Genomic DNA, 369,503 nt, shown 5'->3' on the forward strand with positions numbered 1-369,503 from the left:
TGAGATTGGGAAGTGGTTCCGCAAAGGCGACCTTGACCATGCACGCGCCCGGGCTCGTTCCTGCGAGCGTGACGCTTGCCGGCCGGGACACTCCCTCATTGGCCAGATAGAGATCCCCCGCACGTAGGTGTCGTTCAGTTGACGGGTGCCGAAAACACGCGCAGCTGCTTGCCACCCGCGCTGAAGCTCATGCTGGTAAGGTCATGGAAAACGCTGGTGACCCCTACGAGAATCGAACTCGTGTTTTCGCCGTGAGAGGGCGACGTCCTAACCGCTAGACGAAGGGGCCGTGCGAGCGAAGCGGCGCATCTACGGTGAGGGCGCCTCACCGTCAAGATAGAGTGTTGAAACGGGCGCCGTTATTGGCATCTATATGCTGGCCAGCAGCATTTCCGGATCGAGCCGTTTGACGTCGGTCTGCCCGGTCAACGCCATCGCCACGGCCATTTCGTGGTGCAGCAGATCGAGCATCCGCGCTACGCCGGCGCCGCCCTGGGCCGCGAGTGCATAGGCCCATGCGCGGCCGAGCAACACGCCTTTCGCGCCAAGCGCCATTGCCCGGAGGACGTCGATCCCTGAGCGGATGCCGCCGTCCATCAACACGTCTGTGCGGCCCGCGACCGCTTTCACCACCCCTGGCAGCGCCGCGATGGTGGAGGGCGCCCCGTCGAGTTGGCGACCGCCATGATTCGAGACGATGATCGCCGAGGCGCCCGCGTCACAGGCCGCGACCGCATCCGCGGGATCGAGCACGCCCTTGATTGCCAGCTGGCCGCTCCAATGCTGGCGGATCCAGTCGAGATCGGCCCAGGTTATCGAGGGATCGAAGTTGCGCGAGACCCAGCGGGTGAATTGGGCGAGCCCGGCACCGTCGGGCATCAAGGGCGCGAAATTGCCCAGCGTGTGCGGGCCCCMGCGCAGGCCCACGTCCCATGCCCAGCCGGGATGGCTGACGATCTGGCCGAAACGGCGAAGACGCGCGCCCATTCCCTGCGAGCCGGTGAGGCTCGAACGCACGTCGCGGTAGCGCGCGCTGTGGACGATCAGGTCGACCGTCAGCACCAGCGTCTCCACCCCGAGCGCGGTGATCCGCGCGAGCATCTCCTTCAGGAAGCCGCGATCGCGGATCATATAGAGCTGGAACAGGAGGGGCTGGGTCACCCCCGACGCGACTTCCTCCATGCCGCAACAGGATGAGGCCGAGAGAATGAAAGGGACGCCGGCGCTCTCTGCGGCGCGCGCCGCCTGAACCTCCCCGCGCCTGGCGTACATGCCCGCAAGTCCGATCGGTGCGAGCGCGACTGGCAGAGCGGCGGGGCGACCGAACAGGGTAGTGGAAAGGTCAATCTGCGATACGTTGCGCATCACCTGCTGGCGGAGCTTCAGCCGCTGCAGATCCGCCACATTGGCCCGCATCGTCGATTCCGAATAGGAACCGCCATCGATATAGTCGAACAGGAACGACGGCAGCCGTGCCTTCGCCAGGAGGCGGAAATCATCGATGCAGGCCGGTGTCACGCACGCATCCTGCCACGTCCCTAACGGCTTGTCGCGGTCGCTATCGCGCCGGGTCGGCTGTCGAGCTTAAGCGTTGCCGCCTCGTCGCGGGTCAGGGCCTTGCCGTCGAAGCGATAGACCTCGATGTCGCGCGGCATCGCGCATTGGAGCAGCACTGTCTTTGCATCGCTGCTGAAGATCGCGCCCTGGCACCAGCCGCCGCTATGCGCCTCCGCAACCGGGGTAAGCGTCGTGCCCTTGACGCTATAGAGCTTGAGCAGGCCGAATTCACTATAACCAGGCGACCCAGGCGCTGCGGCCGAGCCGTTGGCGATCACCACAGCCATATATTTCCCGTCGGCCGATAGCGTGAGATGCTCGGGGGTGAGGCCGACATCGATAGCCGTGACGGCTTGAGTCTTGAGGTCGACGGCAGTGACCGTGCCGATGCGTGGCCCAGTCGTCTTCAGCGCATCAGCCGGTTGCTCGCGCCCGCCGAGATTGGTGTTGTAGGCAAAGCGTCCGTCCGGGCTGTAGGCGACGCCATAAGGCTGCACGCCAGTCTTTACGCTGCCGTCGATCGTCACGGCCTTGCCGGCAACCGAAAGCCCGATGAGCTGGCCCGAGCCTTGCGCGACCGCGAGCGCTGTCTTGCCCGAGGGCGCGAAATCGACATCGGTCGGGCGGCTTTTGGCCGGGAGCTGGACCTTGCCTTCAGCGGTAAGATGCTTGCCGGAGATCGAGAAGACCGAGATCACATCGTCACCCGTGCTGGCGACAAGCGCGAGGGTGCCGGCGCGGTTGATCGTGACCCCGCTCGCACCGGGCCCGGCCTGGATGGTCTGGATGAGCCTGGGCGCTTTTGGATCGCGGAGGTCGATCACTGAAAGCGTGTCGTTGAGTTCGAGTTCACCCGCGGCATTCAGCCGCTGCGCCGCCGTCACCAGCGCGAAACTGCCATCCCGCGCGACCGCGACCGAAGCGGGCGGACCGATCATGCTCGCTGGCGCGTGGACCGTGCCGATCACCTTGGGCGCGTGGCTACGCAGGTCGATGGCCGAGATGGTATCCGGTGTGCGGGTCGTCGCCGCCTCGCCGGGGCGAAGCTGTTTGCCGTCATTGGCGGAGACGGCGATCTGGGCTGGGGCGGATATCGGGATCAGCGCCGCAATGGTGGCGAGCAACATGGTGCGCTTCATTGCGGCTTCTCCTATCAATGGGCCTTCGAAACCCTATAGGATATAGCATGTCACGGGCGGCTGGCCCGCGCAACAAGGCTCTGTGTTCGGCTTCCGGTGCGCCGCAAGCAGCCCTCCGTATTATTACCTAGGTACATACCCCGCATTGGCCGAACTGCCCGATTGGCGCACATTACTGGCTTGGGAGTTGCCATGAAAGCCTCGTCTCGGAAGACCGCCAGCGCCTTTAGCGAAGAGTTTGGCGCGGGTGACGGCCCAAGCGATGATCACCGGAACAAGACGCGTCTTTGCACCGTCTTCCTGTTCGCCGCCGCCGCCACCGAATCCGATGAGGGGCTTTGTCGGGTCAAGAATATCTCCGACCAGGGCATGATGGTGGTAACCGGCCTCGATGTGGCCGTTGGCGAGCAGATCGCCGTCACCTTGTCCGACGCGATCACCCTGACGGCCGAAATCATCTGGGTGGATGCCGGCCATGTCGGGCTCCATTTCAGCGACCCCATCGACAGCGCGAGCGTGCTTGAGGCGCTGGGCGAGAAAGGCTCGCGCACGCATCGGCCTCCGCGGCTGGTGATCGGCCTGGTCGGCACTGCGGCGACGCCCGACGGTATTCAACCCATTCGCGCGCTCGACATTTCGCGGAACGGAATGAAGATCGCGTACAGCGGAACCCTTGAGCCCGGGACACGGATCAAGGTGGTGCTTGAAAACGGGCTCGAGCAGCGCGGTGTGGTCAAGTGGTCGATGAACCAGGTTGCGGGACTGCGCTTCCTCCACCCCATTGCCCAGGAGATGGTGGCGAGCGTCGCCGAATTGAACGCCGTCGGGCGGATCGCCGGGCAGGATGCCCGCCTTGCCGGGCAGGACTCCTATCTTCCCCGCCGGCGTTCAACGACGACAGAAAATCCCGCCCGGTTGTAGCAGACCCGGACTGAAGCCGTCCCCGGGGGGCTGCTACGCAGCCGCCCGCCGCCGCTCCGCCATCTCGACATTGAGCATCTCGGCCAGCAGGAACGCCATTTCCAGGCTCTGCCCCGCATTCAACCGCGGATCGCAATGCGTGTGGTAGCGATCGGCCAGCGACTGCTCGGTCACGTCGACCGCACCCCCGGTGCATTCGGTCACATTCTGTCCGGTCATCTCGGCATGGATGCCACCCGCGATCGAACCCTCTGCACGGTGCACGGCGAAGAACCCGCGCACCTCGGCCAGGATGCGGTCGAACGGCCGCGTCTTGTAGCCATTGGCGGCCTTGATGACGTTGCCGTGCATCGGATCGCAGCTCCACACGACCGGATGGCCCTCGCGCAACACCGCGCGAACGAGCTTGGGCAGGCCCGCTTCGATCTTGTCATGGCCGTAGCGGGTGATCAGCGTCATCCGGCCGGGCTGGCGTGCCGGGTTGAGCGTGTCGAGCATGCGCAGCAGCGCATCGGGCTCGAGGCTCGGCCCGCATTTCATGCCGATCGGGTTGCCGATACCGCGCAGGAACTCGACATGCGCCGATCCCTCGAAGCGCGTGCGATCGCCGATCCACAGGAAATGCGCGCTGGTGTCGTACCAGTCGCCGGTCAGTGAATCCTGCCGGGTCAGCGCCTCCTCGTAGCGGAGCAGCAGCGCCTCATGGCTGGTGTAAAAATTGGTCTGGCCCAGCTGTGGCACGGTCTCGGGGCTGATCCCGCACGCGGCCATGAATTCGAGCGCCTCGCCGATCCGGTCGGCTGTCTCGGCATATTTCTTCGCCCAGGGGCTGCGGCCCATATAATCATGGGTCCAGCGATGGACCTGGGCGAGGTTGGCGTAACCGCCGCTGGCAAAGGCGCGCAGCAGGTTGAGCGTCGCCGCCGACTGGCTGTACGCGCGGATCATCCGCTGCGGATCTGGCGCGCGACCAGCCGCGGTGAAATCGATATCGTTGACGATATCGCCGCGATAAGCGGGGAGCTCGACGCCGCCCTGAACCTCGGTATCGGCTGAGCGCGGCTTGGCGAACTGGCCGGCCATGCGCCCGAGCTTCACGACCGGCAGCTTCGACGCGTAGGTCAGCACGACCGCCATCTGCAGGATGACGCGGAAGGTGTCGCGGATATTGTTGGCGCTATGCTCAGCAAAGCTCTCGGCGCAATCGCCGCCCTGGAGCAGGAAGGCCTTGCCCTCGACGACCTTGGCCAGATCGGCGGTAAGATTGCGCGCTTCGCCGGCAAAGACGAGCGGGGGGAAGCTGGCGAGCGTATCCGTTGCGGCGTCAAGCGCGGCGGTGTCCGGATATTTGGGAAGCTGGCGGGCTTCCGCTTGAGTCCAGCTGTCCGGGGCCCATTTGGCGGCCATGATCATCGAGTCCAATGGTGAGTGAGGGCGGTTTCCTTGCGGGAAATCGGCTCTTTGCGCAATCAAGGAAAAGTTTCGAGGTGTGTCGAGCGGGCAGCGTAGCTCTTTCGAGGGGCGAGTCGGGGCCAATAAAGAGGGGATGTGCTGGCTGTTTCTGGCTGTTCCGACGTGAATTTTTTTGCTGGCTGTTATGTTGGAGTTTTAGCGAAGATTTGTTGCGCTATTCCAACAGCTTATGACCAGTCTGGCTGTTATCGAATAACAGCCAGCTAACAGCCAGCTAACAGCCAGCATAACAGCCAGCGGACTGGCTGTTCCGCGAACAACAGCCAGCGCCAATCAGAGTGCATTCTTCAAGCTGAGAAAGAGCGGGATGGAGCGCCCGAGGAGCACCCTGTCCGATTCCACCCTGCATGATCGGCGGCTATATTTGAATCGAGGTGAGTGCCCTTCGGTCCCGGATGGACTAAATCCAAGCAAGCGGGGCAGCTTTCGCGAAACCCTTGCTCTCCCCCGGCTTTCGCCGGGGGTGACGATCAGGCTGCGACCCAGTTGCCGTGGAAGCCAGGCGGCACGCGGTGAGGGATGCGGATGGTGGCCACGGGATCGCCAGCGAAGGCCTGCGCGTCGAGGATCACGAGGTCAGTCGTCTCGTTGGGTAGATCGACCACCAGCCCGATCAGCCAGCCCTCATCCTCCGCCGCATCCGCCGATGCGGGCACGAACACGAACTCGCCGGGATAATGTCCTTCGCCGAATTGATGCACCTCGCGCCCGCCGGTCTCGAGATCATGCTTGAGCAGGAAGGTCTCGCCGATAAAGGCGTGGCTGTGGACGGGCAGTCCCATCGCATAGGCATAGCGATAAGGTTGGCCGAAGCGGCGCTCGTCCGGGCGGGGGAATTCCTGCGGCGTGGGGTCGATCGTGCGGCGATCGACGGCGCCGGTCGCCGGATCGATCGTCCAGCGCTCCAGCCCGCGCGACGACGCGTCGGGGCCGGACAGGCTCTCGGCGAACATGGTGTCATAGACGACAGCGTCCATCACCACGCGGCCGTCGGGGAGGTCGAACGCGTTGGCGACATGGAAGATGTAGCAGGGATCGACATTGATCCAGATCGTCTCGCTGCCTTTTGCCGTGCGCGGGAGCAGCCCGATCCGCGGCTGATGATCTGCGTTCCAGCGATAAGGGAAGCTGTGGCCGCCGATCAGTGCCTTCATCGAGAAGGTGACGGGCAGGTCGAGCACCAGCACATAGCGCGGGGTGATCGCACAATCGTGGATCGAAGGGCCATGCTTCACCGCGATCGGCTCCTCGCGCACCACCAGCCCCTCTTGTGACAGGACCACGTGACGGACGGTGTCGGGGTCGGTCGCTTCATAGGCGATGGCGTGGTGTTCGCCGGTCAGCGGGTCGAGATGGGGATGAGCGGTGAAGCTGCCGACCAGCGTATCGTCGAAGGGATTATAGGTCTGCTCGTCGAGCGTGTCGGAAAGCTCGACCGGATAGCTGCCGGCCTCGACCAGCGCGAAGGTGCGGCCGGCGAGGCCAATGACATTGGTGTTGACGGTGTCGAAGCTGCCATGACGCGGCCCGGGGGCAGGCGCCTGGCCGCGCGCCTTGCCGACCTCGTTCGAGCGGATCCAGCGGTTGCGATACCAGAGCGCCTTGCCGTCCTTTACCGCCACGCCGTGGACCATGCCGTCGCCAGTGAACCAGTGATAGCCGGCGGGGTCGGGTGCGACCGGGTTGGGGCCGATGCGGAGATAGCGGCCGTCAAGCGCAGCGGGGATTGTGCCGGTGACGGGCAGATCCTCGAGCGTCAGTTCCTCGGTCATCGGCTTATGGATGCCGGTGAGAAAGGGGTGCTCGACATCATGGGGCATGCGCTGGCGGTTGAAATCGGCGACGACTTCGATGCCCTTCATCACCGTGCTGCGGATAGCGGTCTCGATCACGCTTGCCATTTCGGCCTCCAGCTCTAAGTTGACGATGTTCACATACGACTCGATGGTAACAGTGTCAACATCCGAATCCGCGCTCGAGAAAAAAAGCTATCATCACGGCGATCTGCGCGCTGCGCTGATCGAGGCTGGGCTGACCTTGCTGGAGACGCGCGCGGCGGACGACCTTGGTTTGCGCGAGGTTGCCCGGTCAGTGGGGGTGAGTCCGACCGCGATTTACCGCCACTTCCCCGACAAGCGGGCGCTGATGGTCGCGCTGGCAGCCGAGGGGCTGGCGCGGCTGGCGGTGGCGCAGCGGGCCGCATCGGAGGCGGCAGGCGGCGGGGTTGCCGGGTTCAGCGCGACCGGAGCTGCTTATGTCCGGTTCGCGCTCGCCAACCCGGCCCTGTTTCGGCTCGTCTTCGCCAATTCCGGAAAAGGGGATTTGTTGGCTGGCCAGCCCGAGGACGACGCGTTCGCATTCCTGCGCGCCAATGCCACCGCGCTGGCGAAAGAGGTGGGGGGCGATCCCCAGGTGGTTGCGCTCCAGGCCTGGGCGATTGCGCACGGGCTGGCGATGCTGATGCTCGACGGGCAGGTGCAAGTGGACGACGCGATGATCGACCATATCATCGATGCGGGTGTGATCCGGAAATAAACGGCCCCCGCGCAAGGAGACGAACATGTGGCGGCCGCCTATGCGAACTCTGCAGCCAGTCAGCGCTTGTCGCTGGCGGGGGGCGCGGCATCGAGCAGGATCGCGGCACGCAGCCCCATCAGCGATTTGGCCCCGAACCGCCGCATCAGTTTCGCACGATGAAATTCTACCGTGCGGGGGCTGAGCTTCAACATGAGCCCGACCGATTTGTTCGACCCACCCTGCAAAAGGCCGAGAACCACGTCGCGTTCGCGTTCGCTGAGCCGCTGGCTTCTACGGATGAGATCCTCGTCCCGCGCGGGCATGGTGTCAGGAATAGTGGCGCTGATCAGGATGCCAGCCTGCGTCTCAGCCGCACCGAAGCAGGAGAGGGTGGCATGAACATCGACCCCTTCGGTTGAAACCGTTGGCAGGCGGAGCCGTAGACGACCCTGCCAATGCCCGTTCGCGGCCAGCGCAGCGCGGATCACCTCCCGACCCCGGGGGCAGGCGGAGACCAGCTTGCCAAGGCGATGCGCCGGCAAGGCGTCGGTCGCCGACAGGCCGACAAGCTGGCGCGCGGCGTGATTGGCGAAGATGGGACGGAAACGCGGGTCGCAGATCACGAACGCGGTCGGAGCCTGTGTTACCGCAACCATCAGCTGGTACGATATATCCACGCCGCGATCGTTCGCAGAGGGGCGGTGATCCGGCACAATTGGTCCCAAAATTTCGAGCAAGGTTACGGCTCCGCGAACCACAGTGTTCTTGGCCGACAGAAAATTCCGCAGCCGTTACATTGATATGCGCTGGTAGTCATACGAGTGGCATAGCATCCGGGTTGCATTTATGGCGACACAAATCTGCCGGGGGGCTTGTCAGGAGATCGGTTAAATGATCGTTTCGCATCGGTCTGTTCGCGCTATTACTGTTTCCTGTCGCGCCAGAGCCAGGCTTCTCATCGGTTCCGGCCTCGGCGCGCTTGCCATCGTGGCAGCGGCGCAGCCCGCGTTCGCCAATGATGAGTGCGGCAGTGCGGCCGGCGGCAGCGTCGTCTGCACCGCAGCCAATAATCCCTATGCGAATGGCGTTACCTACATAGCGCCGCCGGCGGGTCTGAAGATCACCATTAACCCGGATGTGGCGATCAACACGAGCGGCAGCGCCCACGCGGGACTCACCGCCCTCCTGACCGGTACCCAGTCTGTTAAGGTGCATGCTGCGCCCGGCTCGACGATCATCACTGACGGCGCCGGCGCTTTCGGCGTTGTGCTCGCCACGGATAGTGGGGGCATCACTGCGACGACCTCCATCGTCAAGACCAGCGGTGCAGGTGCAACCGGGATCCGCGCCACTTCGGCAACGGGCAACATCACGCTTATTGGCGGGACGACCACCACCACCGGCGTCAACGCCGGCGGCATCAGCGCCATCACGGACAGCGGCGCGATCGACATCACGACTGGGACGGTCATCACATCCGGCGCCAACGCGGTCGGCGCGTCGGCGCGCTCCAATACGGGCAATGTGACGATCACCGTTGGCACGATCGGCACCAGCGGTGCCGGCTCGGTCGGCGCGATTGCGCGGACCGGGGGTAGCGGAGCCGCCACCATCCAGGGTGGCAATATCTCCGTAACCGGCACCGACGCGACGGGTGCGAGCGTGAAATCGGCAACCGGTGCGGCGACGGTCAATCTGGCCAGCGTCAAGACCAGGGGTGCCAACGCGGACGGCATCAACGCAACCTCGACCGGCGGGACGGCCAGCGTGACAGCCACTCGTGTCCTGACGAACGGCGACAATGCGAACGGTATCGTCGCGAGTGGGGCGCTGGGCGCAAACGTTACCTATGGCACCATTTCCACCACGGGTGCCGGCGCGACCGGCATTTTGATCCCCGCGGGCCCGGTAGTCACGGCGAAGGCGACCGTCACCGGTAGCGGCCCGATCAGCACCGCCGGCGCAAACGCCGACGCGATCAACGTCAATGCGACTGGCGCGGTCACCCTTGCGACCACCGGTACGATCGCGACCACCGGCAATAACAGCCGCGGCGTCGTTGCGAATGGCGGCGGCGCGGTGAACGTGTCGACGGCCGGCGTGACCACCGCCGGTACGACATCAGCGGGCATCGTCGCCACCAGCACCGGCAGCTCGGTCCGGGTCGTCCTCGCAGGGACCAACAGCTCGGCGACCTCGGACGGCGTGACCATTGTGGCTGCGTCGAGCGCCGTCCTGGATATCGCCGCGGGCAGTTCGCTCAACGGCGGTGCAAATGGCGCGACGATTACCTCGGGCACTGCCACCAAGGTCAACAACGCCGGTACCCTCAACGGCGCAGCTTATGCGCTGGTCGCCAATGGCGGCGCGGTGACGCTGAACAACGTCGGCACGCTCAATGGCCGGATCGCGCTCAGCGACAACGCCGATGTCGTCAACAACAGCGGTGTGTTCAACGCGACTGGAGTCAGCCTCTATGGCGCCGGCAATGACCAGTTCAACAACAGCGGCACCTATCTTGCCAATGCCGGCGCGGACTTCGGCGCGGGCGCGGACACGTTCACAAATACGGGGACTTTCCGCGTGCTCGGCACTTCCGGATCCGCCGGCACGATCACCCTTGCCGGACTCGAGGCCTATAACAATTCGGGCCTGATCGATCTGCGCAACGGCCATGTCGGTGACGTGCTCATATTGCCGGGCACCTATACCGGAACCGGGTCGGCAATGGTCGCTCTCGAGGTTAATCCCGGCGGTGCGGGCGCCAATACCGATCAGCTCCGCATCGGGGGTGCGGCTACGGGATCGACTCAAGTCACGCTGACGAGCATCGGCACCAATCCCGCCGTGCTGGGCACCAGCGCGGTGCTGGTCCAGGCTGGGGCCGGGTCGAGTGCCAATGCGTTCACGCTGGCAAATGCCAATGTCGATCAGGGCCTCATCCAGTACGGCATCGTCTACAACCCGACGACGTTCGCTTATAACCTGGTCGGCGCTCCCGGTGTCGGCGTGTACCGCACCGCGATCTTTGGTGAGGCGGTGCGCAACCTGTGGCTGCAATCCGGCGACGCCTGGACCGGCCATATGCGCGAGCTGCGCGACAATATTGCGGCGAACGGCACCGGTGGCGCAGGCGGCAGGGTCTGGGCCCAGACCCTCGGCCAGGTCGAGCAGCGGACGAGCAGCCGGACGGTGACCAATTTCGGCATCACCAGCCAGGCCGATCTCGGCTATAAGCAGGATTATTTCGGCGGCCAGATGGGCGTTGATTTCGGCGGCGGCGGCCTCGCCTACGGGATCACCGGCGGCTATCTCAATTCCAACCTGAACTTCGCCAATTCGGCCGACCGCATGAACTTCGACGACGTGAATGTGGGCGTCTATGCCAATTATTCGGCGGGCGGCTTGTTCCTCAACGCGCTCGCCAAATATGATCATTATTGGGGCAGCACCAGGAGCCTGACGGGTCGCTACAGCCGTGACCTGCAGGGCTCGGTCTATGGCGGCAAGGCTGAGATCGGCTACCGCTTCGGCACCAGCCTGTTCGTCGAGCCGGCGGCGAGCGTGTCCTATACGCATAGCGACATGGACGATTTCACCCTCGCATCAGGCAGCTTCGGCTTCGATGCGCAGGATGGCGTCCGCGGCAAGGGCGGCGCCCGGATCGGCTACGTCACCCAGATCGGTGCGGCGAAGGTCTCCCTCTATGGCGGCGGCAACTATGTCCACGAGTTCAAGGGCCAGGACCGGGTCGCCTTTGTCAGCGGCGGCCAGACAGTGCTGTTCTCGAACGACCGGATCCGCGACTATGGCGAGGGCACGCTCGGCCTGAACATCGGTTCGGCGCAGGGCAAGATCAGCGGCTTCTTCGAGGGCCGTTACGCCGATGGCGGCGATTTTGAGGGCTATGGTGGCCGCGCCGGGGTGCGCCTGCGCCTCTGATCGTTCACTACCGCAAAAGATCCTGGGCCGCCCCGCAAGGGGCGGCCCATATTATGTCCGGGCCTGGGGATACCCTCTGCTCTCCCTGCCGCTGGCAGGCGCGGGCAGCTGGCCAAAGGCGTCGCGCAGCGTTTGAGACGATCGGGAGCTCACCCCAGCCTTCCCCCGGGAGAGAAGGGGAGAAAGCCAGATCAGTAGCCGGCTTCCAGATCCACCACGTTCTTCATTTCCCGCCCGGCCAAGAACGCGTCGAGATTGTCGAGGAACAGTGCCGCTGCCCGCAGGAACATCTTGGTCTGGCTCCGGCCTGAGAGGTGCATCGAGTGGATCACATTGGGCGCGCTCCACAGCGGATGCTCTGGCGGTAGCGGCTCCGGATGCACCGTATCGAGAAAAGCGCCGGCAATGCGCCGGGCGACAAGCGCCGCGATCAGCGCGTCCTGATCGACCATATCGCCGCGCGCGATGTTGATCAGCCAGGCCGATCGCTTCATCGCCGCGATCTCGGCTTCTCCGATCATGGCTTTGGTCGCATCGGTCGAGGGGGCGGCGAGGATCACCCAGTCATGGTCGCCGAGCGTCTCCTGCCATTGATCGGGCCTGAGCGTACCGCCACGGCCCGATCGTGTAACTCCGGTCACGGTGACCCCGAACGCTTCGAGCCGCTTCCCGATCAGCTCTCCGATCGTGCCGTAGCCGATGATCAGCGCTGAGGTTTCGAACAGCTCGACCTTTCCGGGAGCATCGGTTGGCCATTCGTGGCGATCGGCGAGGCGCAGCACTTCGTCGAAGCGTTTGGCGGCGGCGAGTACGCCCATGACCGCATATTCAGCGACCGCGATCGCGTTGATCCCGGCGCCGTTGGTAACGATGACGTCATGGCGTCGGAGCGCATCAAGCGGGAAGGAATCGAGGCCGGCATAGATGGTCGAAACCCATTTGAGCTTCTCGCCGCGGCCGATCGTCTCGCCGGTCCAGCCGGGCTGCTGCTGGTCCACCCAGGCGATATCGGCATCGACCACCATCGCGTTGGCCTCATGATGATTGGCGTACCAGGCAACATCGAGCCCGGCCGGGATTCGCGGTTCGAGGAGCGGGCGGGCGAGGGCGGGGAGCACGGCTTTCATGGACAGGGTCCTAACTTCAGGGTCCTAACTTAGAGTGCGAGCTTCCAGTCCCAGCCGAGTGGATCGCCGTCCATCACCTCGACACCAGCTGCCGCGAGCTCGTCGCGAATCGCGTCCGAGCGTGCAAAGTCCTTCGCCACGCGCGCCTCGCGGCGTTCGGCCAGCCTTGCCTCGATCTCTACCGGCATGATTGCCGCGCCTGCGGGCACCAGCCGCAGCGCCTCACGCGTCAGCACCGACAGAACCAGACCAAGCACCTCGTCGAACGCGACCAGCGTCTTCAACCGCGTGGCGGGCGACAGTTTCTTGTCCGCCAGCATTTCGTCGAGCACGGGCAAGGCGCGGGGCGTGTTGAGATCGTCCGACACCGCCGCGTCGAGCGCCTCGAGATAGCGAGAGGTATCGCCAGTCTCGGTCCCGTCGTTGCGGGCGCGGAGAGCCTCGGCGGTCATCACCAGCCGCTTCAGCCGAGTCAGTGCCGCCACGAGATTCTCGCCGGAGAATTCCAACTCGCTGCGATAATGCGCGCTCAGGCACATCAGGCGATAGGCGAGCGGATGTACGCCGGCATCAAGCAGCGTCTGGAGTCGCGTGAACTCCCCGGCCGATTTGCTCATCTTGCCGCCGGCCCGCTCGACCAGGAAGTTGTTGTGCATCCAGAAATTGGCGCCGGTGTCCGCACAGCCGCAATGCGCCTGATTCTGCGCGATTTCGTTGGGATGATGGATCTCGCGGTGATCGATGCCGCCGGTATGGATGTCGAAGCTGGCGCCGAGATATTTCTGGCTCATCACCGAGCATTCGAGGTGCCAGCCGGGCGCGCCCCGGCCCCAGGGCGAATCCCATTCCATCTGGCGATTCTCGCCCGGTGGCGATGTACGCCAGATCGCGAAGTCCTGCGGATTGCGCTTGCCCGCGACCGGATCGATCCGTCCTTCGCGCTCATCGTCCGCGACGCGGGCGAGGCGGCCGTAGTCGGGGACCGTGCTCACATCGAAGTACAGGCCGCTCTCCAGCGCGTAGCAATGTTTGGGGGCGATATCGGTCGCGAAGGCTATCATCTCGGCGATATGATCGGTCGCCAGCGGGAAGCGGGAGGGCTCCCGGATGTTGAGGTCCTTCAGATTCTGTTTGAATGCCGCTGTGTAGTGTGCGGCGATATCCCAGATGCTCGTCGCACTGGCGCGCGCCGCCGCTTCCATCTTGTCGTCGCCGGCGTCAGCGTCCGAGGTGAGGTGGCCGACATCGGTGATGTTGATGATGTGGGTAAGGGAATAGCCCTTCCAGGTCAGCACCCGGCTCAGCGTGTCAGTGAAGACATAGGCGCGCAGGTTGCCGATATGGGCGTAATTATACACCGTCGGCCCGCACGAATAGACGCGCACATTGGCGGAGTCGATCGGCCGGAAGGGCTCGAGCGATCTGGTGAGGCTGTTATAGAGGGTCAGCTGGGCGTGGTGAGTCATGGTCATCAGGCGCTTAGCGATCGATATGCCTCGATGTCACTTGAAACTTGATGGCACCACTGGTAGGGGCCAGCCCCACACGGCGCGGACACTGTCTGCGACGACCAATTTCTATTGATTCGGAGTTCGGCGGGTTTATGCAAATCATCGTTCGCGACAACAATGTTGACCAGGCGCTGCGCGCCCTGAAAAAGAAGCTGCAGCGCGAGGGCGTGTATCGCGAGATGAAGCTGCGCCGTCATTACGAGAAGCCCAGCGAGAAGCGCGCCCGTGAGCGTGCCGCTGCCGTCCGCCGCGCCCGCAAGCTCGAGCGCAAGCGGCTGGAGCGCGACGGGGCGCGGTAAGACCGCGTCGGGGGCTCAGGCCCTCGTCTTGGCCCTATCTTCCCAAATCTTCGGCACCGTCAGGCGCCGCGTCAGGGTGCCCGCAAATGTCCTCGATCACCGCCGTTCCGTTGCAACCCGTCAAGCGGAGCGTGCTGGTGTATCTATGGGCGGGCATCGCGATCGCGGTGCTCGGCGCCTTTGCACTCGCCTGGATGGCGCCGCTCGATCCGGTTTCGTCGTTCCTCGCGACAAACCGCAAGGCGCCTGGGGTGATACAGACCGCCTCGGGTCTTCAATATCAGATTCTCTCACCCGGCAAAGGCGGCGTCAGCCCCACCGACACCGATGTTGCGTTGATCAACTATGAGGGCAAGCTGACCGACGGCACGACCTTCGACAAATCGCAGCAGCCCACGCCGCTCGCCATTCGCGCCGCGGACGGAAAAGGTACCCAGGGGATCGTCCCCGGCTTCTCCGAAGGGTTGAAGCTGATGACGAAGGGAGCCAAATACCGGTTCTGGATCAAGCCGAGCCTTGGCTATGGCGACAAGGTCAATGGCCCGATCCCGGCGCATTCGGTGCTGGTGTTCGATGTGGAGTTGATGGATTTCCTTTCCGAGTCGGTGATCCGCCGGATGCAGATGCAGCAGCAGCTGCAACAGCAGCAGCAAGGCGGCGCCGCTGGTAGCGGGATGCCGCCTGGCGCCGGCGGCCTGCCGCCTGGAGCAATCCCCGGTCAGTGAGTCCCCTTGCCGGGCTCCGCCACGATATTTTCCCTGACATTTCGGTCCGCCGCGCTCGCCGCGGCCCGAGGAGATAGAAGATGGCCACCATTCCCCCCGTTTCATCCAAGCCGGCAGCGCCGCGGTCGCCGCTCCTCTATATCCTGCTGGGTATCGCCATCGGGGCGCTCGCCACAGCGGCGATCGGCTGGGGCGTGATCAGATGGCAGGCTTATTCGAAGACGCCCGAATATTTCCTGTCGCACAACCGCAGCTCGGACAAGAGCGTCGTCGAGACCGCGTCCGGGCTGCAATATAAGGTGCTGACACCCGGCAAGGGTCCGAAGCCGACGGATACTGATGTCACCCTCATCAATTACGAGGGCAAGCTGACTGACGGCACGACGTTCGACAAATCGGAACAGCCGACGCCGATGCCGGTCAAGGGTGTCGTGCCGGGCTTTTCCGAGGCGCTGAAGCTGATGAACAAGGGCGCCAAATACCGGCTCTGGATCAAGCCGAGCCTTGGCTATGGCGCCAGTGCCAAGGGACCGATCCCCGCCAATTCAGTGCTGGTATTCGATGTCGAGCTGATCGATTTCATACCCGAAGCAACGCTTCGTCAGATGCAGATGCAGCAGCAGATGATGCAGCAACCGGGCGGCGCGCTGCCGCCGGGTGCAGGCGCGTCGCCGGCTGAGGTACCCAAGGGCAAGTGAGCGCACGTCCTTTGCGCGCGCGCGCACGGTGGGCGCGCCTCGCCATCATCGTCGGTGCCTCCGGCGCTTTCTGGGCCGTGCCAGCCTTGGCCGTGCAGGCCACGCCGGATCCGGCTGCCGCGTTCCTCTCGACGAATCGCACCGCTTCAGGCGTCGTCGAGACTGCGTCCGGGCTGCAATATAAGGTGCTGACGCCGGGCCAGGACGATGCAAAGCCGACCGACCAGGACATCGCGCTGGTCAATTACGAAGGCCGTCTCGTAGACGGAACCAGCTTTGACAAATCCACTCAGCCGACGCCGATGCCGGTCGCCGGTGTGGTTCCGGGCTTTGCCGAGGGCCTGAAGCTGATGGCGCGGGGCGCCAAGTATCGCTTCTGGATCAAACCCGAGCTTGGCTATGGCAGCGAAGCGAGCGGACCGATCCCTGCGAATTCAGTACTGGTGTTCGATGTCGAAATGCTCGATTTTCTGCCCGAGGCCGTCGTCCGCCAGATGATGGAGCAGCAGCAGTCCCAGACCGCCCCCAGCACGGCGGTGCCGCAACCTTAAGCCGATTGCGCCGGCGTGCTTTGCGCGCCCGACAGGCTGCATCGGCTGCACTTGCAAGGCTGCGAATCGGGGCGCAAAGCCGCGCGAACCAGGGGAAAAACCCATGTTCGACGCCGTCGATCCTATCCTGCTCGCACGCGCGCAATTCGCGTTCACCGTCAGCTTCCATTTTATCTTCCCGTCCTTCTCGATCGGGCTGGCGAGCTATCTCGCGGTGCTCGAAGCCTTGTGGCTGAAGACGGGCAAGCAGCTCTATCTCGATATCTTCCGCTTCTGGCTGAAGATCTTCGCGGTCGCCTTTGCGATGGGCGTCGTCTCCGGAATCGTCATGTCCTATCAGTTCGGCACGAACTGGGCGGTGTTCTCGGACAAGACCGGGCCGGTGATCGGGCCGTTGATGGCCTATGAGGTGCTGACCGCCTTCTTCCTCGAGGCGGGCTTTCTGGGTGTGATGCTGTTCGGGATGGAGAAGGTCGGCAAGCGGCTTCACTTTGCCGCGACCTGCCTCGTCGCGATCGGCACCTGCCTTTCCGCCTTCTGGATCCTATCCGCCAATAGCTGGATGCAGACACCGACCGGCTATGCGATCAATGCGCAGGGGCAGTTCGTCGTGGCGGGATCCTGGGCGACGGTGATCTTCAATCCCAGCTTCCCCTATCGGCTCGTCCACACGGTGATCGCTGCCTATCTGACCACCTCGCTGGTGGTCGGCGCGACCGGCGCCTGGCATCTGCTGAGGAACCGCGACGATCCGCACGCACGAAAGATCTTCTCCATGGCGATGTGGATGGCGGCACTGGTCGCGCCGGTCCAGATCTTCGCTGGCGATGCGCAGGGACTGAACACGCTCGAGCACCAGCCGGCCAAGGTGATGGCAATGGAGGGGCATTATGACAGCCATCCGCACGGCGCACCGCTGATCCTGTTCGGCATCCCCAATCCCGCCGAGAAGCGGATGGACTATGCGGTGGAGATTCCCAAAGCCTCGTCGCTGATCCTGAAGCACGATTTGAACGCGCCGCTCGCGGGACTTGATACCGTGCCCCTGGATGAGCAGCCGCCGGTCGCGATCCTGTTCTGGTCGTTCCGGATCATGGTCGGCCTTGGTCTTGCGATCTTCGGCCTGGGGCTGTGGAGCCTCCTCGCCCGGGCTCGGGGCAAGCTTTACGACTGGCGCTGGCTGCACCGGGCGGGCGTTGCGATGGGCCCGGCCGGGTTCATCGCAGTAATCGCGGGCTGGGTCACGACTGAGGTCGGGCGGCAGCCATGGACCGTATGGCATCTGCTCCGCACGACCCAGAGTGCTTCGCCGCTTGCCGCACCGGCGGTTGGAGCATCGCTGATCGCCTTTGTGTGCGTCTATTTCGCGGTATTCGGGATCGGCACCTGGTATATCCTGAAGCTGATCGGCAAGGGCGTTGAGCCGGGCGAGCCCGAGCTCGGCAATGCGCCGATCCGCACCGCCGGGATTACGCCCGGCCCCGTACAACCGGGCGGAGGGCAGGTGCCATGAGCGTCAGCCATGATCTCGCGACGATCTGGGCTTTCCTGATCGCTTTTGCGGTGTTCGCCTATGTCGTGCTCGATGGGTTCGACCTCGGCATCGGCATCATCTTCCCCGCCTTTGCGGTCGGCAAGGAACGCGATTCAGCGATGAACGCCATCGCGCCGGTGTGGGACGGCAACGAGACCTGGCTGGTGCTTGGAGGCGGCGGATTGATGGCGGCGTTTCCGCTCGCCTTTGCGATCCTGATGCCGGCCTTTTACCCGCTGGTCATCGCGATGCTGCTCGGACTCGTGTTTCGCGGCGTCGCGTTCGAGTTCCGCTGGCGCAATCCACGGCACCAGGCGTTTTGGGATTTCGCCTTCACCGCAGGATCGATCGTCGCGGCACTGGCGCAGGGAATCATCCTTGGCGCGCTACTGCAGGGAGTGAAGGTGACCGGGCGCGGCTATGGCGGCGGCTGGCTCGACTGGCTGACGCCGTTCAGCCTGTTGACCGGGGCAAGCGTGATTGCCGCCTATGCCCTGCTCGGCAGTAGCTGGTTGATCGCCAAGACCGAAGGCGAGGCACAGGAAAAGGCTTTCCGGCTGGCCCGCCGTTACGGCGTCATCACCCTGATCGCGATTGCGGCGGTCAGTGCCGCCACGCCTTTCCTCGCCCATGATTATTATACGCGCTGGCTGACAATGCCCGGCCTGCTGCTCACCGCGCCAGTGCCGGTGCTCGTCGCCATACTCGGGTTTCTCTTCTGGCGAGCGCTGGCGCGCGGGGCCGAATCGGCGCCGTTCCTGCTGACGCTGGCGCTGTTCGCGCTCTGCTTCGTCGGGCTCGGGATCAGCATGTATCCCTATATCGTGCCCGATGCGGTGACGATCTGGGATGCGGCCTCTCCAGCATCGAGCCAGGGCTTCATGCTGATCGGCGCCGGGATCATGCTGCCGCTGATCCTCGGTTATACGGGCTGGGCCTATTGGGTATTCCGCGGCAAGGTCGGCACCGCAGGTTATCATTGATGCAGGGCGACGCTGCGGGGCCGTTGTGGAAGCGGCTCGCCTGGATGGTAGCGATCTGGGCGATGAGCATCCTGGCGCTCGGGGTGGTGGCGACGATCCTGCGCTGGTGGCTGCGCGCCTGAGCTTTCGCTCGCAGGTGCCGCGTGATACCGATCCGGTCATGGGGGATCAACCGACCGGGGCCGTGGGCCGAGACGAGCATCTGGCGAGGCTCGACGTGCTTCGTTTCCCGCTGATCGTCCTGATCGTCTATCTCCACGCGACAGGCTACACCGCCAATTTCGCTAATGGCTCGAAGACGCTGGCCAATGCCGATATTGTCGAGGGCGTGCAGTCGATTACCGGCACGATCGCGCGAATTGCGGTGCCGCTTTTCTTCATGATGTCGGGCTTCCTGTTCTTCCGCGGCGCGGCCTTCTCGGCTGCGATCTATCGCGCAAAATTGCGGAGCCGGGTGAAGAGCCTGCTCATACCGTTCCTGTTCTGGAACCTTGCTCTGTTCGCCCTGGTGGCGGTCGGGCAGCACGTGCCCACGCTCGCGCCCTTCTTCAACGGCCAGAGCCTGCCGCTGACGGCAATGTCGCCGTTCCAGATGGTCGACGCGGTCATCGGCATCACCCGTTTTCCGACCGCTTATCAATTCTGGTTCATCCGCGATCTGATGATCCTCGTCATCCTGTCCCCATTGCTGTGGCTCGCGGCGCGATATGCGGGGTGGGTGGCGCTCGCGGTGCTGGCGATCGGGTGGATCTTGAATATCTGGCCGGTGCCGATTCCGGCGATCGAGCCGACGCTGTTCTTCTATCTGGGCGCTTTGATCGCGATCCGAGGACGGTCATTGTTCGCGTTGGATCGGCTTGGGTGGTGGCTTGTGCCGTTGTTTGCCGTTTTGCTCGGCGTGCACTGCGCTGAACAGCTCATATATGGGACTGACTATTCACTCCACCCGCCGATGGTGGTGGGGCTGATACTGGCGCTCAAGGCGAGTCGCTGGCTGGCCGGGCCTGATCGTTGGCGCGAGCGGCTCGTGGCGCTGGGTGGCGCTTCCTTCTTCGTTTTCGCAGTGCATGAGCCGCTCGTTACGATCGGCAAGAAGCTCGCCTTCCATTCGCTGCCGATGACGGCCGGAACAGTGCTTGCAACCTATGCGGTGCTGCCGGTGGTGGTGATCTGCCTGGCGCTGGCGGGATACTGGATGTTGCTGAAGACGGTGCCAGCTTTCCTGCGCGTCATCACCGGTGGGCGTTAGGACACCCAGATGCCCCGCGTGTCGTAGATCTTCTTGTCGGCCCGCCGCGCCACGGGCACAGCCCTGAATTCGTCATGGTCGACCAGGACGATCAACACCTCGCAACGATCCAGCGCCTCATCGAGCGACACCAGAACGGCCCCGGTTTCGCGAAACGCCATCGGCAGCGCGTCGATATGCGGTTCCACGATCATTACCTGTTCGCGATATCGTTCGGCGATCGCCGATGCGACCTTGATCGCGGGGCTCTCGCGCAGATCGTCGATATTTGCCTTGAAGGCCAGGCCGAGACAGGCGATCGACGCGCCCGGAGCCGCTGCGATCGCTGCTTCCGCCCGCGCGATGCTGTAGCCGATCTTGCCGTCATTCACTTCGCGCGCGGTTCGGATCAGCCGCGCATTGGCTGGATCGCTGTCGACGATGAACCACGGGTCGACCGCGATGCAGTGGCCACCCACACCTGGGCCGGGCTGCAGGATATTGACCCGCGGATGCCGGTTGGCGAGCGAGATCACCTTCCAGACGTCGATGTCCAGTGTGTCCGCGACCATCGACAACTCATTGGCGAAGGCAATGTTGACGTCGCGGAACGAGTTCTCGACCAGCTTGCACATTTCCGCCGTGCGCGCGTCGGTGATGACGCATTCGCCCTCGACGAAGCGCTCGTAAAACGCCTTCGCGGCCTCGGCGCAGGGCTCGGTGATGCCGCCAATGCACCGGTCATTGCTGATCAGCTCCTGCAGGATTTTCCCGGGCAGCACGCGCTCGGGGCAGTAGGCGACGGCGATGTCCGGTTTGCCGGCGCAGCGTCCGGGCCAGCTCAGGTCGGGGCGTGACGCCGCCATCTCGTCTCGCATCGTCTCGGTCGTGCCGACGGGAGCGGTCGATTCGAGGATAACGAGGTTCCCCGGGCGAAGCACCGCAGCCACCGCGCGCGCGGCGGCGCGGACAAAGCGCAGATCGGGAACATGGTCGTCCATAAACGGCGTCGGCACCGCGATGACGAAGACATCGGCGGGCTGAGGCGCGATGGCGGTGCGCAACAGGCCGGACGCGACCACGTCACGCACAAGCGCATCGAGATTCGCCTCTTCGATATGGACATCGCCACGCCCAACCGTCTCTACGATATGGGCGTTGACGTCGATGCCGAGAACCTGCGCGCCGGTCTGCGCGATCACCGCCGCAGTCGGCAATCCGATATAGCCAAGGCCGACGACGCCGACCTGAAGGGCGTTGTTATTTTGCGGCCATTTCGATGCGCCCGGCTGGGTCACGCGGCTTGCCCTCTTTTTTTCCGAAAATATGCTGGGATCGCCTTGCGGCCGACGAGGGGTCGGCGGTGTTTGGACTGAATCCGTTCCATATTTGCGCTTGTGGTACAAGCACTTCTTGCCATTCGCGAGGGTTCCTTCGAGGCTCGGGCATAGCCGGGCCAGGCTCTGCCGTATTGGATCGTTGCGCCAGTTTTGGGGTTTGACGGCTGGGGGGCTGTTCTCCACTAGGCTCACAGCGGCTACGCTTGTCGCGAACGACTATCAAGAACCGCGAGGTATTTCGTGTCGAACATGTCCGATGGCGCGATTGCGTGGCACGATGATATCGCGGAGCGTTTCGCCGGCGCCTACAAGCGCTCACCTGCCTTTCAGGACAGGCTTAAGGTCTGGTCCAGCCTGATCGAGGCGCATGTCCGGCCCGGCGATGCCGTGCTCGACATGGGGTGCGGGCCCGGGTTGTTTTCGATGCTTGCTGCGCAACGTGGCGGGCAGGTTCTCGGCATCGACGGCAGCGAGCGCATGATCGCATTATGCCGGGAGAGCGCAGCCGCGTCGGGCATAAGCAACCTCGCGTTCGACGTGGCGGATATCGCGGCGCTGGATGATCACCCGGCGCCGAGCATGGACGTGATTCTGTGCTCCAGCGTCCTCGAATATGTTCCGGATCTCGACCGGCAACTGGCGCGGTTCGCCAGGCTCCTGCGGCCCGGTGGGACGCTGATCGTCTCGATGCCCAATGCCCAATCCTTCTATCGTCGGATCGAACGACTGGCGTTCCTGCTGACGAGGCGGCCTCGCTATTATGCGCATGTTCGCAACGTTCCCAGCACGGCCGGAATGAGGACTGCATTGGCGCGGGCTGGATTTGGCGTCGAGGATACCCGCTTCTTCGCTGCGCCGCCCTTTGCGGTACCCGGTGTCGGGGCCCGCCACAGCGCCACTTTGTTCGTTATGGTGGCGCGGCGAGAAGGTTGAGATAGCAGCCTTCCCTTGGTTGACCCGCGTGGCTAGGGGCAGACCGATCCTGCCGATGCCGCGCATCGGAATCCAGATTTCACGATGAGGCAATGAGATGGAATTCAAGCGGGTACGCAAGGCTGTCTTCCCGGTCGGAGGGCTGGGAACGCGGTTCCTCCCGGCGACCAAGGCACTTCCGAAGGAAATGCTGCCGGTGGTCGATCGACCGCTCATCCAATACGCCGTCGATGAGGCGCTGGAAGCCGGGATCGAGCAGATGATCTTCGTCACCGGTCGCGGCAAGTCAGCGATCGAGGACCATTTCGACATCGCATACGAGCTCGAGACGACGATGCGCCAGCGCGGCAAATCGTTGGAAATATTGCATCAGACTCGGCTGAAGCCCGGTGCGGTCGCTTATGTGCGTCAGCAGGAGCCGATGGGGCTCGGCCATGCGGTGTGGTGCGCGCGCGATATTGTTGGCGACGAGCCGTTCGCTGTGCTGCTGGCGGACGATTTCATGGTCGGCCAGCCCGGCTGCCTCAAGCAGATGATCGAGGCGTACGAAAAAGTCGGCGGCAATATGATCTGCGCGCAGGAAGTGCCCGAGGACCAGACCCATATGTACGGCGTGATCACGCCCGGTAGCCGCGACGGAAGGCTGACCGCTGTCCATGGGCTGGTGGAGAAGCCGGCGCCGGGCACGGCGCCATCCAACCTCTCGGTGATCGGGCGCTATATCCTGCAACCCGAGGTGATGCGCGTATTGGAGACTCAGGAGAAGGGCGCAGGCGGAGAAATCCAGCTAACCGACGCGATGGCCCGTATGATCGGTACCCAGCCTTTCCACGGCCTGACCTTTGACGGGCGGCGCTACGATTGCGGCGACAAGGCCGGCTATATCCAGGCCAATCTCGCGCTTGCCCTGCAGCGGGAGGATATCGGCCCGGTCGTGCGCGCGTTCGCGGAGGAGTTGTTGCGCTGACGCGTTCTCGGGAATGTTCTGGAAAACCTATTCTATGGGGTAAGCGTGGAGCAGAGCGGGAGCAGAGCTGATTGCCGCCAGCCTCTGCTTGATCACGGGGGATGGTTTCTGGAAGCTGCTGTAAAATTGTGCCTGACTGGCAGTGATCAGTTCAAAATAGCGCTTGGCATCGTCATATTTGCTCCCGCGAAGGCTGACGCTCGCCCGTAGCGCGGCAAAATCATAGGCAGCGCAATAATCCCGAGCCCGCCAGCTGATGCCACTCGCCGCGGAGCGGTGGCACCGGGCACTATATTTCATAGCTGAGGTGAGGCCATCACCACTCCCGGCGCGCCTGAGCTTCCCGGAGGCTGCGTCGATATCTTCGGGTTGCAGTGGTGGATCCAGCGGAAACCGGCGCTCTTTCCCGATTCCTGTACGGATGAGTTCTGCGCTGACGCTCGCAATCCCGGGTTGCGTGCCTTCGTTGTCGCTCACCCCGCCCGCCATAGTCTCTTCGGCGGGTTGTAACGCGCCGCTTACCCGATCGTACGCCGCTATTGTCCCACCGCAAACGATCAGAATCCCCAAGGTCGTCGCGACGCCCGTCGTAATGCCCCCCAGCAAGGTTTTCATTCTGGACGGCATGGGCGCCGGGACAGCCAGATGATCAAGCCAATTCGACCAGACCTGCCCTGCATTTGCAGGCGATGGCGGTTCTTCGATAATATGCGCGGGCTGCCACCCTCCAACGCTTCGCCGCAATTTCCTGTCATAGGCTGCGCGCTTTTGCGGTGTTCCAAGCACTGCGAACGCTTCGCTGATCTTCGCAGCTTTCACTGCGGCAATCGTTGAATTGTCTACGTCGGGATGGAATTTTTTCAGCAAAGCACGGAACGCGGCGTGTATCACCACGTCATCACAGTCGGGTGTGACACCCAATGTTCTGTAGTGCTCCCCGATTTCCATTGGCAGCAAAATAGCAAATCCCGCGTGACCCGAAAAGGGCATGTATCCCCAAGCGCAGGATCAGTCGGTTCGGAGCATGTGGCGGAGAGTCAGCGTTGCGTAAGCGCCAATTTGTCCACCCAATAGCTTGCGGGATTGACCCGATTGCTCGACCCTCCTCGAATGAGGAGGCGCTGGCCAACGCAAGCGGCCGGCACGGTAAAATCAATGGAGAAATGCGCCCATGCGTCTTGGCGTGGGGTCGGCTGGACCGAACCGATCAGTGCTCCCGTCCCGCCGATCCCGCACAAGATGCGAAGCTCGATGACGGACTGATCGGGTTGCCCTTCGGAATAGATATTTCCGGACAATCTAAATGCGCCGGGCTCGAGGGCGAGCGCCTGCGTGGCAATATAGACATCCGGTTCGCTGAACGACGCATGCAATGCGGTACCATTGCCTGCTGGATTCGCAGCGATTTCCGCATAGCTCGAATCATGGTTGTACAATGTCCAGTTGAAGGGCGGGGGAGCATCCAGGCCGTTGAATTCGGCATCGTTGATGCGGACACTCGAGCCAGCCGGCTGTCCGAGCACTATATTTTGCCAATGGTCCAGGAGCTTGCGCGGAGTATCGGTAAGCGCGCCCCTGATGAAATAGGGGTCCAGTTCCTGAGTGGTCGCAGGGGCGCCTCTTTGGCGCAGGCCCATGAAGATACGATAGGTCGTATCGGGGTCACCGATCTTGCCCGCGTTTGTGAGATACAACCAGCGCCAGGGCGGCTTGGCGGCCAAGAGTGGCACCATCAAATCCGCGATCGGCGTGCCCTGGGCAGCCCGAATGAATCCGGACAAGAAGTCACTGCTCGGGCTCGGGCTTTGACGCAGCACAATATCGGCTTCCGACACTGCCCTGCGATAGTCCCGGTGGTCCATCGCATCCGCATACAACCATGCATGCGACTGGTAATCCCGGCGCGTAGCGCTTCCCACCAATGAGAATGCGGCGCGCGCTCGCTCATCATCGCCCTGCATCATGTCGATGATCGCCAGATCACGGAGCGCCGCCGTCTCGATCGGTGATGACCTCAAGGCCTGGCGGGCATCTGCTGCGATCGTCGTCAGCTGATTCATGTCAGTGCCGGTGTAGAGATCGCGGGTCGCGATCGCTGACAATACCGCCGCGTTGCGCGGTGCGAGTTGCCTCGCGGCATCTGGCATGGACTGGGCCAATACCAGGCCACAGGAGGTCGGCAACGTCCAACCAAATGCCAAGGCGGCAGCTGCGGCCATGACGCCGCGCATCATGGCGCCGAAGCGCATTACAGGCGCAGGGTGCGCTTCGCGCGATCGATCAACGTGGGCTGTTCCTGGCCATAGCCATAATAGGAATAGCCATATTCATACCCGCTTTGACGGGAATCGAACTTGGTAAGAACCGCACCGATCAGATGTGCGTGCACGTCCGACAAGCGTCGTAGCGCGACGCGAGCAGCCTTTGCGCGGGTCTCCTTCGCGACAATCACGAACAATGTGGACTGGACATGGCTGGATATCAGTGGAGCATCGGCCAGTCCCATCACGGGCGGGCTGTCGATCACGACATGGTCGAAATATTCGAGAAGCTTGTCGACCAGCTTTGCGAGGCGCGCAGTGGCGAGCAATTCCGAGGGGTTGGGAGGCATAGGGCCAGATGGCATGACAAACAGATTGTTGATCGGCGTCCTCTGAATGAGGCTCTCGACTTCGTCATTCCCGGCCAGGGCGTCGCTCAGGCCCTGAACATTGGGTAAGCCCAACAGCTTGTGGATCGACGGCCTGCGCATATCGGCATCGATCAGGATTGCCTTGTGGCCGAGGGTCGCGAAGTTCTGGGCGACCGCGTAGGCTGTAGTGGACTTGCCTTCCGAGGCGCGCGCGCTGGTGACGAGGAGCGCACGTGGCGCACCGGCCGGCGTTGAGAATCGCAATGCGGTCTGCACGGACAGATACGCCTCGGCGAGCCCGGATTTTCGATCTTCGAGCATCTCGAGAATACGATCAGAGCTGGGTGCGAATGGAATACTTCCCAGCAGCGGAATGCCGAGCTTCTTCTCGAGATCATGCGGCGAGATGATCGACTCGTCGAGCTGGTCGATCATGAAGGCCAACATGCCGCCCACGAGCAGACCCGCCAGCAACCCGAGCAACAGATTCGGTATCGTTTTAGGCGTGAACGGCGCCCCCGGCGGGAGCGCACGATCTACAATCGAAACGTTGTTCGTGCCGATACCGCCTGCGACCCCGATCTCCTTGTAGCGCTGAAGCAGGCCGTCATAGAGGGTACGGTTCGTGTCCGCGTCTCGTTGATAGATATTGTACTGAATACTGCGGCGCCGCAGATCAAGCACATCACCTTTGAGACCGTTGACCTGGGCCTGGAGCCGGGATTCGCGCTGCATCGCGATCTCGTAGTTGTTCCGGAGCGTGGCGATGATGTTGCCGGATTCACCATTCAATTGTTTGTCGATCTCGGCGATCTGTGCCTTGATCTGCTGCATCTGTGGATATTCCGGTTTGAACTGACTGAGATTCTTGGAATATTCGGTCTGCAACTGCGCTCTCGAGGCGCGAAGCTGCGCGACAGCGCTATCGGTAGCGCCCTGGCTGGTGGTAAGTCCGCTCCCTGCTCGCGCTCGTTCGTAAATCGCCTGTGCTGCGACGCGATCGGTCTTTGCCTGTGCAAGCGAGGCATTGATTGCCGTCAGATCGGCCGCGACCAGGGACTGGCCCGCTGCCGGGGTGGCGCCGTTCGCCCCTGCGGTGGGCGTATCCAGATTGATGATCTGCTCACGACCTGCATATTCGACGAGGTTGCGTTCGGACTCCTCCAGTTTGCGGCGCACCTGCTCAAGCCGCGCTTCGAGAAACTGGCGAGCATAAGCCGTCGCATCGTAGCGGCGCTGAAGATTCGAATCGATGAACGCATCGGCAACAGCGTTCACCACTTGCGCGGACAGGGTCTTGTCAGGGCTGTCGAACGTCAAGGTAACCAGGCTTGAAGCGCGGACCGGGGTGACCTCGAGATGCGCCATGACAATGGAGGTCGCACCCAGTTCGCGACTGAGCCGCGACGACAGCTGCTTGCGCTTGGCGCCGGTAACCGTCGACGCGCGCTTGTAATTATTCATCAGAATTTCGTTGTCGCCGAGCCGAAGCTTGCGGACGACCGTCTCGGCCAGCGCGCGGCTCTTCAACAGGCCATATTGAGTCTGGTAGAATTCCTGGTTCACTTGAGAGCCGGGCGGATCGACGTCGTTCCCATCGACGATCTTTGCCGATGCCCGATCAATCTCAATCGAGCTCGAGGCGCGGTAGAGCGGCACCGTGGTGAAGGTCAGGAACATCGCAATCATCAACGCGGCTGCGACGGCACCGATCACGATCCACCGACGGCGGAGCAGGATCTGGAGGTACTGGCTCAGCGCGCTCTCGTTCTCCTGATCCTGCAGGAACGCGTCGAGACGACGTTCGGCATCACTTTGCCGGGGGTCACGAACGAGCGCCGGCTCGTTTGGCGCCTCCTCAGTCCGAATAACAGCACGCGAAAACTCGTTCATTCCAGGATCCCAAAGAATGCAAGAATCAAAAAAAGCGGTTCAAAAGGTTCCGACTATCGCCTTAGTGGACACTGGACAGCCCGGCGGAAGGGGGTTCCTGGCATTGCCACGACGATGAGCATCGTTGCGGCGCCGCCTTCTGATGCAATCTCGCAATATGAAAATATCAAATCCAATTCGAGAACGCCGGTGTAACGATTAGGCTCCATCATATTGCGTGGCACGAAAAAATGGAAGCGTGCCCTATGCCTTCGTTCGCTGGAGCTGTTGGCCTCCGGCGCGCGCGTCCACCTTCACTCTGCGCACTTTGAGCGACGAAGCGGAGCCGCGCCGGCCCTCCCGGGGGCGCTGCGACCTATCCGTCAGGATGGCAATGCAGAGAGCAAAGACGGTTGAAAGCGCTGCCGTGCGCAAGGGGTAGTCCACAAGTGAATGAAGCAGCACGATGAGCGTGATAAGCCCCGCCGCACGCCGCAAGCGAGTATCCGCCTCGCCTCTTTCCCTGATCGCGGCGGAAGTCCAGGCAGCGAAGAACGCGCGGGCCCACCAGAGGAGAAACGCCAACAATAGGCTGCCCCCTATGAGGCCGGTCTCAATTACTATCTGAATGTAGTCATTATGAACATTATTCAAATAATCATAGTCGAAGTTAGAAATATTCTCGTAAGATCTAAATATAGTCTCGAAGCTTCCTAATCCGGAGCCGAACGGAAAATAGTCCCATATCATTTTGAAGAATACGGGCAAATTTGATATGCGAGCATTGTTCAATTTTTCTATTTCAAGATTATGATCAAACAGAACTCCGGTGAAACCAAGGATCAGCAATAGGGTCAGAATGGCGCCGACTCCTGTAAAGCTGAGCAGCTTTCCTTTGGAGCCATAAGGAAACGATCTTGTCGGCAGCATCGAAGCACCGCCCAATATCGCGGCGATCGACAAGGCGGCCCCGGCGCGCGACTTTGTCTCGAGAATGGATATCATCATTATACCGATAGCGGTCGCGGCCAATATTGCGCCCGCACGGGCAAGATGGGGCCGTTGGACAGACAGTTCGGACAAAAGGTACATTGCCACGATAATGCCAATGCACAGAAACAGCGATTGGTGGTTCGCATTCGAGAAGAATCCGACGCTCGAATCGGAATTGGTGATCGTGTAGAAATATGCGCCACCGTCGGGGCCGGTTATCACCTGGGCCAATCCAAGGATGCCGCTGAATAGCGCCAGCACCAATATTGCCGTAAGCACCATGGCACGACCTTGATTGCTGAGCCGCAAGCCGGCCAGATAGGCAGCGACCGCAGGCGCCAGCGCGGACAGCGCATTGATCGTCCGATCCGGCGTGAGGCTTAACGCATGCGATGGACGCTCGCCCAGTAAATGATAAACGCTCGCGGCATAATCACGACCGGGAAGGGCAGTCCATATCGACCATGGCAGCGGAACGATCTGAACGACCGGAACCAGCATCAGGCAAGCCAGGAGAGCTGCAGCCGTGCGATTGAATCGCCATTCGCCAAACGGCGTTCGCCAGATAAGCCAGGCGATCGAGAGAATCGCTACGAGGCGCGCGACGAGCGGAATTCCGACGTCGGTCCGCGATGCGCCTCCGAACAAAACCGCAGTCACAAGGATCAGCAGCGCAGGTATCAATGATGGCCGGCTTGGCCCTGTGGTTTCCATTTCAAGCCGCCCTTGCACGATTCGGTCCGATCCGTAGCGCTCAGCCCACAGGACACAAGCCTTGCCTGCCACATATGCAAGACACGCGTCCAGACCATGTACGGCCTTGCTTTTGATGGAATTGCAGCTACCCGAGCGCCATGAGCTTGGATCTTGTTGTCCGCCTGCTGGGGCGCAGACGCGCATGGCGTCTCGGGCGCCGACTTTACATGGCGGCGCGTGGCGAAGTGCCGAATGACATCGCTACCAATGGCGAAGCGGCTCTGATCGGCCAGTGTATTCGGGCCTTCCGATCTTCGAACCCCGAGGAGCAAGAACGCTTCATCGCGTTCGACATCGGCGCCAATCTCGGGCTCTGGAGCAAAGTGGTGCTGCGCGAGAGCGAGGCCGCGGGGGTGCGGTGCGCCGTTGAGCTGTTCGAGCCGGTAGCGGGCGCATTCGACCGATTGGTCAGCGAATTCGGCCAAATGGAGAGCGTTCGCCTTCATCAATGCGCGGTTTCCGACCATAACGGCACCGCGCAGATGCAGATCGTAGGCGAATTCGCCGGCACCAATAGCTTGTCACCGAGCATTGATCCGAAAGCGATATCGATCGAGGTGCCGGTCGAGAGATTGTCGGATATTCGGACCCGGTTGGGAATCGGCACGATTCACCTCTGCAAGATCGATGCGGAGGGCCATGACCTGGCGATCCTTGAAGGGATGCGGGATGCATTGCTCGCCGGTGCGATCGAGGTCGTTCAGTTCGAGTATAACTGGCGCTGGCTGATGAACGGATCGACTTTGCGGGCCGTGTTCGGGCTTGCGGGAGAAGTCGGATACAGGGTCGGGCGCGTGGCGCCCGACCATTTGGAGATGTACTCGGAATGGTCTTTCGAGCACGATCGGTTCTTCGAAAACAATTATGTTCTGGTGCGCGCCGATGTGCTGCCGCGACTTTCATCGCGGGAGATGCATTGGGACGTCAGTAACGTGCTCGTGGTTTGACCCCGTCAGACATTCAGGATCAACAAAGCTATCGGCAGGAACGAGGCGCCTTGGTATCGGGGCCCTCCGCAACAACTCCTGACCGCGCTGGGGCGAGATGCATTTGTGAGTAGCACAATCAAACCTGGCGGCCGACGCGTTCTGGTCCTGCTGACGGACGCCTTCGGCGGACATGGCGGCATCGCGCTATACAATCGTGACGTACTGACAGCGCTTTGCGAAGACCCTGCGATAGCTGAGGTCGTGGCTATTCCCCGCGTGGCCAAACAGCCGATCGGCGCGCTTCCGGCGAAGCTGCGGTTCGAGCTGTCGGCGACCGGAGGGGTGGGGCGCTTCATCGCGACAGCGCTGCGACACGCGATTTTCGGCGGCGGCTTTGACATCATTTATTGCGCGCATCTCAATTTGGTGCCGATTGCCCGGTTGATCGCGAAGTTGACCAATACGCCAATGGTTCTTGCGATCTACGGGATCGAGGCGTGGGAGTGTGAACGAAGTCTCGCGCGGCGATATGCGGGAAGCCCTGATCATGTCCTGTCCATCAGCAAGGTGACGCTCGACCGCTTCCGCCAGTGGCAGCCATATCCCGAAGATCGCTGCACAATCACGCCTAATGCAATCCATCTTGAGCAGTTCGGTGTCGGTCCCAAGCGCCCGGACCTGATCGAGCGGTTCGGGCTTCAGGATCGTAAGATCGTCATGACCTTTGGGAGGTTGGCGGGCCGCGAACGCTATAAGGGATTCGACAATGTCCTGGACGCGATGCCCGCACTTTTGAAAGCCTGTCCGCAAATATGCTATCTGATTTGCGGCGACGGCGATGATCGCGGCCGTCTTGCAGAGGTGGCGGTACGCCTTGGCGTAAAAGATCATGTCGTCTTCACGGGGGCCGTCGACGAAGCCGAAAAAGCCGACATCTTCAGACTCGCCGACGTGTACGCCATGCCCAGCAGCGGGGAGGGGTTTGGCTTCGTGCTGCTGGAGGCCATGGCGTGCGGGATTCCGACAATTGGTAGCACTACGGATGGAGGTAGGGAGGCGTTGCGCGACGGGCTGCTCGGGGCGCTTGTCGATCCTGCGAATCGTCAGGGCATTGTCGATGCCGTGCTGGCGGGTCTTGCGAGACAGCGCGAGGTTCCGGCGGGCCTCGACTATTTCAGTTTCCCTGCGTTTTCGGTTCGGCTCAGTGCAGCACTTCGCAGCGTGGTAGATCGACATGTAAAACCGATGCGCCGATGATACTGCAAAGGTGGTAGACGTCGCATTCCTATCACGGGCGGCGGGGCCGATCCCTGAATCCCGTTCCCACCGTCGCGGCACCTGACGAACAGGAAGCGCGCTGGCCCCGCAGTGCCGGACAGTGGGGCGCTTGCCCATCCACTCAGCTCAGAGCTCCCGCTTGCCACCGCTACCGGCGAACTGTAGCTCACCCCACGTCAGCGGAGCGTTTCAATGAAAGTCTTGTTTCGCGTGGGGCGGGAATATGTAGCCCAGGTCGTCGCGTTTGCGGCTACACTCGCGGATCGCATCCTGCTCAGCGGCCTCCTGCTCCGGATGTGGGGCGTAGATGGATTCGCCGCCTGGTCGGTTGCCCTCGCTGCTGCAGGGTTGATCGGGATGTTTGATTTTGGAATCGCCTTGAGTTTTTCCAACCGACTGGCGATGGCTGTGGCGCGACGAGAGAGACCGCTTTCGCAACATGTCCACCGTGCAGGCAACGCGCTTGCATGCGCCGGCGCGCTGGTCGGCCTGGTTTGTATCGGCGGATGGTTCGCTCTCTTCCCAGGCGCCACCGGCAATATCCCGTTCACGGGCTCCCTGTGGCTTACCATGTTCTGCCTGAGCCTGGTCGCCGCCACTAGAATGATGACGTCAATCCAGATTGCGGTTTATCGCGCTCATCAGCAATATACGCGTCAAACCATGCTCACTGCCGCTATCGACACAACGCGCGTCGTCGTTTCTGCCGCGATCGCGATGCTTGGAGGCGGCCTTGTCGAAGTTGCCGGAGCGCAGTTTGCTACGGCTTTGTTGGGTACGCTGCTATGGACTGCCTCAAGTGGCCGCCGGTTTCCGGATTACGGCTTCAGTCTGAGGACCAGGGGACTTGATCGAGCGGAGCGAAACAGCTTGCTCATCACCTCCGTCGGGAACTGGTCTCAGAGCTTACCAAACACGCTGCTGACGCTGCTTCCATTGCTTCTGATAACAGCGTCGGGATCTCCGGTGGCGGCCGTGGCCCAATTCACCCTCATGCGGACGATAGGAAATTTCGTGCGGTCGGGTCTCCAGCTGTTTGGCGTGGTGCTCGGAATTGAATCGGCGCGACGCCTTGCGATCGACGACATGGCCGGACTTAGGAATGCGTTTCGCGAAGCCAGCATTTTCATCAGCTCCCAGACAGGCGCGGCGGCAGGGTTGCTGGCCGCTTTGGCGGAGCCTTTGTTCTCCGTCTGGACTGGCAATCCGCATCTATATAGTCCGGTTATGCTTTGGCTCGCGATCGGACCACCACTTCTGATGCCTTCTCAGGGCGTGGCCGCGAATTTCCTCGCGGCCGCTAATCGACCATGGCCGATCGTGGCCGGGCGCGCAGCTCAACTTGCGTTGACTATTTGCCTTTATTTTGCGCTACCGGTAGAAGATATCGCTTTGCGATTAATGGCGGCCTTGGCAATCGGCGAGTTATTGGGGCTTGGTATTCCGGTATCCAAGGCTGTTCATAGAATTACTGGTACTAATGGAATTGATTTTCTTCTTACCTTGGCGTCTCGGGGAGGGGGGTGCGCGGTCGCCGTCTATCTGATTACGAGGATCGTCGTAGATAGCTTGCCGGCTACGGGGCTCATGTATCTTATCTTTGAGCTCGCTACTGGGGGGGTGGCGGCAAGTGCCGTCATTCTGGCTTTCGGCGTCAGTTCGCAACGCAGAACAGCCCTTTATGGAGCCGTTAGAGCACGTGTTTCGACGGCACCTTGATTGCGGCCCGGGATTGAATGATCGCGCGCTCTCGCGTCGTCTACCCGTATCGCGGCCTTCGACGTGGGGACTTTTCCATTCGTCCGCCCGACGGTCCGGGGCGGAAGCTGAACTTGCGCGACGTCTTAACGAGGTCGTCGATCCGCTGCTAGCTCGATCTTGAGTCGGTCCACCAAGCCAATGGCAAGGGCGATAGCGGTAAATGTCGGGTTCGAATGCCCGCCGGTCGGGAACACCGCCGTACCGGCGACCGAGAGATTGTCCACACCGAATAATCGTCCGTTGACGTCGACGACCCCCTCGGCTGGGGATCGCGCCATCCGGGCGGTCCCCATCGGGTGATAGGCGTCGCGCAACGCGGTGGCGGCCGCCGGTTCCGATACCCATGGCTCCAACGCCAATGTGCCGATCCCGGCAACAAGCAGGTCCCGCTCGAGGTGGCTTGCGAACCACCGTGCTGTTTGCTCCGTCGCGGCCGTTGGATGCCAACGGATACGGCTCCGGGGAATCCCCAGAGAATCCATCGCCGTCGACAATTCGACGCGATTGCCGGCTACCGGTGCCTGTTCCACATTGACCACCAGGCCGATGGTCGACCTCGGATCATAGGCACGGCGTTCGATCGCAAGTTGGTAGCCCCAGGCCAGCAGTTGGGGGAAGGCCGGGACTGCGCCCAGCGCTGCCTTGGCGATGGCGCGGGGATCGCGCGACCGCACCGCTTCCGCCCCGCGGCGCAGCACGTCCACGCCTGCACCGGCGGAGGACTGGAAATTGAAGCCGCACGAAATGTTGAGAAGCTGGTGTTCGCGCTGCGCAGCTTCCCGCAGCGACAGGCGCACCGAATATTTCCGCCTGCCGATATGAAAGAGGTTAAACAGGCGCTGTGCGGCCCGACTGTCGACCGGGACCAGCTCGCCGATCCGACCACTTGGATGGTCCATCAGATATCGCCCGATATGCGCATGACCCAGCCCGACAGGCCGCCCGCCGCGAGCCCCCGCAGCCAGCAGTAGCCGGGCCACCTCGATCGCGCCCACCGCGAGTACGAAATGGCGGGCACTGACCCGCACTTGGCGGCCATCGAGCGATCGCGCGATCAGCTGCTCCACGTGCGCGCCGTCCGGGGAAAGCGCTATGTCGGTCACTGTCGCGTGGTAGATTAGCTGGACCGGGTCCGCGCGCTCGATCGTTCGCCGGTAGACGTCGATCAGCTTCGGATTGGGCGCCCATTTCGACACATGATAGCGATAGCGATTGGCCGGGAATCGCTGCGGCAATGCGATTTTGAAGCGGTCGAAGACATCGTGATCATAGTCGCGCTGATCAACGCCGAGGAAGTCGGCGGCGCGGGCGTAGAGCGGGGGCAATACCTCCGGGTCGATGGGCCAGCCACTATCCGGCACCCAGTCACGCTTCACAAAGTCGATCGGGTCCATCGGCAGCGCCTGCCCGCCCCAGAGGTTCGATGTCCCGCCCAGCTGTCGCGCGCGTCCATCGCTGGCACCCCCGAAAGACTCGCCCTCGACATCGCTCGACTGGAGATMGTCGATCGCCGGTTCGCGCGCCGGTCCGCCCGACTCCAGAACCACCACACGCAGCTGACTTCGCATCAGTTCGCGCATCAACGCCAATCCGATGACCCCGGACCCGACGATACAGATATCGCACGAAAGTTCGCCGTCTGCGGATGCGATATCGCTGATCACGCCGGCTGCGTGGCCAGCATCTCGACGCTCATCGTCCGAAAGGCCGCGAGCGTCTCGGCGGATGTCGTCGCCTGGGTCGCCGCGGCCGCTGTCGCCAGATGTTCGACGTTGCGCGTTCCAACCAGCACCCCGCCATCGCGGTTGGCGTCGAGCGCGGCCTGGATCAGCAGGCTCGCGACAAGTTGTCCGTCCGAAAGGTCGGTGTCCAGCCTTGTCGACCACTCGTCGCGCCGGGCGGGATCCTTCGCCAGGGCGTCGATCAACGGGCGAAGCTGGCCCTGCGTCGCGAACGCGATGATCCCGCGATGGTCCGGGTTCTGCCAACGCCCGCCACCGACGACACCATGATCGCCCTGGACCACGGAATAGATCGATGGCAGGGAGTCAAGGCTTTCACCGACATAGGCAATCGGCGAACTGATCCCGAAAGCGCGGATTTTCCCCGCGTCCCGGAGCCGCGTGGCGGCGTCGATCAGATCCTCCTGCTCGGCATCCGAACGTGTTCCGTTATGCAGGAAATAGAAATCGACATGGTCGGTGTTGAGCACCGTCAGGCTCTTCTCAAGGCTCGTCCGGCAAGCATCGGGCGTGAACAGTTTCGGCACATCGGAACTGGCCGCCAGCCGCCGCCGGACGGCGCGATCGAGGATCGGAATATGCTTCAATCCTCGCTTCACGGCTGTCAGCAATCGTCGATTTCCGAACGCCATCGGGGGCGGCATGATTCCGAACTTGGTGCTGATTGTAATCTGGTCGCGCCTGCCCCGGGCGAAACGCCCGAGAATTTCTTCCGAGAAGCCGGCGCCATATGCGCGCGCAGTGTCGAAATGCGAAATGCCGAGGTCGTGTGCGGCTGCGAGCAGCGCCAGCGCATCCTGCTCGCGCGGCATTGCGGTCAACCCGACGCATCCCAGCCCGACGGCGGAAATGTTGATGTCCGTCCGCCCCAAGTTTGCCGATTTCATCCCGCTTTCTTCCGTTCCGATTGGTCGTGTATGGATGGCTCAACGGAACTCGGGGCGTCGCTCGAGTTTTTCCAGTCGCCGGAAAAATGTTCCATCTATCACTGCGCTCCTGAAGCGTGGCCGACTGGTTCTATCGAAGCCGACCTGGCGAGCCTTGGACGGATCAATGTGTCGAGTTCCGCGGCACGAGATGCGACGCTGTAACTCGGGACACATCGCGCATATGCCCGTTGGAGCATGGCGTGGCGCTGCTCCGGCTGATCGAGGTAATAGCCAATACGCTCTATCAACTGATCCTTGGTGTCGAAAACATCAATCTCGGTGCCGACATCGAAAAGGTCGCGCACCTCCGGATTGTCGACGTGGAGCATGAAACCTCGATAGGCCGGAATCTCGAAGGTGCGGGTTGAGGTCAGATCGTGCCACTTGTCCGATATCGGCTCGTCATAATGGATCGCGAGATTGATCCGGCACTGCTGGACCGTTCGGGCATAGAAGTCGCCGAAGAGTTGGTGCCCCAGCACAAAGGGTTCAAGCTTGGTGCCCTTGGCGAGCGTTGACCAACCACTCCCGACAATGTGGATCTTCCGATCCGGGAACGCCTCCGCGACCGCCAAGAGCCACTCGAACTTGTGTGCCGAGGCGTTGCCGACATAGCCGATGTCCCATCCGAATTGATCCTCACTGAGGAACGGTCCGTCGCGGTGGATGACGGCCGAATAGCCGTGCGGGATGTGTACTACGCGATCACGACCTATGAGACCGATCAAATGTTCGACCTGAAAGTTCTTGGTCGTCGCGACAAAGTCATAATCCTGAAAAAGTTCTTCACCGAAGCCCGGATGCGTGAAGCGGACATCGGGGTAAAAATTAGCACGAAACACCCCGTGATCACCAAGTGTGCGAAGGGTGGCATGGTCAATATAGCTGCCTTTGACCGTCAGCATCAGGTCGGCATCGACATCCGATACTGCTTTCAGAATGGCACGTGCATAGGAAGCCGCACTGAACCGATGGAGAAGCCTGTTGGCTATTTTCATGATCTTGAGGTGCGAGAGCAACACGTAGTGAAAAAGATCTACTTCGGCCACGTCCCAGCCGCATGCCCGCAAGCCGGCGGCGAGATCTCGCGCCGTCGCGCCGAACCAGAAATCGGAGGCGACCACCGCGCGTGGCGCGCGCCCTGTCCGTCGGTCAGCCCCGATCAATGCCTTACCTTCATCCATGGATGACTGCTTCCATAGCCTGGCGCACCCCAAGTACGCTTTGCCTCACATCACACTCGTCGAAGATTTCGCGTGACCGGCGCGACATGCGCTCCGTCGCGGCGGGGTCATCGATGATCTGCTCGATTGCCGTCGCGAGACCAGCAACGTCTCCGCACGGGAAGATAAGCGCATTCTCCCCCGGACGCGCGATGTCGGTGGGCCCCGCCGCGCCGACACGATCGCTCAGGATAAGCGGCAATCCGACACAGGCGCCTTCGGAACAGATCAGCGGATGGGGGTCGGCCTGCGAAGGGTGCACCAGGACATCGGCGGCTGCATAGAGCGAGGGAAGCCGATCGACATTCACAAAGCCGGCAAAACGCGCGAAACCGCGGCCGGAGGCTTTTGCCTGCAGCTCCTCTGCAAGCTCGCCGTTTCCTGCAAATACGGCAAAAATCCTGGACCTTCCTTTCGCCCGGAGCAGGTCGACCGCCGCGAGAAGGTCGCCAGGCCTTTTGCGCGGCGAGAGCTTGCCGACGAACAGCGCGACCTGATCCTCCTTTTCGAGCCCGAGTTCTGCGCGCGCGCTGGCTCGGAGTGCCGCCCGGTCTTTCGCCGCGGCACGGTAGACTGCCTCGTCAATCGTGAAGGGCGATCGGAAGATACGGTCCGCCCTGGCGCCATAGGCGCGATAATAGCCTTCATTCTGGTCGCCCACCGACAGAAACGCCGAACTGAGTCCGAAAATCCGCGGGACAAGGAGATACTTCAACGCGACCTTCCAGCCACCTCTTTCCTTCAGCTGCTCGCTATCCGAAATCAGCATCGCCGGAACCGCATGGCGGCGGCACCAAAGCAGCGCGCGAACCGCGTTCAATTGGGAATAGCCATAGACCAGCACTGCATCCGGTTTGAGCGCCTTTAGCCGGCCGCCTAGTTTCGGGCTGTTCATCGAAAAGAATGTCGGCTGGCGCGCGGCGTCATCGTCCAGAAATTCATGATCATAGCCGCTCAGAAGATCCATGTTCCATGAGATATGAGAGCGCATCTCGTTGTCGTAATAGGGCTTCACGCCGATGGGCGAACCGAAAATCACCCGCAGATCGATATCGGCCTCCGCCGCGAGAGCACGGTAAAAGGCAACGAAGTGCTGGATCGGATGCGATACGATAATTACTAGGCGTCGTGGGCGCATCGGTTAGTTGCCGTGTCGGTGGGTCGAGTGCAGGATAGCGCTGTAGGAGGGCGACCAGACCCGGTCGCCCGCCTTGAGAACGGTGGGATGATCGTCCCGAAACACATAGTATCCGTACTGCCCGAATCGCCCGGGAAGGTGAGCCTTGAACGAGACTCTATGAGAGAAGTATTCGGCGGTCCTGCGCGGCAGGTTCATTCCAGAATTCCCGAAAAAATAGGTTTCATCAGACATAATTGGCCTTCGCTATGTCTGCGGCGCGGAATCGCATCGCACAGAGCGCACCGCTTTCGCGAATATATTTCTCCATGTTTGTATTTTGCTCGGCTCGGCATTCTGTTTTTGCGGCGGAAGATCGGGATGCGGACGACGTCCAGTTCATGCGGTCGCACCACTTGTCGCAGCAATTCGCTTGATCAACAGCTGCGTGACCACGGGTTCAAGATTGACGTCCGACCCGTAGAGGAAGCCCAATGTCCGCATATGCAGGTCGCGCGCCGCATATCGCGCTGCGCGCACCAACCTCGTTTGGAGCCGCCTCGCCCTCGGGCGTGCGGTACCGCCATATCGTATTGTCTCGAGCGACGTGCCCGCAGCGAGCTGGTCAATCTTGGCGCGCGAGAGCGCGTTGATATGCGTCACATCCCCATGCTGCGACGCGAGGCCGAAGGGACTCTGCCCGTTGGGATACCGCAAGATGAGGTGGCCTCCGGGCTTCAGTGCGTCGCTGATCGCCCGTAACTTTGCGGCGATGACATCTGTGGTAAGATGCTCGAACACGTCAAACGCGGCGACCAGGTCAAGCGACTCGGGCGCCAGCGCGGCGCGAGCCTCGAAATCGGCCGCTATCATTTTCAAGCCGCGCGCTTCTCCTGCTCGAGCCAGTGCAGGCGTCACTTCACTCCCCATAATCTGGGCGCCCTGCGACTCTGCCCAGCCGAGAAAGGCGCCCGTGCCGAAGCCAATTTCGAATACGCTGCAATGCCTCAACGCGATCCCGCGCAACTCGAGTGTATAGTAGGCAGCCTCATCAGCACTGGGGCTGAAGTTCGCCTCCCAGCCTTTCCAGCTGTCGTAGTTTGAGAAAATCGCCTCATTTGCCATAGGTTCCATCCGGGGTCCGTTCCTGAAAAATGTGATCTTTCAAGCTTGTGGCGTTTGAGTCATTTCTGCGATCCAGCACCTCATCGCACTCGGCGCGTCAGTTTCACGAATATATTTCTCGGCACGCGCGCGCGCGCCGGACCGCCAATGACCGGCATCGCTGGCGGACATCCCGGCAGCCAAGTCGATCGTGCGGGCAATCGCGCCGATATCGTCCAGCGGGAGGTCCCATCCCGCTTGCGCGCCCGACAGGTTTTGCCAGGGTGTCTTATCGCCGATCAGCACTGGTGTCCCGGCTGCCAGCGATTCCAGGATGGCATGCCCGAAATTCTCGCTATGCGACGGCATGAACATCAGATCATATCCGGCCAGGGTGTTGACGACAGCGCCATTTTCCAGCTCTCCGCGATACGTCACGGTCACGTTCCCGGGTAATCCGGCGATGATCTGCTGGCATCGCTTCCAATAGGCAACATCACTGATTGGGCCATAAAGGTCGAATGCGACGCTTGAGTTCACGCGCGCAAGCGCCATGCACGCGGTTTCGACGCCCTTCACTGGCGAAACTCGCCCGAGAAAGGCGATTCGCAACGGTGTTCCTGGTGCGCGCGGCGCAAAGGCGGGGAGTGCCGGAATGTCGCGGAAGTTTGCGATGTGGCGGATCGGCTCGTCGGGAAACGCCGCGCGCATGTCGCTTTCCTCCGCCGGGCTCGTCGCATGCAGGCGAACGCCGCTGAGCAGTCCGGTCAGGCGCATCGCCAGGCGATAGAATCTCTTGCGCCCGGCCTTCAGCGACAGCGCCCCTTCCGAGAACTCGCCGCGCGGAGAAAGGATTGTCGGGCGTCGGGGAATTCGGCCGAGGCGCCTCGCGATCAATGCCGGTATGGTGAACTCGCGGTCGAAAAAGCCGTTCAGCATCAGGAGGTCGTGCGGCGTCTCCCTCAGGAGCCTGGCCAGCCCCTTGGCACCCACTCGCCCGACCTCGAGGTAGTGGACGCGCATGATGCCATTGTCGTGCCATTTGCCGCTTTCAGCCATCGCGCTGTCGCTGTCGAAAGGGCGGTCCCGTGCGATGACGCGAAAATCGAAGCTGTCCGAGAGCGCCGTGCAGATTGCGCGGATCGTCTGGTTCGGCCCGGACGACGCGTTGCCGGGCCAATAGGCCCCGAGCAGAATGATCACGGTTGGCCGCTGTTTCACGAGCGCTCGACGGGGCTCAGGTCTTTGATGCCGTACCGCGCGGCCAGGTGAAGCTTGAACGCCTCGATTCCATGCTGACAGATATAGAGACGCGCCTCGTCGACTTTCGCGTCGATCAACATGAAGTTCCAGAAACCCTGCATGAAATGAAACAGGAAACCCCGTCGTCCATCGAGAAAGCCGAGCCTCAGGAAATAGCGCTGAAAGAAATATAGGACACTTCTAAGATAGAGTGGGGTGCGGGCAAAAACGATATTGCGTAGGAAGCGCTTCCATTTGGCGTGGCTGTTGGTGTCGACTTGAAGCCTTTGGTCCATCGGGAACAGTGGGTGTTCAAGATTGATGAAGTCGATCATCTGGCGCGTCGTGTACCCGTTATGCTTGTCGATCCACCAGCCGATGTCCTTGAGGTTCTCGTCGACCAGATCGCCACCCGCGACGCGAACGCGCTGGCCGCGGCTGATGACGATGTGCTCGTCCATCCAGCGCTGCTCGATCTGCCCCGCATCCGTCCGCCAGATGCGGGTCAGAAGGGTTGAGTGATAGCCGCCCCAGCGGATGAATTTGCCGCGGAAGATCACCTTGAGGCGCAGAGCGCAGGCCGTGATCTCAGCCGGAAAGCCTGGCAGCTTGTCGCGAATTTCCGCGATCAGCCCGGGTTCCAGATACTCGTCGGAATCAAGGCGCATGGTCCATTCAGTGGTGATTGCGGCGCGATCCACTCCCCACTGGAATTGTGCGGCATAATTCTTCCACACATTCTGATAAACCTCGGCACCGAGCTCGCGCGCTATCTCCACGGTTCGGTCAGTCGAAAAGCTGTCGATCACCACGACCCGTTCGACCACCGGCGTGATGCGTTCGAGGCAGCGCCGGATATGCAGCTCTTCGTTGAAAGAGAGGATAATCACCGTCACGGGCAATTTGGCCGGCGCTCCGTTCATTCGGCGGATCCGATCCCGGCGATCTCGAGCGTGGCGATGCTGACGGCGGCCAACTCGTCGAGGGAGATCGGTGGCTCGCCCGTATCCCGTGCCGCGGCGAGGAAGGCCGCGATCAGGCCTGCCTGGCCCTTGTCCTGCGCTGACGATTTGGTCGTCTTCGTCTTGCCGGCCCGCGTGACCGCCAGGCTGCGAAAGTCGTGGAGCTGAATCACGACGCCGCCCGCGAAGATCTCGATCTCCTCCTTCGCTACCGAAGGATCGCCCAGCGAGCTGTAGAGGATCGTGCCGACGGATCCGTCGGCGAAGCGCAGGATCGCCGCGACCGTGTCGCTCACGCCGTCGGGGCTGCACGCCTCCACGGATACGGGGAGGGCGCCTGCCAGGAAGGTGAGCGTGTCGACGAAATGGCAGACCTCGCCGATGATCCGCCCGCCCCCTTCAGTCCCATGAACCCAGCTATCGGAGGGTATGGCGCCCGCGTTGATGCGATATTGCATCGCGAGCGGGCCGGTACGGCCGGCAAGCGCGGCTTTTGCCGCAAGAGTCATAGGCGCGAAACGACGATTGAAACCGACGGTGAGAATGCCGGGCGATTGCCGTGCGACATCGATCACTGCCGCCAACTGCGCATGATCGAGCGCCAGCGGCTTCTCGACAAAGACGTGCTTGCCGGCCTGAAGCGCCTGTATCGCCAGTGCGGCATGACTGTCGTGCCGCGTCGCGATGAAGATGCAATCGGTCGTCGCGTCCTCGAGCAGGGCGGCGGGATCAGTCGCTGCATTGGCGAAGCCGTTCGTTTCAGCGGCACTGTGCGCGGATAGTCCGGTCGAGGTGACGACGGTCGTGAAGCGTGTCTCGCCGGCTTTCTTGAGCGCTGACATCAGCACGCCGCTGGAATAATTTCCAAAACCGATAAAGCCCGATCCGCGCATTCCTGCGGGCGCCGCATGCCGCGCTGCGATAGGGATCGATCTCGCAATCGCAGGCGGCTCGTCGGCATAGACGAGCAGGATCGCCAGATAGGGCTCGTCGGTGTCCATCAGCGCATAGGCCGCCTCGGCCTCGGCGATGGGAAAACGGTGAGTGATCAGCTTTTTCGGAGTCACGCGCCCTTCGGCGACCAGTTCCAGAAAGGCGGCCATGTTGCGCTGCTCAGTCCAGCGGACATAGGCGAAGGGATAGTCATGGCCTTCCGTTTCATAGGCCGGATCGTAGCGCCCGGGCCCATAGGACATGGAAAGCCGCAGATCGAGCTCGCGCTTGTAAAAGGGCTCGCGGTCGATCGTCATGCCGACCAGCCCGACAACGACGACGCGACCCTTCATCCGGCTGATCTCGGCCGCCTGGTTCAGCGGGTCGGATGATTTCGTCGAGGCCGTCACGATCACCGCATCGGCACCTTGGCCGTCGGTAAAGCCCCGAACGGCATCCGCAAGCGAGCTGCTGACGGCATGGTCAGCGCCCATTTCGAGCGCGAGGGCCGCGCGCGCCGGATTGGGATCGAACCCGAGAACCTTGCAGCCATTGGCCTTGAGGAGCTGCACGGTGATCTGGCCGATCAGGCCGAGGCCGGAGACTACCACGCGTTCGCCGAGCGTCGGCTGGGTAACCCGCACGCCCTGCAGGGCGATCGCCCCCAGCGTGACGAAGCTCGCCGATTCGTCGTCGACGCCGTTGGGAATGCGCACCGCCAGATGTTTGGGCACAGCATTATATTCGGCATGGTTCGCCACGGCTGCACCCGCGCATGCAACCCGATCGCCGACCGCATAGCCGCCCGCCGAGGAGCCCGCCTCGGCAATGATCCCGGCCAGGCTATAGCCAAGCGGAATCGGTTTATCGAGCTTGGCGAAAACCTTCTGGATCGTGGGCAGGATGCCCTCGTTCCGCATTTTCTGCACAGTCTTGCGGACCAGATCCGGCCGGGCCATCGCCTTGCCCGCCAGCGAGCTGCGCGCCAGGTCGATGATCTGCTTCTCCGTGCCCGCGCTGATCAGCGACACGCGGCTGGCGACAAGGTTCGTCGCACTTCCCGCGCGTGGAACCGGGGCATCGATTACGCGCAGCTTGCCGCTTCGATAATTCTGTTCGACCTGCTTCATACATCCCCCGAAACAGCGTCGGTCGACGGCGTCAACTCGAGCCGGGCTTCACTGCATCGCTCAGGCAGAGTCAAGATAAGCCGCGAAGTCCGATGCATACTGCCCATGTCCGGAAACCATGACGCCTCGACCAGAGACAGCGGCGCCGACGCTGAAATCTGCAGACACGCCGCGCCCCGCCGCAAATACGCATCATTGCCCTCGATCGATACCACGCATTCGGGGTGAAGCAATAAGCTGGACGAAGCCGGGGCAGGGTGTTCCGCCGCGATCCGGTCGGACACGACTATCCGGTCGGACGTCGCTTCGAATCGCCGGCTGACGGTCGCGTGCCAGGGATGGCGGTCATAACCGTCATGCTGCCCCTCGATCACCAGGGCCTCATTGTCGAGGCACGCTTCCGATATCGTCGCGGAGGGCCTCCGGCCGCAGCGAAACGCGCCGAAGAACTCGGCCTGGTCCTCGCCGCTGATCGCAAGGCAATTGTGGCTGGCCGTGGCGCGCGACATCCGCCGGCTGGGGCCGTCGACATATTCATACACCCCCTGATCGACGATCATGCGCTCGCCACCGACCGAAATTTCGAAGCTTCCAATGTCGCCATGCGCATGCGCGGGCAAATCATCGGCGCCGATCCGGCCCATCTTCGCGATGAGGCTGTAGCCGTCGAGATGGATGCCGTAAAAACCCGCGCGGTCCAGTTCGAAGGCGCCGGCGGGCGCTCGCGGAGATGTGCCGAAAAGCCTTTCATAGGCTGCCGCGCAAAGCCCCGGCGCATAGGCCATGGTGAGGCCTGAATCATTGAATTGCGCCGGGCCTCCGTCGGGATGGGCAAGCACCAGCACTGCGTCGGCCATGCGCGCCAGCGTGGCATCGAGCCGCCCGTCCAGCGGATCCGCCCCAAGCGCATGCCGTATTTCGAGCAGGTCGGCGAAGACCTGCGCATGATAGGAAGGCGATCTTTCGAAATGAACGCCGTCGGCCAGGATCTGGTGCTCAAGCTCCTCCCGAAGCAACGTCACGCCGAGCTTCCGCCAGCGCGCCGCCTGCTCGCCGGCGAAGAAGGCGGATGCCCATAACAGCGCCTTGATGTTCTTGATGAGATGATTGCCGCCCAGATCATGCTCGAGATTGCGTTCGAGAAAGACGATCTGCTGCGCGATCGACTGGACGATCGTCGCCGGCGCCTGGTCGTGCGTGGCCAGAAATTGCATCCACACGACCACTCGTAGCGAAACCGTGTAGCTGTTCCAGCTGTCGTGCCAGAAGCCGGCACGATAGGGTGGATTGGCGGCGATCCATTGATGGATGAGGTCGGCCCCGGCCGGGTAATCGAGCCCCTCGAGATACTCCATATAATGGAGATTCATCCGCCAGAGCTGATCCTGAGCCGTTGCGGCGGGTTCGTCCCAGGCGATCTCCTCGCCATAGTCGCGCGATCGCCCCAGAAAGGTGAAGCGCCAACCGCTCGCGAGGCGTTCGATCGCGCCAGCCCGGGGCGGAAACAGCGGTTTCGGGCGCTGCTCCGCGCAGGGCGTTGTGGCATCCAGCTTCGGGGGAAGGCGCATCGCAATCTCCCGACTTGTCCGAAGGTGAAAACGGGCGAGAATGCGCCGCGGCGGAATATAGCGGGCAAACGCGATCGCGCGCAGCAATCGACCAAAGATCGAAGGGGCCGTCATATCGCGTCTCTTCAACGACATGCGTCTAGTGCGGCTCGCCTTCGCGGCGTTTCGCGAGGACGAGATCGAACTGCTCGATATAGGTTTTGGCAAGGGCGACGCGATCGAAATGGCGACGCACGAACAGAGCGCCGTTCGCCCCCATCCGCGCGGAGGCAGCGCGATCCCGAGCCAGCACGCGAACCGCCTCGGCCAGGGCAGGCGCATCTTCCGGCGTGATCGCGATGCCCGCTTCGGCTTCCGCCATCAGGACGCTGGCCTCGCCCTCCACGCCCATGACGATGGGGCGCTGCAGGGCCATGGCCTCGAACATCTTGGAGGGCAGAACGGATTTGAACGTGTCGAGCCGCTTGAGCAGGATGAGTGCCGCATCGATCGCAGACCAGATCACCGGCATCGCTGATTTCGGTTGCTGGTCGAGCATGATCACATTGGTCAATCCGCGTTGGTCGCGCAGATCGCGGATCCGCTCGCGGTCGGCGCCCGTCCCGACCATCAGAAGGGCGACATCCGGAGTGTCGCGCAATGCCTCGGCGGCTTCGAGCATCGTGTCGAGGCCGTGCGCCATGCCGTGCGTGCCGACATAGCCCGCGATGAATTTGCCTTCGAGGCCGTGGGCGGCGCGGAAGTCGGCAATCTCCTGTTCGTCGGCGAGTATGAACTGGCTGAGATCGACGCCATTCTTGATCACGGCGATCGGCTTGCCCGGCCGCGAAGGCGCGATATGGCCGACGAAACTGTCAGTGACCGAAACCACCAGGTCGGCGCGCCGATAGGCGAAGCGCTCCATGCTCTCCAGCAACCGTGTCAGCAAGCTGCGCCGCATCGCACCGACCGCGATGATGCTCTCGGGCCAGAGATCGCGAATTTCGAGGACCCAGGGGCGGTTGCGGCGCTGGAGCAGCGCGCCCGCCAGTCCGCAGAAAAACTGCGGAGAAGACGACAGCACGATGTCCGCCTTGGGCAGCCGCCACGCCTGCAGCGCCACCGACACGAGATAGGAAATGTAGCTGAGCGTCCTGAACGTAAAGCCCTGGTTCGCCGCCAGCCAGGTCCATATCCGGATGATCTCGACACCATCGATCATCTGGCGGTCGAACAGCCGGTTTCTGAAGCCGGGGTAAAGCTTTCCGTCGGGATGGTTCGGCGCGCAGGTGACGATGGTCACCTTGTGCCCGAGTGCGACCCATGCCCGGGCATGCTCGGACATGCGCGAGGCAGGGGCGTTTACCTCGGGCGGGTAATAATGGCTGAGGACAAGGATGTGCATCGACCTCGCCTAGTTCGGCTCGAACGATGCGACGAGCTGTCGCGCCCAGCGCCGCGCCTGCAGGCGATCCTCGACATGTTTGCCGCGCTCCAGCAGCCAGTCGCCAACGGGTACCGTAAAACCGGTGCGGGGGTGCTCGGTGATCGCAGCGGACACAGGCACACTCGGGGCGTTGGCAATCAGCCGCTTGCCGTCCTTGTTGCGCAAGCTTGGGAGCAGGGGGCTGATGCGCCGTAAGAGCTCGATATCGACAAAGGGAACGCGGATTTCGATCGAATGTGCCATCCCCGCCCAATCGGCATCTCGCAGGAGCTGATTGCGCATGTACAAACTCGATTCCAGGGCTGCCACACGTCCGACATCGGAGCCGGGATCTGGCGTGATTTCACGTTCCACCATCGCGGTCAGCTGCAGATCCGCCAAGCCCTTTTCCGCCGTCTCGGGGTCAAGAACGTCATCGAGTTCGCCCGGTAACAGCACTGATCGCCGCAACAGATAGCTTCCCGCCCAGCTATCGGGCAGGGTGAAGAGGCCCCGTATCTTCGGGTTTCGCCGCGTAAGCCCGGGCGAGGCCCTTTCGATCATGCGCGTCAGCATGCGGCCGATGGCAGGATTTCGCGCGAAGGGCCCGGCCCAGTGATAGGCCTGCGGCACGGTCTCGAAAGTCGAGTAGCCGGCGAACAGCTCGTCCCCGCCCATGCCTGAAAGTGCGACCTTCAGCCCAAGTTCGCGCATGGCCTTGCTGACGAACCAGGAATTGATTCCGTCGATGCTCGGCTGATCCATCGCATCGAGAATCGCCGGCAATTCCTCCTGGAATTCCGATCGCGTCACGCGGCGGATATGGTGATGGACGCCATATTGGTCCGCCGTTTTGCTGGCGCGGGGCACCTCGTTCTGGGGGGAGCCCTCCAGCTCCGGGTAGGCGAGGGTGCAGGCCGTTATGCTCTGCTGCCCGCAATCGCGCATCAAGCCGACGATCGCCGCTGAATCGGTGCCGCCGGAGAGGAACACGCCGACCGGCACATCGGCGACCAGATGGTGCCGGACGCTGTCGCGAAGCGCCTCGCGGACATCGACATCGGCGCCTGACAGGTGCCGGCCGGCCGCGATGACCGCGGCCAGGTTTTCATAGCGGCGCGGCGGATGGGCGCCGCCCGCGTCGACGATCATCGTGCTGCCCGCGGGTATCGATCGTATCGCCTCATAGAGCGTGAACGGCTCGGGCACCGATCCCATGATGTGGAAGCCGACCAGGCCGGCCGCGGAGCGCGTGTTCGGGATTGCCGGGTCGCATCGTAGCGCCTTGACCTGCGACGCGAACCGCAGGCAGCCATCGACCTCGGCATAATATAGCGGCTTTATGCCATAGGGGTCCCGGGCGAGGATCAGGCGCTTCTGCGCCCCGTCCCAGATTGCCAGCGCGAACATCCCCCGAATCCGGGCGAACATGTCGAGGCCGCAGGTCGCATAGAGCTGCAACAGGACTTCGGTGTCGCTGTCGCTCCGGAATGTGCAGCCGCGCTTTTCCAGGTTTTCCCGCAACGCGCGGAAATTATAGATCTCGCCATTATAGGTGATGATCGTCTGCCCATCGGCGCTCGCCATCGGCTGCGATCCGCGATCGGAGAGGTCGATGATCGAGAGCCTTCGATGCGCCATGCCGACCCGGTCGCCTTCGGAAAACCAGAGGCCGGCCCCGTCGGGGCCACGGCGTGTCATATGGTCTCGCATCGCCACGAGCGTGTCCCGCGGAAGGGGCAACGCGCCGGAGGCGAAAGCGAAATAACCGGCGATGCCGCACATTGTTGTTGCCTTGTGACAGAGCCGGTCGAGTCCGCAAGCGTTGGACGGCTACTTTTTTAAAGAAAGATTGTTCAGCACGGTTAGGATGACATGGCCAATGACCATGACTGCTGCCGGTCCAAGAATGTCGGGAACTAAAAAGCCATCCATCCGGATTCCCATTCTGATACCAAGTAAAACTACAAATAGCAAATGAAACGCGTCGTTATTCAAAACGGCAGTCGAGTATCCTGATATAATTGCTAATAGAAACCCTACAAACGTGGCCCCGATAACTACCGCTATCCAGCCGCCATTCCAATAAAGCTCGGGAGCTAGGCCAGGCGACGATGCTGAGGCGTCATTGTTATTAATGGAAGCATTAAAGTCTCTGGCTGAGTCTGTTATGATTGGCTTGTCGGGATAAAGAATCCTTGGTATAAATACAATTATCGCATATTTTAGAGAGTTTCCTGGCCGGCCAGCGTCGTATTGATTGATGGCAAAGGTGCCGGAATTGATGTAGCTTAGGCGCGCCCAGCCGCCTTGAATATCAGACTTGTTTTGTTCTTCCGCCCGTTCGGCGGTGTAGCTCGACAAAATACCGATGCGTTCGCTAAAAGAGGCAGGTGCGTCCGCGCCGTACGTGCCATAGAGAACGTTTCGGGCGTAAGTTACCACGGGCGCGACGGCAAAGAAGAACAGTGTAATTGCTAGGAAGCTGCCTATTAGTACAGTTATCCTAGGCTTCGCATAGATTGCGCCCATTGCAAGCATAATGAGAGGAAATATGGCAGTTGATTTGGCAAACTGAACTACCCCTACGGCGGAACTCAAAATACCCGCGGCAATAGCCAAGTATAATAATGGAGAGCTGTCGCGAATAGACGTATAAGTAAGAAGAAAGCAGCCAAGCCATGATGCCATTGCAACAAGAGCAATGGCCTGTGGGGTTGCTGTATTTATCAAGCCAAGCGCATGGGGTAACATAAGTCCATAGTCGACGATCGATCCAACTATAAGAAACAGCAATGCCATTGTTGTTGAGCCAGGTCCTGACGCTCGCGGCTGCCAGCCCAAAAAAGAATTTGCATCCTCTCGATGGCGCGAGTCAAGAATGTGTGAAAAAATTAATGTCCCAATTAAAAAGAACAAGGCAAACAGGCTTCCGACTAAGTTGAATTTAGCGACATCTTTTGGGTACGAAAAGTAGAAAGCTTCCATCATGGCTCGCGTATCTTCATTAACAAAATATGGTACGAGCGAGCCCGCTCCATAATAAGCTGCAAGAGATATGCGGGCCCAAAAAAGAGGGGTCCAAATAGAAACGACACCGCGCCTTACCATTGATACTGCGCATAACACCATATCAGCCATCAATATGGTTGGGCCTATCAAATTCATCGCGTTCATGAAGGCTCCGCCTTCGACAAGCCCAATCATATACAACAGGCTGATAAGCGCGAGGACGAATATCTCGGACATTGATGGCCGGATGATATCGCTTGCGCGGGCGGAGACCTTTACTCCCGTCCCGAACAATCTTGATACGTCATTGTGAAAGGCAACCAATCGAGCAACTCCAGATAAGCTTCGATTCTGCTAACCTACAATCGCAACTGAAACCAGTGTTGCCAGATCCCGGAGGCGAGGTGCACGCGCAGCGCGCGCGGTCCGCTTTATAAAGGTACCGTTACCAAATCTGAGACGAATTTGACGTGACCCCCAACGTTCATCCAGCCAAAACTAGAGTCCGATCATGGTTGTCGCGCGTGAGCGCAGGTGAAGCAATGGCCTGCGCGCGTGCAGGCCATTGCTTTTCGAGTTCGGCGGCGAATGCCGCCGCGGTGGCGTAGCCGAGCGACGAGTGCGGCCGCTCGACATTGTAGTAAGCGACCTAGGCGGCGATCTTCTCGCGGGCATGCGCGATGCTCGTGAACAGTGTCTCGTTGAGCAGCTCGTCGCGCATGCGACCATTGAAGCTCTCGAAATAGGCGTTCTGGGTCGGCTTTCTCGGCGCGGTGTAGTGCCATTCCACCTTGGCCTCGCCGCACCATTCGAGCACCGCGTTCGAGGTCAGTTCGGTCCCATTGTCGCTGACGATCATCCCCGGCTTGCCGCGCACCGCGATCAGACTGGTCAGTTCCCGCACGTCCCTTTTGCCCGAGATCGATGTGTCGGGGATCGCCGCCAGGCATTCGCGCGTCATATCATCGACGATGTTGAGCACCCGGAACCGCCGGCCCGTTGCCATCTGGTCGTGGATGAAGTCCAGGCTCCAGCGCTGGTTGGGCAGCGCGGGCACGGGCGCAGGTGCCCGCGCGCCAACCGCACGCTTGCGACCCCGGCGGCGCCGTACCGTCAACCCCTCCTCACGATAGAGCCGCTGCGTCTTCTTGCGGTTGATGGTGATCCCGTCACGCCGCAGCAGGACATGCAGCCGCCGATAGCCGAACCGGCGGCGCTGATGCGCAAGCTCGCGCAGCTTCTCCCGCACCGGGCCATCGTCATCGCGGCGCGACCGGTAGCGCATGCTCGTCCGATCCGCCCCGATCACCCGGCACGCCTGCCGCTCGCCCATCCCGAATACCGTCCGGAGATGCGCGACCGCTTCCCGCTTCGCGGCAGGCGTCACCATTTTTTTGTCAGCAGATCCTTCAGACCCGCATTATCCAGCATCGCATCCGCCAGCAGCCGTTTGAGCCGCGCGTTCTCGTCTTCCAGCGCGCGAAGCCGCTTCGCCTCCGATACTTCGAGGCCGCCATACTTGGCCTTCCAGTTATACTAGCGTCGCCTCGGATACACCGTGCTTGCGCGCCAGATCGGCCGTCTTCGCGCCCGCCTCCGCCTCCTTCAGCACGCCGATAATCTGCTCTTCCGTGAACCGTGATCGCTTCATCATCCGTCCCTTCTCAAGGCTCGGACTCTAATCGCTGCTGGTAGAAAATCAGGGGGTAACGTCAAATTCTCCACGCCAGAGGGGGGCAGGCTTCGGCCGTAACTCGCCGTGGCTTTTTCGTCAGGTTTTGCTTGGCGCGGGTCCGTATTTCGGGCTTTCTGCCTCATCCGTGACCGTCCTGCGGGAATGGCTGGGTGCTAGCCTGAGAAACTGCTTCTCGAACAAGTGCCAACTCAAAAAGGCTACCGCAAGACATGCGCACAACGCTGCGACATAGAAAATCAATTGGCCGCCAATAACACCTCCCGGCATATCGCGAAATCTCTCGGGTTTGATCAAAAGGTCGCGAATAGCCGCCCTTATCGGTAGGTTTGTGAGATAGAGACAATAGCTATATTTGCCGAACGTACGAAGTACCGGCAAAGACAGAAAGCGAGTCAGCCGGCTTGCGTCGTCCCGGGCGGCCCATGTGCATAGCAGCAGCCCAGCGAATGTCGCTGCCGTTGCGGGGTAGCCGAGCGTATTCATCAGTATGTTGTAAAAATAACTGGCGAAATGCTGTGGTGTGAGAAGCATACCTCCTAAGCAAAGAAAGACGGTCGCGATGAGCCCAAAGGTAAATAATCGCTTTCCGGCCCTCATTTGCCAGATTCTTTCAGGATCAGCTCTGATTAACAAAGCTATTAGAGAGCCCATTGCGAGGCCGTCTAGATGCGTTGGGGTTGAAACGTTTAAGCTGATTGGGTTGACTTGCTCGAGCGCGAGGCCAGTGCGAAGAGTAAATGTCGCTATCATCGTGCCGACGCACAGTTTTACGCGCTGATTCGGCTTCAACGCCGCCAGCAGGAACGGCCAGATAAGATAATAGTGCTCCTCAATCGCCACAGACCATGAGACGTCCATGATGCCATGCCTAAGTAGTCCCGCCTTTGCGATTGCAACGTTGGGTAGCATAAGCCAATACCAGATTTCATCTTGGCCGATCGTGCTAAATCGTGCTGATTTAGAGAATTGTATGTGGGGCAAAATGACAAAGCTAATAATCGTAACGGCAAAATATAATGGGAGAATACGGCTCGCTCGTCTCAAATAGAAATTAGAGAGCCAGCCAGGCGTTCCCTCTGAATCTACTAGAATTCCGGTAATCAAAAACCCAGACAGGACAAAAAACATTTCCACGCCAATCCATCCGACTTCCGATACCTCGACAAGTGGCGTAGCCTGATAGTAGTTAGCGACCGTGAGATGGGTGAAAAGCACGAGAAGAATTGCGATGCCACGAAACCCATCAAGAGCTGGAACACGTTCACGGGAGGGGGTAATTTCGGTCATACGGTTCGTCACTACATCCCGACGTGCTTGGTTGCTAGTCCGGCAACGGGCGGCTGAGCGTGTAGAGCCCCCCCCGTTTCAAAGTTCGTTCAGCTATGGAGTGCCAGCAAGGCGTGAATACTCCTCTCCTTGCTGAGGCGGGCGGTTGGACTCTCCGTCGGCATTGCCGATTAGGATGGTTGCGGCTGCGATAAGCCGAGGGCAATGCGGTCATCACCATTCGGGCGACTGAATCTTACGCGCGCAAATCGATCGAATAGCTGCCTTCAGGTTGAGATCGTATGTAGCCGCTGCTGGCGCTCTATCTGGCCGGTTGTGGTGGGGCAACGATGCGCTATGGGGAGGGCGCTGCAGTTTCGAGGGGCATTGTGATGCGAGATTTTGTCAGAGCACTCCATCCGGAATCGAACATAGACAATTTTTCGCGATTCGACGGAACCATTACCTTCTTCTCCTTTGTGAAAGCTGCCATGAAGCGCGTGCGGGCTCGCAAGGTGCTCGATTACGGAGCTGGCCGCGGCTCGTTCTTCTACATCAACACCGAAACCGAGGGCTCGCTCTTCAAGCGTGAATTGATGGATCTGCGGACCGAAGGCGCAGAGGTCTGGGCATGCGATATCGATGAGGTGGTCCTCACGCATCCAGCATCCGACCATCAAGTCCGCATCGAGCCTGGCAAGCCGCTCCCTTTCGAGGATGAAACATTCGATCTGATCGTCAGTGAGGTGACGTTCGAACATATCGCCGACCCGGAACCGGTGGCCGCGGAGCTTTTGCGGATATTGAAACCTGGCGGATATATCTGCGCGAGAACGCCTAACAAATATGGCTATGTGACCGTGGCTGCCCGGATTGTGCCCAATCGCAAACACAGTCAGGCCCTGCGATGGATTGCTCCCGCCAAGCATGAGATGGACATATTCCCCACCGTTTTCAAAATGAACACGGTCAGGACAATCAAGAAGCTTTTTAAGGGATGTGAAGTCTTCTGGTATCGGGAATCGGCCCAGCCATCATATTATTTCGGAAGCTCGATCATATACCGGCTGATGCTCGGCGTGCATGCGATGCTTCCCAATGTATTGGCTACATCGCTGTGCGTTTTTATCAGAAAGCCGAAATGATCCCGCAGGCTAGAAGTGTCTCAAGGTGCCTTCGTCTATTACGAGGAACGATTGCGCGAGGCGATGCGGCACAAGGTCAAGCTGCCAGATTCAGCGCATGGGGAGATCGTGGCGGAGGCCTGATCATCACCCCTCTCCCGTATCCCGGATCACCACCGATCCAGATCGCTGGTCGACGATAATATCCTCCGCATAGGGATCATGCCCGTCCTCAGTCCCAAGCCGCTCCCGCCGCTTCGCCGCCCGTTCCTGCTCATCGCGCTCGATCACGTTGAAGATCGCCAGCTGCGCCCGCTTCTGCTCATACTCAGCCGCCTGCACCATCGCCGCCCAGCGCTCCTGCGCACGCTGGTTGCCGCTCAGCGCAGCCATGCCGAGCGCGCGGAACACCGCCTGGTTCATGGAAAGACAGTGGACGGTGTCGCCCTCATGCACCTCGACCGGGCGGTAAGCTTCGTCGAGGATCATCTGCCGGGTCGGCTCGTCGGCGCCGCGCAACCGATCGCCCGGCCGGCCCGAGCGGCGTGGCCTGCCCGCCGGATTGCCTGACCGGCCTTTCTGGAACTGGTGTTTGACGGGCGGTCTGCCCGGCCCGGTGGCGAAGTCCGTGTCGTCGTTCGATTCAAACTTATACTCGGTCATGTCAGCACTCCGATGATGAAGAGCCGCATAAAAGCCGATTTCACGCTGCTGTTGAATCAAGCCACCCTGATCCGAGAAGGCCGCTCCCTGTTAATTCCAACACGCTTCCCTGTTACCTCCAACAACTCTCCCTGTTACCGAATAACAGGGAGAATTGCATTCAAGGTGCTGATCATAAAGGAGAATATCTCCAACAAATTGGCCAAAAACGGCCCGAAAAGTTTTTTCTTCCCTGTTCCTTCCCTGTTCCGGGCCGATAACAGGGAGAAACCGCCACTTTCCGGGCCTGGTTTCGCAGGGGCTCAATCGCGACCGATGCGCGAGGGCGATCCGTTATTTGCTGTCCGGCTCCGTCGACAGGTACCAGCGTTCCGAACCCTGCAAGCCCAGGGCAGTCAGCCGGCCGGTGCGGAAGGCGCCCGTATCGATCCCGATGCGGTTGTGCCGCTCGTCGACGGTTTGAGTCACGGTGTGGCCATGGACGATGATCTTGCCGAAACTGCCCTCGTAATTGAGAAAGCCGCCACGAATCCATCGCAAGTCCGAGACTTCCTGATCGTCCAGCGTGAAGCCTGGCCTCACGCCGGCATGGACAAAGGCATAGTCGCCGATTTCCACCACGTCGGAGAGCAGTTTCAGGAACTGTATATGGCTGTCGGGCGTGGCCTGCAGCGTGAGCGCACACAATTGCGCATAGTCGGCGCGCACGATGTCCGCCTCGGAAACGCCGTAGCTCAATATGGTTTCGCGCCCGCCGATGCGGACGAACATCCGCATCGCGTCGAGGTCGCCGTCGAGCGCGAGGAGGAATACCTCCTCATGATTTCCGGTCAGGACATCGACATTGCGGCTGGCCAGGCACAGCTGCCGCACGCGCTCGACCACCTTTGCCGAATCAGGGCCGCGATCGATCAGGTCGCCCAGGAACACCAGTCGGGTCGTGGCGGGACCGCGCGCGGTGCTGTCTTCGGAAATCTGGTCGAACAACTCTTCAAGCAAGTCCAACCGGCCATGAACGTCACCGATCGCGTAGACGCGCACGCCATCCGGCACTGATGCCCGAACCGGTTCTGAGGGAGACATGGAGCCTTTCCAGCGGCTCAGAAACTTCAACATCGTAAATTGCTTTGCTCAGATTGCCGGCCGGTCTGCCGCCGGATAGCTCCACGTCACCGCATTTTCGAAACGGCTTCGTTGCAGACGTGTGATACTATCACGCTCGGCGCGCAAGCAGGTTCCATCTAGCGCGCCGTATAGTCGCGATACCATTCGACGAAGCGTGGCACGCCGACATCGATGCTGGTGCGCGGCTGGAACCCAAGTGCCTGCTGGATCGCATCGATATCGGCATAGGTGGCGGGAACATCGCCCGGCTGGATCGGCTGCAGATCCCGGATGGCCGTCTTGCCGCACGCGGCCTCGATCAGGTCGATCATGTGCCCGAGCTGCTCGCTGCGATGGTTGCCGATATTGTACAGCGCATGCGGCGCCCGGCCGCCGCCCGCCTTGGCCTGTCCGTCATCAGCCGGCGGGGTGTCGAGGCAGGCGATAACGCCGGCGATGATGTCGTCGATATAGGTGAAGTCGCGCTGCATCTTCCCGTGATTGAACACCGGGATCGGCCGCCCCTCCAGGATCGCCTTGGTGAAGATCCACATCGCCATATCGGGGCGGCCCCACGGGCCATAGACGGTGAAGAAGCGCAGCCCGGTGAGCGGGATCCGGTAGAGATGAGCATAGGTCTCGCTCATCAGCTCATCGGACTTCTTGGTCGCGGCATAGAGCGAGACAGGGTGATCGACCCGGTCATCGACGCTGAAGGGCAGGTTGGTGTTGCTGCCATACACCGAGGAGGAGGAGGCATAGACCATATGCTCGACCTGCCGGTGCCGCGCGAGCTCGAGCAGGTTCAGATGACCGACGACGTTCGACTGGATATAGGCGCGGGGGTTCTCGATCGAATAGCGCACCCCGGCCTGGGCTCCGAGATGGACTATCCTGTCGAAACTCTCGCCCTCGAGCGCGGCCTCGAGCGCCTCATGGTCGGCAAAATCGACCTTCACGAATCTGAAGTCGCCGCCGGCCCGTTCGATCTCGGCGAGCCTGTCCTGCTTGAGCTGGACTGAATAATAATCGTTGAGATTGTCGATGCCGACGACACTGTCGCTGCGCGCGAGCAGCTGCCGCGCCAGGTTCATGCCGATGAAGCCGGCAACGCCGGTTACGAGAACGCGCATCAATCAGGCCTTTCGCACGGTCATAGCGACCAGCTTTTTACGGAGGTCAGGGACTCGCTGGGCACGATTCCCTTCAGATCGGCGAACAGCCCGCCTTCGGCAACCAGGCCGACCAGCCGATCGGCGCCGAGATCCTGATAGGCGCGGTGCGGCACCGCGAGCACCACCAGATCATAGCGTTTGCTCAGCGCATCGGGATCAAGCCCGACGCCATATTCATGCATCGCCTCGGCCGCGTCGGCATGCGGATCATGCACCGTGACCTGGTGGCCCAGGCTCGCAAGCCGGCCGATCAGGTCTGCGACCTTCGAGTTGCGCAGATCGGGCACATCTTCCTTGAAGGTGATGCCGAGCACGAGCGCGCTGCCTGCGCTGCCATCGACGCGGCGGTGGATCGCGTCAGCGACGAATGTTGCCATGCCGTCATTGATTCGGCGCCCGGACAGGATGACCTGCGGGTCATGGCCCAGCTGCTCGGCACGGTGGCTCAGATAATAGGGATCGACGCCGATACAGTGCCCGCCGACCAGCCCCGGCTGGAACGGCAGGAAATTCCACTTGGTGCGCGCCGCTTCGAGCACGTCCCAGACCGACAGATCCATGCCGTGGAAGATCTGGGCGATCTCGTTCATGAAGGCGATGTTGATGTCGCGCTGGGCGTTCTCGATCACCTTCGCCGCCTCGGCCGCCTTGATCGAGGCGGCGCGGAACACGCCGCCGCTGGTGATCGCGCCGTAGAGATCGGCGACAGCGTCGAGCACGTCCGGGGTCTGGCCGGACACGACCTTGGTGATCTTGTCGATCGTGTGCTCGCGGTCGCCCGGATTGATCCGCTCCGGCGAATAACCGAGGAAGAAATCGCGGCCGCAGACAAGGCCCGAGCCGCGCTCGAGCGCAGGCCCGCATATCTCCTCGGTCACGCCCGGATAGACGGTGCTTTCATACACCACGACGGGTTTGCGCGTAGCGTCGAGCAGCTTCGCCACGGTCGCCGTGGCCGACAGGACCGCGCGCAGATCGGGCTTGTTGTCGCTGTCGACCGGGGTAGGGACGGTCACGATATAGAAATCGGCTGGCGGGCATTGGCCCGCATCGTTCTGAAGCCGGAGCGTCGACGCAGCGAGCGCCTCGGGCGAGATTTCGCCGGTGCGGTCGCGGCCCCGCTCCAGTTCGGCAATCCTCCCAGGGTCGATGTCGAGGCCCCAGCAGTCGAACTGCTTTGCCAGCGCGACTGCGAGGGGAAGGCCGACATAGCCAAGGCCTATGACGACGACGGTCGGGCGGTTCGGCATCAAACCTCTCATTGCCGCCCGAAAGGGCCGATTGATCGAAGGCGAGCCTATCACCTGCAAAGTCTCAAAAGGCAACGCCGCAATGCTCTCGATGCTCGGCCTTACCCAACGAGCGGTGGCTCGACAGGGATACGAGCGACCGCCTAAACCAATCTGCCTCGTCCGTACGAACGATCAGCGGTGCGAGGCGATCAAGCGCGCCTGCGAGGAGACTATGTTGAACCTTGATCCCCTCGAAGCCGGCATGTCGATCGCGCGCGGGAGAGTGGAAGATGCCGTGCGGCACGGCATCCCGGGCATTCCCGCCGCATGAGCGCGACCCCTGATCGTACCATATTGGTGACGGGCGGGGCCGGCTTTATCGGCTCGGCGCTGTGCCGCCATCTGGTCCGCGGCGGGCGCACGCGAGTCATCAATCTCGACAAGCTCACTTATGCCGGATCGCTCGCCGCGCTCGCCGAGGTCGAGCAATCGCCACTTTACCGCTTCGTCCGCGGCGATATCGCCGACACTGTCCTGGTCGCGGCCCTGCTTGAGGACGAGGGCGTCGACGCGATCATGCACCTCGCCGCCGAAAGTCATGTCGATCGGTCGATCGCGGCGCCCGACATCTTCATTGACACCAACATCACGGGCACCTTTCGCCTGATCGAGACTGCCCTCGCATATTGGCGGTCGCTGGAGGGCGAGGCGCGGGCGCGTTTCCGCTTCCATCATGTCTCCACCGATGAGGTGTTCGGCGATCTCCCGTTCGACGACAGTCGTTTCAGCGAAGTGTCGCCCTACAAGCCGTCCTCGCCCTATGCTGCCTCCAAGGCAGCGGCTGATCATCTCGTGCGGGCATGGCATCATACCTATGGGCTGCCGGTCGTCATCTCGAACTGCAGCAACAATTACGGGCCGTACCAGAATCCGGAAAAGCTTATCCCGCTTACGATCTCGCGGGCTCTCGAGCTGCAGCCGCTCCCGGTCTATGGCACGGGGATCAATATACGCGACTGGCTGTACGTCGATGATCACGCCCGGGCGCTTGAAGCGGTGATGCGGGGCGGGGCGCCGGGTGAGAGCTACGTGATCGGCGCCCGCGCGGAACACCGCAACATCGCGGTGGTCACCGCCATCTGCGATCTGCTCGACGTTCGGCGGCCGACGGCGGACGGCTTTCCCCGCCGAAACCTGATTCGCTTCGTGGAAGACCGGCCGGGGCATGACCGCAGATACGCGATCGACCCCTCCCGAATCGAACGCGAGCTCGGCTGGCGCGCGGAAACAGGATTTGCCGAAGGGCTCGCGGCGACGATCGACTGGTATCTGGCGGGGTATGTCGCGTCGCCCGGTAGCGACTCAGCATGAGGCCGGCGGGCCGGCGCTCAATATGCCGCGCGCCCTAAGAATGAAGAGAGAGGCGCCGTAAGAAGAAGAGAGCGAACGAAAGGGCCCGGAACGAAAAAAGGGCCACGCTTTCGCGCAGCCCTTGTAACGTGCCGAAGCAGCAACCCTTACGGGCTGGCAGGCTTCGAATTGTTCTTGTCGACGGCCACATAGATGCCTGCGCCGATGGCGAGCAATGCGCCGACCAGCACGACCGTGCCAGTGCCGCCGCTGCCGCCGCCGGCACCGCCGCCGCCATTGCCGTCATCCTGAGCGAACGACTTGGGAGCCGATGCACAGGTCGAAGCAGTGACCGAGAGAACCGAGGTCGGCGCAATCGCGTAGTTGCAGCCCGGGAAGGCCACCTTCGCGTTTGCCTTGCCGCGCGTTACAATGCGGTCGCCTACGAAAAGGCTCTGACCGGCAGTTGCCGGCATCAGCTTGCCACTACGCGAAACAAAGGTGCCCTCAGTGGCAGCAGTCAGCTTACCAACAGACTGCTCAGCACCGGCAAATAGCGGTGAAGAAAGGCTCGCCATGACGATGGCGGCGGTTACCCGCGAAAATTTCATTATCAGTCTCCTCCTGAACCGCTTTGGAAGTAGGCTCACCACGGCCGATTAACCTGCAGCCCCGATTTTGTCCACCCTCAAAACGTTCGCTCCTGCACAAAGTCGCTAGAACTGATGCGGTAACACCACACCAGGCAAAAGGTTGCACGTGTCGAACACGAACATCTCATTGGCCGACTCGGTACGAAGAATAGGTTAAAGCGGAACCGAAAGATAAGGTCCGATGTATGATATTGGTACAGGCAGCGTCGGTCGCCGGAACATGCGGAACGCTGATTGGCGCGGAGCGGGCGCCGGTGCCTCGATGGGGTCTTCGACCAGCCAGGCAGACGAATCGGGCCGGATCGGTTACGATGTCCTTCACGCTTTGGCGCGAATGGTGGTGTGGCTTATGCAGGATGGCGTGACATCATGCCGTCATTGATTCGGCGCCCGCACGAGGATTATTCTCGCAGTTGCGGGAGGTGGCTGGATTTGGCCGAGCTTTTGGCACAAGGACGGGCCGGGGCAATATTGATGGGGTGGGTCGTCGGCCTTCCCGTCAGTGTGGGGTTGGCATGACAACAATATTGGGGCGATGCGTTAGAACGTAATCTCATGTTGATGCAGCGCAACCTTAACAGCCTTGTCGGCAATATGCGGTGGATATCCTCGCTGCGGGTGCAATTGCTCGTCGAGATTCTGCTCGGCGTGCTGGTTCCGCTTGCGCTTCGTTACGGCATCCACACCAGCTATGAGCACCATCATTCGGCGCCGGCCACCTTCATACTGACGATCTCCAGCGTGGTGAGCGCCATGCTGTTGTCGCGGCGGATCGGTGGTTTCCCCGGCGCCCGCACCTTCATCTACGTCCTGCCGACCTTCTCCATCGCCTTTGGTCTTGCGATCCTGACCGCGCTGGTGCTCCGCCTGGACTATAATCGCACGGTACTGATCGGCAGCTTCACTCTCAGCGTCACCGGAGCCTATGCGCTGGCTTATCTCAGTGCGCGGGGCGCGGTGCGGCGCTTTTATGTGGTCCCTGGCGGCAGGACGAGCTCGCTCTACGATGTGGATGGGGCTGAATGGCTTCCATTGATGGAGCCAGTGGTGCCCTCCGGCCGCGGCGTCATGATCGTCGCCGATCTGCACCATGATCTCGAATCGGAATGGGAACGCATGCTGGCCCGGGCCGCGATCGGCGGGATTCCGGTCTATCACGTGAAACAGATCCGCGAATTGCTGACCGGGCGCGTCCAGATCGAGCATTTGTCGGAAAACAGTTTCGGGTCGCTGTTGCCGAACCTCGCCTATCGCAAGGTCAAACGCCTGATAGACCTTGGCGGCTGCGTGCTGGTCATGCCGTTCCTGGCGGTCGCGATGGCGCTGATCGCCATCTGTATCCGCCTCGATTCTCCGGGGCCGGTGTTCTTTCGCCAGCAGCGTATGGGCTATCGCGGCCGGCCTTTCACGATGATCAAGTTCCGTTCGATGTCGGTGCGATCAGCGCCCGCGCAGGTCGATGCCCGCGTCGATGCGATCACCCAGTCGGACGACGACCGAATCACGCGCGTCGGACGCTTCATGCGCCGCACCCGGCTCGACGAACTGCCGCAGATCCTGAACATCATGGCCGGCGAGATGAGCTGGATCGGTCCCCGGCCCGAGGCGATGGACCTTTCGATCTGGTACGAAGCGGAAATACCTTTTTATTCTTATCGTCACATCGTGCGTCCGGGAATCACCGGCTGGGCTCAGGTAAACCAGGGCCATGTCGCCGACTTGGCTGAGATCAACATGAAGCTGCAATACGACTTTTTTTACGTAAAGAATTTTTCAGCGTGGCTCGATGTTCTCATCACGATGCGGACCGTAGTCGTGATGCTCAACGGATTCGGATCGAAATAATTTAACATGAGGTCACGTAATCCCGGTTCGACCGCCGCTGCACAAGGGGCTGAGCGGCGAGTCATCTTCGTCAATCGCTTCTATGCGCCGGATCAATCCGCGACGGCTCAGCTCCTGACAGATCTGGCGCAGCATCTTGCCGCCCAGGGATGGAGCGTCGAGATCATCACCAGCCGCCTGTTCTACGGCGTGGCCTCGTCGAGCATGATGGCCCGCGCGACCATCAACGGCGTGTCCGTTCGCCGCGTGTGGACGCTGAGCGGGGTCAGGCTTGGGCTGTTCGGACGCCTCCTGGCCTATCTAACCTTCTATATGAGCGCGAGTGTCGCTCTCGCGCGGCGCGCAAGGTCCGGGACGATCGTCGTCGCCAAGACCGATCCTCCCCTGATCGGGGTTCTCGCTCTGGCGATATGCCGTTTGCGGGGCGGGCGGCTCGTGAATTGGGTACAGGATCTCTATCCCGAGGTAGCCGTCCAGGCCGGTCTGCCCGTGCGCGGACCGATCAGCGCGGTCCTCAGCCATTTGCGGGATTTGTCGATGCGCCGTGCCGCGCTCAATGTGGCGATCGGACAACGGATGGCCGGAAGAATCGCGGACCGGGGCGTGGCCAGGGAGCGGATCGCGACGATCGCCAACTGGACTGATGACGAGGCGATTTTACCCTCCACGACCAACAGCCTCTCGTTACGCGAGGATTGGGGCTTGCCGCTCGACGCTTTCGTGCTCGAATATTCGGGCAATCTGGGCCGGGCGCATGAAGTCGAGACCCTGCTGGCGGCGTCTGCCTTGCTCGTCGACAGGCACGATATCTGGTTCCTGTTCGTCGGCGGCGGCCCTGCCCAGGTCGAGCTTCACCGGAGATCAATGGAAGACGGCCGGAAAAGATTCGTCTTCCAGCCCCACCAGCCTCGCACCAGACTGTCCGAAAGCCTTGCGGTCGGCGATGCCCATTGGCTTTCGCTTCGGCCCGAGTTCGAAGGCCTGATCGTGCCGAGCAAGGTCTTCGGCATCGCGGCTGCGGCGCGCCCGATCGTTGCGGTCTGTGATCTGGAAGGCGAGATTCCGTTGATGATCTCGGCAAGCGATGCAGGTATCGCAGTTGCGCCGGGCAACGCGTCCGGCCTCGCTGCCGCGATTGTCGCGCTCGCCGACGATCGGGCTGCGTGCCGGGCGATGGGCGATCGGGCGAGGATCATGCTGCAGCAGGGATTTCGGCGTTGCTCGGCGCTCGCGCAATGGGAAGAGCGGCTTGAGGAACTCGCCGCGGGCAGCTAGCGCCGCCGGACGATACAGAGGTTTCGACGTCATGTTTTCGCGTTTCACCAGACGATCACGCGCAGCGCGTACCGAGCCGCGGGTCTGGCGCGGGCCGCCCGGGGCACGCGCCTATGCCATAGGCGACGTCCATGGGCGGCTCGATCTCCTCACCCGGATGTTGGAAGAGATCGACCGCGACAAGGCGCAGAGCACGCCGGCGCGGACCTGGCTGATCCTGCTCGGTGATATCATCGACCGCGGCCCGGATTCGCGCGGCGTGATCGAATTGCTGATGAGCCTGCCGGACGATCAGCGGACGATTTTCCTGATGGGCAACCATGAGGAGATGATGCTGCGCGTGCTGGGCGGCGAGCCCGATGCGGTCCACCAATGGCTCACCTTTGGCGGCTATGAGTTTGCACAGAGCTACGGCGTTGAGGTTGGCAAACTCGCATCCCTCAGCGCGCCCGACGCGGCCGACCTGATCCGGGCGAAAATTCCGACATCGCATATCGCTTTTATAGAAGGTTTCGCGGACAGCTTCACCTTCGGAGACTATCTGTTCGTCCATGCCGGGTTGCGGCCTGGGCTCAAGCTTGCCCAGCAGGATACGCACGACCTCCGCTGGATCCGGGAGGATTTTATCGACGACGACAGCGACCATGGCTGCATGGTGGTCCATGGGCACACCATCTCGGCCGAACCGGAAGAGCTGGAGAACCGCATCGGGATCGACACCGGCGCCTATCAGAGCGGCGTGTTGACCGCAGTTCGGATCGAGGACGATCAGCGCAGGATGATCATGGTCGACGAGCGGGACCTCTGAGTCCCGGATGGACGAGTAGGGCGCAGCATTCCTGCCTGGATGCTCTGGTGTGAAGGGCTTTCTGCCTGTAGCAGCGGGATAATTGGATCAGGCAGGCCGGCTGACGCCAGGCATGGAAAAGCGCCAAGGGTTTCACACTTGGCCACAAAAAGCGGGGACATTACGGACGTGGCAAGAAGTTACAGCAGCCGCAGGCGAATCATGGTTACGGGCGGCGCGGGTTTCGTTGGATCGCATCTGATGGATCGCCTGCTCGAACGCGGCGACGAGGTGTTGTGCGTCGACAACCTCTTCACCGGTACGAAGCGCAACATCGAGCATCTGATCGGCCATCCGCGCTTCGAGTTCATGCGCCACGACGTATGCTTCCCGCTCTATGTCGAGGTCGACGAGATCTATAATCTCGCCTGTCCAGCCTCGCCCGTGCATTATCAGCATGATCCGGTGCAGACGACCAAGACCTCGGTGCACGGCGCGATCAATACGCTCGGCCTAGCCAAGCGGCTGCGCTGCAAGATCTTCCAGGCCTCGACCAGCGAGGTTTACGGGGACCCGAGCGTCCATCCCCAGACCGAGGCCTATTGGGGCAACGTCAACCCGATCGGCATCCGCTCCTGTTATGACGAGGGCAAGCGCTGCGCTGAGACCCTGTTTTTCGATTATCACCGCCAGCACGGCCTGGAGATCAAGGTCGCGCGGATCTTCAACACCTATGGCCCGCGCATGCACCCGTCGGATGGCCGGGTGGTCTCCAATTTCGTCATGCAGGCGCTGAACGGCGAGCCGATCACGCTCTATGGCGATGGCCAGCAGACCCGCTCCTTCTGTTATGTCGACGATCTGGTCGCCGGTTTCATGGCTCTCATGGATACGCCGCCCGAGGTTTCCGGCCCGATCAATCTCGGCAACCCGGTGGAATTCACCATCCGCGAACTGGCTGAGCTGGTCGTCGAGATGACCGGTTCCAAGTCCGAGCTCGTATTACGGCCGTTGCCGCAGGACGACCCGATGCAGCGCAAGCCCGATATCACGCTGGCGCGTGCGACCCTCGGTTGGGAGCCGACGATCGCGCTTCGCCAGGGGCTGGTGAAGACCATCGAATATTTCTCACAGCTTTCGGACGGCTGAGCGCCCGCGAGCACGGCAATGGCAATTCGCCGCAACAGCATCGTCAATCTGGTCGGCAATCTTGCCGGGCTGGTGCTGTTCGCCCTGCTTACGCCGTTCTATTTTCATATCATCGGCAGCGAGCGTTACGGCATCCTCGGAATCATCTGGGTGTTCCTGACCTTTTTCGCCGCATTCGATTTCGGCATGGGCGCGGCGCTGACCTACCGGATCGCGAATGAGGCGCGATCGGATATTGCGCGGCAGGCCGATTATTTCTGGACTGCAATGGCGATCAGCCTGCCGGTCGGGCTGATCGTCGGCGGCGTACTGTTCGGGCTTGTTGGCGGCGGTTTCGGCAATCTCTTCAAGCTCACTCCGGCAATCAGCGCGGAACTGCTCCACGCCGCGCTGCCGCTGCTTGCGATCGGAATCTCGACGATCCTGCTGACGACGATCAACGGGTTCCTGATCGGCCGTGAATATTTCGTGGCGAACGCTGTGCTGGGTTCGCTCGGGCCGTCACTCTCGATCCTGCTGCCGATGCTTGCTGCACTGCTGATCTCACCGTCACTCGACATATTGATCCTGGCCACGCTCGCGGGGCGAGCGATCGTGGTACTGGCCGGACTCGCCGTCTCGCAGATCATGATCCTTCGCAACGCCCGTCCGACAGTCTCGCGCCGTTCGGCTCGTGCGTTGGCCGGTTATGGGGCCTGGATGTCGGTCGGCGGCCTGTTCGAACTCGCCGTGTCGTCCGCCGATCGTTTGATGCTCGGCATGGTCGCCGGCCCCGCGGCGGTCGGCTACTATACTGTTCCGGCAAGTGTGCTTGCCCGGGTGATGATCTTCCCGACCAGCATCGCCACCGCCGCCCTGCCGCAACTCGCCAGCAGATCGGCCGAGGAGGAAATTATTCTCGCCCGCAAGGTCGTCGCGATGGTCGGGGTGCTGACACCATGTTTCGTCGCCGGTGAATTCCTCGCGGAGCCCTTTCTCCGGCTGTGGATGGGCCCTGCTTTCGCGAAGATCGCAACGCTGCCGATGCAATTGCTGCTGCCCGCCTTCTGGATGGAGGCGATGGCCGCCATCCTCTATTTCCGCCTCCTCGCGCAGGGTCGGCCGGGCACGAGCGCAGCTGTCGCCGCCGTGATCCTGCTGCCCTATTGCCTGCTGATGTATGTGCTGGTGAGCGCTTGGGGCATGCCGGGAGCCTGTGTCGCCTATATCGGGCGAAACCTGATGTTCCTGGGCGGCCGTGTCACCGTTACGCGATCCTGGCGGCTGATGGCGGTGGTCGTGGGGCCGGAAGCGCTGTCGCTCGTCGCCGCGCTCGCTATCTGCCTCCTCGCCTGGCCCGCCCAGCCGCCAATCCTTGTCGGTATTCTTGTAACCCTGGGATCGATCGCGCTCGCGCTGAAGCGGCGTCCCGCCGAATTCGACGCAATGCTGCGCGATTTCGCGCGCCCGCTCTCGACGCGCTTCACGCGCTCCGCGGCCCTTGACGCCGGGAGCCACACGGATGGCTGATGCTCTTTCCGTGCTGCTGGTCGGCTATGCCCATGGCGAAGGCGGGATCACGACGCATACCCATTGGCTCGCCCATGGCCTGGCCGAGCGCGGCCATATCGTGCGGGTCCTGTCGCCGCAGCCACCAGCCGGCCAGCCCGAAAGCCCGTGGCCTGATCGCGGCTATGCCGTCGATCATTATGAGGGCGCAGGGGATGTGCTGCGGGGATTCTCGGCGCTGGGCAAGGACCGGTTCGACGTCGCCGTCGTCGCCGGCACCGGATGGAAGGCAATGGGCGGCGTCCTCGCCAACCGCCGGATCAAACGGCGGGTGTTTTTCGAGGTGATGAGCGGCGATGCGCTTGGCCTGATCGATCCGCGCCGCTTGGTCCATGCCGGTTTCGACGGCATCGTCACCATGGGAAGCGCCATCGAAGACGTTTTTTGTCGTGATTTCCGGTGGCGCGGCCCACGCGCGATCATTCCCGCGCTGCCGAAGCCGCTCGAACTCGTTGCATCGATTCCCGGTCGCGGGATGATCGCGCCCAACGGCAAGCCCCGCGCTGCCTATTTCGGTCGGCTTGCGCTTCACAAGGGCGTCGGCTTTCTGGTCGAGCAATGGGGTCCGCTGTCGCAGCATCTCCAGTCGCTCGACATCTACGGCACCGGCGACGAGCAGGAGGCGATCACCGCGCGCATCGTCGAGCTGGGTCTCGGCGATTCCATCCGGCTGCACGGACGCTATCCCGACGAGCAAGGCTATGTCGATCTGCTGAAACAATATGATGTGATGCTCCTGCCAACGACTGGCCTCGAGGGCGCTCCACTGGTGCTGCTCGAGGGCATGGCGTGCGGGCTGCCCTTTGTGGTGAACGGGATGGGCGGCGTCTCGCATTATGCCAATGAGGACAGCCGGATCACGAGCGGCGACATCGCCGAGTTCATCCCGGCAGTCGCCGATCTCGCCGGTGAGATCGTAGCGGGGCGCGTCGATGGCTCGCGGTTGCAGCGCCACTATCATGACCATTTCTCGTACGAGGTGCTGGTCGGGCAGTGGGAGAGCTATCTGCGCACGCTGGTTCGCGGCGGCTAAAGGGCGGGTGATCGCGTCTTGCGAGACCGCGGACATTATTTGCTCGCAATCCGGGCCTGCCTGATCGAAGGAGTCGCAGCGTTCGGCCCCTGTTTCATCAGGGACGCCGGGCTAACCGGGCATGGCCAAGAGGTGATCAGGCATTGAAACAGGCGGCGGTGCTTGGGGCAGCGGGATTTGTCGGCCGTCATGCGGCGCGGGCGCTCGCCCGGGCAGGCTATAAGGTCGTCGGCATCGGCCATGGCACCTGGCTGCGCGACGAGTGGCGCCAATGGGGCCTCAGCGAATGGCATATGGCTGACGTCTCCACTGAGGCGCTGCTGACCTATGCCGGCGAACCCGAGATATTGATCCAATGTGCTGGTAGCGGTTCGGTCGCCTTTTCGATGACCCATCCCGCCCAGGATTTCCGGCGCAGCGTGGATTCGACTTTGGCGGCGCTGGATTTTGTGCGGCTGCATGCGCCCGATTGCCGGATCGTCCTTCCGTCCAGCGCGGCGGTCTATGGCACTGCCGAACAGATGCCGATCACGATCGGAGATCCGCTCCGCCCCGAATCCCCTTATGGCGCGCACAAGAAGATCGCTGAGGATCTGTGCCGTTCCTACGCCCGGACCTTTGGCGTGCGCGCTGCGATCGTGCGGCTCTTCTCGGTCTATGGCGTTGGGCTGCGCAAACAGCTTCTCTGGGATGCATGCACGAAATTGACTCAAAACGAGGCCCATTTCGCAGGAACCGGCGAAGAGCTGCGCGATTGGCTCGACGTGCAGGATGCGGCTGCGTTGCTGGTGAAGGCGGCCGAGCATGCGAATGCCGAATGCCCCATCGTCAATGGCGGCTTCGGCGAGGCGGCCAATGTCCGGACCATCGTCACGGGGCTGCGCCGCGAGCTGGGCACTGCGGCTGAACCCATCTTCTCAGGCGCGCGACGCGGCGGGGATCCGATCGGTTATGAGGCGGATATCACGGAAGCGCTCGCTTGGGGCTGGCGCCCCGAACGCACACTGGCGGACGGACTCGCTGCTTACGCCGCTTGGTTTCTCGACGAACGCGCGCCAGGGAGTTCCCGCACATGACCGATGCCCGCATCGCGCTCATCACCGGCATCAGCGGCCAGGACGGCTCCTATCTGACTGAGCTGCTGCTTGCGAAGGGCTATGTCGTCCATGGCATCGTCCGCCGGGCGAGCCTGGTCGACCGTCCCCGGCTCGACCACCTGACCGCTGATCACGAGATCTATGGCAGCCGCCTGTTCCTTCATTATGGCGATCTCGACGATGTCACCACGCTGCGCCGCCTGTTGCGCAAGATCCAGCCAGACGAATTTTATCATCTCGCCGGGCAGAGCCATGTCGGCCTGAGCTTCGAAATCCCCGAATCGACCTGCGACTTCACGGCGATGGGCACGCTCAGGATCCTCGAGATCATCCGCGATCTCGACAAGCCGCCGCGCTTCCTCAACACCGGCAGCAGCGAGATTTTCGGCACCCCGAAAACCGCGCCTCAGAACGAGCAGAGCCCGAGCGATCCGGCGACGCCGTACGGCGTGGCGAAGGCGTTCGCGGTGCAGATGACACGGGTCTATCGCGACAGCTTCGGCCTCTTTTGCTGCAACGCGATCTGCTACAATCACGAATCCCCGCGCCGGGGCCCCTCGTTCGTGACGCGGAAGATCACCAATGCCGTCGCGCGGATCGCGCTTGGCGAGCCCGAGCGGCTGACCCTGGGCAATCTCGATGGCGCGCGCGACTGGGGCTATGCACCCGAATATGTCGAGGCGATGTGGCGGATGCTGCAGGCGGAGGCGCCGGAAGATCTCGTCATCGCCACCGGTAAATTGACCACCGTGCGCGAATTTCTCGAATATGCCTTCACCAGCGTCGGGCTGGACTGGAAGGAGCATGTCGATTGCGACGATCGCTTCAAGAGGCCAGCCGACGCCACCTTGCTGGTCGGCGACCCGTCCCGCGCCAAAGCTGTCATCGGCTGGGAAGCGAAGACCGGCGCGGCCGGGCTGGCGGACATCATGGTCCGGGCCGACCTCGCACAGCTCAAGCATCAGGCTCGGGCCTGACGCCATTTGAGCTGATCCATGGCCGGTGATTCAACACCACAGCGGATCGTCGCATGGTGGCGCTGGACGGGGCGTTGATTCGCCCCCGTCCGGTTCGTTCTGTTGCGGCGAAAAGGATCGAGGATGCGCTTCCCTGTTATTTCCGACGCTTTCCCTGTTATCGCGAAATGTGTTCCCTGTTATTCCCAACACTTTCCCTGTTCCGCAATAACAGGGAAGGTGGCATATAAAATATTCAAAATAAAAGATAATTTTAATCAGTGGATGGCCAAAACAGGCAAGAAAAAAAGTTTTTCCCTGTTCTTTCCCTGTTAATCGCCAGGAACAGGGAAAATCGCTCCCGATCCAGCCTTCTCCGAACGGCGATCGCTGACGATCTTCAGGCGGATCTGGTAGAAATAAATCATCTTGAGAATGGCGTGATGGAAGCCGGCGCCGCCATCGAGAAAGCCGAGCTTCAGGATATAGGTCCCCAGGAAATAGGCCGGCGCGAACCACCAGCGCGCGAGACTGCGATATTTGGTGCGCTGGCGCGGGGTGAGGGCGGCCCAGGCKGCGTCGCCGCGCTCCTGCAGGTCGGCATAGCGCTTCGCCTCCCAGCTCGCATAGGCATCGTGCCGCGCCACATAATGCTCGATCCCGCGATAATCGAGGTGGGTGATCGGTGCGCTGATCTCCCCGACGCCCCCATTGAGCACTGGATGCTCATGGACCTCCATGTCGAGATTGCTCCAGCGCCTGTCCTCGATGCGCTCGTAAAGACCGGCGCCGACACGCAGCATGGCGAGCTTGCGCTGCGGCACGCCGTGGCGGAGGATCCGCCCCATGAAATGGTTCTCATAGTTGAGCCAGAAGCCGTCCACCGCTGCCGTCGCATCAGCCAGTATTTTCCGTACTTCAGCGACGAAGGCGTCGGTCACTCGCTCGTCGGCGTCGAGGAACAGCACCCAGGGCGTCGCCGGCGGGTCGTTCATCAGCACCCAGTTGCGCTTTTTCGGGAACTCGCCCGACCAGTCGAAATCGATCCAGCGCGCGCCGTTGCGCTCGGCGATCTCGCGCGTATCGTCGGTGCTGCGCGAATCGACCACCCACACCGCCGCGAAAGCGCCGAGACGAGCAAGGCACGCCTCGAGATTCTTGCCCTCGTTCCGCGTCGGCACCACCACAGTGATCGGCAACAAAGCAGCGGTCATCGCTGGCTTACCTGCCGCGCCGGATTGCCCGCCATGACCGCACCCGCGTCGACATTCCGCATCGCCACCGCGCGCGCACCGATCACCGCGCGCGCGCCGATCGTGACCTCGGGGCCGATAAAACAGTCAGCGCACAGCCAGGCCTCGTCGCCGATCACGATCGTCGCCCGCACCAGCGGCATGCGCGGATCGCGGAAATCATGCGTTCCGGCGCAGAGATGCGCGCCCTGGGAAATCGTCACGCGCTCACCGATCCGGATGCCTGCTAGATTGTAGAGATTGACGCCGTCGCCGATCGCCGACCAGCTGCCGATCTCGAGCTGCGAGGGTAGGAATATCCGGACAGTCGGGTAGATCTGGCAATCCGCACCTACCTTCGCGCCGAACAGCCGCAGCCACGCCGCGCGCATCCCGAAAAAGGGCCTTGGGATCGCCCGGAACACGAGCGCGCCAAGCGCCCAGGCCAGGCGCGCGCGGCGCTCGGCCGGCGTGTAATTGGCGATGCGGCGGTTGGCCTCGATGTCGAGCCTCGGGGCAGGGGGCTGTTCCGGCGTCATTGCGTGACGAAATCCGGCTTGCCGCCGCGCTCCGCGAGCCATGCGAACAGTGCGGCATGCTGGTCGGTTATCCGATCCCAGGTGAAGCTTTTCTCTACGAGCGCGCGACCGCATCGACCTGCTTCCGCAAGCGCTGTGGGCCGATCCAGCATCTCCACCAGCCTGGCGGCGAGCTCGGCCGGATCATCTTCGATCCTGAACGCCGCGCCGGCGGCAAAGCCTTCGGGGATATTGCAGGCGTCAGTCATCAACACCGGCTTCCTATAGGCCCACGCCTCGAGAACCGACATCGGCATGCCCTCGCTGCGCGAGGGGAGGATGAAGGCATCGCAGCCAGCCAGCGCCGCATCCTTCTCCTCCCCATAAATCGGGCCGGAGAACTCGATATTGGTGAGGCCACGCTCCCTGGCGAGGGTCACAAGCGGCTGCAGATGATCGCCATCGTCCCATCCGGCGATCTGCAACTGCCAGTCGTCGCGAAGCGCCGGAGACTGTCGTACCGCAATTGCCCAGGCCTCGATCAGCTCGGCAATGCCCTTTTTCGGGTGAATCCGTCCGAGAAACAGCAACGTCCTGCGGCTATTGCCCGGAGCGCGCAGGTTTTCGACGATCTCGGGAAGCGTCACCCCGTTCGGAATGATCGCGATCGGCACCTTGAGCCCGAGCGCGTCGATCGCCTCGGCCTCAGCCGCGCACAGTGCCCGGATCGTCGCTGCGGAACGGAGGTTGGCATTCTCGTAGAGCCAGCCTGCCACCCGCTTCTTGAGTGCGCCGTTCCCAAGCGCCCAGGGATCGAGCATCCCGTGCGGCGAAATCACCAGCTTGCCGCTGCGCTTCTGGTTCCACCGCGAGGCGGCATAGGAGGGATAATTCCACAGGCCGTGGAGGTGAAGCACGTCATGCGGTGCCGAAGTCAGCGTCGTTCGCATGTCCGGGGCATAAGCGAAGCGCGTCGGCCCTTTGACGGGAAAGCTGCACAGGGTTTTGACCTGCCATGAGGAACGCGCGGCTGGCAGTGCCGCGTCGTCGATCCCATAGACCGATACCTCGTGCCCGCGCTGCTGCAGCAGGTTCGCGGGCGCCTGAACAGCCTCGAACATACCGCCGGCCTCGCGGCTCAGCGATGCGGTCACGACCGCGAGGTTCATCGCCTCGCTCATCGCAGCGCCAGCCCGGCACTCACGAGCCGCATGGCAGCTCGCGCTGCCACGGAGGGGCGGGCAGGGGGAGCGGCCATCCCATAGCGTACTGCGTCGGCCATGCCCTGACCGAAACGGTCCGGCCCCCAGTCGGCGACCAGCGCACGGCTCGCATCGCGCATGGCGGTGTCGTCGCCTTGCCCCGCGATCGCGCGCATTACGGCGGCAAGCGCGTCGACATCATCGGGAGGAAAGCTATGGCCGTTAACGCCCTCGCGGACCAGAACCGGGGCACATCCGCAGCGATCCGATACGATCACCGGCAACCCGGCGGCCATTGCCTCATTCACGACCAACCCCCATTGCTCGGTTGTGCTGGCATGCACGAAGCAGCCGGCGCTGCCATAATAAGCGGGCAGCTCATGATATTGGCGAAAGCCCGGCATGTGCACATTCGCCGATAGTTCCAGCGTCGTGCGCTGCGCCTCAAGCTCGGGCCGCAGGTCGCCATCCCCCAACAGGACCAGCGGCCAGTCAGCCGGATCGTCGCCGCGCCCCTCTCGAAACCGGCCATAGGCTTCGAGCATCCGCCCAAGATTCTTCTTCTCGACGAAGCGGCACGAGGCCAGGAAATAGCGGCCGCGCGCTGTCTCGGGGAGCGGGCCCTGATCGCCAGCTGGCATTGGCGCACCCTTTGCCCGAGCTGCTTCCCGTGCGAAATAGCCATTGTCGACTGCGTTATAGCCGCGAAATATCGCCTGGGGCGCCAGGCCGAGCGCACGCATATACTCAGCCTGGCCGTCGCTGGTGCAGAGCCCGGCGGTGAAATACTCGGCGATCCGCCGTTTCACAAACTCTCGCGCCGGATTGCGCCCAAAATCCCATCCATTGCTCTCGGACATGGCGATCACCGGCACGCCGCGCGCCGCCGCCCAAGCCGCGATCGCAAGCGATGTCGCTGTCGACCAACCGGGAATCGCGACGGCGTCCGGCGAGAATGGCGAGAGCTTGCGATTGATCGCCCCGGCAAGGCCTGCGCGGCTGATGTCAGCTTCCTTGTCGAACAAAACAGCGCGACCCAGGCCCGACGGCATATCGGGCGAATCCCACCCATATTGTCCGCTCGTCGCCGCTGTTTCGACTGCAAGCACGTCCATATGACCCGCAGCTCCAGCGAGGCGCGCGACATGATAGGGACCGAAATTGTCGAAAGCGATCGCGACGCGAATATTCACCGCTCCTGAGTGATTGCTCGGCCAGTATCGCCCTTTCGCCGCTCTCGCGAGCGAAACTTTCCCGCTGCTATGGGGCGTTTCCGGAGAGGCGCGAATAACCTAGATCAACCCCCTTCACCATATGATCCATCGAAAACCGGTCAAGTACCTGAGCGCGTCCGAGCAAGGCCTGGTCCCTGATCGCGGCGGGATCCTGCGCCGCAGTTCGCACCACATCGGCGATGGCAGCGACGGAAGACAGTGCGACAAGGTGGCAGCCGGTGATGGTTTCCATGATCTCACGCCCGCCGGAAGGCGTGTCGTAACCCACCACGGCGACTCCTGACGCGATCGCCTCGAGGATCACGAGACCAAAGGGTTCACGATCGGACAGCATCGCCAGCAGATCGATCCGCGACCATATCGGCGCCATATCGTCGACAAAGCCGAGAGCCTGGACACGATCACCGAGACCTCGCGCCTCGATCGTTGCGCGTGCCTCATCCAGATCTTCGCCGTCGCCGGCGATGACGAACGCGATCCCCGCATCGTTGCGGAGCAACTCGGCCGCCGAGATGAAATCGAACAGCCCCTTCTCGCGCACCGCGCGGCCGACAAAGCCAACCGTGAAGCCATGGGCGGCTCGCGGTGCCGGGGCGGGGAGGGCGCTATAATCCAGCCCATTATGCACCACATCGAGTTGGTCGGCGCACGCCAGCCCGGCCGCGATGAACGACTCGGCAACGGATTGGGTGATCGCGAGGAAGCGGTCAGGGCGGCGGCGATAGATGAGGTTCGAAAGCCGATCGCGCAGGTTAAGATGCCGCGCGTAGACGTGGAGATGGACGATCCAGTGATTGCGAAGTCCTGCCAGGACGATCGCCGCCCAGACCGGTTCGCAATGGCTGTGGAAAATGGCGGACCCGAAACCGCGAACGATGCGGCGAAGTGCGAACATCCGCCTGAGTCTGCCGCCGGAAAGCACGATCGGCGTTATCCCAGCCGAGCGGCAATGTGCCTGAACGCGCTCGGACGGCCCAAGCAGCACGACATCAGCTACCCTCCCCGCGGCGCACTGGGCACGCGCGAGCTCGATGACGATTCGCTGCAGACCACCAAAAGGCTCGGCTGGGAGCAGATGTATAACCGGGCGGAGATCAGCCATCGGGTGCGAACTCACGCAAGGCACCGACAAAAGCGGCTGCCCAGGCCTGATCGTCATAGGTTGCGAATTCAGCGCGCGCCGAGAGCGCCATCGCGTCACGCAGCGGCCGATCGCCGACGATGCGCAGGATGGCTGCCCCCAGTGCGTCGGCATCCGCCGGCGGCACGGCAATGCCGCTTTCGCCGTCGCTGAAGTCAACACCAGCTTCGCGCGTCGCAACGATCGGAAGTCCGGCGGCCATGGCTTCGAGCACCACGCCCGCGGAGCCCTCGGCGAGCGATGGGAAGGCGAAGATATCCGCGCGCAGGAACTCCTGCCGCATCCGCTCGCGAGAGACATGGCCGAGCAGCTCGATATTCGGCCCCTGAAGCTGCCTGGCCGCCGCTTCCGATACGCCGCCTGCGAATATGAAGCGAATCTCGGGATCGAGGCGCGCGATGCGATCTGCCGCCTGTTTGAGATATTGCGGCCCCTTGCGAAGCGTGATCGCGCCGGCGAATAATACGCGTTTCGGAACGGTCCGGCTCGGTTCCGAAAAGCTCAGGCTCGATCCGTATCGAACCAGCCGGCACCTCGCCCGCGCTGAGGGGACATAACTCGCGACATCGTCGATCACGCTTTGCGAAGGGCAGAACAGCGCGTGCGAACGTTCGATCATCGCGAGGCTGACCGCGTCCAGCGCCGCCCCGGCTTCGGTCGAAAGCGGCATTTCTCCCCAATCCGGGAAGCGGATCGCCTCGCGACTTCCGATCCGGTGCGCCGACGGCATGATAAAAACATCCGACACGAAGCGTGCGCCACGGGCGGTAAGTTCGTCGAACTGCGAGCCGGCGACAAAATATTGAGAATAGATGATATCGGCTTCACGCAAATCGCGCTTGAGAAACTTCCATCGCTCCGGGCTTTGGTGCCGGAGGCGTCCCGCGACAAGTTCTCCGAGCGAGTGCCGGCGCAACGCTGACGCGGGCAGGCCTTCGGCGACACGCCGCGACAAGCGTTGCCCAGGTCCGATCCTGGCGACCAGGTTCAGCAGAGTTTGCTCCGTCGAGCCCGCGGCTACCGCGAAATCGGTATACAGGCGTTGCAGCGCATCGGCCTCTTGGAGAAAACGGGCGAGAGCGTAACCATGCCGAGCGCCCGGCTGGATCAGCAAAGCCCGCATTGGTCGTCGCTATGATATCCGCGGAGCTTAATCTTGGCCCCGGGGGCGCATCGGTCCACTGCCACTATGCCGTCCGTGCTTGCTGAAACGTCTCCAGCCTTGCGCGCTCAGCCTTCGAGACGCGCGCATAGCGGAAGGGTAGCCAGACGATGAGAAGCATGAAGGGAAGGCTGCAGACGAATTCCTGATAGCCATGGGTAAAGGCGTGCAATCCACCGCCCAGCAGCGAAACGAACAGATACTGGTCGCGGAGGCCACCCGAGATCGCAAAGCTGTATAGCCAGCCGAAAAACACGCCGAGCGAGACGAAAGCCAGCACACCAAAATACCAGAAATCCGTGAACGTGTCGGAGAAGCCGGTTCGCGTGGCGCCGTTCGCCTGGGCTCTGTTGCTCAGCGGATTTGCTTCCTCGGTCTTGATCGTCAGCGCGTTCTTGGCGTCGCGGCCGAAGAGAAAAGCGGGGAAATAGCGCGAAACCATGCCATTATAGATTCCCACGAACGGATGATAGTCGCCCAGTTCGGATGCGATCGCGATATCGGTGACCGCGCCGGTCACTTCGGCGCCTATCTTACCGCTCCTGCTCGTATATTGGCCGGTCAGGACGTCGGTAGATGTAAGCGCGCCGATCAGCGACGAGTCGTTGTCATGGACATAGCCTCGCAGATCACCGGCCTTATTCACGATAAAGCCGCCGATCAGGCAGCACGCAAGAAGAAGCGCTCTGGGCGGCACATATTTCTTCACCAGGAACAGGCCGCCGAGAATGATGACCGCGAAATCGAAAATATATTCGCGTTTCACCGAAACCAGAAGAATCGGAAGATAGATCGCGGTCGCAATCAGGAACAGAATAAGCGCGGCCCTGCTTTTCGTCCGCAGAAAGATCAGAAAACTAAGGGCAGCACCAAACACGAGACACAGGGACAGCATCGCATAGACGATGATAATGCCGGTCCACCCGGCCTCATAAACCTGGGTCGCGGCCGTGCGCTGCATCAACATATAGGAGACGGCGCCAATGATGATGAGAACAACGGTCGCCTGTGTCATGCGGCGATCGCTGTACATGAAGGCAAGTGTCGCCTGTCGCTTGGCGGCGCTCTTTTTGCCGACCATGCGCCCGATAAGATAGCCGGCGCACAGAAAGATCATGCACAACGTCATGTAAATCCAGGCTTCGGTCGGGTCGAACGCCCCCGCCAGGCCTTCCCGTTCGACTGCCCACGCCTGCGGAAGCAGCCACACGGAGAGGAGCATGCCGACAACGAACGGATATTCGAAAATCGCGCGGGGCCAGATAAACGGCACCACCCCGAGCGCGATGATCACTGTCGACAATAGGATTAGCCAGAGACTCATGAAATTCTCGATGAATGGCTGACGCCGTGATGGATGCATGCGTAGCCGTTCAACGCGGTTGGGGAAAGCCAAAGCATCGCTTGCAGAAGACGGGCCCGTCCAGCGACCATGTCAGTTCCCGGTGCCGATCAAAGGCGCGACAAACGCCGCGCGATCGTCCCAGCTTTCAAGACAGGGGCGCCGCCCATCTAGTGCCGCGGTTTTAGCAGACCGCGCCGCGCGATCGAGGTCGGCGCCGGAACGAACAACGATCACCCCGGACTGCCGCGCGACCTGGTCACAGGCATCGGTTGCAAGGATTGGCTGGCCGATCGCGAGATGGTCCCATAGCCGCATTGGAGAGCAGAAATGGTTGAAATCGCTTCGCGCGTACGGAATGACGGCGACGTCCAGGCCTGCCATCCATGCGTGGATTTCGTCATGTGGCTGGGCGCCGAACCAGTGGACTTTGGGGTTGTCGCGCAGCTGACCGATTGCGCCGGCCGTGTCCGTATCGGGCAAAACCGGGCCTATGAGCGCGAGCGATCCGACTTCGCTGGAAGCCGCTAGGCGTTCGAGAAAATCATAGTCTATCCGCTCGTTGAATCCCCCAACCACGCCAAAAACCGGGCCTTTTAAGGCTGCGAGCGGCGCCGGCTTCGCGATCTGCTCGGAGAATCGGGGCTCCGATGCATTGGGTGCCACGACGCTGGCGGCGGGATCGAGACCATATTCAGCTACGGCGCGGTCCCGTAACGGAGTGCTCACGAAGATCGAGAGCGACGCGAGGCGGCACAATTCGGCTTCCCGATCGATCGATGCAGCGCCCTCCCAGCCTGCATAACCGCGATAATCGTCCGAGCAATAGTAGACGATGCGCACCCGACCTCTAAGGCTCTGGGCGAGCGGTAAGTAATGGAACGACGTAAAAATCGCGGTGTCGATTCGCCCGCCGCGTCTCCTGGCGAGGGCCTCAGTCCGCCATCGCAAGATCGGCATGCCAATCGCGGACGTCCTGCTCGCCCAGCCCGGCGGAAGCGGGATTGAGATGTCGTCGTCACTTTGGGCGCCACCTCTCGCCCCGAGCGTGCGCGGCGCGACCAGCAGCGTTTCGGGGAAGTGGCGACGTAAAGCTTCGCCGAATTTTCGACGCCAGATCGTGTTAACGTCGAATTGGGCGATCATCGCACGCCTCTGGCGTTCACGATGCCGGGATGAAGGGCGGTGCGGCGCGTTTTGTCGGTCAATCTATACCGCAAGTGTCGTCACTCAGCCTTGAGATGCCGGCCACCGGTTGACGCTACTTCTTCTTCCACCTTCACCACGCGCGTCGTCATCAGCGCAAGCCCGACGGCTAGGATAACGGCGATCATGGTGGTCCGCGCGGGGTAGTCGACGGCGCTGTGAGCCAAAATGGCCGCAGTCGCGACGACTGCCGCACGATCCAGGCGCCGCGGTGCACGCGCAAACCAGATTGTTACTGCCTGGCGGCACCACCACAACAGCAGGCCCATGACCAGCAGGATGCCGGGGAGCCCACCTTCAAGCGCAAGCTCCAGATAATCGGAATGCGAATGATTGGCGAAAACATTGCTTATCTGCGCCGGGTTCTCAAACAGCTTGAAAGCCGGAACGAAGCTTCCAAAGCCGCTGCCGAGCGGGAAGAAGTAGCTCGCCGCTTTTGCCGCGACGGCATACATCACTGGCCGCGACAACTGGACCTCGCCGATTGAGCCCTTCGAATCCAGCGCGTTCGGACCGACGATCAACGCCGCGGCCAGCGCCGCCACCACTATGACGGCAATCCCCACGGCAATGTAGCGCGCAGGTCCCAAGGATCGCGGGCGGGCGACGACCCAGCTGGCGGCAACGACCGGAAGCGCCAGGATGAAGGCCGCGTAGGAATCGGAGATGGCGATGCCCATCAGGAGCATGGCCGTCATGGCGATAAGGAGCAGTTCACGCCCTCTGCCTTGTCGGGGGCGACCTGCTTCTCCGCTCGCGAGCGAAGCTACGAAGGGGATCGCGCAGAGCATCAGCGTGGCCTGATGGTTCGCATTTGCCATCAGGCCGACCGCCATGCCGAGATTGGTGGTCTGGTAAAGATAGAGCGGTGAATTCTGTCCACCGAGCAATTGCCCGACCCCAAACATCAGCGACGCCAGTGCCACAAGCGGGATTACCCAGCGCAGTCCGCTTGAGTCCTCAGGCGGGCGGACCAGGATCAGGCCGCCGATCGCCAGGGGAGGCAGCAGTGAGGCGAGGTGCCGGATCGTTCCGTCCACGCTCAGGGTGAGCGGGAGCCAGGGAAGCGGCACGCCGGCAATTTGCAGCCGGTGCTCGAGCAGGTCCCTGCCCGGCGCAAGCGTCCATAGCGACGGTGGCAGCGGGATGAGCTGGACGGCGCACCAGGCGATCCAGCATGCGACGATCGCGATCAGGATATTCGCAGAGCGCGAGAGTGAGGCGATACCAAGCCGCGTTATGACATAGCCCAGCACCAGGCTCGCGATCAGTTGTGAGGCGATATTCGCCATGAAGCCACCGCTGCTCGATCCGCCGAGCAGCATGAAGACCGTCATGACGCCCGCGATCACCGCGGCCCAAGGGGAAACGGTGGCGTTGCCAGGCAGCGGGCGTCGCCGCCCGGAGGATGATTTGGTCGTCATGATGTCACCGGCTCGATATGGATCGAGTCGATCCCCGCATCAGCGGTACGAGGGAATTCGCCCGGAGTGCCAGTGAGCGCGAGCTGTTGCGCCTCGCAACCGGAAGTCGGTATTTGGAAGATCGAGCTATATTTCTGCCGCGCGTCGGAGAGCTTGAGCAATCGTGTCGTGACGACTGGGTCGCCGCCGCGCGCGCAGGTTATCACCCAGGCCAACTGGCTATACTCGTCCCGGCCAGAAGCGACCACCGATAATCTGTAACGTCCGGGTGACAACAGGATGGTCTGCTGTGCGAGCGTCGCCGGCGCAGCGCCGAGATAGGAAGCGGTCAGGCCTTTCGGCGCCCGAAATTCGGCGGATCCATCCGGGCTGTTCAGCAACTGCCAGTTGAAGGGGGCGGGGCCGGCAAGGTTGGCGAATTCCGTGTCGTAAATCGCGCCAACCTGTTTCAGCGACGTTTCTGGCAGGAAATTGATCCAGGCCAGATAAGCGCGCTCATATTCGTGGTTCTTGAGGAGCGATTGCAGCAGCGCACTCTGTTCGAAAAGCGCCGAGGACTTCGCGGAATTCTGCGCCGTAAGCCGGAAGATGGCATCAGGCGGCGTGCCCTGCTGGTTGAGCGCGTAGAGGAAATCCTCGCGCCAGCCGGGGTTCGTCGCGAGCATCTTCGTGACTGCGGGGTGGCTGGCGGGATCGCGCACAATAGCCGCCATGGCCGCGACGGTCTGCGCACGTCGCAGGGGGATCACGCTTATCAGCCGGTCGAGAAGCGCGACTGCTGCCGGATAGTCGCGGTGGCGGAGAGCGCGATCGATCAGCCACAGGCGCGGGCGGAGCGACCGGCCATCGCTGCGTAACGCCAGTTCCATAAGTCCACGGGCGCGAGGCGCGTCTCCCTTGGATTCGGCCACGAGCGCCAGATATGCCTGCGCGTCCGGGTTTAGCGGCATGCGGCTGAGGACAAGCGTCGCCATGGCGGTGTCGTGCAGCGGGATCGACGCGCCCTTTTCAGGCGCGAGATCAGACGCCAGTCGCTGGCGCATCGCCGCGGTGCTGCCTCTTGCGAGGTCGCGCAAGCCATTGGGATGAGCCTCGCTGACAGAGGCGTTCAACGCGCCCGTCAAAACCAAGGTCATTCCTGCGAGCGCGGTCGTCGCCCCCAGAAGATTGAAGCCGATCTTCCTGAACATGCCCGCTTCAGTCGCCGACATGGCGCCTATGACAGCAGTTCGATGCGGCGCCGCTTGTCCTTCTCATTGTCTCCACCGTCGGCGCCATACCCATAGCCGTACCCATAGCCATAGCCATAGCCACCGAATTTCGGCGTGAACTTGGTAAGCAGCACACCCATGACCCGGGCGCCCGACGACCGCAGCTGGCGGATTGAGTTGAGCGCTGCGGGCCGCCGGATCGCGCCGGATTCTATGACGATGACGGTGCCGTCACAGGCTGCGCCAAGCAGGGGAGCGTCGGCGAGGCCGAGGATCGGGGGGCCGTCGACGAAGATCACGTCGAAGCGCTCCCGAACGATCGCGAGCAGTCGCGGCAGGTTCGCGCTGGCCAATAGCTCGGCCGGGTTGGGCGGGATCGGGCCGCTCGGCAACAGCCACAGGTTGGTGACGTTGGTCGACAGGATCTTCGGATCGTTGAGATTGCCCCCGGCGAGCAAGCCGGACAGGCCGGCAACGTCGCCATCCTTGGCAGTGAAGGACGGCTTGCGCATATCGCCGTCGATCAGGAGCACCTTGAGGCCGACCTTCGCGAAGCTCTGGGCAAGGCCTAGGGCTGAACTGGACTTTCCTTCGGACGGTCTTGTGCTCGTCAACAATATGACGCGCGGTGTACCCTCGGGTGCCGAGAATTGCAGCGCGGTTCGCGCGGTGAAATAAGCCTCGGATATCTTCGACCGCGACGTCGACAGCTCTTCGATAAGCGTCGTGTCCTTGTCGAGCTTCGGGATCACGCCCAGCACGCTCATCTTCAGCTTGGATTCGACATCCTCGGGAATCTTGATCGTGTCATCGATGAATTCGATCACGAAAATCACCGCGAGGCCGAGCAGCGTACTGATCAGCAACCCGATCACAAGGTTCATGCTCAGCCTCGGCTGAAACGGTGAGGGTGGCGGAACCGCGTGGTCGACGATCGATGCCTGGCTCTCGCCGATGCCGCCGGCGACGCCGATCTGCTTGTAGCGTTCGAGCAACGCACCATAAAGCGAGCGGTTGGTGTCCACATCGCGCTGCAGGATATTGTACTGGATGCTGCGGTCGCGCAGATCGAGGACCGAGCCCTTGAGCTGGTTGACCCGCGCCTTCAGCGCGTTTTCATGCGAAACCGCCGCCTGATATTCGGATCGCAAGGCCGTCGACACATTGCCACGTTCCTTGGCGATCTGGCTGTCCAGCGCGGCAATGCGGGATTGGATCTCGCGCATCTGCGGGAACTCGGGTTTGAAAACGCTGAGTTTCTCTTGATAATCGGCGGCCAGTTTTGAGCGCTCACCTTGCAAGGATTGAATCGTGCCGTTGGTCAGCGTCTCGGTTGTGGAGCCGTTTTTCAGCGCTTCCTGATAGCGCCCCTGCGCCGTCATCCGGGCATTCTGCGCGTCAGACAGCGCGCCGTTCAGTGCCCCGAGCGAGGTTGCGTCGAGGGAGGTGCTGCCACCGGATTCCCCATTGGGGCCCCCAGCGGTTTCCATCGGTATGATGCCCTGAGCGCGGGCATAAGCGACAAGCTGCCGCTCTGACGTATCGAGTGCGATTTTCGATGCTGCGATCCGCTGTTGCAGGAAATTTCGGGCATAGGCGGTCGCATCATAGCGATGCTCGAGGCCGGACTGGATGAACGCGTCCGCATAGGCGTTGGCGATCCGCGCGGCTTCGTTCCGGTCGGGGCTGACAAAGCTGATCGACATCAGACGGCTTACGCCTACCGGCGAGACGGTCAGGCCGCCGCGCAGCTTCGCCACCGCAATCTTCTCGCGGGCCTCGCGCGGCAGGGTGGCCGGCGAATAGAGCGGGTTGGACGCCAGGTTCAGGCTTCGCGCCACTTTCACGGCAAGGTCGCGGCTCTGGATCAGGCCGAACTGGGTGGCCATAGCTGCTGGATCATTGACTGAGATCGGCTCGAGCTGCGACTCCTTCATGATCTGGGTTTCTTGCCGCTTGATCTCCACGGTCGTGCTCGCACGGTACAGGGGCGTCGAGAGCAGCGTGAGGCCGGTGGCAATCACCAGACCTGCCATCATGAAACCAAGAAGCAGCCAGCGCCATTTCAATAGAATCAGCAGTATCGATCGAAGATTGAACTCCGATTCGGGCGTCTCAGCCGGTGCGGGCTGGGCGAAGGACGTCGAAAGGGCGCCCCCGGTCTGCAAGGAGGGTAGCGCCGCTGCACCGCTTCCGCGAAAGGCTTCGATCGAATCGGTCATCTAGTGGAGAAATCCATCTTGTTCGGTGTCAGTCCGAGAGGTCAGAACGGCCGGAACAGCGCAAGCAGCGGCACGGTCTGCACGATATTCTTGAAGGTACTCTTCGAAGCCGAACCGTCGACCACGATGATATCGTTGCCGAATATCTCAGCGTCCGGCATTTCGCCACGGCGAATTGATTTCAGGTCGAAGGCGGCCGCCTGGCGTTGCCCGTTGATCTGCCTGAAGACGACAACCCGATGGGGGTTGGCATCCTCGGTCGTGCCCTTGGCCATCGCGATCGCCTGGATCAGGCTCATGCGACCCTGAAGCGGATAGACGCCGGGGTTCGCGACCGATCCATCGACGGTAATCTTCGCGCTCGACGCGGACTTGACCGTGACCTGGACCTCGGGGTCGTTCATATATTTTTCGCCGAGCTTCTTCTTGATCTCGGCGGCGAGCTCAGCGGCGGTCTTGCCCACCGCCGTGAGATTGCCGATCAACGGCATTGTGACATTGCCGACAGCGTCGACCTGAAGGTCACCCGAAAGGTCGGGAACGCGATAAACGACAACACCGAGCTGATCGAGGGTGCCGATGCGATACTCGACGTCCGGACCGGCGGCGACAGGCGCATCCGGCTGGCCGAAATTCTTGACCTCATAGGGTACAGAGCCACCACGGCCGCCCGCACATGCCGTCAAAAGGACCGGAACCAGCAGGGCCACAACCATCGTGCGGAGACGATGCAAAGATGTCATTTCGAATATCCTACGCGTGGCGAATCGCGACGAATAATCGCCAACGGTCTATGGGTTACAGGCGACCCGACCTTTAACCGCACCGCTTCACCCGTCAACCCGTTCCTGAAGACTTGAAGTTGCCTTAAACATGCCCACCCCTGTCGCTGATCCGGGCATTGGCGATGTTGTCGACGAACCAGGCGTAGGTCTCTCCAACGCCATCGCTGAGCGAACGTGCCGATCGCCAGCCAAGTCCCTGTAATCTGCCGGTATCGACCAGCTTACGCATCGTCCCGTCAGGGCGCGAGGCATCGAAGACGAGGTTGCCGTCGAATCCGACGATCTCGGTGATCAACCGCGCAAGGGCGCCGATACTGACCTCTTCGCCCGACCCGATATTGACGATGTCTTCGCCGGAATAGGTGCGTGCGAGGAATACCAGTGCGTCTGCGAGATCATCGACATGGAGGAACTCGCGCAAGGGCGCGCCGCTGCCCCAGACCGTCAGGCTCGCCGCTCCGGCAAGCTTCGCCTCATGCGCCTTGCGCATCAGCGCGGGCAGAACATGGCTCGATTGCAGATCGAAATTATCGAACGGCCCGTAAAGATTGGTCGGCTGTGCCGATATGAAATCGCAGCCATATTCGCGGCGATAGGCCCGGGCGAGCATGATTCCAGCGATCTTGGCGATCGCATACCATTGGTTGGTCGGCTCCAGCGGTCCGGTCAGCAGAGCGTCCTCACGGATCGGCTGCGGCGCGTGCTTGGGATATATGCATGACGACCCGAGGAACACGAGCTTCACCGTGCCGGTACGCCGTGCGCCCTCGATGATGTTCGTCTCGATCATCAGATTATCGTAGAGGAACTGCGCGGGCAGGGCGTCGTTCGCGCCGATGCCGCCCACCTTGGCGGCGGCGAGGAAGATCAGATCGGCCGGGTTCGCCGCCATCCAGGCGAAAGTTGCACTCTGGTCGCGCAGGTCGATCCGGCTCCTGGCCGTGACGATTTCGCAATTCTCGGTCGCAAGACGGCGGACGATTGCCCGCCCGACCATGCCATGTTCGCCCGCAACCCAGATGCGCTTGCCGGCGAGCGGAAACAGGTCGTTCATCACAGGGTGCTCGGCTCGAAGGGGCTGATCATCTGGCTATAGCAGTTTTTCATAGTCGCTGATGATCTCCGCGCGGGGATAGACGCCCGCATATGTCGTCGCAATGTCGCCCGCGGCCCAATCGCCGCTATTCCATTCATCGATAAATGCGTGGACGACAGCGGCGGCGCCTGCAGCATCGTCCAGCGGGATGGAGACGCCCAACCTGCCCTTGCCCAGAATCTCGGGTATCGCACCAACCGGCGTCGCGATGAAAGGCCGGCCGCGGCTCAGGACCTCGAACGCCACCAGGCATTGCCCTTCGGAGACTGACGGGTTGATGAAGGCGTCGCAACTGTCGATCGCGGCCGCAACTGCTTCGCGCGGCACGGCGCCATGGAAAGTGACGGGCAGGCCGCGCTTCCCCGCCGCTTCGCGCAACGCCTCTTCATCCCCGCCGCTACCGAACATATGGAGTTCGATCGCGCCTGACCGCAGCGCCGCGACTATATCGAGTAGATAGAAGAGGTTCTTCTGCGCGACGAAGCGGCCGAGAAACCCGAGTCGGAAACTGCGTCCCCTGCGCGGGGCTTCGACCGGGTTCGCCGCCGCGGGCGGGGGGATATAAGGTACAAGGTCAATCGCGCCGCTGAACCCCATCTGTCGTAGATCATCCGCGAATTCGGAGCTCTGGACGAGGATGCGGTCGAGCCCCCGAACGATATCGTCGGGCATGCCGTCCGGCCACATCTCGCGGGGACGATAGGGCGTGACAAAGATGAGTTCGACCGGTGTCGGCCGCCGCGAGCGCGCGGTGCGGACGATCCGCGCGAAGATCGCCCTTGGCGGAATCTTCGCGAAGACGATCCTATCGGCATCGTTCAATCGCCTGCCGAAGCGCGCGAACAGCAGCCGGTCGGGAAGCCCGAACCGGCAACCCCATCTGAGCGGCGTTCGCAGCACCTCGGTACCGGCCTGTTCGATCCCGTGCAGGGCGGGCAGGCCGTTCGCCCAGACGAGCATCGATCGCTTCGTATCGCCGGCCGGCAAGCTCGTCAGCAGATCGAACAGAAAGGCTTCTATCCCGCCAATCGCCTCGAAGCCGCCGACATAAAAAACGGTACGCCCCATTGCGGCCGAATCAGCCCAGGCTTGCGCGGAGGGAGCCGGGGCGTTCTTCGTCGGGCCGGCGTGTCTCGGCCTCGCGGGCGACGGCCTTGATATCCTCGCGCACCATTTCCGATACGAGTTCTGCAAGCGTGGTGGTCGCTTCCCAACCGAGCAGGCGCTTGGCCTTGGCCGGATCGCCGATCAGAAGATCGACCTCGGTCGGCCGGAAATAGCGCGGATCGACCTTGACGAGCGTCTTGCCGGTCTTTGTGCAACGTCCGACCTCGTCGACCCCGTCGCCGCTCCAGTCGAGCGCGATGCCGGCTTCCGCAAAGGCGAGTTCGACGAAGGTGCGCACGGTGTTGGTCTCGCCCGTCGCGAGCACGAAATCGTCGCCCTTGTCCTGCTGCACGATGCGCCACATGCCCTCGACATAGTCGCGCGCATGGCCCCAGTCGCGCTTGGCATCGAGATTGCCCAGCCACAGCACGTCCTGCAGGCCAAGATGGTGAGCAGCAACCGCGCGCGTGATCTTGCGGGTGACGAAGGTCTCGCCGCGCAAAGGGCTCTCGTGGTTGAACAATATGCCGTTCGAGGCGTGCATACCGTAAGCTTCGCGGTAATTCACCGTGATCCAATAGGCATAGAGCTTCGCCACGCCATAAGGCGATCGCGGGTAAAAAGGTGTCGTCTCGGACTGCGGCACTTCCTGGACCAGGCCGTAAAGTTCGGATGTGGAGGCCTGGTAGAAGCGCGTCTTCTCGGCCAGGCCGAGCAGCCGCAGCGCCTCTAGCAGCCTGAGCGTGCCGATCGCATCGGCGTTCGCGGTATATTCCGCAGTATCGAAGCTGACCTGGACATGGCTCTGCGCGGCGAGGTTGTAGATCTCGTCAGGCCTCACCTCCTGCACGATCCGGATGAGGTTCGTCGAATCGGTCATGTCGCCATAATGAAGGTGCAGGCGGGCGCCCTTCTCATGCGGGTCCTGATAGAGATGATCGATTCGCGCAGTGTTGAAGGACGATGAGCGGCGCTTTACCCCATGGACCTCATAGCCTTTGGCAAGCAGCAGTTCGGCCAGATAGGCACCATCTTGCCCGGTTACACCCGTGATCAACGCGGTCTTCGTCATGCGGTGGAATTCCAGCTATCTTCTCAGGAGCGCGGAAATATTTCGCGCGCGGGATTCGCATACCAGCTTGTGTGCGCCGGTCCAGCGGGAGTCTCTCCAGTGCGCATATCATTATATTTGATGAGGCCGCCGACGCCGCAGCCACACGCTCAATTGACGGTCGCCCAACCAGGAGGTCCCGACCAGCAATATGCCCGCGATAACCAGTCCCGGCCCGCTCGATGTCGCCCGCGCCCATTCAATCATGATGGGGTAGTGGAAGATATAGAGGCCGTAGGAGATCGAGGCGAGGAAGGCGATAAATGCCTGGAGGCGAACCGGAACATCGATCGCGACCCATCGCCACGCGAGCAGTGCCGCGAGCAGGAACAGTTCCGCGGCCACGAAATGGCGAAAGGCGAGGAAGGGATAGACGCCCAGCCCCCTGTAGCCGACCCTCCACACGTCGAATGCGGTCAGTGCACAGAGCCCGAGAAGATAGGTAGCGCCGAATATCATCCCGCGCGCTGCAGTCCTGCCCTCCAGATAAGCTTGGGCGCACATCGCCCCGATCCACCATATCAGGAAATAGGCCGCGACCAGCGTCCAGTGGTTCGGGACCAGCATATAGATTGCATAGGACAGGACACAGAAAAGACCGATCGCATGATGAGTCCCGATCGGCCAGCGGGTGAGCGCCCGGGCCGCGAACGGAAAGACGAGGTAAAAAGGCATCTCGTAGGAGAGCGACCACAAAGGTCCGTTGACCAGGTAAGGATCGACGATGACACCGGGCTTTATGCTGGAAATGTCCTGCACCATCAGCAGGGTGCCGATCAGGTCCCGCCATTTGAAGGTTTCCAGGAAGGCTCCGTCGTCGAGATAGATGAGGGTGGATATCAGCATGGCCACGATCAGCGGCGGATAGATCCGCCGGAACCTGCGGAGATAATATCCTCGGGGCGGCGATAACCGATCCCGCTCATTGGCGAAGATCACGAAGCCGCTGAGCAGGAAGAAAACGATCACCGCCTCCTGCCCAAGCCCGAAGATCATGCCGATGCCGTGCTGGAGATGATGCTCGAGCGTGAGGTGATAGAGGACGACATAGATTGCCGCCGCCACGCGCGCCGCATCCAGCGCGACTGTCATGCGCTGGCCAAGCACCGGTGTTTTCATGCCGCGCTTCTGGCCGGACTCTGTCTCAGCAGCTTCGACCAGGCAAGGGCTGGGCCTTCGACGAACCGGTAAATCAACGCCGCGGCGCCGATCGAAACGCCGCCGCCGATCAGCATCATCACCGGCCATGGCAAATCGAGGCGGTGAAGCGCCGGCAGCACCGACACGATCACCAGCAGGTGGATCAGGTAGAGCGAGTAGGAGATCTTGCCGAAGAAATCGAGGACCACATTGTGGAACGATCTGAACCTGAAGGTGACGACGATCGTGACCAGGGCCGTGATGGAAATGTCGAGCGGCGCCTTGAAGAACAACGCAACCACCGAGATTGCAATCGCGCCGGCAAAGGTCGGGAATTTGACCAGTTTCTCCCAGTACAGGAAGGTCGCCATGCCGACCATGAAGGACGGCAGATAGGCGAAGATGATTTCGCGCTGCCCCATCGGCAGCCGATCCGCCGGGAAATATCCCGGTACATAAAGCCACATGCACAAGGCGCAGGCGAGGGCGATCAGCAGCGCATATTTGCGCAGGATCGGGAAGATCAGGCCGATGGTGATGTAGAACTGGAATTCAGTGCACAGCGTCCAGAACACGCTGAGCAACCAGGGCTTGTGCAGCAGCGGTGCGATATAGGCGACGTGCGCGAACACCTGAACATAATCGATATGATATGGCGTATTTTTGAGGATGCCGAGCAGGACGTTCAGCAACAATGTCAGGCCGACGACGACGAAGAAGGGCGGATCGACCCGGACAAAGCGCCGGGCGATGAACATCGGGAAATCCTGGATGCGGTATTTCGATTTCTGCAGCGAATAAGGCAGCACGAAGCCCGAGATGAAGAAGAAGATCGTCACCCCGTAATTGCCGAGGATGCCCGCCGCGACGACCATCGCGGGGGCGCCGACATAGGGGCTCGCGACCAGATGGTCGAACAACACCGTCAGCGAGGCGATCCCGCGCAGATTGTGAATCGATTCGATCCGATTGCTCGACCGCTTGGGCTTTTGAATGTCGCTTTCACGCGGCTGCGGGATCGGAATGGCGGTGGCGAGCGGATCAATGCTCGCTTCCTCCGCCTGAGTCACGACTTCACCCATCAATCCCCCGCGTCGTGTCGATAAGTTCCGGTAATACCGGCTTTCGGCTAGGGGATAGCGATGCTCAAGTCCAGCATCGGCGAGGCGAGTTTAGCTGGCGAGCCGCAGCGGTTCGGCCCGAAGCGAGATGCCGGGCTGATCCGGCCAGATGCCGCGCGTGTCATAGACCATCTTGTCCGCGCGCTCGGCAAGCGACACCGATTTGAAGATGTCGTGATCGACCAGCACCACCATGATCGGGCAAATCTCGATCGCAGTGTCGATGTCGGTAAGGCGCGCGCCAGTGCCGTCGAAGGCTGCGGGCAGCGCTTTGGTAAAGGGCTCCACCACATGCAGCCGGTCGCCGAACCGCGCGGCGAGCGCGGCGGCGACCTTGAGCGCCGGGCTCTCCCGGAAATCGTCGATATTCGCCTTGAAGGCGAGGCCAAGGCAGGCGACAGGCATGCCGGGGCAAGCGGCGATCATCGCTGTAGCGCGCTCGATCACATAATCGATCTTGGCGTCATTCACCTCGCGCGCGGTGCGGATCAGCGGCGTATTCGCAGGATCGGCATGGACGAGGAACCAGGGATCGACGGCAATGCAATGCCCGCCCACGCCTGGTCCGGGCGAGAGGATATTGACGCGCGGGTGGCGGTTGGCGAGGCGGATCACTTCCCAGACATCGACCTGCATCGTGTCCGCGACCCGGCTGAGCTCATTCGCGAAGGCTATGTTGACATCGCGAAAGGCATTCTCGGTGAGCTTGGTCATCTCGGCGGCGCGCGATGTTGTGGTGACACAGGCGCCACGAACGAAGCGGCGATAAAAGGCCTGTGCCTTTCGCGCACACCTTGAGGTGATACCGCCGACGACGCGGTCATTGTCGATCAGCTCCAAAAGGATGCGACCGGGCAGAACCCGTTCCGGGCAATAGGCGATCGCGATGTCCGGGCGCCCGCTGGTCTTGCCGGGTATCTTCAGGTCGGGGCGGAGCTGCGCGAGGAGGTCGCGGATCGTTTCGGTCGTGCCGACAGGGGAGGTGGATTCGAGGATCACCACATCGCCCGCCTTCAACACCGTCGCGACGGCAGTCGCAGCGCGCAGCACATAGCTGATATCGGGCGCGTGATCCTCGAGGAAAGGGGTCGGCACCGCGATGATGAAGACGTCCGCGGGCGCAACCACGGTCGCGGCGCGCAGCGATCCGCTTGCCACGACGTTGGAGACCAGGTCGTCGAGGCCGGTTTCCTCGATATGGATTTTGCCCGCGTTGACTGTCTCGACCACCGACGGATTCACATCGACGCCAAGGACAGTGGCGCCGGTCCGCGCGATCACGGCGGCGGTCGGAAGCCCGATATAGCCGAGGCCGATGATGACGACTTTGAGGTCTTGATCAGAAACCATCGGCGACGATCCTCGCGATACGTTGTGACGCATGGCCATCCCCGAAGGGATTATGAGCGCGAGCCATCGCCGAATAGGCTTGGTTGTCATTCAAGAGGGTTAATATTTCGGTAACGATACGATCTTTGTCAGTGCCGATCAGCTTCGCGGTACCTGCGACCACGCCTTCAGGACGTTCGGTTGTCTCGCGCATCACCAGCACGGGCTTGCCGAGGGCGGGGGCTTCCTCCTGGACGCCGCCGGAATCGGTGAGCGCAATCTCGCACATGCCCAGTGCGCGGACGAAATGCGGATAATCGAGCGGGTCGATCCTGGCGATGTTCGGCTGATCGCCAAGCAAGGCATCCATCACCGACACGACATTGGGGTTGGGGTGGACCGGGAAGAGAATGGCGGTGTCAGGACGTTCGGCGATCCGCCCCAGGGCGCGGGCGATATCGGCCATGCCGTCGCCGAAATTCTCGCGGCGATGGGTCGTGACCAGGATGATCCGCTTGCCGGCGAAGCGTTCGGCGATCGGATCGAGGCCGGCAGCGAGCGACGGATCTTCGGCGAGCCGTTCCCGCGTCGCATAAAGCGCGTCGATCACTGTGTTGCCGGTTACATGAATCGTTGCGGGAGCGATATTCTCCCGCCTCAGCGCCTCGGCTGCGGTTTCGGTGGGCGCGAAATGCTGGTCCGCGATCGGCGCGACGATGCGACGGTTCACCTCTTCGGGCCAGGGCTGGTAGATATTGCCGGAGCGCAAGCCCGCCTCGACATGGCTGACCGGGACCTTGCGATAATAAGCGGCGAGAGCGCCTACCATGGCGGTCGCGGTGTCGCCCTGGACGATGACGCGGTCCGGTTTCTCCGCGTCAAGCACATCGCCAAGGCCGGTCAGAAGCCGCGCGGTCAGGCGGTCGAGGCTCTGGCCCGGCTCCATGATATCCAGGTCGATATCCGGTGTGAGCCCGGCAATCTCCAACACCTGATCGAGCAGCCCGCGATGCTGTGCCGTCACGCAGGTGCGAACATCGATGCCGGACGTCGCGCGCAGCGCGGCGACGACCGGGAACAATTTGATCGCCTCGGGCCGGGTGCCGAACACGATCAGCACCTTGCTGCCTCTATCAACCCCCATGTCTCTCCCATCCGAAACCTACGCCGCTGTTACGGCAGCGCGCCAGTTATTGCCTAATTCTGCGACAAATATGCGATTAGCCAGTAGGCGCTACCCAGTTCAAATAATGCGCGAGCGACAGGTACCCGCACAACGCCCCTGCGGCCAGCCGTGCCGCCGCCCAGCGGGACGGCGTGAAATAGGGTTGCACCGCAAACAAGGCGAACGGGAAGGCAGCCATCAGATAACGCGACGAAAAAAGATGAGCGATCGCAGCTGCGGTCGAGGTCATACCCAGCGTAAGCAGCACCATCAGGATGAAGATCCGGTCGTCACGGCGCGCCAGGATGTTGACGGCGGACGCCACGATCACGCTCGCTCCGCCGCCGACCAGAACGACTGAAAGGGTGAGCTGGAAAAGGTGCGCGAGCGTGGGCGGCAGATGCACAGCAACGCCTGCCGCCACAGTCGCCGGCAAGCCGCCGAACGGCAAGACCGCGAGCCCGACGACCAACCCGGCGACAAGCGACCATTTCCATTTCGTCATGAAATAGGCGGGGGCCAGGATCAGGATGAGCGCTGACAGATAAGCAGAGGCAAGCGCACCATGGGCGAGATCGACGCCACCAACCCATGCGACACGGGGTGCGACAAGGCCGCCCCAGAGTAGGAAGACGGGAAGCGGAACTGCACAGGACAGTAAAGCCGCCAGCAAGGCCGGCCAGCGGAATCGTGGCTCGAATGCTGCGATCAGCAGGAAACTGCCGGCTGCGGGCAGATAAGGTTGCCGCCCCAGGATCGCTATGCCGAAACAGATTCCAGCGACCGCGAAGCCGAGCCATATACGGATCCGCGATTCCGCTTTGCCGGACATCGCCCAGGCCGAGGCCGCGAGCGAGAAGCTCGCAAAGGCGAATGCCGGCATTTCGGTGAACGCCATGCCTGCGCTCACCCAGATGATCGGCAGCGCCAGCACCATGGCGGCGCGCGCCAGGGGATCGGTCAGCCGCCATCGCCCCATCGCATAGGCGATCGCGCCGCTTGCCGTCGCCAGCAGGACGAGATTGGGAATGCGCACCGCCCGAGGCTGCAGTCCGGTAAGTGGGGACAATAGCCATTGCAGGGTCGGGTAAAGCGGGCCGGCGGGGGTGTTCAGCGGTGCGAGCAGGAATTCGCAGAAGCTGGCGCCTCTGGTGAGAAGCCACGCGCCCTCGATATAATAGCGCTCGTCATTGAGATATCGGCCAGGCGACCTTGCGACCAGGGCGATCAGCGCGAGGAAAGCGAGCGCGGCGACGACGAGAATGGGCTTGCGGCGAACGGCGCGGAACCAGGGCCCTTCGATAGTCTCGCTCACCTTGCCCCCTGGGTTCCGTCGATAGAGCCGGCACTAGCCAAGGGCGGAAGCGATGGCCAGCCAATAGGCGCCCGTTCGTGCATCTCGGCTTGAGCCGTCTTTTGTTTGCCATTGCGCGGTGTCGGTCGCTCGTCCATTCATCTAAGCGAGCATCGGCAGGATCGGGATGAAGAGTGCGTCAGTCGACCTCTGATGGCCAACAGACCCCGAAGCCGCTCCTGATCATTACGCCGGTCTATGATGACTGGGAATCTTTCGGTCATTTGCTGCGCAATATCGAAGCTGCCCTGCCGGCGGATCAATATGACGTCGAGATCATGGCGGTGGATGATTGCTCGAACGCGCCGCCTGTCGTTCCGGTGCTCTCCGGCAGCATAGCGAGTGTGACGATACTCAGGCTGACGATGAATGTCGGCCACCAGCGGGCGATCGCAATCGGTCTCGTGCATGCCGATCGCGAAGCGGGCGCCGAAACCGTGGCGATCATGGATTCGGACGGCGAGGACGTTCCTGCCGAGCTGAAGCGCATGGTCGATACGGCAGCAGCCCGGCCCGGCACGGCGGTCGTCGCGCAGCGCTTCAAACGGTCGGAGACTCTTGGTTTCCGCTTCTTCTACTGGCTCTATGTCCAGATCTTCCGTGCACTGACCGGCAACCGGATCGATTTCGGCAATTTCTCGGTTTTGACGCGCGAACATGTCGGCCGGCTCGTCCACAATGCCAATATCTGGAACAACTTCGCAGCCACGCTGATCCAGGCGAAGATCCCGATCCACCGCGTCCCGACCGCACGTGGAGCGCGTTACGCCGGGCGGTCGCATATGAAGCTGGTCAGTCTCATCACGCACGGCCTCGGCGCAATATCGGTATTCATCGACACCGTCTTCGTCCGCATCCTGCTCGCGAGCGCTGGCATCTTCGCGCTCGCGATCCTGGCGGTAATCGTCGTGATCTGCATCCGGCTCTTCACTGATCTGGCGATACCTGGATGGGCGACCAACGCGCTCGGCTTCGCTGTCCTGCTGAGCGCGCAGGCAGTGATGCTGCCGATCATGATCGTCTTCCTCCAGCTCAGTAACCGATCGTTGCTCCAGAATATTCCCGGCGATCACGCGGCGCGGCTCGTCGAGCGCCGCTACGAGCTTTATCGGCGCGCCTGACATCCCGGCGGCCGGGCTTTTTCGCCATTGACCGCGCGATCTTGATTCAACGCCGATGCGGATTGCCGCATATGAGTCCGGACGCAAGACCGCCAGGCTCCGGTTTTCGCTCTTTGAAATGACCGTCAAGATAAGGAGACCCGAAGCTTCTTCGCGTCAAAAAATCCCCACTGTGGCGCGGAAATTCCCTGTTATCGCCGAAAATTTCCCTGTTATTCGAGCGTCGAAAAAGGCAAGTCATTGATATTACTGAACAACGGCTATCGAGCGCCGAGAAAAAAAGAAAAATTTCCCTGTTAATGCGGCCGGAACAGGGAATTTGGCGAAGCAGCTATAGGCTCAATGATCCTGAGGCTGCATGGCAATCGAAGTTAGCTGCAGTGCGGGCAGCCTGGGTCCTTCGGCAAAATGATCGTGCGGAAGCGGAAGGCGAGCGCGTCGACCAGCAACAGCTTGCCCGCGCTGTCTTCGCCGAAGCCGGTGACGGCGCGCATTGCCTCGAGCGCCGCAAGGCTTCCCATCACGCCGGTCATCGCGCCGAGCACGCCGGCTTCGGCGCAGCTCGTCTCGGCGCGGTCGGGATCAGTGCCGACGAAGCAGCGATAACAGGGCTTGTCCGGCTCCCAGCCCCGGAACAGGCCGAGCTGGCCCTCGAACTGCCCCGCCGCGGCGGAAACCAGCGGGATGCGTGCGGCCAGCGCTGCGTCGGCGACAGCGAGGCGTGTCGCGAAATTGTCGGTCCCGTCGAGCACGACCTGAGCGCCTGCGATGAGCGCACCGGCATTGCCGGCGTCGATCCGTTCCCGACGCGCTTCGACGGCCACGCCCGGATTAAGTCGGGCAACAGCTCGGCTAGCACCATCGACCTTGGCAGTGCCGATGTCTTCATCGCCGAACAACGTCTGGCGCTGCAGGTTCGACAGCTCGATCAGATCATGGTCGATCACGATCAGTCTCCCGATCCCGGCCGCGGCGAGATACTGGATCGCGGGCGAACCGATCCCGCCCGCGCCGATCACCGCGACGGTGGCGCTGCGCAGTTTCGTCTGGCCCGCACCGCCGACCTCTCTCAGCACGATGTGGCGAGCGTAGCGCTCAAGCTCTGCGTCAGTCAGGCTCATCCGCCCCAATCATAGACGATGGTCGCGCGGTACCATTGATCGGCGGCACCGGCACGCGGCGGCAGGTTGGCGCGCGCGAATTTGAGGACCAGCCCAACGCTATATTGCTCGACGGTCGGGCAGGCGATCGCATGGGGCACTGCGCGGCGGACCGAACCGTCCGCCGCGACCAATGTCGCGACATCGACCTTAACCAGATAATGGCCATCGGCTGGCCTGGGTACCGAACAGCGGCCGGCGGCGATCTCGTCCGCGACGAAGCGCGCCAGCGGCGGCGTCATCTGCGGCGCGGTCAGATACGGCAGCGGCGCGAGCGCCGACCAATCAGTCGGGACTGGCGATGCCGCTGCCGCAGCCTGCAAAAGCAAAAATGCCAGCATCAGCGCCCCGTGGATCCGAACCCCCCGCTCCCGCGAGTGGTATCCTCCAGCGTTTCGACTTCGTCCAGCACCGCGCGTTGGACCGGGGCCGGAACGAGTTGGGCGATCCGGTCTCCCCTGGCGATCGCGAACGGCGCCTGGCCGTGATTGATCAGGATCACCTGCACTTCGCCGCGATAATCGCTGTCGATCGTGCCCGGCGTGTTGAGGCAGGTGACGCCGTGCTTGAGCGCGAGCCCCGAGCGCGGCCGGACCTGGACCTCATAGCCGGCAGGGATCGCGATCGCGAAGCCGGTCGGTATGGCAGCCCGGGCGCCCGGTGCGAGTGTCGCGTCAACGGCCGAGACCACGTCCATACCAGCAGCGCCCTCCGTCGCATAAGCGGGCGGTGGCAAGCCTTCGCCATGGGGAAGGCGCTTAAGCAGGATTGTGATCGGGTTGGTCATTGTCTCTCACTATCGGGCGTCTGGGAGTTGTCGAGCAGAAGGCATCAGAAGCCAAGCGCTCTTCTTCTTTTGCCGGGAAAAGGAAAGGGCGGTGGCCGGGGTCAGGCGGGCAGGGCGGCGGCGATCCGGTCGGCCAGCCGCCGGGCAACCTCGCTCTTGGGCAGCCGTTCCCAGCTCTCGACGCCGTCCGCCGTAACGATATGCACGGCATTGGCCTCGCCCCCCATCACGTCGCCCGAGACGTCATTGGCGATAATCCAGTCCACGCTCTTGCGCAGCCGCTTGGCGCTGGCATGCTCGATCACCTTCTCGGTCTCGGCGGCGAAGCCGATCAGCAGCTTCGGCCGGTCCGGGCTCTTCGCCAGCCCGGCGAGGATGTCGGGATTCTCCACCAGGTGGAGGACAGGCGGGACCACGCCCTTTTTGAGCTTCTGGCCGGCACCTTCGACCCGCCAGTCCGCCACCGCCGCGACCATGACCGCAGCGTCGGCGGGCAGTGCCCGTTCCACCGCGCTCGCCATCTCCCGCGCGGTTTCCACATCGATCCGCGTGACGCCCGGTGGCGTGGCCAGCGTCACCGGGCCCGCCACCAACGTCACCCGCGCCCCGAGCTGCGCCAGCGCGGCGGCAATCGCAAAGCCCTGCCGGCCCGAAGAGCGGTTGGCGAGATAGCGCACCGGGTCGATCGGCTCATGCGTCGGCCCCGCCGTCACGAGGACATGCTTGCCAGCCAAAGTCATGGGTCAGGCTGAAAGCTGGTGGCGGATCGCGGCGAGAATCGCCTCCGGCTCGGGTAGGCGGCCGGGGCCGAATTCGCCACAGGCCATCGGCCCCTCGTCGGGCTCGAGGATCGTCACACCGTCCCCACGCAAGGTCGCGACGTTGCGCCGGGTTGCGGCATGCTGCCACATCCGCACATTCATCGCGGGCGCTGCGAGCACTGGCTTGTCGGTCGCGAGCAGCAGCGTCGTCGCGAGGTCGTCGCAAATCCCCGCCGCCATCTTCGCGAGCAGATCGGCGGTGGCCGGCGCGATGACGATGAGGTCGGCTTCGCGGCTGAGCTGGATATGCCCCATCTCGGCTTCGTCCTTGAGATCCCAGAGCGTGGTGAACACCTGGTTCTCGGATAGCGCCGCGAGCGTCATCGGCGTGACGAAATGCGCGCCCCCTGCTGTGAGCACACAGCGCACCTCGATCCCGGCCTTGCGGCACAGGCGGATCAGTTCGCATGCCTTATATGCTGCGATACCGCCGCCGACGATGAGCAGGATCTTCATCGGCTCAACCCCTATCTCGACACTCTGGTCACTATGATCCGCCGCTTGTCGAGCGCCGCCGTGACAAGGTCACGCAGGCCGTCCGGCACAAAGGCGAGGCCGATCAGGATCGTTGGCGCGACCATCAACCCCCAATAGAAGGTGTCGGTCCGCCCGAACAGAGAGAGCAACATCCCATAGCCGGCAAAGACCGCAAGCGCGCGCAAGGCCAGCGCATCGTTCCACACCGACCAGCCGAACAGAGCGAGGCCGAGCAGCAGGGCGGCAAGCCATTGCGGCGCGAGGTTCAGCGCAGTCGAAAGAGTCATTGTCTTCACGAAGAAGCCAAAGCCGAGCATCCCGGCCCAGCCCGGCGAAGCGGGATCGATCGGGCGCACCACCTGCGCCACGGCATGCGCATGGAAGGCAATAACGATAGCGAAGACAGCGATGGTCGCGAACCAGCCGATCGCCTCGCGCCGGTGCCCCCCGGCAAGGGCGAGCACCGCCATGATGCCGACATAGAGCGCCGCGGTCTCGCGGATCAGCATTGCCATCATCCCGACCGCGACGGCTTCGATCCAGCGTTCGGGCCGGCGCAGCGCCAGCGACAAGGCGATCAGCAGCCCGGCCCAGACCTCATGGAAGCTCGCCAGCTCGGGTTGGACGAAGGCAACCATGCCTCCAGCGAGCAATGCCAAAGCGATCAGGATGGGCGGCGGGCGGGCCAGCGCCGGACGCAGCCGAACGAACCAGGCGAGCATGACGCCGACTGCGAGGGCATAGAGCAGCGCAACCGTCACCTCATGCGGCAGCGCAGCCTGCAACAGGGCGAGCGTCGGCAGGCGAAAGGTAACGAAGGGCTTGAGCGGATAATTGCCGGTGCGCAGCGCCTCAGCGGTGACCGCATAATATTCGCCGCCACCTCGCACGCCTGCGACGATCGATTCATAGAGGACCACATCGGCTTCGTCATCGGCGCGTTGGGCGGGGTCGTGGCTGACCGGAGGTGGGCCCGGGCTGGCAAGCGCGGTCAGGCTGACGGCGAGCAGGATGGCAAGCAGGGCAAGTGCCCAACAGGCGGCGGGCCGTTTCAGCGTGGCGAACCGGCTCGGCGTGGTTAGCCAGAAGGGGGCGAGGGGGCGCGCCAATTCTATCCCAATACTAGCCAGGTGGCAGCCAGCGTCACCAGCGCCGTCACCGCCGCGACCGCGACATAGCGCCAGCCACCGCCGATCCTGACGATCTCGATTTCCTTCAGCGGCGGCGCAGGCGGCGCGCCGCCCGGGGCAGGATAGCGCAGCTCGATATTGCGGATCAGCTCCGGCAACCGGGCGAGGGTGCGCAGATCAGTGATGATCCGGTCCGCCACGGCCGCTTCCGGGCCAAGCTCGGTCCTGATCCACTCGCGCACGAACGGTGCGGCTGAATCCCAGAGGTTGATATCGGGGTCGAGGCTGGTCGCCACGCCCTCGACCATCACCATCGTCTTCTGCAGCAGCAACAGATGCGGCTGGGTCTGCATGTCGAAATCGCGGGTGATGTTGAACAGGCCGTCGAGCATCATGCCGATCGACATATCCTTGACTGCAAGCCCGCGCATCGGCTCGCCGACCGCCCTGAGAGCCGTCGCGAACTCGGCGACATTGTGATGCGCCGGCACATAGCCCGCCTCGAAATGGATCTCGGCGACGCGCTTATAATTGCCGGTGATCAGCCCGTAGAGGATCTCGGCCAGCCACACCCGTGCGCGACGGTCGATCCGGCCCATGATGCCGAAATCGATTGCCGCGATGCGCCCGTCGGGCAGCGCGAACAGGTTGCCCTGATGCATATCGGCATGGAAGAACCCCTCAGCGATTGCCTGACGCAGAAAGGCATGGACCAGAGTGTCGGCCAGTTTCGGCAGATCATGCCCTGCGGCAACCAGCGCCGCACGATCCGAGATCTTGATGCCGTCGACCCAGGCAATCGTCAGCGCCCGGGTGGTGGTCCGCTGCCAGTCGATCGCCGGGACGACATAATCGGGCTGCGCCGTCATCGCCTCGGCCAGCTCGGAGGCTGAGGCTGCCTCACGCCGCAGGTCGAGCTCGCGTGCAGTCCAGCGCTTGAACGTCTCGATGACGAGGCGCGGGCGCAGGCGCGAAAGCTCGCCGCCCATCGCCTCGATCTGGGCCGCTGCCCATTGATAAGTGTCGATCGCCCGCGCGAACTCCTCCTCGACCCCGGGACGCAGCACCTTGACCGCCACGTCGCGGCCATCGGTGGTGACTGCCCGGTGGACCTGCGCGATCGACGCGGCACCGACCGGCACCGGATCAATTAACGCGAACAGGTCCTCGGGCGGACGTCCGAATGCGCGTGTCATGGCGGCGTGGATGGTTTCATACGGCAGAGGCGGCAGCGCGTCCTGGAGGCGCATCAAGTCCTTTGCCGCAACCTCGCCGACAATGTCCGGTCTGGTCGCAAGCGTCTGGCCGAGCTTGATCGCCGCCGGGCCGATCGCCTGCAGTGCATCGGCATAGGCCGGCGTCTCTGGTATGCGGGCGCCAAACCGGGCGATGCGCGCGAGGCGCTTGATCCGTGGCGGCGTGTTCACATCCCGCTCGATGCCGCGGAGCGCGCCGTGGCGCGCGAGGATGCGGCCCCATTTCAGGAGCCGCCAGAGATGCACGGCGGGCGCGGTCATCGGAGCAGGCTCAAATCTTCCAGCCGCTATGGATCGCGACAAGGCCGCCAAGCATCGGTTCGACTCGCGACTGCACGAAGCCGGCCTCGCCAATCATCGCTTCGAACCGGGCCATGTCCGKGAAGCGGCGGATCGATTCGATCAGATAACGATAGCTGTCCGCGTCCTGCGCGAGCAGCTGGCCGAGCTTGGGCACCATCTTGTGTGAATAGGCATCGTAGATTTCGGCAAAGCCCGGCCACAGCGTCGTCGAGAATTCCAGGCAGAAGAACCGCCCGCCGCGCCTGAGCACCCGGTGCGCCTCGCGCAGGGCCTTGGGAATGTCGGTAACGTTCCGGATGCCGAAGGCAATGGTATAGGCATCGAAGAAGCGGTCGGGAAAAGCGAGCGTCTCGGCATTCGCCTCCGTCCAGACCAGCCCGTCGATGCCGCGCTTCTGTGCGCGTTCCATGCCGACTTCGAGCATCTGCGGGTTGATATCGGCCACCGTCACGGCGGCGCCCGATTTGGCCAGCCGGAACGCGATGTCCCCGGTGCCGCCCGCCATGTCGAGGATCTGCTCGCCCGCGCGCGGCTTCACCCGCCGGACGAAGCGGTCCTTCCACAAGCGGTGCATGCCGCCCGACATCGCGTCGTTCATGATGTCGTAGCGTGAGGCCACGCTCGAAAAGACGCCACCGACCCGGCGGGTCTTCTCGTCCGGAGCAACCTCTTCATAGCCGAAGGAAACAGTATCGTTCATGAGGGCGCTCTAGCCGAGGGCGCGGCCATAGCAAACCGTCCACGTCGAAAGAGTATCAATGCCCGAACTTCCCGAAGTCGAAACCACGGTCAACGGCCTGCGTCCAGTGCTTGAGGGGCAGCGCATCGCGCGCGTCCAGGCGCGCCGCGCCGATCTGCGCAAAGCCATCCCGGTCGATCTCGGACAGCGCCTGACGGGCGCGATCGTGACCGGGCTTGGCCGCCGCGCCAAATATGGCCTGATCGACACCGATCGCGGCGACACCCTGATCTTCCATCTCGGCATGTCGGGACGCTGGCGAATCGATCCGTCCGAGCTGTTGCCGCACGATCATGTGATCATCGACACCGAGAAGCACCGGCTGGCGCTCAACGACCCGCGCCGATTCGGCTCGCTCGATCTCGTCGAGACCGAATCGCTCGCCGTATATCCGCCCTTTGTGGTGATGGGGCCGGAACCACTTGGGTCCGAGTTTACGCCCGGCTATCTGCTCGTTGCGCTCGCCGGACGCACCGCGTCGATCAAGGGAATGCTGCTCGACCAGCGAATCGTGGCGGGCCTCGGCAACATCTATGTCTGCGAGGCGCTCCATCTTGCCCGAATCGCCCCGGCAAAGGCTGCGGGACGGATATCGCTGCCACGTCTCGAACGGCTGGTGGAAGCGGTGCGGACAGTGCTGGCGGCGGCGATCGAGGCCGGCGGATCGACCCTGCGCGACTATGCCCGGCCCGACGGGGAACTCGGCTATTTCTCGAAGCAATGGCTCGTCTATGGCCGCGAGGGCGAGCCCTGTGACTGCGGCGGAACGGTCAAACGATATGTCGAAGGGGGGCGTTCAACCTTCTGGTGCCCGAAATGCCAGCGTTGAGCGGTTGACCGACTCACTCTTCGTGCGTAAGAGGCCCGCTTTCCGGGGCCGCGAGCTTTGCCGTTCGCGCCCTTTTCTATATCAGATCAGAGGGCTTCATGGCGAACACGCCACAGGCGAAAAAGCGAATCCGGCGTAATGCACGTCGCGCTGAAGTGAACGGCAACCGTGTTGGCCGTATCCGTACCTTCGTGAAGAAGGCCGAGGCCGCGCTGGCGTCGGGCGACAAGGACGCGGCAACCGCGGCCATGGCGCAGATGCAGCCTGAGCTGGCGCGCGGGGTCGCCAAGGGCGTGCTCCACAAGAACACCGCGTCGCGCAAGTTCGCGCGCCTCACCAAGCGCCTCACCGCACTCGCTTAACCTGCGTTAAGCGGGCAGGGACAAAAACCCGCCGGATCGTTCCGGCGGGTTTTTTGTCGTGTTCCGCATCGGCGAAAACATGGCGCACGATACGCGCGTCGTGTTTTGAGTTCTCAACCATACCCAATGCGGGAAAAGTCAGGATTCACCACGATTCGCGAGTGATTCGCGCTGAGTTTCCTGAGATAATCGTGCAATTCGAGCATATTATACGATTTTTGACGGGAATCCTTGGCTCCTTCCGAGTCAATCCCGTTTATTTCGGTTTTGTTACGGCTTGGGGTCTTGCCCGACTCGGTTTGATCTTCATAAATCGCCCCTCGCCGCGCAGACGATTCCGTCTCGCGACCTAATTGAGAGCTTCGAAGTCAGGCGGACGGGGATTCCGGCTGGGGGGAGCCTTTGTCTGTGAAGAACAAGGCGGCGCGAGGCACATGTGCCTCGGCGCTCCGGGGAAGGATTGGGTGTTGGCGGGAACGGTAACCAGAGACGCTGTAAKGCGCGATGAGGTTGCGAAGGCCTGGGGCACTGTGCGCGGTCATCTGCGCGAGTCGGCCGGCGTTCGCCTCTTCGACCAATGGCTGAAGCCGATCGAGCTGGTTGACGGTTCGGACAGTGATACCGTGCGGCTTGCGCTGCCGTCCGCCTTCATGACCAATTGGGTCCGCAACCATTATGCGGACCGCCTCTTCCAGGAATTCCGCTCGATCCTGCCCGATGTCCGCAGCGTCTCTATCGAGACTCGGGCCGCTTCGGCAAAGCCCGCGATCTTGTCGGTCGTGGCCAGTGATGCGGCGCCGGCACCGGTCGAGCCATCGGCGCGGCCGCAACTCGATCCGCGTTTCACCTTCGACCGGTTCGTGGTCGATCACAGCAACCGGGTCGCGTTCAACGCGGCGCGTGCGCTGGCCGAGCCGGGCACGCCCCGTTTCAGCCCGTTGTTCATCCACAGCGCCACCGGGCAGGGCAAGACGCATCTGATGCACGCGATCGGCGCAGCCTATCTCGAGGCATGCCCTGACGCGAACGTCATCGTGATGTCCGCCGAACGCTTCATGTTCGAGTTCGTCCAGGCGGTCCGTGCACGCGCGCAGCGCCAGAACGACCGCGACACCCATGCCTTCAAGGCCCGCCTGCGCGCGGCTGACCTGCTGATCGTCGACGATGTGCAGTTCATCGCGGGCAAGGACTCCACGCAGGAGGAATTCTTCCACACCGTCAGCGAAGTGATGGCGGCCGGCAAAAGGCTGGTGATCAGCGCTGATCGCTGCCCGCAGGGGCTTGACGGTATCGAGGCGCGGATCACGTCGCGCCTGTCGGTCGGGCTGGTCGCCGATATCAAGCTGCCCGATCTGGCGCTGCGCCGGGCGGTCCTCGATCGCAAGCTCGCCGATCAACCCGATGCCCGGGTCCCGGAGGATGTGCTCGATCTGCTCGCAACGCGGATCACCGCCAATATCCGTGATCTCGAGGGATCGCTGAACCGGCTGATCGCCTATGCGCAGCTGACCGGCGAGACGATCGACATGGACTTCGCAGTGGCGACGCTCGGCGATGTGCTGCGCGGTGCCGAGCGGCGGGTGACGATCGACGAGATCCAGCGTGCGGTGTCGGCGCATTTCGAGCTTAAGCCGATCGACCTCGTCTCGGCGCGTCGCGCTGTGGTGGTTGCGCGGCCACGTCAGATCGCGATGTATCTGGCGAAAAGGCTGACCACGCGTTCGCTGCCCGAGATCGGCCGCAAGTTCGGCGGGCGCGATCACTCGACAGTGATCCACGCGGTCCGCCGTATCGAGGAACTGCGCGACAAGGATCGCGAGATCGATGGCGCAGTAAGGACATTGCTCCGCGAGCTTGAGGGCTGACCCATTTCAACCTCCTCCCGTGAACGGGAGGAGGCTATCCGCCGTTACTTCTTCTCGGGCGCAATCGTGATCTTCACCGTCTCGCCCGAATTGCCCGGGAAGCCGGTGAACATCGCCTCGACCAGCTTCGGCACCAGATAGGGCAGGTCGTCGCTGCGCGACTGCGCCTTGGCGGTGCCTTCGAACACGCGCTGGCCGTTGTCGGTCCGGTCGATCCTCAGATCGAGTTCGCTGGTATAGACAGTGAAGCTCGTCACGCCGTCATCGTCGAACAGGAACGGATCGTAGAAGCCAAAGGCGAAGCGGCTGCGGCCATAATAGCCATAAGGGCCTCCAAAGCCGCGCGCATAGGGGCTGCCATAGCCAAAGCCGAACCCACCGCCATAGGGTGAGAGGCCAGTGCCGATTGTCTTCTCGCGGCCCTTGTCGACATCATAGCCCAGCTTCACCACAAGATCGGCATGCGCAGGGTCGGTCGCTGGGCGGTATCCAGCACTTGCCAGCTTGGCCGAGACGATCTGGGCATATTGGCCGAACTCGATCCCGCCATCGAGTTTCGGATCGCCTGCCTGGATGACGAAGCTCTGCCCGGTCGGCGGCGCGAGTTGCTGGAAGCGCGATACCTTGGCGTCGAACGGCGCCGCACAACCGCCAAGCGTCAGCAGGGCGATTGCGGCGATGGAGAGCATCTTCATGGCTTTTGCGACCTTGGTATCGAGGGGGTATCGAGGGAAAGCGCAGTGAGTTCAAGCGGTTGCAATTGTAGCGGACCCGTTATGAATAGCGCTTGAACGGGAAGGCCGCAAGCCGTCGCCCACAGCCCTCGTCAGACGTGCAATCCCACCGCGCGTTGCGCCGCAAGCAAGGTCGGCGCTGCGATCGCGCTGGCCCTTGCAGCGCCCTTCGCAAGCGCCTGGCCGATCGCCTCATGCTCGCTCTGCAACTGCGTGATCCGCTCGCGAATTGGGCCGAGGATCGCCACTGCAAGATCGGCGAGCGCCGGCTTGAACGCGCCGAAGCCCTTGCCGCCAAACTCAGCCATCACAGCGTCAGTCGAGCTTTCGGCAAGAGCCGCGTAGATCGTCACCAGATTCTTCGCCTCGGGCCGCGCGGCAAGATCCGCAAAGGTGAGGGGCAGGGGTTCGGGGTCTGTCTTTGCCCTTTTGATCTTCTGCACGATCAGATCGTCGCTATCGATCAGATTGATCCGCGACATGTCCGACGGATCGGACTTGGACATCTTCGCGCTCCCTTCGCGCAGCGACATGATGCGCGGGGCGGCCTTGGAGACGAAGGGTTCGGGCAGGGTGAAGAGCTCGACGCCGAAATCATTGTTGAACTTGGTCGCGATGTCGCGGGCAAGCTCGAGATGCTGCTTCTGGTCGTCGCCGACCGGCACGTGAGTCGCCTGATAGAGCAGCACATCGGCCGCCTGCAGCACCGGATAGGTGAACATGGCGACGCTCTGCGTCTCGCCGCTCTTGCCTGCCTTGTCCTTCCACTGAGTCATGCGGTTGAGCCAGCCCATCCGCGCGGTACCGCCGAGAATCCAGGCGAGCTCGCTATGCGCCGGCACGCGGGCCTGGTTGAACAGGATCGCACGGTCCGGATCGATGCCGCACGCCAGAAGGGCCGCCGCCATCTCGATCGAGTTGGCGGTCAGCTCGGCCGCCACCAGCGGCTGCGAGAGGGCGTGGAGATCGGCGAGGAAGAACAGGCACTCCTCGCCCGGCTTCATCGCATCCTGCATCGCGACCCATTGCCTGATCGCGCCGAGATAATTGCCGAGATGGAGATTGCCCGTGGGCTGAATGCCGGAGACGACGCGCATATTATTCTCGTTTCAGGCGGCGCGCTTGCGCCGGAGGAAGGCCAGATCGTCGCGGGTGAAAGCGCCGAGGACGAACGTCGCGATCGCATAGACCACCGTGCCGGCGGCGACCAGCACCAGCATCGCCATGGTTCGAACCTCCCAGCTTCCGTGAGTATAGGGAGTCAGCAGGCCCTGCAGCAGCCACAGGATGAAGCCCATTGCCAAGGCAGCCACAGCCAGCCGCCATGCGCGCCGGAGCAGTCGCTGGTCAGGCTCGAAATGGCCGCGCTTCCGCAAGGTGCGGTAGAGCAGGAAGGTGTTGACGGTTGAAGCAAGTGCCGTCGCCAGCGGCGGACCCATATGTCTGAGCGGCACGATGAAGGCGAGGTTGAGTATGAGGTTCACCGCCATGCTGATCATCGCATAGCGGACCGGCGTCTTGGTGTCGGAGCGAGCATAATAGCCCGGCGTCAGCACTTTCACGAGGATGTAGCTCGGCAGGCCGATCGAGAATGCGGAGAGCGCCTGGGCAGTGAAATAGGTATCCTGCGCATTGAACCTGCCATGCTCGTACAGCGCGGCGACGATCGGCGCGCCGCATAGCACCAACGCGACCGTGGCAGGCAGGGTCAGCAGCAGCGCGAGCTCCATGCCCCGATTCTGTGTCTCCATCGCGGCCTTCTCCTCGCCGGCGGCGAGTTGGCGCGAGATCAGCGGCAGCAGGACGGTGCCGAGGCCAATGCCGATCAAGCCGAGCGGCAGCTGGTTCACCCGGTCGGCCGTATAGATATAGGTCACCGATCCGTGGGCGAGGAGCGATGCGGCCAGGGCCGTCGAAATAACCAGATTGATCTGTACCGCGCCTGCGCCGGCCGCCGCGGGCCAGATCAACGCCATCAGCCGCTTCACGTCAGGGTTGAGCTGCGGCAGCCGGATGCGCAGCTTGACGCCGCTCGACCAGCAGGCCTGGGCGAGCCACAGCAGTTGCAGGACGCCCGATACGCTGACTGCGATCGCCTGGTTGCGCGCCGTCACATAGGGATCGTGGCTGTGAAAGAGCAGCAGGGCCATGATCAGCGTCAGGTTCAGCAGGATCGGCGCGGCCGCGTTCACCCAGAATTTGTGCAGCGAATTGAGGATGCCGCCGAGCAGCGACACCAGGCTGATGAACAGGAGATAGGGGAAGGTGTAGCGCGACAGTTCGACCGCGAAGGCGAACTGCTCGTTACTGACGCCGTTAAACTTGCCGGACATCAGGAATGTCACCGGCCAGGCGAAGATCTCGATGATCAGCGTCATGAAGATCAGCACCGGCAGCAGCACTGACAGCGCGTCTTCGGCAAACGCTATGCCGGCTGGCAGGCCGGGGCCGTCCTTGTCCCCGACCTTGCGGTTGAACATCGGGATGAACGCAGCTGAAAAGGCGCCTTCCGCGAACAGCGCGCGGAACATGTTGGGCAGGCGGAACGCGACCAGAAAGGCGTCCGACGCAAAGCCGGCGCCCACAAAACTGACGAACAGCGAATCGCGCACCAGCCCCAACACGCGGCTGGCAAGGGTGAGCCCGCCCACCGATCCCAGCGCGCGCGTGAGGTTCATTGATACAGTCCTTAGAAAACCGGCCGAATCAGGCCGTGCCGGTTTCCGCGGTGGTCACGCCCTGGGCTTCGGCCTGTTGCATGTAGATCGCGCCGAAATCGATCGGCTCGAGCAGCAGCGGCGAGAAGCCGCCGTCCCGCACCGCATCGGCGAGCACGCGGCGCGCGAACGGGAAGAGGAGGCGCGGCGCTTCGGCGAGCAGGAAGGGCTGGAGATGCTCGGCCGGAATGTTGCGCAGGCCGAACAGCCCGGCATAGGCGAGATCGACCAGGTACGCGACCTGGCCCTCGATCTCGGCGCGGACTTCGACGCGGAGGATCACCTCATGCACGTCCTCGCCAACCTGGCCGGTACCGATATTGAACTGGATGTCGATCTGCGGCGCCGCCTGGACCTGATAGATCGCCGGCGCATTGGGATTCTCGAACGACAGGTCCTTCACATATTGCGAAAGCAGGCCGACCGCAGGCGCCGTGTCGGCCCCATTGGGAAGGGGCTCGGTGCCCGTGATGATGCCGTCGTCCTGCTCGTCCATCGAAAGTTCATCCTCAAAGATCTAAATAATCGGCAATGCCCTGTGGCGTGCCAGCGATGGCGCGCGTAGCAGGGGGCGGCGAGCAGTTCAACGGCTCGGACATACGACCGGATTGGTGCCATTTGAATCACTGGCGCGTTACGCCTATGTAGATACCCAGCCGATATTGGAGGCAAGGTGGTTGTAGTACTTCTTCTCGCGATGCTGGCCGGATTTCTCGGCCTGCGTCTTTACATGGTCCTCGGCAAGCGGACGGGCCATGAACAACCCCTGCTGCCCAAGCCGGTCGAGGAGCGCGCGCCGCCGACGACGATGCCGCGCCCGATTGAGATCGTGCAGGAGCCGCGCGAGATCTCCAATCGCAACATCGATCCGCGGGCCGAACCCGGCCTTCGTGCGATCGTGTCCGCTGAGCCGAGCTTCGACGTTGGCCAGTTCCTCGAAGGCGCGCAGGGCGCGTATCGCATGATCCTCGAAGCCTATTGGAAGGGCGACGAGGAAGCGCTCGGCTGGCTGGTCGAGGAGGATGTGCGGGCCGCCTTTGCCGAGGCGATCGCCGCGCGGGCCACTGCCGGGCATGTGCTCGACAACCGGCTGGTGTCGATCGAGCGCGCGATCATCGCCGACGCTTCGGTCGACGGCAAGCTGGCGCGGATCACCGTGCGCTTCGACGCCGATATCGCAGCGGTCACGCGAGATGCCGAGGGCAACCTCATCGCCGGGTCGATGAGCGATGCCGAGGAGACGCACGACGTCTGGACCTTCGCGCGGACGCTGAAGAGCAGCGATCCGAACTGGAAGCTTGCCGACACCGACGAGGCGTGAAGGCGTGAAGCGGCGCGGGGGGATTGCGGCGCTCGCGCTGATGCTGAGCGCCTGTAGCGGCGGGATCGTACCGCACGCCGAGACTCCCTCGACTCGCCCGGTTGCGCCGGTTCGGAAGCCAGTTCCGGCGACGCCGATTACGCCTGTTCCCGCTACGGCGACGCCCGGGGCGGTGAATGCTGTCAAAGCCGGTGTGGCTGCTGGGCCATCTGTTCGCACGCTATCGATCTCCGCGGACCAGGCCGCTCGGGCAGTTGCGGCGTTTCGGCTTTCCTGCCCTTCGCTGATGCGCCGCGCTGACAGCTCCGGCCTGACGCGGGGCACTGACTGGCAGCCCGCCTGCGCCGCTGCCACTGATTTCAGGGGCGATGCACGAGGGTTCTTCGCGCAGTGGTTCGAGGCAGTGCAGGTCGGTGACGGCAAGGCTTTCGCGACCGGCTATTACGAGCCCGAGATCGCCGGCTCGCGCGATCGCCGCGCGGGCTATGATGTGCCCATATATGGACGGCCGGACAATCTGGTCGACGTCGATCTCGGCCTGTTCAACGCTGATCTCAAAGGCAAGAAGGTCCGCGGGCGGGTCGAGGGCACCAGCCTGGTGCCGTATCATGATCGCGCGGCGATCGATGATGGTGCGCTGAACAACCATGCCCACATCATCGCCTGGGCTGCCGATCCGGCCGAGTTCTTCTTCCTCCAGATCCAGGGATCGGGACGGCTGCGGCTTCCCGATGGTTCCGTGATGCGGGTCGGCTATGACAGCCAGAACGGGCGCGACTATACGGGTATCGGCGCGCTGATGAAGCAGCGCGGCCTGCTTGGGCCTGGGCAGACCTCCATGCAGGGCATTCTCCAGTGGCTGCATGAGCATCCTGAGGAAGGGCGCAACATCATGCACGAGGACAAGAGCTTCGTGTTCTTCCACGAGTTGGACGGGCCGCCACTTGGCGCGCTTGGCCTGGCGGTGACGCCGCGCGTGTCCGCCGCAGCCGATCCGCGGTTCGTGCCGCTTGGCGCGCCCGTCTTCCTGTCGATGGACCGCGCTGATGCGAGCGGGTTGTGGGTCGCGCAGGACACCGGTGGCGCGATCCGGGGCAGCAACCGCTTCGACACCTTCTGGGGCGCCGGGGACGAGGCGCGGGCGACTGCGGGCGGGATGGCGGCGCACGGCACTGCGTTCGTGCTGCTGCCGGTCGGCACGCTCGCCCGGCTCGCGGCTGAGAGGGCGGATGCGCCCACTAACCCCTGACGAAGCAGCGCTCTGGGCGCGGGTGATGGCGAGCGTGCGGCCGATCCGGCCTCGCGCTACGCCATCAGCGCCTCCGGTCGCGGTGGCGCCCGCGCCTGCCGCCAGAAGCCGTGTCCCGAACGTGGCGCCGGTCAAGAAGCTGCCGGCGCCACGCGCCCCAGCCTCCGCGGCGCGGCCCATTCCCGGCACCACGCTCGACGGCAGCTGGGACAAGCAATTGTCGCGCGGGCTGGTCTCGCCGGATCGCTCGATCGACCTGCACGGGCATAATCTCGCGACGGCCCATGCCTTGCTCGATTCAGCGCTCGAACGCGCGGTTCGCGACGGGGATCGGGTGATCCTGCTGGTCACCGGCAAGCCGCCGGTACCGACGAGCGAGCGACCCCATGCCCGGGGTGCGATCCGGGCCGCGGTGGGAGACTGGCTCGCGGGTTCGCGGCATGCCGGGTCGATCGCCGCGGTGCGTGGGGCGCACCCGCGGCACGGCGGGAATGGAGCGCTTTATATCGTGCTGCGCCGCACCAAGGATCATCGAAAGTCTTAACCTTTCGCTCCGTATAATGCCCGATCAGCCGGATGACATTGTCCGCGGCGGTAGGGGCTCCCGGGATCGCGATGGAAGGTGTATCGCTCAAGAGCCGCGCGATCGTGTTCGCGATGTGCGCCGGTGCGGTCGCGTTCATTCTTGCGCTTGTCGCCACCTCTAGCGGCCAGAACAGCATCACCAATGTGGCGCACGCGCTGATCCCCGCGGTGGTGTGCGCAGTGATGTGCTGGGCGGCGGCCGAGCGCTCCATCGCCGGGACGGCAGCGGCGATCGATGCCGCGATCGCGCGACTCGCGCGTGCAGCGCATGGCGATCTCGATGGGGAGATCCCGCCCGAGATTGCGGCCAATGTGCCGGAACTCGCCGCAGCGATGAACGGCCTGTTCCACCAGCTGGGCGCCAATCTGGACAGCGTCCACCGGCTGGCGATGTTCGACCCGGTCACCTCGCTTCCCAACCGCACCAACTTTCGCCGGACCTGCGAGCTGGCGCTGACCGACATGGCGCCGGGCGCGGGCGCGGCTTTGTTCTTCATCGACCTCGATCGCTTCAAGACAGTCAACGACACGATGGGGCATGCGATGGGGGACATGCTGCTCGGCATGGTCGCCAATCGCCTGCGCGCCGTGGCTGACCGGGTGAGCACCGAAGTCGGGGTGTCGCCACCGCTCATAGGACGGCTGGCCGGCGATGAGTTCACGATGTTCTTCTGGGGCGTGACCGATCCGGCCGAAGCGGCACGGATCGGACGCGGCGTATTGTTCGCGCTCAGCGAGCCGTTCGACCTGATGGGGACCAATGTCGAGATCGGCGCGTCGATCGGCATTGCGCGGCGCCCCGAGCATGGCGAGAACCTGACGGACCTCATGCGGGCAGCCGATGCCGCGATGTACCACGCCAAGGCCAATGGCCGCGGCCGTGCCGAGCATTTCACCGAGGAGCTGGCAGGCCAGATCGCCGGCCGGGTGCAGCTGGAGAGCGAGCTGCGCGAGGCGATCGAGCAGGGCGAGTTCAGGCTGGTCTTCCAGCCGCAGGTCGCGGTGTGGGGCGGCGAGATAGTGGCTGCCGAAGCGCTGATCCGCTGGTGCCATCCGCGCGACGGGATGCGGCTGCCGGGCAGCTTCATCCAGCGTGCCGAGGAGACCGGGCTGATCGTCGAGATCGGCGAGTGGGTGATCGGTACGGTCGCCGAGACGATCGCGCGCTGGGGGCGCATGGGGATCGAGCAGCGGCTCGCTATCAACATCTCGCCGCGGCAGCTCGACCATGCGAGCTTCTTCAGGCGACTGCGCGCTGCGATGCTGGCGGCCAATGCCCCGGCACGGCTGCTCGAGCTCGAGATCACCGAGACGCTCGCCATGCATTGCAGCGACGACGTGATCGAGGCGATCGCGCTGCTTCGGGCCGATGGCGCGACGATCGCGATCGACGATTTCGGGACCGGCTTCTCCAACCTCGCCCGGCTGCGCGACCTGCCGGTCGACCGGGTCAAGCTCGACCGCAGCGTGATTGAGCATATCGTCGAGAACTTCGAGGCGCGGACGATCGCACATGCCGTCGTCGGGCTGATCCACGGCATTGGCTGCGAGGCCGTGGCCGAGGGCATCGAGACCCAGGCGCAGGCCGATGTGATGCGGGTGATCGGGTGCGATGTGATGCAGGGCTATGCGATCGCGGCGCCGATGGACGAGGACGCGTTCATCGCCTGGTCGCGGCGCGAGGACAGACAACTGGCAGCGGGGTGACGCCAGGTTGCCGCCGGGACGGGGGTCCCGACGGCAGAAAGAAAGGGGCGGTTTCCAACAGGAAGCCGCCCCTTTTTTGTTGGATCGGAAAGAGCCCGGGCCGGATCAGAAGTTGAACTTCACCGTGCCGTGATAGCTCTGGTTCGCCACGTCAGTGCGCCAGATGGTGGAGTCGGCGCCGATCGAGAGCTCGACCTTGCCGGTGCTGTAGGAAAGGCCGCCGCTGATCTCGGCCCAGTCCTTGTCCTGGCCGGCGACTGCGAACAGTGCGGTCGGCCCGATGGCACCGGTGAAGTTCGCCGCGACCAGGCCGGGCTCATCGCCAAGTTCGTGGACTTCATAGGCCGAGAGATACGGCTTCACGACCTTGCCGCCGCTCAGATGGAACCCGGCACGCGTCTGGATGCTGTCATAGCTGTCGCGGTAATAGGTCAGCGCCGGTGGGCCGCCCTGCTCGTTGATATCGTCGAACATGATCGACGAGGCGCGCACCCCGACCCGCGGCCCGAATTTGAGGGCACCCAGATTGAAGTCCTGGCCGAAAATGACCTCGCCAGCGACGATCAGCGAACGATCCCTGCTGGTCAGGCTATAGTTCGTGCCGACCAGCGAGACGTTGCGGACGGTCTGCGAGTTGAAGGAACCGGCGCTGAGCATGGCTTCAGCGACAAAGCCCCTGCCGTTCTGGATCTTGCCGTACAGCGTGCCCTCATAGAGCTGGCTCTTCGCCGCATGCGAGACATAGGCGGGTGTCGCGCCGATATCGCTATAGGAGAAGGAGATGCCGACCACGCCGTGCGAGCCGGCTTCCTTCTCGACACCAGCGGCGATGAAATAGCCGTCGAACTTGTCGCGACCCGTGACCGGGAGCGCCGTCGGCATCGTTGCGCTGGTGCCGTTCAGATAGCCGCCGGCGACGAACGCGCTCATCGTCTCGGGGAGCTTGGCCGCCATCACCGTCTCGCCCGCATCGCTGCGCACTTCGGGCGTGTCGGGCATGTTCATCGTGCGATTTGCCGCCATCTCGAACGGATGGCCGATCATCGCGATCGAACCGCCGAGATTGCCGGGCTGGAGCGACTCGATATGGTCGCGGTAGAAGCGCGACATATTGTCGACCGCCACGGTGCCGAGCGCATCGCGGTTCGTCTCGGTGCGCGGCGCCCAGCTTTCGAGCGTGCCCCGGATCGTGCCCACATTCTGAAGGTCGAGCGGGCCGTAGAGGTTCCACAAGGCATTGTAATTATTGGCGCGATCGCCGTCGAGCAGCGAGGCAAAGGCGTTCTGCACCGGGGTGTTGGCGACGATGTCGGCATATTTGCCGGCATCGATCGAGACCGTCACCGCATTGGTGCCGTAGGTGAGGCGCGGGGTCAGGATCGCGCTGATCGGGAGCACATTGTTGAACTTGATGACGTTCCCCGAGCCGTCCTTGGCGAAGCCGCCCTGTGCGGTGACGATCGTGTATGTATCGCCATAGCGGATCGTGTAGCCGGTTGCCGCGCTGAACATGACGGTGCCGCCGAGGCTGGCGATGCCGTTCAGCGGAACCTGGTTCGCACCAAAGGCTGTCGTTACCACCGAGACTTTGTCCGACACGCCGTTCGCGCCGAGATCGAGCATCAGGCCGCTGCCCGACGACAGGATCAAATTGCCGGCAAAGGTGAGGGTGCCGGTGCCGCCCACCGTGCCTGGTGCGATGACGCCGGTGATGTTGTTGAAAAAGGGCGCGTTGAAGCGGCCAATGCCCTGGACGGCGCCGCTGAGCAGCAGATAATCGCCGACCGAAGTCATCACGCCGTTGTTCACGACCACGCCGTCATACTGGTTCATGTTGATCAGGCTGGTCAGCGATCCGGTCGAGGTGACCGAGAGCTTCGAGCTTGCGCCCGAGATCGTGAAGCGATCGACCGTTACCGCTGAATCGAGCGTTGTGGTGCCGGCCGCAGACAGGGTGACGTCGAAATAGCGCGCATTGGTCTGCGACGCTGCGTTGGGGCTGATGTTGTTGGGCACGAAATTGGTCGCACCCGGCAGGCCGTTGGCGAGCGTGGGCGAGGGCAGTGCCGCGGCTGCGACGTGCGCGCTGCCGTTCTGCGCCTGGAGATTCGAACTCAGGCCGGTGGCGACGCCACCCGTGCCGTCTGTTGCGGCGGGCTCGCTCGCATTGACCGGAACACCATTCACCGTCACCTGGCCGGTGACGATGTTTTCGCACACGTCGAAATAGCAAACCGAGCCGAAGCCCGGTGAGGTGTCCGCGATGCCGGTGCCCGGGGTGGTCGGCACCCCGGTCATCAGCTGGCCGTTGACGAGGACATTATAGGCTGGATCGACATTGACCGTCCAATGCGTCGGGTCAGTCCAGTTGCCGTCGCCCGCACGTGCCGAGACATAGCGATAGGGGTTGTTCGCGGCGATATAGTCCCAGAACAGATAGAGCGGCTGATAGAAGCTCGTCGTGCCATAGCTGGAGCCGGGCTGGGCGCCGTAGAAACGGTCGCCGCCCGAGAGCACCGCGATCACCAGCTTCTTGGCATAGGCGCGGTCGAGAATCAGCGGACCGCCCGAATCGCCGGGTGCGGTGATGCCCTCGTGCTTGGCTGCGTTATCGGGGAAGATATTGAAATCAAACGGGTTTGCCCGCGTTGGATCGTCAAAATCCATCATGTACAGATTCTGCGGCAATCCATCGGGTCCGCCGAACAGGAAGGTGTCCTGATCGTCGAGCGAGCCGAGCAGGCCGATATAATTTTCGGCGATGCGGCGGCGGAAATCGATTGTGCCCTGGCCGGTGTTGCCGGTGCCGTTGTCGCCATAGCCGGTGATCTCGACATGATAACCGGTGCCGGTCACCGGATTGGTCGAGGTCGGCGCGGGAAGGGCCGAGAACAGAAGCGCCCAGGTCGGGACGTTCGCCGCCGGGGTATCGAGCACGCCGAGGGCGATATCGGCCTGGAGGAAATTATTGCCCACGCCGAGCAGGGTCGACTGCGAATTATACAGGATCTGATTGATATTATACGCGTATTCGTTGATCCGCGTCAGATCCTTCGGGCCGCCGGCAACGCCGTTGAGCCAATGGCCGATCGCCGAATTTCCGGCTGCGTTGTTGTTGGCGTTGAAGAAGACGCCGATCGGCAGCTGGCCAGTGCCGGTGCCATAGGCCCAGGGATCCTGGACCGCGGTACCGTCCGGAGTCTCGTTCACGCAGTGTGCGGCGAAGAGCACGGTGCGCGGGTTGATCAGCGTGCCGGTGCACAGGCCGATAAAGCCGTTCTTCTCGTCAGTGACGATCTGGCCGACACCGGTGATGTTGTTGGTATCGATATCCGAGGTCGAGGTGCCGGGAAGCGAGATCACGACATTGGGATCGAGGCTGCCGCTCTGGGGCGAGAGGATCGAGCCCTCGGGCGCGCTCGATTGCGCGTGCGCCGTGCCGCCGATCACGAGCGACAGGGTTGCCGCCGAAGCAAGCAGCCAGTTGCGGTTGCGAAGGGAAGGCGCGCGTGTGGTCATGATCATCTGATACCCCTGGAATTTTTGGAAATTATCCAAAATCTTACTTCACCCTGAACAAGGCTATCGCGGCTCGATAATGCGCTCAAGCGATCAACCGCCAATCTGGAGCAATCTGTCGGGCGAGTGACACAATCGTGCGACACTGTGGCGAGCGTGCAACAGCTGCCGTGTCTCGCCTTTTTTGAGGTGGTTGACCTGTCGCGCATCTGCGACGGGACTCCCTCGGAGCTTAGGCGCGGCATTCTATTTCTCCCTCTCCCAGCGGGAGAGGAGTGTTGGGTGAACAGCGCCCCGCGCTGTTCAGGTCATGCCGGGGCATGACCGACCCGACACTGGGCCCGTGCGAAGCGCGGGAAGGGTGCGGGTGATCAGCAAGGGCCGTTGCCCCCTCAACCTCACCCCGCGCTGCTGCGCAGCTTGCCCCTCTCCTGAAAAGGAGAGGGGAAGAAGGGTTCCCCGCATCAATCATAAATGTCGCGGGGTATGAACGGGTTCGGCTCTCTGAGCTGACCGTAGATTTCCTCGAACTCGTCCTCCTGTCGCTGGCGCTCGGAGCGTCTATCCTCCCGCTGCCGCTCCGGCCATTCCTCGCGTGAGGGATGGACATAGGGCTGGATCGTGAGCGGCATCACCGGCTCGGCGAAGGTGAGGGCAAGCGCATCGGCATCGTCGGGCGAGGCGAGGCCGCGGGCTTTCATATGCTCCTTCTTCTCGAGCTGGATCGAGACCTGGTCGGCGGCATAGCCATATTCGACCCCGGTCAGGTCAGTGGCGAGCGTCTCCTCGTCGGGGATCGCGCCGCCTTCGAGCCAGCCGCGCATATTGGTCCACATCTCGGAGCGCTTGTTGGCGGTTTTCACCCGCATCTCGCCCGACCAGTGCGCCTCGCGGCCCTGAGCGCCGAACCAGACTTCATGGACATTGGGGACGCCGAGCTGGCGCAGCCGGTCGATCACCGCTGCCCCGATATTGCCGGCATCGACGAAGATCGCGTCAGGGCAGTGGAGCTGCGCCTGCAGCGCGACATCGCCGGCCAGCGTCATGGAATCCTGCTTGTGCCAGCGCTTCCAGGGCCGGGTGCGGGCATCGCGGCCATGGCGGATGGCGAGCGTCGAATGATCGTCGCCGAAGCGGGCGCAATCGAGGCCGAAGATGATCGGGTCGCTGATCAACGGATAGGGTGCGCGAGCTCGGGCGGCGTCGACCAGCGCTGTGCCGATGAACTGCATCGAGGAGCTCGACGGGAACTGGCCGCGCACGCGGACGCGGACGATGTCGCTGTCTTCGCCGTAGGTTTCGACGAGCTCGTCGAGATAGGCCTTGTTGGTGCCTTCGACATCGCGGCTGTCGATCTGCTTTGCGTCCCACAGGTTGCGGAAGCGGCCGAAGCATTCGCGAAACGGGCCGGTATTATGGGTGGGGTTGCCGAAGGCGAGGAAGATGATCTCGGTCTCCTCGTCGGTGAGCGCGCCTAGGGCGACTTCCCACACCTTCGACGGGATGCCTGAGGCTTCATCGAACACCAGGATGATGCGCTTGCCCTGATTGTGCAGGCCGGCAAAGGCTTCGGTGTTGGTGACCGACCAGGTGACGAGGTCGGATCGCCATGAACGATCATGTCCCGGTGTTGTGGAGACAAGCGCCGTCGCGGTCGGGCGGAACCAGTCTTTCGTCATCGACAGGTTGTGCCATTTGATGATCTCGGGGTTGGTCTTGGTGAGAAGCTGGTTCTCGGTGTTGGCGGTGACGACCACACGCGTATCCATCCCCGTATCCAGCCCCCATTTGACCAGCATCGCGATCAGCGCTGACTTGCCGATGCCGTGGCCCGACGCGCGGGCGATCCGGCACGGCGTGAAGCGCGTGGCAGGATCGGTTAGGTGCGATCCGATTGCCGCCATGACGTCACTTTGCCAGGCGCGCGGGCCGGCGAKACCRCGCAGCACGCCTTCACCCCAGGAGTAGATCAGCTTGGCATGACCAGCAGGATCGTGGGYGAAGTCCATCATGCGATCGATCACCCGCTGGCGATCTTCGAGGCTAACCTGATCGGGCACGGATGCGGGCCTTGTCGGGGACGTAGAAAGGGGCTGGCACCTTCGCCTTTGGCCGGAATGGGATCACCGGCGGCTGGTGATCCGCGACCCGGGCAAGTGCCCTTTCGATCATCTCCTTGGCGGTCGGATCGCTTCGTTCCTCCTCACGAATCCGCCATTTGCGCGGCTGGCGGACGCGGAGCCACTGCAGCGCTGCGTTGGGATCGGGGGCTAGCTGGTGTTTGTAATGGGCGTAGACCGGGTCGGGGTCGCCTGCGTGCTTGAAGACCTTGGTGCGCTCTACGCTGCAGCCCACCGCGCGGGCGTAGAGCGAGCGCTCGACACGCGCATCCGCGTGCTCCTTGCCGCAGACGACCGCCTTGGCGAACTCCTCATGGGCGTTGCGCCAGCGGTAAATGGTGCGGACGCACACCTTGAAATGCTCGGCGAGCTCTTCGTCGGTGGCGCCGAGGCGGCAGAGTTCGGCTGCCTGCTCAGCATATTCGGATTGGTAGATCATGGCAGCGGAATAGCGCGGGTGCGGCAGGGTTTGAATCAACGTCGCCGGCCGGGCTCATTGCGGAGAGCGTGTTGGGAATGTCAGGAGGGTTCTGACGTTTTCAACGAGGCGCGTGTGTGACAAAGTTATGTATTATCAGATGGTTGGACGAACTGTTGTGCGCCTAAATAGTATAGTGTCCCCGAATTAGGGCCGTCTGGCAAAGGAATCCGGCGGGCGACGGTCCGATGACTATAACGCGATCTGTCCGATGCGTCCGATGCGACCGCCTATCGCGATTCAGCCGCCTCCGAGCCGATCGATATCGCGCTCTGCCACAGAGTGCAGGCGATGTCGGGTGCCGTGGCCGTCACAAGGTGATTCACCCATGCCTTCAATAATGAAAGGCTAGCTCCGGCGATCTGGTGTGCCAGCAGGGGACTACGGTGGTCGTCGGGCAGTCGCCGGGCGGCGAGGGATTCATTCAATCTATCCACCAATGCCGCCTCGATCTTGCGGCCGGTGGTCCCATCCAGCAGACGGCATGCGGCATGGCGTTGCTGCCAGATATGCGCGACCCAATGTTGAAGCTCATTGGATGGTTGGGGCGTGAAGGGCATATCGGCGAGCGCGGCGACAAAGGGCTGGAGGTTTTCCAGTAGCAGCTCGTCCTTGCCGGAAAAGTGATAATAGAAAGTCGAGCGAGCTACATTGGCCGAGCGGATAACCGCGTCTACGCCAAAATCGCGATAGCGACGGCTGAGAGCCAGTTTGGCGAACGCCTCAAGCAGCGCGTGCCGTGCAGCGGGGTTTGGTGGCGCGGCGTCGTCGCGCCGTGCCGGCGAGCGGGTATAGGCCATGGCGGTCGATCGGACATTGGGCGCGACTTGTCCATATCGCGCCCCGCAAACGATCGGTAGCGCAACGGCGAAAGCTGGAGGACGCCGCCGCTTATGCTCGAACCGATATCGCGCAACGCCCGTATGGGTGCCATTGCCCTCGCCTTTTTCGCGCCAATCCATTTTGTCGTCAGCCTCGCGGGCGCGGAACTTGCCCCCATGGCCTTTGCCTGTTGGCTGGGCATCAGCTTTGGCATTTTGTGCCTGTGCGAGGAATTGGGAGCGGCAAAGCCGCTAAACCGAGCCGGGTTGGTTCTGTTTGGCGCGGCCTTTTGCGCGCGCTTGCTGATGACGGTGGCTACGGAGCCGACGCTTCATGTGCGGGCGGAACTGCTCTTCGCCTTTGCCACGATGGGCGCCTTGCTGCTCTGGTCGGTGGCGCTGATGCATCGACCACAGGCACCGCGCACCGTCGGCATATTGGGCAGCGCGATCGCCGGCTCGACGCTGGGGTTGATCCTGCTGGCGCATCTGATGGTGGGCACCGCGACCATCTGGGGGTTTGGCGCGCTCTTTGCTGCCCTTTCCAGCCCGGCGCGCGACACGCGCGGGGCGACGCTGACAATCAACGCGACTCTGGCGTTGTGGGGCTTGGTCACATCAGGCTTGTTGTGGAGGCACAGCCTACGGACGGCATCGTAATCGTGCTCACCTCCCCGGCTTGTCAGAATCTGCGCGCTCTGCATCGAGTGATCTGACACTGGATTGCGCCCCATGGGTGAGACACGATGATCAAGGACAGCTGTTGCTGTCAGAGCCCCTGACGCCGATCGAGTCCAACTGCTGCGCGAAGATCGACCTGATGGATATCGATTATTCGCAGAGCCTGACGCTTCCCCGCCTGATTGCAACTCCATAAGCCGCGTCAGCGCGCACGGCACTGCCGGATTTTTCGATCGGCACAGCCAGGCACCATCTCAGTAGCCGGCGGTCCAATTCGGTTTGCCGTTCGAACAGGGAGAAGTCGTTCGGATCGACAGTAAAACTAACCTGCCTGTCCCCGTTATAGGGAATAGCGACCGTGAGATTATATTTGCCGTTTCTTTTCTTGCGGGTTGGCAGAATCTTGAACAATTCAACCTTCCGCTGCACCTCGCCACTACCGAAGGTCTTGTGCGTGACGTAGAGTTTGGCCGCTTCATAAGCCCAGGCGCCGGTGAACAGGCCTCCTGGCGTAGACAGCAGGGTGAGCAGGATAACGACGAAGGCGACATTCGAGGTGATGCGTGGAGCATTCCAAAGGGCTTTCGCAAAAATCAGCAAAACAGCCACAGGGGCGAAAAAGAAGCCCATCTGCGCAGCCAGCCAGATCCGCGGGTCCGCAGCCGTAAGCAGCGTGGTCGGATTGGCGATCTCGGACATCATCATGATGGCCCCGGACACGATCAGCATCATGAAGAAATAGGCCCAGACACGTCCCTTCGCGCGGGCCTTTTCAGCCGATCGTTCCTTGCGCTCTTCCGCCAGCGCAGCTTCGCCGTCCAGGGCCTCTCCCGTCAGTGCAACGCTTCCCATACGGGCCTGTTCGAGCATTCTTGCGAGCCGAGCCATGGTGAGGTCGGACAGCGAAAGCCGATCGGGGGTGAATCGCCAGATATTGGGCGTCCGCTCTCCCGATGCCTTCACTTCGAGGCAGGTGCCTTTTCTCGTCTGGAGATTGATCTCGGCGATCTGGGACCAGGAGCATGTTCTGCGGGTTCCGTCGCGCCATAGCGTAATGCCGCCGCGGTCCCATTGGAGAGCGCGCGGCTCACGCCTGATGCGGACATTGAATCGCATCGTTCGCCAGACCAGGAAGATATAGAAAGCCCCCATAAAGGGCGCGACGATCACATTTCCGCCGTGAAATCCTGAACCCACCTCCAACCCGTAATGGGCGATGACGTAGATCGGGAGTCCGACAAGACAGATGGTGACGAAGATGAGCCAGACCAGAAGCCCTGTCCATGGTACAGCGCGATAGTTCACTACCATGTATTGAAGGCCTTAGCATCGAGGTCGCTGCCTCTTGCGTACGCTGCCTTTCTTTCCGGAGGGTGAAGACTCGCAGCCGGATCCCTCCCCAGTCCGATAGCGGGCAGTCACACCAGTTCGCGTCGGCCCTTTAGCTAATTAGTATAGTGTCCCCGAAATAGAGTGGCCGGCGCGACGATGGCTTGCGAAGGACTGGCGTTTATGTGACATTCCTCCCGGTTCTCAAGGAGATTGGCGATGTTTCGTAATGTCCTGATTCTCAGTGGCGCGGTGTTGCTGACTGGCACGGCCGCGACGGCGCAGACCTTTGGATCACATTTCTCGAACAATGGACTCTTTCCGCACACCGGTCCGACCTATCTGGGACCGACGCGGGACCTTCCACAAGAGGCGGTGCCGACCAGGCAGGCTCGCCTGACGAAATCGCAGGTGAACCTGCTGGTTCGCTGGGGCGATGTCGGCAAGTGCGTCGCCGCAAAAGACCAGGCAACGAGCCTGTCCTATATCGGCGCCAAACGCGGATCGGCGGCTGCGACCGCTGCTGCCAGGCGACTGGAGCCGGTCTTCGACTCCTGCTTTGCAGGTTCGGGAATTGCGGGAAGAGGCAATAAAGCCTTTCGTCGAGCGGCGATCGCCGACGCACTCGGCATGAAGCCGGCCTGAATAACGGGGACACTATTGGACTGCACCCCTTGAGTGAGACACGGTAATCAGGGGTGCACTCCCCGGAATTGCGATGCGACGCCCAACGGTGCGATGCGCGCTTGGTATATTGCGAAAAGCCGTCGCAACACTGGCAGCTTGGCCGGAAGGGTTTTTCATGCACAGATGGTTGTCGGCGCTGGTCGCTATTTTGCTGCTGACCACGGCACCCGCGCTGGCCGCTCCCTGCAAGACCGAGGGCAAGATCGATACGCCGATCCCGTTCCCGAAGAACGAGGCGGGCGACGTCCCGTTCGCCCGGTCGATGGTCGCGGCCATGATACCGGATATATCCGGCGCCCCGCCTTCGGTCTTGACCTGTAGTCGCTCGACGGTGAGCACTGCGCTTGGCGACTATGCGATCGGCGGCGAAACCGGCGAGGCCTTTCCACGGATTGCGTTGCGGGCCGACGGCAAGGCGGGCCCCGTGGCGTATCTGGCGGCATCTCCCGACGCTCCCGGGATATTCGCCCTCGTGGTTCGTGAGGGTTCCCTGACCACGATCAAGCGGTTCTATTCGGGGGTCCCCACCGACCAGCGACTGGCCGACGACATAGGTCCCGCGCTGACCGACAAGGCGGGTATCATGACCTTTGACGCGAAACGGAAGGCGGTCAGCTATTTATTTGCTCCGCCCGGCGGCATCCCGCCACCGGTGGAGCCCGGATCGCACCCCGGCGGAACCAGCGCCGCGGCCGGGCCGCAGATCCTGATCGCTGGCTCCGGCGACCCCCGATTGCTCGACATGGCCAGTGGTATGAGACACAAACCGTCCGGCTTTGCCTGCCCCGAGCGTTTTGACGGCTTGACGGTTTTGCTGATGAGCATCGATCCGAGGGGCGATAGCCTCTCCTGCAGCTATCGCGCCGGGACGGAGCTGCGTTTTCGGGAGGACGACCCGATCCGGTATGAGATCACCCTGATCAAGGCCGCGGGCGAAACGCCCCGCAGTGTTTTCGACGAGCTGACCGCCAGCGCGCGGACTGGCCTCCGCATCAAGGGCGATCATGCGCCGCCGCTCGCAATCGGGCCGGCCCCGGCGCCGGCCTTCGTGGCCTATTGGGATACGGAGGACGATGGGGTGCAGGGAGTCTGGGTCGGCAAGGCCGGCGGCTGGATCGTGTGGTTGCGGGCGCAGTATCCGCCGAGCGCCGCCAACGATGCGGAAGCTGGAAAGGTGGCCCAAACCCTCTTCGCCGGCGTGGGCAGGCAGGTGAGGTGAGCCAATAACGGGGACACTATACTTAATTGCGCGATGATCGGCGTCCCATTAAGAAGCGTGCATGGCCCGTCTCGCTCGCATCGTCGTTCCTGGTGTCGCCCACCATGTCATGCAGCGCGGCAACCGGCGACAACCGGTGTTCTTCGGTGACGACGATTATGCCGCCTATCGCGCCCTCGTAACCGATGCCTGCGCGGCGAAGGGCGTGCGGTGCCTCGCCTGGTGTCTGATGCCCAACCATGTCCACCTGATCCTGGTGCCGTCCGATCCCGACGGGCTGCGCGGGGCTCTGGCCGAGGCGCATCGCCGCTATTCGCGCCGGATCAATGCGGCGCACGACTGGACCGGCTATCTCTGGCAGGGCCGCTTCGCCAGCTATCCGATGGACGATGCGCATCTGCTGGCGGGGATCCGCTATGTCGAGCTGAACCCGGTCAAGGCGAAGCTTGTCGCCCAGCCTGAGGACTGGCGCTGGTCGAGCGCTGCGGCGCATGTGACGGGCAAGGCTGACGGCCTGACCGACCTTGCCGGCACCGCGGGTCTGCACCGCAACTGGCGCGCGATGCTGCGCCATGGGCTCGAGGCGGGCGATGCTTCCGCGGGCGAAGAGGCAGCGATCGAGGCGAGGATTCGGACGGGGCGGCCGCTTGGCGATGAAGGCTTTGTCGAGCGGCTGGAGGTGGCCAGTGGCCGCGGGTTGAAGCCGCTGAAGCGCGGGCCGAAGGCGAAGGCAATAGTTTAGTATAGTGTCGCCGAATTGTCCGCGCCGGTTATGCAACGGCGGGGCCTAATTTCGCGAGCAAGGCGATCGCCAGATTTCGCAGATCGCTCAGCCAGAATGCGTCCGACGCCCATGCGCGCGACATGGTCGCGCGCATCGAGAGGGCGAGTCCATTCCGCTCTAAGAAGTTCGGGGAATGAACAGATGTCGGACTTTCAGATTTATCGTAGCAGCATAAAACTTGCCAGGTTCGCATTATGGTGCTACATAAATAATGATGATCATCAGCTTCGATCAGGACAAGCGAGAGTCGAATTTGGCCAAACATGGCCTCGATCTACCAGATGGTGGGTTTGTGCTGCGAGGCGTGGTTTTCGAGCTGCCAGATGATCGACACGACTATGGTGAGGGTCGCTGGATCGCGATCGGCATGCTTCGTGCGCTGACCGTGGTGTGCGTCTTTGCTGAATATGAAGACGAGTTCCGCATGATCTCCTTGAGAAGGGCCGAGCCCCATGAGCGAAAAACCTATGAACAGCATCTCGCCAGACGATAAGGATGAGGCCCCGTCGCTGGATGAGGCGTTCTTCGATCACGCCCGGGTTCGGGTCGGCGGCAAGGTGGTGCGCGAAGCGACGGGTAGCTTCAGCCGTCGTGGCCGTCCGCCCAAAGGTACTGCCCGCAAGGTGCAGCAATCGCTTCGGCTCTCTCCTGAGGTATTGTCGTTCTTTCGAGAGACCGGCGATGGCTGGCAAACCCGCATCGACGATGTGTTGATGGAGCATGTTCGTTCCCAGGCGGCGGCACATTTTCCCCAGGGGTCGTTGACGATTTCGGCGTTGTCGATTTCTGCGTTTGATAATGGTGCCGCCATATCTCGTAAGCCCGCATTTTATGGGGGAGGCACGGGCAAGCCGCGCGTGGCGGAAGAGGGTGTTGGGTATATCGGGCCACACGACAAAGCCGGCGCAAGCGCGGCGCTCGGGAAGGGGCGCAAGCGCTCTTCCGGCTCTGGCGGTGCGGAGGGCTGAGGCGTTAGACCCGGCCCGTGTTAGGCCACGCCTTGCTTGCCTCCTTGTGCTTAGGGGCGTTCACGCATTCGCCTGCGCGATATATCCGTCCACCACTCGCTCCAGCAGCGTCAGCGGGACATTGCCGGTGCCGACAACGACATCGTCATAGGCTTTGAGGTCGTAGCGGGGGCCGAGCGCCGCCTTTGCCTTGTCGCGCAGGCGGTTGATTTCGTTATGGCCCATTTTGTAGCCACAGGCCTGGCCCGGCATGGCGCAATAGCGCTGGAGCTCCGCGGTGAGCTGGCCGAGCGGCATGCCGGTTGCCTGCTGGAACCAGGCAAGCGCCTGATCGAAGGTCCAGCGCTTGGCGTGGATGCCGGTATCGACCACCAGCCGGCAGGCGCGGAAGTTCATCGACTGGAGATAGCCGATGCGGCCGAGCGGATCCTCGTCATAGGCGCCGAGCTCGCCGGCGAGCTGTTCGGCATAGAGCGCCCAGCCTTCCGAATAGGCGTTGAAGGCGAGCAATGAGCGGATCAGCGGCAGGCGGAAGCTGTATTCGCCCTGCCAGACATGGCCGGGAATGCCCTCATGATAGCAGAGCGTGGGCAGCGAATAGCGCGGCCAGGTCGCGGTCGATTTGAGGTTGATATAGTAGATGCCGGGTTGCGACCCGTCGATCGAGCCGGGGCCGGCATAGCCGTTGGGCGCGCCGTCCTGGATCGCCGGCGGGACGCGCTTGATGATGAGATTGCCCTTCACCAAAGTGCCGAAGGCGCGGGGCAGGCGGGTGCGGATATCGGCGATGCGGCCGCCCAGATAGGCGAGCAGCTTCTCGCGGCCGGCATCGTCGTTGCTGAAGAGCAGATCGGGGCGTTTGCTGAGCGCGGTCAGGCGATCGCCGACGCTGCCCTGGGTGAGGCCCTGGGCCTTGAGCAGGGTGTCGATCTCGGCGTTGATCGCCTTGTTCTGGGCGAGGCCGAGGGCGTGGATCTCGTCGGGCGTGGCGTTGGTGGTGGTGCCGGCCTTGACCAGCCAGCCATAATATTCGTCGCCGTGGGGGCGCTGCCACAGGCCCGGGATCTCGCTTGCGCCTTTGCGGACATCTGCGAAGGCGGCGATCTGGCGATCGAGCGCTGGCGAGACTGTGTCGGTGCAGAGTTTTGCTGCGCGCTCAGCGAAGGAGGCGGGGAGGCCGGCCTTCGCGCATTTCTCGGCGAAGGTCTTCACGATCGCCCAGTCGGCGACGGGCGTGGCGCGGATGCCCTTGAGCTGGCCGGCGGTGATGTCGATGACCAGGATCGGCGGGATTGCGCCTTTGGCGGCGTCGTTGTGGATGCGGCCGGTTTCGCCGTCCAGCGCGGCCGCATAGCTTTCCAGCCGGGAGAGATAGGCGTCGGCATCGGGCGCGCCCGTTACATCATGCTTGTTCTCGAGGAGATCGGGCAGATCGGAATAGGCGCCGCCGAGCTGGGTGACGATATAGGGCGTGTTGCGATAGCTGACATTGGCATCGAGCACTGCGTTCGCGCCGACCGGCATGGTGCGCCAGCCTTGCTCGGCGAGCGCATAGGCGGTTTCGGCTGTGTCGAGATCGAGCGCGGTGGCGGGGGACAGGCCGGTGCGATCGAGCGCGCGCATCTGGGCGAGGCGGGTGGTGCAACGGGCTGCGCGGGCCTGATCGCCGGCGGCGCTGCGATCCATGAAGCGGCTGTGCAGCGCGGCGCGGGCGCCTTTGTCGATGCCGAGTGAGAGGGCATATTCGGGGGAGTCGGCGAGCAGGTCTTCGGCGAGGGTCGAGAGGAGGGTTTGGGCTTTGGTGTCGGCGGGGCTGGCGGCGGGCGCCTGTTGGGCGAGGGTCGCCCAGGCGGGGAATGCCGCGCTCAGGCCCAGCGCGCCCGCGCCGGTGAGGAGTTCGCGGCGTGTCGTGTGCATGGTGAGTCCTCTGGCTGGCATGGGATCAGCCTATCTCGCGATGGGGGTGGGGGCTAGGGGTGGGGCAAGGGGCGGCTGGGCAGGGTGGCAGTGTGCGCTGATGCGCCATTCGCGGTCATGGGGCGGGCCTAATTAGTATAGTGTCCCCGAATTAGAAGGGCGCGAAATGTCGCTCGGAAACAGAGGGTTGTGAGAGAGGCGTCAGCGAGTCGCAATCCGAATCTCACACCCTTCCGACTGGCCGTCCGATGCCCGCACTCTCGCCTGATAGGTCGGCCCAAAATCCGTATCCGGGGCCCAGAACCATATGCGCCAATATCCGTTGCGATATCTGGCGTGCCATTTGCCCTTCAGGAACATCTCGTCCTCGGGGGAACAGGCGCTTTGCCCCATCCGAATGGCTGCATCGGCATCGCGCACCGCATCGCCCGGGTGCGGCAATTGGCGTGCGCACCCGGCCAGCGATGCCGATAGCGCGAGGATCGGGAGCAGGCGCCTCAAAACCACGGCCGGAATGCCCTGCGCATCACGGGTATACATCCGATGCCCTGATCCAGCCTGAGACCGGCTTTGCGCCGTCGACGAAATCGACCTGCAGCCACTCGCCCCGCGTCGCTCGCACGCCGACGCCGTCGCCTTGCACGATATAGGCTTTGCGATGGGTCGTGCTGCCCGGGGTATCGAAGAACCAGGCCTTGTTGCTTTTCACCACGGCGATCGAGATCCAGGGATGGGGTGTCTCAAGGTCGAATTCGGCCGGCTGGTCCTTGTCGGCGAAATGGCGGACATTCCAGCAGCCGCCATGGTCGTGGAGCAGTTCCACTTTGAACTTGCCGCGGCCCTCCCGCACCAATGTGCCTTTGATCACCTCAGCGGGAGTTCCGGGAAACCAGGTTCGAATGGGCGTGTCGGGGCCGTGCAGTTTTCCGGCGAGGTAGAAGATGCAGCTGAATTGGCCGGCGCCTGTCGAGTCCTGGAAATAGCCGGTGACGATGTGCGTGGCCGGATCGACGGCGATCAGCAGGGTATCATAGTCGCCGCTGACGATCCGGGCATCCGGCGCGCCGGCCGACTGGGAGGTAGCGAGGGCGGGCGTCGCAAGGACAAGGAAAGCAGCCATCAGTTTGAGCGTGTTTCGGTTCATGCTCGCGCTCCTAGGTCATTGGGTCAGATGGTACGTCAGGCCGGTGATTGTTTGCACTTTTAGCTTGATAAGGTGGGGGCCGGGGGGCTAGGCGCACCGCCTGCAATGTGTCGGGGCGTGGCGCAGTCTGGTAGCGCACTGGTCTCGGGGTCCAGGGGTCGTAGGTTCGAATCCTATCGCCCCGACCATTGCAGCGAGAGTGCCCGGCAAATCCAAATGCCTTTTCCGGTCAGCCGGACGCGCGCTTTCAGGTCCGAGCCCCGAGCATTTCCTCCACACTCACGAATTTCTCGCGCGGCGCCCCGTCGCGGGCGCGGGCGGTTTCGGCTGCCTCGATCTTCTGCCAGTCGCGGAAGGTGACCACGTCGACGCCGCGCTCCGCCAGCAGTGCGTCGAGGCCCGGACGGCCAGCCTTGCCGCTGTCATCGGCGAGATCGGCGGCGATATGCTCGGCGATCAGGAAGCCGTCGGGGCGGTTGGTGCCGATCGTGCCGGTCGGCCCGCGCCGCGCCCAGCCGACCGCGTAGATGCCGGGGGCGATGCGGCCATCCTCATTGGCGAAGCGGCCGAGCTTCTCGTCATAGGGCACGCCCTCGATCGGCGGGGTGCGATAGCCGATGCAGCTGATGACGAGGCTGGCGGGGACGACATAGGTTTCGCCGGTGCCGGACGCGCGGCCTTCGGCATCCATGACGGTGCGTTCGACGATGACGCGCTCGGCCTTGCCCTCGCCCTCGACGCGGACGGGCATTGCGTAGAAATCGAAGGCGATGGTGATCGGTTTGGTTTCGGTGCGGGCGGCGAAATCGCGGAGGTGGCTGACCGATTTGCGCTGGCCGGGCTCGAGTGCAGCATCGTCTTCGACCGGAGGGAGGTCGGCGGGATCGACCTGCGGCGCGGCGCGAGTGAGGTGGCCGAGTTCGCCGAGCTCCTTGGGGGTCATGGCGATCTGATGCGGGCCGCGGCGGGCGAGGATGGTGATCGTCTCATGGGCTGCGCCGCGCAGGTGATCGAGGGCGTGGCCGACAATGTCCGAGCCGCTGAACTCCGCCTCGGCCTTGGCGAGGATGCGGGCGACGTCGAGCGCGACGTTGCCGGCGCCGACCACCACCGCGCCGGGGCCGTGAAGTGGGGGCGCGAGGCCGGCGAAATCGGGATGGCCGTTATACCAGCCGACGAATGCAGCCGATCCGATGACGCCGGGGAGATCGTCTCCGGGGACGCCGAGCGGGCGGTCTACGGGGGCGCCGGTGGCGAGGACGATGGCGTCATAGAGCGTGCCGAGCTCGGCGATGCTGACATGCTGGCCGACCAGGACATTGCCGACGAAGCGGACATTGTCAGTGAGCGCGACTGCCTCGTAGCGGCGCGATACGCCCTTGATCGACTGATGGTCCGGCGCGACGCCGGTGCGGATCAGGCCGTAAGGGACTGGCAGGCGATCGATGATGTCGATGCGGACATCGGCGCCGAAACTCTTCTGGCAGGCTTCGGCGGTGTAATAGCCTGCGGGGCCGGAGCCGATGATCGCAATATGCCGCAAAGCCGCTCTCCTGCTGTTTGGTGCGATGCTAGCGAACGCGCGCGGCAGGGCAAGGCTTGAGAAGAGGGGGCTGGATGAGCTGGGCTCGACCCGCTCGCCTCCCGTCTGTATCGCCGGGCAATGTCCCTGCTCGAAGCGATCGCCGTTGCGCTCGGTCTCATCAACGTCGTGCTGGTCGTGCAACGCAGCCTGTGGAATTATCCGTTCGGGATCGCGATGGTGGTGCTCTATGCGCACATCTTCTTCGGCGCGCGGCTCTACAGTGATGCGCTGCTGCAGGTCTTCTTCTTCGTGGTGCAGATCTATGGCTGGGTGCACTGGGCGCGCGTCGCGGCGCAGACCGGCGATGTCCCGGTGGTGCGGCTGAGCGTCGAAGCGCGGCTTGGCTGGGCGGTCGGGTGCGCGGTGGCGACGGCGATGTGGGGGTGGGGCATGTACCGCTTCACTGACGCTGCCTATCCGTGGTGGGACGGTGGCGTCGCGATCCTGAGCGTGGCGGCGCAGCTGCTGATGTCGCGGCGGTTCATCGAGAATTGGGTGCTGTGGATCGCGGTCGATGTGCTGGCGATCGGGCTTTATGCGGCCAAGGATCTGTGGCTGACGGCGGGGCTGTACGGCGTGTTCCTGCTGCTCTCGATCTGGGGCCTGATCGGCTGGCGCGGGGCCGAGCGGCGGATGGCGGCGGCGTGACGCGCGGCTTTCTGCTCGGCAAGTTCATGCCGCCGCATGCCGGGCACCAGCTGCTGTGCGAGGCGGCGCTGGCGCTGGTCGATGAATTGACGATCCTGGTGTGCTGGCTGCCCGATGACCCGGTGCCGGGGCCGTTGCGGCTGGCCTGGATGCGCGAGTTGTTCCCCGCTGCAAGGGTGATCGGCCATGATGCGGTGGTGCCGCAGGAGCCGGGCGAGCATGCGGAGTTCTGGGCGATCTGGCGGGGGATCGTGCAGGCGGCGCATCCCGAGCCGATCGATTTGGTGTTCGCCTCGGAGAGCTATGGCGCGCGGCTGGCGGCTGAGGTGGGCGCGCGCTGGCGGCCGATCGATCCGGGGCGGGAGGCGGCGGCGATCTCGGCGACGGAGATACGGGCCGATCCATGGGCGCATTGGCGTGCGCTGCCGCCGCCGGTGCGCGGCCATTATGCGCGGACGATCTGCCTGCACGGGCCGGAGAGCGTCGGCAAGTCGACGCTGGCGCGGCAGCTTGCCGATCATTTCGGGACGGTGCTGATGCCCGAATATGGCCGGACCTGGTGCGAGGCGTTCGGCACCGATCTCGTCATGGACGATCTGCTCGCGATCGCGCGGACTCATGTGGCGATGACGGACAGCCTGAAGCGGCGCTGCAACAGGCGGCTGATCGCCGATACCGATCCGCTGATGACCGCGGTTTGGGCTGACATGCTGTTCGGTGAGCGCCATCCCTGGTTCGATGCCTGGGACGAGCCGGCGGATCTTTATCTGCTGCTCGACATGGACTTGCCCTGGATTGACGACGGCACCCGGCTGTTCGGCGGGGCCGAGGAGCGGCGGCGCTTCTTCGAGTTGTCGCGCGCGGAGCTGGAGCGGCGCGGCGTGCGCTGGACTCTGGTCGGGGGAAGCGGGGAGGCCCGCCTCGACAGCGCGCTGGCGGCTATCGAGGCGGCCGGCCTTTAACCCTTCTTCTTGGCTTTCCAGGCCTTCACCGCGGCCATCGTGCCTTTGACATGGCCCTCGGGGCTCGGCTCGGAGAGCATGTAGATGACCTTGCCGTTGGGGGCGATCACATAAGAGGTGCGGTTGGTCCAACCGGCTTTTTGCGGCAGCGTCACGTCATAGCCGGTGATCGTGGTCGGGGTGGCGAGACCGACGGGGAATTTGTTGCGGCACTCCTGGACCGAGAACTCCTTGATCCTGTCTGCATTTCCCGCGGTCAGGCCGATCAGTGTCGCGCCGTTCTTCTTGAACTCGTCGCTTGCCTCGGCGAACTCATGCGCCTCGATCGTGCAGCCGGAAGTGAAGGCGGCGGGGAAGAAATAGAGGACGACCGGGCCTTTTTTCAGCGCCGATTTCAGCGCGAAGGTGAAGGATTTGCCGCCGACCGCTGCCTCGGTGGAGAAGTCGGGCGCCTTGGCGCCGACCGGGAGGGCGGCGTAGGCGGTGGCGGGAACAGTGAAGGCGGCGACGGCGAGCAGGGCGGCGAGGTGCTTCATCGGGTGAGTCTCCACGTAAGGGGGCTCCCGTCTCCTAGCGTGGTTGCTTCGCCTGCGCCACCAAGCAAGAGGCCCGCCGCACGGATGCGCGGCGGGCCCTTTGTCAGCGCTTATTTGGCGAGCGGGGCTGCCTCAGCCGCATTCTCGGGCAGGCCGCCGAGCTGGCCGACCAGCTTGATATAGGCGTCGAGATAGGCGAGCACGATCACCTGGCCGATCGCCGTATCCTGATAGCCACCGGCGCCGGCAGCAGCGAAAGCGCCGCCGCCGAATGCGCCTGCACCGCCGCCCCAGCTCACGTCCGACTTGCGGGCATGGCCTTCGGTCAGCGCCTCTTCCTCAGTGGTGCGGGCATTGACCACCGACAGGGTGACGTTCGCTTCCTTCTTGTTGACGTTGATGCCGCCGGCAACCGCGCCGGCCGCGCCGAGGAAGCCCCCCGCGTGACCGAGCAGCCCGCCGAGCGCGGCGCCCGCGCCGCCGCCGCCGGAATGGGCGTTTGCGGTGACGATGTCAGGCTGGAGGAAGTAATCGGCGGCCTTCACCTGGCCCTTGCCGAGGTTCGAATTATCCTGAAGCTCGCCCGAATCCGCCATGGCGCGTTCCATGTTGCGGCTGGCCATCGAGCGGCCACGGTTGACGAGGCCGAAACAGCCCGACTTCTGGACGAAGATCTTGATGATCGCCTCGGGGCTGCCGAGATTATATTCACGCCACCACTGCGTGTCGGGCTCGACGATCGCGATGGTGCCGATGCGGTGACGGCAGACCGGAATGTTGAGCTCGCCATTCTTCTGCATCTGATAGGCCGAAGATCCGCGATTCTCCTTGGCGAGGGCGGGGGTGGCGGCGACGAGCGCGCATAAAGCGGCGGCGGATAAAAACATCTTCACGAGAAACATCTCCTCCCATTGGCTCCGCAAAAAGGCGAAGCGACAGCAATCGCGATCCCGGCCTCTGCCGGTGAGCGCGGTCAGCCATACGGTGCGTGGCTGCGACCCCCGTCGGCACCGTGACATACGCTTTTACTACAGCCACGGATGCGGGGGTAGGCGATTTCCGCCATTTTCGGATGTATTCTGGGTTAGCGACGAAAATGCGACGGATGGCCCCCTCCGCATCCTGCTTCGCATCCCCCTTCGCATCTGGCGTCGCGCCTGCTAACGCGCGCCGATCATGTCGACCGATCTTTCCAGAATCCGCAACTTCTCCATCATCGCGCATATCGACCATGGCAAGTCGACTCTCGCCGATCGCCTGATCCAGGCGACCGGGGGCTTGAGCGACCGCGAAATGTCCGAGCAGGTGCTCGACAATATGGATATCGAGCGCGAGCGCGGCATCACCATCAAGGCGCAGACCGTGCGGCTGCGCTACAAGGCGAATGACGGGCTCGAATACGAGCTCAACCTGATGGACACGCCGGGCCATGTCGACTTCGCCTATGAGGTGAGCCGGAGCCTGGCCGCGTGCGAGGGCGCGCTGCTGGTGGTGGATGCGGCGCAGGGCGTCGAGGCGCAGACGCTGGCGAACGTCTATCAGTCGATCGAGCATGATCATGAGATCGTGCCGGTCATCAACAAGATCGACCTGCCTGCTGCCGACCCCGACAAGGTGAAGGCCGAGATCGAGGAGATCATCGGCCTCGATGCCTCGAACGCGGTGCTGACCTCGGCGAAATCGGGCATCGGCATCCAGGAAGTGCTGGAAGCGGTCGTCACCCGCATCCCGCCGCCCAAGGGCGATATCGACGCACCGCTGAAGGCGATGCTGATCGACAGCTGGTACGACCCTTATCTCGGCGTCGTCATCCTCGTGCGGGTGATGGCGGGCGTGCTGAAAAAGGGCCAGCAGATCAAGTTCATGCAGACCGGCACGCTCCACCTTGTGGACCGCGTCGGCTGCTTCCGGCCGAAGATCGAGCAGCTGAGCGAGCTCGCCGTCGGCGAGATCGGCTTCATCACCGCGCAGATCAAGGAAGTCGCGCAGACCCGGGTCGGCGACACGATCACCGATGCCAAGCGCCCTGCCGCCGAGCCGCTGCCGGGCTTCAAGGAAGTCCAGCCGGTCGTGTTCTGCGGGCTGTTCCCGGTCGATGCCAACGACTTCGAGAAGCTGCGCGAGAGCATTTCCAAGCTGCGGCTCAACGATGCGAGTTTCAGCTTCGAGATGGAGACCAGCGCTGCGCTCGGCTTCGGCTTCCGTTGCGGGTTCCTCGGTCTGCTGCATTTGGAGATCATTCAGGAGCGGCTGACCCGCGAATATGATCTCGACCTGATCACCACCGCGCCTTCGGTCGTCTATCAGATCGAGCTGATGCACGGCGGCGGCCATATCGAGCTGCACAACCCGGCCGACATGCCCGACCCGAGCCGGATCGCCAGCATTGCCGAGCCATGGATCGAGGCGGTGATCTATTGCCCCGACGAGTATCTCGGCTCGATCCTGAAGCTGTGCCAGGACAGGCGCGGCATCCAGAAGAACCTGACCTATGTCGGCGGGCGGGCGCAGGTGACCTATGAGCTGCCGCTCAACGAAGTGGTGTTCGATTTCTACGACCGGCTGAAGAGCATCAGCCGGGGCTATGCCAGCTTCGACTATCACCAGATCGGGTACCGCGAGGGCGACCTCGTCAAGATGGGCATCCTCGTCAACAACGAGCCGGTCGATGCGCTGAGCATGATCGTCCACCGCGGCACCGCCGAGGCTCGCGGGCGCGGCATGTGCGAGCGGCTGAAGGACCTGATCCCGCGGCATCTGTTCAAGATCCCGATCCAGGCGGCGATCGGCGGCAAGGTGATCGCGCGCGAGACGATCGCGGCGATGCGCAAGGACGTGACCGCGAAATGCTATGGCGGCGATGCGAGCCGCAAGCGCAAGCTCCTCGACAAGCAGAAAGAGGGCAAGAAGCGGATGCGGGAATATGGCTCGGTGAGCATTCCGCAGGAGGCATTCATCGCCGCGCTCCGGATGGGCGACGACGCGTGAGCATGAGGCCCGAGACCACCGAGCGGATCGCGTAAGCGATCCGGGAGCTGGGCGAGGATCAGCCGAATGCCGGCCGGCGACCGGCCGAGCTTGTCCTCGGCCGTGTCGTCCGACGACGCGGCTTTGCCGCGGCGGGGTTGATCGGCACGTCGGATTTTCGCGGGTCATGGCGCCCGAATAGCGGCGGCGGGGTGCAGGTTGAATTGAGGTGCGGTGTTGGAGATGTCATGCGGGTGCTGACATTTTTCGATGTCGGGACAATGGAAAATTATCAATGTAATCAATGGGATGTTCTAAAGATCAACGCACTGTCACCGGAATCCCGTGTATGGGGGATGAGGCCTGGAGCCCGATCCTATTAGGGCGCTCGATTTGCCTTAGCGAGACGTCGTTCATAAATTATCTGAGCGCCGCTAATTCTCAAGCGGTAGTCGAGCATCTTCTTGCTGACACCATATAGGTTTTGCCTGGGGATCTCATGCGTGAGAGGGGATTGAGATGACGGCGACCTTTACCGGAGCTCCGGTCTTCACGGCGATTGGCCTGGCCTTGTCGCTCTTCCTCGGCTTGCTTTCGCCCTCCGAGGCGGCGGCGCAGACGGCATTGCCAGATGTCACGACCATCGATCTTCCCGCGTTCACGGCGCCGGCGCCGAGCGCCGAGACCGACAAGGTGAAATTCTTCTATCTTGCCAAGGAGGGAGTGTCGTTCGCGGAGGCCTATGGCGATCTTGCCGACTGTTACCGCTTTCTCGAGGATGGACCGGCGCTGCATCTTCCGGGGTATGTGCCGTGGATCGAGGTCCCGCATCGCAAGGAGGAAAGGACAACGATCTCTGGTTCGGGCCGCCTTTTGGACGACTTGGCCCAGACGACGCTGGCGGCGGTGTTTCTTCCCATGATCGATGCCGTCATTGCGCGGAACCTCGACAATACGAAACTCCGGCGCTGCATGGCGACGCGCGGCTATCGGCGGTTTGCCGTGACGAAAGACATCTGGCTGCAGATCCACAAGGGCACGGTGCGCGACGCTCTGCTGCGGCAGGCGAAGCTCGCTTCCAGGGCGCAATCCGGCAACCAAGGGATCGCGCCATGAAACATCTCGCGCTGCTCCTTCTATCCATGTTCGCACTGGCACTGCCGGCCTTTGCGGATGACGGTACGGGCGTCATTGCCATCCATGCGGGCGCGATCGCGGTCCGCCCCGACCGCGCTTACATCCTGCTGCGCGTCGACCAGACCCAATCTAAGCTCGCACCCACTCAGCCGGTCTTCCTGCGCACGCCGACCGAGGCGGAAGCGGCGAATTACCTGGCCGCGAAGCAGGCCACGTGCCCGGGCGCTCCGCCAGCGGGCGACAAGAGTCAGAAGGAAGCGGCAAACAACGCGTCGCCGCCGATCCAGCAATGTGAGTTCGAGTACAAAGGGCCGAAGAATGTCTTTGCCGTCACCAAAGGCATGAGCTTCGAAGGCAAGGGGGACTTTCATCTCTATCTTCTGGAAATCATCCCCGGCGACTACGTCTTTTACGGATCGAGCGCCGCCACGCTCTCCGGTTCGGTTCTCGACACGTGCAATTGCCTTGGCACGGTGGGGTTCCATGCGGCACCTGGCGTGATCACTGATCTGGGGACTTTCCTGTTCGATACGGTCGAACAGAAATCCACCATCCCTGAACTTGCGGCCGAAACGGGATGGGGGAAGAGCTTTGGCAACGAAGTGATAGGGGCGGCGATACGCCCCGCGGATAAGAATATAGCCGTGCCGGCACTGGTGGCGACATTCCCCAGAAACCCGGCTGTCTATCACGCTGTCGGTTCGTATGTGGAGCCCGGCACGGAAAACATCAACCGCCTGGCGCCGATCCCCGGGGTATTGCATTATGCCAATGGTCGCGTCGTCGACGAGGCGAGTGGAAGCATCCTTCCCTAGCCGACCATATGGTAGTTGATCAGTATACCCGGCAGAAACTCCTGCGCCAGACGGCAAGGACGCCCACGCCTCAATACAAAACCCGCCTTTCTGGATTCCACAACCTCAAGCCATTCAGACGAAAGTTTTCCGCGGCGAGCCACATCCAGCGCGGAGCGGCACTCGCCGTCGCGAACACCACGACCGCGAACACCGCCACGAAAAGCTGCAATCGTTTAAAGTGCCGAATGAAGGCCGCCTTGTCAGTCACCGCCATAAACCAACGTGCCGACGTCCCCATCCCGGCCATTCCCCAAATTCGATCCCGATCGGGAGGCTTAGGGATCGCGTACTACGAGCAGAGTCAGCTACCCCGATTATCACGTCAGCTCGACTTGCGCCCGAAGCTGCGAGGCATGGGCTCTAGAGATGAAGGTTGTGACGAGGACGTCTTTGTCTCAACCGCGTTCCGCTCCGCCAAGTACCGAGCCATAATGGCGTCCGGATCGAACAGCGTATCGTCCGCCTCTGCCTCCTTCCGCCCGCGCGACAACGGTGCGGGTGGCGGAGGCGGCACAGACCGATCATTGCGCCCCCAAAAATGGCGCGCGATCTTGACGCCGGCAAAGATGAAACAAGCGAACGCCCCCAATAGGCAGAGCAAACTCGCCAAATGATAGGTCAGCGCGCCCGATGCGTTTCCGGAGACCGAATGCAGGTCGCCAACCGATTCCAAGTTACGGCTGACGTACAGGAAGGCGAAACCCATCGCGATAGGCAGAGTGGTATGATAGAAGCGAAGTCGTGCCATGCCGCCTCAATAGCGAATTTTATTAAAAACTTCCTATATCGGCCCAACAGCCAGTCGCGTGGAGCTTGCCGAAGCACGCGTCTGTCAAGACACACACGATGGCGCACGCTAAATGTCCTTCGACAGTGTCAGGATAGATGGCGTTGGCTTTGCAGAAGCCCTATGGTCCAGACCGGATGACGGTGCGAGGCCGGTGTTCCCGAATAGGCGGGAAGGCTTGCGGTGCTCTCACGCGAACCTGATCGTCTGCCATTCACGGAGATTGGCGAGGGATCGCAACGGGCGCAAGGTCCGCTTCCCACCACGCTTGGTCATTAAGGCAAATTCCAACGGCGCCTGAAACCAGCCGTTCGACTCAGATGAACGGGCGACCGCTGTTGGGCATCGGCCCGTGAGCGCTGAGCGTCCGGCATTGGGTCTTCGTTGCCGCGCAGCTGCCGGGCGGGAGCCGCCCCAGATTTTGCCGGAAAATCGGTCAACGCCAGGAGGGGCAGATAGTGGCACTGAAGAAGATGGGTACCCACCAAGTCAAGCTGCCAGCGCTGTTGGCCTCCGGGGTGGCCAGTGCCGAAGGATCTCCGCGTCCGCCGGGCAGGCGATGAAGTCGGCCGTTGTAAAATTATAGAATTTGCGCACGCGGATTCGCGCCAATTCTCCAGCAATTTGAACCGGCAAACGGACGCAATAGTCAGTAATCGACTCCGAGTGCCCTAACCAGGCAGGATCTGGAACGTGACGAGAGTCAGCGCTTTCGCGAATCGCCCTGGCTGCGAAGTGGCCGATGTGAATCTTCGGGGCGGCATTGCCCTCCCAGAACAACTCAGCACACTCCGAGTTGCCGCAAAACTTCTCTCCCGCGATGCGAAAGACGTAAGTCACCTGTCTGGCATCGCGGAAGCGCAACTGCGTTGCGATGTAGGAACCTGAATAGAGCAGCATAACCAGGCTCCAGAAGATGATGCCGGCCATGACTAGCCCCGAAAAAAGCCCCTGTAACGATGGGCCTGGTCCGGTGAGCACAATTCCAATGCACGGAACCATGGCGATGATCACTAGCCATTGGGCAAGCACGGGGGTGAGAAAGCTGCTATCGGTCAGATATTCATAGCTTGGCAGGAAAAACATCGCGAAGAACATCACGACGGCCAAGCCCATGGCCAGCAACGACAACGCACCAATGCCGAGCACCAGCAAGACCCAAAAATGCCGGATGCGTTCCGTCCAGGTGACGCGCGGCCGAAGACCCCCGAATTCGTTCACCTTGGACACCAGAACTGGATAGATGGTGCAATCGCAACTTTCAGTTAACCTGCGGGCGAGGCAGTCTTGCTCGCTGGCCGGGGCAACGAGCGGATTTATCGGGTATTCTTCGTAGATTTAGTGGTTTGACGTCGAGCCTCCTTTCCTTGAAGACAGCGTTGAGCGTTGGTTGGCTGGAATCGGGCTAGGCGACCCAGGCCCGCATTGGTTACGACAACGGGCAAAGCGGGGATCGGTAATGTTGCAGAGAACACGGGGTTGGGTCGGGCGCCATCCCAGGTGGTCGATCGCGATCGGCGTTGTCTTTGCTCTGGGGCTTTGGTGGGCGTTGCACCCCACGCCGAGGACCTATGAATATGTCACGCAGGCCGTGGACAGGGGCGAAGTCGTGCGCCGCGTCACCGCTTCAGGCAAGCTTCGCGCACTGAACACGATAAAGGTGGGTGCAGAGGTTTCGGGCCAGATCACCCGCGTCCTTGTCGACTTCAATTCTCCGGTGACCAAGGGGCAAGTGCTCGCCGAAATCGATCCAACGCGCCTTCGTGCACGCGTCCAGCAATCGCGCGCCCAAGTCGCGCTGGCACAGGCGTCATTAGCCCAAGCCGAGGCATCGATTAGCCGGGCCCATTCGGACACCGGCACTCAAGAGCGCGATTATCGCCGCCGCGCTTCGCTGGCGAAGAGCGGCTACTTATCGACTGCCGGGTTGGACACGTCTGCCAACGCATTGGCGGCTTCGCGCGCTGGCGCGCGCACCGCCGCCGCACAGGCGGCGAGCGCGCGCGCACAGATCGCGCAGGCCCAGGCAGAGCTTTCGTCGGCGGAGCTCGATCTTTCGCGTAGCACCATCATCGCGCCCGCAAGCGGGGTGGTCATTAACAAGCTCGTCGAACCCGGTACCACGGTCGCGGCAAGCTTTCAGACGCCCAATCTCTTCGAAATCGCGGCTGACACGACGCGGATGCAAGTCGAGGCATCAGTCGACGAAGCCGATATCGGTCAGGTGCGCGACGGTCAGCCTGTGCGTTTCACGGTTGACGCCTACCCCGGCGAGACCTTTGCGGCGACGGTCCGCCAGATTCGTAAGTCGGCGACTGAATTGCAGAACGTCGTCAGCTATCTCGTGATCCTCGACGTGGACAATAAGGACGGGAAGCTGCTGCCGGGCATGACGGCGAATGTCGAGATCATTACGGGTGAGCGTCCGAATGTCGTTCGCGTACCGGCGACCGCGCTCCGCTTCCGGCCGCGTGCCGCCGATCGATCGGGCGAAAAAGATCTGCCTGCCAACACGCCTGTCGTCTACATCGCCACCACAGACGAGTTCCGCCCCCAACGGCGGACCGTCACGCTCGGCCTCCAGGGCGAGGATTATGTCGAGATCGTCAACGGTATCACGCCGGGGGACAAGCTGATTATCCGCAGCAGATCGACCATCAAGAAAAAGGCATTTCAAGACGTCGACGATGCGAGTGACAATGCCAGCGGAAGCTGAACCGCCGCTCCTCGAAACGCATGACCTTGTGAAGGACTACGTCCTTGGGGGCGAAACGGTTCATGCCGTGGCAGGTGTTTCGCTCAGAATCGCCCGCGGCGAATTCGTTGCCATCATGGGGGCGTCGGGGTCCGGAAAATCCACCTTCATGAACATGATCGGTGCTCTCGACGTGCCGAGCGCAGGCCGTTTGCTGCTCGACGGCATCGACACTGCCGGGCTGTCGAGCGACCAGCTGGCCGACATTCGCAACCGGAAGATCGGTTTCGTTTTCCAGCAGTTCAATCTGCTCGCGCGCACATCGGCGACCGATAACGTCGCCGTACCGCTCATCTACGCCGGCTTGGGGGGCGCCGAGCGGCGCGCCCGCGCCGAAGCGACTCTGCGCGACATGGGCTTGGGCGACCGGTTAAGTCATACGCCGGCGAAATTGTCGGGCGGGCAGCAGCAACGTGTTGCGATCGCCCGTGCGCTGGTGACTAAGCCATTGATGTTGCTCGCCGACGAGCCAACAGGTGCGCTCGACACCAAGACGACCGAGGACATCATGGGCATTTTTCAGCGGCTCAATGACGAGGGTATTACTGTCATCGTCGTTACGCACGAACCCGACGTCGCCCAATATGCCGGCCGCAGGATTTTGTTTCGTGATGGCAAGGTGATCGAGGACGCGCCCGTCATGGATCGCAGGCGCGCGACGTGAACGTAGCGCGCGTCTTTGCAGCCTGGGGCATCAATATCGCGATCGCGTTCGTCGCGCTGCGTACCAACCTCATGCGATCAATCCTGACGACCTTAGGCGTTCTGATCGGCGTGCTTGCGGTCATCCTCGCAGTTGCGATCGGCGACGGCGCCAAGGCAAGTGTGATGAACTCGATCAACCAGTTGGGATCGAACATGGCGATCGTCTTTCCCCAGCCGGACGTTAGGGGCGGACGGCCGCCGGGCGGTCGCGGCCGCCTGACCGAGCGCGACGCGGCTTCGATCCAACGGCTCGTTCCCGGCGTCAGCGGAATGGCGCCGCAACTCCGATCAACCGTCCAGCTGGTCATCCAGGGACGGAACTCGACCACGACGGCGGTCGGCGTTACGCCCGATTATGGACGGGTCGCCAATTTCGAAATCGATACCGGCCGTTTCATCGCCGAAGCCGATGTTCGCACCGCCGCACGCGTCGTCGTGCTCGGTCCCAGCGTCGCTGCAAAGTTATTCGGCAGCTTCGACCCGCTGGGACAGGCGGTACGCATTTCTCGCGTCCAGTTCGTGGTCATCGGTGTTTTGGAGACCAAGGGATCTTCGTTCGGGAACGATAACGACGACATTGCGCTCGTTCCGATCACGACAGCGCGCCAGCGGTTTGCGACCTCAGCGGGCCAGGGACCGGACGATCTTGCGCTCTTGTTCGTAGGCTTTGAGAACGGGGTCGATCTTGCAAACGCCAAGCAGAACATCATCCGTGTGCTGCGGGCGCGAAACAATGTGCCGAAGGGTGAGATCAGCCCCTTCACCGTGAACACTACCGAGGAGTTCATGAAACAATCGAGCGTGGTAACGGCGATTTTTCAGGGCGTGCTGGTTGCAATCGCATCAATCAGCCTGCTCGTCGGTGGCATCGGGATAATGAATATCATGCTGGTGAGCGTCACCGAACGCACCCGCGAAATCGGTCTGCGCATGGCGCTCGGCGCAAAACGGAGCGACATTCGAAACCAGTTTCTTGTCGAGGCGGCCGTCCTTTGCGTAATCGGGGGCTCAATCGGACTGGCAATAGCAGCGATACTTGCCCAGGTTTTTGAAAATCTCGCTGATTTCCCCGCGCCGATTGGCGCCGGAACGGCAATCGGCGCCATCTTGTTCTCGGCATTTATCGGGCTGGCTTTCGGCAGCTATCCTGCGATCCGGGCGTCACGTCTCTCCCCGATTGAGGCGCTAAGAAGCGAGTGAGTCCAAAGCCGCTATTCGCTTCGGGCCAACGCGACAGCTTCAGCGCTGTTCCCACGAACCCGCCCGCCATCGCCCCATCGTTCCCCAAAGCGTTATAGCGGGACTCAGTGTAGACCGTAGTTTGTTCCAGCAAGGGCCGGTCGACCTTGAGCTTTATCGTGGGAGCTTTATGGCAAAGCGCTCGCACGATCTGGGAGTGCCAACCTGACCGATAAGTGGCAGCTAAGCAGGCTATTCTCCCAAGACCGGCCGTTCCGCTTGCGGCCCACTTTTGCCAGCAGACGCGACCTGAATGAACTTCTGGTTTCGGGATGCGCCAAAACCGCCGCGAATGTGCGGATATGGGCCTTCTCGCGCGGCGGGCCAGACTGCAGCGCTAGCGGAGCTCAGCATCAATTCTTCTTGATCACAGCGTCAGCCTTTTTGTCGATCTTGCTCTCTTCGGCTTTGGAGATCCGCCCCGCTTTTGCGGCTTGGCTCGCCCTCGCTTTCGCGTTCCTGGCATGGGCGGCATCTTCGATCGGGTAGGCTCTCTTGTCGGGTTCAGCGAATTTGCTCGCTGGCAGTTTGTCCCGGTCGGATTCCGATAGCTTTGCCATGTTTTCCTCCTTCAGGTCCGAAAACGTCCCGAGGCTCGACCGGTTCAGACGAGCAGACCGAAATGAATAAACATCCAAGTCCGAGAAGCGACGAAGCGCGCACGAATGGCGGTTATGGGCTTTAGCTGTCGACCCACACCGAGAGCAGACATTTCCGTGCTGACGATGCGGGTCGTTGTCGCGCAAAAGTCGACGTCCGGCAGTGGGCGTACGCGACCTAGCCTGGCCTCTTTGGCAATCCTGTCGTGTTCGGGCCGCTTATGTGGAAATTGAGCCCCATCGTCAGTGTGCCTTTGTCCCGCTGGAACTGGGGACGGACATCGACAGTTGCGTGGCTGAGCCGGCCGGCGGTCTCGCTGAGCGAGCCGACCGCGTCCTCTACCAACTTGGCGTTGTACCAATCGCCTTTCTTGAGCCCCAGATTTTCGGCCAGCTTCTTGTCGTCGAAGTCGCGGATCGTGCTGTCGATGGTGACGTCTCCGAATTTGTAGCGTGGACCTTCCTCGACCGCATAAGTGACGATGAGGTCTTGCTTGCCCGGGGTACGCTCGACGGCAGAAGCGGTTACGTGGAACTCGACATAGCCCTGGGTCATGTAAAATCGCCGCAGCTTCTGCTGATAGTGGATCAGGCGATCCTGCTCGTAGCTGATTTTCGGATCCGGCGTGGGAGACGGATATGTTTCCTCGGCCGCCATTTCGTCGCGGAGCCTGTCTTCCGAAAATACGTGGCTGCCGGTGATATTGAACTGGCGAACCTCAGAATTCTGCCGCTCCCCGGCAGAGACTGGAAGCGCCGCCTCCGTCATGCCGGCAGTGGGCGTTGAAAACGGGCTATCCGGCTGCGCCACAGCTTCACTGGTCAACAGCCCCGCCGCCAGCGGCGTCAGCAACGTAGCGGACGCCAGCGTCGCCAACGTGGATATTTTGACGCGGCTCAGTCGGTCGGCGATCGGGTTCCGGACGATCCTCTCGACGCGATCCTTCAGATTGGCGCCGGACACGCCCGCCGCGCAAGCTATCGGCGACTTCATATAGAAGCGGCACACAGCGACAATGCTATCGGCATACGCCCAGGGGTCGCCGCCTGCCGCCAGAACATCTTCGTCGCAAGCCCGCTCGCGTTCGACAACAAGCTGCCTCCCGATCCACCAGACGAGAGGATGGAACCAGAATAATGCTTCCACCACCATGTGTAGTGCTGCGGTCAGGTTATCGCGGCGGCGCCAATGCGAGAGTTCATGCGCCAGGACAAGGTCGAGCTGTTTTGGGGTGAGGTGATCGACGATACCGTTCGGCAGCATGAGGATCGGGTTGAGAAAGCCCAACAGGCCGGGCTCGAATAGCGCAGGACTCGACCGAACCTGGATCGGCGCCTCGATCTGTATCGCCGACGAAGCTTTGAGCGCGGCGCGTAACTTGAGCCCCTGCAGCGTCCAGCGAAGAAGCACCACCGCCACGCCGCAGGCCCATGCCAACCAGAGGATGGTCTCGAAGTGCCAGCCCGGCCCGGGCGTCTTGACGGCATGTGTTGGCGCGAGGAAGTCGTCCAGCATAGCCGGCCACGGGGTCATCGCTGGGTGAGCCGGAGCATTCAGGATTTTACCTGCGCCAACGATCAGCGAGAACGGCACCAGGAATTTCAGGGACGCGGTGAACCAAAGGAGGAATCGGATATGGGCACCGTTGGTACGGAAGGCCAGTGTCAACAGGCCGATCAGCCCGGCGAACAATGTCGACTGCCAAAGATGGTCGATTACAAGCTGAGTCATGTGTTCTCATCCTTCTCCGCGAGTGCGCGCAAAGCCTCTTCGGCGTCGTCGATGTCTTTCTGGGTCAGCCGTCCGCTCTCGATCATGTGTGCCATGAGCAGATTGGGCCGGCCGCCGAATATACTGAGGACTTCATCGATAAATCGCCCCTGTATCGCCGCGCGGGAAACCGTGGCCTCGAAGATATGGGCGTTGCTGATCTTCTTGGCCCGGCGCAGGGTTTTCTTTGCCTCAAGTCGATAAACCGTTGTTTGCACGGTCGTGTAGGCGGGCCGCTTCGCTTCGGGAAAAGCCTCCTGAATCTCGCGCACCGAACAGGGCCCGAGCTTCCACACTGCTTCCATGATCCGGAGTTCGAGCGAAGTCAGTTTCGGCGCTGCCACGTCAACATATCCTACTATCACTGTAGTAGGATCTACTATCTTACGATCATATGCGCAAGGGCCTCATTTTCCCAGGAGGTCGATAGTCTATGAGCACGCAGACGTCGCGCGCGGCGCGGAGCGCAGCCCGACGCCGACCGCGCCACTGGCCTAGCTCGGCGGATGCGGGTACGAAGCCGTTGATACGTGTGCCGCTGTGCTCAAGGCTAGGACGCGTTCCGCGCGCATGATTGCGATGCAGCCCATTGGTACCAACAGCCCCCGATGCCCGGAGGCTTTCCGAACGCTTACTCCGCGTCCGCTATCGCAATATCATGAGCGAGAGCCGTCGGGCTGAAAACCACCACACTCGGGCGTTCAGCGAAATCACAATGGCGCCTGGAACCAGCCGCTCGATTCAGATGAACGCACGACCGCTTTTGAGCAGGAATATCGGGCGAATGGAGGCACGCACCGGTCTACACTAGCGCCGGCCGGCGACCCGCCGAGCCAGGCGTTGGCCGTGCGCGCTATTGGATATTTGTCTGCGCATATTGTGCGAGTTGGGTCCATTCGTTCGCCGCAATATCGAGGTGCAAATCCTGGATGACGCCAGCCGGATAGCTGCCCGCCGTGGTGACCTGTTGCGCCACATTCTGATACTGGTCGAGTATCGTCACAAGCGCGGCGACGAATTGCGATGTCGCGCTGTCGACTGCGCTGGTATCGTTGGCCAGTGTACCGAAGCTGGCCTGGATGATGGCGACCGACGTGTTGAACATCGCCTTTGCGACGTTGATCTGATTGTCAGCATCGCCCTGGCCACAGTCCATGCCGTTGACGAAATTATTCTGCGTGTTGGTCACCGAATCGTTCATTGACTGCTGCATGCTGGACAGGAACGGCGACAACTCACCCTCAATCGCCGACAGCTGATTGACGAATTGCGCCACGGCAGAGATCGCGCCGGCCATTTGGTTCTGGCCGTTGCTCAGTCCCGCGGTGATGTCGGCAAACGCCGCCTGCACGGTGGCGATCTGCGCCGCCGTTGCGACGCCGCCAGCCTGCATGATCGCCGCGTTGGTGGCGAGGATCGTCGACGCCTGGGCAGCGAAATCGGAGCTGAATTGCGGCAACGTGTTCTTCAGCCAGTCCCGCGCGGGCGCGAAGGCGCTGGTGAATGCACCGGCCGCGTCGCTGACCTGTTGGACGGACTGCTGCAACGGCGGGCGGATTCCCGAAAAATCAAGATTCCAGCTCCAGTGGTACGTCTTCACACAGATGCCGATAAAGCAATCATAGTCACATGACCCACCAAGGGAAAATGGACCAAGGTTAACCGTATTGATTGTTGTCGACGTTGTAGGGATATCACTCTGCAGCTGAGCTATAGATGCCAACGCATTCTGCGCGGGAGAGCGCAATATGGTGGCAACGACGGGCTCTACCTGCAATCGCGCGCGAAAAAGCTCGATCTCCGCCTGGTCAACCGTATTGGATACATCCACAGGCGAATCCTATATATGACAATGCCGCGACATTTAACTATCGCCTCACCGGAGTCGTAATTATTAGCTAGACGGACCGGTATTGTCACTTTAGCTTTCGGCAATCAACCCAGTTTTGCGATTCGAAAGAGAAGTAATTATGACCAATATGGATGTAATTAGTCCGTCGACACTCCAGCCGCCGCTTGCCGCCTTCTGCAACACGGCCACCACACCGACAACATTCTGCCTGATGACGCAGGATTGGCTCGATCTTCAGACTTATATCGTGCGTGGCCTGCAGTTGCCGATCACCACCGGCTCGTTCAGCGACAAATACGGCACCTTCGCTGACGCGGACGAGGTGGCGAAAGTGATCGCGGCGATGCAGACCGTGCAGGCGCTGTCGACTCAGTTCGGCGATCCAACCATCATAATGGCCGAGCTGGCGAGCAATCCGGCGCTCCTCGAAAGCACAACGCCGCCGGCCGATCTCTACACCCATATCGTGTGGACGGCGTACCAGATCTACAACGCGTCGCAGACCTTCACCCAGACGCTCGGCGCGTTCATGGAGCTGCTCAATCCCGCCAATTGCGGCACCAAGACTCAGTGCGGCCAGGTCCTGGCCGAGGTGCTGACCGGGCAGGGCGGCTTGCAGTCGACGGCAGTCAGCGCGCAGGCGACGGTCAACACGCTGATCGCGCACATGGCGACGTTCAACACCGCGATGACTCCGGCCAATACCGAGATTCAGCAATATACCGCCAGCTCAAGCCAGTTCTACCAGGACGCCGTCGCCGCCGCCGGGCAGGATGCCAAGGACGTCATCTCGTTCCAGCAGGACGCCGATGCCGCCTATACAGCATGGAAGAACTATACGATCGAGGCGGTGACCGTCTCGGTCGGGCTGGTGATCATCTCTGGCGGCCTATTGTGGCCGGCAGCGGCGGTGGCGGCCGGCGTGCTCGGCCATGACGCGGTCGAGGCACGCGACAATTACAACAAATATTGCGGCGAGCGCGACGCGGCATCGGCCGACGAGAAGCTGAAACAGCAGCTGATCACTGATCTTGGCGGTCTCAACACCGCGGTCGGCAATGTCGCCACCGCCGCGACGAATTTCATCGATATGCTGGCGAAAGTCACCGCCGCATGGGTCACGATCGGCTCCGACCTCGAATTTATCGTAGCCACTTACACGCCCGAGCAACTGGCGAATTATTCCTGGGTCAACCAGGCGCTGAAGTGCGAGCAGGCGACGCAGGATTGGGCGACGATCGGCACCGCCGCCCTGGGCTATACCTCGACCTCGCTGGTGCCGTTCACCAGCCTGGCCTTTGGCACGCCAATCCCGACGAACTGACCACAATAAGGATCCCCGGTCCGGCTGCGCGGCGCCGGACCGGGGAAAGATCGTGTCCGCGCGCAATGGGAGAGATGCGATGGTCGACTGGCCCAGTCTCAATGCGCAGGCGGCGCCTTTCACCAGCCTGACCGACGGAGTCGACCCGGTCACCGGGCAGGCGACGATCGTGTTTTCAGGCTTGCAGGTCGCGCTGTCGGCGGTGCTTGCCGCCGCCGGGGGCCGCGAGGATTTCAGCATCACCATCTATGCCGACACCCTGACCGTCGACGTGCCGCTGGTGACGACGCAAGGGCTGATCATCGTCGCGCGCAGTCTTGATCTGTCCCCGCTCGGCACGGCGCCGCTCGGCGTCGCGCCTCCGGCCGGGCAGCAGGGCGCGGTGGAGCTGCTGATCGGATCGTCGGTGACCCCCGCGCCGCGCATCGCGCAGGTGCCGGCATGGAAGGACCAGCAGCCACAGGCGATCCCGCTCGGCCTTTCGCCGCTACAGGCTCTGGCGTTCACGATCACGCCGACCAGCGGGGCTACGCCGCTGGTCACGAGCGCGCCGTTGTTTGCGCAGGATCTGGTTGCGCTGCCCTGGGCGCTGGCAAGCCTGCAATCGAGCTACGCCGCCGCAGTCGCGCTGATGGACTCGACCGCCCTTGCCGATCGCGCGCTGGCGCAGGCAATGTTCAGCTGGATCGTCGGGTGCGTCGGCGTGATGGGCCTGGACGGCGCGACCATTTCGAGCGATTTCCTGGAGCTCTACAATCAGGCTGGCGCGCTGCTCGTCACGCTCAACGTCGCGCCGGGCGGCTTCTTCGTGCCGGTGCTGTCAAGCGCGATGTATGAAGGGCAGATTCAGGGCCTGATCGCCGCGCTGGCCAATTACGAGGCCGGGCTCAACACACTGGCTGTCGAAAGCGATATCGCGGCCGCCATCGCCTCGGTAAGCGGCACGCTGGCGGCGACCTCAGGCGACGAGATCGCGCCGCTCCAACTGCAGCTGAGCAATTTGCAGGGTAATGTCGCGACACTGTACAAGAACATCATCGCGCTACGATCGGCGTTCGTGCTGCAGGCCGATCAGGCCAATACCGATTATCAGTCGCTCGCCGCCGCTGTCTCGCTGATGGAGCTGGCCGATTTTCTCCAGGATACGATCAGCACGGTGATGTCGGTGATTTCGCTCGGTGTCGCGGTGGCGAAGGGGAGCGAGGGCGATGTCGGATCGGTCAAGGACGGTATGGATGCGCTGGCCGGTGGGGTGACGTCCGCTCTCGCCGTGATCAATGATCTGGCGATGACCCCGCCGGGCGGCGCGTCACTGGTGCAGCAGGCCCAGCAGTTGATGCAGATGCAGCTCGCGCTGATGACCGCGTTCGAGGCGGCCACGATCCTGTGGGCACAATCGCAGGACGGTGCCGGCGGCGATCCGCTGCCGCCCTCGCTCGCTGTTGTGGCGATCGATCCCGGCCTGGCCTGGGACAATTATGTCATCTCGGCGAATGCCGTTCTGACCTCGGTCAAGGAATCGATCGGCAGCGGCAGCAATGCCGGCGCGGCGCAGGACGCAGCCAATGTCTACGCCGCCAGCCTGCAGATCCTGGCGGGTTACGGCAAGGCGATCGACGGGAAGTTCGCCGCCTATTCGAGCCAGATGGCGCAGACGACGGTGGTGAAGGCGCAAATCGCCGCGGCGCAGAACGTCGTCGCGCTGTGGCAGGCTGAGGAAGCGCAGGCGACCAGTGACGAGCAGAAGCTCGCGATTCTGCGGACGATCCTTCAGGCGCGCGCCGATGCGTTGAAGCGCTCTATCTATGTCGCCTGGACCTATTACCGGGCGTCGTATTTCTATGTGAACCTGATCGATCCGCCGGTGGCGATCACACTGAGCATGACATCGGCGCAGATGCAGGATGCCTTTGCGAGCGTTGCGATCTGGGTGGCGCAGTTGCTGGGCACGGCGGGTGATGGCCAGCACGTCATACTGCCCAATACCAATGTCGACATCTCCTTCGACTTCCTGATCCGCCGTCCAGGCGACACGACGACGCTGGTGCCGTCGGGCAGCGATGTGGCGCTGCTGACTCCGGCGACCGATAGCAGCGACGCGATGCTGACCTGGAGCATCCCCATCGGCGATGCACAGCTCGCCGGCGTGCTACCGAACAGTGGCGATGTCGCGATCTGGATTACCGATATTGGATTCACCATTGATGGCGTGGTGGCGAATGAGAAGGGCAATGTCATCGCCTCGGTGGCAACGTCTGGCACGTATCAGAACGGCTTTGGCCCAGGCGCAGCCTATAGCTTCTTCAGCACACCGCTGATCGGCGAATACGGCTATCATTTTGCCACCGGCAAAACCTATATTCCGTGGCAAATCCCGACTGCGGTTTATATGACGCCGACGCCCTATACCCAGTGGACGATGCTGTTTGACCAAGATGGCGGCGACCCTAGCGCGGCAACGGTACTGCACATGTCGCTGACAGTGGCCTACGTCGCCCAATCCGACTGAGCCGGTATCTGGATTTGGAATCCGGAATTCCGATGGGAAGTCCGGTGACACTCCACTTAATGCTGTTCCGTCAACGGCTTGCAGAGGTGGGAAAGCACCCCAGGCCTCAGCGGCTCGCCAAAAAAAAAAGGGCCGGCCAATGGCCGACCCCTTGAGACACCGCATGCGATTGCGGATGAGGATCAGAACCGGCCGCGCAAGCCCACCATGATCTGACGGCCGGGATTGAAGTTCGAGAAGGTCGCGTTCGGGAACTGGAAGTAGCTGATCTGGCGCGCCTTGAAGATGTTCTGAACGTCCAGCGTCAGTTGCGGCAGATGCTGCGAGTCGAAGATCTTCGCCAGATCGAGCGACCCGCCGAAATCCCATTGCTGGTAATTCGCGTTGTACAGCGCCGCGTTCGGGATGCCGTTCTGGTTGAGCCCGGACGCCACATTGCCCTTGGTGAAGGTCGTCGACAGGCGCGCGGACACGCCGCCGCGCTCATAATAAGCGGTCAGGTTATAGGTCACCGGCGCGACACCGGTGGCCACGGCGGGCGCCGCACCAGAACCGGTCTGGCTGATCAGCGTGATGTTCGCGGTGAAGCCGAAGCCGTTGAGCCCGAGATAACGGCCAAGCAGGAAATCGAGCGGCTGCACCCAATTGCCCTCGAGCCCGTTGACGATCAGCGTGCCGCTGGCATTGACCTGTTGAGTCAGCACCACGGTCGCCGTGTTCGGGCCGCCGCGCGAGTCGATTGCGGCCTGCTGGGTTGGCGAGAGGTTGCCGTAGGTCACGCCGTAAGCGGCGAGGGCAGAGAAGGGCTGGGTGACGCTGCCGTTCACGGTGAAGCCGGTGACCGCCTTGCGGAAGGCCGCAATGCCGACATAGCCTTCGTGCCCGGTATAATATTCAGCGCCGAAATCGAAATTGGTCGAGAGGAAGGGGGCAAGCGACGGGTTGCCGACGCTGCCCACATCAGCCGACGGGCTCGAGAAGTTGAGGCCCGGCAGCATTGAGGAGGGGTTCGGGCGGGTCATGGTGCGCGACACCGCCGCCCGCAGCACCGTATTGCTGCCGATATGGAAGGCGGCCGAGGCGGAAGGCAGCCAGTTGCTGTACTTCGACTGGGTATAAACGAAGTTCAGGATGTTGGGATAGCAGGAGCCGTCCCGCAGATTGGCGCCGCCGCCGGGGCAGGCGGCCGGCAGCGGCCCGGCCCCGTCCGGATCCTGCGCATTGCGCGGATCCGTGAGCGAGACATAGCCGCCGATCTGCTGGTCGGTATGGACCCAGCGCAGGCCGGCGTTGAAGGTGAGCCGGTTGTCGCCGACCGGCACATCGCCATTCACCTCGCCATAGAAGCCGAGCGTCTTCTCCTCGACAAAGCCGCCCGAAGCGCCTGTGTTCGACCCGGTCGATGGCGGCGATGCCGCGTGGAAGGCGTCATAGTGGGACGCCTGTTTGAACTTGTCCCAGTCTACCGTGATGAAGCCGAGCGGGCCGGGCTGCAGATAGGACCCCAGCGCGCTGGCCGGGATCAGCGAGCCGCCATAGGTCAGCGGTTGCGATCCGGCGGAGAAGCCGGTGCCGAGCGCCGGATAGGTCGGGTAGCCGGCGCCGGGCGTCGGTGTGTTCAGGCCCTGGCAGGGCGGCTGGGTGTTCGGGCCGGGCAGGAAGATGCTCGGATTGTCGCCGCATACCGCGTTCTGCCACGCCTGGCTGTTGTCGGTCGCGGTGATCGAGCGGGAGACATCGTCCCAGGCGGCGCCGACCCTGAGGTTCAGCTTCTCGCCACCCCATTGCAGGTCGCCTCGAACGCCCTTGGTCTTGGTGGTGCGATATTCGTCCTGGATGTTCACGCGCGCGCCCGGCCAGCCGAAGCTGGCGGGGTTGTTCAGATCGACATTGGTCGCGATCTTGGGAATGCCGCCGGCGCTATTGTCGAAATTGACGGTGACGCCGGAGCTGGCCGGCGTGATGACGAGGACGCTCGGTACCTCGCGGTGGAACTTGCTCTGGGTATAGTTCGCGTTGACGTTCAGCTTCAGCTCGTCGGCAACCTTCCATTCGAAGCCGGGATTCACGCCCCAATAGGTGGTGTGTTCGATGAACGGCCGATATTCGAGGAAGAACTGAGCGTTGTAATAGGTGCCCTTGGTGACCGTGCAGCCATTGCTGCAATCGCTTTTGTCATATTGCGTGTTGATCGGAATGATCGCGCCGTTGCGGCCGACCCAGTTCATGTCGATACGCCGGAGATCGTTCGACTTCTTCGAATACATGCCGTCGACATAGGCGTGGAAGTTGTCGCCCTTGTATTCGAGGCTGCCGATCAGGCTGATCCGGTCCTTGGTGCCATATTCAGTGACCGGACGGCCGAGGCGCGGGAGCAGGCCATTGTCGATCTGGCCGATATTGGCGCCCGGATTGTGGGCGAGCAAAAAGGCGTTGTCGATCACCGTACCGGTCGCGACGCCTGGAATGCCGGCATTGGCGGGCACGGTGGAGGGGATGGTGAAGTTGCCGCCGCCGGTCGCGTTCGCGCCGGTCGCCGCGCCGAACTGGGCGGCACTCAGATTGGCGTTCGTCAGCCCCACGGTTTCATAGCCGTTGACATTGACCTGGTTGCGCACCCCGGCAAAGCCGACCAGCGCGCCGAAATTGCCCGACGTCATGCTGGCGAGCACCGAGCCGCGATAGCCCCATTTGCCGGCATTGCTGATATTGGTCATCTGGCCCGACCAGGTGACGTGCGTGCCCGGCTTGTCGAACGGCCGCGCGCTGCGCAGATTCACCGTGCCGGCGACGCCGCCTTCGAGCGTGTCGGGCACCGCGCTCTTGTTCACCGTCAGGCTGGTGAAGAGCTCGGTCGGGAACACGTCGAGATCGACTTCGCGGTTGGTGCTTTGCGCACCGTCGCGGCCGGTCGAGGCAACGGCGATCGGCGCGTTGTTGAGCAGCACGCGGGTGAAGTTGGTGCCGAGGCCGCGGATCGCGATCTGCTGGCCCTCACCGGTGATGTCGCGGCTGATCGTCACGCCGGGAACGCGGTTCAGCGATTCAGCGATGTTGGTGTCGGGGAATTTGCCGATGTCCTCGGCATAGATCGAATCCGAAAAGCCGGTCGAATTCTTCTTCGCCTGAGTCGAGCTGTTGAGGCTGGCGCGGTAGCCGGTGACGATGATGTCATCCCCGGCATCGAGCCCCTGGTTCGTTGCGGCCTGGTCCTGCGCTGCTGCCGGCGCTCCGGACGCCGGCGTCGACTGCGCCATTGCCGGGGTAGCGAACGTCATGGCGGACAATGAGGCCGCCGCGAGCAACGCGGCGCGAACGGAATTGCTGCGGTCGTAAGACATCTTGTTTCCCCTCCCATCAGGGCCTCCGCTTATCGTTCGGATGGCCGGTCGAGCGCTCCTTATGGTAGCGCTACCAAAGGATGTTATTGTGGTGTCCGATTAATGTCAAGCGTTAGTGGGAGGTCCCAGGGCGAGGCTGTTCGGTGCCATCCGGGTGAAATGGTATTGAGATTCAGATGCGTTCTGCCCTGGCGCCGGGCCGGTTTTCCGTTCCGGCTTTCAGATCGGCGGCGCGCCACTGGGTCCCGGCCATAGCCGCGACGAGGTTGTGCTCAATATGGTTTGCGTCCACCTAGCCGCAGTGAGACTGAAAGGGTCGTACCTGGTGCAGTGTTCAAGGTCCCCGATATGGTGAGAGCGCCCCGCCAGCCGCGCGGTGGACCGACTCTCCAGGATGTGGCGGACCATGCACAGGTGTCCGTCATGACTGTGTCGCGTACGATCAAGGGCGACGGGAAGGTCTCGCGCGCGACCAGGCAAAAGGTCGAGCGTGCGATGGCGGCGCTCAAATATTCGCGGCGCACCGTGCGGCGCAGGTTTCCGCCGGGCGAGGAGATCCGCGTCGTCCTGCTCTACAGCCAGCCGAGATCGTCGCATTTGTCGGGCTTCCTCATCAACAGCCTGCTCGAGGCCCGTCGTCACCATGTCCATCTCGATTTCCAGGCTTTCGAGGATGCGGTCGCGGTCGAGGAATTCGTCGAAGACCTGGTCGACACGGACACCGACGGGGTGATTCTTCTCCCGCCACTATGCGACTCTCCGGAGATGCTCGGTGCTCTCGCCGCGGCGGAGATCCAGGTGGTTGCCGTCGCGACCGGCCGTACCGAGCGCGAGACGTCCAGCGTCACCATCGACGACCTGCAGGCCGCGCGTGAGATGACCCGGCATCTGATTGCGCTGGGGCATGGCCGCATCGCCTTCATCCTCGGCGATCCGCGCCACCGCGCCACCGGGCGGCGACTGGAGGGGTATCTGCTCGCACTGGCTGAAGCCGGGATCGAACGGGATGACGATCTGATCGCGCAGGGGCTGTTCACCTATCGATCGGGACTCGATGCAGCTGAGCGAATCCTGAGCCAGAGCCGGCCGCCCACGGCCATTTTCGCGAGCAATGACGATATGGCGGCGGCGGCGGTCGCGGTCGCGCATCAGCACCGCCTCGATGTACCCGGTGATCTCTCGGTATGCGGGTTCGACGATGCCCCGCTGGCGACCACCATCTGGCCGGAACTGACGACCGTGCGCCAGCCGATGGACGACATGTCGCGCGCCTCGCTCGAGCTTCTGGTCGGCGAGATCATGGCCGGCCGGCAGATGGCCGGGCCACCAAAGCAGCTCGTCCTGGACCATGTAATCGTTCGCCGGCAGTCCGATTCAGCGCCTCGCTGGAGCGCCCGGAATCGGTGATGGGGAGATGCGGCAAGACTGCCGGCTTCGCTGATCATCGGGCTCTGCCAGTGGGGGCTCGCACCCGGGATTAGCGAGCTGCAACAGTGTTGCTGCGCTGCAACACAAACGCACAAATCATTGCGCTGCAATCACATATCAGAAAAGTTCAGATTGTTACGCCAGCGTTTCCCTGTAGAGGGCACCTCCCGCCGCCGATGGAAGCGGCCTGTTTCGTGAGGAAATTACCGTGAATACCAAGCTTCTTTTCGCCTCGGTCGCAGCTCTTGTGATCGCAACCCCTGCGATGGCGCAGGACGATTCGTCGGGCTTCAAGGGCGGCGCCCGCATCGAAGCACGCGCCGGCGTTGATGACGTCGTGCTGAAGGCCGGTGGCGGCAGCGACTCGAAGGTCGGCTTCGTCTATGGCACCGAGCTCGGCTACGACTATGCAACGAAGTCCGGTTTCGTGATCGGCGCCTATGCCGGCATCGAAGGCGCGACGACCAAGGATTGCGTCACGGGCGGCACCCAGACTGCCTGCCTCAAGGCCGGCCGCAACATCACCGTTGGCGTCCGCGCTGGTGGTATCGTTGCCGGTGGTCTGCTCTACGCCAAGGGTGGCTACACCAATGGCCGCGTGACCGCGTCCCTCGTCGACACCGCGACGTCAGCGAACAACTTCTCCGTCAGCGACAATGCTGACGGCTATCATCTCGGCGCCGGCTACGAGTTCACCGTCTCGGAGCACACCTACGCCAAGGTCGAGTATGTCTACACGCATTACAGCATCGACGGTGGGGTCGGTTCGACCACCGGCCTGGAGCGTCACCAGGGCCTGGTTGGCTTCGGTTACCGCTTCTGATCGAGCGATCGACGACAAGAGAGAGGGGCGGCAGCGATGCCGCCCCTTTTTTTTGTGTGACAGGTGGGCTTCCTTGCCCAGTGGTTCAGCGCCTTACGCGCTGCCCGACAAGAGAGCTTGAAGCGGCGGGCTGGCCGCTCGAGGCCATTCGCGGGTGAAACTCCCGCTGCTTCGGCGCCGATGCCGAGGTGTCGGTCTTGCTCTTCTCGAGGCGATAGGACCACCAGCGGAGCGCCATGCCCGCCATCGAGGCGAGCATTCCGCCGGCGAGGCAGAGCATCAGCAGCGGATTGGTCGACGCGTTCTTCCATGCCGGGATGCCGAGCATGATGACGCTCAGGGTGGAAACCAGATAGCCGCTTGTCTTGATGGTATAGGGTTCTCCCATGGTGTGGTGCTCCTGATCGCGGCTGGCCGTCGCGACTTCCATAAGAACCGCCATGCCCGCATCTCGTTCCGGGGTCGGATTAAAACTAAAGTAAATCAGTATTTTGGGGCGTAAGGCCGGTTGAGAGGTGGCGCGGCGGGTTGTTCAGCGCTGGCCGGGCGAGAGCCTCTCCGAAACGATCACATCTCCCGCAGCAGATTGAGCCCGGCCTTTGGTGGCAGGGCCAGCGCAGCCTCCAGCAGGGCGATGCGGCCCCGGCAATGGGTCTGAGACGGGGCTCCCGCGCGCAAGCTCCCGAGAAATTGCGCGCGCGACATGCCGCTGCGCTTTTCAGCATCCTCAATCACTTCGCCCGGGATCATGTAGGTGGCAGGGGCGGGTTTGCGCAGCGGGTCGCCATTGGCCTCCAATAATGTCCGGGCGACCAGCGCGTTGCGCCTTTGCATGAACGGCACCGACCACGGAATGGGCAGTCCTTCGTGCAAATACCGGGCGCAGACGCCGCCGCCGGCCTTCAGCGCGACTCTGGCCTCGTCAAGGTCAAGCTTCCGCGCCTCCGCGATCAGCCCATAATTTGCGCGCTCCAAACCGCGATTATAGCGATCGAGCAACAGGGTGCTCGTCTCCCTGACGAACGCCCTGTGGGCCTCGCCGAATTCACCGGCCAGCCGCCAGTTGGTCGCGAGCATTCCGGCAAGCACCGGGTTCTTTTCCTTCAAGGTATCGACCGTGAGCGCGTCGCCGGCGACAATGCGCAGGGCTGCGGCGATGTCATCATCGGGATTGATCAGGCCGCCGAGCCGTGGGGGCGGCGGGACACTGATCGGTCCACTCATGGTCGGCCCGCTCATGGTCAGCCCGCTAAAGGCCGGGGGATCGAGAGGAGATGGCGTGGGCGTGCTGCTGCACCGGCTCAACTGACCGACGAGGATGAATAATATCCAGGCAACGCCGAACCAGGCGTTCATGCCACCGCGGCTCGATACGGGCGGCGGGCTTTCCCACAGCGACACGCGGTACCAGTCAAACTCCTGTTCGAGTGCGGGATGGTCGCGACGCACCGTCAGGAGCAACTCGTGGATCTTCTTTTTATCGACATGGCCGCGACGGCTGAGCTCATCTGCCGGCCTGATCAGCTCCCGCCAGGCCCGGTGAAGCGGATGATCGGGCCGCTGAACCGCGGCGTGGAAGGCAAGCATGTCGTAACGGGCGACGACCGCGGCCGCCTCCGCCGGCTGATCGAACCGGCCGCGATCCGCGAGCCAGCCGAACTGTTCGAGCACGAGGTGCATGATCGGATCGGATCGCGGCGCGGAAGCGGAGACGATGCGCGCGAACCATCGCTCCGCCTCGGCATAAAAGGCGATTTCGACCATTTGCGGATCGTGCAGCAATGCTTCGGCGTGCGTTACGAGTTCGCGCCTGACGGTCTCGTCCGTCAGGGGTTCGAACCGCCCCTCCTCGCCGAACAATAGCCCCAGCAGGCCCCGGTAATGGGCATCGCGTGCCTGGGATGCGACCAGCGGCCGGCTTTCGAGCGTCGACGATATCGGGGCAGTGCCCAGCACAGGTGGAACCAGCGCGCCGCGCGCGCTCTGCAGCGGGATAAGGTGTTCCTCGCCACCGATAGGGTCGGGCGGCGCGACGTTACGGAAATTGCCGTCGGTCTCGGGCGGCGCACTCGCACTCAGATCGCCCGCTGGGGTCCCCTCGGGGAGGGTCGGCACGGCGAGGGTGAAGACCTGCTCTCCCGACGAGATGAGGAGATCGGGCGATGGAGCCGGCGCGTCGTCAGCCAACGCATCGTCAACCAGCGCGTCGTCCTTGCGCCGGGCATAGGCCAGTGCCTGCTCTCGCGCCGTGCGCAATGCCTCGAAGGCGGCGGGGTCAGCATCGGGATCGATGCGTTTCAGGGCGGCGGCATAGGCCGAACGAATCGCCGTAACCTCTTTGGTCGGATCGATGCCGAGCCGCCGCCATGCGGAATAGGGTGCACTCACAGGTAGCGCTCGCCCTCGAGTTCGTTCAGCGCCGCGGTCAGCTCCTCGCGCGCCCGGTTGATCGCGTGCGGTTCCTGCCGATCCAGCGCTCCTTCGAAGGCGATGATCCAGTGGCCGATCTGGTCGCGTCGGTCGCCGATAAAGCTCTCATAGCAGCGTGCTGCGCGCGCCATCACCGCCATATTGGCGCTGTCCTCGCGGGGATGCCGCTTGAGGTCGGCCAGCACCGCACGGCGCTCCGCAATCTGCGGCTGGTCCGGAGCGTCGTCATCATCGAACAACACCAGGTTGCGTTCCAGGCCGGAGGCGGGGACACGCACATCGACCTCGAGCAGGCCGCTGGTGTCATAGCTGAACCGGCATTCGACATGCACCTGCCCGGCCGGCGCATTCGGCACCGGCACGCGCAGGGAGCCGAGCTTCACATTGCCCCGCACCTCATGCGCCTCACCCTGATAGACGCCGAACTCCACCACCTTCTGATAATCCGTGACGGTGGTGTAATAGTTGACCCGGCTCGCCGGGATCGGCGTGTTGCGTTCGATGATCGGCGAGAAGATCCCGGTGCGACGCACGCCCCGGGCATCCATCACGCTGTGATCGACGCCGAGCGTGAAGGGGCAGACATCGGTCAGGCGGATCTCGTCGAGCGCGGCATCGCGCGCCTTCAGGCCGGCCTGCACCGCCGCACCCAGCGCAACCGCGTGATCGGGATGGACGGCCGCATCGGGGAAGCGGCTGAACATGCGCGTAATCGTGCGGCGTACGATCGGCATGCGCGTGCCACCCCCGACCAGCACGACCGAGCTGAGCGATTCCACCCTGATGTCGCTGTCGCGGAGCGACCGCAGCACCGGATCGCGCAGCCGGGAGAGCAGGGGCGCGGCCTGGGCCTCGAACTCGCTGGCGCTGACGATGGTCTTGAATTGCTGGCCGTCCCAGGTGACGGTGAAGGGGGCGGAATCGGCCTCGCTCAGGGCACGGCGGCAGCGCTCCGCGGCGGCGCGCAACAACTCGCGCAAGCTGAGCGCATCGGCCTTGGCCAGCCGGTTCTCCGGATCGATACGCGGCCGGGCGATCTCGACGATGGCCTCGTTGAAGTCCTCGCCGCCCAGGCGGTTGTCGCCGGCCGAGGCGCGCACCTCGATTACGCCGTCGAACATCTCGACGATCGAGACGTCGAACGTGCCGCCGCCGAGATCGAAGACGAGGAACGGCTCGCGTTCCTCGCGGGTCTGGATGCCATAGGCGAGGGCTGCGGCGGTCGGTTCATTCACCAGTCGCTCGACCGTCAGGCCTGCCAATTCCCCGGCACGGCGGGTCGCCTTGCGCTGGCGGTCATTGAAATAGGCCGGCACCGTGATGATCGCGCCGGTAACGGGCTCGCCGAGGAACGCCTCGGCATCGGCCTTCAGGCTGGCCAGGATCAGCGCGGACAGATCCTCCGCGCCAAAGGTTCGTTTGCCGAGCGTGATCGTCTGTTTCGTGCCCATCCAGCGCTTGAAGGCGCTTGCGGTGAGCTTCGGGTGAGTCGATTGCCGATCGCGTGCGGCCAGGCCGACGATAAGGTCTCCATTGTCGCCGATGCTGACCGCCGAGGGCGTGAGCAGATCGCCGAGCGCATTGGGGATCAGCTCCGCTTTTCCGTCGCGCCAGATGCCGACGGCGCTGTTGGTCGTCCCCAGATCAATACCGACAATCATGCTTGGCCCCCCGCGCAATGACGTGGGAATAAGGGCTTTTGTGCCAAAGCGCTACCGCATGTTCCCGGCAAAATGACGGATTGGAGGCATGCCGCGGCAACGGCTGCATGACGTATTTGTCATGAGCCTGTCCTATCCGGCCGCAGCGGACCTATGGTAGCGTTCCCGCAGCATTTGAAGGATACCGCAGCCCGCATGAGCCTCGCCCCGATTTTCTATGACGCGTCCGGACGACGGCGGCGGCGGTTTGGTTTTGCGGTGGGGGCGTTTATCGTCCTGGCCCTGCTTTCCGTGGTCGCGCTTGCGGTTTCGATCGGCGCGGTGCCGAGCCCGCCGCTGCTGCCGGTCGATGCCGAGCATCCGGCGCTCGTCAAACTGCCGCCGCCGCATGAGCCGATCCTCAGGCGAACCCGGCGCGAGATCGTGCGCACTGCCCGGCTGCTCACCGGTGCGCCGCCGCGCGGCGTGCGCGAGAATGCGCAGCTTGCGATCGGCTTCCATGCGCCATGGGACCCGTCGAGCGGCAGCTCGCTCAAGCGCAATATCGGCGAGCTCGACTGGCTGGTCCCGGGCTGGATGTCGATTACCGGACCCAACCACACCATCACGATTTTCAAGGACTCCGAAGGCAAGGCGATCATCAACCGGTCGCCGCATCGGCCGCTGCTGCTGCCGATGATATCGAATGTCATCAACGCCAATTTCGATGCGCCCGGCATGGCGACATTGCTCCATTCCCCGGCGCTCCGGCGGCAATTGCTCGACCGGCTCGAGCCGTGGCTTACCGCCAACGCTGCCGGCGGCGTGTTTTTCGATTTCGAGGAGCTGCCGTCGTCCGCCCAGGCCGACTATCGAACCTTCCTGCGCGAAGCCAAGGCGCGGTTCGGCCGGCATGGCTGGATCGTCGTGATCGCCGTACCGATCGGTGCGGAGGCGGGCTATGACGTGAAGGCCTATGCCGCGATCGTCGATCGGGTTTTCCTGATGGCCTATGACGAGCATGAGCTGGGTGGTCCGCCCGGGCCAATCGCATCGCAGCTGTGGTTCGAGCAAGCAGTGGCGACGGCGATCCGCGGCGTGCCGCGTGACAAGATCGCCGTTGCTGTCGGCAGTTACGGTTACGACTGGTTCGGCAAGAAGGGCGGCCAGTCGGTCGCGATCGACGAGGCGTGGCAGGCGGCTCGCGATTCAGGGACGGTGCCGGTGTTCGACCGCGCGAGCGGCAACAGCAGCTTCGCCTATGAGGACGGTGGCGTCCGCCATGACGTGTGGCTGCTCGATGCGGCCTCAGTCTATAATCAGATGAAGTTCCTCACCCGCGCCGGAGTGAATGGCGTGGGGCTCTGGCGGCTCGGGTCGGAGGATCCGGGCGTGTGGACGATCTTCGGGCGCTCGCACCGCACGCTGCCGCCGGCATCGGTGATCAACACGATCCCCGAAGGCACTGATGTCGATATCGAGCATTTCGGCGAGATCCTGAAGATCACGGGGGTTCCCGTTGCCGGCTTGCGCAATGCGGTTACGGGACGGAACGGGCTGATCACCGGAGTCGATTTCACCCGGCTGCCTTCACCCTATGTCGTGTCGCGATCCGGCTACAAGCCGGGGCTGGTCGCGCTGACCTTCGATGACGGCCCCGATCCGACCTGGACGCCGCGCATCCTCGACATATTGAAGCGCGAGAAGGTGCCCGCGACCTTTTTCATCGTCGGCGAGAATGCGCTGACCCAGCGATCCCTGCTCCAGCGCATGGTGCGAGAGGGGCATGAGGTTGGCAGCCATACCTACACCCATCCCAACCTGGCGGGCGCCTCGGATGCGGAGACCGCGTTCCAGCTCAACACGACTCAGCGGCTGTTCCAGGCCTTTACCGGCCGCTCGCTCCGGCTGTTCCGGGCGCCCTATTTCGGGGACGCCGAGCCGACCACGGCTGATGAAATCGAGCCGGCGCTGCAGGCGCAGAACCGCGGCTATATCTCCGTCGGGCTGCATGTCGATCCGGGCGACTGGAAGCGGCCGGGGGTGAAGGCGATCGTCGATGCGACGATTGCCGACGTCACCAATTCCGCCCCCTGTACCGACGCTTCCGACGTGCAGTGCAGCCATAATATCGTGCTGCTCCACGACGCCGGCGGCAATCGCCAGCAGACTGTCGAGGCGCTGCCGCAGATCATCGATCAGCTGCGCGCCAAGGGCTATCAGTTCGTGCCGGTGTCCGTGCTGGCGGGCATTCCGCGCGACGTCGCGATGCCGGTGATCTCGGCGAGCGACCAGGCGGCGGCCGAGACCGATCTGTTCATCTTCGGCGCGATCGGCGCGATCATCACTGCGCTTGGCTGGATCTTCCTGTTCGCGATCACCATCGGCATTGCCCGCGCCCTTATTCTCTCGGCCCTGGCACTGGTCCAGGCGCGGCGCGAGGGGCGGACGATCTTCCCGCCCATCGACCCGACACGGTTCGTGACGGTGATGATTCCGGCGTTCAACGAGGAGACGGTGATCGTCCGCGCGGTGCACGGCGTGCTTGCCAGCACCGATGTGCGGATCGAGGTGATCGTGATCGACGACGGCTCGGCCGACCGGACCAGCGCGCTGGTGCGCGAGGCCTTTGCCGACGAGCCGCGCGTGCGGCTGCTGACGCTGGAGAATGGCGGCAAGGCGCGCGCGCTCAACGAGGGGCTGAAGCTTGCGACCGGCGAGATTGTCGTCGCGCTCGATGCCGATACGCAGTTCGAGCCGGTGACGATCGCGCGGCTGGCGCGCTGGTTCGTCGATCCGTCGCTGGGCGCGGTGGCGGGCAATGCCAAGGTCGGCAACCGGGTGAACCTCGTCACCAAATGGCAGGCGCTCGAATATATCACTGCGCAGAATCTCGAGCGGCGCGCGCTGGCGCGGCTGGATGCGATGACGGTGGTACCGGGTGCGGTCGGCGCGTGGCGGCTTTCGGCGATCCAGAGCGTTGGCGGCTATCCCGACGACACGCTGGCCGAGGACCAGGACCTGACGATCGCGATCCAGCGCGCCGGGTGGCGGGTCCATTATGACCAGTACGCCATTGCCTGGACTGAATCGCCGGAGAGCTTTGCCGGCCTTGCCAAGCAGCGGTTCCGCTGGGCGTACGGCACGCTGCAATGCCTGTGGAAGCACCGCATTGTGATGATCAAGGGTCGGCCGGCCGGGCTGGCGCGGATCGGGCTGCCACAGGCGATCGTCTTCCAGATCCTGCTGGCGGCGATTTCGCCGATCATCGACACCGCGCTGATCCTGAGCTTCGTGATGACCTGGATCGCGGTGCAGGCGCATGGCTGGGCGCAGACCCAGCATGATGTCGAGCTGATGCTGGTCTATTGGCTGGTCTTCACCGCGATCGACCTGCTCGCCGCAGTCGTCGCCTTTGCGCTGGAGCGGCGCGAGAACTGGCGGCTGTTGTGGCTGCTGATCCCACAGCGCATCGGTTACCGGCAGGTAATGTATTATGTGGTGCTGAAGGCGATCGCGCAGGCGCTCAGGGGGCCGAGGGTCGGCTGGGGGAAGCTGGCGCGGACTGGGCGGGTGAAGGTTTAGGCATATTAAGCCCCTGCCCTGAAGAGCTACCAGATTCACACATTGTACAGCGCCCCTCTTCCCCTCTCCTCTTAGGAGAGGGGCAAGCTGCGCAGCAGCGCGGGGTGAGGTTGAGGGCGAGACGCTCGTACTGGTCACCCTCACCCTTCCCGTCACTTCGTGACGGGCCCCTTCCCTCTCCCGCTGGGAGAGGGAGAAGAGAAGCGCGGCGCGATGTGTGAATGCCGTAGCCTGAAGGGGAGGGGCTTAATATTGGTTAGAAGTTCAGCGTCGCGTCGAGATAGCCGAAATGCGTGTTGCCGGTCGCCGGCGCATTGGGCGCGTTGCGGAGGAAGCCGCCCTTGAACAGGGTCGCAACGCCCGCGCCGAACTGCAATCGCCTGGGCACCAGCCAATAGCGGACCCGGCCGTCGATCTGCGTGCCGACAAACGACCCTGCCGCGCCAGTGACGTCGCGCACGCCTGAGTTGGACAGGCTGTCCGTCGCGCTCGCCAGCCAGATCGGACGCGCCGCGACATAGGCGTCGAGCCGGGACGTCGGCTTGATTTCGCCCCGGACCGCGAAAGACGCCAGGTTCGATCGGGCCAGCAGGCCGTAAAGCCCCGATGGACCGAACTCGAAACTGGTCGCCCCCACCAGCGCGTCGAAGCGGCCATAAGCCGAGCGCGGGCCGTCGCCGCTCGCATAATCGCCGATCAGCGCCAGCCGTGGCGACCAGCGATGTCTGAAGGTCCAGCCGATCGCGCCATGCGCCATCCATGCCGATACCCGGTGATCGGTCACATCAGCGGGGTTGGTGCCGAGCCGCGTCGTGCCGCTCTGCCACGCGGCTTCCCCATCATAGTCGACCATGCCCGCTTTCGGCGTACGTACGAGCCGCGCGCCAATGGTCCATAAGCGTCGGTTGCGGGTCGCGAAGCCCGGCGCATCGCGTTCGACGAAGCGATAGCCATAGAGTTCGGCGGAGCCGCCCAGGACCCCCGTTTTGCTGACGAACGCGCCAAACACCTGCCGCTCGACCCGCTCGCGATCGAGGGTGGCGCGATTGTCGCGAATGCCGTCGAGGTTCTCGGGCAACCGCGTCTGCGGCATCGTCCAGAAGGCGGTGAGCTTGTCGCCGCCGGGGGATTCCCAGTCCAGACGAACCCCGGTGAAAGAGTTGACGGTGTTCCGGCTGACCGGTCGGGCGATGAGCCGGCGTGAGCCAAGGTCCATCGTGAAGCGTCCCGCCTGCAGGCTCGCCCCCGACCCGAGATCGGCCGCGACATAGGCTTGCACCGGCTCGATCGAGTCCACTTCATTGCTGCCGATCGAGCTGTTCCGCGGTTCGAAATAGGCGCGCGAATCGAGCATTTCCGCGCCGATCTTCACCGGGCCGATCGTGTAAATGGCCGAGAGGTCGAGACGAAAGAGCAGGACGGCATCGTTGGCTGCTGCGTTTGCGCGATATTGCCCGTCAATTGCTTCGGCGCGCGTGCGGAAGCTGCCACTGACGTCGAGCCTGCCGTCCTGCGCGAGCGCTGAGGAGGTGCAGCCGAGCGACGCGGCGACCGCGAGGCAGCCGATCCATCTGTTCACCTGCCCCCTCCCGACCAATGGCGTGGCGGCCGGACTAGGGTATAGGCGGTGGCTTCACCAGAGGGCTTGAGTCGATGGCACGGATGATGCGCGCGCTGGCGCTGCTATTGCTGGCTTTCACGAGCCCGGCACTGGCCGCGCCCGCGCGGGCGCCGCTGGTGCTGGCCGCGGCGAGCCTGCAGGAATCGATGACGGCCGCTGCCGATGCCTGGACCGGCAAGGGGCATCCGAAGCCGGTGATCTCGTTCGCCGCTTCCTCGGCATTGGCGCGGCAGGTCGAGGCAGGGGCTGAAGCGGATCTGTTCGTTTCGGCCGATGAGGACTGGATGGATGCGCTTGCCGCCAAAGGGCTGATCGTGCCGGCGAGCCGGGTGACGTTTCTGGACAACCGGCTGGTGGTGGTTGCGCCCGCCGGGAGCAGGGTGAGAATCCCGCTCAGGCCATGGCCACTGGCGCGGGTGCTGGGTGCGGGGCCGCTGGCGATGGCGGACACCGAGAGCGTGCCCGCCGGCAAATATGGCAAGGCGGCCCTGGTGAAGCTCGGCGTGTGGGATGCGGTGGCGCCGCATGTCGTGCGGGCTGAGAATGTGCGCGCGGCGCTGGCGCTGGTCGAGCGCGGCGCGGCGCCACTCGGGATCGTCTATGCGACGGACGCGAAGGCCTCGGCGAAGGTGCGGATTGCCGGGGTGTTTCCGGCGGAGAGTTATCCGCCGATCGCCTATCCGGTGGCGCGGCTAAAGGCTTCGACCAATCCGGAGGGGGAGGCTTTCCGGCGCTTCCTGGTGTCGCGGGAGGGCAGGGCGATCTTTGTGCGGTTCGGGTTTTCGGGGCGGTGACCCTTTCAGCCCGCCCTAGTCATGCTGGACTTGTTCCGGCATCCACCCAATCGCGAGCGCGACGCCTTGTGGAGGGGTGGACCCCGGAACAAGTCCGGGATGACGGTTGCGTGTTGGGCGGGGCGATCAATGCTCAGCGCTGACGAATGGACCATCATCCTGCTGTCGTTGAAGGTCGGCGCTGTGGCGATGGTCGTTACCCTGCCGATCGCCTTCGCGCTTGCCTGGCTGCTTGCGCGGGCGCGGTTTCCGGGGAAGTTGCTGGTCGATGCGCTGGTGCACCTGCCTTTGGTCGTGCCGCCGGTGGTGACCGGCTGGATCCTGTTGATCGCCTTCGGGCCGCGCGGGCCGATCGGCGGCTGGCTGATGAGCTGGTTCGGCGTGTCAGTGCTGTTCCGCTGGACCGGGGCGGCGATCGCGGCTGGGGTGATGGCGCTGCCGCTGATGGTCCGCGCGATGCGGCTGTCGATCGAGGCAGTCGACCGGCGGCTCGAGGGCGCCGCGCGCACGCTCGGGGCAGGGCCCGGGCGCGTGTTCTGGACGATCACCTTGCCGCTGAGCGTGCCGGGAATATTGGCAGGCGCGGTGCTGGGCTTTGCGCGATCGATCGGTGAATTCGGGGCGACCATCACCTTTGTCTCCAATGTGCCGGGGCAGACCCAGACGCTGCCGCTCGCCATCTATTCGGCGCTGCAGCAGCCGGATGGCGATGCGATGGTGTTGCGGCTTTCGGCGATCTCTGTTGGCTTGTCGCTGGCTGCGCTGGTGGCGTCCGAGCTGCTCGCGCGGCGGGCGGGGCGGGGGCTCCATGTCCTTTGACGTGATGCTCTCGAAGCGGCTCGGCGATGTCGAGATCGTCGCCGCATTTGCCGGCGGTGAGGGCGCGACGGTGCTGTTCGGGCCATCGGGGATCGGCAAGACCAGCGTGCTCAACATGGTCGCCGGTTTGCTGGCGCCGGATAGCGGGCATGTCCGTGTCGATGGGGACACGCTGTTCGATGCAGCGACGGGCGTGGATGTTGCGCCCGAACGTCGCCGCGCCGGCTATGTCTTCCAGGAGCCGCGGTTGTTCCCGCATCTGCGGGTGCGGGCCAATTTGCTCTACGGCGCTGGCGAGGGCGCGGTGCTCGACGGTGCGGCGAATGGGGCGATCGATTTCCTCGGCATCAGCCATCTGCTCGATCGCTGGCCGCGCACCTTGTCGGGCGGCGAGGCGCGCCGGGTGGCGATCGGGCGGGCGCTGCTCAGCAATCCGCGCTTTCTTCTGCTCGACGAGCCGCTCTCATCGCTCGACCGGGCGCGACGCGAGGAAGTGATGCAGGCGATCGAGCATATCCGCGACGTCCGCAAACTGCCGATCCTGATGGTGACTCACGACGCAGCGGAGGCCGAGCGGATCGGCACCAGGATCGTGGCGATGTAGGTTATGATGGGACGTGCGATAGCGGACACGCGATGTTCGTAAGCGGACACATCGGTGCGATCGGCGCTGGTCATTTGCGCGGGATATTGGCGCTGTTGCCCATTTTTGCGGATCGGGCGGAGATGGCAAAGATCCAAGTCATTGATATGTTATGGCACGAGTGTTTGGCATGGGTAATGCAGCGCTATGGTTGCGGGCCGCAATTCCGCTTGTTCCAGTATTGGAGATTTTGAGATGTCTGACCGTCCGACGCTGATCCGCCCGGCTCTCACGATTGCCTTTGCGATGCTCGCGGCGAGTGCTGTTCCCGCTTTGGCCGAAGAAAAGGCGGTGAATGGGAATGACGCCGCACAGGCGGACAGCCCGCCCGCGCGCAAATATTGCTTGTCCACAACCGTTACCGGCGAACCGATCGTGACCGGCTCCCTGCTCCCGAAGCGCGAATGCCACACCCAGGACCAGTGGGTTGCCAAGGGTGTGACCTTCAAGGCGAGGTAAGCGACGTAGGTCGGCACCAAGGCCTGGTTGAGCGCCTGAAACAGCCTGAGTTGATGCCACCATTTCCGAGCAATGCGATTGTCAAGGCGGAGGACATGGGCGAAGCTCTTGGGGGGTGGGCGATATCGCGGTGGAACAGGACGAGACCGGGACATTCATAGCACGGGTATTCGCTTGCCCGACTGATGTCGCGATCCTGATGGTAGGCCGCGGGCGGCTTCGATCCTTTGCGCGTACGGCGATGATATTGCGTTGCGGCGACTGGGTGACTCTGACTCATCTTTTGCTCGCAGGCCGAGCGCAGGCGCTGCTTTACGCTGCCGATGGGCAGGTTGTGCTGCTCCACGAATTCGAACCCGGCGATTTGTTCGGAATATTGGGTGAAGTCGATCCGATGCGCCAGGATGCGGACGTCGTGGCGGTCGACGAGGTACGGACCTTGATGTTCGAGGCCGGCGACCTCGCCATTCTTGCCCAGCAATATGGCTGTATCGGGCTCGCCTTATCGCGCATGTTGCTCCAGCGGCTGCGGCGGACGACGGAGCGCATGTATGAACGCACCGCCCTTTCCGCAGTGGGACGGGTTTATGCGGAAGTGCTGCGCCAGGCGCGAGGTCACACTGATCATACGATCAACCCGGCACCGATCATTGCCGAGCTTGCGCTTCGGGTGGCGACGACACGCGAGACTGCATCGCGCGCGATCAATGGGCTTGAACGGCGCGGTATCATCCGCCGTGACGGCGAGGGCCTGACCGTCGTCGCACCGCACCGGCTTGAAGAGATGGTGCTATAAAACCGTGCCTGCCGTCTTGAGGGCGAGAAGGCTGATCGGTTCCCCTCCCGTCGACGCGGCGAGCTCACCCACCTGTTCCGAACGGAATCGGTGGGGCGCGGCGACTGCCAGCGCTGCCGCGAAGTCTCCGGTTATGCAGGCTGTTCCCGCTGGTGCCGATGTCGCTGCGGCGTGGGCGAGGTCCGCGGACCGACCGACCGGATGAAGTCCGTGCGCAAAAGGATCTTCAACACTATCGACAATGCCATAATCACCACCGACACTGACACCCTCCTCGGCCAGCATCGTCGCCATCGTGGCAGCTCGGGCAACATCGGGATAGCCGAGGATGACCACCTGGCCGGTAAAACTCGGTGGAAATTCAGGCATCGGAAACTGGTCGAGCATGGTCTTGATCCTGCGCAGCAGGTCCGCCGTTCCGCCCTCGTGCACACTGTCCACGCGGATTGCGAGCACCGCTGCACGATGGTGGACAGCAGATCGCACTGTCTTCGATAGGACGCCGATATCATCGCGTGGCGCCGAGACGATGTGTTGCCGTCCGGCTTGTGCCCAGGCCTCACGCGATCGGGCGGAGGCGCTCTCCGGTTCCGTGTCGCCATCGGCGAGAATGAGCAATTGCACGCCCTCGCTCGCCAGAAGGCGCGCGTTGATCAGTGCAGTGCCCATCGCGATCTCATCGGCAAGCGCGATCCTCGCTTCATCCGGCGGACTCTGTGTCGGTTCCACGGTGCGCACCGTTTCAGCAGCCGCCAGCACTGAATCGAAACGGCGGCGCCATTCAGTGCCGTGCGGGTCGACCGAGACCGACGCGAATTCCTCGACCCCGCCTGGCAGGACCACATGAAGTGCCGCCCCGCGATCAATGAGTGCCTCCGCGACGATGATATCGGCCCCGGCGGCAAGCGCTCCGTAACCGAAGCCGACCCGTTCCGCCTCGAGGATCGCCGCGACCTCTTGTGAGAGGGAGGTGGGCCCTGGCTGTGCACAAAATGCCATATGGCCGCCGAAATGGAGTGAGCGCGGCGGGCGGTGCGCGTCCAGCCACGCCGGATCCCGGCCCTGCGATGCCAGGATGATCGCAAATTGGCGCAGCGTGGAGGCGTGGTCTTCCCACGCGGACGGCGCGAGCGCTATGGCCTCGGCAAGCGCGCTACGGGCCTCGTCCTCGCTGCCAAGCAGCAAGAGCGCTTCGGCGCGGGTTGCCGCGCGATAATAAGGGGTCTCCGGCTCTTCGGGATTACGGTCGATGCGCTCGAGGACTTCCGTCGCGAGCGCGCGCGATGCGGCCTCATCGCTGCCGAGTAATGACAGCGTGGCCGCGTTGATGAGAGGATAGGTGGCGTCGCCCAGCTCCGCGGCGCGACGATAGGCCTGGGCCGCTTCGGCGTAGAGGCGCCTGCGACCCTCCCCCTCGGCATGAAGCGCTCGATCCTTGAGAAGCCGTCCTTTTACGGCGAGCGCGGCCGGGTCGCGATCGAGATCGGGCGACTCCATTGCGCTATACATCGCCCAGGCGCGATCCAGTGCGCCCGCGCGTGCATGAGCGATGACCGACAGTAATTGCGGACGGCTGAAGGATGGGGCTGAGCTCATGTTAAATTTTTGCGTCGGATTGCATTGGGGCCGTTTCCAATTCGGCGAATGCAGCGCGCTGCCTGACCGAAATTTCTTTTACGATGCGAGGCGGTGAAAAGAGAATCAAACTGTGCATTCCGTCGAAAGTTACTTTGGATCGTCGATAGTTAGCGCTGCTCTCGTTCGAAGTGCTTCTCCAAGCTGAGCTGGCGCTATCAACGCCGCCATGGCTATCATCGTGACGGCCGCGAGCAGCGTGACGGCCGTCACGCGACCGACACTTCGGGATGCGGTAGGCTTGGGCGGGCGGACGCAGCCGGCGCGCGCGGGTGGCATCGCTGTGACTGTAGCTCAGAAACGCGTGGTAGCGTGCCTGCGTGTCCTTCATGCCGCTTTACCCCCGATGGCGTATCGACCTTCGCCAACGCGCATGCTGACAGAAGACAGGGAGCGCCTCAAATCGAGATGGAACCAAAAGGACTGGGCCGCACCCTCAGTGCGAGCCGTTCGCTCGCAGCTCCTGTGCCCTTGCCGATGGGCTCAGCATTGTCGGCGGCGGCCGTCTGCCTCTGGACCGCCAGCCTCTATTGGAACCTGATCAAAAAAAGCCGCCGCCCGATTGCTCGGGCGGCGGCCTTTTCGTGTCGGTCCTGAACGACTGGGATCAGCTGTTCAGATACTCGCCGGCATCCTCATCGGTGCCGTGGCCCGAAGGGGTAACCGAGGCGAGCGCGTCGTCGCCCGTGTCGTTGCGGACATCCCGGGTGAGCTCGGCGGCCCGCTCTTCAGCGGCCGAGTTCGGAGCGACGAGCGCAACTTCCGCCAGACGGCGCTGCTGGACGCGAAGCGCGGCATCGCGGCTGGAAGCCGCAACCCGGAGCCGGTTCATGCCGGCGCCGGTGCCTGCCGGGATCAGCCGGCCGACGATGACGTTTTCCTTCAGCCCGATCAGCTGGTCCTGCTTGCCCTGGACCGCCGCCTCGGTGAGGACGCGGGTGGTCTCCTGGAACGACGCCGCCGAGATGAAGCTGCGGGTCTGCAGCGACGCCTTGGTGATGCCGAGCAGGACGGGCTTGCCCTGGGCCGGGGTCTGCTTCTTGTCGATCTTCGAGTTGATGTCGTCCATCTCGTCGCGATCGACCTGCTCGCCGGCCAGCAGCGTGGTGTCGCCGCCGTCCGTGATCTCGACCTTTTGCAGCATCTGGCGAACGATCACCTCGATGTGCTTGTCGTTGATCTTCACGCCCTGGAGGCGATAGACCTCCTGGATTTCCGACACGAGATATTCAGCGAGCGGCTCGATGCCGAGCACCTCGAGAATGTCGTGCGGATCGGGCGAGCCGCCGATCAGATTGTCGCCGCGCTTGACGTAATCGCCTTCCTGGACGTCGATGACCTTCGACTTCGGCACCAGATACTCGACGACCTCGCCGCCATCCTCGGGCTGAATGCCGATCTTGCGCTTGGCCTTGTAATCCTTGCCGAACACGACACGGCCCGAGACCTTTGCGATGATCGCATTCTCCTTCGGCTTGCGCGCCTCGAACAGCTCCGCCACCCGCGGCAGACCGCCGGTGATGTCGCGGGTCTTGGCAGCCTCGCGGGAGACACGCGCCAGCACGTCGCCGCCCGAAACCTGCGCACCGTCCTCGACCGAGAGCGTTGCGCCCGGTGCGAGCATGTAGCGGCCCGCTTCGCCCGAACCGGAGTCGAGCAGGGTCAGGCGCGGACGCAGATCCTCCTTAGACTTGGTGCCGGCGCGATATTCGATGACCACGCGCTGCGAGATGCCTGTCGCTTCATCGGCCTGCTCGGTGAGCGTCTTGCCCTCGATCAGATCGACATATTTCACGATGCCGGGGTTCTCGGTGATCACCGGCATGGTGAACGGATCCCACTCCGCCATGCGGTCGCCCTTGGTGACGATATGGCCATCATCGAACAGGACATAAGCACCGTAGGGAATGCGATGCACCGCCCGCTCGCGCCCGTCCATGTCGACGATCGCGAGTTCGCCCGAACGGCTCAGCACGACGCGACGGCCGCGCTGATCCATGATGATGCGAAGATCGCGATACTCCATCGTCCCGTCGGCAACCGCCTCGAGGTTCGACTGCTCGTTGAGCTGCGCCGCGCCGCCGATGTGGAAGGTCCGCATCGTCAGCTGGGTGCCAGGCTCGCCGATCGACTGAGCGGCGATGACGCCGACAGCCTCGCCGATGTTCACCGGCGTGCCGCGGGCGAGATCGCGCCCGTAGCACTTGCCGCAGACACCGATCTTCGTCTCGCAAACCAGCGGGCTGCGGATCTTGCACGACTGGGTACCGATCGCCTCGATCCGCGTGATCATCGGCTCGTCGAGCAGGGTGCCCGACGGGATGACGACCTCGTTGGTCTTCGGATCGATGATGTCCTCGGCCGTGGTGCGGCCCAGGATACGCTCGCCGAGCGATGCGATGGTCGAGCCGCCCTGAACGATCGCGCGCATTTCAAGCGCACGCTCGGTGCCGCAATCCAGCTCGATGATGACGCAATCCTGCGACACATCGACCAGACGGCGGGTGAGGTAACCCGAGTTCGCGGTCTTCAACGCCGTATCCGCGAGACCCTTCCGGGCGCCGTGGGTGGAGTTGAAATACTCAAGGACGGTCAGGCCTTCCTTGAAGTTCGAGATGATCGGCGTTTCGATGATCTCGCCCGACGGCTTGGCCATCAGGCCGCGCATACCGGCAAGCTGCTTGATCTGCGCCTGCGAACCACGGGCACCGGAGTGGGCCATCATGTAGATCGAGTTGATCGGGGCTTCGCGGCCGTTCGGCAGCTTCTTCACCGACTTGATCTCGTCCATCATGGCGTTCGCCACCTGATCGCCGCAACGGCTCCAGGCGTCGATCACCTTGTTGTACTTCTCCTGCTGCGTGATCAGGCCGTCCTGATATTGCTGCTCGAAGTCCTTCACCAGGGCGCGGGTCTCGTCGACCAGCGGAACCTTGGCGTCCGGAATGATCATGTCGTCCTTGCCGAACGAGATGCCCGCCTTGAAGGCGTGCTTGAAGCCCAGTGCCATGATCGCGTCAGCGAACAGCACGGTCTCCTTCTGGCCGGTGTGGCGATAGACTTCGTCGATCACGTCGCCCACATCCTTCTTGGTGAGGAGGCGGTTGACGGTGTCGAACGGCACCTTCGAGCTCTTCGGGAGACACTCGCCGAGCAGCATGCGGCCCGGGGTGGTCTCGTAGCGCTTGAGGTACTGCTCGCCCTTCTCGTCGGTCTGCGGAACGCGGCTGATGATCTTGGTGTGGAGCGTCACAGCACCTGCCTCGATCGCCTGATGCACTTCCGACATGTCGGAGATCATCATGCCCTGGCCGGGCTCATCCTCCTTCATCATCGAGAGATAATAGAGACCAAGCACCATGTCCTGCGACGGCACGATGATCGGCTTGCCGTTCGCTGGCGACAGGATGTTGTTGGTCGACATCATCAGCACGCGCGCTTCCAGCTGGGCCTCGAGGCTCAGCGGGACGTGGACGGCCATCTGGTCACCATCGAAGTCGGCGTTGAAGGCCGAGCAGACCAGCGGGTGAAGCTGGATCGCCTTGCCCTCGATCAGCACGGGCTCGAACGCCTGGATGCCGAGACGGTGAAGCGTCGGCGCGCGGTTGAGCATGACCGGGTGCTCGCGAATGACTTCGTCGAGAATGTCCCAGACTTCCTTGCGCTCCTTCTCGACCCACTTCTTGGCCTGCTTCAGGGTCATGGAGAGACCCTTGGCGTCGAGGCGGGCGTAGATGAACGGCTTGAACAGCTCGAGCGCCATCTTCTTCGGCAGGCCGCACTGGTGCAGCTTGAGCTCAGGACCGGTCACGATGACCGAGCGGCCCGAATAGTCGACGCGCTTGCCGAGCAGATTCTGGCGGAAGCGGCCCTGCTTGCCCTTGAGCATGTCGGACAGCGACTTCAGCGGACGCTTGTTGGCACCGGTGATCGTGCGGCCACGGCGGCCGTTGTCGAACAGGGCGTCAACGGCTTCCTGCAGCATGCGCTTTTCGTTGCGGACGATGATGTCCGGCGCACGCAGCTCCATGAGGCGCTTGAGGCGATTGTTGCGGTTGATCACGCGGCGATACAGATCGTTCAGATCCGACGTCGCGAAGCGGCCACCGTCGAGCGGCACCAGCGGGCGCAGCTCGGGCGGGATGACCGGCACGACCTCGAGGATCATCCATTCCGGGCGGTTGCCCGAATCGATGAAGCTCTCGACGACCTTCAGCCGCTTGATGATCTTCTTGGGCTTCAGCTCGGACTTGGTGACCGCGAGCTCCTCCAGGAGCTCCTTGCGCTCGCCCTCGAGATCGAGGTCCTGAAGCATGATGCGGACCGCCTCGGCGCCGATGCCGGCCGAGAACGCGTCCTCGCCATATTCATCCTGCGCGTCGAGGAGCTCGTCCTCGGTCATCAGCTGATACTTTTCGAGCGGCGTGATGCCGGGCTCGATCACGATATAAGCTTCGAAGTACAGCACGCGCTCGAGCTGCTTGAGCTGCATGTCGAGCAACAGACCGATGCGCGACGGCAGCGACTTCAGGAACCAGATATGCGCGACCGGGGCTGCGAGCTCGATATGGCCCATCCGCTCGCGGCGGACCTTCGAGACGGTAACCTCGACGCCGCACTTCTCGCAGACGATGCCCTTGTACTTCATGCGCTTGTACTTGCCGCACAGGCACTCGTAATCCTTGATCGGACCGAAGATGCGCGCGCAGAACAGGCCGTCTCGCTCCGGCTTGAACGTGCGGTAGTTGATGGTCTCCGGTTTCTTGATCTCGCCGAAGCTCCACGAGCGGATACGGTCAGGCGACGCGATGCCGATCTGGATCTGGTCAAAGGTCTCGGCCTTGGCGACCGGATTTGCGAAGTTGGTCAGTTCGTTCATGTCTCAATTCCCTCCAGGGAAAAATTCTGTGCGGGCGGGGGAAGAGGCGCTGCCCGAAAGCAGCGCCCGATCCATCATTCCGCCGCGATCGCGACGCCGTCCGAGTCGAACTGCTCGACGCTCTTCAGCTCGACGTTCAGACCCAGCGACCGCATTTCCTTGACCAGCACGTTGAAGCTCTCGGGGATGCCGGCCTCGAACGTGTCGTCACCCTTGACGATCGCCTCATAGACCTTGGTGCGGCCGACAACGTCGTCGGACTTCACCGTCAGCATTTCCTGCAGCGTGTACGCGGCGCCATAGGCCTGGAGTGCCCAGACCTCCATCTCGCCGAAGCGCTGCCCACCGAACTGGGCCTTGCCGCCCAGCGGCTGCTGGGTGACGAGGCTGTACGGCCCGATCGAACGCGCGTGGATCTTGTCGTCCACGAGATGGTGAAGCTTGAGCATATAGATATACCCAACCGTCACCTTGCGATCGAACTGGTCGCCGGTGCGTCCGTCGAACAGGTCAGACTGACCCGAGGTGTCGAGCCCGGCGAGCGTGAGCATCGCCGAAACGTCAGCCTCACGGGCACCGTCGAACACCGGCGTCGCCATCGGCACGCCGCCCTTGAGGTTCTCGGCGAGATCGATGATCTCCTCCGCCGAGCGGGCGTCGATTTCGCCGTGATACTGCTCGCCATACACCGTCTTCAGACGATCGCGGACCACCTCTGGCATCTGACCGGCCTTGGCTTCCGGATTGGCTTCGCGCCAATCCTCGAGCGCCTGGGCGATCTGTCCGCCGAGGCCGCGAGCGGCCCAGCCGAGATGGGTCTCGAAGATCTGTCCGACGTTCATGCGCGACGGCACGCCCAGCGGGTTCAGCACGATATCGACCGGGGTGCCGTCGGCGAGGAAGGGCATGTCCTCCGCCGGCAGGATGCGGCTGATGACGCCCTTGTTGCCGTGACGGCCGGCCATCTTGTCGCCTGGCTGCAGCTTGCGCTTCACCGCGACGAAGACCTTGACCATCTTGAGCACGCCCGGCGGGAGCTCGTCGCCCCGCTCCAGCTTCTCGCGACGATCGTGGAACTTGTCGGTGATGAGCTTCACCGCATCGTCATACTGGGTCTTCACCGCTTCGAGGTCACCCTGGACCTTGTCGTCGGCGACGGCGAACTTCCACCACTCGTGGCGGTCAACGCTGTCGAGAAGGTCGGCATCGATGACGACGCCCTTCTTGAGGCCCTTCGGCGCGGCGGTTGCGGTCTGGCCGAGCAGCATCTCGCGAAGCCGCGACCAGGTCGCGCGGTTCACGATCGAGCGTTCGTCGTCCGAGTCCTTCTTCAGGCGCTCGATTTCCTCGCGCTCGATGGCCATCGCGCGCTCGTCCTTGTCGATGCCGTGGCGGTTGAACACCCGGACCTCGACGACGGTGCCGGCAACGCCTGGCGGCAGGCGGAGCGAGGTATCGCGCACGTCCGACGCCTTTTCACCGAAGATGGCGCGGAGGAGCTTTTCCTCCGGCGTCATCGGCGATTCACCCTTGGGGGTGATCTTGCCGGCCAGGATGTCGCCGGGCTCAACCTCAGCGCCGATATAGACGATGCCCGCCTCGTCGAGGTTGCGAAGTGCTTCCTCGCCGACGTTCGGAATGTCGCGGGTGATGTCTTCCGGCCCGAGCTTGGTGTCGCGCGCCATGACTTCGAATTCCTCGATATGGATCGAGGTGAAGACGTCGTCCTTCACGATACGCTCGGAGATGAGGATCGAATCCTCATAATTGTAGCCGTTCCAGGGCATGAACGCGACGAGCGAGTTGCGGCCCAGGGCCAGCTCGCCGAACTCAGTCGATGGGCCGTCAGCGATGATGTCGCCGGCACGGACCGCTTCGCCCACCTTCACCAGCGGACGCTGGTTGATGCAGGTGTTCTGGTTCGAGCGCTGGAACTTCATCAGCGTGTAGATATCGACGCCCGACTGGCCGGCCTCGACCTCGCCCGTGGCGCGAACCACGATACGGGCCGCATCGACCTGATCGACGATACCCGAGCGCTTGGCCGAGATCGCGGCGCCCGAATCGCGCGCAACGGTCTCTTCCATGCCGGTGCCGACGAACGGCGCCTCGGCGCGCACCAGCGGCACGGCCTGACGCTGCATGTTCGAGCCCATCAGCGCGCGGTTGGCGTCATCGTTTTCCAGGAACGGAATGAGCGATGCCGCGACCGAGACGAGCTGCTTGGGGCTGACGTCCATCAGCGTGATGTTGTCCGGGATCGCCATCAGGAATTCGCCTGCCTGACGCGAAGAGACGAGCTCCTCCGTGAAACCGCCCGACTTGTCGAGATCCGCGTTGGCCTGCGCAATCGTGTGCTTGGCCTCTTCCATCGCCGACAGATAGACGACGTCGTCGGTCACCTTGTGATCGATGACCTTGCGGTACGGCGTCTCGATAAAGCCGTATTTGTTGACGCGGCTGAAGCTGGCGAGCGAGTTGATCAGGCCGATGTTCGGGCCTTCCGGCGTCTCGATCGGGCAGATGCGGCCATAGTGCGTCGGGTGAACGTCGCGGACTTCGAAGCCGGCGCGCTCACGGGTGAGACCGCCCGGCCCGAGCGCCGAAACGCGACGCTTGTGCGTCACTTCGGAGAGCGGGTTGGTCTGATCCATGAACTGCGAGAGCTGCGAGGAACCGAAGAACTCGCGGACCGCGGCGACTGCTGGCTTGGCGTTGATCAGGTCGTTCGGCATCACGGTCGACACATCGACCGAGGACATGCGCTCCTTCACGGCGCGCTCCATGCGGAGCAGGCCGACGCGGTACTGGTTCTCGAGCAGCTCGCCGACCGAGCGCACGCGGCGGTTGCCGAGATTGTCGATATCGTCGATGTCGCCCTTGCCGTCCTTCAGATCGACAAGCGTCTTCACGACCGCGAGGATATCCTCGGTGCGGAGCGTGGTGACGGTGTCCTCGGCGTCGAGGTCGAGGCGCATGTTGAGCTTGACGCGACCAACGGCCGAGAGGTCGTAGCGGTCGGGATCGAAGAACAGGCCGCTGAACAGCGACTCAGCGGTCTCGAGCGTGGGCGGCTCGCCGGGGCGCATGACGCGGTAGATGTCGGACAGAGCCTGTTCGCGCTCTTCGGCCTTGTCGGCCTTGAGCGTGTTGCGGATCCACGGGCCGGTTGCGACATGATCGATGTCGAGCAGCTCGATCCGGTCGATGCCGGCCTTGTCGAGCAGTTCGAGATTCTCGCCCGACACTTCGTCGCCGGCTTCGATATAGATTTCGCCGGTGGCTTCGTTGATCAGGTCATAGGCCGAATAGCGGCCGAAGATTTCCTCGGTCGGGATCAGCAGGTCGGTGAGGCCGTCCTTGGCTGCCTTGTTGGCGGCGCGCGGGCTGATCTTCTGGCCCGACGGGAACACGACTTCGCCGGTCTTCGAATCGATGATGTCGAACATCGGCTTCTGGCCGCGCCAGTTCTCGGCCTGGAACGGGATGATCCAGCCGCCCTGGCCGCGAACGAAGGTCACGCGGTTGTAGAAGTAATTGAGGATCTCTTCCGAGGTAAGGCCGAGCGCATAGAGCAGCGCCGTGACCGGCAGCTTGCGCTTGCGATCGATACGGACGTTGACGATGTCCTTCGCGTCGAACTCGAAATCGAGCCACGAACCGCGATACGGAATGACGCGCGCCGCAAACAGGTACTTGCCCGAAGCGTGGGTCTTGCCGCGGTCATGATCGAACAGGACGCCCGGCGAACGGTGCATCTGGCTGACGATCACGCGCTCTGTGCCGTTGATGATGAAGGTGCCGTTCTGGGTCATGAGCGGCATGTCGCCCATGTAAACGTCCTGCTCCTTGATATCGAGGACCGACCGGGCCTCTGTATCGGCGTCCACCTCGAACACGATCAGGCGCAGCGTAACGCGCATCGGCGCCGCATAGGTGATGCCGCGCTGGCGGCACTCGTCGGTGTCGAACTTGGGGGGCTCGAGCTCATAGTTGACGAAGTCGAGCTCGGCGGTGCCGGCGAAATCGCGGATCGGGAAGACCGAGCGGAGAGTCTTCTCGAGACCGGACACATAGCCGATCGAGGGATCAGACCGCAGGAACTGTTCGTAGGATTCGCGCTGAACCTCGATCAGGTTCGGCATCTGCACCACTTCGTGGATGTTGCCGAACACCTTGCGGATGCGGCGCTTAAGCGTGCCGCCCTCGATTGCCTTGGTCGCCATGGAGTTTTTTGCCCTATCAGCCAGAAATCATGCCCGGAATCCACCGGGCGGGCACGCGTAAAGACGCAAAAAGCCGCGCATTCTCCTCAGCGGAAAACGGCAGCTTTGGGCGTCTTTTGAAACCACATCCTCCAATACGATCGACATGCTGCGCGACGGCACGTCATTTCCCGAAAGCTGTGGTGAGGAGCGCGATATAGGGAGCGTGTTGGAGTCTGTCAAATGGGTTGACATATTTCGATTCATCGACCGCCCGAAACGGCTGGGCGCGATTCCGTTCCGGACGCGGGCCCGATTGCGGGTTCCCTTCATTGACTCCCCGTTATGAAAAACCCCCGCACCCCAAATCGCCGCGCGTTCGCCGCGCTTGTTCCAGCCACCCTGCTGCTCGCCGCACCTGGTTTCGCGCAGGACGTTCCGGCGACCGCGCCGCCGGCGGTGCAGACAGCGCCGCCCGTGGTGGTGACCCCGCCGCCGGTCGTCCCGACCGTCACTGATGCTGCGCCCGCGACGCCCGCTCAGTCCGAACCGACGCCTACAACTGCGACGACGACCGCAACGCGGACGACGACCACGACTGCTCGCACCCGCACCACCCAGGCGGCGCGCCCGGCGCCGCGTCCGGTCCGTGCCGCTCGCGCCCCCGCACCGGCCGAGGCCGTGCCGGCTCCAACGGCAGCCGCACCTGTCGAGGCTCCGGCGGTCACGCCCGCGCCGGCAGCGCCCGCGCCCGAGGCAGCGGCACCAGCGGCGCCCGCGCCCGAAGCGGCCGCACCCGCGCCTGCGCCCGCTGCCACGACTGAGACGGCGACTGAGGCCACTCCGATCTGGCCATGGGTGCTGGGCCTGCTGATCGTGCTCGGCGCAATCGGCCTGTTCGTCGTGCGCCGCCGCCGCGCCGATGCCGATACCGAGGCCTATTATGAAGAACCCTATGTCGCGTCGCCCGAGGTTCAGCCGGAGCCGGCCCCCGCTCCCATCCGCGCCGAACCTGCGTTCGCGCCGGCCGAGGCTCCACAATTCCTGCGTGCCGCTCCGCTTGCCGAAGCCAATGAAGAGCCGGTGTATGATGTGCCCCTGCCGGTTGCAGCTGAGGAAAGCACGGTGGCTCACGCGGAAGCGGACGAGGTTGCCGAGCTGACCGCGGCTGATGCCCCGGTTGCTGACCGGCCCTGGCTCGAATTCGCGCTCCGCCCGGTGCGTGCCGGGATCAGCGCTGACGAGGCGGTGGTCGAGATCGAGCTGACCGTCGGCAATTCCGGATCGGTCAAGGCCGAGGGCGTCCGGATCTCGACCTTCCTGTTCGCGACCGAGCCGGGAAGCGAATCAGAGATGGAGCGGATGCTGATCGAGCGTGGCGACCATCACGACGATAGCGCGAACCCCATCACGATCGAGCCGGGCGAAGGTGCGCGGGTGGATGCGACGCTTGCGCTGCCCAAGGCTCAGTTGATGGAGACAACCAGCGGGGCGATCCTCCCTGTGGTCATCGCCGACGCGCGTTACATGCTGGCGGATGGCCGCGAAGGCCGCACCTCGGCGTCCTTCACCATTGGCTTGAGCGAAGAGGGAACGCCCGCAATGTCGCCATTCATGCTGGCCGAACGCGGGATGCATGACGAGGTCGAAGCGCGCCTGTACGGTCATCCCGAGCACGCGTGATCCAGGCCTGACATTGGCCATGCACATGCCGGGCCCGTTCTTTCCGCGAGGGAAGGGCGGGCCCCGTCGTATTCAGGGGGCGATTTGTCGTGCGGCCGTTCCTTGTCGTATCGCATTCAGGAATGGCACGCTAAGGCAGTCTTGTGGGGACGATAACCAAGAAAGCCGCTCGCCGGGTGCGAGCCTGTTCGATGCTGGTGCTGGGCGCGGCGATAGTGACCGCGACGGAACCAGCCTGGGGCCAGACCAGCCAGCCGACGCCGGCTCCAACGCCGGCGCCGAGCCCTGCGCTCGTCCCCGGACTCGAGCATTTCAGCTTGCAGCCGGGCGGTGCATCGCAGGTGCCGCGCCCCGCCCAGACGCCGCCAGCTGCATCCATCCCGCCGCCGGTCGTCCGCACGCTGCCGACGCCTGCCCCGACTCAGGCGCGTAATCCTCGCGCAGCTGCACCGACCCCAACACCCACACCGACGCGGGCGCCGGCTCAGACACCAACGCCGGCACCGGCGGCGCAACCACAGCCCGTGGCCCCGCCGGTGGCGCTTCCCACTGCGGTGCCGACCCCTGAGCCGAGTCCGATTCCAACGGACATGCCTACGGCCGAGTCGTTGCCGCCGGTCGTGCTGCCCCCGATCCCTGAGCCCACCAGCGAACCATCGCCGGCGGCGCCCGATCTCGATCGCGGCTATCGACTCAATGGCTGGCAGGCCTATGCGGCGATCGGCGGCGGCGCCGCGACATTGTTCCTGCTGGGCTGGCTGACCTATCTCTGGATCCGTCGACGCGAAGAAATTGCCGACGAGCCKGCGCCCGAACGGCACGCGCGCACAACATTCGATCTCGGCGCGGCGGACGCGCCCCCTGTCTTGCCTCCGCGACCGGCAGCACCAGCAGTGCCGCCTCCGGCGCCGGCATCGCCGCCTGCACCACCGCCGCAAGCGGAGCCTGTCTCCGCGGCTTATCCGGCTGAAGCGGCCCCGGCGGCGCTGGGTGTGGCTCCGGTGGCAACCCAGCAGGTCCTGGCGCGGGCGAGCCTGGATATCGAGCTGAAGGCGAAGCGCGCCGGCACCAATTTGCTCAGCGCCGCTGTCGAGTATCAGATCCTGGTCACCAATTCCGGCGAGGCCCCGGCGCGCCTGGTGACGACCGATGTCCGCATCCTGACCGCAGGTGTCCAGCAGGATGCGCTGCTTCAGGCGCTGTTTGCCGCGCCGATCGAAAAGCCCGTCACCGATCCGTTCGACATTGCGCCGGGCGCGACGGCGGCGCTCGACGGCATGGCGATGGTGCCCAGGGACGCGCTGAACGTGATGACCGTGGAGGGCAGGGCGCTATTTATCCCGGTTCTCGCGATCAACCTGCGCTATGAATGGGATGGTGGCGCCGGGCAGACCGCGAATTCGTTCGTGATCGGGATCAATCGCGGCGAGGGCGCGAAGATGGCCCCTTTCCGAGCTGACGGCCCGCCGCGCATGCACAGCGAGGTGGTTCAGCTGGCCTATACGGTTTCCGTGCGCAGCTGACCGGTTGAAGTCGGCTACCCACAAAAAAGCGGCCGATCGCAACCGGCCGCCATCGAGTAAGATTGGAATGACCGCAACCTGCCGGGGCGATCATCGCCCCGGCAGATCGGCTAAAGGTTATTTTTGAACTACCGACGTCGTCGGGAGGCCGATATTGCCAGCGTCCGGGCCGAGCCGGTTATTGGTGAACGACTGGATCGTGCCGCCGCTGTTCGTCTTCAGGCCCTGGCTATTGCCATAGATGCCCGAATTGGAAATCCGGATGGTCGCGCCGGCCAGAGCGGCGACGCCGACATTGAGATTGCCGGCGATGGTAACGCCATCGAGATTGACCGTCTCGCCAATCACTCCGCCGATCGAGTTGGCTTCGACGCCGCGCCCGACATTGTACGAGAAGTTGCTGTTGACCACGGTCACCGTGGCGCCGTCGTTGACTTCGAGCGCCATATTCGCGTCGGAGATCGTCACATTGTCCAGCATGCCGCCGATGGCGACGCCGCCGACTGAGGTGAACTGGACGCCGTTGCCGATCGTGTTGCTGATAAAGACATCCTTCATTACCAACTTCGCGCCGACGCTTGCCGCGCTGGGCTCGAAGCTGACCGCCGGGACGTTGCCGGTGCCCTGGTTGTTGATGAGGACATTCTGCATCGTCAGCGATTTGCCGCTGAGGAAGCGCACGGCATAGGTGCCGACAGTGGTGCCCGCGCCATCGATGTTGAGGTTGCGGAGGTACACCTTGATGGTGGGTGCCGTTCCACCGTTCGGATCGTTGATGATGACGCCCGAGACGCCGGAATTCAGGATCCCGCCGGCTGCCCCGCCTTCGCCCTCGGCGCAATCGAGTGTAATCGACTTGGTGATGGTGACCGAACCGAAGCCGCCTGGATCGAGGCAGTCGATCTCACCGGTGGCCGCGGTCTTCGAGATCGCGCCCTGCCAGGTCTTGCAGGGTGCGGTGCGGCTGCAGGGATTGGCATCGTCACCGACACCCGAAATCCAGGTCCGGGTCGCCTGCGCACTTGCCGGTGCGGCGAAGCACAGGCCGAAGAGCATCGCCGTCGCGGCAACGCTCAGCATCTTGATCAATCTGTTCATGGACTTAAGTCCTCCCCGTTTGAAGCATTCGAGAAATCGGGACGAAAACACCGAGAATCCGAATGCGTCTGCCAATACTGCCATCCCCGGCAGAAATCGCTCGTAACGAATCGTTCAGGACAATTCTACGTTACCAGCCACTGAAACGCGGTAGCACAAGTCTCGTATTGAGGCAGCAGATTTAGCCGGGCCCAGTGGCCAGCCCCATTCTGCAATTCTTGCCTAGTGGCGCCAGTGGTTCGTCTCATGGCTAGCATGAATCAAAAAGGGGCGACCTCTTGCGAGGCCGCCCCATTTTCTTTTTCGGATAATCCGAAGATCGAGATTACTTGATCTCGACGGTCGCGCCAGCTTCTTCAAGCTGCTTCTTGATCTTCTCGGCCTCGTCCTTCGACACGCCTTCCTTGACGGCCTTGGGAGCCGACTCGACGAGCGTCTTGGCTTCGGTCAGGCCGAGCGCGGTGATCGCACGGACTTCCTTGATGACGTTGATCTTCTTGCCACCGTCGCCGGTGAGGATCACGTCGAACTCGGTCTGTGCTTCCGCTTCCGGCGTTGCCGGGCCGGCGTTGTTGGTACCCATCTGTGCGACGGGAGCGGCGGCGGAAACGCCCCACTTGTCTTCGAGCAGCTTGGAAAGGTCGGCCGCCTCGAGGACGGTCAGGGCGCTCAGCTGGTCAACCAGCGCGTTAAGGTCTGCCATGTTCATTCTCCATATGGGGCGCATCGGCCCCGATCAGTTCAGTTCAAAAAGTCGTCGGATGCCTGAAATCAGGCAGCTTCCTTGTCCTTGTCGGCATAGGCCATGAGCACGCGTGCGAGCTGAGCCGCGGGAGCCTGGGTGACGGTCGCGAGCTTGGTTGCGGGTGCAACCAGGAGGCCCAGGATCTTGGCACGCAGTTCATCCAGCGAGGGCAGCGATGCGAGCGCCTTCACTCCTTCGACGTCGAGGACAGTCGCGCCCATCGATCCACCGACGATTTCGAACTTGTCGTTCGTCTTCGCGAAATCGACCACAACCTTGGCTGCGGCGACCGGATCGATCGAGGTGGCAAGGCCTACCGGCCCGGTGAGCAGATCGCCCAGCGAGAGATAGTCGGTGCCGTCGAGCGCGATCTTGGCAAGCTTGTTCTTCGAGACCTTATAGGTCGCGCCGGCGTCGCGCATCTTGTTCCGCAGCACAGTGGACTGTGCGACGGTGAGACCGAGATTGCGGGTGACGACCACCACGCCGACCTCGGAAAAGGTGCGGTTCAGTTCGGCGACGAGCTCGGTCTTTTGAGCACGATCCATGCCATTCTCCACGTGTCTGACCCGCTGGCCGAAGCCAGTGGGCCGGTTGAACCGGAGGCGCGACTAACCCGCGCATCCGGGTTGTCCGTCGATTGGGGCATGGGAACTGAGCGCATGAGCGAACAGCAGACCGTCGCGCCTGGGCGCGAGCGGCTAAAATTCCATTCCCCGTCTCGGTGGGAGATTAAGGCCGGAGGATTCCGGCCACCCACTGTCTCGGACGGTGACTCGTCAGACGCGAACGTCTGGCGAGCGAGGGGGCGCTGTTAGCGAGGTTGGCGGGAAAGTCAATCTCGGGCGTCAGATCGCCGGCATTATCGCGAGCAGCGCCGCGCGCAGTGCGTCGCTGTCATCGGGTGCCACCAGTGCCAGTCCGGGCTGGGGCGGCAGCCCGCATGCCGCTGTCGCGATGACTGGCAATCCCGCCGCGAGCGCTCGCAATAGGGTGTGCGGCCGATGTTCGACAAGGGCAGGGAGGACTACCCCGGCGAGTTCAGGCGGCTCCTCGTGCGGGCGGAGGAGGCGGACGTTCAGGCCGGACCAGAAACCGGGTTCTTCGTCAGCGCCGCGTTGGATCAGGAGCTCGATGTCGAGGCCCTGCATTGCCTCGCGCATGGCGTGGGCGCCTTTGCGGGCGAGGGCAGGGCCGGCGAAGAGGAATGTCCGGCCGCCTCGCTGCGCCGTGAGGGGTGTGGCAGGTTCCCAGTCCAGAAGCTCGACACGATCGGTCGGGAACAGCGCGGCCACGGCGCGGTGTGCGGTGATCAGGCCGGCTGCCGCTCCCAATGCCTCGCGCTCCGCTGTCACGATCAGATCGGGAGCGCGAAAATCGCCGAGGGTGGTGCTTTCGGGATGGCGCCCAAGGGCTTCGTCCAGCGCGCTGTGAAGTACGCTCATCGGCAGCCGGTCCATCAGAACCTCGAAGCTGCGGCCTTGCAGCGCGCCGGAGAGCCACAGATGGGGAAGAAGCGCCTGCGCGACGATCAGGTGCGTATAGTCCGGCGAGAGGCGCCGGGCATGCGCGGCGGCGAGGCGCGCATCGGCGGCGAGCAGCAGGCCCGCGCGGGGTGTTCTCGCCGGCGCTGCGCGGAGGGCAAGCGAGCGGCGGATGGCGGCGAGATCGGCGGTTTGCTCCGCGCCGAGGCGGGGCCATGCGCGGGCGCTTGCGCCGAAGCGGCGGGTGGCGAGATGGAGCCTGTCATCGGGGCCGGCACGCTTTCGGCACAAAGCTGTGAATTCCGGTGTCGCTCCATCGACCAGCCAGGCGGTTGGCGGCGCGGCGGTCTCGCTGTCCGGATTGTGGCGATGACAGGTGGCCTGTCCGCAACTCAGGCAATCATGCGCTGCCACCCCTGCGAAGAAATTCGGCTCGGGCGCGTCTGTTTGCGGGCCGTAGCCGCGGATCGTCAGCTCGAGATCGTCTGCAGTCAGGCGTGCCTCGATCCGGAACGGCCTTGGCCCGCGCATCCGGAGATCGAGATAATTCCAGAACACGGTGGCGTCGCGCCCTGCCGCGGCGCGTGAGCCGGGGACGATGCGGGTATGGCCATGGCGCTCGACGATCTCGAGCCCGGCCTGAAGCCCGGCATCGTACAGCGCATTGGAGAGCTGGCACAGCCCGCCGCCGATCGTCGCGATCATGCAGCCCTCGCGCAGCTCGCGGCCCGGGACGAAACCGCGCCGGCGGACGGGACGGCCGACCTGGCGCCAGAAGCTGAGTGTGCGACCAGCCTCGACCTCGATCCCGTCCAGGCCGCGCAAGGCAGAGCGCAGATTCTGGATCTTGCCGGCGTTGAGCAGCCGGTCCTTCTCGCCGCCCGCGCTCGTCCAGAGCGGCGTGCGAACCGTCGCCAGGATCGGCGCGTCCACCAGGTCGGCGGCGCGGGTGTGGCGCAGGGGTGCGAGGCCCGGCGTCACGTCCCGCAGGGCGCGCCGCGCGCGGAGCAGGTTCGCTTTGGCGGCGAAGACCAGCGCACTCACACGCGTCGGCACACCCGCATTGGGCAGCACCGCAGCAGTCGCGAGGCGATTGGTCACTAAAATCCTCTCATCCGAGCGCGCGAGGATTCCTGCTCAGACTGGGCGAGTCAATCACTGCACTGAATAAGCAAAAGGGCCGGAGTTTCCTCCGGCCCTCCGCATTTCTATCGATCGTGCCGAAGATCAGGCCGAAGCCACCTCGGCGGTGTCGACCTTGATGCCTGGGCCCATGGTCGAGCTGACCGCAATCTTGCGGACATATTTGCCCTTGGCACCCGCGGGCTTGGCCTTGACCAGCGCATCGACCAGCGCGTCGAAGTTCGCGCGCAGGTCTTCGGCCGGGAAGCTTGCCTTGCCGATGCCGCTATGGATGATACCGGCCTTTTCGACGCGATATTCGATCTGGCCGCCCTTGGCAGCCTTCACGGCTTCAGCAACGTTCATCGTCACGGTGCCGAGCTTCGGGTTGGGCATCATGCCCTTCGGCCCAAGGATCTTGCCGAGACGACCGACGACACCCATCATGTCCGGGGTCGCGATGCAGCGGTCGAAATTGATCGTGCCGCCCTGGACGATCTCCATCAGATCCTCAGCGCCGACAACGTCAGCACCAGCTTCACGAGCTTCGTCAGCCTTGGCGCCCTTGGCGAACACGCCGACGCGGACCGTCTTGCCGGTGCCCTTGGGCAGGGTGACGACGCCGCGGACCATCTGGTCGGCGTGGCGGGGATCGACGCCGAGGTTGACGGCGACTTCGATCGTCTCGTCGAACTTCGAGGTCGCATTGGCACGGGCCAGTGCGATCGCTTCATCGACGCCGTGCAGCTTCTCGCGGTCGATCGTCGTGGCGAGAGTCTTCGCCTTCTTGGTCAGCTTTGCCATGATCTCAGCCCTCCACCACTTCGAGGCCCATCGCGCGGGCAGAGCCTTCGATGATGCGGGTTGCCGCGTCGATATCGTTGGCGTTCAGATCCTTCATCTTGGTCTCGGCGATCTGGCTCAGGATCGAGCGCTTGATCTTGCCGGCCGAGAGCTTGCCCGGCTCCTTCGAGCCCGACTTCAGGCCAGCCGCCTTCTTGATGAGATAGGACGCCGGCGGCGTCTTGGTCTCGAACGAGAAGCTGCGATCCGCATAGACGGTGATGACGGTGGGAAGGGGCGTGCCCTTTTCCTGGTCGCCGGTCTGGGCGTTGAACGCCTTGCAGAATTCCATGATGTTCACGCCGCGTTGGCCAAGCGCCGGGCCGATCGGCGGCGACGGATTGGCGGCGCCGGCTGGCACCTGCAGCTTGATATAGCCGGTAATCTTTTTTGCCATGTTTCACTCACTCTGTAGATGGCCAGACCGCTGACGCGCCCTGGCCGGTTCAAGTTTAGCGGTGTTGACGGTGGTCCGAAGACCGCCTCCCGCGTCGTCCCGACCAAGGCCGGGACCGCTGAGTTTCAGCCACTGCGCTTTACAACGCAGCGGCCCCGGCCTCCGCCGGGGCGACGGACGAATTACTTCGCCCGTTCGACCTGTTCGAATTCCAGCTCGACCGGCGTCGCACGGCCGAAGATCGAGACCGACACCTTGACGCGGCTGCGATCGAAATCGAGCTCCTCGACGATGCCGTTGAAGCTCGCGAACGGGCCGTCGAGCACCTTCACCGAATCGCCGATCTCGTAATCGACCTTCATCTTCTGCTTCGGCGCGGCGGCTGCCTCGTCCTTCGAATTCAGCATCCGCGCAGCTTCAGTCTCGCTGATCGGCTGGGGCTTGCCCATCGATCCGAGGAAGCCGGTCACCTTTGGGGTGTTCTTCACCAGGTGATAGACGTCGTCGTTCATGTTGAGCTTTGCGAGGACGTAGCCGGGCATGAACTTGCGCTCGACCGAGACCTTCTTGCCGCGGCGGGCCTCGGTGATCGTCTCGGTCGGCACTTCGATCTGCTCGACGAGCGCGTCGAGACCCATGCGGGTAGCCTCGGCCATGATCGAGTCGCGCACCTTGCCCTCGAACCCGGAATAAGCGTGAATAATGTACCAGCGCGCCATGTGTCGTCCCAAATTCAGTTCGCGAGGCTGAGCAGCATCTTCACGATCGCCTCGAAGATCGTGTCGATCCCGAAGAAGAAGACGGCCAGCAGCGTGGTCATGATCATCACCATCACCCCGGTCATGACTGTCTCGCGCCGGGTCGGCCAGACGACCTTCTTGGTCTCCGCCTTTACCTGGTTGAAGAACTCGAGGGGTGTGGTTTTCACGCTGTTCAGCTCGCTTTTTAAACGCCGAGAGATCGAGGCATGGGACCGCTGCCCGGTCCAAAGGAACCGGCGCCGTCCAATCCTCGATTTCGGATTGACCGCGCAGATAGCGCTGGTGCGCCCGGAAAGCAAGAGAAGAGGGGGGAAAGATCGGCCCATATGCCTGCGGGCACGAAACCTCACCTGGCGTCGGGGGTGAACTGCGCGTGCTGGTGCCATTGCTGCATAACGGCCTCTATCTCGCCCGGCAGCACGTCCCCATCGGGGCAATTGATCCAGGCGGCGCTGCGCGTCTCCGGCGGCAGGGACAAATATCCGTAGGCCATGAAGATAAACGGGCCCTTGGCTATGACAATCCCGGGCTCGCGGGGCGCCGAAACTTCTTCATTTCGTGCCATTCTATAAAGAATAGACGGCGCATTCATTGCGGTTCTCGGCATTGGACATCTTCTGCGGTCAACATGCTCGCCCTGTCGCGGCATCCTGTCCTGTGGTAATGCCTTAGCGTATTTCGCATCATCGCATGATTACGTAATACCCGCCAACGCCACGCCGCTCGACTTATGGGGCGTTCTTATATGGATGGTGGCAGGGGAGCTCGGACTCGAACCGAGGGCCTTCGGTTTTGGAGACCGACGCTCTAACCAACTGAGCTACACCCCTGTGCGGTGGCGGGCTTTAGCGCGGCGCGGTCGCCCGGGCAAGACGTTAGCGGGATTGGCGAACTGAAACTGGGACGGTCGATGCAGTCGGCGGGCAGTTTACGCCGCTACCGCCTTGTTCCAGTTGCGGTTCGCGATCACGCGGGCTTCTTCGACCGGCAGGGGGCGGCCGAAATAATAGCCCTGCACCTTGGTGCAACCGAGACCCTTGACCATCAAATGCTCCTCCTCGGTCTCGACGCCTTCAGCCGTTGTCGCCATGCCGAGGCTCTGCGCGAGTGCTACGACCGCACGGATGATCGCGATCGCCTCGGGCACGCCCTTGGAGGCGCCCTGGACGAAGCTGCGATCGATCTTGATCGACGAGAAACGCGTCCGGCTGAGATAGCCGAGCGAGGAATAGCCAGTCCCGAAATCATCGAGGCTGAGGCGAACGCCGAGATCGAGGATGCGCTCCAGCACTTTCGTGGCGCCGGTGCCCTCGCGCATGAAGACGCTCTCGGTTACCTCGAGCTCGAGCCGTTCCGCGGGCAGGCCGCTATTGGCGAGCGCCGACGCGACGACCGAGACGAAGGTCGGGTTGTGGAGCTGCTCGGGGGAAACATTGACTGCGACCCGCGCGGGCGAGGTCCAGCGTGCCGCCTCGTCGCACGCCGTCCGCAGCACCCATTCGCCGATCGGTCCGATCAGCCGGGCCTCCTCGGCCAGCGGGATGAACTTCATCGGGGAGATCGGGCCGAGCTCCGGATGAGTCCAGCGCAGCAATGCCTCGAAGCCAGTGAGATCGCCCGTGTCGGCGGAGACGACAGGCTGATAATGCAGAAGCAACTCGTTGTTCTGCACGGCCTTGCGCAGTGCCATTTCTAGAACGCGGCGCTCCTCGGCATCGACATGGAGCTGCGGCTCATAGTTGCGGACGATACCGCCGCCGGTATCCTTCGCGCGACACAGCGCGAGGTCGGCCGAGCGGATCAGCATCTCAGCGGTCCGCCCGTCGCGCGGACCCGTTGCGAGACCGATGCTCGCGCCGACATAAAGCGTATGCTTGTCAATGTCATAGGGCCGCGACAGCGTTTCGATAATGGTCTGCGCAAGCTTCTCGACTCGCGCGCTATCGGATGCTTCGCGCACCACGACCGCGAACTCGTCGGCGCCCAACCGGCCGATCACTTCATTTTCGGACATCATCTGGCCGAGCCGTTCGGTAACCCGGCTGAGCAGCCGATCACCGATCTGGTGGCCGAGCGTGTCGTTGACCGCCTTGAAGCGGTCGAGGTCGACCATCATGAAGGCGCAGCGGCTGCCCCATTTCTCCGCATCGGCCATTGCCTGGGCGAGCGTCTCGTTGATCAGCAGCCGGTTGGGCAGGCCGGTCAGCGTGTCGTAGCGCGCCATCCGGCTGATCTTGTCTTCCGAGGCGCGTTGTTCAGTGACATCCGAGCCGACGCCACGGAAACCGACAAACGCACCCGTATCGTCGAACCGAGGCGTGGCGGCCATTTCCCACCAATGTTGCTCGCCATTGACCTCGACCGGGAGAAGCAGGTCGCGGAATGCAGTCCGGTCCTTCAATTTCGCCGCCAGGGTCCGCAGGCCGGGGGAGAAATTGCCGGCTTCCCAGGTCGGGCCCGCCAGCATCTGCAGGAACGGCATCCCGTTCACCTCGAGCGGATTGAGCCCCAGCGAATGCGCAAAGCGCGGCGCGGCACGAACGATGCGGCGGTTGATGTCGGTTTCCCACAGCCAGTCTGCGCTGTTGCCTTCATGGGCTTCGAACTCGCGCAGCAAGAGGCTGACCGTCTCATCGCGCTCGGCAAGCGCGATCTCGCCCGCGCGGATCACGACCAACGCCTTGCCGCGCCCGAAGCAGCTGATCATCAGCAGGGCGGTGAAAAACAGCGCGATCGCAGCCAGAAGCGGACCGCCGACGAAAAACATCATGGTCGAGAGCGCGGTTCCGAGGATGCCCAGAAAGACCAGAGTCGCAAGCGGCAATGCGGCCATCGCAACCGCCGAGGCAGTCATCAGCAGCGATACGACGATCCACAGGTTGAGCGCGGTAGTGGGGCCGGCATAGGCGCCGAAAATAAGCTCGGGCAGCGACCAGATCGCGGCGAGGGCGATGCCTTCGGCCACCGTGTCGCGGACATCGCCAACCGTCGCGGTCTGCGAGGTGCGCTGGCGCGCGGCGAGTCGGCGGAAGGTAATGGTGGCGGCGATAGCCGCGACAATCGCACCCCAACTCGCCAACAGCCAGAGCGGCGCGACCCGCTGAAGCACCAACGTTACAAGCATCGCGGCGATGACATTGGCGCCGAGCAGGAACAAGGCGAGCTGCCCGCCCGCATTGAGCTGAGCCGCTCGAATCGGGCCCCAGTCGGTCGAGTCGGCCGGATCATACAGGCCGAGCAGCGCACGCACATCAAGCCTTGGCTTGGCGAATTGGGAGGATGGTTCGGTGCTCACACAATCCGAAATAACCGCGAGGTGGTTAGCGGATGGTTAGGTTCGCGCCGATTCGAAGCATTTTTTTGAAATTTGCGCCGAAATACAGCCATGCCGGCTGGAAAAAGCCTTCACGCCGCATGAAAAATGAGGTGCCTGAACGGCGAATCGAGCTCCCGCAGCCGCCAGAATTCGACTCAGGCGGCGATATCGTAGGGCTTGATCTCGCCATTGAGATAGAGGTTTCGCGCCTTGGCGCGGCTGAGCTTGCCCGAGCTGGTGCGCGGCAGCGTGCGCGGCGGGATCAGTTCGATCACGCAGTTCATGCCGGTGACGGAGCGCACGCGCTCGCGAATTTCCTCGCGCAGCCGCACCCGTTCGGCATCGTCAGAGCTGCGGCACTGGACGAGCACGGCGGGGGTTTCCTCGCCGCCTGGCGTGGTAATCGCGAAGGCGGCGATGTCGCCCGCCTTGAAACCGGGCAGCTGCTCGACTGCCCATTCGATGTCCTGCGGCCAGTGATTGCGGCCGTTGATGATGATCATATCCTTGGCCCGGCCGACGATATAGACATAACCGTCAGACAGATATCCCATGTCGCCGGTGTCGAGCCAGCCGTCGGTCATGCAGGCAGCGGTCGCATCCGGATCGCGGAAATAACCCACCATCACTGAAGGACCCGAGCACCAGAGCTTGCCGATCGCGCGCTCGGGAAGCGGGGTGCCGTCTTCCTCGCGAATCTCGACCTTCATGTCGCGCACCGGTTTGCCGCAATTGACGAGCGCGCGGTAACGCTGCGGCCGATCGCGGCCGGCTGCGACACCGGACAGCTGAGTCTCCTCGACCAGCTCGACGCGGATGCCCTCGCCCGGCGGCATGATCGAGACCGCAAGCGTCGCCTCGGCCAGACCGTAGCTCGGCAGGAAGGCGCTCGCCTTGAAGCCCGCATCGGCAAAGGCGTCGACGAAATTCTGCATCACGTCTGGGCGGATCATATCGGCACCGTTACCGGCGACGCGCCAGCGCGACAGGTCGAACCGGTCGCTCGCCTTGGTCTGGCTCGACATGCGGCGTGCGCAGATATCGTAGCCGAAGGTTGGCGAGTAGGAGAGGGTGGTGCCCTGGTTGCGGCTGATCATGTCGAGCCAGGCGAGCGGGCGCCGCGCGAAATCTTCGGTTTTCAGGTAATCGGTCGAAACCTGGTTGGCGACTGGCGACAGGAAGCAGCCGACCAGCCCCATGTCGTGATACCAGGGCAGCCAGGAGACGCAGCGATCGCTTCCCTGCAGTTCCATGCCATGGCCATGCGCGGCGAGATTGTTGAGCAGGGCGTGATGCGTGATCGCGACGCCGTGCGGGAAGCGGGTCGATCCGCTGGAATATTGCAGATAGGCAATGTCGCTGCCCTTCGCGGCCGGCAGCGCCGTCTCGATCGCAGGGCGGGCAATCAGTTCGTCCCAGGCCACACCCTCGGTGCCGACGAGGCGCGCCGCCTCGCCTGCCATCTGGCCGAGCTCGGGCGGGTAGATCAGCATCGTCGGGTCGCAGCTGCCGAGCTGGACGCGAAGCTGCTCGATATAGGAATCGCGCCCGCCGAACGATGTCGGCAGAGGCAGCGGCACCGGCCACGCGCCCGCATAGATCACGCCGAAGAACAAAGTGGCGAACTCAGCGCTCGTCTCGGCGACCAGTGCGATGCGGTCCGCGGGCTTAACGCCGGCGGCGATCAGCCGATACGCCATCGCAAGCGCATCCGTGCGCAGTTCGGCAAAGGGATAGGGGCGAACGAGCGCACCGCGCGCATCGTGGAAATTCAGGCCCCGCGCGCCGCTTGCCGCATAATCCAGCGCGTCACCCAGGGTTTCGAAATCGGCGAAACGGCGCACGAGGCTATCCTCGGTCGCGGTCGGTGTCACCGCGGCCCCCGGGGCCAACAGCCTGTCCGATTCCAGAACATCACTCACCATCTTCTTTTTGCGCCCTTGATAACGGCCTTTCCCCAAAGACCGCTCCTTTTTCAAGCCTGCATCTCTGCCGCTTGCAAGCGTTCAAAATCCGTTCCGAGTGTGGCACAATGATGGCCATGCCTTTCGCGCCTTCTTCTGCGGGGACCAAGCGAGACCGTCGCCCTCCTCCGCCGCTCGACGCAGCGGCGCTCGATCGGCTGGCACTTCGCTATGTCGAACGCTTTGCAACGACCAGGGCGCGACTCGTTTCTTATCTCGTCCGCAAGATTCGCGAACGCGGCTGGGAAGGGGATGCAGCCGATCCGGCTGCACTTGCCGAGAAGCTCGCCGGCCTTGGTTATATTGATGATCGGGCCTTTGGCGAGGCGCGCGCGAGCGCGATGGCGCGCCGGGGTCTTGGGAAGAGGAGGGTAGCGGGGGTTTTTCACCAGGTCGGGATCGGCAGTGAAGACGCGGAGGCGCTTGCTCCCGCGATCGAGGCGCGGACGCTCGATGCAGCGCTCACCTTCGCGCGGAAGCGCCGGATCGGGCCATTTGCGAGCGTGGCACCGGATCGGCCGCAGCGCGAAAAGCAGATCGCCGCGATGATCCGGGGTGGCCATGATTTCACGCTTGCACGCCGGATTGCGTCGATGGCGCCGGGTGAGGATATCGACCAGCTCAAGTGAAAATTGGTTCAAAACGTCGCTTTTGTCCTATTCACCATGTCGTGCTAGCAATGCCCCGGGGAACTGGGGCTCGGGGGACTGGTTGTTGTGCGTAACGATCTGCAACCGGCATATGGGGGCCGGACATGGGACGAGGCTGTGCCGGAGATTGAGTCGGAGCCCGGCGCTCTGTCGCTTTCGGGCACACTGAAGTGGTTCGATGTGACGCGCGGCTTCGGCTTTCTCGTCGCTGACGATGCTGACATCGGGGATATTCTCATCCATTTCTCGGTCCTGCAGGCGCATGGGCGTCGCAGCCTGCCGGAGGGGGCGCGCGTCACTTGCCTCGCGGTCAGGCGCGAGCGCGGCATGCAGGCGAGCGAGATCCTGTCGATCGATCTGAGCAATGCCATTGAGACCGAGCCACGCGGCCGGGCGGGCAATGACCGCGGCGACCCCGGGGCGTTGATCGAGGATGCCGGACCGTTCGAGCCGGTGCGGGTCAAATGGTTCAACCGGCTGAAGGGCTATGGATTCCTGGTGCGCGACGCCGATTCCGCGGATATATTCGTCCATATGGAAACGCTGCGGCGTGCCGGTATCGTCGAGGTCGAGCCCGACCAGCCGTTGCTGGCGCGCGTCGTCGAGGGCCGCAAGGGGCCACTCGCGGTGGTGGTCGAAGAGGAAGGCTGAGTCCGGCATGATGTTCAGGAATTTCGCGGCCGCGCTCGCGCTGGCCACGGTATCGCTCAGCGCGTGCTCCGGCGGCGGCGACGCAGCTGCCTCGGCCCCGAAACAAGCGGCGCAGACGGTCCCGCTGACCATCACCAGCAGCAACGGCGCGCATGCTTTCATCGTTGAGGTGGCCAAAACTGCGGCCGAACAGGAGCGCGGGCTGATGTTCCGCACCAATATCCCGAAGGATGGCGGTATGATCTTCGCGCCCTATCCACCCGACGGCGGCGCGCCGCGCGAGGCGACCTTCTGGATGAAGAACACGCCGAGTTCGCTCGACATCATCTTTATCCGCACCGACGGGACGATTGCTCATATCGCCGAGAACGCCGTGCCTTTCTCCGAGGACAAGATTCCGTCGGGTGAACCCGTCTCGGCCGTTCTCGAGCTCAATGGCGGCCGTGCGGCTGAACTCGGCATCGCCGAGGGGGACAAGGTGACCTGGCCCGGCCAAGGCAAGAATTGATCGCATCGGAGCCTTGCCGCGATGGTGATCATGATATAATTATGATATCATGATATCGCAATCGTTGAGGTAGCAGGATGAGTCGCAAGAGCCTGGTCCGGTCGGCGTGCCGCAGTGCGGGTGGGGCTTTTGCGGCACTCACCATGCTGTCCTCCGGCGCAGCATCGGCGCAGCAAAGCGCACCGGAGGTGGCGATCGAGGCGCCTGGGCCGCAGGGGCCGCTGGCCGGTACCATGATCGAAGGCGCGGCGGGTGCGCCGGTCGTTCTTGTCATTCCGGGCTCGGGCCCGACTGACCGCAACGGGGACAATCCGCTGGGAGTCAGGGGTGGCGTCTATCGCCAGCTCGCGGTCGGGCTTGCCGCACGCGGCATCGCCAGCGTCCGGATCGACAAGCGCGGCATGTTCGGCAGCCATGGCGCTGTCGCTGACCCGAATGACGTGACGATCGCTGATTATGCCGGCGATGTCCGCAGCTGGATTGCTGCAATCCGCAAGCGCACCGGTGCCCAATGTGTTTGGGTGCTGGGGCACAGCGAGGGCGGACTGGTTGCGCTCGTCGCCGCGCAATCGGCGCCCGATATCTGCGGCCTGCTGCTCGTTGCGGCGATGGGGCGTCCGCTTGCCGATGTGATGCGTCAGCAATTCAAGGCCAATCCAGCCAACGCGCCKGTGCTGGGTCAGGCGCTCGCCGCCATCGATTCGCTCGAAGCGGGCAAGACGTTCGACCCCGCGGGCCTGCACCCAGCGCTCGCACCGATATTCGCCACCAAGGTGCAGGCCTATCTGATCGACTTCTTCCGCTACGACCCTGCAAAACTGGCGGCGGCGTATAAGGGGCCGATGCTGGTGCTGCAGGGCAATCGCGATCTGCAGGTGACGCTCGAAGACGCCTCGATCCTCAAAAATGCACATCTGTCGGCGAAGCTGGTGATCGTCCCTGGCGTCAACCATGTGCTGAAGCCGGTGGCGGGCGACACGATGGCGGCCAATTTCGCGACCTATGGCGATGCGAGCCTCGCGATCGATCCGGCTGTGGTAGACGGGGTTGCGACTGCGGTGCTGGCGGCTGGGCGCAAGTGAGCGGCCGAATTTCGCGTCACTCGATTCACGATAGTTGCCCGTCCGCCAGCCAGCTTGTAAGCGGCTCAGCATGAGCGTCCTCGGAAAAGTCTTCACCTGGTGGAACGGCGCCACCTTCGGCACCATGCTTGGCCTGCGCGGGAAGACGCGGGTGGGGTCGGATGGCCTTGGCAATGTCTATTATGAGGGCGGTACTGACCCCAATGGCATTACGCGCCGCTGGGTGATCTATTCCGGCGCCAATGATGCAAGCCGGGTCGAGCCCGAGTGGTTTGGCTGGCTTCACCACCAGGTCGACGACGTGCCCGAGCGGTCGTTGCCCGCGCCGCGCGTCTGGGAGAAACCGGCGATGCCCAACCTCACCGGCACAGCGCTCGCCTATCGCCCGCCCGGCGCGCTCGAGAAGGGCGGTCGTCGGGCCGCTGCGACGGGCGATTACGAAGCCTGGACGCCTGAAGCGTGATCCGGCGGCTGGTGGGTGGCGCGGCGATCGCGGCGCTGCTCGCGACTGCTGGCTGCGGCAAGAAGGACGAGGCGCCCGGCCCCAAGCCTACCCCGCATACCGCGCTCGATGAGGAGCCTGCTTCGTCCGATGTCGTCACGGTCGATCTGCCCGCCAGCGTCGATCCGTCGCAGGGTGCGACGCCGATGGCGCAGCGCGTCGCGGTGCTTGGCCTCCTCAACAAGCGCAACGGCATTGCCCGCGAGGTCACGCTGAAACCCGGCGAGGCGACCCGGATCGGTGACGTGATCATCCGTCTGCGCGCCTGTGAGCAGACCGCGCCCTGGGAGCAGGAACATTATACCGGCGCCTTTGTGCAGGTCGATATCGAGCAGCTCGACAAGAGCTGGAAGCGGGTGTTTTCGGGCTGGCTTTACAAGGAGCGGCCATCGCTGAACGTCGTTCAGCACCCGGTCTATGACGTATGGACCAAGAGCTGCGCGATGACCTTCCCGTCTGCCGGCCCGGATTCGGTTCCAGCCGGGGATAGCGCGGGCCATGATTCAGCGCCCCGGTCGAGCGCGAAGAAATCGCCTGACGCCGCCGCGCCGGCCGCCGTAGCGCCTGCGCCGACGACGCCGTCGACCGCGGCAGACAACAGGCCGACATAGGTCCGACGCGGGATTTCGATCGCGCCGAGCGAGGCGAGATGGGGCGTCATGAACTGGCAGTCGAGCAAAGTGAATCGACCGACCTTCAACCGCGCGACCAGCCAGGCCATTGCGATCTTCGACGCATCGCGTGCGCGGCTGACCATCGACTCGCCGAAAAAGGCGCGGCCAAGCGCAATGCCATAGAGGCCGCCTGCGAGCCGGTCGCCGTCCCAAACCTCGATCGAATGAGCGAATCCGAGGCGGTGGAGCTCGATCGAGGCGCGCTCGATCTGCGGGTTGATCCAGGTGTCGCTGCGGTCCTCTGCGGTTTCGGCGCAGAGCGCGATCACCTGTTCGAAGGCGGCGTCCGCTGTGACATGGAAGCGATCAGAGACCAGGGTCTTGCGCAGCGAGTGGGAGAGGTGGAAGCCGTCAATCGGCAGGATCGCGCGCTCATTGGGTTCGACCCAATAGACGCTGTCTGCATCGCGCGAGTCGGCCATGGGGAAGACGCCGACCGAATAGGCGCCCAGCACCAGCTGCGGGTCGAGCGGCGCGAAGCCGGCCACCTCGTCGAGCGGCCCCGTCTTCATGTGGCTCGCACCCTCACCTCGCCAGCCTGCGCTCGATCGCCTGCCAGAGCTGGGCGAAGGCCTGGCCGCCCGCCGATTTGCCGGCGAAGGCACCGACCGGCGCGCGGCGCGCGGCCATCGACTCAACGACGCTCGCCATGGGGATGACCGGCCAGTCGGGGTGGCGGGCCAGCGCCTCGGCGTGCAGCTTGCGGCGGCGATCGACCATCGAATGGACCGGGAGCACTTGCGCCCCCTTCGAGCCAAGATGGCCATCAAGATGCTTCACCACCTCGGCATAGGCGCGCTCGGACAAGGGCGAGGGAATGACGGGGACGACGATCAGATCGGCCGCGCGCATTACCTGGTCGCTGGTTTCAGTCAGGCCCGGCGGGCAATCGAGGAGGATACGGTCATAGGGGTCGCGCAGACCGGTCAGCAGCTTCTGCAGACGCTTCTTCTTGTCGAGCTCGTGGAAGAGCAGATCGAGGCCGCGCAGCGATGCGTCGGCGGCAATCAGGTCTAGGCGATCGATGGCGGTGTGGTGGACGAGCTTGGAGGGCTCGACGTCCTTGGAGAAGACTGACTGGGCCTGTTCCTTGGGCTTATGGCTGGACAGCAGGTAGCTGCTCGCCGCCTGTGGGTCGAGGTCCCAGAGCAGCGTGCGGCGGGCGGAGAGGGTGGCCGAGCACCAGGCGAGGTTGACCGCCAGCGTCGTCTTTCCGACGCCGCCCTTCAGGCTATAGATCGCGATCGTCGCCACGCTGGTTCCTTCCTGGCAAGGACGGTGCATCGTGCCGGAGTGGGCCGGGCTAGGCAACTGTTCCGGACATGAAAACGGCCGGCGGATCGCTCCGCCGGCCGTGTTGGATTTTTGGAAGAAGGGCCTCAGGCCTTGCAGGTGAGCGTGCCCTTGCCCGGTGCGGTGAGGGTGATGTTCTTCGGCGTGCCGGTGAGCGAATAGCCCTCGGCCTTCAGCGGATCGCCGGCCTTCTCGGCCGTCAGCCTGGTTGAGCTGCCGTCCTTGGCCGTCTTGACCATGGCCACCTTGTCACCTTCGAAGAAGATGACATAGACGAGGCTGTTGTCCTTGCAGCGGAAGGTGACGTCCGCCTTGATGGGAGGCGGCAGCTCCGCCATCGGGCGATTGTGCACCGCGGCCGCCTGGGGATCGTCGGCGACCGACGTAACCTCAACGGGCTTCTCTGGAGCGTTGTTGCAGGCCGAGAGCGCGAAGAGCGCGACGGCGGCGATGGGGAGGGTGCGAAGGATCATAGCAGGCCGTGCTTTGCCTACAGGGACCCCGCCGTCAAGGGGGCGAGGCCCGATCCTGTCGTCAGCCGCAACATTTTTATTGCGCCGCAACAAAATTGTCATTTTTTGCGACAGATTCAGACCCGGTCATTCATGGAATTCACTCAGCTCCGGGATGCGTCCAAAGGCGATCTTGGTGCCGACCCGATCGATTCGGCCACCATGCAGCGGGCCGACGCTGACCGCGTTGCGGCCGAAGCGTTCGTTGATGCGGTCCATCGCGCGGCTGAGCGAGAGGGTGCGGGTTTCGCGCGCGAGCGGATCGTTTGGGTCGAGCAGCGCGAAGAGCGAATCCTGCTCGCCCGCCACCGGCTCGATCTCGGCGAGGGTGACGCCGACCATGCGGATTTGAAAATCGCCTGGTCGTTTTCGCCCGGCTTCGACCAGGCGCGGATAAAGCGCTTCGAGTCCGGCCAGCACGGCGAAGCTATCCTGGGTGGCGGGCAATTTGATGCTGGCGCGCCAGGTCGATTTATCGTCCTCGAAGCGGGCGTGGAGCACCAGCAGCCGGCTGCGATAGCTTTTGCGACGCAACCGGCTGGTGGCTTTCAGCGCGAGGCGGCGGGCGGTGAGGCGGACCGGCTCGACCCCGCGCTTGCCGGGCGAGAGGACATGGCTGTGGCCGATCGAGCGGCTCTGCGTGGCTTTCTCGGGCAGGTCGACGCCGTGGAGGAGATACCAGAGCCGATCGCCATTGGTGCCGCCCCAGGCAGTGCCGGCGTCGCGCGGGCGGCGTTCGCAGAGCTGGCGGATATCGTTGATGCCGTCGCGGGCGAGGCGGCGCTCCATCTTCGCCCCGATGCCGGCGATGTCGCGCAGCGGCAGGTCGAAGAGGCGCGCCGGGAGCTGCTCGGCGGGGAGGACGACGAGGCCGTCTGGCTTCTGCATGTCCGACGCAAGCTTGGCGAGGAGGCGGTTGGGAGCGATGCCGACCGAGCTCGTCATGCACTCGCCGATATGGGCGCGGATGCCGGCCTTGATCCGGTGGGCGAGCGCGGTTGCGGCTTCCACGCTGTTCTCATTGTCGAGCAGGCGACAGGCGACTTCGTCGATCGAACAGACACGCGTGACGGGGATGTGCTTCCATATCTCGGCGATAATGGCGTCGTGGAATTCGACATATTTTTCGTGGCGGGCCGGCGTGATGATCAGATCTCGGCAGAGGCGCTTGGCTTCCCATACGGGGGTGCCGGTTGAGATGCCGTAGCGCTTGGCCTCAACCGAGGCGGCGATGGCGACGGTGGTGTCGCTGTTCACCGGCGCGACGAGGACTGGCTTGCCGCGGAGCTCAGGCTGGAGCTGTTGTTCGACGCTTGCGAAATAGCTGTTCAGATCGAGGAACAGCCAGCGCAGCGGGCGTGGGGGCAGGAGGGGTTCTGATTCCGGCACGTTGAGAACATAGCATGAACTTTAGTGTGAGGCGAGGTGGCTACTCCCCCCCCCCGCAAGCGGGAGGGGAATCACTCCAGATATTCCCGCAGAGCGTTCCAGGCAGGCTGCTTGGCCGCAGCGCCGACCGTGTGGAGCGGGCTGCTCGAGGGGAGCGGGATGAGGGCGAGGCCGGGCACGCCTGCCAGTTGCTTCGCGCCGTGGCGGAAGGCGGTGGCGCCGTTGAAGGCGACCGCGCGGAGATGGGGGAGGGTGGCGGCGAGGGCGGGGAGATCGTTGCCGATGTGATCGCGGATCGCTGCGTCGCTGCTGCCCTCGCGGCGGGCGCTGGCGACGACGTCCCACAGGCCGACATGCGCCTCCTTCAGCGCCTCGAGGCGGGCTTCATAATCGAGCGCGACGAGGTCGCGCCCGATGACGTCGGACATCAGGCGCCAGAACTGGTTCTGCGGGTGGGCGTAGTAACGCTGCGCCGCCAGCGAGCGGTCGCCGGGGAGGCTGCCGAGGACCAGCAGGCGGGTGTCGGGGGTGACGATCGGGGGGAAGGAGCGCTTCTCGGTCATGGCGGTGACAGTCTTAGTGGTGGTGGGTCGGGCGGCTAAAGGGGATTTCAGCATATAGGGGCTTCGGATTGGATCGAGGTGTTTCGCTGGCCATTCCAAACCGCAAGATCGGACGAGAAGCTTGCAGGCCTGAGCGACTAGGTGGAGCCGCCACGAAGGAAGGGACGATGACGACGGCGCTTCAGAACTATCAGGTCCGGATGCAGCGCGCGCTGGATTATATCGACGCGCATCTCGACGGTGACCTGGACCTCGAAACGGTGAGCCGAATCGCCGCCTTTTCGAAATTCCATTTCCACCGGCAGTTCATGGCGACGTTCGAGGTGTCCGTGCACCGCTATGTCCAGCTTGCCCGCATGAAGCGCGCTTCACACCGGCTGGTGCAGGGGAGTGCGCAAAGCGTCACCGATATCGCGATGGATGCCGGTTACCACACGCCGGACGCCTTCGCCCGCGCCTTTCGGCAACGGCTCGGGCAATCGCCTTCGTCGTTCCGGAAATCCCCCGATTGGGGATCGTGGCTTGCGGCCTTTGGGCCATTCGACAAAGCAAGGAGCAAGCTCATGCAGATACTCTTCGAACCTGATGACGTGACGATCCGCGATGTGCCGCCGACGCCGGTGGCGATGATCGAGCATCGCGGCGACCGCGCGACGATCCCCGCCACCAGGGAGCKGTTCCTCGCCTGGTCCAGGGCGCACGGCTTGTCGCCCGAGACAGGTCGCTCAAGCTTCATGGTGTTCCGGTCCGAACGGGAGCCAGCGAACCCGGCCGATTACAGCATGGACCTGTGCGTGGCGACCGACCAGCCGATCGAGCCGAACGACGAGCAGATGAAGGCCGGTATGATCCCCGGCGGACGCTGCGCAGTGCTGCGCTATCCCGGCAATACCAACAATCTCGAGCCCGCCGCGCTCTATCTCTATCGCGACTGGCTTCCGGCCAGCGGCGAGGAAGCCCGCGACTTCCCGATCTACTGTCAGCGCCGGCTTTCGCTCATTCCGGAGGTGTCGGCACATGAAGTGATCGTGGAGCTGTTTCTGCCGCTGAAATAGCGCCCGGGAGATCGCGCGGAAACGCCCGCGCGATCACGCCCTCGGCTACCACGGAACAAAACTTAGCCATTGACCTAAGTATCGGACTCGCGATACTTAGCTGCATGGCTAACCAAACCATGGTCCTCGACTCCGTTTTTCACGCCCTCGCTGACCCGACGCGCCGGGCCGTGATCCAGCGGCTCGGCCGGGGCGAGGCGACGGTGAGCGAACTGGCGCGGCCTTTCGACATGGCGCTGCCGTCCTTCGTCAAGCACATCTCGGTGCTGGAAAGATCGCGACTGATCAGGTCCTACAAACGAGGCCGGGTCCGGACATGCAGCCTGGAACGCGACAATTTCGCCGCGGCGGAGCGCTGGCTCGACGAGCTGCGCGCCCAATGGGCAAGCCGATACAGCAATCTCGATATCCTGCTCGCCAAACTGAATGGAGACGACAATGGCGCCTGATCTGCGATTTGAATTTGTGGCCGACAAAAGCCGGAGCACCATCACCGTGACGCGCGAATTCAATGCGCGGCGGCAGCTCGTGTGGGATTGCTACACAAAGAGCGAGCTGCTCGACCAATGGTTCGCGCCCAAGCCGTTGACGACGAAGACCAGGCACATGGATTTTCGCGAGGGCGGATATTGGCACTTCGCCATGATCACGCCCGACAACCAGGTTTTCTGGAACCGCCTGGATTACAAGACGATCACCCCAATTGATGGTTACACGGCGCGGGATGGCTTTTGCGACGAGGCCGGCGTCGTCAATCCTGACCTGCCCGGCTCGGATCAGGAGGTCAGCTTCATCGACCAGGACACGCGCACGGTGGTGACGACCGTCGTTCAATATGCTTCGGCGGAATCGCTTCAGGCTGCCGTCGACATGGGGCTCGAGGGCGGTATCGCGTCGACGCTGTCGCGCCTCGATGAGCTACTGCCGACGTTGCAGGCGGGTTAGTGGAGTGAACCGGCGTCCCTAATCCGTCATGCCGGACGTGTTCCGGCATTCGTGGATTTCAGACTGTCCGCTGTGCGCTGGTGAGTCTACAATGAGGGTCGCTGGCGCATGCAAGCGCCGGCGGCTACAACCACACAGCGATATTCTGCGGGTGGAGCAAGAATCTGGACGACGTCGCCAAAGTGCGCATGCGACCTGGCATGTATGCGGGTGAGATCCGGGATGGAACGGCCCTCCACAACCTTGTTCTCGGCACGGTTACCTTCGCCATTGCCCGAACCCGGTCGCATCCGTCGTTCAACACGAAAGTCGTCCTGCGTGCCGACGCCGCTGTAACGGTTTGCTTTGCCGGATCCGAAGAGTGGGATGAAGCTGATCTTGTCCAATTTGCCGACGCGCGCCGGAGGGCGGCGACGTCGATTATGGACTGTCTCCAGCTCGAGCCAGATGCTTTTGACGTAGCAGGGGGCGTTTATTGCGATCTGTGCGTCGTAAACGCACTCTCCGACTGGATGTGTGATCAGGCGTGGAGCGGTGCCTTGATCCAAAGCCAGATGTTCCGCGATGGCGCCTTTGAAAGCACCATAGGGGCGCCGCTATTCCCTGACGTGATCATCGATGGTCAAAGCGGGTTATCCACGACGTTTCTGCCGAACGACGCGATATTCCCATTGATCGATTTCGATGCGGCACGGCTTCGAGCATCTCTGTCCGATCTTTGCGCGCGGAATGCCGAAGCACGCGTTAGTCTCGTGGACGGCCGCCAGAGTGCCCGGTGAAAGTCCGCTTACCGGGCAACGCCCGACGACAGTTGGCGAAATTGGAAGCTGCTGCAGATCCACTTGTGGGCGCGTGTCCCTGGTCTAATCTGCGTGAGCCATGGACCGAAGGACGAGCAAATGGAGCGAGTTGGACGTGATGTGCCGCTTCCAGGCGAGATGCAGGGTCGCTGGACCGATGTGGACGACCCGGCTTCGGAGCTGATCGTCGAGGGTGGGGAGGTCACCTGTTTCGGGCAGCCGGTCGCCTATGATTACAAGATCATCGACACGGATGACGGCGCCCTGACCGTCAGCCTCAAAATCAACGATGAAGCGAACGAGGACAGCTTTCAGCGCGCCAATATTACCGAGATGGTGATCACGCCGGAGGGCGAGCTCCACGCCTATAATGTGAAATTCGCGAGCCAGTTTGAGCGGGCGGAAGACTAGGCAGACGTGAGAGCGCGCCCACGCATCACGCCTTGGGCAGACACGGCGCCCGGGCTTTGAGGAAGCGGAGGCAGTCCCACATCATGTCGTCTGTGCCGACTGCGTGGGCGACGTAGCGGACGGCGAGGGACTGGTAGTGGGGGTCGTCCAGCGGCGTGGTGGGGGAGACGTCGGCTGGGTTGGTCCAGCCGTAGATGACGCAGCTTGGCCGGTCGTAGCAATATTTGCGGAAGGCGGCCTCCGCCTTGGAGACGTCGATCTTGGGATCGATCACCACCGTGAAGACGTCCGGCGCGATGGGCTTGTAGACGAGATCGTCAGAACCGCCGGCCTTGTTGCCGCCGCTGCAGCCCGCGAGCAACAGAGCGGCGGCCAGCATTGGGGCCTGTATCCGCACCGGCATCAGACGCCGCCGAGATAATCCATCTTGCCGATCGGCACGCCCTTGTGGCGGAGCAGGGCATAGGCGGTCGTTACGTGGAAATAGAAGTTCGGCAGCACGAAGCCGATCGCATAGGAGCGGCCGGTGAATTCGAGCGTGCGGTTGGGCAGCTTGAGTTCGACCTTCGCATCCTCCTTGCCATCGATCGCCTCGCGCGGGACTGCATTGAGGAAGGCGAGCGTCTTCGCAATGCGATCCTGCAGATCGGCGAAGCTGGTTTCCTCATCGGGCATCGCGACATTCTCGATGCCGCCGATGCGCACCGCCGTGAACTTCGCCGCATCGCTGGCGCGCTGCACCTGGCTGGTGAGCGGGCCCATATCCTCGATCAGCCGCGCGTTCAGCAGCTCGGCGGGATCGATGCCCTTCTCCTCGGCATAGGCTTCGCCCTTGGCGAGGAAGGCGGACATTGCGGTGAAGCCCCGCAGGAAGACGGGGATTGTGAGATCATAGAGTTCTGTAGCCATGAGCGGGGTTTAGCGGGCGGGGGTGGGGGTGTCGATGGGGGATGGCGCGAAGGCGGTGGCAACGCACTGCTCCTTCTCCCCCTGTGGGAGAAGGAAGGAGGAGCGAAGCGACGGGAGGATGAGGGGGAGTGAGGTTCGGTGGCGTTGGCCCAAAAGAGAGTCCCCCTCACCCTTCCCGTGCTTCGCACGGGCCCCTTCCCTCTCCCACAAGGGGAGAGGGACAAGAAGAGCGGCACGGCGGACCGGAACAAGCGCGGGGTGACGGTTTAGCTTGGTCGCGAACGACTGCCCGCCTCACCCCTCAGCCCAGGCATCATAAGTGCCGAAATCCCAATCATGCCCTTCGGGATCGCGGACATTGTAGCTGCGGCCGGGATAGCCTTCATTGTCGTGCGGCTCCGTGACGATGTCGGCGCCGGCCGCCTTTGCGCGGGCAAAATGCGCGTCGGGATCGTCGATCACGCAGGCGATGCACGCGGTGACGCCGCCGGCTTCGGCTGGGGTCTTCCAGCGATACAGCTCGGTCGTTTCGCCGGGGCGGGCCGAGCTCAGCATCACCATGCTGTTGCCGAGGCGCAGCTGGGCGTGGTGGATGATCGTCGGATCCTTGTCGTCAGCGAAGACGGCATGGCGCTCGAACCCGAAGGCGGTGCAGAGGAATTCGATGGCCCCGGGCGCATCCGCGTAGCGCAGGGCGGGGATGATCGATTGCTTGGTCATGGTCTGTCTCCTTCCCGACTGCCCTTAGCGGGGGGCGTGAGGGCCGGTATTGGATCAAACGAACCTCAGGCTTCGACCAGGCCTCCGCCATCGGCGAGCGCGCGGGCGAGATAGTCGCCGGGGGTGAGGCCGGCGAATTCGCGGAACTCGCGGATCATGTGCGACTGGTCGCAATAGCCGGCATCGAAGGCGAGTCCGGCAAGGCCGGCCGCTGGGCCCTCGGCGAGCCCGGCGACGAGGCGTTCGAAGCGCAGCAGCCGCCGCCAGCAGCGCGGGCCGACACCGACCGCATCCTGGACCCGGTTCGCGAGATGCTTGCGGCTCCAGCCGATCGTGCGCGCCACCTCGGCCACATCGAGATCGGGCCGATCGCGCAGCAGCGCCAGGGCATGGCGCTGCGCACCCGCCAGCGCGGGGGCGGCGGCGAAGCGGCTGAGCAGGGCGGCATCGAGCAGCGCGATGCGGCCGGCCATATCGGGCGCGTCGAGCAGGGCGGCGCAGAGTCCGCTCGCCTCCCGCCCGAGCAGGGCATCGAGCGGCACGACCTGATCGATCAGCCGGTCCATCGGCACGCCGACCAGCCGCCGCAAACTGGCGAGCGACAGGAAGATGTGCAGACCGGCCTGCGACCCGGACGAGCGCGACAAAGCAGGCCGGAGATGCGGCCCGGCAATGAACGCCTCACCGGCCAGCAGCGCGATCTCGCGGCCATCGCCGCCGGTGATAGTGATCGGCGCGCCGAGATTGACGATCATCACGCCCTGGGCATGCGGCAGCTCGCGCCGGGTGGTGAAGCTGCCGGTGCGCTCGGCATAGTCGCTATAGCCGTCAATCAGCCCGGCCAGCAGCGGCGGCGGCGCGACATCGGCCATGCGCCAGCTGTCGATGCCATCATCATGGGCGCGAATCGAGCGGAGGCGGGATTCGAGGGCGGGCATCTGGGGATGGTAACGCTGGTGGGTGGGGGTGGGGAAGTGCCTGGGGGAGGTGCGAGTTACGTGCAGTGCCGCCGGAACCGCGGGCGCTACGGCGGCGATCTTCACCGCTAATCGCGAAACCGCAAGTTCACTGCACCAAAATACACCCGCCCCGAATGCGCTTTGCATCCAAATCCCGGCAGCGACCGTATGGTTCATGCGGTCGACTGACCGAAGGTACGATGCATGAGGGGGGCGACGATCCGGTCGCTGAGAGGCGGCGGGCGCAGAGCCAGGGTCGAACGGAAATATGGTGCGAGGCACCATGCTTCATCCTTTCTCTCCGTGTTGGTTACAGGCGCTTGAAGGGGATTACACATGAGCGATCGCGAAGAGACCGAGAGACTTGCCGAACTCAAGGGTTACGGCCTGCTCGATACGCCCAACGAACCCGAATTCGACGCGATCGTGCGCGAGGCGGCGCGGGAACTGAAGTCGCCGATCGCGCTCATCTCGCTGATCGACGAGACGCGCTCCTGGTTCAAGGCCAAGGTGGGTCTCGATGCGACGGAAACGCCGCGGTCGATCTCCTTTTGTACGCACCTGCTGCGCGGCCCGGCGGTCCTGATGGTCGAAGACCTGAGTGCTGACGCGCGCTTTGTCGAAAACCCGCTGGTCTCGAACGCGCCGAGTGCGCGGTTTTACGCGGGCGTTCCCTTGTTGACGGGGACAGGCCGGCGCATCGGCACGCTGTGCGTCGTCGATTTCAAGGCGCATCATGACGTGGGCGAGCGGGAAACGTCCGTGCTTACCGCCCTCGCTGCCAAGACCATGAAGGCAATGGATGCGCGCCGCGCACGACGGGCCCGCGCCGCGGTCTGACCATAGTATCAGATCGATGCGCAGCCGCCTGAGGCTGGCGAGTGGCAGGAAGATGTGCAGGCCGGATTGCGACCCGGACGAGCGCGACAGAGCAGATGCGGCCCGGCGATGAACCCCTCGCCGGCGCGCAGCGCGATCTCGCGGCCATCGCCGCCGGTGATAGCGATCGGCGCGCCGAGATTGACGATCATCACGCCCCGGGCATGCGGCAGCTCGCGCCGGGTGGTGAAGCTGCCGGTGCGCTCGGCATAATCGCTATAGCCGTCAATCAGCCCGGCCAGCAGCGGCGGCGGCGCGACATCGGCTATGCGCCAGCTGTCGATGCCATCATCATGGGCGCGAATCGAGCGGAGGCGGGATTCGAGGGCGGGCATCTGGGGATGGTAACGCTGGTGGGTGGGGGGGTGAGTGCAGTGTCCTGGGAATGCTCGCGGGCGACATAAGCTGCTTGACCAGTTGTCGATGTGATCGAACATCATTGTAAATGAAAATGCGAGTGCAGTAATATTCTTGTCGTGTCCGGGACTGTATTGAAAGATCCAGCGCGTTCCGGTGCAATCATATCTGTCACGTCGTTCAGATGCATGTTAGCCTGTTGTAGTCGGCGCCTTGGAGGTGCTTCAATATCGGAAACGTCGGGACGCCATTGTGAAAGGCGCCTGCGGGGCTGGGGTCGATGAGAAGTTCAAGCAGGTCTTTGTGCATTTTCGACGACAGCTGCGAGTGTGTGTGCCGCCCATCTGCGAGCAATTCCCTAATCGGCTCTTATATGCCGGCTATTCGGCAATGCGCCTCCGGAGAGCGCAGTCTCGCCTACGTGCCTCGGCAGTGTGGAGAAAATGTATACGATTAACTGGAGTAGTCTACAGAAAGATCATCTAAATGGAAGAGATAAAAAATACCGCCTTGAGTCTGTTAATTTACAGAACATTGACAATAGTCTTCCTTCTATTGGGCATTACATTCATAAGTTCCTATTATCTTCACTCTCGCGTTTCCTACGATCGTGGAATAACCAAAGGGTCCCTGTCGCCGCAGGAAGAGCCGAGATATCTTACCGATGACCGCACGACCATCGCGGTTCTACGAGAACTGGCGGAAACATCCATACGGATGCCTGCGGACGAAGAGGATTCGGCTCATACAATTCTAGGCGAAAAGCTTCCAAAACCCGCTGAAGATGATCCGGATTCTCGATCCCAAACGGTCCGATACGCGCTCGAAGGTGACGCAAGGCTTACCAAATTACTCGCAGGTGAATCCATTGACGCCGTCTGGAAGCTGGCGCCACTTATTTCATTTGAGGATCGGGAAGACTTGATCGTCTCCGCTTTCGCAAAGACTGCGGAGGGTCAGCCTGGCGTATTCAAAGTGAGTGTCGACAGTGATGATGTCGGCAGCGATGTCAGTGAGGCGGGCGATGATCCGGCCGAGGGTCGGTCGGCACTGAGAGGCTTCCTATGGTATTGCCAAAGCATGGTATTTCCAAAATTGGAGCGACTCAGCGAAGCACGCCGATATTTCGCGGCTCGCGAACTATCTAAGAACACAGCCGCTGTATTGAGTTACTTTGAAGTCGAGAACGATGCTGTCGACACGACCACGCGTCGCCGGGTCAGTGCGGTGTATCTTTCCGAGATTCTGTTCGATCGTCCGATGGACAATCTCACTAGGGCAAATGACGTCACGGCAGCAATGGCGAGCCTGGAAACTCTGATCAATCCTAACGGTCAAGATGTAAAGCATGTCGATGCGACGGTCGGACCGCCAATTTACCGCCGCCTCACGGAGTTGGCAGCAAGCATTCATACGAAAGATTTTGAAACTGCAGAAGGAAAGCCATGGCCCCCGGGGCTGATGGAACCCGAGCGCAATTTGATGTCACTATTGTTGGTTAGAGGCGCATTCTGGCGCGCCTATGATGCTTGTTACGGAGGCGACGATGACTGCCAGCGCAGGCGCGACTTGTTCCGTTCCATCTCAACGGCTCGCAATTCTGCCGAGACTAACAGGAATTTCGCTCGTGACATAGCGCACTATCTTCATGAAGAGAGCCGTTCATCATGGCCAAATTGACTGAGACGCTTCAAGCGATCATCACCAACGCGAAGGTTCAAATCGTCGCCCTCGCGGGAGCGGCAGGGACTGCCGCGACATACGTTGTGACACTTGTTTCTACTGAAAAGGGAGCTGATTCGGGAGAAACTTATGCGATCGTTTGGCGCATGTTTGGAGGCTATGTAATCGCGTTTGTGGTTTTCGTCGCAATCATTGCCAACTTTAGGTTAATCACCACGTTTGCAAGACGGTTCGTGGTAACGCTTGCCAGCGACTGGCGCGCTGCGATTTTAGCGTCCGACGGTCCAAGCAAGATCGCACTTGGGGCGGGGCTGGGCCTTTCGCTTCTCGTTGCCGCGCTCTCGCTTGTCGGGATCTGTATTGTGGCCTCTCATATTGTAGTCGAAGAGGCTCGATACTTTTCTCATCTGGCACATGAGGATTTTGTCGAACGAAGGCTTCTTCGCGCCAGGCAATTCTTTGAAACCTATCAACTCCATGATGCGGCCCGAGCCTATTCTCAAGTGCACGGTAGCAAGAAGGACGTGGCTGACGAGAGGCTCGGCCAGGTTGAACGCCGCTATCGCCTCTACCGGCTGCTGGTTGAGGTCGGCCGTGAGGATGAAGCCCGAAGACACGCGACGCCCGAAACGGCCTACCGAAAGGCTGCGGCTTATTTGCTCTACCCCTATGCGACCGAGACTGGCCTTAGCCTTTCGAACTATCTCCGTGCATACGAGGACTCACTGGCAGCACACGGGCGCTTGATCGCGCAGTGCGAGCATCCTCAAAGCGGCTACACGCGTATAGACACAGTACGGGATATCCGGGCCGTTCTCGAGCCTCCGATGGTGGTGCATATCTTGGGAAAGCCCAACCTGATGAGCTGGTACTGCGGACTGGCAAGGTCGGGAGTTATCACCCAAGCGACCATTGCGCGGCGCTGGGACGAGCCGGACATCCGTAGAATAAGCAGCCTGCGCAGACGGGCAGTGACGCATACCGTGGTTTGTCCGGAAACAGTTGGCCCTGTTCCTTCCGGTGCTGATGACGAGCCCAAGGCGCTAGGTCACAAACCGGCTAAAACCGACGTCGGATTGTCGAGCTACGCTGCCGCGCAATACCAATGCACGCTTCCGGGGAAGCGTGGCGCAGGCCATCGGAGCTTTTTGCGCCGCATGTGGCAGATGCTGGTCCCCAGTCCAGATGGCTGATCCTAGAGTTTGCCGTGCTCTGCTAGATTCACGGATCGGCCCGGAGGCGAGAATATGTTGAACAGGCGCGATGTGTTCACTGGCTGATTGGATGGCATGGGCGCCCGGTGAAGTTACGGTACCACGTGCGATAACCCCTAATTATAGCCGCAAGCCAATTACGGATCTTGCCGTGGCACGATTGCGTGCTTCGCCCGTTTGCCCTTCTGCGCATCACCCGACGTCAGCCCAATTCTCGCCTGGATGACCTAACGGAAGCTCACATAGACCCGGCCGGTTCCCCGCTCGAGTGTCGTACGACGAAATGGAAATAGGTCGTACCGGCAGTGCCCTTGGGGGGCTTAGCTGCCCGCTTGAGGCAGCTTCCGGAGTAACGCCACCAGATCGGCGAGCTCCGTCTTCGAGAGCGTCGCCAGGCTTGCCGGAGGCCGGAGGTGTTCGGCCATCACCTCTGCCTTGGTGCGAGCGCCGGCCTCAGTCAGAAAAACGAGCTTCACTCTGCGATCATCCGGGTCCGGTCGCCGCTCCGCCAGCCCCGCCCGCTCGAGGCGATCGACGATGAAGGTGGCATTGGAAGGGTCGCAGTTCCAATCACGCGCGAGCGAGCCGATCGGCCGCCCCTGGCCATCGTCCAGGTGCCACAATGCGCGCGCGTCATTGGGGGTTAGCCCCCGCGCGCCAAGCGTTCGCGCCCGGTCAGGGCCCGATTGCATCAGATAGCCGAACATCAACCGCCACGCCTCGCCGGCCAGATTATCCTCGGATGCGCTCATCGCCGGCACCCTAGTGGAGAGGGGGCGGCATCGGAACCACAATCATGGCCAGCTTCCAAAGGGGCTTGACTATGATTTAGTAACTTACAATATTGAAGCAACTAAAGTACATGGAACGGCGGTGGGGCGCGACGGCTGAGTAGAGGAGAAAGGACGATGCGTGACGATGTCGAAGCCCTTTTGCGCGATATCGCGGAGGCAGAAATCCGTGGCGACGCTTCATTGTACGAGCAGCTTTGCAATGCCGCGTTCCGGGCGGTCGGTCCGGTTGGTTTCGTGCTCGATCGGCAGCAGTGGATCGGACGGTTCCACAGCGGCAAATATGTGTGCACGCGCTATCAGCTGAGCGAAGTCTCCCTCGTGGAATCCGGCGATGTGGTGCTGGCGCTTGCTCGCGCGGACATCGAGGCGAGCTTTGAGGGCAAAGCCAACCCTGTCGCCGCGACCCGCGTGCTGCACATATTCCAACGCACCCCGCCGCATTGGCAGCTGCTTGGCGTGCAACATAGCGGCCCCCTCCAGCCATCGAAGGGTGGGGCATGATTGTGGATACGGTGTCGCGTACGATACCCCTCAATTCTGGCCGCCCAGAGAGGCTACACCGTCCGCGGTGAAAGCGGACGGTGCGCTTGCAACAGCGCCTTCAGATTGGCGCGGTTGTGCAAGAAGCTGAGCAGACGGGTGACCGCCCTCCCGACCGCACATGTACAATGTTCTGTACAGATAGGAAATGTCAGTGACCCCTCATGACATTCCCAACAGCTGCGGAGACGATGATCGCTTTCCTCCACCTGCCTCGCCTCGAGCCCTGGCTGCTACCCCCCCATGGGCATGACATAATTATCCAACGGGCACGCGCGGTTTTCCGCACGTTCCCCTCGTACCAGCCCTTCCAGCGCCCGAAATCCGCGCCGAATTATGTCACACGTCCAACATATCCGCCGCGAACGCGCACCCGCGATTCAACCCGTGCCAGAAATCGCCCATAGCGACACAAGCAAACCGTCCAAAGCGGTGCGCGCCGCTCTTTCACATGACAGGAATTCTCATCCCGATCTCGGTCGGCAGCATAGTCGGCAAGGTGCGCGTGCCCCGACGCGCCGGCTCAGCCGGCCTTTGGTGCGTCGCAATCGCCGATGCGCTTGCCGGTGACCTGGGTTTTGGTGGTCACTTCGCCGCCGGCGCGCCCGGGCATCGCCGGCATGCTCATTGTCGCCTCGCTGGTGACATCATAGCTGGTGCTGGCGAAATTGCCTGACATCGTCGCGCGCATCTCACCCCCCGGCATGCCGGGCGCGTTCTTGCAGACGAGACTGCCGCTCATCTTGCCGCCGGTCATTTCGAACTTCTCATAGGTACAGTTCTTGGAGGCGCCGAGCATGTCCTGCGGCGGTTTGGCGGCTTGTTCGGGCGTGAGACAGGTCTCGACTTTCTGGCCGGCCATCCGGTCCTTCATCGCGGTCCCCATGCCGGGCGGGAGGCCGGGGCCCTCGAGCGAGAGAATCGTGACGCTGGTCTCCCACTTGCCGGGTTGCAGCGCGACCGCCTTCTGCGTGGCCGCCGCAACATCTGCGACAGAGGCATTGTCGGCGTGGACGGTTGGCTGGGAGTTGCAGGCCGCCAGCATTGCGATGGCGGGCAGGACGATCGTCAGACGTTTCATATTCTTCTCCCTGGAACTCGATGGCGATATATCTCGATGTGCCTGTGCAATTGATAGTGCCGCCAGGGCGCCCGCTCAAATCGAATGGTGACCTGACTCTATTTCGGTTTGCCCTGCAAGACGGAGGTGGCACCAACCACGCAGCTGATAAGGACGGGATCTGGGCTGACGCCGGGTGATGCCCGGAAGGGCAAGGGGCGATGCGCGCAATCGAGCCGATAACCGGCTACCGGAAGGTCACATAAACCCGCCCGGTTCCCTGCTCCCCGCTCGGGTGCCGGACGACGTAATCGAAATAGGTCGTGCCGGTGAAGCCGTTCAGCGGAAGGACTGTGACCAGGCCGGCGAGGTACACCGTCGCCACTTTCGCGCTGTTGGCCGAGGGCACCGAAACCGACATGACCTGCGACGTCGAAGGAAAGAAGCCGATGCTGCCGGTCGGGCCATTGGCATAGACGTCATTCGAGACCAGCGACCCCGACGTTGTGTCGGCGATGATCGTCAACGGGGCGCTGGCCGACGCTGCGAAGAAGTCCGGGCCCGGAAAGAAGTTACCGGTCGTCGGGAAAGGCAGGACCTCGCGATATACCGCGGTGGCATTCAGAATATCCTGGTTGGTCACAGCCATTGCCCGGCTTGCGGCTTCGGCGCTGTTGGCGTTGAGCAGCACGACAAGCTCGAGGCGCAGATAGCCGGGCAGGCCAAGGGTGAATTGCGCGGCCGTGGCAGTGTCGCTTACCTGGACGCCGATCGCCGATGCATAGGCGTCAATCAGATGGGCGGCAGCGCTCAGGACATCGGGGCGGTAGCGGCCCGGCGCGACGTTCCTGGTCAGCAAATCCGTCATGGTCGCGTTGTCGAACAGGAACGCATTATGCGATGCCAGATAGTCGCCGACCGCGCGATAATTGGGCCCGTCCCGGAAATAGGGATCGTAATAGCCTGCCATCACAGAACTGAGACCATCGGCCGCCGTGAGGGCCCGAAGGTTCGCCGCCGCCACCCGGGCGCCTTCGCGGTGAGTCGCGTCATCGGTCGAAGCAAGCGCAACGACGGGATCGAAACTGGTCAGATCGCGATCGGTCGCCAGGGCAAAAAGGCCGGAATCGAGCCCAAGGCCGTGTTTGACCGCAGCCTGACTGCCCGCATAGTCGATCAGCGAGGTGGTCGGGGAATAGACGAGCGCGCCGCGCGGGCCGACATAGCCGAAAAGGGTCGAGCCGGCGCTCTCCACGCCAGTCACATACACATAACTCTTGTCGAAGCTCGAAATCGATCCAAACGTCCCGAAGCTGTAAACCTGGAACCCCGCAACGCTGCCACCGAAGCGACCGTCGCGCCCACAATATGCGCCGGATATCTGCGTGTCGCTCGGGAGGCGATCATGGGTGCTGTACATATAGACGAAGCACGGGCTTGCGCCTGTGCTGACGGCACGGCCGGTCGGGAGGGGCGCTGGCGTGGGGGTCGGTGTCGGCGTCGGGGTTGGAGTCGGTGTGGACGTGCCTCCGCCGGATGGCGAGCCGCCGCACGAGGCCAACAGGGCCGGAAGGCTGCAGATGGCCGCCGTGCGCATCAATGAACCAAATCGCATCAGCTTCCCCGTCCCCCGCCGCCCGTTCAGCCGGCGATGGGTGAGGTGATCGATCAAGTCAAATTAAGTCCATGAATAATCGATGTTGATTCAAGCTGGATGCGATGTGCTGCAATCATCAAAGCCGCTATGATCATCCGTCCGTCCAGCCGAGCCGGTTTCGGTGGCGCCATCGGACTCGGCGTGAGATAGAGAACGCACGAGCGCCGCGGGGATGCGGTGGCGAGTAAGGAGCCGCGCTATACCGACCGCGAGACGCTATTCCCTGAGGGCCCGCGTCGCGATCGTCGCAGCGCTGATCGGCGTGCCGCTGATCCTGGTGCTGCTGACCATCATGATCAACCGCGGGTTCGACGAGACGGCGTCGCTGCGGCGCGAGGTCGTGCGGTCCTATGAGACACGGGCCGAGCTGCAGCGGCTATTGTCCCTGCACCAGGATATCGAGACCGGGCAGCGCGGGTTCGTGATTACCGGCGATGAGCGGTTCCTCGAGCCCTATCAGGCGGCGATCGAGCGTGTGGGTCCGACGTTGACGGCGCTCGAGAGGGACCTGCCGGAGGATTCGGTGCGCCGCGGCGACCTTGTGGCGGTGCGCGTCGCGTCAGCGCAAATGCGCGGCTTTGCCGACCGCACGATCGCGCAGACCCGAAGCGGCGCGCGCGCGGATGCGCAGCGCCTGGTCGCGGGCGGCGAGGGCAGGAAGCGGATGGAGGTGCTGCGCGCGCTGATCGGCCAATTGTCCAATGAGGAGCGCGCCGAGCTCGGCCGGCGGACGGAAGCGGCCGAGGCGACGCAGATCAGGCTGCAGCGCAGCAGCGTGTTGCTTGAGACATTCCTGCTGCTGACGCTCGCGCTGGCGGCTGTGTTCATCGCGCGGATCAATGCGGCGCGCGAACTCGTGCTGCGGCGCTTTGCCGATCTTGCCACGCGGCAGGAGGCGATCTTCGAAAGTGCCAAGGACGGGATGATCGTGATGAACCCGAGCGGCGGCATCGAGAGCCTGAACCCGGCCGCGGCGAAGATGTTCGCCTATCCGGCCGAGGAGCTGTTGCGCCGGGATGTGAACATGCTGTTCGAGGTGGCGCCGGAGCGGGCTCAGGTCGAGACGTTCTTGCGGCGGCTGAAGGCAAGGCGGCTCGAAGTCGCGGGCGAGGTGCAGGAGTTTATCGGGCGACGGCGCGACGGGACTTCCTTTCCGCTGGAGGTGTCGATCAGTCCGTTCCAGCTGAATGCGGTGACCCAGTTTCTCGCCGTGACCCGCGACATCAGCGAGCGGCGCGAGATCGAGCAGATGAAGGACGAATTCGTCGCGACGGTGAGCCATGAATTGCGCACGCCGCTGACCTCGATCGCCGGCTCGCTCGGGCTGATCATGGGCGGCGCGGCGGGCGAGGTGCCGCGCAAGGCGCTGCGCCTGGTGGAGATCGCTCAGGCCAATTCATCGCGGCTGGTGCGGCTGATCAACGACATCCTCGACATCGAGAAGATCGAGGCGGGGGGGATGGAGCTGGATATCAGGCCGATCCATCTCGCAACGATCCTGACTGCGGCGCTCCATGCCAATGCGGGGTTCGCGGCGGAATATGGCGTGCATATCGAGCTCGAGCCCCCGCCCGAGGGAGCGGCGGTGCTCGCCGATGACGACCGGCTGATGCAGGTGCTGACCAATTTGCTGTCGAACGCGATCAAATTCTCGCCTCGCGGCGCGGCCGTATCGGTGTCGGTCACGCAGCTCGAGCGGCGTTTCCGGATCAGCGTGGCGGACAAGGGGCCGGGGATCGCCGACGAGTTCCGCAGCCGGATCTTCACCAGGTTCGCGCAGGCGGACAGTTCCGATACGCGGCAGAAGGGCGGCACCGGGCTTGGCCTCAGCATCGTGCGCGAGATCGTCGAGCAGCTGGGCGGATTGGTGGGGTTCGAGAGCAGCCCGGGGGAGGGCACCGTATTCCATGTCGATCTGCCCGCCGCCACGGTGCCGGCCGCGCGGGGGGCGGAGATCGCGGCGCCGGACAGGTCCGCGGAGGAGCTGCCGCGCATCCTGCACGTCGATGACGATCCGGACATGCTCCGCGTGCTGGCGAGCGTGTTCGATACCTGGGCGGTGGTCTATTCGACGCCGAGCGTTCAGGAGGCGCGATCAGCGCTGCGCTTCCACCAGTTCGACGCCGCGATCCTGGACATCGGGATGGAAGACGGATCGGGGCTCGATCTGGTGCCCGAGCTGCGGCTGCGGCGGATCGATGTGCCGATCTTCGTCTTCACCGCGCAGGAGGTCGAGCCGCACCAGCTGAAGGGAGTCGACCGCGCGCTGGTCAAGTCCCGCGCCACTCTCGACGAGCTTGCCGCCGAGGTGATGGAGGTGATCGCCAGGCGCCAGCGCGAGAGGGCCCAGCAGGAGAAGATGGCGTGACGCGCATCCTCTATGTCGATGACGAGGCGGATATCCGCGAGGTCGCCGAGCTGTCGCTCGGGCTCGATCCGGCGTTCGAGGTGCGGACCTCCTCTTCAGGGCCCGAGGCGATTGCCGAGGCGGCGGTGTGGCGGCCGGACCTGATCCTGCTCGATGTGATGATGCCGGGGATGGACGGGCCGACGGCTTTCGCCCGGTTGCGGGAGCGGGGCGACATGGCGGGGATTCCCGTGGTGTTCATCACCGCGCGCACCCATGCGCATGAGGTGGCGGCCCTTCGCGACCTTGGCGCGCGGGGCGTGATCGCCAAGCCGTTCGACCCGATGAGGCTGGCGGCGCAGGTTCGCGAGTTCCTCGCGTGACTGATTTCGAGGCGCAGATGGCGGCGGTACGCGAGCGCTTCCTTACACGCATGGCGACGGAGCAGGTGGTGATCGCGGCCGAGCTTGCCCGTGGCGGGTGGGGTGCGGTGCGCGACATCTGCCATGGGCTGTCGGGCCTTGCGGCGATGTTCGGGCTTGCCCCGATCGGCGATGCGGCGCGGGCGGTGGAGGACGCGGTGGACGATGGTGCGCCTCCGGAGACGATCCGTGCGCTGGCCGCGGTGCTGCTCGCGCTGATGAAGGACGCGGATCAGGGCCGCTGAAAGCCCTTGCGGGTCATGGCGCCCCAACCGGTTTTCTTGCGGAGGAAATGCCACCAGCCGCGCACCCGCCAGAGATTGTTAAGCTGCCGAAAGCCGAAATTCTCGGCCACCGCGACCAGGGTGAGGATCGCGAGGTCGCGGGCGCGGGGGAGGCGCTTGAGCTGGATTTCATCGAGCACCAGCGAGGCAACGCTGACGAACACGCCGAAGGTGAAGATCACCGCGATAAAGGCGAGCAGATAGTCCAGCGAGATGAGGCCGAGCAGCCAGAGCGGCGGGACGAGCGCATAGCCCGCTACCTCGACGATCGGGCCGATGACGTCGACGATCCACACCTGGCCGAAGCCGAGAAAGCCGATGCGGCCGTAGCGCGGGTTGAGGAACATGTCGCGGTGCTTGCGGTACGTCTCGAGCGAGCCGCGCTGCCAGCGGGAACGCTGGTTGCCGAGGATCTTCAGGTCCTCGGGCGCCTCGGTCCAGCTGACCGGTTCCGGGATATAGACGATGCGGTAGGGGCGCTTCTGGTCGCGAATATGGCGGTGGAGCTTGACGACAAGCTCCATATCTTCGCCCACCGTATTCTGGCTGAACCCGCCGACCTCGATCGCCGAGCGGCGGTGGAACAGGCCGAACGCGCCGGAGATGATCATCAGCGTCTGCATCTGGCTGAGCGCGAGCCGCGCCATCAGGAAGGCGCGGAGATATTCGACCGTCTGCACGAGCGCGAGGAAGTTGCGCGGAAGGCGGGCCTCGATGACGCGGCCGCCCTCGACACGGCAGCCATTGGCGATGCGGATCGTGCCGCCGACGGCGACGGTGCGGAGCGGATCCTCGATGAAAGGGCGCACCACACGCATGAGCGCGTCCGGCTCGAGCAGGGTATCGGCATCGATCACGCAGACCAAAGGCGTCCGGGCGAGGTTGATGCCGGCGTTCATCGCATCCGCCTTGCCGCCATTGACCTTGTCGATGACGAGCAGGCGGGGAAGATCGGGCGCCGCGTAGAGTCCGCGGATCGGCTGGTTCTCGACCGCGAGATCATGATAGCGCTCGACTGGGCTGAGGCGGTAATGGTCGATCAGCCGCTGCAGGGTCCCGTCCTTCGAACCGTCATTAACCACCAGCACTTCGAAATCGGGATAGTGCAGTGCGAGCAATGCCTCGACGCTTTCGATGATGCTGAGCTCTTCATTATAGGCCGGCGCGATCACCGCGATCGGCGGGGCAAGATCGCCATAGCGTTCCCACAACAGGCTGGTCGAGGTTTGGGACGGACGGCGGTGGAGCGCGTAGCCGGCAAAGAAGAGCTGGACGATATACAGCGCGATCTGGATCAGCCCGGCCACGATCACGATCCAGGTGACGATCTCAGCCGCTTGCCCGGCCCAGGGAGGGAACGGGATCATAGCGGGAGCTCGCGTTCAGCGAGCATGGCAGTCGCGGCATCGCGGGCGAGGCCCTGGCCACCAGCGGCGGCGGCGCGCAGCAGGACGAGGCCGGGCTCGCCGAGCAGGATCAGCGATTCGGCGGCGCGGAAGCGCACCCACCATTCGGGATCGCCGAGCAGCTCAGCCAGCCGGCCCGCGCTCTCGACGAGCATGATCCGCCCGGCAGCGCCCGCCGCGGCGGCACGTGCCGACATCGCTGTGCTCGACAAGCCCGCCAGAACCGCGGGGCGGGCAGCCGGATGCCCGAGCCGGCCGAGCGCGTGGAGATAGCGGGGGAGTTCCTCGGTATCCTCGGCGGCGGCCATGGCGAGCTGCGCGATCACCGGCACCAGCGAATAGTCGCCGGTTCCGGCGAGCGCTTCGATCGCGGCGAGGCGGACCTCCGCATTTTGTCCGGGGCGAGTAACGAGCGCCTTGATCTGCTCGGGCTGGCTTTCGGCGATGCGCCGAAACAGGCTGACCGTCACGAGCGATGACTGGCCCGCGCCGAGTTCGAGCTTTTCGACCAGGCTGTCGATATCCAGCACCTCGTCAGTCGCAGCCAGCGCAAGCGCTGAGGCGAGGCGGATGTTCTTGTCCGGATCGTCGAGCGATCGGTAGAGGGCGTCGCGTGTCGTCGGGTCGTCGAACTGGGCGAGGCCATGGACCGCATCGGCCCGGTCGCGGTGCGAGCCGGATCGCAGGCGCCGTTCGAGCCGTGCCGGTATACCGAGCTCGGTCGCGTTGGCGATGAAGGCAGCGCGCTCGTCGCCGCGGACAAGCTGGATCAGTTCGAGTGAGAGGTCGGTGGCCACGTCGGACGCAATCCTGGGCATCGCATCGGCTTCATGATCGCCGGCGCGGAGCAGGATCGGGGTAAGCGCGCGACGTTCGGCACTGCGTCGGATCGCGCGCCGGGCCGTGATCACCCGGGCGACGATCAGCATCATCATCACCAGGATCGCGGCTGATGCGAGCACCAGCGAGGTCTCCCAGATCAGCCGCAGGGCATTCAAAAGCGAAAGCCGAGCCCGAGCCCGACCTGAGTGCGATCCGCGCCGGTCGCGCGATCGTCATGGGCGATAGTGACACGGAGCGTTGTCCGTGGGGTCACGTCGTAGCTCACCCCGCCAAAGATGCTGCGGACGTCAACGACGATCCCTTCGTCCGTGTCGGGCGCGTCGCTATAGCCGAGGAAGAGGCGCGCGGGCGGGGCCAACTGGAGATCACCGCGGACCAGATATCCGGTGCGCCGCGTGCCCCTTTCATCGAACAGGTTGATCCAGCGCGCGGTGAGCCAGGCCCGGGCGGTGAGATATTGCTCGATCCCCGGTGTCAGCGATTGCACGTTTCCAATCGCATATTGCGCCTGGCGCCCGTCCAGGGTGAGGACGGTGGCATAGGCGCCGTCGTGCACCCGCAAGGAGCCGCCCGCGCCGATCTGCCATTTCGGGCGGAAATCGGGATCCGCTGCCGCGCCGAACGTCACATAAGCACGCGCCTTGGGCGAAAAGACATGCTCCAGCAGCGCCTCGCCATAGATGTCGGTCTTGCCGAAGCGTCGGGCATATTCGAGCCGGCCGCCAATCGTCGTCGTCTCATCGAGCCGGCGGCGGAGCTGGATCGACGCTTCCTGCCAGTCGGGCTGCGGACCGGTGAGCGCGCTGTAGCTCCCGTCGATGTCCAGCTGCCACGGCGGCGACTCCTCGGTGCGGGCGAGCTGGACGCGGAGCGCGGCGACATCAGCATTCGCTGCATCCGCCTGGTCGAGCTCGCGCAACGCAGCCGCCTGGTCGCCGCGCCTTTGCGCCACGCGAGCCAGTCCGACACGCGCATCGGTATAGCCCGGGGCAACCTCGAGCGCGGCCCGGAAGGCATGCTCGGCTTCGTCGAGTCGGCCGAGCGCCAACTGCGCCAGTCCCATCTGGACCTGAGCGTCCGAGTTGCGTGGATCCGCGGCGACCACGGGCCCAAGCAGCATCACCGCGCGCTCGGGATTTCCGTTCAACCTGGCCTCGACTCCGGCCCGATACGCATCCGCCGTGTGGTCCTGGGCTTCTGCATGGGCCGGCGCCGTGAGCAACACTATCGGAATCAGCACGACATACAGACTCAACGGGGCGCGGCCATGAGGCGGGTGAGGCGGCTCATCAGTTCCTCCGGGATGAATGGCTTCACCAGATAATCGTCCGCACCGAGCTCAAGCGCGCCAACGATGTCCCGCTCCAGCTTGCGCGCGGTGAGCATGATGACTGGAATGGTGGAGGTGGCCGCGTCCGCGCGCAGGCGTCGCAGCACCTGGTGGCCGTCAAGCACGGGCATCATCGCGTCCAGCACGATTGCGTCGGGCGTTCGCTCGGCAGCCATCGCGAGCGCCTGGCCGCCGTCTCTGGCGATCAGAACCTCGAAACCGCGTCCAGTCAGACGATAGTCGAGCAGATCGACCAGCAACTCGTCATCATCGCAAACCAATATCGTTTTGGCCGTCGTCATGCTCCTCACACGAAACAACAAGCCCCCCGCACCGGACGTACAACGATCTGCCGCGCGATCCAATGGCGTGTGTAGAGGCATCACCGTAAACGCGGGGTGAAGTACGCCAAGCCGTCAGATGGATCGGGCAAGAGGGGATCAGCCCCATTCCGCACAGCTTCACCACCCAAGGCAGAGGGTGCGCGGCGAGAGGTTATTGACTAAGTCAATAACAGCCTGAATAATCGTGGTTCGTTACGGGTGCCGGGCTGCAACGCTTCTCGCGCCCGGCGTTTCGAAAAAGGGGGCGCTGCGCGGATGTACGGGGGGATTTTTGACTTGTTCAAGAATTATCCACGGTTGCCGGCTATGAGCGGCGCATCGATTTCGAAAAACGGGGCGACGAGGAGGTTACGCGGCGGCGCGGGTGGGCAATTGCGGCGAACAGGGGACGATCAGGCATCGTCCCGTCGCCGCCAGCATTGCCTGTATTCGCGCCGATTTGCTGGAGGGGATGGATATGCGGAGCGAAGTTGAAGAGGCGATCGTGCAGTTCGAAAGGGTTTCCCACCAGATTACCCAGGTGGTGGCGACGATGTCGCTGGAGACGCGGGGCAGGTTGATCGAGTTGCGGCGTGACCATGCGGCGGCGATGGTGCGGCTGAACGATGCGGTCGCGAAGGCGTTGCGCGCTGTGTCGCATCCGGATATCAATGAGATCAGCGAGCAATTCCATCAGCATTTCAGCGAGATGCGCCGTGCGATCGCGCTGCATCAGGGCAAGTGGCCGGCCGTGCTGATAGGCGAGAATAGCCGCGCTTATGCCGAGAGCGCGCAGATTGCGGATGTGGCGAAGACGAAGGCGATGGGGTGGGTCAGGCGGGTGCTGGTGCCGATCCTTTAGGTTCGGGACGGTCGGCATTCAGCCTATGCCGGCCTGCAAATGGCGATTCCCTGCGCTTCGGTGCTCACGTGCCTGAAGCACGCTGCGCTCCGGTGCTCGGAAATCACCATTTTCGGGTCGACCTCGACTAAACGTCGAGCGGCCTCGGCGCTGGTTCATTCGCGCCCAGCATATTCCTTGACCAGATCGAACAGGAAATCTCTCCCGACATAGACTGAGCGGACTTCGTTTCTCTCGTTCAGACCGTGGGTGCCATTGCCGTCCGGGTCGCCCCAGGGGCCGGGGACGCCGTAGGTGGGGATGCCCGCCGGCGCGAGGAAGGTGGCGTCGGTGGCGCMGGTCATCATGGTGGGGATGAGCGATATGCCGGGGAAATAGCGGGCGACGAGCTTTTCGGCGGGCGCGAGGATCTTCGGGTCGAGCGGCGGGGGCACGGCGACCGGGCGGATGCGGCCGACCAGGGTTACCTTGACCTTCGGGTCGCCGATCGCTGCGATCAGGGCAGCGCGGGTGGTGTCGGCATCTTCGCCGGGGACGATGCGACAGCTGACCGTCGCCTTGGCCCGCTGCGGGAGGGCGTTCACGGCGTGGCCTGCCTCGAGCATGGTCGCGACGCAGGTGGTGCGGAGCATGGAATTATGGGTGCGATCGGCTGAGACGATCGCCTCCGCCGCGTGATCGGCGGGGTTGGCAGCGAGAGCGACCATCGCGCGACCGGCGGCGTCTTTCTGCTCGGCGCCGGCTCTTGCGAAATAGGCGCGGGTGGTGTCGTTGAAATGGACCGGGAATTTGTACGCCCGCAACTTTTCGATGGCGTCGGCGAGCTCGTAGATAGCGTTGTCGTCGATCGGGATCGAGCTGTGGCCGCCGATATTGGTGGTTTCCAACTCGAAGGCGCGGTTGGATTTCTCGCCGATCTGAATTGCCTGGCCGATGAGCTTGCCATGCCCGTCCGTGGTGCCGCCGCCGCCTTCGTTGAGGGCGAATTCGGCGGCGATGAGGTCGGGCCGGTTTTCCGCAAGCCACTGCGCGCCGTTCATGCGGGCGCCGGATTCTTCGCCGCAGGTGAGGGCGAGCTTGATCGTGCGTCTGGGTTTATAGCCTTGCTGCTTGAGGCGGATGAGGGTGTCGACCCAGATGGCGTCGAGAGCCTTCATGTCAGCAGTGCCGCGGCCGTAGAAATAGCCGCCTTCCTCGATAAACGCGTAAGGGTCGCGCTGCCAGTCCTCGCGGCGGGCGTTGACCACGTCGAGATGGCCGAGGAGGAGCATCGGCTTTGCGGTGGGCGAGGTACCGGGGAGTTGCGCGACGAGGCCGCCGTCGAGCGGGAGGTTGTCGGCCTTGAACAGAGTGAGTTGCTGGTCGGTATAGCCGGCGGCCTTGAGGCGGGTGGCCATTTTCTCGGCGGCGGCGGTGCAGCTTCCGGTGGAGACGGATGTGTCGGTCTCCACCAGCTCCTTGTAGAGGGCGCGGAAGGTGAGCTGGTCGGGGCGGGGCGGGGTTGCCGTCTGAGCCGAGGCGGGCGCAGCGGTGAGGGCGAGCGCGGTTGCGAAGGCGATGGCGAATGGTTGCATGGGCGATCCCCCGAGGCCTGGACGGTATTCTGCCGAAGGCTTGGGGGGTGGGCTGTCGGGTGTCAAACGGTCGCGGTGGAAAAGGAGCGACCGGGGCTGGACGAAATCCCCGGCCGCTCCCTGCCACGACCCCAGGAAGGGGTCGCGGATTCGATTATTCCGTGCCGATCTCGCCGCCTTGCGGCGCCGCATGCGTGCGTCCGGCTTCGGCGAGTTCAGTCAGCTTGACGAATTCCTGGCGCCAATAGCCTGACTGGTCGCCTGCCAGCCGGCGGATATCCGCATAGCCGATGTCGCCGAGGCGGGTGTCGCCGCGCAGCTTCTGGCCAAAGGCGGCGACGGCGGTGGCGAAGGCCATGTCGCCCCGGGGCAGTGCCTGGGTGGTGAGCAGGGTCGCGGCGATCGGACGTTCGATCAGGCGCGAGGTGGTGCCTTCGGGCAATTTGTAGCGAAGCCGGACTTGGGCCATTTCGCCGCTCTGGCTGCTGCCGGCGGGGACGGGGCGGGTGTTCGCGGTGAAGTGGCGATCAGGGAGCCAGCCTTTTGCGCCTGTCGGCACGACCTCGTAGATCGCGGTGACCTGATGGCCGGCGCCGATATCGCCGGCATCGACCTTGTCGTTGGCGAAATCCTGCTCGGCGAGGGCGCGGTTCTCGTATCCGATCAGGCGGTATTGGCTGACATAGGCTGGGTTGAACTCGACCTGGACCTTCACGTCCTTAGCGATGGTGAAAAGGGTCGAGGAGAGCTCTTCGCTAAGGACCTTTTTCGCCTCCATCGCGCTGTCGATATAGGCGTAATTGCCGTTGCCGAGATCGGCCATGGATTCCATCACAGCGTCGTTGAAATTGCCCTGGCCGAAGCCGAGCGTGGTGAGGGTGATGCCGTCGTCGCGTTCCTTTTCGATGAGCTGCTCGAGCTGGCGCTGATCAGTGATGCCGACGTTGAAGTCGCCGTCGGTGGCGAGCAGAATCCGGTTGATACCGCCCTTGATGAAGCTGGCGCGGGCTGTGTCGTAAGCGAGCTTGATGCCTGCGCCGCCTGCGGTCGAGCCGCCGGCGTTGAGCCGGTCCAGCGCTGCCTTGATGTCGGACGCGTCGCTGGTGGGCTCGAGCACGACGCCGGCGGCGCCAGCATAGACGACGATGCCGACCTTGTCCTGCGGCTGAAGATTGTCCGCGAGCAGCGAGAGGGCGGCTTTGACGAGCGGAAGCTTGTCGGGCTCGTTCATCGATCCGGAGACGTCGACCAGGAAGACGAGGTTGGCGGGCGGGCGCTTGGCGTAGCTCAGATCATAACCGCGCAGGCCGATGCGCAGCAATTTGGTGTCGTGGTTCCAAGGGGACTGGGCGACATCGGTGGTGACGCTGAAAGGCGCCTCGCGATCCGAGGGGAGAGGGTAATCATAGCGGAAATAATTGATCATCTCCTCGGTGCGGACCGCGTCCTTGGGCGGGAGCTGGCCCTGGTTCAGGAAGCGGCGGACATTGGCATAGGCGCCGGTGTCGACGTCCACGGCGAAGGTGGAGACGGGCGCGTCGGCGACGGCGTGGACCGGGGATATGTCGTTGGCTTTGTATTTCTCGCCCGATGGGTCGGAGGCCATGTCGCTGGCGTTGGCCGAGACTTCGAAGGAGGCGGATTCGGTGGGCTGGTTATTTGAGCTTCGTTGGCCCTTGTCGCAGCCGGAGAGGATGAGGGCGCTGATGGCGACGCACGCCAGGGCTTTCGATTGGATCGAGATTGCCTTCATTTTGACACTCCTTGCCACATTATTGCCGTATTTCTGCCGCGTTTGTGACACGCGTTTTTCAAGGTGGCAAGGGTTTTCCTATCTCATCAGGGGAGATTGGATTTTTGCGGGTTGGCGAGGGCCTACCCTGGTCTTGCATCGTGGCGCCAAGCGGCTAGCATCGGGACATGGCAACCAAGCCGATCACCACCTATGCCGCCTTCTGGCCCTTCTATCTGCGCGAGCATTCCAAGCCCGTAACGCGACGGCTGCATTATGCGGGGACGGCGCTGACCTTCCTGCTCCTCGCGATCGCGCTGACCCGGGGCGGGTGGTGGTGGGCGCTGATGCCGCTGGCCGGATATGGCTTTGCGTGGGGCGCGCATTTCGGGGTGGAGAAGAACCGGCCGGCGACCTTCACCTATCCGCTCTGGTCCCTCGCGAGCGATTACCGGATGTTCTTCCTGTGGCTGAGCGGGCGGCTGGAGCCGCATCTGCGCGCGGCCGGGGTAGCAACCTCGGCTTGACCGTGATGCAGCAGCGGTTGCTTGCCGGATCGGCGCGGACGGCTATCTAGGGGCCATGACCATCGCCCAGAACACGCTCGCGCTCATCGGCAACACCCCACTCGTCCGGCTCAAGGGGCCGAGCGAGGCAAGTGGGTGCGATATTTTCGGTAAGTGCGAATTCGCCAATCCCGGTGCCTCGGTGAAGGACCGGGCGGCGTTGTTCATCGTCGAGGATGCCGAGGCGCGAGGCGCCATCCAGCCTGGCGGGACGATCGTCGAGGGGACTGCGGGGAATACGGGCATCGGGCTGGCGCTGGTCGCCAATGCCAAGGGCTACAAGACGATCATCGTGATGCCCGAGACGCAGAGCCGGGAGAAGATGGATACGCTGCGTGCGCTCGGCGCTGAGCTGGTGCTGGTGCCGGCGGCGCCTTATTCGAACCCTGGGCATTTCGTGCACACCTCGCGGCGGATCGCCGAGGAGACGCCGAATGCGATCTGGGCAAACCAGTTCGACAATATCGCCAATCGCCGCGCGCATATCGTCGGGACAGCCGAGGAGATCTGGACCCAGATGGAGGGACGGATCGATGGATTCACCTGCTCGGTCGGCACCGGCGGCACGCTGGCCGGAGTCGGGCTGGGGCTGAAGGCGAAGGACGAGAATGTCTGCATCGCGCTGAGCGATCCTTACGGCGCGGCGCTCTACCAATATTATGCGTGCGGCGAATTGCGGGCCGAGGGCAGCTCAGTCGCTGAAGGGATCGGGCAGGGGCGGATCACCGCAAATCTGGAGGGCGCGCCGGTCGATACGCAGTTCCGCATTTCTGACAATGAGGGGATGCTATGGGTCACGCGGCTGCTGGATGAGGAGGGCTTGTGCCTTGGGCTTTCCTCGGGGATCAACGTCGCGGGCGCAGTTGCGCTCGGCAAGCAGCTCGGGCCGGGGCACCGGATCGTGACGATGCTGTGCGACACCGGATTTCGCTATCTCTCGACCCTCTACAATCGCGCCTGGCTGGAGGCGAAAGGCCTGGTCGTTCCGCCATGGCTTGATCGCGACTAGGTCTCGGCGTTCAGCAAAATTTTACCGGCAAGTTTGATGCCGTTTCCAGAGCGACGAAGCGTGCCATCGACAAGACGCTATTCATGCGTTACATTTATATCACAGACATGAAAATCATTGCACAGGATCCAGCGCAGACGTCGCAGCGGGTGAGGGTCGGGATGATCGGCCTCGCAGCGGTTCTGCTTCTCATCGGCCTCGCTGCCGCGATCTTCAGCACTGCCAGCAAGGAGCGGCCTTTCGTGGTCGCCGGCGGGGCGCGCCCGGATGTCGTCGCGAACATGGCCGCGGGCAATAACGCGCTGCCGGCCGTCGCGCCGAGCAATGAGCCGCTCGCCGAACTCGGCATCACGCCGAGCGCTGCCACGGGTGACAATGCGGCCCAGCCATCCGCTTCAAAATCCGCCAAGCCCAACTGATGCGACGTTTCCACGTTTTCGACTCGGATTCGGCCGGGAGAAGTGGGGAAATCGTGGTTCGCGAGGGGTTTCCGCGGGGATTCTGCCCCTTGTTCGCCGAGTCGTCGAGAACACAGCAAGAACGAATTGAAATGGCTGCGGAAAAATCCCCGTAGAATCGAGCTGGATACGGCTTTCGGGGATCAAATCCCCGGTTTTCCCCTTGAATCCCCGGCAATCCCGGATTAACCCTGCGGATAACAGGGTAGGACTCATTTCGCCTGAGCGAAACGACACCGGAGGGCGGCGCATAGCCGTTCTCCGGGTCGGAGAAGTCATGTCCAGCAGGGTGAACGGGTGTGACGCAAAGGGTCGACTATCAGGGAGACGGCCTTGGCCTTGTCGATGACAAGGGCAGAGTTGCCATCCCCGCGTCGCTCCGGGCGATCCTGGCCGCGAACAGCCCGCGCGCCGACGGCAAGGACGGCGGCACCGTCATCATCGGCGTGCATGAGAGCAGCAAGTGCCTGATCGCCTATGATCCCGGCTTCCTGCCGATCCTGAAGGCGCAGCTCGATGAGCGCGAGGCGAATTTCCGCCTCGAAGAAGGCGCGCGCAATCCGAGCTTCAAGCGCCAGGCCGCGCAGGGCGAGGCGGTGCCGTTCGACGGCAGCGGGCGTTTTATCATGCCCGGCTTCCCGCGCCACCACGCCAATATCGGGGCGAACGCCTTCTTCTACGGCACGTTCGACTATATCGAGATATGGGACCCCGCGACGCTGCTTGCCGACGATCGCATCCCTGAGGTCCAGAAGTCCTGCGCGCGCTATCATTGCGCGCAGAAGGGGATCGCGCTGTGAGCGATCTCGCACCCCGCACCCTCGAACCGCACACCCCCGTGCTTCTCGACGAAGTCGTCGCTGCGCTCGCAATCAGCCCTGGCGAGCGCCATGTCGATGCCACGTTCGGCGCCGGGGGATATACGCGGGCGCTGCTCTCCCTCGGCGCCCGCGTATTCGCCTTTGATCGCGACCCCGATGCGATCTCGGCGGGGCGGGCGATGGAAGAGGCTTCGGGCGGCGCGCTGACGCTCGTGCCCGCGACCTTCTCGGCGCTCGATGCCGAGCTCACGGCGCGCGATGCGGTGCCGGTCGACGGCGTGACCATGGATATCGGCGTGTCGTCGATGCAGCTCGACCAGCCGGAGCGCGGCTTCTCGTTCCAGTCGGACGGGCCGCTCGACATGCGGATGAGCCAGGAAGGCGAAAGCGCGGCCGACTTCGTCAACAATGCCGACGAAGCGCATATTGCGGATGTGCTGCACGAATATGGCGAGGAGCCCCGCGCCCGCCGTGTCGCCCGGGCGATCGTCGCGGCGCGGCCGATCACGCGGACCGGCGAGCTCGCGCATGTCGTGCGCAAGGCGCTTGGCTACAAGCCGCATGACAAGAAGGATCCGGCGACCCGGACCTTCCAGGCGATCCGCATCCATCTCAACCGCGAGCTCGGCGAACTTGCCGATGGGCTGGCGGCGGCTGAGCGGGTGCTGAAGCCCGGCGGGCGGCTCGCGGTGGTGACTTTTCACTCGCTGGAAGACCGGATGGTGAAGCGATTCCTGCGCGAGCGCAGCGGATCGATGCCGGGCGGATCACGGCATCTTCCTGAGTTGAAGGTTAACCATAAACCGAGTTTTGAAGATGTCGGACGCGCGGTGCGCGCCGACGAGGCCGAGATAGCGCGCAACCCGCGCGCCCGATCGGCCACGTTGCGAACGGCGCGGCGAACAAATGCCGCGGCGTGGACCGCGTAAAGGAGCGATGTAATGCTTGGGTATGCGTGGAAGAGTTTCGGTTGGTTCCTCGCCTTTGTGGCGGTGGCGCTTGGTTTCCTGCTGGTGCCGCTGCAGGTGGCGGCCGAGCGCAAGAAGCTCGACAAGACGGTGAGCGAGATCGCGGCCGCGCACCGCGACATTCGCGCGCTGGAAACCGAGTTCGACACGCGCGCCAATCTCGCCCAGCTCGAGAAGTGGAATGGCGACACGCTGCGCCTGACCGCACCCGCCGCGACCCAGTTCGTGGCGGATGCCGGTGCGCTCGCGTCGATGGACGTGCAGGGCGGCTCGACCGAGATGGCGTCGCTGGTCGTGCCGTCCTTGCCGGATAGCGCGGTGAAGCCTGCCGTCCCGGCGATCTCGACGGCTGCTGCAGCTACTATCCGGACGGCTGATGCCGCGCCGAGCGTGTCGGGCGCAGTGGCGCAGGTGCGCGACCGCGCGATCGCAAGCGGCAAGGAGCAGGCCGTGGCCCTGCTCGATCGCAAGCTGATGAGCGATTCCACGATCGGCGATCTGCTCGGCGGCGCGCGCGCGGAAGCGGGCGTCCACCGTTGACCGCCCTCGTCGCCCGGCCCTTGCCGCAGCGGCGGATGACCGGCCAGCGCCATGCGCTGGTCGCGACGGCGCATGTGCGCCTGATGATGCTGATGCTGATGATCGCCGCCGGCTTCTGTCTGGTGATCGGCCGGATCGCGATGCTCGGACTGCTCGCCAGCCCGGCAAGCGCTCAGGGGCCGAACTTCGGCTCGATGATACGCGGCGATATCCTCGATCGGAACGGCGAGCCGCTCGCCCGCACCATCGAGGCCTGGACGATCGGCGTCCATCCCAACCGGCTGCTCGGCGACCGGCATGAGATTGCGGAGAAGCTCGCCGCTGCGATGCCCGGGCACGACGCGGCCTATTTCTACCAGCGGCTGACATTGCCGGTGAACTTCACCTATCTCGAGCGGCACGCGTCGCCCGACCTCGTCAACCGGATCCACGCGATCGGCGAGCCGGCCCTGGTGTTCGCCCAGGAGCCCGAGCGGCTCTATCCGCAGACCACCATGGCTGCGCATGTGCTCGGCTATATCGGGCCGACCGCGAAGGATACGCGGATCATGGGTCGCGCCGGCATCGAGCGCGAATTCGACCAGCGGCTGACTGATCCCAACCAGCGCGGCATGCCGATCATGCTGTCGATCGATTCGCGCGTCCAGGCGGCGATGGAGAGCGAGCTCAGCCGCGCGATGGTCTCGTTCAAGGCCAAGGACGCGACCGGGGTGGTGCTCGACGTGAACACCGGCGAGGTGATCGCGATGGTCTCGCTGCCGGTTTATAATCCAAACAAGCTGGCCGGCACCGGCGCGGATGCGCTGCGCAACAATGTGACGCAGAGCGTGTATGAGCTTGGCTCGACCTTCAAGCCGATCACGATGGCGACGGCGATCAACAGCGGCGTCGTCACCTCGATGTCGCGGCGCTTCGATGCGACCGAGCCGCTGCACATCGGCGGTTTCACCATCCATGACGACCATGCGCAGAAGCGCTTCCTCGATATTCCCGAGACGCTGGTCCATTCGTCGAACATCGCGACTGCGCGGATTGCCGACGAGGTCGGCAAGGATCGGCTGGCGGCGATGTTCACCGCAATGGGTTTCGGCGAGCGGCCGAGCATCGAGCTGCACGAGCGTGCCGGGCCGATCTGGCCGACCTACTGGGCGCGCACGACAGTGATGACGACCGCCTATGGGCATGGCATCGCGGTGACGCCCCTCCATCTCGCCAACGCCTATGCGACGTTGGTGAATGGCGGCATCTGGCGGCCGACGACCTTGCTGAAGATCGCGCCCGGCAAGGCGCCCGCCGGACGTCGGGTCCTCTCGGAAGCGACCAGCGCGCGGATGCGGCAGCTGCTGCGGCTCGTTGTGACCCAGGGCACCGGCCGCAAGGGCGAGGCGCCGGGCTACCGTGTCGGCGGCAAGACGGGCACCGCCGAAATCGCGGGTGCAGGCGGCTATTCGAAGCGCGCCAACGTCTCGACATTCGCCGCGGCTTTCCCGATGGATGCGCCACGCTATGTGGTGGTTGCGATGCTCGATTCTCCCGTGGGCAATGCCGAATCCTTCGGCCTCACCACCGCTGCCTGGACGGCGGCGCCAGTGGTGAGCCGGGTGATTTCCCGCACCGGCGCGATGCTCGGCGTGCTGCCGAGCAACAGCCGGGACGTCGATGTCTCCGAATTGCTGCCGCTGCTGTGGCATGCGCCGGGCGAAGACTCGGCCGATCCGGAATGAAACTCGGCGCCCTGACGGGTGGTCCCGAGGAGGCGACCGTCACCGGGTTCGCGATCGACCATCGCAAGGTTGCGCCCGGTACGATCTTCGGCGCATTCGAAGGCATGCGGGTGAATGGCGAGGCCTTCATCCCCGCAGCCGTCGCCGGCGGAGCGATCGCGGTGGTGGCGCGGCCCGAGGCGCGGGTCACGGGCGCTGCGCATATCGCCGATGCCAATCCCCGCAAGCGTTTCGCCAGCCTCGCCGCGCGCTATTTCGCGCCGTTCCCGGAGACTGCGGTCGCGGTGACGGGCACCAACGGCAAGACCTCGACCGTCGAGATGACGCGTCAGCTCTGGCGCATGGCCGGGCATCACGCTGCTTCGATCGGAACGCTTGGCGTGACGACCGCTGACGACCAGGTATCGACCGGCCTGACCACGCCCGATATCGTCACCTTCCTGTCCAATGTCGCCGGGCTTGCGCGCGAAGGTGTCAGCCATGTCGCCTTCGAGGCATCGAGCCACGGGCTTTCGCAATATCGCACTGAGGGTCTGCCGGTGCGGGCGGCGGCTTTCACCAATCTCAGTCGCGACCATCTCGATTATCACGGCACGATGGAGGCCTATTTCGAGGCCAAGCAGCGGCTCTTCACCGAGGTGCTTGAAAGTGATGGCGCCGCGGTGGTCTGGGCTGACGATCCCGCCTCGGCGCGGGTGATCGAGGTGGCGCGGGCTCGGGGAATTCGGGCGATCAGCGTCGGTATGCAGGGCGAGACATTGCGGCTGATGTCGCGCGACCCGACGCTGCTCGGCCAGGGGCTGGTAATCGAGGCGGACGGCAGGACGCACAAGGTGATGCTGCCGCTGATCGGCGCCTATCAGGCAGCGAATGCGCTGACTGCCGCCGGGCTGGTGATCGCGACTGGCGGCGAAGTGGGCGCGACGCTGGCGGCGCTGGCGCGGTTGCAGCCGGTGCGCGGACGGCTCGAACGGGCGGTGATCGCGCGGACCGGAGCGCCGGTCTATGTCGATTATGCGCACACGCCGGATGCGCTCGAGGCGGCGATCGCGGCGCTGAAGCCGCATGCGGCGGGACAGCTGATCGTGGTTGTCGGCGCGGGTGGTGACCGCGATCAGGGCAAGCGCGCGGCGATGGGCTCAATTGCGGCGGCTATGGCTGACCGGGTGATCGTGACTGATGACAATCCGCGGTCTGAAGATCCGGGGGCGATCCGCGCGATGGTGATGGTAGGGGCGCCGGGGGCGGCTGAGATCGCATCGCGGCGCGATGCGATCGGGGCGGCAATTGCCGAGGCCGGGCCGCAGGATATCGTGCTGATTGCTGGCAAGGGACATGAGCAGGGGCAGATTGTCGGAGATATGGTGCTGCCGTTCGATGATGTGAGCGTTGCCCGGGAGATGGCGGCGTGAGGGGGCATTTTTTCTTGTCCCCCTCCCGCTTGCGGGAGGGGCTAGGGGAGGGCGTGTCAAAACACGCGCCCTCAGTTTGCGGACAGGCCCTCCCGCAAGCGGGAGGGGAGCTAGAAGAAATGGGAGGGGAGTCATGACGCTCTGGACCTCCGCTGAGATCGCAGCCGCCACCGGCGGCACCGCGTCCACCGATTTCACCGCCACCGGCGTCACCTTCGATTCCCGCGAAGTCGGCCCCGGCGACCTGTTCGTCGCGCTGAAGGGCGAGACAAGCGACGGGCATAAATTCCTGGATCAGAGCTCCGAGCGGGGAGCGTCGGGTGCGGTTGTCAGTGTAACGACACCGCACCCGCATGTTTTGGTCGCCGATACGATGGCGGCACTGGAAGATCTGGCGCGCGCGGCGCGGGCGCGCACACTTGCGAAGATCATCGGCGTGACCGGATCGGTGGGCAAGACGAGCACCAAGGAGGCGTTGTTCGCAGCCCTCGACCGGAGCGCGCCGGGCGCCACGCATCGATCCGTGAAGAGCTACAACAACCACACCGGCGTGCCGCTGAGCCTCGCGCGGATGCCGACCGCAACCCGCTTCGGCGTGTTCGAAATGGGGATGAACCATGCCGGCGAACTCGCCCATCTGACCACGCTGGTCCGCCCGCATGTCGCGATGGTCACCGCGATCGCGCCGGCACACACGGCCTTCTTCCCTGACGAAAGCGCGATCGCGGATGCCAAGGGCGAGATCTTTTCCGGGCTCGAGCCGGGCGGCACGGCGATCATTCCGTTCGACAGCCCCCACCGCGACCGCCTGATCGCCGCGGCCCGGCCCTATGCTGCGTACATCGTCACCTTCGGGCTCGAAGAGGGTGCTGACGTCCAGGCGATCGAGACGATGCGCAGCGCGGACGGGGGAACCTTCGTCACGGCGCGGTTCGGCGGCAAGATGGGGGACAGGGAGCTGAGCTTCACCGTCTCGCAGCCCGGCATGCACTGGGTTTCGAATGCACTCGCTTTGCTGGCGGCGGTCGACGCCGTGGGCGGCGATCTTGCGATGGCGGGGCTTGCGCTTGGCGAGTTGGGCGGGCTTGCAGGACGGGGCGCTAGGCTGGTCGTGCCGGTAGCTGGCGGCACCGCGCTGGTGATCGATGAGAGCTACAACGCCAATCCGTCATCGATGCGCGCGACGCTCGCGGTGCTGGCGGCGGAGAAGGCAATGCGCAAGCTCGCGGTGCTCGGCGAGATGCGCGAGCTGGGCGATGGCAGCGATGCCTATCACGCAGCACTTGCGGGCCCGGTGATCGAAGCCGGGGTTGAACAGGTTATCCTTGTCGGTGAAGCGATGGCCGCTCTCGCGAACGCGCTTGAGGGGAGAGTCGAATTCGTCCATGTGGCCGATGCGGCCGCGGCGCGCGATCGCCTCCTGGCGATCCTGGCACCCGGCGACGCGGTTCTCATCAAGGGATCGAACGGAGTTGGGTTGGCGAAACTGGTCGCCGGCCTGACGGACGGGATAACATAATGCTCTTTCTGATTGCCAAATATCTTGGCTTCCCGGGGTTGTTGAACCTCTTCCGATACCAGAGTTTTCGCACCGGCGCGGCGGTGGCGACGGCTTTGTTCATCGGCTTGCTGATCGGCCCGCGCTTCATCGGCTGGCTCCGGGTGCGGCAGGGCAAGGGCCAGCCGATCCGCAGCGATGGACCCCAGAGCCACCTCGCCAAGCGCGGCACGCCGACGATGGGCGGGCTGATGATCCTGACCTCGCTGATGGTTTCGATGTTGTTATGGATGGATCTCACAAACCCGTTCGTCTGGGCCTGTGCCTTTGTGACGCTCGGCTTTGGCGTGATCGGTTTTCTCGACGATTACGACAAGGTGACCAAGGCCAGCCACAAAGGCGTATCCGGCCGCGTTCGTCTGCTCGGCGAGTTTGTGATCGCTGGAATCGCGAGTGCGATCATCGTCCATCAGAACGGCACGCATCTCTATCTGCCGTTCACGACCGGAATCTCGATCGATCTCGGCTATTTCTACATTGCCTTTGCCGCCTTCACGATCGTTGCGTTCGGCAATGCGGTGAATCTGACCGACGGGCTGGATGGTCTTGCGACGATGCCGGTCATCATCGCGGCGGTCGCCTTCATGATCATCGTCTATCTTGCCGGCAACGCGAAGTTCGCTGCCTATCTCGGCATTCCGCACGTGCCGCGCGCTGGCGAGCTGGCGATCTTCTGTGGCGGGATGGTCGGGGCAGGCCTGGCGTTCCTGTGGTTCAATGCGCCGCCCGCGGCGGTGTTCATGGGCGATACCGGCAGCCTCGCGCTCGGTGGCGCGCTCGGCGCGATCGCAGTCGTCGCGCATCACGAGATCGTGCTCGGGATCATCGGCGGCCTGTTCGTGATCGAGGCGCTCTCGGTGATCATCCAGGTGTTCTTCTACAAACGCACCGGCAAGCGCGTGTTCAAGATGGCGCCGATCCACCATCATTTCGAACAGCTCGGCTGGAGCGAGCCGACAGTCGTGATCCGTTTCTGGATCATCGCGCTGGTGCTCGCACTGGCGGGCCTGTCGACCCTCAAGCTCAGGTGATCACCAGCCCGCTCTGGCGCGGCAAACGCTTCGCTGTGCTGGGGCTGGCGCGCTCCGGCGCCGCGACGGTGCGCGCGCTCGCGGCGAGCGGGGCCGAGGTGGTGGCGTGGGATTCGGATGCGGCGAAGCGGGAGGCGCTTTCTCCCTCTCCCCTTGGGGGAGAGGGTCGGGGTGAGGGGCAGCCCCAAGTGGTGTCGCCTGTGGCGGCCCCTCACCCAACCCTCTCTCCCGAGGGGAAAGGGCTATCTTTCGCCGATCCCGAAACGATCGATCTAACCGGCTTCGATGGCCTGATCGTTTCGCCCGGCGTGCCGATCAATCGCCATCCGGTTGCGGCTAAGGCCCGAGCCGCGAACGCCCCGATCATCGGCGACATCGAACTGTTCGCCCAGGCGCGCGCCTCGCTGCCGCCGCACAAGGTCGTCGGCATCACCGGCACCAATGGCAAGTCGACCACGACCGCGCTGATCTATCACATCCTCGAGACCGCCGGCCTGCCGGCGCGGCTCGGCGGCAATATCGGCAAGCCGATCCTTGGCGAGGAGCCACTCCCGGCGGGCGGCGTCTATGTGCTCGAGCTGTCGAGCTACCAGATCGACCTGACCGTCTCGCTCGATTGCGAAGTGGCGATCCTGCTCAACATCACCCCCGACCATCTCGATCGCTATGACGGATTCGAGGCCTATGCCGCCTCCAAGGCGCGGCTGTTCGCGATGCAGTCGCCTGACCATGCGGCGATCATTGGCATTGGCGACGAGGCTTCCGGGCAGATCGCGCGCAACCTGTCGGCACGGAGCGAGCATCTCACCAAGATTGCGCCCGGCGTATGCATGGATCAGTCGCGCTGGCCGAGCCTGCAGGGCCCGCACAATGCGCAGAATGCGCTCGCGGCCATCGCTGCCTGTCGGGCGCTCGGCGTCGACGAGGCGGCGATCGATCGCGGGCTCGAGAGCTTCAAGGGTCTGGCGCACCGGATGGAGCTGGTCCGCACGCGCGGCGGCGTGGCCTTCGTCAATGACAGCAAGGCGACCAATCCCGAATCCGTCGCGCCGGCGTTGGCGGCATTCCCGCGCATTCATTGGATCCTTGGCGGCGAGGCCAAGACCGATAATCTCGACGCCTGCGCTCCGCATTTCAGCCATGTCGCGCGTGCCTATACGATCGGCAAGGCCGGGCCGCGCTTTGCCGCATTCCTCAAGCCCCATATGCCGGTCGAGGAGAGCGGCGAACTTGGCGCCGCCGTGACGAGTGCCGCGGCCCAGGCTCAGCCCGGCGACACGGTTCTGCTCTCGCCGGCCTGCGCCTCGTTCGACCAGTTCCGCGATTTCGAAGATCGCGGCGATCGGTTTCGCGCCGCCGTGGAGGCGCTGGCATGAACGCGGCGCGCCCCGGCACCTTGACGCTCTGGAACCGCATGAAGGGGAAGGGCGGTCGCGGCGACCGTTCGGCGCTCGGCATGTGGTTCTGGGATATCGACCGGCTGCTGCTGCTGCTTGCCCTGCTGCTGATGGCGGTCGGGCTGATCGCGGTTGGCGCCGCTTCGCCGGCGGCAGCGGCGCGCTATTCGGGCGACAAGCATCATGTCCCGCCGCTCTTCTATCTCTGGTGGCAGCTCGCCTGGGTCGGGGTGTCGCTGCCGGTGCTGTTCATCGTCTCGATGCTCCCGATCGCGATGGCGCGACGCTTTGCGCTGATCGGTACAGCCGCCTGTGTCGTCCTGCTGATCGCCGTGCCCTTCTTCGGCGTCGAGCGGAACGGCGCGACGCGCTGGCTCAATTTCGGCGTGTCGCTGATCCAGCCTTCCGAGTTCCTGAAGCCCTTTTTCATCGTCACAACCGCCTGGCTGCTGTCGATGAAGGCGAAGGACGATGCGCTGCCGGTGGTCGTCATCACTGGCGCGATGACCGTGCTGGTCGGCGTGCTGCTGATGCTGCAGCCCGATTTCGGCCAGACCATGGTGTTCGCCGCGGTGTGGCTTGCGCTGCTGATGATCGCGGGCACCTCGCCAAAGGTGATGGCCGGGCTAATCGGCTGCGTGCCGGCGGGCGTGCTGGCGGCCTATCTCTTTTACGGCACAGCGCGGACCCGGATCGACGCCTATCTCTTCCCCAACAGCGCGGGTGCTGAGGGCGGTTCCGACCATTTCCAGACCGATGCTGCCCATGCGACGATCACGGCGGGCGGCTGGCGGGGCACCGGCCCCGGCGGCGGCTCAATGAAGTTCCGCCTGCCCGAGGGCCATACCGATTATATCTTCTCGGTGATCGGCGAGGAATTCGGGCTGGTCGCGTGCATGATCATCGCGATGCTGTTTCTCGTGGTGGTGGTGCGGGTGTTCGTGAAGCTGCTCGACGAGCAGGACGAGTTCAGGCTTTACGCGGCGGCAGGCCTCGCCACCCAGTTCGGCGTGCAGGCGATGATCAGCATGGCGGTCAATACGGGACTCGCACCGTCAAAAGGCATGACATTGCCCTTCATCAGCTATGGCGGATCGTCCATGATCGCCCTGTCGATCGGTATGGGCTTGTTGCTGGCGTTCACCCGCCGCAACCCGTTCGTGACGCGATCCCCCTATATCGCGCGATGGAGCGGCGAATGAGCAAGGCACGGCATTTCGTTCTCGCGGCGGGCGGCACCGGTGGGCATATGGTGCCGGCGGCTGCGCTCGCGGCTGAGCTGACGCGGCGCGGGCACCGTGTTGCGCTGATCAGCGACGAGCGCGGCGTGCGTTTCCCCGGCCTCTTCGAAGACGTGCAGACTCATGTGTTGCCGGCCGGCCGTTTCGCCGGCGGCCCGATCGGCTGGGCGCGCGCCGCATCGAGCATGATCAAGGCACGCTCCATGGCGGTCGAACTGTACCGCGCATTCCGGCCTTCCGCTGTGATCGGCTTTGGTGGCTATCCCGCGCTGCCCGCCTTGCTCGCTGCGTTCAACCGCAAGATCCCGACCGCAGTGCATGAGCAGAATGCAGTGCTCGGCCGGGTCAACCGGCTGGTAGCGAGCCGCGTGACCGCGATTGCGACCTCCTATGCCGAGGTCGCTCGGCTGAAGGAGAGCTATCGCGGCAAGACCCATCTGGTCGGCAACCCCGTGCGCGATGCGGTGCTGGCGCTCCGCGCCAAGCCTTATCCGCTGCTCGAGGAGGACGGCATCTTCCGCGTGCTGGTGACCGGCGGCAGCCAGGGCGCGAGTGTGCTGAGCAAGGTCGTGCCCGATGGCCTTTCGCTGCTACCGATCAGTTTCCGCCGCCGGCTCCAGGTGACTCATCAGGCGCGGATCGAGGATATCGATGCGGCGCGTGCCAAATATGCCGAGCTCTCGATCGCGGCCGATCTTGCGACCTATCTGCCCGATCTGCCCGAACAGCTTGCCTGGGCGCATCTCGTGATCGCCCGCGCGGGCGCTTCGACGCTGGCCGAGCTGACGGCTGCCGGGCGGCCGGCGATCCTGGTGCCCTTGCCATCGGCGACTGATGACCACCAGACCGCCAATGCCCGCGAGATGACCAGCGCGGGCGGGGCGCGGACGATCGAACAGCGCAACTTCACGCCGGTCGAGCTCGCCAAGCAGATGCAGAAGCTCGGCCTCGATCCGACCGCGCTGCAGAATGCCGCTGCCCGCGCGCGCAGCTGCGGTCGGCCTGAGGCGGCGCGCGACCTGGCCGATCTGGTCGAGAGCCTTGAGGATACCCACGGCGACATGCCGATCGGCGAGGCTCGACCGCTCAAGTTCGGCAATGAGGCAGCGTTCGCATGAGGGGCGTTGCAACTGATATCGGTACGATCCACTTCGTCGGCATTGGCGGCATCGGCATGTCGGGCATTGCCGAGGTGATGCACAATCTCGGCTACAAGGTTCAGGGCTCGGACGTCGGCGAAGGCTATGTCGTCGAAGGCCTGCGCAAGCTCGGCATCCAGATCCGGATCGGCCATGCCGCCGAGAATCTCGGCGACGCGGCGGTGGTGGTCACCTCGACTGCGATCAAGCGCGACAATGTCGAAGTCGATGCAGCGCATGAGCGGCGCATCCCCGTGGTGCGGCGTGCGGAGATGCTGGCCGAGCTCATGCGGCTGAAGTCGACCGTCGCGGTCGCGGGCACGCATGGCAAGACCACCACGACCTCGATGATCGCGGCGTTGCTCGATGCCGGCGGCGTCGATCCGACAGTGATCAATGGCGGCATCATCAACTCCTATGGCTCGAACGCACGCCTCGGCGCCAGCGACTGGATGGTGGTCGAGGCCGACGAGAGCGACGGCAGCTTCCTGCGGCTCGACGGGACGATCGCGGTCGTCACCAATATCGATCCCGAGCACCTCGACCATTATGGCTCGTTCGATGCGGTGAAGGACGCGTTCGTCGAGTTCGTCGAGAATGTGCCTTTCTACGGCGCGGCATTGCTGTGCCTGGATCATCCCGAAGTGCAGGGCATCATCCCGCGCGTTCGCGACCGGCGGGTAGTGACCTATGGCTTTTCGGCGCAGGCCGACGTGCGCGGCGTGAACGTCACGCCGATCCCTGGCGGCAACCGCTTCGAGGCCGTGGTGCGCAGCCGCGATGGCAGGACCCGCTCGATCGAGGGGATCGAGCTGCCGATGCCTGGACGCCACAATGTCCAGAACGCGCTCGCGGCGATCGGCGTGGCGCTCGAGCTTGGCATTGACGATGCGACGATTCAGCAGGGTTTCGCGAAGTTCGGTGGCGTGAAGCGGCGCTTCACCAAGGTGGGCGAAACTGGCGGCATCACCATCATCGACGATTACGGCCATCACCCGGTCGAGATCCGCGCGGTGCTGTCGGCTGCGCGCGAAGGCGTCGAGAACCGCGTGATCGCGGTCGTCCAGCCGCATCGCTATTCGCGGCTCGGCAATCTGATGGAGGAGTTCCAGCAGGCCTTCAACGACGCCGACATGGTGCTGGTGGCACCGGTCTATCCCGCCGGCGAAGCACCGATCGAGGGCGTCGATGCGGAAGCGCTGGTCGAGGGGCTGAAGCGGCGCGGGCATCGTTCCGCGGCGACCGTTGCCGATGCGGCGGCGCTCGCGGAGACGCTTGCAGCTGTCGCCCAGCCCGGCGACATGGTCGTGTGCCTCGGGGCAGGGGATATTACGAAATGGGCGGCGGGCCTCGCCAGTGCGATCGAGGCAGCACGATGAGCAATGTCTGTTTCGCCCTCCCGCCTTTGCACGGCACCGCCGAGCATCAGGGCAGCCTTGCCGACTTCATCTGGTTCCGCACCGGCGGGCCGGCAGAGTGGCTGGTGCGGCCGAAGGACGTGCATGACCTCTCGGTGTTCCTCGCCGGGCTCGATCCAGAGACGCCGGTGCTGCCCGTTGGCGTAGGATCGAATTTGATCGTGCGCGATGGCGGCGTGCCGGGCGTCGTGGTGCGGCTGCCCAAGGCGATGGCGAAGAGCGTGATCGAACCGGGCAACCGGGTTCGCGCCGGTGGCGCCGCGATGGGGATCAGCGTTGCCAGCGCCGCGCGCGATGCCGGGATTGCCGGGCTCGAATTCCTGCGCGGGATTCCGGGCACGGTCGGCGGCGCGGTGAAGATGAATGCGGGTGCTTATGGGCGCGATACGTCGGATATCCTGATCGAGGCGACTGTCGTGACCCGCGCGGGCGATGTCGAAATCTGGCCGGCGGCGAAGTTCGGCTACACCTATCGCCATTCGGACCTGCCGGCTGGCGCCGTGGTGGTCGAGGCGGTGTTCGAAGGCACGCCCGGTGACCCCAAGGTGATTGGCGCCGAGATGGACCGGATCGCGGCCGAACGTGAGGCGTCGCAGCCTTTGCGCTCGCGGACTGGCGGTTCAACCTTCAAGAACCCGGAAGGCGCGAAGGCCTGGGCGCTAATCGATGCCGCCGGGTGCCGCGGCCTCACCCGGGGTGACGCGCAGGTTTCGGAGAAGCACTGTAATTTTCTCCTCAATCTCGGCAGCGCGACCAGCGCCGAGATCGAGGCGCTTGGCGAGGAGGTTCGCGAGAAGGTGAAGGCGAATTCGGGGATCGAGCTTGAATGGGAAATACAGCGCGTGGGGGTGATGAAGTGAGCTTGCACGTCGCAGTCCTGATGGGCGGATGGTCCGCCGAGCGCGAAGTGTCGCTGATGTCGGGTTCCGGCGTCGCGGACGCGCTTGAGTCTCTCGGCCACCGCGTTACCCGTATCGATATGGGCCGTGACGTCGCGGCGAAGCTTGCCCAGACCGCACCCGATCTCGTGTTCAACGCGCTGCACGGCACCCCCGGCGAGGACGGCACGGTGCAGGGCATGCTCGATCTGATGGGCCTGAAATACACCCATTCGGGCATGGTCACCTCAGTGATCGCGATCGACAAGCTGCTGACCAAGCAGGCGCTGGTGCCGCACGGCATTCCCATGCCCGGCGGCCGGATCGTGAAGAGCGAGAGCCTCTATGACGGCGATCCGCTGCCGCGGCCCTATGTGCTGAAACCGGTCAATGAAGGCTCGTCGGTCGGCGTCGCGATCGTCACGGACGAAGGCAATTATGGGAACCCGATCGCGCGCGGCGTGGCGGGCCCATGGGGCGAGTTCGAGGAATTGCTCGCCGAGCCCTATATCCGCGGGCGCGAACTGACGACGGCGGTGCTCGGCGGCGAGGCGCTCGGCGTGACTGAGCTCAAGCCGAAGAGCGGCTGGTATGATTATGACGCGAAATATACCGACGGGATGACGGTGCATATCTGCCCGGCCGAAATCCCCGACGAGATCGCCGCCACATGCAGGAGCATCGCGCTCGAAGCGCACAAGCTGCTCGGCTGTAAGGGCGCGTCGCGTTCCGATTTCCGCTGGGACGACAGCCAGGGTATCGAGGGATTGTTCCTGCTCGAGGTCAACACCCAGCCGGGCATGACCCCGCTCAGCCTCGTACCCGAACAGGCCAAACATATCGGCATGAGCTATGCGCAGCTCGTGCAGAAGATCGTCGACGAAGCTCTTGAAGGGGGAAGCTCATGAGCCGCACGATAAAACGTGGGTCGCCCCCGCGTCGTCCGGTCCAGCCGAAGCGGCGCCAGCCGCCCAAGGCCTCGATCATCGACCGTGCCATTGCGGCGCTGCCGATCAGCGAGAGGACGCTGCACCGGATCGCGACCTGGTCGATCTTTACCGCGGTCTGCGCGACCGCGCTGGCGGTGGCGACCTGGTTCGGCATTCCCGGCGCGATCGGCGTGGCGCTGGCCGAGGGCATAGGCCGGGCTGGTTTCCGGGTCGAACAGGTCGAGGTGACCGGGCTCAGCCGGATGGACCGAATGACGGTCTATGCGGTCGCGCTCGATCAGCGTTCGCGCGCGATGCCGCTCGTGAACCTCGAGGACGTCCGGCACAAATTACTGGCTTATGGCTGGATCGCCGACGCGCATGTCTCGCGCCGCCTGCCCGATACGTTGCTCGTCCATATCGTCGAGCGGCAGCCGACGGCGGTGTGGCAGGACCAGGGCAAGCTTTCGCTGATCGCGGCTGACGGCGTCTGGCTCGAGCCGGTCAAGGCTGATGCGATGCCCGATCTGCCGCTGGTAATCGGGCCGGGCGCCAACGCGCAGGAAGCGGCCTATCAGAAACTGATCGAGGCGGTGCCGGCGCTGCGGCCGCAGGTGAAGGCAGCAACCTGGGTCGGCAAGCGCCGCTGGAACCTGTTGTTCGAATCCGGCGAAACGCTTGCGCTGCCGGAAGGCGACAGCGATGCGTCAAAGGCGCTCGTCAAGTTCGCGCAGATGGACGGGGTTCGGCCGCTGCTCGGCAAGGGCTGGATCCGCTTCGACATGCGCGATCCGACCAAGCTTGTCGCGCGCAAGCCCGGCCAGGTGAGCAATCGCGCGCTCACTGATCCGAACACTGTCAATGTGCCGGCGAAACCTGCATTGATCGAAGCGAAGCATAGCGCACCAAGTACGAGTGAGGGGTAGGGGTATGGCAAAGGCAGCACCTGAGGGACTGATCACGGCGCTCGATATCGGGTCGTCCAAGGTCTCCGCGATGATCGCGCAGAAGGGCGATGGCGGCGAGCTGATCGTGCTCGGCACTGGCCAGCGCGAGAGCCGGGGCGTCAAGCGCGGCTATATCGCCGATGCCGCCGCCACCGAAGTCGCCGTGCGCGAGGCAGTCGAGCAGGCTGAGCGGATCGCCGGCACCAATATCGAGAATGTCTGGGTCAGCTTCTCGGCGGGCGGCCTCGTCTCTGATGTCGCCTCGATCGAGTTCGAGCTGGGCGGCCACCGGGTCGAGCAGTCGGATATCGACGCGCTGCTTCAGGCGGGGCGGGATTCGATCGATCCGGCCGGGCGGATGGTGCTCCATGCCCAACCTGCGCTTTACACGTTAGACGGCCTGACCGGCGTGAAGCGCCCGCTTGGCCTTCATGCGGATCGGCTCGGCGTTCACATCCATGTCGTGGCGGCGGACGGATCGCCGGTGCGTAACCTCGGCCTGTGCGTCGCCAATGCCCATCTCGAGGTGAAGGCGATCATCGCGTCGCCGGTCGCGACCGGCATGGCCTGCCTCTCCGATGAGGAGCGCGAGCTTGGCGTCGCGCTGGTCGAACTTGGCGCCGGCATCACCAATGTTTCGCTGTTCGCGGGCGGCATGCTGGTCGGCCTGACCTCAATTCCGTTCGGTGCGGCTGACATTACGGACGATATCGCGTCCGCTTTTGGGACACGTCGCGCGCAGGCGGAGCGGATGAAGTGCTTCTACGGCTCGGCCAACGCGTCGCCGCGCGACAATCATGACATGATCGATGTCGCGCCGATCTCGGCCGAGGACGATGCCAGCGAAAGCAGCCGCATCACCCGTGCTCAGCTGATCGCGGTGATCCGCCAGCGGCTCGAGCATCTGATGGGCGAGGTGCAGAAGGCGCTGGTCGATCTCAAATTCGAAGGGCCGGTCGGGCGCCAGGTCGTGCTAACTGGCGGTGGCGCCGAGCTAAAAGGCATCGCCGACTATGCGCAACAGGCGCTTGGGCGCTCGGTGCGCATCGGGCGACCGCGCGGGTTGACCGCTTTGCCGGAAGCGCATGGCGGACCGGCCTTTGCGACCTTGGCGGGGCTCGCTTTCTATGCTGCAGCCGACCCGGTCGACCTGCGATCCTTGTCCGGCGCACACCAGATCGTGCACCGGCCTAAGGGGTTCGCGATCTTCAAAAGGCTGATGGCGGCCGCTCGGGCGAATTATTAAAGAAATACGACAAGATTTAGATGTTCGTGCTGGAGTCACCGCAAGGGATGGTGCAGAACGGACCACATCATAGTAAAAGCACCCCGATGTTTGGGGTGCGGCGGAGACAGGGCGATGAGCATCGAATTTCTTCCTCCGGACGTTGACGAGCTGACCCCGCGCATCGCGGTGATCGGTGTGGGTGGCGCCGGCGGCAACGCAATTGCGAACATGATGCGCGCGGAAGTCCAGGGGGTGGACTTCCTAGTCGCGAACACGGATTCGCAGGCGCTCAAGCAATCAAGTGCTCCGCACCGCATCCAGCTCGGCGCGAAGATCACGCAAGGTCTCGGCGCCGGATCGCGTCCCGAGATCGGACGCGCCGCGGCTGAGGAGACCATCGAGCAGGTCACCAAGATGCTCGAAGGCGCGCATATGTGCTTCATCGCCGCCGGCATGGGCGGTGGCACCGGCACTGGTGCTGCCCCCGTTATCGCCAAGGCCGCCCGCGACATGGGCATCCTGACGGTCGGCGTCGTCACCAAGCCGTTCGCCTTCGAAGGCAATCGCCGCGCCAAATCGGCCGAAGCGGGCATCGAAGAGCTCCAGAAGTACGTCGATACGCTGATCGTCATTCCCAACCAGAACCTCTTCCTCGTTGCCAATGCGAACACGACCTTCAAGGAAGCGTTCCAGATGGCCGACGAAGTGCTGCAGCAGGGCGTGCGCGGCATTACCGATCTGATGGTCATGCCCGGCCTCATCAACCTCGACTTCGCCGACGTCCGTTCAGTGATGCAGGAGATGGGCAAGGCGATGATGGGCACGGGCGAAGCCTCGGGCGACAATCGCGCGATCGAGGCGGCGTCCAAGGCGATCGCCAACCCGCTGCTCGACGGCGTCAGTATGAAGGGCGCCAAGGGTGTGATCGTCTCGATCACCGGTGGCGACGACATGCGGCTGCTCGAAGTCGACGAAGCCGCGAACCATATCCGCGAGCTGGTCGACGAAGACGCAAACATCATCTGGGGTTCGGCGTTCAATCCCGAGCTCGAGGGCAAGATCCGCGTGTCGGTCGTCGCGACCGGCATCGAAGCCGATGCCCGCCCGGCCAGCGCCCCGGCGCCCGTGTCTCGGGCCTTCACCTTCTCCGCGCCAAAGAAGGCCGAGGAGCCGCCAGCCATGGTGCTGACTCCGCCTGAAGCGCCTACCCAGCCGGTAGCCGCTGAGGCACCGGCTCCGGAGCCGATTGTCGAGCTGGAGACGCCCGTCGCCGAGGAAGAAGACAGCGACGAACTGGTGCTCGGCAGTGAGACGCAGGTGCCAGAAGTCCAAGTGTTCGGTGACGAGCCTGAGGCCGAGCCCGAGCCTCTGGCGCCCGAGCCGAGCCAGCGCCGGCGCTGGCTTTCGCCCGGTGCCGCAGCTGGCGTTGCCGCCGCACCCGAGGAAGCACCGGCCGAGCAGCACGATCCGCTTGTGCAGCCCGCGCCGCGCGTGAAGCTGGGCGGGACCTTGTTCGAACGCATGTCGAGTGTCTCGCGCGGTGCAGCCCGTGAGGAAGAGGCCGAGAAGGACCCGGTCGATATCCCGCGCTTCCTGCATCGCCAGAACAATCAATGACGTGAGTGCTGAGCGCGCGCCCGGTTCATCGCCGGCGCGCGTCGCTCTGGCGCGCGTGATCGGCGGCGGACATTGCCGGTTAAGCTCGACTCGGCTCTAGCTGACCTCCCATGCGCGTTCCCCGTTCTTTCCGGCTTTCCCTGGTCGTCCCTGCTCTTGCCGTCAGCCCGCTCGTCGCTTCGGGCGGTGCCGCGCAGTTTCAGGCGCCGATGGTCCAGCCGCTCAATCCCGATGCTGACCAGCTCGCCGCCGAGATGCGCCTGCTGGCGGTAAACCCGCTTGACGAGGATGCACTGGTCCGCGCCGGCGAGCTGGCCCTGAAATTGGGCGATGAGACCGCCGCCGCCGCCTTTTTTGCGCGCGCCGATCGGCTCGACCAACGCAACCCCAGGATCAAGGCAGGATTGGGCAGCCTCCTAGTCCAGTCCGAAAAGCCGGGCGAAGCGCTCAGGCGGTTCGCCGAGGCGGAAGCACTCGGCCTCGATCCGAAGCGCTTCGTCGCGGATCGTGGCCTCGCTTATGACCTGATCGGCGATCAGGAGCGTGCCCAGCGCGATTATCGGCTGGCGCTCAAGGATTCGCCGAACGACGAGACGGTGCGGCGCTATGCGCTGTCGCTCGGCATCTCGGGCAAGGGCGATCTCGCTTATGCCCAGCTCGAGCCGCTGCTGCGCCGGAGCGACCGCGGCGCCTGGCGCGCGCGCGCCTTCATCCTCGCAATGACCGGCGACGCAGCCGGTGCCGAGCGTATCGCAACCAACATGATGCCGCCCGGCCTCTCCCAGGGACTTCAGCCCTTTTTTGATCGGCTGCCGTCGCTCGGCCCGGTCGATCGCGCCTTTGCCGTGCATTTCGGCGAATTGCGCGCGACGCCCGAACGGATCGCCGATGCCAGGCTGATCCCACCGCTCACCCCGCTCAGGCCTGAACCTGGCCTTCCGCAACCGGTCGCCGTCGCGCAGGTCGCGCCGAAGCCGGAGCGTCAGGATGATCGTCGCGGCCGCAACAAGAACAGGAAAAAGACGGTTCAGCCTGAGCCGGTTCGGGTGGCCACTGCCCCACCACCAGTGCCGCTACCCCAGCCTCCGGTCTATGTGGCGAGCGCGGAGCCGATGGAACAACCGGCCTATATGCCGCCCGCGCCAGTTCGGACACCGTCATCGGGCCGCGAGACAATGGTGATGAATCCGGCAAGCGTAACCGGAGCCACGCCAAATCGAACGCCTGTTTCGAGACCACCGGTTTCGACACCGGCGTTCGGGGCTGCCGCATCGTCACCGGGTACCGCGTCAGCGCCCCTGGTCATGAACCCGGCCAGCGTAACCGGCACCACGCCCAATCCCGCACCTGTTTCAGGGCCGCCTGCTTCAACGCCGGCATTTGTGGCTGCAGCACCGCTACCGAATATAACGGCGCCCTCCCAGGGCAGGAGCCCCGCAGCTGACATAGGCCCCGGCTTTTCGGACAGTTCCGCGTCGCAGCCAACGAGCTTCGCGTCTGCGGCTCGGCAAGAGCCGGGTGGGGCACCCGTCGGCGTGACGCCGTCGACCGCTGATTCACCGCGCCCGGACAATTCGAGCGCATCAACGCCGGCAATCACGACTTCGCCCGTGGAGCCCGCAACTACTGCGCCCACCCCGCCACCGCTGGCACCCGCACCAGTGCGGAACGAGGACGCGATCCTGGCGAACATCATCGCCAGCGTCTCAGCACCGGAGAGTTCCGCCGCGTCACCCTCAGCTGAGCCCGAACCTGCGCCAGCGATCGTCACGCCGCCACCGGCCAAGGCTGAGCCGAAAGTGGACGACGCGGCGGCCCAGGCAAAGGCGGCTGCCGAGGCCAAAGCCGCGGCCGAGAGGAAAGCGCTCGCCGACAAGAAAGCGGCCGACGCGAAGAAGCTGGCGGATGCCAAAAAGCTCGCCGATGCCAAAAAGGCGGCTGAGCTGAAAAAGAAGAACGACCCCAAGATCCTGGAGCCGGCGCGTATCTGGGTTCAGGTGGCGGGCGGCGCCAACGAAGCGACTCTCCCGAAGGAATGGGCCAAGGTCCGCGATAAGGCGCCAGCTGCGTTCAGGGGCAAATCCGGTTGGACGACGCCGCTTCGCGCCACCAACCGCGTGCTGGCAGGCCCCTTCAAAACCGGTGAGGAGGCGCGCGCCTTCGTCAACGCGCTCTCCAAGGAGGGGATCTCGGCCTTCCTCTTCACCAGCGAAGCGGGCCAGAAAATCACCAAGCTGCCGGCAAAATGAGCAGGCCGGCGCCCTGGGCCTCGGACCCGGGACTCAGCCGCGGACGCCTGCATGACGAGCAAAGCGGAACTGCGCGCGGACCCCGCGATGCGTTCCAGCGCGATCGCGACCGGATCGTCCACTCGATCAGCTTCCGCCGGCTGCGGCACAAGACCCAGGTGTTCATGGCGCCGGACGGCGATCATTTCCGCGTCCGCCTGACCCATAGCCTTGAAGTCTCACAGATCGGCCGCACCGTCGCGCGGGTGCTTGGCCTCAACGAGGACCTCACCGAGGCGCTTTGCCTCGCACATGATATCGGCCATCCGCCCTTCGGCCATGCCGGCGAGGATGCGCTGCAGGCGGCGCTGGCCGGGCAGGGCGGCTTCGATCACAACGGCAACACGCTGCGCGCGCTGATGGAGATCGACAGCCCCTATCCGCGCTGGAACGGCCTCAATCTGACATGGGAAACGCTTGAAGGGCTGGCCAAGCATAATGGGCCGATCTTCCAGCCGGGCTGGGCGCTGGCCGAGGCGGACGCGGCCTTTCCACTCGATCTGACCCGCTGGCCCTCGCTCGAAGCGCAGGTGGCGGCGATCGCCGACGACATCGCCTATGACAATCACGATATCGACGATGGCCTGCGCGCAGGGCTGCTGACGCTCGACCAGATTCTGGAAGTGCCGGTGATTGCCTCGGGTTGGGATGCGACGCGGGCACGCTTCCCCGATGTTCCGCCCGAGCGGCTGACCAGCGAACTGGTGCGCGCCCAGATCGGGCTGATGGTCAATGATCTGATCGCCGAAACGCGGCGTCGCGTCGAAGATGCCGGCGTCGGGAGCGCCGAGGATATCCGCGCCGCCGGTCAGTGTCTCGCAGGCTTCTCGCCAGAGATGCGCGAGGCCGAGCGGGTGCTAAAGCGCTTCATGTACGCCAATCTCTACCATCATCCGCGCCAGCTCGAGGCTGCACGCATGGCGGGCGATCTCGTCACCGGCCTGTTCGGGGCCTATCGCGCCGATCCGGGCCTGATGCCCGCTGATTGGCATGTGCGGCTGCCCACGGAAGATCCCGCGCGCAGCCGTCACATCGCCGACTTCATCGCCGGCATGACCGATCGTTATGCCGTTGCCCGCTATCGCGAGGCAGTTGGGCCTATCGACTTGCCGGAGGGCTTCTAAAGTTTAGCGCGATGCCAGCTGCTGCGAGGTCAGCTTCGCCTGGGCGTTCTTGTAGAAGAACGAGACGGGTTCGCCGCCCGAAACACCGGTGACCTGATCGCCGCGAACGACGAGCTGGAATGCGGTGCCCTCAGGATAGCGGCGCCCGGCGATCACGACGCGGTCGGTCTTGGCGGTGGTCGTGTAGACATAGGTGTTGCCGTCGCGCGAGAAGCTCTTCTCGACGGGCTTGTCGCTGGCGAAAGCGGGCGTGGCGAGTGTTGCGAGGAGCGCGGTGGCGAGGAATATCTTGGTCATGATCTTACCCTTCGGTGGTCGAAAGCCAGATCAGCATCCCCCCGGATGTTTTGTTATGCCCCCATCATATTGCAGTGCAGCATATTCCCAATCGCAAAGTTTGCGGCTTCAGTTGCAAGAAACTGACGCTAAAAAAACGTTAACCTCAGATCCTGACAAACTCCTGCGACACTTGAGGCGTATGCCGGGCGTGACATTATCAGGCGAGCTGACATGGCGAACGCAAGCATCGCGCTAAATCGCTTCGGGCTTGGAGCGCGGCCCGACGAGCCGGTACCGGCCGATCCTCAAAAATGGTTGTACGGGCAGCTCTCCGGGTTCGAGCCGAACCCGCCGCCGATCGCTGGGTTGCCGGCCAGGCGGCAGATCGCAGGCGAGTTGGCGGAATATCTCGAGCAGGTAAGGGCGCTACGGAAACAGGAGGGGCGTGGTCGACCTGCTCAGTCGCGCGAGATGCAGGGCGCGATGATGCGGGAGACGCCGGAGATGGCGCAGACCCAACAGATGCCCGAAACGCCCATGAAGCCAGGCAGCAAACCAGCCACGCCCGCGGATCATGCCGCTGATCGCGACGACCCCGTGGCCCAAGCCCGTCGATTCGCGCAGCGCCAGGCGCGCGATTATTATGTGGGCGCGGTCGGCGGCCGCACCATCGCCGCGCTCACGTCTCCAGCCCCGTTCGCCGAGCGGCTGGTGCATTTCTGGGCGAATCATTTCGCGATCTCGATCGACAAGGTGCAGGTCGTCGGGCTTGGCGGCCTGCTTGAGTTCGAGGCGATCCGCCCACACGTGCTCGGCAAGTTCGGCGATATGCTGAACGCAGTCGAACGGCATCCGGCGATGCTGCTCTACCTCGATCAGGCACAATCAGTCGGGCCCAATAGCGTGATCGGCGCGCGCGTCGGCAATCGCCCCAATCGCAAGATCGGCCTCAACGAAAATCTCGCGCGCGAGATCATGGAGCTCCACACGCTCGGCGTTCGCACCGTCTACACTCAATCCGATGTGACGGAGTTCGCACGCGCCATGACCGGCTGGACCGTCGCCGGGCTCAGCGGCGGCCCGCGCGGCCGCATGATCGGGACTGAGGGGCAGGCGGGTGACTTCGTCTTTGCCGCGCCGCTGCACGAGCCCGGCGCGCGGATGATCATGGGCAAGCGCTACGATCAGCAGGGCGAACATCAGGCCCAGGCGGTGCTCGACGATCTCGCTGTCCACCTAGCGACCGCAACTCATCTCGCCACCAAGCTCGCTCGGCATTTCGCGGGCGACACACCGCCGCCCGCCTTGGTCGAGCGGATGAGAGCGACCTATCTGAAGACCGGAGGGGATCTGCCGAGCGTCTACCGCGTGCTGATCGATTCGCCCGAAACCTGGGCGTCGCAGGCGGTCAAGTTCAAGACGCCCTGGGAATGGTCGATCTCATCGATGCGCGCGCTAGGTATGAAGACCGCGCAGCCGCAGATGGTCAACGGGCTGCTCAACCAGCTCGGCCAGCCGATTTGGAAGCCCGGTTCGCCCGCCGGCTTTGACGATATCGCCGCGAGCTGGGCTGGCCCCGACGCGATCCTGCGCCGCGTCGAGGCGGCCGAGCGTTTCGCCAACCGGGCCGGCGCGACCGTGGACGCACGCGCGCTTGCGCCGAAGATCATCCCGGCGGCGGTCACCCCGGCCACGACCCAGGCGCTGGCCCGCGCCGAGAGCCCCGGACAGGCGCTTGCGCTGCTGCTCGTCGCGCCAGAATTCATGCGGAGATAGGTCATGTTCGATCGTCGTTCCTTCATCGGTGCCGGCGCCATCGGGGCAGTCGCCATGGCCTTCGCCCCGAAAATGGCGTTCGCCAAAGCCGAGACCGACAAGCGCTTCGTCTTTATCATCCAGCGCGGTGCGGCGGACGGGCTGGGCACGGTGGCGCCGGTCGGGGATCCCGCCTTTGCCGGCGCGCGTGGCGCGCTGGCGGTGGATTTCGAGGGCGCAGCGAAGCTCGATTCGATGTTCGCGCTGCATCCGTCGCTCGCCAATATCGGCGGACTTTACGGGAAGGGTCAGGCGCTGTTCGCCCATGCCGTCGCGTCGCCCTATCGCGACCGGTCGCATTTCGACGGGCAGAATGTGCTCGAGACCGGCGGGGCAGGTGCCTATCAGGTGAAAGACGGCTGGCTGAACCGAATGCTCGGCCTGTTGCCGCTGACCCAGGCGAAGGCGATTGCGGTCGCCGCGACCGTGCCGCTTGCTCTGCGCGGCGGCCACGACGTCGCATCCTACGCACCCTCGGCGCTGCCCCGGGCATCGGACGATCTGCTCCAGCGCGTTTCGATGCTGTATGAGGGGGACAGCCAGCTCCACGCGCTGTGGAGCGAAGCGATGGGCACCCGCGCGCTCACCAGCGACATCGCTGACGATGGCCGCAACGCTGCTGCGACCGGCGCGCTTGCCGCGAAACTGCTGGCCCCCGCAAACGGCGCGCGGATCGCGATGATCGAAACCGGCGGCTGGGATACTCACGCCCAGCAGCGCACCCGCCTCGGCCAGCAGCTGCGCGGCCTGGACGGGATGATCGGTGCGCTCCAGACCGGCCTCGGTCCGCTCTGGAACGACACGATGGTGGTGGTCGCTACCGAATTCGGGCGGACAGTTGCAGTCAACGGCACTGGAGGCACCGATCATGGCACCGCGAGCTCGGCAATGCTACTCGGCGGCGCGGTCAAGGGCGGGCGGGTGCTGACGGACTGGCCGGGCCTCGCGCCTGCGGCGTTATTCGAAGCGCGGGATCTGAAGCCGACGCTGCAGCTTGATGCCCTTATCGCTGGCGCTGTCGTCGAGCATTTCGCGATCGAACCCGCGCGGGCGATGACGGTGTTGTTTCCCGATAGCGCAGGCGTGCGTCCGGTGCAGGGTCTGGCTCGCGTGTAGTGCTCTGATAGCGATGGTGCAGTGCCAGGGTTGTTGCCGGAAGTGGCGGACCGCCAAACCGCAGGGTTTAGGCGCTACTCGACATGGAGCTCGCGCGATGAACACGTAATGGGTTCTTAGGAGGGTTGAGGCATTCTCTCCCGGAAATATTCCGAAGGGTGCCATATATGTTCGGCCGACGCACAACTCCGCCCGCTTCCACGTCAGACGCTCTCACACCGCCGATCGATTCGGACGGCAAGCGCCGCGTCTTCGGGGAGGCGGTCTTTAGCGGACCGCATGGTGAAATGCTCCGGCAGCTGGGTTTAAGCCCCGACGACAAGTCGAATATTATCCCCAACGCAGCTGATCTGGATCAGATGATCAAGGAGTCTCTGGCTTTGCAGGAGACGCGCCGCCGGAAGATCGAAGCCGATCTCCTCGCCCGGCACGGCCACAACGCGATCCGGCCCTTTTTCATACTGGCGGAGCCGGTCTTCAACGGCGCGATGGGCAAATGGCTTATGCTGGCAATGAAGCTGATGCCCTATGATGAGTGGAACCTCGTCTATCTGCCAACCGATCGCGCCACACAGGCTGTAATGGGCGGCGATTTGCCGCTCCACCCGCTCCAGTCGATCAAAGCTATCGATGATCTGATGGTCGAGAGGATTGGCGACTTTCACACGCAGATTGCGGAGGCCAGGAAAAAGGTGGACGCCCATGTTGCGAAGGTCGGCATGTCGGCCGCGGCCGATATGGTCGATACCTTCCTTGCCTACTCCAATGCTACATCTCAGCGCATCACCGACTATGTTGGCACCGTTCGTCCTATGATCATCGAGCTCATCGCCGATGTCCAACGCAAGGCGGCATGAAAGCAGCTTGACGCCTTTATCGCCGGTGCGCTCGCGACTGAACGGTACGCCGGCGATCCGCCACGACCAGCGCTCGATGCACGTGCAGTCGCGGGCGATCTGCGCGCTGAACGGCGGACATCAGCTTTGCTTGTTGAGGGCCCTGAACAGCGCGACGTTGATCGTACGGTCGTGGATCGAATGTGACAGGCTCAAGACGGCCGCATCGACATCCGCACCGCCAAGGTCGATCAACGTCGCGATCGCCGCGTTGGCAACTACCTTGGACCGATGCCCCTGGTCGCCAAGGTGAAAACGGCTCGCACCTGCCAGTGCGATGGCCTTCAGCAGCTTTACCGCCTCGTCGCGCGGAGAGAGCTCAACGGCAAGCCACATCGCGCCGCGTAGCAGTGCCTCGTTTTCGATCGACACCTTTAGCCAGGTCGCCGGCGATTCGTAGCGGTCGTGGCCGTTGCTCTGCTTGGGCGAAACCGCTCTGATGCGGAGCTGGCCCTCAGACACTCGCTGGTTGTCCCAGACGTGATCGGTGCATTCCATCATTTGGGCAGAGAAGGGCTTCGGCAGCCCGTGATCGAACTGGCTGGCAACAAGCATCGCCACCGCGTGGCCAGCCGCCGCAATATCTTGAGGCGGGATCAGCGACGGCCAGTCCGGAAGTCGCTCGTTAAGGTGGACGACCGTCCGGTCCATCTCCTCAACATTGGTCCTGTCGGCCAGCGTCTCGGCGGTAAGCTCGGGGGTGTGGAACAGCGCAAGCCACGACTGCAGGCGCGCCGCGACGGTTTCCGTCCCGATCACCTGCGCCAGCTTGAGCCCGTGTTTGCGCCATGCAGTGGTTGGGCGCGGCGCGACTTTGCCCGAAATGAGATGTTCGAGCATCTCGGTCCATTCGGGCGATTCGAGGTTCGCCAGTACGTCGAGTGCAGGGATCTGGGGCGTGTCCCACCGCCACGCCAAGGTCGGCGCGAGGTGTTCGCGAAATTGGGACAAAGCCCGGACGCGCTCAGGATTGGCGAACAACTGGTCGCCTTTGGTGCGACGCTTGCCATAGGCGCGCAAAGTCGGAAAATTCCGGAACTTCTCCTCTGCTGCCTCATTCCACGCCCCGAACCGCGGCGCGAGGGGCCCGACCGCAGGCCACGCCTCAGCAAACGCGGCGCGATCTTTCAACCATGCCGGCCTGCCCTTGTCGCGCAGGTCGTCAGTAATTGCGTGAAGGCCGGCGATCGTCGCGGCAAACATTTCCGCCCAGAAGGCGTAGTGCGGCGGCCGCTCGCCCAACGCGTAGACATTCTCGGCGCCTTCACACCGCTCGAGTAACAGCGAGGTGGCCGAGACCTCGACCCCGGCCAGCTTCTCGACGGCTTCGGCGCGCAACAGCATCGTCTTCTTGTTTGCCTTGCTGCTCTCCTTCTCGGAGACCAGGCGCAACGTGCCGCCGAAGGCGCCCAGCTGCTCAACGTCCGCGCTGGTCAGGAAACCACCGTCCTTGATCGCCTGGTTGATCAGCCGCAGCAGCGTGGCGAACTGCTTATGATAATAGTTTCTCCGATAGCTGTCGTCTTCGACGAGGAAGGTAAGGAGCGCCGGCAGATGCTCCTTCGAAACCTCGGTTTCCAGTTGGAAGCATTGCCGGTAGCAGCGCGAAACCCAGCCATCGCGGGTCCGCGATTGGCCGTGATATTTGCTAAGCGTTTCCGCATCGCTCGCCAATGATGCCAGCAGCTCGCCTCTTTCTGCAGGCGAGAGCGCGGATATCGCGTCATCGATGGCAAAAGCAGGGTCTCGGTCGCGTCCGCGAACCATCTGGGCGCAGCGCGTGTACATTCCCTCGACGGTGAGGTCATCGAAATTGGCGTACGCGGCGGGTCGCCACGGCTCCGGCGCACCTGGGTTTGCGGACGCGCCGAAGGATGGGCTCGGAGTCCCCGCCGGTTGCGTGAGCCCCTTGCGACCAAAGATAGCCTTGCCAAAACTGAACGCCATGCGACCATTCCCCCGTCGGGGACGGCCTACAGCGATTTCCGATCTAATTCCTTAACCCGGCCGCGAGGGATCCCAAGGCCGCCCGGCTCAAGCACTTCCGCATAAAAACCGGCATGCCCATACGAGGTTGAGACGAGAATCTGGTTGCGAGCGTCTTCACCTCACGCGCCAGATTTGAGTGTAGGCCCGCCATCCGCTAAGGGCCGCCCTCGCTTAACCGACCGGACCAGCAATGACCCTCTATACCCGTTTCGCCGCGCATCTCGATGCGGTGCTCGATGCACTCGTAGCCGCGGGCGATCTGCCCGCCGGGCTCGACCGCGCGAACGTCACCGTCGAGCCGCCGCGCGACCCGAGCCATGGCGATCTCGCCACCAACGCAGCCATGGTGCTGGCCAAGCCGGCCGCGACCAATCCGCGCGCGCTCGCCGAGAAGATCGCCGCCGAGCTCGGCAAGCTCGAAGAGGTCGAGTCCGTCTCGGTCGCAGGGCCGGGCTTCATCAACCTCGCGCTAACTGACGACACCTGGCGCGCCGAGCTCTCCGCGATCCGTGACGAAGGCGGCGATTATGGCCGCTCGACCCGGGGTAAGGGCACAACCGTCAATGTCGAATATGTCTCGGCCAATCCGACAGGCCCGATGCATATGGGGCATTGCCGGGGCGCGGTGGTCGGCGATGCGCTGGCGAACCTGCTCGAATTCGCGGGCGCGAAGGTGATCCGCGAATATTATGTCAATGACGCCGGCGGCCAGGTCGATGTGCTCGCGCGCTCGGTGCACCTGCGGTACCGCGAGGCGCTTGGCGCCGACATCGGCGATATTCCCGAAGGCCTGTACCCGGGCGATTATCTCGTGCCGGTCGGGCAGGCGCTCGCCGCCGAGTTCGGCGACACCTATGCCGATGCGCCCGAAGAGGCGTGGCTGGTCCTGTTCCGCACCCGCGCGGTCGCGGCGATGATGGAGCTGATCAAGGCCGATCTCGCCCTGCTCGGCATCCACCACAATCTCTTCTCGTCCGAGGCGGAGCTTCAGGCTGAAGGCAAGCCCGAGGCGGCCGAGGCGGACCTGCGCGCACGGGGCCTGATCTATGACGGCGTACTCGAAGCCCCCAAGGGCGAGACGCCCGAGGATTGGGAGCCGGTCGTGCTTCCCTTGTTCCGCTCGACTCAGTTCGGCGACGATCAGGATCGGCCGATCAGGAAGTCGAACGGGCAATGGACCTATTTCGGCGCCGATCTCGCTTATCATTACCAGAAGGCGCAGACCGCTGACGCGCTGATCGACATCTGGGGTGCCGATCATGCCGGCACTGTGAAGCGGATCGTTGCAGCGGTGCAGGCGCTGACCGGCGGCAAGACCCGGTTCGATGTGAAGCTGGTCCAGATGGTGCGGCTGCTCCGCGCCGGCGAGCCGTTTAAGATGTCCAAGCGGGCGGGCAATTTCGTCACCCTCGCCGATGTCGTGAATGAGGTCGGCAAGGACGTTGTCCGCTTCACGATGCTGACGCGGAAGTCGGATGCCCAGATGGACTTCGATTTCGCCAAGGTGGTCGAGGCGTCGAAGGAGAATCCGGTCTTCTATGTGCAATATGCGCATGCCCGGGTCGCGTCGCTTCACCGCCGCGCCGCCGAGGCGGGCATTGAGTGCGGCGCGGTCGATCTGTCCCAACTTGAGACAGAAGATCTCGCGCTGGTGAAGCGGGCAGCTCAGTTCCCGCGCGTGGTCGAGACCGCCGCGGCGGCGCGCGAGCCGCACCGGGTTGCCTTTTATCTGTACGACTTGGCCGCTGAATTCCACGCACTCTGGAATGTCGGTAATGATCGCCCGGAACGCCGCTTCCTGATCGTCGACAATCCAGCCATAACATGTGCGCGTCTTTTCTTGGCCGAGGCGATCGGGCAAATCATTCGCAACGGACTCGGCATCATGGGGGTGCAGGCGGTCCAGGAGATGAATTGATGGCGACGTCGAGCGACTATGAGGTCCGCGACGAGGATCGGCTGCCCTGGCTCGAAACCGTCGACGAAGACTATGATCAGGGCCCCTCGGTCTTTCGGGTCGTCCTGATGGTGTTGCTCGGCCTTGCGATCATCGCGGCGGCTATTTTCGGCTTCTATTGGTACAAGCAGCATCAGCGCACAGACGGCAACGGCGCGCTGATCGCCGCGCAGGAAGGCGATTACAAGGTCAAGCCGGACGATCCCGGCGGGCTCAAGGTCGAGGGCGAGGGCGACACCGCCATCGCGACGAGCGACGGGGCGGGGGGCGGCAACGCGTCGATTGACCTGAATGCGACGCCAGAGGCGCCGGTCGCCGGCACCAGGGCCGCGCCCGTGACGGGCACGCCTGTGGGCGGCGACAGCAGGGCCTTGATCGCGATCCCGGCATCGGGCGGCAGGCTGACCACCGCGAACCCTGCAACCGCGCCTGCCGCTGGCCCTTCGGCCGGCGGTGCTTTGGTGCAGCTTGGCTCCTTCCCGGATGAAGCCGCGGCCAACGCGGCCTGGGCCAAGGCATCCAAGCGCTTCACCTATCTCGCCCCGCTCGGCAAATCGGTGCAGCAGGCCGAGGTGAATGGCAGAACAATGTTCCGCCTGCGCGTCAACGCCGGCAGCGCGAACCAGGCGACCGAGTTGTGCGGCAAGCTGAAGGTTGCCGGCGAAGCGTGTTTCGTGGCGAATAACTGAGCTTCTTTTTCAGCCCCTCCCCTTCAGGGGAGGGGAATGGGGTGGGGGCGTGCGTCTGCACGCTCAAAAAGACTCGTTGCGCCAAGCGCCAAGCGCCAAGCGCGAAGCGCGAAGCGACGATCGGGGCATCGAGCCCCGTTCTTCGCTGTCCCACCCCTTGCCCAGTGTCAGGTGAACAGCGCGGGGCGCTGTTCACCTGACACTCCTGAAGGGGAGGGGTTTTTGACCCGGAGGGTTCCTGTTAGGCACGCCCCATGAAGCCAGTTATCTACGGCCTGTCCGGCCTGACCATCACGCCCGAAGAGCGCGCCTTTTTCACGAGCGCCGACCCCGCCGGCTATATCCTGTTCAAGCGCAACATCGCGGATCGCCGCCAGGTGCGCGCGCTCACCGACGATCTACGCGCAATGACCGGCCGCGACGATCTGCCGATCCTGATCGACCAGGAGGGTGGGCGGGTTGCCCGGATGGGGCCGCCGGAATGGCCGGCCTTTCCCGCCGGTCCCGCCTTCGATGCGCTGTACGAGATCGCGCCAATCTCGGCGATCGAGGCGGCGCGGGCCAACGCCCAGGCGATCGCGCTGATGCTCGCCGAAGTGGGGATCACCGTCGATTGCCTGCCGTTGCTCGACGTGTCCCAGCCCGATACGACCGAGGCGATCTCGACCCGTGCTCTTGGATCGGAGCCGCTACGCGTCGCCTCGATGGGCCGCGCGATCATCGACGGGTTGCGCGCGGGCGGCGTGGTCGGCGTGGTCAAGCATATGCCGGGGCATGGCCGGGCGAAGCTCGACACCCACTATCATCTGCCGACTGTTACCGCTTCCGAAACCGAACTCGAAGTCGATCTCGCGCCGTTCCGGGCGCTCGCCGGCGCGCCGATGGGGATGACCTCGCATATCGTCTTCGAGGCTTGGGATCCGGAGCGGCCCGCGACCCTCTCGCCGATCGTGATCGAGGAGGTGATCCGCAAGCGGATCGGCTTCGACGGGCTGCTGATGACTGACGATATCGACATGAAGGCGCTGTCGGGCACCGCTGGGGACAAGGCGGCGGGATCCATAGCGGCTGGGTGCGATCTGGTACTCGATTGCTGGGGTCGCATGAACGAGATGGAGGATATCGCAGGGCGGCTCGACGATATCTCGGCGCGGTCGCGCGAGCGGCTCGATCGCGCCATGGCGACGATTGCTGGCGCGAAGCCGCAGGGTGAGATGGCCGAGCTTGTCGCCAGGCGGGATGCGCTATTGGCGCTCGTCTAGTTCCGGATTGTGTTGGGGCGATTTTCCCGCCTAAACCATTCCATGGAGTCCGATCCCGAAACGCTGAACCTGGATATCGACGGCTGGGAAGGCCCGCTCGATCTGTTGCTGGCGCTTGCCCGCAACCAGAAGGTGGATCTGCGCGAGATATCGATCCTCGCGCTGGTCGATCAATATCTGCGCTTCGTCGAGGAGGCGCGGTCGATCAAGCTCGAGCTGGCGGCCGATTATCTCGTGATGGCGGCCTGGCTCGCCTATCTGAAGTCAGCGCTGCTCCTGCCGCGCGACCCCGAGGAACAGCCCAGCCCAGAGGAGCTGGCGCTCCGCCTCCAGCTTCGGCTCGAACGGCTGAACGCAATGCGCGAGGCCGGCGCAAGGCTGATCGCGCATGACCGGATCGGCCGCGACGTGTTCCTGCGGGGCGCGCCCGAAGGGCTGCGTACGGTCCGCAAGGCTTTGTGGCAGGCTGAGATCTATGATCTGATTGCTGCCTATGGCCGTATCAACGCGCGCACCCGGCCAGTGATGCATATCGTCGCGAACCGCCCGGTGATGACGCTGGAGGCCGCGCTTGAGCGCGTATCGCGGCTGGTGGGCGAGCGGATCGACTGGAGCGTGATCGAGACTTTCCTGCCGGAAACCGCGCATGGCATCTTCCGCAAATCCGCGCTTGCCTCGAGTTTCGTCGCTGCGCTCGAGCTGGCGCGGCAGGGCAAGGTGGAACTGCGCCAGAAATCACCCTTCGCGCCGCTCTATCTAAGGGCGCCCGACCTCAAGGTTCCCGCATGAAGCGCCCGGACGAGCTCACCCGCGCGGTCGAGGCAGTGTTGTTCGCGGCGACCGAGCCGATGACTGCTGACGCGATCCGCGCTCATCTGAACGATGCCGCCGGCATTCGTGCCGTGCTGGAGGAGATCCAGGCCGATTATGCGGGGCGCGGCATCGAATTGGTGCGGCGCGGCGATCACTGGCATTTCCAGACAGCAGGCGACATGGCCCATCTGCTCCGGCGCGACCGCGAGGAGCCGCGCAAGCTCAGCCGGGCGGGCATCGAGACCCTGGCGATCATCGCCTATCACGAGCCCGCGACTCGCGCCGAGATTGAGGCGATTCGCGGCGTCCAGATTTCCAAGGGCACGCTCGACGTGCTGATGGAGGCAGGCTGGATCCGTCCCGCCGGAAGACGCGAAGTGCCGGGCCGACCCCTGCTTTACGCTACGACGCCCGAGTTCCTCGCGCATTTCGGCTTGGCCAGCAGGCGCGACCTGCCGGGAATCGACGATCTGCGCGCCGCAGGGTTGCTTGATCCGATCGATATCGCGATGGAGCATGCGGGACTTTTGGATGGCAATGACGTCGAGGTGGAAAACGCCGACGAAGGGGCCTAGATAGGGCTATTCCTCGAGGAGATTTATGATGGTTGGCAGTTTCAGCCTGGTGCATTGGCTGATCTTGGGAGTGGTACTGGTGCTCGTGTTGGGTGGCGGCCGTTTCTCGAACATGATGGGCGATGTCGCCAAGGGCATCAAGCAATTCAAGAAGGGTATGGCCGAAGAAGATGAGGTCGTGCGCGAGCCGAGCCGTATCGATACGAAAAAGGCGCCCGATCCCGTTGTCGAGGTTCAGGCCGAGAAGCTGCGCGAAGATCGCTGACGCACCTAACACGCCGGGATTTTCTTGAATGTTCGATGTCGCGCCTACCGAACTCCTGGTCTTGGGAGCGGTTGCCTTGATGGTGATTCCACCCAAGGACCTGCCCAAGGCGATGCGGGTCGCCGGCTATTGGGTCGGTCGCGCGCGCGGTGTCGCGCGCCAGTTCCGTTCAGGCGTCGATTCGATGCTGCGCGATGCCGAGCTTCAGGAAATGGAGAAGCGCTGGGCAGAGGAGAACGCGCGTATCATGCGCGAGCATCCGCCGACGCCGGCCATGCTGATGTCGCCGGCACCGGGCGACCTCGTCGAGGAAACCGCCCCCCCCGTCATGACCGAGAAACCGTCCGTTGGACCTGCGCCGGAGGAACGCGCTGAGGAGCCTGCGCCGCCGGTGAAAGCCAAAAAGCCGGCGACCCGGCGTAAAGCGCCATCGACGCCAAAGCCGGATAAGGTCGACCCGTGAACGCTCCGTTCGACGAACTCGAGGCGAGCCGCGCGCCCCTCATGGATCATTTGATCGAGCTGCGCCGGCGGTTGCTGATGAGTATGGGCGCACTCGCGCTGGCTTTTGGCATCGCCTTTTATTTCGCCGAGCCGATTTTCGGATTTCTCGTCCACCCGCTGGTCAAGGCGGGGCAGAGCAAGCTGGTCTATACCCAGCTGTTCGAGGCTTTTTTTGTTCAGATCAAGGTGGCGTTCTTCGCCGCGATCATGCTCGCTTTCCCGGTCATTGCGAACCAGCTGTGGCAGTTCGTCGCACCGGGTCTGTACCGCAAGGAAAAGAAGGCTCTGCTGCCGTTCATCCTGGCGACGCCGGTGCTTTTCATCACGGGTGCCTCGCTGGCTTATTATGTCGCTATCCCGGCGGCGCTGGAATTCCTGCTCAGCTATAGGGGCAATGTCGGTGGCATTGAGCAGGAGCCGCTGCCGTCGCTCGCCAATTATTTGTCCTTCGTGATGCAGTTCCTGTTCGCCTTTGGCATCGCGTTCCTGTTGCCAGTTTTGATCATGTTGCTGGAGCGAGCGGGGATCGTGACGCGCAAGCAGCTCATCGGAGCGCGCCGTTACGCGATTATCGGCTGCTTCGCGATTGCGCTGGTATTGGCACCGCCCGATGCCGGATCGATGATCATGCTCGCGCTGCCCTTGGTGCTGCTCTACGAACTTACCCTGATCGCCATCTGGTTCACTGAGCGCAAGCGCTCGAAGGACATCGTCGAGACGGCCGAGAGCGCCGAGAACGCATAGAAAAGGCCCCGCCTCTTGCGAGGCAGGGCCCGTTCCAAACCTCAAATGCCTTATTTGGCGTCGTCAGCCGTCTTCGCGACTGTGTCGCCGGCAGAGGACACGTCCTTGCCCACGCCCTCGACGGTGTTGCACGCACTGATCAACAGCGCTCCGGCGACAAGCGCCAGTCCAACGAGCTTACGCATGGAATCTCTCCTGTGATTGGCTTCCGCCACTGGTTTCAATGATCGGCGGGCGCGTACGTTCCGTCTCGGAAACGTGCCAAATCCATGAAGAAGAAAGAATTTGAGCCCGGAAGCGTCACCGGGGGGGAGGGGTTGACGCTTCCGGGCCCATGTCTTGGATAGCGAGAGCGGGGGGGCATATATTCACTATCCGAGGCTAATAACTCGGCTCTCGCCACCCGGTTCCCGCATTTTCAATTTTTTTTTCGAATCTTTTGAATCCGTTGAATCAGTCGCGTCCCGTAACTGCGATCATAATCTCATAGGCGCCGACAAGCGGATCATGGTGGAGCCGTGAGCGGAGTTGGCGCGAAAGCCCTTCCATGACCCGGCCGTAACGTTCGTCGACCACAGCACGTAGCGCATCGCTGTCGACCAGCGCGGGCGAATTGACGCGCAGGATCGCGCGACCGTCGGTCTCGCCCGGCTTCACCGAAATGCGGATCTGCGCGGCCGGGTTGAAGGTCATCGCCAGCTCGACGATCTCGGTGATCAGGAAGGCCACGGCAACGGCGACATCCTGATTCACGAGAAAGGGATCGATGTCGATCGCGATGCTCAGATGCGAAGCGCCCTCAGGCGATGTCGCGCGGATGTTCGAGGCCAGCTCGCCGATTACCGATCGCAGCGCGAGCCCGCGATTCTCCTCGAGCTCAGCGAAATGGTGGCGGTGGACGACCGCGAGCGCGTCGACCCGGCGCTGAATCGAGGCATAGGCCGCCGTCGCCTCGGTGCTGCGCGCACCGCGAGCATGGAAGTTGATCAGGCTCGAAATGACCTGGAGGTTGTTCTTGACCCGGTGATGCACCTCGCGGGTCAGGCGGGTCTGGCGCACCAGCCCGTCGGCGAGCCCGGCCTCGTGTTCGGCAACGGTACGGCTGATCGTCCGGAACGTATCGCCCAGCTCGCGAATCTCCTGCGCAGGCAGCGCTCGCACCTGGGCCGGGTCGATTTCCTCGCCCGGCACATAGGCGGCGACGCTGGTATGCAGCCGGCGAAGCGGCCGGATCAGCAGCCGGTCCACCACGAACCAGCCGATTCCGGCCGCCGCCGCCCACATCAGGATTGGCAACAGCATGGCGATGATCAGCGGGGAGGAGATGGGTGCGCTGCGGACGCTCGTTTCGAGCGAAAGCCCGCCAATGCCAAGCGGCATCCGCATCGTCTCGCGGCGCTCGAGGGAGCCGCGCGGCGGCAATTGCGAGAGGAACAGAATATCGCCGTCCTGTGCCAACCTTGCCTCATACCCTTGGGCAAAGTCGCTCGGCTTGCTCGTCTCGGCGAGGAAGGGCACCGGGAAAAACGCGGCTGCGGTGGTCACGCCGCTCGTGCCTGCAATGGAAAGGATCACGCCGCGGCCAGGAATGACATGTGCCGATATCGGATTGGCTCCGGTTGGAACTTTCGATGCCAGATCGGCCGGGAAATCCGCACCGCACAAGGCGCGATGCTGTTCGTCCATGATGACGAAACGCGTCCCGCTCACGGATTGCTGCGCGAACACGCCCTGGGCGCGCGCGCAACTCGGTGCATCGCCCTTGTCCACATCGAGCGCATTGAGCGCGACGCGGAGCGCTGTCATGTCTCCGACAAGCTCGATCGCCAGCTTGCGCGCGCTCTCGGCGGTGGCGATGCGCAGCTGTGCGCGCGCGCTTTCGTCGGCGGTCTGGGTCGTCTTCAGCGATGCGAAAAAGGCGATGATGGCGAGCGGCAGGAGCGCGGCACTCAGGATCAGGAAAATCTTTGCGCCAGTCGGCATCTGGGCAAGAAAGGAAAGGCGCGGCGCTGTTGCCGGCTCCGCGGCGGGCTCCGCCATGGTTGCCGTCAGTTAAGCTTGCCGAGAAGGTCCAGCATTTCGGGCGGAACTGTCTCGTCAACCGTCTTCTGATACACGGAACGCAGCGCGGCCCCCATATCGCGGTCCTTGCTCTGGACCTTGGCTGCGCGAGCGGCCTGCGGCTTTTTCAAAGAATCGTCGCCCGAACGCAAAAATCGTCCCCCTGAGCTTCCGGAACTGGCCGGGCAAATCGAAAGAACCCTCCCGAGACACCGGTCAGGTAAGCCGTACATATATTCCACGACGACTGCATGAAACAAAACATCGCTTCGTTTGTTCCATGCACGACGCGAAAAAGCCCGACAAGTGTAATGGGCCTTAAAACGCGTTGCAAAGGCAGGGGGGCGCTTCCACAAGGTCCCCCATTGAACCTATCTGCGTCGAACCTTTCGGCGCGCCCACGGAGGAGACCCCGACAGCCATGTCGCTTGGACAGCAGCTTGCCCCACATCTTCCCTTTCTCCGCCGCTACGGCCGTGCTCTGACCGGCACCCAGGCACATGGTGATCGCTATGTTCGCGCCACGCTCGAGGCGATCGTCGCGGCCCCTGCGGAATTCCCACGCGACGTTGACCCGCGACTTGGCCTCTACCGAATGTTCCAGGCGATCTGGGCTTCGACCAATTATGATGAGACTCCTGAAAACGCGGCTGCACATGAGGGGTTCACCCAGGAATCGATCGCGCGCGCGCGTCTCGCCCGCATGACTCCGCTTTCGCGCCAGGCCTTGCTGCTGACGGCGATGGAGGGCTTCACCCCTGAGGACACCGCCTATCTGATCGAGGTTGAGCCGAGTGAGGTCGAGGCGCTCGTCGCCGAGGCGCTTGCCGAGATCGAGAAGCAGACCCGTGCCCGCGTCCTGATTATCGAGGACGAGCCGATCATCGCCATGGATATCGAGACGATCGTGCGCGATCTCGGCCATGACGTGACCGGCGTGGCAGTCACCCGCGACGAAGCGGTCGCGCTCGCCATGGACGATCGCCCCGGCCTCGTCCTTGCCGATATCCAGCTGGCTGACGACAGTTCGGGCATCGATGCCGTGAAGGACATCCTTGCCGAATTCCAGGTGCCGGTGATTTTCATCACTGCCTTCCCGGAACGCCTGTTGACCGGCGAACGGCCTGAGCCGACGTTCCTGATCACCAAGCCTTTCCAACGCTCGACCGTGAAGGCGGCGATCAGCCAGGCACTGTTCTTCGATCAGGCGACGGTTCCAGTCGCCTGATCGGGAACTTTGCCGCGCCCCCGGCATTGGAGTTCCATCTGGTACGGACCCAAAACGATAGTCGGGGGTTATTGTCTGATGGTTGACTCAAACGAACGCACTCATGTCACCGGCGAGGATGCCCGGAGCGGCGCGACACCCCATATGACGCGTTATATCCTGGGAATCTCGCTGGTGCTGGTGATCCTGGTCTTTGCGTTCCTGCTCTATCGCTGATCCGCCACCTGCTTGAAATCGGGCGATGTAATTGCCCGATCCTGTCCCTATGTCTGTGAATTCGGACGACGAAACGGATGTTCATGACTGACGCCATCGAGACTGACGACGACGAATTGCCTATCGAGCCGGTAGAGCATGTCGCCCTGTCCGATTCCGAGTTCAAGGCTCAGCTCGCCGCGGTGATCCCGCATCTGCGCGCTTTCGGCCGGTCGATCTCGGGCAGCCGCGATCTCGCCGACGATCTCGTCCAGGAGACGCTGATGAAGGCATGGGCGGCGCGGTTGCGCTTCCAGGCCGGCACCAACATGCGCGCCTGGACCTTCATCATCCTGCGCAATCTCTATCTGTCGCAGATGCGCCGGGCGCGCTTCAAGGGCGAGTGGGACGATCTTGTCGCTGACCGCCTGCTGGCGGCACCTGCGAGCCAGGATCGTCACGTCGAACTCGGCGATATGCAGCGCGCACTTCTGCATCTGCCACAGCCGCAGCGCGAGGCGCTGATCCTCGTCGGCGCGGGCGGCTTCGCCTATGAAGAGGCAGCTGAGATCTGCGGCGTCGCGGTCGGGACGATCAAGAGCCGGGTCGCACGCGGGCGAGTCGCGCTCGAGACGATCATGAACGACAATTCGCTCCCATCGCGGCGCACCCACACCAACGAACCCGGCATGACCGCACTCGACACGATCATGGGCGAGGTCGAAGATCTCAGCCGCGATCGCGGCGATTGATCGGCAACTGCCGGCCGAACGGCCAGTAACGAGTCAGCAATTCCCGATCGCGCGATCGGCCGTGTCGATCCGCGCCAACAGGGCAGAGAAGTCATCCGTTGCGTTGTCCTGATGCGCGAACGCAGCGCGGAGCGCGCCACCGATCGGGTCGCTCTTGCGCGGGCCGGTGACGACATAACCGTTGCTCGGCGTTTGATCTCTGGAGGTGGCGCTGGACATCGACATGAAGGAAGAACACTTGAGCAACATATTTGTTGCTTGCCACCTCGAACGAATTGGCAAGATAATCCACGAGTTGCATGACAGACACTTATTCCAGGCAGATGATTACGGACGCGGTTCGACGCGCACGCGCTGATTCGCCCTTTCTTGGCGTGGTTCTCGATCGCGAACCGATGCTGGCCGCAAGGCTCGAAGCGGGACTGTTGCCGTCGCTGGACGAGGTGCCGATCGACGATGGCGCCATGCCGGTCATGCGCCGGCTTCGGCTTGAAAGGCGCCGCCTGGCGCTGCTCGTCGCAATCGGCGATCTCGCCGGCGCCTATGATCTCACCGCGGTTACCGGTGCTCTCTCAGCGTTCGCCGACCGTGCGCTTCACACAGCGATCGTCACCGCGATCGCCGAACGCACGCCCGATGCCGAACCTCTGGGGTTCGCCGCAATAGCGCTCGGCAAGCAGGGCAGCCATGAACTCAATTACTCGTCGGACATCGATCCGATCCTGATCTTCGATCCGGCGCTCTTGCCCTGCCGCCCGCGCGAGGCGCCCGACGAGGCAGCGGTGCGCATCGGCCGGCGGGTCGTCGAGATCCTCCAGGCGCGCGACGGTGACGGCTATGTGCTGCGCGTCGATCTTCGCCTGCGCCCCTCACCCGAAGCCACCGCGATCGTGCTGCCGGTCGATGCGGCGATCTCTTATTATGAATCGCTTGCCCTGCCCTGGGAGCGGGCGGCCTTTATCCGTGCCCGGGCCGCGGCTGGCGATATCGCGCTCGGGGAGCGTTTCCTCGAGACGATCCGCCCCTTTATCTGGCGCCGCGCGCTCGATTTCGGCGCGATCGGTGAGATCAGGGGCATTTCGCGTCGCATCCGCGATCATCATGCGCAGGGCCAGGCCTTCGGGCCGGGCTTCGATCTCAAGCGCGGGCGCGGTGGCATTCGCGAGATCGAATTCTTCGCCCAGATCCACCAGCTGATCCACGGCGGGCGCGATGCATCGGTGCGCGCGCCGGCCACCCGCGACGCGCTGGCGCGGCTCGCCGAGGCGGGCTGGATCCGGCACGACGAAGCCGAGGCTATGACCGCGGCCTATGTGCAGTTCCGCACGATCGAGCACCGTGTGCAGATGGTCGAGGATCGCCAGACCCATCATCTGCCGTCAGGCGCGGCGCTCGACGGCGTCGCGCGGCTTCATGGCCTGGAGAACGGCCAGCTTCTGCTCGATCTGTTGCGCCCGCATGTCGAGGCGACCGCGCGCAGCTATGACGCGCTCGATCCCGAAGACGAGGGAAGCCTGTCACACGACCCGGCGCATCTCGAGCAGCAGCTCGCCGAGGCGGGTTTTGCCGAGCATGAAACGGCGGCGCGGCGGATCGAGCAATGGCGCGGCGGCAGCTATCCGGCGCTCCGCAGCCCCGCGGCGCGCGAAGCGCTCGAGGCGGTTCTGCCCGGCCTGATCGAAGCGCTCGGCGCGGCGCCCGATCCGCAGGGCGCATTGGTCCGGCTCGACGTGATGCTCGCCAGGCTGCCGAGCGCGATCAACTTCTTCCGCCTGCTCGAGGCACGGCCGGCGCTCGCGCGACTGCTCGGCGCGATCCTCAGCCATACGCCGACGCTCGCCGAGGCCCTGGGCCGCCGGCCCGAACTGTTCGACGGCCTGATCGACGCGACTGCGCTCGATCCGGTCGGGCCAGTCGACCGCTTGATGGCGGAAATGACCGAGCCCGGCGGCGATTATCAGGCTCAGCTCGATCACGTGCGGCGCGTGGTTGGTGAAAAACGGTTCGCGCTCGGTACCCAGATCGTCGCCGGCGTTGGCGATCCCCTCGAGGTATCGGCCGGCTATGCGCGCGTCGCCGAGGCAGCGATCGGCGTGCTCGCCGCGGCGACCGTGGCGGAATTCACCGCGAAATATGGCGTCGTGCCCGACAGCGAGCTGGTCATCCTCGCGCTTGGCCGGATGGGCGGCGGCGCGCTGACCCATGCCTCCGATCTCGATCTCGTCTATCTGTTCACCGGCGATTACAGCGCTGAATCGAATGGTGAGAAGCCATTGGGAGCAGTGCTTTACTACAATCGCCTTGCGCAGCGTGTGAGTGGTGCGCTGTCAGTCGCTACGGCTTCCGGCCCGCTCTACGAGATCGACACAAGGCTCAGGCCGTCAGGCACCCAGGGTCCGCTCGTCGTGTCGCTCGATGGCTTCGCCCGTTACCAGCATGAAGACGCCTGGACCTGGGAGCATATGGCGCTCACCCGCGCGAGGCCGGTGTTCGGCTCGGCTCCGGCGCGCGAGGCGACCCAGGCGGTAATCGATAGCGTGCTTCGCGGTGACAGGCCCGAGCGTGACGTGGTCGCCGATGCCATCACCATGCGCGCCGAAATGGCCGCGCACAAACCGCCCAAAGGGCCGCTCGATGCCAAGCTTTCCCCCGGCGCCCTCGTCGATCTCGAATTCGCGGTCCACGTCGTTCAGCTGACTCACCGCGCTGGTTTCACGCCCCATCTCGGCGCGGCGATCACGGAACTGGAGGCGCTTGGCCTCGCGCCGGCCGGCCTTTCCGCTGCGCATGATTTCCTCACGCGCCTGCTCGTCACGCTCCGCCTTGTCGCGCCGGACGCGCAGCCGCCCGCGGCGGCGACACGCGCGCTGATCGCCCGCGCCCTCGGGGTCAGCGACTGGGATGCGGTGGTTGCGTCCTTTGCAGCGACCCGGCAGGAGGTTTCGGACTTTTGGGCAATGGTGGCGGAAAGCCGGGGAGACGGATGATGGCGGTGGCGGCGATCGACGAAGGTGGGAAGCTTCCGGACATTGAGCTGAGCACGCCGAATGGCGGCAAGCTCAACCTGCGGGACTATCTCGGCAAGCCTTTCATCCTCTATTTTTACCCCAAGGATGATACCTCGGGCTGCACCCGCGAGGCGCAGGATTTCAGCCGGCTGCTCGGCGAATTTCGTGCCCAGGGTGCCGAGGTCCTCGGCGTGTCGCGCGATACGCCAATCAAGCACCAGAAATTCATCGACAAATATGATCTGACCGTGCCGCTCGCGACCGACGATAAGAACGAGGCAATGGATGCGTTCGGCGTCTGGGTGCAGAAATCGCTCTACGGCAAGACCTATATGGGCATCGATCGCTCGACCTATCTGTTCGATGCCCAAGGCACGCTTGTCCGCGTCTGGCGCAAGGTCCGCGTGCCGGGCCATGTGATCGATGTGCTCGAGGCGCTCAAGGAGCTCGGCTGATCGCCTGCATCGCCGCCGCCATATGCCGGGTGCTGGAAACGGCTGATCCGTCGGCCAAGGTCCGCGCCGCACGCGAAACCGCGCGGGGCTGGCGTCGGGGCGCGTTCGACCACCGCTTCGACACAGCGATGCCCGATCGCCCGGCCCGGCCCGCCACGCCAGAATTGCTCGCGCCCAGCCGGATGCCCCGGCGCGGCAAGGGCGGGTCGGAGCGCGGCAGGATCGCCCTCCTGCATGCGCTCGCCCATATCGAGTTCGTCGCGATCGACCTCGCCTTCGACATGGCCGGGCGGTTCGGCGGCGAGTTCCCGCGCGACTTTGTCGATGACTGGATTTCGGTCGGTGCCGACGAAGCGATGCATTTCGCGCTGCTCGATCGGCGGCTGAAAACGCTCGGCAGCCACTACGGCGCAATGCCGGCGCATGACGGGCTGTGGGAATCGGCGATGGCCACCGCGCATGATCCGCTCGCGCGGCTCGCGGTCGTGCCGATGGTGCTCGAGGCGCGCGGCCTCGACGTGACGCCCGAGACAATCGCGCGCTTCACATCGGCGCAGGATGAAACGAGCGCGCGCATCCTGTCGCGCATCTTCACGGATGAGATCCGGCATGTCCGCGCCGGCACCAAATGGTTCGAATTTGCCTGTTCCGCCAAGGGATTCGCCGCCGAATCACACTGGCGGTCTCTGGTCTCCACCTATCATCGCGGGCTGATTAAGCCGCCATTCAACGACTCAGCGCGTGACTCAGCCGGTTTGACGCGAGAATATTACGCGGCTCTTGCTGCGGTGTGAAAAACTAGGTCAATTGCGACATGTCCGGAGCGGGGAGGGGCTTCGACCCGGACGATTTTGGGGCGAGAGCCGGTTTTTCCGGCAATCGCGAGATTAATCGTCGGGGTTCAATGAACAAGATTTCGATCGCGTCGAGCGCGCAGATGTTGTCGCGGCTGAAGACGCAATTCACCACCCGGGACTTCATTTTTCACGACGGGCGTGATCTTCGCCGCTTCAGCATTGCAGGACGCACCCAGGCCCTGATGGCCGGCGTCGCCGCGGTTACCCTGTGTTTCTCGGCTTATGGCGTCGCCCAGGCAGCGGTCGGCGCGGTTGCGCTCAGCGGTGTTGTCGGGGCGCCCCTTTCGCCCGAAGCCAAGGTCGCGCAGATGCAGGCGAAGGTCGCCGCGATGCAGGCCGATGTCGAAACCATCAAGCAGGCAGCAAAAGCTCATGCCGCCCGCGTCGAACATAACCAGGCGCTGATCGCCGCCGTCATCTCCGGCAAGGCCGATCCGCGCAAGCTATCCATGGCAGTGCCGACCGTCAGCCCCGCCGCCGACAAGCTCGCCGCCGATGTCGTTGCCCCGCTCAAGCAGATCGAGCGGCGTCAGCTCAGCATGGCAGTGAAGGCCCGCCAGGCTGCCGAGCAGCGTTACGCGACCGCCGCGGCCCATGTCCGGAGCCTTGGCCTCACGCCCGAGCGCTTCGCGCCGCAGGTCGTTGCGATGGGCGGGCCGTTCGAAGCCGCCGACAGCGTCGAGGCCGAGGCTGATCTGCGCGCCGACATGCAGTTCCGCTCGCTGTTCATGACCTGGAAGAAACTGGATTCGCTCGAGCAGGGCGTGATCGCCATTCCTTCGGCCTTCCCGGTCGAGCATCTTGCCTTCACCAGCAATTACGGCGTCCGCTCCGATCCGTTCCGCGGCACCGCCGCGATGCACGCCGGCGTCGATATCCCCGGCCCCGTCGGCACGCCGATTTACGCGACCGCAGACGGCATCATCGATCGCGCCGAGCGTGCTGGCGGCTATGGCAACATGGTCGAAATCAATCACGGCAAGGGCATCCAGACCCGTTACGGCCATCTCTCCAAGATCCTGGTCGCCCCCTTCACCCGCGTCCATCGCGGCCAGCTGATCGCACTGATGGGCTCGACTGGCCGCTCGACCGGCCCGCACCTTCATTATGAAGTCCGCATCGACGGCCATGCCGTGAACCCGGTGCCCTTCCTCCAGACCGCCGATTATCTCCTCGCCGTGCAGGATCGCGCGCTGAAGGCGACACCGGCTGCGGTGGGTGGCCCGGCAGCGGATTGAGCCGATCGACGTTTAGACAGCGCAACCTCATCCTCTCCTTTGGGAGAGGATAGTGAAGCTTGGCAGCTTGCTGCCTAGCGAAACTTGGTGAGGGGTTCCGCGCTCTCGATAGCTCCCCGAGCCCCTCACCAACTTCGACTAGATCGCTTCGCTCTCAAGTCTTCGTATCCTCTCCCAAAGGAGAGGAGCTAAGGCGCAGCCTGATTGTCCATCAGCCTTGGGGGAGGGTCGTCACCCACCCGGTTGCCGTTCCACCCGCGACCGCCTATCTCAGCCCTATGGCAACCGTAACCGCTCCAGAAATCCAGCTCACCGATTCCGCCGCAGCGCGCGTTGCGGCGATTGCGAGCAAACAGGGCAAGCCGGCGATCCTTCGCCTCTCGGTCGATGGCGGCGGCTGCTCAGGCTTCCAATATAAATTCGGATTTGCCGATGCGATCGAGGCCGACGATACCGTCGCCGAGAATGCCGGCGTCACCCTCGTAGTCGATTCAATCAGCCTCGATCTCGTTCGCGGCTCGGCGGTCGATTATGTCGAGGACCTAGGCGGCGCCGCCTTCAAGGTGACAAATCCCAATGCCGCGTCGGGCTGCGGCTGCGGCTCCAGCTTCTCGGTCTGATCCCTCCCTTGAAAATCGTCAGCTACAACGTCAACGGTATCAAGGCGCGCCTGCCGCGCCTGCTGGAGTATCTCGCCGAACAGGCGCCCGATGTGGTGTGCCTTCAGGAGCTGAAATCGAGCGACGAGACCTTCCCCGAGGCCGATATCCGCGCCGCAGGCTATGGTGCGGTCTGGCACGGGCAAAAGGGCTTCAACGGCGTCGCCGTCCTCGCGAAAGGCACTGATCCGATCGAGCGCCACCGCGGGCTCGCCGGTGATCCCGAGGACGAGCACAGCCGCTATCTCGAGGCCGAGGTGAACGGCGTGGTCATCGCCTCGATCTATCTGCCGAACGGCAATCCGCAGCCGGGCCCAAAATTCGATTACAAGCTCAAATGGATCGATCGCCTTGCCGACCGCGCCCGCGCTCTGCTCGCCGAGGAAAAACAGGTCGTGCTGGCGGGCGACTACAACGTCATCCCCAATGATGACGACACTTTCTCGGTCCGCGCCATGGCGAATGACGCGCTGATGCAGCCCGAGAGCCGCGCCGGCTTCCGCGCATTGGTCGCGCAGGGCTGGACTGACGCGCTGCGCACGCGCCACCCCAAGGGCGGCGTCTGGACATTCTGGGATTATCAGGCCGGCGCATGGCAGCGAGACGCGGGTTTCCGCATCGATCACCTGCTGCTCAGCCCGCTCGCCGCCGATCGCCTCGCCGATGCCGGCGTCGACAAGGACTATCGCGCGCGCGAAAAGGCGAGCGACCACGCGCCGACCTGGGTTCGGCTGCGCTAGGGCACCCTGAAGGGGAACAGCAATGCGGTTTGGGTTGGCTGCCGGGCTCCTGCTGATCGTCGCGGCGCCGGCCCATGCCGAGGAGCGCAATTATTGTCCCGCCCGGCCCGGACTAGATACTCCCGCCTGTACGATGGCGCCTGGCCGCGTCTCGGTGGAGACCGGCATTGCCGACTGGACCCTTGAACAGGACTCAAGCCAGCGGACCGATACCGTGCTGATCGGCGACACGCTGATACGGATCGGCCTCACCGACAATGTCGAGGCGCAGATCGGCTGGACGCCCTATGGCCATGTCCGCACCCGCGACAGGATCGGTGGCACGGCCGACAGTGCCGGCACGGTCGGTGATGCGATGCTCGGCTTCAAGGTCAACCTTCACCACCCCGACGGCAGCGGGCTTTCGGCCGCGATCCAGCCCTTCGTAACTCTCCCCATCGGCCGCAGCCCGCTCGGCGCTGGCGACTGGGGAGGGGGTGTCGTCGCGCCGGTCGACTATGCCCTCAACGACATTTTCAGCCTGCAATTCACGCCTGAGGTCGACGCAGCGGTGGATCAGGACGGCAATGGCCGGCACTTCGCCGCCAGCGGCACGATCGGCCTAGGCGTCGCGCTCAGCAAGAAGGTGAGCATGACGGTCGAGTTCCAGGCGCTCCGCGACGCCGATCCGTCGGGCAAGACATGGCAGGCGCTTGAGTCCACTTCGTTCGCATGGATGCCGAAAGATAATCTGCAGCTCGATATGGGCGCAGTTGCGGGGCTGAATCACGACGCGCCGGATGCCGAACTCTATGTGGGCGTATCGCGCCGATTCTGACTCCCGTCGGCGGTGCGGCGTACCGAACATTAGCGTAAATTGCCCGATATCGGTCACTTCTGCGGACACCTGTCGGAAGAGAAATTCCTTTAAGCTGCTGTAAAATAGCCGATTCAGTGTTTGGCATGACTAATGCAGTAACACAGGGGCGGGCCGGGTATCGGTTTCGCTTCACTGTGGAGGAACTCATGTCAAAGCCAATTCTGATGGGCGTCGTAGCCGCGTTCTGTATGGCTGCCACCAGCCCCGTCATGGCGGCAACACCCGATCCCGCTGGCGCTCCGAAGGCCGAAAGGGCCGAAGCCGCTGCGACGTCGGCTGTCGGGGATGCGACGAAATATTGCGTGGTCGACACGCCAACCGGATCGCATATTGCGAAGAAGGTCTGTCACACTCGGAAAGAGTGGCTGAACCAGGGGTTTGACCCGCTCGAAAAATGAGCGCCGCATGAGCAGGCGGCCTGTGGCGCATTGCCGCCACGGGCCGCCCTGCCTCACAGCGCCTTCTGGTAGATCTCGTAGGTCTTGTTGATCTTGCTCTTGATCGTCTCGGCGATGGCATTCATTCCCTGATTGTCGTCGAGAACCCAGCCGATCTCGCCGCGCGTCGAGCCATATTTCGCGATCGCGGCGCGGCGGATATATTCGATCATCATGAAGGCCAGTTGGCCCGCCATGCGCGACGCCTGCAATTCCTTGAGTACGCCCATCAGCGGCACCCGCATCGTCCGCGCCTTGGGTTTGCGCAGCCACAGCAACAGCTTGGCCCAGCCGAACGGGAGGAGATTGCCGTTCAGCGGCTTGATCACCTCATTGAGATCGGGGAGCGTGATCATGAAGGCGACCGGCTTGCCGTCGAGCTCGGCGATACGGATCAGGTCGTTGAACACGATCGGCTTCAGCTTGACCCCGACATCGGCGATTTCGGGCGGCGTCAGCGGCACAAAGCCCCAATTGTCCGCCCAGGCATCATTGAGGATCGCGAGGATGATCGCGGCTTCCTCATCGAATTTCGACTTGTCGACTTCGCGGATCCGGATGCGGGGATTCTTCTCGCCCGATTCGATGATCCGCTTCACGATCGGCGGGAATTCCTGCGTGATATCCAGATCATAGGTATAAAGCGTCTTGGCCGGTGAATAGCCCGCGCCCTCGATCCAGCCGCGATATTCGGGCTTGGCATGGCCCATCATGATCGTCGGCGAATGATCATAGCCCTGGATCAGCAGGCCTGGTTCTTCCCAGATCGACATGCTGATCGGCCCGAGCACGCGCGTCATGCCCTTGTTGCGGAGCCAGCCCTCGGCCGCGTTGATCAACGCCTTGGCGGTATTCTCGTCCTCGGCATCGAACAGGCCGAACTGGCCGCAACCTGGGCCGAAACCCTGTTCGGCCGGCATGGTCAGTGCAAGCGTGTCGATATGCGCCGAGATCCGGCCGACAACCCGACCGCCGCGCTCGGCGAGAAACAGCTGCGCTTCGGCATGGCTGAACCAGCCATTCTTCTCGGGCGTGATCAGCCCCAGCGCTTCGCCCTTCAGCGGCGGCACCCAGTTCGGATCGTCCTTGTAGAGCCGGAAGGGGAGGTCGATGAATTTCTTGCGATCGGCCTTGCTGCTGATCGGGCGGATCGAAAGTGGAGATGCGCTAGCCAAGATGATGTCGCCTCGTTCAGGTGCCTGTCCCGGAAGACAGCGCACTCCCGCCTGCACGCCTTCCTGTCAAGCGCGGAGCGGCGTTCACACAAGTCGGCGGATTACTGCTTCTCCCTCTCCCAGCGGGAGAGGGAAGGGGCCCATCGCGAAGCGATGGGAAGGGTGAGGGTGACCAGCACGGTCCTCGCCCTCAACCTCACCCCGCGCTGCTGCGCAGCTTGCCCCTCTCCTGAAAAGGAGAGGGGAAGAAAGGCGCCCTCACAATCTGTGAGCCTGGTAGGTCAAGCCGGGAGCGCCCGTCACTGGTATCGCCACCATGCTGCCACTATGTTCCGGCAATGGACCGGGCAATGAACACCCCCCTAGCTCTCGATCGGCGCGACACCGCTGCGCAGCCGGAAGCCGTAACCCCCAAGGCGGTTGCCGCCGCCCGTGTGGGGCGCGTGGCCGATGATCGCGTCATGCTGAAGATCGCTGCCGAGATCACCCGCGATCTCCACGCGCCGCGGCCATTGATCTACTGGGCCGACTTCCTCGCCTCTGCGCTGATCGGATATGCGGCGCTGGCGATCGCGATCACCGCCGGCTCCATCGGCTTGGCGATCGCCGCCGCTATGGTCGCGATCCTCGCGCTTTATCGGGCCGGCAGTTTCACTCACGAGCTGACTCATATGAAGCACAGCTCGCTGCCCTGGTTCCGGTTCGGCTGGAACATGCTTGTCGGTATTCCGCTGATGGTGCCTTCCTTTATGTATGAGGGGGTCCACAATCTTCATCATGCACGCACGCGCTATGGCACGAGCGAAGACCCCGAATATCTGCCGCTTGCGCTGATGAAGCCCTGGACGGTGCCGCTGTTCGTGCTCACTTCGCTGCTCGCGCCGATCGCGGTGCTCGTCCGGTTCGCCATTCTGGCGCCACTCTCACTGGTGTTTCCGGGCCTACGGACCTGGGTCGTGGAGCGCTATTCGGGCCTCGCGATCAACCCCAGCTTCCGCCGGCGTCCGCCTGAGGGCGCGTTCAAGGCGATCTGGCACTGGCAGGAGGCGGCGGCGAGCCTGTGGGCGATCACGCTGCTCACCGCCGTGGCGACCGGCATCGTGCCGCTCCGCGCCTTCCTGATCTTCCTCGCGATTGTCTCGGGCGTCGCGGTCATCAACCAGATCCGGACTCTCGTCGCCCATCTCTGGGAGAATGAGGGCGAGGCGATGACGGTCACTGCGCAATATCTGGACTCAGTCAACGTGCCGCCACCCGGGCTGTTGCCGATGCTCTGGGCTCCCGTGGGCTTGCGCTATCACGCGCTGCACCATCTGGTTCCGAGCGTGCCCTATCACGCGCTGGGCGAGGCGCATCGCCGGCTGCTGGCAGCGGTTGACGAGCAATCGCCCTATCACAAGGCGAGCTATCGCGGCCTGCCCGGGCTGGTGCATCGGCTGGTCCGCAGCACGATGAACCGCGCGAACGGCTAAGCCGGAGTCATTCGCGATCAGGTTTGGCATGGTGTCAGGGCCTGACGAACCGATAGGCGAAGCGATCGGTCTTGCCCTTGATCGAAGGGTCGAACACCTTGGCTGAGTGCGGATCGTCCTGGTTCGCGAGCAGGCTGCTTGCCGCTTCCAGCACGAAGCCCGCCGCCTCCACCTCCTCGCGAGCGGAAGCGGGGTCAATCCGGTGCAGCGACTGAGCGTCGTTCGTGCCCGCGCCCGCCGCGGCGGCATGATCCACGATGACATAGGACCCGCCGGGCTTCAGCCGCTCATAGACAGCGCGATTGAACTGCGCCGCCGTCGCACCCCTGGCCTGCATCAGCGCGGTGTGGAGATCATGGTAGAACAGGTGCAGCCACAGCATGTCCGCTGGTTGCACGACCTCCGGCATCGCCACCAAATCCGCCGAGACGACTTCGACATTCTCTCGGCCCGACTCCTTGGCAAGCGTCTCCATCTGGCCGACTGGGTCGTTTTTGAAGTGGGCGACTTCGGCCGGGACGAAGCTGTAGACCCGGCCTTCAGGTCCCACGATATCGGAGAAGAGGCGGGTCCAGTCGCCTTCGCCTGGGTAAACGTCGATGACGGTGGAGCCTGCATCGACCCCTGCGAACCGGATCAACTCGGATTGTTTGGATTGGTCGTACATTGGGGCCTCCGTTATGACAGACGTGCGACGAGCGGCATCATGAAGCGCGCAGATCGCTGCCGTCTTGGGGCAGATTTTCTGCATTTTCGGGCTCTGACATGGCGGAGGCGCGCGCCAGCGCCTGCGTGTCGACATATTCCCGGATGTTCGTCAGCTTGCCGTCGCGGACCGTGATGGCGAAGATCCAGTCGTCCTCGAACGTCTTGTTCGTGGCTTTGATCCTCCCGGTCGCGAAGCCGATGACCAGGACCCGGTCTCCCTGCGCTACGAACTCCCGGGGTTCAGTGGACGTTTCTATCGTTCTGGATGCCGTCTCGAGCAGATCCGCCAGCCCGGCATGACCGTGGCGGGTTCCGGCCAGCGGCCAGTCCTCGCCCGGGATGATCCATTCGATATCTTCGGCGACCAGCGCCAGCAGACGTTCCCTGTCGCCGCTGCCGATCGCGGCGAAGAAGTCCTTCACGGTCTGGATGTTCTTTTCGATACTCATGGGAATTCTCCATTCCCCCCGGGGATCGGGTCGCGCTCGACCCGATCCTGTGCGTCATGCCCCTCCCGGTGGGACCGTCATGGCCGTCAGTCGAACTTGACGAGGTCGTTGAAGATCAGGCGACCCCAGCTATTTCCGCGCGCCTGCACAAGCAGCCCGCCTTCCGAAAGCCCGCCAAGCTTGATCGGCGCGAAGCCGAGATTCTCCGCGAGCGTACCAACCTCTGCCGCGGCAGCGTCATCGTCGCTCGCGAGGAACACGACTCTCCTGCCACCATGCACGGCCGGATCCCCGGCAAGGGTGGCAGCGACCAGATGGTTGAAGCCCCTGACCAGGCTTGCACCGGTAAAGGCCTGCGCAACGAAGCTGGAAGAAGGCTGTCCGCCCAGGTCCTGAGGCGACACGCCGTAAGCATTGGTCACATCGACGATGGTTTTCCCCTGCCAGTTGGGAAGCGCCTTCGCGACATCCGGATGCGCCTCGAAACGAACCGCCAAAAAGATGATGTCCGCCTCGACGGCTTCCGCCAGTGTTGCGGGAACGGCCTCGGGTCCGATCGCGGCCGCATCGGATGCAAAGCTTGCCGGATCGCGCGTGGTTGCAACGGATACTTCCAGGCCTTTGCGGGCAAATGCCTTGGCGAGGGCCCGGCCAATATTGCCGAATCCTACAATCGCGTAGCTCATGATAGTTCTCCAATCTGTGTTGATATTGAGTCAGCCGCTCCCCGCGATCCGGTGCGATTTCAGATCGCCGAGAAGCCGCCATCGACAGACAAGGCCATCCCATTCACGAAGCTTGAATCGTCTGAAGCAAGAAACAGCGCGGCCGCCGCAATTTCCTCAGGCCGTCCCATCTTTCCCCGCGGGATGAGGGATTCGAACATCTGCTTCGCCTCCTCGGTGAGGACCTCGTCCTGCATCGGTGTGGCGATCGGCCCCGGGTGCAACACGTTCACCCGGATGTTTCTACCCTTGAGTTCGTTCAGCCAGCCGCGTGCGAAGGCGTGCAGCGTCGCCTTGCTCGCCGCGTAGACGCTGTAACCAGGAAAGCCTTTGATCGAGGCAACTGACCCGGTCATGAAGATCGATCCGCCATCGTTGAATAGCGGTAGAGCCTTTTGGACCGTGAACAGCGTGCCGCGCGCATTCAGGTTGAACGCCGCATCGAAGTGCTGCTCGGTAATTTCGCCCAGCGGGACAGCTTCACCCATGCCGGCGCTCGCGTACAGGATGTCGATCTTGCCCTTTTCCCGCCTGACCGTATCAAACAGGCGGTCGAGGTCGTCGAGATTGGCTGCGTCGCCGCGCACGCCGGTCACGTTCCGGCCGATCAGCTTGATCGCCTCGTCCAGCGCCTCCTGCCTCCGGCCCGTGATGAAAACATAAGCGCCTTCTTCAACGAACCGCTTGGCGCTCGCGAGCGCCATGCCGCTCGACCCACCCGTGATGACTGCAATCTTACCTTCAAGCTTTCCCATGATGTCTCCTTCCAGGCTCTGCCTTGGTTGTTCGGGGTCGCCCCCAGGGAGCTCAACATGGGTCTGCCGGAGTCAGGCTTTGAGTGCCGAAGCGCGCACATCGGTGGTGCAAAAACGATCCGGCTGGGCGATCGATCCCGGCCGCGACCATCGACGTCCGCCGTCCGGAGCGGAACCGCGCTCATCGACAGAAGCTGTAAGGGCCAGCCCTATTACTGTAAGATGCGGTGAATACTGGCTTTGGAAGGACGCACCGTGCGGTGCGGGATTGCACCATGATCGACTGGGATGACGTTCGCTACTTTCTCGCCGTCGCGCGCGGAGGCTCAGTGCGGGCTGCCGCCGAGCGCCTCGGGGTCAACCACGCGACAGTACTGCGACGCATTGCCCAGCTCGAGGAACGCCTCGGCGCACAGATGTTCGAAAAGCTCCCTTCGGGCTACCGTCTGACGGCTGCGGGGGAGGAGGTCGTCGAACTCGCGGACCAGATGGAAGCGTCGTCGCTCCAGCTGGAGACGCGCGTCTTCGGGCGCGACCAGAGCGTGCGCGGCCTTTTGCGCGTGACTTTGCCGCCGCCCCTCGCGACACATTTGCTCATGCCCGACCTCGCCGATTTCGCGCGCCTGCATCCGGACATCGAGATTGAAATCCAGTCGTCCGGCGAGCTGGCGAATCTGACCAACCGAGAAGCCGATGTCGCAATTCGGGTCGTGTACGACCGCAAGACCCTGCCGCTCAATCTGCACGGCCTGAAGGGGTCGGAGCTGTTCGGCGGCGTCTACATATCCCGCGATCGACTGGCCACACGGCGTGCGGGTGCGCCGGATCCCATCCGGTGGATCGTCATAAGCATGCACGGAATTCCGGATTGGGCCAGCGAGGGTGAGGTTCGCACCACCGGGGCGCCATTCAGGGCCAATGACGCCGAGGCTCAGCTCGTCGCTGTCCGGCAAGGAGTGGGCATCACGACATTGCCGTGCTTCGTCGGAGATGCCGACCCCTTGTTGGTGAGGGTCCCGGGCACCGACCTGCACCTGTACGGAACGCTCTGGCTGCTCACTCAGGGGGAGACACGCAAGACGAAACGCGTGCGGCTCTTCACTGAGTTCATATCCCGCAGGCTCGCCGCCTATGCTCCGCTTCTCGCGGGGCAGTCCGTGTCGCTCGGCTGATGCGCGGCCCGGCTTTTCCCTCTCCCAGCGGGAGAGGGAAGGGGCCCGTCACAAAGTGACGGGAAGGGTGAGGGTGACCAGCATGATCGTCTTCACACTCAACCTCACCCCGCGCTGCTACGCAGCTCGCCCCTCTCCTGAAAGGAGAGGGGAAGAAGGGCGCCGCACTGATTCAACACGGCAGCTGGATGAGCCATCCTGCTCTCCGCTCGGTGGAGGCTCGGATCGTTGGAAATGTCAGTGAACCCCCATGACATTTTCAACACGGAGCGCCCGGGCGTCGTGCCGTTGGAAGTGTCGGAGCCCTCATGACATTTCCAACGTGCAGCGGCCGGGCGCCGCACCGATGAAAGTGTCCGAACCCTCCTGACATTCCCAACACGCGGCAGGTGCGAATCGCCTCGATTCAAACGCCTCGGCCGTTGGAGTATCGCAGGTTCAAGGGACGCTCGAAGCCCGAACGCTCCTTCTCATCGTCGGCTTGGAATTATTCACTGCGGTGCAGGCGAGGCTTGCGGCTGCGCGGATAACAGGGAAATTCGGTCGCTTCGCAGCTTTATTCCTCAGTGCGGATCAGCACCGCTTCGCCGATCAGGAAGAACAGCAGGAACGGTGCCCAGGCGGCGAGGAACGGTGGGTAGGCGCCGAGATTGCCCATCGCCAGCGCGAAATTATCGGCGACGAAATAAGCAAAGCCGAGCGCCATCCCGATTACGGCGCGGACGAACAGCTTGCCGGATCGGGCAAGGCCGAAGGCTGCGATGGCGCCGAGGAGCGGCATCAGCAGGGCCGAGAGCGGCCCTGACAATTTGTGCCACATCGATCCCTCGAGCGCCTTGGTCGGCCGCCCCGCATCCGACAGATCGTGGATCGCCGAACGAAGCGCGCCGAAGGAGAGCCCGTCGGCATCGACTGTCGCAAGCGTGAACTGGTCCGGGCGGACGCCCCTGGCCACGATGACCGTGCCGAGATTGGTCGTCTTGCCGCTCGCCACGTCGAACCGGGTTGCCGTCGGGCCGATCTTCCACCCGTCGCCAGCCCGCACGCCGCGGGGCGCGTGGATGATGCCGACCAGGCTGCCGCCGGTGCGATCATAAAGCGTCACGTCGTTCAGTTTCGCCGCATCGCCGCGGCCCCTGATCTGCTCGACCTCGACGAGATCATCGCCATCGCGGACCCAGACATTCGTCCGGTCACCGCGATCGATCGGCAGCGGTGCGTAATCGACCTTTTTCCACTGGGTGAGCGTAGCGCTCGCCCGCGACACGATCCGGTCGTTGAAGGCGAACGACACGATCGCGACGCCCATGCTCGCCAGGATCAGCGGTGCCAGAACCTGGTGGGCCGAAAGCCCCGATGCCTTCAGCGCGACGATCTCGCTGTTCTGGTTCATCGTCGTCAGCGTGATGATCGTGCCAAGCAAGACGGAGAACGGAAGGAAGCGCGCTATGATCTCAGGAAGGCGAAGGCTGAGATAGTGCATGATCTCCGGCGTGCCGTTCCCGGCATGTGCGACGATGTTGCCGGTTTCGCTCAGCAGGTCGAGGAACTGGAGCACGAAGACCAAAGCCGCCAGGACCGCAAATGTCCGCAGCAGGAACATCCGGGCCATATAGAGCGATACGGTGCGCGATGGGAAAAGCTGGAGCGCGATCATGCGGTCGCGGCTTCCGTCTTCCGGCGGCCCGGGAGCCAGCGGCCCAGCGCCTTGCCCGCCTTGGAGAAGACGCGCTCGAGCGCACCGATCGGCTGCCCGCCGGGAACATAGGCGATCGTGTAGAACATCCAGAACACCAGGCCGGCGAAGATGAGGAAGGGCACCCAGAGCGCGAAGAACGGGTCGATCTTGCCGAGCGCGCCCACCCCCTGGGCATATTGGTTCACCTTGAAATAGGTGACGATCATGACGATCGAGAGGAACACGCCCAGCGCTGACGTCGATCGCTTGGGCGGCACGCCGAGCGCCAGCGCGAGCAGCGGCAGCAGGAACATCGCGGCGACCTGGGTCAGGCGGAAGTGCAGGGCGGCCCGGCTCGAATCGCGATCGAGTTCGGAGGCGTTGCTGTCGCCGCCGATCTGGGCGAGCTTCGGCAGGGTGAGCTCGAGGCGACCGGTAGGTTGCCGGAAACTCTCCAGCTTGGGGAGGTTGATCGGCAGGTCGTTCAGCGTGAAGCGCAGCACCCGCGGCGTCGCCACGCCCGGCTCGTTGCGCACCAGGATGCCATTGGTCAGGCGGAAGATGATCACATCCGGATTATCGGTCGCAAGGAATTTGCCGCTATCAGCGGTCACTGCGAAGGAGCCGCCCTTGTCATCGGCGGTGTGGACGAAAATGCCCGAAAGCTTGCGCCCCTCGTCATGGCTTTCCTCGATCCGGATCGTCCGTTTCGCGCCGAATTGCGTGAACTCGCCGACCTTGATCGAAGCGCCGAGCGCGCCGGTCCGCAGTTCGAAGCGCAGCTTCTCGTAATTGTAGCGCGCATCGGGCTGGATATAGCCGACGATCAGCAGGTTCACGATCGCGAGGCCAATCGCGTACATATAGGGCACCCGCAACAGCCGGGTATAGCTCACCCCGACCGCGCGCATCACGTCGAGCTCCGAGCTCGTGGCGAGCCTGCGAAACGCCAGCAGCACACCGAGCATCAGGCCGACGGGAATGCCCAGTCCAAGATATTCGGGCAGCAGGTTCGCGAGCATGCGCCAGACGACGCTGACCGGTCCGCCTTCTGTCGCGACGAAATCGAACAGCCGCAGCATGCGATCGAGCACCAGCAGCATCGCGAAGATGACCAGCGTCGAAAACAGCGGCACCACGATCAGTCGGGCCATGTAGCGGTCGATTGACTTCATGGTGCGGGCGACGTCGGCCTTTTGCGTGAGGGGCTTATCGAGCTGCCCGGTCGAGCGGCTATATCGGGGCCAGGGGCCGGCGTCAGCTAGGAAATCACTCGGCCGGGACGCTGTGGACGGAGGCAGCGCGCGGCGCTCCTGTCGCATTGTCGATCGCGCGTGCGAGCGCAGCAATCGTGAACGGCTTGCGCAGCACATGATGGCCGCCAAACTCAGCCTCGCCCCCGGCCTCTCCGGCATAACCGGTGACGAAGAGCACTGCGACATGGCCGTGGGTCCGGGCCATTTCGGCGATCATCTCCGGGCCGGTCTGCCCCGGCATCAGCACGTCGGAGACGATCAGGTCGATGCCCTCCATCGCGTCGAGCAGGGCCGGCGCGGCGAGCGGGTCGCTGCAGGCGAGCGGATGGTGGCCAAGCTCGGTCAGCGCGCCCATCGTCGCGGCGAGCACGCGCGGATCGTCCTCGACGACGAGGATGTTGAGCGCCTCCGACTGGGCCGGCATCGCCTCGGTCTCCCTAAGGGCAGGCTTGGTGTCGGCACCGGTGAAGCGGGGAAGGTACAGGGTAACGGTCGTGCCCTCGCCAGGCGCGGAGTCGATGCCGATCTCGCCATCCGCCTGACGGACAAAGGCGAATATCTGGCTCAGGCCGAGGCCAGTCCCGGTGCCGACCGGCTTGGTCGTGAAGAAAGGCTCGAAGACGCGTTCGAGCACCTCGGGCGCCATGCCGCAGCCGGTATCGGTCACGGCGATCGTCACATACTCGCCCGCCGGGCAGGTGCCGACCTCTTCGGCCGCAAGGGTCATCCCACCGGTGACGATCGTCAGCGTGCCGCGCCCCTCCATCGCGTCGCGCGCGTTGACGGCGAGGTTCAGCACGACATTCTCGAGCTGATAGCGATCGGCGCGGATCCGCCACCCGGTGTCCGTATCCTTTGCAACGACAGTGATCGCATCGCCGAGCGTGCGGTCGAGCAGGTCGGACATGCCGATCACCAGTGCGCCGGGGTCGAGTGCCTCGAGCGTGAGCGCTTCCTCGCGCGAGAAGGCAAGCAGACGCCGGGTGAGCGCCGCGGCGCGGTTGGCGCCCTCAGTCGCATTGTCGATATGCCGAATCGCCTGGTCGATATCGCCGACATTGCGCCGCGCCAGCTCGAGTCCGCCGAGAACGACCGCGAGCATATTGTTGAAATCATGCGCAATACCGCCGGTAAGCTGGCCGACCGCTTCCATCTTCTGGACCTGGCGCAGCCTTGCTTCCTTGTCGAGCAGCTCGGCCGTCGCCCGCGCCACGGCTGCCTCCAGCTCCTCTGATCGCAGGCGCTCAGCCTCGGTTTCGGCATTGGCAATGGCACGCTCGCCATAGGCCCGCACCGTCAGCCAGCCGAGCGCTATCGCGCCAAGTACGATCAGCAGGCCGAACCCCATCAGGATCTCGGCAACATTGGTGGATCGGTCGACCGATCGCATCGCTTCTCCGGTGCGCTCCTCGAGAAGTGTCCGCTCGCCCGTGTTGATCTTGTCGAGCAGCTCGTCGATCCGCCCAAGCGAGGGAGATTGGCGCGCCTGATAATAGAGCGCCAGCGCCTGGTCGTTCTTCTTGTAGATCGTGCTGAGCGCGATCACCGAGAGTTCCTTGCCGCGCGCCTCGACGGTCTGGCGCAGCGCGTCGATCAGCTTTTGCTGATGGGCGTCGGTGACGACGTCGAGCCGGTCGATCTGCTGTTTGGCAACTTGCCATTCCTCGGAAAAGCGGCGGCCGAGTGTCTTGTCGCCGCTGATCACGAAGCGGCCGAGCGACGCTTCGGACTGAGCGATCGTGCCCGAAAGCGATCGCACGAGGATCATCACCTCATAGCTATGGGCCTGCTGCTTCAGCGCCTCGTCGCGCTGCCGGCTCGCGCTGTTGAGGGTCAGCATCAGGGCGACCAGCACCAGCGCGCCCAGCAACGCCACCACGACAAGCATGATGGTGCGCCAGGCGTTTCCACGCCCGCGGGGAGCTGTAAGGTCGCCGTCGTTACCGCTCATTGCGGCCTTCTACCCGGAAGCGCCGTTGGTGAGAACCCGCGCTGATGCAGTCTAGCTGATCGCGCCGGTCGCCTGGCCTGCAGCCCGGAACATCGCGATGATCGTCTCGATCTGCTCGGAAGTGTGCTCGGCGCAGACCGAGCAGCGCAGCAGATAGGTGCCGGCAGGCGTCGCGGGCGGGCGCGCCATGTTCACATAAAGCCCGCCTTCGAGCAGTGCCTGCCACATCGCGACCGCCTGGGTCTGGTCCTCGAGGATCACCGCGACGATCGCCGATTCCGGCGTCTTGGTGCCGAGCGTGAAGCCCATCTCGGTGAGGCCGCCATGCAGCCGCTTGCTGTTCTCCCACAGATGCGCGCGCTTGTTGTGGGCATACATCAGCTTGCGGATCGAGGTCGCGGCGGTCGCGACGACCGAGGGCGGCAGTGACGCGGTGAAGATATAAGGCCGGCTCACGAAGCGCATGATCTCGAACTTGGGATGGTTCGAGACGCAGAAGCCGCCCACCGTGCCGACCGATTTCGAGAAGGTGCCGACCACGAAATCGACCTGATCCTCGAGCCCCTGATCCTCATAGACGCCGCGGCCATGCTCGCCGAAAAAGCCCATCGAGTGCGCCTCGTCGACCAGCACCATCGCCCCGTGTTTCTTGGCGACCGCGACCATCTCCTTGAGCGGGGCGATATCGCCCATCATCGAATAGACGCCTTCGAGCACGACGAGCTTGCCGGGTTCCGGCGGCAGGCGGCCAAGCCGCTTGTCGAGATCGTCGACGGAGTTGTGGCGGAAGCGGACGATCTCGGCATTGCCCATCGAACAGCCGTCATAGATCGATGCATGGCTGTCGGCGTCGAGGATGATATACTCGCCCTTGCCGGCGAGCGCCGAGATCATGCCGAGATTGGCCTGATATCCGGTCGAGAAGACGATCGCGCCCTTGGTGCCGTAAAACTCCCGCAGCGCCGCCTCGACATCGGCATGGTCGCGGAAGGTGCCGTTGAACACCCGGCTGCCATTGGTGCCCGATCCATATTGGTCGAGCGCGTCCTTGCCGGCCTGGATGACGTCGGGATCAAACGTCATGCCCATATAATTATAGGTGCCGAGCAGGATCGTCTCCTTGCCCTTGATGACGGCGACGGTCGGTGACTTCACCTCGTCCATCACGATCGCGAAGGGATCTCGGACGCCGGTATCGAGCAGGGCCTGGCGCTCGGCGATCAGCGCATCGTACTTGGTGAACAGGTCGCGTTCCGGCGCGATCACGGGCGGATCGATCGGCGGCGCGTCTGCGGTCTGGGCGGAATCGGTCATCGGGTCAGCCCTTCAGCTTCATCACCGCGTCGACAAGCTGGCCGACTGTCTCGATCTCGGCCTGCATGTTCATCGTGATGATGATCTCGAACTCGTCCTCGATCGCGGCGACGAAATCCATCACCGTCAGGCTGTCCCATTCGAGATCGCCCTGGAAGGTGGTCGCATCGGAGAGCGCGACGCCCTTTTTGTTGAAGGGCTCGATCAGGCCGGTGACGGTGTCGAATACCTGGGTGCGGTCGGTCAAGGCGTGTCCTTCGAAATTGGATGCGCCGCCCTGCCAAGCAAATGCGGCGGCTTTCTGACGATGTTATAGCAGTCCGTTGGCACGATACCATGAGGCCGTCGCGGCAAGGCCATGTGGCGTCGGCACTTCGGCTTTCCACAAGGCGGAATCGGGCCGCTTGGCCGGGTCGACCGTCCAGTCCGGATGGCTGAGATAGCCGACGCGATCCGCGGTGAGCTTGGCCCTGGAGCCGCGAAGCAGGCGATCACCCTTCGCCGCCAGCGACAGGATCGTCTTGGGCAAAGGAAGCGGCAACACGCGCCGGCCGACAGCGGCGCCGATCGCGCGGGCGAAGGCGACGTGCGTCCAGCCGCCTTCCGCGCCGTCATCGGCCTCGAGAATAACGCGACCGGGATCGTTGGCCACCAGCGCGAGCAACAGCCGGGCGAGATCGGTGACCTCGATCACTGACATGCGACCGGGCGGCGGCAGAAGCGCGAGGCCGAACTTTGCGATCCGGAACATGTCGCGCAGCTCCATGTCGCCGGGGCCGTAGATCGCGGTTGGACGGACGATCGTCCAGTCGAGGTTAGAGGCCTGGACGACCTGTTCGGCGCCTGCCTTCGACCAGCCATAATTCGACTGGCCCGGCTCTCGCGCGGTGAGCGACGAGACATGGATGAAGCGCCGGACGCCTGTCCCCTTGGCGGCATCAACCACTGCCTCGGTCCCGGCGATATTGCCCTCGGCAAAGCCGGCGCGATCCGGCGCGTTCACGACGCCCGCGACGTGGATCACCGCATCGGCGCCGCGGATCAGGCTGGTCAGGGCGATCGGCGTATCGAGTGCGCCCGAAACCCAGGTGACGCGCGGCATGTCGGGCTGAGGACGGCGGGTGAGGGCGCGCACCTCATGGCCCTCCCGCACCGCCAGCTCGATCAGCGTGCGGCCAACAAAGCCGGTCCCGCCGGTGACCGCGAGGAGGCTCACAACAGCGCCATATGACTGCGATGCACCAACGCGGCGCGCGGCGCGTAGCCGAGGATCGTGGCGAGTGCGTTGCTGCGATGGCCGATGATCTTTGCGGCATCGGCGGCATCATATTCGGCGAGGCCGCGTGCAACAGGCTTGCCGTCGGGGCCGCAGATCGCGACCAGATCGCCACGTTTGAACTTGCCTTCGATCCGCACCGCACCGGCCGCCAACAGGCTCTTGCCGCTGAGCAGCGCCTTGGTCGCGCCGGCATCGATGTAGATTTCGCCCTTTGCGGTGAGGCCGCCCGCCAGCCAGGCCTTCCGAGCCGTCGCCGTTTTTTCGGCGACAAAGACAGTGCCATGTCCGCTGTCGCCATAAGTGGCGAGGGGGTTGATTGCGTGCCCGGAGACGATGGCGAGATTAGCACCTGCTGCCGTCGCGATCCGCGCGGCGGCGATCTTCGAGACCATGCCACCCGACCCCATGCCGGAGCCTGAACCGCCATCGGCCATCGCCTCTATCTTCGCGTCGATGCGGTCGACACGGCCGATCATCGTCGCGCCGGGGTTGGTGGTTGGGTTGGCGTCGTAGAGGCCGTCGACGTCCGAGAGCAGGATCACACCCTGCGCGCCAGCCGCCTGGGCAACGCGGGCGGCGAGGCGGTCATTGTCGCCGAAGCGGATTTCCTCGGTCGCGACGCTGTCATTCTCGTTGATGACCGGCACGACGCCGAGCGCGAGCAGCCGGTTGAGCGTGGCGGCTGCGTTGAGATAGCGGCGGCGGTCTTCGAGGTCGTCGAGCGTGACGAGGATCTGCGCTGCGGTCAGCCCCTCGGCGGCGAGGAGCTCAGCCCAGATCTGGCTGAGCGCGATCTGGCCCGTCGCGGCGGCGGCTTGCGCGTCTTCGAGACTGGCGCGGCCGCCCTTGGCGAGCTTCAGCCGCCGAGCGCCAAGCGCGATCGCCCCCGAGGAGACCACCGCAATCTCCTGGCCGGCTTTCGCTCGCGCCGAAATGTCGGCGACGAGGCTGGTCAGCCACTCGCGCCGCACCGTGCCGTCCGGCGCGACGAGGAGAGCTGAACCGACCTTTACGATCAGACGCGGACAGGCTGCGGGGGAGAACATCAGCTTAGAGAGGCGACCATTCAATGGGATCCTCGGCGCCGTCATCCCGCACCGGCTTGGCTTCCCCCGGGCCGATCGCTTCGATGAGCCGGTCGAGCACCGCCTCGATACCTTCGCCGCCGGCACCGGACATCGGCATCACCTCGGCCTTGCTCGCGCGCTTCAGCTTCGCCGCCAGCTTCTTCACCGCATCCGGCTCGAGCGCATCCACCTTGTTGAGGCCAATCACCTGAGGCTTGTCGATAAGCCCCGCGCCATAGGCATCGAGCTCACCGCGAACGATCCGGTAATTGCCGACCGGATCCTCCTCGGTCGCGTCGACCAGGTGGAGGAGCACCTTGCAACGCTCGATATGGCCGAGGAAACGGTCTCCGATCCCGGCACCGTCAGCCGCGCCTTCGATCAGGCCCGGAATGTCGGCAATCACGAATTCGCGGTTGTGGCGGCTGACCACGCCGAGCTGCGGGCGCACGGTGGTGAAGGGATAGTCGCCGACCTTCGCCTTGGCGTTGGTGACGGCGTTGATGAAGGTCGATTTGCCGGCATTGGGCAGACCGACCAGACCAGCATCGGCGAGCAGCTTGAGCCGCAGCCAGACCCAGGCCTCCTGATAGGGCCAGCCATCGCCGTGCTGGCGGGGCGTGCGGTTGGTCGAGGTCTTGTAGCTGGCATTGCCGCGCCCGCCATCGCCGCCGCGCAGGAAGACTTCGCGCTGCCCGGCCACGGTGAAGTCGGCGAGCACCTCTTCCTTGTCCTCGGACAGGACCTGCGTGCCGACCGGAACCTTGATGACGAGATCCTCGCCGCCGGCGCCCGTCATGTTCGAGCCTGCACCGCCGGCGCCGCGCGGCGCGCGGAAATGCTGGGTGTAGCGGAAGTCGATCAGCGTATTGAGGCCAGCAACGGCTTCGAAGATGATGTCGCCGCCCTTGCCGCCATTGCCGCCGTTCGGGCCGCCATATTCGATGAACTTCTCACGCCGGAAGCTGACGGCGCCGGGGCCGCCCGCGCCCGAGCGGACGAAGATTTTTGCTTGGTCGAGAAAATGCATGAACCGCCATATAGACAATTGGCGCGCCACGTCACCCCGCAGCGATGCCGGGCGGCGATTCGGGCCAGATTGACGCGGGTCCTTCCGCTGTTATCCGCTGTTATTCGCGCTAATTTTTTCTACCGCTGTTATGTTGGACTTATGGCTTGAATTTTTTGTTTATTTTCAAATGGATAATCCCCTGCTTGCTGTTCCTGAATAACAGCGGTGAAAGTTGGAAATAACAGCGGAGGAGCTGCACTGTTTCCGACCGGAACAGCGGTGAAAACGGGATGATCAATCCAGTCATGTCAAAGAGCGGGAAAGGGGCCTCGCAGCATCCGTCCGGTGCCGTGCTGCAACGATCCGCGCTGGATTTGAATCAACGCCGTGCCGTTTTTCCGGAAAGAGAACCGCTATTCCACACGGTGCGAGGCGATCAGCGCGTTTACCGCCAGTTCGCGGGCCTTTTCGCGGGGCAGGCCGAGGGCCTTGGCCATCGGGCCGCCGAGCAAGGCGTCGCCGAGCGCAGTCAGCACGAGTTGCAGCGTTTCTTCCTGCAGGGTCGACCCCTTGTGATCGTGATCCTGGGCGAGATCGTCGACCAGATTGTGGATCGCCTCGAGGATCGGGTCGAGCGCATCCTCATTGCCGGTCAGGATCATCCAGCTCGCCATCGCGCCGGCGCCGCGCGCAAAAGCGTCGAAGGTCATGTCGACCACCTCGCGCGGATTCTGGTCGCTCGCCCGTGCCCGTTTCGCCGCTTCGCCGATCTGTGCGGTGATCGTGTCGGCGAGATGCTTGATCAGTGCGCGCTGCAGTTCCTTCGCTGAGCCGAAATGGTGAAGCAGATTGGCATGGGTTCGCCCGATCCGCGCCGCGACCGCTTTCAGGGTGACGGCCTGCGGCCCCTCTTCGACGAGCAGGGCACGCGCCGCTTCGATCGCGGCATCGCGGGATTCTTCGGGGCTGAGTCGTTTGCGAATTATTGACACGAGTGTAAGTAAGGCCTATTTACGGTCTTGTAAGCGACACCTGTTTCATCTGTTCGGAGGTTTTCGTGGCGAAAGCAACCACTCCGCGTGACCTGACGATCACGCCGCGCGATCGCCGGTTCGGCCGCGAGAAGGCCATGGGACGCTGGTGGCTCAACAATGACCCCTATGCGACCGCCTTCTACAACGCGCTGTCAGTGACCTTCCCGAAAGGCGAGGCCTTCTTCGTCGACAGCGTTCGCGCGTTTCGCGACGATGTTCCGCCCAAACTTGCCGGCGAAATCCAGGCGTTCATCAAGCAGGAGGTGATGCACACCCGCGAGCATGTCGCGTTCAACCGGCATGTCGTGGACCAGGGTTACGATATCACTGCGCTCGAGGCGCGGGTGCAGCAGGGGCTGGACCTGACCAAGGGCCGGCCGCCGATCGCCAACCTCACCGCGACGATGGTGCTCGAGCATTTCACCGCGATCATCGCCCACGAGCTGCTTGCCAATCCGCGGCATCTGGCCGGTGGCGAGGAGGAGTTCGCCAATCTCTGGCGCTGGCACGCAGCGGAAGAGATTGAGCACAAGGGCGTCGCCTATGACACCTGGCTGCACGCGACCAGGGACTGGTCGGAGTGGCAGCGGTTCAAGGTGAAGGCGTTCGTGATGCTGGCCGTCACCCATAATTTCACGCGCGGCCGCATCCGCGGAATGCTCGATCTGCTGCGGCAGGACGGGCTGACGGGCCCCAAAGTGTGGGCGCGGATGTTCTGGTACGCGTTCGGCCGGCCCGGCATGGCGCGCAAGATCGCGGCGCAGTGGCTGGCCTTCTTCCTGCCGGGCTTCCACCCCTGGAACCATGACGACCGCAAGCTGATCGGCATGTACGAAAGCGAGTATGACGCGGCGGTACTGCCGCGCGAGGCGGTCGCCTGAAGGTGGAAACGGAGAGCCGGTAGCCCGGCCCTCCGCCCGTATCCTGTCAGGTCAGGCCGCCATCTTAACGTCGCACATTCGGCCCTCGTCGAGATCGAGCTCGAACACAGCGCATGGCGCCTCGCCGCCGCGCGCGCGCGAGTGACGGGGCTCAATTCGGCCGGTCGCGCGGAAGCCGAGCTTGGTCAGCACCCGGCCCGAGGCTGGGTTGTCGATGAAGTGCCCTGCGTTGAGCCGCTTCAGACCGAGCGCGTGGCGCGCGATCGCGACCACGGCGCGGCCGGCCTCGGTCGCATAGCCGCGACCCCAGGCGCTTGGGGTGAGCCAATAGCCGAACTCATGGCCCGCCTCGGCTTCCGGGTGGATGCCCATGCCGCCGACGATCCTGGGATATTCCTGCTCATGGCTGAGGATCAGGAAAAACGCGTCAGTGCTCGCCCGCGGACGCGACAGGAAATCCTGTGCGTCGTCGAGCGCATAGGGCCACGGAACCCGCGACAGCATCTTCACGACCTGCTCATGGCCGATCGCTTGTGACAGGGCAGGGGCGTCCTCCGGCCAGGCGGGGCGCAACGTCAGTCTACTGGTCCGAGCGAACATTATAACTCTCCTCGTCGGTCACCACTGCGCTGCCACGCCAGAATGACGGGACCGCGACAATGGATGTGGAGGGAGCATGAAAAAAGGGAGACTGGGACGACCCGTCTCCCTTTTGCGGTTTCCTGATGGAAACCCGGGTCGCCCAGTTGGGCAACCCGATCGGTTGCCCGTTATTCGGCCGCAGCCGCCATAATTTCTACCGAGCAGAATTTACGGCCCAGCTTGCCTTCCTTGAAGGTCACGCGCCCACCGGTAAGCGCAAAGAGGGTATGGTCCTTGCCCATGCCGACATTGACGCCCGGGTAGAATTTCGTGCCGCGCTGACGCACCAGGATGTTGCCTGGAACGACGGCTTCGCCACCGAACTTCTTCACGCCAAGGCGACGGCCTGCCGAATCGCGACCGTTGCGCGAAGAGCCGCCTGCTTTCTTATGTGCCATCTCGAACTACTCCTTACGCCTGGGCCGCCGGGGCTTCGCCCTCAGCTGCAACGGGGGCTGCATCGGCCTTCTTCGCCTTTGCCTTCTTCTCCTGAGCACCGATCGCGGTGATCTTCAGGATCGTGTGCTGCTGGCGATGGCCGTTCTTGCGGCGATAATTGTGGCGGCGCTTCTTCTTGAAGATGATGACCTTGTCGGCCTTCGCCTGCGCAATGATCTCGGCGGAGACGGTCAGCCCCTCGACTGACTTCAGCTCCGAGCCTTCGCCCGCGAGCAGAACGTCACCGAGCGTGATCGACGCTCCTGCTTCGCCATCGAGCTTCTCGACGACGATCTTGTCTCCGGCGGCAACGCGATACTGCTTGCCGCCTGTGCGCACGACTGCGAACATGGCCTTACATCACTTTCCAAATGACTATACCCCACGCTGAGCCAGGCCCTGCGCGGGAAAGAAGCGCCAGCTATGCGAGCGAGGCGCTCCTGTCAACTCAAAAGCCAGCCCGGAGCGCTGTGGTCCCGCAGCAACAGTCGGCGGAAATCGGTCCGATTCGGTACGACCTGCATTGTTACTATGCCGGGAAGGCATAAGCTGGGCCGATGGGGGGGTAGGTGCCGGTAACAAAGGGGAAAATCATGCTCCGCCCAACAATTACGTCCTTGTTCGTATCCGCTTCCGCGCTGGTGTTTGCAGTGCCGGCCTTTGGCCAGTCTACGCCCGCGGCAGCGCCGACCGATGAGGTCGCCGTCCCGGATCCGCAGAGCGACATCGTCGTCACCGGCACGCGCGCAACGAATCGCACATTGGCCGAGAGCCCGGTGCCGATCGACGTGATTTCGTCCGATGCGCTTTCCGCCTCGGGCCTGGGCGAGACCAACAAGATTCTCAACCAGCTGGTACCGTCCTTCAACTTCCCGCAGCCCTCGATCACCGACGGCACTGACGTTATCCGCCCAGCCTCGCTCCGCGGCCTGAGCCCCGACCAGACGCTGGTTCTCGTCAACGGCAAGCGGCGGCATGTGAGCGCGCTGATCAACATCAACGGATCGGTCGGGCGCGGATCGGCCGCGGTCGATCTCAACAGCATTCCGGCGCTCGCGATCGACCGGATCGAGGTGCTGCGCGACGGGGCGTCCTCGCAATATGGCTCGGACGCGATCGCCGGCGTGATCAACATCCAGCTGAAAAAGGCGAATCACGGCGGCAAGGCGCAGGTTAGCTATGGCAAATACGTCACCACTGAAGACGGCGTCGCCAATGTCACCGGGCTGGCTCTGACGGGCGGCCAGCCGACCCTGGATCCAACCGACAGCCGCATTCTTGCCGCAAATGTCAGCGGCGAGAAAAAGGCGCGCGATGGCGATCTGTGGACCTATGGCGCCAATATCGGCCTGCCCATCGGCCCCGGATTCGTGAACGTCACCGCGGAATATCGCGACCGTGACAACACCAATCGCGCCGGCTTCGATCTGCGCCCCAATTATAACCGCCCGACCGCCGCGTTCGATCCGCGCGAGATCACCTTCAATCGCCAGAACTTCCAGTTCGGGGATCCGCACACCGAGGATTATAATATCTTCGTCAATTCCGGCGTGCCGATCGGCAATTTCGAGCTCTACGCATTCGGCTCCTATTCACGCCGCGACGGATTGTCGGCGGCGAACTGGCGGCAATCCTCCTCAGCCAATAACCGCGACTTTTCAGTCCTGGCGCCGGGCACCACACCATCGACCGCCAATTTCGTGCCGTTGCGGCCGGACGGGTTCCTGCCGTTCATCGGTTCAAAGCTGACCGATTATTCGCTCGCCGTGGGCATCAAGGGCGACCTCAGCGGCTGGTCGACCGATCTCTCGGCGGTCTATGGCCATAACCAGTTCGACTACCGCACTGAGAACAGCCTCAACACCTCCTACGGACCCGCGAGCCCGCGCTCGTTCGATTCGGGCGGCCTGGCATTCGGCCAGCTGACCGCCAATCTGGACATCAGCCATGATTTCGAGGTCGGATTCGCCAAGCCGCTGACCTTTGCGTTCGGCGGGGAATATCGCAACGAGGACTTCAACATCCGCCCGGGCGAAACCGCTTCCTTCGCGGCCGGCCCGTATTTCGTGCCGGCACAGGCTACAACGGCGGCCAATTGCACGACCCTGAGCGGCGTCTACAATGCCGGCACCGGCATATGCACCTTCCCGGGGCGTGGTGCGCTGGTCGGCGCGCAGGGCTTTCCGGGCTTTCCAACCTCGGCGCGGACTGATGTCAGCCGTCACAGCTTCGCTGGCTATGCCGAGCTCGATACCGAGGTCGTCGATGGCTTGACCGTGACCGCGGCCGGGCGGTTCGAGCATTTCTCGGATTTCGGCAGCACGGTAAACGGCAAGTTCGCCGCGCGATTCGAGATCGTGAAGGGCTTCGGCATTCGCGGATCGATTTCGAACGGGTTCCGCGCGCCGTCACTGCACCAGCAATATTTCACGACGACCTCGACCAATTTCATCAACGGCCTGCCGGTCGATATCAGCACCTTACCGGTCTCGAGCCCGGTTGCGCAGGCGCTGGGATCGAAACCGCTCAAGCCCGAAAAGTCGCTGAACTTTTCAGCCGGCTTCACCGCCAATCCCTTCCGCGGCCTTACGCTGACTGCGGATTATTATCACATCAAGATCACCGACCGAATCGTTCTGACCGAAAATCTCGGGGCGGCCGGCAGCGGCACCGCGGCCGTAAATGCTGCGGTCAAGGCGATCCTGGATGCCAATGGCTATCAGTCGGTCGGCGCCGCGCGCTTCTTCATCAACGGGCTGGATACCACCACCGAGGGTTTCGATATTGTCGGCGCCTATCATTTCGACGCCGGGACGATCGGCAACTGGTCGCTCTCGGCGGCGTATAACCATACGCGCAATCGCATCGACAAGCGCCTGAACGCGCTGGGGCCGCTGGCGCAGATTCCGGGGCTCGTGCTGTTCGGCCGGGTCGAGGGAATCCGCTTCACTGACGGGCAACCCCGGGACAAGCTGGTGCTGAGCGCGGACGACAAGATCGGCGATTTTGACATCAACCTGCGCACCACGCGCTACGGCAAGGTCATCGCGCCAGGCGCCACGGTACCCATCGCTGCGCCGACCAGCTTGACCGATTACGGCCCGGACGACGCATTTCTGGAGCCGAAATGGATTTCCGACCTGGAGATTCGCTACACCTTCAAGAACCACGCGACCTTCGCGATCGGTGCGGACAATGTGTTCGACATCTATCCGACTCGACTGCCCATCGGAAACCGGCCGGCGAGCATTGGCGGGCAATATCCGATTGCCAACTATTACCTTCCGTACAGCAGCTTCTCGCCCTTCGGCTTCAACGGCCGCTTCATCTATGGACGGTTCACCGCGCAATTCTGAGCGCGCTCGCCGGGCTCTATTGCCCGCGACACGAAAAAGGGGGCTGCGAGGCCCCCTTTTTACGCCGCGCGCGAATGCCTCAATGCTTGTGTTCGCGCCTCAGCTGATAGCGCCCGTCGGCGAAATCAGTGAACAGACCCGAGATCGCCGGATGGTCGATCGGCTCGTCGGTATCGTCAGCGATCAGATTCTGCTGGCTGACATAGGCGACATAGCTCGATTCCATATTCTCAGCGAGCAGATGGTAGAAAGGCTGATCCTTGCGCGGGCGGATATGCTCGGGAATCGCCTCATACCATTCAGCGCTGTTGGCGAAGATCGGATCGACGTCGAACACGACGCCGCGAAAATCGAACACGCGGTGCCGCACGACATCGCCGATTGCGAAACGGGCATGCGAAATGGCTGGCAGCGGAATTTCTGCGTCGAAGGGATGGGCAGGGATATGGGCACGGGACATAGGCTCAATCTAGTGCCTCTTTTGCGCTGCACAAGCGGATAGCGCCGCCAGACGCTTGTGTGGCTCTTTGGATTGCGTTAGAGGCCCGCGCTCTTCGACCGGCACCCTCGCTTTTCACGAGCCTGGGCTGTTCGCAAATACCTCTGCGGAGAGGTGCCAGAGTGGTCGATTGGGACGGTCTCGAAAACCGTTGTGCCGGTAACGGTACCGTGGGTTCGAATCCCACCCTCTCCGCCACGGGGCCCTCCACAGGGGTCCCTGCTGGTCCACTGGAATCGACTTTTTTGCCATGAATACCGAAGCTTAGCCGATCGGATCGGCCTCGGCCGTCCATGCCCGTCCGTGCCCATCCAGCGAATTGGAGGGTCAAAAACGAGGTATCTCCGGTCGAAAAACGAGGTATTTTCAGGAGACCGAGCCATGCTCACCGATGCAAAGGTCCGCAACGCCAAGCCGCGGCCGAAACCCTACAAGCTTTCCGACACCAATCGCCTCTTCCTGTTTGTCGCGCCGGCCGGCGGCAAGCTGTGGCGCTGGAACTACACCTTCGATGGCAAGAACAAGACAATGGCGTTCGGCGCCTATCCGCTCGTCTCGCTGGCAGACGCACGCGCCAAGCGCGACGATGCCTACGCCATTCTGAGCGAAGGGCGCGATCCCGCTGTCGCGAAGAAGCTCAGGATCGAAGCCAATCTGGAGGCCTCGCGCCAGACCTTCGAGCGGGTGGCACGCCAGTGGCACGAGACCGTCAAGTCGCAATGGGCGAAGCGGCACGCCAATGACGTGATGCGCAGCCTGGAACGGGACGTCTTTCCCGCGATCGGCGATCTGCCGGTCGCGGACCTCACCCCGCCGCTCATCCTCGCCGCGCTGCGCGAGATCGAGGCGCGAGGCTCGATAGAGACGGCGAAGCGCGTCCTGCAACGCATCACCGCCGTCTTCGGCTTTGCGATCGCCGAGGGCCTGGTGAAGACCGATCCGTCCGAAAGGTTGGATGCCGCGCTCAAGCCGCTGCGCCGTGGGCGCCAGCCGGCCATCCTCAAACTCGCTCCGCTCAAGGAAATGATCCTGGCCGCCGAGGAAGAAGACGCGCGCCCGGTCACGCGGCTGGCACTCAGGTTCCTGGCGCTTACCGCCGTGCGCCCCAATGAACTGCGTGGCGCCAGATGGGACGAGTTCGAGGACCTCAACGGGGACGAGCCATTGTGGCGGATCCCTTCTGCAAGAATGAAAGGCGATCTCGACCGCAAGGAGGAAGTGGGCGGCGACCACCTCGTGCCGCTGACGCCTCAGGCAATTGGAGTGCTGAGAGCGGTGTGGCCGCTGACGGGGGAGGGGGTGCTGGTATTCCCCAGCGCACGGCACATGCACCAGCCGATGAGCGAAAATGCCATCGGCTATTTGCTCAACCGTGCCGGCTATCATGGGCACCACGTCCCGCACGGGTTTCGTGCGGCGTTCTCGACGATCATGAACGAGTGGGCTGAGCGCCACGGCAAGGAAGGCGACCGGGCGATCATCGATCTCAGGCTTGCCCATGTGCCGAAAGGAAAGGTCGAGGGCGCCTATAATCGTGCAGCCTATATGCCGCGCAGACGTGAACTAGCGCAGATATGGGCAGATATGTTGTGCTCAGGGCTCCCGGCGCCGTTCGTGCTGGTACAGCGGCCTGCTCAACCGACGACGGCGATACGATCTCGGCGCTTCAATCCACTGGCAGTGGACGGGGAATTCCGGTTTCCGACCCGGCGCCGAGCTGCGTAGGTATCGAGAAAAGAATTGGTGCGAGCCAATACTCACGCGCGACGTTCGGTTTACAAAACTGGCGCTTTACCCGCTGAGTGGCGGAAACCTCGCATCCGGTTCACCCGCTGACGGCGGATTCCCGACGCGAACATCGGGCGGAAGCGGTTCCACCAGAAGCGCACTGTTTCGTGGCAGATGTCTACACCACGTTCGAACAGCAGATCTTCGACGTTGCGCAGGCTCAGCGGGAACCGCACGTACATCATGACCACCAACCGGATCACCTCGAGTGACGAGTTGAAACAACCGAACGGGTCCTATTTCGGGTCGGAACGGCGGCTCATTCCACCATCCTACCCGGCCGTTGCCTTCCCATCGAGATTGCTCTGACAGGGCAGTTCGATTGGCGGACAATGGACGCCTTCCACGCACTCAAAACCTCCCCAAAAGCTTACGGCGAGGATGATCCTTACAATGAGTAAGGCTCTTTGTGTGTCATGTAGAGCGGTCGCCGTGGTAGGCACCTGTCCCCAAGCACAGACAGGGCATCAGCATTGGTGAAAGCGGTCGCCGAATGTGTCGATCGAGCGATCGATACTCGCCCCTTTCGATTGACCGGGCTTAATCGTCGACGGTTGAGGCCGCGGAAGAACAAAACTTCTAACAATTGGAGAACCTTATGACAAACGTAGAGGCCGCAGTACTTCCTGACCACGTCCCAGCGCACTTGGTACTCGATTATCCGTTGCTTTATGGCCGGGTCACCGATGAGAATCCATATGAGACGATGATTCCCAAAATTCATCAGGGTCCGGAGGTTTTCTACGCTCTGAAGGCCTATCCGGGTGACCGTCCCGCGTGGGTCGTGCGGCGGACGGAAGACTTGCGAAAGATCTATTTCGATAACGAGCACTTTACCAATGCGGAACCCGGGCCTTTCGCCCAAATGGTTGGCGAAAGCTGGCGTCTCATACCCTTCGAATCAGATCCCCCGACCCACGCGCTCTACCGCGCCTTCGTCAATCCGCTGTTCACGCCCAACGCGATGGCCAAGCTTGAGACTCGTATTCGCCAATATGCACGCGAATATATCGAGGCGTTCAAGCCGAATGGCTCGTGCGAATTCATCCAGGACTTTGCGTTCGAGTTTCCGATCAAGATTTTCCTTGAACTGATGGGATTGCCGCTGGAGCTTACCAGCCAGTTCCTCGCGTGGGAGACGGATCTTCTCCACGCCTCGGATCCCATGGTGATGGCGGCCGCGACCCGCAATGTCGTTGAGTATCTCCGGGGCGAGATCGCCTCGCGCAAGGCCAATCCGACTGACGATCTCCTCAGCTATGGCGTCACCTCACAAATCGATGGGCGCGGATTGACCGACGATGAGCTGGTGGGCTTCGCTTTCAACCTGTTCATTGGTGGTCTCGACACGGTCTCCACCAACATGGCTTCACAGTTCCGGCACCTGGCATCCCATGCCGACCATCAGGCGCAGCTGCGCGCCAATCCGGCGATGATCCCCAACGCCATCGATGAATGCATGCGCGCCTTTGCCGCAGTGACGACGTTCCGCACTTGCATCAAGGAAACCGAAATTTGCGGTGTGAAGATCATGCCCGGTGACAAGGTCGCGATGGCTACTTCGGTGGCCGGTCGTGACCCGGACGAATATGATCGGCCCAACGAGGTTATCCTGGACCGCAAGCCGCGGCATATTTCCTTTGGCTATGGTCCCCACATGTGTGTGGGTATGCATCTGGCTCGGCGGGAGATGCGAATTGCAATGGAAGAGTTCCTCGCGATCATTCCAGAGTTCCGAATAGCGCCCGGCGCCAAGATCCGTTTCCATCTCGGCGGCATGATTCAGCCAGAAACACTTCCTCTCGTCTGGACCGCGTAAATAGTCACAGTTTCTGAGTTTGGGATTATCCAGGATCATCATGCCAGTTATAACCTTTGTCGAAAGCAACGGCACCGATCCACACATTGATAAGGAAATGGATCGCGCGCCCAGGTGAGGTAGCACCAAGCTGTGCTCGAAGCAGACGTATCAGACCTTGAAAGAGGCCGAGCGCACCCCCGGCCCCGGGGGTGTCAACGGGTCAAAATTGCAACGGAGACCGACCTTGAGCATGGACAAGTCGATCGCAGCACTGGTGCGGCGCATGAAGATCGAGGAAACGCTCTACCGCTATTCGTTCGCGTTCGACTTCGAAGGCGGACGCGGCATTGGAGCGTGCTTCACGCACGACGCTGTCGCCGAATTCCACGACACCACCGCGCGCGGCAACGCGGCCGTGGTGTCGATGCTGGAACAACTGCGCGCGAACTACCAGCCGGATGAAGACACGATGCACGTCAATTCCAACCTGCGCATCGAGGAACTGTCACCGGACGACGTCCACACCACGACCTACTGCCTCTTTTACTCCAAGAAGCCCGACCAGAACGAATGGAGCTGGCAATTCGCCGGCTACTACGACGACCTGTTCACCCGCGTCGGCGAGGAATGGCTGATCAAGCGGCGGCGCTGGATTTTCGCGCCCGGCAACCCTGAGGCGCGACTCCCGCCGCGCTGAGTCGAGTGGGATACTCGGAGCAATGATTAAACTACAGAGGCTATCGAATAAATTGGAGATGCATCCAATGATGTCGTTAACTCGATCGCTTACGCTTTCCGGTAGCGTTGCGGTGAGCAGGTGCCTCTGGTCCCGGTATTTCCTATTGCTTGATCTTGAACAGCCGCTGCGCATTGCCGGACAGGATCATCTCCTTCTGCTCCGTGGGGATCGGGGCGGCGCGTATCCAGTCGGCACCGACCTTCGACGATTCGTAGGGATAGTCGATCGCAAACATGACACGATCTGCGCCAACAGCATCGATCCCGAATTTGAGCACGTCGTCCCAGAACATTCCGCTCGTCGTGATGTGCATGTTCGATTTAATGTACTCGCTTGGCTTTCGCTCCAGCTTGATCATGCCCGGCGGAACCTGGCCTTGGGACATCATCATCTCGTAGATATTGTCGAAACGAAATAGCCAATAGGGCAATGACTCGCCCATATGGCCCAGAACGACCTGAAGTTCGGGGAACCGATCGAACACTCCCCCCAAAACCATGCGAATGGCATGGAGACCAGTTTCGGCGGCAAATCCCCATAGCGCGCCAGAAAGGCCATAGGGCTTGAATGGCTTGCTCATGTCGTCGGACGGAAAGGTCGGGTGAATATAGACAGGAGCCTGATAGCGCTGTGCCGCCTCGAGAATAGGATCGAACTTCCGTTCGTCCAAATACTCGCCATTGGTGTGTGAATTAATGATAACGCCGTGCATTCCCAAATCGGTCATCGCACGTTTGACCTCGGCAGCGGCCTGAACGGGATCCTGCGGAGCAACGGCGGCCAAACCAGCCAAGCGTTTCGGATACTGCCGAATCAAGCCGGCCAAATAGTCATTCGTTTGTTTGGCCAAGCTCGTCCCGAGGTCGGCGTCGAACAACTGAACGCCTGGGCTCGTCAACGACATGAGGTGCATATCGACACCGTTCTCATCCATGTTTGCGAGACGGGTTTCAACGTCGCAAAGACCTCTCGCCGCCTCCGGCTTCGTCAGGAAATAGCCGGCATAGCGGACGTTGTCAGAGGTGCTCGTCGAAGCGAGCTTGCCAAGAGCTTCTAGATATTCCGGAGTAGCGAAAGCCTCCTCAGTCGCGATCATGTGCATTTTTGGCTCCTCAACCATTTTCTTAATCTCTCTAACAAAAAGATCATGCTATATTGTCGTCGGCGAGTGGTCTATATCCTGGTCAGGCTATATGTCCGACATACTTATAGTAAACCCTGCTTATGAGAGTGAACGTCCGTACCCCTTATGGCCCAATCTTCGAGGGCGGATGTCCGCATGTAGCCCACAAGCGTGTCGGTGACATTCTCCGTGCCACTCAGCAGGGGGCAAAACAGACGGCCGAATGTACATATATTCAGATATCATTTGAATGCGAGCGAAAGCGGCACCTGCCCTTGATCCGGTTCTGGCCAACGCTGGGAGACTGTCTTCATCTTGGTGTAGAAGCGCGCGGCATCAGGGCCGAACATATGCGCGTCCCCGAATTTGGACCGCCGCAGTCCGCCGAAATTGTGGTGGCCGACGGGAACGGGAACAGCGACGTTGACGCCCTGCATACCGGCTTCGACCTCCTCGATGAAGCGATGGGCAGCATGCCCGCTGCGCGTGAAGATCACGGCACCATTGCCATATTCATGCGCATTGGTGATGGCGATCGCTTCATCCAGGTCTTTCACGCGCATTATCCCGCGGGCTGGTCCGAATATCTCGGTCTTCCAAAAATCCATGTCAGTCGTGATGCGATCAAGCAGCGTAGGGCCTGTGTAAAACCCGCGTTCATGACCGGGAACGACGAAGCCGCGTCCATCGAGCACCAGTTCGGCGCCATCCGTCACGGCATCTGCAATCGCCTGTTCGACGAATCGCTTGGCATTTTCCGTCACGACGGCACCAAAATCCGCTTTAGGGTCATTATAGGCGCCCACATGCAGTGCCTGAATCATAGGTACGATAAGCGCGCGAAGCCGCTCCGCTGTATCGTCGCCCACCGCGAGCAAAAGGGACACTGCCATGCAACGTTGACTGGATGAACCATAGGCTGCGCTCACAAACGCCGACGCCGCTGCTTCCAGATCGGCATCCGGCATGACCACCATATGGTTCTTGCCACCTGTATAGGCCGCAACCCGCTTGCCGTGCGCGCAGCCGCGCTGGTAAATATATTCGCCGACGTGCGTTGAACCAACGAAACTGATTGCCCCGATCCGTGGATGAGCGAGGATCGCATCGACCACCTCTTTGTCGCCATTGACGGCGTTCCAGACGCCGTCCGGCAGTCCAGCCTTGCGCCAAAGCTCGCCGAGAAACATCGAAGCCCCAGGCACACGCTCTGAAGGCTTCAGGATGACAGCGTTGCCGCTGGCGATCGCCATGGACGTCATCATCATGGGAACCATCGCGGGAAAGTTGAACGGAGCGATGCAGCCGACAATGCCTACTGGCTGGCGAATGGAGAAGACATCAATGCCACCTCCTACATTGTACGAATATTCGCCCTTAGTTACCTGCGCCACACTGGTTGCGAACTCCACGGATTCAAGGCCGCGGCCAATTTCCCCTTTTGCGTCGGCGATCGTCTTACCGTTCTCGCGCCCGATCAGCTCAGCGAGTTGATCCGTGTTCTCGACAACCAGCTGACGCATTCGGAAAATGATCTCAAGGCGTCGGGCCTGAGACGATTTTGCCCATCCGCGCCCAGCCTCGGATGCCACGCTCACCGCATGGTCGAGCGTGGATTTGCTGGCGTAACGACACTCGTAGAGCGTGGAACCGTCCGAAGGATTGAGCACTGCGCCGGCACGGTCGTTATCCCCATGGTAGGCATCGCCTGCGATGAAGTGCGAGATATCTTCCATGCGATCAACACTCCGTGGGGGTCAGGTCAGGCATTCAATATGCTTGCGATCACATGTGACATGTTCCGTGCGCGGCCGCACCGCGAGTGGACGCAGACGCCTCGTGCAAAAATGCACGGAACGGCTATGATCAATACATGAAGTGGGACGATCTTCGGTTTTTCCTTGAAGTGGCTCGGACGGGCAATCTGACCGGCGCTGCGCGGCGACTTACCGTCGAGCACTCGACGGTGTCGCGGCGTATGCAGTCGATGGAAGCCGATGCCGGGACGCCGCTGTTCATAAGGGGGCCATCGGGCTTCAAGCTGACCGAGGCAGGGCAAAAACTACTCCCACGTGCGGTGGCGATGGAACAGGCCTTTGCCGGAATTGAACGGTCGCTCTCGAACAGTCAGCGTGAAGTATCAGGGCTCATCCGCATCGGCAGCAGCGAAGCCTATGGAACCGCAATCTTGCCGCGACATTTGACGCAACTCACATACACATATCCCCAGTTGAACGTTCAACTGCTCGCCCTGCCAAAGATATTTCAGCTACCGCGCAATGAAGTCGACATTGTCATCTCGATCGATCGGCCCGAGCGCGGGCCATATCTTACGGTCAAGCTCGCCGATTATGTTCTCCGGCTCTACGCATCGAGAGAATATCTTGCGCGTGCGTCCGGAATTTCTTCTCCCGATGATCTCCAGTCCCACCGCTTCGTCAGCTATGTTGACGACTTCGCGATCGCCAAAGACCTTCCCTCAGCGCAGCCGCTCCTCGGTCCTGGCTATATTCCACTCAAGAGCACGAGCATTCTTGCCCAGCGTTCTGCGGCGGTAGCGGGGGCAGGTATTGCCATATTGCCCTCTTACCTCGTGACCCCGGACGTACCGCTTCAGGCGATATTGGGCGATGAAGTTCGCTTTTACCGGACCTACTGGATGGCGATGCCACTTGAGTTGAAAGGCTCCAGGCGCGTCCACTCGGTTTGGCAATTTCTGCGCCAGGCCGCGCTTGCCGAGCGCATACGTCTAGCAGAGTAGTGGTGCCCGCGTACTGGTTGTGATCAATGAGTCCCGATCCCAGTTTCAAAGGCCCCGGATACGCGGCAACGTAATGCCATCGAAACATGAGCGGATCGGGGCCGCGGAAGGTCGCGCCGTCCATCAAGGGACTGGGCTCTCGAGGCAGGGAGGCTATTCGGAGCGAGTGTATTTTTCCGGGTTGCGCTTCGAGGTCTGCGCAAGTCGCTCGATGCCTCCCAGCATGAACTCGGTAAAATGCGTCAGGATCAGGCCGTCCGAACCATTGGCTAATCCGTACGACGGGAAAGCCTTTTCAACAGCCTTCCGGTCGGCCATGTGCAACATCACGCTTGCCGAGAGGTAGGCCAGGCAGCCATCCGAAACCGCAGGGTGGTCCTCCGGCAATTCCATGGCTTCTGCGACCAAGCTGCGGATCACATGGAGTTTAGGGACAAGCTCGGTTTCCCGCAGTTCGTCGAGATGCTCAGAGCTTCCCAGCGCTTCGCGGGCAAGAACCTTCATCGGCCAGGAATCGCCCTCGAAAGTGCCCAGCGCAGTATTGACCAGCAGCCTAAACAGGCCGACGAGCCGGTCAACGGCGGTCCCTGTACTGCCGATCAATTCGAGTACAGGCGCGAGACCCACAATGCGGGAATGGGCCTCGTCAATGACCGCTTCGTGCAAACCTTCGATGCCGCCAAAATAATAGTTGATGGCGGCCGGGTTGACCTTTGCACGATCGCAAATGTCGCGCCCGCTGGCGGCTTCAAAGCCGACGCGGGCAAAGACTTCGCCCGCAGTCTCAAGCAGCAATTGCCGCGTATGACCCTTCTTCTGGAGTCGCCGGTCATTGACTCTCGACTTGGAAGCAATTTTCTTCATCAATGCAGCCCAGTTGCGACAACGCCGGACGCATTGCCGGGCAGCCCTTGTCCATACAACCCGAATTCGCGCTTAAGCAAGTGTGGGCTCAAACCCGCTTCTTCCGGTCTGTGGCGCGACCTGGGGGAAGCCAGAGGCTGGCCGGTCACCGGCATCACGAGACAAGAGCCTTCTCATTCCATGTCGCGAAGATCAGGCCGTCATAGAGGTGGACCTTGGCGCGGGTCAGGCCAAGGTCCGACTTCTGGCGAATATCGCCATGCAGTCCGCGATGTCTTGTCCAGGTCATAGCCACCTTCCGCGCCGGAATGTTAAGATGTCTTTGATGTTATTATTGAAATTACTTCTCTTTTGAGAATTTTTCCGTAAGCGCTTTTGGGAAGTTCATCCATTACGACGTACTTTTTGGGTCGCTTGAACCTTGCAATATTGTCCAGACAGGCCGCATCAAGCTCCTCGGCTTTGATGGTGCAATCCTTGCGCGCGACAACGGCGGCAACGACGATCTCTCCCCATTCACTGTCCGGGATGCCAACCACCGACACTTCCGCGACGGACTCGTGCGAAAGCAGTATTTCCTCAACCTCGCGCGGATAGATGTTCAATCCACCGCTGATGATGACTTCCTTGGCCCTGTCGACCAGCGAAAGCAGGCCATGTTCGTCCAGAACGCCGATATCGCCAGTATGCAGCCACCCATCGATCAGCGTGCCCGCGTTGGCTTCGGGCATGTTCCAATAGCCGGCCATGACCACGTCGCCGCGCACTGCCACCATGCCCGGCTGGCCGTCCGGCACCCTGTTACCAGCCTCGTTGAGGATCGCGATCTCGACGCCCGAACGCACCCACCCCACGGTCGCCATCAGTCGGGTGAGGCGATCTCCGCTGGCCGCGGCATAGGCAGCGGCAGGAACGCCACTGATGGTCATCGGGCTTTCGCCCTGGCCGTACATCTGTGAAAGTCGAGGACCGAGGACGCCAAGCGCACGCGCCAGGTCCTCGACATACATCGGAGCGCCGCCAAAGAAGATGATGTGAATGCCCTCGGCCTTTGCCGGGTCGGCAGAAGCGGCGGCGACAATCCGGTTGAGGAACGTCGGGGCCGAGAACATGCTGGCCTTGCCCCAGTGGCGCGCCAGGGCAAGCACTCCGTCAGCATTGCGGTGCTCTGACCCCGGAATGATCTGCAGGGCGCCGCTGGCGACGAACGACAAGGCCAACAGGCCCGAACCGTGCGATAGCGGGGCGTGATGAATGAAACACGCACCCGTCGAAGGCGTACCATAGTCGCAATGCTGCGCAGCGATCATGGCCCGGAGGTTGCCGTGGCTCAGCGTCGCTCCTTTGGGACGGCCCGTGGTTCCGCTGGTGTAGAAAATCCAAGCTGGATCCCCGGAGCCACGTTCGATTGGCGCGGAATTGGCCGGTTCGCGAAAGAATTTCTCGAATGCCGGACTTTCTACGTCCACCACCGCCTTTAGCGACTCGACCCGGTTCTCCAGTGGTTTCAGTCCACCGAAATGGTCGGTATCGGTGAAGCAAAGCACGGCGCCGCTGTCGCCAACGCAATGCTCAATCTCGCGGACTTGAAGCGCGGAATTGACAGGAACGAGCACCAGGCCGCGGTGCAGGGCAGCGAACATCAGGACAAGGTAGTCGGGGAGATTCCTCATCGCCAGCACCACCCGATCGCCCGGTGCTGCATATTGACCGAGGCCATTGGACAGCTTCGTCACACGCTGCCACAGGCCCGCATAGTCCAACTGGACTTGCTCCCCACTGGCCAATGCAGGGGCATCTGGCGCAACGGACGCGATGCGCGACAGTATCAGTGCGACATTCAAGGACGCATCCTTTCAAGCACAGTGATGCAAACCGCCGCCTCTTCGACCACCCTGAAGCCGCCGCCGTTTTCTGCAACCGCAAGCCTTGCGGCTTCGACCTGACGCTTGCCAGCCTCACCGCGAAGCTGGGTCACGAGCTCAAAAATCTGGGCGGCTCCAGTAGCTCCGATCGGATGGCCTTTCGAAACAAGCCCGCCCGAGGGGTTGATGGGTATCCGCCCGCCGAGTCGTGTTGCGCCGCCTTCCGCGAGGGGCCCGCCTTCACCGAACTTGCAGAACATCAGGTTCTCGGACTGCAGGATCTCGGCAAAGGAGGTCGCATCATGCACTTCGGCCACCGAGACGTCTTTCGGATCAACGCCCGATTGTTCGTAGGCGTCCAGCGCCGCGAGGTGGGAAACATGATTGCGATAATCGTCAAGCGGCCGATCGCGACCACTGCGGACGACGCTCGCCAGGATGCGGACTGCGCGTTCATGGGCAAACCGCTTCAGTGCGCGCTGCGAGCACACCAGGACCGCTGCGGCACCATCGCTCACCGGTGAGCACATGGGTACGGTAAGCGGCCAGGAAACCGGCTTGGCTGCCAGCACCTGCTCTACGGTGAACTCGTCGCGGAACTGGGAAAGCGGATTCCACACCGAATGGGCGTGATTCTTCGAAGCGGCGATCGCCAGTTGCTCGACAGTCGTGCCGAACATTTCCATGTGGGCACGCGCCATTCCGGCGTAGATTTCCATGAAGACACTCTGAGCACGAGGCTTTGAACGGGCCTCTTCCGGGATCAGGTCACCGCCTGCCAGCGCAAGCATGGCGGCATTAGCCTCGGCGTTCGCCACATCCCAGCAGCCATCGAATACCGCTGCGATCTTTTCCCGATCGGGAACACACATTTTTTCCGCGCCAACGACAAGTGCAACATCCACAGCGCCGTGAGCTACTTGGGCGAACGCCAGCGAAAGCGCAGTCGAAGACGACGCGCAGGCGTTCTCCACGTTTATGATCGGGATGCCCTCGATCCCCGCAGCCGCGAGCGCGGTCTGGCCGCGCACCGCATGCTGGCCGTCGATCGCCCCTTGGCCGACATTGGCGAAAAAACAGATTTCGACGTCCGATACCGATGCGCCTGCATCGGCGAGTGTGGAAGCGACCGCCTCGGCCACCAGCGACCGCAATGCACGGTCACCACTGCGGCCAAAGGCTGTCATTCCTACGCCGGCAACGAACGCATGTGAGGCCATGGCATTTTCACTCCCCCGATTATGCGCGTCGGCTGCGCCCCGTTTAAAACACTTGTTTATATCTGGTGTTTCGAATACCCGTTTACACCTGCCCAAGCCGATGGCAATATCGGGGGTATTAAAAGATGTCAGGACCGCCTGGCGCGGTAGTTCGAGGATGGAGCGAAAGATGGCACAAGGCATTTCTGAGGCAATGAACGATGTGGCTTCAACCACAGCTATCGGCGTACACTCGGCGGATCACTTTGCTTTCGCAGTGCCGGATCTGGAAGAAGCCGCTCGATTCTACACTGATTTCGGCCTGGAGGTGCGTCAGGCTGCTGACGGTGGCCTTGAGCTTTACGCCTGGAATAATCCCCATTGCTGGGCAAAGATATCCCAAGGCGGCGAAGGGTCTTCGAAGAAGCTTCGCTATCTCTCGTTCGGCGCGTATGAGCAGGACATGCCGGAATTTGAGCGGCGATTGAACGAAGCCAAGATCGAACGCTGCGCGCCGCTGAACGATGACGGTGGCCTGTGGTTCAAGTCGCCCGACGGGCTCCCGTTGCAGATCAAGGTTGCGGTGAAGAGTTCGCCGGACTGCAAGTCGGATTTCAGCTTCCCTTCAACTCCGCCGGGCCGGGCTGGAGCGGCGCCTAAGGCACTTGCTCCGGCTACAAAGCCTAGACGGCTGTCCCATATCGCCATCTTCGTGGCCGACATGGACGAGGCGCTCGATTTTTACGCAGATATTCTCGGGTTGCGCTTGTCCGACCGGTGTGGCGACCATATCGCATTCGTCCACGGCATTCATGGTTCCGACCATCACCTGTTGGCTCTGGTCGGATCGACTCATTACGGTCTGCACCACACGAGTTGGGACTTGCCCAGTGTGCACGATGTCGGGGTTTCGTCGCAGGGTATGATCGACAAGGGGCATAAAGTTGGCTGGGGACTTGGCCGGCACCTGCTGGGCTCCAACTACTTCTACTATGTCCGCGATCCCTGGAACAGCTATAGCGAATATATTGCCGACATGGACTATGTGCCGGCGGGTCATGATTGGCCGGCAGCCGACCACGAGCCGGGAGAAGTATTCTCCTATTGGGGCCCGCCTTCTCCGGAGAAATTTGCGCATAATTTCGAAGCTGCATAAGCAAAAAAGCGGAGGTCGTCATGGGAGCAATTGATACGTCAGGTGCGCTGGAAGTGCCCAAGTGCAGTCGCGCGTTGGATCGAATCATCGAAGCTTCGCGGCTAGAGTTTGACGAGATCGGTCCGGCCGCCGCAAAGATCGATTCGATTGCGGCTCGGGCAAAGATCACCCGGCAGTCGATCTATTATTACTACAAGAGCAAGGACGATATTTTCTACGACATCGTCATTCGCGAAGTGATGACGTTGATGTCTTACGTCAACAGGCTCGATGCTGATTCCACCGATCCGGAAGCGGCAATCAGGGAACTCTTTTTCGGGCTTTTGGATCAGGCGAGCAAATTTTCGACGTTGTCAGCCTTCATGATCGATCACGGTCGCTGTGCGGAATCCATCCGCAAGCCTTCGGCAGCCTTCAAGGATCTGATGCAACAATTCGTCAAGCGCTTGCAAGTCTTGCTTGATCGGGGCGTGGCCGAGGGCGTATTCCGGCCCGGCATTGATGCCGCGAGGTTCTTTGCTGCCGCCTGCATGATCACGGCCGGTGCGCGAAACAGCCGCAATGCGCTAGAACTGATTTGTGGAATCGATCTGGGCAGCAGCGACGGCGTGGCCGAATGGCAGGAATTTGCGGTAGACGTTTTGATGCGCTCGATTGGGAAAACGGACTAGGATTCCACAATCGGCCTGCCCGAAGCTTAGGTCGCCGTTGTTGTGGGCGGCGCTGCAAGGGTTGGCCTCGGGTTCTGCCACATTCTCCTTCGAAAGAGACTCATTCGTCGTCGTTGAATTTGGTCGGCCTGATGCGGAAGCCTGCGTGGCGGTAAAGAATTCCGAGCAGGGCCGGAGGGTCATAGCCGTCGTTCAGTAGCGTTATGATCCAAGAACGTTGCACCAGTCGATGCCTTCCCGGGTTTCGTCGATGTCTCGATATGTGACCGGCGAGGCGATTTACGTCGACGGAGGGCTTCACGTCGTCGGATATCCATCGAAACCCGCCGAGTTGCCGAACCGGAAATCTGTATTCAAGCTTGGTGCCCCCTGAACCCGCTCGGCCGGCATTGCAGGGAGATGCCGTTTTGCGTCGTCCACCCGATCTTTTCCAATCTGGGAGAATCCATGTCTGAAGTCGTGATCGAAGCGGCTGATTTCCGCCGCGTATTGGCTGCTTATCCGACCGGGGTGAGCGCCATCACGGCCATGACCAAGGCCGGGCAGCCAGTGGGCATGGTGGTTGGCACTTTCACGTCGGTCTCACTCGACCCACCCCTGGTTGGTTTCCTGCCCGATCGCCGTTCATCGACCTGGCCGCGGATCGAAGCGGCGGGGCACTTCTGCGTCAACGTGCTGGGCAGCGACCAGCAGGCGCTGTGCGCGCAGCTCGCTGGGAAAGGCGACAAATTTGCGGGGGTCGAATTTTCGGAATCCATCCACGGCCTCCCGCTATTGCCAGACGTGATCGCGGCCATCGAATGCCGCATCGAGTCGATTACCGACGCTGGGGATCATGTCTTCGTGCTGGGACGGGTGCTGCGCATGGCAATGCTACGCGATGGTGATCCGATGTTGTTCCACAAGGGCAGATACGGCGGCTTCGCGAAGATGGATTGACGCCTGATAGTGCTTGGCGGCGAATTCGATGGCAAAAAGGACTGCGTGCGAATGGCTGGCAGCCCTACCGCTGGCGGTTGGCCCACGGTCTTCAGTCACGTCCACGATTGCGTCGGCCGTGAAAAATCTACAAGTGCGTCCATGTCTCTCGTGTCCAGCAGGCGGCAATAGCGTGCTTTGATTGGCCGGATCGTTTCGATCGCCAGCAAGTCTTCGATTGTTCTTACGACATTCTCTATTCTGCGCTAATCGGACTTGCAGCCGATGTACCGTCGATGATCGAAAATCGGTAGACTTGGCCCGCTTGGCTGCGAGGCAACTTCCAATGTGCCAATTTCAGGCAGTTCGCCAGATAACCGGATCCACTGCCGGTGTGACACGGCGTAAAGCAAAATCGAAACCTCACTTTTGCGGACGTGATAAACGCGGTTTCCAGGCAATTCTGCATGAGGTTATTGCGCGCTCAGCAAAGATGATGAGCTTACCCAGAACGTGACAAAGCGCCCTGCGATTGGCGCCTCCGACTGCTCAACTTGCCGCCGCAAGGCTCCACCGGGATTTGGCGCAGGCTGGGCGTAACCGATTGAGGGAGTAGGATAATGGCCGACGGATACCGGATGGATGACAAGGTTGCACTTGTCATGGGGGGAAGTACCGGGATCGGTGCGCGGTGTGCCCATTTGCTCGCGCGGCGCGGCGCAAAGGTTGTGGTGGCGGCCGTGGGGCAGGAGCAGATTGATAAGACTGTTGCCGAGATTATAGCGGCCGGCGGGACGGCGATTGGCGTGGAAGCCGATCTCGCCGACGAACAGGCTGTGATCGCCTGCATCGACAAGACGATCGCTACATTCGGCAAGCTCAACGCTGTCCATGCCAATGCAGCTGCAACCTACCCCGACGCATTAATGAACGACAAACAACTCGCCGACCTGGAATTCGATTGGTGGGACAAGATCATGGCGGTCAATCTGCGCGGCCTCGCTGCGACCGCGAAGTACGCGATCCCGCACATGATCGAGGCGGGAGGCGGCGCGTTCGTTTTCAGCGGCTCGGGCCGGGGAAGCCAGGGCCACCTCGAATACACGACTTACGGAGTCTCCAAGGCTGGCGTCGAAGGCCTGTCCCGCTATGTTGCCACCCAATATGGCAAGAACGGTATCAGGTCCAACGTGATTGAGATCGGCCTGGTCATGACTGACGCGGTGAAGTCAAACCTGCCTCCCGAGTTTTGCACGCTTCTGCTTGAGCATCACCTTGTTCGTGAACTGGCCGGCCCCGAAGACGTTGCGCAAGTGGCCGCCTTTCTTCTCTCGGATGACGCGCGTTTCGTTACCGGCGCAAAGCTTGCTGTCGATGGCGGGCTTGGCTGTCACACCCCGGTCTATGCCGATCTACTGCGCATGACGCCTGGCGACAATTTGCAGGTTTGAGGAATGCATCTTGGCGCTGGTCAGCAGGCCGGGGCCGGAGGCGGAGTCACGGTCCCTGTCGGGCGACAGGTTGCAATTTTGGTGCGACCGTAAATGTCTGAGGTTCCGGCCGGCTGAAACCACTCGGCCTTGCTGGATTCACAAGAAGCGCATTGGTGCGCACTGGTTTGGAGGTTGTCGATGGCTGGTTATATCCCCCCGTTCACACTGGACGATTTCTCTCTCTCTGTCGAGAAACGGGCGGAAATCACTGGCGGATTGACCGAGCGCCAGGCGTTCATGGCCAACCAGTGGATGGGCTTGTTCGACGCACTCAATCGCGGCGACTATGGGGCAATGGACGACTTTTTCGACACGTCGAAAATGACCTATGCGAACCCCAATCGGCCAGATCTGGGCAGCTACGCGCAGTGGAAGCCCGGTGCCCTCGAACTTTACAAGACCTTTCCGCCCTGCGTCTATCGCGTCCTGAAGGCATGGGGGCGCGGCGACGACGAGATTGCAGTACTTTGCCATCACCACGGCAAGCACACCGGCGGCCCCTACATGGGTGTGCAGCCGACCGGTAACCAGCTCGACGTGCTCTGGTTCAGCTGGATCAAGTTCGAAGGAGACAAGATCGTCCACATCTACTCGATCTCTGACGTGCTTTCGATGCTGATCGACCTCGAAGTCATCTCTGCACCCCAACCGGTTGACCCTTACAAGTAACTTTTGCCGTCGAGTATTGATCAGCTTCGCTGTCAGGAGATGCGATGTGCCCGGCAAAGCCGCCGGGCCATCACAGTCCTCGAAATTGTCGCCGGTGGCGACTGGTGCTCTGTCCGGCGTGAACATTCCAAGGTCACGCGCGCCGCGTTCAGATCGGACCGGGCTGGTCCGACGCGAAGTTTGACTCGCTGTATGGAATTGATGGCGCTTGCCTAATTGTCTGGCCTGCGATACCGGCGCATAATGGCCGGCGCACCAAAGGTAATATCCGCACGTTGGTTAAGAAGCGTGAGTATAGCTCTCGCGCCGCAGACTTCGGCTGCCCCGGGCGTCATTAAGAAAAGAAGGTGCGATGACGGAAAAATAACTGAGCACAAATCTTGAGAAAAGCCGCGTAAGATAGGTTTGCAGTCTTTGGAGTGGATTATGGCGACAGCAGAAGAATTGATTATCCTCGATCCGGATAATGTTGTCGATATAGATCTGGGCGGCGATCACTTGAGAAACCACGCTCTCGACGGCATTTTTGCCGAATGGGGCCAGCGACGCCCGTTCTACGTAGTCAACGAGGGCATCGTTCACGTCGTCGTCGGTCGCCATGCCGACCTTCGCACGGTCCACATCGACGGCGCTCGTTTCTCCTCGGAGATTCCGAGAGAGCCCGGATACGAACGATTCGACTACGCCGACGGCGCAATCCATATCGGTGCGTCGGATGGTAAGAATCACGATCGTGTTCGCGCTGCCTTTGATCCATATTTCGGCCCCAGGGCGATCAAGCAGCTGCGCCAATCAGCCGAAGAGATAATCGACAAAATGCTCGATGACGTCGAGGCGCTGGGCGGTCCGTTCGATGCCTATCACGACTTTTCGTACAGACTGATCGAGCGTATCCTCATTGAAGGTGCGATGGGCATCACGGATTCTGAGCACCAGACAGCCTTTCGTCGGTTGCAGCATGAATTGGAAGTCGAATCCAATATCAAACCGGGGCAGGCGCGGTCCCAGGCATTCAACGAATCATATGTCGGCGTCATAAATGCGATCAACGCGATCCTTGACGAGCGCCGCACTCATCCCCGCGAGGACGATCTGTTCACCGGACTGGTCAAGCGCATGGACGAAACCGGACTGATCACCCACGAGGAAATTCTCGCTAATCTCCTAGCCACCCTTTCGGGTGGACAGGGCACCACGGCCGCGGTCGCCGCCGCCATGTTGACCAACCTGTGCAAACACCGGGACCAGTTCGAGGAAATCATCGCCGATCGCTCTTTGATTCCCGACGCCGTGGAGGAATGCCTCCGCTACCAGTCACCGGGTCTGTACACATTTGTCCGCTTCGCGACTTGCGATACCGAAGTGGGCGGAACCCGGATTGCCAAGGGTACGCCGGTTCTCGTCTCGCCCCAGGCGGCGAATTACGACCCTCTCAAATATCCCGCCCCGCTGAAATTCGACATTCATCGCAAGCCGCGGGACATCACGACTTTCGGGACCGGCAAACATCATTGCCTCGGCAACCGCTTGGCCCGGATGATCCTGGCCATCGTGCTTGACAAGGTCTGCACGCGCTTTCCCAAACTTTATAACCCGGAGCCTGACTTTAAGCCGGAATATTGCGGCATCTTCGGAGAAATGCGCATGACCCGAGCGCCGATGCACACGGGCAAGTGGGCGGAAGGGGGAGCCGACTAACTTGGTTCCCTTTTGGCCTTTGAGCCGGCAGGTGCGGCTGTTTAGAGACTGAACCCGCCGTCCACGATGAGCGTCTGCCCGGTGATGTATCGCGCGCGGTCTGATGCGAGGAACGATACTGCCGCGCCAACGTCCTCGCTCGTACCGAAACGGCGCAGGGCAATTGATTTGCGCTGCGCCTCCCATATCTCTGGCGTATAAAGCATCTCGAGGAAATGGTGGCCGAGGCCGGCGTCGATAATGCCGGGGGCCACCATGTTGGCGCGGATGCCGAACTTTCCCTCTTCCTTGGCTATGGCTCTTCCCAAGGCTTCCATGCCTGCCTTGGGGACCGACGACAGCGCATCGCCCGGGGGAAAGCTGTAGTTGGCTACCGAGACGATGATCACATAATTGCCATACTGCTGGCGCCGGAACAGCGGCAAGGTGGCCGACACCACTCGGGTCAGGCCGAACAGTTCAGTCTCGATCACCTCGCGCCACTGGGCTTCATCAATGGTGCTCACATAGGGCTGCCCGATCGCCACTCCGCTGGCAAACACGACGGTTGCGATCTCGCCATAGCAATCGAGTGTTGTTGAAACGGCGGCAGCAATGCTTTCGGGTTGGGCCAGATCGCAATGTACTGGCAGGCCCTTGCACTGTGCGGGCAATTCCGAGGCGAGTGCCTCCGCGTGGTCCAAACCTTTGCGATAGGTGAGGGCCACGCCCTCGAATTCCTGCGCCAGCGCCAATGCCGAAGCGCGGCCCAGACCTCCTGATGCGCCGATAACCATCGCTGCACCCCGCTTCATGCCGGAGGCCTCGCTGGATAGGCGGCGAGCTGCCTAAGCAGGTCTGCGGCAAACTGGTCGTTCCTGTCGGCCGTGAACATGTGCGCCGCCCCTTTGGCGACCGACACCTCGAGCTGGGGCGCCAATCGTTTGAACAAGGCAACACCTTCATCGGTGACCAGATGACTGTGCTCCGCCCGAACCAAAATCAACGGCGAACGCGTTCGTGCTGCGGCATCAAGCACGGCCTTCCCTTCGCTCGGAGGGTGAAGAAATTGGTTTTTGCCGGTCGCCGGGTCCCAATGCCAGTGCCACCGGCCGTTCGTGTCAGTGCGCATTGCCCGGCCAAGGCGGGAGGGATCGGGCAATCGCGGCTGGCCAAGATACTGCGCAAGGGCATCGGCGGCCTCGTCAAGCGACGCAAAGCCGTTAGCGCTGCAGGCAAAGAAGGCCCGGATGCCGTCGATCCCGCTGTCCCTCATCACGGGAGCGACATCGGCAAGCATGATCAGGCGAACCCTATCAGGATGACGCGAGCCGCCCACCAACGCAGCCTGTCCGCCGCGCGAGGCCCCGACCAGTGCCACGGGCCCGTCGAACTGAAAGAGCAAGCGTTCGACATCGCGGCCGAATGCGTCAAGCAGGTAATCGCCGTCGGGCGCCCATTCGCTATCGCCATGTCCGCGCAGGTCAAAGGTTATGGCATGGTAGCCGGCTTCACCGAGAATCCGCGCTGAACCGCGCCAGGCGCTACGACTCTGGCCGCCGCCGTGAAAGAACAGGACTGGGGCGGCAGCCGGATCGCCATAGGCTTCTCCGGTTAACTGCAATCGATCCCCATTCAGTTTGACGATGCGGCTGGTCAAGTCAGCCTTCGCGCGGAACGGTCTCGGTGTGGCTTGGATGTTCGCCCGGCCCATCATATTCGAACTTTCCGGGGGCATGGTGCCACTTGCCGTCGTTCCTGCTTTCGTAGGGGCTGGCAACCTCGATCAGGCAGCCATGCGTGCTCTTTGCGCCCACCCAGCTCCACTTTTGCCAGGTCATGTCGGGATCGTTGTTAACCGCGCCGTCGCCGGGTAGATCGATACCCTCTGCCCGCAGCTTGTCCATCGCCCCCGGCACATCATCGGTGGTGAAGCATAGGTGGTGAACATGCTCGCCAACCTTCTCGAGACGGCGCCCCATTGGTGTGCCAGGAGAAGGCTGGATGAACTGCATTTCGGTGCCATGATCGTTCACGAAAGTGGCCCACTTCATTCCGGCGTCATCACCGCTCGAAAACTCGTCATACTTTACGATACGCTGCTCGAGTTGACCCGGGTCGAGCACGCGCAGGATTTTGGTCCAGTCCGCGACCGCCTTGTCGAGGTCGTGCACGACCATGCAGACATGGGCAAAGGGGCTACTAGGCATGATGGGTTCCTTCGTTCAGATGATGACGGCGGCGGTAGCGCTGTTGACAACGCCCCGGCCCTCGACGGAGAGCAGAATGTCACAGGAGATGCGGTTGCCCTCGACCGCCGTAACTGTGCCAGAGGCGGTGACCTTGTCCCCTTCGTAAACATTGTCGAGGAAACGCGAATCCATGCTGGCAATGGTGCAGCCGGGGAAAGCACGCATCAACATGTTCATCATGTAAGCGACATTAGCCGGACCCTGATTGATCCGCTTGTCCCCCAAGCCCTGCGCCTTCACCGCCTCGGCATCGAGGTGGATGGGATTGGGATCGGCAAGGAACGTCGACCAGTCGCGCATTGCGTCGGGGCTCACCGAAGGGATGACAAAATCAGGCAGGTCGTCGCCAATAGAAATGCTCATGCTGCCAACTCCTTGCGAGGAAGAATCCAGACGTTCTCGACTTCGACCAAGGCATCGCCACCTTCGGCAAGATGCAGGCGCAAGCGATAGGTAAGCACATCCATGACCCCCAGTTTGCGGCTCTGCTTACGGACCAGGCTGACGATCTCGCCGGTCACCTTGTAGCTTGCGCCAACCATGAGCGGCTCGGCCACTCGCACGCCGGACGAGCCCATCATTGGGCCATCGTCGACATCGAATTCGCATGCAGCGCACAGGCCCGCGACGGTCTTGCCCATCGCGAGTTGGGTGGCGATGTAATAGTAGATCGGATGTGCGCGGCCATCTGTTGCCGGTTCGGTTGCTGTGGCCCGGCACAAAGCGGCGTTTTCCTCGGCGGTAATCGTGAATACCTTGTCGCCGTCCAGTGAAATGCCGGCGACGGCGGGGGCGGGGGGGAGTTCGCTCATCTGCTGTTCCTTAGAGAGAGAGGGGGAAGGCCGAGGCTTTGGCGATCGTGTTGCGGGCCATCTCGTTAGGAATCATGTCGCTCACGTGCCTCTTGCGGGTTCCGCGGGGTTGATGCGTGCCGGCGCAGCCGCCCGGTCAGATCGAAAGTCCACCCTCGACCGGAATGACGGCTCCGGTCACATACGAGCCGGCGCGCGAGGCAAGGAACACTGCGGTGCCGCCCATGTCTTCCGCACTGCCAGTGCGGCCGCGAGGAACCATGGAGGTCATCATCTTGCGCACCTCGTCGTTCGGAATGACGGTCATTTCGCTTTCGAACAGCCCGGGCGCGATGGCATTGACCGTGATTGCCTCGCCGGCGAGCCGCTTCGCGAGTGATCGCGTCAGCCAGTGGATCCCTGCCTTTGAAGCCTGATAGCTGTACACCTCGCGAGGGCCGATCTTGATTGCGCCGACCGAGCCGACATTGATGACCGAGGCCGGAAGATCAGGCTTCGCGCCTGCGCGCAGCAGAGGCAGGAGCTTCTGGATAAGGAAGAAAGGTGACTTGAGGTTAAGGTCAATAACGCTGTCCCACTCGGCCTCCGAGAAGTTGTCGAGAGGGGCCTCGGCGAGCGTTCCGGCATTGTTGACCAGAATATGCAGGGCTTTCTCCCGCGAAGAAATCTCGGCAACCAAGCTATTGATGCCGTCGATTGTCGACAGGTCCGCCGGGATCCCGATGACGTCGCCCGCAATCGCGGAGGCGGCAGCCGCGATCTTCTCGGCATTGCGCGCGCAGATGTAAACCCGCGCACCGGCCGCAGCGAGTCCCTCGGCAACCATCCGGCCGATGCCGGTGCTGCCGCCCGTGACGAGGGCAACGCGACCCTCCAGTGAAAACAAGCTGCGAATATCCATGACGGGGCGTCCTCTCGGTGATGCGTTGTTCGATGCTGGCGCGGTCCCGCGCCTGTTTCGTTAGCTGCTGCCCGCCTGGCCGGTTCCGCCACCGGTTGCCGGCATCAGGTTGTTGCTCATCCCTCCATCGACCAGGATGTCGATCCCGGTGATGTGGCTGGCGCCAGGGCCGATCAGGAAGGTGATTGCATTCGCTACGTCCTGCGCCAGGCCCAGCTTGCGCAGCGGGATCATCGCTTCGCGATGGGCGCGGCGCTCAACATCGGCATACCCTGCCTGGGTCATTGGCGTGTACGTCGGTCCTGGCGATACCGTGTTGCAGCGGATGCCGTCAGGGCCCCATTCCAGTGCCAGTTGCCGGATGAGCATGGCAAGGGCAGCCTTGCTCGGCGAATAGAAACCCAGACCGGGGGTCGGTTGGCTAGCCGACATCGACGCGGTTGCAACAAACGCGCCCCTGCTTGCCGCGAGGTAAGGGTAAGCTGCCTTGGCCAGCAACCAGGTCGCTCGGGTGTTGACTGCAAAGATGCGTTCAAACTGCTCGATCGTTTGCTCGACCAGCGGGGCACCTGCGATGACCCCGGCATTGCTGACAACCGCATCGATCCCGCCCATGTGCGCAATCGCGGCGGATACGATCGACGTTCCGCAATCGGGTTCTGAAAGCTCCGCAACATGAGAGGCGGCCGTTGCCCCCATTGGAGCCGCCAGCTTTGCAATGCCCTCGGCATCACGATCGGTGAGGAGAAGGCTGTTCGCCGGATCGGCAGCAAGCGATTCCGCGACCGCGCGTCCGATCCCGCTGGCTGCGCCCGTCACAATCACGCGCATGGTCATTCCCCCCTGTCGCTGAGACCGAGTTCGGCCATCAATTGCTGACGCAGCCTGAACTTCTGGATCTTTGAAGCCGACATCGGCCACTCGTCCACGAAGCGAATGTGCCTGGGGACCTTGAATGACGCGATCCGCTCCCGAACAAAGGCGGCCAGTTCGGCTTCGGAAGGTGCACGCCCGTTGCGCAGCTTCACAAAGGCGGCGGGGATCTCTTCCAGCCGGCTATCGGGGAGACCCACGACCTGCGACAGTTCAACATCTTCGTGCGCGTCGAGAATTGCCTCGACCTCCGCAGCTGCGACGTTCTCGCCGCCGACTTTGAGCATGTCCTTGAAGCGGCCGTGGAACTGGACATGGCCATTCTCGTCGACCGAGCCGATATCGCCACTGTGGTACCAGCCTTGGGGATCGATGACCTCTGCCGACTTCACCGGGTCGCGGTAATATCCGTCCAGGACATTGTAGCCTTTGATCCACACTTCGCCGCGCAGGCCAGGGGACAGGTCGCGACCGGTTTCGATATCGACGATCCTGACCGCGATGCCCTTGAGCGGGTAGCCCAGAGCATGGAACCCCATCTCGGGGTCCATATCGAAACCTCCAGTGCTGACGATGCCGGTTGCTTCAGACATGCCGAAGGTGCCAACGTGGAGGGCATTCGGCAACTTTGCCCGATATGCATCACTGACAGACTTCGGCATCTGGCTGAAGCAGGTGTTCGTCAAACGGATCGAACTCATGTCAGCCGTTTGCCAATCCGGGTGCGCGATCATGGCCTGGTGGAAGGTGACGAACGGCAGGAACATCATGGTAGCCCGCTCGGCTTCGATCTGGCGAAGGCTCTCGCCAGCATCAAAGTGCGGTTGTCCGATGAATGTTCCGCCCACATCGATGGCACCCAGCATCGCCAGCATTGCGGCAATGTGGAACAGGGGCATGGGCGACCAGACCCGCTCGTCGCGCGTGAACGCCCAGCGATTGCGGGCCAGGTTTGTTGCCTCGCGGCTGACGGCCTCGTGGCTGAGCAGGCAGCCCTTGGGATTGGCCGAGGTTCCCGAGGTGTAGAGGATCATGCAGGTGTCGCGCAGCCGGACGGCGAGGCGGCGCTCATGAACTTGCACCTCATCGACTTGCGCCGCAGCCTGATCGAACGCCTCCTGGTTCACGAAGCCTGGCGAGGACCTGCCGCCGTGCAGGATCAGGCGGCGCAGCAACGGCGCTTCTTCCAGCGCAACTCGATGTGGATCAGTGCAGGTCTGGAGCGACGGAAAGGCTTCGTGGATCCGGAGCGAAAAATCGACGAAGTCGCTTGCCTCGCTGTTGGTGACCAAGGCAACGAGGTCTGCGTTCTCTACCACGTAGGCGATTTCGCGCGGCCGATAGCGCGCGTTCATCAACACGGTCACGGCGCCGATCATCGAAACCGCAAAAAGGGTTTCAACGAATTCGATGCCTGAGGGCAGGAGGATGCCGACATGATCGCCAGGGCCTATCCCTTGTGCGACAAGTCCCCGTGCGCGATGCAGTACTGAATGCACGACTTCGTCATAGGTCCGGCGAGCCGTCGGGAAGACGAGCGCTTCCTCGCTCGGATTTGCATCCCACGTCTTCAGCAGCATGTCGCCCAGCGGACTTGCCGTGATCCGCAATCGCGCCGGGTCTTCGCTAACGCCGCCCAATTCAGTTCCCTCCGGAAAATTTGCTGACCAACTCAGTCATCAGAGAGGTGACCTGTTTCACCCTTCCAACGATAGGTAGTCTAGCCGCAGCCGATAATGCCGCCATCGACGGGAATCTCTGCCCCCGTGATGTAGGCGCCGGCGAGTGACGACAGGAACACGACAGTGCCTGCGATCTCGTTCTCACGCCCCATCCGGCGCATCGGAATCTTCTCCAGCACCGCTGGATCGACATCGTCTGCGTCCCGCATATGCGCGGTCATCTTGGTCGGAAAATAGCCGGGCAGAATCGCATTCACATTGATGTTGCGCCCAGCCAGATCGCCCGCCAGATCGCGGCTGAGCATGTGCAGGGCAGCCTTGCTGGCCGCATAGGAATAGGCGCTCAATCGCTCTGTCGACCTGCCTGCGACGGAGCCGATGTTGATGACACGGGCCGGATCATCCCCGGTGCCGGCAGCTTCCAGCTCCGGAAGCAGCTCGCGCACCAGAGTGAAAGGGATCTGCACGTTGACGGCCATCACGTCCGGCCAGGCCTTGTCCTGGAAGCTGCCGATCGGTCCGCCCCACGTCTTGCCGGCATTGTTGACCAGAACGTGAAGCTTGCCCCCCAGTTCCTCGCGCATGCGGCGGGCAACATCCACCGCCGATTGCGGCGATGCGAGATCGCTGGGCATGGCAACGCACTTGCCCAGAGCCGACATTTGCGAAGCTGCGGCAGCACAGATCTCGGGCTTGCGCGACGTGATCACCACAGTGGCGCCCGCGCGCAGCAGACCCTCTGCGATCATCCGGCCAAGGCCCTGCGCGCCGCCAGTAACGAGCGCGATCTTGCCCGAAAGATCGAACAGACCGGTCATACGGTCACCACCACCTTGCCAAATGAGTGCTGCTTCTCGAGGTAGAGCAGCGCTTCGCGTGCCTCGGCAAGCGGGAAGGACTTCTCGATGACCGGCTTGATCGCATGTTTCTGAACGAACGCGAGCATGTCGGCAAAATCCTTGGGATCGCCCACCTGGCTGCCAACAATGCTGGCGCTTTTCAGGAATATGCCTGTCGCTGTCACCTCGAATTTGTCACCCGCGGTGGAACCGTAGATCACGATGCGGGCGCCCGGATTGATTGCGCGGACATAGTTGGCATAGCTTGGTGCCGGCGCACCGTCGAGAACCACGTCGATTCCCCCGGTCAGCTTGCCAACCTGCTTGCGCCAATCCGGATCGGTGTACAGGAGGCCGCCCAGCGCTCCCATGTCGCGGGCCCGTGCCAGGACTTCTTCATTTTCGGCCGTGACATAAGCCTTGGCGCCCAAGGCAACGGCGAAGGCCAGGCCGAATGTGGCGACACCGCCGCAGACACCGCTGATCAGCACCGATTCACCGGCTTGGAGTTGCCCCTTGAACATCAGCGCGCGCCAGGCAGTCAGGCCGGTTAGCACGGTTGCGGCGGCTTCCTCCCAAGTCATATTGGCGGGCTTGGGCGCAAGGTTTTCCGAAGGCACGCAAACATATTCTGCGAGAGTGCCGGGAAACGGCATGCCGATCAGTCCGAATTCGGCTTGCGGGGCATGGCGGTTCGGACCCCAGTTGCGGCCAGGGTAGATCACCACCTCATCGCCTGGTGAAACGCCAGTGACGCCTGCGCCGATCATGTCAACAATGCCCGCGCCGTCGCAGCCCATTACCGACGGATAGACCATGCCAGGATACTGGCCCCGAGCAATCCACATTTCGCGGTGATTGATTGAGGCGGCCTTGATCTTGACCCGAACCTCACCGTTGGCGGGTTCCGGATTGGGAACTTCGGCAACACGAGTGGCTTCGGGACCGTCTCCAGTTTCAAGTAGCAGTGCTTTCATGGTCATCTATCCCGTTTCAGAAAGAGCGCGGCAACCCCAGCGACTCCGCGATGCCATTACGCACCATTTCGTTGGTGATCGGCCCGATCCGCCACAGACGGCTGTCGCGCCAGTAGCGTTGCATGTCGGTTTCGGCCGAGTAGCCCATCCCGCCCAGGATCTGGATGCCGAGATCGGCTGCACGGTTCGCATTTTCCGATGCGAACAGCTTGAGCATGTTGGCTTCGTTGCCGACGTTTTCACCCTTTGCCTGTTTCGCCGCACAATAATGCAGCATCAGCTCGGTGGTGGTCTTCATGGTGGCAATGTCGGCGATGTAGTGCTGGATGGCCTGGAATTGGCCGATGACCTTGCCGAACGCCTTGCGATGCTTCACGTAATCAAGCGCATCTTCAAGCACGCCGTCGATCACGCCGAGGCAGAAGGCCCCGACCATGATGCGCTCGTTATTGAGCGTCGGCAGCAGAGTGTACCAAGCCCTGTGCGGCTCGGCGAGGACGTTTTCGTCTGCGACGAAGACGTTGTCATAAACCACGGTGCAACTACCCATCGAACGCATGCCCAGCTTGGACAGCGGGGTGATCTTCACGCCCTCGGCCTTGGCCGGCACCCAGAACAGCGTCAGCCCCTGGTGCTTCTTTTCGACATTCTTGTCGCTACGGGCGATGCACAGCAGGTAGTCGGCGACGTGTGCGGACGAGCTCCAGATCTTTTCGCCATTGAGAATCCAGCCGCCATCCACGCGATCCGCGGTTGTGGCAAGCGAGCCGAGCAGGTCCGTACCGCCGCCGGGCTCGGTGAACGAAATCGCGGCCTTGAGTTCGCCGGCTGCAATCTTAGGCAGGTATTTCGCCTTCTGCTCCGGGCTTCCGTACAGACCGATCGATTTCGAGCCGGCGAAGGAGGTGATACCCCATATCCAGGCAAGGCCGCCGAGCGACCGCGCGAGTTCACGGGCCAACAGCATCTGCATAAGGACGTCGCCGCCCTGACCGCCATAAGACTCATCGATGCCAACCCCATGGAACCCGGCTTCGGTCAGCTTGTCCCAAAGCTCATGGGGATAGTTGTGCTCGTCAGCTTCGAGCTTGCGCGCCCAGTCCTTTGGGGCCTCGCTTTCGACCCAGCGGCGAACAACGTCCCGAAACGCGCCGTGCTCTTCCGGCAAGTCAAAATCCATGTGCTGGTCCTTCTCCACAAACTTTCAAAGTGTGCCTGGTTGCCCGTTGGCGTCGAAAGTCGAGTTTAGAACCTATCCACAGATAGGAAGAGACGCTTGCCAAATTGCGTTTAGAGCGCAATATAAGACCAACAAACACGCTGCACCAATGCGGCGGAACCGAGAGGATTGCGGCAATGGAGGTCGTTCCGAGCCGTGTCAGGCTACCGCTAGCCGCTCACGACTACGTGGAACGCGAAGCCATCGAGCAACTCGCTGACCGTGTCGCGGCGTCACGGGTCGTCACGGTGACCAGCCCAGCCGGATTCGGCAAGACAACGGCCATGCGCCGCTGGTCGGAGATATTGCGCAAACAGGGCCGCCCAGTGCTATGGGTGGCAACGCGCGCCGGCATCGTCACGGACCAGGACCTTGCCGCTGCGATTGCTCAGGCCGCCAGTGCGGCAGGCTTCGTTCTGGGCGGGTCCGATGTGCGCAATTGGCCTACAGCCCTTATGGCCGACGCCGAAAGGCGGCCGGTGCTGTTCATCGATGACGGCCAACTGCTTTCGCCCGAATCTCTGTCCATGATCGACCAGCTAATCGCCAGTGCCCGCGATGCTTTGACCACGGTTATTGCTTCGCGCGGCGAAGCCGGCCTCAAGCTGGGCCGGCTGCGCTCGATGAACTTCCTCCTTGAGGTGAAGACCCATCATCTCTGCCTCGATTCCGCCGAAGGGCTGAAGTTGGTCCGGCAGGTCGCCGGATCGATTCCCGAAGCGGATGCCATGCACATAGTCGCCGATGCCCAGGGCTGGGCGGCGGGGCTCGTCCTTGCGGCACAGGCATGGACTGATGATCGGGAGGAAGGGCGCAGCATAAGCGGCGGCGCGACGGGCTTGCGGAGCGAGTTTTCCAGTTACTTCGAGGAAGAAGTTCTGGATGGTCTGCCGCAGGAGATACGCGATTTCCTGGTCGACACATCGATCCTGAATGAGTTGACCCCCGCGGCCTGCGCAGCGGTAACCGGCTCTGCTTCATCGCTCATGCTGCTTGAGGAGGCCTTCCGGCGCGGGCTCTTCATTGCCGACCATGACCGAGAACAGGGCCGCTATTGCTATTACGCATTGTTCCGCCAGATGATTATGCGCAGGCTCGCCAACCGAGCCCCGGAACGATCCGCGGAACTGCACCGCCGCGCAAGCAGGCACTTTGCTTCTGCCGGCGAGATCTCCAGCGCGATCGAACATGCGGAGCACAGCGGCGACAGCGCCTTCCTGGCGGAGACTCTGGAAGGTCTTGCCGACGCGATGACCTATTCGGGCCTGCTTTACCGGCTCGATGCCATCGCCAGCGAGCTGCCATGGCAGCACGTGCAATCGCAGCCGAATGTGCTCCTGGCGATGTCCTGGCGGCGGGCGCGGCGCCTGGCGTTCCGATCGGCGGAACGGATGATCGAGGCGGCAGTCGTGGCAATCGCGCATCGCTTCGAGACCGGGCAGATCGACGAGTACACTCGCGACCAGTTCGAACTGAAAGTCCGGCACCGGCGGATCATGGTTGATGCGGCGCGCGACAACATGGCGGTCGTCGAACGGGAATCCGAAGCGCTTCTTGCCGATCTTGGTGAAGATCATCCCTATCTCAGCTGCACGCTCCTCGCGCAGCTGCTCTCGGCTCGCCGCGAACTCTATCATTTCCACGACATGTTGCGGCTCGAGGCAGAGCTCCGCAAGGCGCTTGGCCGCCCAGGCTCGGACTTTGCCTCGATCGCGCTGAAGTCGTCGGTTGCGCCCACACTGGTGGCGCAAGGGAAGACCGAAATTGCGCGCCAGTTCCTGTTGGAAGCTCGGCAGATCGCGCTGAGTCGGGACGGGGAAGTGTCCGGTCTGGCGGCGCTTCCTTCCATGCCTCTGGCTGAAATCCATTACGACTGCGGTGAACTGGCTGAAGCAGCGAAACTGGTCGATGCCCATCTGCTGCAAGTTCGTCAGTGGGGTTTTGTCGACCAACTGGCTTCAGGCTACATTGTCCGCGCCCGGCTGGCGGAGGCCAACAATGACCTGGCGAGTGCGCTTTCCGGCCTGGCGGAGGCCCACATTGTTGCCATCGAGTGCGGGCTTGACCGGATGCGTGCGCTGGTAATTGCAGAAAAAGTCAGGATGCTGGTCAAGAACGGCCGCCTCGAAGAAGCAGAGCAAATATTCTGGTCAAGCGACCTCATGACCTCTGGAGAACCGGTTCCAACGCTCCACCCGACACGACTCAACGAATGGATTGCCATCGCCTGGCTGCGACTGGAAATGAATCGTTTCCGTCTGGCACGCTCGGCCAAGATTGCGCAGCGCTGGCTGGAATTTGTCCGCAAGCGCGGCGCCATAAGGTCGGCAGTGACCTTCGAACTGCTTTTGGCGGAAAACGCGATGCTCGCAGCAAATCGCTCTGAAGCGCGTCGCCGGGTGCGCGCCGCGATCGACCTGGCTGGGCCCGCAGGCTGGGTGCGGCCGTTCATCGACGAAGGTGAGATCATCCGAACGCTTGTGCTGGATTCCTACGGTAACGGGCCGCTCCTCGACACGCCCGCCGAGCGTTTCGCGGCAAAACTGGTGGCCTGTCTGCGAGCCGGGGACGCGCCGGCAATCGACGAGGAACCGGACAAAGATGATGAGGCGGGCATCGGTGTCGGCCTGTCCCATCGCGAAATCGAAATCCTGCAAATGGTCAACGGCGGCTTGCGCAATCGTGAAATTGGCGACCGCCTCGGTCTCACCGAAGGCACGGTGAAGTGGTACATGCAGCAGGTATACGACAAGCTGGGAGTAAGGCGCCGTCCACATGCCGTGGTTCGTGCGCGCCAATTCGGCTTTCTGACCTAGTACTACAGTTGCGTTTGCATCCGTCCTTCGATGACAGATGGCCGCGACCGACTGGTGCGTTCGTCGCCGTCGGGACCACGCCCTATGAAGACGGGATGGCCTTGAGCAGCGAATATGAGCTTTGCGATGAGTCGCCGGATTTCCGGTGTGATGAGGAAGCCTTGATGCGCAAGGGTTGCGCGGCCCGTCGGTTCGGACTCGTTCTGTCCCGTTTGCCTGGACTGCCGAGGCCGGGTTCGGCGTGGCTCCAGGCAGCGCAGCGCTGATCGGCGGCGAGCTTGGCGAGGAAGGCGGCGGCGGCCATGACCAGGGTCATGTGGCGCTGCCAACCGTGCCAGGAAGCGGGCCTGGCAATGGTCAGGCCGAGGTCATCTCTAGCGCGCAGGAAGCATTCCTGGATGGTCCAGCGCAGGCCCGCCGCTCCGGCCAGTTCCCCGAGCGAAGCGCCTTCACGGGCATGAGCGAATAGTAAGCGATCTCGCCAACGCTCCCGCCGCCAGCGAAGTCAATCTGGATTCGCTTTTGCCTGGCTGAAAGGGGCACGGGTTACGTAAACTACCGAGCATGCCGACTGGTTCGGGAAAATTCAGCGCGTGGGCTGTATTCTGCCAGTCGGCAAGCGCAGTCCGGTCTGCATTCAGGTCAGCCCGAAACCCCCGTCAATCGTGATCGCCTGGTTCGTTAACCGCGCCGCAGCGGGCGACGCAAGGAAGGTCACCGCAGCAGCCATGTCTTCCGGTGTGCACTGGCCCAGCAGTGAGCCACGCAGAGCCGGCCCAGCGATAGGAGGCCCGCTGGCGTTCATGGCACCCGCTGTCGCGACGCCGCCGGGGAATATTGCGTTCGCCGTGATGCCATGCTCAGCCCACTCAAATGCTGTCGTCATGGTCAAGGTCCGCAAGGCGCCTTTGGATGCAGAATAGGCAGCCAATCCGTCCACCATCGGGCTTACGGCTCCGAGCGAACATATGTTCACAATCCGGCCCCCGACGCCGGCTTCAATCATGGCCCTGCCAATTTCGCGCGTCATCAGGAACGGGCCGCGAGTGTTTACGGCTGCTGTCCGATCCCAGAACTCGCTTGTCGTATCCAGGATCATCGAGCGGTTCTGAATGGCGGCATTGTTCACCAGTGCCCAGGGGGCGCCTTTCCAGCTGAGGGCAGCGGCGCAGCCATCGCAAACGCTTTTCTCATCAGCGACATCAATCACGACGTGCATTACGTCGTGGCCGATACTGACCAATTCCTCTGCCACGGCCCGTGCCCCAGCTTCGTCGCGGTCAACGACGATCACCGCAGCACCTGCGCCCGCCAGCGAATGCGCGATCGCCTTGCCGATGCCGCCCGCCGCTCCCGTTACGAGGACGACACGACCTTCAAGACCGAACTGCTGAGAAAGAGCCGATCCAATTTTTTCGTTCATGTCAGCACCCACCTCTTATTCTCCAAGATCATTTCGAGCTGCCAGTCTTCGCGGCGTGGTGCACCGGCTTGATTTGCAAGCCCATCGTGCGCGCCAAGGCATTCTAAAAGCGAGAAGGACGTGCAGTCTCTACGCCGAACCGGTCGGAGCCGATCTGGCGCATGGTTGTCCGCCATACCGCCGAGGCCGGATGATTGCGCGACGCGATCAGGTTGCGATAGATTCGCGGGATCGGCAGCTTCTCGTAAAGGCCGCCGCCGCMGACGAGCTCGTAGAGCGACTGCGCTGCCTTGAGGCAAAGATGGCCGGTCGACTGCGCCCGATAGCGATAGATGTTGATCATTGCCGGGTCGAGGCTCTTGCCCTCGGCGGCCACTTGCTCGAGCGAATCGAGATCGTGCATCGCCATCATCTTCAGCTGATCGACAAGTGCGACTGCCTCGCCCAATGCTTCAAGGGTGTCCGGCAAGTCCGCGATCGCCTTGCCCGTGATCATGGAAACCTTGGGAGCGTTGTATTCGACAAAAGCGTCGATCATCGCGATCAGCGACCCGATCGAGACGGCTGTGCCACCGCGGTTGAACACCAGAATGAAGGGTGTCTTGAACCGGGGGTGGGTATTCACCTTGAAGCCTGGATAGTCATAGCTCTCGGCTTCAGGCCCGAACGGGACTGTCCGGTACTCGGGGACGAAGGCCTCCTTGATGGCGATGCTCTTGCTGCCTGTGCCCTTCATGCCGAACACCTGCCAGTCATCAACGATCTCGACGACCTCACTGGGGACCAGGAAAGAACGGAAGTTGGTCGGGTCACCATCGACCAGCCCGCCCACCAGGAACCAGTCGCCGTGGTCGCAGCCGCTTGAAAATGGCCAGGTGCCGCTGATCGTGTAGCCGCCGGGTGCCGAGGCCGCCTTGCCGTAGGGGCTGTAGGACGATGCCGTGATCGCATCGGGATTGTCGCCCCAGACATCTTTTTGCGCGCGGTCATCAAACATTGCCAGGTGATGGTTGTGCAGCGAACAGAGCCCGTAAACCCAACCATAGGCATGATCGGCTCGAGCGAGGTTGATGATCACCTGAGCCAAGGTGCTGAAGGGCATTTCATAGCCCTTCCACCGGGCGGGCTGGGCAACGCGGAACAGTCCCGCGTCCACCAGTTCCTTCATCGTCTCCCTTGAAACCATGCCATTGGCCTCATCCTCGGCGGCGCGCTTGACCATGTGCGGAATCATCGCGGCGCTTGCTGCGATCAGCTCTTCGGACGTAGGGGGCGACATTGGAACTCTCCTGAACATTTAAGACTTGTCGATGAGTATCCACTGATGAATCAGTGGTTTGCCGTTTGATATCTTCCGCCAAAGCTAGGTCGTCCTTCGGGCTAAAAACCCGCCGGGAACCGTAGCCCTTGATGAGCGGGGACCGTGCCGATCCGAATTTTTCCCACCCGAGCTCGAACGGAAAAACGGGAACGCCGAACCTCGTGCGCCAATTACCTCGCCTCCAACCTTCGGCGGAGGTGCCTCTTGGACGGCAATACCACCGCGTCGCGGAACCTGTCATCGCTTTTCAGGGCAATTTTGACGCGGCGTAATAGGATTGTCGTTGAACTTCATCCGGAATGTTGAAACTGTAGGATGGAGATTACTGTAAATAAAAAATTTTAGCATACCGATCTCATAAATATAGGACATATGTCTGGAGTGCATATATAGGAGCACCGCCGTAGATTTATATGTCCGTGCTAGAGCCGGCTATGATTTACTTATAAACAACCGAAGAATAGTTCGCTTCTTATTGTTACTATTGTTTGTGGATTGAAGTCAGGTCGGATTGGTCTTCAATCGGTTCTCGGGTCGAGGAATTGCATGATGAGCGATAAGACATGCGTCGTTGTAGGTGTCGGTCCCGGGCTTGGCTTGGGCATCGCCCGCAAGTTCGGCAGGGAAGGGTTTCGCGTTGCGCTGATCGCCCGGGGACGGGAATCGCTCGCCAGCTATGTGGAAACGCTCACGGACGAAGGTATCGAGGCTCGCGCCTATCCGGCGGACGTTACCGATCGCGCCGGTTTAGCCGCCGCGCTTGGTACGGTCAGTGAAGAGTTCGGCCCCGTCGAAGTCTTGTTCTACGGCCCTGAGCCCCACACGCCGCCCAAGGACTTAAACCGCTGGATTCCGGCCACCATGCCCGTTGAAGAGGTGGAGCGCCGGATGGACTTGTCGGTTTATGGGCTGGTGGCCGCAGTCTCTGCGCTGCTGCCGGACATGCAAAAGATTGGCAAGGGCACGATCCTGGCGACGATGGGCGCGTCCGGTGCCGATCCGTTTCCCACGCTCACGCCTTGCGGCATGTCGTACGCGGCCGCGGCCAATTATTTGCGGGCGCTTGGCATGCAGGTGGAGAAAATGGGCATCTATGCCGCGCCTGTGTTCATGACTGTCCTGGTAGAACCGGGCGATCCTGATGGTGACCCGGATGTGCTCGCGGGCAAGATCTGGCAGCTTCATCTTGATCGCAACGTGACTTCGATAAACTTCACAACAGCCAAAGACATCCATGAGGTGAACGCTGACGACATGAAAAAGTACGGCATCGAAATTCCGGACTACTGACGCGATAGGAAGCGCGATGGCAGGGCCGTCGCGCTTCCGACGTGTGGCTTCGGGCCCGGGCCTTATCCCTGCTGCGCCCGCTCCATGTCCTCGATTTCTGCGACGTGCGGAACATGAACAAGCAGGCCGCCATCGCAGCTGATCAATTGGCCGTTGATGAAGCCGGATTCGTCGGACGCAAGGAAGGCAACCAGGGCGGCAATATCTTCGGGCTCGCCAAGGCGCGGCGTCAGGACATGCCGGCTCATCAGTGCGACGACTTCGGGCGCCGCCCGCAGGACCGTTTCGGTCAGGATCACGCCCGGTGCGATGGTGTTGCAGCGGATGCCGCGCTTGCCGTACTGAGTGGCGATATATTTGCCGAGCGTAACGACGGCCGCCTTGGACGATCCGTAAGCTATCCTTCGGCCTTCCCCGGCAAGCGCACTGCCGGTGGCGATATTGATGATGGCACCGCCACCTCCGGCCAGCATGTGCGGAACTGCGAACTTGCAGGTGGCAAAGAAACTGGTCGCATTGACCGCCATGATATCGTTCCAGACATCAAACGGTGTATCGACGACCGTCGTGTCTTCGGTCGCCGCCCTTTCGCTGCCAAGAAAGTGGTTGTTGTCGAGAATGTCCAGCCTGCCGAAATGCCTTACCGTATCTTCGATCATTCCGCGCACGGCATCGTGGTCCCTCGCATCGAAGCCAATCGCGATCGCCTTGCCGGGATGCTGCGCCGCAACGTCGCGGGCGCGCGCCTCGTCGATATCTGCAACCGCTACGCTTGCCCCTTCAGCGATGAGTCGCGCAACTGTTGCCGAGCCGATCCCGCCTGCGCCGCCGGTGACGATTGCAACCCGCTCTCCAAGTCTTTTCATGTCGGTCTCTTTCGCAGTTGAAGGCAGTTCAAGCGCTTCCTGATCAGGCGCATGAGGCCATGCTCATGCGAATTTGCAGATCCTCGTCCCCGGCAGCCGTGGACCTGCCGAAGACCTCAGGCTCACGCTGGATTGCCAAAACGCTAACCTGTTTGTCCGAGTCATTGAACGGGCGTTTTTTGCACCGTGTCCAATCCTCCGAGATGCATTGCGCTTGCCCAGACCTCACAGAGGGTCGGGCAGGTCAGCCTGACAATGTGTCGCCCTATGCCGGTTCCTCAGCGTCCCGTTATCTGCAAATTGGTGAATTTGGGGAATGCTGGAAGGGAAGGAATGCATGGCGAGAGTGCTGACCGAAAATCAGGCGGCTGCTGGAATGGGTTTGTTACCAAGTGTTGATCCTGTTCAAGCCTGTGTAACATCGCCAAATATGATCCGGTCGACACTCAAAGTCATTGTTGCAGAAACTCCTCGAAAACATTCATACAAGATGCCCGACATTTTCAATCGAGGCATCGACTGCACTATTGGAGGTACACATGTCCGAGAGCTTCGACGTCGTAATCGCGGGCGCTGGCCACAACGCGCTTATTCTTGGTTGTTACCTCGCCAAGGCCGGGCAGCGCGTCTGTATTGCCGAGCGTAAGGAAAAGGCAGGCGGATCGGTTGCGACGGACGCGAATTTGACGGGCCCCGGATTCCGTCAGGACATCTGTTCGGTCTCGCACTCCATGCTCATGGCTAATCCGTTGGTTCTGAACGATGAACTGGAACTTTTCTCAAAGTTTGGTCTCAAATATTCCCAGCCTGACAAACTGACATCGATTTTTTTCAATGACGGTACCGTGCTTGAATTCTGGAGTGATCTGGAACGCACGGTAGCCTCGATAAAGAAGATAAGCGAAACAGATGCGGCGAATTTTGAAGCGTTTGTAAATATTGTCGACAACTCTCTCGATATGGTCATCATGGGTATGTTCTCGGTGCCGCCGACTGCCGGTATGCAGGCCATGATGATGGATCAGACGCCTGAAGGGCAGGAAATGCTGCGGCTGCAGTCGATCAGCGCGTGGGATCTTATCTGCGAACATATCGAACATCCCAAGATCCGCATTGCATTGGCCCGCTATGCGTCAGAGATGATGATCAATCCGTTCGACAACGGAACCGGCTTCGGCTTCTATCTCATCCTTCCCTACCTCTATCGCTTTGGACCCGGCATTTGTGTCGGTGGTTCGGGTGCCCTGGCGGACGTGCTGGTAAAATGCTTTGAGTCGCATGGCGGAACGTTGCGTCTTAACGCGGCGGTTTCCCATGTGTTGCTGGAGCAAGACGAGGCGCGTGGCCTGGTGCTGGAAGACGGTGAGACCATCCGCGCATCGAAAGCTGTCGTCATGGGGCTGCACGTCAAGCAGATCTTCCCGAACATGGTGCCGGGCGTCGAGTTGCCAGCTGGCTTCCAGCACCGCGTAGACACTCTGAAGCATTCGGATTTCCGCGCCATGACGGTCCAGCTCGCGCTGAAGGAGCCGCTTCAGTTCAAGGCTGTGAACGGCGAGTCCGATTTTTTCTGGCTTGAAGCAGCGCACGCCGATGTCGAGTCATTCCGGAAAGGTTTGCAGGATTTGCAACTCGGCCATCCGGTGCGAGATTTTGCCTGCTGGATTCAACAGTTCAGAGCCGATCCCACGCGCGTTTCTGACGGTCAGGCAACCATGCATATCTACGCCTTCATGCCGCTCGATCTTGCAGACGGTGGCCGCGAGAAGTGGGACGAAATCGGCGCGGAAATCGCACAGGGCTTGATTGATGACCTACGCAAAAACACCACCAACCTGACCGACGACAATATTCTGGGCATGCACTTCAAGACGCCGCTAGACATTAGCCGCTACAACACGGCGCTTGTGGAAGCCGACATTCTTCATGTGGGACCGTTCAGCTGGCAGATAGGGGGCAATCGCCCGGTGCCAGGCTGGGGCGAATACCGCATGCCAGTTCCAAAGCTCTACATGACAGGGGCATCGACCCATCCCGGTGGCGGCGTGACGGGCGCGCCGGGCAGAAACGCTGCTCAGATCGTGTTCGAGGACCTTGGACTGGACTTCGACAAAGTTTCTTCCAACTAAAACGCGGGGAACATCGCGCCATGAAGATTTTCAGCAAGGACGGGGTCGAGATGATGGACATCTCAGCGATTTCGCTGGCTGACGGCCGCATCGTCATCAAGGGCAAGATGATGAAGTCCATGGCGACGACGCTGCATGTCGAACCCAAGGGTGTGTGGGAAGCTTTTCGCCTGTTTCCGTGGAAGCTGCTCGTCCGGCTTCCCGTCATGTTGATCCAGGGTTGGAGCGCGAGCAAAGACAGCAGGTAATCCTGCTCCTGGAGTGTTCATCACATCCCGCATCCGGGTACGCGCTTGCGGCATGCCGGGGATGTGGCCTCGGGTCTCAAACGCGTTGGAAACGCCCCCGTCTCATCTGCGGACAGGGGAGTTCCGTTTTTTAGGCCATGTCGAGATCTTCGGCCGATAGCGAGCCCAGGCCGCCCAGGTCGCCGACGAACTTCTCGCAAACGGCCCGCTCAACATAGTGTTCCCAGTGCGCTTCGGCGACCTGCGCTGAGGACACGACGGGATAACCAAGGCCTTCCGGAATTGGATTGTCCGGACGCGAGACCAGCGCGGCAATGCAGACAATGCCGACATGGATGCCTTCCGGATTGAGATCTTCGTGGAGGACACGCGCGTAGTTGAGTGCAGCACCGGCTGCGACACCGAAGCTGGCAGTGAAATTGATCGGATGCTTCGCAGATGCGGCAGTCGTGAACAGCACAGTACCTGATTTGCGCTCAAGGAATGCCGGAAGCACCGCGCGAACAGCGGTGATTGCGCCCAGCACTGCGATGCTCAGATGGAATTGCTCGTTCTCGACATCGATATTCCGTGCTGTCCGCAGGCTTTCAGGACCCGCAGTAGGGCCGAATTCCAGTACGTCGATATGACCGTAGTGGCTCTTGATCGATGCCAGGGACGCCGCGAGTTCAGCCTCGTCCGATACGTCGGCTGGATGGGCACTCGCGGTGATCCCCTCATCGTCCAACTGTTTGACGAGTCCGGCCAGCTTTTCGGAGTTGCGGGAAACGAGTGCGACCTTGAAACCCTCGCGGCCAAATCGTTGAGCGACGGCCAGTCCCACGCCGGGACCCGCGCCAATGACTGCTATTACCTTGCTCATGTCTGTTCCCCATTTTCCGGGCTGATCGAGTGGCAGCTTGCTGCGTGGCCAGGTGGGTGGCCCATCCGGGTGACCAGGCCCGATTTGTGAACCGATCCGTTCGGCGCTCCCCTGCCGACAGTTGGGCGACCTCTCGGCAGGGTCAAGCGCGATGCTTTGTCAATTCGACAAAAGCTGGGACTACAGTTTTCGCGAAAACTCCCTCATCCCGTTTCTTGACGGTTTGTCCAAGAATTTACCCTCACCGGCATATCTTTCGGTAGGGCCGGAAACAACAAATCGCACATCTAGCATGCCGGTGTTCGAAACCTGAGTTGGTCCTATGGTGCCGGATCCGGTCCGGTGAAGTTCTTCGCAATCGCGGTCATGCGCTCGTCGGCAAGCTTCGCTCCTCACATCCAATTCAGTCCGAAAAGGACCTAATTCGAATTTTGACGAGGAGATCATCTGCATGCCTAAAATCAAGGTCATTGACCGTTCGGGAAGCGCCAAGGAAGTCGAAGCCGTCCTTGGCCAGTCGCTCATGGAAGTTGTGCGGGATAATGGCTTTGATGAATTGCTGGCACTGTGCGGCGGCTGCTGCTCGTGCGCGACCTGCCACGTGATTATCGATCCGGCTTTCGTTTCGAAGCTGCCGCCGATGGATCCGGACGAAAACGATTTGCTCGACGGCACCACGACCCGTGAAGCTACATCGCGACTGTCATGCCAGATCAAGATAACCGAAGAGCTTGAGGGAGTTACCCTTACCATCGCGCCGGAAGACTGATCGAAGAGCTTGCACGTGAAGGTTTCGGATGAAATGCGCCTCGTGAGCTCTGACGCGATGTAAGGAGGGTTCCGTTTACTCTGCTGAGCTTCTGGTGGAATTAGCTGGCTTGGCTGATGTTTGGCCCACAACAATTAGGTGAAGATAGTCATGCGGATTGTCAGGTTTCTCAAGGACGGCAAGCAGGGTTACGGTCTGCTCGCAAATGACGCGGCTATCACGGTTCGCACCGAAGATGAAGGGTTCGGTCCAGCATCCTTCATTGAAGCGCTTGGGGGCGGTGAGGCGGGCCTCGCAAGTTTTGCGGCCGCTTTGCAAGCTGGACAGAGCGTTCCACTGGACTCTGTCGAGCTTGCGACACCCGTTCCGCTTACCGGAAAGCTGCTTTGCATTGGCGCAAATTTCGGTGAGCACGCCGCCGAGGCAGAAGCCGTCTTTACGCCTGGAAAATATGCACCGGTCTTCATTCGCGTGGCTGACAGCGTCGTTTCGCCCGGAGCGCCGCTGGTCAAGCCTAAACTATCAGACGATTTCGACTATGAAGGTGAGCTTGCCGTCATCATTGGCACGTCAGGTAGGCACATCGCCGTCGAGAACGCATTGGATCATGTCGCCGGCTACACCATCTTCCACGACGGCTCGATCCGTGACTACCAACTGGAGGCGCCGCAGTGGACCTTGGGCAAGAATTTTCACGCCACCGCTTCGCTTGGGCCAGCGTTCATCTCTGCCGACGAACTCCCAGCAGGCGCGAAGGGGTTGCGACTTCAAACTCGGCTGAACGGACAGCTCGTTCAGGACGCTTCCCTGTCGGATATGCTGATTGATGTGCCTTCCGCAATCAAAATCCTGAGCAGTGTCATGACTCTGGAGCCTGGCGACGTGATCGCGATGGGCACTCCGAGCGGTGTTGGCTTCTTCCGCAAGCCTCCGCTGTACATGAAGGATGGCGATCTCTGCGAGATCGAGATCGAGGGCATCGGTGTGCTCCGCAATCGGGTTATTGACGAAGCCTGACGGGCAGCGCCCAGCAACAATAGGAGCTGATGCATGACGACTTTTGTATTGTTGCATGGTGGCGGTGCGGGTGGCTGGATGTGGCGGTTCGTCACACCCGATCTCCTGGCGGCAGGGCATACGGTTTACACGCCAACCTTCACTGGCGTGGGCGAACGTTGCCATCTCACCAGTCGCGACATCACGCATTGGATGCACGTTCAGGATATCGCCAACATTCTCGAGTTCGAGGAGATCGAGGATGCTGTGCTGGTCGGCTACAGCTATGGCGGCAGCGTCATTCCCGGCGTCGCTGCGGAACAGCCGGGCCGGGTTGCCAAGGCGATTTTCCTGGACGCGTTGGTAACGCGTGCGGGCGAACCGCTTTCGCAGGCCATGGGCTATATGGATGCCGAAACTGCGACCGCACTGGAAGCCGCTCTGAAGGCGGGGGAGGGGCCGATCGACGCCGGAACCCGCAAGATCGTCAGGGACGAAGCGGCAGCCCATCCGCACAACATGCCGGCTGAACGCGAAAAATGGATGCTCGACAAGATCACCGAGATTCCGCTGCGCTGCATGGTCGATCCGGTGCGCTACGGTGCCGATTCCCTGCGCATCCCGGTTGAATATCTGGCGGTGCCGGAGCAGACTCCGATGCTGGCAATGCACCAGCGGGCGAGGGACTTGGGCTGGAAGGTCTCGATGACACCAGTCGAGTGCGACCACACCTTTCCACTCGGCCAGCCCGAGATAGTGGCCGGATTTTTGACCAATCTTTCATAAGTCGGCGCGACGGGAATTTGAAACCTGGAAGGGAATGCTGGCCGAGGACATCAGATATTGGATGCCGCTGCATTAGACCAGGTCCGAGGCCAGTGCCGGCATCGACCTGAAAATGGGCCGCAATGTCGAGGACTATGCCTGGCTTTCGCTCCGGTTGACCCGATTGTGATCGCAGAGCGCCTGGGCGGAAGAGCGACCTTCGCGCACCCGCCGCATGATCAGCAGGACGGCACACCGGCAGGGCTATGGTCGCTGTCCTTTCCGACGGCGCCCAGGGCGGGAAATATCCCTTCATTTGTTGGTGCTCTCAAGCAATCGGTGCACGTGCTGTCGTTTGCTTCGCCACGCCGGACTGTTCATGTCCATGGAGGGCGGCGGTGCGGGGCCCGGCAAAATCGCCGCCGGACGTCATTTCATTCGCGATGCCTTGAATATCGTGCAGCGGGTCAGCAACCGGTCGCCCGATAGGTATCTTTTGCATGCCCGGTTGTAAGCCGGGTCGAGATCGCTGCGGAGATTACGATGAGTGCTGGGCCTCTTGATGGTATTCGCCTGATCGAAATGGATGCGATCGGTCCCGTCCCGCTGTGCGGGATGCTGCTTTCTGGGCTGGGGGCCGAGATTGTCCGGATCGTCCGTCCAGGCGGGCAAGCTGCATGGAGCGATGTCGGCGAGGCCGTGCTGCTGCGCGGACGCATGACGGTGGGGTTGAATCTCAAGTTGCCAGAGGACCGGGAAGCTCTGCTTCGCCTGATTGAGCGGGCCGATGGACTGCTGGAGGGCTCTCGCCCCGGCGTCATGGAGCGGCTGGGATTGGGGCCCGGCGAATGCCTGGCCCGGAACCCGCGGCTGGTGTACGGACGGGTGACCGGTTGGGGGCAGACTGGACCGTTAAGCCACACCGCCGGTCACGACATCAACTACATCGCTATTACCGGAGCCCTGCATGCTATCGCGCAGGCCGGACAGGCACCGACCGTGCCGCTCAATCTTATCGGGGACTATGCAGGCGGAACGATGTTCCTTGCCCTCGGCATGGTTTCAGCGTTGCTGTCGGCCCGGACGACTGGTGTGGGGCAAGTGGTCGATGCGGCCATGGTCGATGGCGTGGCGAGCTTGCTGAGCTTGTTTCACGCGTTCATTTCGACCGGCCAGTGGGAGGATCGACCTGCCTCCAATCTCCTCGACGGCGCGGCTCCGTTCTACCGGTGTTATGTGTGCAAGGACGGCGGTCAAATTGCGGTCGGTGCCCTCGAGCCGCAATTCTTTGCGCAGTTCATCGACATACTTGGAATTCCGGCGGATCGCTTCGAACAGAACGACCGGTCTTCCTGGCCCGCCATGCTTGCCGAATTCTCTAGCATTTTCCTGACCGCGACGCGGGATGAATGGGCCGACCGCTTCGAAGGAACGGACGCCTGCGTGTCGCCTGTGCTATCGATGACCGAGGCTATGAAATACCCCGTCAATACGGCCCGGGGTGTATTCGTCGACCATGACGGTGTCAGGCAAGCTGCGCCCGCACCGCGCTTTTCAGTCACCCCCGGCGAAATTCGCCCCCGCAGCGCGGCGACGATGGAAGATGTCCTGGCCGATTGGGCCGACGTGAAGCAGGTGGTTCCCGCCGAAAGATAGGTGCGGAGCGAAGTCCTGACCGATTGAGCGATCGGGAAGCGCCGGTTGGCGTTGGCCGCAGGAGACGCAGACTGATGCCCGAAGTTTTCATCTACGACCACGTGAGAACGCCACGCGGCCGGGGACGGCCCGACGGTTCACTGCACGAAATACCGGCGATCCAGCTGACGACGCAATTGCTGGAAGCGATACGTGACCGCAACGGCCTCGATACGGCACTGCTGGATGACGTGGTCATCGGTTGCGCCCAGCCGGTGGGCGAGCAGGGCGGTGTGCTGGCGCGCGCGGCTGTGCTTAATGCCGGTTACGCCGACACCGTTGGCGGTCAGCAAGTTCACCGCTTCTGCGGCTCGGGTCTCGAAGCGGTCAACAACATCGCCGGCCAGGTGGCATCGGGCATGGCGATGGCCGGCATCGGCGGCGGTGTCGATTCCATGAGCCGCACGATCATGGGCTATGACAGCGGAGCCTGGTCTGCAGATCCGCGCGTCGCCCTGCACAACTACTTTACCCCGCAGGGCATCGGCGCGGACCTCATCGCGACGCTGGAAGGGTTCAGCCGCACCGACGTTGACAGCTATGCTGCCGAAAGCCAGCGCCGCGCCGCCGAAGCCTGGAATGAAGGACGCTTCGTGCGTTCGATCGTTCCGGTGCGCGACGTGCTGGGCGAGATCATCCTGGACAATGACGAGTTTCGCCGTCCGGGCACCACAGTCGAATCGCTGGCAGCCCTGAAGCCGGCGTTCACGGCATTGGCGGCGGCTGGCTTTGCCCGTGTGGCCCGGGAGCGCTACCCGCAAGTCGAAGAGATCAACCACGTCCACACCGGCGGCAATTCCAGCGGCATCGTCGATGGGTCGGGCGTCGTGCTCCTGGGCAATGCGGAGTTCGGCAAGGTTGCCGGCCTCAAGCCGCGGGCCCGCATGCGTTCATGGGCATCCATCGGGTCGGAGCAGACCATCATGCTCACCGCGCCGGTCGCCGTGGCCGAAAAGGCGCTGAAGAACGCTGGCATGAAGGCCAGCGAGATCGACCTGTGGGAACTTAACGAGGCTTTCGCCAGCGTTGTCCTGCGCTTCATGAAATACATGGAAGTGGACCACGACAAGATCAACGTGAACGGCGGCGCGATTGCGATGGGACATCCGCTCGGCGCGACCGGGGCGATGATCCTCGGCACCGTGCTCGACGAACTCGAACGCCGTGATCTCAACACTGCCATGACCCTGCTGTGCGTTGGCAACGGCATGGGCACAGCTGCCATTATCGAACGGGTCTGACACGATGCGACACATTGCTATTGAAACTGGTGCCGACGGCGTCGCCATCCTGATCCTGGACAATGCCGACGAGACGATGAACGTCGTCTCGGCAGACTGGTTGGGAGAGATGAACGCTGCGATCGCGCAGCTTCGCGACGATCCGGCCGTGACCGGAGTTGTCATCACCTCGGGCAAGAAGGCCTTCATGGCCGGGGCCGACCTCAAGGCGCTGGTCAACGCTTACGGCAAGATGAGCGCGCGCGAGGCCTATGCCTTCAGCCAGAAGGCCACCGCGATGCACCGGGCCCTGGAAACGATGGGCAAGCCCGTCGCCTGCGCCCTCAACGGGCTGGCGCTGGGCGGCGGGTTCGAACTGGCACTTGCCTGCCATTACCGGGTGCTCAGCGATGACCCGAAAGCTGTCGTAGGCCTGCCGGAAGTCAATGTCGGGCTGCTTCCCGGTTCGGGCGGCACGCAGCGGCTGGCTCGGCTGATCGGCGCCCAGCCGGCGTTGGACCTTTTGCTGACGGGCCGCTCGCTCAACCCGGAGCAGGCTCTCAAGGCTGGGGTGGTCGACGCATTGGCACCGGCCACGGACGTTGTCGCTGCGGCTAAGACCTGGCTGGCCGGCAACCCGGATTCAGCCCGGAAATGGGATGTGAAGGGCTATGCCGCTCCCGAACAGCGCATGATGATCGTGCCGGAAGTGGCGCTGGGCATGACACTGGACAGCGCACGGGTCGTGAGCACAGGCGGCTACAATCTGCCTGCGCCCGCAGCGATCCTTTCTGCTGTGTTCGAAGGCATCCAGCTTCCGTTCGACAAGGCGCTTGCGGTTGAAGGCAAGTATTTTGCCAAGCTGCTGACCAACCCGGTAGCGCGCAACATCATCCGGACCACCTTCATTTCGAAGCAAGGCGCAGAAAAGGGCGCCCGTCGGCCCACCGGCGTGCCCAAGACCGTCTTCACCAAGATCGGTGTGCTGGGCGCTGGCATGATGGGCGCGGGCATTGCGCTCGTTGCCGCGCAAGCAGGCATCGACGTTGTCCTCATCGACCGCGATCAGGCTTCGGCTGACAAGGGCAAGGGCTACAGCGAAAAGGCGTTCGACAAGCTCGTCACCAAGGGTTCGCTGACGCAGGACAAGGCCGATGCCATGCTCGCGCGTATCTCACCGACCGACGATTTTGCCAGGCTCGACGGCTGCCAGATGGTCATCGAAGCCGTTTTCGAAGATGCCGCCGTCAAGGCCGAGGCGACTCGCAAGGCCGAGCAATACCTGCCGGCGGACGCGGTATTCGCGACCAACACTTCGACCCTGCCGATCGGGGGCCTAGCTGCCGCGTCGAGCCGTCCGGCGCAGTTCATCGGTACGCACTTCTTCTCGCCGGTCGATCGCATGGGGCTGGTCGAGATCATCATGGGCAAGCAGACCGCACCCGAGACCCTCGCCAAGGCCCTGGATCTCGTCGCGCAGCTGCGCAAGACGCCGATCGTGGTGAATGACAGCCGCGGCTTCTATACCAGCCGCGTGTTCCGCATGTTCATCTTCGAAGGCGCCGCCATGCTGGAGGAAGGCATCGAGCCTGCGCGGATCGAGAATGCTGCCAAGGCCGCCGGATTCCCGATCGGGCCGCTCGCGTTGCTCGACGAAGTGACCATTGAACTTCCAGTCAAGATCATCGACGACGCTGCTGGCGAACCCGGCAATACTTATACGATCGAGAAGGGCTATCAGGTTCTCAAGCGCATGATCGAACTCGGCCGGGGCAGCCGCAAGGCCGGGGGGGGCTTCTATGAATATCTCGACGGCGGCTCAAAGCGGATCTGGCGGGGGCTGGCGCAGGAATTCCCGGTTGCGGCGGACCAGCCGGAGCAGGCATTCCTCAAGAACCGCTTCCTCTACTCGCAGGCCATCGAGACTGCGCGCTGCTTTGAGGAAGGCGTGATCGAGACAGTCGAGGACGGCGATCTCGGCGCGATTTATGGCTGGGGCTATCCGGCCTGGACCGGGGGAACCCTCAGTTTTATCGATACGGTCGGGATCGGTGACTTCATTGCCGAGGCGGATCAGCTCGCCCAGGCATGCGGTTCCCGGTTCGCACCTTCAGCATGGCTGCGCGATCGGGCCGCCCGAGGCGAGGGTTTCTACTCCGCCGCGCAGGAGGGGTAACGTGCGCAGGACGATCTTCGAATCCGAGCATGAACAGTTTCGTGACAGCGTCGCGCGCTTCATGCAGGCCGAGGTCGGTCCAAACCGCGACCGTTGGCGCGAGGCCGGAATAGTCGACCGCGAAGTCTACCTGAAGGCCGGAGAGCAGGGCCTGCTCGCGATTTTTGTCGATGAGGCCTATGGCGGACAGGGGATCACGGATTTCCGGTTCAACCAGATCATCATCGAAGAAAACATGCGCCATGGCGACATCGGGTTCTACATCAACCTGCATAACGACCTGGTTGCCCCTTATTTGACCAAACTCGGAAGTGAGGAGCAGAAGCACCGCTTCCTGCCGGGCGTCGTTTCGGGCGAGACGATCCTGGCCGTGGCGATGACGGAACCTTCCACCGGCAGCGATCTTGCCGGCTTGCGCACGCGAGCTGTCGAGAAGGGCGACCATTGGCTGCTCAACGGCGCAAAGACCTATATCTCCAACGGTATTCTTGGTGATGTTATCGTCGTTGCAGCGCGGACCGATCCGGAACGGCCGCACGGCATCAGCCTGTTCCTGGTCGAGCGCGGCATGGAAGGCTTCGAGCGCGGTCGCAAGCTTGAAAAGATGGGCCTGAAAAGCCAGGACACTGCCGAGCTGTTTTTCAACGACGTCAAGATTCCTAAGGAAAACCTGCTGGGCGAGGAGGGGCAGGGCTTCCGCTATCTTGCGTTGATGCTGGCCCAGGAGCGCCTTGTTGCCGCAATCGGCTTCCTCGCCACGGCGCAGACCGCGTTTGACCTGACTCTCGACTACGTCAAGGAGCGACGCGCCTTCGGCAAGCCGATTGGCGCATTCCAGAATACGCGCTTCAAGCTGGCCCAGATGCGCGCTGAACTCGACATGGCGCAGACCTATGTCGACCAGTGCGTGCTTTTGCTGAATTCGGGGGAACTGCGTGCCGAGGATTCCTCGGCAGCCAAGCTGCTCACCAGTGAGCTCGAAGGCCGGGTGATCGACCAGTGCCTCCAGTTTCACGGCGGGGCCGGCTACATGGACGAATACCGGATAAGCCGCATGTACACCGATGCGCGGATCAGCCGCATCTTCGCCGGCACCAGCGAGATCATGCTGGAAATCATCGGCCGCGGCCTTGGCCTCGACGAGCGCAAGCTGGTCTGATGCGTCATTGTCGGCAGCTATGCATGCAGCCGGTATCGGGCGGCCATGTCCAGCCATTCCTCAAGGGTGTCAGGCAGGCTGTGCCAACGCCGGGTCCACTGTTCGCTGGCCGGGACGAGGATCACGGTAAGCGTGGTCTGAAGAGTGCGGAAGGGTAATAACTGTAGGAAGCGGTAGTTCGTTAGCGAGGTGAGCGATGTTCAGTTTCAAATTGGACTATGTCAAGAAACTGGTGAGGTGCACCGTCAGCGGGGACGTCACGATGCTGGATGTCCCGGAATTCAATCGTCAGCTGGCCGCCCGCGCAGAGGAAGCGCGCCGAAGGTTCGGGTATTTCCGGCTGCTGTCGGACGCCACCGAGGCGAACGTTCAGCCCGTCGCGGTCGTCGAGAAAATGTCGAAGCCAGAGGATCACCTGCGCGAGCCCGGCGATAGATGGGCTGTGGCGATCGGCTCGGTGCTCTCCAAGCTCCAGGCGAACCGAGCCTTTACGCACCCCAATGTCAAAGCCTTTACGTCGCTGCCGGAAGCGGAGGCATGGCTTCTCGAAGGCGATGGCCCGCCGCAGCGCTAGTCTAACGAGAGGCCGTCGCTGTCAATCGGCGTCCCCAAACGGGCTTCGAACTGCTCGCAAGCGAGACTTAGCGCGCTCGTGACGGCGGCCTTGTCGCGGGCGAAACGTGTCCGCAGGAAGTCGATATGCGACTAGCGGCTGCCAGAGCCTCATCCTGCGCTAGCTCAGGCTAGCGATGTGTTGAGCGAGCTCTTGTGGGGCGTTCAGGAAGGGCGAGTGGTCCGTATCCATCGTAATTGACCGCACACACCCGAGGCGGCTGGCGACCTTGAGCTGCCAATCGTAGGGCAACATCCTATCCTGCAGGCAATGGATATAAGCGCGCCTCGTTGTCCCGAACCGCTCATCGGAAGTGGTGATCGGCGTGGTCATCGGTGCAATGGGTTCAGGGCAGATTCCGGCCGCAGCATGGGCCACGTCCGCGGCGGAACAGCCGTTGAAGAGCAGCGGCAATATGTCTTCGGATGCAATAAGCGTGTGCCCATTATTGACGATGCGCATGTACGGCACTTGTGCAAACGACTTGCGGGTGGCCACCGCCTCTCCTTGTGGCGGAACCACGGCTGTCAGGAAGACCAGCGCAGCAAAGCGGTCAGGCGCAATTTCCGCAGCCCTCGTCATGACAAGGCCGGCACGGCTATGTCCGACCAGCACCGGTAAATCGGCTTCGCGATCCGCCAGGTCGAGCACATGCCGGGCCCAAAGATCGAGCGTGACTAGTTCGTGAGGTGTGGTGTCGCAGCCCATTCCGGGCAGTTCTATGGCTAATGCCCGGTGGCCCATGGACTGCAATTCCGGCACGACGCGGTCCCAACACCATTTTCCATGAAATCCGCCGGGAACAAGCAGGAAAGTGGTCATGTCAAACCTCCACAAATCACGAAAAATCGCGCTCCGATAATCGAATGCGGTTTAGTCTAAGCGTGCAGGATGCTCGTGGAATCCAACCACTTGCACTGGAAGCTCGGCTCAGACCTATTCTTCTCAAGATCCACCCGGAATTCACGCGGTTCTGTGGGGTTGCTACCCGCTGACAGAGATAATCGCACACGACAGGTAATTAAGCGATCATATGAGCGAAACGCCGAACTGGCAATGATCGGAGGCGGGCGATATTTTGCAATTTGTCTGGCAGAATCTCGTGCTTTGCCGCCTCTGGTCAAGTAAAATTGATTCTCTGAATTTACATTGGGTGAACCTGATCCAGATGTCAGGTCGGTGGTGGAGGACGCATGCGCGCAGCAAGGATGCTGGAACGGAACGGAGTGCCCGTCGTTCAGGATGTTCCGGAATTGCCCGCTCCCGAAGGCACTACCCGGATCCAAGTTGTTGCTGCCGGATTGCAGCAAGGCGATCTCATGCGCGCGCAGGGCGTCTACAAGACGCCCGAAGTTCCGTACACAATCGGCGGCGAGGGGGTCGGCCTGCTGGCCGACGGCCAGCGCGTCTATTTCGGTCACTCCATACCGGCATCTGGTGCAACCTGCGAATTCACGGTCGTTCCGGACGAGGAAATCTGGCCGATTCCCGATGAACTCGACGATGGAACGGTGATTGCGCTGGCCATTGCCGGAACCGGTGCGCTGATCCCGCTCGAGACAGCAAATATCCAGCCTGGCGAGAATGTGCTCATTCTCGGGGCAACCGGGCCACTCGGACAGATTGCGCTTCAACTGAGCCGAGTGATGGGTGCCGGACGGGTGGTCGGCGCCGCGCGTAGCCTGCCTGCGCTAGAGCGCATCAAGTCGAGGGGCATTGCCGACGACGTGGCGCAGCTTGGCCAAGGCGACGATGAAGCGGCGCTTAAGGCTGTCTCCGGCGATGGTTTCGATGTTGTGCTCGACTGCCTCTATGGCAAGCCTGCCGAGGCGGCGCTGCGCGCGACCAGAATCGGCGCGCGCATGATCAGCATCGGCATCCAGGCGGGCGAAACCATGGTGGTTCCCCTGCGCGATCTGTTCCAGCGTTCGCACCTCTGTGTGGGTACCAGCCATCGCAGCGCCGCGGAGCGCAAGGCAGCTTTCGATCGACTGCTCGCTTATGCGGTGTCCATTCCCTTGGTAGTCGATTCGGTTTCCTTCGATCTCGATCATGTCGCCGATGCATGGACCGCCCTCCAGAAGGGTGGCCTGGCCGGCAAGATGATAGTGAAGCTCAAGTCGTGAGTGGCCAGCAAGGCTCCTCCAAACGACCGGAGCGCGAGAACCTGCGCCCGTTGCTCGAGGCTTATCTTGGCGCAATCATACCCGGTGCCACCGGCGTGACGGTTGTGCTGTCGGAAGAGGCAGCCAAGGCGGGTTTCTCGGCGGAGACCATCATTTTCGATGCCGACTACCAGATGGACAGCACGCCTGTGCATCTGCCACTTGTTCTTCGTCGCCAGGTCGTGGGTGAAGAGGTCACTCACGATGCCAGCCTAGCAGTGCAGGCCCGGATCATGGATGCACTTCGCACCCGGACTACGCTGCCCGTGCCTGGAGTGATTGGCATGGGTGATGCGGATGGGCCGTTCGGCGCGCCGTTCATCATAATGGAGCGGATGCCCGGTCGCATTGTACCGCAAATGCCGAACTACCATGTTGAAGGCTGGGTGGCCGATCTCCCCTTGGCGGAGCGTGCCGGCGTTTGGGAGAGGGCGATCCGCGCTATTGCCGCGGTTAATCGGGTCGATTGGCGCGACGGTCTGCAGTTCCTTGACAATCCTGCTGCTGGACGCGCCGGGCTCCCGCAGTACATCGCCTGGGTTGAGGATTGGCTGCGGTGGGTACTTGGCGATCGATCCAACCCGGTGGCAGAGGCCGCGCTGGCCTACGTCAAACGGAATATGCCAGCCAATGCGCCCGCCGACCTCGTTTGGGGTGATCCAATCCCCGCGAACCTGCTGTTCGATGATGCTGGTCATATCAGTGGCATCATTGATTGGGAGTTTGCTGCGCTGGCACCCGGAGAGCTCGACCTGGCCTGGTGGCTCTATTTCGATAACCTGTTCAGTGCGAGCTTCAACTTGCCGCCGTTGGCTGGCTTGCCCGACCGCGAACAGACCATTGCCATTTACGAGAGCGAACTTGGCCGGCCCGTTTCCGATCTGGCCTATTACGAATTGCTGGTTGGCCTGCGCATGATCATCGCTGCGACGCGTTCCTTTGATCGGACTGTGGCGGCAGGGAAGGTACCGCCGGAGAGCCAGGCCTGGCTGAAGAATCCGCCATCTGCATTGGTCGCAGAGCAACTTGGTATCGAACCTGTAGAGGTCGGAACCGATTTCCACGAGTACAGGGCCGCATTGTTCAAGCGGGATTGAGCGGGCTGCACGGCCCAGAAAACGTCAATTCGCGTATCGGTCCGGATTTGCACTACACGTCAAATCGATACGTGGGAGATAACCATGAATATCGCTGCTGATGCCCGCCAGTTTTCCTCTGACCGGACGATATATTCGAAGGTTTCTGCGAGGCGGCCTACAGCGTACACCGTGAAGAGCTTGAGCGCCTTCAGCTTGAGGCGCTGCGTCAGCGCTTCAATGAAATGCGCGGCGGCGTTCAGATACTGACCGCGCTCGCAGACGAGCTTTGGCTTTACGTCGATCGAAAAGCTCGACGAAGTGGTCCCGCTGGCCGCAAGACAGCATCGAGCCGCTGCCGCGGATGGTTAATGGATCGTCGGCGCGATCAGCGATCCCGTAGCGATCCCGGCAGCATGGATCGATCACAGGGATGCGGTTGCTGCCAGGGCAGCAACCAGATCCTCCAAGACCGTAAATTCCCGCAAGGGACCGACAGGGAACCATGAGATGACCGACACGACCGATATGCTGGGCAAGACGGTGCTGATAACCGGCGGGACTTCGGGGGTCGGCCAGGTTTCGGCCCGCGAACTAGCCCGGCGCGGGGCCCGGATTATTCTGATCGGTCGCGATCGGGCACGCACGGATTCGGAACTTGAGGCACTTGCCGCGATTGCTCCCGGGCGGGCGCATTCCGCCCATTTCGCGGATCTCTTTTCGATGCACGATGTCCGGCGCGTCGCCGCCGAAATCGCTGCAGCCGAACCGCGCATCGACGTGCTGATCAACAATGCCGGCGCGAACATGGGTCCGGTCGGGCGCAAGGAAACGGTCGACGGGCTGGAGAAGACTTTCGCGCTCAACCACATGGCATACTTCGTACTGACCGATGGATTGATCGACACCCTGATCGCTTCGGCTCCGGCGCGGATCATCAACACCGCCTCCGATCGCGCCATGGTCACCAAGCTGAACTTTGCAGACCTGCAAGGCGTCCATGGCTATCGTTCAATGGACGCCTACTGCAAATCAAAGCTAGGCAATATCTATTTCACGCATTCCCTGTCCAGTCGGTTGCGCCATGCTGGGGTAACCGTCAATGCGTGGAACCCGGGCTTCACGCGCACCCGCTTTTATGGACCGACCACTGCATGGTGGATCCGGATCATCGCGAGTTTTGGTGCGGGCGACCCGGTCGAACGCGCCCGCACTCTGACCCATCTCGCGGCAGATGCAGAGCGGGCAGGGGATAACGATACGTTCTGGGCATTTATGAAGCCCGGCAAGATGTCGGCCGCATCGCGCGATTTCGCGGCCGCCGAGCAGTTGTGGCGGGCCTCCGTGGAGATCTTCACCACCCTGTTCGGTGTTGTGCCACGCATGGCGGCACTCCCGGCTGACGACTGAGCTTGCTCGGATCGCGCTATTCGAACCGGCAGGCCTCATCGAATTCAAGCCGGGGATTGCGCGGGTAATCGGCCGAACGATCGGCATAGCCCAGCGTGCAGATGAAGTTCGTGCGCCAGCGTCCGTCGGGAAAGAACGCGGCATCGAGTCTCGCGGCATCGAAGCCGGACATGGGCCCGCAGTCTAGCCCCAGTGCGCGCGCAGCAATCATGAAATAGGCCCCCTGCAAAGGGACGTTGCGGGCGAGCAGATCGTCAATGACGTGTTGATTTCCGGAGAAAACATTCCGGAAATCACGAGAGGGAAAAAGCTTCGGCATTTCATCAAAGAACTGCGTATCCGCGGCAACGATCGCCGTCACCGGCGCGCTCTCGACCTTTGCGTGGTTGCCGGGATTGATGCAGGCGAGGAGGCGGGCCTTGGCCTTGTCCGACGTGACAAACACGAAGCGCGCCGGGTTGCTGTTAGCGGAGGTCGGCCCCCAACGGCAGTGATCGTAAATCTGGCGCAGCAACGCCTCGGGCACCTGGCGGTCTTCGAAAGCGAATGCGGTTCGCGCCAGCTTGAACAGATTTTCCAGATCGAGTGGCGTTTGGTTCATAAGCAAGGAAACCTTCTGCGGATTGCGATTTCTGTCCGATGCAACGCTGGTTCGCGATAGCCTGCACCACGAAGCGGGGGGAATATCTGGCGCCGTAGATTTTTCGGCCTCGACATTCTCAAGGCCATGCCTCCGGTTTCACCGGTCCACGTGCGGGCAGCGGCAGGCTTGCGAGCAGTCCCGATGCAATGAGCATCGACGCCATAGCCATTTCGAGAAACACTGCGTAGCTTCCCGTGCGATCGAATGCTGTCGATGCTCCAAGCGGACCCAGCGTGGTGCCCATCGCCAGCGCGGTTAGTATGCCGCCGAACAGCGCGCCGAAGCTGCCCAGTCCAAAGAACCGGGTGACGAGATAGACGATCACGTCGACTTCTGCACCAAGCGCCAGCCCGACAAGGACGGCAGCGAGCATCGCCGCTGAACCGGCATCGCTCGCAAGCAGCAGCAGGCAGCCCAGCATCGGCAGCAGGAATATGGCAGCGCCCACCAGCGAGCCGCGCAACCTGTCGAGCAGCAGTCCGGTCCCAAGTCGACCAGCTACCGAGGCGATCCCCACCAGACCTGCAAACTTCGCCGCCGTCGGCCTGCCATAGCCCTTGCTGATCAGGATCGGAACGAAATGCACCGCAAGGCTCATCACGACCAGGCTGAAGAACAGGCTCGCCAGCAGCAGGCGCAAGTAGATTGATGAACGAAGTGCCTCGCGTAAACCGATCCCGGCATCAGCCCTTTCGCGCATCCGCCCTTTCCCCGGCCTGTCGTTCGCCGCGCTGCGGAAGAACAGAGCCACCATTGGAAAGGCGATCGCGGTCCAGATCGCACTTTGCCAGACGATCGCGCCGCGCCATCCTTTCGAGGCAAGCAGCTCGGTCGACATCCAGGGAAACAGGGCGCTCGCGAGGGCGCCGCCGCAAAGCATGACTCCCAGTGCAAATCCGCGCGACGCTGAAAATCGCGATGCCACCGCACTTGCCCAGACGGTGGACTGGACACCCAGGATGGCCAGCGAAATGAGCAGCCAGTGCACGATCCAGTTTGCCGCGGTGCCCGTCGCCTGACCGATCGCCGCTACAGCCAGCCCGCTCAAAGGCACTCCGGCCACGGCTATGCGGCGCGGGCCAAAGCGATCGACCATCATGCCGAGCGGCACCGAAAGCAGCGCTGAAAGAGCGGACGAAATACTGATGCCTAGAGTGACCTGCGTGCGGGTCCATCCGAATTCCTGACCGATCGGCTCGAAATAGGGGCCGAATCCGTAAACGTGCAAACTGGCACAGGAATAGCCGACTGCGCCCGCTATCGGCACCATCCCATATCGGCGCCATTCCTCGGCTGGCGAAAGAACGTGCTCGCTCACGACGGCGTCTCCGCGGGGCTAGATTGGCGTCGGCAGCCCCGAAGTGCAGCAACCTCAAGCCGTTTTTCGGCCAGAGGCTGTGATAATTCTCAGGCGATCCCCGAGGCCGCGAATTCGGCTGTGCAGTCTTCTGGTTAATACAGTCCAAAGGGCACGATGTTGGGCTCGATGCCGAAAAGGGATTTGCCGAGAACTTCGAAGCCGACGTGCGGAAGGCAGGCGAGGTGGCGTGCCTGGACGTTCAGGTCGCGCCAGTAACGCTGGTACACATTGTCGAGCATGAAGCCGGACGAGCCAGCGATATTCATCAACTGCTGCGCCGCATCCATGATCAGGTTGAAGACAACCGCATTCTCGCCCTTGAGCTGCGCGCGCTCGGATGCGACGAGGATTCTGCGTTCCAGCGCGGCGTCGTCGATATACTTGCACGCGCGTTCGGCGATGATCCGTGCCGAGCTGATCTTCGCCCAGGCTTCACCCAGATAATGCTGCGCGACGGGGGAGTTCATGGTGGGATTGTGGATCGTGGTCGGGATGCCCTTGGTACGGCAGCGCTCGATGATCGCTTCCGCAAGGGTCTCCGCGCCGCCGATGGCAAGGCCAACGAATGTTGAGCGGATCAAGGCAGTCACCGGCCAATAGTCCGAAGGGGCACCGAAGTGGCGCTTGGTCGTATCCATTTTTTCGAAGGAATTGGTGCTCTTGATCATCCGGTGCTCGGGGACGAAGACGTCCTTGGCGACGGAGGTGTCCGAACCGGTTCCCTGCAATCCAACCGAGAACCAGCTGTCCACGATCTCAAAATCGGATCTGGGCATATAGACGAAGCAGCCTGGCAGCTTGGTGCCATCTTCCTGCTCGATCATTACCCCGAACTGCCCCCAGTTGGACTGCCGGCAACCCGAGCTGTAGGGCCATGCACCGCTGACGCGATATCCACCTTCGACCGGCGTTGCCGTTCCCGGAGGCGTGGCGCTGCTGCAGATGCGGGGCTGGCCGGTGGAGAACAGGTCTTCCTGATTTTGATCGTTCGTGAGGGTGGAAATCCATCCTGTCCCATTGAGGATCTGGATCACCCAAGCGGTCGACATGTCGGCGCGGGCCAGCTGGCGGACAACTTGGAACATGCCGCTGCTGGACAGGGCCCAGCCGCCCCAGCGCCGAGGAACCATCAGACCCCACAGCTCAAGGTCATCGTAAAGCTTGGCAGTGGCCGCAGTCGGCGAACGGTCGGCTTCGCCTTGCGCAGCGTTTTCGCGGAACGTCGGCGTTGCAGCCTTAATACGCTTTACGAGTTCGGCAACGTTTTCATCGGAAAAGCGGAAGTTTTCGTCGTTGATAGGTGCAGCATGCGCTGTGGCCATTGGTAAATCCCCTCGTCAAGACAGGCTGTCCGGTTGCGACCACGGCGTTAGGCAAGTCTGTGGTGCATAAGGTCAGGGCATGCATTCATCATGGCCGACCTGACCGTCGCTACTCCATCGTTACAACCTGAAAACTTCGTTTCAAATAGTCATTTGAAATTTGTCGTTACGCGGTTTTCGGGGCTCACTCAAAGCCAATAATGTGACGGCGAGTCAGACTGTGGTCATGCCTTGGGCAAGACCGGGAGCGTTTGCAGATTGTTCCGCGTTCCAGCCGCCTTGTCGCACGGCATAGGCTATTGTCTGGTCTCCGAGAGGCGCCCCTATCACCCGGGTTGCCTCCGGCCAAAACGATGACGAACTGCCTGCCGCCGAGCTGGTTGTAGGTCATCGGTGAGGAATGTCCCGCCGGCGGGCCGGGTGGTCTGCCACAAGAGCTTGCCGGTACGCGGTTCGATAGCTCGAAACCTGCCGTCCTGATTGGCGGCGACGAACGTGAAGCCCGATGCCGTCGCCATTGCGCCGCCCGAACTCGGGGTGCCCATAGGCAAGGGCAGTCCCAGCTTCATGCCCAACAGTCCAGCCGCCGTCGTGCCATGCCTGACATTCCGTAAAAGATGCTGGCGACCTGCGCTGCGGAGAGGTGCAATTCTGCTGAATGCTTTTGAAACTGGCCGATGACGGTCCTGCCGGGCAGCGCGGTTCGCGCCGCCACCTGTCTTGACCTGGTGGCGATTGAAAATTTCTTATCACTCCGGTCAAAAATAGCAGGTGCGACATTAATTGGTTTCTATCACAATAGGTTGAGCAAATCCGTGGCGGCCACAATGCCGTCGCGGGTCAGGACCATGACGCGACTATTGTCGAATTTGGGCAGGTCGACCTATCTCTAGGTAGGATGAGGGGGTTTTGCAGCCGATTAAGCATCGAGCTCGCTCGAGGGATATCCAGATAAGGGTCACCAGCGAGGCCAAACATTGGCCCAATGCCAGTGTCGGCAGTTGATAGGGGAGAGGATAATGAGAAAGTACAATTTTCTAGGCGGGTTGGCCGTTGCGGCCCTTGCTGTTTCGGCGAGCGCGGCGCACGGGCAGGCTGCTCCTGCGGCGAATCCTGCGGCGAAACCCGATGCCGCACCCGCCACTGCCGACAGCGATGAGAATGGCCTTCGCGACATCATCGTCACCGCCAATCGCCGTGAGGAAAACGCGCAGAAGGTGCCGGTTTCGGTCGTCGCGTTCAGTGGCGCCGCGCTTGAGGAGCATCATGTCACCCGTCTGGGCGACCTTACCTTGATCGCACCGGGCCTCCGCTTCGCGTCTCAGGGTGGCGGCGCCGCCATGAACGTGGTCATGCGCGGTCTTCAGCGCACGGCTTCGGGCAACGCGCCGAACGCGGTGATCACTTACTTCGCCGATATCCCGCTGTACTTCAACGGGTCAAACATCACGCCGTACGACATGAGCAACATCCAGGTCCTGAAAGGTCCGCAGGGCACGCTGTTCGGCCGCAACGCCATAGGCGGCGCCATCCTGCTCACGCCGCAGGCGCCCACCTACGAGCTGGGCGGTTACGTTCAAGGCACCTACGGCAACTACAACACCCGCGACCTCGAGGGCGCGCTCAACCTGCCGATCATTCAGGACAAGATCGCCCTGCGCGTCGCCGGCAAGATTTCGCGGCGCGATGGCTACACCCACGTCATCGGGAAGGGTGGCGATGCTGACGATGTTCACACTGATTCGTTCCGCGCCAGCCTGCTGATCACACCGACCAACGGTATCCGCAACACCACGGTGTTCGACTATTATCTCGCGGATGAAGTCGGTCCGGGCGCGGTGCTCACGGGCCTTATCGGTGGTGGCGCAATCCGTATTCCGCAGCTGGCCCACTTCTTCGACTGCAACACTGTTAGCGCCAATAACCCCGCTGGATGCGCGGGTTTGCCAGCGGTTCCGGCGCTTGCAGGCCCGGGCTACGACATCGACGACCAACTGGCCCGCCAGCGGGCAGCCGGTCTTCGCACCACCTATTCGGATATCGTCCAGAACCTCTATCGCAAGCAGCTGGGCATTTCGAACAAGACCGAGATGGAAATCACGGACGGCCTGACCCTGCGCAACATCTTCGGCTATCGTCAAACCCGCGTTCGCACCAGCTTCAACGTCGACGGCGTCGACTCGCCGCTGCCGCTGATCGACGGGTTCGCCCGCGATTCCGAGAAGCAGTACAGCGACGAGCTTCATGCCTATGGCAAGCTGCTGGACGGTCGCCTGGATTACCTTGTGGGCCTGTTCTATATTCATGAATCGCCGAACGGGCAGAGCAGCGGCACCAACTTCGTCGCCTTCGCCCCGTCAGGCAAGTGGACCTTGGCCTACCAAAGCAAGGTCAACAAGGCTGCATTTGGCCAGGCCAGCTTCAAGGTCATAGACGCGGTGAAGCTCACCGGTGGCATCCGCTATAACACCACCGCGACCACCGGTTGTTCAGCGGTCACGGTGCAATCCTTCGCGGTCGGGGTCCTCACGGATGCCACGACCGGCGAACCGTCGGTCCTGCCAAGCAACTGTCCCGGCGCGCCCGGCGCCACCATTGCTACCGAAAAGGAGCACGCCTGGACCTACAACCTTGCAGTCGACTGGCAGGTCAACGACAGCATCCTTGTCTATGCGACCCATCGCAAGGGCTACCGTGAAGGCGGGCTGAACTATCCGCTTTTCAACAGCCCCTGCACCACCAGCAGCACCAGTGGCCTCTGCGGTGCCTCCACCGGCGCTGACCTCCGCCCCTACCAGACGATCAAGCCTGAAATCATCAAGGACGTCGAACTTGGCTTAAAGTCCGAGTTCCCGCTGGGCGAAGGCAAGGCACGCTTCAACCTGGCACTGTACTATTCTTGGTACACCAATGGCGTGCTGGGCTTCAATACCAGTGGCATCGTTCCCACAGGCGATCCGGCGGCACCGCAGTTCACCGCGATCAACGTCAATGTGGGCGATTATCATATCAAGGGCTTCGAAGCCGAACTGACGCTGCAGCCGGTGTCCGGCCTGTCGTGGACCAACTCGGCGGTTTATACAGACTCGAAATTAATAAAGACGACGCTTCCGAACATCCCAGGGCTCTCGACCGCTCTGCCACTCCCGGCCTCGCCGAAGTGGGCGCTCACCTCAGCGGTGCGCTGGGTCATGCCGGTCCGTCCGCTCGACGGTCACGTAACTGCCAACTTCGACCTCTACTATCAGGGCAGCTTCTACGTCAGCGGCGATACGCTTCCGGCGTTCACGGTGGCCAACGCGCGGCTCGAATGGTCGGACATCTCGGGTACCGGTCTCTCGGCCTCCGTCTATATGCGCAACGTCTTCAACAAGACCTACTCGATCGCCGGTGTGGCAGCGGCCAGCGCTATTGGCATTGTCACCCGCAACTACGCAGAACCGCGGATGTTCGGGCTCGAACTCGGCTACAAGTTCTGATCTATCTGGGGGCGGTTCGGGTGTAAGCCCGAGCCGCCCTTTTTTGCGTTCGGCTCCGCGGGTAAACTCCAAGGGACTATTCGCGGACTTTGGGTCAGCAGTCCGAAGGGCGTGCAGACCCTGAGCTTGTCCGCACCTTGTCTTACAGTATGACTAAGTCGCACACTTTGTGGACGGATTGCGTGATGTCTAAAATGCTAATCGAAAAGGCCCGCCGCCTCGTTGTGGACGGAGGTCTGTCGCGTTCGGGCCTCGCCCGTGCAGCGGGCCTGCCGGCCGACGCCTTGCGGGAAATCGCCGAGGCGGACTGGACGCCGACCGCCGCGACGCTTGGGAAGCTCGAGCGCTTTTTTGAAGACGGAGAGGATTCTCCGGTCCTCGTTCCGATCGAGGACATCATCGAAGAGGCGCGAAACGGGCGCATGTTCGTTCTGGTCGATGATGAGGATCGCGAGAACGAAGGTGACCTCGTTATCCCGGCGCAAATGGCCACGCCGGATGCTGTGAACTTCATGGCCACGCATGGTCGGGGACTGGTCTGCCTGACCCTGACCCGCGCACGTGCCGAACAGCTCGGCCTTGAATTGATGAGCCGCAACAACGGGACCCGCCACGAAACTGCTTTCACGGTCTCGATCGAGGCGGGCGAGGGCGTCACCACCGGAATTTCTGCCGGTGACCGCGCACGCACAGTCGCAGTCGCCATCGACGCCTCCAAGGGCCGCGAAGATATCGTGACGCCCGGCCATGTCTTCCCCTTGATCGCGCGCGACGGGGGCGTGCTGGTTCGCGCCGGTCACACTGAAGCCGCCGTCGATATCTCGCGCCTGGCMGGACTGAATCCTTCCGGCGTGATCTGTGAGATCATGAAGGAAGACGGGACGATGGCGCGAATGGACGATCTTGTTCCGTTTGCGCGCAAGCACGGGCTCAAGATGGGGACAATTCGCGACCTCATCGAATATCGCCGGCGTAATGACCATCTTGTGGAATGCATCGGCCATTCTCCGTTCCGTTCCGATTACGGCGGCGACTGGACGATCCATACCTATCGCAACAAGGTCGATGGTACGATTCATCTCGTGCTCCAGAAGGGGTCGGTCGTTGCCGATCAAGCAACACTGGTTCGCGTCCATGGCATTTCGATCCTCTCGGACATTTTAGGGCAAGCAGGGCCGCGCAAGCGGGCGCTCCAACGCGCCATGGTAGAGGTCGGCAAGGCAGGCGCAGGCCTCGTCGTGCTGCTGATCGCTCCGGATCATGAGCAGTTCACCGCAGAGGTCCGCGGCGAAGTGACTTCGATGATGGATTTGCGCAGCTACGGGATCGGCGCGCAGATTCTCGCGGACATGGGCGTTCACGACCTGATCCTGCTGACCAACACTGACGTGACCCGCAATATCGTCGCGATCGAGGGTTACGGATTGAACGTGGTCGGCCAGCAAGTGCTCCCGACCGAGGGGGCGGCCGTCGTAGATGGTCAGCCCCGGTAAATCGCATTTCGAGATCGATCGCCATGCAAACCTATGTACCTCCGATTGCCGATTATGCCTTCCTCCTGCACGAAGTGCTCGGCTTCGATCAGGCGATGCTGGAACTGGGCCGCGACGACCTGGATGCGGGCTTGGCCCGTGCGGTTCTCGAGGAGGCCGGGAAATTCTGCGCCCAACAGCTTCAGCCGCTAAACCGTGAGGGGGACGAACGCGGCGCAATCCTGAGTAATGGCGAGGTGACGACGCCGCCCGGCTTTGCCGAGGCCTGGCGCGCGTTCAGCGATGGCGGATGGACCTCACTTTCGGCAGATCCGGCTTGGGGCGGGCAGGGACTGCCGTTCATCCTCCAGCTTTGGCTGGATGAGATGATGTCGGCCACAAACCTGTCGTTCGGCCTGTTCCCAGGCCTGACCCGCGGGGCCAGCGAAGCGATCGCAGCACATGCCTCGGACGAGTTAAAGGCTGTTTATCTGCCGCCGATGGTACGTGGCGAGTGGACCGGTGCCATGGCACTGACCGAAAGCAGCGCCGGCACCGATCTCGCCCTCCTCAGGACCCGCGCCGAACCGAACGAGGACGGCAGCTATACCGTTACCGGAACCAAGATTTTCATATCGTCGGGCGATCACGATTTTGGCGGCAACGTTGTTCACCTTGTGCTCGCCCGACTGCCTGATGCACCCGCCGGGGTAAAAGGTATCAGTCTGTTCCTGGTTCCCAAATTCCTCCCAGACGACAAGGGTGGCGTAACGGAGCGTAACGCGACGTCAGTCGGCGCACTCGAGAAGAAGATGGGCATCCACGCCCAGCCAACCTGTGTGATGAATTACGATGGGGCGATCGGCTGGCTGGTCGGCGAGCCGCATCGAGGGCTGACCGCCATGTTCACGATGATGAACGCGGAACGACTGATGGTCGGCATCCAGGGACTTGGCGTGGCTGGTGGCGCCTACCAGCAAGCCGCGGGCTATGCCAGGGAACGCTTGCAAGGTCGAAGCGCAGACGGCGCGCGCGGGCCAGTAGCGATCATAGAGCATGCCGACGTACGGCGCATGCTGCTGGGCATCCGCAGCTTCGTCGAGGCTGGGCGAGCGCTTGGTGGTTGGACGGCGCTTCAGTTGGATAAGGCGAATTCCCACCCCAATCCGACGGAGCGAGCCAAGGCTGACAATTTCGTTGCCCTGCTCACACCTGTCGTCAAGGCGGCATTTACCGATCTGGGATTCGAAAGTGCGGTTCAGGCGCAGCAGGTTTTCGGTGGTCATGGCTACATTCGCGAGTGGGGCATGGAACAATTCGTCCGCGATGCTCGCATCGCGCAGATTTACGAGGGCACCAACGGCGTGCAGGCCATGGACCTCATTAGCCGCAAGCTCGCACTTGGCGGCGGTTCGGTGGTGGATGCATTCTTCGACCTGGTCGCCAACGATCTGGCCGTTGCCGCAGAGGTCGAAGCGGCACGTGCAATCTCGAACGCCTCGGCCGACCTTCTCGTCGCCCTGCGCGACGTAACTCGCACTCTGAGTGGGTGGGGAATGGATATGCTCGGCGCTGTCGCGGCTGACTACCTGCGATTGTTCGCCCTGGTCTGCCTGGGATGGATGTGGGCGCGAATGGCCGCCTCCGGTGCGCGGGGAGACACGCCACTCCATGCCTCGAAAGTCAAATTGGCCAACTGGTTCATGGAGAAGATGCTGCCGCAGGGGCGTGCCTTGACTGCTCAGATCACAACAGGTTCGCACACTGCGCTCGCATTCACCGCAGAAGAATTCTAATTTTGCAGGCGAGACGAATTCAATCCCTGGCCCGTGTAATGCACCATTAACAGCCGGGACCAAACGCCCGGTCGAAGACAAGTTGCAATCTCGACGATGTCCCGCCCGCGCCCAATTTTGTCATTGCCCCATAATTGTCGACATCAATGCCCGTCGGAATTCTGGGATGCCGGTGTAGGGCAACGGCTCGCGACCGGACGCGTGGATCGCCTCGCCAGCTGCGCGAGTCGCCTCGACCGTCGCGTTGATCGACGACTGTTCATGCGCGGCGACGGCGACCTTGTCCCCTTCGGCGCGGAGCCTTTGGCCTCCGCGCAGCCAATGCCTGGCCCCGCACCGGTCGCCAGCGCGACCGTGTCGGTAATCCTCAAATCCATCGTTTAGCCTCGCCTGATCTTCCAGCGCTCGGGCAGCAATGCCTTCTGACTACCTGCCATTGGATAGGGTCGCATCGCTCGAGGCTGGTTCAGGCGAACCGCGAATGGAGGAGCGATCGTGGCACGACCCTATATCGTCGGCATTGGCGGCACTGCCAGGCCGGGTTCGACAACCGAGCGGCTGGCGCGGGCAGTCCTCGCTTCCTGCGAAGCGCGTGGCGCGTGCACGCGTATGTTCGGAGGCGAGCATCTGCTCTCGCTGCCGCACTATGTTCCGGAGAATCCCGAGCGGAGCCCAGCCCAGGCCGACCTCATCGCTGCAGTGCGTGAGGCGAATGGTTTTGTGATCGCCACACCCGGCTATCACGGCAGCGTGTCAGCCCTGGTCAAGAACGCGATCGACCTGATCGAGGACACCCGAACCGACGCGCGCGTCTATCTCGACGGATGCCCGGTCGGCCTGGTCGTCACCGCCGCCGGCTGGCAGGCGACGGGGATCACCATGAGCGCACAGCGCGACATCGTGCATGCCCTGCGCGGTTGGCCGACTCCTCTGGGAATCGGGGTCAACAGCGTCCAGCAAAAGCCGTTCGATGGCGAGGGCGCGCTGGCCGACGAGGCGATCCGCGCCATGATCGATTCCCAAGCCTGGCAGATCTTGTCGCTCCTTCACAGGACGGAAGCGTGTGAGCAGGCTGCCTGACATGGCGGACTCCGTTCGCGCTTTCGATGTCGTGATCGTCGGTGCCGGGCATGGTGGTGCCGCGGCCGCGATCGCGCTTCGCCAGGGGAAGTTCGAGGGGTCGATTGCGTTGATCGGAGCCGAGACTGACCTTCCCTATGAGCGGCCGCCGCTGTCCAAGGACTATCTGTCGGGCGACAAGCCGTTCGAACGGATCCTGATCCGCCCGTCCGGCTTCTGGGCCGAGCGCGGCATCGAGACGATCCTCGGCCATGGCGTCATCGCCGTGGACGCCGGCGCGCATCGCGTCCGTCTGTCGACAGGCGAGGTCATCGAGTACGGCAAGCTGATCTGGTCGGCCGGAGGGTCGGCGCGGCGCCTCACCTGCCGCGGCCATGATCTGGACGGCGTCCATGCGATTCGTACGCGCGCCGACATCGATCGCCTGCTCGCGGAATTGCCTCGGGTCGAGCAGGTGATCGTGATTGGCGGAGGCTATATCGGTCTCGAAGCAGCCGCCGTGTTGCGCAAGCTCGGCAAACAGGTCGTGCTGCTCGAAGCGCTCGATCGCGTGCTGGCGCGGGTCGCGGGCGAGCATGTGTCGCGCTTCTACGAACGGGAGCACCGTGCGCACGGCGTGGACATCCGACTGAACGCGCTGGTCGAGCGGATCGAGGGCGACGAACGGGTCACGGGCGTCAGGCTCGCAGCGGGCGAATTTGTCCCCGCGCAGATAGTGATTGTCGGGATCGGCATCGAACCGGCAGTTGGCCCCCTGCTTGCCGCCGGCGCGCGAGGCGGCAACGGCGTCGAGATCGGCCCCGATTGCCGGACCTCGCTCGCAGATATCTTCGCGATTGGGGATTGTGCGCTCCATCCCAATCGCTTTGCCGCCGAAAGTCCGCTCCGCCTCGAGTCCGTCCAGAATGCGCATGACCAGGCACATGTCGTCGCCGGGACCATCCTCGGTCAGACGGTCACCTATGATGCGGTTCCGTGGTTCTGGTCGAACCAATATGACCTGCGGCTTCAGACCGTCGGGATTTCCGCGGGGCACGACTCGACCGTGTTGCGAGGCGAGGTGGGCGGCCGCAGTTTCTCGGTCATCTACCGTCGCCTTGGCCGCGTCATCGCGCTCGACTGCGTCAATGCCGCCCGCGACTTCGTCCAGGGCCGGACCCTGGTGCTGGGTGGTTCGACGGCAACGCCGGACCAGCTTGCCGACCCGGCACGCTCTCTCAAGGACCTTGCTGCGAGAGTGGCTGCATGACCGGTCCGTTCGAGCTTACCGACGAGCAGATCCAGATCCAGGAGACGGCGCGCCAGTTCACGGCCGATGCGATCACCCCGCTTGCCGCGGAATGGGACGAGAAGCACATCTTCCCGCGCGACACGATCCGTGCCGCCGCCGAGCTCGGCTTCGGTTCGATCTATGTCTCCGAAGCGAGCGGCGGCATCGGGCTGGGCCGGCTCGAATCGGCGCTGATCATGGAGGCGATGGCTTATGGCTGTCCCTCGACCAGCGCCTTCATATCGATCCACAATATGGCGACCTGGATGATCGACTGCTTCGGCGGCAAGGCGGCCAAGGACAAATACCTTCCCTCGCTGATCACGATGGAGCGGATCGCCAGCTATGCCCTGACCGAAGCCGGCGCTGGCTCGGACGCCGCCTCGCTCGGGACCAGGGCGGTCAGGGATGGCGGCCACTATGTCGTCACCGGAACGAAGCAGTTCATCTCGGGCGGCGGCGAGAACGAGATCTATGTCGTGATGGTCCGCACCGGCCCAGACACGGCTGAGGGACTGGGCGCGAAGGGGATCTCGTGCCTCGTGATCGAGAAGGACATGTCCGGTGTCAGCTTCGGTGCGCAGGAGCGCAAGCTCGGCTGGCATTCGCAGCCGACCGCGCAGGTGATCCTCGATGAGGTCCGCGTCCCGGTCGAGAATCGCATCGGCGGCGAAGGCGAAGGCTTCCGCATTGCGATGATGGGGTTGGACGGTGGGCGTCTCAACATCGGCGCCTGCTCGCTCGGCGGGGCGCAGCGCTGCCTCGACGAGGCGGTGAATTATACCAGGGAGCGCAAGCAGTTCGGCAGTGCGATCGCGGATTTTCAGAACACGCAGTTCACGCTCGCCGACATGGCGACCGACCTCGAAGCGGCGCGCGCGCTGCTCTACATGGCGGCCGCCAAGGTGACGGCGAACGCGCCGGACAAGACCAGGTTCGCTGCCATGGCGAAGCGCCTCGCGACCGATACCGGCTGCTCGATCGCCGACCGCGCGCTGCAGCTTCATGGCGGCTATGGGTATCTCATGGACTATCCGATCGAGCGCTTCTGGCGCGACCTGCGGGTCCACTCGATCCTCGAAGGCACCAATCAGGTGATGCGGATGATCGTCGGCCGCGAGCTTGTTCGGCAATGAACCAGGAGGTCATCACGTCCGTTCAGGGTGCGGTCGGTCGCCTGCGCCTCAACCGGCCGCGCGCCATCCATGCGCTCACACGACCAATGATTGATGCGATGACGCGTGCGCTTCTCGCATGGCGCGGCGATCCGTCGATCAAAGCGGTGCTGCTCGATCATGCCGAGGGGCGCGGTTTCTGTGCAGGTGGCGACATTCGCATGTTGGCGCAAAGCGCCGGCGGCGACTGTGTCGAGGCTGAGGAATTCTTCCTTGCCGAATATCGGCTCAACCATTTGCTCTTCACCTACACCAAGCCGGTTGTCGCTTTCATGGATGGCATCACGATGGGCGGCGGCGTTGGCATCTCTATGCCGGCACCCTTTCGGATTGCGACGGAACGCACTGTCTTCGCGATGCCTGAGACCGGCATCGGCCTTTTCCCCGATGTCGGGGGTGGCTGGTATCTCTCGCGCCTTCCGCGGCGGGCGGGGGTCTGGCTCGCCTTGACCAGCGCGAAGCTGGGCGGACCCGATGCTGTAGCCCTGGGAATTGCGTCGCACTATCTCGAGTCGGAGCGACTGGAAGCCGTCAAGGAACGGCTGATCGCCTATCCCGATTCGATCCAGTCCATTCTTCGGGTCGAATGCGGCCGGCCCCCGGCGGCGGCGATCACCGCGGCTTTGCCCATGATCGAAAAGCTCTTTGCGTCGGACAGCTTTGGCGAGATTGCCAACGCCGTTGCAGCGGACCCCTCTACATGGGCGCGAGACCAACGCGAGGCGCTCGCCGCAAGATCACCTCAAGCCGTCAAAGTTGCGCTTCGTCAGCTCGTTGAGGGCGCCGGCATGACCGATTTTGCGCAGAACATGCGCAACGAGTTCCGCATTGCCTGCCATGTGATCCGCCGCCCCGATTTCGTCGAAGGGGTTCGCGCAATGATGATCGACAAGGACACGCCGCGCTGGGACCCGCCGAGCGCGGACCTGGTCGATGAAACGCTGCTCGATTCGTTATTCGCGCCTCTCGCACCAGAGCGGGAATGGTCTCCCTTGCCCGAACTTTGCTGACAGAGGATCGCCCAGACATGAGCTATCAGTCATGATTTACGAAACCATCCTGGTCGAGCAGCGCGGCGCGGTCACGCTGATCACGCTCAACCGGCCCCAGGCGCTGAACGCGCTCAACAGCCAGATCCTGGCCGATCTGCTCGCCGCGGTCGCCGCGTTCGACGCCGATCCGTCACAGGGCTGCGCCGTGCTCACCGGCAGCGAAAAGGCCTTTGCCGCTGGTGCCGACATCAAGGAGATGCAGGCCCAAGGCTTTGCCGACATGTACGGCCATGATTTCTTCTCCGGCTGGGACCGGTTCGCCGCGACACGCAAGCCGATCATTGCCGCGGTCGCCGGCTTCGCGCTCGGCGGCGGCTGCGAGGTCGCGATGATGTGCGACTTCATCCTTGCGGCGGACACGGCGAAGTTCGGCCAGCCCGAGATCAAGCTCGCGGTCACGCCCGGCATGGGCGGCTCGCAGCGTCTTACACGTGCGGTCGGCAAGGCCAAGGCGATGGAGATGTGCCTGACCGGCCGCATGATGAACGCCGAGGAAGCGGAACGCAGCGGTCTTGTCAGCCGTATCATCCCCGCCGCCGATCTGATCGAGGAAGCGGTGAAGACCGCCGCCACGATCGCATCCATGGCGCCGCTCGCGGTGCTGGCGAACAAGGAAATGGTCAACGCCGCTTTCGAGACCAGCCTCGCCATGGGCGTGCAGTTCGAACGCAGGCTGTTCCACGGCATGTTCGGTACTGAAGACCAGAAGGAAGGCATGGCCGCCTTTGTCGAGAAGCGGCCGGGAAAGTGGACGGGGAAATAACATGGCACGCGTCGGATTTATCGGTCTCGGCAATATGGGCGGCGGCATGGCCGCGAACCTCGCGAAGAAGGGGCATGATGTCCGCGCCTTCGATCTCTCCGCCGAGGCGCTCGATCGCGCGAAGGAGGCCGGCTGCCTCCCCGTCGCC

The 369,503-nt window shown here is 62.9% G+C and carries 328 protein-coding genes, 4 tRNA genes and 4 pseudogenes (1 of these 336 cut by a window edge); 165 read left to right on the forward strand and 171 right to left on the reverse strand.

All coding sequences use genetic code 11. The features are described from left to right. A protein-coding gene (gene galA, locus AC1DVS_RS11725) for a beta-galactosidase GalA (protein WP_478023168.1) crosses the window boundary here: on the forward strand, window positions 1-110 show its 3' end. 2,791 nt of this gene lie to the left of the window's left edge; the window shows 110 of its 2,901 coding nt (coding positions 2,792-2,901); its start codon lies off the left edge, out of view; the stop codon is at window positions 108-110. A gap of 104 nt (window positions 111-214) precedes the next feature. Here galA and AC1DVS_RS11730 read toward each other — a convergent pair. The 3 genes from AC1DVS_RS11730 to AC1DVS_RS11740 form a co-directional block, all read right to left on the reverse strand. Next, window positions 215-289, reverse strand: a tRNA-Glu gene (locus AC1DVS_RS11730). An 80-nt stretch (window positions 290-369) separates the two neighbouring features. Next, the gene (locus AC1DVS_RS11735) at window positions 370-1,518 is read right to left on the reverse strand and encodes an L-lactate dehydrogenase (protein WP_478023170.1); all 1,149 of its coding nucleotides are present in this window, start codon (window positions 1,516-1,518) and stop codon (window positions 370-372) included. A gap of 20 nt (window positions 1,519-1,538) precedes the next feature. Then, window positions 1,539-2,696, reverse strand: coding sequence for a lactonase family protein (locus tag AC1DVS_RS11740; protein ID WP_478023172.1), 1,158 nt, complete (start codon window positions 2,694-2,696; stop codon window positions 1,539-1,541). Between the two features lie 96 nt (window positions 2,697-2,792). Here AC1DVS_RS11740 and AC1DVS_RS11745 point away from each other — a divergent pair, with 96 nt between their 5' ends. Continuing rightward, window positions 2,793-3,617 carry a PilZ domain-containing protein gene (locus tag AC1DVS_RS11745; RefSeq protein WP_478023174.1) on the forward strand — a complete coding sequence of 275 codons (825 nt, stop codon included), beginning with the start codon at window positions 2,793-2,795 and terminating at the stop codon, window positions 3,615-3,617. A gap of 33 nt (window positions 3,618-3,650) precedes the next feature. On the opposite strand, the gene AC1DVS_RS11750 is transcribed toward AC1DVS_RS11745, so the two are convergent. Both AC1DVS_RS11750 and AC1DVS_RS11755 read right to left on the reverse strand, forming a co-directional pair. Further along, a complete protein-coding gene (locus AC1DVS_RS11750; protein ID WP_478023176.1) occupies window positions 3,651-5,024 on the reverse strand; it encodes a class II 3-deoxy-7-phosphoheptulonate synthase in 1,374 nt (457 codons plus the stop codon). A 536-nt stretch (window positions 5,025-5,560) separates the two neighbouring features. Further along, window positions 5,561-6,991, reverse strand: a complete 1,431-nt coding sequence (locus tag AC1DVS_RS11755; RefSeq protein WP_478023178.1) for an 8'-apo-carotenoid 13,14-cleaving dioxygenase — start codon at window positions 6,989-6,991, stop codon at window positions 5,561-5,563. A 25-nt stretch (window positions 6,992-7,016) separates the two neighbouring features. Here AC1DVS_RS11755 and AC1DVS_RS11760 point away from each other — a divergent pair, with 25 nt between their 5' ends. Further along, complete coding sequence (locus tag AC1DVS_RS11760; RefSeq protein WP_478023180.1) at window positions 7,017-7,625, forward strand: TetR/AcrR family transcriptional regulator; 609 nt, start codon at window positions 7,017-7,019, stop codon at window positions 7,623-7,625. A 59-nt stretch (window positions 7,626-7,684) separates the two neighbouring features. Here AC1DVS_RS11760 and AC1DVS_RS11765 read toward each other — a convergent pair whose 3' ends face one another. After that, complete coding sequence (locus AC1DVS_RS11765) at window positions 7,685-8,284, reverse strand: LuxR C-terminal-related transcriptional regulator (protein WP_478023182.1); 600 nt, start codon at window positions 8,282-8,284, stop codon at window positions 7,685-7,687. A 310-nt stretch (window positions 8,285-8,594) separates the two neighbouring features. Here AC1DVS_RS11765 and AC1DVS_RS11770 point away from each other — a divergent pair, with 310 nt between their 5' ends. Then, window positions 8,595-11,549, forward strand: a complete 2,955-nt coding sequence (locus AC1DVS_RS11770; protein WP_478023184.1) for an autotransporter outer membrane beta-barrel domain-containing protein — start codon at window positions 8,595-8,597, stop codon at window positions 11,547-11,549. Between the two features lie 191 nt (window positions 11,550-11,740). On the opposite strand, the gene AC1DVS_RS11775 is transcribed toward AC1DVS_RS11770, so the two are convergent. Then, window positions 11,741-12,676, reverse strand: a complete 936-nt coding sequence (locus AC1DVS_RS11775; RefSeq protein WP_478023186.1) for an NAD(P)-dependent oxidoreductase — start codon at window positions 12,674-12,676, stop codon at window positions 11,741-11,743. Between the two features lie 29 nt (window positions 12,677-12,705). Further along, complete coding sequence (gene cysS, locus AC1DVS_RS11780; RefSeq protein ID WP_478023187.1) at window positions 12,706-14,148, reverse strand: cysteine--tRNA ligase; 1,443 nt, start codon at window positions 14,146-14,148, stop codon at window positions 12,706-12,708. Between the two features lie 131 nt (window positions 14,149-14,279). Between cysS and rpsU the strand changes: the two genes are divergently transcribed. From rpsU to AC1DVS_RS11820, 8 genes are all read left to right on the forward strand, one after another. Beyond that, on the forward strand, window positions 14,280-14,486 hold the full coding sequence (gene rpsU / locus AC1DVS_RS11785) for a 30S ribosomal protein S21 (protein WP_034160206.1): 207 nt from the start codon (window positions 14,280-14,282) through the stop codon (window positions 14,484-14,486). An 86-nt stretch (window positions 14,487-14,572) separates the two neighbouring features. Further along, on the forward strand, window positions 14,573-15,211 hold the full coding sequence (locus AC1DVS_RS11790) for an FKBP-type peptidyl-prolyl cis-trans isomerase (RefSeq protein ID WP_478023189.1): 639 nt from the start codon (window positions 14,573-14,575) through the stop codon (window positions 15,209-15,211). Window positions 15,212-15,291: 80 nt separating this feature from the next. After that, window positions 15,292-15,909, forward strand: a complete 618-nt coding sequence (locus tag AC1DVS_RS11795) for an FKBP-type peptidyl-prolyl cis-trans isomerase (protein WP_478023190.1) — start codon at window positions 15,292-15,294, stop codon at window positions 15,907-15,909. Further along, window positions 15,906-16,460: an FKBP-type peptidyl-prolyl cis-trans isomerase gene (locus AC1DVS_RS11800; protein ID WP_478023192.1), complete on the forward strand. Its 555-nt coding sequence runs from the start codon at window positions 15,906-15,908 to the stop codon at window positions 16,458-16,460. The genes AC1DVS_RS11795 and AC1DVS_RS11800 overlap by 4 nt, the downstream gene beginning before the upstream one ends. 103 nt (window positions 16,461-16,563) lie before the next feature. After that, window positions 16,564-17,973 (forward strand): cytochrome ubiquinol oxidase subunit I, encoded by a 1,410-nt coding sequence (locus AC1DVS_RS11805; protein ID WP_478023193.1) that lies wholly within the window; start codon window positions 16,564-16,566, stop codon window positions 17,971-17,973. Further along, complete coding sequence (cydB, locus tag AC1DVS_RS11810; protein ID WP_478023195.1) at window positions 17,970-18,977, forward strand: cytochrome d ubiquinol oxidase subunit II; 1,008 nt, start codon at window positions 17,970-17,972, stop codon at window positions 18,975-18,977. Before AC1DVS_RS11805 ends, cydB begins: the two co-directional genes overlap by 4 nt. Further along, window positions 18,977-19,099, forward strand: coding sequence for a DUF2474 domain-containing protein (locus AC1DVS_RS11815; RefSeq protein ID WP_478023197.1), 123 nt, complete (start codon window positions 18,977-18,979; stop codon window positions 19,097-19,099). Before cydB ends, AC1DVS_RS11815 begins: the two co-directional genes overlap by 1 nt. A 38-nt stretch (window positions 19,100-19,137) precedes the next feature. After that, complete coding sequence (locus AC1DVS_RS11820; protein ID WP_478023199.1) at window positions 19,138-20,226, forward strand: acyltransferase family protein; 1,089 nt, start codon at window positions 19,138-19,140, stop codon at window positions 20,224-20,226. On the opposite strand, the gene wecC (AC1DVS_RS11825) is transcribed toward AC1DVS_RS11820, so the two are convergent. Beyond that, window positions 20,223-21,503, reverse strand: coding sequence for a UDP-N-acetyl-D-mannosamine dehydrogenase (wecC, locus tag AC1DVS_RS11825; protein ID WP_478023201.1), 1,281 nt, complete (start codon window positions 21,501-21,503; stop codon window positions 20,223-20,225). The two genes, AC1DVS_RS11820 and wecC (AC1DVS_RS11825), sit on opposite strands and share 4 nt — an antisense overlap. Before the next feature lie 291 nt (window positions 21,504-21,794). Between wecC (AC1DVS_RS11825) and AC1DVS_RS11830 the strand changes: the two genes are divergently transcribed. Together AC1DVS_RS11830 and galU are read left to right on the forward strand one after the other, a co-directional pair. Continuing rightward, complete coding sequence (locus AC1DVS_RS11830) at window positions 21,795-22,478, forward strand: class I SAM-dependent methyltransferase (protein ID WP_478023739.1); 684 nt, start codon at window positions 21,795-21,797, stop codon at window positions 22,476-22,478. A 97-nt stretch (window positions 22,479-22,575) separates the two neighbouring features. Continuing rightward, complete coding sequence (gene galU / locus AC1DVS_RS11835) at window positions 22,576-23,445, forward strand: UTP--glucose-1-phosphate uridylyltransferase GalU (protein ID WP_478023203.1); 870 nt, start codon at window positions 22,576-22,578, stop codon at window positions 23,443-23,445. Between the two features lie 27 nt (window positions 23,446-23,472). On the opposite strand, the gene AC1DVS_RS11840 is transcribed toward galU, so the two are convergent. From AC1DVS_RS11840 to AC1DVS_RS11855, 4 genes are all read right to left on the reverse strand, one after another. Further along, window positions 23,473-24,393, reverse strand: a complete 921-nt coding sequence (locus tag AC1DVS_RS11840; RefSeq protein WP_478023205.1) for a J domain-containing protein — start codon at window positions 24,391-24,393, stop codon at window positions 23,473-23,475. Window positions 24,394-24,482: 89 nt separating this feature from the next. Next, window positions 24,483-25,694: a tetratricopeptide repeat protein gene (locus AC1DVS_RS11845; protein ID WP_478023207.1), complete on the reverse strand. Its 1,212-nt coding sequence runs from the start codon at window positions 25,692-25,694 to the stop codon at window positions 24,483-24,485. Continuing rightward, the gene (locus AC1DVS_RS11850; RefSeq protein WP_478023209.1) at window positions 25,694-27,970 is read right to left on the reverse strand and encodes a GumC family protein; all 2,277 of its coding nucleotides are present in this window, start codon (window positions 27,968-27,970) and stop codon (window positions 25,694-25,696) included. The genes AC1DVS_RS11845 and AC1DVS_RS11850 overlap by 1 nt, the downstream gene beginning before the upstream one ends. A gap of 243 nt (window positions 27,971-28,213) precedes the next feature. Then, window positions 28,214-29,626 (reverse strand): O-antigen ligase family protein, encoded by a 1,413-nt coding sequence (locus AC1DVS_RS11855; protein ID WP_478023211.1) that lies wholly within the window; start codon window positions 29,624-29,626, stop codon window positions 28,214-28,216. A 170-nt stretch (window positions 29,627-29,796) separates the two neighbouring features. On the opposite strand from AC1DVS_RS11855, the gene AC1DVS_RS11860 reads away from it, so the two are divergent. The 3 genes from AC1DVS_RS11860 to AC1DVS_RS11870 all read left to right on the forward strand — a co-directional run bounded on the left by AC1DVS_RS11860 (window position 29,797) and on the right by AC1DVS_RS11870 (window position 33,624). Next, a complete protein-coding gene (locus tag AC1DVS_RS11860) occupies window positions 29,797-30,645 on the forward strand; it encodes an FkbM family methyltransferase (RefSeq protein ID WP_478023212.1) in 849 nt (282 codons plus the stop codon). A gap of 105 nt (window positions 30,646-30,750) precedes the next feature. Further along, complete coding sequence (locus AC1DVS_RS11865) at window positions 30,751-31,884, forward strand: glycosyltransferase family 4 protein (protein ID WP_478023214.1); 1,134 nt, start codon at window positions 30,751-30,753, stop codon at window positions 31,882-31,884. Between the two features lie 213 nt (window positions 31,885-32,097). Next, window positions 32,098-33,624, forward strand: coding sequence for a hypothetical protein (locus tag AC1DVS_RS11870; protein WP_478023216.1), 1,527 nt, complete (start codon window positions 32,098-32,100; stop codon window positions 33,622-33,624). A 125-nt stretch (window positions 33,625-33,749) separates the two neighbouring features. Here AC1DVS_RS11870 and AC1DVS_RS11875 read toward each other — a convergent pair whose 3' ends face one another. The 14 genes and pseudogenes from AC1DVS_RS11875 to AC1DVS_RS11940 form a co-directional block, all read right to left on the reverse strand. Then, window positions 33,750-35,330 carry an FAD-dependent oxidoreductase gene (locus AC1DVS_RS11875; RefSeq protein ID WP_478023218.1) on the reverse strand — a complete coding sequence of 527 codons (1,581 nt, stop codon included), beginning with the start codon at window positions 35,328-35,330 and terminating at the stop codon, window positions 33,750-33,752. Beyond that, a complete protein-coding gene (locus tag AC1DVS_RS11880; RefSeq protein WP_478023220.1) occupies window positions 35,327-36,295 on the reverse strand; it encodes an aldo/keto reductase in 969 nt (322 codons plus the stop codon). The genes AC1DVS_RS11875 and AC1DVS_RS11880 overlap by 4 nt, the downstream gene beginning before the upstream one ends. A gap of 98 nt (window positions 36,296-36,393) precedes the next feature. After that, window positions 36,394-37,521: a CgeB family protein gene (locus AC1DVS_RS11885; RefSeq protein ID WP_478023222.1), complete on the reverse strand. Its 1,128-nt coding sequence runs from the start codon at window positions 37,519-37,521 to the stop codon at window positions 36,394-36,396. Further along, window positions 37,514-38,698, reverse strand: a complete 1,185-nt coding sequence (locus tag AC1DVS_RS11890; protein WP_478023223.1) for a glycosyltransferase family 4 protein — start codon at window positions 38,696-38,698, stop codon at window positions 37,514-37,516. The genes AC1DVS_RS11885 and AC1DVS_RS11890 overlap by 8 nt, the downstream gene beginning before the upstream one ends. 378 nt (window positions 38,699-39,076) lie before the next feature. Then, window positions 39,077-39,802, reverse strand: a complete 726-nt coding sequence (locus AC1DVS_RS11895; RefSeq protein ID WP_478023224.1) for a class I SAM-dependent methyltransferase — start codon at window positions 39,800-39,802, stop codon at window positions 39,077-39,079. 39 nt (window positions 39,803-39,841) lie between these two features. Next, window positions 39,842-41,002, reverse strand: a complete 1,161-nt coding sequence (locus tag AC1DVS_RS11900; protein ID WP_478023226.1) for a glycosyltransferase family 4 protein — start codon at window positions 41,000-41,002, stop codon at window positions 39,842-39,844. Beyond that, the gene (locus AC1DVS_RS11905) at window positions 40,999-41,946 is read right to left on the reverse strand and encodes a glycosyltransferase family 2 protein (RefSeq protein ID WP_478023228.1); all 948 of its coding nucleotides are present in this window, start codon (window positions 41,944-41,946) and stop codon (window positions 40,999-41,001) included. Before AC1DVS_RS11905 ends, AC1DVS_RS11900 begins: the two co-directional genes overlap by 4 nt. Then, window positions 41,943-44,048 (reverse strand): bi-domain-containing oxidoreductase, encoded by a 2,106-nt coding sequence (locus tag AC1DVS_RS11910; protein WP_478023230.1) that lies wholly within the window; start codon window positions 44,046-44,048, stop codon window positions 41,943-41,945. The genes AC1DVS_RS11905 and AC1DVS_RS11910 overlap by 4 nt, the downstream gene beginning before the upstream one ends. Beyond that, window positions 44,045-45,616, reverse strand: coding sequence for a heparinase II/III family protein (locus tag AC1DVS_RS11915; RefSeq protein ID WP_478023232.1), 1,572 nt, complete (start codon window positions 45,614-45,616; stop codon window positions 44,045-44,047). Before AC1DVS_RS11915 ends, AC1DVS_RS11910 begins: the two co-directional genes overlap by 4 nt. Before the next feature lie 139 nt (window positions 45,617-45,755). Continuing rightward, on the reverse strand, window positions 45,756-47,000 hold the full coding sequence (locus tag AC1DVS_RS11920) for a glycosyltransferase family 4 protein (protein ID WP_478023234.1): 1,245 nt from the start codon (window positions 46,998-47,000) through the stop codon (window positions 45,756-45,758). Window positions 47,001-47,009: 9 nt separating this feature from the next. Continuing rightward, window positions 47,010-48,806 (reverse strand): asparagine synthase (glutamine-hydrolyzing), encoded by a 1,797-nt coding sequence (gene asnB / locus AC1DVS_RS11925; RefSeq protein ID WP_478023236.1) that lies wholly within the window; start codon window positions 48,804-48,806, stop codon window positions 47,010-47,012. 48 nt (window positions 48,807-48,854) lie between these two features. Further along, on the reverse strand, window positions 48,855-50,270 hold the full coding sequence (locus tag AC1DVS_RS11930) for a hypothetical protein (protein WP_478023238.1): 1,416 nt from the start codon (window positions 50,268-50,270) through the stop codon (window positions 48,855-48,857). A gap of 247 nt (window positions 50,271-50,517) precedes the next feature. Then, window positions 50,518-51,684 (reverse strand): annotated as a pseudogene (locus AC1DVS_RS11935) (IS3 family transposase). A 120-nt stretch (window positions 51,685-51,804) separates the two neighbouring features. Then, a complete protein-coding gene (locus AC1DVS_RS11940) occupies window positions 51,805-53,016 on the reverse strand; it encodes an acyltransferase family protein (RefSeq protein WP_478023240.1) in 1,212 nt (403 codons plus the stop codon). Between the two features lie 371 nt (window positions 53,017-53,387). On the opposite strand from AC1DVS_RS11940, the gene AC1DVS_RS11945 reads away from it, so the two are divergent. Beyond that, the gene (locus tag AC1DVS_RS11945) at window positions 53,388-54,140 is read left to right on the forward strand and encodes a class I SAM-dependent methyltransferase (protein WP_478023242.1); all 753 of its coding nucleotides are present in this window, start codon (window positions 53,388-53,390) and stop codon (window positions 54,138-54,140) included. 126 nt (window positions 54,141-54,266) lie between these two features. On the opposite strand, the gene AC1DVS_RS11950 is transcribed toward AC1DVS_RS11945, so the two are convergent. From AC1DVS_RS11950 to AC1DVS_RS11965, 4 genes are all read right to left on the reverse strand, one after another. Beyond that, window positions 54,267-54,782: a DUF5681 domain-containing protein gene (locus AC1DVS_RS11950; RefSeq protein WP_478023244.1), complete on the reverse strand. Its 516-nt coding sequence runs from the start codon at window positions 54,780-54,782 to the stop codon at window positions 54,267-54,269. A gap of 333 nt (window positions 54,783-55,115) precedes the next feature. Further along, on the reverse strand, window positions 55,116-55,865 hold the full coding sequence (locus tag AC1DVS_RS11955; RefSeq protein WP_478023246.1) for a metallophosphoesterase family protein: 750 nt from the start codon (window positions 55,863-55,865) through the stop codon (window positions 55,116-55,118). 158 nt (window positions 55,866-56,023) lie between these two features. Further along, window positions 56,024-57,019: a GDP-mannose 4,6-dehydratase gene (locus AC1DVS_RS11960; protein ID WP_478023247.1), complete on the reverse strand. Its 996-nt coding sequence runs from the start codon at window positions 57,017-57,019 to the stop codon at window positions 56,024-56,026. A gap of 20 nt (window positions 57,020-57,039) precedes the next feature. Further along, window positions 57,040-58,311, reverse strand: a complete 1,272-nt coding sequence (locus tag AC1DVS_RS11965; RefSeq protein WP_478023249.1) for a nucleotide sugar dehydrogenase — start codon at window positions 58,309-58,311, stop codon at window positions 57,040-57,042. Between AC1DVS_RS11965 and AC1DVS_RS11970 the strand changes: the two genes are divergently transcribed. Together AC1DVS_RS11970 and rfbB are read left to right on the forward strand one after the other, a co-directional pair. After that, complete coding sequence (locus tag AC1DVS_RS11970) at window positions 58,283-58,624, forward strand: hypothetical protein (RefSeq protein ID WP_478023251.1); 342 nt, start codon at window positions 58,283-58,285, stop codon at window positions 58,622-58,624. The genes AC1DVS_RS11965 and AC1DVS_RS11970 overlap by 29 nt on opposite strands. Further along, window positions 58,621-59,664, forward strand: a complete 1,044-nt coding sequence (rfbB, locus tag AC1DVS_RS11975) for a dTDP-glucose 4,6-dehydratase (RefSeq protein WP_478023253.1) — start codon at window positions 58,621-58,623, stop codon at window positions 59,662-59,664. The genes AC1DVS_RS11970 and rfbB overlap by 4 nt, the downstream gene beginning before the upstream one ends. A gap of 146 nt (window positions 59,665-59,810) precedes the next feature. Here the strand turns inward: rfbB and AC1DVS_RS11980 are convergent, their stop codons facing one another. Beyond that, window positions 59,811-60,254 (reverse strand): FecR family protein, encoded by a 444-nt coding sequence (locus AC1DVS_RS11980; RefSeq protein WP_478023255.1) that lies wholly within the window; start codon window positions 60,252-60,254, stop codon window positions 59,811-59,813. 603 nt (window positions 60,255-60,857) lie between these two features. Between AC1DVS_RS11980 and AC1DVS_RS11985 the strand changes: the two genes are divergently transcribed. The 8 genes from AC1DVS_RS11985 (at window position 60,858) to AC1DVS_RS12020 (ending at window position 70,007) form a co-directional block, all read left to right on the forward strand. Further along, window positions 60,858-62,141, forward strand: a complete 1,284-nt coding sequence (locus AC1DVS_RS11985) for a sugar transferase (protein WP_478023257.1) — start codon at window positions 60,858-60,860, stop codon at window positions 62,139-62,141. A 6-nt stretch (window positions 62,142-62,147) separates the two neighbouring features. After that, window positions 62,148-63,416: a glycosyltransferase family 4 protein gene (locus tag AC1DVS_RS11990; protein WP_478023259.1), complete on the forward strand. Its 1,269-nt coding sequence runs from the start codon at window positions 62,148-62,150 to the stop codon at window positions 63,414-63,416. 31 nt (window positions 63,417-63,447) lie between these two features. Then, the gene (locus AC1DVS_RS11995; protein ID WP_478023261.1) at window positions 63,448-64,224 is read left to right on the forward strand and encodes a metallophosphoesterase family protein; all 777 of its coding nucleotides are present in this window, start codon (window positions 63,448-63,450) and stop codon (window positions 64,222-64,224) included. Between the two features lie 201 nt (window positions 64,225-64,425). Next, window positions 64,426-65,352, forward strand: coding sequence for a UDP-glucuronic acid decarboxylase family protein (locus AC1DVS_RS12000; protein WP_478023262.1), 927 nt, complete (start codon window positions 64,426-64,428; stop codon window positions 65,350-65,352). An 18-nt stretch (window positions 65,353-65,370) separates the two neighbouring features. Beyond that, window positions 65,371-66,861, forward strand: a complete 1,491-nt coding sequence (locus AC1DVS_RS12005; protein ID WP_478023264.1) for an oligosaccharide flippase family protein — start codon at window positions 65,371-65,373, stop codon at window positions 66,859-66,861. Continuing rightward, window positions 66,854-67,933 carry a glycosyltransferase family 4 protein gene (locus AC1DVS_RS12010; protein ID WP_478023265.1) on the forward strand — a complete coding sequence of 360 codons (1,080 nt, stop codon included), beginning with the start codon at window positions 66,854-66,856 and terminating at the stop codon, window positions 67,931-67,933. The genes AC1DVS_RS12005 and AC1DVS_RS12010 overlap by 8 nt, the downstream gene beginning before the upstream one ends. Before the next feature lie 143 nt (window positions 67,934-68,076). Further along, window positions 68,077-69,009, forward strand: a complete 933-nt coding sequence (locus AC1DVS_RS12015) for an NAD-dependent epimerase/dehydratase family protein (RefSeq protein ID WP_478023267.1) — start codon at window positions 68,077-68,079, stop codon at window positions 69,007-69,009. After that, on the forward strand, window positions 69,006-70,007 hold the full coding sequence (locus tag AC1DVS_RS12020) for a GDP-mannose 4,6-dehydratase (RefSeq protein WP_478023269.1): 1,002 nt from the start codon (window positions 69,006-69,008) through the stop codon (window positions 70,005-70,007). The genes AC1DVS_RS12015 and AC1DVS_RS12020 overlap by 4 nt, the downstream gene beginning before the upstream one ends. Window positions 70,008-70,318: 311 nt before the next feature. On the opposite strand, the gene AC1DVS_RS12025 is transcribed toward AC1DVS_RS12020, so the two are convergent. The 20 genes from AC1DVS_RS12025 to AC1DVS_RS12120 all read right to left on the reverse strand — a co-directional run bounded on the left by AC1DVS_RS12025 (window position 70,319) and on the right by AC1DVS_RS12120 (window position 94,050). Beyond that, window positions 70,319-71,200, reverse strand: a complete 882-nt coding sequence (locus AC1DVS_RS12025; protein ID WP_478023271.1) for a glycosyltransferase family 2 protein — start codon at window positions 71,198-71,200, stop codon at window positions 70,319-70,321. Then, entirely contained in the window at window positions 71,197-71,757 is a 561-nt protein-coding gene (locus tag AC1DVS_RS12030) for an LbetaH domain-containing protein (protein WP_478023272.1), read from the reverse strand. The genes AC1DVS_RS12025 and AC1DVS_RS12030 overlap by 4 nt, the downstream gene beginning before the upstream one ends. Beyond that, window positions 71,754-72,917, reverse strand: coding sequence for a glycosyltransferase (locus tag AC1DVS_RS12035; RefSeq protein WP_478023274.1), 1,164 nt, complete (start codon window positions 72,915-72,917; stop codon window positions 71,754-71,756). Before AC1DVS_RS12035 ends, AC1DVS_RS12030 begins: the two co-directional genes overlap by 4 nt. Beyond that, window positions 72,914-74,131 carry a glycosyltransferase family 4 protein gene (locus AC1DVS_RS12040; protein ID WP_478023276.1) on the reverse strand — a complete coding sequence of 406 codons (1,218 nt, stop codon included), beginning with the start codon at window positions 74,129-74,131 and terminating at the stop codon, window positions 72,914-72,916. Before AC1DVS_RS12040 ends, AC1DVS_RS12035 begins: the two co-directional genes overlap by 4 nt. Window positions 74,132-74,198: 67 nt before the next feature. Then, window positions 74,199-75,275 carry a glycosyltransferase family 4 protein gene (locus AC1DVS_RS12045; protein ID WP_478023277.1) on the reverse strand — a complete coding sequence of 359 codons (1,077 nt, stop codon included), beginning with the start codon at window positions 75,273-75,275 and terminating at the stop codon, window positions 74,199-74,201. Next, on the reverse strand, window positions 75,268-76,146 hold the full coding sequence (locus tag AC1DVS_RS12050) for a glycosyltransferase family 4 protein (RefSeq protein WP_478023279.1): 879 nt from the start codon (window positions 76,144-76,146) through the stop codon (window positions 75,268-75,270). The genes AC1DVS_RS12045 and AC1DVS_RS12050 overlap by 8 nt, the downstream gene beginning before the upstream one ends. A 355-nt stretch (window positions 76,147-76,501) precedes the next feature. After that, a complete protein-coding gene (locus AC1DVS_RS12055) occupies window positions 76,502-77,800 on the reverse strand; it encodes a hypothetical protein (protein ID WP_478023280.1) in 1,299 nt (432 codons plus the stop codon). 111 nt (window positions 77,801-77,911) lie between these two features. Further along, window positions 77,912-78,778 carry a glycosyltransferase family protein gene (locus tag AC1DVS_RS12060; RefSeq protein ID WP_478023282.1) on the reverse strand — a complete coding sequence of 289 codons (867 nt, stop codon included), beginning with the start codon at window positions 78,776-78,778 and terminating at the stop codon, window positions 77,912-77,914. A 266-nt stretch (window positions 78,779-79,044) separates the two neighbouring features. Beyond that, window positions 79,045-80,349, reverse strand: a complete 1,305-nt coding sequence (locus tag AC1DVS_RS12065) for an O-antigen ligase family protein (RefSeq protein WP_478023283.1) — start codon at window positions 80,347-80,349, stop codon at window positions 79,045-79,047. Between the two features lie 95 nt (window positions 80,350-80,444). After that, entirely contained in the window at window positions 80,445-81,659 is a 1,215-nt protein-coding gene (locus AC1DVS_RS12070; protein WP_478023285.1) for a tetratricopeptide repeat protein, read from the reverse strand. A gap of 5 nt (window positions 81,660-81,664) precedes the next feature. Continuing rightward, the gene (locus tag AC1DVS_RS12075) at window positions 81,665-83,881 is read right to left on the reverse strand and encodes a GumC family protein (protein ID WP_478023287.1); all 2,217 of its coding nucleotides are present in this window, start codon (window positions 83,879-83,881) and stop codon (window positions 81,665-81,667) included. A 41-nt stretch (window positions 83,882-83,922) separates the two neighbouring features. Continuing rightward, the gene (locus tag AC1DVS_RS12080; protein WP_478023289.1) at window positions 83,923-84,624 is read right to left on the reverse strand and encodes a polysaccharide biosynthesis/export family protein; all 702 of its coding nucleotides are present in this window, start codon (window positions 84,622-84,624) and stop codon (window positions 83,923-83,925) included. Window positions 84,625-84,748: 124 nt separating this feature from the next. Continuing rightward, window positions 84,749-85,720: a GDP-L-fucose synthase family protein gene (locus AC1DVS_RS12085; RefSeq protein ID WP_478023291.1), complete on the reverse strand. Its 972-nt coding sequence runs from the start codon at window positions 85,718-85,720 to the stop codon at window positions 84,749-84,751. A 36-nt stretch (window positions 85,721-85,756) separates the two neighbouring features. Continuing rightward, on the reverse strand, window positions 85,757-86,830 hold the full coding sequence (locus AC1DVS_RS12090) for a glycosyltransferase family 4 protein (protein WP_478023293.1): 1,074 nt from the start codon (window positions 86,828-86,830) through the stop codon (window positions 85,757-85,759). A gap of 10 nt (window positions 86,831-86,840) precedes the next feature. Next, the gene (gmd, locus tag AC1DVS_RS12095; protein ID WP_478023295.1) at window positions 86,841-87,941 is read right to left on the reverse strand and encodes a GDP-mannose 4,6-dehydratase; all 1,101 of its coding nucleotides are present in this window, start codon (window positions 87,939-87,941) and stop codon (window positions 86,841-86,843) included. Window positions 87,942-88,052: 111 nt separating this feature from the next. Next, entirely contained in the window at window positions 88,053-89,099 is a 1,047-nt protein-coding gene (locus tag AC1DVS_RS12100; RefSeq protein WP_478023297.1) for an acyltransferase family protein, read from the reverse strand. Beyond that, the gene (locus AC1DVS_RS12105) at window positions 89,096-90,202 is read right to left on the reverse strand and encodes an acyltransferase family protein (RefSeq protein ID WP_478023299.1); all 1,107 of its coding nucleotides are present in this window, start codon (window positions 90,200-90,202) and stop codon (window positions 89,096-89,098) included. Before AC1DVS_RS12105 ends, AC1DVS_RS12100 begins: the two co-directional genes overlap by 4 nt. Before the next feature lie 90 nt (window positions 90,203-90,292). Continuing rightward, complete coding sequence (gene wecC / locus AC1DVS_RS12110; protein ID WP_478023301.1) at window positions 90,293-91,591, reverse strand: UDP-N-acetyl-D-mannosamine dehydrogenase; 1,299 nt, start codon at window positions 91,589-91,591, stop codon at window positions 90,293-90,295. Then, a complete protein-coding gene (gene wecB, locus AC1DVS_RS12115) occupies window positions 91,581-92,714 on the reverse strand; it encodes a non-hydrolyzing UDP-N-acetylglucosamine 2-epimerase (protein ID WP_478023302.1) in 1,134 nt (377 codons plus the stop codon). Before wecB ends, wecC (AC1DVS_RS12110) begins: the two co-directional genes overlap by 11 nt. A gap of 76 nt (window positions 92,715-92,790) precedes the next feature. Beyond that, window positions 92,791-94,050: a hypothetical protein gene (locus AC1DVS_RS12120; RefSeq protein WP_478023304.1), complete on the reverse strand. Its 1,260-nt coding sequence runs from the start codon at window positions 94,048-94,050 to the stop codon at window positions 92,791-92,793. A 173-nt stretch (window positions 94,051-94,223) separates the two neighbouring features. Here AC1DVS_RS12120 and AC1DVS_RS12125 point away from each other — a divergent pair, with 173 nt between their 5' ends. Next, window positions 94,224-95,210 carry a glycosyltransferase gene (locus AC1DVS_RS12125; protein WP_478023306.1) on the forward strand — a complete coding sequence of 329 codons (987 nt, stop codon included), beginning with the start codon at window positions 94,224-94,226 and terminating at the stop codon, window positions 95,208-95,210. A 371-nt stretch (window positions 95,211-95,581) separates the two neighbouring features. Here AC1DVS_RS12125 and AC1DVS_RS12130 read toward each other — a convergent pair whose 3' ends face one another. The 7 genes and pseudogenes from AC1DVS_RS12130 to AC1DVS_RS12160 all read right to left on the reverse strand — a co-directional run bounded on the left by AC1DVS_RS12130 (window position 95,582) and on the right by AC1DVS_RS12160 (window position 101,844). Continuing rightward, window positions 95,582-96,331: a HesA/MoeB/ThiF family protein gene (locus tag AC1DVS_RS12130; protein WP_478023308.1), complete on the reverse strand. Its 750-nt coding sequence runs from the start codon at window positions 96,329-96,331 to the stop codon at window positions 95,582-95,584. Continuing rightward, window positions 96,328-96,711, reverse strand: coding sequence for a hypothetical protein (locus AC1DVS_RS12135; protein WP_478023310.1), 384 nt, complete (start codon window positions 96,709-96,711; stop codon window positions 96,328-96,330). The genes AC1DVS_RS12130 and AC1DVS_RS12135 overlap by 4 nt, the downstream gene beginning before the upstream one ends. Further along, window positions 96,711-97,157, reverse strand: a complete 447-nt coding sequence (gene dut / locus AC1DVS_RS12140) for a dUTP diphosphatase (RefSeq protein WP_478023312.1) — start codon at window positions 97,155-97,157, stop codon at window positions 96,711-96,713. The genes AC1DVS_RS12135 and dut overlap by 1 nt, the downstream gene beginning before the upstream one ends. A 101-nt stretch (window positions 97,158-97,258) precedes the next feature. Further along, window positions 97,259-98,434, reverse strand: a pseudogene (coaBC, locus tag AC1DVS_RS12145) (bifunctional phosphopantothenoylcysteine decarboxylase/phosphopantothenate--cysteine ligase CoaBC). Between the two features lie 11 nt (window positions 98,435-98,445). Then, on the reverse strand, window positions 98,446-99,564 hold the full coding sequence (locus AC1DVS_RS12150) for a hypothetical protein (RefSeq protein WP_478023314.1): 1,119 nt from the start codon (window positions 99,562-99,564) through the stop codon (window positions 98,446-98,448). A 2-nt stretch (window positions 99,565-99,566) separates the two neighbouring features. Continuing rightward, window positions 99,567-101,102, reverse strand: a complete 1,536-nt coding sequence (ubiB, locus tag AC1DVS_RS12155) for a 2-polyprenylphenol 6-hydroxylase (protein ID WP_478023316.1) — start codon at window positions 101,100-101,102, stop codon at window positions 99,567-99,569. A gap of 10 nt (window positions 101,103-101,112) precedes the next feature. Further along, window positions 101,113-101,844 carry a class I SAM-dependent methyltransferase gene (locus tag AC1DVS_RS12160; protein WP_478023318.1) on the reverse strand — a complete coding sequence of 244 codons (732 nt, stop codon included), beginning with the start codon at window positions 101,842-101,844 and terminating at the stop codon, window positions 101,113-101,115. A 58-nt stretch (window positions 101,845-101,902) separates the two neighbouring features. Here AC1DVS_RS12160 and mutM point away from each other — a divergent pair, with 58 nt between their 5' ends. From mutM to dnaA, 3 genes are all read left to right on the forward strand, one after another. Beyond that, window positions 101,903-102,712, forward strand: a complete 810-nt coding sequence (gene mutM / locus AC1DVS_RS12165; RefSeq protein ID WP_478023320.1) for a bifunctional DNA-formamidopyrimidine glycosylase/DNA-(apurinic or apyrimidinic site) lyase — start codon at window positions 101,903-101,905, stop codon at window positions 102,710-102,712. A 98-nt stretch (window positions 102,713-102,810) separates the two neighbouring features. Next, window positions 102,811-103,074, forward strand: a complete 264-nt coding sequence (gene rpsT / locus AC1DVS_RS12170; RefSeq protein WP_478023322.1) for a 30S ribosomal protein S20 — start codon at window positions 102,811-102,813, stop codon at window positions 103,072-103,074. Between the two features lie 434 nt (window positions 103,075-103,508). Continuing rightward, a complete protein-coding gene (dnaA, locus tag AC1DVS_RS12175) occupies window positions 103,509-104,939 on the forward strand; it encodes a chromosomal replication initiator protein DnaA (RefSeq protein ID WP_478023324.1) in 1,431 nt (476 codons plus the stop codon). A gap of 44 nt (window positions 104,940-104,983) precedes the next feature. Here the strand turns inward: dnaA and AC1DVS_RS12180 are convergent, their stop codons facing one another. The 4 genes from AC1DVS_RS12180 to secB all read right to left on the reverse strand — a co-directional run bounded on the left by AC1DVS_RS12180 (window position 104,984) and on the right by secB (window position 108,886). Continuing rightward, window positions 104,984-105,634, reverse strand: a complete 651-nt coding sequence (locus tag AC1DVS_RS12180; protein WP_478023325.1) for a DUF4136 domain-containing protein — start codon at window positions 105,632-105,634, stop codon at window positions 104,984-104,986. Between the two features lie 131 nt (window positions 105,635-105,765). Beyond that, complete coding sequence (trpS, locus tag AC1DVS_RS12185; protein WP_478023327.1) at window positions 105,766-106,770, reverse strand: tryptophan--tRNA ligase; 1,005 nt, start codon at window positions 106,768-106,770, stop codon at window positions 105,766-105,768. Window positions 106,771-106,782: 12 nt separating this feature from the next. Next, window positions 106,783-108,351 carry a murein biosynthesis integral membrane protein MurJ gene (gene murJ / locus AC1DVS_RS12190; RefSeq protein WP_478023329.1) on the reverse strand — a complete coding sequence of 523 codons (1,569 nt, stop codon included), beginning with the start codon at window positions 108,349-108,351 and terminating at the stop codon, window positions 106,783-106,785. Between the two features lie 28 nt (window positions 108,352-108,379). Further along, complete coding sequence (gene secB, locus AC1DVS_RS12195) at window positions 108,380-108,886, reverse strand: protein-export chaperone SecB (RefSeq protein WP_478023331.1); 507 nt, start codon at window positions 108,884-108,886, stop codon at window positions 108,380-108,382. Between the two features lie 177 nt (window positions 108,887-109,063). Between secB and AC1DVS_RS12200 the strand changes: the two genes are divergently transcribed. The 4 genes from AC1DVS_RS12200 to AC1DVS_RS12215 all read left to right on the forward strand — a co-directional run bounded on the left by AC1DVS_RS12200 (window position 109,064) and on the right by AC1DVS_RS12215 (window position 113,252). Continuing rightward, entirely contained in the window at window positions 109,064-109,711 is a 648-nt protein-coding gene (locus AC1DVS_RS12200; RefSeq protein ID WP_478023333.1) for a Tim44/TimA family putative adaptor protein, read from the forward strand. 40 nt (window positions 109,712-109,751) lie between these two features. Beyond that, window positions 109,752-110,960: a murein transglycosylase A gene (mltA, locus tag AC1DVS_RS12205; RefSeq protein ID WP_478023741.1), complete on the forward strand. Its 1,209-nt coding sequence runs from the start codon at window positions 109,752-109,754 to the stop codon at window positions 110,958-110,960. Next, window positions 110,941-111,504 carry a Smr/MutS family protein gene (locus tag AC1DVS_RS12210; RefSeq protein ID WP_478023335.1) on the forward strand — a complete coding sequence of 188 codons (564 nt, stop codon included), beginning with the start codon at window positions 110,941-110,943 and terminating at the stop codon, window positions 111,502-111,504. The genes mltA and AC1DVS_RS12210 overlap by 20 nt, the downstream gene beginning before the upstream one ends. A gap of 71 nt (window positions 111,505-111,575) precedes the next feature. Further along, entirely contained in the window at window positions 111,576-113,252 is a 1,677-nt protein-coding gene (locus AC1DVS_RS12215) for a putative bifunctional diguanylate cyclase/phosphodiesterase (RefSeq protein WP_478023743.1), read from the forward strand. A 105-nt stretch (window positions 113,253-113,357) separates the two neighbouring features. Here AC1DVS_RS12215 and AC1DVS_RS12220 read toward each other — a convergent pair whose 3' ends face one another. The 4 genes from AC1DVS_RS12220 to AC1DVS_RS12235 all read right to left on the reverse strand — a co-directional run bounded on the left by AC1DVS_RS12220 (window position 113,358) and on the right by AC1DVS_RS12235 (window position 120,169). After that, complete coding sequence (locus AC1DVS_RS12220; RefSeq protein ID WP_478023337.1) at window positions 113,358-116,777, reverse strand: autotransporter domain-containing protein; 3,420 nt, start codon at window positions 116,775-116,777, stop codon at window positions 113,358-113,360. 458 nt (window positions 116,778-117,235) lie between these two features. Further along, complete coding sequence (locus tag AC1DVS_RS12225) at window positions 117,236-118,831, reverse strand: terminase (RefSeq protein ID WP_478023339.1); 1,596 nt, start codon at window positions 118,829-118,831, stop codon at window positions 117,236-117,238. After that, entirely contained in the window at window positions 118,815-119,330 is a 516-nt protein-coding gene (locus tag AC1DVS_RS12230) for a helix-turn-helix domain-containing protein (RefSeq protein WP_478023341.1), read from the reverse strand. The genes AC1DVS_RS12225 and AC1DVS_RS12230 overlap by 17 nt, the downstream gene beginning before the upstream one ends. A gap of 269 nt (window positions 119,331-119,599) precedes the next feature. Beyond that, the gene (locus AC1DVS_RS12235; RefSeq protein ID WP_478023343.1) at window positions 119,600-120,169 is read right to left on the reverse strand and encodes a TetR/AcrR family transcriptional regulator; all 570 of its coding nucleotides are present in this window, start codon (window positions 120,167-120,169) and stop codon (window positions 119,600-119,602) included. A gap of 93 nt (window positions 120,170-120,262) precedes the next feature. Here AC1DVS_RS12235 and AC1DVS_RS12240 point away from each other — a divergent pair, with 93 nt between their 5' ends. Then, entirely contained in the window at window positions 120,263-120,850 is a 588-nt protein-coding gene (locus AC1DVS_RS12240) for a hypothetical protein (protein ID WP_478023345.1), read from the forward strand. Window positions 120,851-121,021: 171 nt separating this feature from the next. On the opposite strand, the gene AC1DVS_RS12245 is transcribed toward AC1DVS_RS12240, so the two are convergent. Next, the gene (locus AC1DVS_RS12245) at window positions 121,022-122,182 is read right to left on the reverse strand and encodes a hypothetical protein (protein WP_478023346.1); all 1,161 of its coding nucleotides are present in this window, start codon (window positions 122,180-122,182) and stop codon (window positions 121,022-121,024) included. A 237-nt stretch (window positions 122,183-122,419) separates the two neighbouring features. On the opposite strand from AC1DVS_RS12245, the gene AC1DVS_RS12250 reads away from it, so the two are divergent. From AC1DVS_RS12250 to AC1DVS_RS12270, 5 genes are all read left to right on the forward strand, one after another. Next, window positions 122,420-122,845: a hypothetical protein gene (locus AC1DVS_RS12250; protein WP_478023348.1), complete on the forward strand. Its 426-nt coding sequence runs from the start codon at window positions 122,420-122,422 to the stop codon at window positions 122,843-122,845. 109 nt (window positions 122,846-122,954) lie between these two features. Then, window positions 122,955-124,106, forward strand: coding sequence for a hypothetical protein (locus AC1DVS_RS12255; protein WP_478023349.1), 1,152 nt, complete (start codon window positions 122,955-122,957; stop codon window positions 124,104-124,106). A gap of 61 nt (window positions 124,107-124,167) precedes the next feature. Further along, window positions 124,168-124,848: a transposase gene (locus AC1DVS_RS12260; RefSeq protein WP_478023350.1), complete on the forward strand. Its 681-nt coding sequence runs from the start codon at window positions 124,168-124,170 to the stop codon at window positions 124,846-124,848. 256 nt (window positions 124,849-125,104) lie between these two features. Then, window positions 125,105-125,383 carry a BrnT family toxin gene (locus AC1DVS_RS12265; RefSeq protein WP_478023352.1) on the forward strand — a complete coding sequence of 93 codons (279 nt, stop codon included), beginning with the start codon at window positions 125,105-125,107 and terminating at the stop codon, window positions 125,381-125,383. Beyond that, window positions 125,358-125,858 carry a BrnA antitoxin family protein gene (locus tag AC1DVS_RS12270; RefSeq protein WP_478023354.1) on the forward strand — a complete coding sequence of 167 codons (501 nt, stop codon included), beginning with the start codon at window positions 125,358-125,360 and terminating at the stop codon, window positions 125,856-125,858. Before AC1DVS_RS12265 ends, AC1DVS_RS12270 begins: the two co-directional genes overlap by 26 nt. Before the next feature lie 60 nt (window positions 125,859-125,918). On the opposite strand, the gene AC1DVS_RS12275 is transcribed toward AC1DVS_RS12270, so the two are convergent. The 3 genes from AC1DVS_RS12275 to AC1DVS_RS12285 form a co-directional block, all read right to left on the reverse strand. Continuing rightward, on the reverse strand, window positions 125,919-127,775 hold the full coding sequence (locus AC1DVS_RS12275) for a DUF885 domain-containing protein (RefSeq protein WP_478023356.1): 1,857 nt from the start codon (window positions 127,773-127,775) through the stop codon (window positions 125,919-125,921). A 201-nt stretch (window positions 127,776-127,976) separates the two neighbouring features. After that, window positions 127,977-128,315, reverse strand: a complete 339-nt coding sequence (locus AC1DVS_RS12280) for a hypothetical protein (protein ID WP_478023357.1) — start codon at window positions 128,313-128,315, stop codon at window positions 127,977-127,979. Beyond that, window positions 128,302-128,919 carry a hypothetical protein gene (locus AC1DVS_RS12285; RefSeq protein ID WP_478023359.1) on the reverse strand — a complete coding sequence of 206 codons (618 nt, stop codon included), beginning with the start codon at window positions 128,917-128,919 and terminating at the stop codon, window positions 128,302-128,304. Before AC1DVS_RS12285 ends, AC1DVS_RS12280 begins: the two co-directional genes overlap by 14 nt. Window positions 128,920-129,030: 111 nt before the next feature. Between AC1DVS_RS12285 and AC1DVS_RS12290 the strand changes: the two genes are divergently transcribed. Then, window positions 129,031-129,107, forward strand: a tRNA-Pro gene (locus tag AC1DVS_RS12290). 59 nt (window positions 129,108-129,166) lie between these two features. Here the strand turns inward: AC1DVS_RS12290 and AC1DVS_RS12295 are convergent. After that, the gene (locus AC1DVS_RS12295) at window positions 129,167-130,462 is read right to left on the reverse strand and encodes an FAD-dependent oxidoreductase (RefSeq protein WP_478023361.1); all 1,296 of its coding nucleotides are present in this window, start codon (window positions 130,460-130,462) and stop codon (window positions 129,167-129,169) included. Between the two features lie 120 nt (window positions 130,463-130,582). On the opposite strand from AC1DVS_RS12295, the gene pnuC reads away from it, so the two are divergent. Together pnuC and AC1DVS_RS12305 are read left to right on the forward strand one after the other, a co-directional pair. Next, complete coding sequence (pnuC, locus tag AC1DVS_RS12300) at window positions 130,583-131,152, forward strand: nicotinamide riboside transporter PnuC (RefSeq protein WP_478023363.1); 570 nt, start codon at window positions 130,583-130,585, stop codon at window positions 131,150-131,152. Next, entirely contained in the window at window positions 131,149-132,114 is a 966-nt protein-coding gene (locus AC1DVS_RS12305) for an AAA family ATPase (protein ID WP_478023364.1), read from the forward strand. Before pnuC ends, AC1DVS_RS12305 begins: the two co-directional genes overlap by 4 nt. Here AC1DVS_RS12305 and AC1DVS_RS12310 read toward each other — a convergent pair. Continuing rightward, on the reverse strand, window positions 132,111-132,650 hold the full coding sequence (locus tag AC1DVS_RS12310) for a peroxiredoxin (RefSeq protein WP_478023366.1): 540 nt from the start codon (window positions 132,648-132,650) through the stop codon (window positions 132,111-132,113). The two genes, AC1DVS_RS12305 and AC1DVS_RS12310, sit on opposite strands and share 4 nt — an antisense overlap. A 110-nt stretch (window positions 132,651-132,760) precedes the next feature. After that, the gene (locus tag AC1DVS_RS12315; RefSeq protein WP_478023368.1) at window positions 132,761-133,552 is read right to left on the reverse strand and encodes a CsgG/HfaB family protein; all 792 of its coding nucleotides are present in this window, start codon (window positions 133,550-133,552) and stop codon (window positions 132,761-132,763) included. Between the two features lie 274 nt (window positions 133,553-133,826). Here AC1DVS_RS12315 and lepA point away from each other — a divergent pair, with 274 nt between their 5' ends. The 3 genes from lepA (at window position 133,827) to AC1DVS_RS12330 (ending at window position 137,569) form a co-directional block, all read left to right on the forward strand. Further along, window positions 133,827-135,638: a translation elongation factor 4 gene (gene lepA, locus AC1DVS_RS12320; protein ID WP_478023370.1), complete on the forward strand. Its 1,812-nt coding sequence runs from the start codon at window positions 133,827-133,829 to the stop codon at window positions 135,636-135,638. Between the two features lie 498 nt (window positions 135,639-136,136). Continuing rightward, window positions 136,137-136,733, forward strand: coding sequence for a hypothetical protein (locus tag AC1DVS_RS12325; protein WP_478023371.1), 597 nt, complete (start codon window positions 136,137-136,139; stop codon window positions 136,731-136,733). Continuing rightward, window positions 136,730-137,569 carry a hypothetical protein gene (locus AC1DVS_RS12330; RefSeq protein ID WP_478023373.1) on the forward strand — a complete coding sequence of 280 codons (840 nt, stop codon included), beginning with the start codon at window positions 136,730-136,732 and terminating at the stop codon, window positions 137,567-137,569. Before AC1DVS_RS12325 ends, AC1DVS_RS12330 begins: the two co-directional genes overlap by 4 nt. A 70-nt stretch (window positions 137,570-137,639) precedes the next feature. On the opposite strand, the gene AC1DVS_RS12335 is transcribed toward AC1DVS_RS12330, so the two are convergent. The 3 genes from AC1DVS_RS12335 to AC1DVS_RS12345 all read right to left on the reverse strand — a co-directional run bounded on the left by AC1DVS_RS12335 (window position 137,640) and on the right by AC1DVS_RS12345 (window position 139,619). Continuing rightward, a complete protein-coding gene (locus AC1DVS_RS12335) occupies window positions 137,640-137,858 on the reverse strand; it encodes a hypothetical protein (RefSeq protein WP_478023374.1) in 219 nt (72 codons plus the stop codon). Window positions 137,859-137,933: 75 nt separating this feature from the next. Next, window positions 137,934-138,359 (reverse strand): hypothetical protein, encoded by a 426-nt coding sequence (locus tag AC1DVS_RS12340; protein WP_478023376.1) that lies wholly within the window; start codon window positions 138,357-138,359, stop codon window positions 137,934-137,936. A 528-nt stretch (window positions 138,360-138,887) separates the two neighbouring features. After that, window positions 138,888-139,619, reverse strand: coding sequence for a hypothetical protein (locus AC1DVS_RS12345; RefSeq protein WP_478023378.1), 732 nt, complete (start codon window positions 139,617-139,619; stop codon window positions 138,888-138,890). 238 nt (window positions 139,620-139,857) lie between these two features. Between AC1DVS_RS12345 and AC1DVS_RS12350 the strand changes: the two genes are divergently transcribed. From AC1DVS_RS12350 to AC1DVS_RS12360, 3 genes are all read left to right on the forward strand, one after another. Further along, window positions 139,858-141,114: an efflux RND transporter periplasmic adaptor subunit gene (locus tag AC1DVS_RS12350; RefSeq protein ID WP_478023380.1), complete on the forward strand. Its 1,257-nt coding sequence runs from the start codon at window positions 139,858-139,860 to the stop codon at window positions 141,112-141,114. Next, window positions 141,098-141,817 carry an ABC transporter ATP-binding protein gene (locus AC1DVS_RS12355; protein WP_478023382.1) on the forward strand — a complete coding sequence of 240 codons (720 nt, stop codon included), beginning with the start codon at window positions 141,098-141,100 and terminating at the stop codon, window positions 141,815-141,817. Before AC1DVS_RS12350 ends, AC1DVS_RS12355 begins: the two co-directional genes overlap by 17 nt. A gap of 71 nt (window positions 141,818-141,888) precedes the next feature. Further along, on the forward strand, window positions 141,889-143,058 hold the full coding sequence (locus AC1DVS_RS12360; protein WP_478023745.1) for an ABC transporter permease: 1,170 nt from the start codon (window positions 141,889-141,891) through the stop codon (window positions 143,056-143,058). A gap of 392 nt (window positions 143,059-143,450) precedes the next feature. Here AC1DVS_RS12360 and AC1DVS_RS12365 read toward each other — a convergent pair whose 3' ends face one another. From AC1DVS_RS12365 to AC1DVS_RS12380, 4 genes are all read right to left on the reverse strand, one after another. After that, complete coding sequence (locus AC1DVS_RS12365; protein ID WP_478023384.1) at window positions 143,451-143,657, reverse strand: hypothetical protein; 207 nt, start codon at window positions 143,655-143,657, stop codon at window positions 143,451-143,453. Between the two features lie 217 nt (window positions 143,658-143,874). Continuing rightward, complete coding sequence (locus AC1DVS_RS12370; RefSeq protein ID WP_478023386.1) at window positions 143,875-145,428, reverse strand: M56 family metallopeptidase; 1,554 nt, start codon at window positions 145,426-145,428, stop codon at window positions 143,875-143,877. Next, on the reverse strand, window positions 145,425-145,811 hold the full coding sequence (locus AC1DVS_RS12375) for a BlaI/MecI/CopY family transcriptional regulator (RefSeq protein WP_478023388.1): 387 nt from the start codon (window positions 145,809-145,811) through the stop codon (window positions 145,425-145,427). The genes AC1DVS_RS12370 and AC1DVS_RS12375 overlap by 4 nt, the downstream gene beginning before the upstream one ends. Before the next feature lie 509 nt (window positions 145,812-146,320). After that, on the reverse strand, window positions 146,321-147,298 hold the full coding sequence (locus tag AC1DVS_RS12380; RefSeq protein WP_478023390.1) for a hypothetical protein: 978 nt from the start codon (window positions 147,296-147,298) through the stop codon (window positions 146,321-146,323). A gap of 139 nt (window positions 147,299-147,437) precedes the next feature. Here AC1DVS_RS12380 and AC1DVS_RS12385 point away from each other — a divergent pair, with 139 nt between their 5' ends. Both AC1DVS_RS12385 and AC1DVS_RS12390 read left to right on the forward strand, forming a co-directional pair. Beyond that, complete coding sequence (locus AC1DVS_RS12385) at window positions 147,438-148,643, forward strand: hypothetical protein (RefSeq protein WP_478023392.1); 1,206 nt, start codon at window positions 147,438-147,440, stop codon at window positions 148,641-148,643. A gap of 79 nt (window positions 148,644-148,722) precedes the next feature. Beyond that, window positions 148,723-151,152 (forward strand): hypothetical protein, encoded by a 2,430-nt coding sequence (locus AC1DVS_RS12390; protein ID WP_478023393.1) that lies wholly within the window; start codon window positions 148,723-148,725, stop codon window positions 151,150-151,152. A 182-nt stretch (window positions 151,153-151,334) separates the two neighbouring features. Here AC1DVS_RS12390 and AC1DVS_RS12395 read toward each other — a convergent pair whose 3' ends face one another. Next, window positions 151,335-154,493 carry a TonB-dependent receptor gene (locus AC1DVS_RS12395; RefSeq protein ID WP_478023395.1) on the reverse strand — a complete coding sequence of 1,053 codons (3,159 nt, stop codon included), beginning with the start codon at window positions 154,491-154,493 and terminating at the stop codon, window positions 151,335-151,337. Between the two features lie 348 nt (window positions 154,494-154,841). Between AC1DVS_RS12395 and AC1DVS_RS12400 the strand changes: the two genes are divergently transcribed. Both AC1DVS_RS12400 and AC1DVS_RS12405 read left to right on the forward strand, forming a co-directional pair. Further along, a complete protein-coding gene (locus AC1DVS_RS12400; protein ID WP_478023397.1) occupies window positions 154,842-155,900 on the forward strand; it encodes a LacI family DNA-binding transcriptional regulator in 1,059 nt (352 codons plus the stop codon). A gap of 229 nt (window positions 155,901-156,129) precedes the next feature. Beyond that, entirely contained in the window at window positions 156,130-156,744 is a 615-nt protein-coding gene (locus AC1DVS_RS12405) for an outer membrane protein (RefSeq protein ID WP_478023399.1), read from the forward strand. A gap of 85 nt (window positions 156,745-156,829) precedes the next feature. Here the strand turns inward: AC1DVS_RS12405 and AC1DVS_RS12410 are convergent, their stop codons facing one another. The 3 genes from AC1DVS_RS12410 to AC1DVS_RS12420 all read right to left on the reverse strand — a co-directional run bounded on the left by AC1DVS_RS12410 (window position 156,830) and on the right by AC1DVS_RS12420 (window position 160,835). After that, complete coding sequence (locus AC1DVS_RS12410; protein ID WP_478023401.1) at window positions 156,830-157,186, reverse strand: hypothetical protein; 357 nt, start codon at window positions 157,184-157,186, stop codon at window positions 156,830-156,832. 125 nt (window positions 157,187-157,311) lie between these two features. Beyond that, window positions 157,312-159,132 carry a hypothetical protein gene (locus AC1DVS_RS12415; protein WP_478023403.1) on the reverse strand — a complete coding sequence of 607 codons (1,821 nt, stop codon included), beginning with the start codon at window positions 159,130-159,132 and terminating at the stop codon, window positions 157,312-157,314. Then, entirely contained in the window at window positions 159,129-160,835 is a 1,707-nt protein-coding gene (locus AC1DVS_RS12420) for an Hsp70 family protein (RefSeq protein WP_478023405.1), read from the reverse strand. The genes AC1DVS_RS12415 and AC1DVS_RS12420 overlap by 4 nt, the downstream gene beginning before the upstream one ends. A gap of 195 nt (window positions 160,836-161,030) precedes the next feature. Between AC1DVS_RS12420 and AC1DVS_RS12425 the strand changes: the two genes are divergently transcribed. Beyond that, entirely contained in the window at window positions 161,031-164,399 is a 3,369-nt protein-coding gene (locus tag AC1DVS_RS12425) for a trifunctional glycoside hydrolase family 18/polysaccharide deacetylase/glycosyltransferase family 2 protein (protein ID WP_478023407.1), read from the forward strand. A 256-nt stretch (window positions 164,400-164,655) separates the two neighbouring features. Here AC1DVS_RS12425 and AC1DVS_RS12430 read toward each other — a convergent pair whose 3' ends face one another. Then, window positions 164,656-165,978 (reverse strand): alginate export family protein, encoded by a 1,323-nt coding sequence (locus AC1DVS_RS12430; RefSeq protein ID WP_478023409.1) that lies wholly within the window; start codon window positions 165,976-165,978, stop codon window positions 164,656-164,658. Between the two features lie 83 nt (window positions 165,979-166,061). On the opposite strand from AC1DVS_RS12430, the gene modA reads away from it, so the two are divergent. From modA to AC1DVS_RS12455, 5 genes are all read left to right on the forward strand, one after another. Next, on the forward strand, window positions 166,062-166,814 hold the full coding sequence (gene modA, locus AC1DVS_RS12435; RefSeq protein ID WP_478023747.1) for a molybdate ABC transporter substrate-binding protein: 753 nt from the start codon (window positions 166,062-166,064) through the stop codon (window positions 166,812-166,814). Window positions 166,815-166,943: 129 nt separating this feature from the next. Further along, the gene (gene modB, locus AC1DVS_RS12440) at window positions 166,944-167,633 is read left to right on the forward strand and encodes a molybdate ABC transporter permease subunit (protein WP_478023411.1); all 690 of its coding nucleotides are present in this window, start codon (window positions 166,944-166,946) and stop codon (window positions 167,631-167,633) included. Next, window positions 167,623-168,237: an ATP-binding cassette domain-containing protein gene (locus AC1DVS_RS12445; RefSeq protein WP_478023413.1), complete on the forward strand. Its 615-nt coding sequence runs from the start codon at window positions 167,623-167,625 to the stop codon at window positions 168,235-168,237. The genes modB and AC1DVS_RS12445 overlap by 11 nt, the downstream gene beginning before the upstream one ends. Before the next feature lie 234 nt (window positions 168,238-168,471). Beyond that, the gene (locus tag AC1DVS_RS12450; protein ID WP_478023414.1) at window positions 168,472-168,735 is read left to right on the forward strand and encodes a hypothetical protein; all 264 of its coding nucleotides are present in this window, start codon (window positions 168,472-168,474) and stop codon (window positions 168,733-168,735) included. 115 nt (window positions 168,736-168,850) lie between these two features. Continuing rightward, entirely contained in the window at window positions 168,851-169,531 is a 681-nt protein-coding gene (locus AC1DVS_RS12455; RefSeq protein WP_478023416.1) for a Crp/Fnr family transcriptional regulator, read from the forward strand. Here the strand turns inward: AC1DVS_RS12455 and AC1DVS_RS12460 are convergent. The 3 genes from AC1DVS_RS12460 to rpoB all read right to left on the reverse strand — a co-directional run bounded on the left by AC1DVS_RS12460 (window position 169,526) and on the right by rpoB (window position 180,271). Then, entirely contained in the window at window positions 169,526-171,127 is a 1,602-nt protein-coding gene (locus tag AC1DVS_RS12460) for a tetratricopeptide repeat-containing protein (protein ID WP_478023417.1), read from the reverse strand. The two genes, AC1DVS_RS12455 and AC1DVS_RS12460, sit on opposite strands and share 6 nt — an antisense overlap. Window positions 171,128-171,773: 646 nt before the next feature. Then, window positions 171,774-176,045, reverse strand: coding sequence for a DNA-directed RNA polymerase subunit beta' (gene rpoC / locus AC1DVS_RS12465; protein ID WP_478023418.1), 4,272 nt, complete (start codon window positions 176,043-176,045; stop codon window positions 171,774-171,776). Window positions 176,046-176,119: 74 nt separating this feature from the next. Beyond that, window positions 176,120-180,271, reverse strand: coding sequence for a DNA-directed RNA polymerase subunit beta (gene rpoB, locus AC1DVS_RS12470; protein WP_478023420.1), 4,152 nt, complete (start codon window positions 180,269-180,271; stop codon window positions 176,120-176,122). A gap of 324 nt (window positions 180,272-180,595) precedes the next feature. Here rpoB and AC1DVS_RS12475 point away from each other — a divergent pair, with 324 nt between their 5' ends. Next, window positions 180,596-181,933 carry a hypothetical protein gene (locus tag AC1DVS_RS12475; RefSeq protein WP_478023421.1) on the forward strand — a complete coding sequence of 446 codons (1,338 nt, stop codon included), beginning with the start codon at window positions 180,596-180,598 and terminating at the stop codon, window positions 181,931-181,933. A gap of 176 nt (window positions 181,934-182,109) precedes the next feature. After that, the gene (locus AC1DVS_RS12480) at window positions 182,110-183,456 is read left to right on the forward strand and encodes a hypothetical protein (RefSeq protein WP_478023422.1); all 1,347 of its coding nucleotides are present in this window, start codon (window positions 182,110-182,112) and stop codon (window positions 183,454-183,456) included. Window positions 183,457-183,573: 117 nt separating this feature from the next. On the opposite strand, the gene AC1DVS_RS12485 is transcribed toward AC1DVS_RS12480, so the two are convergent. The 12 genes from AC1DVS_RS12485 to AC1DVS_RS12540 all read right to left on the reverse strand — a co-directional run bounded on the left by AC1DVS_RS12485 (window position 183,574) and on the right by AC1DVS_RS12540 (window position 195,147). Beyond that, window positions 183,574-184,554 carry a hypothetical protein gene (locus tag AC1DVS_RS12485; RefSeq protein WP_478023423.1) on the reverse strand — a complete coding sequence of 327 codons (981 nt, stop codon included), beginning with the start codon at window positions 184,552-184,554 and terminating at the stop codon, window positions 183,574-183,576. 325 nt (window positions 184,555-184,879) lie between these two features. Continuing rightward, window positions 184,880-185,257, reverse strand: coding sequence for a 50S ribosomal protein L7/L12 (gene rplL / locus AC1DVS_RS12490; protein WP_478023424.1), 378 nt, complete (start codon window positions 185,255-185,257; stop codon window positions 184,880-184,882). Between the two features lie 68 nt (window positions 185,258-185,325). Continuing rightward, on the reverse strand, window positions 185,326-185,847 hold the full coding sequence (rplJ, locus tag AC1DVS_RS12495) for a 50S ribosomal protein L10 (RefSeq protein ID WP_478023425.1): 522 nt from the start codon (window positions 185,845-185,847) through the stop codon (window positions 185,326-185,328). Window positions 185,848-186,147: 300 nt separating this feature from the next. After that, window positions 186,148-187,884, reverse strand: coding sequence for a VanW family protein (locus AC1DVS_RS12500; RefSeq protein ID WP_478023427.1), 1,737 nt, complete (start codon window positions 187,882-187,884; stop codon window positions 186,148-186,150). A 126-nt stretch (window positions 187,885-188,010) separates the two neighbouring features. Continuing rightward, complete coding sequence (rplA, locus tag AC1DVS_RS12505; RefSeq protein WP_478023428.1) at window positions 188,011-188,709, reverse strand: 50S ribosomal protein L1; 699 nt, start codon at window positions 188,707-188,709, stop codon at window positions 188,011-188,013. 4 nt (window positions 188,710-188,713) lie between these two features. Beyond that, window positions 188,714-189,145 carry a 50S ribosomal protein L11 gene (rplK, locus tag AC1DVS_RS12510; RefSeq protein WP_478023430.1) on the reverse strand — a complete coding sequence of 144 codons (432 nt, stop codon included), beginning with the start codon at window positions 189,143-189,145 and terminating at the stop codon, window positions 188,714-188,716. A gap of 182 nt (window positions 189,146-189,327) precedes the next feature. Next, window positions 189,328-189,864 (reverse strand): transcription termination/antitermination protein NusG, encoded by a 537-nt coding sequence (nusG, locus tag AC1DVS_RS12515; RefSeq protein WP_478023432.1) that lies wholly within the window; start codon window positions 189,862-189,864, stop codon window positions 189,328-189,330. A 14-nt stretch (window positions 189,865-189,878) separates the two neighbouring features. Further along, a complete protein-coding gene (gene secE, locus AC1DVS_RS12520) occupies window positions 189,879-190,073 on the reverse strand; it encodes a preprotein translocase subunit SecE (RefSeq protein ID WP_478023434.1) in 195 nt (64 codons plus the stop codon). Between the two features lie 179 nt (window positions 190,074-190,252). Continuing rightward, window positions 190,253-190,399 (reverse strand): hypothetical protein, encoded by a 147-nt coding sequence (locus tag AC1DVS_RS12525; protein WP_478023435.1) that lies wholly within the window; start codon window positions 190,397-190,399, stop codon window positions 190,253-190,255. Window positions 190,400-190,659: 260 nt separating this feature from the next. Next, a tRNA-Trp gene (locus tag AC1DVS_RS12530) sits at window positions 190,660-190,736 on the reverse strand. A gap of 98 nt (window positions 190,737-190,834) precedes the next feature. Further along, entirely contained in the window at window positions 190,835-193,201 is a 2,367-nt protein-coding gene (locus tag AC1DVS_RS12535) for a putative bifunctional diguanylate cyclase/phosphodiesterase (RefSeq protein ID WP_478023437.1), read from the reverse strand. A 176-nt stretch (window positions 193,202-193,377) separates the two neighbouring features. Next, window positions 193,378-195,147, reverse strand: coding sequence for a fatty acyl-AMP ligase (locus AC1DVS_RS12540; RefSeq protein ID WP_478023439.1), 1,770 nt, complete (start codon window positions 195,145-195,147; stop codon window positions 193,378-193,380). A gap of 116 nt (window positions 195,148-195,263) precedes the next feature. Between AC1DVS_RS12540 and AC1DVS_RS12545 the strand changes: the two genes are divergently transcribed. The 6 genes and pseudogenes from AC1DVS_RS12545 to AC1DVS_RS12570 all read left to right on the forward strand — a co-directional run. Beyond that, window positions 195,264-195,815, forward strand: a complete 552-nt coding sequence (locus AC1DVS_RS12545) for a regulatory protein RecX (protein ID WP_478023749.1) — start codon at window positions 195,264-195,266, stop codon at window positions 195,813-195,815. Between the two features lie 87 nt (window positions 195,816-195,902). Next, on the forward strand, window positions 195,903-196,487 hold the full coding sequence (locus tag AC1DVS_RS12550; protein WP_478023441.1) for a cold-shock protein: 585 nt from the start codon (window positions 195,903-195,905) through the stop codon (window positions 196,485-196,487). Between the two features lie 7 nt (window positions 196,488-196,494). Next, the gene (locus tag AC1DVS_RS12555; RefSeq protein WP_478023443.1) at window positions 196,495-196,995 is read left to right on the forward strand and encodes a DUF192 domain-containing protein; all 501 of its coding nucleotides are present in this window, start codon (window positions 196,495-196,497) and stop codon (window positions 196,993-196,995) included. Window positions 196,996-197,072: 77 nt separating this feature from the next. Then, window positions 197,073-198,077, forward strand: coding sequence for an alpha/beta hydrolase (locus AC1DVS_RS12560; RefSeq protein WP_478023445.1), 1,005 nt, complete (start codon window positions 197,073-197,075; stop codon window positions 198,075-198,077). 70 nt (window positions 198,078-198,147) lie between these two features. Continuing rightward, window positions 198,148-198,540, forward strand: coding sequence for an NADH:ubiquinone oxidoreductase subunit NDUFA12 (locus AC1DVS_RS12565; RefSeq protein WP_478023447.1), 393 nt, complete (start codon window positions 198,148-198,150; stop codon window positions 198,538-198,540). 185 nt (window positions 198,541-198,725) lie between these two features. After that, window positions 198,726-198,959 (forward strand): annotated as a pseudogene (locus AC1DVS_RS12570) (DUF2155 domain-containing protein); the annotation flags it as partial. 35 nt (window positions 198,960-198,994) lie between these two features. On the opposite strand, the gene aat reads toward AC1DVS_RS12570, so the two are convergent. The 5 genes from aat to AC1DVS_RS12595 form a co-directional block, all read right to left on the reverse strand. After that, window positions 198,995-199,765: a leucyl/phenylalanyl-tRNA--protein transferase gene (gene aat / locus AC1DVS_RS12575; RefSeq protein ID WP_478023449.1), complete on the reverse strand. Its 771-nt coding sequence runs from the start codon at window positions 199,763-199,765 to the stop codon at window positions 198,995-198,997. Window positions 199,766-199,778: 13 nt separating this feature from the next. After that, the gene (locus AC1DVS_RS12580; RefSeq protein ID WP_478023451.1) at window positions 199,779-200,507 is read right to left on the reverse strand and encodes a ParA family protein; all 729 of its coding nucleotides are present in this window, start codon (window positions 200,505-200,507) and stop codon (window positions 199,779-199,781) included. Window positions 200,508-200,632: 125 nt separating this feature from the next. Continuing rightward, window positions 200,633-201,019 (reverse strand): hypothetical protein, encoded by a 387-nt coding sequence (locus AC1DVS_RS12585; RefSeq protein ID WP_478023453.1) that lies wholly within the window; start codon window positions 201,017-201,019, stop codon window positions 200,633-200,635. Window positions 201,020-201,145: 126 nt separating this feature from the next. Continuing rightward, window positions 201,146-202,447 (reverse strand): Y-family DNA polymerase, encoded by a 1,302-nt coding sequence (locus AC1DVS_RS12590; RefSeq protein ID WP_478023454.1) that lies wholly within the window; start codon window positions 202,445-202,447, stop codon window positions 201,146-201,148. A gap of 71 nt (window positions 202,448-202,518) precedes the next feature. After that, the gene (locus AC1DVS_RS12595; RefSeq protein WP_478023456.1) at window positions 202,519-203,010 is read right to left on the reverse strand and encodes a DNA-deoxyinosine glycosylase; all 492 of its coding nucleotides are present in this window, start codon (window positions 203,008-203,010) and stop codon (window positions 202,519-202,521) included. 167 nt (window positions 203,011-203,177) lie between these two features. Here AC1DVS_RS12595 and AC1DVS_RS12600 point away from each other — a divergent pair, with 167 nt between their 5' ends. From AC1DVS_RS12600 to AC1DVS_RS12620, 5 genes are all read left to right on the forward strand, one after another. Next, window positions 203,178-204,065: an AraC family transcriptional regulator gene (locus AC1DVS_RS12600; RefSeq protein WP_478023458.1), complete on the forward strand. Its 888-nt coding sequence runs from the start codon at window positions 203,178-203,180 to the stop codon at window positions 204,063-204,065. A gap of 104 nt (window positions 204,066-204,169) precedes the next feature. Beyond that, window positions 204,170-204,514 carry an ArsR/SmtB family transcription factor gene (locus AC1DVS_RS12605; RefSeq protein WP_478023460.1) on the forward strand — a complete coding sequence of 115 codons (345 nt, stop codon included), beginning with the start codon at window positions 204,170-204,172 and terminating at the stop codon, window positions 204,512-204,514. Next, a complete protein-coding gene (locus AC1DVS_RS12610) occupies window positions 204,504-205,010 on the forward strand; it encodes an SRPBCC domain-containing protein (RefSeq protein WP_478023462.1) in 507 nt (168 codons plus the stop codon). The genes AC1DVS_RS12605 and AC1DVS_RS12610 overlap by 11 nt, the downstream gene beginning before the upstream one ends. A 200-nt stretch (window positions 205,011-205,210) precedes the next feature. Next, window positions 205,211-205,789, forward strand: a complete 579-nt coding sequence (locus AC1DVS_RS12615; RefSeq protein ID WP_478023464.1) for a hypothetical protein — start codon at window positions 205,211-205,213, stop codon at window positions 205,787-205,789. Between the two features lie 120 nt (window positions 205,790-205,909). After that, window positions 205,910-206,221 (forward strand): hypothetical protein, encoded by a 312-nt coding sequence (locus tag AC1DVS_RS12620; RefSeq protein ID WP_478023466.1) that lies wholly within the window; start codon window positions 205,910-205,912, stop codon window positions 206,219-206,221. 25 nt (window positions 206,222-206,246) lie between these two features. Here AC1DVS_RS12620 and AC1DVS_RS12625 read toward each other — a convergent pair whose 3' ends face one another. The 4 genes from AC1DVS_RS12625 to AC1DVS_RS12640 form a co-directional block, all read right to left on the reverse strand. Further along, entirely contained in the window at window positions 206,247-206,618 is a 372-nt protein-coding gene (locus tag AC1DVS_RS12625; RefSeq protein ID WP_478023468.1) for a hypothetical protein, read from the reverse strand. A gap of 5 nt (window positions 206,619-206,623) precedes the next feature. Next, window positions 206,624-207,130 carry a DUF1993 domain-containing protein gene (locus AC1DVS_RS12630; RefSeq protein ID WP_478023470.1) on the reverse strand — a complete coding sequence of 169 codons (507 nt, stop codon included), beginning with the start codon at window positions 207,128-207,130 and terminating at the stop codon, window positions 206,624-206,626. A 294-nt stretch (window positions 207,131-207,424) separates the two neighbouring features. Then, the gene (locus AC1DVS_RS12635; RefSeq protein ID WP_478023472.1) at window positions 207,425-207,850 is read right to left on the reverse strand and encodes a VOC family protein; all 426 of its coding nucleotides are present in this window, start codon (window positions 207,848-207,850) and stop codon (window positions 207,425-207,427) included. Between the two features lie 65 nt (window positions 207,851-207,915). Beyond that, window positions 207,916-208,788, reverse strand: a complete 873-nt coding sequence (locus AC1DVS_RS12640; RefSeq protein WP_478023474.1) for a helix-turn-helix domain-containing protein — start codon at window positions 208,786-208,788, stop codon at window positions 207,916-207,918. A gap of 357 nt (window positions 208,789-209,145) precedes the next feature. Here AC1DVS_RS12640 and AC1DVS_RS12645 point away from each other — a divergent pair, with 357 nt between their 5' ends. Further along, window positions 209,146-209,649, forward strand: coding sequence for a GAF domain-containing protein (locus AC1DVS_RS12645; protein ID WP_478023476.1), 504 nt, complete (start codon window positions 209,146-209,148; stop codon window positions 209,647-209,649). A gap of 8 nt (window positions 209,650-209,657) precedes the next feature. On the opposite strand, the gene AC1DVS_RS12650 is transcribed toward AC1DVS_RS12645, so the two are convergent. Then, window positions 209,658-210,023: a hypothetical protein gene (locus AC1DVS_RS12650; protein WP_478023478.1), complete on the reverse strand. Its 366-nt coding sequence runs from the start codon at window positions 210,021-210,023 to the stop codon at window positions 209,658-209,660. Window positions 210,024-210,531: 508 nt separating this feature from the next. On the opposite strand from AC1DVS_RS12650, the gene AC1DVS_RS12655 reads away from it, so the two are divergent. Beyond that, the gene (locus AC1DVS_RS12655; protein ID WP_478023480.1) at window positions 210,532-211,725 is read left to right on the forward strand and encodes a hypothetical protein; all 1,194 of its coding nucleotides are present in this window, start codon (window positions 210,532-210,534) and stop codon (window positions 211,723-211,725) included. Beyond that, on the forward strand, window positions 211,713-212,921 hold the full coding sequence (locus tag AC1DVS_RS12660) for a hypothetical protein (protein ID WP_478023482.1): 1,209 nt from the start codon (window positions 211,713-211,715) through the stop codon (window positions 212,919-212,921). Before AC1DVS_RS12655 ends, AC1DVS_RS12660 begins: the two co-directional genes overlap by 13 nt. A gap of 341 nt (window positions 212,922-213,262) precedes the next feature. On the opposite strand, the gene AC1DVS_RS12665 is transcribed toward AC1DVS_RS12660, so the two are convergent. Further along, complete coding sequence (locus AC1DVS_RS12665) at window positions 213,263-213,694, reverse strand: MarR family winged helix-turn-helix transcriptional regulator (RefSeq protein ID WP_478023484.1); 432 nt, start codon at window positions 213,692-213,694, stop codon at window positions 213,263-213,265. 156 nt (window positions 213,695-213,850) lie between these two features. Between AC1DVS_RS12665 and AC1DVS_RS12670 the strand changes: the two genes are divergently transcribed. Further along, on the forward strand, window positions 213,851-214,237 hold the full coding sequence (locus AC1DVS_RS12670) for a nuclear transport factor 2 family protein (protein WP_478023486.1): 387 nt from the start codon (window positions 213,851-213,853) through the stop codon (window positions 214,235-214,237). A 562-nt stretch (window positions 214,238-214,799) separates the two neighbouring features. On the opposite strand, the gene AC1DVS_RS12675 is transcribed toward AC1DVS_RS12670, so the two are convergent. Next, window positions 214,800-215,357, reverse strand: coding sequence for a DUF3617 domain-containing protein (locus AC1DVS_RS12675; RefSeq protein WP_478023488.1), 558 nt, complete (start codon window positions 215,355-215,357; stop codon window positions 214,800-214,802). Between the two features lie 226 nt (window positions 215,358-215,583). Next, the gene (locus AC1DVS_RS12680; protein WP_478023490.1) at window positions 215,584-217,008 is read right to left on the reverse strand and encodes a hypothetical protein; all 1,425 of its coding nucleotides are present in this window, start codon (window positions 217,006-217,008) and stop codon (window positions 215,584-215,586) included. A 157-nt stretch (window positions 217,009-217,165) separates the two neighbouring features. Between AC1DVS_RS12680 and AC1DVS_RS12685 the strand changes: the two genes are divergently transcribed. From AC1DVS_RS12685 to AC1DVS_RS12695, 3 genes are read left to right on the forward strand one after another with little or no spacing between them, the layout of a single operon-like run. Further along, entirely contained in the window at window positions 217,166-219,361 is a 2,196-nt protein-coding gene (locus tag AC1DVS_RS12685; protein WP_478023492.1) for a sensor histidine kinase, read from the forward strand. Next, the gene (locus AC1DVS_RS12690) at window positions 219,358-219,723 is read left to right on the forward strand and encodes a response regulator (protein WP_478023494.1); all 366 of its coding nucleotides are present in this window, start codon (window positions 219,358-219,360) and stop codon (window positions 219,721-219,723) included. Before AC1DVS_RS12685 ends, AC1DVS_RS12690 begins: the two co-directional genes overlap by 4 nt. After that, window positions 219,720-220,007: an Hpt domain-containing protein gene (locus AC1DVS_RS12695; RefSeq protein WP_478023496.1), complete on the forward strand. Its 288-nt coding sequence runs from the start codon at window positions 219,720-219,722 to the stop codon at window positions 220,005-220,007. The genes AC1DVS_RS12690 and AC1DVS_RS12695 overlap by 4 nt, the downstream gene beginning before the upstream one ends. Here AC1DVS_RS12695 and AC1DVS_RS12700 read toward each other — a convergent pair. The 4 genes from AC1DVS_RS12700 to AC1DVS_RS12715 are packed head-to-tail and all read right to left on the reverse strand — an operon-like array spanning window position 219,995 to window position 223,927. Further along, window positions 219,995-221,413, reverse strand: a complete 1,419-nt coding sequence (locus tag AC1DVS_RS12700; protein ID WP_478023498.1) for a glycosyltransferase family 2 protein — start codon at window positions 221,411-221,413, stop codon at window positions 219,995-219,997. The two genes, AC1DVS_RS12695 and AC1DVS_RS12700, sit on opposite strands and share 13 nt — an antisense overlap. Continuing rightward, on the reverse strand, window positions 221,410-222,450 hold the full coding sequence (locus tag AC1DVS_RS12705; RefSeq protein ID WP_478023500.1) for a HEAT repeat domain-containing protein: 1,041 nt from the start codon (window positions 222,448-222,450) through the stop codon (window positions 221,410-221,412). The genes AC1DVS_RS12700 and AC1DVS_RS12705 overlap by 4 nt, the downstream gene beginning before the upstream one ends. Continuing rightward, window positions 222,447-223,550 (reverse strand): YaiO family outer membrane beta-barrel protein, encoded by a 1,104-nt coding sequence (locus tag AC1DVS_RS12710; RefSeq protein ID WP_478023502.1) that lies wholly within the window; start codon window positions 223,548-223,550, stop codon window positions 222,447-222,449. The genes AC1DVS_RS12705 and AC1DVS_RS12710 overlap by 4 nt, the downstream gene beginning before the upstream one ends. Continuing rightward, window positions 223,547-223,927 (reverse strand): response regulator transcription factor, encoded by a 381-nt coding sequence (locus AC1DVS_RS12715; RefSeq protein ID WP_478023504.1) that lies wholly within the window; start codon window positions 223,925-223,927, stop codon window positions 223,547-223,549. Before AC1DVS_RS12715 ends, AC1DVS_RS12710 begins: the two co-directional genes overlap by 4 nt. A 499-nt stretch (window positions 223,928-224,426) precedes the next feature. Here AC1DVS_RS12715 and AC1DVS_RS12720 point away from each other — a divergent pair, with 499 nt between their 5' ends. Further along, window positions 224,427-224,810 carry a hypothetical protein gene (locus tag AC1DVS_RS12720; protein WP_478023506.1) on the forward strand — a complete coding sequence of 128 codons (384 nt, stop codon included), beginning with the start codon at window positions 224,427-224,429 and terminating at the stop codon, window positions 224,808-224,810. Window positions 224,811-224,965: 155 nt separating this feature from the next. Here AC1DVS_RS12720 and AC1DVS_RS12725 read toward each other — a convergent pair whose 3' ends face one another. Together AC1DVS_RS12725 and AC1DVS_RS12730 are read right to left on the reverse strand one after the other, a co-directional pair. Further along, window positions 224,966-226,384, reverse strand: a complete 1,419-nt coding sequence (locus AC1DVS_RS12725; RefSeq protein ID WP_478023508.1) for a M20/M25/M40 family metallo-hydrolase — start codon at window positions 226,382-226,384, stop codon at window positions 224,966-224,968. A 154-nt stretch (window positions 226,385-226,538) separates the two neighbouring features. Then, window positions 226,539-228,137: a vWA domain-containing protein gene (locus AC1DVS_RS12730; protein ID WP_478023510.1), complete on the reverse strand. Its 1,599-nt coding sequence runs from the start codon at window positions 228,135-228,137 to the stop codon at window positions 226,539-226,541. 167 nt (window positions 228,138-228,304) lie between these two features. Between AC1DVS_RS12730 and AC1DVS_RS12735 the strand changes: the two genes are divergently transcribed. The 21 genes from AC1DVS_RS12735 to AC1DVS_RS12835 all read left to right on the forward strand — a co-directional run bounded on the left by AC1DVS_RS12735 (window position 228,305) and on the right by AC1DVS_RS12835 (window position 252,409). Then, complete coding sequence (locus AC1DVS_RS12735) at window positions 228,305-228,643, forward strand: Mpo1-like protein (protein WP_478023512.1); 339 nt, start codon at window positions 228,305-228,307, stop codon at window positions 228,641-228,643. A gap of 55 nt (window positions 228,644-228,698) precedes the next feature. Continuing rightward, the gene (locus AC1DVS_RS12740) at window positions 228,699-229,691 is read left to right on the forward strand and encodes a cysteine synthase A (RefSeq protein ID WP_478023514.1); all 993 of its coding nucleotides are present in this window, start codon (window positions 228,699-228,701) and stop codon (window positions 229,689-229,691) included. Between the two features lie 107 nt (window positions 229,692-229,798). Beyond that, window positions 229,799-230,110, forward strand: coding sequence for a hypothetical protein (locus AC1DVS_RS12745; RefSeq protein WP_478023516.1), 312 nt, complete (start codon window positions 229,799-229,801; stop codon window positions 230,108-230,110). A 338-nt stretch (window positions 230,111-230,448) separates the two neighbouring features. Beyond that, window positions 230,449-230,949, forward strand: coding sequence for a division/cell wall cluster transcriptional repressor MraZ (locus tag AC1DVS_RS12750; protein WP_478023518.1), 501 nt, complete (start codon window positions 230,449-230,451; stop codon window positions 230,947-230,949). Next, window positions 230,946-231,899 (forward strand): 16S rRNA (cytosine(1402)-N(4))-methyltransferase RsmH, encoded by a 954-nt coding sequence (rsmH, locus tag AC1DVS_RS12755; protein ID WP_478023519.1) that lies wholly within the window; start codon window positions 230,946-230,948, stop codon window positions 231,897-231,899. Before AC1DVS_RS12750 ends, rsmH begins: the two co-directional genes overlap by 4 nt. Window positions 231,900-231,911: 12 nt before the next feature. Then, window positions 231,912-232,478 (forward strand): hypothetical protein, encoded by a 567-nt coding sequence (locus AC1DVS_RS12760; RefSeq protein WP_478023521.1) that lies wholly within the window; start codon window positions 231,912-231,914, stop codon window positions 232,476-232,478. After that, complete coding sequence (locus AC1DVS_RS12765) at window positions 232,475-234,202, forward strand: peptidoglycan D,D-transpeptidase FtsI family protein (RefSeq protein ID WP_478023522.1); 1,728 nt, start codon at window positions 232,475-232,477, stop codon at window positions 234,200-234,202. Before AC1DVS_RS12760 ends, AC1DVS_RS12765 begins: the two co-directional genes overlap by 4 nt. Then, complete coding sequence (locus AC1DVS_RS12770) at window positions 234,199-235,614, forward strand: UDP-N-acetylmuramoyl-L-alanyl-D-glutamate--2,6-diaminopimelate ligase (protein WP_478023524.1); 1,416 nt, start codon at window positions 234,199-234,201, stop codon at window positions 235,612-235,614. The genes AC1DVS_RS12765 and AC1DVS_RS12770 overlap by 4 nt, the downstream gene beginning before the upstream one ends. 133 nt (window positions 235,615-235,747) lie before the next feature. Beyond that, the gene (locus AC1DVS_RS12775) at window positions 235,748-237,133 is read left to right on the forward strand and encodes a UDP-N-acetylmuramoyl-tripeptide--D-alanyl-D-alanine ligase (RefSeq protein ID WP_478023526.1); all 1,386 of its coding nucleotides are present in this window, start codon (window positions 235,748-235,750) and stop codon (window positions 237,131-237,133) included. Beyond that, window positions 237,133-238,203 carry a phospho-N-acetylmuramoyl-pentapeptide-transferase gene (gene mraY / locus AC1DVS_RS12780; RefSeq protein ID WP_478023528.1) on the forward strand — a complete coding sequence of 357 codons (1,071 nt, stop codon included), beginning with the start codon at window positions 237,133-237,135 and terminating at the stop codon, window positions 238,201-238,203. The genes AC1DVS_RS12775 and mraY overlap by 1 nt, the downstream gene beginning before the upstream one ends. Then, window positions 238,200-239,579 carry a UDP-N-acetylmuramoyl-L-alanine--D-glutamate ligase gene (gene murD, locus AC1DVS_RS12785; protein ID WP_478023530.1) on the forward strand — a complete coding sequence of 460 codons (1,380 nt, stop codon included), beginning with the start codon at window positions 238,200-238,202 and terminating at the stop codon, window positions 239,577-239,579. The genes mraY and murD overlap by 4 nt, the downstream gene beginning before the upstream one ends. Further along, the gene (locus AC1DVS_RS12790; RefSeq protein ID WP_478023532.1) at window positions 239,576-240,802 is read left to right on the forward strand and encodes an FtsW/RodA/SpoVE family cell cycle protein; all 1,227 of its coding nucleotides are present in this window, start codon (window positions 239,576-239,578) and stop codon (window positions 240,800-240,802) included. The genes murD and AC1DVS_RS12790 overlap by 4 nt, the downstream gene beginning before the upstream one ends. Further along, on the forward strand, window positions 240,799-241,959 hold the full coding sequence (gene murG / locus AC1DVS_RS12795) for an undecaprenyldiphospho-muramoylpentapeptide beta-N-acetylglucosaminyltransferase (protein WP_478023533.1): 1,161 nt from the start codon (window positions 240,799-240,801) through the stop codon (window positions 241,957-241,959). Before AC1DVS_RS12790 ends, murG begins: the two co-directional genes overlap by 4 nt. Next, window positions 241,956-243,359 carry a UDP-N-acetylmuramate--L-alanine ligase gene (gene murC / locus AC1DVS_RS12800; RefSeq protein ID WP_478023534.1) on the forward strand — a complete coding sequence of 468 codons (1,404 nt, stop codon included), beginning with the start codon at window positions 241,956-241,958 and terminating at the stop codon, window positions 243,357-243,359. Before murG ends, murC begins: the two co-directional genes overlap by 4 nt. Next, window positions 243,356-244,258 (forward strand): UDP-N-acetylmuramate dehydrogenase, encoded by a 903-nt coding sequence (gene murB / locus AC1DVS_RS12805; protein ID WP_478023535.1) that lies wholly within the window; start codon window positions 243,356-243,358, stop codon window positions 244,256-244,258. Before murC ends, murB begins: the two co-directional genes overlap by 4 nt. Next, window positions 244,225-245,184, forward strand: coding sequence for a D-alanine--D-alanine ligase (locus tag AC1DVS_RS12810; protein ID WP_478023537.1), 960 nt, complete (start codon window positions 244,225-244,227; stop codon window positions 245,182-245,184). The genes murB and AC1DVS_RS12810 overlap by 34 nt, the downstream gene beginning before the upstream one ends. After that, on the forward strand, window positions 245,181-246,131 hold the full coding sequence (locus AC1DVS_RS12815; RefSeq protein ID WP_478023539.1) for a cell division protein FtsQ/DivIB: 951 nt from the start codon (window positions 245,181-245,183) through the stop codon (window positions 246,129-246,131). Before AC1DVS_RS12810 ends, AC1DVS_RS12815 begins: the two co-directional genes overlap by 4 nt. Before the next feature lie 4 nt (window positions 246,132-246,135). Continuing rightward, window positions 246,136-247,398 carry a cell division protein FtsA gene (gene ftsA, locus AC1DVS_RS12820; RefSeq protein ID WP_478023540.1) on the forward strand — a complete coding sequence of 421 codons (1,263 nt, stop codon included), beginning with the start codon at window positions 246,136-246,138 and terminating at the stop codon, window positions 247,396-247,398. 114 nt (window positions 247,399-247,512) lie between these two features. Beyond that, on the forward strand, window positions 247,513-248,997 hold the full coding sequence (gene ftsZ, locus AC1DVS_RS12825) for a cell division protein FtsZ (RefSeq protein WP_478023541.1): 1,485 nt from the start codon (window positions 247,513-247,515) through the stop codon (window positions 248,995-248,997). 110 nt (window positions 248,998-249,107) lie between these two features. Continuing rightward, window positions 249,108-251,246 (forward strand): SPOR domain-containing protein, encoded by a 2,139-nt coding sequence (locus tag AC1DVS_RS12830; RefSeq protein WP_478023542.1) that lies wholly within the window; start codon window positions 249,108-249,110, stop codon window positions 251,244-251,246. After that, the gene (locus AC1DVS_RS12835) at window positions 251,243-252,409 is read left to right on the forward strand and encodes a deoxyguanosinetriphosphate triphosphohydrolase (RefSeq protein WP_478023543.1); all 1,167 of its coding nucleotides are present in this window, start codon (window positions 251,243-251,245) and stop codon (window positions 252,407-252,409) included. Before AC1DVS_RS12830 ends, AC1DVS_RS12835 begins: the two co-directional genes overlap by 4 nt. Window positions 252,410-252,412: 3 nt before the next feature. On the opposite strand, the gene AC1DVS_RS12840 is transcribed toward AC1DVS_RS12835, so the two are convergent. Continuing rightward, a complete protein-coding gene (locus AC1DVS_RS12840; RefSeq protein WP_478023545.1) occupies window positions 252,413-252,706 on the reverse strand; it encodes a hypothetical protein in 294 nt (97 codons plus the stop codon). A 213-nt stretch (window positions 252,707-252,919) separates the two neighbouring features. On the opposite strand from AC1DVS_RS12840, the gene AC1DVS_RS12845 reads away from it, so the two are divergent. The 3 genes from AC1DVS_RS12845 (at window position 252,920) to AC1DVS_RS12855 (ending at window position 256,476) form a co-directional block, all read left to right on the forward strand. Then, entirely contained in the window at window positions 252,920-254,464 is a 1,545-nt protein-coding gene (locus AC1DVS_RS12845; protein ID WP_478023547.1) for a DUF1800 domain-containing protein, read from the forward strand. A gap of 3 nt (window positions 254,465-254,467) precedes the next feature. After that, entirely contained in the window at window positions 254,468-255,619 is a 1,152-nt protein-coding gene (locus AC1DVS_RS12850; protein WP_478023549.1) for a DUF1501 domain-containing protein, read from the forward strand. A 167-nt stretch (window positions 255,620-255,786) separates the two neighbouring features. Beyond that, a complete protein-coding gene (locus AC1DVS_RS12855; protein WP_478023551.1) occupies window positions 255,787-256,476 on the forward strand; it encodes a hypothetical protein in 690 nt (229 codons plus the stop codon). A gap of 120 nt (window positions 256,477-256,596) precedes the next feature. On the opposite strand, the gene AC1DVS_RS12860 is transcribed toward AC1DVS_RS12855, so the two are convergent. Next, on the reverse strand, window positions 256,597-258,462 hold the full coding sequence (locus AC1DVS_RS12860; RefSeq protein WP_478023553.1) for a hypothetical protein: 1,866 nt from the start codon (window positions 258,460-258,462) through the stop codon (window positions 256,597-256,599). Between the two features lie 232 nt (window positions 258,463-258,694). On the opposite strand from AC1DVS_RS12860, the gene argS reads away from it, so the two are divergent. From argS to tatC, 8 genes are all read left to right on the forward strand, one after another. Beyond that, complete coding sequence (gene argS / locus AC1DVS_RS12865; RefSeq protein ID WP_478023554.1) at window positions 258,695-260,422, forward strand: arginine--tRNA ligase; 1,728 nt, start codon at window positions 258,695-258,697, stop codon at window positions 260,420-260,422. After that, entirely contained in the window at window positions 260,422-261,150 is a 729-nt protein-coding gene (locus AC1DVS_RS12870) for an SPOR domain-containing protein (protein ID WP_478023556.1), read from the forward strand. Before argS ends, AC1DVS_RS12870 begins: the two co-directional genes overlap by 1 nt. A 254-nt stretch (window positions 261,151-261,404) precedes the next feature. Continuing rightward, entirely contained in the window at window positions 261,405-262,412 is a 1,008-nt protein-coding gene (locus AC1DVS_RS12875; protein WP_478023557.1) for a glycoside hydrolase family 3 N-terminal domain-containing protein, read from the forward strand. 42 nt (window positions 262,413-262,454) lie between these two features. Then, on the forward strand, window positions 262,455-263,201 hold the full coding sequence (locus tag AC1DVS_RS12880) for a segregation and condensation protein A (RefSeq protein ID WP_478023558.1): 747 nt from the start codon (window positions 262,455-262,457) through the stop codon (window positions 263,199-263,201). Next, window positions 263,198-263,800, forward strand: coding sequence for an SMC-Scp complex subunit ScpB (gene scpB / locus AC1DVS_RS12885; protein ID WP_478023560.1), 603 nt, complete (start codon window positions 263,198-263,200; stop codon window positions 263,798-263,800). Before AC1DVS_RS12880 ends, scpB begins: the two co-directional genes overlap by 4 nt. A gap of 28 nt (window positions 263,801-263,828) precedes the next feature. Next, window positions 263,829-264,065, forward strand: coding sequence for a twin-arginine translocase TatA/TatE family subunit (locus AC1DVS_RS12890; protein WP_478023561.1), 237 nt, complete (start codon window positions 263,829-263,831; stop codon window positions 264,063-264,065). A 28-nt stretch (window positions 264,066-264,093) separates the two neighbouring features. Further along, on the forward strand, window positions 264,094-264,528 hold the full coding sequence (locus tag AC1DVS_RS12895) for a twin-arginine translocase TatA/TatE family subunit (RefSeq protein WP_478023562.1): 435 nt from the start codon (window positions 264,094-264,096) through the stop codon (window positions 264,526-264,528). A gap of 41 nt (window positions 264,529-264,569) precedes the next feature. Continuing rightward, window positions 264,570-265,313, forward strand: coding sequence for a twin-arginine translocase subunit TatC (gene tatC, locus AC1DVS_RS12900; protein ID WP_478023750.1), 744 nt, complete (start codon window positions 264,570-264,572; stop codon window positions 265,311-265,313). Window positions 265,314-265,363: 50 nt separating this feature from the next. Here tatC and AC1DVS_RS12905 read toward each other — a convergent pair whose 3' ends face one another. The 3 genes from AC1DVS_RS12905 to AC1DVS_RS12915 all read right to left on the reverse strand — a co-directional run bounded on the left by AC1DVS_RS12905 (window position 265,364) and on the right by AC1DVS_RS12915 (window position 267,526). Beyond that, on the reverse strand, window positions 265,364-265,498 hold the full coding sequence (locus AC1DVS_RS12905; RefSeq protein ID WP_478023564.1) for an entericidin A/B family lipoprotein: 135 nt from the start codon (window positions 265,496-265,498) through the stop codon (window positions 265,364-265,366). A 268-nt stretch (window positions 265,499-265,766) separates the two neighbouring features. Then, window positions 265,767-267,353 (reverse strand): sensor histidine kinase, encoded by a 1,587-nt coding sequence (locus AC1DVS_RS12910; protein WP_478023565.1) that lies wholly within the window; start codon window positions 267,351-267,353, stop codon window positions 265,767-265,769. An 8-nt stretch (window positions 267,354-267,361) separates the two neighbouring features. After that, window positions 267,362-267,526, reverse strand: coding sequence for a NepR family anti-sigma factor (locus AC1DVS_RS12915; protein WP_478023567.1), 165 nt, complete (start codon window positions 267,524-267,526; stop codon window positions 267,362-267,364). A gap of 269 nt (window positions 267,527-267,795) precedes the next feature. Here AC1DVS_RS12915 and AC1DVS_RS12920 point away from each other — a divergent pair, with 269 nt between their 5' ends. From AC1DVS_RS12920 to AC1DVS_RS12930, 3 genes are all read left to right on the forward strand, one after another. Then, window positions 267,796-268,602: a response regulator gene (locus AC1DVS_RS12920; RefSeq protein ID WP_478023568.1), complete on the forward strand. Its 807-nt coding sequence runs from the start codon at window positions 267,796-267,798 to the stop codon at window positions 268,600-268,602. Between the two features lie 78 nt (window positions 268,603-268,680). Next, window positions 268,681-268,818, forward strand: coding sequence for a hypothetical protein (locus tag AC1DVS_RS12925; RefSeq protein WP_478023570.1), 138 nt, complete (start codon window positions 268,681-268,683; stop codon window positions 268,816-268,818). An 83-nt stretch (window positions 268,819-268,901) separates the two neighbouring features. Beyond that, complete coding sequence (locus AC1DVS_RS12930) at window positions 268,902-269,549, forward strand: sigma-70 family RNA polymerase sigma factor (protein WP_478023572.1); 648 nt, start codon at window positions 268,902-268,904, stop codon at window positions 269,547-269,549. Between the two features lie 33 nt (window positions 269,550-269,582). On the opposite strand, the gene AC1DVS_RS12935 is transcribed toward AC1DVS_RS12930, so the two are convergent. Further along, window positions 269,583-269,774 carry a hypothetical protein gene (locus AC1DVS_RS12935; RefSeq protein ID WP_478023573.1) on the reverse strand — a complete coding sequence of 64 codons (192 nt, stop codon included), beginning with the start codon at window positions 269,772-269,774 and terminating at the stop codon, window positions 269,583-269,585. Between the two features lie 74 nt (window positions 269,775-269,848). On the opposite strand from AC1DVS_RS12935, the gene AC1DVS_RS12940 reads away from it, so the two are divergent. The 8 genes from AC1DVS_RS12940 (at window position 269,849) to AC1DVS_RS12975 (ending at window position 277,763) form a co-directional block, all read left to right on the forward strand. Further along, a complete protein-coding gene (locus tag AC1DVS_RS12940; protein WP_478023575.1) occupies window positions 269,849-272,536 on the forward strand; it encodes a [protein-PII] uridylyltransferase family protein in 2,688 nt (895 codons plus the stop codon). Window positions 272,537-272,541: 5 nt separating this feature from the next. Next, window positions 272,542-273,012 (forward strand): peroxiredoxin, encoded by a 471-nt coding sequence (locus AC1DVS_RS12945; RefSeq protein WP_478023752.1) that lies wholly within the window; start codon window positions 272,542-272,544, stop codon window positions 273,010-273,012. A gap of 29 nt (window positions 273,013-273,041) precedes the next feature. Beyond that, window positions 273,042-273,806, forward strand: coding sequence for a ferritin-like domain-containing protein (locus tag AC1DVS_RS12950; protein WP_478023577.1), 765 nt, complete (start codon window positions 273,042-273,044; stop codon window positions 273,804-273,806). Between the two features lie 110 nt (window positions 273,807-273,916). Then, the gene (locus tag AC1DVS_RS12955) at window positions 273,917-275,107 is read left to right on the forward strand and encodes a peptidoglycan DD-metalloendopeptidase family protein (RefSeq protein ID WP_478023578.1); all 1,191 of its coding nucleotides are present in this window, start codon (window positions 273,917-273,919) and stop codon (window positions 275,105-275,107) included. A gap of 278 nt (window positions 275,108-275,385) precedes the next feature. Then, a complete protein-coding gene (erpA, locus tag AC1DVS_RS12960; RefSeq protein WP_478023580.1) occupies window positions 275,386-275,727 on the forward strand; it encodes an iron-sulfur cluster insertion protein ErpA in 342 nt (113 codons plus the stop codon). Window positions 275,728-275,735: 8 nt separating this feature from the next. Next, the gene (xth, locus tag AC1DVS_RS12965) at window positions 275,736-276,506 is read left to right on the forward strand and encodes an exodeoxyribonuclease III (protein WP_478023582.1); all 771 of its coding nucleotides are present in this window, start codon (window positions 275,736-275,738) and stop codon (window positions 276,504-276,506) included. Between the two features lie 22 nt (window positions 276,507-276,528). Then, window positions 276,529-277,323 carry a transporter gene (locus AC1DVS_RS12970; RefSeq protein WP_478023584.1) on the forward strand — a complete coding sequence of 265 codons (795 nt, stop codon included), beginning with the start codon at window positions 276,529-276,531 and terminating at the stop codon, window positions 277,321-277,323. A gap of 125 nt (window positions 277,324-277,448) precedes the next feature. After that, window positions 277,449-277,763 carry a hypothetical protein gene (locus AC1DVS_RS12975; RefSeq protein WP_478023586.1) on the forward strand — a complete coding sequence of 105 codons (315 nt, stop codon included), beginning with the start codon at window positions 277,449-277,451 and terminating at the stop codon, window positions 277,761-277,763. Window positions 277,764-277,816: 53 nt separating this feature from the next. Here the strand turns inward: AC1DVS_RS12975 and AC1DVS_RS12980 are convergent, their stop codons facing one another. Next, window positions 277,817-278,977, reverse strand: a complete 1,161-nt coding sequence (locus AC1DVS_RS12980; protein ID WP_478023588.1) for an N-acetyltransferase — start codon at window positions 278,975-278,977, stop codon at window positions 277,817-277,819. A 350-nt stretch (window positions 278,978-279,327) separates the two neighbouring features. Between AC1DVS_RS12980 and AC1DVS_RS12985 the strand changes: the two genes are divergently transcribed. Next, window positions 279,328-280,449, forward strand: a complete 1,122-nt coding sequence (locus tag AC1DVS_RS12985) for a fatty acid desaturase family protein (protein ID WP_478023589.1) — start codon at window positions 279,328-279,330, stop codon at window positions 280,447-280,449. A gap of 34 nt (window positions 280,450-280,483) precedes the next feature. Here AC1DVS_RS12985 and AC1DVS_RS12990 read toward each other — a convergent pair whose 3' ends face one another. From AC1DVS_RS12990 to AC1DVS_RS13005, 4 genes are all read right to left on the reverse strand, one after another. Next, a complete protein-coding gene (locus AC1DVS_RS12990) occupies window positions 280,484-281,116 on the reverse strand; it encodes a class I SAM-dependent methyltransferase (protein WP_478023591.1) in 633 nt (210 codons plus the stop codon). A 37-nt stretch (window positions 281,117-281,153) separates the two neighbouring features. Then, entirely contained in the window at window positions 281,154-281,606 is a 453-nt protein-coding gene (locus AC1DVS_RS12995; protein ID WP_478023593.1) for a nuclear transport factor 2 family protein, read from the reverse strand. A gap of 86 nt (window positions 281,607-281,692) precedes the next feature. Beyond that, window positions 281,693-282,292 (reverse strand): NADPH-dependent F420 reductase, encoded by a 600-nt coding sequence (locus AC1DVS_RS13000; protein WP_478023595.1) that lies wholly within the window; start codon window positions 282,290-282,292, stop codon window positions 281,693-281,695. A gap of 59 nt (window positions 282,293-282,351) precedes the next feature. Further along, complete coding sequence (locus AC1DVS_RS13005) at window positions 282,352-283,086, reverse strand: SDR family NAD(P)-dependent oxidoreductase (RefSeq protein ID WP_478023597.1); 735 nt, start codon at window positions 283,084-283,086, stop codon at window positions 282,352-282,354. 275 nt (window positions 283,087-283,361) lie between these two features. On the opposite strand from AC1DVS_RS13005, the gene AC1DVS_RS13010 reads away from it, so the two are divergent. Continuing rightward, window positions 283,362-284,258, forward strand: a complete 897-nt coding sequence (locus AC1DVS_RS13010) for a LysR family transcriptional regulator (protein WP_478023599.1) — start codon at window positions 283,362-283,364, stop codon at window positions 284,256-284,258. 556 nt (window positions 284,259-284,814) lie between these two features. Here the strand turns inward: AC1DVS_RS13010 and lptG are convergent. The 9 genes from lptG to AC1DVS_RS13055 form a co-directional block, all read right to left on the reverse strand. Continuing rightward, window positions 284,815-285,915 carry an LPS export ABC transporter permease LptG gene (gene lptG, locus AC1DVS_RS13015; RefSeq protein WP_478023601.1) on the reverse strand — a complete coding sequence of 367 codons (1,101 nt, stop codon included), beginning with the start codon at window positions 285,913-285,915 and terminating at the stop codon, window positions 284,815-284,817. Next, window positions 285,912-287,111: an LPS export ABC transporter permease LptF gene (lptF, locus tag AC1DVS_RS13020; protein ID WP_478023603.1), complete on the reverse strand. Its 1,200-nt coding sequence runs from the start codon at window positions 287,109-287,111 to the stop codon at window positions 285,912-285,914. Before lptF ends, lptG begins: the two co-directional genes overlap by 4 nt. 94 nt (window positions 287,112-287,205) lie before the next feature. Beyond that, window positions 287,206-289,143, reverse strand: a complete 1,938-nt coding sequence (locus AC1DVS_RS13025; RefSeq protein WP_478023605.1) for an ATP-binding protein — start codon at window positions 289,141-289,143, stop codon at window positions 287,206-287,208. Between the two features lie 51 nt (window positions 289,144-289,194). Then, window positions 289,195-290,457 carry a serine palmitoyltransferase gene (gene spt, locus AC1DVS_RS13030; protein ID WP_478023607.1) on the reverse strand — a complete coding sequence of 421 codons (1,263 nt, stop codon included), beginning with the start codon at window positions 290,455-290,457 and terminating at the stop codon, window positions 289,195-289,197. 4 nt (window positions 290,458-290,461) lie between these two features. Further along, window positions 290,462-290,704, reverse strand: a complete 243-nt coding sequence (locus AC1DVS_RS13035; RefSeq protein ID WP_478023609.1) for an acyl carrier protein — start codon at window positions 290,702-290,704, stop codon at window positions 290,462-290,464. 63 nt (window positions 290,705-290,767) lie between these two features. Further along, the gene (locus AC1DVS_RS13040; RefSeq protein WP_478023611.1) at window positions 290,768-291,673 is read right to left on the reverse strand and encodes an NAD-dependent epimerase/dehydratase family protein; all 906 of its coding nucleotides are present in this window, start codon (window positions 291,671-291,673) and stop codon (window positions 290,768-290,770) included. Further along, complete coding sequence (gene proB / locus AC1DVS_RS13045) at window positions 291,670-292,782, reverse strand: glutamate 5-kinase (RefSeq protein ID WP_478023613.1); 1,113 nt, start codon at window positions 292,780-292,782, stop codon at window positions 291,670-291,672. Before proB ends, AC1DVS_RS13040 begins: the two co-directional genes overlap by 4 nt. A gap of 4 nt (window positions 292,783-292,786) precedes the next feature. Continuing rightward, window positions 292,787-293,833 carry a GTPase ObgE gene (gene obgE / locus AC1DVS_RS13050; protein WP_478023615.1) on the reverse strand — a complete coding sequence of 349 codons (1,047 nt, stop codon included), beginning with the start codon at window positions 293,831-293,833 and terminating at the stop codon, window positions 292,787-292,789. A 395-nt stretch (window positions 293,834-294,228) separates the two neighbouring features. Further along, on the reverse strand, window positions 294,229-294,807 hold the full coding sequence (locus AC1DVS_RS13055; protein WP_478023617.1) for a TetR/AcrR family transcriptional regulator: 579 nt from the start codon (window positions 294,805-294,807) through the stop codon (window positions 294,229-294,231). A gap of 65 nt (window positions 294,808-294,872) precedes the next feature. Here AC1DVS_RS13055 and AC1DVS_RS13060 point away from each other — a divergent pair, with 65 nt between their 5' ends. Continuing rightward, a complete protein-coding gene (locus AC1DVS_RS13060) occupies window positions 294,873-295,730 on the forward strand; it encodes a metal-dependent hydrolase (protein WP_478023619.1) in 858 nt (285 codons plus the stop codon). Between the two features lie 51 nt (window positions 295,731-295,781). Here the strand turns inward: AC1DVS_RS13060 and AC1DVS_RS13065 are convergent, their stop codons facing one another. From AC1DVS_RS13065 to rplU, 3 genes are all read right to left on the reverse strand, one after another. Beyond that, complete coding sequence (locus tag AC1DVS_RS13065) at window positions 295,782-296,330, reverse strand: GNAT family N-acetyltransferase (RefSeq protein ID WP_478023621.1); 549 nt, start codon at window positions 296,328-296,330, stop codon at window positions 295,782-295,784. Between the two features lie 170 nt (window positions 296,331-296,500). After that, window positions 296,501-296,770 (reverse strand): 50S ribosomal protein L27, encoded by a 270-nt coding sequence (gene rpmA, locus AC1DVS_RS13070; protein ID WP_478023623.1) that lies wholly within the window; start codon window positions 296,768-296,770, stop codon window positions 296,501-296,503. A gap of 13 nt (window positions 296,771-296,783) precedes the next feature. Beyond that, entirely contained in the window at window positions 296,784-297,161 is a 378-nt protein-coding gene (rplU, locus tag AC1DVS_RS13075) for a 50S ribosomal protein L21 (protein ID WP_478023625.1), read from the reverse strand. Between the two features lie 242 nt (window positions 297,162-297,403). On the opposite strand from rplU, the gene AC1DVS_RS13080 reads away from it, so the two are divergent. Beyond that, the gene (locus tag AC1DVS_RS13080) at window positions 297,404-300,166 is read left to right on the forward strand and encodes a TonB-dependent receptor plug domain-containing protein (RefSeq protein WP_478023627.1); all 2,763 of its coding nucleotides are present in this window, start codon (window positions 297,404-297,406) and stop codon (window positions 300,164-300,166) included. Window positions 300,167-300,245: 79 nt separating this feature from the next. Here AC1DVS_RS13080 and hspQ read toward each other — a convergent pair whose 3' ends face one another. Next, on the reverse strand, window positions 300,246-300,626 hold the full coding sequence (hspQ, locus tag AC1DVS_RS13085; protein WP_478023629.1) for a heat shock protein HspQ: 381 nt from the start codon (window positions 300,624-300,626) through the stop codon (window positions 300,246-300,248). Between the two features lie 147 nt (window positions 300,627-300,773). Here hspQ and AC1DVS_RS13090 point away from each other — a divergent pair. Together AC1DVS_RS13090 and AC1DVS_RS13095 are read left to right on the forward strand one after the other, a co-directional pair. Further along, a tRNA-Ser gene (locus tag AC1DVS_RS13090) sits at window positions 300,774-300,863 on the forward strand. A gap of 183 nt (window positions 300,864-301,046) precedes the next feature. Next, entirely contained in the window at window positions 301,047-302,390 is a 1,344-nt protein-coding gene (locus tag AC1DVS_RS13095) for a tyrosine-type recombinase/integrase (RefSeq protein ID WP_478023630.1), read from the forward strand. An 80-nt stretch (window positions 302,391-302,470) separates the two neighbouring features. Here the strand turns inward: AC1DVS_RS13095 and AC1DVS_RS13100 are convergent. Beyond that, window positions 302,471-302,656 (reverse strand): annotated as a pseudogene (locus AC1DVS_RS13100) (IS6 family transposase); the annotation flags it as partial. Window positions 302,657-303,051: 395 nt separating this feature from the next. On the opposite strand from AC1DVS_RS13100, the gene AC1DVS_RS13105 reads away from it, so the two are divergent. Next, the gene (locus AC1DVS_RS13105; protein ID WP_478023632.1) at window positions 303,052-304,272 is read left to right on the forward strand and encodes a cytochrome P450; all 1,221 of its coding nucleotides are present in this window, start codon (window positions 303,052-303,054) and stop codon (window positions 304,270-304,272) included. 232 nt (window positions 304,273-304,504) lie between these two features. Then, window positions 304,505-304,951: a nuclear transport factor 2 family protein gene (locus AC1DVS_RS13110; protein ID WP_478023634.1), complete on the forward strand. Its 447-nt coding sequence runs from the start codon at window positions 304,505-304,507 to the stop codon at window positions 304,949-304,951. A gap of 142 nt (window positions 304,952-305,093) precedes the next feature. Here AC1DVS_RS13110 and AC1DVS_RS13115 read toward each other — a convergent pair whose 3' ends face one another. Further along, on the reverse strand, window positions 305,094-306,095 hold the full coding sequence (locus tag AC1DVS_RS13115) for an amidohydrolase family protein (protein ID WP_478023635.1): 1,002 nt from the start codon (window positions 306,093-306,095) through the stop codon (window positions 305,094-305,096). Window positions 306,096-306,358: 263 nt separating this feature from the next. Next, window positions 306,359-307,852: a CoA-acylating methylmalonate-semialdehyde dehydrogenase gene (locus AC1DVS_RS13120; protein ID WP_478023637.1), complete on the reverse strand. Its 1,494-nt coding sequence runs from the start codon at window positions 307,850-307,852 to the stop codon at window positions 306,359-306,361. A gap of 137 nt (window positions 307,853-307,989) precedes the next feature. On the opposite strand from AC1DVS_RS13120, the gene AC1DVS_RS13125 reads away from it, so the two are divergent. Beyond that, the gene (locus tag AC1DVS_RS13125) at window positions 307,990-308,877 is read left to right on the forward strand and encodes a LysR family transcriptional regulator (protein ID WP_478023639.1); all 888 of its coding nucleotides are present in this window, start codon (window positions 307,990-307,992) and stop codon (window positions 308,875-308,877) included. Window positions 308,878-309,030: 153 nt separating this feature from the next. Here the strand turns inward: AC1DVS_RS13125 and AC1DVS_RS13130 are convergent, their stop codons facing one another. The 4 genes from AC1DVS_RS13130 to AC1DVS_RS13145 form a co-directional block, all read right to left on the reverse strand. After that, complete coding sequence (locus AC1DVS_RS13130; protein ID WP_478023641.1) at window positions 309,031-309,741, reverse strand: TetR/AcrR family transcriptional regulator; 711 nt, start codon at window positions 309,739-309,741, stop codon at window positions 309,031-309,033. Between the two features lie 154 nt (window positions 309,742-309,895). Further along, complete coding sequence (locus AC1DVS_RS13135; RefSeq protein WP_478023642.1) at window positions 309,896-310,030, reverse strand: hypothetical protein; 135 nt, start codon at window positions 310,028-310,030, stop codon at window positions 309,896-309,898. Window positions 310,031-310,052: 22 nt separating this feature from the next. Further along, window positions 310,053-311,585, reverse strand: a complete 1,533-nt coding sequence (locus AC1DVS_RS13140) for a class I adenylate-forming enzyme family protein (RefSeq protein WP_478023644.1) — start codon at window positions 311,583-311,585, stop codon at window positions 310,053-310,055. Then, on the reverse strand, window positions 311,582-313,009 hold the full coding sequence (locus tag AC1DVS_RS13145) for a thiolase family protein (protein WP_478023646.1): 1,428 nt from the start codon (window positions 313,007-313,009) through the stop codon (window positions 311,582-311,584). Before AC1DVS_RS13145 ends, AC1DVS_RS13140 begins: the two co-directional genes overlap by 4 nt. On the opposite strand from AC1DVS_RS13145, the gene AC1DVS_RS13150 reads away from it, so the two are divergent. From AC1DVS_RS13150 to AC1DVS_RS13175, 6 genes are all read left to right on the forward strand, one after another. Further along, window positions 312,996-313,961, forward strand: coding sequence for a VOC family protein (locus AC1DVS_RS13150; RefSeq protein ID WP_478023647.1), 966 nt, complete (start codon window positions 312,996-312,998; stop codon window positions 313,959-313,961). The genes AC1DVS_RS13145 and AC1DVS_RS13150 overlap by 14 nt on opposite strands. A gap of 20 nt (window positions 313,962-313,981) precedes the next feature. Beyond that, window positions 313,982-314,632: a TetR/AcrR family transcriptional regulator gene (locus AC1DVS_RS13155; protein ID WP_478023649.1), complete on the forward strand. Its 651-nt coding sequence runs from the start codon at window positions 313,982-313,984 to the stop codon at window positions 314,630-314,632. Between the two features lie 399 nt (window positions 314,633-315,031). Beyond that, window positions 315,032-315,571, forward strand: a complete 540-nt coding sequence (locus AC1DVS_RS13160) for a flavin reductase family protein (protein WP_478023650.1) — start codon at window positions 315,032-315,034, stop codon at window positions 315,569-315,571. Window positions 315,572-316,170: 599 nt separating this feature from the next. Further along, window positions 316,171-317,001 (forward strand): SDR family NAD(P)-dependent oxidoreductase, encoded by an 831-nt coding sequence (locus AC1DVS_RS13165; RefSeq protein WP_478023652.1) that lies wholly within the window; start codon window positions 316,171-316,173, stop codon window positions 316,999-317,001. Between the two features lie 180 nt (window positions 317,002-317,181). Beyond that, window positions 317,182-317,712 (forward strand): ester cyclase, encoded by a 531-nt coding sequence (locus AC1DVS_RS13170; RefSeq protein WP_478023653.1) that lies wholly within the window; start codon window positions 317,182-317,184, stop codon window positions 317,710-317,712. Between the two features lie 426 nt (window positions 317,713-318,138). Further along, window positions 318,139-319,410 (forward strand): cytochrome P450, encoded by a 1,272-nt coding sequence (locus tag AC1DVS_RS13175; RefSeq protein ID WP_478023655.1) that lies wholly within the window; start codon window positions 318,139-318,141, stop codon window positions 319,408-319,410. Window positions 319,411-319,451: 41 nt separating this feature from the next. Here AC1DVS_RS13175 and AC1DVS_RS13180 read toward each other — a convergent pair whose 3' ends face one another. From AC1DVS_RS13180 to AC1DVS_RS13230, 11 genes are all read right to left on the reverse strand, one after another. Continuing rightward, entirely contained in the window at window positions 319,452-320,204 is a 753-nt protein-coding gene (locus tag AC1DVS_RS13180; protein WP_478023657.1) for an SDR family NAD(P)-dependent oxidoreductase, read from the reverse strand. Further along, window positions 320,201-321,049 (reverse strand): alpha/beta fold hydrolase, encoded by an 849-nt coding sequence (locus AC1DVS_RS13185; RefSeq protein WP_478023659.1) that lies wholly within the window; start codon window positions 321,047-321,049, stop codon window positions 320,201-320,203. Before AC1DVS_RS13185 ends, AC1DVS_RS13180 begins: the two co-directional genes overlap by 4 nt. A 1-nt stretch (window position 321,050) precedes the next feature. After that, complete coding sequence (locus AC1DVS_RS13190; RefSeq protein ID WP_478023661.1) at window positions 321,051-321,599, reverse strand: VOC family protein; 549 nt, start codon at window positions 321,597-321,599, stop codon at window positions 321,051-321,053. Window positions 321,600-321,614: 15 nt separating this feature from the next. Then, on the reverse strand, window positions 321,615-322,004 hold the full coding sequence (locus AC1DVS_RS13195; RefSeq protein WP_478023663.1) for a MaoC family dehydratase: 390 nt from the start codon (window positions 322,002-322,004) through the stop codon (window positions 321,615-321,617). Next, window positions 322,001-322,453 (reverse strand): hypothetical protein, encoded by a 453-nt coding sequence (locus tag AC1DVS_RS13200; RefSeq protein WP_478023665.1) that lies wholly within the window; start codon window positions 322,451-322,453, stop codon window positions 322,001-322,003. Before AC1DVS_RS13200 ends, AC1DVS_RS13195 begins: the two co-directional genes overlap by 4 nt. 136 nt (window positions 322,454-322,589) lie before the next feature. Then, window positions 322,590-323,354, reverse strand: coding sequence for an SDR family oxidoreductase (locus AC1DVS_RS13205; protein WP_478023667.1), 765 nt, complete (start codon window positions 323,352-323,354; stop codon window positions 322,590-322,592). Between the two features lie 60 nt (window positions 323,355-323,414). Then, window positions 323,415-324,191, reverse strand: coding sequence for an SDR family NAD(P)-dependent oxidoreductase (locus tag AC1DVS_RS13210; RefSeq protein ID WP_478023669.1), 777 nt, complete (start codon window positions 324,189-324,191; stop codon window positions 323,415-323,417). Next, entirely contained in the window at window positions 324,188-325,807 is a 1,620-nt protein-coding gene (locus AC1DVS_RS13215) for a class I adenylate-forming enzyme family protein (RefSeq protein ID WP_478023671.1), read from the reverse strand. The genes AC1DVS_RS13210 and AC1DVS_RS13215 overlap by 4 nt, the downstream gene beginning before the upstream one ends. A 140-nt stretch (window positions 325,808-325,947) precedes the next feature. After that, window positions 325,948-326,727 carry an SDR family oxidoreductase gene (locus AC1DVS_RS13220; protein WP_478023673.1) on the reverse strand — a complete coding sequence of 260 codons (780 nt, stop codon included), beginning with the start codon at window positions 326,725-326,727 and terminating at the stop codon, window positions 325,948-325,950. Beyond that, a complete protein-coding gene (locus tag AC1DVS_RS13225) occupies window positions 326,724-327,725 on the reverse strand; it encodes a quinone oxidoreductase family protein (RefSeq protein ID WP_478023674.1) in 1,002 nt (333 codons plus the stop codon). Before AC1DVS_RS13225 ends, AC1DVS_RS13220 begins: the two co-directional genes overlap by 4 nt. Before the next feature lie 16 nt (window positions 327,726-327,741). Continuing rightward, window positions 327,742-328,905: an acyl-CoA dehydrogenase family protein gene (locus tag AC1DVS_RS13230; RefSeq protein ID WP_478023676.1), complete on the reverse strand. Its 1,164-nt coding sequence runs from the start codon at window positions 328,903-328,905 to the stop codon at window positions 327,742-327,744. A 176-nt stretch (window positions 328,906-329,081) separates the two neighbouring features. On the opposite strand from AC1DVS_RS13230, the gene AC1DVS_RS13235 reads away from it, so the two are divergent. Both AC1DVS_RS13235 and AC1DVS_RS13240 read left to right on the forward strand, forming a co-directional pair. Further along, the gene (locus AC1DVS_RS13235; protein ID WP_478023677.1) at window positions 329,082-331,760 is read left to right on the forward strand and encodes a winged helix-turn-helix domain-containing protein; all 2,679 of its coding nucleotides are present in this window, start codon (window positions 329,082-329,084) and stop codon (window positions 331,758-331,760) included. Between the two features lie 241 nt (window positions 331,761-332,001). Then, window positions 332,002-332,229 (forward strand): hypothetical protein, encoded by a 228-nt coding sequence (locus tag AC1DVS_RS13240; RefSeq protein ID WP_478023679.1) that lies wholly within the window; start codon window positions 332,002-332,004, stop codon window positions 332,227-332,229. 168 nt (window positions 332,230-332,397) lie between these two features. Here the strand turns inward: AC1DVS_RS13240 and AC1DVS_RS13245 are convergent, their stop codons facing one another. Next, the gene (locus tag AC1DVS_RS13245) at window positions 332,398-333,183 is read right to left on the reverse strand and encodes an SDR family NAD(P)-dependent oxidoreductase (RefSeq protein ID WP_478023681.1); all 786 of its coding nucleotides are present in this window, start codon (window positions 333,181-333,183) and stop codon (window positions 332,398-332,400) included. A gap of 103 nt (window positions 333,184-333,286) precedes the next feature. Then, entirely contained in the window at window positions 333,287-334,462 is a 1,176-nt protein-coding gene (locus AC1DVS_RS13250; RefSeq protein ID WP_478023683.1) for an acyl-CoA dehydrogenase family protein, read from the reverse strand. 591 nt (window positions 334,463-335,053) lie between these two features. On the opposite strand from AC1DVS_RS13250, the gene AC1DVS_RS13255 reads away from it, so the two are divergent. After that, the gene (locus AC1DVS_RS13255) at window positions 335,054-335,794 is read left to right on the forward strand and encodes an SDR family NAD(P)-dependent oxidoreductase (protein WP_478023685.1); all 741 of its coding nucleotides are present in this window, start codon (window positions 335,054-335,056) and stop codon (window positions 335,792-335,794) included. A 62-nt stretch (window positions 335,795-335,856) separates the two neighbouring features. Here the strand turns inward: AC1DVS_RS13255 and AC1DVS_RS13260 are convergent, their stop codons facing one another. After that, window positions 335,857-336,660, reverse strand: a complete 804-nt coding sequence (locus tag AC1DVS_RS13260; RefSeq protein WP_478023687.1) for an SDR family NAD(P)-dependent oxidoreductase — start codon at window positions 336,658-336,660, stop codon at window positions 335,857-335,859. Between the two features lie 539 nt (window positions 336,661-337,199). Between AC1DVS_RS13260 and AC1DVS_RS13265 the strand changes: the two genes are divergently transcribed. After that, complete coding sequence (locus AC1DVS_RS13265) at window positions 337,200-338,789, forward strand: phytoene desaturase family protein (protein ID WP_478023689.1); 1,590 nt, start codon at window positions 337,200-337,202, stop codon at window positions 338,787-338,789. A 20-nt stretch (window positions 338,790-338,809) separates the two neighbouring features. Then, a complete protein-coding gene (locus tag AC1DVS_RS13270; RefSeq protein WP_478023691.1) occupies window positions 338,810-339,037 on the forward strand; it encodes a hypothetical protein in 228 nt (75 codons plus the stop codon). 130 nt (window positions 339,038-339,167) lie between these two features. Here AC1DVS_RS13270 and AC1DVS_RS13275 read toward each other — a convergent pair whose 3' ends face one another. Beyond that, a complete protein-coding gene (locus tag AC1DVS_RS13275; RefSeq protein ID WP_478023693.1) occupies window positions 339,168-339,899 on the reverse strand; it encodes an SDR family NAD(P)-dependent oxidoreductase in 732 nt (243 codons plus the stop codon). 451 nt (window positions 339,900-340,350) lie between these two features. Between AC1DVS_RS13275 and AC1DVS_RS13280 the strand changes: the two genes are divergently transcribed. The 8 genes from AC1DVS_RS13280 (at window position 340,351) to AC1DVS_RS13315 (ending at window position 349,253) form a co-directional block, all read left to right on the forward strand. Further along, the gene (locus AC1DVS_RS13280; protein WP_478023694.1) at window positions 340,351-340,668 is read left to right on the forward strand and encodes a 2Fe-2S iron-sulfur cluster-binding family protein; all 318 of its coding nucleotides are present in this window, start codon (window positions 340,351-340,353) and stop codon (window positions 340,666-340,668) included. Window positions 340,669-340,806: 138 nt separating this feature from the next. Continuing rightward, window positions 340,807-341,685, forward strand: coding sequence for a fumarylacetoacetate hydrolase family protein (locus tag AC1DVS_RS13285; RefSeq protein ID WP_478023696.1), 879 nt, complete (start codon window positions 340,807-340,809; stop codon window positions 341,683-341,685). A gap of 33 nt (window positions 341,686-341,718) precedes the next feature. Continuing rightward, on the forward strand, window positions 341,719-342,450 hold the full coding sequence (locus tag AC1DVS_RS13290) for an alpha/beta hydrolase (RefSeq protein WP_478023698.1): 732 nt from the start codon (window positions 341,719-341,721) through the stop codon (window positions 342,448-342,450). 522 nt (window positions 342,451-342,972) lie between these two features. Then, on the forward strand, window positions 342,973-344,085 hold the full coding sequence (locus AC1DVS_RS13295; protein WP_478023700.1) for a CaiB/BaiF CoA transferase family protein: 1,113 nt from the start codon (window positions 342,973-342,975) through the stop codon (window positions 344,083-344,085). Between the two features lie 74 nt (window positions 344,086-344,159). Next, on the forward strand, window positions 344,160-345,365 hold the full coding sequence (locus tag AC1DVS_RS13300) for an acetyl-CoA C-acetyltransferase (protein WP_478023702.1): 1,206 nt from the start codon (window positions 344,160-344,162) through the stop codon (window positions 345,363-345,365). A 4-nt stretch (window positions 345,366-345,369) separates the two neighbouring features. Then, the gene (locus AC1DVS_RS13305; RefSeq protein ID WP_478023704.1) at window positions 345,370-347,520 is read left to right on the forward strand and encodes a 3-hydroxyacyl-CoA dehydrogenase NAD-binding domain-containing protein; all 2,151 of its coding nucleotides are present in this window, start codon (window positions 345,370-345,372) and stop codon (window positions 347,518-347,520) included. A 1-nt stretch (window position 347,521) separates the two neighbouring features. Further along, window positions 347,522-348,679, forward strand: a complete 1,158-nt coding sequence (locus AC1DVS_RS13310; RefSeq protein WP_478023706.1) for an acyl-CoA dehydrogenase family protein — start codon at window positions 347,522-347,524, stop codon at window positions 348,677-348,679. Between the two features lie 196 nt (window positions 348,680-348,875). Next, on the forward strand, window positions 348,876-349,253 hold the full coding sequence (locus AC1DVS_RS13315) for a hypothetical protein (protein ID WP_478023708.1): 378 nt from the start codon (window positions 348,876-348,878) through the stop codon (window positions 349,251-349,253). Between the two features lie 159 nt (window positions 349,254-349,412). On the opposite strand, the gene AC1DVS_RS13320 is transcribed toward AC1DVS_RS13315, so the two are convergent. Further along, a complete protein-coding gene (locus AC1DVS_RS13320; RefSeq protein WP_478023710.1) occupies window positions 349,413-350,114 on the reverse strand; it encodes an alpha/beta fold hydrolase in 702 nt (233 codons plus the stop codon). Between the two features lie 371 nt (window positions 350,115-350,485). On the opposite strand from AC1DVS_RS13320, the gene AC1DVS_RS13325 reads away from it, so the two are divergent. From AC1DVS_RS13325 to AC1DVS_RS13335, 3 genes are all read left to right on the forward strand, one after another. After that, complete coding sequence (locus AC1DVS_RS13325; protein WP_478023712.1) at window positions 350,486-351,418, forward strand: quinone oxidoreductase family protein; 933 nt, start codon at window positions 350,486-350,488, stop codon at window positions 351,416-351,418. Then, window positions 351,415-352,554: a phosphotransferase family protein gene (locus AC1DVS_RS13330; protein ID WP_478023714.1), complete on the forward strand. Its 1,140-nt coding sequence runs from the start codon at window positions 351,415-351,417 to the stop codon at window positions 352,552-352,554. Before AC1DVS_RS13325 ends, AC1DVS_RS13330 begins: the two co-directional genes overlap by 4 nt. Window positions 352,555-353,043: 489 nt before the next feature. Then, on the forward strand, window positions 353,044-353,943 hold the full coding sequence (locus AC1DVS_RS13335) for an SDR family NAD(P)-dependent oxidoreductase (RefSeq protein WP_478023716.1): 900 nt from the start codon (window positions 353,044-353,046) through the stop codon (window positions 353,941-353,943). 16 nt (window positions 353,944-353,959) lie between these two features. Here AC1DVS_RS13335 and AC1DVS_RS13340 read toward each other — a convergent pair whose 3' ends face one another. From AC1DVS_RS13340 to AC1DVS_RS13355, 4 genes are all read right to left on the reverse strand, one after another. Then, window positions 353,960-354,544, reverse strand: a complete 585-nt coding sequence (locus AC1DVS_RS13340; protein WP_478023718.1) for a malonic semialdehyde reductase — start codon at window positions 354,542-354,544, stop codon at window positions 353,960-353,962. Window positions 354,545-354,662: 118 nt separating this feature from the next. After that, a complete protein-coding gene (locus AC1DVS_RS13345; RefSeq protein ID WP_478023719.1) occupies window positions 354,663-355,904 on the reverse strand; it encodes an MFS transporter in 1,242 nt (413 codons plus the stop codon). Window positions 355,905-356,038: 134 nt separating this feature from the next. Then, entirely contained in the window at window positions 356,039-357,268 is a 1,230-nt protein-coding gene (locus AC1DVS_RS13350; RefSeq protein ID WP_478023721.1) for an acyl-CoA dehydrogenase family protein, read from the reverse strand. 326 nt (window positions 357,269-357,594) lie between these two features. Next, window positions 357,595-358,011: a hypothetical protein gene (locus AC1DVS_RS13355; protein ID WP_478023754.1), complete on the reverse strand. Its 417-nt coding sequence runs from the start codon at window positions 358,009-358,011 to the stop codon at window positions 357,595-357,597. A gap of 276 nt (window positions 358,012-358,287) precedes the next feature. On the opposite strand from AC1DVS_RS13355, the gene AC1DVS_RS13360 reads away from it, so the two are divergent. The 9 genes from AC1DVS_RS13360 to AC1DVS_RS13400 form a co-directional block, all read left to right on the forward strand. Beyond that, window positions 358,288-360,747: a TonB-dependent receptor gene (locus AC1DVS_RS13360; RefSeq protein ID WP_478023723.1), complete on the forward strand. Its 2,460-nt coding sequence runs from the start codon at window positions 358,288-358,290 to the stop codon at window positions 360,745-360,747. 185 nt (window positions 360,748-360,932) lie between these two features. Continuing rightward, on the forward strand, window positions 360,933-362,240 hold the full coding sequence (gene ribB, locus AC1DVS_RS13365) for a 3,4-dihydroxy-2-butanone-4-phosphate synthase (protein WP_478023725.1): 1,308 nt from the start codon (window positions 360,933-360,935) through the stop codon (window positions 362,238-362,240). Window positions 362,241-362,263: 23 nt separating this feature from the next. Beyond that, entirely contained in the window at window positions 362,264-364,015 is a 1,752-nt protein-coding gene (locus AC1DVS_RS13370; RefSeq protein ID WP_478023727.1) for an acyl-CoA dehydrogenase family protein, read from the forward strand. Between the two features lie 495 nt (window positions 364,016-364,510). Next, a complete protein-coding gene (locus AC1DVS_RS13375) occupies window positions 364,511-365,095 on the forward strand; it encodes an NADPH-dependent FMN reductase (protein WP_478023729.1) in 585 nt (194 codons plus the stop codon). A 1-nt stretch (window position 365,096) separates the two neighbouring features. Next, on the forward strand, window positions 365,097-366,344 hold the full coding sequence (locus tag AC1DVS_RS13380) for an NAD(P)/FAD-dependent oxidoreductase (RefSeq protein ID WP_478023731.1): 1,248 nt from the start codon (window positions 365,097-365,099) through the stop codon (window positions 366,342-366,344). Beyond that, entirely contained in the window at window positions 366,341-367,501 is a 1,161-nt protein-coding gene (locus AC1DVS_RS13385; protein ID WP_478023733.1) for an acyl-CoA dehydrogenase family protein, read from the forward strand. The genes AC1DVS_RS13380 and AC1DVS_RS13385 overlap by 4 nt, the downstream gene beginning before the upstream one ends. Further along, entirely contained in the window at window positions 367,498-368,550 is a 1,053-nt protein-coding gene (locus AC1DVS_RS13390) for an enoyl-CoA hydratase/isomerase family protein (protein WP_478023734.1), read from the forward strand. Before AC1DVS_RS13385 ends, AC1DVS_RS13390 begins: the two co-directional genes overlap by 4 nt. A gap of 31 nt (window positions 368,551-368,581) precedes the next feature. Further along, window positions 368,582-369,355, forward strand: coding sequence for an enoyl-CoA hydratase (locus AC1DVS_RS13395; RefSeq protein WP_478023736.1), 774 nt, complete (start codon window positions 368,582-368,584; stop codon window positions 369,353-369,355). A 1-nt stretch (window position 369,356) separates the two neighbouring features. Further along, window positions 369,357-369,503 (forward strand): NAD(P)-binding domain-containing protein (locus AC1DVS_RS13400; protein WP_478023756.1); only part of this gene is annotated, 147 nt, incomplete at its 3' end.

The organism is Sphingomonas sp. P3_C5 (assembly GCF_056402635.1).

Bases quoted from the DNA above. Each gene is read 5' to 3' on its own strand.
- AC1DVS_RS11955 (WP_478023246.1), bottom strand. From the start codon at position 55,865: ATGTCTCCCTCAGAACCGGTTCGGGCATCAGTGCCGGATGGCGTGCGC.
- AC1DVS_RS11880 (WP_478023220.1), bottom strand. From the start codon at position 36,295: ATGAAATCGGCAAACTTGGGGCGGACGGACATCAACATTTCCGCCGTC.
- AC1DVS_RS13395 (WP_478023736.1), top strand. From the start codon at position 368,582: ATGATTTACGAAACCATCCTGGTCGAGCAGCGCGGCGCGGTCACGCTG.
- AC1DVS_RS12975 (WP_478023586.1), top strand. From the start codon at position 277,449: ATGACTAATGCAGTAACACAGGGGCGGGCCGGGTATCGGTTTCGCTTC.
- AC1DVS_RS11850 (WP_478023209.1), bottom strand. From the start codon at position 27,970: ATGAACGAGTTTTCGCGTGCTGTTATTCGGACTGAGGAGGCGCCAAAC.
- ftsZ (WP_478023541.1), top strand. From the start codon at position 247,513: ATGAGCATCGAATTTCTTCCTCCGGACGTTGACGAGCTGACCCCGCGC.
- AC1DVS_RS12340 (WP_478023376.1), bottom strand. From the start codon at position 138,359: ATGGCACGACTTCGCTTCTATCATACCACTCTGCCTATCGCGATGGGT.
- AC1DVS_RS12180 (WP_478023325.1), bottom strand. From the start codon at position 105,634: ATGAAGATGCTCTCCATCGCCGCAATCGCCCTGCTGACGCTTGGCGGT.
- rplU (WP_478023625.1), bottom strand. From the start codon at position 297,161: ATGTTCGCAGTCGTGCGCACAGGCGGCAAGCAGTATCGCGTTGCCGCC.
- AC1DVS_RS12895 (WP_478023562.1), top strand. From the start codon at position 264,094: ATGTTCGATGTCGCGCCTACCGAACTCCTGGTCTTGGGAGCGGTTGCC.
- AC1DVS_RS12310 (WP_478023366.1), bottom strand. From the start codon at position 132,650: ATGAAGCACCTCGCCGCCCTGCTCGCCGTCGCCGCCTTCACTGTTCCC.
- AC1DVS_RS13005 (WP_478023597.1), bottom strand. From the start codon at position 283,086: ATGGGAAAGCTTGAAGGTAAGATTGCAGTCATCACGGGTGGGTCGAGC.
- lptF (WP_478023603.1), bottom strand. From the start codon at position 287,111: ATGAAGTCAATCGACCGCTACATGGCCCGACTGATCGTGGTGCCGCTG.
- AC1DVS_RS11775 (WP_478023186.1), bottom strand. From the start codon at position 12,676: ATGAAAGCCGTGCTCCCCGCCCTCGCCCGCCCGCTCCTCGAACCGCGA.
- AC1DVS_RS13390 (WP_478023734.1), top strand. From the start codon at position 367,498: ATGAACCAGGAGGTCATCACGTCCGTTCAGGGTGCGGTCGGTCGCCTG.
- AC1DVS_RS11840 (WP_478023205.1), bottom strand. From the start codon at position 24,393: ATGGAAATCGGGGAGCACTACAGAACATTGGGTGTCACACCCGACTGT.
- AC1DVS_RS12100 (WP_478023297.1), bottom strand. From the start codon at position 89,099: ATGAAAACACCGGTGCTTGGCCAGCGCATGACAGTCGCGCTGGATGCG.
- AC1DVS_RS12910 (WP_478023565.1), bottom strand. From the start codon at position 267,353: ATGGCGGAGCCCGCCGCGGAGCCGGCAACAGCGCCGCGCCTTTCCTTT.
- AC1DVS_RS13370 (WP_478023727.1), top strand. From the start codon at position 362,264: ATGCAAACCTATGTACCTCCGATTGCCGATTATGCCTTCCTCCTGCAC.
- AC1DVS_RS12275 (WP_478023356.1), bottom strand. From the start codon at position 127,775: ATGCACACGACACGCCGCGAACTCCTCACCGGCGCGGGCGCGCTGGGC.
- AC1DVS_RS13335 (WP_478023716.1), top strand. From the start codon at position 353,044: ATGACCGACACGACCGATATGCTGGGCAAGACGGTGCTGATAACCGGC.
- AC1DVS_RS12030 (WP_478023272.1), bottom strand. From the start codon at position 71,757: ATGACGCCGGAACAGCCCCCTGCCCCGAGGCTCGACATCGAGGCCAAC.
- AC1DVS_RS12735 (WP_478023512.1), top strand. From the start codon at position 228,305: ATGGCAACCAAGCCGATCACCACCTATGCCGCCTTCTGGCCCTTCTAT.
- AC1DVS_RS13200 (WP_478023665.1), bottom strand. From the start codon at position 322,453: ATGAGCGAACTCCCCCCCGCCCCCGCCGTCGCCGGCATTTCACTGGAC.
- AC1DVS_RS12985 (WP_478023589.1), top strand. From the start codon at position 279,328: ATGAACACCCCCCTAGCTCTCGATCGGCGCGACACCGCTGCGCAGCCG.
- aat (WP_478023449.1), bottom strand. From the start codon at position 199,765: ATGAAGACGGGGCCGCTCGACGAGGTGGCCGGCTTCGCGCCGCTCGAC.
- AC1DVS_RS13095 (WP_478023630.1), top strand. From the start codon at position 301,047: ATGCTCACCGATGCAAAGGTCCGCAACGCCAAGCCGCGGCCGAAACCC.
- AC1DVS_RS11870 (WP_478023216.1), top strand. From the start codon at position 32,098: ATGAAAGTCTTGTTTCGCGTGGGGCGGGAATATGTAGCCCAGGTCGTC.
- AC1DVS_RS12450 (WP_478023414.1), top strand. From the start codon at position 168,472: ATGTCTGACCGTCCGACGCTGATCCGCCCGGCTCTCACGATTGCCTTT.
- AC1DVS_RS12650 (WP_478023478.1), bottom strand. From the start codon at position 210,023: ATGCCCGCCCTCGAATCCCGCCTCCGCTCGATTCGCGCCCATGATGAT.
- AC1DVS_RS12065 (WP_478023283.1), bottom strand. From the start codon at position 80,349: ATGCTGCTCGGCGGATCGAGCAGCGGTGGCTTCATGGCGAATATCGCC.
- AC1DVS_RS12740 (WP_478023514.1), top strand. From the start codon at position 228,699: ATGACCATCGCCCAGAACACGCTCGCGCTCATCGGCAACACCCCACTC.
- pnuC (WP_478023363.1), top strand. From the start codon at position 130,583: ATGTCCCTGCTCGAAGCGATCGCCGTTGCGCTCGGTCTCATCAACGTC.
- nusG (WP_478023432.1), bottom strand. From the start codon at position 189,864: ATGGCGCGCTGGTACATTATTCACGCTTATTCCGGGTTCGAGGGCAAG.
- AC1DVS_RS13175 (WP_478023655.1), top strand. From the start codon at position 318,139: ATGGCGACAGCAGAAGAATTGATTATCCTCGATCCGGATAATGTTGTC.
- AC1DVS_RS12235 (WP_478023343.1), bottom strand. From the start codon at position 120,169: ATGGCCTATACCCGCTCGCCGGCACGGCGCGACGACGCCGCGCCACCA.
- AC1DVS_RS11760 (WP_478023180.1), top strand. From the start codon at position 7,017: ATGTTCACATACGACTCGATGGTAACAGTGTCAACATCCGAATCCGCG.
- AC1DVS_RS11820 (WP_478023199.1), top strand. From the start codon at position 19,138: ATGGGGGATCAACCGACCGGGGCCGTGGGCCGAGACGAGCATCTGGCG.
- AC1DVS_RS12555 (WP_478023443.1), top strand. From the start codon at position 196,495: ATGATGTTCAGGAATTTCGCGGCCGCGCTCGCGCTGGCCACGGTATCG.
- rpoB (WP_478023420.1), bottom strand. From the start codon at position 180,271: ATGGCGACCAAGGCAATCGAGGGCGGCACGCTTAAGCGCCGCATCCGC.
- AC1DVS_RS11960 (WP_478023247.1), bottom strand. From the start codon at position 57,019: ATGCGCGTTCTCGTAACCGGCGTTGCCGGCTTCATCGGCATGAACCTG.
- dut (WP_478023312.1), bottom strand. From the start codon at position 97,157: ATGACCAACCCGATCACAATCCTGCTTAAGCGCCTTCCCCATGGCGAA.
- mltA (WP_478023741.1), top strand. From the start codon at position 109,752: ATGCTGAGCGCCTGTAGCGGCGGGATCGTACCGCACGCCGAGACTCCC.
- AC1DVS_RS11970 (WP_478023251.1), top strand. From the start codon at position 58,283: ATGACGACGACGGTCGGGCGGTTCGGCATCAAACCTCTCATTGCCGCC.
- AC1DVS_RS12070 (WP_478023285.1), bottom strand. From the start codon at position 81,659: ATGTCGGCGACTGAAGCGGGCATGTTCAGGAAGATCGGCTTCAATCTT.
- AC1DVS_RS12090 (WP_478023293.1), bottom strand. From the start codon at position 86,830: ATGGGGCGTACCGTTTTTTATGTCGGCGGCTTCGAGGCGATTGGCGGG.
- AC1DVS_RS12045 (WP_478023277.1), bottom strand. From the start codon at position 75,275: ATGGCTGATCTCCGCCCGGTTATACATCTGCTCCCAGCCGAGCCTTTT.
- AC1DVS_RS12995 (WP_478023593.1), bottom strand. From the start codon at position 281,606: ATGAGTATCGAAAAGAACATCCAGACCGTGAAGGACTTCTTCGCCGCG.
- AC1DVS_RS12390 (WP_478023393.1), top strand. From the start codon at position 148,723: ATGGTCGACTGGCCCAGTCTCAATGCGCAGGCGGCGCCTTTCACCAGC.
- AC1DVS_RS13245 (WP_478023681.1), bottom strand. From the start codon at position 333,183: ATGAACGAAAAAATTGGATCGGCTCTTTCTCAGCAGTTCGGTCTTGAA.
- AC1DVS_RS12210 (WP_478023335.1), top strand. From the start codon at position 110,941: ATGCGCCCACTAACCCCTGACGAAGCAGCGCTCTGGGCGCGGGTGATG.
- AC1DVS_RS11805 (WP_478023193.1), top strand. From the start codon at position 16,564: ATGTTCGACGCCGTCGATCCTATCCTGCTCGCACGCGCGCAATTCGCG.
- mutM (WP_478023320.1), top strand. From the start codon at position 101,903: ATGCCCGAACTTCCCGAAGTCGAAACCACGGTCAACGGCCTGCGTCCA.
- wecC (WP_478023301.1), bottom strand. From the start codon at position 91,591: ATGGTTTCTGATCAAGACCTCAAAGTCGTCATCATCGGCCTCGGCTAT.
- rpoC (WP_478023418.1), bottom strand. From the start codon at position 176,045: ATGAACGAACTGACCAACTTCGCAAATCCGGTCGCCAAGGCCGAGACC.
- AC1DVS_RS11755 (WP_478023178.1), bottom strand. From the start codon at position 6,991: ATGGCAAGCGTGATCGAGACCGCTATCCGCAGCACGGTGATGAAGGGC.
- AC1DVS_RS12060 (WP_478023282.1), bottom strand. From the start codon at position 78,778: ATGCCGATCTTGCGATGGCGGACTGAGGCCCTCGCCAGGAGACGCGGC.
- murC (WP_478023534.1), top strand. From the start codon at position 241,956: ATGAGGGGCGTTGCAACTGATATCGGTACGATCCACTTCGTCGGCATT.
- AC1DVS_RS12810 (WP_478023537.1), top strand. From the start codon at position 244,225: ATGGGAAATACAGCGCGTGGGGGTGATGAAGTGAGCTTGCACGTCGCA.
- AC1DVS_RS12475 (WP_478023421.1), top strand. From the start codon at position 180,596: ATGAAAAACCCCCGCACCCCAAATCGCCGCGCGTTCGCCGCGCTTGTT.
- AC1DVS_RS12360 (WP_478023745.1), top strand. From the start codon at position 141,889: ATGCGATCAATCCTGACGACCTTAGGCGTTCTGATCGGCGTGCTTGCG.
- rpsT (WP_478023322.1), top strand. From the start codon at position 102,811: ATGGCGAACACGCCACAGGCGAAAAAGCGAATCCGGCGTAATGCACGT.
- AC1DVS_RS12665 (WP_478023484.1), bottom strand. From the start codon at position 213,694: ATGAGCGCATCCGAGGATAATCTGGCCGGCGAGGCGTGGCGGTTGATG.
- AC1DVS_RS12370 (WP_478023386.1), bottom strand. From the start codon at position 145,428: ATGACTCAGCTTGTAATCGACCATCTTTGGCAGTCGACATTGTTCGCC.
- murG (WP_478023533.1), top strand. From the start codon at position 240,799: ATGAGCAAGGCACGGCATTTCGTTCTCGCGGCGGGCGGCACCGGTGGG.
- AC1DVS_RS12685 (WP_478023492.1), top strand. From the start codon at position 217,166: ATGCGGTGGCGAGTAAGGAGCCGCGCTATACCGACCGCGAGACGCTAT.
- AC1DVS_RS11845 (WP_478023207.1), bottom strand. From the start codon at position 25,694: ATGCGCTTCGGCGCCATGATGCGCGGCGTCATGGCCGCAGCTGCCGCC.
- erpA (WP_478023580.1), top strand. From the start codon at position 275,386: ATGGCAACCGTAACCGCTCCAGAAATCCAGCTCACCGATTCCGCCGCA.
- ftsA (WP_478023540.1), top strand. From the start codon at position 246,136: ATGGCAAAGGCAGCACCTGAGGGACTGATCACGGCGCTCGATATCGGG.
- AC1DVS_RS12620 (WP_478023466.1), top strand. From the start codon at position 205,910: ATGGAGCGAGTTGGACGTGATGTGCCGCTTCCAGGCGAGATGCAGGGT.
- AC1DVS_RS12640 (WP_478023474.1), bottom strand. From the start codon at position 208,788: ATGCCCGCCCTCGAATCCCGCCTCCGCTCGATTCGCGCCCATGATGAT.
- AC1DVS_RS12855 (WP_478023551.1), top strand. From the start codon at position 255,787: ATGTTCGGCCGACGCACAACTCCGCCCGCTTCCACGTCAGACGCTCTC.
- galU (WP_478023203.1), top strand. From the start codon at position 22,576: ATGGAATTCAAGCGGGTACGCAAGGCTGTCTTCCCGGTCGGAGGGCTG.
- hspQ (WP_478023629.1), bottom strand. From the start codon at position 300,626: ATGTCCCGTGCCCATATCCCTGCCCATCCCTTCGACGCAGAAATTCCG.
- AC1DVS_RS12315 (WP_478023368.1), bottom strand. From the start codon at position 133,552: ATGTTTCTCGTGAAGATGTTTTTATCCGCCGCCGCTTTATGCGCGCTC.
- AC1DVS_RS11860 (WP_478023212.1), top strand. From the start codon at position 29,797: ATGAGCTTGGATCTTGTTGTCCGCCTGCTGGGGCGCAGACGCGCATGG.
- AC1DVS_RS12385 (WP_478023392.1), top strand. From the start codon at position 147,438: ATGACCAATATGGATGTAATTAGTCCGTCGACACTCCAGCCGCCGCTT.
- AC1DVS_RS12660 (WP_478023482.1), top strand. From the start codon at position 211,713: ATGGCCAAATTGACTGAGACGCTTCAAGCGATCATCACCAACGCGAAG.
- rpsU (WP_034160206.1), top strand. From the start codon at position 14,280: ATGCAAATCATCGTTCGCGACAACAATGTTGACCAGGCGCTGCGCGCC.
- rplJ (WP_478023425.1), bottom strand. From the start codon at position 185,847: ATGGATCGTGCTCAAAAGACCGAGCTCGTCGCCGAACTGAACCGCACC.
- rplL (WP_478023424.1), bottom strand. From the start codon at position 185,257: ATGGCAGACCTTAACGCGCTGGTTGACCAGCTGAGCGCCCTGACCGTC.
- AC1DVS_RS13155 (WP_478023649.1), top strand. From the start codon at position 313,982: ATGGGAGCAATTGATACGTCAGGTGCGCTGGAAGTGCCCAAGTGCAGT.
- AC1DVS_RS12330 (WP_478023373.1), top strand. From the start codon at position 136,730: ATGAAACATCTCGCGCTGCTCCTTCTATCCATGTTCGCACTGGCACTG.
- AC1DVS_RS11980 (WP_478023255.1), bottom strand. From the start codon at position 60,254: ATGAAATTTTCGCGGGTAACCGCCGCCATCGTCATGGCGAGCCTTTCT.
- asnB (WP_478023236.1), bottom strand. From the start codon at position 48,806: ATGTGCGGCATCGCCGGTTATTTCGCTTTCGCCTCCGGCGCGTTGCCC.
- AC1DVS_RS13010 (WP_478023599.1), top strand. From the start codon at position 283,362: ATGATCGACTGGGATGACGTTCGCTACTTTCTCGCCGTCGCGCGCGGA.
- AC1DVS_RS13220 (WP_478023673.1), bottom strand. From the start codon at position 326,727: ATGACCGGTCTGTTCGATCTTTCGGGCAAGATCGCGCTCGTTACTGGC.
- AC1DVS_RS11905 (WP_478023228.1), bottom strand. From the start codon at position 41,946: ATGAACGGAGCGCCGGCCAAATTGCCCGTGACGGTGATTATCCTCTCT.
- AC1DVS_RS11795 (WP_478023190.1), top strand. From the start codon at position 15,292: ATGGCCACCATTCCCCCCGTTTCATCCAAGCCGGCAGCGCCGCGGTCG.
- AC1DVS_RS12130 (WP_478023308.1), bottom strand. From the start codon at position 96,331: ATGAGCCTGACTGACGCAGAGCTTGAGCGCTACGCTCGCCACATCGTG.
- scpB (WP_478023560.1), top strand. From the start codon at position 263,198: ATGAAGCGCCCGGACGAGCTCACCCGCGCGGTCGAGGCAGTGTTGTTC.
- AC1DVS_RS12730 (WP_478023510.1), bottom strand. From the start codon at position 228,137: ATGAAGGCAATCTCGATCCAATCGAAAGCCCTGGCGTGCGTCGCCATC.
- AC1DVS_RS12940 (WP_478023575.1), top strand. From the start codon at position 269,849: ATGACAGACACTTATTCCAGGCAGATGATTACGGACGCGGTTCGACGC.
- secB (WP_478023331.1), bottom strand. From the start codon at position 108,886: ATGGACGAGCAGGACGACGGCATCATCACGGGCACCGAGCCCCTTCCC.
- AC1DVS_RS11740 (WP_478023172.1), bottom strand. From the start codon at position 2,696: ATGAAGCGCACCATGTTGCTCGCCACCATTGCGGCGCTGATCCCGATA.
- AC1DVS_RS13360 (WP_478023723.1), top strand. From the start codon at position 358,288: ATGAGAAAGTACAATTTTCTAGGCGGGTTGGCCGTTGCGGCCCTTGCT.
- AC1DVS_RS12670 (WP_478023486.1), top strand. From the start codon at position 213,851: ATGCGTGACGATGTCGAAGCCCTTTTGCGCGATATCGCGGAGGCAGAA.
- AC1DVS_RS11950 (WP_478023244.1), bottom strand. From the start codon at position 54,782: ATGACCGAGTATAAGTTTGAATCGAACGACGACACGGACTTCGCCACC.
- AC1DVS_RS12675 (WP_478023488.1), bottom strand. From the start codon at position 215,357: ATGAAACGTCTGACGATCGTCCTGCCCGCCATCGCAATGCTGGCGGCC.
- AC1DVS_RS12085 (WP_478023291.1), bottom strand. From the start codon at position 85,720: ATGAACGACCTGTTTCCGCTCGCCGGCAAGCGCATCTGGGTTGCGGGC.
- AC1DVS_RS11945 (WP_478023242.1), top strand. From the start codon at position 53,388: ATGCGAGATTTTGTCAGAGCACTCCATCCGGAATCGAACATAGACAAT.
- AC1DVS_RS12930 (WP_478023572.1), top strand. From the start codon at position 268,902: ATGACTGACGCCATCGAGACTGACGACGACGAATTGCCTATCGAGCCG.
- AC1DVS_RS12860 (WP_478023553.1), bottom strand. From the start codon at position 258,462: ATGGCGTTCAGTTTTGGCAAGGCTATCTTTGGTCGCAAGGGGCTCACG.
- AC1DVS_RS13145 (WP_478023646.1), bottom strand. From the start codon at position 313,009: ATGCCTTGTGCCATCTTTCGCTCCATCCTCGAACTACCGCGCCAGGCG.
- AC1DVS_RS11990 (WP_478023259.1), top strand. From the start codon at position 62,148: ATGAGGTCACGTAATCCCGGTTCGACCGCCGCTGCACAAGGGGCTGAG.
- AC1DVS_RS12000 (WP_478023262.1), top strand. From the start codon at position 64,426: ATGGTTACGGGCGGCGCGGGTTTCGTTGGATCGCATCTGATGGATCGC.
- AC1DVS_RS12325 (WP_478023371.1), top strand. From the start codon at position 136,137: ATGACGGCGACCTTTACCGGAGCTCCGGTCTTCACGGCGATTGGCCTG.
- AC1DVS_RS11830 (WP_478023739.1), top strand. From the start codon at position 21,795: ATGTCCGATGGCGCGATTGCGTGGCACGATGATATCGCGGAGCGTTTC.
- rplA (WP_478023428.1), bottom strand. From the start codon at position 188,709: ATGGCAAAGCTGACCAAGAAGGCGAAGACTCTCGCCACGACGATCGAC.
- AC1DVS_RS13265 (WP_478023689.1), top strand. From the start codon at position 337,200: ATGTCCGAGAGCTTCGACGTCGTAATCGCGGGCGCTGGCCACAACGCG.
- AC1DVS_RS12525 (WP_478023435.1), bottom strand. From the start codon at position 190,399: ATGGCCTACGGATATTTGTCCCTGCCGCCGGAGACGCGCAGCGCCGCC.
- AC1DVS_RS12425 (WP_478023407.1), top strand. From the start codon at position 161,031: ATGAGCCTCGCCCCGATTTTCTATGACGCGTCCGGACGACGGCGGCGG.
- AC1DVS_RS13350 (WP_478023721.1), bottom strand. From the start codon at position 357,268: ATGGCCACAGCGCATGCTGCACCTATCAACGACGAAAACTTCCGCTTT.
- AC1DVS_RS12790 (WP_478023532.1), top strand. From the start codon at position 239,576: ATGAACGCGGCGCGCCCCGGCACCTTGACGCTCTGGAACCGCATGAAG.
- wecB (WP_478023302.1), bottom strand. From the start codon at position 92,714: ATGGGGGTTGATAGAGGCAGCAAGGTGCTGATCGTGTTCGGCACCCGG.
- AC1DVS_RS12350 (WP_478023380.1), top strand. From the start codon at position 139,858: ATGTTGCAGAGAACACGGGGTTGGGTCGGGCGCCATCCCAGGTGGTCG.
- AC1DVS_RS12250 (WP_478023348.1), top strand. From the start codon at position 122,420: ATGTTTCGTAATGTCCTGATTCTCAGTGGCGCGGTGTTGCTGACTGGC.
- AC1DVS_RS12880 (WP_478023558.1), top strand. From the start codon at position 262,455: ATGGAGTCCGATCCCGAAACGCTGAACCTGGATATCGACGGCTGGGAA.
- AC1DVS_RS11965 (WP_478023249.1), bottom strand. From the start codon at position 58,311: ATGCCGAACCGCCCGACCGTCGTCGTCATAGGCCTTGGCTATGTCGGC.
- AC1DVS_RS12990 (WP_478023591.1), bottom strand. From the start codon at position 281,116: ATGTACGACCAATCCAAACAATCCGAGTTGATCCGGTTCGCAGGGGTC.
- AC1DVS_RS12270 (WP_478023354.1), top strand. From the start codon at position 125,358: ATGAACAGCATCTCGCCAGACGATAAGGATGAGGCCCCGTCGCTGGAT.
- AC1DVS_RS13340 (WP_478023718.1), bottom strand. From the start codon at position 354,544: ATGAACCAAACGCCACTCGATCTGGAAAATCTGTTCAAGCTGGCGCGA.
- AC1DVS_RS11930 (WP_478023238.1), bottom strand. From the start codon at position 50,270: ATGTCCGAGATATTCGTCCTCGCGCTTATCAGCCTGTTGTATATGATT.
- AC1DVS_RS11885 (WP_478023222.1), bottom strand. From the start codon at position 37,521: ATGGATGAAGGTAAGGCATTGATCGGGGCTGACCGACGGACAGGGCGC.
- AC1DVS_RS12955 (WP_478023578.1), top strand. From the start codon at position 273,917: ATGAACAAGATTTCGATCGCGTCGAGCGCGCAGATGTTGTCGCGGCTG.
- murJ (WP_478023329.1), bottom strand. From the start codon at position 108,351: ATGAACCTCACGCGCGCGCTGGGATCGGTGGGCGGGCTCACCCTTGCC.
- AC1DVS_RS12835 (WP_478023543.1), top strand. From the start codon at position 251,243: ATGAGCAGGCCGGCGCCCTGGGCCTCGGACCCGGGACTCAGCCGCGGA.
- AC1DVS_RS11920 (WP_478023234.1), bottom strand. From the start codon at position 47,000: ATGCACATCCTTGTCCTCAGCCATTATTACCCGCCCGAGGTAAACGCC.
- rfbB (WP_478023253.1), top strand. From the start codon at position 58,621: ATGAGCGCGACCCCTGATCGTACCATATTGGTGACGGGCGGGGCCGGC.
- AC1DVS_RS12565 (WP_478023447.1), top strand. From the start codon at position 198,148: ATGAGCGTCCTCGGAAAAGTCTTCACCTGGTGGAACGGCGCCACCTTC.
- AC1DVS_RS11910 (WP_478023230.1), bottom strand. From the start codon at position 44,048: ATGAAGCAGGTCGAACAGAATTATCGAAGCGGCAAGCTGCGCGTAATC.
- cysS (WP_478023187.1), bottom strand. From the start codon at position 14,148: ATGACCATGACTCACCACGCCCAGCTGACCCTCTATAACAGCCTCACC.
- AC1DVS_RS12400 (WP_478023397.1), top strand. From the start codon at position 154,842: ATGGTGAGAGCGCCCCGCCAGCCGCGCGGTGGACCGACTCTCCAGGAT.
- AC1DVS_RS13160 (WP_478023650.1), top strand. From the start codon at position 315,032: ATGCCGTTTTGCGTCGTCCACCCGATCTTTTCCAATCTGGGAGAATCC.
- cydB (WP_478023195.1), top strand. From the start codon at position 17,970: ATGAGCGTCAGCCATGATCTCGCGACGATCTGGGCTTTCCTGATCGCT.
- AC1DVS_RS12545 (WP_478023749.1), top strand. From the start codon at position 195,264: ATGCCTTTCGCGCCTTCTTCTGCGGGGACCAAGCGAGACCGTCGCCCT.
- AC1DVS_RS13025 (WP_478023605.1), bottom strand. From the start codon at position 289,143: ATGAGCGGTAACGACGGCGACCTTACAGCTCCCCGCGGGCGTGGAAAC.
- AC1DVS_RS11790 (WP_478023189.1), top strand. From the start codon at position 14,573: ATGTCCTCGATCACCGCCGTTCCGTTGCAACCCGTCAAGCGGAGCGTG.
- AC1DVS_RS12445 (WP_478023413.1), top strand. From the start codon at position 167,623: ATGTCCTTTGACGTGATGCTCTCGAAGCGGCTCGGCGATGTCGAGATC.
- AC1DVS_RS13180 (WP_478023657.1), bottom strand. From the start codon at position 320,204: ATGAAGCGGGGTGCAGCGATGGTTATCGGCGCATCAGGAGGTCTGGGC.
- AC1DVS_RS13115 (WP_478023635.1), bottom strand. From the start codon at position 306,095: ATGCACATGATCGCGACTGAGGAGGCTTTCGCTACTCCGGAATATCTA.
- AC1DVS_RS12655 (WP_478023480.1), top strand. From the start codon at position 210,532: ATGGAAGAGATAAAAAATACCGCCTTGAGTCTGTTAATTTACAGAACA.
- AC1DVS_RS12035 (WP_478023274.1), bottom strand. From the start codon at position 72,917: ATGAGCGAGGCGATGAACCTCGCGGTCGTGACCGCATCGCTGAGCCGC.
- AC1DVS_RS12285 (WP_478023359.1), bottom strand. From the start codon at position 128,919: ATGAACCGAAACACGCTCAAACTGATGGCTGCTTTCCTTGTCCTTGCG.
- AC1DVS_RS12830 (WP_478023542.1), top strand. From the start codon at position 249,108: ATGCGCGTTCCCCGTTCTTTCCGGCTTTCCCTGGTCGTCCCTGCTCTT.
- AC1DVS_RS13080 (WP_478023627.1), top strand. From the start codon at position 297,404: ATGCTCCGCCCAACAATTACGTCCTTGTTCGTATCCGCTTCCGCGCTG.
- mraY (WP_478023528.1), top strand. From the start codon at position 237,133: ATGCTCTTTCTGATTGCCAAATATCTTGGCTTCCCGGGGTTGTTGAAC.
- spt (WP_478023607.1), bottom strand. From the start codon at position 290,457: ATGACCGATTCCGCCCAGACCGCAGACGCGCCGCCGATCGATCCGCCC.
- AC1DVS_RS12720 (WP_478023506.1), top strand. From the start codon at position 224,427: ATGCGGAGCGAAGTTGAAGAGGCGATCGTGCAGTTCGAAAGGGTTTCC.
- AC1DVS_RS13255 (WP_478023685.1), top strand. From the start codon at position 335,054: ATGAGCGATAAGACATGCGTCGTTGTAGGTGTCGGTCCCGGGCTTGGC.
- AC1DVS_RS11915 (WP_478023232.1), bottom strand. From the start codon at position 45,616: ATGCGCCTTCCCCCGAAGCTGGATGCCACAACGCCCTGCGCGGAGCAG.
- AC1DVS_RS12260 (WP_478023350.1), top strand. From the start codon at position 124,168: ATGGCCCGTCTCGCTCGCATCGTCGTTCCTGGTGTCGCCCACCATGTC.
- tatC (WP_478023750.1), top strand. From the start codon at position 264,570: ATGGATCATTTGATCGAGCTGCGCCGGCGGTTGCTGATGAGTATGGGC.
- AC1DVS_RS12075 (WP_478023287.1), bottom strand. From the start codon at position 83,881: ATGACCGATTCGATCGAAGCCTTTCGCGGAAGCGGTGCAGCGGCGCTA.
- AC1DVS_RS12715 (WP_478023504.1), bottom strand. From the start codon at position 223,927: ATGACGACGGCCAAAACGATATTGGTTTGCGATGATGACGAGTTGCTG.
- AC1DVS_RS12870 (WP_478023556.1), top strand. From the start codon at position 260,422: ATGGCGACGTCGAGCGACTATGAGGTCCGCGACGAGGATCGGCTGCCC.
- AC1DVS_RS11815 (WP_478023197.1), top strand. From the start codon at position 18,977: ATGCAGGGCGACGCTGCGGGGCCGTTGTGGAAGCGGCTCGCCTGGATG.
- AC1DVS_RS13225 (WP_478023674.1), bottom strand. From the start codon at position 327,725: ATGAAAGCACTGCTACTTGAAACTGGAGACGGTCCCGAAGCCACTCGT.
- AC1DVS_RS13385 (WP_478023733.1), top strand. From the start codon at position 366,341: ATGACCGGTCCGTTCGAGCTTACCGACGAGCAGATCCAGATCCAGGAG.
- proB (WP_478023613.1), bottom strand. From the start codon at position 292,782: ATGTTCTCCCCCGCAGCCTGTCCGCGTCTGATCGTAAAGGTCGGTTCA.
- AC1DVS_RS12815 (WP_478023539.1), top strand. From the start codon at position 245,181: ATGAGCCGCACGATAAAACGTGGGTCGCCCCCGCGTCGTCCGGTCCAG.
- AC1DVS_RS12970 (WP_478023584.1), top strand. From the start codon at position 276,529: ATGCGGTTTGGGTTGGCTGCCGGGCTCCTGCTGATCGTCGCGGCGCCG.
- AC1DVS_RS12005 (WP_478023264.1), top strand. From the start codon at position 65,371: ATGGCAATTCGCCGCAACAGCATCGTCAATCTGGTCGGCAATCTTGCC.
- AC1DVS_RS12840 (WP_478023545.1), bottom strand. From the start codon at position 252,706: ATGACCAAGATATTCCTCGCCACCGCGCTCCTCGCAACACTCGCCACG.
- AC1DVS_RS12240 (WP_478023345.1), top strand. From the start codon at position 120,263: ATGCTCGAACCGATATCGCGCAACGCCCGTATGGGTGCCATTGCCCTC.
- AC1DVS_RS12105 (WP_478023299.1), bottom strand. From the start codon at position 90,202: ATGGGTGAAGTCGTGACTCAGGCGGAGGAAGCGAGCATTGATCCGCTC.
- AC1DVS_RS13270 (WP_478023691.1), top strand. From the start codon at position 338,810: ATGAAGATTTTCAGCAAGGACGGGGTCGAGATGATGGACATCTCAGCG.
- AC1DVS_RS13110 (WP_478023634.1), top strand. From the start codon at position 304,505: ATGGACAAGTCGATCGCAGCACTGGTGCGGCGCATGAAGATCGAGGAA.
- AC1DVS_RS12460 (WP_478023417.1), bottom strand. From the start codon at position 171,127: ATGAGCTCAGCCCCATCCTTCAGCCGTCCGCAATTACTGTCGGTCATC.
- AC1DVS_RS12700 (WP_478023498.1), bottom strand. From the start codon at position 221,413: ATGATCCCGTTCCCTCCCTGGGCCGGGCAAGCGGCTGAGATCGTCACC.
- AC1DVS_RS12485 (WP_478023423.1), bottom strand. From the start codon at position 184,554: ATGAACAGATTGATCAAGATGCTGAGCGTTGCCGCGACGGCGATGCTC.
- AC1DVS_RS12745 (WP_478023516.1), top strand. From the start codon at position 229,799: ATGAAAATCATTGCACAGGATCCAGCGCAGACGTCGCAGCGGGTGAGG.
- murB (WP_478023535.1), top strand. From the start codon at position 243,356: ATGAGCAATGTCTGTTTCGCCCTCCCGCCTTTGCACGGCACCGCCGAG.
- AC1DVS_RS13125 (WP_478023639.1), top strand. From the start codon at position 307,990: ATGAAGTGGGACGATCTTCGGTTTTTCCTTGAAGTGGCTCGGACGGGC.
- AC1DVS_RS13315 (WP_478023708.1), top strand. From the start codon at position 348,876: ATGTTCAGTTTCAAATTGGACTATGTCAAGAAACTGGTGAGGTGCACC.
- AC1DVS_RS13295 (WP_478023700.1), top strand. From the start codon at position 342,973: ATGAGTGCTGGGCCTCTTGATGGTATTCGCCTGATCGAAATGGATGCG.
- AC1DVS_RS12845 (WP_478023547.1), top strand. From the start codon at position 252,920: ATGGCGAACGCAAGCATCGCGCTAAATCGCTTCGGGCTTGGAGCGCGG.
- AC1DVS_RS13230 (WP_478023676.1), bottom strand. From the start codon at position 328,905: ATGGATTTTGACTTGCCGGAAGAGCACGGCGCGTTTCGGGACGTTGTT.
- AC1DVS_RS12630 (WP_478023470.1), bottom strand. From the start codon at position 207,130: ATGGCTACAGAACTCTATGATCTCACAATCCCCGTCTTCCTGCGGGGC.
- AC1DVS_RS12920 (WP_478023568.1), top strand. From the start codon at position 267,796: ATGTCGCTTGGACAGCAGCTTGCCCCACATCTTCCCTTTCTCCGCCGC.
- AC1DVS_RS13190 (WP_478023661.1), bottom strand. From the start codon at position 321,599: ATGCCTAGTAGCCCCTTTGCCCATGTCTGCATGGTCGTGCACGACCTC.
- AC1DVS_RS13300 (WP_478023702.1), top strand. From the start codon at position 344,160: ATGCCCGAAGTTTTCATCTACGACCACGTGAGAACGCCACGCGGCCGG.
- AC1DVS_RS13165 (WP_478023652.1), top strand. From the start codon at position 316,171: ATGGCCGACGGATACCGGATGGATGACAAGGTTGCACTTGTCATGGGG.
- AC1DVS_RS13130 (WP_478023641.1), bottom strand. From the start codon at position 309,741: ATGAAGAAAATTGCTTCCAAGTCGAGAGTCAATGACCGGCGACTCCAG.
- AC1DVS_RS13000 (WP_478023595.1), bottom strand. From the start codon at position 282,292: ATGAGCTACGCGATTGTAGGATTCGGCAATATTGGCCGGGCCCTCGCC.
- AC1DVS_RS12230 (WP_478023341.1), bottom strand. From the start codon at position 119,330: ATGATCTACCAATCCGAATATGCTGAGCAGGCAGCCGAACTCTGCCGC.
- AC1DVS_RS12890 (WP_478023561.1), top strand. From the start codon at position 263,829: ATGGTTGGCAGTTTCAGCCTGGTGCATTGGCTGATCTTGGGAGTGGTA.
- AC1DVS_RS12395 (WP_478023395.1), bottom strand. From the start codon at position 154,493: ATGTCTTACGACCGCAGCAATTCCGTTCGCGCCGCGTTGCTCGCGGCG.
- trpS (WP_478023327.1), bottom strand. From the start codon at position 106,770: ATGCGCGTCGTCTCCGGCATTCAGCCCACGGGCAATCTCCATCTCGGC.
- AC1DVS_RS11890 (WP_478023223.1), bottom strand. From the start codon at position 38,698: ATGCGCCCACGACGCCTAGTAATTATCGTATCGCATCCGATCCAGCAC.
- AC1DVS_RS12280 (WP_478023357.1), bottom strand. From the start codon at position 128,315: ATGTATACCCGTGATGCGCAGGGCATTCCGGCCGTGGTTTTGAGGCGC.
- obgE (WP_478023615.1), bottom strand. From the start codon at position 293,833: ATGCATTTTCTCGACCAAGCAAAAATCTTCGTCCGCTCGGGCGCGGGC.
- AC1DVS_RS12770 (WP_478023524.1), top strand. From the start codon at position 234,199: ATGAAACTCGGCGCCCTGACGGGTGGTCCCGAGGAGGCGACCGTCACC.
- AC1DVS_RS13275 (WP_478023693.1), bottom strand. From the start codon at position 339,899: ATGAGCAAGGTAATAGCAGTCATTGGCGCGGGTCCCGGCGTGGGACTG.
- AC1DVS_RS12850 (WP_478023549.1), top strand. From the start codon at position 254,468: ATGTTCGATCGTCGTTCCTTCATCGGTGCCGGCGCCATCGGGGCAGTC.
- ubiB (WP_478023316.1), bottom strand. From the start codon at position 101,102: ATGACCGCGCCCGCCGTGCATCTCTGGCGGCTCCTGAAATGGGGCCGC.
- AC1DVS_RS12055 (WP_478023280.1), bottom strand. From the start codon at position 77,800: ATGAGTCTCTGGCTAATCCTATTGTCGACAGTGATCATCGCGCTCGGG.
- AC1DVS_RS13195 (WP_478023663.1), bottom strand. From the start codon at position 322,004: ATGAGCATTTCTATTGGCGACGACCTGCCTGATTTTGTCATCCCTTCG.
- AC1DVS_RS13105 (WP_478023632.1), top strand. From the start codon at position 303,052: ATGACAAACGTAGAGGCCGCAGTACTTCCTGACCACGTCCCAGCGCAC.
- AC1DVS_RS11940 (WP_478023240.1), bottom strand. From the start codon at position 53,016: ATGACCGAAATTACCCCCTCCCGTGAACGTGTTCCAGCTCTTGATGGG.
- lepA (WP_478023370.1), top strand. From the start codon at position 133,827: ATGTCGACCGATCTTTCCAGAATCCGCAACTTCTCCATCATCGCGCAT.
- AC1DVS_RS12215 (WP_478023743.1), top strand. From the start codon at position 111,576: ATGGAAGGTGTATCGCTCAAGAGCCGCGCGATCGTGTTCGCGATGTGC.
- AC1DVS_RS13135 (WP_478023642.1), bottom strand. From the start codon at position 310,030: ATGACCTGGACAAGACATCGCGGACTGCATGGCGATATTCGCCAGAAG.
- argS (WP_478023554.1), top strand. From the start codon at position 258,695: ATGACCCTCTATACCCGTTTCGCCGCGCATCTCGATGCGGTGCTCGAT.
- AC1DVS_RS12605 (WP_478023460.1), top strand. From the start codon at position 204,170: ATGGCTAACCAAACCATGGTCCTCGACTCCGTTTTTCACGCCCTCGCT.
- AC1DVS_RS12875 (WP_478023557.1), top strand. From the start codon at position 261,405: ATGAAGCCAGTTATCTACGGCCTGTCCGGCCTGACCATCACGCCCGAA.
- AC1DVS_RS13290 (WP_478023698.1), top strand. From the start codon at position 341,719: ATGACGACTTTTGTATTGTTGCATGGTGGCGGTGCGGGTGGCTGGATG.
- AC1DVS_RS13170 (WP_478023653.1), top strand. From the start codon at position 317,182: ATGGCTGGTTATATCCCCCCGTTCACACTGGACGATTTCTCTCTCTCT.
- AC1DVS_RS12365 (WP_478023384.1), bottom strand. From the start codon at position 143,657: ATGGCAAAGCTATCGGAATCCGACCGGGACAAACTGCCAGCGAGCAAA.
- AC1DVS_RS12925 (WP_478023570.1), top strand. From the start codon at position 268,681: ATGGTTGACTCAAACGAACGCACTCATGTCACCGGCGAGGATGCCCGG.
- AC1DVS_RS11895 (WP_478023224.1), bottom strand. From the start codon at position 39,802: ATGGCAAATGAGGCGATTTTCTCAAACTACGACAGCTGGAAAGGCTGG.
- AC1DVS_RS12245 (WP_478023346.1), bottom strand. From the start codon at position 122,182: ATGGTAGTGAACTATCGCGCTGTACCATGGACAGGGCTTCTGGTCTGG.
- AC1DVS_RS12775 (WP_478023526.1), top strand. From the start codon at position 235,748: ATGACGCTCTGGACCTCCGCTGAGATCGCAGCCGCCACCGGCGGCACC.
- AC1DVS_RS13280 (WP_478023694.1), top strand. From the start codon at position 340,351: ATGCCTAAAATCAAGGTCATTGACCGTTCGGGAAGCGCCAAGGAAGTC.
- AC1DVS_RS12220 (WP_478023337.1), bottom strand. From the start codon at position 116,777: ATGATCATGACCACACGCGCGCCTTCCCTTCGCAACCGCAACTGGCTG.
- AC1DVS_RS12135 (WP_478023310.1), bottom strand. From the start codon at position 96,711: ATGCTGGCATTTTTGCTTTTGCAGGCTGCGGCAGCGGCATCGCCAGTC.
- AC1DVS_RS12645 (WP_478023476.1), top strand. From the start codon at position 209,146: ATGAGCGATCGCGAAGAGACCGAGAGACTTGCCGAACTCAAGGGTTAC.
- AC1DVS_RS13065 (WP_478023621.1), bottom strand. From the start codon at position 296,330: ATGTTCGCTCGGACCAGTAGACTGACGTTGCGCCCCGCCTGGCCGGAG.
- AC1DVS_RS13120 (WP_478023637.1), bottom strand. From the start codon at position 307,852: ATGGAAGATATCTCGCACTTCATCGCAGGCGATGCCTACCATGGGGAT.
- AC1DVS_RS13260 (WP_478023687.1), bottom strand. From the start codon at position 336,660: ATGAAAAGACTTGGAGAGCGGGTTGCAATCGTCACCGGCGGCGCAGGC.
- rpmA (WP_478023623.1), bottom strand. From the start codon at position 296,770: ATGGCACATAAGAAAGCAGGCGGCTCTTCGCGCAACGGTCGCGATTCG.
- AC1DVS_RS12905 (WP_478023564.1), bottom strand. From the start codon at position 265,498: ATGCGTAAGCTCGTTGGACTGGCGCTTGTCGCCGGAGCGCTGTTGATC.
- AC1DVS_RS12020 (WP_478023269.1), top strand. From the start codon at position 69,006: ATGACCGATGCCCGCATCGCGCTCATCACCGGCATCAGCGGCCAGGAC.
- AC1DVS_RS13210 (WP_478023669.1), bottom strand. From the start codon at position 324,191: ATGACCATGCGCGTGATTGTGACGGGCGCAGCCAGCGGGATCGGACGC.
- AC1DVS_RS13305 (WP_478023704.1), top strand. From the start codon at position 345,370: ATGCGACACATTGCTATTGAAACTGGTGCCGACGGCGTCGCCATCCTG.
- AC1DVS_RS12410 (WP_478023401.1), bottom strand. From the start codon at position 157,186: ATGGCGGTTCTTATGGAAGTCGCGACGGCCAGCCGCGATCAGGAGCAC.
- AC1DVS_RS12355 (WP_478023382.1), top strand. From the start codon at position 141,098: ATGCCAGCGGAAGCTGAACCGCCGCTCCTCGAAACGCATGACCTTGTG.
- rplK (WP_478023430.1), bottom strand. From the start codon at position 189,145: ATGGCAAAAAAGATTACCGGCTATATCAAGCTGCAGGTGCCAGCCGGC.
- AC1DVS_RS11750 (WP_478023176.1), bottom strand. From the start codon at position 5,024: ATGGCCGCCAAATGGGCCCCGGACAGCTGGACTCAAGCGGAAGCCCGC.
- AC1DVS_RS13205 (WP_478023667.1), bottom strand. From the start codon at position 323,354: ATGGATATTCGCAGCTTGTTTTCACTGGAGGGTCGCGTTGCCCTCGTC.
- AC1DVS_RS11985 (WP_478023257.1), top strand. From the start codon at position 60,858: ATGCAGCGCAACCTTAACAGCCTTGTCGGCAATATGCGGTGGATATCC.
- AC1DVS_RS12760 (WP_478023521.1), top strand. From the start codon at position 231,912: ATGCTTGGGTATGCGTGGAAGAGTTTCGGTTGGTTCCTCGCCTTTGTG.
- AC1DVS_RS13320 (WP_478023710.1), bottom strand. From the start codon at position 350,114: ATGACCACTTTCCTGCTTGTTCCCGGCGGATTTCATGGAAAATGGTGT.
- AC1DVS_RS13150 (WP_478023647.1), top strand. From the start codon at position 312,996: ATGGCACAAGGCATTTCTGAGGCAATGAACGATGTGGCTTCAACCACA.
- AC1DVS_RS12615 (WP_478023464.1), top strand. From the start codon at position 205,211: ATGTATGCGGGTGAGATCCGGGATGGAACGGCCCTCCACAACCTTGTT.
- lptG (WP_478023601.1), bottom strand. From the start codon at position 285,915: ATGATCGCGCTCCAGCTTTTCCCATCGCGCACCGTATCGCTCTATATG.
- AC1DVS_RS12610 (WP_478023462.1), top strand. From the start codon at position 204,504: ATGGCGCCTGATCTGCGATTTGAATTTGTGGCCGACAAAAGCCGGAGC.
- AC1DVS_RS12010 (WP_478023265.1), top strand. From the start codon at position 66,854: ATGGCTGATGCTCTTTCCGTGCTGCTGGTCGGCTATGCCCATGGCGAA.
- AC1DVS_RS12585 (WP_478023453.1), bottom strand. From the start codon at position 201,019: ATGATCCTTCGCACCCTCCCCATCGCCGCCGTCGCGCTCTTCGCGCTC.
- AC1DVS_RS12420 (WP_478023405.1), bottom strand. From the start codon at position 160,835: ATGATTGTCGGTATTGATCTGGGGACGACCAACAGCGCCGTCGGCATC.
- AC1DVS_RS13235 (WP_478023677.1), top strand. From the start codon at position 329,082: ATGGAGGTCGTTCCGAGCCGTGTCAGGCTACCGCTAGCCGCTCACGAC.
- AC1DVS_RS12540 (WP_478023439.1), bottom strand. From the start codon at position 195,147: ATGGTGAGTGATGTTCTGGAATCGGACAGGCTGTTGGCCCCGGGGGCC.
- AC1DVS_RS12335 (WP_478023374.1), bottom strand. From the start codon at position 137,858: ATGGCCGGGATGGGGACGTCGGCACGTTGGTTTATGGCGGTGACTGAC.
- modA (WP_478023747.1), top strand. From the start codon at position 166,062: ATGATGCGCGCGCTGGCGCTGCTATTGCTGGCTTTCACGAGCCCGGCA.
- AC1DVS_RS13380 (WP_478023731.1), top strand. From the start codon at position 365,097: ATGGCGGACTCCGTTCGCGCTTTCGATGTCGTGATCGTCGGTGCCGGG.
- AC1DVS_RS13325 (WP_478023712.1), top strand. From the start codon at position 350,486: ATGCGCGCAGCAAGGATGCTGGAACGGAACGGAGTGCCCGTCGTTCAG.
- AC1DVS_RS13215 (WP_478023671.1), bottom strand. From the start codon at position 325,807: ATGCTGCTGAAGACGTGGGATGCAAATCCGAGCGAGGAAGCGCTCGTC.
- AC1DVS_RS12080 (WP_478023289.1), bottom strand. From the start codon at position 84,624: ATGACATCTTTGCATCGTCTCCGCACGATGGTTGTGGCCCTGCTGGTT.
- AC1DVS_RS12595 (WP_478023456.1), bottom strand. From the start codon at position 203,010: ATGACCGAGAAGCGCTCCTTCCCCCCGATCGTCACCCCCGACACCCGC.
- AC1DVS_RS12935 (WP_478023573.1), bottom strand. From the start codon at position 269,774: ATGTCGATGTCCAGCGCCACCTCCAGAGATCAAACGCCGAGCAACGGT.
- AC1DVS_RS11995 (WP_478023261.1), top strand. From the start codon at position 63,448: ATGTTTTCGCGTTTCACCAGACGATCACGCGCAGCGCGTACCGAGCCG.
- modB (WP_478023411.1), top strand. From the start codon at position 166,944: ATGCTCAGCGCTGACGAATGGACCATCATCCTGCTGTCGTTGAAGGTC.
- AC1DVS_RS12635 (WP_478023472.1), bottom strand. From the start codon at position 207,850: ATGACCAAGCAATCGATCATCCCCGCCCTGCGCTACGCGGATGCGCCC.
- AC1DVS_RS12265 (WP_478023352.1), top strand. From the start codon at position 125,105: ATGATCATCAGCTTCGATCAGGACAAGCGAGAGTCGAATTTGGCCAAA.
- gmd (WP_478023295.1), bottom strand. From the start codon at position 87,941: ATGACGAAGACCGCGTTGATCACGGGTGTAACCGGGCAAGATGGTGCC.